392 protein-coding genes, 2 tRNA genes and 13 pseudogenes (2 of these 407 running past the window's edge) are annotated in these 461,373 nt (G+C 60.6%); 214 read left to right on the forward strand and 193 right to left on the reverse strand.

What is annotated here, in order from left to right; genetic code table 11:
- The 7 genes in view from trbE to LDL28_RS00650 are tightly spaced (at most 5 nt apart) and all read left to right on the forward strand, a layout consistent with a single transcriptional unit that may run on beyond the window.
- Positions 1–448: the final stretch of a conjugal transfer protein TrbE gene (gene trbE / locus LDL28_RS00620; protein ID WP_233056731.1), read on the forward strand. 1,970 nt of this gene lie to the left of the window's left edge; 448 of the gene's 2,418 nt are visible here — the last part of the coding sequence; the start codon falls outside the window, past its left edge; it ends in the stop codon at positions 446–448.
- Entirely contained in the window at positions 445–1,224 is a 780-nt protein-coding gene (trbJ, locus tag LDL28_RS00625; RefSeq protein WP_233056732.1) for a P-type conjugative transfer protein TrbJ, read from the forward strand. The genes trbE and trbJ overlap by 4 nt, the downstream gene beginning before the upstream one ends.
- A 5-nt stretch (positions 1,225–1,229) precedes the next feature.
- Positions 1,230–2,669 carry a P-type conjugative transfer protein TrbL gene (trbL, locus tag LDL28_RS00630; RefSeq protein WP_233056733.1) on the forward strand — a complete coding sequence of 480 codons (1,440 nt, stop codon included), beginning with the start codon at positions 1,230–1,232 and terminating at the stop codon, positions 2,667–2,669.
- Positions 2,669–3,352: a conjugal transfer protein TrbF gene (gene trbF / locus LDL28_RS00635; protein WP_233059140.1), complete on the forward strand. Its 684-nt coding sequence runs from the start codon at positions 2,669–2,671 to the stop codon at positions 3,350–3,352. Before trbL ends, trbF begins: the two co-directional genes overlap by 1 nt.
- Positions 3,349–4,350, forward strand: a complete 1,002-nt coding sequence (gene trbG / locus LDL28_RS00640) for a P-type conjugative transfer protein TrbG (RefSeq protein WP_233056734.1) — start codon at positions 3,349–3,351, stop codon at positions 4,348–4,350. The genes trbF and trbG overlap by 4 nt, the downstream gene beginning before the upstream one ends.
- On the forward strand, positions 4,347–5,534 hold the full coding sequence (locus tag LDL28_RS00645) for a TrbI/VirB10 family protein (RefSeq protein ID WP_233056735.1): 1,188 nt from the start codon (positions 4,347–4,349) through the stop codon (positions 5,532–5,534). The genes trbG and LDL28_RS00645 overlap by 4 nt, the downstream gene beginning before the upstream one ends.
- Positions 5,531–5,764: a DUF2274 domain-containing protein gene (locus tag LDL28_RS00650; RefSeq protein ID WP_233056736.1), complete on the forward strand. Its 234-nt coding sequence runs from the start codon at positions 5,531–5,533 to the stop codon at positions 5,762–5,764. Before LDL28_RS00645 ends, LDL28_RS00650 begins: the two co-directional genes overlap by 4 nt.
- Positions 5,765–5,766: 2 nt before the next feature.
- On the opposite strand, the gene LDL28_RS00655 is transcribed toward LDL28_RS00650, so the two are convergent.
- From LDL28_RS00655 to LDL28_RS00670, 4 genes are all read right to left on the reverse strand, one after another.
- Complete coding sequence (locus tag LDL28_RS00655; protein ID WP_233056737.1) at positions 5,767–6,681, reverse strand: LysR family transcriptional regulator; 915 nt, start codon at positions 6,679–6,681, stop codon at positions 5,767–5,769.
- A 6-nt stretch (positions 6,682–6,687) separates the two neighbouring features.
- A complete protein-coding gene (locus tag LDL28_RS00660; RefSeq protein WP_233056738.1) occupies positions 6,688–9,753 on the reverse strand; it encodes an efflux RND transporter permease subunit in 3,066 nt (1,021 codons plus the stop codon).
- On the reverse strand, positions 9,750–10,820 hold the full coding sequence (locus LDL28_RS00665) for an efflux RND transporter periplasmic adaptor subunit (RefSeq protein ID WP_233056739.1): 1,071 nt from the start codon (positions 10,818–10,820) through the stop codon (positions 9,750–9,752). The genes LDL28_RS00660 and LDL28_RS00665 overlap by 4 nt, the downstream gene beginning before the upstream one ends.
- Positions 10,821–10,914: 94 nt before the next feature.
- Complete coding sequence (locus tag LDL28_RS00670; RefSeq protein ID WP_233056740.1) at positions 10,915–12,348, reverse strand: efflux transporter outer membrane subunit; 1,434 nt, start codon at positions 12,346–12,348, stop codon at positions 10,915–10,917.
- Between the two features lie 205 nt (positions 12,349–12,553).
- Here LDL28_RS00670 and LDL28_RS00675 point away from each other — a divergent pair, with 205 nt between their 5' ends.
- On the forward strand, positions 12,554–12,952 hold the full coding sequence (locus tag LDL28_RS00675) for a helix-turn-helix transcriptional regulator (RefSeq protein WP_233056741.1): 399 nt from the start codon (positions 12,554–12,556) through the stop codon (positions 12,950–12,952).
- A 26-nt stretch (positions 12,953–12,978) separates the two neighbouring features.
- On the opposite strand, the gene LDL28_RS00680 is transcribed toward LDL28_RS00675, so the two are convergent.
- Positions 12,979–13,701, reverse strand: coding sequence for a DsbA family oxidoreductase (locus tag LDL28_RS00680; protein WP_233056742.1), 723 nt, complete (start codon positions 13,699–13,701; stop codon positions 12,979–12,981).
- 90 nt (positions 13,702–13,791) lie between these two features.
- Between LDL28_RS00680 and LDL28_RS00685 the strand changes: the two are divergent.
- Positions 13,792–14,460: pseudogene (locus tag LDL28_RS00685) on the forward strand (alpha/beta hydrolase).
- A 315-nt stretch (positions 14,461–14,775) separates the two neighbouring features.
- Here LDL28_RS00685 and LDL28_RS00690 read toward each other — a convergent pair.
- Both LDL28_RS00690 and LDL28_RS00695 read right to left on the reverse strand, forming a co-directional pair.
- The gene (locus LDL28_RS00690) at positions 14,776–17,076 is read right to left on the reverse strand and encodes a restriction endonuclease (RefSeq protein WP_233056743.1); all 2,301 of its coding nucleotides are present in this window, start codon (positions 17,074–17,076) and stop codon (positions 14,776–14,778) included.
- A 282-nt stretch (positions 17,077–17,358) separates the two neighbouring features.
- On the reverse strand, positions 17,359–18,006 hold the full coding sequence (locus LDL28_RS00695) for a hypothetical protein (RefSeq protein WP_233056744.1): 648 nt from the start codon (positions 18,004–18,006) through the stop codon (positions 17,359–17,361).
- Positions 18,007–18,215: 209 nt separating this feature from the next.
- Here LDL28_RS00695 and LDL28_RS00700 point away from each other — a divergent pair, with 209 nt between their 5' ends.
- Both LDL28_RS00700 and LDL28_RS00705 read left to right on the forward strand, forming a co-directional pair.
- On the forward strand, positions 18,216–18,506 hold the full coding sequence (locus LDL28_RS00700; RefSeq protein ID WP_233056745.1) for a hypothetical protein: 291 nt from the start codon (positions 18,216–18,218) through the stop codon (positions 18,504–18,506).
- Positions 18,507–18,635: 129 nt separating this feature from the next.
- Positions 18,636–19,157 carry a hypothetical protein gene (locus LDL28_RS00705; RefSeq protein WP_233056746.1) on the forward strand — a complete coding sequence of 174 codons (522 nt, stop codon included), beginning with the start codon at positions 18,636–18,638 and terminating at the stop codon, positions 19,155–19,157.
- A 195-nt stretch (positions 19,158–19,352) separates the two neighbouring features.
- On the opposite strand, the gene LDL28_RS00710 is transcribed toward LDL28_RS00705, so the two are convergent.
- Together LDL28_RS00710 and LDL28_RS00715 are read right to left on the reverse strand one after the other, a co-directional pair.
- On the reverse strand, positions 19,353–19,772 hold the full coding sequence (locus LDL28_RS00710; RefSeq protein ID WP_370636190.1) for a hypothetical protein: 420 nt from the start codon (positions 19,770–19,772) through the stop codon (positions 19,353–19,355).
- Between the two features lie 14 nt (positions 19,773–19,786).
- Positions 19,787–20,544 (reverse strand): IS5 family transposase gene (locus LDL28_RS00715; protein WP_233056747.1). Its coding sequence is split into 2 segments (ribosomal slippage): positions 19,787–20,223 and positions 20,223–20,544, totalling 759 coding nucleotides; the frame shifts between segments, so codons are not numbered across the junction.
- Between the two features lie 353 nt (positions 20,545–20,897).
- Here LDL28_RS00715 and LDL28_RS00720 point away from each other — a divergent pair.
- The gene (locus LDL28_RS00720) at positions 20,898–21,977 is read left to right on the forward strand and encodes a hypothetical protein (protein WP_233056748.1); all 1,080 of its coding nucleotides are present in this window, start codon (positions 20,898–20,900) and stop codon (positions 21,975–21,977) included.
- 24 nt (positions 21,978–22,001) lie between these two features.
- Here LDL28_RS00720 and LDL28_RS00725 read toward each other — a convergent pair whose 3' ends face one another.
- Genes LDL28_RS00725 through dcm form a run of 3 tightly spaced genes read right to left on the reverse strand, consistent with a single transcriptional unit; the run spans position 22,002 to position 24,924 of the window.
- Positions 22,002–23,222, reverse strand: coding sequence for a type II restriction endonuclease (locus LDL28_RS00725; protein WP_233056749.1), 1,221 nt, complete (start codon positions 23,220–23,222; stop codon positions 22,002–22,004).
- A 3-nt stretch (positions 23,223–23,225) separates the two neighbouring features.
- Complete coding sequence (locus LDL28_RS00730; RefSeq protein WP_233056750.1) at positions 23,226–23,678, reverse strand: very short patch repair endonuclease; 453 nt, start codon at positions 23,676–23,678, stop codon at positions 23,226–23,228.
- Positions 23,671–24,924, reverse strand: coding sequence for a DNA (cytosine-5-)-methyltransferase (gene dcm, locus LDL28_RS00735; protein WP_233056751.1), 1,254 nt, complete (start codon positions 24,922–24,924; stop codon positions 23,671–23,673). Before dcm ends, LDL28_RS00730 begins: the two co-directional genes overlap by 8 nt.
- Positions 24,925–25,312: 388 nt before the next feature.
- On the opposite strand from dcm, the gene LDL28_RS00740 reads away from it, so the two are divergent.
- Positions 25,313–25,597 carry a hypothetical protein gene (locus LDL28_RS00740; RefSeq protein WP_233056752.1) on the forward strand — a complete coding sequence of 95 codons (285 nt, stop codon included), beginning with the start codon at positions 25,313–25,315 and terminating at the stop codon, positions 25,595–25,597.
- On the opposite strand, the gene LDL28_RS00745 is transcribed toward LDL28_RS00740, so the two are convergent.
- Together LDL28_RS00745 and LDL28_RS00750 are read right to left on the reverse strand one after the other, a co-directional pair.
- Positions 25,568–25,798 (reverse strand): hypothetical protein, encoded by a 231-nt coding sequence (locus tag LDL28_RS00745; RefSeq protein WP_233056753.1) that lies wholly within the window; start codon positions 25,796–25,798, stop codon positions 25,568–25,570. The two genes, LDL28_RS00740 and LDL28_RS00745, sit on opposite strands and share 30 nt — an antisense overlap.
- 63 nt (positions 25,799–25,861) lie before the next feature.
- Positions 25,862–26,069: pseudogene (locus LDL28_RS00750) on the reverse strand (transposase); the annotation flags it as partial.
- Between the two features lie 252 nt (positions 26,070–26,321).
- On the opposite strand from LDL28_RS00750, the gene LDL28_RS00755 reads away from it, so the two are divergent.
- The gene (locus LDL28_RS00755) at positions 26,322–26,708 is read left to right on the forward strand and encodes a hypothetical protein (RefSeq protein WP_233056754.1); all 387 of its coding nucleotides are present in this window, start codon (positions 26,322–26,324) and stop codon (positions 26,706–26,708) included.
- Between the two features lie 77 nt (positions 26,709–26,785).
- Here LDL28_RS00755 and LDL28_RS00760 read toward each other — a convergent pair.
- The 10 genes and pseudogenes from LDL28_RS00760 to LDL28_RS00805 form a co-directional block, all read right to left on the reverse strand.
- Positions 26,786–27,543 (reverse strand): IS5 family transposase gene (locus tag LDL28_RS00760; protein ID WP_233056747.1). Its coding sequence is split into 2 segments (ribosomal slippage): positions 26,786–27,222 and positions 27,222–27,543, totalling 759 coding nucleotides; the frame shifts between segments, so codons are not numbered across the junction.
- A gap of 424 nt (positions 27,544–27,967) precedes the next feature.
- A complete protein-coding gene (locus LDL28_RS00765; protein WP_233056755.1) occupies positions 27,968–28,720 on the reverse strand; it encodes a M48 family metallopeptidase in 753 nt (250 codons plus the stop codon).
- Positions 28,720–31,989, reverse strand: a complete 3,270-nt coding sequence (locus LDL28_RS00770) for a type I restriction endonuclease subunit R (protein ID WP_233056756.1) — start codon at positions 31,987–31,989, stop codon at positions 28,720–28,722. The genes LDL28_RS00765 and LDL28_RS00770 overlap by 1 nt, the downstream gene beginning before the upstream one ends.
- Positions 31,990–32,004: 15 nt before the next feature.
- Positions 32,005–33,264 (reverse strand): restriction endonuclease subunit S, encoded by a 1,260-nt coding sequence (locus tag LDL28_RS00775; RefSeq protein ID WP_233056757.1) that lies wholly within the window; start codon positions 33,262–33,264, stop codon positions 32,005–32,007.
- On the reverse strand, positions 33,257–35,722 hold the full coding sequence (locus LDL28_RS00780; protein ID WP_255662982.1) for a class I SAM-dependent DNA methyltransferase: 2,466 nt from the start codon (positions 35,720–35,722) through the stop codon (positions 33,257–33,259). Before LDL28_RS00780 ends, LDL28_RS00775 begins: the two co-directional genes overlap by 8 nt.
- Positions 35,723–35,790: 68 nt before the next feature.
- Positions 35,791–36,174, reverse strand: coding sequence for a type II toxin-antitoxin system VapC family toxin (locus LDL28_RS00785; RefSeq protein ID WP_233056759.1), 384 nt, complete (start codon positions 36,172–36,174; stop codon positions 35,791–35,793).
- Positions 36,171–36,509: a type II toxin-antitoxin system Phd/YefM family antitoxin gene (locus LDL28_RS00790; RefSeq protein ID WP_233056760.1), complete on the reverse strand. Its 339-nt coding sequence runs from the start codon at positions 36,507–36,509 to the stop codon at positions 36,171–36,173. The genes LDL28_RS00785 and LDL28_RS00790 overlap by 4 nt, the downstream gene beginning before the upstream one ends.
- Positions 36,510–37,176: 667 nt before the next feature.
- Positions 37,177–40,350 (reverse strand): error-prone DNA polymerase, encoded by a 3,174-nt coding sequence (locus LDL28_RS00795; protein WP_233056761.1) that lies wholly within the window; start codon positions 40,348–40,350, stop codon positions 37,177–37,179.
- Positions 40,347–41,740: pseudogene (locus LDL28_RS00800) on the reverse strand (Y-family DNA polymerase). Before LDL28_RS00800 ends, LDL28_RS00795 begins: the two are co-directional and overlap by 4 nt.
- Before the next feature lie 43 nt (positions 41,741–41,783).
- Positions 41,784–42,548, reverse strand: a complete 765-nt coding sequence (locus LDL28_RS00805; protein ID WP_233056762.1) for an ImuA family protein — start codon at positions 42,546–42,548, stop codon at positions 41,784–41,786.
- 157 nt (positions 42,549–42,705) lie between these two features.
- Between LDL28_RS00805 and LDL28_RS00810 the strand changes: the two genes are divergently transcribed.
- Positions 42,706–43,797, forward strand: coding sequence for an ATP-dependent helicase (locus LDL28_RS00810; protein ID WP_233056763.1), 1,092 nt, complete (start codon positions 42,706–42,708; stop codon positions 43,795–43,797).
- Positions 43,798–43,806: 9 nt separating this feature from the next.
- On the opposite strand, the gene LDL28_RS00815 is transcribed toward LDL28_RS00810, so the two are convergent.
- Positions 43,807–44,570 (reverse strand): IS5 family transposase gene (locus LDL28_RS00815; protein WP_233056764.1). Its coding sequence is split into 2 segments (ribosomal slippage): positions 43,807–44,237 and positions 44,237–44,570, totalling 765 coding nucleotides; the frame shifts between segments, so codons are not numbered across the junction.
- Positions 44,571–44,646: 76 nt separating this feature from the next.
- Between LDL28_RS00815 and LDL28_RS00820 the strand changes: the two genes are divergently transcribed.
- Complete coding sequence (locus LDL28_RS00820; protein ID WP_370636354.1) at positions 44,647–45,657, forward strand: 3'-5' exonuclease; 1,011 nt, start codon at positions 44,647–44,649, stop codon at positions 45,655–45,657.
- Between the two features lie 13 nt (positions 45,658–45,670).
- Positions 45,671–46,318, forward strand: a complete 648-nt coding sequence (locus tag LDL28_RS00825; protein WP_233056766.1) for an SOS response-associated peptidase — start codon at positions 45,671–45,673, stop codon at positions 46,316–46,318.
- A gap of 41 nt (positions 46,319–46,359) precedes the next feature.
- On the opposite strand, the gene LDL28_RS00830 is transcribed toward LDL28_RS00825, so the two are convergent.
- Positions 46,360–47,123 (reverse strand): IS5 family transposase gene (locus LDL28_RS00830; RefSeq protein WP_233056767.1). Its coding sequence is split into 2 segments (ribosomal slippage): positions 46,360–46,781 and positions 46,781–47,123, totalling 765 coding nucleotides; the frame shifts between segments, so codons are not numbered across the junction.
- Positions 47,124–47,190: 67 nt separating this feature from the next.
- Between LDL28_RS00830 and LDL28_RS00835 the strand changes: the two are divergent.
- Positions 47,191–47,319, forward strand: a pseudogene (locus tag LDL28_RS00835) (IS5/IS1182 family transposase); the annotation flags it as partial.
- Between the two features lie 362 nt (positions 47,320–47,681).
- Here the strand turns inward: LDL28_RS00835 and LDL28_RS00840 are convergent.
- From LDL28_RS00840 to LDL28_RS00850, 3 genes are read right to left on the reverse strand one after another with little or no spacing between them, the layout of a single operon-like run.
- Positions 47,682–49,133 (reverse strand): PepSY domain-containing protein, encoded by a 1,452-nt coding sequence (locus LDL28_RS00840; RefSeq protein WP_233056768.1) that lies wholly within the window; start codon positions 49,131–49,133, stop codon positions 47,682–47,684.
- Positions 49,130–49,390 carry a hypothetical protein gene (locus LDL28_RS00845; RefSeq protein WP_233056769.1) on the reverse strand — a complete coding sequence of 87 codons (261 nt, stop codon included), beginning with the start codon at positions 49,388–49,390 and terminating at the stop codon, positions 49,130–49,132. Before LDL28_RS00845 ends, LDL28_RS00840 begins: the two co-directional genes overlap by 4 nt.
- Before the next feature lie 25 nt (positions 49,391–49,415).
- Positions 49,416–51,617, reverse strand: coding sequence for a TonB-dependent siderophore receptor (locus LDL28_RS00850; RefSeq protein ID WP_233056770.1), 2,202 nt, complete (start codon positions 51,615–51,617; stop codon positions 49,416–49,418).
- Here LDL28_RS00850 and LDL28_RS15685 point away from each other — a divergent pair.
- Positions 51,584–52,042 carry a transposase gene (locus tag LDL28_RS15685; protein ID WP_370636192.1) on the forward strand — a complete coding sequence of 153 codons (459 nt, stop codon included), beginning with the start codon at positions 51,584–51,586 and terminating at the stop codon, positions 52,040–52,042. The genes LDL28_RS00850 and LDL28_RS15685 overlap by 34 nt on opposite strands.
- Positions 52,043–52,169: 127 nt before the next feature.
- Here LDL28_RS15685 and LDL28_RS00855 read toward each other — a convergent pair.
- A pseudogene (locus LDL28_RS00855) lies at positions 52,170–52,884 on the reverse strand (IS5 family transposase).
- Between the two features lie 106 nt (positions 52,885–52,990).
- Here LDL28_RS00855 and LDL28_RS00860 point away from each other — a divergent pair.
- Positions 52,991–53,631: pseudogene (locus LDL28_RS00860) on the forward strand (IS3 family transposase); the annotation flags it as partial.
- Between the two features lie 36 nt (positions 53,632–53,667).
- Here the strand turns inward: LDL28_RS00860 and LDL28_RS00865 are convergent.
- The 13 genes and pseudogenes from LDL28_RS00865 to LDL28_RS00920 all read right to left on the reverse strand — a co-directional run.
- Positions 53,668–54,651 (reverse strand): hypothetical protein, encoded by a 984-nt coding sequence (locus LDL28_RS00865; protein WP_233056771.1) that lies wholly within the window; start codon positions 54,649–54,651, stop codon positions 53,668–53,670.
- Entirely contained in the window at positions 54,645–55,652 is a 1,008-nt protein-coding gene (locus LDL28_RS00870; RefSeq protein ID WP_233056772.1) for a hypothetical protein, read from the reverse strand. Before LDL28_RS00870 ends, LDL28_RS00865 begins: the two co-directional genes overlap by 7 nt.
- A 7-nt stretch (positions 55,653–55,659) precedes the next feature.
- The gene (locus LDL28_RS00875; RefSeq protein WP_233056773.1) at positions 55,660–56,307 is read right to left on the reverse strand and encodes a trans-aconitate 2-methyltransferase; all 648 of its coding nucleotides are present in this window, start codon (positions 56,305–56,307) and stop codon (positions 55,660–55,662) included.
- Positions 56,304–56,984: an NTP transferase domain-containing protein gene (locus LDL28_RS00880; protein WP_233056774.1), complete on the reverse strand. Its 681-nt coding sequence runs from the start codon at positions 56,982–56,984 to the stop codon at positions 56,304–56,306. Before LDL28_RS00880 ends, LDL28_RS00875 begins: the two co-directional genes overlap by 4 nt.
- Positions 56,957–57,562 carry an HAD-IB family phosphatase gene (locus tag LDL28_RS00885; RefSeq protein ID WP_233056775.1) on the reverse strand — a complete coding sequence of 202 codons (606 nt, stop codon included), beginning with the start codon at positions 57,560–57,562 and terminating at the stop codon, positions 56,957–56,959. The genes LDL28_RS00880 and LDL28_RS00885 overlap by 28 nt, the downstream gene beginning before the upstream one ends.
- Positions 57,559–58,782 (reverse strand): AGE family epimerase/isomerase, encoded by a 1,224-nt coding sequence (locus LDL28_RS00890; protein ID WP_233056776.1) that lies wholly within the window; start codon positions 58,780–58,782, stop codon positions 57,559–57,561. The genes LDL28_RS00885 and LDL28_RS00890 overlap by 4 nt, the downstream gene beginning before the upstream one ends.
- Complete coding sequence (locus LDL28_RS00895; protein WP_233056777.1) at positions 58,779–59,981, reverse strand: HAD-IIIA family hydrolase; 1,203 nt, start codon at positions 59,979–59,981, stop codon at positions 58,779–58,781. The genes LDL28_RS00890 and LDL28_RS00895 overlap by 4 nt, the downstream gene beginning before the upstream one ends.
- Positions 59,978–63,067 carry a DUF4214 domain-containing protein gene (locus LDL28_RS00900; RefSeq protein ID WP_233056778.1) on the reverse strand — a complete coding sequence of 1,030 codons (3,090 nt, stop codon included), beginning with the start codon at positions 63,065–63,067 and terminating at the stop codon, positions 59,978–59,980. Before LDL28_RS00900 ends, LDL28_RS00895 begins: the two co-directional genes overlap by 4 nt.
- A 40-nt stretch (positions 63,068–63,107) precedes the next feature.
- A complete protein-coding gene (locus LDL28_RS00905; protein WP_233056779.1) occupies positions 63,108–65,357 on the reverse strand; it encodes a hypothetical protein in 2,250 nt (749 codons plus the stop codon).
- Positions 65,358–65,450: 93 nt separating this feature from the next.
- A complete protein-coding gene (locus LDL28_RS00910) occupies positions 65,451–66,368 on the reverse strand; it encodes a GHMP kinase (protein ID WP_233056780.1) in 918 nt (305 codons plus the stop codon).
- A gap of 27 nt (positions 66,369–66,395) precedes the next feature.
- A complete protein-coding gene (locus tag LDL28_RS00915) occupies positions 66,396–67,130 on the reverse strand; it encodes a class I SAM-dependent methyltransferase (RefSeq protein ID WP_233056781.1) in 735 nt (244 codons plus the stop codon).
- 434 nt (positions 67,131–67,564) lie between these two features.
- Positions 67,565–67,843 carry an integrase core domain-containing protein gene (locus LDL28_RS15690; RefSeq protein WP_370636355.1) on the reverse strand — a complete coding sequence of 93 codons (279 nt, stop codon included), beginning with the start codon at positions 67,841–67,843 and terminating at the stop codon, positions 67,565–67,567.
- A pseudogene (locus tag LDL28_RS00920) lies at positions 67,832–68,038 on the reverse strand (transposase); the annotation flags it as partial. The pseudogene LDL28_RS00920 and the gene LDL28_RS15690, both read right to left, overlap by 12 nt.
- A gap of 296 nt (positions 68,039–68,334) precedes the next feature.
- On the opposite strand from LDL28_RS00920, the gene LDL28_RS00925 reads away from it, so the two are divergent.
- From LDL28_RS00925 to LDL28_RS00940, 3 genes and pseudogenes are all read left to right on the forward strand, one after another.
- A complete protein-coding gene (locus LDL28_RS00925; RefSeq protein ID WP_233056782.1) occupies positions 68,335–69,444 on the forward strand; it encodes a hypothetical protein in 1,110 nt (369 codons plus the stop codon).
- 647 nt (positions 69,445–70,091) lie between these two features.
- Positions 70,092–70,538: pseudogene (locus tag LDL28_RS00930) on the forward strand (IS5/IS1182 family transposase); the annotation flags it as partial.
- Between the two features lie 181 nt (positions 70,539–70,719).
- Entirely contained in the window at positions 70,720–71,790 is a 1,071-nt protein-coding gene (locus LDL28_RS00940; RefSeq protein ID WP_233056783.1) for a Gfo/Idh/MocA family protein, read from the forward strand.
- A gap of 678 nt (positions 71,791–72,468) precedes the next feature.
- Here LDL28_RS00940 and LDL28_RS00945 read toward each other — a convergent pair.
- A complete protein-coding gene (locus LDL28_RS00945; protein WP_233056784.1) occupies positions 72,469–73,059 on the reverse strand; it encodes an ArsC/Spx/MgsR family protein in 591 nt (196 codons plus the stop codon).
- A 4-nt stretch (positions 73,060–73,063) separates the two neighbouring features.
- Positions 73,064–73,217, reverse strand: a pseudogene (locus LDL28_RS00950) (IS5/IS1182 family transposase); the annotation flags it as partial.
- Positions 73,218–73,558: 341 nt separating this feature from the next.
- On the opposite strand from LDL28_RS00950, the gene LDL28_RS00955 reads away from it, so the two are divergent.
- Positions 73,559–74,092: a MarR family winged helix-turn-helix transcriptional regulator gene (locus LDL28_RS00955; protein ID WP_233056785.1), complete on the forward strand. Its 534-nt coding sequence runs from the start codon at positions 73,559–73,561 to the stop codon at positions 74,090–74,092.
- Complete coding sequence (locus LDL28_RS00960; protein ID WP_233056786.1) at positions 74,092–74,490, forward strand: acyl-CoA thioesterase; 399 nt, start codon at positions 74,092–74,094, stop codon at positions 74,488–74,490. Before LDL28_RS00955 ends, LDL28_RS00960 begins: the two co-directional genes overlap by 1 nt.
- 48 nt (positions 74,491–74,538) lie before the next feature.
- Here the strand turns inward: LDL28_RS00960 and LDL28_RS00965 are convergent, their stop codons facing one another.
- The 4 genes from LDL28_RS00965 to LDL28_RS00980 all read right to left on the reverse strand — a co-directional run bounded on the left by LDL28_RS00965 (position 74,539) and on the right by LDL28_RS00980 (position 78,163).
- Positions 74,539–75,012: a MarR family transcriptional regulator gene (locus tag LDL28_RS00965; protein ID WP_233056787.1), complete on the reverse strand. Its 474-nt coding sequence runs from the start codon at positions 75,010–75,012 to the stop codon at positions 74,539–74,541.
- Between the two features lie 105 nt (positions 75,013–75,117).
- Positions 75,118–76,290: a pyridoxal phosphate-dependent aminotransferase gene (locus LDL28_RS00970; protein WP_233056788.1), complete on the reverse strand. Its 1,173-nt coding sequence runs from the start codon at positions 76,288–76,290 to the stop codon at positions 75,118–75,120.
- Positions 76,291–76,373: 83 nt separating this feature from the next.
- Positions 76,374–77,675, reverse strand: a complete 1,302-nt coding sequence (locus tag LDL28_RS00975) for an FAD-binding oxidoreductase (RefSeq protein WP_233056789.1) — start codon at positions 77,673–77,675, stop codon at positions 76,374–76,376.
- Positions 77,675–78,163, reverse strand: a complete 489-nt coding sequence (locus LDL28_RS00980) for a DUF3830 family protein (RefSeq protein WP_233056790.1) — start codon at positions 78,161–78,163, stop codon at positions 77,675–77,677. Before LDL28_RS00980 ends, LDL28_RS00975 begins: the two co-directional genes overlap by 1 nt.
- A gap of 287 nt (positions 78,164–78,450) precedes the next feature.
- Between LDL28_RS00980 and LDL28_RS00985 the strand changes: the two genes are divergently transcribed.
- The 11 genes from LDL28_RS00985 (at position 78,451) to LDL28_RS01035 (ending at position 96,922) form a co-directional block, all read left to right on the forward strand.
- Complete coding sequence (locus tag LDL28_RS00985; RefSeq protein WP_233056791.1) at positions 78,451–80,619, forward strand: indolepyruvate ferredoxin oxidoreductase subunit alpha; 2,169 nt, start codon at positions 78,451–78,453, stop codon at positions 80,617–80,619.
- A gap of 48 nt (positions 80,620–80,667) precedes the next feature.
- Entirely contained in the window at positions 80,668–82,227 is a 1,560-nt protein-coding gene (locus LDL28_RS00990) for an indolepyruvate oxidoreductase subunit beta family protein (protein WP_233056792.1), read from the forward strand.
- A gap of 12 nt (positions 82,228–82,239) precedes the next feature.
- Positions 82,240–83,016 carry a cyclase family protein gene (locus LDL28_RS00995; protein ID WP_233056793.1) on the forward strand — a complete coding sequence of 259 codons (777 nt, stop codon included), beginning with the start codon at positions 82,240–82,242 and terminating at the stop codon, positions 83,014–83,016.
- Between the two features lie 91 nt (positions 83,017–83,107).
- A complete protein-coding gene (locus LDL28_RS01000) occupies positions 83,108–85,417 on the forward strand; it encodes an FAD-dependent monooxygenase (protein WP_233056794.1) in 2,310 nt (769 codons plus the stop codon).
- A gap of 169 nt (positions 85,418–85,586) precedes the next feature.
- Positions 85,587–86,342 carry an SDR family NAD(P)-dependent oxidoreductase gene (locus LDL28_RS01005; protein ID WP_233056795.1) on the forward strand — a complete coding sequence of 252 codons (756 nt, stop codon included), beginning with the start codon at positions 85,587–85,589 and terminating at the stop codon, positions 86,340–86,342.
- 69 nt (positions 86,343–86,411) lie between these two features.
- Positions 86,412–86,828 carry a RidA family protein gene (locus tag LDL28_RS01010; RefSeq protein WP_233056796.1) on the forward strand — a complete coding sequence of 139 codons (417 nt, stop codon included), beginning with the start codon at positions 86,412–86,414 and terminating at the stop codon, positions 86,826–86,828.
- Between the two features lie 329 nt (positions 86,829–87,157).
- Entirely contained in the window at positions 87,158–88,381 is a 1,224-nt protein-coding gene (locus LDL28_RS01015) for a hypothetical protein (RefSeq protein WP_233056797.1), read from the forward strand.
- Between the two features lie 94 nt (positions 88,382–88,475).
- Complete coding sequence (locus tag LDL28_RS01020) at positions 88,476–89,783, forward strand: MFS transporter (RefSeq protein ID WP_233056798.1); 1,308 nt, start codon at positions 88,476–88,478, stop codon at positions 89,781–89,783.
- A gap of 38 nt (positions 89,784–89,821) precedes the next feature.
- Positions 89,822–90,907 carry a proline racemase family protein gene (locus LDL28_RS01025; RefSeq protein ID WP_233056799.1) on the forward strand — a complete coding sequence of 362 codons (1,086 nt, stop codon included), beginning with the start codon at positions 89,822–89,824 and terminating at the stop codon, positions 90,905–90,907.
- Positions 90,908–91,603: 696 nt separating this feature from the next.
- Complete coding sequence (locus tag LDL28_RS01030; protein WP_233056800.1) at positions 91,604–93,940, forward strand: TonB-dependent siderophore receptor; 2,337 nt, start codon at positions 91,604–91,606, stop codon at positions 93,938–93,940.
- 201 nt (positions 93,941–94,141) lie between these two features.
- Positions 94,142–96,922, forward strand: coding sequence for a beta-glucosidase (locus tag LDL28_RS01035; protein ID WP_233056801.1), 2,781 nt, complete (start codon positions 94,142–94,144; stop codon positions 96,920–96,922).
- A gap of 157 nt (positions 96,923–97,079) precedes the next feature.
- Here LDL28_RS01035 and LDL28_RS01040 read toward each other — a convergent pair whose 3' ends face one another.
- Positions 97,080–98,060: an SDR family NAD(P)-dependent oxidoreductase gene (locus LDL28_RS01040; protein ID WP_233059141.1), complete on the reverse strand. Its 981-nt coding sequence runs from the start codon at positions 98,058–98,060 to the stop codon at positions 97,080–97,082.
- A 134-nt stretch (positions 98,061–98,194) separates the two neighbouring features.
- On the opposite strand from LDL28_RS01040, the gene LDL28_RS01045 reads away from it, so the two are divergent.
- Entirely contained in the window at positions 98,195–98,773 is a 579-nt protein-coding gene (locus tag LDL28_RS01045) for a TetR/AcrR family transcriptional regulator (RefSeq protein WP_233056802.1), read from the forward strand.
- A 52-nt stretch (positions 98,774–98,825) separates the two neighbouring features.
- On the opposite strand, the pseudogene LDL28_RS01050 reads toward LDL28_RS01045, so the two are convergent.
- The 11 genes and pseudogenes from LDL28_RS01050 to LDL28_RS01100 all read right to left on the reverse strand — a co-directional run.
- A pseudogene (locus LDL28_RS01050) lies at positions 98,826–99,509 on the reverse strand (MFS transporter); the annotation flags it as partial.
- Positions 99,415–101,184, reverse strand: coding sequence for an SUMF1/EgtB/PvdO family nonheme iron enzyme (locus LDL28_RS01055; RefSeq protein WP_233056803.1), 1,770 nt, complete (start codon positions 101,182–101,184; stop codon positions 99,415–99,417). The gene LDL28_RS01055 and the pseudogene LDL28_RS01050, both read right to left, overlap by 95 nt.
- 37 nt (positions 101,185–101,221) lie before the next feature.
- On the reverse strand, positions 101,222–102,544 hold the full coding sequence (locus LDL28_RS01060) for a hypothetical protein (protein WP_233056804.1): 1,323 nt from the start codon (positions 102,542–102,544) through the stop codon (positions 101,222–101,224).
- A 22-nt stretch (positions 102,545–102,566) separates the two neighbouring features.
- On the reverse strand, positions 102,567–104,456 hold the full coding sequence (locus LDL28_RS01065; RefSeq protein WP_233056805.1) for a VWA domain-containing protein: 1,890 nt from the start codon (positions 104,454–104,456) through the stop codon (positions 102,567–102,569).
- Complete coding sequence (locus LDL28_RS01070; protein ID WP_233056806.1) at positions 104,453–105,046, reverse strand: hypothetical protein; 594 nt, start codon at positions 105,044–105,046, stop codon at positions 104,453–104,455. Before LDL28_RS01070 ends, LDL28_RS01065 begins: the two co-directional genes overlap by 4 nt.
- Before the next feature lie 529 nt (positions 105,047–105,575).
- Positions 105,576–108,200 (reverse strand): virulence factor SrfC family protein, encoded by a 2,625-nt coding sequence (locus LDL28_RS01075; protein WP_233056807.1) that lies wholly within the window; start codon positions 108,198–108,200, stop codon positions 105,576–105,578.
- A gap of 38 nt (positions 108,201–108,238) precedes the next feature.
- Entirely contained in the window at positions 108,239–111,637 is a 3,399-nt protein-coding gene (locus LDL28_RS01080) for a virulence factor SrfB (protein WP_370636356.1), read from the reverse strand.
- A 60-nt stretch (positions 111,638–111,697) separates the two neighbouring features.
- The gene (locus LDL28_RS01085; protein WP_233056809.1) at positions 111,698–112,342 is read right to left on the reverse strand and encodes a hypothetical protein; all 645 of its coding nucleotides are present in this window, start codon (positions 112,340–112,342) and stop codon (positions 111,698–111,700) included.
- Positions 112,343–112,387: 45 nt separating this feature from the next.
- Positions 112,388–112,738 carry a hypothetical protein gene (locus tag LDL28_RS01090; protein WP_233056810.1) on the reverse strand — a complete coding sequence of 117 codons (351 nt, stop codon included), beginning with the start codon at positions 112,736–112,738 and terminating at the stop codon, positions 112,388–112,390.
- 569 nt (positions 112,739–113,307) lie between these two features.
- Positions 113,308–114,522, reverse strand: a complete 1,215-nt coding sequence (locus tag LDL28_RS01095; RefSeq protein ID WP_233056811.1) for a hypothetical protein — start codon at positions 114,520–114,522, stop codon at positions 113,308–113,310.
- A gap of 88 nt (positions 114,523–114,610) precedes the next feature.
- On the reverse strand, positions 114,611–115,282 hold the full coding sequence (locus tag LDL28_RS01100; protein ID WP_233059319.1) for a hypothetical protein: 672 nt from the start codon (positions 115,280–115,282) through the stop codon (positions 114,611–114,613).
- A 486-nt stretch (positions 115,283–115,768) separates the two neighbouring features.
- On the opposite strand from LDL28_RS01100, the gene LDL28_RS01105 reads away from it, so the two are divergent.
- Positions 115,769–116,482, forward strand: coding sequence for an ABC transporter ATP-binding protein (locus LDL28_RS01105; RefSeq protein WP_233056812.1), 714 nt, complete (start codon positions 115,769–115,771; stop codon positions 116,480–116,482).
- Between the two features lie 294 nt (positions 116,483–116,776).
- Here the strand turns inward: LDL28_RS01105 and LDL28_RS01110 are convergent, their stop codons facing one another.
- From LDL28_RS01110 to LDL28_RS01130, 4 genes are all read right to left on the reverse strand, one after another.
- Positions 116,777–117,331: a hypothetical protein gene (locus tag LDL28_RS01110; protein WP_233056813.1), complete on the reverse strand. Its 555-nt coding sequence runs from the start codon at positions 117,329–117,331 to the stop codon at positions 116,777–116,779.
- 70 nt (positions 117,332–117,401) lie between these two features.
- Entirely contained in the window at positions 117,402–118,082 is a 681-nt protein-coding gene (locus LDL28_RS01115; RefSeq protein ID WP_233056814.1) for a hypothetical protein, read from the reverse strand.
- 739 nt (positions 118,083–118,821) lie between these two features.
- The gene (hutG, locus tag LDL28_RS01125; protein WP_233056815.1) at positions 118,822–119,622 is read right to left on the reverse strand and encodes an N-formylglutamate deformylase; all 801 of its coding nucleotides are present in this window, start codon (positions 119,620–119,622) and stop codon (positions 118,822–118,824) included.
- On the reverse strand, positions 119,619–121,019 hold the full coding sequence (locus LDL28_RS01130) for a formimidoylglutamate deiminase (RefSeq protein ID WP_233056816.1): 1,401 nt from the start codon (positions 121,017–121,019) through the stop codon (positions 119,619–119,621). Before LDL28_RS01130 ends, hutG begins: the two co-directional genes overlap by 4 nt.
- A gap of 93 nt (positions 121,020–121,112) precedes the next feature.
- Between LDL28_RS01130 and hutI the strand changes: the two genes are divergently transcribed.
- From hutI to LDL28_RS01155, 5 genes are all read left to right on the forward strand, one after another.
- Positions 121,113–122,345, forward strand: coding sequence for an imidazolonepropionase (gene hutI, locus LDL28_RS01135; protein ID WP_233056817.1), 1,233 nt, complete (start codon positions 121,113–121,115; stop codon positions 122,343–122,345).
- A gap of 79 nt (positions 122,346–122,424) precedes the next feature.
- Positions 122,425–123,150 carry a histidine utilization repressor gene (hutC, locus tag LDL28_RS01140; RefSeq protein WP_233056818.1) on the forward strand — a complete coding sequence of 242 codons (726 nt, stop codon included), beginning with the start codon at positions 122,425–122,427 and terminating at the stop codon, positions 123,148–123,150.
- A 107-nt stretch (positions 123,151–123,257) separates the two neighbouring features.
- Positions 123,258–124,943 carry a urocanate hydratase gene (hutU, locus tag LDL28_RS01145; protein WP_233056819.1) on the forward strand — a complete coding sequence of 562 codons (1,686 nt, stop codon included), beginning with the start codon at positions 123,258–123,260 and terminating at the stop codon, positions 124,941–124,943.
- A 5-nt stretch (positions 124,944–124,948) separates the two neighbouring features.
- Complete coding sequence (gene hutH, locus LDL28_RS01150; protein WP_370636194.1) at positions 124,949–126,496, forward strand: histidine ammonia-lyase; 1,548 nt, start codon at positions 124,949–124,951, stop codon at positions 126,494–126,496.
- Positions 126,496–127,635: an alpha-hydroxy acid oxidase gene (locus LDL28_RS01155; RefSeq protein ID WP_233056821.1), complete on the forward strand. Its 1,140-nt coding sequence runs from the start codon at positions 126,496–126,498 to the stop codon at positions 127,633–127,635. The genes hutH and LDL28_RS01155 overlap by 1 nt, the downstream gene beginning before the upstream one ends.
- A 103-nt stretch (positions 127,636–127,738) precedes the next feature.
- On the opposite strand, the gene LDL28_RS01160 is transcribed toward LDL28_RS01155, so the two are convergent.
- From LDL28_RS01160 to hisC, 4 genes are read right to left on the reverse strand one after another with little or no spacing between them, the layout of a single operon-like run.
- Positions 127,739–128,695, reverse strand: coding sequence for an isopenicillin N synthase family oxygenase (locus LDL28_RS01160; protein ID WP_233056822.1), 957 nt, complete (start codon positions 128,693–128,695; stop codon positions 127,739–127,741).
- Positions 128,692–129,282: a HutD family protein gene (locus LDL28_RS01165; protein ID WP_233056823.1), complete on the reverse strand. Its 591-nt coding sequence runs from the start codon at positions 129,280–129,282 to the stop codon at positions 128,692–128,694. The genes LDL28_RS01160 and LDL28_RS01165 overlap by 4 nt, the downstream gene beginning before the upstream one ends.
- Positions 129,276–130,673, reverse strand: coding sequence for an FAD-binding oxidoreductase (locus tag LDL28_RS01170; RefSeq protein WP_233056824.1), 1,398 nt, complete (start codon positions 130,671–130,673; stop codon positions 129,276–129,278). The genes LDL28_RS01165 and LDL28_RS01170 overlap by 7 nt, the downstream gene beginning before the upstream one ends.
- Positions 130,670–131,839 carry a histidinol-phosphate transaminase gene (gene hisC / locus LDL28_RS01175; RefSeq protein WP_233056825.1) on the reverse strand — a complete coding sequence of 390 codons (1,170 nt, stop codon included), beginning with the start codon at positions 131,837–131,839 and terminating at the stop codon, positions 130,670–130,672. Before hisC ends, LDL28_RS01170 begins: the two co-directional genes overlap by 4 nt.
- 239 nt (positions 131,840–132,078) lie before the next feature.
- Between hisC and LDL28_RS01180 the strand changes: the two genes are divergently transcribed.
- The 8 genes from LDL28_RS01180 (at position 132,079) to LDL28_RS01215 (ending at position 141,736) form a co-directional block, all read left to right on the forward strand.
- Entirely contained in the window at positions 132,079–132,876 is a 798-nt protein-coding gene (locus tag LDL28_RS01180) for a phytanoyl-CoA dioxygenase family protein (RefSeq protein WP_233056826.1), read from the forward strand.
- Positions 132,873–133,739, forward strand: a complete 867-nt coding sequence (locus LDL28_RS01185; RefSeq protein ID WP_233056827.1) for a transporter substrate-binding domain-containing protein — start codon at positions 132,873–132,875, stop codon at positions 133,737–133,739. The genes LDL28_RS01180 and LDL28_RS01185 overlap by 4 nt, the downstream gene beginning before the upstream one ends.
- A 9-nt stretch (positions 133,740–133,748) precedes the next feature.
- A complete protein-coding gene (locus tag LDL28_RS01190; RefSeq protein WP_233056828.1) occupies positions 133,749–134,459 on the forward strand; it encodes an amino acid ABC transporter permease in 711 nt (236 codons plus the stop codon).
- Positions 134,456–135,238, forward strand: coding sequence for an amino acid ABC transporter ATP-binding protein (locus LDL28_RS01195; protein ID WP_233056829.1), 783 nt, complete (start codon positions 134,456–134,458; stop codon positions 135,236–135,238). The genes LDL28_RS01190 and LDL28_RS01195 overlap by 4 nt, the downstream gene beginning before the upstream one ends.
- A gap of 30 nt (positions 135,239–135,268) precedes the next feature.
- Positions 135,269–136,687, forward strand: a complete 1,419-nt coding sequence (locus LDL28_RS01200) for a cytosine permease (protein ID WP_233056830.1) — start codon at positions 135,269–135,271, stop codon at positions 136,685–136,687.
- Between the two features lie 232 nt (positions 136,688–136,919).
- Positions 136,920–139,304, forward strand: a complete 2,385-nt coding sequence (locus LDL28_RS01205) for a TonB-dependent receptor domain-containing protein (RefSeq protein ID WP_233056831.1) — start codon at positions 136,920–136,922, stop codon at positions 139,302–139,304.
- An 87-nt stretch (positions 139,305–139,391) separates the two neighbouring features.
- Positions 139,392–140,549 carry an acetylornithine deacetylase gene (gene argE, locus LDL28_RS01210; protein ID WP_233056832.1) on the forward strand — a complete coding sequence of 386 codons (1,158 nt, stop codon included), beginning with the start codon at positions 139,392–139,394 and terminating at the stop codon, positions 140,547–140,549.
- 77 nt (positions 140,550–140,626) lie between these two features.
- Complete coding sequence (locus LDL28_RS01215; protein WP_233056833.1) at positions 140,627–141,736, forward strand: S-(hydroxymethyl)glutathione dehydrogenase/class III alcohol dehydrogenase; 1,110 nt, start codon at positions 140,627–140,629, stop codon at positions 141,734–141,736.
- A 65-nt stretch (positions 141,737–141,801) separates the two neighbouring features.
- Here the strand turns inward: LDL28_RS01215 and LDL28_RS01220 are convergent, their stop codons facing one another.
- On the reverse strand, positions 141,802–142,986 hold the full coding sequence (locus LDL28_RS01220) for a zinc-dependent alcohol dehydrogenase (RefSeq protein ID WP_233056834.1): 1,185 nt from the start codon (positions 142,984–142,986) through the stop codon (positions 141,802–141,804).
- Between the two features lie 318 nt (positions 142,987–143,304).
- Here LDL28_RS01220 and LDL28_RS01225 point away from each other — a divergent pair, with 318 nt between their 5' ends.
- On the forward strand, positions 143,305–144,660 hold the full coding sequence (locus LDL28_RS01225; protein ID WP_233056835.1) for an 8-oxoguanine deaminase: 1,356 nt from the start codon (positions 143,305–143,307) through the stop codon (positions 144,658–144,660).
- 103 nt (positions 144,661–144,763) lie between these two features.
- On the opposite strand, the gene LDL28_RS01230 is transcribed toward LDL28_RS01225, so the two are convergent.
- Positions 144,764–146,008, reverse strand: coding sequence for an MFS transporter (locus tag LDL28_RS01230; RefSeq protein WP_233056836.1), 1,245 nt, complete (start codon positions 146,006–146,008; stop codon positions 144,764–144,766).
- 371 nt (positions 146,009–146,379) lie between these two features.
- Positions 146,380–147,948 carry a deoxyribodipyrimidine photo-lyase gene (locus LDL28_RS01235; RefSeq protein ID WP_255662994.1) on the reverse strand — a complete coding sequence of 523 codons (1,569 nt, stop codon included), beginning with the start codon at positions 147,946–147,948 and terminating at the stop codon, positions 146,380–146,382.
- Here LDL28_RS01235 and LDL28_RS01240 point away from each other — a divergent pair.
- A complete protein-coding gene (locus tag LDL28_RS01240; RefSeq protein ID WP_233056837.1) occupies positions 147,947–149,110 on the forward strand; it encodes a glycosyltransferase family 2 protein in 1,164 nt (387 codons plus the stop codon). The two genes, LDL28_RS01235 and LDL28_RS01240, sit on opposite strands and share 2 nt — an antisense overlap.
- Here LDL28_RS01240 and LDL28_RS01245 read toward each other — a convergent pair.
- From LDL28_RS01245 to LDL28_RS01255, 3 genes are read right to left on the reverse strand one after another with little or no spacing between them, the layout of a single operon-like run.
- Positions 149,050–149,670 (reverse strand): SAM-dependent methyltransferase, encoded by a 621-nt coding sequence (locus LDL28_RS01245; protein ID WP_233056838.1) that lies wholly within the window; start codon positions 149,668–149,670, stop codon positions 149,050–149,052. The genes LDL28_RS01240 and LDL28_RS01245 overlap by 61 nt on opposite strands.
- Entirely contained in the window at positions 149,667–150,395 is a 729-nt protein-coding gene (locus LDL28_RS01250; RefSeq protein ID WP_233056839.1) for a PIG-L deacetylase family protein, read from the reverse strand. Before LDL28_RS01250 ends, LDL28_RS01245 begins: the two co-directional genes overlap by 4 nt.
- Positions 150,392–151,501 carry an acyl-CoA dehydrogenase family protein gene (locus LDL28_RS01255; protein WP_233056840.1) on the reverse strand — a complete coding sequence of 370 codons (1,110 nt, stop codon included), beginning with the start codon at positions 151,499–151,501 and terminating at the stop codon, positions 150,392–150,394. Before LDL28_RS01255 ends, LDL28_RS01250 begins: the two co-directional genes overlap by 4 nt.
- A 637-nt stretch (positions 151,502–152,138) precedes the next feature.
- Between LDL28_RS01255 and LDL28_RS01260 the strand changes: the two genes are divergently transcribed.
- Positions 152,139–153,035, forward strand: a complete 897-nt coding sequence (locus tag LDL28_RS01260) for a fructose bisphosphate aldolase (RefSeq protein ID WP_233056841.1) — start codon at positions 152,139–152,141, stop codon at positions 153,033–153,035.
- Positions 153,036–153,134: 99 nt separating this feature from the next.
- On the opposite strand, the gene LDL28_RS01265 is transcribed toward LDL28_RS01260, so the two are convergent.
- Positions 153,135–154,616 (reverse strand): sugar porter family MFS transporter, encoded by a 1,482-nt coding sequence (locus tag LDL28_RS01265; RefSeq protein ID WP_255662995.1) that lies wholly within the window; start codon positions 154,614–154,616, stop codon positions 153,135–153,137.
- 619 nt (positions 154,617–155,235) lie between these two features.
- Between LDL28_RS01265 and LDL28_RS01270 the strand changes: the two genes are divergently transcribed.
- The 9 genes from LDL28_RS01270 to xylB all read left to right on the forward strand — a co-directional run bounded on the left by LDL28_RS01270 (position 155,236) and on the right by xylB (position 167,362).
- On the forward strand, positions 155,236–155,517 hold the full coding sequence (locus LDL28_RS01270; protein WP_233056842.1) for a hypothetical protein: 282 nt from the start codon (positions 155,236–155,238) through the stop codon (positions 155,515–155,517).
- 127 nt (positions 155,518–155,644) lie between these two features.
- On the forward strand, positions 155,645–157,765 hold the full coding sequence (gene tkt, locus LDL28_RS01275; protein WP_233056843.1) for a transketolase: 2,121 nt from the start codon (positions 155,645–155,647) through the stop codon (positions 157,763–157,765).
- Positions 157,766–157,852: 87 nt separating this feature from the next.
- Entirely contained in the window at positions 157,853–160,720 is a 2,868-nt protein-coding gene (locus LDL28_RS01280) for a bifunctional transaldolase/phosoglucose isomerase (protein WP_233056844.1), read from the forward strand.
- Between the two features lie 116 nt (positions 160,721–160,836).
- Entirely contained in the window at positions 160,837–161,838 is a 1,002-nt protein-coding gene (gene gnd / locus LDL28_RS01285) for a phosphogluconate dehydrogenase (NAD(+)-dependent, decarboxylating) (protein WP_233056845.1), read from the forward strand.
- Between the two features lie 108 nt (positions 161,839–161,946).
- On the forward strand, positions 161,947–163,479 hold the full coding sequence (gene zwf, locus LDL28_RS01290) for a glucose-6-phosphate dehydrogenase (protein WP_233056846.1): 1,533 nt from the start codon (positions 161,947–161,949) through the stop codon (positions 163,477–163,479).
- A 50-nt stretch (positions 163,480–163,529) separates the two neighbouring features.
- On the forward strand, positions 163,530–164,363 hold the full coding sequence (locus tag LDL28_RS01295; RefSeq protein ID WP_233056847.1) for a Cof-type HAD-IIB family hydrolase: 834 nt from the start codon (positions 163,530–163,532) through the stop codon (positions 164,361–164,363).
- Complete coding sequence (gene pgl / locus LDL28_RS01300) at positions 164,356–165,105, forward strand: 6-phosphogluconolactonase (protein ID WP_233056848.1); 750 nt, start codon at positions 164,356–164,358, stop codon at positions 165,103–165,105. Before LDL28_RS01295 ends, pgl begins: the two co-directional genes overlap by 8 nt.
- 77 nt (positions 165,106–165,182) lie before the next feature.
- Positions 165,183–165,887 (forward strand): ribose-5-phosphate isomerase RpiA, encoded by a 705-nt coding sequence (rpiA, locus tag LDL28_RS01305; RefSeq protein WP_233056849.1) that lies wholly within the window; start codon positions 165,183–165,185, stop codon positions 165,885–165,887.
- Positions 165,888–165,892: 5 nt separating this feature from the next.
- On the forward strand, positions 165,893–167,362 hold the full coding sequence (xylB, locus tag LDL28_RS01310; protein ID WP_233056850.1) for a xylulokinase: 1,470 nt from the start codon (positions 165,893–165,895) through the stop codon (positions 167,360–167,362).
- Positions 167,363–167,403: 41 nt separating this feature from the next.
- On the opposite strand, the gene LDL28_RS01315 is transcribed toward xylB, so the two are convergent.
- From LDL28_RS01315 to LDL28_RS01345, 7 genes are all read right to left on the reverse strand, one after another.
- A complete protein-coding gene (locus tag LDL28_RS01315; protein WP_233056851.1) occupies positions 167,404–168,666 on the reverse strand; it encodes an MFS transporter in 1,263 nt (420 codons plus the stop codon).
- A gap of 65 nt (positions 168,667–168,731) precedes the next feature.
- Positions 168,732–169,655: a DMT family transporter gene (locus LDL28_RS01320; RefSeq protein ID WP_233056852.1), complete on the reverse strand. Its 924-nt coding sequence runs from the start codon at positions 169,653–169,655 to the stop codon at positions 168,732–168,734.
- 167 nt (positions 169,656–169,822) lie between these two features.
- On the reverse strand, positions 169,823–170,590 hold the full coding sequence (locus LDL28_RS01325; protein ID WP_233056853.1) for a LamB/YcsF family protein: 768 nt from the start codon (positions 170,588–170,590) through the stop codon (positions 169,823–169,825).
- On the reverse strand, positions 170,587–171,597 hold the full coding sequence (locus LDL28_RS01330) for a biotin-dependent carboxyltransferase family protein (RefSeq protein ID WP_233056854.1): 1,011 nt from the start codon (positions 171,595–171,597) through the stop codon (positions 170,587–170,589). Before LDL28_RS01330 ends, LDL28_RS01325 begins: the two co-directional genes overlap by 4 nt.
- On the reverse strand, positions 171,594–172,274 hold the full coding sequence (gene pxpB, locus LDL28_RS01335) for a 5-oxoprolinase subunit PxpB (RefSeq protein ID WP_233056855.1): 681 nt from the start codon (positions 172,272–172,274) through the stop codon (positions 171,594–171,596). The genes LDL28_RS01330 and pxpB overlap by 4 nt, the downstream gene beginning before the upstream one ends.
- A 412-nt stretch (positions 172,275–172,686) precedes the next feature.
- Complete coding sequence (locus LDL28_RS01340; RefSeq protein WP_233056856.1) at positions 172,687–174,084, reverse strand: tetratricopeptide repeat protein; 1,398 nt, start codon at positions 174,082–174,084, stop codon at positions 172,687–172,689.
- Between the two features lie 394 nt (positions 174,085–174,478).
- Positions 174,479–175,267 (reverse strand): hypothetical protein, encoded by a 789-nt coding sequence (locus LDL28_RS01345; protein WP_233056857.1) that lies wholly within the window; start codon positions 175,265–175,267, stop codon positions 174,479–174,481.
- Positions 175,268–175,481: 214 nt separating this feature from the next.
- Here LDL28_RS01345 and LDL28_RS01350 point away from each other — a divergent pair, with 214 nt between their 5' ends.
- Genes LDL28_RS01350 through LDL28_RS01365 form a run of 4 tightly spaced genes read left to right on the forward strand, consistent with a single transcriptional unit; the run spans position 175,482 to position 178,505 of the window.
- The gene (locus LDL28_RS01350) at positions 175,482–176,237 is read left to right on the forward strand and encodes an SDR family oxidoreductase (RefSeq protein ID WP_233056858.1); all 756 of its coding nucleotides are present in this window, start codon (positions 175,482–175,484) and stop codon (positions 176,235–176,237) included.
- A gap of 5 nt (positions 176,238–176,242) precedes the next feature.
- On the forward strand, positions 176,243–176,686 hold the full coding sequence (locus tag LDL28_RS01355; protein WP_233056859.1) for a biotin/lipoyl-containing protein: 444 nt from the start codon (positions 176,243–176,245) through the stop codon (positions 176,684–176,686).
- On the forward strand, positions 176,683–178,050 hold the full coding sequence (gene accC / locus LDL28_RS01360; protein WP_233056860.1) for an acetyl-CoA carboxylase biotin carboxylase subunit: 1,368 nt from the start codon (positions 176,683–176,685) through the stop codon (positions 178,048–178,050). The genes LDL28_RS01355 and accC overlap by 4 nt, the downstream gene beginning before the upstream one ends.
- Positions 178,047–178,505 (forward strand): biotin/lipoyl-containing protein, encoded by a 459-nt coding sequence (locus LDL28_RS01365; RefSeq protein WP_233056861.1) that lies wholly within the window; start codon positions 178,047–178,049, stop codon positions 178,503–178,505. Before accC ends, LDL28_RS01365 begins: the two co-directional genes overlap by 4 nt.
- A 183-nt stretch (positions 178,506–178,688) precedes the next feature.
- Here the strand turns inward: LDL28_RS01365 and LDL28_RS01370 are convergent, their stop codons facing one another.
- A complete protein-coding gene (locus tag LDL28_RS01370) occupies positions 178,689–179,891 on the reverse strand; it encodes a pyridoxal phosphate-dependent aminotransferase (protein WP_233056862.1) in 1,203 nt (400 codons plus the stop codon).
- Positions 179,892–180,197: 306 nt separating this feature from the next.
- Between LDL28_RS01370 and LDL28_RS01375 the strand changes: the two genes are divergently transcribed.
- The gene (locus tag LDL28_RS01375) at positions 180,198–181,643 is read left to right on the forward strand and encodes an aspartate ammonia-lyase (protein WP_233059144.1); all 1,446 of its coding nucleotides are present in this window, start codon (positions 180,198–180,200) and stop codon (positions 181,641–181,643) included.
- 4 nt (positions 181,644–181,647) lie between these two features.
- Here the strand turns inward: LDL28_RS01375 and LDL28_RS01380 are convergent, their stop codons facing one another.
- Positions 181,648–182,586 (reverse strand): LysR substrate-binding domain-containing protein, encoded by a 939-nt coding sequence (locus LDL28_RS01380; RefSeq protein WP_233056863.1) that lies wholly within the window; start codon positions 182,584–182,586, stop codon positions 181,648–181,650.
- A gap of 378 nt (positions 182,587–182,964) precedes the next feature.
- Here LDL28_RS01380 and LDL28_RS01385 point away from each other — a divergent pair, with 378 nt between their 5' ends.
- Positions 182,965–185,445 (forward strand): TonB-dependent siderophore receptor, encoded by a 2,481-nt coding sequence (locus tag LDL28_RS01385; RefSeq protein WP_233056864.1) that lies wholly within the window; start codon positions 182,965–182,967, stop codon positions 185,443–185,445.
- Positions 185,446–185,527: 82 nt separating this feature from the next.
- On the opposite strand, the gene LDL28_RS01390 is transcribed toward LDL28_RS01385, so the two are convergent.
- Entirely contained in the window at positions 185,528–188,038 is a 2,511-nt protein-coding gene (locus LDL28_RS01390; RefSeq protein WP_233056865.1) for a phosphocholine-specific phospholipase C, read from the reverse strand.
- Between the two features lie 201 nt (positions 188,039–188,239).
- Positions 188,240–190,615: a TonB-dependent receptor gene (locus LDL28_RS01395; RefSeq protein WP_233056866.1), complete on the reverse strand. Its 2,376-nt coding sequence runs from the start codon at positions 190,613–190,615 to the stop codon at positions 188,240–188,242.
- A 402-nt stretch (positions 190,616–191,017) separates the two neighbouring features.
- Here LDL28_RS01395 and LDL28_RS01400 point away from each other — a divergent pair, with 402 nt between their 5' ends.
- Positions 191,018–191,914 carry a MurR/RpiR family transcriptional regulator gene (locus LDL28_RS01400; RefSeq protein ID WP_233056867.1) on the forward strand — a complete coding sequence of 299 codons (897 nt, stop codon included), beginning with the start codon at positions 191,018–191,020 and terminating at the stop codon, positions 191,912–191,914.
- Between the two features lie 69 nt (positions 191,915–191,983).
- Here LDL28_RS01400 and LDL28_RS01405 read toward each other — a convergent pair whose 3' ends face one another.
- Positions 191,984–192,682, reverse strand: coding sequence for a hypothetical protein (locus tag LDL28_RS01405; RefSeq protein WP_233056868.1), 699 nt, complete (start codon positions 192,680–192,682; stop codon positions 191,984–191,986).
- A gap of 443 nt (positions 192,683–193,125) precedes the next feature.
- Between LDL28_RS01405 and LDL28_RS01410 the strand changes: the two genes are divergently transcribed.
- Positions 193,126–194,184, forward strand: coding sequence for an acyltransferase (locus LDL28_RS01410; protein WP_233056869.1), 1,059 nt, complete (start codon positions 193,126–193,128; stop codon positions 194,182–194,184).
- Positions 194,185–194,510: 326 nt separating this feature from the next.
- Here LDL28_RS01410 and LDL28_RS01415 read toward each other — a convergent pair whose 3' ends face one another.
- The 8 genes from LDL28_RS01415 to galE all read right to left on the reverse strand — a co-directional run bounded on the left by LDL28_RS01415 (position 194,511) and on the right by galE (position 203,470).
- Positions 194,511–195,782 (reverse strand): sorbosone dehydrogenase family protein, encoded by a 1,272-nt coding sequence (locus tag LDL28_RS01415; RefSeq protein ID WP_233059145.1) that lies wholly within the window; start codon positions 195,780–195,782, stop codon positions 194,511–194,513.
- A gap of 140 nt (positions 195,783–195,922) precedes the next feature.
- Entirely contained in the window at positions 195,923–196,147 is a 225-nt protein-coding gene (locus tag LDL28_RS01420) for a hypothetical protein (protein ID WP_233056870.1), read from the reverse strand.
- 426 nt (positions 196,148–196,573) lie between these two features.
- Positions 196,574–197,425, reverse strand: coding sequence for a 23S rRNA (adenine(2030)-N(6))-methyltransferase RlmJ (locus LDL28_RS01425; RefSeq protein WP_233056871.1), 852 nt, complete (start codon positions 197,423–197,425; stop codon positions 196,574–196,576).
- Between the two features lie 201 nt (positions 197,426–197,626).
- Positions 197,627–198,694, reverse strand: a complete 1,068-nt coding sequence (locus tag LDL28_RS01430) for a hypothetical protein (RefSeq protein WP_233056872.1) — start codon at positions 198,692–198,694, stop codon at positions 197,627–197,629.
- Positions 198,695–198,865: 171 nt separating this feature from the next.
- Positions 198,866–199,120: a hypothetical protein gene (locus LDL28_RS01435; protein ID WP_233056873.1), complete on the reverse strand. Its 255-nt coding sequence runs from the start codon at positions 199,118–199,120 to the stop codon at positions 198,866–198,868.
- Between the two features lie 266 nt (positions 199,121–199,386).
- On the reverse strand, positions 199,387–200,460 hold the full coding sequence (locus tag LDL28_RS01440) for a hypothetical protein (protein WP_233056874.1): 1,074 nt from the start codon (positions 200,458–200,460) through the stop codon (positions 199,387–199,389).
- 279 nt (positions 200,461–200,739) lie between these two features.
- Entirely contained in the window at positions 200,740–202,284 is a 1,545-nt protein-coding gene (locus LDL28_RS01445) for a flippase (RefSeq protein ID WP_233056875.1), read from the reverse strand.
- Positions 202,285–202,390: 106 nt separating this feature from the next.
- Positions 202,391–203,470 carry a UDP-glucose 4-epimerase GalE gene (galE, locus tag LDL28_RS01450; protein WP_233056876.1) on the reverse strand — a complete coding sequence of 360 codons (1,080 nt, stop codon included), beginning with the start codon at positions 203,468–203,470 and terminating at the stop codon, positions 202,391–202,393.
- A 341-nt stretch (positions 203,471–203,811) separates the two neighbouring features.
- Between galE and LDL28_RS01455 the strand changes: the two genes are divergently transcribed.
- Positions 203,812–204,939, forward strand: coding sequence for an acyltransferase (locus LDL28_RS01455; protein ID WP_233056877.1), 1,128 nt, complete (start codon positions 203,812–203,814; stop codon positions 204,937–204,939).
- On the opposite strand, the gene LDL28_RS01460 is transcribed toward LDL28_RS01455, so the two are convergent.
- The 6 genes from LDL28_RS01460 to LDL28_RS01485 form a co-directional block, all read right to left on the reverse strand.
- Positions 204,888–205,754: a glycosyltransferase family 2 protein gene (locus LDL28_RS01460; protein ID WP_233056878.1), complete on the reverse strand. Its 867-nt coding sequence runs from the start codon at positions 205,752–205,754 to the stop codon at positions 204,888–204,890. The two genes, LDL28_RS01455 and LDL28_RS01460, sit on opposite strands and share 52 nt — an antisense overlap.
- Positions 205,755–205,772: 18 nt before the next feature.
- A complete protein-coding gene (locus tag LDL28_RS01465) occupies positions 205,773–207,788 on the reverse strand; it encodes a glycosyltransferase (RefSeq protein ID WP_233056879.1) in 2,016 nt (671 codons plus the stop codon).
- A gap of 23 nt (positions 207,789–207,811) precedes the next feature.
- Positions 207,812–208,195 carry a hypothetical protein gene (locus LDL28_RS01470; RefSeq protein ID WP_233056880.1) on the reverse strand — a complete coding sequence of 128 codons (384 nt, stop codon included), beginning with the start codon at positions 208,193–208,195 and terminating at the stop codon, positions 207,812–207,814.
- The gene (locus LDL28_RS01475; RefSeq protein WP_233056881.1) at positions 208,192–209,274 is read right to left on the reverse strand and encodes a glycosyltransferase family 1 protein; all 1,083 of its coding nucleotides are present in this window, start codon (positions 209,272–209,274) and stop codon (positions 208,192–208,194) included. The genes LDL28_RS01470 and LDL28_RS01475 overlap by 4 nt, the downstream gene beginning before the upstream one ends.
- 28 nt (positions 209,275–209,302) lie before the next feature.
- Positions 209,303–211,459, reverse strand: a complete 2,157-nt coding sequence (locus LDL28_RS01480) for an AAA family ATPase (RefSeq protein WP_233056882.1) — start codon at positions 211,457–211,459, stop codon at positions 209,303–209,305.
- A 148-nt stretch (positions 211,460–211,607) separates the two neighbouring features.
- Positions 211,608–213,065 (reverse strand): exopolysaccharide biosynthesis polyprenyl glycosylphosphotransferase, encoded by a 1,458-nt coding sequence (locus LDL28_RS01485; RefSeq protein ID WP_233056883.1) that lies wholly within the window; start codon positions 213,063–213,065, stop codon positions 211,608–211,610.
- A gap of 381 nt (positions 213,066–213,446) precedes the next feature.
- Here LDL28_RS01485 and LDL28_RS01490 point away from each other — a divergent pair, with 381 nt between their 5' ends.
- Complete coding sequence (locus LDL28_RS01490) at positions 213,447–214,763, forward strand: outer membrane beta-barrel protein (RefSeq protein ID WP_233056884.1); 1,317 nt, start codon at positions 213,447–213,449, stop codon at positions 214,761–214,763.
- 64 nt (positions 214,764–214,827) lie between these two features.
- A complete protein-coding gene (locus LDL28_RS01495; protein WP_233056885.1) occupies positions 214,828–215,418 on the forward strand; it encodes a polysaccharide biosynthesis/export family protein in 591 nt (196 codons plus the stop codon).
- 14 nt (positions 215,419–215,432) lie between these two features.
- On the opposite strand, the gene LDL28_RS01500 is transcribed toward LDL28_RS01495, so the two are convergent.
- Positions 215,433–215,597, reverse strand: a complete 165-nt coding sequence (locus tag LDL28_RS01500) for a hypothetical protein (RefSeq protein WP_233056886.1) — start codon at positions 215,595–215,597, stop codon at positions 215,433–215,435.
- Positions 215,598–215,714: 117 nt separating this feature from the next.
- On the opposite strand from LDL28_RS01500, the gene LDL28_RS01505 reads away from it, so the two are divergent.
- Together LDL28_RS01505 and LDL28_RS01510 are read left to right on the forward strand one after the other, a co-directional pair.
- A complete protein-coding gene (locus tag LDL28_RS01505; RefSeq protein ID WP_233056887.1) occupies positions 215,715–216,956 on the forward strand; it encodes a glycosyltransferase in 1,242 nt (413 codons plus the stop codon).
- A gap of 42 nt (positions 216,957–216,998) precedes the next feature.
- Positions 216,999–218,480 carry a hypothetical protein gene (locus tag LDL28_RS01510; protein ID WP_233056888.1) on the forward strand — a complete coding sequence of 494 codons (1,482 nt, stop codon included), beginning with the start codon at positions 216,999–217,001 and terminating at the stop codon, positions 218,478–218,480.
- 110 nt (positions 218,481–218,590) lie between these two features.
- Here LDL28_RS01510 and LDL28_RS01515 read toward each other — a convergent pair whose 3' ends face one another.
- The 4 genes from LDL28_RS01515 to LDL28_RS01530 all read right to left on the reverse strand — a co-directional run bounded on the left by LDL28_RS01515 (position 218,591) and on the right by LDL28_RS01530 (position 223,700).
- The gene (locus tag LDL28_RS01515; protein WP_233056889.1) at positions 218,591–218,971 is read right to left on the reverse strand and encodes a multidrug efflux SMR transporter; all 381 of its coding nucleotides are present in this window, start codon (positions 218,969–218,971) and stop codon (positions 218,591–218,593) included.
- Positions 218,968–220,674 (reverse strand): hypothetical protein, encoded by a 1,707-nt coding sequence (locus LDL28_RS01520; protein ID WP_233056890.1) that lies wholly within the window; start codon positions 220,672–220,674, stop codon positions 218,968–218,970. Before LDL28_RS01520 ends, LDL28_RS01515 begins: the two co-directional genes overlap by 4 nt.
- A gap of 16 nt (positions 220,675–220,690) precedes the next feature.
- Positions 220,691–222,130: a UbiA family prenyltransferase gene (locus LDL28_RS01525; protein WP_233056891.1), complete on the reverse strand. Its 1,440-nt coding sequence runs from the start codon at positions 222,128–222,130 to the stop codon at positions 220,691–220,693.
- A 175-nt stretch (positions 222,131–222,305) separates the two neighbouring features.
- Positions 222,306–223,700, reverse strand: a complete 1,395-nt coding sequence (locus tag LDL28_RS01530; protein WP_233056892.1) for a glycosyltransferase family 87 protein — start codon at positions 223,698–223,700, stop codon at positions 222,306–222,308.
- Positions 223,701–223,905: 205 nt separating this feature from the next.
- Here LDL28_RS01530 and LDL28_RS01535 point away from each other — a divergent pair, with 205 nt between their 5' ends.
- From LDL28_RS01535 to LDL28_RS01560, 6 genes are read left to right on the forward strand one after another with little or no spacing between them, the layout of a single operon-like run.
- Positions 223,906–224,709: an SGNH/GDSL hydrolase family protein gene (locus LDL28_RS01535; RefSeq protein ID WP_233056893.1), complete on the forward strand. Its 804-nt coding sequence runs from the start codon at positions 223,906–223,908 to the stop codon at positions 224,707–224,709.
- Entirely contained in the window at positions 224,706–225,755 is a 1,050-nt protein-coding gene (locus LDL28_RS01540) for a glycosyltransferase (RefSeq protein WP_233056894.1), read from the forward strand. The genes LDL28_RS01535 and LDL28_RS01540 overlap by 4 nt, the downstream gene beginning before the upstream one ends.
- The gene (locus LDL28_RS01545) at positions 225,752–226,618 is read left to right on the forward strand and encodes an SGNH/GDSL hydrolase family protein (protein ID WP_233056895.1); all 867 of its coding nucleotides are present in this window, start codon (positions 225,752–225,754) and stop codon (positions 226,616–226,618) included. The genes LDL28_RS01540 and LDL28_RS01545 overlap by 4 nt, the downstream gene beginning before the upstream one ends.
- The gene (locus tag LDL28_RS01550) at positions 226,615–227,541 is read left to right on the forward strand and encodes a thiamine pyrophosphate-dependent dehydrogenase E1 component subunit alpha (RefSeq protein WP_233056896.1); all 927 of its coding nucleotides are present in this window, start codon (positions 226,615–226,617) and stop codon (positions 227,539–227,541) included. Before LDL28_RS01545 ends, LDL28_RS01550 begins: the two co-directional genes overlap by 4 nt.
- Positions 227,531–228,520, forward strand: a complete 990-nt coding sequence (locus tag LDL28_RS01555) for an alpha-ketoacid dehydrogenase subunit beta (RefSeq protein ID WP_233056897.1) — start codon at positions 227,531–227,533, stop codon at positions 228,518–228,520. The genes LDL28_RS01550 and LDL28_RS01555 overlap by 11 nt, the downstream gene beginning before the upstream one ends.
- Before the next feature lie 32 nt (positions 228,521–228,552).
- Positions 228,553–228,858: a lipoyl domain-containing protein gene (locus LDL28_RS01560; RefSeq protein WP_233056898.1), complete on the forward strand. Its 306-nt coding sequence runs from the start codon at positions 228,553–228,555 to the stop codon at positions 228,856–228,858.
- Positions 228,859–228,865: 7 nt separating this feature from the next.
- Here the strand turns inward: LDL28_RS01560 and LDL28_RS01565 are convergent, their stop codons facing one another.
- The 10 genes from LDL28_RS01565 to gspG form a co-directional block, all read right to left on the reverse strand.
- Positions 228,866–230,248, reverse strand: a complete 1,383-nt coding sequence (locus LDL28_RS01565) for a hypothetical protein (RefSeq protein WP_233056899.1) — start codon at positions 230,246–230,248, stop codon at positions 228,866–228,868.
- Positions 230,245–230,616 (reverse strand): hypothetical protein, encoded by a 372-nt coding sequence (locus LDL28_RS01570; protein WP_233056900.1) that lies wholly within the window; start codon positions 230,614–230,616, stop codon positions 230,245–230,247. The genes LDL28_RS01565 and LDL28_RS01570 overlap by 4 nt, the downstream gene beginning before the upstream one ends.
- A gap of 97 nt (positions 230,617–230,713) precedes the next feature.
- Positions 230,714–231,958: a transglutaminase-like domain-containing protein gene (locus LDL28_RS01575; RefSeq protein WP_233056901.1), complete on the reverse strand. Its 1,245-nt coding sequence runs from the start codon at positions 231,956–231,958 to the stop codon at positions 230,714–230,716.
- A gap of 265 nt (positions 231,959–232,223) precedes the next feature.
- Entirely contained in the window at positions 232,224–232,829 is a 606-nt protein-coding gene (locus LDL28_RS01580; protein WP_233056902.1) for a prepilin-type N-terminal cleavage/methylation domain-containing protein, read from the reverse strand.
- Positions 232,826–233,242 (reverse strand): type II secretion system protein J, encoded by a 417-nt coding sequence (locus LDL28_RS01585; RefSeq protein WP_233056903.1) that lies wholly within the window; start codon positions 233,240–233,242, stop codon positions 232,826–232,828. Before LDL28_RS01585 ends, LDL28_RS01580 begins: the two co-directional genes overlap by 4 nt.
- Positions 233,239–233,664, reverse strand: a complete 426-nt coding sequence (locus tag LDL28_RS01590) for a prepilin-type N-terminal cleavage/methylation domain-containing protein (RefSeq protein ID WP_233056904.1) — start codon at positions 233,662–233,664, stop codon at positions 233,239–233,241. Before LDL28_RS01590 ends, LDL28_RS01585 begins: the two co-directional genes overlap by 4 nt.
- Positions 233,651–234,907 (reverse strand): type II secretion system F family protein, encoded by a 1,257-nt coding sequence (locus LDL28_RS01595; RefSeq protein ID WP_233056905.1) that lies wholly within the window; start codon positions 234,905–234,907, stop codon positions 233,651–233,653. Before LDL28_RS01595 ends, LDL28_RS01590 begins: the two co-directional genes overlap by 14 nt.
- Positions 234,907–236,643 (reverse strand): GspE/PulE family protein, encoded by a 1,737-nt coding sequence (locus LDL28_RS01600; RefSeq protein WP_233056906.1) that lies wholly within the window; start codon positions 236,641–236,643, stop codon positions 234,907–234,909. The genes LDL28_RS01595 and LDL28_RS01600 overlap by 1 nt, the downstream gene beginning before the upstream one ends.
- The gene (locus LDL28_RS01605) at positions 236,628–237,413 is read right to left on the reverse strand and encodes an A24 family peptidase (RefSeq protein WP_233056907.1); all 786 of its coding nucleotides are present in this window, start codon (positions 237,411–237,413) and stop codon (positions 236,628–236,630) included. Before LDL28_RS01605 ends, LDL28_RS01600 begins: the two co-directional genes overlap by 16 nt.
- Before the next feature lie 10 nt (positions 237,414–237,423).
- Positions 237,424–237,831 (reverse strand): type II secretion system major pseudopilin GspG, encoded by a 408-nt coding sequence (gene gspG / locus LDL28_RS01610; RefSeq protein ID WP_233059146.1) that lies wholly within the window; start codon positions 237,829–237,831, stop codon positions 237,424–237,426.
- Between the two features lie 114 nt (positions 237,832–237,945).
- On the opposite strand from gspG, the gene LDL28_RS01615 reads away from it, so the two are divergent.
- The 8 genes and pseudogenes from LDL28_RS01615 to LDL28_RS01650 all read left to right on the forward strand — a co-directional run bounded on the left by LDL28_RS01615 (position 237,946) and on the right by LDL28_RS01650 (position 247,571).
- Positions 237,946–238,362 (forward strand): lytic transglycosylase domain-containing protein, encoded by a 417-nt coding sequence (locus tag LDL28_RS01615; RefSeq protein WP_233056908.1) that lies wholly within the window; start codon positions 237,946–237,948, stop codon positions 238,360–238,362.
- 347 nt (positions 238,363–238,709) lie between these two features.
- Complete coding sequence (locus LDL28_RS01620; RefSeq protein WP_233056909.1) at positions 238,710–239,534, forward strand: PilN domain-containing protein; 825 nt, start codon at positions 238,710–238,712, stop codon at positions 239,532–239,534.
- A complete protein-coding gene (gene gspM, locus LDL28_RS01625; protein WP_233059147.1) occupies positions 239,534–240,148 on the forward strand; it encodes a type II secretion system protein GspM in 615 nt (204 codons plus the stop codon). The genes LDL28_RS01620 and gspM overlap by 1 nt, the downstream gene beginning before the upstream one ends.
- Complete coding sequence (locus LDL28_RS01630; protein ID WP_233056910.1) at positions 240,145–240,774, forward strand: hypothetical protein; 630 nt, start codon at positions 240,145–240,147, stop codon at positions 240,772–240,774. Before gspM ends, LDL28_RS01630 begins: the two co-directional genes overlap by 4 nt.
- Positions 240,775–240,812: 38 nt before the next feature.
- Positions 240,813–243,101, forward strand: a complete 2,289-nt coding sequence (gene gspD, locus LDL28_RS01635) for a type II secretion system secretin GspD (RefSeq protein ID WP_233056911.1) — start codon at positions 240,813–240,815, stop codon at positions 243,099–243,101.
- A gap of 77 nt (positions 243,102–243,178) precedes the next feature.
- A complete protein-coding gene (locus tag LDL28_RS01640; RefSeq protein ID WP_233056912.1) occupies positions 243,179–243,937 on the forward strand; it encodes a type II secretion system protein GspK in 759 nt (252 codons plus the stop codon).
- A 402-nt stretch (positions 243,938–244,339) separates the two neighbouring features.
- Positions 244,340–245,926, forward strand: a pseudogene (locus LDL28_RS01645) (glycoside hydrolase family 68 protein); the annotation flags it as partial.
- 88 nt (positions 245,927–246,014) lie between these two features.
- Complete coding sequence (locus LDL28_RS01650; RefSeq protein ID WP_233056913.1) at positions 246,015–247,571, forward strand: glycoside hydrolase family 32 protein; 1,557 nt, start codon at positions 246,015–246,017, stop codon at positions 247,569–247,571.
- Between the two features lie 166 nt (positions 247,572–247,737).
- Here the strand turns inward: LDL28_RS01650 and LDL28_RS01655 are convergent, their stop codons facing one another.
- Positions 247,738–249,297: a carbohydrate porin gene (locus LDL28_RS01655; RefSeq protein ID WP_233059148.1), complete on the reverse strand. Its 1,560-nt coding sequence runs from the start codon at positions 249,295–249,297 to the stop codon at positions 247,738–247,740.
- Positions 249,298–249,657: 360 nt separating this feature from the next.
- Here LDL28_RS01655 and LDL28_RS01660 point away from each other — a divergent pair, with 360 nt between their 5' ends.
- From LDL28_RS01660 to LDL28_RS01695, 8 genes are all read left to right on the forward strand, one after another.
- A complete protein-coding gene (locus LDL28_RS01660; protein WP_233056914.1) occupies positions 249,658–249,999 on the forward strand; it encodes a metal-sensitive transcriptional regulator in 342 nt (113 codons plus the stop codon).
- Between the two features lie 196 nt (positions 250,000–250,195).
- A complete protein-coding gene (locus LDL28_RS01665) occupies positions 250,196–250,405 on the forward strand; it encodes a heavy-metal-associated domain-containing protein (protein ID WP_233056915.1) in 210 nt (69 codons plus the stop codon).
- A gap of 101 nt (positions 250,406–250,506) precedes the next feature.
- Positions 250,507–250,878 carry a hypothetical protein gene (locus tag LDL28_RS01670; RefSeq protein ID WP_233056916.1) on the forward strand — a complete coding sequence of 124 codons (372 nt, stop codon included), beginning with the start codon at positions 250,507–250,509 and terminating at the stop codon, positions 250,876–250,878.
- A 79-nt stretch (positions 250,879–250,957) separates the two neighbouring features.
- Positions 250,958–252,745, forward strand: a complete 1,788-nt coding sequence (locus tag LDL28_RS01675) for a copper resistance system multicopper oxidase (protein WP_233056917.1) — start codon at positions 250,958–250,960, stop codon at positions 252,743–252,745.
- 38 nt (positions 252,746–252,783) lie between these two features.
- On the forward strand, positions 252,784–253,521 hold the full coding sequence (locus LDL28_RS01680) for a copper resistance protein B (protein ID WP_233059149.1): 738 nt from the start codon (positions 252,784–252,786) through the stop codon (positions 253,519–253,521).
- 297 nt (positions 253,522–253,818) lie between these two features.
- Positions 253,819–255,447 (forward strand): CHASE2 domain-containing protein, encoded by a 1,629-nt coding sequence (locus LDL28_RS01685; RefSeq protein ID WP_233056918.1) that lies wholly within the window; start codon positions 253,819–253,821, stop codon positions 255,445–255,447.
- Between the two features lie 78 nt (positions 255,448–255,525).
- Positions 255,526–255,867, forward strand: a complete 342-nt coding sequence (locus LDL28_RS01690; protein ID WP_233056919.1) for a hypothetical protein — start codon at positions 255,526–255,528, stop codon at positions 255,865–255,867.
- An 18-nt stretch (positions 255,868–255,885) separates the two neighbouring features.
- Positions 255,886–257,376 carry a M48 family metallopeptidase gene (locus tag LDL28_RS01695; protein WP_233056920.1) on the forward strand — a complete coding sequence of 497 codons (1,491 nt, stop codon included), beginning with the start codon at positions 255,886–255,888 and terminating at the stop codon, positions 257,374–257,376.
- Here the strand turns inward: LDL28_RS01695 and LDL28_RS01700 are convergent.
- Genes LDL28_RS01700 through LDL28_RS01715 form a run of 4 tightly spaced genes read right to left on the reverse strand, consistent with a single transcriptional unit; the run spans position 257,373 to position 260,765 of the window.
- Positions 257,373–258,659 carry an Hsp70 family protein gene (locus tag LDL28_RS01700; RefSeq protein WP_233056921.1) on the reverse strand — a complete coding sequence of 429 codons (1,287 nt, stop codon included), beginning with the start codon at positions 258,657–258,659 and terminating at the stop codon, positions 257,373–257,375. The two genes, LDL28_RS01695 and LDL28_RS01700, sit on opposite strands and share 4 nt — an antisense overlap.
- 50 nt (positions 258,660–258,709) lie before the next feature.
- Positions 258,710–259,003, reverse strand: a complete 294-nt coding sequence (locus LDL28_RS01705; protein ID WP_233056922.1) for a hypothetical protein — start codon at positions 259,001–259,003, stop codon at positions 258,710–258,712.
- Complete coding sequence (locus tag LDL28_RS01710) at positions 259,000–260,484, reverse strand: PepSY domain-containing protein (protein WP_233056923.1); 1,485 nt, start codon at positions 260,482–260,484, stop codon at positions 259,000–259,002. Before LDL28_RS01710 ends, LDL28_RS01705 begins: the two co-directional genes overlap by 4 nt.
- Positions 260,481–260,765: a hypothetical protein gene (locus LDL28_RS01715; RefSeq protein ID WP_233056924.1), complete on the reverse strand. Its 285-nt coding sequence runs from the start codon at positions 260,763–260,765 to the stop codon at positions 260,481–260,483. Before LDL28_RS01715 ends, LDL28_RS01710 begins: the two co-directional genes overlap by 4 nt.
- A 216-nt stretch (positions 260,766–260,981) precedes the next feature.
- Between LDL28_RS01715 and LDL28_RS01720 the strand changes: the two genes are divergently transcribed.
- From LDL28_RS01720 to LDL28_RS01730, 3 genes are all read left to right on the forward strand, one after another.
- Entirely contained in the window at positions 260,982–262,031 is a 1,050-nt protein-coding gene (locus LDL28_RS01720) for a LacI family DNA-binding transcriptional regulator (RefSeq protein ID WP_370636199.1), read from the forward strand.
- 92 nt (positions 262,032–262,123) lie between these two features.
- The gene (gene aroE, locus LDL28_RS01725; protein WP_233056926.1) at positions 262,124–262,981 is read left to right on the forward strand and encodes a shikimate dehydrogenase; all 858 of its coding nucleotides are present in this window, start codon (positions 262,124–262,126) and stop codon (positions 262,979–262,981) included.
- Between the two features lie 54 nt (positions 262,982–263,035).
- On the forward strand, positions 263,036–264,544 hold the full coding sequence (locus tag LDL28_RS01730) for a sugar porter family MFS transporter (protein WP_233056927.1): 1,509 nt from the start codon (positions 263,036–263,038) through the stop codon (positions 264,542–264,544).
- A 44-nt stretch (positions 264,545–264,588) separates the two neighbouring features.
- On the opposite strand, the gene LDL28_RS01735 is transcribed toward LDL28_RS01730, so the two are convergent.
- Positions 264,589–266,010: an MFS transporter gene (locus tag LDL28_RS01735; protein ID WP_233056928.1), complete on the reverse strand. Its 1,422-nt coding sequence runs from the start codon at positions 266,008–266,010 to the stop codon at positions 264,589–264,591.
- 220 nt (positions 266,011–266,230) lie between these two features.
- The gene (tmpT, locus tag LDL28_RS01740) at positions 266,231–266,881 is read right to left on the reverse strand and encodes a thiopurine S-methyltransferase (RefSeq protein ID WP_233056929.1); all 651 of its coding nucleotides are present in this window, start codon (positions 266,879–266,881) and stop codon (positions 266,231–266,233) included.
- 229 nt (positions 266,882–267,110) lie between these two features.
- Between tmpT and LDL28_RS01745 the strand changes: the two genes are divergently transcribed.
- The gene (locus LDL28_RS01745; protein ID WP_233056930.1) at positions 267,111–267,935 is read left to right on the forward strand and encodes a dienelactone hydrolase family protein; all 825 of its coding nucleotides are present in this window, start codon (positions 267,111–267,113) and stop codon (positions 267,933–267,935) included.
- A gap of 30 nt (positions 267,936–267,965) precedes the next feature.
- On the opposite strand, the gene LDL28_RS01750 is transcribed toward LDL28_RS01745, so the two are convergent.
- From LDL28_RS01750 to LDL28_RS01765, 4 genes are read right to left on the reverse strand one after another with little or no spacing between them, the layout of a single operon-like run.
- Positions 267,966–268,964, reverse strand: coding sequence for an ABC transporter ATP-binding protein (locus LDL28_RS01750; RefSeq protein WP_233056931.1), 999 nt, complete (start codon positions 268,962–268,964; stop codon positions 267,966–267,968).
- Positions 268,961–269,998, reverse strand: coding sequence for an ABC transporter ATP-binding protein (locus tag LDL28_RS01755; RefSeq protein WP_233056932.1), 1,038 nt, complete (start codon positions 269,996–269,998; stop codon positions 268,961–268,963). The genes LDL28_RS01750 and LDL28_RS01755 overlap by 4 nt, the downstream gene beginning before the upstream one ends.
- Complete coding sequence (locus LDL28_RS01760) at positions 269,988–270,962, reverse strand: ABC transporter permease (protein ID WP_233056933.1); 975 nt, start codon at positions 270,960–270,962, stop codon at positions 269,988–269,990. Before LDL28_RS01760 ends, LDL28_RS01755 begins: the two co-directional genes overlap by 11 nt.
- Positions 270,959–271,963: an ABC transporter permease gene (locus LDL28_RS01765; RefSeq protein ID WP_233056934.1), complete on the reverse strand. Its 1,005-nt coding sequence runs from the start codon at positions 271,961–271,963 to the stop codon at positions 270,959–270,961. The genes LDL28_RS01760 and LDL28_RS01765 overlap by 4 nt, the downstream gene beginning before the upstream one ends.
- Before the next feature lie 272 nt (positions 271,964–272,235).
- On the opposite strand from LDL28_RS01765, the gene LDL28_RS01770 reads away from it, so the two are divergent.
- From LDL28_RS01770 to LDL28_RS01785, 4 genes are all read left to right on the forward strand, one after another.
- The gene (locus tag LDL28_RS01770; protein ID WP_233056935.1) at positions 272,236–272,628 is read left to right on the forward strand and encodes a hypothetical protein; all 393 of its coding nucleotides are present in this window, start codon (positions 272,236–272,238) and stop codon (positions 272,626–272,628) included.
- A gap of 774 nt (positions 272,629–273,402) precedes the next feature.
- Positions 273,403–274,623 (forward strand): outer membrane beta-barrel protein, encoded by a 1,221-nt coding sequence (locus tag LDL28_RS01775; protein WP_233056936.1) that lies wholly within the window; start codon positions 273,403–273,405, stop codon positions 274,621–274,623.
- Between the two features lie 101 nt (positions 274,624–274,724).
- A complete protein-coding gene (locus LDL28_RS01780; protein ID WP_233056937.1) occupies positions 274,725–275,003 on the forward strand; it encodes a hypothetical protein in 279 nt (92 codons plus the stop codon).
- 311 nt (positions 275,004–275,314) lie between these two features.
- Positions 275,315–276,904 (forward strand): sodium:proton antiporter, encoded by a 1,590-nt coding sequence (locus LDL28_RS01785; protein ID WP_233056938.1) that lies wholly within the window; start codon positions 275,315–275,317, stop codon positions 276,902–276,904.
- A 2-nt stretch (positions 276,905–276,906) separates the two neighbouring features.
- Here LDL28_RS01785 and LDL28_RS01790 read toward each other — a convergent pair whose 3' ends face one another.
- Both LDL28_RS01790 and LDL28_RS01795 read right to left on the reverse strand, forming a co-directional pair.
- A complete protein-coding gene (locus LDL28_RS01790) occupies positions 276,907–277,806 on the reverse strand; it encodes a LysR family transcriptional regulator (RefSeq protein WP_233056939.1) in 900 nt (299 codons plus the stop codon).
- A 27-nt stretch (positions 277,807–277,833) separates the two neighbouring features.
- Positions 277,834–278,674: pseudogene (locus tag LDL28_RS01795) on the reverse strand (rhodanese-related sulfurtransferase).
- A 193-nt stretch (positions 278,675–278,867) separates the two neighbouring features.
- Between LDL28_RS01795 and arsC the strand changes: the two are divergent.
- Complete coding sequence (gene arsC, locus LDL28_RS01800) at positions 278,868–279,245, forward strand: arsenate reductase (glutaredoxin) (RefSeq protein ID WP_233056940.1); 378 nt, start codon at positions 278,868–278,870, stop codon at positions 279,243–279,245.
- A 24-nt stretch (positions 279,246–279,269) separates the two neighbouring features.
- Here arsC and LDL28_RS01805 read toward each other — a convergent pair whose 3' ends face one another.
- The 5 genes from LDL28_RS01805 to LDL28_RS01825 all read right to left on the reverse strand — a co-directional run bounded on the left by LDL28_RS01805 (position 279,270) and on the right by LDL28_RS01825 (position 287,968).
- Positions 279,270–282,791, reverse strand: coding sequence for a YhaN family protein (locus LDL28_RS01805; RefSeq protein WP_233056941.1), 3,522 nt, complete (start codon positions 282,789–282,791; stop codon positions 279,270–279,272).
- Complete coding sequence (locus LDL28_RS01810; RefSeq protein ID WP_233056942.1) at positions 282,778–284,037, reverse strand: DNA repair exonuclease; 1,260 nt, start codon at positions 284,035–284,037, stop codon at positions 282,778–282,780. Before LDL28_RS01810 ends, LDL28_RS01805 begins: the two co-directional genes overlap by 14 nt.
- Before the next feature lie 63 nt (positions 284,038–284,100).
- Positions 284,101–285,570, reverse strand: coding sequence for an NAD-dependent succinate-semialdehyde dehydrogenase (locus LDL28_RS01815; protein ID WP_255663007.1), 1,470 nt, complete (start codon positions 285,568–285,570; stop codon positions 284,101–284,103).
- Positions 285,571–285,618: 48 nt separating this feature from the next.
- Positions 285,619–286,902 carry a 4-aminobutyrate--2-oxoglutarate transaminase gene (gene gabT, locus LDL28_RS01820; RefSeq protein WP_233056943.1) on the reverse strand — a complete coding sequence of 428 codons (1,284 nt, stop codon included), beginning with the start codon at positions 286,900–286,902 and terminating at the stop codon, positions 285,619–285,621.
- A 76-nt stretch (positions 286,903–286,978) separates the two neighbouring features.
- Complete coding sequence (locus LDL28_RS01825; RefSeq protein ID WP_233056944.1) at positions 286,979–287,968, reverse strand: LysR substrate-binding domain-containing protein; 990 nt, start codon at positions 287,966–287,968, stop codon at positions 286,979–286,981.
- Positions 287,969–288,091: 123 nt separating this feature from the next.
- Here LDL28_RS01825 and LDL28_RS01830 point away from each other — a divergent pair, with 123 nt between their 5' ends.
- Both LDL28_RS01830 and LDL28_RS01835 read left to right on the forward strand, forming a co-directional pair.
- Complete coding sequence (locus LDL28_RS01830) at positions 288,092–288,670, forward strand: flavodoxin family protein (RefSeq protein ID WP_233056945.1); 579 nt, start codon at positions 288,092–288,094, stop codon at positions 288,668–288,670.
- Positions 288,671–288,769: 99 nt separating this feature from the next.
- A complete protein-coding gene (locus LDL28_RS01835) occupies positions 288,770–289,672 on the forward strand; it encodes a LysR substrate-binding domain-containing protein (protein ID WP_233059151.1) in 903 nt (300 codons plus the stop codon).
- 9 nt (positions 289,673–289,681) lie between these two features.
- Here LDL28_RS01835 and LDL28_RS01840 read toward each other — a convergent pair whose 3' ends face one another.
- The 5 genes from LDL28_RS01840 to LDL28_RS01860 all read right to left on the reverse strand — a co-directional run bounded on the left by LDL28_RS01840 (position 289,682) and on the right by LDL28_RS01860 (position 295,602).
- Complete coding sequence (locus LDL28_RS01840) at positions 289,682–290,047, reverse strand: hypothetical protein (RefSeq protein WP_233056946.1); 366 nt, start codon at positions 290,045–290,047, stop codon at positions 289,682–289,684.
- A gap of 76 nt (positions 290,048–290,123) precedes the next feature.
- Positions 290,124–290,330 carry a cold-shock protein gene (locus LDL28_RS01845; RefSeq protein WP_025812654.1) on the reverse strand — a complete coding sequence of 69 codons (207 nt, stop codon included), beginning with the start codon at positions 290,328–290,330 and terminating at the stop codon, positions 290,124–290,126.
- 224 nt (positions 290,331–290,554) lie between these two features.
- Positions 290,555–291,244, reverse strand: coding sequence for a Fe2+-dependent dioxygenase (locus LDL28_RS01850; protein WP_233056947.1), 690 nt, complete (start codon positions 291,242–291,244; stop codon positions 290,555–290,557).
- Positions 291,245–291,283: 39 nt separating this feature from the next.
- Positions 291,284–293,686, reverse strand: a complete 2,403-nt coding sequence (locus LDL28_RS01855; RefSeq protein WP_233056948.1) for a TonB-dependent siderophore receptor — start codon at positions 293,684–293,686, stop codon at positions 291,284–291,286.
- A 191-nt stretch (positions 293,687–293,877) separates the two neighbouring features.
- Positions 293,878–295,602: a carbohydrate porin gene (locus tag LDL28_RS01860; RefSeq protein WP_233056949.1), complete on the reverse strand. Its 1,725-nt coding sequence runs from the start codon at positions 295,600–295,602 to the stop codon at positions 293,878–293,880.
- Between the two features lie 318 nt (positions 295,603–295,920).
- On the opposite strand from LDL28_RS01860, the gene LDL28_RS01865 reads away from it, so the two are divergent.
- The 3 genes from LDL28_RS01865 to LDL28_RS01875 all read left to right on the forward strand — a co-directional run bounded on the left by LDL28_RS01865 (position 295,921) and on the right by LDL28_RS01875 (position 299,768).
- Positions 295,921–297,099 carry a sensor histidine kinase gene (locus LDL28_RS01865; RefSeq protein ID WP_370636202.1) on the forward strand — a complete coding sequence of 393 codons (1,179 nt, stop codon included), beginning with the start codon at positions 295,921–295,923 and terminating at the stop codon, positions 297,097–297,099.
- 247 nt (positions 297,100–297,346) lie between these two features.
- Positions 297,347–298,357, forward strand: a complete 1,011-nt coding sequence (locus LDL28_RS01870) for an isopenicillin N synthase family oxygenase (RefSeq protein WP_233056951.1) — start codon at positions 297,347–297,349, stop codon at positions 298,355–298,357.
- Between the two features lie 40 nt (positions 298,358–298,397).
- Positions 298,398–299,768, forward strand: a complete 1,371-nt coding sequence (locus LDL28_RS01875; protein WP_233056952.1) for an amidohydrolase family protein — start codon at positions 298,398–298,400, stop codon at positions 299,766–299,768.
- Between the two features lie 13 nt (positions 299,769–299,781).
- Here the strand turns inward: LDL28_RS01875 and LDL28_RS01880 are convergent, their stop codons facing one another.
- Entirely contained in the window at positions 299,782–300,687 is a 906-nt protein-coding gene (locus LDL28_RS01880) for a LysR family transcriptional regulator (protein WP_233056953.1), read from the reverse strand.
- A gap of 118 nt (positions 300,688–300,805) precedes the next feature.
- Between LDL28_RS01880 and LDL28_RS01885 the strand changes: the two genes are divergently transcribed.
- Positions 300,806–302,530: an NAD-dependent malic enzyme gene (locus tag LDL28_RS01885; protein ID WP_233056954.1), complete on the forward strand. Its 1,725-nt coding sequence runs from the start codon at positions 300,806–300,808 to the stop codon at positions 302,528–302,530.
- Between the two features lie 45 nt (positions 302,531–302,575).
- Here the strand turns inward: LDL28_RS01885 and LDL28_RS01890 are convergent, their stop codons facing one another.
- From LDL28_RS01890 to LDL28_RS01900, 3 genes are read right to left on the reverse strand one after another with little or no spacing between them, the layout of a single operon-like run.
- Positions 302,576–304,135 carry an efflux transporter outer membrane subunit gene (locus LDL28_RS01890; protein WP_370636203.1) on the reverse strand — a complete coding sequence of 520 codons (1,560 nt, stop codon included), beginning with the start codon at positions 304,133–304,135 and terminating at the stop codon, positions 302,576–302,578.
- The gene (locus LDL28_RS01895; protein WP_233056955.1) at positions 304,122–305,198 is read right to left on the reverse strand and encodes an HlyD family secretion protein; all 1,077 of its coding nucleotides are present in this window, start codon (positions 305,196–305,198) and stop codon (positions 304,122–304,124) included. The genes LDL28_RS01890 and LDL28_RS01895 overlap by 14 nt, the downstream gene beginning before the upstream one ends.
- Positions 305,199–305,217: 19 nt before the next feature.
- The gene (locus LDL28_RS01900; protein ID WP_233056956.1) at positions 305,218–306,807 is read right to left on the reverse strand and encodes an MFS transporter; all 1,590 of its coding nucleotides are present in this window, start codon (positions 306,805–306,807) and stop codon (positions 305,218–305,220) included.
- Positions 306,808–306,973: 166 nt separating this feature from the next.
- On the opposite strand from LDL28_RS01900, the gene LDL28_RS01905 reads away from it, so the two are divergent.
- Entirely contained in the window at positions 306,974–307,963 is a 990-nt protein-coding gene (locus LDL28_RS01905) for a LysR family transcriptional regulator (protein ID WP_233056957.1), read from the forward strand.
- Here LDL28_RS01905 and LDL28_RS01910 read toward each other — a convergent pair.
- Together LDL28_RS01910 and alr are read right to left on the reverse strand one after the other, a co-directional pair.
- The gene (locus LDL28_RS01910) at positions 307,951–309,207 is read right to left on the reverse strand and encodes a D-amino acid dehydrogenase (RefSeq protein WP_233056958.1); all 1,257 of its coding nucleotides are present in this window, start codon (positions 309,205–309,207) and stop codon (positions 307,951–307,953) included. The genes LDL28_RS01905 and LDL28_RS01910 overlap by 13 nt on opposite strands.
- Positions 309,208–309,241: 34 nt before the next feature.
- Positions 309,242–310,384: an alanine racemase gene (alr, locus tag LDL28_RS01915; protein ID WP_233056959.1), complete on the reverse strand. Its 1,143-nt coding sequence runs from the start codon at positions 310,382–310,384 to the stop codon at positions 309,242–309,244.
- 140 nt (positions 310,385–310,524) lie between these two features.
- Between alr and LDL28_RS01920 the strand changes: the two genes are divergently transcribed.
- Positions 310,525–310,968 (forward strand): Lrp/AsnC family transcriptional regulator, encoded by a 444-nt coding sequence (locus LDL28_RS01920; protein WP_025814186.1) that lies wholly within the window; start codon positions 310,525–310,527, stop codon positions 310,966–310,968.
- Positions 310,969–311,021: 53 nt separating this feature from the next.
- Here the strand turns inward: LDL28_RS01920 and LDL28_RS01925 are convergent, their stop codons facing one another.
- Complete coding sequence (locus tag LDL28_RS01925; RefSeq protein WP_233056960.1) at positions 311,022–311,834, reverse strand: MIP/aquaporin family protein; 813 nt, start codon at positions 311,832–311,834, stop codon at positions 311,022–311,024.
- 448 nt (positions 311,835–312,282) lie between these two features.
- Here LDL28_RS01925 and glpD point away from each other — a divergent pair, with 448 nt between their 5' ends.
- From glpD to LDL28_RS01950, 5 genes are all read left to right on the forward strand, one after another.
- Entirely contained in the window at positions 312,283–313,845 is a 1,563-nt protein-coding gene (glpD, locus tag LDL28_RS01930; RefSeq protein ID WP_233056961.1) for a glycerol-3-phosphate dehydrogenase, read from the forward strand.
- Positions 313,846–313,914: 69 nt separating this feature from the next.
- Positions 313,915–315,414 (forward strand): glycerol kinase GlpK, encoded by a 1,500-nt coding sequence (gene glpK / locus LDL28_RS01935; protein ID WP_233056962.1) that lies wholly within the window; start codon positions 313,915–313,917, stop codon positions 315,412–315,414.
- A gap of 33 nt (positions 315,415–315,447) precedes the next feature.
- The gene (gene glpX / locus LDL28_RS01940) at positions 315,448–316,434 is read left to right on the forward strand and encodes a class II fructose-bisphosphatase (RefSeq protein ID WP_233056963.1); all 987 of its coding nucleotides are present in this window, start codon (positions 315,448–315,450) and stop codon (positions 316,432–316,434) included.
- 51 nt (positions 316,435–316,485) lie between these two features.
- The gene (gene fbaA / locus LDL28_RS01945) at positions 316,486–317,604 is read left to right on the forward strand and encodes a class II fructose-bisphosphate aldolase (protein ID WP_233056964.1); all 1,119 of its coding nucleotides are present in this window, start codon (positions 316,486–316,488) and stop codon (positions 317,602–317,604) included.
- A gap of 8 nt (positions 317,605–317,612) precedes the next feature.
- The gene (locus LDL28_RS01950; protein ID WP_233056965.1) at positions 317,613–318,371 is read left to right on the forward strand and encodes a DeoR/GlpR family DNA-binding transcription regulator; all 759 of its coding nucleotides are present in this window, start codon (positions 317,613–317,615) and stop codon (positions 318,369–318,371) included.
- A gap of 25 nt (positions 318,372–318,396) precedes the next feature.
- On the opposite strand, the gene LDL28_RS01955 is transcribed toward LDL28_RS01950, so the two are convergent.
- Positions 318,397–318,963, reverse strand: a complete 567-nt coding sequence (locus LDL28_RS01955; RefSeq protein ID WP_233056966.1) for a manganese efflux pump MntP family protein — start codon at positions 318,961–318,963, stop codon at positions 318,397–318,399.
- 325 nt (positions 318,964–319,288) lie between these two features.
- Positions 319,289–320,890 (reverse strand): B12-binding domain-containing radical SAM protein, encoded by a 1,602-nt coding sequence (locus LDL28_RS01960; RefSeq protein ID WP_233056967.1) that lies wholly within the window; start codon positions 320,888–320,890, stop codon positions 319,289–319,291.
- Positions 320,891–321,395: 505 nt separating this feature from the next.
- Between LDL28_RS01960 and LDL28_RS01965 the strand changes: the two genes are divergently transcribed.
- The 7 genes from LDL28_RS01965 to crcB all read left to right on the forward strand — a co-directional run bounded on the left by LDL28_RS01965 (position 321,396) and on the right by crcB (position 327,250).
- Positions 321,396–322,406, forward strand: coding sequence for a hypothetical protein (locus LDL28_RS01965; RefSeq protein ID WP_233056968.1), 1,011 nt, complete (start codon positions 321,396–321,398; stop codon positions 322,404–322,406).
- Between the two features lie 29 nt (positions 322,407–322,435).
- Complete coding sequence (locus tag LDL28_RS01970; protein ID WP_233056969.1) at positions 322,436–323,236, forward strand: hypothetical protein; 801 nt, start codon at positions 322,436–322,438, stop codon at positions 323,234–323,236.
- Between the two features lie 267 nt (positions 323,237–323,503).
- Complete coding sequence (locus tag LDL28_RS01975) at positions 323,504–323,950, forward strand: hypothetical protein (protein ID WP_233056970.1); 447 nt, start codon at positions 323,504–323,506, stop codon at positions 323,948–323,950.
- A 262-nt stretch (positions 323,951–324,212) separates the two neighbouring features.
- On the forward strand, positions 324,213–324,995 hold the full coding sequence (locus tag LDL28_RS01980; RefSeq protein WP_233056971.1) for an SDR family NAD(P)-dependent oxidoreductase: 783 nt from the start codon (positions 324,213–324,215) through the stop codon (positions 324,993–324,995).
- Positions 324,996–325,148: 153 nt separating this feature from the next.
- A complete protein-coding gene (locus LDL28_RS01985) occupies positions 325,149–325,937 on the forward strand; it encodes an SDR family NAD(P)-dependent oxidoreductase (RefSeq protein WP_233056972.1) in 789 nt (262 codons plus the stop codon).
- 40 nt (positions 325,938–325,977) lie between these two features.
- A complete protein-coding gene (locus LDL28_RS01990) occupies positions 325,978–326,799 on the forward strand; it encodes a universal stress protein (RefSeq protein WP_233056973.1) in 822 nt (273 codons plus the stop codon).
- Positions 326,800–326,848: 49 nt separating this feature from the next.
- On the forward strand, positions 326,849–327,250 hold the full coding sequence (crcB, locus tag LDL28_RS01995) for a fluoride efflux transporter CrcB (RefSeq protein WP_233059153.1): 402 nt from the start codon (positions 326,849–326,851) through the stop codon (positions 327,248–327,250).
- 999 nt (positions 327,251–328,249) lie between these two features.
- Here crcB and LDL28_RS02000 read toward each other — a convergent pair.
- Entirely contained in the window at positions 328,250–328,705 is a 456-nt protein-coding gene (locus LDL28_RS02000) for a DUF1493 family protein (protein ID WP_233056974.1), read from the reverse strand.
- Between the two features lie 142 nt (positions 328,706–328,847).
- Positions 328,848–329,282, reverse strand: coding sequence for an Rrf2 family transcriptional regulator (locus LDL28_RS02005; RefSeq protein WP_233056975.1), 435 nt, complete (start codon positions 329,280–329,282; stop codon positions 328,848–328,850).
- Between the two features lie 80 nt (positions 329,283–329,362).
- On the opposite strand from LDL28_RS02005, the gene hmpA reads away from it, so the two are divergent.
- Positions 329,363–330,574, forward strand: a complete 1,212-nt coding sequence (gene hmpA / locus LDL28_RS02010; RefSeq protein ID WP_233056976.1) for an NO-inducible flavohemoprotein — start codon at positions 329,363–329,365, stop codon at positions 330,572–330,574.
- Between the two features lie 128 nt (positions 330,575–330,702).
- Here the strand turns inward: hmpA and LDL28_RS02015 are convergent, their stop codons facing one another.
- The gene (locus LDL28_RS02015) at positions 330,703–330,864 is read right to left on the reverse strand and encodes a hypothetical protein (RefSeq protein WP_233056977.1); all 162 of its coding nucleotides are present in this window, start codon (positions 330,862–330,864) and stop codon (positions 330,703–330,705) included.
- Between the two features lie 134 nt (positions 330,865–330,998).
- Here LDL28_RS02015 and LDL28_RS02020 point away from each other — a divergent pair, with 134 nt between their 5' ends.
- The 6 genes from LDL28_RS02020 to cowN all read left to right on the forward strand — a co-directional run bounded on the left by LDL28_RS02020 (position 330,999) and on the right by cowN (position 335,216).
- Positions 330,999–331,340 (forward strand): cupredoxin domain-containing protein, encoded by a 342-nt coding sequence (locus LDL28_RS02020; RefSeq protein ID WP_233056978.1) that lies wholly within the window; start codon positions 330,999–331,001, stop codon positions 331,338–331,340.
- A gap of 1 nt (position 331,341) precedes the next feature.
- Positions 331,342–332,172 carry an FTR1 family protein gene (locus tag LDL28_RS02025; RefSeq protein WP_233056979.1) on the forward strand — a complete coding sequence of 277 codons (831 nt, stop codon included), beginning with the start codon at positions 331,342–331,344 and terminating at the stop codon, positions 332,170–332,172.
- 189 nt (positions 332,173–332,361) lie between these two features.
- Complete coding sequence (locus tag LDL28_RS02030) at positions 332,362–333,219, forward strand: helix-turn-helix domain-containing protein (protein ID WP_233056980.1); 858 nt, start codon at positions 332,362–332,364, stop codon at positions 333,217–333,219.
- Positions 333,209–334,120: an isopenicillin N synthase family oxygenase gene (locus tag LDL28_RS02035; protein WP_233056981.1), complete on the forward strand. Its 912-nt coding sequence runs from the start codon at positions 333,209–333,211 to the stop codon at positions 334,118–334,120. Before LDL28_RS02030 ends, LDL28_RS02035 begins: the two co-directional genes overlap by 11 nt.
- Positions 334,121–334,174: 54 nt before the next feature.
- On the forward strand, positions 334,175–334,852 hold the full coding sequence (locus LDL28_RS02040) for a Crp/Fnr family transcriptional regulator (protein WP_233056982.1): 678 nt from the start codon (positions 334,175–334,177) through the stop codon (positions 334,850–334,852).
- 88 nt (positions 334,853–334,940) lie between these two features.
- A complete protein-coding gene (cowN, locus tag LDL28_RS02045) occupies positions 334,941–335,216 on the forward strand; it encodes a N(2)-fixation sustaining protein CowN (protein ID WP_233056983.1) in 276 nt (91 codons plus the stop codon).
- A 376-nt stretch (positions 335,217–335,592) separates the two neighbouring features.
- On the opposite strand, the gene LDL28_RS02050 is transcribed toward cowN, so the two are convergent.
- Entirely contained in the window at positions 335,593–335,754 is a 162-nt protein-coding gene (locus LDL28_RS02050) for a hypothetical protein (protein WP_159104949.1), read from the reverse strand.
- Positions 335,755–336,277: 523 nt separating this feature from the next.
- On the opposite strand from LDL28_RS02050, the gene wrbA reads away from it, so the two are divergent.
- On the forward strand, positions 336,278–336,874 hold the full coding sequence (wrbA, locus tag LDL28_RS02055; RefSeq protein ID WP_233059154.1) for an NAD(P)H:quinone oxidoreductase: 597 nt from the start codon (positions 336,278–336,280) through the stop codon (positions 336,872–336,874).
- Positions 336,875–336,923: 49 nt separating this feature from the next.
- Here the strand turns inward: wrbA and LDL28_RS02060 are convergent, their stop codons facing one another.
- Positions 336,924–337,844 (reverse strand): LysR family transcriptional regulator, encoded by a 921-nt coding sequence (locus LDL28_RS02060; RefSeq protein ID WP_233056984.1) that lies wholly within the window; start codon positions 337,842–337,844, stop codon positions 336,924–336,926.
- 195 nt (positions 337,845–338,039) lie between these two features.
- Here LDL28_RS02060 and LDL28_RS02065 point away from each other — a divergent pair, with 195 nt between their 5' ends.
- Positions 338,040–338,741 (forward strand): pirin family protein, encoded by a 702-nt coding sequence (locus tag LDL28_RS02065; RefSeq protein ID WP_233056985.1) that lies wholly within the window; start codon positions 338,040–338,042, stop codon positions 338,739–338,741.
- Positions 338,742–338,811: 70 nt separating this feature from the next.
- Here the strand turns inward: LDL28_RS02065 and LDL28_RS02070 are convergent, their stop codons facing one another.
- Complete coding sequence (locus tag LDL28_RS02070) at positions 338,812–339,852, reverse strand: AraC family transcriptional regulator (protein ID WP_233056986.1); 1,041 nt, start codon at positions 339,850–339,852, stop codon at positions 338,812–338,814.
- Positions 339,853–340,044: 192 nt separating this feature from the next.
- Here LDL28_RS02070 and LDL28_RS02075 point away from each other — a divergent pair, with 192 nt between their 5' ends.
- From LDL28_RS02075 to LDL28_RS02090, 4 genes are all read left to right on the forward strand, one after another.
- Positions 340,045–341,445, forward strand: coding sequence for an ethanolamine ammonia-lyase subunit EutB (locus tag LDL28_RS02075; RefSeq protein WP_233056987.1), 1,401 nt, complete (start codon positions 340,045–340,047; stop codon positions 341,443–341,445).
- Position 341,446: 1 nt separating this feature from the next.
- Positions 341,447–342,232 (forward strand): ethanolamine ammonia-lyase subunit EutC, encoded by a 786-nt coding sequence (gene eutC, locus LDL28_RS02080; protein ID WP_233056988.1) that lies wholly within the window; start codon positions 341,447–341,449, stop codon positions 342,230–342,232.
- A complete protein-coding gene (gene eat, locus LDL28_RS02085) occupies positions 342,233–343,582 on the forward strand; it encodes an ethanolamine permease (protein ID WP_233056989.1) in 1,350 nt (449 codons plus the stop codon).
- Positions 343,583–343,653: 71 nt separating this feature from the next.
- Positions 343,654–345,078 (forward strand): outer membrane beta-barrel protein, encoded by a 1,425-nt coding sequence (locus tag LDL28_RS02090; RefSeq protein WP_233056990.1) that lies wholly within the window; start codon positions 343,654–343,656, stop codon positions 345,076–345,078.
- A gap of 112 nt (positions 345,079–345,190) precedes the next feature.
- Here LDL28_RS02090 and LDL28_RS02095 read toward each other — a convergent pair whose 3' ends face one another.
- Positions 345,191–346,459, reverse strand: coding sequence for an AGE family epimerase/isomerase (locus tag LDL28_RS02095; RefSeq protein ID WP_233056991.1), 1,269 nt, complete (start codon positions 346,457–346,459; stop codon positions 345,191–345,193).
- On the reverse strand, positions 346,452–347,312 hold the full coding sequence (locus tag LDL28_RS02100; RefSeq protein ID WP_233056992.1) for a glucose 1-dehydrogenase: 861 nt from the start codon (positions 347,310–347,312) through the stop codon (positions 346,452–346,454). The genes LDL28_RS02095 and LDL28_RS02100 overlap by 8 nt, the downstream gene beginning before the upstream one ends.
- Positions 347,313–347,597: 285 nt before the next feature.
- Between LDL28_RS02100 and LDL28_RS02105 the strand changes: the two genes are divergently transcribed.
- Positions 347,598–348,293: an MgtC/SapB family protein gene (locus tag LDL28_RS02105; RefSeq protein WP_233056993.1), complete on the forward strand. Its 696-nt coding sequence runs from the start codon at positions 347,598–347,600 to the stop codon at positions 348,291–348,293.
- Between the two features lie 55 nt (positions 348,294–348,348).
- Here LDL28_RS02105 and LDL28_RS02110 read toward each other — a convergent pair whose 3' ends face one another.
- The 4 genes from LDL28_RS02110 to LDL28_RS02125 all read right to left on the reverse strand — a co-directional run bounded on the left by LDL28_RS02110 (position 348,349) and on the right by LDL28_RS02125 (position 349,787).
- Positions 348,349–348,510 carry a hypothetical protein gene (locus tag LDL28_RS02110; RefSeq protein WP_233056994.1) on the reverse strand — a complete coding sequence of 54 codons (162 nt, stop codon included), beginning with the start codon at positions 348,508–348,510 and terminating at the stop codon, positions 348,349–348,351.
- A gap of 161 nt (positions 348,511–348,671) precedes the next feature.
- Entirely contained in the window at positions 348,672–349,241 is a 570-nt protein-coding gene (locus tag LDL28_RS02115; protein WP_233056995.1) for a hypothetical protein, read from the reverse strand.
- A 167-nt stretch (positions 349,242–349,408) separates the two neighbouring features.
- Positions 349,409–349,485, reverse strand: a tRNA-Met gene (locus LDL28_RS02120).
- Positions 349,486–349,712: 227 nt separating this feature from the next.
- Positions 349,713–349,787 (reverse strand) — tRNA-Val (locus tag LDL28_RS02125).
- Positions 349,788–349,967: 180 nt separating this feature from the next.
- Here LDL28_RS02125 and LDL28_RS02130 point away from each other — a divergent pair.
- Positions 349,968–350,831 (forward strand): N-formylglutamate amidohydrolase, encoded by an 864-nt coding sequence (locus LDL28_RS02130; protein ID WP_233056996.1) that lies wholly within the window; start codon positions 349,968–349,970, stop codon positions 350,829–350,831.
- A gap of 34 nt (positions 350,832–350,865) precedes the next feature.
- Here the strand turns inward: LDL28_RS02130 and LDL28_RS02135 are convergent, their stop codons facing one another.
- From LDL28_RS02135 to LDL28_RS02155, 5 genes are all read right to left on the reverse strand, one after another.
- Positions 350,866–351,252 (reverse strand): YidB family protein, encoded by a 387-nt coding sequence (locus tag LDL28_RS02135; RefSeq protein WP_408887023.1) that lies wholly within the window; start codon positions 351,250–351,252, stop codon positions 350,866–350,868.
- A gap of 156 nt (positions 351,253–351,408) precedes the next feature.
- Entirely contained in the window at positions 351,409–352,125 is a 717-nt protein-coding gene (locus LDL28_RS02140) for an NUDIX domain-containing protein (RefSeq protein ID WP_233056998.1), read from the reverse strand.
- A gap of 39 nt (positions 352,126–352,164) precedes the next feature.
- Entirely contained in the window at positions 352,165–355,122 is a 2,958-nt protein-coding gene (locus LDL28_RS02145) for a glycosyltransferase (protein ID WP_233056999.1), read from the reverse strand.
- 63 nt (positions 355,123–355,185) lie between these two features.
- Positions 355,186–355,686, reverse strand: a complete 501-nt coding sequence (locus LDL28_RS02150; protein ID WP_233057000.1) for an aminoacyl-tRNA deacylase — start codon at positions 355,684–355,686, stop codon at positions 355,186–355,188.
- A 122-nt stretch (positions 355,687–355,808) separates the two neighbouring features.
- Positions 355,809–356,516 carry a YoaK family protein gene (locus LDL28_RS02155; protein WP_233057001.1) on the reverse strand — a complete coding sequence of 236 codons (708 nt, stop codon included), beginning with the start codon at positions 356,514–356,516 and terminating at the stop codon, positions 355,809–355,811.
- A gap of 711 nt (positions 356,517–357,227) precedes the next feature.
- Here LDL28_RS02155 and LDL28_RS02160 point away from each other — a divergent pair.
- The 4 genes from LDL28_RS02160 to LDL28_RS02175 all read left to right on the forward strand — a co-directional run bounded on the left by LDL28_RS02160 (position 357,228) and on the right by LDL28_RS02175 (position 361,549).
- Entirely contained in the window at positions 357,228–358,589 is a 1,362-nt protein-coding gene (locus tag LDL28_RS02160; RefSeq protein WP_233057002.1) for an amidohydrolase family protein, read from the forward strand.
- A 76-nt stretch (positions 358,590–358,665) separates the two neighbouring features.
- On the forward strand, positions 358,666–359,640 hold the full coding sequence (locus LDL28_RS02165; protein ID WP_233057003.1) for an isopenicillin N synthase family oxygenase: 975 nt from the start codon (positions 358,666–358,668) through the stop codon (positions 359,638–359,640).
- Positions 359,637–360,404 (forward strand): alpha/beta fold hydrolase, encoded by a 768-nt coding sequence (locus LDL28_RS02170; protein WP_233057004.1) that lies wholly within the window; start codon positions 359,637–359,639, stop codon positions 360,402–360,404. Before LDL28_RS02165 ends, LDL28_RS02170 begins: the two co-directional genes overlap by 4 nt.
- The gene (locus LDL28_RS02175) at positions 360,401–361,549 is read left to right on the forward strand and encodes a BMP family ABC transporter substrate-binding protein (protein WP_233057005.1); all 1,149 of its coding nucleotides are present in this window, start codon (positions 360,401–360,403) and stop codon (positions 361,547–361,549) included. The genes LDL28_RS02170 and LDL28_RS02175 overlap by 4 nt, the downstream gene beginning before the upstream one ends.
- A 13-nt stretch (positions 361,550–361,562) precedes the next feature.
- Here LDL28_RS02175 and LDL28_RS02180 read toward each other — a convergent pair whose 3' ends face one another.
- The 5 genes from LDL28_RS02180 to LDL28_RS02200 all read right to left on the reverse strand — a co-directional run bounded on the left by LDL28_RS02180 (position 361,563) and on the right by LDL28_RS02200 (position 368,266).
- Positions 361,563–362,936 carry an amidohydrolase family protein gene (locus tag LDL28_RS02180; RefSeq protein ID WP_233057006.1) on the reverse strand — a complete coding sequence of 458 codons (1,374 nt, stop codon included), beginning with the start codon at positions 362,934–362,936 and terminating at the stop codon, positions 361,563–361,565.
- A gap of 263 nt (positions 362,937–363,199) precedes the next feature.
- Positions 363,200–363,748 (reverse strand): cupin domain-containing protein, encoded by a 549-nt coding sequence (locus tag LDL28_RS02185; RefSeq protein WP_233057007.1) that lies wholly within the window; start codon positions 363,746–363,748, stop codon positions 363,200–363,202.
- Between the two features lie 99 nt (positions 363,749–363,847).
- Positions 363,848–364,396 (reverse strand): T4SS efffector SepA family protein, encoded by a 549-nt coding sequence (locus tag LDL28_RS02190; protein WP_233057008.1) that lies wholly within the window; start codon positions 364,394–364,396, stop codon positions 363,848–363,850.
- Between the two features lie 164 nt (positions 364,397–364,560).
- Complete coding sequence (locus LDL28_RS02195) at positions 364,561–365,637, reverse strand: sorbosone dehydrogenase family protein (RefSeq protein ID WP_233059155.1); 1,077 nt, start codon at positions 365,635–365,637, stop codon at positions 364,561–364,563.
- Between the two features lie 100 nt (positions 365,638–365,737).
- Complete coding sequence (locus LDL28_RS02200; protein ID WP_233057009.1) at positions 365,738–368,266, reverse strand: HWE histidine kinase domain-containing protein; 2,529 nt, start codon at positions 368,264–368,266, stop codon at positions 365,738–365,740.
- An 806-nt stretch (positions 368,267–369,072) separates the two neighbouring features.
- On the opposite strand from LDL28_RS02200, the gene LDL28_RS02205 reads away from it, so the two are divergent.
- The 11 genes from LDL28_RS02205 to LDL28_RS02255 all read left to right on the forward strand — a co-directional run bounded on the left by LDL28_RS02205 (position 369,073) and on the right by LDL28_RS02255 (position 386,933).
- Positions 369,073–371,628 (forward strand): EAL domain-containing protein, encoded by a 2,556-nt coding sequence (locus LDL28_RS02205; protein WP_233057010.1) that lies wholly within the window; start codon positions 369,073–369,075, stop codon positions 371,626–371,628.
- 96 nt (positions 371,629–371,724) lie between these two features.
- The gene (locus LDL28_RS02210; RefSeq protein WP_233057011.1) at positions 371,725–372,828 is read left to right on the forward strand and encodes an amidohydrolase family protein; all 1,104 of its coding nucleotides are present in this window, start codon (positions 371,725–371,727) and stop codon (positions 372,826–372,828) included.
- Positions 372,829–372,981: 153 nt separating this feature from the next.
- Positions 372,982–374,304 (forward strand): ATP-dependent RecD-like DNA helicase, encoded by a 1,323-nt coding sequence (locus tag LDL28_RS02215; RefSeq protein ID WP_233057012.1) that lies wholly within the window; start codon positions 372,982–372,984, stop codon positions 374,302–374,304.
- An 83-nt stretch (positions 374,305–374,387) separates the two neighbouring features.
- On the forward strand, positions 374,388–375,851 hold the full coding sequence (locus LDL28_RS02220; RefSeq protein ID WP_233057013.1) for a tetratricopeptide repeat protein: 1,464 nt from the start codon (positions 374,388–374,390) through the stop codon (positions 375,849–375,851).
- A 597-nt stretch (positions 375,852–376,448) separates the two neighbouring features.
- Positions 376,449–378,737 carry an EAL domain-containing protein gene (locus LDL28_RS02225; RefSeq protein ID WP_233057014.1) on the forward strand — a complete coding sequence of 763 codons (2,289 nt, stop codon included), beginning with the start codon at positions 376,449–376,451 and terminating at the stop codon, positions 378,735–378,737.
- 34 nt (positions 378,738–378,771) lie between these two features.
- Positions 378,772–380,514 (forward strand): bifunctional diguanylate cyclase/phosphodiesterase, encoded by a 1,743-nt coding sequence (locus tag LDL28_RS02230; protein ID WP_233057015.1) that lies wholly within the window; start codon positions 378,772–378,774, stop codon positions 380,512–380,514.
- A gap of 11 nt (positions 380,515–380,525) precedes the next feature.
- Positions 380,526–380,939, forward strand: a complete 414-nt coding sequence (locus LDL28_RS02235) for an Rrf2 family transcriptional regulator (RefSeq protein WP_233057016.1) — start codon at positions 380,526–380,528, stop codon at positions 380,937–380,939.
- 217 nt (positions 380,940–381,156) lie between these two features.
- Positions 381,157–381,675, forward strand: a complete 519-nt coding sequence (locus tag LDL28_RS02240) for an Rrf2 family transcriptional regulator (RefSeq protein ID WP_370636206.1) — start codon at positions 381,157–381,159, stop codon at positions 381,673–381,675.
- A 220-nt stretch (positions 381,676–381,895) separates the two neighbouring features.
- Entirely contained in the window at positions 381,896–384,232 is a 2,337-nt protein-coding gene (locus LDL28_RS02245) for an FdhF/YdeP family oxidoreductase (protein WP_233057017.1), read from the forward strand.
- A gap of 19 nt (positions 384,233–384,251) precedes the next feature.
- The gene (locus LDL28_RS02250) at positions 384,252–385,454 is read left to right on the forward strand and encodes a molybdopterin molybdotransferase MoeA (RefSeq protein ID WP_233057018.1); all 1,203 of its coding nucleotides are present in this window, start codon (positions 384,252–384,254) and stop codon (positions 385,452–385,454) included.
- Positions 385,455–385,727: 273 nt separating this feature from the next.
- Complete coding sequence (locus LDL28_RS02255) at positions 385,728–386,933, forward strand: acyltransferase (RefSeq protein ID WP_233057019.1); 1,206 nt, start codon at positions 385,728–385,730, stop codon at positions 386,931–386,933.
- Positions 386,934–386,979: 46 nt separating this feature from the next.
- On the opposite strand, the gene mobB is transcribed toward LDL28_RS02255, so the two are convergent.
- On the reverse strand, positions 386,980–387,510 hold the full coding sequence (mobB, locus tag LDL28_RS02260; RefSeq protein ID WP_233057020.1) for a molybdopterin-guanine dinucleotide biosynthesis protein B: 531 nt from the start codon (positions 387,508–387,510) through the stop codon (positions 386,980–386,982).
- A 94-nt stretch (positions 387,511–387,604) separates the two neighbouring features.
- Between mobB and LDL28_RS02265 the strand changes: the two genes are divergently transcribed.
- From LDL28_RS02265 to LDL28_RS02285, 5 genes and pseudogenes are all read left to right on the forward strand, one after another.
- Positions 387,605–388,255: an NTP transferase domain-containing protein gene (locus LDL28_RS02265; RefSeq protein WP_233057021.1), complete on the forward strand. Its 651-nt coding sequence runs from the start codon at positions 387,605–387,607 to the stop codon at positions 388,253–388,255.
- Complete coding sequence (gene fdhD / locus LDL28_RS02270; RefSeq protein ID WP_233057022.1) at positions 388,252–389,067, forward strand: formate dehydrogenase accessory sulfurtransferase FdhD; 816 nt, start codon at positions 388,252–388,254, stop codon at positions 389,065–389,067. Before LDL28_RS02265 ends, fdhD begins: the two co-directional genes overlap by 4 nt.
- 277 nt (positions 389,068–389,344) lie before the next feature.
- On the forward strand, positions 389,345–389,731 hold the full coding sequence (locus tag LDL28_RS02275) for a glycerol dehydrogenase (protein WP_233057023.1): 387 nt from the start codon (positions 389,345–389,347) through the stop codon (positions 389,729–389,731).
- Positions 389,731–391,929: a pyrroloquinoline quinone-dependent dehydrogenase gene (locus tag LDL28_RS02280; protein WP_233057024.1), complete on the forward strand. Its 2,199-nt coding sequence runs from the start codon at positions 389,731–389,733 to the stop codon at positions 391,927–391,929. Before LDL28_RS02275 ends, LDL28_RS02280 begins: the two co-directional genes overlap by 1 nt.
- 335 nt (positions 391,930–392,264) lie before the next feature.
- Positions 392,265–392,649, forward strand: a pseudogene (locus LDL28_RS02285) (transposase); the annotation flags it as partial.
- A 263-nt stretch (positions 392,650–392,912) separates the two neighbouring features.
- Here LDL28_RS02285 and LDL28_RS02295 read toward each other — a convergent pair.
- On the reverse strand, positions 392,913–393,746 hold the full coding sequence (locus LDL28_RS02295; RefSeq protein WP_233057025.1) for a methyltransferase domain-containing protein: 834 nt from the start codon (positions 393,744–393,746) through the stop codon (positions 392,913–392,915).
- Between the two features lie 654 nt (positions 393,747–394,400).
- On the opposite strand from LDL28_RS02295, the gene LDL28_RS02300 reads away from it, so the two are divergent.
- Positions 394,401–394,991, forward strand: a complete 591-nt coding sequence (locus LDL28_RS02300; protein ID WP_233057026.1) for a DNA-3-methyladenine glycosylase I — start codon at positions 394,401–394,403, stop codon at positions 394,989–394,991.
- Positions 394,992–395,131: 140 nt separating this feature from the next.
- On the opposite strand, the gene LDL28_RS02305 is transcribed toward LDL28_RS02300, so the two are convergent.
- The 4 genes from LDL28_RS02305 to LDL28_RS02320 all read right to left on the reverse strand — a co-directional run bounded on the left by LDL28_RS02305 (position 395,132) and on the right by LDL28_RS02320 (position 397,030).
- A complete protein-coding gene (locus tag LDL28_RS02305) occupies positions 395,132–395,521 on the reverse strand; it encodes a hypothetical protein (RefSeq protein WP_233057027.1) in 390 nt (129 codons plus the stop codon).
- Between the two features lie 432 nt (positions 395,522–395,953).
- The gene (locus LDL28_RS02310; RefSeq protein WP_233057028.1) at positions 395,954–396,238 is read right to left on the reverse strand and encodes a hypothetical protein; all 285 of its coding nucleotides are present in this window, start codon (positions 396,236–396,238) and stop codon (positions 395,954–395,956) included.
- A gap of 247 nt (positions 396,239–396,485) precedes the next feature.
- A complete protein-coding gene (locus LDL28_RS02315) occupies positions 396,486–396,731 on the reverse strand; it encodes a hypothetical protein (RefSeq protein ID WP_233057029.1) in 246 nt (81 codons plus the stop codon).
- Positions 396,732–396,745: 14 nt separating this feature from the next.
- Positions 396,746–397,030 carry a DUF333 domain-containing protein gene (locus LDL28_RS02320; RefSeq protein ID WP_233057030.1) on the reverse strand — a complete coding sequence of 95 codons (285 nt, stop codon included), beginning with the start codon at positions 397,028–397,030 and terminating at the stop codon, positions 396,746–396,748.
- 284 nt (positions 397,031–397,314) lie between these two features.
- On the opposite strand from LDL28_RS02320, the gene LDL28_RS02325 reads away from it, so the two are divergent.
- Together LDL28_RS02325 and LDL28_RS02330 are read left to right on the forward strand one after the other, a co-directional pair.
- Positions 397,315–399,228 (forward strand): triacylglycerol lipase, encoded by a 1,914-nt coding sequence (locus tag LDL28_RS02325; RefSeq protein WP_233057031.1) that lies wholly within the window; start codon positions 397,315–397,317, stop codon positions 399,226–399,228.
- Positions 399,229–399,254: 26 nt separating this feature from the next.
- On the forward strand, positions 399,255–400,247 hold the full coding sequence (locus LDL28_RS02330; RefSeq protein ID WP_233059156.1) for a DUF4105 domain-containing protein: 993 nt from the start codon (positions 399,255–399,257) through the stop codon (positions 400,245–400,247).
- 91 nt (positions 400,248–400,338) lie between these two features.
- Here the strand turns inward: LDL28_RS02330 and LDL28_RS02335 are convergent, their stop codons facing one another.
- Positions 400,339–400,686: a hypothetical protein gene (locus tag LDL28_RS02335; RefSeq protein ID WP_233057032.1), complete on the reverse strand. Its 348-nt coding sequence runs from the start codon at positions 400,684–400,686 to the stop codon at positions 400,339–400,341.
- Between the two features lie 239 nt (positions 400,687–400,925).
- Here LDL28_RS02335 and LDL28_RS02340 point away from each other — a divergent pair, with 239 nt between their 5' ends.
- Positions 400,926–401,990 carry an alkene reductase gene (locus LDL28_RS02340; RefSeq protein WP_233057033.1) on the forward strand — a complete coding sequence of 355 codons (1,065 nt, stop codon included), beginning with the start codon at positions 400,926–400,928 and terminating at the stop codon, positions 401,988–401,990.
- 142 nt (positions 401,991–402,132) lie between these two features.
- On the opposite strand, the gene LDL28_RS02345 is transcribed toward LDL28_RS02340, so the two are convergent.
- Complete coding sequence (locus tag LDL28_RS02345; RefSeq protein ID WP_233057034.1) at positions 402,133–402,561, reverse strand: DOPA 4,5-dioxygenase family protein; 429 nt, start codon at positions 402,559–402,561, stop codon at positions 402,133–402,135.
- Positions 402,562–402,999: 438 nt separating this feature from the next.
- Positions 403,000–403,968 (reverse strand): S24 family peptidase, encoded by a 969-nt coding sequence (locus tag LDL28_RS02350; protein WP_233057035.1) that lies wholly within the window; start codon positions 403,966–403,968, stop codon positions 403,000–403,002.
- A gap of 267 nt (positions 403,969–404,235) precedes the next feature.
- Between LDL28_RS02350 and LDL28_RS02355 the strand changes: the two genes are divergently transcribed.
- The 34 genes from LDL28_RS02355 (at position 404,236) to LDL28_RS02520 (ending at position 434,304) form a co-directional block, all read left to right on the forward strand.
- On the forward strand, positions 404,236–404,814 hold the full coding sequence (locus tag LDL28_RS02355; RefSeq protein WP_233057036.1) for a hypothetical protein: 579 nt from the start codon (positions 404,236–404,238) through the stop codon (positions 404,812–404,814).
- Positions 404,815–404,991: 177 nt separating this feature from the next.
- Positions 404,992–406,107 carry a DMT family transporter gene (locus LDL28_RS02360; RefSeq protein WP_233057037.1) on the forward strand — a complete coding sequence of 372 codons (1,116 nt, stop codon included), beginning with the start codon at positions 404,992–404,994 and terminating at the stop codon, positions 406,105–406,107.
- Positions 406,108–406,183: 76 nt separating this feature from the next.
- Positions 406,184–407,245 carry a hypothetical protein gene (locus LDL28_RS02365; RefSeq protein WP_233057038.1) on the forward strand — a complete coding sequence of 354 codons (1,062 nt, stop codon included), beginning with the start codon at positions 406,184–406,186 and terminating at the stop codon, positions 407,243–407,245.
- 222 nt (positions 407,246–407,467) lie between these two features.
- On the forward strand, positions 407,468–407,872 hold the full coding sequence (locus LDL28_RS02370) for a terminase small subunit (RefSeq protein ID WP_233057039.1): 405 nt from the start codon (positions 407,468–407,470) through the stop codon (positions 407,870–407,872).
- On the forward strand, positions 407,856–409,196 hold the full coding sequence (locus LDL28_RS02375) for a phage terminase large subunit (protein WP_233057040.1): 1,341 nt from the start codon (positions 407,856–407,858) through the stop codon (positions 409,194–409,196). Before LDL28_RS02370 ends, LDL28_RS02375 begins: the two co-directional genes overlap by 17 nt.
- A 150-nt stretch (positions 409,197–409,346) precedes the next feature.
- Positions 409,347–410,759, forward strand: coding sequence for a phage portal protein (locus tag LDL28_RS02380; protein WP_233057041.1), 1,413 nt, complete (start codon positions 409,347–409,349; stop codon positions 410,757–410,759).
- 26 nt (positions 410,760–410,785) lie between these two features.
- On the forward strand, positions 410,786–411,286 hold the full coding sequence (locus LDL28_RS02385; protein WP_233057042.1) for a phage scaffolding protein: 501 nt from the start codon (positions 410,786–410,788) through the stop codon (positions 411,284–411,286).
- An 801-nt stretch (positions 411,287–412,087) separates the two neighbouring features.
- A complete protein-coding gene (locus tag LDL28_RS02390; RefSeq protein WP_233057043.1) occupies positions 412,088–413,440 on the forward strand; it encodes a DUF4043 domain-containing protein in 1,353 nt (450 codons plus the stop codon).
- Positions 413,441–413,515: 75 nt separating this feature from the next.
- A complete protein-coding gene (locus LDL28_RS02395) occupies positions 413,516–413,989 on the forward strand; it encodes a hypothetical protein (protein ID WP_233057044.1) in 474 nt (157 codons plus the stop codon).
- Positions 413,989–414,639, forward strand: a complete 651-nt coding sequence (locus LDL28_RS02400) for a hypothetical protein (RefSeq protein ID WP_233057045.1) — start codon at positions 413,989–413,991, stop codon at positions 414,637–414,639. The genes LDL28_RS02395 and LDL28_RS02400 overlap by 1 nt, the downstream gene beginning before the upstream one ends.
- Positions 414,640–414,684: 45 nt before the next feature.
- Positions 414,685–415,554 (forward strand): hypothetical protein, encoded by an 870-nt coding sequence (locus LDL28_RS02405; protein ID WP_233057046.1) that lies wholly within the window; start codon positions 414,685–414,687, stop codon positions 415,552–415,554.
- Between the two features lie 64 nt (positions 415,555–415,618).
- A complete protein-coding gene (locus LDL28_RS02410; RefSeq protein ID WP_233057047.1) occupies positions 415,619–417,106 on the forward strand; it encodes a phage tail protein in 1,488 nt (495 codons plus the stop codon).
- 66 nt (positions 417,107–417,172) lie between these two features.
- Positions 417,173–417,604, forward strand: coding sequence for a hypothetical protein (locus LDL28_RS02415; protein ID WP_233057048.1), 432 nt, complete (start codon positions 417,173–417,175; stop codon positions 417,602–417,604).
- 14 nt (positions 417,605–417,618) lie between these two features.
- On the forward strand, positions 417,619–417,930 hold the full coding sequence (locus tag LDL28_RS02420; RefSeq protein ID WP_233057049.1) for a hypothetical protein: 312 nt from the start codon (positions 417,619–417,621) through the stop codon (positions 417,928–417,930).
- 165 nt (positions 417,931–418,095) lie between these two features.
- Positions 418,096–419,460 (forward strand): hypothetical protein, encoded by a 1,365-nt coding sequence (locus LDL28_RS02425; protein WP_233057050.1) that lies wholly within the window; start codon positions 418,096–418,098, stop codon positions 419,458–419,460.
- A gap of 215 nt (positions 419,461–419,675) precedes the next feature.
- Positions 419,676–420,596: a hypothetical protein gene (locus tag LDL28_RS02430; RefSeq protein WP_233057051.1), complete on the forward strand. Its 921-nt coding sequence runs from the start codon at positions 419,676–419,678 to the stop codon at positions 420,594–420,596.
- 12 nt (positions 420,597–420,608) lie between these two features.
- Complete coding sequence (locus tag LDL28_RS02435) at positions 420,609–420,818, forward strand: hypothetical protein (protein WP_233057052.1); 210 nt, start codon at positions 420,609–420,611, stop codon at positions 420,816–420,818.
- The gene (locus LDL28_RS02440; protein ID WP_233057053.1) at positions 420,815–421,978 is read left to right on the forward strand and encodes a hypothetical protein; all 1,164 of its coding nucleotides are present in this window, start codon (positions 420,815–420,817) and stop codon (positions 421,976–421,978) included. The genes LDL28_RS02435 and LDL28_RS02440 overlap by 4 nt, the downstream gene beginning before the upstream one ends.
- The gene (locus tag LDL28_RS02445) at positions 421,971–422,648 is read left to right on the forward strand and encodes a phage baseplate assembly protein V (protein WP_233057054.1); all 678 of its coding nucleotides are present in this window, start codon (positions 421,971–421,973) and stop codon (positions 422,646–422,648) included. The genes LDL28_RS02440 and LDL28_RS02445 overlap by 8 nt, the downstream gene beginning before the upstream one ends.
- Positions 422,645–423,007, forward strand: a complete 363-nt coding sequence (locus LDL28_RS02450) for a phage tail protein (RefSeq protein ID WP_233057055.1) — start codon at positions 422,645–422,647, stop codon at positions 423,005–423,007. The genes LDL28_RS02445 and LDL28_RS02450 overlap by 4 nt, the downstream gene beginning before the upstream one ends.
- Before the next feature lie 89 nt (positions 423,008–423,096).
- Positions 423,097–424,251, forward strand: a complete 1,155-nt coding sequence (locus tag LDL28_RS02455) for a baseplate J/gp47 family protein (protein WP_233057056.1) — start codon at positions 423,097–423,099, stop codon at positions 424,249–424,251.
- A 1-nt stretch (position 424,252) separates the two neighbouring features.
- A complete protein-coding gene (locus LDL28_RS02460; protein ID WP_233059157.1) occupies positions 424,253–424,870 on the forward strand; it encodes a hypothetical protein in 618 nt (205 codons plus the stop codon).
- A complete protein-coding gene (locus LDL28_RS02465; protein ID WP_233057057.1) occupies positions 424,870–426,696 on the forward strand; it encodes a hypothetical protein in 1,827 nt (608 codons plus the stop codon). Before LDL28_RS02460 ends, LDL28_RS02465 begins: the two co-directional genes overlap by 1 nt.
- Before the next feature lie 60 nt (positions 426,697–426,756).
- Entirely contained in the window at positions 426,757–427,035 is a 279-nt protein-coding gene (locus tag LDL28_RS02470; protein ID WP_233057058.1) for a hypothetical protein, read from the forward strand.
- A gap of 71 nt (positions 427,036–427,106) precedes the next feature.
- A complete protein-coding gene (locus LDL28_RS02475) occupies positions 427,107–427,541 on the forward strand; it encodes a hypothetical protein (protein WP_233057059.1) in 435 nt (144 codons plus the stop codon).
- Positions 427,538–428,017 carry a hypothetical protein gene (locus tag LDL28_RS02480; RefSeq protein WP_233059158.1) on the forward strand — a complete coding sequence of 160 codons (480 nt, stop codon included), beginning with the start codon at positions 427,538–427,540 and terminating at the stop codon, positions 428,015–428,017. The genes LDL28_RS02475 and LDL28_RS02480 overlap by 4 nt, the downstream gene beginning before the upstream one ends.
- A gap of 1 nt (position 428,018) precedes the next feature.
- Positions 428,019–428,357, forward strand: a complete 339-nt coding sequence (locus tag LDL28_RS02485) for a hypothetical protein (RefSeq protein WP_233057060.1) — start codon at positions 428,019–428,021, stop codon at positions 428,355–428,357.
- A gap of 75 nt (positions 428,358–428,432) precedes the next feature.
- Entirely contained in the window at positions 428,433–428,723 is a 291-nt protein-coding gene (locus LDL28_RS02490; RefSeq protein ID WP_233057061.1) for a hypothetical protein, read from the forward strand.
- Positions 428,724–428,744: 21 nt separating this feature from the next.
- Complete coding sequence (locus LDL28_RS02495) at positions 428,745–429,323, forward strand: hypothetical protein (RefSeq protein ID WP_233057062.1); 579 nt, start codon at positions 428,745–428,747, stop codon at positions 429,321–429,323.
- On the forward strand, positions 429,320–429,481 hold the full coding sequence (locus LDL28_RS02500; protein ID WP_233057063.1) for a hypothetical protein: 162 nt from the start codon (positions 429,320–429,322) through the stop codon (positions 429,479–429,481). Before LDL28_RS02495 ends, LDL28_RS02500 begins: the two co-directional genes overlap by 4 nt.
- Positions 429,481–430,281, forward strand: a complete 801-nt coding sequence (locus tag LDL28_RS02505) for a hypothetical protein (RefSeq protein WP_233057064.1) — start codon at positions 429,481–429,483, stop codon at positions 430,279–430,281. The genes LDL28_RS02500 and LDL28_RS02505 overlap by 1 nt, the downstream gene beginning before the upstream one ends.
- Complete coding sequence (locus LDL28_RS02510; RefSeq protein WP_233057065.1) at positions 430,278–430,928, forward strand: hypothetical protein; 651 nt, start codon at positions 430,278–430,280, stop codon at positions 430,926–430,928. Before LDL28_RS02505 ends, LDL28_RS02510 begins: the two co-directional genes overlap by 4 nt.
- Positions 430,929–431,125: 197 nt before the next feature.
- On the forward strand, positions 431,126–432,409 hold the full coding sequence (locus LDL28_RS02515) for an NAD(P)/FAD-dependent oxidoreductase (protein ID WP_233057066.1): 1,284 nt from the start codon (positions 431,126–431,128) through the stop codon (positions 432,407–432,409).
- A gap of 386 nt (positions 432,410–432,795) precedes the next feature.
- Positions 432,796–434,304 carry an alginate export family protein gene (locus tag LDL28_RS02520; protein WP_370636357.1) on the forward strand — a complete coding sequence of 503 codons (1,509 nt, stop codon included), beginning with the start codon at positions 432,796–432,798 and terminating at the stop codon, positions 434,302–434,304.
- Here LDL28_RS02520 and LDL28_RS02525 read toward each other — a convergent pair.
- The 5 genes from LDL28_RS02525 to LDL28_RS02545 form a co-directional block, all read right to left on the reverse strand.
- On the reverse strand, positions 434,294–435,898 hold the full coding sequence (locus LDL28_RS02525; protein ID WP_233057068.1) for a tetratricopeptide repeat protein: 1,605 nt from the start codon (positions 435,896–435,898) through the stop codon (positions 434,294–434,296). The two genes, LDL28_RS02520 and LDL28_RS02525, sit on opposite strands and share 11 nt — an antisense overlap.
- Positions 435,899–435,918: 20 nt before the next feature.
- The gene (locus LDL28_RS02530) at positions 435,919–436,155 is read right to left on the reverse strand and encodes a hypothetical protein (protein WP_233057069.1); all 237 of its coding nucleotides are present in this window, start codon (positions 436,153–436,155) and stop codon (positions 435,919–435,921) included.
- 129 nt (positions 436,156–436,284) lie between these two features.
- Positions 436,285–436,659, reverse strand: a complete 375-nt coding sequence (locus LDL28_RS02535) for a DUF4112 domain-containing protein (RefSeq protein ID WP_233057070.1) — start codon at positions 436,657–436,659, stop codon at positions 436,285–436,287.
- A 46-nt stretch (positions 436,660–436,705) separates the two neighbouring features.
- A complete protein-coding gene (locus LDL28_RS02540) occupies positions 436,706–437,005 on the reverse strand; it encodes a SelT/SelW/SelH family protein (protein ID WP_233057071.1) in 300 nt (99 codons plus the stop codon).
- A gap of 89 nt (positions 437,006–437,094) precedes the next feature.
- Positions 437,095–439,197 carry a catalase gene (locus LDL28_RS02545; RefSeq protein ID WP_233057072.1) on the reverse strand — a complete coding sequence of 701 codons (2,103 nt, stop codon included), beginning with the start codon at positions 439,195–439,197 and terminating at the stop codon, positions 437,095–437,097.
- Between the two features lie 169 nt (positions 439,198–439,366).
- On the opposite strand from LDL28_RS02545, the gene LDL28_RS02550 reads away from it, so the two are divergent.
- Genes LDL28_RS02550 through LDL28_RS02560 form a run of 3 tightly spaced genes read left to right on the forward strand, consistent with a single transcriptional unit; the run spans position 439,367 to position 442,101 of the window.
- On the forward strand, positions 439,367–440,236 hold the full coding sequence (locus LDL28_RS02550; RefSeq protein WP_233057073.1) for a creatininase family protein: 870 nt from the start codon (positions 439,367–439,369) through the stop codon (positions 440,234–440,236).
- Between the two features lie 52 nt (positions 440,237–440,288).
- The gene (locus LDL28_RS02555) at positions 440,289–441,443 is read left to right on the forward strand and encodes a YncE family protein (RefSeq protein WP_233057074.1); all 1,155 of its coding nucleotides are present in this window, start codon (positions 440,289–440,291) and stop codon (positions 441,441–441,443) included.
- 49 nt (positions 441,444–441,492) lie between these two features.
- On the forward strand, positions 441,493–442,101 hold the full coding sequence (locus LDL28_RS02560; protein WP_233057075.1) for a methylated-DNA--[protein]-cysteine S-methyltransferase: 609 nt from the start codon (positions 441,493–441,495) through the stop codon (positions 442,099–442,101).
- On the opposite strand, the gene LDL28_RS02565 is transcribed toward LDL28_RS02560, so the two are convergent.
- The 4 genes from LDL28_RS02565 to LDL28_RS02580 form a co-directional block, all read right to left on the reverse strand.
- The gene (locus LDL28_RS02565; protein ID WP_233057076.1) at positions 442,093–442,728 is read right to left on the reverse strand and encodes an acetate uptake transporter; all 636 of its coding nucleotides are present in this window, start codon (positions 442,726–442,728) and stop codon (positions 442,093–442,095) included. The genes LDL28_RS02560 and LDL28_RS02565 overlap by 9 nt on opposite strands.
- Before the next feature lie 236 nt (positions 442,729–442,964).
- Positions 442,965–443,423, reverse strand: a complete 459-nt coding sequence (locus LDL28_RS02570) for a cytochrome c (protein ID WP_233057077.1) — start codon at positions 443,421–443,423, stop codon at positions 442,965–442,967.
- Positions 443,424–443,751: 328 nt separating this feature from the next.
- Positions 443,752–444,108 (reverse strand): hypothetical protein, encoded by a 357-nt coding sequence (locus tag LDL28_RS02575; RefSeq protein ID WP_233057078.1) that lies wholly within the window; start codon positions 444,106–444,108, stop codon positions 443,752–443,754.
- Positions 444,109–444,214: 106 nt separating this feature from the next.
- The gene (locus LDL28_RS02580) at positions 444,215–444,733 is read right to left on the reverse strand and encodes a hypothetical protein (protein ID WP_233057079.1); all 519 of its coding nucleotides are present in this window, start codon (positions 444,731–444,733) and stop codon (positions 444,215–444,217) included.
- A gap of 169 nt (positions 444,734–444,902) precedes the next feature.
- On the opposite strand from LDL28_RS02580, the gene LDL28_RS02585 reads away from it, so the two are divergent.
- From LDL28_RS02585 to LDL28_RS02605, 5 genes are all read left to right on the forward strand, one after another.
- A complete protein-coding gene (locus LDL28_RS02585) occupies positions 444,903–445,445 on the forward strand; it encodes an iron transporter (protein WP_233057080.1) in 543 nt (180 codons plus the stop codon).
- Between the two features lie 10 nt (positions 445,446–445,455).
- Positions 445,456–446,592 (forward strand): ABC transporter substrate-binding protein, encoded by a 1,137-nt coding sequence (locus LDL28_RS02590; RefSeq protein ID WP_233057081.1) that lies wholly within the window; start codon positions 445,456–445,458, stop codon positions 446,590–446,592.
- Complete coding sequence (locus LDL28_RS02595; protein WP_233057082.1) at positions 446,579–447,679, forward strand: iron ABC transporter permease; 1,101 nt, start codon at positions 446,579–446,581, stop codon at positions 447,677–447,679. The genes LDL28_RS02590 and LDL28_RS02595 overlap by 14 nt, the downstream gene beginning before the upstream one ends.
- Complete coding sequence (locus LDL28_RS02600; protein WP_233057083.1) at positions 447,679–448,467, forward strand: ABC transporter ATP-binding protein; 789 nt, start codon at positions 447,679–447,681, stop codon at positions 448,465–448,467. Before LDL28_RS02595 ends, LDL28_RS02600 begins: the two co-directional genes overlap by 1 nt.
- Positions 448,468–449,216: 749 nt before the next feature.
- Entirely contained in the window at positions 449,217–449,720 is a 504-nt protein-coding gene (locus LDL28_RS02605) for a MucR family transcriptional regulator (RefSeq protein ID WP_233057084.1), read from the forward strand.
- A 621-nt stretch (positions 449,721–450,341) separates the two neighbouring features.
- Here the strand turns inward: LDL28_RS02605 and LDL28_RS02610 are convergent.
- Entirely contained in the window at positions 450,342–452,336 is a 1,995-nt protein-coding gene (locus LDL28_RS02610) for a M1 family metallopeptidase (protein WP_233057085.1), read from the reverse strand.
- A 74-nt stretch (positions 452,337–452,410) separates the two neighbouring features.
- Complete coding sequence (locus LDL28_RS02615) at positions 452,411–453,196, reverse strand: sulfite exporter TauE/SafE family protein (RefSeq protein ID WP_233057086.1); 786 nt, start codon at positions 453,194–453,196, stop codon at positions 452,411–452,413.
- A 294-nt stretch (positions 453,197–453,490) separates the two neighbouring features.
- Between LDL28_RS02615 and LDL28_RS02620 the strand changes: the two genes are divergently transcribed.
- Positions 453,491–454,321 carry a CDP-diacylglycerol diphosphatase gene (locus LDL28_RS02620; RefSeq protein ID WP_233057087.1) on the forward strand — a complete coding sequence of 277 codons (831 nt, stop codon included), beginning with the start codon at positions 453,491–453,493 and terminating at the stop codon, positions 454,319–454,321.
- A gap of 124 nt (positions 454,322–454,445) precedes the next feature.
- Complete coding sequence (locus LDL28_RS02625) at positions 454,446–455,246, forward strand: SDR family NAD(P)-dependent oxidoreductase (RefSeq protein ID WP_233057088.1); 801 nt, start codon at positions 454,446–454,448, stop codon at positions 455,244–455,246.
- 10 nt (positions 455,247–455,256) lie between these two features.
- Here LDL28_RS02625 and LDL28_RS02630 read toward each other — a convergent pair whose 3' ends face one another.
- A complete protein-coding gene (locus tag LDL28_RS02630) occupies positions 455,257–455,670 on the reverse strand; it encodes a DUF3574 domain-containing protein (protein WP_233057089.1) in 414 nt (137 codons plus the stop codon).
- Between the two features lie 62 nt (positions 455,671–455,732).
- Entirely contained in the window at positions 455,733–456,116 is a 384-nt protein-coding gene (locus tag LDL28_RS02635) for a VOC family protein (RefSeq protein WP_233057090.1), read from the reverse strand.
- A gap of 180 nt (positions 456,117–456,296) precedes the next feature.
- Between LDL28_RS02635 and LDL28_RS02640 the strand changes: the two genes are divergently transcribed.
- The 4 genes from LDL28_RS02640 to glgA form a co-directional block, all read left to right on the forward strand.
- Positions 456,297–456,986 (forward strand): YfdX family protein, encoded by a 690-nt coding sequence (locus tag LDL28_RS02640; RefSeq protein WP_233057091.1) that lies wholly within the window; start codon positions 456,297–456,299, stop codon positions 456,984–456,986.
- A gap of 158 nt (positions 456,987–457,144) precedes the next feature.
- Positions 457,145–458,182, forward strand: a complete 1,038-nt coding sequence (add, locus tag LDL28_RS02645; RefSeq protein WP_233057092.1) for an adenosine deaminase — start codon at positions 457,145–457,147, stop codon at positions 458,180–458,182.
- Positions 458,183–458,431: 249 nt separating this feature from the next.
- Positions 458,432–460,945 carry an alpha-glucan family phosphorylase gene (glgP, locus tag LDL28_RS02650; RefSeq protein ID WP_233057093.1) on the forward strand — a complete coding sequence of 838 codons (2,514 nt, stop codon included), beginning with the start codon at positions 458,432–458,434 and terminating at the stop codon, positions 460,943–460,945.
- A gap of 225 nt (positions 460,946–461,170) precedes the next feature.
- On the forward strand, positions 461,171–461,373 hold the 5' end (the start) of the coding sequence (gene glgA / locus LDL28_RS02655) for a glycogen synthase GlgA (RefSeq protein ID WP_233057094.1). 1,426 nt of this gene lie beyond the right edge of the window; only the first 203 of its 1,629 coding nucleotides appear in the window; it begins with the start codon at positions 461,171–461,173; its stop codon lies off the right edge, out of view.

A 461,373-nucleotide genomic window follows, 5' to 3' on the forward strand; every position in this document is an offset into this window, starting at 1 on the left:
TCGCGAATGGTTGAAAACCTTGCGCAAAAAGAATGCGTCGGTGATTTTCGCCACGCAATCCCTGTCCGATATCGCCAATTCCCGCATTGCGCCGGCCGTGGTGGAAAGCTGCCCCACGCGGATCTTCCTCCCCAACGAGCGGGCCATCGAGCCGCAGATAGCCACGATTTATCGGGATTTCGGGCTGAATGACCGGCAGATCGCCATCATTGCCCGTGCCGTGTCGAAGCGGGAGTATTATTGCCAGACCCAGCGCGGCAACCGTCTGTTCGAGCTGGGGCTGGGACCGGTGGCGCTCGCCCTGTGCGCGGCATCCGGGAAGGACGATCACAAGCTGATCGATGCAGTGTTGGCGGAACACGGACGTGCCGGATTCCTCACGGCATGGTTCGACGCACGCAGCGTGGCATGGGCTGCGGACCTTCTGCGGGAAGGAGACGTGCCATGACGGAAAAACTCTTCCGGATTCATGCAATACTTTTCCGTCGTATGGGACTGTTCGCATCCGTCACGGCGCCGGCCGTTGGTGCCTGCGTCAGTTCGGTGCAATCCGCCCATGCGCAATGGGCGGTCTATGACGGGGCTGCGCATGTCCAGACCGTGCTGATCGCGGCGCGGGAATTGCAGCAGATCGACAACCAGATCACGTCTCTCGCCAATCAGGCGCAGATGTTGGTCAACCAGGCGAAGAATCTCGCCCTGTTGCCCTTGTCGACATTGTCGACGCTGCAATCAACGATTTCCCAGACTACCGCGCTACTCGCGCAGGCGCAGAACATTGCCTACAGCGTCACCTCGGTCGAGCAGCAGTACCAGCAGTCCTACACGTCCGTCTCCTTGGGGATGTCCGACAGTGCCCTGTTCAGCCAGGCCCAGACCCGCTGGCAGAATTCCGTCGGCGGGTTCGAGGATGCCCTGAAGATGCAGGCCCGTGCCGTCGGCAATATCCCGTCCGACAGCAGCGCCATGACCCAGCTCGTCTCAGCAAGCCAGAGTTCGAGCGGCGCGCTCCAGGCGGCGCAGGCCGGCAACCAGCTTCTGGCCCTGCAATCCCGGCAGCTCTCGGACGTGGTTGCCGTGCTGTCGGCCAACGGACGGGCACAAGACCTCGACCGGGCGCGTGAGGCGGCGGCCGAGGCAGAAGGCCAGGCGCAATACGAACATTTCGCACAGCATGACGCCTACGTGCCGGGCGCTGTCTCCGTCTTCAATGACGGGAACTGACGGTCATGGCGAGCACGGGTATGACCAATGCAGGTGTTATCGACAATTTCCTGAATATTTTTACCACGACGATCGATAGCGGTTTCGGTCTGGTGAAAAGCGATGTCGTGTCCCTGGCCGGTTCGCTGTCCGTGCTCGACATCGCGCTCGCCGGTCTGTTTTGGGCCTGGGCGGCAGACGAGGACATCATCCAGAGGCTGGTGAAAAAGACGCTCTATATCGGTTTCTTCGCGTTTGTCATCGATAATTTCGACGGTTTATCGAAAGAGGTCTTCGACAGTTTCGCCACCCTCGGCCTGAAGGTCGGCGGTGGCAAGCTGGCGCTGGGTGATCTCGTGCATCCCGGCAGGCTGGCGGCGACCGGGTTTGACGCGGCGCTGCCGCTGCTGGATGCGATGCACCAGTTCCTCGACCCGATCCATTTTTTCACCGGCTTCGCCCAGATCGCGGTGTTCCTGATCTCCTGGTTCATCGTCATGGCGGCGTTCTTCGTGCTCGCCGTCCAGCTTTTCGTGGCGATCATCGAGTTCAAGCTCACCACGCTCGCGGGGTTCATCCTGATCCCCTTCGCGCTGTTCAACCGCACGGCATTTCTCGCCGAGAAGGTGCTGGGCAACGTGGTGTCCTCCGGTGTGAAGATCATGGTCTTCGCCGTGATCAGCGCCATTGCCTCCACGCTCTTCTCCCAGTTCACCACGTCTTACGGCGATAGCCTGCCCACGATCGGCCAGGCGCTCTCGGTGGTGCTCGCCGCCCTCGCGATGATCGGGCTCGCCATGTATGGCGGCAGCGTCGCCAACGGGCTGATTTCCGGTGCGCCGCAGCTTGGCGCCGGGGCGGCGGCCGGGACTGGAATGGCGGTCGGTGCGATGGGTGCCGCTGCCGTGGCTGCCCCCGCTGCCCTGGCGTCGGGCGGGGCTGCCGCACTCGGCGCGACGGCAGCCGCCGCACGCGGAGGGGCAGCCGTCGCGGGTGCTGCCACGACGGCTTACAGCGCCGGAGCGGGCGGTGCCGGAGGCGTGGCTGCCGGTATCGGCGGAATGGGCCGGGCTGTTGGTGGCGCTGCCGTGAACGCGGCGAAGAGCAAGGTCGGCGCGGCGGCGTCGTCATTGAAGGAAAGCTACGCGGCCGGCGGACGCTGGGCCGCCGGTGCGATGGGCAGCGGGGGAGAAGGCGACGGTCCGTCGGATAACGGTGGGTCTTCAGGCCCGTCCGGCGGCGGGGATGACCCCGGTTCCAGGCCTGCCGGTAGCGGTAACCCTGGTGGCGGCCCCTCGGGAGGTGGCCCTGATGGCGGCGACGCCTCCGACGGCAAGCCGCCGCGCTGGGCGCGGAAGATGAAGCGCCGGAATGCGGCCGCCCATGCTGCCGAGGCCGCCAATGTCATCCGCTCCGCCGATGGCGGCGGCGGATCCGCCTCCATCGATCTCTCGGAGAAAGAATGATGTTCCGTCGCTCCACCACACGCTACGGGACCACGCCCGAGCCGGTGACACCCTATCAGAAAGCAGTGCAGGTGTGGGACGAGCGCATTGGTTCCGCCCGCATCCAGGCCCGTAACTGGCGGCTGATGGCGTTCGGTTCCCTGTTCCTGTCCGCCGGTCTCGGGGCTGGCCTGGTCTGGCAGTCTATGCGCGGCACCATCACGCCGTGGGTGGTGCAGGTGGACCGGCTGGGGCAGGCGCAGGTCGTAGCCCCGGTGACAGGGGGCTACACGCCCGCCGATCCGCAGATCGCCTGGTATCTGGCGCAGTTCGTCCAGGACGTGCGGTCCCTATCGTCGGACGCCGTGGTGGTCCGGCAGAACTGGCTGCGTGCCTATGATTTCACCACCACGTCCGGGGCTGCGGCCCTCAACGATTATGCCCGCCTGAACGATCCGTTTTCGCGCATCGGGCATGAGCAGGTCGAGGTGGACATCGCCTCGGTGATCCGGGCCTCGCCCGCCAGCTTCCGCGTGGCCTGGACCGAGCGTCATTACCGTGACGGCGCGTTCACCGGCACCGAACGCTGGACCGCAATCGTGTCGGTTGTTCTGCGCACGCCGCGCGACGCTGATCATCTGCGGAAAAACCCGCTTGGAATCTACGTCTCCGCCATCAACTGGTCGAAGGAGCTGGGTCAATGATCCGCATGATCGTGCGCGCGTTGCCGCTGACGCTGCTCGCCCTGTCCGCCTGCTCGGGGCAGTATCATCCGCCTGTCATTCGCTACGATGACGCCGTGCAGGCGACACGTCTGCCCGACCCGCCGAAACCGGTGCAGGTCGTGGAAGTGCCGCAGCCTCTCCCGTTGCCGGGGCAGCTCAAGCCGTTGCCGTCACGACGCGCGGTCCATCCGGCCCCCGAAGTCGCCGACCCCACAGCGCGTGTGACACAGGCCAATCTGGCGGCACGCATCCAGCCCACGCGTGCGGGCTTCATTAACGCGGTGCAGGTCTATCCCTACAGCCCCGGTGCTCTCTATCAGGTCTATGCCTCGCCGGGCGAGATCACTGACATCATGCTCCAGAAGGGTGAAAAGCTGGTCGGCACCGGACCCGTGGCGGCAGGTGACACCGTACGCTGGATCATCGGTGATACCGAAAGCGGGGCAGGGGCGACAAAACACATCCATATTCTGGTCAAACCGACGCGGCCGGATCTGACCACAAACCTGATCGTCAACACCGACCGGCGGACCTATCTCGCCGAACTGCGCTCCACGCCCGCGACCTACATGGCATCGGTGTCGTGGGACTATCCCGAGGACGACCTGATTGCCCTGCATCGACAGGACAGTGCGGCCGATGACGCTGCCCCCGTGGACGTGGGGCTAAATCTCGACGCGCTGAATTTCCGCTACGCGATCGAGAGTGTGAAAGGCGGAGTGCCCCCCTGGTTGCCCGGCCGGGCCTTCGATGACGGCCACAAGGTCTATATCGCGTTCCCGTCCGGGATCGGGCAGGGGGAATTGCCGCCACTCTTTGTGCTGGGGGCCGATGGCGGGGTGGAACTGGTCAATTACCGGGTCCGGCAGAACTGGATGATCGTCGATCGCCTGTTTGCCGCCGCCGAATTGCGGCTCGGGGATAAACACAGCGAGCAGCGCGTGCGCATCGTCCGCACCGATGGACGGCGGACATGACTAGGCAGGTTCCAACAGCGGGCGAAAATCCAGCGGTTCCGGCAACAGGGGGAAATTCCGCATCACCACCGCCCGATCTGCGTCTGAGGGCCGAACGGCCGCGCGTAGTAAGGCTCAACCGTACCGTGGTCTGGGCGCTCGGCGGTGCGGGCATGCTCGCCATTGGTCTGGCACTCGGCTACGCGCTGGAGAACAGCAGCCACAAAGCGCCACCGGCCGCCAGCCAGGACACGGATGTGCGTCCGTCCGCCGATGGGCTGGCAGGGCTGCCCTCAGACTACGTCGGCAGTGGCGTCCCGAAGCTCGGTCCTGCACTGCCCGGTGACCTTGGGCACACCATCCTGAAGGCACAGGGGAAAGCCGCATCAGGCGGGGATGATCGCCGTGTCGCGCAGGAGGTCGAGGCCGCGATCGCCAGCCGGCTATTCGTGCAGATGGGGGAACGTGACCGCGCCGGCGAACAGACGATGCCGCCCGCGCCGGACGCTCCTGCCACTCAGGAGCGGGCGTCCACCACGACCGGGCCACAGGCTGGGAACCTCGCCTTTCTGGAAGGGCAGCCTGATCGCGCGACGACCAGCCCGGACCGCATTGCGCCGCCTGCCTCACCTTATGTCCTCCAGGCGGGCACGGTGATCGCTGGCGCACTGAACACGAAGATCAGTTCCGACCTGCCGGGCCAGATCGTGGGGCACGTCACGCAGAACGTCTATGACAGCCCGACCGGCCGCTATCTGCTGATCCCGCAGGGCAGCAGGCTGTTCGGGGCCTATAACAGTGGGATCTCCTTCGGGCAGCAGCGCACGCAGATCATCTGGACGCGGCTCATATACCCCGACGGCGAGAGCCTCGTGCTGGAGAAGCTGCCCGGTGGTGACGCCATCGGCCAGTCCGGCCTGTCTGACGAGGTCGACAATCATTGGGGCCAGCTTTTCAAAGCGGCCCTGGTGACCACGCTCCTCAGCGTCGGCTCCGAGGCGGGCACCAGCCAGAGCGAAAACAATCTGGCCCAGGCGATCCGCTCCGGCGCCAGCAATGGATTTTCCATGGTCGGCAACCGCCTGATCGATCGCAGCCTGAACGTCCAGCCCACCCTGACCGACCGGCCGGGGCTGCCGTTCACCGTTCTGGTCGGGCACGACCTGCTACTCAAACCCTACCGGGATCAAGGACACAGACGATGACGGACCTGAAAATCAGCGAACTTCCCGATGAGAAGCCGGTCAGAATGACGGTGGCGCTACCCGCCGATATCCATCGTGACCTGCTTGCCTACGCAGCACTTCTTTCCGGCAACGATGGGGCGACGGATCCAGCCCGACTGGTCGCGCCCATGCTTCGGCAGTTCATGATGTCGGACAAGGGATTCGCCAGGGCGCGGAGAAAGAGGAAAGGAACGTCGTCAGAAAAATAGCTTCATGGTCTGTGGCTTTCGATATAGCGGGCGAAACTCAGGGCGCAGGGATTTTCATTGTCGGGTCGCCAGACCATCCCGAATTCCAGATGGGAGGAGCCACCCGCGTCCCGGATTTCCGTGATCGCGATGTCATGGCCATGCCGATCGCGGATTAGCGGTAGCCACGAGGCGGGAAGCAGGGCGACGCCTTCGTTGTTCTGGACGAGTGCGACGATTCTGTTGCTGCCGATATCATGACGCTGGATCTTTGGGCGGATGCCGGTTTCCCCGAGCTTGCGCTGGATGAGTGCCTCGAAGTCCTGACCCGCGTTGTCGCGTCCCGTGAGGAACGTCTCGTGACGCAGGTCTGTCCAGGATACTTCCGGTCGTGTTGCCAGGGGATGATCAGTGGGGAGTGCGGCCACGATGCGGTCGCTCCACAGAGGCGTGACCCGCAAGGCGGGCGCCAGGTTGCGGCGGGTGACGACCGCGAAATCGATCTGTCCGCGCTGGAGCCGGCGCAGCAGCCTCTTGCCTGTACCCTCGGAATAGCGAAAGACGATATCGGGGTGAGTGGCGCGGAAGTCTGCCGTGAAGGTCGAGAGTCTTCCGGGCAGGACGCAGGTCTGGATACCGATAGAGATCTGGCCATTCTCGCCCTTGCCCGTCCGCCGAGCGCGGGTGTTCATGCCTGCCACATTGTCCAGGATCGTCTGGCTCCAGCGGATGAATTCCTGACCGAACATGGTTGGAGCAGCGCCCGCCGGCGAACGGATGAACAGCCTGACATCAAGCCGCTCCTCAAGGTTATGCAGGGATCGGCTGACGGCCGATTGTCGGATGTTCAGGAAACGCGCCGCGCCGTGGATACTGCCGTGCTCGGCGATTGCCCGCACGCACAGCAGTTGCCACAAATCGAATGGCGGACGGCGCATGGCCTGTCACACCGTCTTGCTGCGGCGCGGCCTGATGACCGTGTAGACCGAGGGCAGAACGAACAGCGTCATGGTCGTGCCGACGATCATGCCGACAACGATTACCGTGCCTAGTCCGAAGCGGCTGTTCGCGCCCGCACCGGTAGCGATGACCAGGGGCGCAAGCCCCACGACCATTGCTGCTGTGGTCATGATGATCGGTCGGAAACGGATGGCGGCCGCCGTCTCGATTGCTGTCCTGCGGTCTACATTGTCACGATGAAGAATCTCGTTTGCGAACTCGACCATCAGGATGCCATGCTTGCTGACCAGCCCGATCAGCGTAATGAGTCCGATTTCGGTATAGATATTTAAGGTCGTCACACCGAGAGCGAGCGGAATAAGGGCGCCGAACACGGATAACGGCACACTGACAAGGATGATGACCGGGTCGGTGAAGCTGTTGTACTGAACCGACAGGACGAGATAGATCGCAATCAGTGCGAAAAGGAACGCAAAAATCAGTGCGTTTCCTTCCTGTACATACTGACGTGAATCAGACTGCCAGTCATAGCTGTAGCCGGGCGGGAACTCCGCCGCCTTTGCCTTCAGGAAGCTCACGGCGTCACCCATCGTAACACCTTTGGCGAGAATGGCCTGAAACGTGGCCGAATTCTGCTGGCCGAACTGGGGCAGGCGGTTGGGCTCGACATCGACGCGCACGCTAGCCAGGGCCGACAGCGGTACCTGATGGCCGTTCTGGTCGCGCATATAATAGGTCTTCAGCGCGTCAGGTGTCAGGCGGGACAGGGGAACGGCTTGCGGGATCACGTCATAGGACCGGCCATAATAGCCAAAGCGATTGACGTAGTTTTCCCCGATAAGCGTATTCAGCGCGTTGCCGATCCGCTCCATACGGATCCCGAGCGCATTGGCTTTGGTCCGATCGACCGTGACCCGAACAACCGGATTATCGAAAGCGAGGTCGCTATCGACCACGGCAAACAGACCGCTTTTAGAGGCTTCTTCCCGCAGGTGTGACATGATGCTGAAGACGTTGCGATAGGTGTCATCACTGCGAACGACCATCTGGACTGGCAGGCCGCCCGTTGAACCCGGTAGCGCCCCCATCTGGAACACGAAGACGCTGGTCCCTTGGATGGAAGCAACACGCTGTTGAAGGTCCATCTGGATTTGATCGGCGTTACGCCTGCGCTTGCCCCAGTCATCGAGATTGACACCGCCAACGCTGTTGGCAATTCCATCGATTCCGTTCATCTGCCAGTGGCTATGGCCTTCCGGGATTTCAGACATCTTCTCGTAAAGCGCCTGGGCATAGGTCTCGACATAATGAAGATTGGCGTATTGCGGAGCCTTGACCGCAGTATAGACGATGTCCTGGTCCTCATTGGGTGCCAGTTCGCTCTGCGAGACATGCAGCATGACCGGAATAAGAAGGAAGATCACTGCTGCCGTGCCGAGTGGAACCCAGCGATGCCGTAGCGAAAAGTCGAGCACGGTTTCATAGCGCGCGGTCATGAAACCGAAGGCACGCTCGGCCATCCGTTCCATGAAGCCTTCTTTTTCTTTCGCTTTGAGCAATTTTGCGCTCATGAGCGGCGACAGGGTGAGTGCGACGACCCCGGAGACGATGACGGACCCGGCCAGCGTGAGCGCGAATTCCCGGAACAGCGTGCCTGTCAGTCCACCCATGAAAGCGATCGGGGCGTAAACTGCTGTGAGTGTAAGGGTCATCGCGACAACAGGGCCTGCTACCTCACGAGCCCCGAGTAATGCGGCGTCGAAGGGGGATTTGCCCTCTTCGATATGGCGATGGACGTTCTCGATCACGACGATGGCGTCATCGACCACGAGCCCGATCGACAGCACCATCGCCAGCAGGGTGAGCAGATTCAGGCTGAACCCGAAGGTGTACATCAGCCCGACCGCGCCGAGCATTGACAGCGGAATGGTCGCTATCGGCACGATCACCGCCCGCACGGTGCCGAGGGAGAGATAGATCACCAGGATCACGATGAGCAGCGCCTCGACGAAGGTCTCGGTGACTTCGTCGATCGACGCCTGGATGAAATGCGCGGTCTCGTAAGGGACGCGGACATCAATTCCCGGCGGAAGCGTCGCCTTGAGTTTCGGCATGATCTCGTTGAGACGCGAGATGATCGTCAGCGGGTTGCCCGTCGGCGACGGCTCCAGCCCCACGAAGATCGAAGGACGTGGCGTCGGCTTGCCATTCGGTGGCCGAAGCGTGCTGGTTTGCGAACTGGTGTCCGTATTGTCCGGCCCCAGTTCTGCGCGTCCGATGTCCCGCACCCGGATAACCCGGCCACCGGCCGAGCGCAGCACCATATCACGGAATTCCTCGACCGTTTTCAGATCCGTGTTGAGGTTGATATTGCTGATCGTATAAACGCCACGGATCCTGCCGGGTGCGGCCTGGAAATTGTTTTCCCGGATTGCTTGCGCAACGTCCTCGCCCGTCATGTCGTTGGCAGCCAGCTTCTCTGGGTCGAGCCAGAGCCGCATCGAAAGGCGCTGCTCTCCGAAATAACTGATCTCGGATACACCCTCTATGCCCGAGAGCATCGGTGCTGCGACCCGGTGGATATAATCCGAGATTTCGTAGAGAGGCCGCGTCGTACTGGCAAAACCAATATAGGCGACGGCGGTAAAGCCGCCCGAGGTGCGTTTGATGACCGGATCATACGCGCCTTCCGGCAGGCGGTATTTGACCGCGTTCACCTTGGACATCACGTCGGTCAGGGCGTGCATGGAATCATAATTCAGCATCATGCGCACCGTCACCACGCTGAGGCCCTGCGTGGTGGTGGAGGAAAGATAATCGATGCCCTCGACGGACGCGACGGCCTCGCTGATCGGCTGGGTCACGAAGCCCTGCATGAGATCCGATGATGCCCCCGGATAGCGGGTCGAGATCAGGATCGTGGAGGTTTCGAGGGTCGGATATTGACGTGTTGCGATGGAATTGAAGCCCTTGATCCCGAAGAGAACAATCAGGATCGTCACGACAATCGCGAGGACAGGCCGCCGAAGGAAGCGATCAGTAAAACTCATTGTGCCAGTTCCCGCAGGCCGGCCAGAGGCAGGACTTCCGGAATCTCGCGCACCTTCACGCCGGTGACGAGGCGGTTCTGGCCGCTGGTTACGACACGGTCGTCCGGCTTCACCCCGTCATCGATAACCACCCATCCGTTGCGGCGGTCGCCCGCGCGTACAGCCGTCGCGGTGACGGTCGGACCATCGGTGGATGGCTGCTCGACGAAAAGCGTCTCTCCGTAGGCGGTATAGGTGACGGCGGTTTCCGGGACCACGAGGTGTGGCGCCACCTTCGCGGCAATGGAGACATGGGCGTAGGTGCCCGGATGCAGGTCGGCCGGCGGCGCGTCGAGCAGGGCCTGAATGGAGAGCGTATGCGAACCGTCGATGCGCGGGTCGATGGTGGTGACCGTGGCGGTGAAATCCTGCCCCGGCGTCGTGTCGAATGTCAGGTGGACGGTCTGCCCGAGCTGCACGCTGGCTGCGTTCTCCTCGGCGAGGATGAAGTTCACTCGCATCCGGGCGTAGGACGTCAGCGTGGCGATGGCATCACCCGGATTCAGATACTGGCCGAGATTGATCTGTCTGATCCCGACGGAGCCGTCGAAGGGCGCGCGGATATGCTTCTGGTCGATCACCGCCTGCACTCTGGCGACATTGCCTTTCGCTGCTTCGAAGCGCGCCGTGGCTGTCTCCAGATCCTCGTGGCTCTCCACCCCGGTGCGGATGAGAGAACGGGCACGGGCCAGATCGGCCTCGGCCGCGCGCAATTCGCCGCTCTGGCGGATCAGCTCGCCCTGTTCCGGTGCGTCATTGAGGACCAGGAGCAGCTGGCCTTTCCGGACGATCGCCCCGGAATCGAAATCCAGTTCAGTGATCCGGCCGGCGATTTCAGGGGAGAGCGTTACCCCCTGGAACGGCTCGACCTGACCGATCGTCTCGATATGGGCGGCGAAAGGGACGGGTCTGACCGGCCAGACGGATACCGCTGTTGCCGGAGTGTCCGCAGCCCTGCCGGCGGCGGGCAGGGACATCAGCACCGCGAGAGCGGTGGCATAGTGCCAGGGGACGAAGAAGCGTCGCACAGATATCTCCCGAAGTTATTGTTATACGCGGATATACGTATCTAAAGGGCTGGAAAATCCGGACATTGGAGGCCGAACGCGCATCAGATGCCGGTCATCGCGCCGCGAGCCGGACGGATCGCCACTGATCGGATGTGACATGGGCGTCGGCCAGGCCACCGCCCGTCGCCACCATGATCCGCACCGTCTGACGGAACATCTCGGTCTGTGCCCGCACCGTGTTCTGGCGCGCGAGCAGAACGAGCCGTCGGGCGTTGATCGGCTGGAGGATGGTCTCCCGGCCCGCCTGATAACCGGCCTGGCTCAGGGTCAGCGCGTCATCGGCCGAGGTCAGGGCCTGCCGCTGGTTGTCCAGCTCCGTCGTGGCGTTCATCAGGCCGTTCAGGCCATCGGCGACTTCGCGGAAGCCATTGATGACTACCGACTGGTAGTGATCGAAAGCGATCCGGCAATCCTCTTCCGCCTGCTTTTTCCGGGCCATCAGGGTGCCGCCATGGAACAGCGGCAGAGCTGCGCCACCGATCAGACGCCATGCCGCGCCGGCAGGGCCGCCCATCAGCCCCTCGGCGGCGACGGCCGCGCTGAGGGTCAGGCGGGGATAGAGGTCGGCGGTCCGGACGCCGATTTCGGCATTCGCCGCGCGCATCATGGCTTCGGCGCCGATGATGTCCGGACGGGCGTGAACGAGTTCGGATGGCACCACCACAGGGATGTCAGGCGGGAGGCTGAAATCCGCGAGGGTCAAGGTCGGGGCAGTCCAGTTGGCGGGCGAATGCCCGGTCAGGACGGCCAGCGCCGTTCGCGCGGCCTCATGGGCATTGATCAGTGGTGGCAGAAGAGACTGGTCGTGCGCCAGTTGTGCTTCAGCGGTCACGACATCCAGCCGGGGCCTCCTGCCCGCCTGCCAGGCGAGCGTCGCCAGCCGGAGCGTTTCCCGGTCGGTGTCGATCACGCTGCGGACCACGGCGATCTGGTCTGCTATCGAGGCCGCTTCGAAGGCGGTCAGGACCGTGTCGCCGATCACCAGCAGCATCGTGACATCACGGCGCTCCTGTTCGGCATCCTTCTGCGCGCCGGCCATCTGCACCAGCCGATGGTTGCCACCGAAAATATCGGGGTCATAGGAAACGTCGAGGCCGGCCGAATAGGCGGAGAAGGCCGGGAAGGTCCACGCCCAGGGACCGAACAGGGCGGCCCCGTATTCCTGCCGCCCCTCGGTCCCGGTGGCGTCGATCTGAGGCATCAGGCTGCCTTGCGCGGCATGGAGCCCCTCAGCGGCCTTGCGAAGGTTGGCCTGGGCTGACTGGATCGACCAGTTGTTCCGACGTGCCTCGGTGACGAGGGTGTCCAGCCGGGGCGAGCGAAAGAGACGCCACCAGTCGGAGACTGGCTTTCCGGCAGCCTGCTTCGTGGAGTTGGCCGAAGCGACGGTCGCGGTTTCCGACCGGGTTTCGCCAAATGTTGCGGCGTCTGGTGATAGGGGAGCCTTGTAGGTCGGGCCGACTGTGCAGCCTGTGAGGCCCGGCATCAGGACAACGAGAATCAGCCGGGCCGCGCGTGATGCGGCGGCGACCCGCTTTGGACTATGGGTATGGAGTAGGAAATTGGGTGGCAAGGCGGCCTCCGGTCGTCATGAACGAGTCTCAATGATACGAACATAGACGTACATACGGATTAAAGGCCAGTCTTATTGGGACACAGGCTTATGACGGGGGCTCGGAAGCAGCGTTTTCTTGACCCGCTCCCATGATACGCGTACCAATCCACGCATGATCGCACGTCATCCGAAACGCGAGGATATCCGGCTCGACGCCGTGCTGACGGCGTTGGGCAATCCCATCCGTCTTGCTGCCGTGCGGACGATTGCCGTGGGCGGCGAACATCCTTGCTGTGATGTGCTGCCGCAGATTCCGAAATCCACCATGACCCATCACTGGCGCGCCTTGCGTGACAGCGGCGTGGTCTGGCAGCGCCATATCGGTCGGGAATACCGTCTTGAGTTGAGGCGCGAGGATCTGGACAGCCGGTTTCCCGGTCTGCTGGATTCCATTCTTGGTCCGCTCACCAGCGACCCACTCACGCAGGAGACGATTTCCGAATACGACCGGTCCCGCCAAGGCGCGCCTGCCTGACGGGATTGCCGGCGGGACGGCTTTGCTCAGGGACTGCCGGAGGTGGAAGACGGGATAACGCATCCCGTGCTGTCGCAGGTCATGCCGGCGGTAGGATTCTCGGACGCCGTTTTGCGTGCCTCGTTCCATGACTGGCGCAGGGCGGCCAGAAATTGTGCTTTCGGCTGCGCACCTGAAAGAGCGTAGGCACCGTCGAAGACAAAGAAGGGCACGCCATGAACGCCCGCCTGTGACGCACGGGTTTCATCGTGCCTGACTGCTTCGGCGAAGTCGGTGCTCGACAGCATGGCGCGCACGGCGTCGCCATCAAGACCGACATCCTGCGCAAGGCCGACAAGTACGTCATGGTCGGCGAGGGGGGAGTTGTCGGTGAAATAGGCCCGGAACAGCCGCTCCTTCATCTCCGCGCCGTGACCGTGCTGTTCGGCGAATTTGGTCAGCCGGTGTGCGTCGAAGGTGTTGGTGTAGCGGACCGAGGCATAGCGCATGTCGAGACCGCATCTCTCGCCCATGGATGTGATGTGGTCGATCATGGCCTCGGCGTCGCTCCGGCTTTTGCCGTATTTCCGCATGATGCGGTCGAGCGTTGTGGTGGTCACTGCTGGACCCGACGTGGGATCGAGTTCGAAGGCTCGAAAGACGATCTCGACTTCGCGGGCATGTTCGAACTCGGCTAGGGCGGCTTCGAGAAACCGCTTGCCGATATAACAGTAGGGGCAGGCATAGTCGGACCAGATTTCGAGTTTCATGACAGCCTCCGCATGCTTGATAATGTACGATTATACCCGTACCATGGTTTCATCAAGCATTACGAACGCCAATGGTGAAGGGAGCAGGGAATGAAGCCGCTGAAAGCGCTGGAGGTCGAAACAGGGCAAAATCCCGTTGCGTCGATCATCCTTATTCACGGCCTGGGGGCGAGTGGCCGGGATCTGGTGCCCCTTGCCCAGGCGCTCGACCTGAGCTCCATCGGCGTGGTCCGGTTCATTTTTCCCAACGCACCTGTCCGGCCGGTTTCGGTCTGTGGTGGTGAGCGCATGCCGGCGTGGTATGATCTTCTCGCGCCTGACCTGCTTCTGCGGGAAGATGAGTCAGGGCTACGTGATGCCCAGACCTATCTGACGAGCCTGATCGACCAGGAAGTCGCGCGCGGCATTCCGTCCCGGCGCATCGTGCTCGGCGGGTTTTCCTAGGGTTGTGCGATGTCGCTGATGACCGGGGTGCGCTACCCGTTGCCACTGGCAGGGATCGCCGGTCTGTCGGGCTATCTGCCGCTGGCCGGGCAGACGGGAAGGGAGGCAACGGAAGCAAACCGCGCGACGCCGGTTTTTCTGGCGCACGGTGAAGGCGACACGGTCGTGCCGCTGGCGGCGGCGCGCCTCGCACGGGACTGGCTGCGTGCCGAGGGGCATGACGTTGCCTGGCATGTCTACCCGATGGCGCATGAGATCGTCGGTGCGGAGATCGCCGATCTCAATGGCTGGTTGGCAGAGCGTCTCGTGTCATGATGGTATCGGTTAAGGGGAGGTAGGGTCGGCGGACCGGCCTGATACCGTTTTTTCAGTTTAATGATTTTGTCGGGAAGGGGGGGCAGGCGGAATGTCGGTTATTGGGAAGGGATGACCAAAAGCAGCCATTCCCAGCACTCACGTTCATTACGCTACCGACCGCATCCGGACATTCGCGCCTCGAACTTTGAATGGCCGCTTGCGCCAGCGGGAGTGGATGTAGTGGAGGATCGGCCGATCTGGCCGCGAAAGCGTTCGCTCACCGATATTTCGAATGTGCGTGTCCGATGTCGGTTCGACAAATAGCCCGACGGGTCAGTGTCCGGCGCGCAGCGATCTAAACATTTCTCGGATGCTCTCGTCGCTCTCCCATTCCATACGCTCGTTTTCGCGATACTCGCCCACACGGTCATAGGAGTACTGATATTCATATTCAAAATATTCGCTGTGGGCTTCGCGCACTCTGGAGAGTTCATGTCTGACGTCTACTCCCAAGCTTCGGCCTAAATATTCGAGCGTATCAATCAGACTGCAGACATCTTCGTAAGAACCGCATCGACTAATCTCTTCGGATAGGCTATCTCTGACGACAACTTCGAACGCATTCTTGAGATGTATTTTGAGGAGATGGCTCGGTTTCGCTAAATAATCGATTTGCTCGAGCGACGCGTGCAGTGTGTTCAAATCCCAATCGTCCTCGTGCTCGACAGTGGTGATGAGTTTGTCTACACAATCTTTAAAAAATGGCGCAAAGTGCTCGAGATTTTGCCACACTGCCTGCTCATAGGCCTTCACTGCGGTGACCGTCTCTTTGATATCGCAGAACGTTTCCGACCACCTCCCTTTGATTCGCGCGATGACTTCTCCGATAGCGGGGAGTAGCGCCGACACACGCAACGTATCCGCCATCCGAATAAGCGTCGCGAGCCGCTCCTCGTAGCTTGGCGTACGATAAAATACGCCTTCCGCATGGGGAATGGCCCGCTCGGCCAAGGCGAGTTCACCGATGATCGGTGCGAGCAGGGCAATGTTTTGGCGCAGCACCTCCCGGCTAGCGCCGCCGACCGCCGACTGGACAAAGTTCCAGACTTGGGCGACCTGCGTGAAGCACGCAGCCCCCATGATCAGATCGACGGCGTTTTGAGGCTCCTGGCATACCACGCGGTTCAGCCAGTCGAGCAGCGAGGGGTTGATGAACTCAATCCGATCCAAGGTTGTCGGCCGGACGAATGCGCCATGAAGCTCGACACGCGCCCGGGTATAGTCGTTGGGGCGGCGCGGCAGGCCATAGATTTGTGCGCGGTGCGCGTGGAGCGCGGCGAAACCTTCCCGGAGGACGGCGTCGCTCATTCGGCTGCCAAAACTGAACATGGTGAGCAGTAAGCTGCGCCCAGCGTCGCTGATCTGCTCATCGAAGGCGTGCCGCCAGATCTCTGCCGGATCCTGCAGCAGCTGCGCGACAAACCTTTGATAGCCGTCGACTGGTATATCCTTAAGTCGACGATAGCTCGACAACCACTCGATCAGGCGCGGGTTGAACTTATCGTGCTTGATGATCCGCAAGTAAAAATGGTTTTTCAAAAGCTCGTCGCGGTACTCGGGTGGCAGATCGCTGAAGAAGACGTGGTTGTAGAAAATCTCAGCTCGCTGTTGCATGCTGTAGTCGCCCATGTGGATCACCACCTTGCGATCCATCAGTCCGGAATTGCGAATTTGCTCGGAAGCATTCCAGGCTTGGTGGAGCATCTGTTCGCGAGTGGTCAGGATCAGACGCTTATCCTTGGCCGCGCCGACCATCTCGATGAATTCGAGGGCCGCGCGATACTCACGCTGTTGGTCGCTCGAGCCTCTGTCGCCAAGGAAAGTGGTGCCCATGAAATCGTCGAAATAGAAGATTTGGGGCTTTCCTCTCCGAAGCATCGCCTTCCCCTCGGCGAAATCCTCGCGGACGATGATCGGCTCGAAGCCATTGGCGAGATGCTCGTAGAGCAACATATTGGCGAGCGTCGTCTTTCCAACGCCGGGAAGTCCCGACAGGATTACCACATGGTCTGACTTGAGCGCCACCAGCGCCCGCGGGTAGGCGTTCCCCTGGACGTAGCGCTTGATCTCACTGTGAATCTTCTCGACCTGGAAGTCGCTTTGCGTGATGATGTCGTTGTGCAGCATGGTCTCGAGCACGTTGGTGCTGGCGAGCCAGAGCTTATAGTGGGACCGCTCGACCTCAGAATGGCGGCCGAGCAGGTTGTTGAGGTCGGCGCATCCGAAGATATCGGCCTTGACGAGAAATTGGGCGCCTATCACGTCAACGATCTCTGTCTTATTCGCGTCCGATAGGGGGGCCGCGGTCATCAGCACATAGCGGCCCGGCTTGAGCTTACGGACTTTGTCGGCTTCCTTGCGTAATTCACGCAGCAACCCGGAGAACCCGCTCTCCACGAACCGCTTACACTGGACGATGATCTGCTTGCCAGCCTGCGCGTAGCGGAAGTCGATCCCGCCATCCTTGCCTGCCTTGAAAGATTCCAGTACCAGGCCCCATTCGACCTGCAGCAGGTCACGGCACATCAGTTCGAAGTCGTGTGGGCTGAGCTGGCTGAAATCATAGTCGGACATCATCCCCATCCCATAGTGGCTAGATCGAAGATCCGCATCATTTTTCTGACGGATAATGAAGCCATGGCGCCTCCCCCAGACGCAGAACCGCGCTCGACGGTTCACCTGACAATGTCGGCTTTCGGGCAATCGTCATAACCGCTTGGGCGTCTGAGATGAGGGCGCGTTCCGCCTGTCTGCTTCAAATTCATTTAGCAGATCGGCGCTTAAGGGGCGGGCGGGGGAGCCGAATGTCCGGTGTCGAGCGATAAGATAATATAATCGGTCGTTTACAAAATCGATCTAGCTTTCGATGAGATTTTGTAGTTTGCATGCCAATGCATGGGCGGGCGCTTTCCAGCGTGCTTCCTCTCGTGTATCTGGCGCGCTGGCCCAAACATTATTGCTCTCATTCAGGTAATATGAAATTTCCCATGCACCGTCTGTCGACGCGTAGCCACCCAGATACGAGCAGCATTCCTGCTCTTGGAACAAGCGCAATCGATCTGGACGCGTTGAAATTACCACCATTCCAGTTAACTCAGCCCACTGAGGGCGGATACGGTTATAGAGGGTAGTGTCGACTAAGAAACTATTCCCCTCAACCTCAACCAAGGCTATTAAATGACCGGCCCATTCTCCAGTTCCACATTGTGCGTTGGGGTCACCCAAGATGGCTGTATGTGAGCCACCGAATTTGACTGACTTTGGCGAACCAGGCCAATTAGCACCGCGGATAACGCAGACGACAGATTGCACTTTAGATTTAAATCCCGCACATTTGAAAAATTCTTCGACCGCAAGCGAGGATAGTATGCAGCGGTTCTTAGAGTCGCCACTGCTTTCATTACATGACAGTTGAAAAAGCGAATTGTGCAACTCAGTGGCTACCAGATCGGCAGCGACTAAGAACCGTTCTCCTGGGTCGATATCGTCCGCAAAAATCAGCATTGAGCCATCCGAAAGTCTTCGAATAGTCATCATTTGGATGTCCGGCAAAGATCATGTACAATTTCAGATTCAAGGTGCCAGGTCGCGGTCAACTTTTTCTCCATTCTATGTGATATAATGTCATAGGGTTCTTTTAAAATACACACGATGCACGATTCTACGTAGTGTGAATTTCCCCATGACGATTAGGCATTTGTGAGCATAAAATTATGAACACTCCCATTTTGTTTTGGCTTCACGTCCCCATTGAAACAACACGTGGCGATTGGTTTCAACTTCCTCCCAATGGATGTTTAAATGTTCTCGGTAAGCGTGCTCGGCTGCTCGAACGAAATTTGCCAAATTCGGTTTCATTAACTTCGGCAAGTACTGGCGTAATTAAACAGTGGCTAATTTTTGATCCAGTGAATGAAGTCGAAGCCCATCAGTTATGGAAAGAACTAAAAGAAAAATTTCCTGCTTTAGCATTCGAAGAAAAAGCTTCTTTCCGGATTGGGTAGGGCGAGCTTAATATCGCAACACGTTCCAAATATGATGGTCGAATTCCAACATTAATACCGTCATCGTTTACCCCTGATCCCGAGTGGGGAGTGCCAAATATAACTTCCTATATGGACGGAACTCTTGTATTGGGCACTAAATTAAACAGTATTTCGCCTGTAACAGATATACGGCTTGTTGCAGCACTCGATTTGGAAGTCGCTTCTAGATACGACGTCTTACCAAGATCAATCTTTCTGGCCCAATTGACAATTCTTGATTCTCTAGCGGTTAAAAGTGAACGTGAAGATGCTACGAAGCAGTGGGTAGATGAAAAAATACAAGAAGCAAATAAACTAAATGACCCTGGTTTGATTTCAAGTTTGACAAATTTAAAACAAAGCTCTCATGGTGCGGCAGTTCGTGCTCTTGTGTCTAGGGCAGTTCGTGCAATAGGAGGCGACCCCACCGAACAATCTGCCAAGTCCAAACTTGCAGGTCAATTGTATAATGTCCGATCTGCCTTGTCCCATGCAGGTTCAGGACCGACTTTAAATGTTCGAGGTGCCAGAGAACTCGTATCCATAGTTCTGAAAGCTTCGATTTTAGACATTGATGTACTTGATCCCATCGCATTCGCAGCAAAACAATGTGACGGCAATAAGCCTTGAACTGGGGTCTAATTCGAAAAAAAATCTTAGCGGACGTTTGTCTAAACACATATTGACCTTTAGTATCTGCATGTCCGCTCTCAGGATGCATTGGTTAGCCGCTGACGACCGACTTGAGGGCGGAAGCTGACGTGGCTTTGGATGCATAAATTCTACGTTTTATGAGGGCAGGGGCGATTTATTTTCAGTAAGAGTTCATGCATGGGCAGAAAAAAGTTCATTAAAACAGCCTCTTAATCCCGCTTTGCTCTCAACTTGTGATTGCTGCAAGCTGAGAAGCAATCCTGCCCCCGCAACCAACGACGCTTGCGAATGACCATTCGCCACATTTCGCCGGGATCGTAGTGTGCGGTTCCCCGCAACCAACGATACTTGTGATACGAACGCATCAAGAACGCCACTGTCCGGATGGACCGTGGCGTTTTTCTTGTGCGCCGCAAACTGCAGGATCGCCGCCAGGTCGCCGCGCAGGATGATCGCCAGTTCGCCGTCGGCCGGCTGGAGCGTGATCTGCGAGACCAGGGTGCGCAGGCGTTCGGCCGCCTCGGTCTTCGTCTCTTCAGCCTGAAGGCTTTCATAGAGGGACGCAATCCGCTGCTGGTATATCTCCGCCATATTAGGCTCAGGACTCATAGCCAGAATATGACGGTTGCGGCGAGGCAGATCGCCGAGAAGAATACGGTGGGGCATCTGTCATAGCGTGTCGCGACCCGTCTCCAGTCCTTGAGCCTCCCGAACATGATCTCGATACGGTTGCGTCTTTTGTATTTCCGCTTGTCGTATTTTATGGGTTTCCCTCGGAATTTCCGTCCCGGAATGCAGGGTTTGATCCCTTTCTCCTCCAAGGCATCCCTGAACCAGTCAGCATCATAGCCCCGATCCGCCAGCATCCATTCGGCTGGTGGGAGACCGTCCATAAGGGCAGCGGCCCCGGTGTAATCACTGATCTGGCCTGCTGTCATGAAGAAGTCGAGCGGACGTCCGTTCCGGTCGGTGACGGCATGCAGCTTCGTATTCATCCCGCCTTTGGTGCGCCCAATCAGACGGCCTGAAGCCCCTTTTTTAACCGCAGGCTCGAAGCTGTGCGATGTGCCTTGAGATAGGTCGCATCAATCATGATCGTCTGAGGCTCTGCCTTGCCGGTAGTCAGTCCCTCCATCATGCGGATGAATATCCCCATAGCGCTCCAGCGCTTCCAGCGGTTGTATAGCGTCTTGTGTGGACCGTATTCCTGGGGTGCATCACGCCAACGCAGACCATTTCTGTTCACGAAAATGATCCCACTCAACACACGACGGTCATCAACGCGGGGTTTGCCATGGCTCTTCGGGAAAAAGGGCCGCAGACGCTCCATCTGCTCGTTCGTCAGCCAATACAGGTCACTCATCTTCAGTCTCCTCAACGAGCCTGAATCACATCCTGACACTCATATCAATGGGTCCTGAGCCTAGCTCTGTGCGTAAATGCGGTGCAATCGGGACGGCATCCCTGCCCGATCGTGAAACGTTGGATGGATACTGAACGAACCGATTACAACGCCGTCATGCCTTCAACCAGTTCCACTGGCATAACGCCAGAGGCTTCATTCGACACACCAAAACGGCATACAATATCCCGCAGCACCCAAGCGAGAACCAAGCGCACGTTGCGGGCAAGATCATACTGTGTATCCAAATCACACAAAACCTGAGATACTAGATAGGCTGTTCCACAGAAATTTTTATGAAAACATTCAGATAGATGCAGACACCATTCGGCGACCTGACAGGACTTGATCTCTCCGATCATGATCTGTGTCGGCAATTTCTTGCTCTTGACAAACATCGCCTCGCTGAAGGCCTGGTGATAGAAAGTCTGTTTGATCAGTATCTTGAAACATTTCCCGGCGAACAAAAAGATGTCCCCCGGTTAATTGATGCCAACACGGCAATAGCAGTCAATCCTGGAGATAAGGCTACCTATGCGTTTGTATGGGACAGGAGTAGCCCGGTGGGACTGGGACGATATCTCGCTGCACTCGGACAACATTACCGGGTTATACTTGTCCGTTTTGACAGTGGCCATAAACGTTTCACTGCGGCCGAATGTAGGGAAGGAAAGCGGGTTTCCACATGGTTCCCCCTTCCTGAATTGGCCCAAAAGCTGTCGGGTAAAAATGAGCCTTCAGCATTCGATATTGATGCATCTGTCAGAGATACAAAACGCATCAATCAGAGTTTCTGGGGCTACCTGTCAGAACATTATGGAACCGAACTCGGTCAACGCGTTATTCTGCCCAGAATATTCCTGAATTTCGGCATTCAGCCCTGGTTTCAGTATGTATGGAATGTCGATCGCATTTACCTGCAAGGCAATCAGCTCTGGCACCTCGAAATCAAACATAAATACCCCATGTCCGGCCGGCCTCTGACCTTCGGTCTGAATGATGGCGAACTCAGAATGATCAGACGGCTGGCACATTGCGGTCTTCGTTCGCTTCACACCATCATCGTCAAACCGCGCTGGGACAAGGAAACGGGGTCGATGTTTCTGACCAACAACATGACTGCCCGTAGTTCGGCTGCCGTAATAGGGCGTGAAATAACCTACGGGGATGCGCTCTCGATAATGCGGCAGCCCCCACGTTATTCAGGAGCAGACACCTCCTTCACTGGTCGGAAAGGGTTAAAATTCTATCCGTTTCTGGCAACAGATTTCTCGTCATTCGGCACGCTTGGCATGCCTCACACTGAAGTCGCGACCCGTATGGACGCATTCATGCGGGGAGAAAAAGGAGAGCCTGTGACGGATGACTGGTTACTCAGCCTGAAGATGGAATAATCCATTTCCGTGATCCTGAAATCACTATGTGCCCTGACGCCGTCTGACAAGACTGATAAATTCTCCAACATTCATAAGCCATGCCTGCTGCGATGGCCTGAAGGTGGCATGCAGCTTCTGCGGCAGGACAAGCTGTAGCTCCTTTACCCGCATCTCATCCGTCTGGTTTTCGGAAATACCAGGCTCCAGTGTGAGAAGATGCTTTTTTCTGATGCGTACCGCCTCCGACAGTACCTGCCGCCATCGGTCCTTGAGCGTCGATTTCGAGCCCAGCATCGTCAGCCTGTCAGCCGGAAAAAGTGGGTCAGCATAAGCCACTTTTCCGGGGAACAGAAAATCAGGTTTATTACGGTTCTCTGTCTCGGCGCCACGTGCATACCGGAGCCCGTTGGCCTGGAATACCGCTTCAAGATGATTTTCCAGTGCGGACCCTGCGCGGGCCTTACGCCGGTTCTGCACACTCAGCGAGAACGCAAGAAAACCGTCGACATCCGCCCCCTCGACGCACTGGAAGCCTCCATTGATCTTCTCCGCAACGATACGGCGCTCCAGTCTGCGGAACAGCTGTTCTTCACGCTCCATCCATTCCACCAATGCGCCGTCTGGATCATCGTGGGCTGAAACATTTGGTAGGGAAGACCGCGCAAGTTCGGAAAAAACAAGGGTCGTAGGAAATTTGAGACCGAACGGCTCAATCAGCGTATCAAGTACATGGGCTTCCGGCTCTTCTGGTTCGACGCCCAGTTCATCAAGAATGTAACGGGCCGCGAAGTCCAGCTCGGGATCGTGAGCCCCTTCTATCTCCTGGAAAGAAAAGCTGGTTCCCGACAGGTCATCAAGCCCGAACAGCCAGAGAAGCTGGTTCTGGACGGTGCTGTCTGCCGGCACAACAATCAGAAGGGCGCTTCCGTCCTGCTTCATGGCCAGAAAGAACACGTCTCCCGGAGCCATGACTTCGGTCACTTCATTGGAGCGGTAATAAAGCCGGTATTCGGTACGGACCGGATGTTTCCGACGGGCGTCATACCAGCTCAGCATCCCTTCAACGGAAATGGCGGCTTCTTCCTCCCCGAGCCATATGAACCTGGCTGGAATATTCCGGCGGTCGTCGTCACCTAGAAGTTTCCTCAGAGCCGTGGAACCATTCAGTTCGTGCTGATTGGACCTGTCCGGACGGGTTTCCACCTCGGTCAGTTTTTTTGCCACGACCCCTTCAAACTGATCCGAAAGCTGTCCTCGTCTCATCAGTTACTGTCCTCTGATTTCAAGTTCGGATGCATCCGATTTCAGCCATGATGAACAGGCTTCAAGAATGTCTTCCATTGAAAGACGTCCTTTCCCCCGCATCGCGCATTCCCATACGGTTCCCACGCGCCAGCCAGCATCACGCAGGGCAAGCTGCGTACGCGCATCAACCGCCCTGTTCCGGTCAATCTTCGTCCGCCAGAATTCGCTCCGGCTGCCGGGAAGGCGAAAAAGATGACAGTCATGCCCATGCCAGAAGCAGCCATGCACCAGAATGACAGCATGGTATTTTGGGAAAACAAGATCAGGGGTTCCGGGCAGTTTCCTGTCATGCAGCCTGAACCGGAAACCAAGAGCATGCAGCCCCCGCCGCAGCACCATCTCGGGTTTTGTGTCCTTCCCCCGGATGCCGGACATCATCCGGCTGCGCTGCTCCGGTGAAACGATATCAGGCAACAGCCGCGCTCTGATCATGAGCAGGCCTCATGCCTGAAGTCCCGGCTCTGCTGTCCCGGCACTCCCGTGCCAGGGCCGAGCGTATGTGCGGCTTCATGGCATTGGCCATGAACTCGATAACCGGCACCACAACCGCATTTCCGAACTGGCGATAGGCCTGCGTATCGGAAACGCCAATACGGAAACGCCTGTCACCACGATCGAAACCCATAAGACGTGCGCACTCCAGTGGTGTGAGACGGCGCGGCCGTTTCCCCTCCTGCCGGATCAGGATTTCGGACCCGTCCTTGAAATAACGGGCGGAAAGTGTCCGCGCGACATCATCCGGTCCGAACAGTCCGAAGCCGAAGCCGTTACCCGCAGCCGCATGCTTGGCCTTATAGTTCTGAAGATAATTCCACAGATGTTCCGTAAGGGTATATTTTGGTTCCACCTCGGCATGTGGCAGAAGGATTGAACCCAGTTTCGGGCCTTTTTCTATAGGTGGAACGACCAGAGATTTTAGATCAAAATCTGTTTTTTCCCTGAAACCAACAATAAAAATACGCTCGCGTTTCTGCGGTACCCACGATGCAGCACTGATCATGCGCGTCTGCACATGATAACCAAGTTCTTCTTCGAGAACGTGCATGATGGTGGCAAAAGTGCGCCCCTTATCATGCCGCTCCAGGTTTTTGACATTTTCCAGAAGAAAGGCTGCCGGTCGGTGATGGGCGATGATTCTGGCTGTATCGAAAAACAGGGTTCCCTGCGTATCACACAGGAAGCCATGGGGTCGCCCCAACGAATTCTTCTTGGAAACCCCGGCGATCGAAAACGGCTGACAGGGAAAACCTGCCAGCAGAACATCGTGTTCCGGAACCAGGGAGGGATCCTCTGCAAACGGGCGGATATCACCACTGATCTCATGATTGTCCGGATAGTTCAGGGCATAGGTCTGCCGTGAGAATCTGTCCCATTCGGATGTAAAGACACATCGACCACCGATTTCCTCAAAACCGATCCGCAGGCCGCCTATCCCGGCAAACAGATCGATGAAACGGAAATCGACCCTGTCTTTCTCTTTTGCCCGGAGGCGTTCATCGGCAATGCGGCGCAGGAAATTGAGAGCCGTCCGGCTCGCCGTGCCGGGGGTATTCTCATAACGGTACACCGTCCGCTCCCCCAATCCCAGTTCTTCAGCTGCCTGATGCAGAGTAAGGCCTGCCCGATCACGCAGCAGGCTGAAATCGGTCCGCGATGGCATGGGCATTCTTTCAGATCAGGGTCGCACGAGGTTTATCTCTGCCCTGATGGCAGAATCTGTCCCCGAAAGCAACCCATGTTCCTTATATGTTCCAAACTTGACCGTACGACAATCAGGAGGACATGTGCATCCATGAAATATACTCAGCACCGGCATCGCATTGGGGTTGGCGCGGTGATAGTCGGGGTCTGATCCCAGCGTCGTCGGCAGATCATGCCGCGCGGCCCTGATCGCCGCTTCGACGTCACAGACCGCGCCATTGAGATTACGGCCCAGTTCAAACCCCAGCGAGATGGACGTCTCCCCCCACGTGGAGGTGGACTACATCTGCATCACACCGGCGATATTGCCCAGATGCCGTTCCAAGGATGCTGCCAAGGTGCGGGCCATGACCTCGGGTGAGCCAGCCGGCATTGGACGCCGAGACCGGGATCACCGGCAGGTCGACATCGGGCAGGAGGGGCAACGCCATCAGGTCCGACAGCACGGCGGAGAGCAGCAGCAGCGTCGCCACCGGGCGACGAACGAGCACCAGACGATGAATTTCAAGGAAGATGTCCCGTCCCTGCGGGAGGGCTCACTCTACAAGACGATCGACGCGGGCATTTTTTCAAAGGAAGGCGAAAAAATAATCCGGCTTCTGTCAGCGGGCCTCCAGATCATGTCCCGCTGACGACGTGACCGTGATGGCGGCGGCCTGCACCGCCAGACCGTGCTCGGCCGCAATCCGGCGCAGCACTGTGACGACTTCGGGTGCGTTACAGGCGATCTTCCGACCTGTGCCGGCCTGCACAAAGGTGATCGCAAGGGCTGCCTTGCGTTCCGGCGCTACGCTGTAGAGCCACTGCCGGTCGGGTGTGACATCCCGGCGCAAGATGGCGCGTTCCACAAAAAGATTCAGATTGCGTTAGATCGATCCCTGCAAGGGCGCGTGCCCATCACCCCACCGCTTCCAGCGATTGTAGAGCGTCTTGTGCGATCCAGAGCTCTTCGGTGCATCCCGCCAACGAAACTCATTACGATTGACGAAGATAATTCCGCTCAGCACCCGACGATCATCCATCCGGGGGCTTGCCGTGGCTCTTCGGAAAATACGGCTCAAGCCGCGCCATCTGCGCGTCCGTCAGCCAGAATAAATCACTCATCCTTCAGGATTCTTCCATGTAGAGCCTGAATCACGCTAGCCCGACAAAATCAATGGGTCCCGGGCCTAAGCAAACCGCCAGCATGCACTCCTTACATTCGACCTTGCACGAACGCATCGTTGAGTCCATTTTCGTTGGGAAGGCGCTTCGCACGCTATGGCGGCGCGGCATCACCGACATGGAAGTTCTCCGATCAGAGTGCGACACGCACGGCTATGGCGAGGCAAATAGGTATTTAATAAGGAAAGCATTATGTCTAAGGGGTCTATTATTCTTAAGCCGGCATGTATCAAAACGCTTGTGGCAGTAGAGGCTCATCCTGAGCGGTCAAACCAGCACGAATTCAATGGGGTTGCTGCGCTGAAATACCTGTTTGGTATTGACAAAGCAGAATTCAAAGCAGTGTTTTCTGTCCGAGGCGAGGATAACTCCTATGAAGCAGGAGTTACTTGGTATGACTCTCGGGAAGGCCATCCCATTCGTTCTGAGCATCGGCTTTACTTTCAAACAAATCCTGTGATGCAACGTGCGCAAGAGGGAGATAACGTACTGATTGGGTTCATTGGAAATCAACTGCACTGCATTCTGATTCCTAACACCTCTGAGCGCTATCCTGGCTGGACCTCAGTGCCGTCTTGATACCAGTACAAATCACAAGACCCGGCATTTCCGGTGTGTGATCATAGTGTGTTCCTCAACCTCCCTAGGCTCAGGACTCATAGCCAGAATATGACGGTTGCGGCGAGGCAGATCGCCGAGAAGAATACGGTGGGGCATCTGTCATAGCGTGTCGCGACCCGTCTCCAGTCCTTGAGCCTCCCGAACATGATCTCGATACGGTTGCGTCTTTTGTATTTCCGCTTGTCGTATTTTATGGGTTTCCCTCGGAATTTCCGTCCCGGAATGCAGGGTTTGATCCCTTTCTCCTCCAAGGCATCCCTGAACCAGTCAGCATCATAGCCCCGATCCGCCAGCATCCATTCGGCTGGTGGGAGACCGTCCATAAGGGCAGCGGCCCCGGTGTAATCACTGATCTGGCCTGCTGTCATGAAGAAGTCGAGCGGACGTCCGTTCCGGTCGGTGACGGCATGCAGCTTCGTATTCATCCCGCCTTTGGTGCGCCCAATCAGACGGCCTGAAGCCCCTTTTTTAACCGCAGGCTCGAAGCTGTGCGATGTGCCTTGAGATAGGTCGCATCAATCATGATCGTCTGAGGCTCTGCCTTGCCGGTAGTCAGTCCCTCCATCATGCGGATGAATATCCCCATAGCGCTCCAGCGCTTCCAGCGGTTGTATAGCGTCTTGTGTGGACCGTATTCCTGGGGTGCATCACGCCAACGCAGACCATTTCTGTTCACGAAAATGATCCCACTCAACACACGACGGTCATCAACGCGGGGTTTGCCATGGCTCTTCGGGAAAAAGGGCCGCAGACGCTCCATCTGCTCGTTCGTCAGCCAATACAGGTCACTCATCTTCAGTCTCCTCAACGAGCCTGAATCACATCCTGACACTCATATCAATGGGTCCTGAGCCTAGGGTGTTCGAATCGACCGAAATGATTCTCCTGACAGGCAGGCTAGTATCCCAGCTATTCGGTCTGATCGAAGGCAAGCTCCTGCCTGCAAAGAAGCAATATCTTTGATGGGACAGTTCAAGGGTATACGGGGGGAGGATGGCACGTGGGAAACAGGAACCAATCTGCGGACGCCTGCCTGTGAACGCAAGAGCTATACCTCGTGCGTTTCGCTCCATAGTTTTCCCGGTATGAGCATTGCGACCGTGCCGCTGCGTCTTTGGGAACAGTAGCTATGCGTGGCAAGCGGAATGCCAGCTCTTGGATAAGAGAATGGAAATGGACGACAGCGCCAGGCACGCCCTCTGACGATATCAGATCAATCATAGCCCCTCGACCTGAATTCCATTCTCCGCGAGCCATGCCTTTCGCCACTGCCAGTCTGGTAAATGCTGTTCTACTTTGTTCCAAAATCTTGCGGAATGATCAGAGTGATGAGCATGCGCCAACTCATGGACGACAACATACTGTGCGATTCTGGGTGGCAAGAGGATCGCCTTCCAATGGAAGGAAAACCTTCCATCAGCACTGAACGATCCCCACCGGAAGCCCAAGTCTTGTACTTTGACGTCCTTTACCTCCACGCCCATTCGGTTCGCATGTTCCAATACCTGCTTCTCAAACCACGGCTGTGCGAAGCGGGTATACCACGCAACAAATATTTCCCGGCCTCGATGAGCGGAATTCTTTCGCAGGCAAAAACGACCATTCTTTAAGGTCAAATCAACAAGCTGATTATGAACTAGACGAAGCCGATAGCTTTTACCTAGATACAGAAAGCCTTCACCATCAACGAACAACTTGCTTGGAGCCCGTTGTTGTAAGCGTGATTTTTCCTCAATCTTAGTATGGATCCAGAGCGACTTCTCTTCGACGAAATCGATTAATTGCTCTGAGGAAACCTTTGAGGGCGCCACAATTGAGAGCTCTCCAGACCGTTCGACCGTTATCTGGATAGTCTTGCGTCGATTACTGCGATAGACCTCGAAACAGAGGCCGTCAATTTCTAGGCGATGTTCACTTGCCCGTATCGGCTTACCACCGGTTCTGATGAGAGAGAGAGGAAGCTTTGGCATCAGGCAGCTTTCAGCTTGTCGTCATTGGCCTTTGCCTGTTGCATCAACTGGCCCGCCAAGGCTTCTGCATCCGAGACACCAAAGCCCGGGAACTGCGTGTTGAAGATGATTTCGAAGATCTCGGAACGCAGATTTTCCTGATCTGCCATCTTGAAGCTGCTCCAGAGAGAACGGTTTGCGCCAACCTCCTCGATCATACGATCTACGACTTCGCGGGTCATCTCGTGCAAGGAATGAAGATGTTCGGCAGAACTGGCGTTATCAGACAGGCAAGCTGCAATTACAGTGCGCAGGAATGGGAGATAGATTTCAGGGATGTCTGAGGTGGTCTCATCATCCTTGGTCTTTGCTTCACCGCGAAGCTCGTCAATGATGGCTTGAAGCTGCTCAATGATGCGATCCCATTGCTGACCAAAACCCTTGAGAATGTCGTTCAGTCTTTCAGACATCTTTTTGAAACGAACCGGGTCAGTTTCAAGGTTTTTCCGGATGTGGGATCGGATGGCATGTTCCATCTCCGACGCTTTCGCTCTGTTTCCCGAGGCTTGTCCAACCTGATTGTCGAACTCGGCATCCGTGAGCTGGACCGGTGGAATCTTTGGATTGATGCCAAGAGAAATGACGTGATCATCAATCAGCCTGCGTACTTTCGCACCGACGTCGGACCCGACCTCCGGAATATCCCGATACCGATTACGTGCACGCGCCTGGATATAAGCAAGCCGTTTGGCATCACGGACAAAGGGCAGACCTTCAGGACGCGGAAGGATGATTTCCAGTGATTTCAGGAAATCCTTGAGTTTGACAGTGAACTCAGCTCGTGCCTTTTCCGTCGAGAGTGCCTGGAGACAGCTTTCATCGTCGGACAGGTCATCAAGACCGGCACGCCTGAAGATGTCCATCACACGGATATGGCGATCACGAAGAACCGGGATCTGGTCCTTGAGGCTGGCCAGGGCACCATCAATATCTTCGTCGGAATATGCAGCGAGAGCGGCCTTCAAATGGTGCGCTACCCCGAAGTAATCGACGACGATGCCACAAGTTTTGCCAAAACCTGTTCTATTGACACGTGCTATAGCTTGCAGCAGTTCAGCTTCCCGAATGGATCGATCAAGGTACATCACCCCCTCAATCGGCGCATCAAACCCCGTGAGCAACATCGATTTGACGAACAGAAAGGCCAGCGGGTCGGTTTTCGTCTGGTCTTTATGGAACAATGGCTTCTTGAAACGCTTAATCCGGTTTTCCTGAGCAATCCCTTCAGTCCATTGTTTCCAGGACGCATCATCGTTGTTGCCCCCGGATATGATCGCCGCGAATTTGATCTTTTCCAGGGTTTCCCGATATCGCCACGCCTGAACCAGCGCCTGCAGTTTCTTAGGTTTCGTGCAGAGCATTTCGTCGTCCAGGCCCTTGTCGTAATCCGAAAGTGCCGCTGCCTCGGCCAATAGTTCATCACGGGCTTCAAGAAACGCTGCATGGTAACGCACCACGGCCATACGACTGTAAGCCACCACCTGTGCCTTGTACCCATTCGGCAGAAGGTTGGTCACATAGTGCCAAAGCATATCCCGCGCCTTTTCGGCGATCAGGGATGGCGCTTCCAGGATATTTCCCTTGGTCGCGTATTTCTTCCGGATCGCTTCAAGCTCTTCATCCGTATGGCCACGGAACATGTCCTCGAACAAGCCGTCCAGCGTGGCGCCGTCCTTGACCGCTCCTTCGGCAGTGCGCCCCTCGTAAAGAACCGGCACCGTCGCACCATCTGCCTCGGCTTCCTTGATCGTATATTTGTCGATGAACTCGCCAAAGATCTGAGTTGTCCGCTTCTTCTCACCCATGATGATCGGGGTGCCGGTAAACCCGATCCGTGCACAGTTCGGCAGAGCGGCCATCAGGTTTGCATGGAGATCGCCCGCCTGTGTCCGATGCGCCTCATCGACCACCACGACGATCGTCTCGTCCTCGTTCAATACCTCGAAGGCAGGCCCTTTGGTAACTTCGGCCACGGCTTCATCCGTCCGGTATTTCTGGATCGTGGCGAATACCAGACCAGGCCCCTTCCGCCGCGCCAGCTTCTTCAGAGAGTGATTGCTCGTCGCCAGTTCGACGACATCGCCCGACAGCGCCGCCGTCTCGGACAATTGCCGTTGTAGGTCCTTGCGGTCAGTGACCATAATGACCTTGAACTTCCGCAAAGTCATATCCGTTCGCATCTTGCGGATCATGAACACCATGGTCAGACTTTTGCCCGAACCCTGCGTGTGCCAAACGATGCCACCACGGCGATCATATTCGCCATCCTGCAGCCGTGTCTTGCCGCTGCGCAGTCGCTCCAAGGCACGGTTCACGGCACGGTACTGCTGATATCGACAGACCGTCTTGATGGTCTGGCCATCCACATTCATGAACAGCAGATAGTGCCGCAGGATATCCAGAAGATGTCTGGGGCGCAGCATTCCGGCAACAAGGCGTTCCTGCTCGGAAAGGCCCTTCTTTCCCAATGCGGCCGCCACATCATCTTCAGAGCCAGTGCCATCTGGCCCCACAACCGTCTTCCACCGGCCGTAGTAATCCAGCCCCGCACCAATGCAGCCCACACGGGCCTGATCAAAGCTTGTGGCAATCAGCAACTGAATCGAGGCAAAGAGAGCAGGCGCGCCCTCGTTTTCTTCGACCTCCAGAACAGCCTTGCGGGCATTGTGATAGCGGCGGAGCTGTTTGACCGCCTCGGCCAGCGGCTCAGGAATGCCGGGGCTTTTCGCCTCGACTACCACCACGGGGATGCCATTCACCAGCATCACGACATCGGGGATGATGAAGCCCTTGCCCATGTCGTGGCCGGGTGGGCAATCGACACGAAACTGGTTAGCGATGGTAAAGCTGTTGGCCGCCACATCGTCCCACGCGATGTAACGGATTGTCTGGCCGCGTCCGCCGTCCCAGCCAGGCAGGCCCTCGACTGTCAGACCTTTGATGAGCAGTTGTGTGATTGCCTGGTTTGCCTCCATCAGTCCGCGCTGCCCATGGCGGGTAAGGGCACTGACGGCTTCCGAGAGGCGTGCATCATCAAGCCAGGGTCTGCCATCAGGACCGGAATTGATCGCGCGCAGGCGCTCGCGCAGGGTGGCCTCGGAAATGACCTCCTTGAAGCTGGTGCGTCCCGTCAGGCCGGGGTCATCCTTGCTGCCCGTCTGCGACGTCCAGCCCATGGCGACACACTGGTCGATGAAGGGCTTTTCGACATCGTTGTATTCATGTCCCATTGGTGGACTCTTCGGTTACAGCAGAGGCGTGACGGATGTTCTGCCCGTGAGCAGGTCGTCCATCAGACCCGATTTTGTTGCACGCAGTTTTTGGGCCTCCTGTTCGCCAATTACGACATCGTCTTCCGCTTGCAACAGAATTTTACCAATCTGGTCCTGTTCATTCTTCGGAGGTAAGGCAATCACATACTTCTTAAAGAATGATAGGCCGATCGTCTTGATCGTGCTCCCCATCGCAATTGCCTCAAACCGCGGCTTTTCCCTTTGAAGTAGATAATAAAGGAAAACATGGTTGAGTTTGGTGCCGCATCGCCACGCCATAAAATGCTGGCTCACAGCCATTTCAGAAGCAAGGATCGCGCTTTTTCCTATCCCAGCATCACGGGAGAGAATGACGGTGTTTTCCGGATGCCGAACTGCGGAGGAATTCGCAAGACCTGCTTCGCTAATTTCTTTGTCCGTCTCTCGGATGTAAACCTGATCCAACCGGTGAGAGTCGGCAAGCGACACCCATCTAATACCGCCGTCCCAGTACGATGGAATAGATTTGCTCGGTGTATGACCGCTTCCACGGAGAGCAACATTATCAAGTAGGCACGCTTCCCACTCCTTCGGCAGCCAGCCGAGTGGGGTTTGCTTGTAGAGGTGGGGAGCCTCGGGCTGTGGGAAACGAAGGTCTCCGTTTGCGTCGATGCCACGGGTCAGCAGGTCATGCAGTAGCCCCTGCTTCATCGCCTTCAACTTGGCCACCACCGCCTCAGTCCCCCGTATCGCCGCGTCCAACGTGTCAAGAATCTCGGCGATTTTGGATTGATGTTCCGGCAGTGCGAGAGGGACTTCAATGTTTAGGTAGTCGGCAACCTTAATGCCCTTCACTGTTGATCCGACAGACACGGCATCCGCTTTCGCTTTCGCGTAATCAGCGAGTCGAAGCAAGTAGCGTGTATCTGTGGAATGTGAAGGGAAAAGTGCTTTCAAATCTTGGTTGATGGCAATGTCCATTGGTGCAATTGCTACCCGGCCGACAGCCATTCTTGTGCAGACAACAGGCGTATTTGCAGGAATAAGATTGGCCGCACTGTTGTTAAGACCCTGCAGGGATATCTGTTCATCCGTTTCGAGAAGCTCAATTTTGTCCTCGTCGAAATCTTTGACGGATGCCCATGGAATAGGGCCGGTCCAATAGGCAGGATTCTGACGCGAAGGTGTGCCACCTCCTGTCTGAAACGCGATCAGGTTGCCGATAGGTCCTGTTGGAAAAAGACTTTTAGACATAACCTAACCCGATCAAGAACCCATCCAGCTTCTCCGTTGCCTGAGCCCGCGCGCCTTCGATCTCGGTCAGGGTGACGTGATACTTGTCCCACCAGTTGTCGAAGTCCGCCACGATCTGTCCACGCTGCGCTGCGATGTAGCGATTCAGAATTTTCTGCACGTCGTCATGCAGGATTTTCAGCAGCAGTTCGGCTGCCGCTTTATCCGTTAGGTCATCAACGCCCTTGTTCAGCTCTATGGTGAACTGGTTCTTCCTATACTTGAGAGTCTTCTTGATTTCGGACAGCTTTTTCTTCCAGCGTTTGATTTTTGCCTCATCCACCTGTTCGGCATCGTCTTCTGCTTCCTCGCCTTCTTCCGGCGTAGCGGTCGCAGCCTTAATCTGCGCCTCTAGCTCGGTCTTGCGGGCTTCTAGTTTGGCAATCTCGGTCACGAAGCTGCCCATCAGAAAAGTGACCAGCTTGTGGTCCAGCGGGTTCTCCTTGTTGCCCGCATCTTCCAGCGCGGTTACGATGGAAGTGCGCCACGCGTCCACGACCCCTCTGGTGCCGCGCGCCATGAGGGTGAGGAAGTCGAACCGCGACTGGTCCCAGAACTGCGCGATGATCCCGCGCACGGTGAACGGGTCCAATATGGCGAGACTTTCAAGTGTGGTCGAAAAACTGGACAGAAGCTCATCATGCAGCCTGATCAGAGAGGTTGCGTGCGCATCACCTGCAATGGCGATGATGTCGTCGGTGTGGTCGGCCCACCAGTTGTTGAAGTAGCCCAGGACCTCTGCCTCGCGGGCCACGAGGCTCGCGTTGGTCTCGACAGCCGGTTTGATATCAGCTTTGGCTGTGATACATGCGACGAAGTCCAGATACCGGTCGTTACGCGGCGTGAGCAGGTCCATTGCGTTCAGGCCGTGGGATTTGAAAAGATCTGCCTTGGCTTCGATTTCGGACTTTGGAATGCCACCGATCAGGTGGGCACGTACGTCATGCGGCTCAGGTGGTGGAGCGTTATCAGCATAACGGCGGATGTTGAGGTTCCAGTCGTTCTCCTTCAGCGTTCCAAGATCGACGATGGCAGAGAAACCGGGAATCTCACGGTATTCCTCGAAGGTGGTGGCGATCTTCTCAATGTGCTCGGGCATCAAGTGGTTCTGTGCACGGCCTTCCAGGTATTCACGGTCAGCGTTGATGAAAAGCACCTTGCCCTGACGCTCCGCAGGCTTGCCCGAAACGAGGTTTGCGCCCTGGTGGATGCGCTGGCGCAGAACGATAATACAGGCTGGGATGCCCGTGCCGTAGAAGAGCTGCGGGGCGAGGCCGATAACGGCTTCTATCTGGTCGTTTTCGAGGATTTTCTGTCGTATTTTGGCTTCATCGCCGCCGCGAAAAAGGACACCGTGCGGCATGACTGTCGCGATCATACCGCCGTCACGCGTCACATGCAGCATGTGCTGCAGGAACATGAGATCGGCTTTCTTGGAGCCCAGCGGAACCTCATGAAAGAAGCGCTCGCGGAACTTGGGCTGCCAAGTATATTCCCCGGACCTGTCCTTGTCTTTTGAGCCCCAGTTGATCGAGAAAGGTGGGTTGGTCAGGATCCGGTCAAACCGGCGAAGCTCGCCGTTCTCGACATGCTGCGGCTCTCCGAGGGTATCCTCGTTACGCAGGTCGACGCTGCTCATGCCATGAAGCAGCATGTTCATCTTGGCGATCGACCAGACGGTGCCCGAGTATTCCTGACCGAACAGGTTGGCCTTGCGTCCATCCTGTCCATTCTCGTCGATATAATCTTTCGCGGCGATGAGCATACCGCCCGAACCGCAGCATGGATCGTAGATGTCATGTTCAAGGGTCGGCTTCAGCAAACGGACCATCATACGAACGACTGAACGGGGTGTGTAGAACTCGCCCCCTTTTTTGCCCGCAGAGTCAGCAAACTCGCCAATCAGATATTCATAGGCAGCACCCAGAAGATCAGGGAACTCGAAATCTGTATTTCGAAGGCGAATTTCTCCGAAATGGTTAATTAGCTGACGAAGCTTCTGATCACTGATTTTGCTTTGACCGACCTTTCTTGTGAAGTCGATGTGATCGAGCACCCCTTCAAGGGCAATGTTCTCCGCTTCTATGCCAGTGAGTGCCTTGTTGAGCATGTTGCCAATGTTCTCATGGGCTTCGTCCATCAGATATTGAAAGCGGGAATGCTCAGGTACCCAGAAATTACCACTGCGGCCATACCAGACCTTATTCTCGGCTTCTTTTTCGGCTTGCTTACGCGATGCGCCTGCTGCAATGCATTTTTCAATTACGTTAAGACGTGCTTCTTCAAAAACGTCGGAACAACGCTTCAGGAAAAGCATTCCGAAGATATATTCTTTAAATTCGGAGGCATCCATTTTGCCTCGAAGAATATCTGCTGCACTGAATAGGTATCGCTCAAGTTGAGAAAGGCTAAGTGGCATTGATAATCTCTAATCTGACTTGCTCACATTTGGTGGCATGGGACGAATTCTGACGACAGTTTCCGTGTTCATGAACAGCGCATTCGCTTGATGGGATAGTAATCCATTTGCCCGTCTTCCGAAAGGAACGTGGCGTGTTCAGCTTGTGCCTGCGCCATCAGGAGATGGTCAAACGGATCACGATGATGCAGAGGCAAAGACATCAGGATCTGCAGGTGTTCGGGCTGTATTTGTAGTAGAGAGAAACCTTCTGCAGGAATGGCCGCCAGAATGTCGTTCATATCCGCATCCAGTTTTCCGATACGGATTTTGATCGCACTCTCCCATAACGACACGATACTCACCAGAATATCGTGGGCCGGATCTGCAATGATCTCCCGTGCATTCTCACCCAGCCGGTCGGAGTCCGAAAGCCACCAGAGCAACGCATGCGTATCGAGCAGAACCTTCACAGGTTGCGTTCCATGCTTTCAAGAACGTCCGGCGGTGTCTGATCAAAATCTTCGCTCATTCTGATCCTCCCGCGAAGAGCTCCTGGCTGACGACGGGGACGATAGGAAGGAGCCGGCGGATGCAGTTCAGCGACGACCTGGTCATGAGACGTCACGAGGATCGTACTGCCCTGTCTGACCTGACGCAGATACGCTGTCAGGTTTCCCCGGAACTCCCGAACACCGATTTTCTGTGGGGATGATGCGTTATCTGAAAGATGCTCGCTCATGGTCTCCTCCTTGTGTGTCATCATATCATGTACACAGAAAGAGGAGGTAGGGAATTCCTGAGGCATATTCGATTTCAGAGATTAGTGGCTTCTGACAGTGCCAGAGCAGCCGTCATGTTCTCCGATCCGGCCAGATCCGCGGGTGAAGCATTCGCTCTACAACGACTTACCATCAGCATCAGTCATTCGCGCGTGCGGTAGTCAGCTACCGCCAGTAACCGGACCACTATCCATTGTTCAGCGTATCCGAGACAAAGTCGAGGCTGCAGTAATGGTTCGGCGCATCAGTTCATGATGAAACGACAAGGAAAGATAGAAAGCCGAGGAGCCATAGGCAAAATAAGGATGTGTATAGGATGCAGTCGGGAAGTGTATTGCCGCGTAAGCAAGGGGGGTAGCAGCGTAGGCGCGACAAGCTCGAACGAAAAGCCATCTCTAAAAAGTGATGGTGGCGGCGTAAAATTGGTGGTTCTGGCGTAGATCCGGCGATTGGATCGTAAATTGGGACTAAAGGCTCATAACCTGAAGGCCGCAGGTTCAAATCCTGCCCCCGCAACCATGAATACGTGTCTGAAAAGACAATAAAAAATCCACCCCGACGAGTGGCTTTTTTTGTGCCCGAAATGCAGCGCAGGATGCATATAGGATGCAACTGGGAGTGAAAGCGCAGCGTAGTTTGGGCTCATGATGAGGATTTTCACGATGACGTGAGCTTTATCGGCGGTCTTATTGATCAGTGGAAATTACGCGATCTGACGACGATACGTTCACTGTCGGAATCGCTGTCATGGGTGCTCTCAGCAGAGGTGCGATTACCGACGTCCGCGAGCAGCCCGGAAAGGTCGGTGATCTCTTTTGCTACCAGATGCACGACTTCTCCTTCCTTCTGGAGCATGCCTGTCACCGCCAGCATCTGTCCGCTAAGCACCGCACGTCGGTTCGCGTCGAACATATCCGGCCAGATGATGACATTCATGTTGGCCGTCTCGTCCTCCAGCGTCATGAACACCACGCCTTCGGCGGAGCCCGGCCGCTGCCGGACCAGCACCAGCCCTGCGACAGTCAGGCGCTTTCCGTCTTTTGCCGCCATCGCCTGCCGACAGGAGAAGATGCCTCTTGTCTGAAAATCCTCGCGTAAAAAAGACAATGGATGATCCCGCAAGGTCAGGCCAAGCCGGCTATAGTCCCGGACCACCTCGGCGCCATCCCGCATCGGCTGGAGCAGCACGTCCGGTTCCTCCGCTTCCCGTGTCACCTGCGCTGCCGCGAACAGCGGCAGCGGTTCGTCCCGTAACGCCTTGATCGCCCACAGCGCCTCGCGCCGTGCCAGCCCGAGCGAGGGCCGGAACGCGTCAGCCTCGGCCAGATGGGTCAGGGCTGCCGCCTTCACACCGGCCCGACGCCACAGATCGTCCACTGATACAAAAGGCCGACTGGCCCGCGCTGCAACAATCCGGGCCGCATCGTCGTTGGCCAGTCCCTTCACCAGGCTCATCCCCAGCCGCACGGCGAAGCGACCATCCGGAGTTTCCGGTCCTTCCAGCCTGCTGTCCCAGCGTGAGGCATTTATACAGACAGGCCGGACCTCCACGCCGTGTTCCCGCGCGTCACGGACCAGTTGCGCGGGTGCATAGAACCCCATCGGCTGGGAATTCAGAAGTGACGCCAGAAACACATCCGGATGGGTGCATTTCATCCACGACGACGAATAGGCCAGAATGGCGAAACTGGCCGCGTGGCTCTCGGGAAATCCGTAAGAACTGAAGCCTTCCAATTGCTGGTAGATCCGCTCGGCGAATGCCTCATCATACCCATTGGCGCGCATGCCATCGATCAGGCGTGTCTGAAACTTCGAGACGGTACCAGTATTCTTGAAAGTCGCCATCGCGCGACGCAACTGATCGGCTTCGGCTGCGGTAAACCCCGCACAGATCATGGCGACCTGCATCGCCTGTTCCTGAAACAACGGGATGCCAAGGGTCTTTTTCAGAACCCGTTCCAGTTCAGGTGTCGGATAGTTTTCCGGTTCGATCCCTTCGCGCCTGCGGAGATAGGGATGGACCATATCCCCTTGTATGGGGCCGGGGCGGACGATCGCGACCTCAATGACCAGATCGTAGAACACACGCGGTTTGAGACGCGGCAGCATGGACATCTGCGCGCGGCTCTCGATCTGGAACACGCCGATTGTATCAGCCTTCCTGATCATGGCGTAGGTGCGTGGATCCTCAGCCGGGAGGGTCTGGAGCGTGAAGTGCTGGCCCTTGTGCTCCGCCAGCAGATCCAGCCCCTTCTTCATGCAGGTCAGCATGCCCAGGGCCAGGATATCGACCTTCATGAATTTTAGGACGTCGATATCGTCCTTGTCCCATTCGATGATCTGGCGGGCATCCATCGAAGCCGGTTCGATCGGCACCAGTTCATCTAGCCGGTCATGCGTCAGGACAAAACCACCGGGATGTTGTGACAGATGGCGGGGCACGCCGATCAGGCAACGGGCCAGATCAAGGGTTAGACGGATGCGCCGATCGGACAGATCAATGCCGCTGTCATTCAGGGCGTCATCGTCCAGCTTGCACCCCCAGCCCCAGATCTGACCAGAGAGAGTTCGGATCAGATCTTCCGGCAACCCCATGACCTTGCCGACGTCCCTGAGTGCCCCTTTGGCGCGATAGCGGATCACCACCGCCGTCAGGGCCGCCCGGTCACGGCCATAATGGTCATAGACCCACTGGATAACCTGCTCGCGGTGGGCATGCTCGAAATCCACGTCGATATCCGGTGGCTCGCCCCGTTCTTCGGAAACGAAGCGCTCGAACAGCAGCGAGTTGCGGGCCGGATCGATGGCAGTAATGCCAAGCACGTAGCAAACCGCACTGTTGGCGGCTGATCCACGACCCTGACAGAGAATGCCCTGAGAGCGAGCGTAGCGGACGATGCTGTTCACGGTCAGAAAATACGGCGCATATTGCATCCGTCCGATCAGGCTGAGTTCGTGGTTCAGGCTCTGGCAGACCTCATCCGGAATGCCTTCTGGATAGGTGCGTGCCGCAGCCTCCCAGGTCAGCCCCTCCAGCGCCTGCTGCGGTGTCTGGCCGGGTACGGAGACTTCATCGGGATATTGATAGGCCAGATCGTCAAGTGAGAACCGGCAGCGCTTCACAATGTCCATGGTGCGGGCCACCGCTTCGGGATAGCGCACGAACAGTCGGGCCATCTCCTGCGGCGGCTTGAGATAGCGATCGGCATGACGTTCGCGGACAAACCCCGCCTCATCGATCGTGGTGTTGTGGCGGATGCAGGTGACGACGTCCTGCAGAATGCGCCGGCCATGGGTATGGAACAGCACGTCATTGGTCACGACCGTCGGCACACGCGCCTGATGGGCAAAATTGGCCAGTTCGTAGAGACGCATCTGGTCATTGGGGCGGCGCAGCAGGGTGAGCGCCATGTAGGCGCGGTCAGCAAAGGCGTCTTTCAGTTTGCGTAGGTGCAAGGCGCAGGCATCATCTGCCGTGTCCGGGATCATGACGACGATCAGGCCCCCGCCCCAGGCGATCAAGTCTTCCCAGAGCAGATGACATTTCCCTTTTCCGGCTCGTGCCTTGCCAACGGTGAGCAGACGGCACAATCGGCCATAGGCGGCCCGGTCCGTCGGGTAGACCAGCACGGGCGGAAAATCCGCCAGATCGAGACGGCATCCCACAACAAGGCGGAGTCCGACCTGCTTCGCCGCAACATGGGCCTGCACCATGCCCGCCAGCGAATTGCGGTCGCAGATGCCGAGCGCCTCGAGGCCAAGCGCCCTGGCCTGCACGAACAGTTCAATGGGGGAGGAGGCTCCGCGCAGGAACGAGAAATAGGTCGTCACCTGCAGTTCGGCGTAGCGTGGTGCCGAGGTGTTCATCCGAAGATCCCATGCAGGAACCAGCCCTGCGAGCCGGTCTCACCATGCTCGCCGTCACCGGCCCGGTAGAGCCAGAACCGCTCGCCGCTCGTGTCCTCCACCCGGAAGTAATCCCGGGCGATGGTCAGTTCCGCGTCATTCTTCCACCATTCGCCGAATACCCGCTCCGGCCCGTCGGCGCATTTCACCTTCCGCCGAACGTCCCGCCAGATGAAGAACAGGGGCGGCTGGTCCGGCAGTTCTGCCATCGCCTGCACCGGCTCGGCCGTGCCAGCAGGCGTGTTGGACGCGGCCAGTGCTCGGGCCAATCCTTCGTCTCATCGGGCGCCAGCGCAGGCACACGGCAGAAGGAGCGTTCGGGCAGGTCGCTTTCCACCGGTGCAAAGCGATAGAGCGCCTGCGTGCCGACACGGTTGGCCAGTGTGTCGATCAGGTCGGACACATCGGCCTCTTCCTCGGCGATCAGGGAAGAGACGGTCTGCCGCCGGTCCATGGGTTCAGCCAGAGAGGCAATCAGCACCATGCGCTCAATGCCGAACCCCGGATCGATGGTCTCGATCTTCTCGCACAGCAGCCGGGTCAGGCGTTTGACGTCCCGCACCGGCATGGCCGTGGCCACCCGGATCGCTTCGGTCCGGCTGTCGACGCGATGCAGCAGCAGGTCGAGACGGCGCACGCCTTGGCCGCGTTCGTCCAGCCCCTGACAGAGCAGCAGCACCAGCTTACCGATATAACGGGCAATGGTCTCCGCCGCGCCGATAGGTTCAGCGAAATTCCGGCTGGCCTCGACCGGATCGACAGGGCGGACTGGCACGATGGCTTCACCAATGCGCCCGAACGCCTGATCCAGCCTGCGGGCGATATCGGGTCCGAACCGTAGGGCCAGCGGTGCGCAGGGCATGGCGGCCAGGGGGCCGATGCGCGACACGCCTAGCGTAGCCAGTCCATCGATGATCGTGTCCGGCAGGCGCAGCGCTTCAAGAGGAAGATCGGCCAGCGCGGAAGCGGTCTCGCCTGAGGGCACAACGGCAATCGGCGCCCGGCCATAGCGGGCTATGGCGTGCGCGGCACCCCATGTGTCCGCCACCACAGCCTTTGCCCGAAAGCCGGCGCCCGCCATGCGATGAACCATGTCCTTGAGCATGGGAAGTTCACCGCCATGCAGATGATCCGCCCCGGTCGTGTCCAGAACCAGCCCGTCCGGGGCGTCGACCGCCACGATGGGAGCAACCCTGTGCTGGAACCACAGGGCGAGTTTTTCCAGCCCCAGCCGGTCGCGTTCGGGATCGGCGTCCATCAGCACCAGATCGGGATACAGCGCCTGAGCCTTGGCCACCGGAATCCCGGGACGCAGCCCCAGCTTGCGGGCGGCGAGATCGACCGACAGCACGACCCGTCGTCGCCCTTCACGACCGGCCAGTGCGAGCGGCACCTCAGGCGCTGGCGCGTCTTTGCCCAGCCGTTTCCTGATCCGATCCGTCGGCCAGAGCGGCAGGTAAAGAGAGACGACCCTTGCCATCACAGGCCTCCACTTCAAAATCGGCACATTCGCCTGCGCGGGCGCGGATCAGTTCCAGCAGCCAGCGCGGTCTTCCCACACCGGGAACCGGCAGCGGCACGGACGGCAGAACCGAAACTCGCCAGCGGGTGACAGAAGCCGTTGGCTGACCGAAATCCGCCGCATCCGTCTGTCGCCGCCAGCGCCTGATCGCGATGCCGAGGGAGCCGGATGTCTCGGCCGCCAGTTGCAGGCGACGTGAGGCGGTCATGGACAGACGCGCCACCTCGGCGACAACGGCCCCGAGGCCTCCATGCCGCAGTCCTTCCTCGAAACAGGCAAGCACATCGACGTCCGAGCGTGCTTCGACATAGATCGTCCGCCGGGCGGAAAGACCCACCTGTTTCAGGGAAGGGGCGAACACATCCTGGCGGGTGACGATCCACAGCACCTTGCCACGCGTGCGCGCGGCAATGCCGGCGCAGAACTGTCCGGCCGCCGCACTGTGCAGGGCGTCATTCCCGCCGCCCGCCACCTCGTGCAGAGCGCCCAGAGCCAGCCCGCCACCGGGCAGACGCGCATCGATCTCGCGCACGCCAAAGGGCATTACCTTTCTGCGTCGGTCGCTATGCCCTTCGAGACGGCTGATCGCGGCCCGAAGCGTCTCCAGACCAGGTTTTTTATGGGTTTCAGCAGTCATTTCACGGCTCGATGTCCCTTGTGCAGGTGCATTTCATGATTATATGTTCGTGATTCGTTCTGATGCAGCGATGGAAGTCAATGCAAATTCGCACCGCCTCAGGCATGATGCAGGGCACATAACCACCCGGAATTATTGGTGAAGGTACCTTAAGGAATTGAATTCAGAGACTTCTCCCATCCCGAACGGCGACGATTATCTGTCCCGTCTGAATGACGCGCAGCGACAGGCCGTCACGCACGGGACCGGAGTCTCGGCAGGCATCGCGGATTCATCCCCGCTGCTGGTCATCGCCGGTGCCGGATCGGGCAAGACCAACACGCTGGCCCATCGGGTCGCGCATCTGATCGCATCGGGCGCCGATCCGCGCCGCATTTTGCTGCTAACCTTCTCGCGTCGGGCCAGTGTCGAGATGACGCGGCGCGTGGAGCGGATCTGCAAAACGGTGCTCGGAGACAAGGCCGGCCCACTGGCCGATGCGCTGGCCTGGGCGGGGACGTTTCATTCCATCGGTGCCCGGTTGCTGCGGGAATATGCCCAGCAGATCGGCATGGATCCGGCCTTTTCGATCCATGACCGGGAAGATTCCGCTGATCTGATGAATCTGATCCGGCATGATCTGGGGTTTTCGAAAACCGAGAAGCGGTTTCCCGGCAAGGGCACGTGCCTTGCCATTTATTCCCGTGTGGTGAACTCGGGCGCACCGCTCGCCGATGTGCTGATGAAGCACTATCCGTGGTGCGCGGGCTGGGAAGCGCAGCTGAAGCAGCTCTTTGCAGGCTATGTCACGGCGAAGCAGGAGCAGGGCGTGCTGGATTATGACGATCTGCTGCTGTGCTGGGCACAGATGGTCAGCGATCCGGTTCTGGCCGCTGATATCGGCAGCAAATGGGATCATGTACTGGTCGACGAATATCAGGACACGAACCGGTTGCAGGCGGATATCCTGCTCGGAATGAAACCGGATGGACGGGGCCTTACGGTGGTGGGCGACGACGCCCAGAGCATATACGCTTTTCGGGCGGCGACCGTGCGCAACATCCTCGATTTTCCGGCGTCTTTCGATCCCCCGGCGCGCGTCGTGACGCTGGACCGGAACTATCGCTCGACAAAGCCCATTCTGGATGCCGCCAACGCCGTCATTGGCGAAGCGGCCGAGCGGTTCACCAAGGATCTATGGACCGAGCGCACCTCGGATGAAAAGCCGCGACTGGTCACCATCCGGGATGACACGGCCCAAGCGAACTAGGCTCAGGACTCATTCCTTAAGATAGAAGATGAAGCTTGCTGCGATGTGGATTGCAGACATGAATGTATGAGCGCAGCGGTCGTATCTGGTCGCCACACGTCGCCAGTCTTTCAGCTTTGCGAACATGTTTTCGATCAGATGACGCTTTTTATACAGATGCCAGTTGTAAGGCGGCTTTGATTTCCGGTTCTTTTTCGGGGGGATACAAGCACTGATATTGCGTTCTGCAAGCGATAACCTGATCCGGTTGCTGTCATAGCCTCTGTCCCCGATGACTTCTTCTGTCTCGTCGGGGAGAACTGCCAGAAGCACGTCTGCGCCTCTGAAGTCACTGACCTGTCCCGCAGTCAGATGAAGGCGGACAGGCCGGCCCAGACCATCGCACACGGCATGGAGTTTTGAGTTCAGGCCGCCTTTTGTCCGTCCGATATAGCGGGGAAAAGCCCTTTTTTGAGCAGGGACGCCGATGTCCGGTGCGCTTTGAGATGTGTCGCATCGATCATCAGGCGCTTCGAACGGCCGGCCTGTTCTGTCAGGGCGACGAAGATCCGGTCAAAGACGCCCAGGCGGCTCCACCGGATGAAGCGATTATACAAAGTCTTGTGCGGACCATACGCTTTCGGGGTGTCTTTCCACTGAAGACCGTTGCGGATCACATAAACGATCCCGCTCAGAACACGCCGGTCATCCACGCGTGGGACTCCGTGTGCCAGAGGGAAAAATGGCGCAATCCGCTCCATCTGGCTCTCAGATAGCAAAAATACCTCACTCACAGCCTCACCTCCTTCGGTAAGCCTGTGAATCACAATATCCCACTCAGTTCAATAAATTAATAGGTCCTGAGCCTATATCGCGGATCGTGTGCTGGAAGAGCGGGAGGCCGGCACGCCGATGAAGCAGCAGGCGGTGCTGTTCCGGGCTTCGCACCACAGCGGCACGCTGGAGGTGGAACTGACCCGGCGCAACATCCCGTTCGTGAAGTTCGGCGGCCTGAAGTTTATCGACTGTGCGCATGTGAAGGATGTGCTGGCTCTACTGCGTTTTGCCCAGAACCCGCGCGACCGCATCGCGGGCTTCCGGGTCCTGCAGCTTCTGCCGGGGGTGGGGCCGGGTTCGGCCCGGCGCGTGCTGGACACGATGGGCGAGAGTGCCCATCCCTTCGAGGCGTTGAAGGATATCAAAGCCCCGCAGCGCAGCGGCGAGGCCTGGACGGGTTTCGTGACTATGCTGACGGCGCTGGACAGCCATCAGGTCGGCTGGCCGGGCGAGATTGCGGCCGTGCGTTACTGGTATGAGCCGCATCTGGAGCGACTGCACGAGGACGCCTCCGCCCGTCTGGCCGATCTGGTGCAACTGGAGCAGATCGCCGGCGGCTATCCGTCACGGGAAAAATTCCTGACCGAGCTGACGCTGGATCCGCCGGATGCCACGTCCGACCAGGCCGGCGTGCCGTTGCTGGATGAGGATTATCTGATCCTCTCGACCATTCACTCCGCCAAGGGGCAGGAATGGAAGAATGTGTTCGTCATGAATGCGGTGGACGGCTGCATTCCATCCGATCTGGCCACCGGCGAGCAGGATGACATCGAGGAAGAGCGCCGCCTGCTCTACGTCGCCATGACGCGGGCGAAAGACAGTCTCGATATCATGGTGCCGCAGCGCTTCTATGTGCATGGCCAGCACAGCAGGGGTGACAGGCATGTCTATGCCTCACGCACCCGTTTCATCGACCGGGACATGCTGCCCCTGTTTGAGGCTTTGTCGTGGCCGGTTGTGAAGCCGGAAGAGCAGGCCCGGCAGGAGGCGGTGAAGTCGGTGCGGATCGACATGGCGGCCCGTCTGCGCGGCATGTGGTCGTAAGGAAGCAACACGGATGTGCAATCTCTATTCCATGACCTCGAACCCGCAGGCAATCCGCGAGATCGCGAAAGTTCTTGAGGATCGCACGGGCAATTTGCAGTCGCTGCCCGAGATCTGGCCGAACACGATGGCGCCTGTCGTGCGGAACGGAGAAAACGGACGTGAACTGGTCATGGCGCGCTGGGGCATGCCGACACCGCCCGGCTATCTCAGGGGGCATAAGGTCGATCGCGGAGTCACAAACATCCGCAATCCGACCTCGACATGGTGGAAGCGATGGGAAGGCGTGGTGCATCGCTGCCTGGTCCCGTTGACGGCGTTCTCGGAACCCGAGCATCTGCCCGACGGGAAATCGCGGCCTGTGTGGTTTGCTCGCAGCGATGGTGAGCAGTTGGCTTTTTTTGCCGGGATCTGGTGCCGGTGGACATCGGTGCGGAAACTGGCCGACGGCGAGACGACAGATGATCTGTACGGGTTTCTGACCACGGAAGCCAACAGGGAAGTGGGCGCGATCCATCCGAAGGCCATGCCCGTCATTCTGACGCGGCCGGATGAGCTGGATGTGTGGATGAACGCCCCGGTGGCTGAGGCTTTGCGGCTTCAGCGGCCTCTCCCGAATGGTTTGTTGGTCCGTGTCGAAGAGTCGCCTCCTTCAGAGTGACCGCTATGGGGTAAGACGAAGGTCCACTTTAGGCTCAGGACTCATTCCTTAAGATAGAAGATGAAGCTTGCTGCGATGTGGATTGCAGACATGAATGTATGAGCGCAGCGGTCGTATCTGGTCGCCACACGTCGCCAGTCTTTCAGCTTTGCGAACATGTTTTCGATCAGATGACGCTTTTTATACAGATGCCAGTTGTAAGGCGGCTTTGATTTCCGGTTCTTTTTCGGGGGGATACAAGCACTGATATTGCGTTCTGCAAGCGATAACCTGATCCGGTTGCTGTCATAGCCTCTGTCCCCGATGACTTCTTCTGTCTCGTCGGGGAGAACTGCCAGAAGCACGTCTGCGCCTCTGAAGTCACTGACCTGTCCCGCAGTCAGATGAAGGCGGACAGGCCAGCCCAGACCATCGCACACGGCATGGAGTTTTGAGTTCAGGCCGCCTTTTGTCCGTCCGATATGGCGGGAAAAAGCCCCTTTTTGAGCAGGGACGCCGATGTCCGGTGCGCCTTGAGATGTGTTGCATCGATCATCAGGCGCTTTGAACGGCCAGCCTGTTCTGTCAGGGCGACGAAGATCCTGTCAAAGACACCCAGGCGGCTCCACCGGATGAAGCGATTATACAAAGTCTTGTGCGGACCATACGCTTTCGGGGCGTCTTTCCACAGAAGGCCGTTGCGGATCACATAAACGATCCCGCTCAGAACACGCCGGTCATCCACGCGTGGGACTCCGTGAGCCAGAGGAAAATACGGGGTAATTCTCTCCATCTGGCTCTCAGACAGCAAAAACACATCACTCACAGGCTCATCCTCCCGAATGCCTGTGAATCATGAAACTCAGCTCAATTCAACAAATTAATAGGTCCTGAGCCTAGTCGAAAATCCGTGGGCAAGGCTCAAGGAGTGGCGGGCTGTCGCGACCCGATATAAGAAGACAGCAGTATCCTTCCTTTCCGTCATCTTCATCGCCGCTACAGCAGAATATATAAAGACCTAACAGACCCTAAAATATTGGGGTGATTCATAATTACTTCTTGACTGGCACACGCCCGTTACAAGTCTGCTGTGAACCAGTGGAAGAATTGGAATTTTTAATATTATTCATAATTGTGCAGGAGAGTGCTGCCAGTATGATTTCAATACTGGTCAGTGCAGTCCAGTTTATTATCGCAATCACTAGTGTTTTTACTGCATGTATCTGGAGGAAAAAGCTTAGGCCAAGCAGTATGATTCCTGTCATTCGAAAGCATCGACACGAGAGAGGTGTTACTGTTTTGCGAAAAAATATGCCCCTACCCCGTACAGATCCCATGGCCAGGAACAACATGGCACATTGCCCACATATGATAGCCGTATCCATCATGCCTGCCGTCCCGACCGCAAGGCAGCATACGCGAAAGCCCCGGCCAGGCCGAACGTAATCACACTCGTGCCAGACGTTACAGCATTCGTCCACGGCATGCCGAGCAGGGCGATGGCAAGGCAGCCCAGTGCATTGCTACCTAGAAGGTCTGGCCATGCACGGGCGGATCGCCGCACAAGGGCAAAGACAAGAGTCAGGGCCCATACCACAAAAACGGATCGTAATTCGTAGCCGGACCTATCGCCTATGGTGACAGGAATAAACCGATTGGCCAGAAAATAGGTCGCAAAAGCCAGGGGTGTTCCTGTCAGGATTCCAACATTCAGGCGGCTGACGATCAGGTGCCCGAAATGGGGCCGCTGGCGCAGGCGCTTGATGGCCCATAGGTGCATCCCGCTACCGATAACGGCGGCGAGGGCCAGGCCAGACAAAAAATAGAGTCCACGTGTTATCGTCGGTGCAAAGCGTGCAACATGCAGGCCGTAGAGAAATGTATAAAGCCTGACGACAGGTCTCGTTTCGATATGCTCGTTCAGAAGTTGCCCTGTCATACCGTCAAAAGTCATGATCCGGGCAGATGTGCTGACCGTCTGGTCATTGCCGGAAATGAACGTGACAAGGGCGGCGCGATCAGACGGATTGAAGACATAGATCTGTGCAATACCCGTCTCCATGAAATGTCTGTTCGCCGTCTGGATCAGGGGAAGGATGGGCACAAGATGTCCCGGCTGTCCGCTGGCGGGGCGGGAATACAGGGCCGGGTTCAGTTCCGCGTAGGATGCCATTTCATCATGCCAGTACACGGCCTGCGTGGTCCATGGCAGCAGCAGGGATGCCAGCGTGACGGCACCTGTAAACGAAATCATGAGATGAAAGGGAAGGGCCGCGACTCCAAGCAGGTTATGGGCATCAAGCCAGCTTCTCTGGCCTCTGTTGGGGCGGAACGTAAACAAATCCGAAAAAATGCGCCGGTGTATGATGATACCTGTCACAAGGGCTACGACAAGCGCCAGGGCCGCAATGGCTGCGATCAGCCTGCCATAGGGGTAGGGAAGCTGGAGTTCGAAGTGAAAACGGTAAAAGAACTCCCCCCCAAGCGTATCACGCATGCCGTCCGGGCTGCCGCTGTGTGGATCGAGAACCTGTTGAATGTATTTTCCCTGTGCGTTGGGCCATATGCCGGTTGCAAATGGTGCTTCCTGTGTGGGGCAGGCCACGTACCATGCTGCCGCAGACCCGGCATGTTGGCCAAGCCAGTCAATTGCCCGGCTGCTGACCTGTATGGGATCAACTGGCTGGCTGCCCAGTTCAGGATGCATCCACCGGGTAATCTCCTGACGGAAAACACTTAGCGAACCCGATAGCGCAATAGCAAACAGCACCCAGCCGGTCACCAGCCCCAAGGTGGTATGGAGCCATGCCATGGAGGCGCGAAACGATCCTTTCATGGCCGCCACCCTGCGGTAAACGCCATAAGGATGAAAGTCCCCATGCAGGTGGCAACACCCAGCACGAGCCGCCGCAGACTGGAGACGCCAAAGGCCGCAATGAACACGATGGGCCAGAGCAGCAGGCCGGAAAGAGTTCCGGCCATGGCACTCTCCGCCCGTGACAGGGGAAGCCACAGGCCCAGCACTACGCCACCAAGGGATGCAAGACCATACCCGCCCGGAAGGGCTACCAGCGTGCGTAAGGCTACGTTCAACCGAGCCTGCCCGGCGGCAGAGATATTACCAAGTATAGCCAATGCTCGCCTGCGCATTACGCCGCTCGCCATAATAGCACCATTCCTGATTATAGGATGCGTAGCTCAAGCAGTTGGAGACATAATTCTTGTCAAATAGGTTGCGCGCACTGGCCGCAAGCGTCCATCCGTGCAGGTTGAGCGAAAGGTGGGACAGGTCATAGCGCAGCGAAGCATCAAACACGGCGTATTGCGGAACCCAGACGCTGCCATAACTGGCCTCGCCACCATAGGATTTGTCGGAGTAGCGCATGCCGCCGCCAAAGCCCAAGCCTTTTACCGGCCCCGAGGGCACGGTGTAGAACGCAAACAGCGATGCATTTCCCTTACCGGACTGCAGCAGGGGCTTGCCTGTTGAATCATCACGGACTTTCTGCACGCTTACTGCCGCAGTGATCATCAGGTTCTTGTACGGTTCGGCATGGGCTTCGAATTCAAAGCCATCGGAATGTACCAGTCCGCTCTGCGTGCTGTAGCCCAGGTTGCCGACGGCAACGAGCACGTTGGTCTGTTCGATATGGAAGCCCGCAGCCGTAAACAGCAGCGACGTGCCCGGAAGTTGGTATTTCAGGCCACCTTCAAGCTGCTTACCCAATGATGGATCAGCCTGGCGCTGCGTTTTGCCACCATCATCAGATACAACGCCCGACTGTGGCTGGAAGGAGGTGGAATAGCTGATATAGGGCGAAAGGCCGAAATTGAAATGATACAGGGCCGATGCACGCCAGGTGATCTGGCGGGGATTTTCATGCGTGGTGGTCTGGCTGACATATTCGTTCTGTTGTGAACGGTACCAGTCATTACGCAGGCTGCCGGTCACGACCAGGCCTTTCCAGTGCATTTCATCCTGCGCGTACATGCCGATCTGGTGCGAATTGGTCCGGTAATTCACATAGGGGCTGCCCATGGAGGGAATGGCCATGTGATAATCCGGATGCAGGACATCAAGATCAGGTGCGCTGCCGTAGTATCCCTGTTCCGATGCGCTCTGCTGCATGTAGTCAAAGCCGAACATCATCGTATGCCGCAGGGGGCCGGTGCGGACATGGCCCTTGAACTGGCTGTCAAAAGTCAGGTTGTGGGTATGCTCGTTCGTACCGAAAGCCGAGCGGCTGAGCATGTCATCACTTGTATAATAACCGTTGTTATACACGCTGCGATAGATGGTCTTGATGTCATCGTACCGACCGCGACTGGTGAAACTCCAGTTATCGTTAAAACGGTGGTTGAAGATATAGGTCATCCCGCCCTGCCGGCGGTTGAATTTCTCGAACGGCACGTCGCCGTCATAAAAATTCCGTGGCAGGTATCCGTAGGATGCGGGCTTGAGTGAGCCTACCAGTGGCTCGCCGCCATAAGTGCCGTTTTCGGGGTCATACTGATAATTGCCCAGCAGTGTCAGTGTTGTCGGCCCATCTCCGCCAAACGTGAAGGAAGGGCTGATGGAAAAGCGTCGGCTGCCTGTCTTGCTCAACTGGGTATGCTGGCCGTTGACCGTGCCATACAGGCGATAGCGGACCATGCCATCTTTCGTCGCATAGCCGCCCACATCGGCATCCACGCGATAAAGGTCGAACATGCCACCGGTCGTGGTGACGCCACCATAAAATTTCTGGTCAGTCGGCAGTTTGCTGGACAGGGCGACAAGGCCGCCCGGGCTGGACTGACCATACAGCGCGGATGATGGCCCCTTCAGGATCTCGACACGGTCCAGCCGGAACGTATCGGTCTGCGCCGTGGCATAGCCTGTCGGGCTGTCCTGCAGTTTCAGGCCATCAAGAAAGGTTGGAACCTGGAAGCCGCGCAGGAAGAACTGGTCATAACGCGTGCCCTCCCCGCCGCGCAGGTCAGGGGTAATGCCTGCAGTATAGCGCACGGCCTGATTAAGGCTGAGCACCCCGCGTACATCCATTTCATTGCGGCTGACAACCGTGACCGACTGGGCGGTTTCGATCAGCGGTGTATCGGATTTCGTTGCCGAGGACGCAGATGTGGCTGGCCTGCGGGCATGGACTTCCAGCTTTTCAGCCTGCACGGCATGCGCATCAGCCTGGGGGGAGGACTGTTTTGTCTGCGCGGTCCGGGTGGGGTGGTTCTGGTCCGATTTTTTGACCAGATCGGCCGCAAGAGCATTTCCCGTCACAAGAAGTGAAAGTGGAAATACATAAAAAACCCTGCTGTGCTGCATGCCCGACCTCATTACTGGCGTTTCTATCGTATGGATGGGGGACCATTAGCGCAAATGATAATCACTTGCAACTATATCAAAATATATCAGCGGGGGCTTTTCCCCGCCATATCGGACGGACAAAAGGCGGCCTGAACTCAAAACTCCATGCCGTGTGCGATGGTCTGGGCTGGCCTGTCCGCCTTCATCTGACTGCGGGACAGGTCAGTGACTTCAGAGGCGCAGACGTGCTTCTGGCAGTTCTCCCCGACGAGACAGAAGAAGTCATCGGGGACAGAGGCTATGACAGCAAACGGATCAGGTTATCGCTTGCAGAACGCAATATCACTGCCTGTATCCCCCCGAAAAAGAACCGGAAATCAAAGCCGCCTTACAACTGGCATCTGTATAAAAAGCGTCATCTGATCGAAAACATGTTCGCATAGCTGAAAGACTGGCGACGTGTGGCGACCAGATACGACCGCTGCGCTCATACATTCATGTCTGCAATCCACATCGCAGCAAGCTTCCTCTTCTATCTTAAAGAATGAGTCCTGAGCCTAGGCTCAGGACTCATAGCCAGAACATGATGGTTGCGGCGAGGCAGATGGCTGAGAAGAAGACGGTCGGGCATCTGTCGTAGCGGGTTGCAACCCGCCGCCAGTCCTTGAGCCTTCCGAACATGATCTTGATGCGATTGCAGCGTTTATATTTTCTCTTGTCGTATCTGACCGGTTTTCTGCGAGATTTCCGTCCTGGAATGCAGGGCTTTATACCTTTCGCTTCCAGGGCGTCCCTGAACCAGTCGGCGTCATACCCGCGATCTCCCAGCATCCATTGTGCTGCAGGAAGACTGTCCAGCAGGGCAGCGGCACCGGATCTGTCCCGCAGTCATGAAAAAACTCAGCGGTCGTCCGCTCTGATCGGTGATCGCATGCAACTTCGTGTTCATGCCACCTCTGGTGCGGCCGATCAGGCGACCTTGATCCCCTTTTTTAGCCGCAGGCTCGAAGCCGTGCGGTGTGCCTTGAGATACGTCGCATCAATCATGATGGTCTGGGGCTCTGCCTTTCCGGCAGCCAGACCGTCCAATCATCCGGACGAAGATCCCCATGGCGCCCCAGCGCTTCCAACGGTTGTAGAGCGTCTTATGTGGACCGTATTCCCGGGGCGCATCGCGCCAGTGCAAGCCGTTCCGATTGACAAAAATGATACCGCTCAGCACACGGCGGTCATCAACGCGGGCTCTACCGTGGCTCTTTGGGAAGAAGGGCCGCAGACGCTCCATTTGTTCGTCCGTCAGCTAAAACAGGTAGCTCATCTTTAGTCTCCTCACAGAGCCTAAATCAGATTTCCGCAATCAAATCAATGGGTCCTGAGCCTAGGTTTGACGGGTCTCGGCACGGGGTTACCGGGCCTGGACTTCCCGACCGACCTGCCAGCGCCAGCGCACCGACCTGAAGGTGCTGGCGCATATCCGTGAACATTATGCCCTGAGCAACGGTTCCTACGGCCGGCCGCGCATGAGCATGGAACTTAGGGAAGCCGGACTTGATGTCGGGGAACGTCGCGTTGGCCGACGGATGAGGGACAACGGGATCCGAGCCGTACGCACCCGTCGCCACAAGGTCACGACCGACAGCCACCACCAGTCTGGCATTGTGGCCAACCTTCTGGACGGCAATTTCCATTGCCAATGGACCCAACCGGAAATCGGCGGGCGATATCAGTTATATCCGGACTGCCGAAGGCTGGCTCTGCCTGGCTGTCGTCATCAATCTGTTCAGTCGTCGCGTGATCGGGAGGGCCTTAAGCGACCAGATAAAAAAGAATCTGGCCATCCGTGCCCTGGATATGGCGGTGCGGCTACGTAACCCAGCGCCCGACTGCATTTTCCACTCTGATCGTGGCAGCCAACCCGTCGTCAGGCCACCGTCGCTATCTTCCAGTATATCAATGGGTTCTACAATCCACGTCGACCCATTCATATCAAGGCGGCATCAGCCCTCTCGCTTTCGAAGCTGGAGTGGCATAATCGCGTCCTGAACGGCACAAAACCGTCACAAGTCCATTAATCGGCGTTTTGTACCCCAACAGAGGTATATGTGCATGCATGTGGCGTGTCGATTGCCGTAAACAGTTTGTCGAATGCTATTCCGGTCATGGTGTTCATTGTACGATCATCCGGCGTTATCGTCCTCCGCTGCTGCCACGCATCAACCTGTTCGCTTATCCAACTGGCAGCCTGGACCGGTGGCAGTAATCGTGCCTGCTTGGTCGCTGCGATTATTTTGCGCTGGCTGTCTGCGGGGTGGATGCCATCAAGAAGGCATAACACCGGAACGCCAAGCATCGCCGCTTCGCTGATGATCGAGGAACGCCCATTCGTTACCACGCAGGCCGCACCAGCCATGACTGATGTACTGTCGACCGAGGTGGAGATGACGGTGGCCCCCAGGGCTTGGGCCTGAGCCTCAAGGCGTTCGATGCCATGTATTTGCGCAAATTTGACAATAACGCCGGGCCCCAGGACATATTTGTAGATATCTATGAACCGCTCAGGCGGCTGGTTCAGGAACCATGTAACATCGGATGGCATGGCAACCACCCGTCCTGTCGAGATGGGTTTTCCTGACTGGGCCTTCGCCCAGCCCACTACCGTGACCGGCACATAGGCGTTGAGAAACCATGCACGGTCATCTGGCATGAGCAAGCCATCGAACATCGCCATAGCTCCCAATTCCGCCGGCAAAATCGGCTCGGCCAGATCGTGCGGTATGAAATAGCTGCGAAGCGGGCGGTATTGTGCGATAAATCCGGCGACTGATTCGATATCGGCGGGGATGCCAAAGCCCTTTGCATGCAGCCACCCGTCCAAATAAGGATGATGGGAGGTAATCAGTATGAATTCATCCTGTGGCAGAGCTGCGGCACGAGCGCGCCAGTCGGGATCATACATGTCGATTTCGACCACGGTATGCCCACGCTTTTCTCCTTCCCGTGCGATAGGGGAGAGGACATATTCGCAACCAATGCCAAGACAGGCTATTAGCATGATGCGCTCCGCATGGCTATGGGCCCCGCCGTTAGCCAGCAAATTTCGGTGCTACCTATTATAGGTTCGGTTACGGCATGGTTGTCTCGGATGCCATAAAAAGGATCACCCAAGGTGAGTGTGATGGGCACGGGTGCCGTCAATGCGGTACACAGCAGTCCGCCGACTGCATAAAAACCGGCCCTATGCAGTTTTTCCCGCGTCTGGAAGATTGGCATACTGAAGTTGGCTTCTGCGAACTGAACGCTATCGAGCAGAATTTGCCCTGCATCATCCAACCATGTCGGTGAAGTTATCGCCATGGACAGAATACGTGCATCACCTTCCATCGTTCCGGCTGGTACTGTGGTGGAAATATCAATGGTCGTAATCCCGTGGCCGATCGATAATGGCAGGGTCAACCATTCATTGATGCGAATGGCGGTTTCGGTTTGAAGGCCGTTGATCTCATAGTTCAGCGTCGCTGTATCATCAGGTAGTAAGGATTGGGCGAAGGCGGAAAACCATGGCATGAACCGCAACTGGGTATCCATGGGCAGGCCCGTGTTGATCACGCTTAGTCCGGCATGCCCCGTTGCGCCTTCTATCCATCGCCACATCTCGGTGCCACTGGATTCCATCGGTGCCAGACCTGACGTTGCGATCAGTCCAAAATGGTCCGCTCCCACTAATGGAAGCATCACTCCGCGACGAAACCTAAGGCATAGCTCGATCAGAGCATCTTGTGCGCCTAGCATGGCCTCAGCGACATCAGGGTCGGTAATGACCAGTAAACGATCAGACCCGCCGGGGGACAGGGCGGCAAAGCATCGCTCAACAGTGCCGGAAAGAGGCTCCACCATGTCCCATATTATGGCATCGGGATCGAGCGTGATGGCGAGGCTGCGAGCCGCGCGCCCGATGATCGCCAGGCCATCACCTGCTCGACCATGCAGCAGGAAATTACGTAGCCAGCCTATTGGTAAGGTCTGATAGATGGGGGCAAGTTGCGTAAAATGCATGGAACCCCTAACGCTTCATACGACATGAAAGGTGCATAAAACGCGTATTCGGATATGGTGAAAACTCACGCGGATATATATCATGTGCCGTCACGTCAAACCAGCGCGAAAGCAGCGCGATTTCATCCTTCAGCCCCGGATATAATGAATAATAGGGGGAGCCCAATTCGGTGGAGAAGTGATTGACTTCGACCGGGCCCTCCACGCCAAACTGGCTCTTGATCAATATATGGCCATCAGGTGCTATCCCCTTGCTCAGTTTGGTATACAGGGCCTGCCGCGCCTCCACGTCGATGATGTGCTGGATCACGCCGAACAGTAGGATCACATCAGACTGGCCGCTTGGCTGATAGGTCACCAAGTCGGCGCATTCGGTTGTCAGCGCGGGATGCGCGACGGCCGATTTGAGAAAATTGGCCTGGCTATCCACCGCATGCACATGTGCACCGCATGTCTCGACTAGCCAGTTGGCCAGCGTCAGGGTACCACAGCCAAGATCCAGCACCCGGGTACCGGGCGTACAGAAGCTACGCACGAACTGACAGTCGAATTCAGTATGTTCGGCGTGGTATCGAGCAGCGTCCGGCCGCGCCAGCTTGCTGCGTTTCTGCCAAAACTCGGCGATGATTCGTTCGGGCGACGGTGTATCAGTCAAGACCATGTTCCTGCGTTCTGGTGCACAGCCAACCAATCCTGCGCGCGCGTGTAATCATCCACGGTATCGATTTCCCGCGCATCTATCGCAACGATACCCAGTGGCAGGGTTCGTTCCAACAGATGGAAGACATGACGTGGCGCAGTGGTCTGCTTTCCCGCTGCAAGCAGTATCTGACTGCTACAGTTGACCACGCCCGACCATTCCCATTCTGTTCTGCGGTCCTGGGAAAAGCCGGTGGCGATGGAAGAATCCGCTGGATCGACCGTAACACAGACCGGTAGATCGGTGGTAACTGGCAATACGCCGATCACATTGGTTTGCTCTGCCAGCAACCTGCGCATGCTGGCGGGATGGACAAGCAGGTCCCCGTCTAATGACAGTATCCGCGCGTGCGCATGATCCGCCGCGAGCAGCAGCCTGTCGCCGGTGGCGGTCGAGGCATAGGCATGATTGAAGACGAACACGGCATCGGGCCGTCGCGCGGTTACGGCATTAATGACGTCCGCAGCCTGATAACCCACCACAATCCGGAGGTCACGGACCTCCTCAAGCATGTCCAGTTGCCAATGTATCAGTGGGCGTCCCATCACCCCGACCAATGCTTTGGTTCTACTCAGGCCAAGGCGTCGGCCTGCGCCTGCGCAGTTCAAAGAAACCGTGAGAGAAGTGAACATAAGCTGTCTGCCTGATAAACTGCATGGGTCGCGACCTCCAGTAAAACTGGCGCCGGTGGGTGAACGCTCCCATAAGCAATACCGTATGTTGCTTCCTGAAACATGCCAACATCGTTGGCGCCATCGCCAATCGCAATGACACGACCTGAGAATTTCTTGACTGCCTGGCCTTTATCATTCACATGGTGCAGTAGTAGTCGGCCATCCGATCCCTCACTGGCCCGCGAACTGATCGCTGCGCAGCCAAGCCGGGCAATCAGTTCTTCTATCCAGCAATCGCAGTTCCCGGTCACGATCGTACATTGATCTGCATGCTCGCGGATAAAACTGGCAATGACAGGATTGATGGGGGCCGTGGCCACGATTTCACGTACTCTGGCAATACTGACTTCCGATAGCAGGTCCACCCGTTGGCGAAAGCTTGTTTCAAACGGGATAAGGCCGGCCATGGATTTACGCACGAGTTCAGCCATTTCGATTTCAAGGCCAATTTCTTGTGCGATCAACGGCAGCAATTCAGTATCGACCACTGTTCCATCCAGGTCGAACAGAAAATGCGTCACAGTTTTGTGGGTCATCCTGCCTCGCGCATTAGTGAAGGAAAATAATTTTCTTCCACTTGGCTGCCCGCATTATGGCTGGTCATTGCCGGAACTTCTGCTTCTATACGTAATAATTCGGTAAACGCAAGCTGAAGGTGGTACAGCGATGTAGAAGGGATCCTGTCAACTTTTGGAGTACCGTCAGACCGACGATGGTCAATCCACGTGCCGAAGGGCGCATGGTCTAGATAATAGCGAAACAGGTTGGTCACGTTCCTGCTGATCTGGGGGCGGGTATCCAGGCCAAATGTCTCCATCATCGCGATATGCGCCTTGAGTGCCTCTGTTTGCGGCCAGAGGCGACTGTCCTTGTCAAGGGGTATGCCGGAAGGCCTGATCTGGTCATAAATAAGGCCAGTGCGCGGATCAGTGCCATAGTGCGTGGCAAACGCATAAAGGCGCCAGACGTCATCTAGGATATCCAGCCCAAGCAGACGGTGCGCGCGCAGCAGGATCCATACCCATTCCAGCATATGACCCGGTTCAACGATATCGCCTTCTGCCGTGTTTAGATGCCCCCAGTCAGCGGTAAAAAATTCACGCAGGACGCCCGTTTCACGGTCTATTATATGGCCAAGGAACAGGTCGGCCACCTGGCGCGCCAAGGCGGCAAAGCGTGCGTCGCCGCTGGCATCGAACATTTCGAGCGCGGCTTCCATGATGTGCATATGGGGGTTTTGCTGCCGCGGGCCGAAACCGTTGGCATCGGCCAGCCAACCAAGACCTCCGGGAGCCTTCAGGTCGGTGTTCAGGGTGGCGATCACCTCAGCAGCGCTTTCAATCAGCGCTGGGTCATGGCTCAGGCGATAGCGCCATGCATGAGCAAACAGCACAAACGCTAGATCATAGGCGTCGCTGGTCGGGTCGATAATGACACCGGTGCGGTCCATGCACCGTGCCCATCCACCGGTAGGGCGTCGGGCATGAGTATTGAAAAATTGCCAACAATTATCAGAAATTTCGTGCGCGCCCGGGAAACCATACAGCGCGCCTTGTGAAAAGCAATATAGCTGTCGGGCCTGCGCGCGAACGCGCTTGAATGATGCACCCCCGTCATGCCCTGCCAGATCCAGATATTCGACAAACCCACCATGCACCCGGTCCACGCCATGCTTCGCCCAGTAAGGCCAGGCGTGTTCATGTAACCAGGTGCGAACGCGCGCGCATGCTTGCTCCATACTTTCTTCCGCACTCATTCAGACGCATCCGCGACCAGTTGAGCAACTACCGGTTTCACGACATCCAGAAGGCTGCCTCCAGTAAAGAATATTCCTTTGATCCCAGCACTGGCAGCGGCTGCCATGTCGCTATCGGCATTGCCGATCATGACCGTGCGCGCCCGATCCACATTGTAATCTTTCATCAACTGCAGGAGCATCCCCGGTGCTGGCTTGCGCATTGGAGAAACGCGCCGGTACGCCTCGACCGCACCTGCAGGATGATAGGGACAATAGGCGATGCCATCAATGTTGGCGCCCCCGTTGTGTAGCTGCTGTATCATCCACTGGTGCAGGGAATGCACATCGGCCTCACTATAATAGCCGTGGGCCACGCCTGCCTGATTGGTCGCGATCAGCGCCAGAAGCCCTGCATCATTGACATGCTTGACTGCCGCGATGGCATCATCGATCCATTGAATCTGGTCGGGACGATGAGCATAGGCGATATCATGATTCAGAACACCATCGCGGTCGAAGATGACCGCGCCACGCCGCAGTAACGCCATGACTTTCGTCTGGGCCAGCGCGTAATCCTCGGGTACGCCGATATCAATAAATGGCCGATCATAAGCACGACCTTTCAGCAACCTGCGTTCCACCAGGCGTGGATAAACGTCTTTTTCGATCGAGATTTCGCCTTCTGGCGAAATGAAGTCGAGTATTTCTCGTGAAAAATAGCCCACCCCGCCATTGATAAGCCCCCGTCCATGTCGTTCCGAGCGCTGGACGAACCGGGTCACGGTGCCTGTCTTGTCTAGCGTTACCTCTCCGTAACGGTCAACGTCGGGCATCCAGCGTAACGCCAGCGTTGCCGGTGCTGATTGAGAATGGGCCGAAAGGTCCTGCAGGTTGATATCCAGCAAGCTGTCGCCATTGAGGAAAAAGAATCTGTCATCAATAACATGGGCCGCCAGGCGCAGTGCGCCGCCCGTACCCATGGGCACGGCTTCGATCAATACGGTGATATCATCTTGATCAGCATAATGCTCGGCAATCATTTCGCCACAGAAACCAGCAATGATGACAATATGATTCACGCCTTGACGGTGTAATTCGGCGATGAGGATGTCCAGAAAGGGCCTGCCCGCCACAGGTAGCAAAGGTTTGGGGGTCGCGCGCGTAAGATGGCCGAGGCGGGTGCCAAATCCACCAGCCAGAATAATAGCCTGGGTCACGCTACGTTTTCATCAGTCGAATGGTGGAGCGCCTGGATCAGGCTGGCCGCACCGTCAACGCCCAGCTTTTCCTCTGCTTCTGGCGAATGCAACATATTTTCGAGGATTGCTTCACGCGAATCACCCTCGTTCAGTCTGGCAAGGTAGGCGGCCTGTCCCTTTGCATCAGCTTCACGTTCAAGCAGGAGCATATAGGCTTCCTGTATGAAGGAGGAGCCAGTCATTCCATCATCATGCAACAATGCCTCGATATCTTTTCTTCGTGCCGCAACCTGCAATTGGTGGAGCGCCTGGATCAGGCTGGCCACACCATCAACGCCCAGCTTTTCCTCTGCTTCTGGCGAATGCAACATATTTTCGAGGATTGCTTCACGCGAATCACCCTCGTTCAGTCTGGCAAGGTAGGCGGCCTGTCCCTTTGCATCAGCTTCACGTCCGAACAGGAGCATATAGGCTTCCTGTATGAAGGAGGAGCCAGGCATTCCACCATCATGCAACAATGCCTCGATATTTTTCCTTCGTGCCGCTACCGGCAATTGGTGGAGCGCCTGGATCAGGCTGGCCACACCATCAACGCCCAGCTTTTCCTCTGCTTCTGGCGAATGCAACATATTTTCGAGGATTGCTTCACGCGAATCACCCTCGTTCAGTCTGGCAAGGTAGGCGGCCTGTCCCTTTGCATCAGCTCCACGTTCGAACAGGAGCATGTAGGCTTCCTGTATGAAGGAGGAGCCAGGCATTCCGCCATCATCCAATAATGCTTCGAAACCTTTGCTTCGTGCCGCTACCTGCAGTTGCTGCACGAGATCGATCCCGCCCAAGCGTGCGACCGGCAGGCTTTGTGCCACCTGCGCAAGCCAGCGCATCCTGTAAATCTCATCTAAGACGGCATTGCCTTCGGCTTTTCCGGCAGTCATTTTACGCTCGTCTTTACGCATCATCGTCGTGATCGACAGCGCATCCATTGCAGCATCATCGATCTGAGCAATGGACAAGAACTGCGACGCCGCCAGGTCTCCGAGGGTTCCCATTGCTGACGTATCAGCACTGCCTAGCCGTCCCATCAGCGTCAGGACCAGTCCGCTCACCGCATCAATGCCTAGCGGGGAAAAATGTCTTTCTGCTTCCTGCGATGTAAGTATATACAGGATGACTTTCTCACGTCGGACACCGGTCTGTAATAAACTTGTGTAGTACTGCCGACCGGAAATATCAGCTGGTCGACGTAGGATCGTGCGATAAAGCCCATCAATGAAATCGCCATCATCCTCGATGGCCAGCATACTCAGAACTTTAGAAGCGCCCATCTTCGTGATGCGTGTGCGCATATCATCGGTCAGTGTCGCACCAGAATGCCCTAAGCGGTATTCGTCGCAGTCGAGCGCCTCAATCACCAGTTGGTTGTGTGAAACTCCTGATTTTATAGCATTTACCTTGCCGAGGATTTCCTCTGGCCCGGGTTCGCGTTCCAAAAGATCATTATAGATCATTTTCGCCGTGGCTGCAGGATCTGGCGTGACGATGATCGCTTCGTAGCGATCAAGGTTCTGGGCAATCGCCGGGTCAGTCAACATCAACTGGGGTTTGGGAATGTTCTGCCCGCCCTGTCTGGCGATATAGAGTTCGTTTGCCCGTGGGTAGTGCTGGCTTACTTCCTCCAGAAAGGTGATCAGCACGTCTTGGGCATCCATCGCTCTGGATTTAGCCAGATCAACCCACGCGGTGCGTTCGGCGGGGCTAGGTTTATGTCCCAAAACGATACGAAACAGCCAGCTAATCAGCGTGTCTATTGAGGCACCATCACTGATCAGGCTTCGTAGAGCCATCTCGTCAAGGCGGGTGCGTATGGCGAAGGGGGAGGCCTCGAACGGTTCTACCGCGTCCATCCAGTCGCTGAGACCAACAATGAAATCGCGCCAGGTAGGAAGATGAAGCCGGGCGATTTCATCCTGCTTTTCCTGTGCTTTGGTGGGATCGGTAAGATCGCAGATCGCGGCGCAAAGCCCGTCAAAATCATCAGGCGACACGCGGATCTGTCCCAGGTCGGGCAGGTCCAGAATGCTGGGAGTCGTATCGGACACGATGACCGGCACGCCTAGCGACAGGCTTTCCACCGGCGGCGCACCAAAGCCTTCGGTCCGAGAATAGAAAATACTGGCCCGTGCCCGACTGAATGCGGTGATCAACTGGTCGTCAGCTGGGGCTTCGAGCCATTCTATGCGGGAATTACGATCCACGATTTTCAAAAAGGTCGTGCGATCTTCTGGCGTCAGCCAACCCATCTTGCCGATGATCGTCAAGGACACATCATGTCCCTGGGCCTGTACGGTCTCGATAGCCCGCATCACCGACAGGTGCTGCTTGCGTGGCTCTACTGTGCCTACGATGACGAATTCGGCTTTAGGACCAATATGGTCTCGACTTGCTGCCCCTAATGCATCGGCACCGGGAATGATGATCGGATACTGCCTGCGGCAGTTGGGATCAATATACTTGTAATAATCATCGTGCGTCTTAGTCGAAATAAATGATAAATTATGAAATTTTCTGATTACTGAAAAATATTCTGATAATTCAAGAGACCTCGTCCAATCAACTTCCTTATTAAACTCTGGATGCATCCACAGAATATAGTCATAATTAAGTAGAAAAACCTTATCAGGAACTTCCTGTGCTAACCGGCCGTAAAAATTGGTATTGACTGACAATTCGATGCTGAGGATGCCGCGCGATTCACGCGCAGCGAAGACCGCATCTACCTCGACCAGTGGCGCACCCGCCATCGCCATCATCCGGTAAAAGCCTTCGCTCAACTGCTTGGCATTGCCAGCGTAGGTAAGGGCTGCCTGTTGAATCAGATCCGCGCCCGTCGAAAAATAACGTTCGGTCTGGGTAAGGATTTCCGGTGCCAGCAGTGCAATCCGGTTACCTGCGACCTGAATGAACGGCAAGAGTGGACGGTTGGCCGGCCAATGCAGGGCGAGTTGATGTGTGACGCGCTGGATACCAGTCCGGATAGGATGATTGATGAGGATTGTCATATCAAACAAAACCACATCTTTAAGCAGATCTTTTAAAGCCCGCATATTAATTTACCCTTCAGGACGTATAGATTTGCGCGGCGTTTCATGAAAACAGGGCATCTTCCAATCGCATGACGTATTTTGCGAAACTACGGTCTTCAACAAAGCTTTGCCATATGGGATTTGGCCGCGCAATTGTCCGGGCATGTGGGATGAAGTCGGCAATTTCATGCATGATCAGCAGTGGACTGCTGACATCGTCAATGGTCCGGACAAGTGAGGCTGGCGCGTCAATCGAGTTGACCAGACCGGCTGAAGCCACCGTGGGCAAACATCCGGCCATGCAATCAAGCAGGGCACCCGAGACTTGGCCGCCGGTAATGTTACGTGTCTGCACACCGATGTCCATCGCGGCGATGTAGTCCATATACTTCTCTTCGGAAATATCTGATGCAAAATGTATATGCTCGGTTACCTGTGCCTGTGTAGCAACAGATACGATTTCAGCGCGGCGATCCTCATCCACCTGACCAACATAATAAAAGTCAATGTCCAGACCACGATCCAGAAGATCACGTAGAATGAAAGGATAGTGCATATCGCCTTTAATCGGGTGTACGATACCAAACGTTCCCAGCGCAATCCGGTCCGGATTAATGCCGCAACGTTGCTTGGCCGCCATACGCGCAGTCTCGGTCAGGGCAGAAGCGGGAATCTCATGCTGGATCGCTACCGGTACATACACGCAACGTGCGCCGTACTGGTCCTGAAGCATCTGCTGTGCCAGCTTGCTGTGCACGATCAGCGTAGTAGTCGAATCCATAATATAGTCTAGGAAAGAAGATGGTAAATCTTTCTTTTTTACCAGCCAATTTTCAAATTCATGAATGGAAATGGGGCGTCCCATGACCGTAGAAAAATAGGTAATCAGCCCTTTCCGACCTAAAACATGATGCAAAAGATCCAGAATTTGCGCATCATGCAGAATGACGGCACCACCAAACCGTTTCAATGATTGCAGGGCCGGTATTGAGTCCGGATGATTGTTCAGGACATGCACAATCTCGTCATAAGTAAAAGGATCGATTGAATCTTCTGGCGAAATGACCGCGTGAAGTGACCGACGATCAGAGTTCATTATCGGCTTCCGGGTAACCAGATCAATGTCGGCGTTGGCCTTCCAAGCTTCGCACGTATCGCGGGTATAAATTGGAATTCCATAATCTCCCGGCATGGGATAGGGCGATACTATTGCAATGCGGCGACGGACGGCCGTGCCATCTCCCGCCAACGGTGTATCTTGCCCAAGTGGAATCGTGTCGCCAAGTACTACCGGCGGAGTGGATGCGGCCTCGATTGGCTGATGCTGTGCAATCTGGCGCATCAAGGCCACCAGTGAGTTATCAGCGGCACGCAATGCTGTTGGTTCAACATGGAACATGGTTGAGTCCAGCACGAATGGTCGTCCACCCATTGCAGCGATATCGGCCACGTCGTAATCGGCAAAGGGAATAGTTGGATCCACCATAACAGCGGCAGCATGGCGCAGCAGACTTGCAGCGGCGGCTTCGCTCAGTGCCGGGACTTCAATTACATCGGCGAATTGCAATGCCGATCGGGCCATAGCCATCGCGTTGACCGGCAGACGAGGCGGCAGATGACTGGGGCGCAAGGCAAGTAGACGAACCTTGGCACCTGTCGTGCGCAGAACTTCGTCACGGGCGATCGCCAAAGCGAACACGGCCCGATCGTCCAGTTCTGGAGCCAGAACGATATAGGGCTCGTCATTACGTTGCCACTGATCAAGACAGATCGCCTCAATGAAGCTGGGCTTCGTGGAGACGGGTGGCAACCAAGGGGTGGCATGACCCATCCGGATGATCTGCGCACCGAAATAGATACTTGCCAGATCGGCACCGCTGGCATTGCCCGGTGCATCAGGTGCCAGAAGGTAATCAGGCTGGGTCGTATGCTTTGCTACTGGCGGCATCATGCAGCGCGGGTCCACGACCAGTGCGATCTTCAAGCGCCGACCATGTGAAGTCCGCGCCAGAGCCGACAGCATCGGCACTGATTGAAAGACCACAAGAGTGCCGCCAGAAAAGTCGAAATGGGGGCGCGACTGGATATGGTCGAACAATACAGAGACAGAGTCCGGCACCCGTGGCAGGGCGCTGGAAGAATACCCGACGACTTTTAATGCCGGGCCGTGCCTGTGACGCAAATCGGCAAGATGTCTCAGAAACTGCCGCACTATTGTATCCAGACCGCCGGAAGCGCGCTGCATTGTGCGCAGGTCAACAATCAACCCGTTCTGTGCCGAATTGGAATCGTTTCCAAGCATGGATTTCACACCCGCCATCCTTCGGTGCCGTGATCAGAGAAAATACAGGGCAATACCTGTCCTTTTTTGGTTCCAAGTGCACGGACGACATCGGCGTGGCACTCAGGCTCCACCATGAAGATCATGAAACCACCGCCGCCCGCGCCTGAAACTTTGCCTGCCAGCGCGCGCCGTATCATAAATGTCATCAAGCATCGGATTGGAAATGCCATTACTTGTACGTTTCTTATTTTCCCAACCTTGCCCCAGAATGCGGGCAAAGGCCGACATGTCACCACGCAACAGTGCCGCCTTCATGTCTACGGCGTCCTGCTTGAGTGCCATGGTGGCTTCGAGGCTTCTTATATCGCCGTCCGTCACATTAGCGATCTGACTGTCGATCACGGCGGAGGAGTTGCGTGAAACTCCTGTGCTGAACAGCACAAGCGACGATTCAAGTTCTGAGGCGATCCAGCGTTTGACACGCAACGGATTGACAATCACCTGAGAACCTGCATTGAATTCCAGAAAATTAAAGCCGCCGAAGGTAGCTGCGTATTGATCCTGCTTGCCGCCTGACATGCCAAGATCAACCCGCTCGATTTCGTAGGCGAGATGCGCGATCTCATATTCACCTAGCGGCAGTTGAAGATGTTCCACAAAAGCCTTGAGGATGGCCACGACCATGGTGCTTGATGAGCCCAGCCCCGACCCGGGTGGCACATCTGCGCTCGTGATCAGTTCGACCGGTAGGGGCATACCCCCATTGAAATCGCGCACGATGCGGTTATACACCCCGGCATGCAGTGGCAGTGAATGGTCAAGCGGGAGCGCCGCTTCGGCGGGGCCTGACCATTTCATTTGCAGGTCATTGGCGCGAAATACCACCCGCTGGTCTTCCAGTGGTTCCAGCATGGCGTAGGAATAAAGACTGATCGTCGCGTTTAAGACGTACCCGCCATATATATCGGAAAATGGAGGCAGATCAGTTCCGCCTCCGGCTAGTCCCAGCCTTAATGGCGCCCGTGCCCGTATCTTCATTGCCCTACAGCCTGCATATGCGAAATATCAAATGTCCTTTTCATCAAGAAAGGGAGGGTTTTCAGGATTTGCGGTGCGCAAGGTAGACTTATCGTTTTTGTACTGATTGAGGTGCCGACGTACTTCAGGAACAGGTTGAATGGTATCTGGTAGCAACCCACCCGCCTTGAGTTCTGATTCATTTCGTTTGCGAATAATGAATTCGATCGCACATTCGGCTACGGGCGTAATCGTTTGATCGTAGCGTGGCAGATCGCTGCGGAACAGTGCATCGATCACTTCGATCTTGCGGATATCTGCCGCGGATCCCAACGAACGCACGAGGTCAAGTACATTGATGGAGCGTGACGACCATGACTTGTCTTTCAGCACGGTCCAGCTTGTTTTGTGATCCTTGTTATGGGTCGAGGGAAAGATTCCCTGCTCATACATATCCTCTTCGGGAATATCCACAATAAGGTAGCCACCTGGCCGGACAATCCGGAACCAGTTCTTCAATCCTTCGTACGGATCATGCAGATGCTCAAGGCAATGACTGGAAAATACGAAATCTATACTGTTATCAGCCACGCCTTTCATGAATTGCGCGTCACCATCCTCCCAGTCCCATGTCCTGAGCGATGCGATACCAGGGAAGAGGGATTGGTACAAGACGAGAGGATCAGGCTTGCCCCCGATATCAATCCCATTCCCTACAAAGTATTTCCGGACAAAGTTGCTATCCTGAAGGCGACGGGAAATGGACTTACTGCATTCTTTCATTAAGGCACCACGCTTTATTATGGCCGAAACCAGCCCTGTCGATTTTAAAGTGGATTATACCTATTTTGCTTAAATCTACACAACAATGATTATTGTAACTTAATATGAAGAACAAACGTTCTTTGCTCAATAAACGGGAAATATTTCTTTGTCAATACCGGGAGTAGATTTTGTCATGAGCATGAGTGTCATAAAGAAAGCGCAATCGAACCCGAAATATCCTTAAAGTTGTTTCCATTGGTTTGTGGAATTATATCCCATATAGTATAGTATTTTGTATTGAGTAGCCCTTGGTTTCCTAGGTTTTTACCTCTTTTGTGGCATGATTTTGACATATTTCTAATCCACTATAGGAGACTGGAATAAGTAGGCTGCCAACGCTGGGCTGCGAGCAGGTGGAAGTTCTGCGGCCATTATTATCTGGCACACGGGGTTTACGACGTGTGGATCACCGTCGGGTTATCAGCGGGATCGTTTGTGTGATCTGACCCTGCCCCCAATGTGCCTTCAGATCCGAGTTGGGGTCTGTGGGTTGTTGTGTGCCCTGTAGGCGTGATGCCATTGAGACTGGTGTGGGGCCTGACGGCGTTATAGCCGGCCCGCCAGATGTCAATGACCGAGCGCGCGTGGATAAGATTGCGGAGCAGATGCATTCGTGACGAACCCGTTCTGCTGCGGCTTTCCCGGCCGAGCAGGAGTTGCAGCCGCTTCAGCTTCGTGTTCTCCTTTTCAAAATCCTTGAGCCGCCACGCGTCCGCCTCCTCCATCCCGGCATATTTCGATCGGCAGGTGTGGAACGTTGCATCGCTGTTTCCGTGCTTGCGGCACAGATCCGCTGCCGTGGCGCCTGCCTGATGCTCCTTCAAAATTCCGATGATCTGGTCCTGTGTGAAACGCGTTTTCTTCATCGTCTGTCCTCAATGGACAGACCTTACTTCAAATCGAGGGCATTTCAGGGGGGCAAGGTCATGACCAGCGCGCTCATACATTCACGTCCGCGATCCAAATCGCGGCAAGCTTTGTCTTCTATCTCAAAAAATGATTCCTAAGCGTGGAATAAACATGTAATTTTCGATGTTATCAATGCTTAGGATTAAAAATGCGTCATGCAATGATGTTTCTATGGAGGGGTCGGGTTGGTCTGGTTTTGAAATAATTATATATGGGATATATAATTCTTATTTATTTGGAATTTATGTATAATATGAAGGAAGAAAAAATGTCAAATAGAGAAAACTTCTCTCAGAATACGATAGATAAACTTGCAAAGCGTGTATCTTATAAATGCTCTTATCCTGGTTGTGATAATATAACCGTGGGACCTTCTATGGAGAAAGAGGATAGCACATCCAGCACTGGAATGGCGTGCCATATATATGCTGCAGCTAAAGGAAAGGGAGCGCGTCGAATATCAGAAGATTCTTCAATAGATTTATCTGGATACAATAATGGAATCTGGATGTGTTATAAGCATGGAAAGAAAATAGACACTGACGAAAAAAAATATACTCCTGAATTATTATTGGAATGGAAAAGGGTAAGAGAATCAATATCAGAAACTGAACATTCTTTTTCAGGTAATAGTTATCGAAATATAATAAATAATATAAAAATAGCTAAAAATTCAATAGAACTGAATTCTGATAGTTTTCAATCTGAAATATCAGATTTTATGGATCTTACATATGCACGTAAAATATGGGGAGACGATATTTTTTTTTCGATAAGAGAATTTATAACCGAAGTAGTAAGAAATTCTTTTTCGCATGGAGGGGCTAATAAAGTAGAAATTATTTCTAATGGGTCTATATCAATTATAGAAGATGGGAAAGAATTTGACATATTTTCACTTTCTACTAATTGTTCAGGTAGGGGAGGGCATATGTCAGTAAAAAACTTGCTTGATACTTATGAGGGAAATGTTTTAATTTCATCAAGTAGGGAAAACTCAAAAAATATTATATCTGTTTTTGTTGTGAATAATCTAGAAAACATAAAAGAGTATACAAATTGTTATTTGGATTTTGATGAACGAGATATTCTTTGTAGTGATAAAAAACTAATTTCCGTTATAAATGAATCATCTATTTATGATGGATGTGGATGTATTTATATAATATCGAATTACGGAATGACTTATACATGTGTCGAGCCACTTAAAAATCAAATAATGGAAATTAAATCGTCCGAAGTTCATGCATCAAAAAAAATATTTTTAGTTTATAATGGAATGTCTAAAAATCTTAAGGAATATATGGAAGAAAACATTCCAGATGTAAAATTTATAAAAACAGATAGGATTAAGAAATATTGATTTATTAAAATGAGCGAGATATTGTAATTCACAGTCTTTTCAATAAAAATGAGGCTGTGAATAACGTATTTTTGCTTTCTGAGTGCCAGTATGGAGAGGATCAAGTGGTATTTTTCTCTGGCGCATGGGAGTGCGCACGTGGATGACTGGCGGGTTCTGAGCGGGATCGCTTATGTGATCCGAAACGGGCTTCAGTGAAAACATACTTCGAAAGAGTATGCCCCTCACAAATATCCGTCCTGGTCAGGTGTGGCGTGGTGCCCATAACAGGTCATTGCGTAACAGGACATTCGCCAGAATGATGAGACGCCGCATGAAAGCGGCCAGGGCCACCTTTGCGTGCTTTCCCTCCACTGTCCTGACTGCCGGGCGACAGGAGTTATATAAGTGAGCGCGGCAACCTACCCATTCTCCAGTATTCCCAATTCGGGAATGTCAACAATCAGCATCGCTGCCGTCGCCTCTCCAATACCTGAAATACTGGCCAAAATGGCGCGTTTTCAAGAGCGGCTTCCGTTTATCGAGATCAGTTCGCTAATAGCCCGATCGATGGCTGCGATCTGGCCCTGCATCTCCAGATAGCTCATGCAGGGCAGTGCGGGTGGTTGGAATTGGGATATCTGGGCTCGGGAACCGCACAGCGATCAATGCGGCTGTTCCTTCTGGCACGCGAGACAGGACTTTTGCGGTTTGGCACGATGTTGATCGACGGTATGAAGATTGATGCCAATGCCCCGAAATACCGTTTCATCCATTATGACCGCGCGTAAAAACTGAGCGAGAAGTTGGCCATCCACATCGCAATTCTGATGGAACGGGCGGAGGCGGCGGATATAACTGATATAGATTATCGGGCCTTGCCCGATCAACTGGTCCGCCGCGAGCGTCTGAAGGCAAGCTGAATGAGGCATGTGCACGCCTGGAAGCGGAAGCTTGGGAGCTGGCCGAGACTGCCCAGCCCGAATATGAACGCAAGAAAGCAGCCTTTGATGCGAAACGGAGACGGCGCGATCGGCCACCGAAAAAGCTGGACGGTGAACCGATCCCCAGACCGATAGATCAACTTGGTTGATCCGGACAGCAAGCTATTGCGCGGATGGATCGTAGAGTGGTCCTTCGAATGGGCTACACCATGCCGCAGGCTCGTCAGGGATTGCGAGTGCTAGGCCTCGACACTTACAAGTTTTCATGTCGTCGCTTTTGCATGTGTCATGTTCCGAAACGCTGCTATGCTCGCACAAAGTACATAATAATCTCTAACTGGAATACACATTAATGCTTTCTCTAGATCTTACAGAATCTGGTTGTTCCTCCGTTCGATGGGGTATTGTCGGAACAGGAACGATTGCTACCCGGTTTGCGGAAGATATAAAATATGTTGCAGGAGCCCGTCTCGGGGGTGTTTCATCACGCTCTCTAGAGCGAGCCACACGGTTTTGCGCACAATATGGAGGAATAGCATATGAGGAATATAAATCATTAATAAATGATGAAAATATTGATGCAGTTTATATTGCATCCCCGAATATGTCCCATTTCCAGATTGCTTGGGATGCTATTGCGGCGAACAAGAGTGTTCTTGTAGAAAAACCCCTTGTCACGACATCAGAAGAAGCTAAACGTCTGTGTGCTTTTGCTACAGAACGAAAAGTCTTTCTAATGGAAGGTGTATGGACACGTTTTCTGCCTGCGATTGTATTTGTCAAAGATGCCCTTTGTGCTGGTGCTATTGGTGAACTGCGTCGGGTAAGGGGCGAGCTTGCCTTTCGCCACGCTTATACTCCGGATAACCGTTTTTTTGATCCTGCCAAAGGGGGAGGAAGCCTACTTGATTTGGGACTCTATCTTGTTTCCCTGTCATTATTCCTTTTGGGACATCCTGATACCGTGCATGGAAAATGGCGTGGCGCACCGACAGGTGTGGACATGGCGGCCGATATTGAACTGTCTTTTGGCGGCATTCCAGCTTTCTTACGGTGTGGATTTGATAGAACGGGAGGAAATTTATTCAGGATTGAGGGAAGTCGTGGTTCCCTGTTCCTGTTGTCGCCCTTTATCGGAGCACGTTGTGTTCTTGAATCGGGACCTATTGTGGCCAAATTCATTGATATGCTCTGCATGAATTCTGTAACTGCCCGTGTTTTCAGCAAACTGGCACGAAAAATTCCTATTCCGGGTATAAAACGTTACGACTTTGACTTCCAGGGGTATGGGCTTCAGTTCGAGATAGAGGCGGCAACAAAAGCAATAAAATCAGGGCATATGGAAGTGTCTTTCGCTCCATTATCAGAGAGTATTGAAACAATTCATATTCTAGAAAAAATACGTTGTCTTCCGCAGCGCTGATATAGAAATTATTTTATTATAAGGAGTATTGTTTTGCCGTCTGATTGAAAAAGCGCCCCGACCACCCTGCCGCAATGACTACGGAAAGAGCCTTCTGATTCTGGCTACGACCAGCGGCGCGCGTTCTGGTCCTGAATATCGGCAGAGTGAATAATAGCCCCAAGGATATAGCACCGCATATTGATTGTGATATGTCGTTTGCGATCCTAAATCCTTTTACTCGTGTTAAAGTCACGCCTCTCCAATTTTTACAGTTTCACAGGCTGGTGGTATTGTCTGGCGACTACCTTGTTCGCCTGTTAGCATGACAAAGATAGGGTTCAGAAATTTCCATCTTTCTTCATGGAGCCAACCGGGGAAAGACTCCTGCACGGTCGTAACAGGCGGGAAATGGCATGGCAGTTGCGAGCATAGATAACCAGTCGTGACGGAATCGCCCCGAGGACACGCCGCGGGTGTGCACCGGGGACACCCAGCCGTTTTTGCCGAGGCATCAATGGGGCGATCAATACCCATTCTGCATCACGTACATCGGTTGCATCGGCCAGATTGTCGCGTCGATGCTGCGCAGATGATTTCAGTCCAGACCATCATGATCTCATCAGGTTATCGCAAACATATGAAAAGCAACTGACTGAAATTAAATATTAATTTTCGGTTGTGCCCTTATGCTGATCATCAGCTATTTGCATGCACACATCCATCTGGCACGGTTTCTGGAAGTTCCAAACCTAATCTGGACTTAAGATCTGTAGCAGTAAAACCAGCACATCGCCGCTCGCCAATTTGCAATAAAGGCCGACGGATAAGCAGAGGCTGCTCCAGCATTAGGGCCAGAGCGGTTTCGGCAGTCAATGCTTCAGGCTTTACCTGTCCAGATTTAATGGCGGGAGCAGAGGGATTAAACCAATCCTTTACCGGCAAATTACCGAAGAAGAGACGTAAGTCTGCCGCAGTCCACGGTTCGGTCAATAAATTACGAGGGATAACGTCATACCCTGCAGCGCGCAAAGCCGCTTTTTGTCGCGCATTGCCGCCACAACCGGGCTTTTCAAAAAAAATTATTTCCATAATTATCTCCTGATGGGTTGATGCTGCTGCAACGGCTTCAGTCGCATTCTGAGCCCATATTATCATTTTCCGCAATGAAGTATTTAATGCCATAATTGATCGGGTGCATCTTATAAAAATCTTCCTGATCAGGTTGCTGTCATAACCCCGATCACCGGTGACTTCTTCTGTCTCGCCGGGAAGGTCTGCGAGCAGCACAGCAGCCCCTTTTGGGCAGTGAAGCGGATGTCCGGTGTGTGGCATCGATCATCAGACGTTTTGAACGGCCAGCCTGTTCTGTCAATTACACCAAGGCGGTTCACCCGGATAAAACGGTTGTATAAGGTCTTGTGTGGGCCGTAGCCTTTCGGGGCATCTGTTCGCGGACTCCATCATGTCTGGCAGTCTTTTGAGCGACCGCATCAACAGGCCGAACAGAATATTGCCTCCAACCGCCGTTGTTGCTCAACCCGTACCCGGCGGTGTTGGCGTATCAGGAAATATATAGAGCCATAAGTCGGCATGTCTTTGCGTGGTGCGTTCAATACAGCGGGACGATCAACACAAAACCGTCAGAAGGCGGTATTCAAGGCGCGAGTGCTTGCCAGATCAATCTGCCTTTGCAAAAAAGAAAAACATGCCTTAGAAGCTTTAATCTAAACTATTATGATATAACATCGATTTATGATAATCCGCATCATACGGTATGGAACAGACAATGCCTGTGCACTCATCGCTCGTAACACACTCCGCTGAGCAGAAGGAGGACACGCAAAAATCAGTCGACAAGATGGCGCTGAGGGTCTGGATTCGCATGTTTGCCTGCACCCAGCTGGTTGAAAAGCGCGTGCGCAAGCTTCTGCGGAAAAAATATAATACGACCCTGCCGCGCTTTGATGTTCTTGCCCAACTTGATTCCAGCAATGGGATGCTCTCGATGGGCGACCTGTCCCAGCGCCTGATGGTCACCACGGGCAATGTGACCGGACTGATCGACCTGATGGAACAGGAAGGGCTGGTTGAACGCCACCCCCATCCCACCGATCGGCGCAGTACACTGGTGCAGATGACCGCACTGGGTGAACAGCTCTGTTCAACCGCCATGCCTGCCCACCAGGAGTGGATACAGGACATGCTGAAGGACATGACCGAGGACGAACTGCGCCAGCTCCACCAACTGCTTGGCAGAACCAAGGCCGCCATCGCGGCCAGGGAAGAGCAATGGGAAAAGAAACGGACAAGAGTAAGATAATGACGGAACAGATCGCGCAGGTACACAACGAAACCCAGGCGGAACTGGCGCTGCGGGTCATGACTATGCCTGCCGACCTGAACGGGGCGGGCAGCATATTCGGTGGCTGGATCATGGCGCGTCTTGATCAGGCGGCTGGCCTTGCAGGTGGTAGCGCCAGTTCAGGAAATGTAACGACGGTTGCGGTAAAGGAACTGCTGTTCCTCCATCCGGTGTACCCGCATCAGGATGTAAAGGTTTATACCCGGCGGCTCAGGACGGGTCGCACATCCATGCAGTTCCATCTGGAAATGTGGGCGGCGGATCTGGGCAAGACGGAAGCCACGCTCTGCGCCACGGCAACATTTGTCATGGTGGCAGTGGATGAAAAGGGGAAGCCCAGGGAAATTTCAAAATAAAATACGCATGTATATTTTCATACATGCGTATTTTAAATGAAATAACGTCTACTCTATCCCAAGCTTGTCCAGATTTTTGATGATATGCCGCAGGGTTTTTACAAACTCCTGTAGCTGCGCCTGGTTCAGACCCTCCATGGCCCGGATGGTCTGACGGGCCACGACAGGTGTCAGCCTGTCGAGCAGCTTGCGACCTTCCGGGGTCAGGCTGACAATGGTCACGCGGTTATCATCAGGGGAGAGGAAGGTCGTCACAAGCTGCATCTGCGCCATGCGTTCGATCAGGCGCCCCACCGTATTGCGCTTTATCAGTGAATGCTGCGCGAGGCCGGAAATACTTATGTTTTCCTGCGCCCGCAGGACAGTCAATATACGGTAGATGCTTTTATTGACGCCATTTTTTACAAGAACGGTTTCCACGTCTTCGTGGTACTGAAAGTCCGCATGCGCGATAAGATAGAAAGGCGAACCGAACAGGTCAAAGTCATGCGCGGCAGGATCTAGTACGACGTTCTTGTTCACGGGCAGCTCTGTATCGGGTTTATGATAACAGGCCGAACATAACCGTTAATACGGCGCACGTCACGTTCAACCTGTCTTGTGGATAAATGCCGGCGCGTCAGTTTTTCAGCCGACCAGTGTGTTGAAAAAATGTCGCATGCGTTCCAGCGCTGTGGTCAGGCGGTCCGCGCTTTCCGCGCCAAAGCACACGCGCAGGTGACCTTCGCCCGCGGGGCCATAGAAACTGCCTGCTTCCACCACCACGCCTTCCTGCTCCAGCAGGGCATCGGCAATATCCTGCGCGCGGCGTCCGGTGCCCGAAATGTCAGGGAACGCGTAAATCGCTCCCTGCGGCAGTGGGCAGGTAACGCCGGGGCACTGGTTCAGTGCGTGGACAACCTGGTCCCGGCGCCTGCGGTCTTCGGCAACCATGCCATGCAACGGGCCTTCATCCCCCGTAACGGCGGCAAGGGCACCGTACTGGATGAAGGTATTCACATGCGTCACCTCGTTGGAGGTGACCGTCAGCAGCCCCGCCATAAGGTCGGTCGGGCCACATGCATAGCCCAGCCGCCATCCGTCCATGGCATAGGCCTTGGTGAAGGCGAACAGGGTGATCGTGCGCTCTGCCATGCCGGGTAAGGAGGCAATGCTGGTATGTTGGGCATCGTCAAACACGATCTGCTCATACACTTCATCCGAAATGACCAGAAGATCATGGCGGATGGCCAGATCGGCCAGCCCCGACAGTTCCGCCCGGCTGTACACGCGGCCGGTCGGATTGCATGGATTGACCAGAATGATCGCCTTGGTGCGCGGTGTAATATGCGGCGCGATCAGGGCGGGATTGATGCTGTAATCATTTTCCCGGTCCAGTGGTGCGCGCACCACCACGCCACCCGCCAGTTCGATCTTGCCGATATGCTGCGGATAGAAGGGTTCCAGCAGGATGACCTCATCCCCCGGATCGATGGTAGCGAACAGGGCGGCAAAGGAAGCCTGCGTCAGGCCGTTGGTGATCAGGATCTGGTCAGGGGCAACGGTAATTCCGTTTTCCTGCCGCAGCTTGCTGGCCAGCGCCGTGCGCAGTCCGGCATTGCCCCGCAGGTCGCTATAATGGACATGCCCGGCACGCAGGGCCTCGACCACCGCTTCCTTGATATGGGCGGGGGTGTCATGAACTGGCTGCCCCAGTTCAAGATGGATCAGATCGCGCGTGCCTGTCATCGCCATCGCCCTGGAAAACATTCCATAATTCTTGGGCGATGATTCGGTAATACGTTTTGCTAGTCGGCTCATGATCAGGTTCCGTCAGAAGGTTCGGAATGCGCGGCACGATCATCACGTCCCGCGTTGCCAGTTTTGTAAAAATCCGCGCGGGCCTATGCCGCGGGTCGCTTTATCAACTGCCTGATGCGCGCGCGCAGTCGCGCGGCGGTCATGATCAGGCGTGGGACATGGCGCAGCAGCATGAACCCGGGCACCGCCCGGGGGCGGCTGGTTGGCAGGCGGGGCAGGTCCCGGCCGGCGGACAGAACCCACCTGGCCGCATCACTGCCCGCAAGCGTGTTGATGGCCAGGCCACGCCCGTTACAGGCCTGAATGGCCAGCAGCCCTTCATCGAGAATCGGCATGCGCGGCACGCAGTCACTGCGCAGCCAGGCTGTGCCCGTCCAGGCAAATTCCAGCGGCAGCCGTTCCCAGCCGGGAATGGCTTTTTCCAGCCGATCGTTAATGCTGCCCTCGATCCGCGCCCAGTCAAAATGCTCGGGCGCAGGTGCGGCTGTAATCAGGTGGCCTTCAGTGTCGAAGCGGATGGAAAAGACATCGGTGGCAAGGTCGGTCAACGCATGGCGCTGGGGCAGGATGATTTTCCGCAGGGCAGGGGAGACGGGCGCGGTCGCGACCTCCAGCACCGGCAGGGGCAGGACCGCATGGCGCAGCGCGCGGTGCAGGAACTGGTTGCCGCCATTTGCCGCCAGGATGACGTTCCGCGCCGCGAATTCCCCGCCGGGGTAACAGACCAGCCAGCGTGCGGCCCCATTCCCCGCATCCCGCGTGACGGAGGTGACGCGGCAGTTGTTGAAGATGCGACCGCCTTCCTCCAAAATGCGCCGTGCCAGTTCATCCGCATAGGCCGCAGGGTTTACGCCGCCGCCGCTGCGGTCGAGAATGGCCCCGGCATATCCCTGGCATCCCGTCAGTTGTGCCGTCTGCTCCGCATCAAGCACGGACATGTCCTGCCGCCACGCCTGCCAGTCCGATACCGTCTGGCGTTCACGCTGGCCATTGCCGAAAAAGGGGGCGAGAAACCCATTCGGCATGGCGTCACAGGCAAGGTTCTGCTCCCGGATCAGGGAAAATGTCTCACGTGGGGAAGCGGCGACCGCTTCCAGAAGACGGCCGCCCTCGGCCTGGCCCAGACGCTTCATGATGGAGGCGGGCGTATTGCGCACAAGCTGGCCGGTAATAATGCCCGCACTGGCGCGTGTGGCCAGCCCCATGACCGTTCCCGCATTGAGAACAGCCACCTCATGCCCGCTGCGGGCCAGATGGAGCGCGGTGGACAGACCGGCAATCCCGCCACCGACCACGACGGTTTCAGCCTGCTGGCGGCCATGCGCGTTCGGAATATCCAGCGTGGCGCTGCCCTGCCACAGCGGACGCTCTGCTGAGGGGGCCATCAGTTCTGGCTCATGGCTTCAAAGGTCAGTTCGCAGCTGCCATTCCTGCGGATGGCGCCGCATCCCGCCCGAAGGGCGGCCAGGTCCTCCGGCACCACGCGGGCGCAGACAGACCCCATGATCCAGCCCATGGGCATGAGCATGCGCCCACCCGGACCGTAAAAGATGCCGATATCGAAAAAATCGGCGTCCGGCGCGCCCTTCCATGTGCCCTTTGGCGCGAAGACCGTGGCGATTTCACCCATTTCGGGAAAACTGGTGGCATTTTCCGGCGGCAGGTCGATTCCCTCGCCCCGCGGTAGGCTGTCCCCCACGACCGGGCATGAAATTTCCGGCCCCGTCCACATGGCATGGATTGCGGCATATTCCCCGCCCTGCTGCGCGATGCGCCACAGCATTTCGGCGTGACGGGGCGCTTCGTTGTCCAGCAACTGAAACCGTGCGGCCAGTCCTGATTTTTCTTCTTTGATAGTAATGAAACGAGTCATGTCAGGGCATATCCATCAACCAGTGTGTGCATAATTTTATAACCAAAATCACATGATGTCGATCATTTTATATGGTATCGAAACGAAAAGGCTGGCAGGATCATGACGGCATGCAGCATGTGGATACGATGTTCCGCCATTGCCCGGACATGACATATGCCGTGCGGGACCAGGGACATCGTGCAGTTCGGAACTTCAAATTCATTTCGATATGGAACAGGAAATGGTTGAAGCCGAAATATCTTATGTGCTAACTAATTTTTGGATCTAATTGGGAGCGGGATGTCATGGCGGAGCGATCGTTTGCGCTTGAAGTGCAGGATCTGCGCATTGGTGCCGGAGAGACCTTCCGGGGTGAGGGAATACTCGCCATAACCAAGGCCCTGCTACAGGCAGGTGTGGGATATGTGGCCGGCTACCAGGGTGCGCCCATTTCCCACCTGATGGATGTGCTGTCGGACGCGCAGGATCTGCTGGCGGAACTGGACGTACATTTTGAATCAAGTGCCAGTGAGGCAACTGCCGCCGCCACGCTGGCCGCCTCCGTCATGTACCCCATCCGTGGTGCGGTTACGTGGAAATCCACCGCAGGCACCAATGTGGCGTCGGATGCGCTTTCCAACCTGTCCTCGGGCGGGGTGAAGGGGGGGGCGCTCATCATCATCGGCGAGGATTATGGCGAGGGCTCCTCGATCATGCAGGAGCGTTCCTACGCTTTTGCCATGAAATCCCAGATGTGGCTTCTCGCCCCCCGTCCTTCGCTGCCCTGCATCGTTGAGATGGTGGAGAAGGGGTTCGAGCTGTCGGAAGCCTCCAATACCCCGGTCATGCTCCAGGTCCGGATCAGAAGCTGCCATCTGCACGGCTCTTTTGTGGCCAAGGACAACAAGCGGCCCGTCATGACGCTGGATGAAGCGACGCGCAGCCCCCAGCGTGACCTTTCGCGCATTGTACTGCCGCCCGCGGCCTATGTTCAGGAAGCCGAAAAGCTGGAACGGCGCTGGCCCGCCGCCGTGCAGTACATCAAGGACCAGAAGCTGAACGAGTTTTTTGACCAGCCGGATGCCGATGTCGGGCTGGTCGTGCTGGGCGGCCTGTATAACAATACGCTGCGTGCCCTGATGCGGCTGGGTCTGGCCGACCTGTATGGCAAGACCGACATTCCGCTTTATGTCATGAACGTCGCCTATCCGGTCATTGATGACGAAATCTTGGAATTCTGTCGCGGCAAGAAAAGTGTATTGATTATCGAGGAAGGCCAGCCCGACTATATTGAACAGGCCATAGGCCGGATCCTGCACCGCGCCAGGATTGACTGCACCCTGCATGGCAAGGACATGCTGCCCATGGGGGGGGAATATACCGTGGGCGTGCTGACCGACGGGCTGCGCAACCTGTTCGCGGCGGATGCGCCCGATCTGTTAGGCAGTGCGGCACGGGCTTCCAACCAGCCCCCCATTACCTGCACCCCCCAGATCGCGGCGCTGAAGGACAGCGTGCCGGCCCGCCCCGCCGGGTTCTGTACCGGCTGCCCGGAGCGGCCGATCTTTGCCGCCATGAAGCTGGTGGAAAAGGAACTGGGGCCGCATCACATCGCATCGGACATCGGTTGCCATCTCTTTTCCATCCTGCCGCCCTTCAACCTTGGCGCCACCACCATGGGCTATGGCCTGGCGCCGGCTTCCGCCGCGGCCTTCAGCGGGGACAGCCGCCGCAAGGGGCGCGAGCGCAAGCGCACGATTGCCGTAATGGGCGATGGGGGGTTCTGGCATAACGGGCTGACCAGCGGTATCGGGAACGCGGTTTTCAATAAAAGCGATGATGTGACCATCATTGTTGATAATTATTACTCCGCCGCGACGGGCGGACAGGATATCCCGTCCTCGCGCTCGACCCCCGCCAGTCGATCCACCCATCATCCGATCTCCAGGGCGATCGAAGGGGTGGGCGTGAAATGGGTGCGTGAAATCGATCATACCTACGATGTCGGTCAGATGCGTGAGGTGCTGAACGAGGCCCTGACCACGCGCGAAAGCGGGCCGAAGGTGATCGTGGCGTCCTCGGAATGCATGCTCAACCGCCAGCGGCGGGAAAAACCCATCAGGCGCAAGGCGTTGCAGGACGGCAGGCGCGTGGTCACCCAGCGCTTTGGCGTGGATGAGGACGTCTGCACCGGCGATCATGAATGCATCCGGCTGTCCGGCTGTCCGTCGCTGTCGGTCAAGCCATCGGGCGACCCGCTGAAAGAGGATCCGGTCGCCAGCATCGACCAGAGCTGTGTCGCCTGCGGCAACTGTGGCGAGGTGGCGGACGCCGCCGTTCTCTGCCCCTCTTTCTATCGCGCGGATGTGGTGGTCAATGCGGCACGGTCGGAGCGGTGGAAACATCGCATCCGCGCGGCATTCATCGCGTCCGTCCAGCGGTGGCGCGAAAGCCGCCGTCCGGTCTTCAGCTGACATCTGGCCATCGCCCCATCTGGTAGCTGTACAGGATCAACATTTTTCATGACCGTTCTTTCACAAGAAAACTCCATGGCTGTTGCAACAAAACCGATTTCAATAGCCGTATGTGCCATGGGCGGGCAGGGCGGTGGCGTTCTGGTCAGTTGGATTGTTTCCCTTGCGGAGCAGTGCGGCTGGATTGCCCAGTCAACATCGGTTCCCGGCGTGGCCCAGCGCACGGGAGCGACCATTTATTACATCGAAATCGCACCGGCCGACCCGGCGGGGCGGATGCCCGTTCTGGCCCTGCTGCCCACGCCAGGGGAGGTGGACATCGTCCTGGGCGCCGAACTGATGGAAGGCGGCCGGGCCATGCTGCGCGGGCTGGTCACGCCGGAGCGCACGACCCTGCTTGTTTCCACCCATCGCAGCTACGCGGTGGAAGAGCGCATCAATCCCGGTGACGGGCGCATAGACCCCACGCCGGTGTACGATGCGGCAGCCTTTGCCGCCAAAAAGGTTATCGCCTTTGACATGGAACAGGTGGCAAAGGAGGCACGCAGCGTTATTTCCGCCGTCATGCTGGGCGCACTGGCGGCCAGCAATGCCCTGCCATTTCCCCGCAAGGCGTTTGAGGAGGCAATCCGCAGCGGCGGGATCGGGGTCAAGCCAAGCCTGGCCGCCTTCGGCCAGGGCTTTGCGCGCACCGCCAGCGATACGCCCGAACCGGCCCGCCCCGTTGCGGTGGAGGCGGCGGGGGAAGCCCCTTTTAACCCGTCCGGTGTGCCCGGTTTTGATGCGCTGCTGCGCGCGGCAGCACAACTGCCTGCTGGCGCGGCCACTATGCTCGATGCCGGGCTGCGCCGTGTAGCGGATTTTCAGGATATTCCGTATGCGGCCGCCTATCTGGCGCTGGTGCGTGAATTCGCGCTGAAGGAACGCCAGCAGGGCACGCCAGACCTGACGATCGAGGCGGCACGCCATATCGCCAACGCCATGGCCTATGATGATGTGATCCGGGTGGCGGACCTCAAGACCCGCCGGAGCCGCTTTTCCCGCATCGCGGGGGAAATGGGCGTATCGGCCGGTCAGCCGCTTGCCATCACCGAATTCATGCATCCGCGCGTGGAGGAAGTGCTCGGGCTGCTGCCATCGGCCTTAGCCCTGATTCTGGAAAAAACCGGGTTGGGCAGGCTGCTCATGGGGCGGTTCCTGCGCAAGGGCTGGCGGGTGCGGACCGACCGGCTGCGCTGGTTCCTTCTTTTGTCCGCCACCGCCGAACTCTATCGCATCCGGCCTGTCTCGCTGCGCCATAAATGCGAAATGCGCCATCGGGACGAATGGCTCGACCTGGCCCGCTTGGCGCTGGAGCAGGATTACGATTTCGCTGTTGAAGTGCTGCGTTGCAGGCGTCTGGTCAAAGGCTACAGCGATACCCACGCACGCGGCCTGTCCAAATTCGACCGGGTCATGACGGCGGTTGGCGTCATGGCCCGCAAACCGCTGCCGCAGGGAAAGGCGGCGGTATGGACCCGGCTTCTTCGTGAAGCCGCCCTGAAAGACCCGGAAGGCACAGCACTGGAGGCCGCATTGGCCCGCTTCCAGCGCGGGGCCATGGCATAGGAGAACACGATCATGTCACTTTTGCCTGAACTGGCGGCCGGCCTTGCGGGCGGCAGCATAGAGGTGGTGGATCTTACCCATACTCTGAGCGAGGATTTTCCCACACTGGTCCTGCCTGAGCCCTTTGGCCAGACATTGCCGTTTTCCAGCGAAGTCATTTCCCGCTACGATGAAAACGGCGTGGCATGGTACTGGCGCAACTTTACCGTCGGGGAACATACCGGTACGCATTTTGACGCCCCGGCGCACTGGATCAGTGGCCGGGATCTGCCGCGCAACACCGTCGATACCATGCCGGCCCGGGATTTCGTGGCGCCGGTCAATGTCGTGGACTGCGCCGCCGCAGCGGCAGAAAACCCCGATTTCCTGCTGACATGCGAACACATCCGCCAGTGGGAAGAAGAACATGGCACGATCGAACGCGGTAGCTGGGTTTTCATGCGCACGGACTGGGGCAAGAGAAACCCGGAGGAATACGCCAACCGGAAGGAAGACGGCGCGCATACGCCCGGACCATCCGCGGAGTGCATCCGCTTCCTGATCGAGGAACGCGATATTTGTGGTTTTGGCACGGAAACGATCGGCACCGATTGTGGCCAGGCCCATCTGCTCGACCCGCAATATCCCGCCCATACCCTGCTGCATGGCGCGGGCAGGTACGGGCTGCAATGCCTGACCGGCCTGGACCAGCTTCCTGCACGGGGTGCGATCGTCATGGCGGCGCCGCTGAAACTGCGCGACGGGTCGGGCAGCCCGCTGCGGGTTTTTGCTCTTGTTGAGCGAAAGTAAATACAGTAAAAATAAAAGCATTAACAAAGTATTACATATTCAAATCAGGCAATATATAATACTTGTATCATTAAAAATAAGGAATGTCTGAATGTACATCGTTTCAATCGGGGGCGGTCCTGCTGGTCTTTATGCTTCAATCCTGCTCAAGCGCGATTTCCCGCAGGCGCGGGTAAGGGTTTTCGAGCGGAATGCACCGGCCGATACGTTCGGTTTTGGCGTGGTGTTCAGTGACCAGACCCTTGATATCTTCGCGCAGGCCGATCTTCCGTCCTACGAAATGATCCGCCGTGAATTCTCATACTGGGATGACCTGGACATAGCGGTCAGGGGGCAGACATTCCGGGTGCCGGGCAACGGTTTCTGCGGCTGTTCGCGCCGCACGCTCCTGCAACTGCTCTACCGGCGCGCGGAAGAACTGGGTGTGGAACTGAACTTCCGCACCGAAGTATCGCCCGAGGAATTTCCCGAAGCGGACCTGATCCTGGCGGCCGACGGCATCGGCAGCGCGATCCGCGAAAAGAACCTTGCCCATTTCCAGCCCGCCATCGACCTGCGTTCAAACCGTTTCGTATGGCTGGGCAGCACACGTGCGCTTGATGCCTTCACCTTCTTCTTTCGCGAGCATGAAGGCGGCGTATTCGTCGCCCACTGCTACCAGTACGAGCGTGAACGCAGCACCTGGGTCATTGAGGTGGATGAGGAAACCTTTGCACGGTGCGGGCTGGGGGACATGACCGAGGCCGAATATGTCGCATATCTGGAAGGTGTCTTTGCCGAGGACCTGGAAGGCCACAGCCTGATCGCCAATCGTTCGATCTGGCGCAGGTTCCCGGCCATCCGGTGCAGGAACTGGTCAAAGGACAACATCGTCCTGATGGGGGATGCCAAGTCAACGGCGCATTACTCGATCGGTTCGGGCACGAAACTGGCCATGGAAGATGCCATTGCCCTGCACGCAGCCGTCATGGCGACCGACAATATTGCCGATGCACTGGCAAAATATGGCATCGAGCGGCGCGATGAGGTCGAGCGCCTCCAGCACGCGGCGGAAGTCTCGCTGACATGGTTCGAGCATCTGAACCGCTACTGGCCCATGAGCGAGATACGCTTTGCCTTCTCCCTCATGACACGCTCAAAAGCCATTACATGGGATAACCTTGCCCTGCGTGCCCCGGATTTTGTGGCGCAGGTACAAAAGGATTTCGAGACGGACTGCACGGCGTCAGGCTGCACCACCAGGGAAGGGGTCGTGCCCGCTTTCCAGCCGTTCCGGCTGCGTGAGATGGAAATTTCCAACCGTCTGGTGGTGTCGCCCATGTCCACCTACCGGGCCCATGACGGCGTGCCGGGGGAATGGCATCTGGTGCATTACGGGCGGTTCGCCGCCAGCGGGGCGGGGCTGATCTATACGGAAATGACCGATGTCTGCCCCGATGGCCGGATCACCCCGGCCTGCACCGGGCTTTATACCGACAGGCAGGAAGCCGCCTGGCGCCGGATTGTTGATTTTGTCCATGCCGAAGGCGACAGCCGGATCTGCCTGCAACTGGGGCATGCGGGCCGCAAGGGTGCCACCCGCGTCATGTGGGAAGGAATGGACCAGCCGTTGGCGGAGGGGGGATGGGATCTGGTTTCCGCGTCACCTCTGCCCTATCACCCCCATAGCGCGGTGCCCCGCGCCATGACGCGTGATGATATGGACAGGGTTACGGCAGACTACGTTGCCGCGACCCGACGGGCCGTGAACTGCGGCTTTGACATGATCGAGGTGCATTGCGCCCACGGTTACCTGCTGGCCAGTTTCCTTTCCCCCCTGACGAACATCAGGGAAGACGAATATGGCGGCAGCATCGAAAACCGCATGCGCTACCCGCTGGAAGTGGTGCGGGCCGTGCGGGCGGCCTGGCCTGCCGACCGGCCCATGGCGGTCCGTATTTCGGCTACCGACTGGCAGGAAGGCGGCATCTCCATGGAGGATGTCGTGACGGCGGCCGGGCTGTTCGCGCAGGCTGGATGTGACCTGATCGATGTTTCCACCGGCCAGACCACACCCGATGCCCGCCCCGTGTTCGGCCGTATGTTCCAGGTCCCGTTTGCCGAGCAGATCCGGGCGGAAACCGGGCTGCCGGTCATGTGCGTGGGTAATATTTCCAGCGTTGATCAGGCCAATACCATCCTTGCGGCCGGTCGTGCCGATCTGGTCGCGCTGGGTCGTCCGCTGCTGGTCGATACCTCGCTCATCCTGCGTGCGGCGGCCCGTTACGGAGCGCCCATGCCGCGCCTTTCCCCCGGTAACCTGCCCGGCCTGAATGCACTGGAACGCAATGAAGGCCGCAATTTTGCCGAGGAGCAGACGCTGCGCATCAGGGCACGGCCCCGCCGCCATGCGGTGACCTGATACGGCGCCCGTAGCCGGAACGGGGCCACCTGCCGCCTTTATGGGTGGCAGGTGGCCCGTGACCTGCGGGCGAAGTTCCACAAAGCGGTTGCGGATATATTTAAGATCAATGTATCTTAAATATAAGATAATAACATGGTCTCCCCGATAGACAGGGAATGGAATCCTGATGCGTGCAAGGCATGTGCTGGTTACAGGCGGTTCAAAGGACATAGGCCGTGAAATTGCCCGTAAAATGACGCTGAGCGGCGATATCGTGACCGTTCTCGGTCGCTCGGATGCGCTGCTTGAGGCAGCGGTCAACGCGGGGGAGGCGCATCATTATGTCGTTGCCGATATTACGTGCGAAAAGGAACTGGATGACGCCTTCCATACGGCCGTGGCGAAGGCGGGAGCGATTGATGTCCTGATCAACAACGCCGGTGGTTCAGCCAGCGCCCGTTTTGCCGACATGACCATGGACGCGTTTGTGCAGGCATTCCGGCTGAACGTGCTGGGGGCGGCACGGCTGTGCCAGTTGGCGTTGCCATCCATGGTGGAAAGAAAGGACGGGCGCATCGTCAATGTCGCCTCCACGGCGGCGCTGCGCGGGTATACTTACGTCTCCCCCTATGTCACCGCCAAGCACGCCCTGCTGGGCCTGACCCGCTCGCTTGCGCTTGAATATGCGCGTCATGACATAACCGTAAACGCTGTCTGCCCGGGCTTTACGGAAAGTGACCTGGTGCGTGACAGCGTGGAACGCATCGTTAAGAAAAGTGGTCGCCCGGCGGATGATATCCGCACCGAATTTGCCCGTTTCAACCCCCGTGGCCGCCTTAACAGCGTGGAGGAAGTGGCCGTGGCGGTTGCCTTCCTGTGCGGTCGGGAAGCCGGGGCCATCAACGGCATTGCACTGCCCGTTGCCGGGGGAGAGGTGGGGTAAGGCCCGCCCTGACCAGGCCGGTCTGTTCCCGGCCGGGAATTTTTCCATTTCATGCAGGTGAAAACAAACATGGATTCATGTCTGACAACAAAAACGGACCACAAGATCCTATTGCCCGACGGCTGGCCTGCGCCACGCGGGTATTCCCATGCCATTGCCGCGTCCGGGCGACTGCTGGTGCTGGGTGGCCAGATTGGCATAACCCCGCAGGGTGACATGCGCGACGGGTTCGTGGCGCAATGTGAACAGGCGCTGCAAAACATCTGCTGCCTGTTGAAAACGGCGGAGGCATTGCCCGAACACCTGGTGCGCATGACCTGGTTCGTCACGGACATAGCCGCCTATAATGCCAGCCTGCGCCCACTGGGGGCAGTGTACCGGCAGACAATGGGGCGGCATTATCCGGTCATGAGCCTGGTGCAGGTTGGCCGTCTGGTTGAACCCAAGGCCGTGGTGGAAATCGAGGCCACTGCCGTCATTCCGTAATATGGAACAACGCAACTGAATAATAACGTCCGCCGCACTGCGAATATTGTTGCGAAACCGTTATTATAACGCATATTCAGGTTCTTCGGGTATGAACGCGGTCAGGGAAGGCACAGGGCAGGATGTGGAAACCATCGGAACGAATTCAGTGGCGGTCCCATACGCCTGTCGCGTCCACTGCCGCGGTAGAGTCCCCGTTTTTCAAACCTGTTGAAGTAAACAGGTTCACCCTGAAAACCAGAAGCTGGTACCCCGCCGTCGTAAGCTGGCGGGCGAGTGAGGATGGCCATGTCACTCCCTCTACCCTTGCATGGTACAGGCGCATCGCCATGGGGCGGCCCGGCGCGATCGTGGTGGAGGCGGCAGGGATAAGGGATATCCCCAGCGGCCCGCTTTTGCGCCTGTCCCATGACAGATACGTGGCGGGCATGGCGGAACTGGTCGCGGCCATTCGTGAAGCCAGCGGGGGAGAGACCAGGGTTTTCGTTCAGCTAATCGATTTCCTGAACATCCGTCGCAGGCCGGCCCCGGATCGTTTCCTGACACGTTTTCTGGCCATAACCGATCGTCACCGGGCATTGCTTGGCGAGACGGACGACACGATCATCCGCGACCGCCTGAAAAACATGGATCGGGCCGAGCTTGAAACCATTCTGGATCCCCGCGAACGCGAAGCACTGGATTACGGTGCGCGGGAGCGGATAACGGATGTGCATCTTCCGTGGATAAGGGACCTGCCGGATGTCCTGCCGGACCTGTTCGCCACGGCGGCCTTACGGGCGCGGGATGCCGGTTTTGACGGGGTGGAACTGCATTACGCCCATGCCTATACCATGGCTTCGTTCCTGTCCGCGCTGAATACGCGTGGGGACGGGTGGGGCCGAACGCGCGAAGGGCGTGTCAGGCTGGCTGAAGCCGTGCTGGACAGGGTGCGTGGGCAGGTGGGGCCTGACTACCTGGTCGGCTGCCGCCTGCTGGCCGAAGAATGTATTGCGGGTGGCGGCACGGTGGATGACGCCGCCTGGTTTTCAAAAAAACTGGCGGCGCGCGGTCTTGATTTTCTCTCGCTCTCCCGGGGTGGAAAGTTTGAAGACGCGCTTCAGCCACGGGTAAACGAGGCAGCCTATCCCTATACCGGCCCGAGCGGATATGAATGCATTCCCCATGCAATTTCAGATTCCTTCGGGCCGTTTGGCCGCAACGCAAAGGCATCCCACTTCATCCGGGCACAGCTTCGTAGCGCCGGTTTTGATACACCCGTCATCTGTGCCGGTGGGGTCCATACCGTGGATATGGCGGAAACGATGCTGGCGAACGGCACATGCGATGTGGTTGCCAGCGCACGGCAGTTCATGGCGGATCCGGACTGGCTGCTCAAGGCGCGCGATGGCCGTGCCGACAGCATACGTGTCTGTAAATACACGAATTACTGTGAAGGACTGGACCAGAAGCATAAGGCCGTGACCTGTCGGTTATGGGATCGTACCGCCCTGGACAGTCCCGGCACACGGCTTTCCGCCGATGGGAAACGGCGGCTTGAGGCGCCGGTATGACCCGTGCACGGCTCTGTTCGCCTCTCATCCCGTCCTGTTCCTGACGAGATTTCTTTCCGGATATAAAACTGCCCTCATACCTGGAGTATTCAGTGTGGAACGTGGACTGTTGCGGCAATTCAACATCATTCTGCCAATACTGGCGTCATCTATTGGCAATGCGCTGCAATTTTATGATTTTTTCCTGTACGGGCTGGCATCGGCGCTGGTCTTCGGTCCGTCCTTTTTCCCCCTGAGCAATCCCATACTCAGCACCAGCGGTGCTTTTGTGGGCTATGCGGTGGGCTTTGTGTCACGGCCGCTGGGGGGGATCGTATTCGGTTCGATCGGTGACCGGTACGGTCGCAAGACCACACTGACATGGACGCTGTCACTCATGGGTGGGGCGACATTCCTGATCGGCCTGCTGCCAACCTACCAGCAGGCCGGCATTATCGCCCCCATTGCCCTGATTACGCTGCGCCTGATCCAGGGCTTTGCGGCGGGAGGGGAATGGAGTGGTGGAATCCTTATGGCGACGGAAAACGCCCCCCCGAAGCGACAGGGGTTTTATGGCGCATGGAGCCAGGCGGGCGTTGGGGTGGGCTTTATACTCTCATCGGGGCTGTTTTTTCTTTTCCGCGCCATCAGTGGCGACCAGTTCCTGAACTGGGGGTGGCGTCTGCCATTCCTGGTCAGCATCCTTGTCGTCGTGCTTGGCATCCTGATCCGGCTGAAGGTGAGCGACACCGCGGAATTCACCCGATCGGCCGCAAAAAGTAGCGCCCAGGCTCCCATGATGGACGTGGTCCGCGGTTACAAGATGTCGGTCCTTGCCGCCTCATCGCTGATCCTGTCCGAGATGATCTATATCCTCCTGACCACAACGGTCTCGTTATCCTATGGCGCATGGCTGCATGTGAATGAAAGCATCCTGATTGCGTCCGTTTTTGTATCCATGACCGCTGATACGGTCATGATGATCATGTTCGGAAAACTGGCGGACATACTGGGCGCTCCGGTTGTTTACGGACTGGGCATACTGTGTTCCGTTATTTCCATATACCCGTTTTTCTTGTCGGTCGGCACGGGTAATCCGTATGTCATCATGGCCGCCTTTGTCATTACGAATGGCGTTTTTCATGCCGCCATGATTGGCACGCAGCCTGGCCTGCTCACCGCGCTGTTCCCGGTCCATGTGCGCTCATCCGGCCTGGCGCTGGGGCAATCCATCGCATCGGTTATCGTGGGGTTTGTTCCTCTCATCTCTACAACGATCCTGTACAGGACCGGGTCTTTTAACGGTGTGATTGTCATATTCTATGTCGTGTCCGTCATCTCCTTCTGTGGCCTTGTCCTGACATGTAAAAAAATGTCCTCCTTTTCCGTAAGGGCCGTGAAACACACGTCGTGCCTGGATTAAATATTCTCTTTTTCCTCTTTCATCCGGATATGTAAAACATGAGTAACAACATGAAAAATTACGGCGCACGGATTATCCGGAACGGGTCATATGACAGCGCAAGGGCCCTGCATGTTGTGGATTCCCATACCTGCGGCCAGACAACACGTGTGATCATGGAAAGCGGTGAGAACCTTGCGGACATGGCCCCCACCACAGCCAGGGCGCATTTCAGGACGCAGGCTGACTGGGTCCGGCGCATGGCGGTACTGGAACCACGCGGCCACCGGTCAATGTTCGCCGCCGCGCTGATCGCACCCAGGACCGCCGGTGAACCCTTTGGGGTCGTATTCATGGATGCAAACGGTTACCCGGATATGTGCGGGCATGCCACGATCGGTGTCGTGACGACCTTGTGCGAACTGGGGCTGATCCCCGCGATCGACCTGCACACGGACGGACATTTCCAGCTTCCACTCCTGACCCCGGTGGGTACTCTGGAGATAGAAGTGGAAATAAAGGCCGGTCGGTGCCATGCCGTTTCCTTCCAGATTCCCCGGGCATATTATATTGGATCTGTTGAGGTCGATCTCGGCCATGGTAAAAAAACAACTGTGGAGATCGCCTATGGCGGCCAGTATTATGGCTTTGTTGAATCGGGCAGTGTCGGTCTGTCCGTTCAACCGGACCTGATGGATGAGTTGATTGAAAAAGCAAAATTCATCCGTCAGGAACTGGGCAGGACATCCACCTTACCCGATCCCCTGACGGGTGCTGTGCCATCGGTGGGCAATATCGTCTGGACAGATGAACCACGGGGGGAGGGGGCCGATGGCCTGAATGTTCCGGTTTCCAGCGCCCACTCCTTTGACCGCTCACCCTGCGGAACGGCCACATGCGCCAGAATGGCGGTCAGGGTAGCAAAAGGCTTACTAAAGGTAGGGGATGACTTCGTTAATGAAAGCATCATGGGAACATATTATCGTGGCAGGATTGTAAGGGAACAGCGCGAAGGAGGCTGCACCTACCTTGTGCCACGTGTAACCGGGTCCGCCTGGATTACCGCCGTGTCCCAACTGGTCGTCTCGAAATATGATCCGCTGGGCAACGGTTTTCTTATCGGGGGCGGCAAGGCCGTGCTGTAACGCGTAATAACGGCGTATCCAGCCCCATGGCTCCGCCTGCGCATGGGGTCTGGATACTATTTTAAAATAACAGGTTTATAATAAATAATAGAAGCTCCCGGATTCTTCCTGAATCTCTGGGGAAAATCTTCCCCGGAAACGATCTTTTCATTGACATAATGTTTCGTAAACGGGTTCTTAAATCAGATATGTCATACAATCGCCTGGCCCAGAACAGAACCGCATTGATATTACATATCGGTAAAGTAACGTTTTGACAAAAAACCGAATAGACTTGGGTCCAGCAGATATTCTGGTATTTTTGCAACATCACCCTGCGTAAAATTTCGGTCGTGGCGCGCTTTCTGTCACCACGTTTGAGCTAATATACTGAAATAAAATACTTTTGTTTCCCGTGTCTGGAAATTCACCACTGGCATTTCCAGGAAAATACGTTTCTAGTTCGTATTGACTTAGACATAAGCTTCTCATACGATGTGTCCATATTCACGTGAAGAAAGACTTTACTCTCTACTCCACGTCAATCCCGGTCGGTACAGCGCGGCCAGCCTCTCTTACACGCAACCGGGAAGTCCCCTTTTCTGAAGTCACGGCAACTACGTGCTTCTCATAACAGTAATCAGGATGGAGAATTGGATGCGTAACAGTAAGCTGCCGTTTCTTCTGTTCCTTTTGACAGGAATATCCACCGTCCCCATGTCAGGGTACGCTGCGACAACGGCTGAAACACAAACAAAGTACAAGAAAACCACCCGGAACTCGGGTGAGGCGGAACAGCTTATCGTCACGGGCACCCGTACCACCAACCGCAAGCTCTACCAGAGCCTGAGCCCGGTTGACGTGACCACCAAGCAGCAGATCCTGCGCACGGGCCAGACGAACCTGCGCGATGCCCTGATCGTGACATCGCCCTCCGTCACCACACCGGCATTCGGCACCGGCGCGGGTGGCCTGACCGATGCCATATCGCTGCGCGGCCTGAACCCGGATGAGACGCTTATCCTGGTCGACGGGAAAAGACGCCACCCGACGGCCAATATCTATGCGTCCCCCGGCTCCCAGCAGGGATCGACCCCAACCGATCTTGATATGATCCCGATGTCCATGATCGATCATATCGAAATACTGCGTGATGGCGCGGCCGCCCAATACGGGTCCGACGCCGTTGCCGGTGTGGTCAACATCATCCTGAAATCACAGGATCATGGCATCTCCGCCCAGAGCCTGCTTGGCAATTACGGCAACAACCAGGGCTTTACCGCGGGCGGTATGTTCAACGAGGGCTTCAAGATCGGCCATGGCGGCTCTCTTCAGCTCAGTTTTGACTACCGCCACCAGGATCCCACCCATCATGACGGCACGGATACGCGTTATAACGCCAAGGTTGACCGGCTGTTCGGCATCCCGGCCAGTGACCGCGAGGCGCTGGGCCTCAACTTCAACCTGCCGCTTACGGAGCACGTAACCTTTTACGGCAATGCAACCTATGCCCACAGGGATGCCAAGGCCTGGGCATTCTACCGCACCATGCCAAGCGGCTACCCCGGCATCTATCCCAATGGATACAGCCCGATCCAGACATCGGACGAAAATGACATGGGTGTGACCGCGGGCTTCAAGGGAGACAACTTCTTCGGTTTCTCGTGGGATGTCAGCAGCACGTACGGGTCGGACTGGTTCCATAGCGGCCTGGATCAGTCGATCAACCTGGACCTGCTACAGGCCACGGGTACGTCCCCCAACACTTTCTCGATCGGCAATTACCGCAATGCGCAGTGGGTCAATAACGTTGATCTGCGGCGTTCGATCGCAGCGCCGTTCTTCGCGGCTCCGGTGGCGCTGGCGCTCGGGTTTGAAAACCGTAACGAGCAGTACGAGATGGGTGCGGGCGATGCCGCGTCGCTTTACGGCAACGGTGCGCAGGCGCTGCCTGGTTTGCCCGACGTCGCATCCGGCCTGCATGGGCGCCATATTTACGCGGGCTATGTGGATGTAAACTTCAAGCCGCTCAATAGGTGGGAAGTCGATCTGGCGGGCCGTCTGGAACATTATTCCGACGTGGGCAACGCGGTCAGCGGCAAGGTTTCCACCCGGTATGAGTTCAACAAGTGGGTTTCTATCCGTGGCACGATCAGCAACGGTTTCCGTGCCCCGACGCTGGCGGAAGAATATTTCACCAACCTGAATGTCAGCCCGGAGGCCGCCAGTGGCGTGCTGGCCGTCAACTCGACGGCGGCGCGGTCACTGGGCGCCAAGGCGCTCAAGCCGGAACGCTCCACCAACCTCAGTGGCGGTATTGTCATCAACCCGCTGAAGAAGTTGCATATTGCCGCCGACGTCTATCAGATCAATATCCGTGACCGTATTGTGGAAGGCGGTTACGCATCTGGTACAGAGGCGCTGAACGCCATCGGCCTGTCCGGCATTCCGGTGCCGACCAGCCTTGATCCCTCGGCCGTTTCGGTCAACTATTTCACCAATGGGGCAAGCACACGCACGCAGGGGCTGGACATTACCGCAACCTACCTGACCGATTTCAAGAAGTATGGGCGTGTTGACTGGTCACTGGGCCTGAACCTGAACAGGACACGCGTATCGCACATGTCCTATAACAGTAACGGCACACCCGTGCTGAATGCCCAGCAGGTTGCGTTCCTGACAACCACGACGCCGCGCAGCAAGATCATCATGTCCGGCCACTGGTCACTGGGCCGCTTTGACGCAACGCTGCGTGAAACGCGCTGGGGTTCCGTTACTGATGAAATGCAATATACAACAGGCCCGAATGCGTGGTCGGTCAATACTTTCTTTCCGTTCGAAGCCAAGCCGCGCTGGGTTACCGATCTCGAATTCGGTTACGCGGCAACGCGGAACCTGCATCTGGCCATTGGCGGGAACAACATTTTCAATACCCACCCGACCGAAGTGCCGGCACAGGGACGTGCCTATGGTGTGACCAAATATGATTACTATGCCTCGCAGTTAGCCTTTAACGGTGGCTTCTATTACTTCCGTGCGGACATGAAGTTCTAAAAAACCTCATATCCACCACGAACACGGTCCGTGTCCTGCCGGAGAGCCCGCCTTCTATTGAGTGGACTCCGTGCAGGACCGGATTTCCTACGCCATCTGCTACGGGAAATCCTTCGGGACGGACGGTACCATGCGCCTGATCGGAAAAGTCCGGTCAGGTACAGGTATGTATACGGTACAATACTAAAAAGGGACAGGTACATGGCCATGCCAACCCAGATTTTTGCAGCCCTCTCGTCGCGCTGGACAGACAGGGCAGTCCATGGATTTGCCCGAATACTGAAAAAACGCAGTACAGTACTTCTATATGGCAGCGCCTGCTGTCTTGCCCTGTCGGTCTGTACTCCCCTCCATCCTGTCCGGGCCGCCGATGAGGGCGATGCGGATGCCAGGGCAACCCGTATCGCATCCAGCCTGCTGAAGCAGATGACCCTGCAGGAAAAACTCAACCTTATCCGGGGAACGGAAGAACCCGCTGAGCGTAACGACGGGGAAGCCGGCTATTTGCCGGGCGTAAAACGGCTGAATGTACCAGCACTGCGCATGGCTGATGGACCGCCGGGGCTGCTGTTGAGCAAGCCGTCGGTCGCCGAAGTCGCGACCATGGGGGTTGCGGCCACATTTGATCCGAAGCTTGCATTTGACAATGGCGTGTTGATTGCCGATGAAGCTAATCGACTGAACATTGATGTTGTCCTGCAGCCCTTCATCAATATAGACCGGGATATTACCTATTCCCGGGCCTATAACACCTTTGGCGAGGATCCGACCCTGACATCCATGATCGGAGCTGCTGAAATACGTGGCATCCAGTCGCGTAACGTCATGGCGGACGCCAAGCATTTCATTGGCTATGATACTGATGGCCAGCATGTCTTTATAGACGAACAGCCGCTACACGAAATCTATCTTGCCCCGTTCGAGGCCGCCATCAACGCCCATGTCGCGTCGATCATGTGCGCTTATAATATGATCAATGGACCCTATGCCTGTGCCAACAGGACACTTATGGACCATGTGCTGCGTGATGAGCTTGGCTTCCGGGGGTTTGTCGTATCGGACTGGGGGGCGGTGCATGACAATCTGGGCCTGACAGCGGGTCTGGACATGGAAATGCCGGGGCGTCTCAACCCGACCAATCCCTTTGCGGGCATTATTCCCGCCTATTATGACAATACGCCGCCCCCCCACCACGTCCCGCCGCCCGACTTCGATGCCATGCATCGTATTTTTGAAGGAACCATTCCCGAGGAACCACAGCCCGAGCCGGTAAAGTGGGATGTGCTGTTTCCCGTCAATCACCAGTTCAGGAACCTGTACGACGCCCTGCATGATGGAGTGGTGACGCAGGTTGAAATCGACCGCGCGGCAGGGCGCGTCCTGTACGAAATGGCGCTGTTCGGCCGGTTGCCCGGCACAACGGGGCAGGGGGTGACCACGCGCCTTACGCCCGGGCAGATTGACGACATCAATGAACGCACCAGCGCGGCCTCCGCCGTCCTGCTCAAGAACGACCATCATGCGCTGCCGCTCACGTCCGATGATCTGACGGACCTGGCGGTCATCGGACCGGGGGGCTCACAGGTTATTGCGGTTGGCAAACCCAATGAACGCTCACTGGGCGAACTTGATCATCAGGTCAGCCCCCTTGCCGCGCTGCGCCAGATCGGGGGGGAGAAGGCCCATATCCAGGCCGCCGTCGCGGATGACATGGATGGCCATGCCATTGCCGCGGACCATGTTATCAGCACCATACCGCACGGCACGGGGAGCAAGGCGCATCTGGCGCCACTCTCCGCCCTGACCGCGCCCACGGGCACCACCGCGCCCGCAGGCAGCACGATGGACTGGAGCGGTGAACTCCAGATTGACGAGGAAGGGGAATACTGGCTGTGCCTGCATGTGCTGGGCGCGCGGGCCGATATTCTTGTGGATGGCGCGCGTATCGGCGGCACCCATGCCCTGAAGGGCGGCCTGCATGGGGATATTGTCGAACCCAATCAGGATAATCTGCTGCCGGGCACGGACGGGCTGGATAATGTGCGTGTGCCGGTAAAGCTGACCGCTGGCAGGCATAAGGTTGTCATTCACGCCGTACCTGATGATTCCGGCACCCTCGAAAGGCTGAGGCTGGCATGGGCAACACCGGCCACACGCCAGGCGGACAGGAATCATGCGGTTGATGTTGCCCGGCATGCGCGCAAGGTCGTTCTTTTCCTGTGGAGCCGGGGCCAGCCGCCATTCCAGCTACCGGGGGAGCAGAATGAACTTGCAAAAGCCGTTCTGGCCGCCAACCCCCATACGGTCATCATGCTGAATACCAGCCAGCCCGTGGCACTGCCCTGGCTTGATAAGGCACCGGCCGTGGTAGAGATGTGGTGGTCTGGCGACCGGGGCGGGGTAGCCGCCGCCCGGGTCCTGACGGGTCAGGTCAATCCCGCTGGCCGCCTGCCCGTTACATGGGGCAGGCAGTTAGGCGATTATCCGGCAACGGATCCGATGCACAAGGAGCGTTCCGGCACGGGACAGGATGGAAAGACCGTGTTCTCGGAAGGGGTGAATATCGGTTATCGCGCCTTCCTTAAATCTGGTCGCACGCCGCTATTCCCGTTCGGGCATGGCCTGTCCTACAGCCGTTTTGCCTATTCGCACCTGCATGTTGATACCAGTGCCGATGGCGGCCTTGATGTCCGCTTCAGGGTCAAGAACAGCGGCGGATCTGCGGGTGACGAAGTCCCTCAGGTCTATATCGATGCCCCCAAGGCGCCCGTGCCCGGTGCCGATCTTGCCGTAAGGAGCCTGGCTGCCTTCGACAGGGTGCATCTTGATGCCGGGGAAAGCCGCGACATCACACTGCATGTGACGCCTCGTGCCCTGCAGTACTGGTCCACGCATGACCATGCATGGCGGCAGGTTCCGGGAACGCGTCCGATCCTGGTCGGTGCCTCGTCGGGTGATATCCGGCTGAAGGGCAGGATCTGAGCGCGGACCCGAAAAATGATACCGAAAGGGGGGCGACGCCAGCAGTACATGATTGTGCTTTTCAGGTGTCACTTCATGATTATGTCTACGCGAATGGGGCCTGATCTGGCAGATAGCGAATGACTTTCAGATCAGGCTCGCATGCTAACGGCCGTTATTACGCGAACCGCTCTCCAACCATTTCCTCGCTTTTTACCCACAATGCCTCGGCATGTGCCGGATCGACGGCATAGGCACGCACACCCCCGTCAAGCAGTCCTTTGGGCGCGTCGTTGGGAACGACCGGTGCGACGTGGCAGTCCTCGCAATAATGTCCGCCTACCGCATCGGCGGCAGCGACAACGCCAGCCCATACCGAGGTCGCAGCCCCCTGGGGGATGGTCTTGAACTGGAATGGCGGCTTGCCTTCGCTGGCAGCCTGAGCATTGAGCTGCTCCACCATTTTTTCCAGTTCACCCTTTGGCAGGTGGCGCACGAGTTCCGTCATGATCCCGCCGGGGTGAACAGCAGTGGCCCGTATGCCCTGCGCCCTGTGCCGGGCATCGAAAGCAACGGCGAACAGGATATTGGCGGTCTTTGAGCGGCCGTAAGCAATCCAGGGGTCATACGCCGTGTGTGCGAAGTTCGGATCGGCAAGATCGACATCCGAAAAGCGATGCCCGGCGGAGGAAAGATTGACCAGACGGGAGCCCGCCCGCAGCAGGCCGGCAATCCGGTTGACCAGCACGAAATGCCCCAGATGATTGGTGCCGAACTGGGTTTCGAACCCATCCTTTGTATGCCCGAAGGGGGTGGCCATCACGCCCGCATTGGCAATGACCAGATCGAACGGTTTACCGGTCGCGTTCAGGCGGTCCGCAGCCGCGCGAACGCTGGCAAGATCGGCGAGGTCGAGTTCAAGCAGTTCAAGCGATCCGCCGCCTTTTTCCGCATCAGCCTGGACCTGTACTGTTGCGTGTTCTGCCTTGGCAAGATTGCGTGCGGCTCCTACAACCGTCGCCCCGTGGGCGGCCAGCGCACGGGCTGTCTCAACACCAAGCCCTGCTGAAACGCCGGTCACGAGGACGCGCCTGCCGGTAAGGGAAACGTTGCGCAGGACATCCTCGGTTGTGGATGTTGCGCCAAACTGCTGTGTCATAGTCTGTGCCATGATAGGCCTCCAGCATGAAGGGAACGCCATTCCTTGCGGAATGGGCGCCCAGGGAGTTATGTGGAAGCATGCTCCGCTTATTTATATACGGAGTATTCCTCCGCTTAACAAGAGGGAAAGACGTGGAAGAGGACCAGACGCGCCGGCGCAGGCCACGCAGCGACGGACGTAAAAATCGCGAACGCCTGCTGGAAACGGCCAGGACCGCCTTCGGATCAGGCGAAATCGACATTCCCCTGGATGAGATTGCGCGGCGTACCGGCGTGGGGATTGGCACGCTTTACCGGCATTTTGCCAATCGCGACGCCCTGATCGAGGCAGTCTATCGCGATGAGCTGAACAGGCTCGCCGCGGCAGCCACCCATCTGGCGGAGACCCATACGCCCGTAGAGGCGCTGCGTGCGTGGCTGAACCTGTTCGTGGACTACATCGCGACCAAGCAGGTAATCGCGCCCGCGCTGAACAGCCTCATCGGCGGAACGGATGCGATCTATGCGGACTCCCGCACCGTTCTTACCGCCGCGATCGACGGGCTTGTCGCCCGTGCCACACAAAGCGGTGACATCCGGCCTGACATCGAACCGGTAGATCTGCTGTGCGCCCTCGGCGGCGTCTCGAACTACGCGACAGGCCCCGGCTGGGAGGTGCGTGCAAAACGCCTCGTTGATGTTCTGATTGCTGGTTCGCGCCCCGAAGGATGACCATTATGGCGGAGGGGGCCGTGACATGCCCTTCGGTAACCGGAACGTCGCCAGAAGCAGAAATCTGTGACAGACGCCACCCCAGTAACGTGGCACAGAGCGTGGTCAGGGTCGGACGACCAATACGCTGCATAATATTGAGGGCGACGGTCGCCATGGAGATCTGCGCAGGTGCTACGGATGCCTAGCCCGCACTCAGCGCCGGAATCCCGATGACCCCGGTTCCACCTCCGCGTAGGAACAGGGCTGTCGCAAGCACGAAGGTATTGAAACCGGTGCAGGCGAGCACAGCCAGAATCAGGGTGCGAAGCCCGGAGCAGATGGCGCCATAACGGGTCAGTCTGCGGATACCAAAGCGGTCCGTCAGGCATCCCGTCAGCGGATATGTACACATCATGCCCACGCCCAGCGGCGCCATGAACCAGCCTGTCCGTTCCGCCAATATGCCACATGCATGGATAAGCCAGACAGGCAGGAGCATCTGCCCCGCAAACGAAACCCCGTTCACCATGAACATGATCAGCGCGGAAGCGGAGAAGACTGGAACCCGGAATAGCGCCAGATCAATCAGCGCATGATGCCGGGTCTGTCCATGGGGCTTATCCTCCGAGAGTTTTACTCTCCGGTAAACTCGGGGCTGTTCAGTAGGTTTTATGAGCCGCTGAGGACAGGGGTTCGATAATGTCTTTCCAAGGGTCGATAGGCGCCTTGTTGGAGGCCTGCTGGATGTTGGCATTCATAATGCTCAAATACTCCAGATGCCGCCCTTTGGCTGTACGTTCTTCGGGTGTATCTGCCTGAAACTGATTCTTGAGAGCCTGTTCCTTGAGCTGACGAACTTCCGGCAGTACTTCCGCATTGCTTGGGTCGGCCAGGGCGTTGACCAGCGTGATATACGTATTTTCGTCACGCATGAGCACAGCCTTGCGGTAAGAAATCCCTTTTTCCAGGCCCGCAATCTGATTTTCCCATTTTGTTTTAACGCCGTTTTGGTCATCTGGCGACGTTTCTTCCAACTCTGCCTGCTCAGCGACACGTGTATTGGTTATGCTCGCGTCGGTAGCCTTTATGAGGGCATCGTCTTGCGCCAGAACCTGACTGAGTGTTTCCACCGCGTCGAGCTGGGCGGCCAGCTGGCGTTTCTGTGCCGCCACCCGTTCAAGGCCAGCTTGCGCCAGTTTAGTCTGAATGGATGCAACCTGTTTCTGTAGGGCAGCCATATTACTGGCTGCCTGCTGCAGGTGCTCAAGCTGGGCCTTGGTTTCACTGTTTGTTACCCCGGCCTGATTGAGCTGATTTTGAAGCGTGGTGATTTCCTGTTTCAGAACCTGGGCCTGTCCAGCATCCTGCCGCAGTTTTTCAATCTGCTGGGCATTCTCCGTACTTCCCATTTCAAGGGCGGTACCTCTGTTGCTCAGTTCGGCGAATGCTTGGGCGGCAGCATGGGTATCTCTTTCGGTTTCCAGGGCATTGGCACCAATGACGACCCGGAACCCGACCGTGGGCTGTCGGGAAGGCTCACCACTAACTGGATCAAAAGGAGCCATTTCATAGCGGGAGGCTGTGGAGATTTCATCGGGACTGGAATGAAAATCTCCCCCACGTGCCTGAATACCCCCACTGAGACCCTGCCGACCATCAAGACGATTGAGACGATAGGGATCAAGGACCATCTGGCTGACGTTTCCGACCATATCATAAAGACCAAGGGGGTTGGGTTTTCTGCTGCCCACCGGCAGGGCTCTGCCACCTTCTTCAGCGCCGCCGACAACATATTCTTCCGCACCATCATCGCCCATATCCCACATGGGTTCCTCGGGGTGATGGTTCAGGCTGCCGCCCTTGGCGGCATAGGACCATTCAGCATCGGTAGGCAGGCGGATGAAGCCGGGTTTTCCACTACGTGCCGGCAGGGTGGAAGAGGCGTTTTTCAGTAGCCAGCTCGACCAGCGTACCGTGAAGTCCTGCGCTTCCCCAAAGGAGATACGGGTTTGTGGGAGCTGACCGAGGGGGGTAGGCGTCGCGCATGTTCCCTTCATGACAGCATCGTACTGGTTCTGGGTTACGTCATACTTGGCAATATAATAACGCTGTATCTGCTCGGTAGCCCCCCTGAACGCCCCAGCCAGATGATTGTTTTCAAGGAATTCGTTATATGCCTTGTCGGCATCACTCTTCTGGTCCAACGCCCGGCCAGTCTTGATTTCAGCATCGGCCAGAAAGCCGCTCCCTGCGGGAACCTCCACTGCTCGGAACACCATTTCCCCTCCGCAGGGCATCGGGAGGGCCAGATCGTCAGGGGTATGATGCGGGTCTATAAACTTCTCTGGCCAGCCTGCTGGCGGGCTGGAAGCGGCAAATGCACTGCCGCCCAAGATTATGGTTGCAAGAAGGCCAAAAGATAGATGCATAAATATCAATCTCACTGATTGGGCGTCCAAATATAATTCAGGGGGCGCATACACCGTCCCAAGGCTGAATATGGCTGGTTTTCCACGCTGCGGCACTGGCAACTACCAACGCGCCGAAGGCAGTCAGTGCGGTCGCGGCCAAGCATAGCTTCCATGAAATGAGACAGACGGGAGCATGATTGGGAAGTGTGCCGTCAAATAGATGATTCAGAATCAATGCACTGATCCGGGCGATTGTCAGGGCCAATGTGACGGAGCAGAAGGCCAGGAATTCCGCTTGCACGATGGGCAGCAATTCCGGGTGTGGTGTGCCAAGAAAACGCATTGTCGCCAGTTCCAGGCGTTTGCGTTCGACTGAAGCCCAGACGCCCGTACCCAGAGTTATAAGAAAACCACTGACGCTCAGACCTGCCAGCAGCATCAGGAGCAGTCTTGTCTGTTTATCAAGACGCAGGACTTCACCCACCCGTCCGGCTTCATCAGTGACATTGATACGTTGGGCCAGCAACGCGGCGTCAAGTTGCTGCACTGCCTCCAGGCTGGAGGCATAAAGCCTGAAGCCCGGCCAACTGCTTTCTCCTGGCATGGGGTTGCTGTTCACAGGGTGCTGGTGGACAGTCTGGTGAATATCCAGAAATTGGCTGGCTTCTTCTTCACCCTGCCGGAGAGCCTGTGTCCATGAAGGGGACGAAGTCTCTTCACGAAAATCCTCGATTCCCTGAGCGACGCCCAAGGGGACAAAGGCTACCGTCCGGTCAGTGGTCTCACGCGGCGAGATGGCACGTACCACGATCGGGACTTCCGCGTTATGGAGGCCCTGTCCCAGCCGTGTAACGCTCATGGTCAGTGTCTCGCCGATATGGGCGTGGAGATGGGCCGCAAGAACAGAGGAAAAAATAGCGGGGACAGGTGCCGTAAGATCGGCAGAAAAAGAAGAATACGCAAATTCAGCCTGTATGGCCGCCTGGCCAGGTAGGGGATCCCCGACAGCTGTTCCCATAAGCTCGGCGTCTTCACTACTGAACATATCGCCCCCCGGAGGGGTAATGCGCACGCTGGCAGCAAGAGTACGGGTGCGGGGGATGAGAAACATTACGTCCCGGCGCTGTTTCATCTGCTCCAGCCACAGGCTGCTGAAGGGACGGTTGGATGCACTTGCCACTTCCCGCATGTGGGGATCCGCCAGCAGACTGTGTCGCATGTTCTCGACCATACCGGCCCGCAACCCAGCCAGAAGGAGCAGGGGAACCAATGTGGCAGTCATCCCCGCCAGCAGGCAGAAGGCCATGGTTTTTTCAGCCGCCAGGTCGCGCCAGGTAAGCCAGATTGCCAGGGCGGCACGATCGGAACAAAGCTTCATGAAGGAATGGTCCTGCTGGAGATCAGGGCAGCTTATCGAGCGGGACGGGATGCACTTTTTCTCCCTCTGACGTACGGCCCGGAAGATTTGTCCAGCCGTCACTGTTTTCTTCGAAATTCCTGTAAAGCTGGAGCCGGTGGCGGATATTGATCAGAATCGCATCCTGCTGGCCAGCACTCATGGACATCCATTCCGCCGGGGTCAGTTGGGCAAGTTCGGAACGGTAGGGAAGCCCATCCAGATATTCCCCTAAAAGCGGGCCGATACGGTCAAGATGTGCCATGTCCATGGCATTCGGGTCACGTGTGGAAGCGGCAAACACGGTCTGTAGCTTCTGGAAGAACTCCTGGGGAGCAAGTTTGCTTTGCTCACCGGCCTCCAGAATCCGCTGTAGGGACTGCGCAAGGGATGAAAGCTGGTCGCGAGTAAGAAGCACATTGATCTGGATGGCTTTTTTGCCACCTACAGGGTCAGTGCTGGTCGTATAGCCCTCCAGCATTACAGGCGCATGCGTGCCATTCTGGTCACCAAGCCACGCCAGTTTCATGGCCAGGCTGACAAGCTTGACCTTGTCATCTTCCGCGGGCTGTGACGAGTCATCATCCTTGTTCCCGGCTGTATCGCTGATGGTGTGCAGAAGCTGTTCCGATAGGGATTGCACCTGGGTCCGGAAGGCTTCTGGTGTGCCGCCCTTAACCCCGTAATAAAGGGATGTGCCGTTGAACTTCGAGAGTTGGATGTACTGGGCGTGCGCCTTGGAAGTATCATGTGTGCTGACCGCGGCAGGCGTCAGGAGATGAATGACAAAAAGCGCAATCCCCCTGTCTTCCACAAGCTGGCGGATCTCGGGAATATCCAGGCCGGTGATGCTGTTGGGATCACTGCCTCCTCGCGCTCCGGCATCGGTAATGAGAACGATGTACCTGCCGCTCAGATCCTTCCACTCAATATCATCCAGCGCTGTCTTGATGCCTGCAATGGAATCTTCATCGAAACTGGCAGAGGAAACGCTGGCATCATGCATTGCGCTGATGGCGGGAAGAATGCTGTCCAGCGGCTGTGAAAAGTCCGGCCTGGCGTACATCTTCGTCGCGTATTCGAGTTTCTGTGAATCCTTGAGGCTGTCACGATAGGCGACCAGCCCGAAGCGGAAATCCTTGGCGACATCGCTGTGGCCCACCGTATTTACGATCTGGCTGATTGCCGCGTGGGTCTGGTCGATATAGGGCTGCATGCTCTGGGTGGTATCAATAAGGAACACCAGTCCCCCCCGGAATGGCCTGGAGGACGGAGGGATCTGCCCCTTGGAGGCCTTGTCCGTCATGGTGCCGGACGCCACCTTTATCATGATCGGACCTTCCCCATCCTCATGTGCGGAGCGGGCTTCCAGAATAGGCATGAAGTAAGGCTGTTTCTGGAAATTGATGTAGTCTTCAGGCTCCATCGCCAGAACGGGGCCGGGATGCCCCTCCTGAACATGGGTAAGAAGCGTTTTTGCCTGTTCCGCCGGATCCGTGGCAGCCAGCAGGTGCTGTTCGTCCTGCGCATCCCTGAAGAACATGGCCCGGCTTCGGCCCGCCGGATTGGTGAAGATACCTATCAATGTATGGGTCCACGGCATGGTCTGGTTTTCATTCATCCAGCCGGAGGGTGTTCCCTGCACGTCCGGGCCGACCTGAATCTTCCCATCCTGCCGGGCAAAAACATAATAGGGCGTAAAACCCGCCACTTCCGTGCCACCAGTCGCCCGCGCATCGGGCAGTAATGCTGCGTTGGGCCGCGTGAGAACCTGCTGGTAGAGATGCTTCTTGCCTGGAATAAGGAGCGGCGTAGCCAGGGCGCTTCCCATGAAGGAAATGCTGACCAGGGCAGTAGCCGCGAAATTAAGCAGCCGCATGGGTCCAATGCTCATTTAAAATAGCTTTCCAGAGTTAGGGCGGCATCACTGTCGCCATCATCCGCACGCTGCTTCAGGCTGGCCTGAAGCCTGGCCCGGTCAGCATTGATGGACGTGTCACCTGCCTTGGCCGCCTGCTGGTAATAGCGTGCCGCCTCCTGTTCATCCGCAGCCGGGATGGGGCCGCCAGCCTTGAAGTAAGCAGGGTCGTACAGGCGGCCAAGATTTTCCATGGACTGCGTATCCCCCCGGTCAGCAGCCGCTTCCATCAGGCGCAGGCCGTCATCGGGTTTCCCGCTGGCAAGACGCCGCTCTCCTTCCGCGCCAATGGCAGGCGCGTCCGGAGCCTGCCGTACCACCTCTGGCAGGGAAAGGGTGGCAAGACTGATTGCGCTCTTTCCCGCATTGCCCGAACCGATGGCGGCGGATGCGGGCATATTGCTGGCAGCATGCTGCGTGCTGGCGGGCAGGGATACATCAGATAGCTCATGCGGGGCAGTGTGGGTCGCTGGAATCGGGATATGTGGGCTCGGGAATACGAAACGCCATATCAGCATCACGATCAGTGCCAGAAGCACAAGCCCCCCGACCACTGCGGAAATCACGAATGACTTCTTCCTTCCCTGAAATACTGAAAAAGATCGGGAGGGGCCAGATGACGGTAGCCCCTGGGGACGCGTCGGTTTCCTGGATGGCTCGGTTGGGGGGGGCGAGGAGGGGGGAGCCTGTTGTGATGATGGGGGTACAGGGGGTGCTTTGGGCGGCAAGGTCAGTTTATCTGTATCGGGAAGTGCCCCCTTGAGACGCCCTGGGGTCTGGGGGGCGTCATCCCCTGTCACGCCGATACGGTCAGCCCCGGTATTGATGAAGGCTGGCAGTCTGGGCCATTCAACCTGCCCCTCCAGCCCGGCTGCGCTGACTTCCACTTCCGTTCCGGCATCGATCGTCAGCGCCTGTTCACGGGCTACATGAACCGATACGTGGTCCCCCTGTTTCCATGTTCGACAGCCTTCAAAGGGCTTGCCGTCAATCGTAAGGGTAACGGGCGAAGGGGGAGGGGGCCCATTGGTGGGGAAAGAGAGGGTGACGCCTTCCGGAGTTGCGGTTGCTGTAATTAAGGAACTCATGCGTCACTCATTGTGTGTTTGAAGAAAAGGTCGTCAGACGGGATGGGTGGGTTGTGCTTATCCGGGCATATTCGCCAAGAATTTTTCCCAGAGATTCATTGGCGACAGGATCAAAGGAAGGCCCCAGTTCCCTGAACCGTTCAATCAACGCCACGCACCATTCCATTAGCCACTCTTCCCCACTGTCACGATCATCGTGGATATCGGGGTAGCGACCGGGTTCGGGGGGAGCGGTAAATATGGGTTGGGCCGTCAGGGGATTTTTGGGGCGTCCGTCATCTGGCGCGCCAGCGGGCAGCAGCGGAAAGCCCATGCAGGTGACGAAACGCCCCAGCATTTCGGCACAGATGATAGCCGCCTTGTCACCGCGCTGGATGAGAGGACTTTCATGACTGCACTGCTCTCGCAGTTTAGCGGCCAGATGGTCGGCAAACGCACCTTTTTCCCGCAATCGCCAGAGTTGTTGCAAAAACGGCTTCAACGTTTCAGGAGAAAGTGAAAAATAGGCCCGCTCCGTTTTTCCTTCCTTGCTGTCGGCCAGCAGGGTATCGAGGGTCTGTGTGTGCCAGTAATCGAGAATGCGGGCGGCAAAACGGTCGAAACGGTCCCCGCCCATGGTATTGGCCGGGGGGATGACCTGATCAGGAGGAGACGACTCTTCATCGCCAAACAGTGAGGCCAGAAAGGTTGCCTCCTTATCCTGGTTCTGTTGGGCAGGAGCCTTCGTTGCCGAGGTTTCACTGTTGAATAAGCGCCATTCGGCGGCCAGACCGGAAGTATCGGGAACAAGACGTTCCAGAAAACGTCCATAGCGCCCCTGTTGCTGCATGGGACGCAGCGATTGCACGGTGAATGCCTTTGCTTCCTCGCGGGCCTTTCTGTCCTCATCCGTCGTGGAGGGATCATGATAGAAAGATGAGGCCAGCGTACGCGCCTTCAGAAGGCATCCGTCAAGGGCTGCATTTACCTGCATCTCCTTGGTGCCGTTGGTGCTGAGACGTTGCAGTTTCTGGACCAGATAGGTAATGCCGCCGTCATTCGGGGTCATGACAGCGTCAAAGGCTTCATCAGGATTATGGATATACTTGCGCACTTTCTCGCTGCGCGCATGCGCCGCGCGCATGGCATCAATGCGGCCAGCCAGGCTTTCCACATATTCACCTGGAATTTCCAGGCCTTCCGCATCCTTTCGGTAGGCCCTTCCAAAGCGGGGAGCACGCAACCAGAAAGTGTTGTCAAAGGAATGCCCCGGTTTCCATGTCTTGAGCCACCCTGAATCCCCGAAGGGTTTCACCATGGAGGCTTCAAGACGCCTGTCCCAGCGCGAGGTGGAATCCGGGGCGTGTCCATCTCCTTCAGCCAGACTTGAATCGAATTTTGTCAGGATGAAGAACAGGGCATCATCCTTCGCCTGGCGCTCGGCGGGGGTTGCGCCAATCGTATGATCGACCCAATCCTCGATCATGGTCGGAAGGGTTTTGACTTCCTGATTGCTTGGACCAACACATAGGAGCGTGGCAGTAACTTCCATATTGTCCTGATAGCGCTGGAACAGATAATCTACCTTGCCACGCAGGAAAAGATGCCCTTCCTTTCCCCGCGCATCTTCGAGATCACGATAGATTTCACGTGACCGCGCCCCGGGAAAGTCCAGAAGATCGGTATTGGCCTGAAATTGCCACCGTGGTTCCGTGAGCGGAATACTCAGTTCCGCTACCAGGGCGGCACCTACAGGGCGGGAGATGGAAGTGGATTTGCCGTCCGGTGTCACCACCCGCAGTCTTCCGCCCGGACTGCTGAGAACGGCTACATTAAGGATACTGTCCGAGGAAGGAAGCAGGGCATCAATGCCACAGAAAGCAACATCCGGTGCCCCCAACTGTTCGAGAGCCCCCAGAAGTTCACGGACATAACTGGTGAGCGAAGAGCTTTTTCTCCACAGCGGGGAGAGGGCCTGAACCAGACCGCGAAGGGAAAGGCGGGGTGCGTTCTTTCTCAGCCAATCCCAGTAATCAGGTTGTTTGAATGGCACAAACTGGGCATTTGAGGCAAATTTCTCACGGAAATATTCCTCCAGTTCTTCAATATCATTAATATCCAGAAGCCCGGCTTCCGTATCCGGTTCAAGAAGCGCCAGGGCCGGCATGATTTCTTTTTCAAGATCCTGATGGTCTTCCTTGAGGTCAAAATCAGAAAAAAAAGCATTGCCGATAATAAGCACCACATCAGCGGGTGACAGGAACTGTATTGGTATTGGCGCGGACGGGTCGGATGATTCTGGCAGGGAGCGGGTGGTGAAGCGGGATACGAGGCCGGAGGATTCTCCCTCGTTCTGGGGGTTCAGCCCATCCGCCCCGATAAAGCCAACAGGCTTCTCTCCCGGCCAGGTGACCATGAATTCACCCTTTTCAGGTGCGGAAAGCTCCCCCATTAGATAGGATTTACCGGCTTGGGAGGCCCCATAGACGGCAAATGCCTGCGGGCGGTCAGCGGTGCGGGCCAACCGCTGTGCCTGGCGTGCGCAGGCACGCATCTCGCGGGCAGCTTCTTCAGGGCCATTTGCTTCGAGCCACGCCGTTGCCTGAAATGTCGCATCCCTGAAATGGTTGGCTTTTTCGGAAAGACTACTCACACTCTATATCCCTGTTCTCTTTCGAATAGTACCAGCGATCAGTCGAGAGCCAGACAGCCTGTGTCCCGCCAATGCCCTTTTGGCTCAAGCGTGGTCATGAGCTGGATTTCCAGAATATCGCGTAAATCGCCCTGATATTCTTCCCCCGTGGAGGATCTCAGCTTGCGCAGGACCAGATCCTCCTGTCGCAGGTTATCCGCTTTTCGCCGTTCAAGTGCATCCAGGGGATTTCGGGCCGCCAGATCATCCGCAACCTGGCGGGTCGTCTCCTGCTCCACAGTGAGGACATAGGGCGGGAACAGCCCCCGGCGTTTAAGTGTTTCCAACCCATTTTCGCGGAATCTGATGCGATAGAGCGGTGTCGCCGTCCATGAAGGCGTGGGCAACTGGCGCCACCCCAGATGGACTTCGTTTTCGAAATTAGGGAGTTCTATGACTGCTTTCCGCTCCCCATCCGCAGTGGGGGGGAAAGGGGTTTCCAGATCAAGGGGTTCGTTATTCAGTGCTTCGGCCACGGTGCCTGCACGCGCCTGCATGACCCCGATATAGTTGACCGTGGATTTCATTTTCAGTTCTTCCGTGCGCAGCGTGAAGTTCAGAAGCCGCTTCTGGCCCGCTAGTTTCCAGATGGCCGCTCCGGAGACCACGGTGGTTTTCGGGTCGCTGATCTTCTGGCGCGCATCGGAGAAGGGATAGGAAGGGCTGATGGTATAGTCATGCATGCGAATGATACGTTGGGGCATTACAGGAAACTGGCCCGTAATGATATCACTCACATGGCGGAGCTTTGAAGGGCGACCGGAAAGCAGCATTACGTCACACCCATAGGCGCGAATGGCAGCCGAGAATTGCTTCAGGGTCTCGCCCAGGGTGCTCTGGATGCACTTTTCCACTTCCAGTGTATCAACCGTGACAGTGATATCGCGCAGATCAAATGCCTCTGGCTGTTTTTCCGTATCATTTCCAGTCGGTATTGATGGAGGATTAAGGAAGTTTTCCATCCCGGTCGCAGGCATGGCCGAAAAATCCGCATAATGTTTACGCAGGATTTTGCGCAGGAAATCCGCGCAGCGGGTCCATTGCATGTCATACGTGGCGGAGACGGGAAGACTTTCCGTCTGGCGCAGTGTAAAGTGGCCTATAATGCCCGTCTCATAAGGCGCAATATCTTCATAGAGTTCCAGCACCTTCAGGCCCGCCGGTTCAAGAAGGATGGAAACAAGCAGATGGCGTACGGCCTCATCCCGTACATCTTCACAACTGGTCCTGAACAGGGTACGCAGGAGGATGTCGGGCTCTGGTACGCCAGCACGCGCCAGGGCTGGTGCGATGGCCTGCTTGAGAACAATGTCCGCCGTTACTTTTTCCAGAAGGTTGTCTCCCGCAAGCTGGAAGCTTTCACGGAAGTTCTGCGTGGGGGTCAGTGCATCGCTTTCCTCGCGGGCATAGGTGGCCACCATCATATCCGTTGTGCCGCCGCCAATGTCCAGGCTGGCAATACGAATGGTATCTTTTTTCGTGGTGCGGCTTGTCTGGGTATCCGTGGTTTCACGCGGATACCCATAAAGTTGAAAGAACTCCTTTACGTTACCACCCAGACGGCTGACAATTTCATTTTCCAGCCACACAAGCTGTGTTGCCGTTGCCTCATCCAGGTCACACTCGACTTTTGGAGAACTGCACAGGTCATGTATGGACGCGGGTGCGTTTTTCTTCCAGCCGGCCTCTTTCCACAGCCTGTTCTGCCCGGCCTGCTGCCAGGCAAAGCAGATGCCTGTCTTGATACGTTCAAGGAGAATCCGACGCTCGGCCAGCGCCATGCCTGGCGGCACCGTAAGGACCACCGAGCGTAGATGACGGGCCGTACCTTCCAGACCGCGTTTTGCCCGCTGGTTCGGGTCATTCATGAAGCGTATGGCATGCAGGACAAGTTCCTCAACCATGAGCACGAAAAGCTGGCTGCGGGAGAGAATGCATTGCCCCGCCGATTTGGCGCCTTTCTCTTCAAAATCGTCGTGATCGTAGCTCAGGACATGGGGCAGGTCGTCAATATCCCAGCTTTCAGCCAATGTATCGGGTTCGGTGAGAATTTCCCTGAGCGGCTTGCGGAAGCGGCCTGTTACCGGCTGTTCGTCCGGTGGCGTGTTGCAATCGTCTGTCGTGTTGAAATACCAGCCATTCATCCACGGTTCACGCGACCACAGGTAACGTTTGGGCGTGGCCAGCCCGGAGCCTCCTTCCGTGCCGCGTTTACTGGTCAGCATGCGTTCAGCCTGCTGGCCCACGCGCACCTGTCCCGGCCAGTAAAAGGCTGCTGACCGCCCCGACCCACGTGAACGATGGTCAAGGCCGAAAGAAGCTTTTCCAAACTCCACCCGGCTGGGAAAAATACCCTTGTAGTTGCATGATGGGCGAGCCAGATCCCGCAATTCCAGAAGACTGCAGTTTTCAAGACCGTTGCTGCCAATGGTGGCGTTGTCTGGCATCTGTTCGATCATTACGCCACAGGAGCGGAAATTCCCTAGGTCCAGTACGAGATCAACTTCAATGGGTGGCGATCTGTCGAGCTTGATAAATCTGACTTTGGGCAGGCTAATGACCCGGGAAAGAGCCTGTGCAAAAGCAAGCCAGATAACATCAGGTTCAAATTTCTTTTTTTCCTGTTCCTCATCAGTCAGATCGGGCTGGTATGCATTTTGCTTCCTGCGGCTGTGTGCAATCCGGGTCAGTTCTCCCATCCACTCCCTGACCCAGAAATTTTCCGTCAGCCAGTTACGGAGTGTGCCGGGATCATCGGGCATCCCGAAGGCTACATCGTCACGGACATCAGTGAGGGTGGGCATCATGCGCCCTTCTTCACTGCGCGAAGCGCCAGATGATTCGGTCAGGTCAATATCGGTGTCAAAAGCCAGTTCGAGGCAATAATCCGTGTTGCTGTCGTTTACCCGCAAGCATCCACGCACCCAGTTGGAAGGATAGTTGTGAAATTCGGTGCGCCCGTCATTTTCCCAATGGGCGAGCCATGGCAGGGGAATCCACTGGTCAGGAAGTGTTTCCAGAATTTCCTTGTGCGAAACCGTTATGATCTGGCCGGATGGGATGCCTCCCCTGCAGGGGGCTGTTTTCCGTTCATTCTGGCCTGGTTTTCCCTTGGCAGGCTCATGCCATACCCAGAATTCCCGGCGGTCTATCTCGGCTCTTTCCAGGGGAATGAGTTTGGTGACTTTACGCTCTTCGGTACTTTCTTCCTGGTCAGGGCAAACCCAGAAGTTGCACTCACTCAGTGCCGATTTGAACTTCCCTGCATCAAGGGGGATGGTGTGGAATTGTATAAGACTGCCGGGAACGAGCGAAATGGTTTCATTCAATTTAATAATCTCCGGCAGCTTGTCTGGTGGAGTAGTTCTGCCATGGGAAGAGGTAGACGGAACCGGTATACAGAACCCAACACCTTAAGGAAATGCTGGTAAATGGAGTAGTTTCCACTTTGGATAGTGTCAACTCTTCCCCTTTTTCGGCCCACCTTCGTCTGCGGGATCGGTCTGCGGCGGGAGGGAGGGAAGCACAAAAAATCCTGCTTCCTGGGGTGGCCCTGCCGCGACCGTACCGCTTTTTGCATACAGGACTACACCGTTACAGGCGGCTACCAGGCAGGTTACTGTGTAAGAATACGATACTGGCTGGTCTCCCCGACCATAAATGCCAACCCTGACCTGGTAGCGCCCCGCCATGTTGAGTGCGGGTTTTCCCCCCGCCATCCCGCCCGAGAGCCGGAGGTCATTGGGACGATAGGGTTGGCCAGGTAGCCAGTCCGGCAGGAAGATCGTCGTGCTGTGGCCGAGAAGCTCGCTGTAACCCAGAAGAGGCGCGCTTCCCTGGGTCCCGACGATACGCGAACCGTCGGGACGTTCAATCAGGAAATCCATGGGAGTAGATGTCTGGGGCAGCGCCTCGAAGATGGCTACGGGTTGGGCCAATTGCCGGGGCGGGGGCGTAACGGCGCATGCAGGGGGACTCAGCGCCGCGTGGCCGATGATCGTGACCATCAGCAATCCCAGTCCGCTGCCTGCCAGTGCGGTGGATAGCAGGGCGGGGGCATGGTACAGCCGGGGAGAAGAAGAGTATTTCACGGATGTAGGCATCTGCTTCTCTCGGAAAGGTGGCAAATTTTCATCTCACGATGGGGGTCAACCCGGAATATTGAATTCTGCAATCGTCGTCTCGACCGGGGTGGTCTGTATCGTATGACCCGCCGCGGCAGTTCCTGTGCGTGAAATCAGCTCCTTGCCGTTGTAAAATATTGAGACGCGGTAGGGGGATAATGCTGAATACGGCATGGCGTAAGGGTTGACCTGCACCGTATAGTGGCCGGCAGGCGGGGCATTTTCCCATGTCACGTGTTCAACGGGATGATCGGTCAGGCGTGGAATCATTTCCGTTCCATTGACCGGGGCGGTAATTTTCTGGCCGAAAAAATTCTCTGCTTCTTCAGCCGCGCGTTCAAGAATATTGTTGACCTTTCGGGGCGGGCGGGGCAAGGCCTGATTGGCGTCCAGATCAAGGTAACCCCCATCAGCGGTGCGGTGGTTGAAGTATATCCGCTCTCCACTGGGCGGAATGACATGCAGGTCCAGATCGTTTCTGTCCTGCCATGTCAGTATGATTTCCAGCTTACCGCTGCGGCTACCAGCTTCATGGGCCCGCCTGACACTGTCTGCAGCCAGGGTTGCATCAGTATAGAAGAAGGCTGTCGAAGCGGATGGGGACGGCACAGGCGGCGATGGCAGGAAGCAGGGGGGATGGATGGGCTCCTGCAGGTGCCAAAATAGGAGCGCGGCAACCAGAAGCCCGAACCCCGAACCTGCCAGCGCAGGAGGCATAAGGTTGGGAGGCTGGCGGAAAACGGGAGTAAGTGGCCGCGCCAGCCCAGGGGCATCCTGCGTGGGGGGAATGTTGTGATGGGACAATCCGAGCGCCTCAATGCGTGATCACAGGCAGATGACCCGCAGGCCATGGCGTCGAAGTATCAGGAGAATATTTCATCCTTCTGCCTCAGGCGCGGTCATAAATTATCCTTGGGGAGAAAGATTACGGATGGTGAGCATTCTTACGATGCAGGAATGGTAAAATTGCATACTGCTCCGTAGCGTTGATTTTCCCGCGCCACGCCTCTGCGGCGCAGGATGACCCGTCCCTTATAAATTACACAGACCCGAAAGGCGGATGTTTTCGCGACCCGCATATTATAGGGGTCGACGCTTACACTGTAGCAGCCGGGCCGAGCATGGTGGTGCCAGACCACACTCTCGACGGGGCGTGCGGTAAGGGGGGAATGGTCGGCGTTTGCATCATATTCAAGACGGGCTCCGTCCGGATGTTCAGGTGCGTCATAATAGATCCTTCCTTTATCAGGGCAGACAATATGCAGGTCCAGATCATTACGGTCATTCCAGACCAGGATCACCTGTAGCAGACCGCCGGAAGCCCCGATTCCACGCGCACGGCGGCGGTCATTCAGGTCCATAAGGCGGTTCCTGAGCGGCCAGAAACATGCCAGCAGAAGCAGCAGAAGCCCGAGCAGGAACAAAATCCACCATGGCAGGTTCAGATGCGACGCGTGGCACCACATCCGGAAGGTCACGAACAATCCCGCCAGATGTGGCAGAAGCCACAGGAAAAGCCCCAGTGCCAGAAGGCCCAGCAAAAGGAATGTCCATTCCGGCCATGGGCCCAGCGGCCGACGAGAAGGGATGGCGGGTGGAGTGGCAACAACAGGCGGCTTTTCCGGCAGTGGAGCTGGAGCCGGAACAGGTGTAGATGGCGGCTCATCATACTGGCGCGGCGCGGGCGGCGCTGGAGACACAGGGGGGGGCGCAGTATTTTCGCTGTATTTCAGATCCCCATGGGCCAGCTTTCCTTCCCGGTAACGATGCCCCCAAGGCGCCAGGACGGGTCCAGATGGGCCTGGATACAAGGCAGTTGCATCAGGAATGTTGAGAGCCTGGGCAAGAGCTTCCTTCGCGGTGGAGGGCTGTTTTGCAAGCTGGACTTCAATAGCGGTGCGAAGGGTCTGATATTGCTGTTGTAATTGCGCTGGAGAGGCTGGTGTTTCGGTTCTGGGTCCATACCAGTCAACCTGTCCGCCGGGGCCGGTAGCGGGTTCTGCAAGGGTAAGTCGTTCTTTTGCAGGAAAATCGGGAGCATTCTGGACTGCGGTGAGGGTTTCTTCCAACTCGGACCAAAGTTCGTCCAGCCGCTGTCCGTCATATCGCAGCGGTTCATAATCACTGGCATTTGTAGTCGTCAGACGAATGGGTGTCACGGTGCGACCTCCCGGAATATGGTGTGGACAGCATCAGGAGTGGCAGGGGCGGCATGATGCGTATCGGGCGGAAAATATGGCAGCATCGCTATACCGGTGGAGAAACGGTGCGTGCAATGGTTCCCGCCATCCAGTGCCGGAGGAATAGGGTTCCGGCCCAGAATGCCAGAAAAAAGAAGAAGATGGCTGTCAGAACGTGCAGGCCAATAGCCAGCCATGCGGGTAAATGGCTGGCAGGTAAAAGAAGATGTCGTGCCGTTTGTACGGATATGTCTGGTGCGGGCTTGATGGAACGGAAAGCTGGATTATTTTGCTCCTGCTCCTGCTCCTGCTCCTGCTCCTGCTCCTGCTCCTGTGGGTTAGGTGTTGGTGGAATCCCGCCAATAAGGAACCCAAGTGGGGTATGGGAAAAAGGCAAGGCGGGGATATTTTCCGCCATGCATCCCCATGGGCAGAGTATGAACTTTCCCTGCCCGTTAGTAAGGACAGCCTGAAGGGAAGGGATCACCAGAGCGGCTTCCAGCATTGTGCCTTCTGTTTCTGAAGAGGCTGTGCCTGTAAGGGTTCTGAGTTCTTTTACCAGTTGTTCCATCAGAACTGCCAGTCGCCCGCCATATTCTGGAAGAGGGCGAAAACTGGCGGGCTGTTCATCGTAACAATCAGGACCGTACCAGGTAATGTGGCCAGGTATGGTCTGTCCTGAACTATCTTTCCGTTCCCAGCGGATCACTGGTTCAGCAAAGAAAAGGGTCGGGACCATGCTACGCGTCAGGCGGTTAAGGATGCTGTAAGTCTGTACGACCGGTTCGTTGCGCCATGTGGTCAAGACGGGAACGGAGAGAGGGACGGACGCAATGGGTTTGACAGGCACAGCCAGCCCTTTCAGGAGTGATCCCCGCTTGCGCTGTACTGTGCAGACAGCACGGTTCAACAATTGGAATATCTTACTTGCCAACGAAAGTATAGACGACAGTGTCCATCTTTAGGTAGCTGAAGCCGATCGGTGGTTTCATAATGGAATATATTTGATGACTGAATCGCCCCGTATTTACAGGAGAATGACCGGTTCAGCAAGACTGTCGTTTACCATCGCCTGCGGCGAACAATTCCTGCTCTGGATACAACCAGTTTCGAACTGGTCGTTAGCTTACCCTGTATGCTATCCTATAAAAATAATAATTTATCAGGTATGCACAGGAAATATCTGTGCTGACCTCCCTTATCTTTCTTGTTGGACTTTACTCTTATGATCTGGCTACAGGCGCATAACCTTGAATGGCAGGCCCCTTCGAGCAATTTTCACCTGCGTATATCGGCTCTGAGCCTCAAGACTGGTGACAGGATTAGCATTGTCGGCCCTTCCGGATCTGGAAAAAGTACGCTGCTGGGCTTGCTTGCCTTGGCATTGCGTCCGTCTGGCGCAGATATATTCCATCTTCGCACAGATACGGGCAAAGAATATGATTTATATACCCTTTGGCGGAAAGGTAAACGGCAGCAACTCGCTGCCCTTCGCAGCACGTTGATTGGGTTCGTACCGCAAACCAGTGCCCTCCTGCCTTTCCTTACAGCACAGGAAAATATTCTCCTGCCACTTCAGGTCACGAGACGTAAAGCCAGTCGCAAAAATCTTGAAAATCTGATTGAAGCGCTCGACCTGCACAATTGTCTGCATCAACGCCCTGCTACACTCTCGGTTGGTCAACGCCAACGCGTGGCTGTTGCCCGCGCCCTTGTCGCGGATCCTCCTCTTATTCTGGCTGATGAACCTACGGCCTCGGTTCCACCTGAACAGGCTAGGATTATATACGGCATGCTGCTCAATGCCCCGAATAGTGCCGTTATCATGATAACCCATGATCGGGAGAATGCCTGCCGGGCAGGATTCACTCCTGTAGAAGCTCGTCTTTGTGGGCAAAAGACGACCATTTCATGGCCTGTTAATGTTCCGGGGCGGTAATTCGGATGTTTGTATGATGAATGCCTCGGTATTGGTCGCATCGTCTTTTTGGGATCGGACGAAGGGTTTCTGCTTCTTCCTCGCGCTGGCGGGATAGGACTTATCTACCCCGCGGAGTAGTCAGGTTCCATGTAAACAGCGGGCTATCTGCTCCTTCACAATCGAAAGCGAAAACGCCCGCAATTCTGGCGTCTTCTCAACAGATACCCGCAGTAGTGAGATCCTGAACCATGGCTGCCCATAGATTCAGAACTCAATATAAAACGCAACTATAGTGCTAATCCGAAGAATTCTTTAACCGCCGCTGTTAGCAAGCTCCGTCATGGTCTTTATCTGATTATGCAGATCAGAAATCTGCTTCTGGATACGCTGAATTTCTTCAGCATTGGGGTTCGGTTCCCCCTGTATGGTCGCAAGCTTCTGCTTTGCCGCCTGCATTTGCGCTTCCAGAGCATTTTTCTGCTGGAGCAACTCAGTCTTGCTCCTTGCCAGTCGATCCACTTCAGCACGTTTCAGATTGGTTTCAGACTTCAAGGCACCCATCTGTGAATGCATTGTAGTGGACATGGTCTGTTCTGTGTTTTGTGCGTTTGAAGCCGCATGCTCGGCTTCAATAGCCTTTTGGCGGGCCAGTATGGCATTGGCCTGCGCACTGTTTGATTCGCTCTGCAAGGCCCTGGCTCGTTGCTGATAGCCTCCATCAGACATACAGCCGACACCACTGAAGAAATCAGTCCGGCTGGGATCACAATGCTGCGGACCGGTGCTGCAGGCTGATAGCAGCAACATACCGCTAGCCAGCACCGTCAAGGGAGCATGTGCTTTGTAATCCCTCATTTTACCACTCACGTATTTTTATTCCCTAATACTTACAGCGATTTTTAAAATTACTCGCCAGAACTGCCTCATTAACCCCGTTTCAGGATACAGCGATCAGAGCCTGCATATTATTGGCCTGCTCCTGCTGTTGCTTGAGTGCTGCCTGCAACTGCATCCGGGCTTTCTGAAGGTCTTCCTGCTGTGCCGCTGTACCCCGTTTGGCTGCGATCAGATAGTTGGTGCTGTTTAGCTGCTTCTGTACATCGGCAATGTTCTGAACCAATAATTCCCTGTCTTGCTGAAACCGGGAAACTTTCTGATTATACTGTGCCAAAGTAATCTGCTGACTATGCAACTGGGATTTCAGAGCGTTGATCTTCTGCGTGGCATCATTCACAATGGTCTGCGAGGCATTGACCACCTGCTGGGCTGATGCAGCGTCTTTGTTGGCCTGCACAATCTGGCCTGCGTACTGGTCCTCGGTTTCCTTGGCAGCCTGCGCCCGACTGGCCACATACAGGCCCGCCGCCACACCGGCTACACCACCGCCAATGGCGCCCTTGATACAGCCATTGGTATTGGCGGCAAGAAAGCCAAGACCACACCCGACCGCGCCCCCCACCATTGTCCCCTCAAACGTAGTCAAGGCGGCGTTGGAACCATGATGCCGTAATATTTTTTCGGCTGAGGAAAGGTTGCCTGCTTCCGCAGGGCTAATATTGGCGCAGGTGGCAAACAGAAGGAAGCCTCCAAGAGATGCAGCAATACCTTTAATATTCATAATATATTTCCTGATCCAATATCATTTATAATCTAATAGGAAACTCCCTATACCATTCCCTTATAATCCTGCCAATCGCTGCGACAGGCCAAGGTTAGTCCTTCAAATTTAGATAAATGCCTGAATTATATTGGTCCGTAGAAAGAAGGCAGATACATGGATTTCAAGGAAAAATAACGTGGAAATCCATCAGGTGATTACAAATGCTGTTGAAATAGACAGAAAAGCATGGTGCGTAAATTCATAAATTTAACGAAAATGTGATGAAACGTTCTCCAGGTTATTTTATGCCTGTAGGATCTTGACTGAGAGAACGGACTGCATAGTTGTTTGTGATGAGCCTGATCAGTCTGGGCGCCTTTGATCGAGGAAGTCCGTCCGAAGGGCAAGGCCCAACCGAAACACCTTCGGCGGACAATATCCGCGATTTTCTGGCCCCATCACAACAAGACGAAATGGCGCTCCCTGCCATCCGTTTATAACCGGGTTCCCGGTCTGCTCGGAACGTCCCGGCGCAGTAGGGGCGACAATCGACTGTCCGTGGACGCGATTCCGTGGATGGTCCGCAATACGGCGTGCTGCGTGATCTGCCGGATGTGCCCGGAAAATGGTTCACGCCCGTTTTCGACAGGATTGCTATGCAATGGATAGGCAACGTATCTTTTCTATAAATAGGATATTACTGATTGAATACAAAAAATATTCAATCAGTTCAGATTTAAAAAACTATAATATATAGTTATTCAGGCTGCCAGGATATGGCCTGCTGAAGCATTTGTCCGATCAATATTGATATTTTGCGTGTTTTATCCGTATTAATCGGCCATGGGGCATCTTCGTGGGTAAGGTAAATGGTCTGGGCCTTCTCGAGCTGTATTGCATGGATACCCTGTTCCGGTTGTCCATAATGCCGCGTTGTATAGCCACCTTTGAAGCGGCCATTGACGATATGGGAGTAATCCTTGTCCTGCCCGGCAATATTGACAACGCCGTTTATAAGCGATGGCGCGCAGGATGCCCCCTGGTTCGTGCCGAAATTCAAATCGGGCAGGGGGCCTTCAAACAGGCGGGGAATTTCCGTCTTGATGGAATGTCCATCCCATAATATCGCCCAGCCCCATTGGGCTTTCAGTCGGGCAAGCTCTTCGGCAACCGCATCGTGATAGGGCTGCCAGTAATGGGTCAGATGTTCGCCAATCTCTGCTTCATCCGGCATCAGGCCGGATTGATAGATCGGGGTGCCGTCGAATGTCAGTTCCGGTACCAGGCCGGTCTTCGGTCGCCCCGGATAGAGTGTGGAATCATCCGGACCACGGTTGAGGTCGATGACGTAACGGGAATAATTGGCGCGAATGACCCCGATGCCCATATCAGTTGCGGGGGCATAGAGTTTTTCCATGTACCAGTCGGTATCAGGCAGTAACCGTCCGCGCGCCGTCATGCGCTCTTCCATGCCGGGGGCGAGTGCCGTGCCCGCGTGTGGAAGGGTGACAAGCACGGGCGCCGTGCCGCGTGTGTAGCTAAAGACAGGTGGGGTCATGACAGGGAACTCCGGTCGGAATGGAGGGTCGTGATGGCCTTGTGAAATTCGGTTGCAATGCGTTCTTCGTGCATATGGTGCCCATCGCGCACCACCCATTGCCCACCACACAGGACATCACTTATGGGAAGGGTGGCGCGGGCAAAGACAAGGGAGTCCAGAATGGTGTCGCCCCGCAGCCCCGGTAGCGACAGGTTCGAGCCACTGAGCGTGCACAGGTCGGCGCGCTGCCCCGCCGCAAGCATGCCACCATTATGGCCGCAGGCCTGCGTTCCGCCGCGCAGGGCCTGCGAGTACAGGTAATTCCCGACCGAACCGGTCTGGCCGGAGGGCAGGGCGCGGCAGCGTTTTTGTGATATGAGGCGTTGCCCGTATTCCAGCGTGCGCAATTCTTCGGCTACATTAAGTAAAACGTTACTGTCACTGCCGATGCCAAACCGCCCGCCCGCATCCACGTAATCACTGAACGGGAAGAAACCGTCACCCAGATTGGCTTCGGTAATGGGGCAGATACCGGCAACCGCGCCGGAGCGGGCCAGGCGCACCGTTTCATCGTGGTCCATATGGGTGGCATGGACAAGGCACCAGCGATCATCCACTGGCATTTCATCCAGCAACCACGCAACAGGCCTGCGACCCAGAAAGGCGACACAGTCTTCGACTTCCTTCATCTGTTCGGCAATGTGGATATGAACGGGCATGTCTTCCGGTACCAGACGAAGCATTTCGCGTATGTCATCACCACTTGCCGCGCGCAGGGAGTGCAGGGCTACGCCCGCGTTCACCAGCGGGTTGCTGGCATGGCGGGCCGTAATATCGGTAATGACCCGCGCCAGGAATTCCGGCGAACTGGCAAAGCGCCCCTGTTCCGGGGCGAGCGGGCGGCCAAACCCGGCATGCCGGTAAAGGGCCGGCAGCATGGTCATGCCAATGCCAGCCTGCTGCGCGGCGTCAATCACGGCCAGCGGCATTTCAGCAGGCTGCGCATAAGGCCGTCCATCCGGAGCGCAATGAAGGTAATGGAACTCGGCTACCTGCGTATAACCGGCCTTGAGCATTTCAACATAAAGCTGGGCCGCGATGGCGCGGAGCGTATCAGGGTCGATCGCGGCGGCAAGGCGGTACATCTGCCCGCGCCAGCTCCAGAATGAATCGGTGGGGTTCAGCCGGGTTTCCGTCAACCCCGCCATGGCGCGCTGGAAGGCATGCGAATGCAGGCTGGGCATTGGCGGAAGGGCGATATCGACCCGCCTGTCTTCCGGCCGGGGTTGCCGGTCGGCCTCTACCGAGGTGAAGAAGCCATGGGCATCGGAACACAGACGTACATTGTCGCGCCATCCATCTGGCAGCAGGGCCTGCCCGGCAAAAATATTCTGGGTCTGTACCGATGGGGACATGGCGTGCCTGTTTCGAAGATCATTGCGTTGGAACGGTTTCAAAACTAGACATGTATATACGTTTAGGGTCAAGCGCTGAAATGGGAGTACGTCATGTGGGATCGCTTATGGATCGATGTCAATCTGGCAACCGATGCGAGTGGGACCGGACAGCCGGGGGGCGACGATTTCGGTCTTGTTCCCAATGGCGCCATCGCGGCCAGAGATGGCCTGATCGTGTGGGTCGGGCGACAGGCGGACCTGCCGGACCGGCCCGAACGTCTCGCCACCCATGTCATTTCGTGCAACGGGCAGTGGATGACGGCAGGGCTGGTCGACCCGCACACGCACCTTGTCTATGGCGGTGACAGAAGCGGTGAGTTCGCGGAGCGCCTGCAGGGTGTTTCCTATCAGGACATCGCACGGCGTGGGGGCGGCATCCTGTCAACCGTCCGCGCCACCCGTGATGCCAGCGAGGAGGAACTGCTGCGCCTTACGCTCAAGCGTGCGCGCTGCCTTGTTGACAATGGCGTGACCACGGTCGAGATCAAATCCGGCTACGGGCTGCGGCTGGAAGATGAACTCAAGCAGTTGCGCGTGGCGCGTGCGGTCGGCAGGCACCTGCCGCTGCGGGTGCATGCCACCTTTCTCGGCGCGCATGCGCTACCGCCGGAATTCGCGGGCAGGCAGGATGATTACGTGACTTTCCTGTGCACGGAAATGCTGCCTGCCGTGGCGCAGGCAGGTCTGGCCGATAGTGTCGATGCCTTCTGTGAGACGATCGCGTTCCAGCCTGCCGAGGTTGAACGTATTTTTGAAGCCGCGCAGCGCTGGAAGCTTCCCGTGCGCCTGCATGCCGATCAATTATCCGACCTGGAGGGCGGGCGTCTTGCGGCGCGCTGGCATGCGCTTTCGGCCGATCATGTTGAATATGCAAGCGAAAGCAGCGTGCAGGCCATGGCGGATTCAGGCACCGTTGCCATGCTGCTGCCCGGCGCATTCTATTTTGTGCGGGAAACAAGGAAGCCCCCCGTGAGCCTGTTCCGCCAGTACGGTGTGCCCATGGGGCTCGCCACGGACTGCAATCCCGGCACGTCGCCCGTTCTCAGCCCCACGGCGGTCATGAACATGGCCTGCACGCTCTTCCGCCTGACACCGGGGGAGGCGCTTGCCGGGCATACTCATATCGCGGCAAAGGCGCTGGGTCTGGACGGCAAGGTCGGGCGGCTGCGCACGGGTATGGCGGCCGACATGGTGGTGTGGGACATCGCCGGCCCGCATGAACTGTCATACTGGATTGGCGGCGTACGTCCCAGCGCACGGATTTTTGGTGGTTGCCCGCAATAAAAAGTCAGGATCAGCGCTGGATGGCGACTGCTCCCTTATGCCAGTATAGACTAACGTCTTCTGAATAAGGTGTAATTGCGTGTCACTGGCTTTAAGCAAGGATAAACCCGCCGCCCGCTACGAGCAGGTCAAACTGTACATCACCGAACGGATAGAAACCGGTGAATGGGCAATCGGTCACCGCCTGCCGTCGGAAAGCGAACTGGTGGAACTGCTCGGCGTCTCGCGCATGACGGTCCACCGCGCCCTGCGTGAACTGACGGCAGAAGGGCTGGTCACGCGCGCGCAGGGGGTGGGAACCTTTGTCGCGGAACCCGCGCAGCGCGTGGAACTGCTGGAACTGCGTGATATCGCGGATGATATCGCCTCCAACGGGCATGAACACACCACACGGATCATTACGCTGGATACGATCCGCGCCAGCAGCGATCTCGCCACCGCGTTCGAGCAGCGTCCGGGCGCGCGGCTGTTCCACTCCATTATCGTCCATTACGAGGACGATACGCCGCTACAGGTCGAGGAGCGTTTTGTCTCGCCCCATTTCGCCCCTGATTACCTGGAGCAGGATTTTTCCCTTACCCATCCGCACCGCCATCTTTCAGGTATTTCCCACCCTGAGGAAATCGAGCATGTGGTTTTCGCGGTCACGCCCAGCCTCGATATCTGCACGCTGCTGGACCTTGATGAGCCCGAAGCGTGCCTGCAACTCATGCGGCGTACATGGGTTGAAGGACGTGTCGTGATGAAGGGTATCTTCACCTATTCCGGCAGCCGCTTCAGCTTTGTGGGCCGCTACAGGCCCTGATCCTTTTCCCCCGCGGCCAGAAACGGGACTTCGTTACGTTTTCACGTTGACAAGGGGAAAGCTCTGCGGCACATGAATGTATATACAAGTACATTCAAGGTGATGTCATGAGTAGCCCGACCTCGTCCCGTCTGTCCAATGATCGTATTATCCACGCGGCGCATGGCCCGGAGATCACAGCAAAAAGCTGGCAGACAGAAGCTGCCATGCGCATGCTGATGAACAACCTCGATCCTGAAGTGGCGGAAAAGCCCTCGGAACTGGTTGTCTATGGTGGTATTGGCCGCGCGGCCCGCAACTGGCAGTGCTATGACCGTATTGTCGAGACGCTGAAGGCGCTGGAATCCGACCAGACCCTGCTGGTGCAGTCCGGCAAGCCGGTCGGGGTGTTCCGCACGCATGAAAATGCCCCCCGTGTCCTGATCGCCAATTCCAACATCGTTCCCCACTGGGCGAACTGGGACAAGTTCAACGAACTCGATCGCGCCGGTCTCATGATGTATGGCCAGATGACGGCGGGTTCGTGGATCTATATCGGCAGCCAGGGCATCGTTCAGGGAACGTATGAAACCTTTGTCGAGATGGGACGCCAGTATTATGGCGGCGACCTGACCGGCCGGTGGATCCTGACCGGCGGCCTGGGCGGCATGAGCGGCGCGCAGCCTCTGGCGGCGGTCATGGCCGGTGCGTCCATGCTGGCGGTTGAATGTGAGCCCGGCCGGATCGAGAAGCGCCTGCAGACCGGTTATCTCGACCGCAAGGTGGATACGCTGGATGAGGCGCTCGAGATCATCGATGCCGCCTGCAAGAGCGGCAAGCCGGTTTCCGTGGGCCTGCTGGGCAATGCGGCCGAAGTCTTTCCCGAGCTGGTGCGCCGTGGGATCCGCCCCGATGGCGTGACCGACCAGACCTCCGCGCATGATCCGCTCAACGGTTACCTTCCGGCGGGCTGGACGCTGGACCAGGCGGCACGGATGCGCGTGACCGACCCCGCGGCGGTCGAGAAGGCGGCAAAGGAGTCAATGAGGCTGCATGTGGAGGCGATGGTCGCCTTCCACCGCATGGGCATTCCCACCTTCGATTACGGCAACAACATCCGTCAGATGGCGTTCGAGGTCGGCTGCGAGGACGCCTTTGCCTTCCCCGGTTTCGTGCCGGCCTATATCCGCCCGCTCTTCTGCCGTGGCATCGGCCCGTTCCGCTGGGCCGCGCTTTCGGGGGATCCGGAAGATATCTTCAAGACCGATGCGAAGGTGAAGGAACTGCTGCCGGACGATAAGCACCTGCATAACTGGCTTGATATGGCGCGGGATAAAATCCACTTCCAGGGGCTGCCCTCGCGCATCTGCTGGGTCGGTCTGGGTGACCGGCACCGCCTTGGCCTCGCCTTTAATGAAATGGTGGCCAAGGGTGAACTGAAGGCCCCGATCGTGATCGGTCGTGACCATCTGGACAGTGGCTCCGTCGCCAGCCCGAACCGCGAGACGGAAGCCATGCGCGACGGCTCGGACGCCGTATCGGACTGGCCATTGCTCAATGCCCTGCTCAATACGGCATCGGGTGCGACATGGGTTTCGCTGCACCATGGTGGGGGTGTGGGCATGGGCTTTTCCCAGCATTCGGGCATGGTGATCGTGGCCGATGGCACGGACGATGCCGCCCGACGCCTTGAGCGCGTGCTGTGGAATGACCCGGCAACGGGTGTGATGCGCCATGCGGACGCGGGTTACGACATCGCGGTCGATTGCGCCCACGAAAAAGGGCTTGATCTGCCCATGATCACAAAAGGCTGATGCAGATGTCGGAAAATATCGTTCTCCATCCCGGTCAGCTCGATCTGGCTACCCTGCGTCGCTTCGTGTTTGAAGCGACGGATGTCACCCTCAGCCCCGATGCACTGGACACGCTGGCGGTGGCCGCGCGTTCCGTTGAACGGATCGTGGCGGGCGGGGCTGCGGTGTATGGGGTCAATACCGGCTTTGGCAAACTGGCCAAGACCCGCATCCCCGATGACCGGCTGCGTGACCTGCAGCGCAACCTGGTTCTTAGCCACGCCGCAGGCATCGGCAGGCCGCTGCCCGGGCGCGTGGTGCGCCTGATCATGCTGCTCAAGGCCAATGGGCTGGGGCGCGGGTTCTCCGGCGTGCGGCCGGAGGTCGTGCAGCTCCTGCTGGACATGCTGGCCAGGGACCTCATTCCCGTCATCCCGGAAAAGGGATCGGTGGGCGCATCGGGCGACCTTGCGCCGCTGGCGCATATGACGGCGGTCCTGATCGGGGAGGGCGAGGCCTTTTTCGGGGGGGAGCGCCTGCCCGGCGCGCAGGCGCTGCGCAAGGCTGGCCTTGAGCCGGTCGTCCTTGGGCCCAAGGAAGGGCTGGCGCTGCTCAATGGCACGCAAGTTTCCACGGCCCTTGCGCTGATCGCCCTGTTCGACGCCGAGCGACTGTTCCAGGCGGCCCTCGTCACGGGGTCGCTGACACTGGACGCCGCGCGGGGCACGGATGCACCGTTCGACCCGCGCCTGCACACGCTGCGGGGCCAGCAGGGGCAGATCGAATGCGCGGCGGTCTATCGCAAGCTGATGGAGGGTTCGGCCATCCGCGCCTCCCATCAGGTGGATGATGAGCGCGTGCAGGATCCGTACTGCCTGCGCTGCCAGCCGCAGGTCATGGGCGCCGCGCTGGACAGCCTGCGCCATGCGGCCCGCGTGCTGCTGATCGAGGCCAATGCGGTGTCGGATAATCCCATCCATTTCCCCGATACGGATGAGATGATCTCGGGCGGCAACTTCCATGCCGAGCCGGTCGCCATCGCGGCTGACCTCATGGCGATCGCGGTATCGGAAATCGGGGCCATTGCCGAACGCCGCCTGGCGCTGCTGGTGGATCCGGGCATGAGCGGCCTGCCGCCCTTCCTGGTCAATGACAGCGGCGTGAACTCGGGCTTCATGATCGCGCAGGTCACGGCCGCGGCGCTGGCGTCTGAAAACAAGACACTGGCCCACCCCGCCAGTGTTGACAGCCTGCCGACTTCCGCCAACCAGGAAGATCACGTTTCCATGGCGACGTTTGCCGCGCGCCGCGTGACCGATATCAATGACAACGTACGCACCATTCTGGGCATTGAATATCTGGCGGCGGTGCAGGGGCTTGATTTCCTTGCCCCGCTGGTCTCCTCGCCGCCGATGGCGCGGGCCGCGCGCGTATTGCGCGAGCATGTGGCCTTCTTCGCGCAGGACCGGCTGTTCACCCCGGATATGGAAGCCGCCAACGCGCTTATCGCTTCTGGCGCGCTGAACGTGGCGGTGGCTGACGCGCTGGCGCTGCCCACGGTCGGGCCAGCCTGATGGACGACGGCGCGTTTGCCGCGGCGGCGCGGAAAGCGCGCCGTCGTCTCCCCCGCCTGTTTGCCGACTATATCGATGGCGGTGCCCATGGTGAACGGACCATGGCCCGTAACCGGGACAGTTTCGCCCAATGGGGCGTTGTGCCCCGTGCCCTGCGCGATGTATCCGCCATCAACCTGACAACGTGCTGCTTTAGCCGTACGTGGAAACTGCCGGTCTTCCTCGCCCCGGTGGGGTTTGCCGGGATGTTCCACCATCACGGTGAACGCGGCGCGGCCCATGCGGCTGGCAGCCGTGGTGTGGGAATGGGCATTTCCACCTTTTCGATCGCACCGATGGAAACGGTCGCGGCCACGGGTGCCGATGTGATGGCGCAGATTTACGTGCTGCGCGACCGCGCCCTGACATGCGACATGCTGGCCCGCGCAAGGGCGTGCGGCATAACCGGCATTATCCTGACCGTCGACACCGCGATTACGCCCGTGCGTGAACGTGATGTCCGCAATGGCTTCCGTCACCTTTCGCGCCCCACGCTGTTGCAGATGGCCAGCCTGCTGAACCATCCGGCCTGGGTTGCGGGCCTCGTGCGTGGCGGCATGCCGGTGGTGGGCAATATCGATGCCTATACGACCGCGCGTAACGTCATGGGGCAGGCCCGGGATGTCGCCGCGCGGATTGACCCCACACTGGGCTGGGATGATCTGGCATGGCTGCGGGAGAACTGGCAGGGCACCCTGGTGGTAAAGGGTGTGATGACCCCCGGCGATGCGCTCCGTGCCGTCGATGCCGGGGCGGATGGCATCGTGGTTTCCAACCATGGCGGCCGCCAGATGGATCCCTCTCCCGCTCCCCTTGACGTGCTGCCCGGTATTGCGGCGGCGGTGGGGGATCGGATCGATATCATGCTCGACAGCGGCATCCGTCGCGGTGGGGATGTGGTGACGGCGCTGGCGCTGGGCGCGCATGCGGTTTCCATCGGTCGCCCCTGGGTCTGGGGGCTTGCCGCGGGCGGGGCCGCTGGCGTGGCGGCGGCCATTGACATGCTTGAGCGGGAAATACGCGATGTGATGGCCCTTGCGGGTCTATGTGACATCGGGAGCGTGCGCGCGGCAGGCCGGAACGCGCTCTGGCGGTTCTGAACGCCGCCGGACGCAACAGGCAGGCCCGCTTGGCGTATCCATGACTGTCTGAAATAAATAACAGCCCCGCCGGTTCAGGCGGGGCTGTTCTCATGGCGGGCTGTCAGGCCCCGGCAGGGCGGGGTTTCTGGGAATCGCGAATGCGTCCCACGATATAGTCACCAGCGGAAACAGGTTCGAAAAGCGGCGCGGTGCCCTGCGGCAGGTTCAGATCACGCGGGTCCACGATGGCGTCGTAATCGGGGTCATAGAAGGTCGCGATCGACAGGCGTTCGCTGCCCGATCGGTTCGTGACCCGGTGCTGGTTGGAATTGTAGCGCTGGTTGGACCAGCGGCACAGCAGATCCCCGATATTGATGACCAGCGTGCCGGGAATGGGGGGGGCCGGGATCCACCTGCCGTCCCGGCCCATTACATCCAGCCCCCCGGTCTGGTCCTGCCACAGCAGGGTTATGCAGCCATAATCTGTATGGGGGGCCACGCCGTACTGGTCCTTTTCACGTTCCGCCGGGTGGGGCGGATACCAGATGGCCTGCGTGCGCTGTAACGGGCGGTCGTATTTGGTGGCGAAGAAATCAGGGGCGATTCCCAGCGAATGGGCCACAGCGCGCAGCAGGACCTGGCCGCAGGCGCCCACGGCATTGAAATAGTCCATCATCGCTTCGCGAAAGGCCGGTCGGGCGGCGGGCCACTGGTTGGGGCCGCGCAGGGGCTGGCCGGCAAGCACAGCCGGGTCATCGGCGGGGAGTTCCAGCCCGATCTGGAAAAATTCCTTATAATCGGGCTGTTCCGCGCCGTACATGATTGTCCGGTTCAGCGCGTTGAACCCACGCACCGCTTCCTTGGGCTTGCAGGCCAGTTTTTCCTCCATGGGGGCATGAAAGAAATCCAGCGCCTCGGCGCGCAGGCGGTCGATGATCGCATCGGGAATGCCATGATTACGGATGTAGCAGAAGCCGGATGTCGTAAAGGCATGGCCGATCAGGGCGCCGGTGGTGGCATAATCACCCTGCCGCGCGGGGCCGAGATCAATGATGGGAAGACCAGCAGGCTCACTCATGGCATGACTTTCTCAGTTGGGGATGTGGAAATGATTGCGGCGATCAGGCAGGCGGGCATGCGGGGGGCAACGGGTTCGACGGTAATCGCGCCGTTGGTATGCCCATATGCGATCATGCCCGTCGGCAGGGGGCGGTCGCAGCCTTCAACCCGCCATTCACCCTGAAGGGGAAGGAGTGCGACCGTATTGGCGTGTTCAAGGCGGAACAATGTCCGGTGCCGCTCCAGGCGAGCAGGCACCGCGGGCGCCGCCATGAGATTGAAGGCCAGCACGGATCGGCCATGGCAGGATGCGGTAACCGGCGCCGCGCCATCAAAACGGATGATCTCACCCGGATGGCCCAGCGTCGTGCCGCCTGTCCCGATCCCTTCCAGCGTCAGCTTGCCTGGCGAGGCAAGCGCAAGCTGGCGGACAAGGCCGGGAAACAGTGAAAAAGGGCCATCACACTCGATACAGGCCAGACTCACGCGCCAGAAATGGGGGGAAGGGGAGGCATGAGCGTCATGGGCCATGATTTGGCGCGTGGTGCCGCGCCCGTTGCGCCATGGTTGTGGCGCGAAGGCATCCAGCGTGGTGAGGGTCAGCATGGCGGCGCGGGCGGGGGCAGCAGCTTGCCGGGGTTGAGGATGTTGTTCGGATCGAGGGCATGCTTGATCGTACGCATGACATCGAGTGCGACCGCATCATGCTCGGCGGGCATGAACTCCATTTTCGCAAGGCCCACACCATGCTCGCCACTGGCCGACCCGCCCAGCGACAGGGCGCGCGCGATGATCTTGTGGTCAAGCGCGCGGGCTTTCTCCAGTTCTTCCTCTCCCGGCGGGACCAGCATGACGGTATGGAAATTGCCGTCACCGATATGGCCCACGATCGGGGCGGTAATGCCGGATTCCTCGATATCGCGTTTTGCGCCAAGGATCATGTCGGTCAGGGCGGAAATCGGCACGATCGCATCGGTCGAGATGCCGGTATATCCGGGCCGGTAGGCAAGACAGGCCCAGAATACGGCATGCCGCGTCTTCCACAGCGCCGCGCGTTCCTGCGCCTGCGTGCTCCATGCGAAGGCCGAGCCGTTATTGTCGGCCGCAATGGCCTCGACCGTCCCGATCTGCTCGCGCACGGATTCCGGGCCCCCTTCGAATTCAAAGAACATGGTGGGGATGGGGCGGTAGCCGTCCAGCCTGGCATAGCGGATGCAGGCATCCATCTGCACATCGTCCAGCAGTTCCATCCGCCCGATCGGCACGCTCATCTGCATGACCTGCACCGCGGTCTGTACGCAGTCGGCCAGTGTCTCGAACTGGCAGACGGCCGCCGCCATGGTCTCGGGTATGCCATGCAGGCGCAACTGCACTTCGGTAATGATGCCCAGCGTCCCTTCCGATCCGATCAGCAGATGGGTCAGGTCATACCCCATGGCGGATTTGCGTACCCGCCGGCCCACGCGCATGACGCGTCCGTCCGCCAGCACGACGGTCAGGCCCAGCACGTTTTCGCGGATCGTGCCGTACCGTACGGCCCCGGTGCCGGAAGCGCGCGTGGCGCACATGCCGCCGATTGTGGCCTCCCCACCCGGATCGACGGGGAAGAACAGCCCTTCGTCACGGAGCAGCAGGTTCAGTTCCTGCCGCGTGATGCCTGCCTGCACGCGGCAGTCCATGTCACCGGAATTGAGCTCCAGCAGGCCGGTCATGCGCGACAGGTCTATGGATATGCCGCCCTCGATGGCGTTGACCTGCCCCTCCAGCGAGGTGCCTGCCCCGAAGGGGATGACGGGCGCGCGGTGGGCGTTGCATACGCGCAGCGCGTGGGCGACATCCTCCGTGGTTTCGGCAAAGACGACCGCCTGCGGCGCATGCTGGGCGTGATAACCCTCCCCATGGGCATGGTGCTCACGCACCGACTGGTTGCGCGACAGGCGTTCGCCAAAATGGGATGTCAGTTCGGCAATCGCCTGCTCAATTCTGTCCGTCGTCATTTCACGCATTCCCCTGCGGTTTTACATGCAGGGGCAGGGTGCAGGACTGTCCGCAGGGCTGCAAGGAAGCGGGCGTTTTCTTCCGGCAGGCCGATGCTGACACGCAACCAGTGCGTGTAGCCCGCTTCCTTCCAGGGTTTGACGATCACGCCATGGTGCAGCAGGGCCTCGGCTACCTCACCTGACGGCTGCGCCGTATGGAAAAACAGGAAATTCCCGTGCGAGGGCGCGACCCGCAGCCCCATCCGTTCAAGTTCCGTCCCGAGCGCCCCACGCGCCGCGACCGTCTGGCCCGTGCCGTGGTCCATGTGGTCCGTGCCCTCCAGGGCGGCAAGGGCCGCCAGTTGCGCCGCGATGTTGGTATTGAACGGATCGCGTATGCGCCCGAGCGCATCGATGATTTCGGGACTCGAGGCGATGGCGTAGCCGATACGCAGCCCCGCAAGCCCATATGCCTTGGAGAAGGTACGCAGCACCAGCCAGGGCCGTGACTGTTCCCGCAGGATGGTCCGGGCATCGGGATAGGCGGGGTCGAAGCGGGCATATTCATAATAGGCTTCATCCACCACGACCAGGCAGTCGGGCGGGCAGGCGGCAAGGAGCGCGCGCAGGTCGCCCGCCTTCATCATGCACCCCACGGGGTTGGACGGGTTGGCGAAGATCAGCATCCTGAGCGGGGTGGAGACCGCCCGGATCAGCGCGGGAAGGTCGAATTCGCATGCGGGTGTCACGGGCACCGTCTCGACCTGCCCGCCCATGGCCTCGACGGTGAGGATATGCAGCCCGAAGGACGGCACGACGGTAACAACACGATCACCGGGGCGGATATAGGCCTGCGCGATCATGCGGATGATCTGCTCGGACCCGTTGCCCAGCAGGATGCATGATGCGGGCTCCCCCAGCTTTGCCGCCAGCGCCGCCTTCAGCTTCTGGTCGGCCTCGGGGTAAAGTGCCACCTGTGCGGCCAGCCCCTGCAGCGCGGCGGCCACGGTGGGCGGGGGGCCGTACGGGTTTTCGTTGCTGCCCAGCTTGGTAATGGTGGTGGCGCCGTAAGAGTTCTTGACGGCTTCAGTGCTCAGGCCCGCATTATACGGTGCAAGCTGCGCGACTTCCGGTCGGCATGCGGGGGCATTGACCTTTGATATGGAAGCGGGCTTGGCGGACATGACCTGATCTCCTGTTCGTTCATGTATATACAACCATATAAAATTTCGTTGGTCGAGCGAAATTTATTTCGCGGTCGGGCATGGCGGATTTCTCCTTTATCTGCCTTATTTTGCTTTGTTTTCAGGGTTAAATATTCTTTTTTGTTTCGTATAAGTGTTGACGTATCTTGTACAGACAACATAAAATCGTTTCATTCTTGCTCATACAGGACGGCCGGAAAATGGAACAGATGGTCTCAATGCTTCCTCTGACCGAACAGGCGGCGACCTTCCGGGAGAATGGTGCGGTCGTGCTGCGGGGCGTGTTCGCCCCATGGGTCGGGACGTTACGTGCGGGTATCGACCGCCTGATGGCGGATCCCAGCCCCCTTGAACGTTCCTACCAGCCCGCCGGCTCGGCGCCTTTTTTTCAGGATCTGTGCAACTGGCGGCGCATTCCCGAATTCCGCGATTTTGTCGAGAACTCCCCGCTGGGCCGGATCGCGGGTGAACTGCTGGGCGCGCATGAGGTGCGTTTTTTTCATGATCATGTGCTGGTGAAGGAACCGGGCACCTCGCTCGTCACCCCCTGGCATCAGGATCGTCCCTATTACTGCGCCCGTGGCCCGCAGACCATCAGCTTCTGGATCCCGCTGGATCCCGTGCCCGCCGCGAATGCGCTTGAATGCGTGGCCGGTTCCCACAGGTGGGGGTGCGACCACAGGCCCATGCGCTTTGACGGCACGCCGCTTTATGCGGTCGATGATAGCCCGCCCATGCCCGACATCGATTCGGCGCGGGAGAACTACCCTATCCTGAGCTGGGATATGGAGCCGGGCGATGCCGTGGCGTTTGACTTCGGCACCGTTCATGGCGCCGCGGCGACTGTGGAGGCAACCCACCGGCGGCGCGTCTTCTCGGCGCGGCTGGTGGGGGATGACGCTGTTTTCGTCTCCCGTGACGGGAAAGGTTCGCCGCCTTTCGCGCATCTTGCCCTGCATGACGGTGACCCGCTGACGGGTGCGGATTTCCCTGTCCTTTATACGGAACCGACGTGAGGGCGGCCTTCCTGCTTGCAATGGGGCTTCTTGCGGCAGCTCTGCCGGTGGAAAGCCGCGCGGGATGCCTTGATGATATCCGCAAGGCCGGGGTCATGCGGGTCGGGAACGGGCTGCTGGGGGCGCATCCCTCCCTGTGGCAGGATCGCGATGGCGTCTATCATGGCATAGATGCCGATCTCCTGTCCGAACTGACACGGCGCATGGGGCTGCCACGTTCGGAATTCATCATTACGGAATGGTCAACCATCATTCCCGGCCTCAAGGCGGGGCGATGGGATATCGTGCTGTCGGATGTCAATATCACGCAGGAGCGTGAGGTGATGGGGCATGTCCGCTTTTCCATGCCGTATTTCATGCTCTATGATTATGTCATCGTGCCGGATGATTCCCCCATCCATTCACTGGCCGACCTGAAGGGCAAGACAATCGGGTCCGTGCTGGGCACCAACGATTCCGCCACGGCCCATCGGCTTGTGGCGCGGGGGATTGGCGCCGCGGTCGCGGATTACGACACGTTTGGTGACCCTTTCCTCGCCCTGCGCAACCGGCAGATTGACGCGGTCGTGGTCGATCAGGCCACGCTGCATTCCCAGCAGGCGCATTTTGCGGGCCTGCGCACGGTGGGGGAGCCGGTTTTCTATGTGCCCAAGCAGGAATGGGCCACCGCCCAGGCCGCCGCCCCCTACAGGCTGGGCAGCGAGGGGGTTGTGGTGCGACTTGCCTGCGTCGACCTGCTTGCCGCCATAAACCACGCCCTGAAGGACATGCACGAGGACGGCACGATCCGTACGATCCTGCAACGGTATGGCGTGTGGGAACCACAGCAGGACCATCTCGTCAAAACACCTGGACAGGACTGAGCGGGATCCATGCACAACTTCCTTTTTTACGAGATCCCGGAACATTTCCCCTTCCTGCTTCAGGGCGCGCTGGTTACGGTCGAACTGTCGCTGATCTCGATGCTGCTGGGCACGGTGCTGGGGTTTTTCCTTGCGGTCGGCCGCCTGTCGGCCCGGCGCGCGCTGCGCTGGCCACTGGACGCCTTTGTCGAGGTCGTGCGTGATACGCCGCTGATCGTGCAACTGCTGCTGATCTATTTCTCCCTGCCTGAAGCCGGCATCGTGCTGAGCGCGTTCTGGGCGGGCATCGCGGGTCTTACGCTCAACCTCGCGGCCTATCTGTCGGAGGTGTTCCGGGCGGCCATCGTGGCGGTTGACAGGGGCCAGCGGGAGGCCGCGATCTCGCTCGGCATGTCGCCGGTGGGTGTTTATCGCCGGGTCATCATTCCGCAGGCGGCGCTGGCTTCCCTGCCTACGCTGGGGGGCTATTTCATCGCGCTGCTCAAGGACTGTTCGCTGGTTTCGTTCATTTCGGTCAATGAACTCCTCCGCCATGCCACGATTGTCATTTCCGATACGTTTGACAGCATGAACACGTATATCATGGTGGCGATCATCTACTTCATGATGAGCTTTATCAGTGCGCGGATCATCCGCTACATCGAATTGCGGCTGACCCCGTCGAACCGGCGGGCCACTATCAGCATACCCCTGACCATGGACAAGGAGGGCGCGCGATGAACGACCAGTTCAGCCCCCCCGTGCTGAGCGTGCGCCAGATGCGCAAGACCTTTCGGGGCAATGCGGTCCTCCGGGGCGTGGACCTGACCCTGCATGAAGGCGAGATCGCGTGCCTGATCGGCCCCAGCGGCACGGGCAAGTCCACCATCCTGCGTTGCCTCAATTTCCTGGAGCGGCCAGATGGGGGGGAAATCACGTTTTTCGGGCAGCATCTATGCTCGGAAGATGGTAACAGCAATATCTTCCGCATCGCCCCGCCGCGCACCCTGCAGGCCGCGCGGGCGCGCATGCCCATGGTGTTCCAGCACTTCAACCTGTTTTCGCACCGTACGGTCATGGAAAACGTGGTGGAGGGGCAGGTTGTCGTGCTGCGTCGCGGCAGGGCCGAGGCACGCGACCGGGCGCGTGACTGCCTGGCCCGCGTGGGCATGCTGGACCGTGCGGATTTTTATCCCGACCAGCTTTCAGGCGGGCAGAAGCAGCGTGTCGGCATTGCGCGCGCGCTGGCCATGTCTCCGGCGCTTATCCTTTTTGATGAACCGACCAGCGCGCTGGACCCCCAACTGGTGCAGGAAGTGCAGGGCGTGATCCGCGACCTGTCGGCGGAGGGCATGACCATGCTGATCGTGACCCATGAAATGCGATTCGTACGCTCGATCGCGCATACCGTCCATTTCTGCGAAGGGGGCCGCATAGCGGAGAGCGGGTCGGCCACCGAAATATTCGGCGCCACTGCGCCGCCCCGCATACGGACCTTCATGGAGGTGGCCCATGGCTGACAGGAACCGCTTTTACGATAGGGCGCACGCATGATGATCACCCACGGTACGAAAACTGAACCGCACGCAGACCTGATCGAGGATTTCCTGCCCGAAAAAACCGTTGAATTCCAGACGATCTATCCGGTTGCGGTGTCGGAGCGGCATGGGCGCGCGCGTGACCTGCTGGCGCTGTGGTTTGGCGCCAATATGACCATGCTGACCGTAACGACGGGCGGCGTCATGCGCGGGACATTCCACCTTACGCCGCTCACCGCCATCATGGCCGCTATCGTCGGCAATCTGGTCGGTGGCCTGTTCATGGCGCTGCATGCGGCGCAGGGGCCGCACCTTGGCATACCGCAGATGGTGCAGTCGCGCGCGCAGTTCGGCATGTTGGGCGCGGCCCCCATGACCGCGCTGATCGTCATCATGTTCCTGGGGTTTTCCGCCTCCAACCTTGTGCTGGGCGCGCAGGGGCTGGCCACGATGGATGGCCATCTCGGCGGCACGCCGGGCATGCTTGCGGTGGCGTTCCTTTCGCTGGTTCCGGCGGTGCTGGGCTACCGGGCCATCCATGGCGCGACCCGTATCGTATCGCTGCTGTGTGGGGCGGCGGTGCTTATCTGCCTGGTCGTGGCGCTGTGGCACGTGCCCCGGGGCGGGGCGTGGTGGGTCAGTGACGGGCATGACACGGTACAGGGTTTCCTGGGGGCCATGTCGCTCGCGGCCCTGTGGCAGATCGCCTACGCGCCCTATGTTTCGGATTATTCGCGCTACCTGCCCAGTAGCCCGGCGGGGGAGCGGCAGGCGTTCCATGCCAGCTACTGGGGGTGTGTGCTGGGGTCGTTCGTTGCCATGCTGGTTGGCGTGGTGACGGGGGCGGATGTCGCCGCCGTGCTGGGGCGGGAACTGGGGTGGCTGGCGGCGCCTGTTATCGGGGTGCTGTCGCTGGGCATCATTATCGCCAATGCCATGAACCTTTATTGCGGGGCGTTGTCTTCCATTACCGTATTCCACACCCTGGCCCCCCACCGGCATTTCGGGCGTGGCTGGCGCGTGGCGATATCGGTTGTGCTGCTGCTGGTCGCGACCGTGCTTGCGGTTGGAATGGCGGGGCAGTTCGACAAGGCCTATGCCGGGTTCCTCCAGTTGCTCATGGCCATCATGGTGCCGTGGTCGGCCATCAATCTTGTGGACTATTATGTGTTGCGTCATGGCAACTATGACCTGCCATCTTTCTTTGCTGCTGATGGGGGGGTGTATGGTCGCTTCAACATGCGGGCAATACTGTCTTACGTTTTCGGCCTGATCGTACAGGTGCCGTTTCTGGCTAACGAACTGTATATGGGGCCATTTGCACAGGCATTTGGCGGGGCCGATCTGTCGTGGGTGTTCGGGCTGGCCCTGACCGGGCTTGTCTATGTTGTGGCAATGCGCGGCACGGGGCGCGGAAAAACGACGGACTGATTGCGTTTCCGATACGAATCTTATTGACTATACTCGTATAGACAACCTAGCCTGTCTGTAGAACAGATCAGGCTCCGGGTCCCGGGTCGCACATTTCCATAATCTCATGCTAACGAAGGCGCGGCTACTGCCTGCGGTTAAGCGTCGTATGTAGAGGTCAATAATGATGCGGAATATTTCGTTATCAAAATTATGTCTCTTTTCCACCACGCTCGTCACCATCGGAACCGGCGTGGCATCGGCACAGGCGGTTCCGCAAGCCAGCGAGAAAGAAGGGACCGGGGAACACGCCCCCCGCCGGACTGCCGCCCACGCCACGAAACCGGCCAGCGACCACACCGCCGCGGGAAACAAGGAGGGGGTCTATCTCAGCTCCACCTCCGAAACATTCAATGTCAGGTCACGCCATGTCTCCCATGGCGCGCTTGTAACCGTCAGCCAGAAGCTGCTGTCACAGGCCCCCGCCGGGACCAACCCGCTCAAGGTCCTGTCCCAGTTGCCCGGCGTCATGTTCCAGTCCGCCGATGCGCAGGGTGTGGATATCTGGTCCGAACAGATTTTCATGCACGGTTTCCAGCAGCAGGAAATCGGTTTCACGCTCGATGGCATGCCGTTGGGGGAGCAGTCGCTGCGAAACTATAACGGTTTCAATGCGCTACTCGCCATCTCGTCTGAAAATGTCGGGCGTATCGACGTGTCCCAGTCCGCTGGCGCCGAAGATATTGCGGCCACCAACAACCTTGGTGGATCGATGGCCTATGTCTCACGCGATCCGTCGCACAAGATGGGGGGTACGATCAGCCAGGGGTTTGGCAGCTTTGCCAATTACCATACGTTCGTGCGGCTGGAGAGTGGTGACCTGAACCGTACCGGCACGCGTTTCTATACCTCCTACAGCCGTCAGGACGGGCAGATCTGGAAGGGAACGGGTGAGCAGTTCGTACAGCAGGTCAATGCCAAGCTGGTCCAGCCGCTGGGTGAGGAAAGCTCCCTGTCCGCCTATTTCGACTGGGCCGACATGCACCAGTTCTCGACCCCCGATGCCTCGCCCGAAGTGATCCAGAAGGCCGGTTACAACGTAACCAACTATTATAACGGCAGGCAGAGCGGGCTGCAGGCTGCGATCAACGCGGCCAACGGCATTTTCCCATCATCCTTTTCCGGCCTGCAGGATCCCGAAGATTCGGCCTATTATGACGCCGTTCTCAACAGCGAGGACTATTTTGGCGGTGTCAAGGCGCATATCAAGCTGTCGCATAACGTCATGTGGGACACCACGGCCTATGGCCATGGTGAAACCACCCAGTCCACATGGACCACGCCCTATTATCCCTCGCCCAATGGTTCCCCGCTTTCCGAACTGCGAAAGGCACCAGGCATCCGCCGCTACGGCATTATTTCACAGGTGCATTACGATACAAGCAAGAACCAGCTTTCGGGCGGTGTATGGTATGAAAACAACAGCTATCAGTCGCCTGAATACGACTTCCAGATGCCCAATATCGTGGATGGCCAGTTGACGCAGGCGCTTCCCAACCCGCTGAACTACTGGAAGCATCCCTTCGCCGAGATCTATAATCAGGATTACAACACCAATACCTTCACGGCGTTCGTGCAGGATACCTTCAGGCCGATCCGGCACCTGGCCCTGCATTTTGGGTTCAAGTCCGTTCTCAGCACCACGCGTGTGGGGAATGGTTACGCGAACCAGGATTATTATGGCGCGGGCACGGAACTGGCCAGTGGTGTCGGCCTGACCACGGCCAAGCCCTTCCTGCCGCATATCAGCGCGGACTGGCACTTCATGAAGAATCATGAACTGTTCTTTGATATTTCGGAAAACGTGCATACATACGCCCAGTGCGGCTACAGCCTCTGCGCCTCGCCCTTTGCCGTGACCCAGCAGGCGTTCAACGCCGAGCGTTCCAACATCCACCCCGAGACGGACTGGACCTATGCGCTGGGCTATCGTTATTCCACCCAGTTTGTCGGGCTGTCGCTGTATGGTTACCGCACGAACTTCAACAACCGCCTGCAGCAGATCACGTCGGGACCGGCGGTCAAGCCCCTGTCCACGGTGGCGAACGTGGGTGGCGTGACGATGAACGGTGTGGATGCTGCCCTGACGGTCATGCCCATCCATAACCTGACATTCACCAACAGCTTCAGTTATGACCACGCGACGTATGACAACAACCTGATGGATGGGGGCACGCTGTATCACACCCGTGGCGTGCAGGTTATCAACTATCCGCGCTTCATGTACAAGACCCGCCTGTCCTACGCCTATGGGGGCCTGACGGCCTATGTCGATGCAAATTACAACAGCAGCCGTAACTACAGCTACGTGGGCGATGTAAAGATCCCGTCTTACTGGCTTGCCAACCTGGGCGTGCAGTATAACCTCAGCAAGATTGGAGCGATCCACCGCAAGCTTTCCCCCGCCAAGGATCTGACCTTGTCCTTCAGCGTGACCAACCTTTCGAACTCCCATTATATTTCGACCATGGGTGAAAATGGTAATCCGCTCAGCATTTCCAAGGGTGCGATGGCCTACCAGTCCTTCCTGATCGGTGCGCCGCGGATGTTCTTCGGTTCGCTCAGTGCGAATTTCTGATAGCGTATAGGATCGGTAACAACAGTCGGTGTACGCTTTCAGGGCCTATGCCGACTGTTTTGCTGTCTCGGGAGTATTTTCCTTTCCATGACCGCCATGCCAAGTCAGCACACCCTTGACTGGATCACGCGCCTGATCGCGCATGAAAGTATTTCCTCCCGGTCCAACCTAGCCCTTGTTACGGAAGTCGCCGCGCATTTCCGCCAGTTGGGCATGGTGGTTGACCTGACACAGAACAACGCCGGCACCAAGGCCAACCTGTTCGCAACATTGCCGGGGCGTAAGGGCGCGCTGCATGATGGGCTGGTGCTGTCGGGCCATACGGATGTCGTGCCCGTGGCGGGACAGGACTGGACATCGGACCCGTTTGTCGCCTCCATCCGCGATGGAAAGCTGTATGGCCGGGGGGCATGCGACATGAAGGGCTTTCTGGGGATCGCCATTGCGCTTGGTGAGGAGTTTGCGCAAAAACGCCCTGAATATCCGCTTCATTATGCCCTGTCGTTTGATGAGGAACTGGGCTGCATCGGTGCACCGCTGATGATCCGTGACATTGTCGCGCGTGGCTACCACCCCCGTGTCTGTCTTGTGGGGGAACCTACGGACATGACGCCGGTCACGGCGCATAAGGCGTCGCGCGTGTTTGAGTGCCGCGTGCATGGCCGGGCCTGTCATTCCGCCAGCGCCGATGGGGTGAACGCCATTACATATGCCGCGAAGATTATCAATTTCCTGGATGGGATGGCGGTGGCCTTCCAGCACGAAAACCGGCAGGACCCGGATTTTGACCCGCCTTACACCACGTTTTCGGTCGGTACGATCGAAGGCGGGCTTTCCACCAATACGGTGCCGGATCTGTGTGATTTCAGCTTCCAGTTCCGTTCCCTGCCACACGAGGATAGTGAGGCGATAGAACGGACGATCAGGAATTATATTGACCACGAGATCGTACCGGCCATGCGGCGCAACCACCCGGATGTGGGCGTGACTTTATACAGGCGCGCCAATGTGCCCGCCCTGTCCGGTCGTTATTGTGAGGCCATTGACGATATACGGAATACACTGGGCAACAGGCAGTGTAGCTGCGTTTCGTATGGAACCGAGGCCGGGCTGTTCCAGCAGGTTGGGATTGATGCGCTTGTCTGTGGTCCCGGTTCAATAATGCAGGCGCATAAGGCGGACGAATTCATTTCTTTGCAGCAGCTTGCCGATTGTGAGGAATTCCTTCGCAATATTGTTGTCTAGGGTTTTCTGTAAATCCATTTATTCGCAGGATAATTATTTTCCTGATCGAGGGAATGTTTGAAAAAAGGAGAAAATGCGTGAAATCACGTGCCGCCGTTGCGTTTGAAGCCGGGAAGCCTCTTGAAATTGTCGAAATCGACGTTGACCCGCCGCGTGCGGGTGAGGTGCTGATCAGGATTACCCATACCGGCGTATGCCATACCGATGCCTTTACACTGTCCGGAGATGACCCGGAGGGTATTTTTCCCGCAGTGCTTGGGCATGAGGGCGCAGGCATTGTCATGGAAGTTGGCGAGGGTGTGACCAGTGTAAAACCGGGTGATCATGTAATTCCGCTTTATACGGCGGAATGTGGGGAATGCCTGTTCTGTAAATCCGGCAAGACAAACCTGTGCGTATCGGTCCGGGCGACGCAGGGCAGGGGGCTTATGCCCGATGGCACGACACGCTTTTCGTACAGGGGCAAGCCCCTGTATCATTACATGGGGTGTTCGACATTCAGCGAATATACGGTCGTTGCGGAAGTATCCGTGGCGAAAATCAACCCGCAGGCCAATCCCGGGCATGTGTGCCTTATGGGATGTGGTGTTACGACCGGCATCGGGGCCGTGCATAACACCGCCAGGGTCCAGCCGGGTGAGTCCGTTGCCGTATTCGGTCTGGGCGGTATAGGCCTTGCCGTTATCCAGGGCGCGCGACAGGCCAGGGCGGGGCGGATTTTCGCCATCGACACCAACCCGGACAAATTCGAGCTGGCAAAAGCGTTCGGCGCGACGGATTTCCTCAACCCGAAAGACTACGACAAGCCAATCCAGCAGGTTGTTGTGGAAATGACGGGCTGGGGCGTGGACCATACCTTTGAATGTATTGGCAATGTCAATGTCATGCGGGCGGCGCTTGAATGCGCGCATCGGGGATGGGGGCAGTCCATTGTCATTGGTGTGGCCGGGGCCGGGCAGGAAATATCCACCCGCCCGTTCCAGCTTGTCACGGGACGGTCATGGAAGGGATCCGCGTTCGGTGGCGTGAAGGGGCGCAGCCAGTTGCCCGGCATGGTGGAAGATGCGATGCGGGGCGACATCCAGCTTGAGCCTTTTGTGACGCACACCATGCCGCTGGAAGATATCAACGAGGCGTTTCGCCTGATGCATGAGGGAAAGTCCATCCGCTCTGTCATTCATTACTGAACGGGCGTATTCCCCGGCTTTCGGTGTAAGGGGGCACTGTAACGGCCCTTTTGGGAATCTCGGGTTCAGTTTCCGTCAGGGTGAAAGACTACCTTGGTGCAATTGTCTTTTTTGTCCCTGAATTTCTCATACAGGGCCGGACCATCTTCCAGATTTGTGGAACGATGGCTGATGACGAAGGACGGGTCGATCTGCCCGTTCTGGATCCGCTCCAGCAGTGGCCCGAGATATTTCTGCGTATTGGTCTGACCGGTGCGCAAGGTCAGCCCCTTGTTCATGAGAGCGCCGATCATGACAGGGCCCAGCACACCGGCATAGACACCCGGCATCGACACGATTCCACCCGGCCGACAGCCAAGAATGGCCTGATTAAGCGCGAAGGGCCGCTCCAGCGTCGTGGCGGACAGCAGGGCCGAACCGACCTTCTGCATCATGGTGTCAGCACCATGCGCTTCCATCCCGACGGCTTCGATCACCGCATCCGGTCCGAGCCCGCCTGTCATGTCGACAAGCGTTTCCTGAATATTCCGGGTGCGGAAATCTATGGTTTCAGCCCCGCCCGCCCGCGCCATCGCCAGTCTTTCGGGTACTTCATCTATGGCGATGACGCGCTTTGCACCCAGAAGGAAACAGGACCGGATCGCCATCTGTCCAACCGGCCCACAGCCCCAGATCGCGATGGTTTTCTCGGATTCCGGGGTAATTTCGCAGTTTTCAGCGGCCTGATAGCCCGTAGGGAAAATATCGGAGAGGAACAGGACCTGTTCATCCTCCAGTCCTTGCGGGATCACGATCGGCCCGACATCGGCATGGGGGACACGCAGATATTCCGCCTGTCCGCCTGCGAAGCCACCCGTAATATGGGAATAACCAAACAGGCCCGATAATGGATAACCGAAGGTTTCAGCCTGCTGGCGACCGTTGGGATTCGTCCGTTCGCAGCAACTCCAGTTACCCCATCTGCACTGCCGACATGCGCCACAGGAGATGGTGAAGGGCACGACAATACGGTCCCCGACCGACAGGCGGGTGTTGTCCTTTCCGACTTCGACCACTTCTCCCATTGTCTCGTGGCCAAGAATGTCGCCGCGCTGCATGGTTGGCATCATGCCGTCAAGCAGGTGAAGGTCAGAGCCACAGATGGCGCAGGCCGTCACCTTGATGATGACGTCATGGCCATCGACAATGACAGGGTCAGGCACGCTTTCGCATGTGATCCTGCCTTTTTTCTGCCAGGTCAGTGCTTTCATGGGACATCGTCTTGCTTCGTGTTGATACGAAACAGACGCGCGCCACGTGCCGTGGTTTTCCCACAATTTCAACTGGAGGCGTTTTCCCGGGAGACAGGATTCCGAAGCGCACGGTTTTCTGGCGTCTGGCGGTGGGGGATCGCGGCATGTTTCCGGGCAGTCGTTGCATTGCACGGGACGGCAATGATAGGAATGGTGCCCGTAAACGCCCGTTCGATACCCATGCGATGACGATCCGGACCCGCCACGTCCGGTACAGGGCTTCATCACGACGGTACGGTAACCGTCTCATTCCCGGTATTGAACGAAGGCACGCGCATGATCACTGATCTCCTGATTACCGACGCCTACATCTATGTGGACCGCAATCGTGAAATTCCCGGTGGCTGGATCGCCATAAAGGATGGGCGCATCCATTCCGTTGGCGAAAGCGCCCAGCTCCCCCCAGCCGCCAGCAGGACAATTGACGCGCGTGGCCAGTTGGTCACGCCCGGTCTGATCAACGCCCACCACCATATGTACCAGAACCTGACCCGGTCCTATGCCCCGGTTACCAATGGCACGCTGTTCGAGTGGTTGCAGGGCCTGTATCCCCTCTGGGCCGGGCTGGATGAGGAATCCGTCTATCTCTCCACCTTTGTCGCCATGGTGGAACTGTTGATGGGGGGATGCACGACCTCCATGGATCATATGTATGTCCATCCCGGCCCCAACCTGATCGATGCACAGTTCCGCGCGGCGCATGAAATCGGCTTCCGTTTCCACGCCACGCGGGGATCAATGACACGCTCGGTCGAAGATGGTGGCCTGCCACCGGCATCGGTCGTGCAGGATGAAGATACAATCCTTGCGGATAGCGAACGCCTGGTCGGCAAATTTCATGATCCCGCCCCCGGCGCCATGGACCGTGTGGCCCTGGCGCCATGTTCCCTGTTCAGCGTGTCCGAACGGATCATGCGCGAATCAGCCGCCATGGCCGAGAAGCATGACCTGCGCCTGCATACCCATCTTGCGGAAGACAGGGATGAAGATACTTACTGCGCCGAGGTGTACGGCTGCACCCCGACCGAGTATCTTGAACGGGTGGGCTGGGCCTCCCCCCGCTCATGGGTGGCGCATTACATCTATCCATCCCCCGGCGAAATCGACCGCCTTGCCCATGCTGGCGTGTGTACGGTGCAATGTCCCTGTTCCAACATGATGATTGGTGGCGGCGCGGCAGATGCCATGAACCTGCGTGCGCGGGGCATGCAGGTAGGGCTCGGGTGTGATGGCTCGGCCTCGACGGATCATGCTTCAATGTGGCTGGAAACGCGGATGGCGCTGCTTTTGGGCCGTTTCAGGAATGGCCCCCATTCCATGTCCGCCCGCGATGCGCTGGATATGGCGACGCAGGGCGGCGCCGCCTGTCTGGGCCGGACAGATGAACTGGGTCATTTGCGTCCCGGCGCCTGCGCGGATCTGGTTATCTGGAAAATGTCTGAATTTGCCCTAGCAGGGGCCCTGACCGACCCGGTGGAAGCGTGGCTCCGCTGTGCGCCAGCAGTAGCGGGCACGACCATCGTCAACGGGAAAATCCTGGTGGAGGACGGCGTGCCCTGCCTGTCGGGCCTGAACGAGATCCTGCGCGCCCATATGCGTGAAGCCAGCCGTATCCAACGTCTGACCCGGTAAGGATGTAATGCTTATGACATGGCTGGTAAAATGACATCTCCAGCACACTCGCTACGGTCCTGAGCAAAGCGGGGAAGGCCATGATGATGGTGGCCAGTCATACTCATTCACGGCTCATTACGACCTCTCGCGCCTGTGGTTTCGGTACTACGGCATGGGTGGCGCTGGTCAGCGGGTGGGGTGTGCTTTCACGGGGCTCAGCCTGCTGTCGGGAATAATATTCCGCCAACCCCACCAGCCCCAGCCCGATAAAGGCAAAACAGGCAGACAGGACCGGCAGCCCGGCATAGGACCAGTGCGTCTCCACCATATGGCTGCCTGCCCACGCGCCAATTGCGTTGCCGAAGTTGAAGGAACTCTGGTTCATGGCGGCGGCGATGTTGGGCGCGGCCCCCGCGCAGGCGACCACGTATGTCTGTAGCGGAGCCATGGGCGCATAGATGAACACCCCCCACAGGAACAGCAGCGCAAGACAGACCCATGGGTGCAGGCTACCAGGCACAAGCAGGACCTGTACCACCGCCACGGCGGCCATTAGCCCCGCGCAGGATGGCAGCATCTTCCAGTCCGCCAGCCGTCCGCCCAGCAGGTTGCCCAGACAGAGGCCACCCCCGATCATGAGCAGGATACCGTCGATCATGCGCGTGCTGAAACCTGTGCGGATCTGCAGGAAGGGGGAGATATAGGTAAACAGGGTAAACATGCTGGCGGCGGTACAGAGCGAAACCAGCATCATGGTCACGACAAGCGGATGCAGCATGGCCCGGAACTGCGCCGCCAGCGCAATGGCGGGCCCGCTGGCCCGGTCCTGCGGGATCCATATCCACATGGTGGCCCATGCGATTAGCCCGACCGCGCAGATCAGCCAGAACGCCATGCGCCATGATGTCAGTTGGGCCACGACCGTGCCCATCGGTACGCCAAGGATCATGGCCAGCGTCAGTCCGATATAGACGAGGGAGAGCGCCTGCGCCCTCCTGTCGGGCGCGACGACCTGACATGCTATGATTGAAGCCGCGCCATAGAACGTCCCGTGCGAGAACGATGTCAGCACGCGCGCCAGCATAAGGCTGCCATACCCCGGCGCCATGGCGCTGCATGCATTGCCCGCGATGAATATTCCCATTGTCAGCAGCAGTGTCGCGCGCCGTGACAGGCTGTTGGTCAGGATTGACACGAGGGGGGAGGCGATGGTCACCCCGATGGCATAGCCAGACACCAGCAGTCCCGCCTGTGCGATGGAGACGTGCAACCCGGAGGAAAGCTGCGGCAGCAGCCCCATGACAATGGTTTCGGTAGTGCCGAGGCCAAATGCCCCGATGGCAAGGGCCAGCAACGCAATGGGCAAGGCAGGTGTCCTCAGTTTACGGTGGCAGCCTGTTATAACGCCCCTAAATTATTACAATGCCCGCTCGGTAAAAATGGTATAAATGCGATGCTGCCATGCGTAATAAATTACTTTTGCAAAAAATGTGATTTATACAATAATAATGATAATTAATGGATGTCATACATCATATGTCCAAATAGTGGATGGCATTGTGTGGACGCCACATAACGGCACAGGCCCTGATGACTTTGCCTGTATCGACCCCCAGGGCCATACTGGCTGATCGGGGTATGATAGCGACAGCTTCCGACAGGGCCTGTTGAGACATGGTATCCTGCCGGTCATCCATGCCCGTCACCATCTGGCCAAGGGTAATGGACAGGTAATTTTCAGGGGGTTGCGCCGCGTAACATTCGCCAGGCAGACAGGGCGCGATCCCGTGCCACCTCGTGACTGACGATCGGCGGCGGATACCCTTCGGCACCCCCAGCCAGCCATGGCGTATGGATATGCTTATCCGGCAGGCCAGACAGTTCCGGTACCCACGAGCGGATATAAGCGCCGGACGGATCGAATTTGCGGGACTGGATCAGTGGATTCATTATCCGGAAAAACGGTGCGGCATCGATGCCGGTCCCCGCGACCCATTGCCAGTTCATGCCGTTGCTGGCCGGATCGTAATCGACCAGCGTGTGGGCGAACCAGCGCTCGCCTTCCCGCCAGTCGATCAGCAGATGCTTCACCAGGAACGATGCGGCCACCATTCGCACCCGGTTATGCATCCAGCCCGTTTGCCATAATTGGCGCATGCCCGCATCCACCAGCGGGTAGCCGGTCAGACCACGCTGCCACGCACGCAGACCGGACGGGTCATGCCGCCATGCCATCATATCGAATTCCGGACGCAGGTTGCGCGAGACCAGATCGGGACAGCCAAACAGTACCGACCATGCAAAATCCCGCCAGCCCAGTTCCATCATGAATTTTGTCGCCCCACCTGACTGCGACCGTGCAACGACTGCCTCCCGAATCTGCGCTGGCGTAATATGACCCCAGCGCAGGAAAGGAGACAGGCGGGACGTCGCCGGTTGAGCCGGCATATCCCGATCATGTGCGTAATCCTCCAGCGGACCATCCACGAATGTCTCCAGGACCGTATGTGCCGAGACTTCGTCAGGGCGCCAGGCTTCGTCCAGCCCGTCGGTCCAGCCGGTTGCATGCATCTCCTGGCTGATCATGTCGGGATCGACCATCGGCGGCAGGCCAGCCTGGGCCGGAGTTGCAAATGTCAGCCGTTCCGGCGCCGGTAGCAACGGGCGTTCATGCCCCGCCTGACAGGCCGCACGCCAATAGGCGCCAAAAACACGATAAGGCTGTCCCGTCCGGGTCTGGATCGTCCACGGTTCATGCAATAAGGCGCCGGCAAAACTATGAACGGGAGTTCCCGCCGCCTTCAGCATGGTCTTCAGCCGTGTATCCGTCTCCTTTCCGCCCGGATCGTACCGCCGGTTCCAAAATACCGCCCGCGCCCGGGTTGCGGCCACCACCGCCGGTAGCACCCGGTTCGCTGACCCGCGAAAGACGTGCAACGCCCCATTACGCCGCCGCAGGGCTGCGTCAAACAACTCCAGTGCCCGGCCCAGCCACCAACGCGCCGCAACCTGTTCGGTCGCATCGTCAAGGATATAGATACATAGAACCGGCGCGCCGGTCGCCACCGCCGCACTCAGCGCCGCATTGTCCATCAGGCGGAAATCATGGCGAAACCAGACGATCACTGGAGAAGTCACAATAATCGGTTCCTTTCGCACATTTATTCCTTGTTGATTACAGTTAGCAGAACTCTGGCATTCGCCCAAACCAGCCGATATGGAACATGAGCCTGCCGTTACAGATACCCCATGCAACCGGGCTGTGGATTGGGCGTTCAGGACTTGCTCAGCTAAAGGGTCACCCATGCTTCCGGCCCGCCTCCGTATCCATCCACTCGTTGTGGCCATTCCCGTCCGTAATGAGGCGGAACGGATCAACACCTGCCTGTCCGCACTTGCCAGCCAGCGCGAAGCCCGCCTGACCCATGCGGTTCTGCTGCTCAATAATTGCACTGACAATACGCCATGTTGTGTACGCGATTATGCTGCACGGCTGCCTTTTGCCGTTTCGGTTATTGCGCGCACATATCCGCCGTCCATCGCCCATGTGGGCACCGCGCGACGCGAAGCCATGGAGATTGCGGCCCGGATCGCCGGCCCCGACGGCATCCTGTTCACGACCGATGCCGATGGCGCTCCATCCCCCGACTGGCTGGTCAACACACTCGCCGCCTTTGACAGGGGAGCCGACGCGGTATGTGGCCGTGCCGTGATCGACCCGGTGGAGGCGCTGTTGATTCCAGCGCATCTCCACCGTGATGACGAGGCGGAAAGTGCCTATGCCACGCTGCTGGACCGCATCCATGACCTGATCGACCCAGACCCGCATGACCCATGGCCACGCCATACGGAACATTCCGGGGCAAGTATTGCCGTAAGTGTTTCTGGCTGGGAACGGGCGGGCGGCATTCCCGCGCTGCCTTTGGGTGAAGACCGGGGCTTTCTGGCCGCGCTGCGCCGTGTGGATGCGGCCATTCGGCATGCGCCTGATGTGGTGGTGAGCGTATCGGGGCGCGTGCAGGGACGTGCCTCTGGCGGCATGGCCGATACCATGGCCCGCCGTCTGGTCCGGCAGGACGAAATGCTGGATGATACACTGGAACCCGCTGCCGACTGCCTGCGCCGGGCGCAGGCGCGCGCGCGACTGCGCGGCCTGTACGGCCTGCCCTCCGGCAGCGTGCCACGGCAGGCCGCGATAGGGCAGTTGGCGGATCGGTTGAAGCTGCCCCCCCGGCATGTGGCGGACATAGCGCGAAGCCCGTTTTTCGGTATGGCATGGGACAGGCTGGAGGCCGCGGCGGGCGCGGTACTGCGCCGCAGGCCAGTCAGGCGGGTCGATCTGGAGCGGGAGTTCCGGCAGGCCGAACGGATTGTGCGGCGTTTACTGGCGGCACGGGCTACGTCGCCTCATCCGGCACTCCCCAGTCCCGGCAGCCTGCTCCCGCCATTGAGCATGTCGAGCCGGTAATGGGGAAAGCGGCGGCCATGGATCACCCCTACACCTTCGGCGCGGCAGAAGGTTATGAAATGTTCGGCAGCCTCATCGCCATGGCATGGCGTATCGGTCTGTCCCGTCCAGTTTACCAGAATGATGGGTGCATCAGGCTTGCGTACATGCAGGCATCGGGCGGCAAGCTGGATGATATCGACACGTGAAAGGAAGTACAGCAGCTCGGAAACCATGATCAGGTCGCATGTATGCCGGGGCAGGGGCGGAAACGCGTCGGGCAACTGTCCATGATGGAACGATACTCCCGCCAGCCCCGCACAATGATGGCGTGCGCGCATAAGTGCGGTTTCAGCCACATCCACCGCCAGCACATGGTCGCATTGCCGTGCAAGCTGGGCGGTCATGACCCCGATGGAGCACCCCAGTTCCAGTGCCTGGCTGAAATGCAGGCCCGCCAGCAGGGTCAGCGTCTGGTGGTATTTGTCCTGTTCGTAGGCGCGCGTGCGGAACCCCCATGGGTCCGGGTGCTGTTGATACATCCTCTCGAATACAACGCGGGACCAGCTGGGGTTAGTCATGGTTCGACGAAAACCTCAAAATCCGTAATCAGCATGTCCAGCAGGGCGGCCGGCAGGCTGAAGCCGGTCGGGTCGTCGGTAATCAGGTGACCGTACTGGCTTTCATGCATCCCGATCGCACGCTGCTTTAGCGCGCGGTAGGGCGCAATATCCAGCAGCATGCCCGTAGGCAGGCGATGGTCGAGTTCCGTATCGGCGGGAAGCAGCCAGCCCCATACCGGATAGGCAAGCAGGGCTGTGCCGCAACGCCGTTGCAGGGCCACACCCATTTTCCATGTCGCTTCATGGTCACAATGGGGGTCGGCCCGCCATGGGGCGATGATGGTTGTGCATCCATGGGTCTGGAGCAGTTGCTCCAGATGGTTCACCACCTGCTCAAAAACGGGCCCTTCATGGGGGGTGGCCGCATCGGGCAGGCCCAGAAAGACCAGATGGTCGGGCGTAAGGCCCAGGCATGCGACCGCGCGCAGGGCCTCCGCCTGGCGTTGGGCCCGCAGGCGCGGCGGCGGCCACGCGCCCGAATGGGGGTGGGAGGCCGCCCCGTCGGTCACGATCACGACCAGCGGCGGCCGTCCCGCGGCGCAGCAGGCCGCAATCAGGCCACCACAGCCAAGGCTTTCATCATCCGCATGCGGCGCCAGAATCAGGGCCCGGCCCGGAACGATGGCCGACAGGGGCGCAGGCGGCAGGGTGCGCATTGCGGCCTGTATCACGACCGCCTTCATGGCGCGGCCTCCGTCTGGGGCAGGTCACGCCGGGTGAACCATTGGGCGGCTTCGGCTAATGCCTCATCTGGCGCGGGCTGGCGCAGATAGGTGGCAAGGTCACGATTCAGGCGCTCCACGATGTTTGTCCTGACAAAGGCGGAAAGTCCCAGCCCGCGCTGAACCACTTCAATCACATCCAGCCCCGCCCGTTCCACGGCGTGCCGCGCCAGATTGACGGTGGCCGTGATATCACCCGCCTCGTGACGGGTTTGCCCGGAGGCGATCAGGGCGGCCCTGCGTGTCCATAACAGGGCGGTTTCCGCCGCGATCAGCGCCGTGCCGATCCGGACCTGCTGGGCGGGGCTGTCAGCCCGCCCCCGTTCGACCAACTGGCCGCGCAGCAGGGTGGTAAGCCGTTCGATCCCGCCAAGGGCCACGGCCATGGCGCGCCATGCCCCGGCGGAGAATTCAGGCTGGCGCAGATAATCATCCGCCTGACCGATCAGCCCGTCCGCCTGCAGGACGGTGCCGTTGAAATCGTAGTTCCCGGTGCCCGCCCCACGCATGCCGGCAATCCCGTCCATGGAGGGATAGGCGGCATGGCCTGCATCCAGCGGGACCAGAAGCATCCGGGTCGTATTATCGCGCGCATGTGCCGTTACAAGCGCCCGCGTGACATGAAACGCACCGGAGGCCAGGATTTTCCTGCCCTGTAACATGATGGTGTCGCCCGACCATTCCATGCGCAGCGGTGTACCGCCCTCCGTGACCCAGACGCCAAACAGGGCCCCGTCATGCACATCTTCCGCCGCGCGGGCCAGTTGCTCGGTCGTTCCATAACGGGAGATCAGGCGGATGGCATTGACATGCCCCTCCACAATGCGCCCAAGCGACAGGCTGGCCTGTCCCGTCAGCCGCAGGAGATGCAGTAACCCCAGGGCGCCATCGGGTTCGGTGCCAAAACCGCAGCCGCCGAGCGTCCGCGGCAGAACCGCCGATAAAACACCCAGTTGCCGCAGGCGGCTCAGGCCGGACAGGGGAAACAGGGCCTGCGCGTCATTCGCGGTGGCTTCTTCCTCCAGTTCCGCGCGGCAGGCGGCCAAGGCTGCGAAGGGAAAGGTCATGAACCGCGCTATCCTTCCGGCTGGATGTCTGGCCTGCCGGGAATTTCGAACGGCAGGAAGCACGGGTCTCGCCCATGCCGGGAAACAATGCGGCAGGACACATGGGGTTCCCGTAATGTGACCGGTTCTGTCAACGGTCGCGGGATTTCCCTTTGCGTTCCGGCCGGATATGCTAGCCCGTGTGCCGCAGGGTAACGTCGACTTGAGGCCGCGCGACGTCGGTTGCGGCATGGTTCTTGTGCTTGAACGCGTGAATACCCATATCCATGGTCATAATGGACCTGCCATCGCACGACTCTGAAGTTCCCCCGCGCTCCCGACCGCATCATGCTTTCCCCCAGCCCGAAGCTGTATCTTCATCATGGAAATCAGGGTGCTGATGGGGTAGGTATATGCGGCCCGCTGAACAGGGGTACGAACCGGAGGGTATCTGCCAGATATGTAACCGCCCCAATCTGTCACTTACTGCATCGGGCCATCATTCAGCACCAGTGCAAGGCGGTTTGCATATTTTGTATTCACGTTTATTCACCTATATTTTAACTTGTTAATCAATGAACTCTGGGGACATTATATATAATGCTCAATCATCGTTTTGATGATATATAAGTATTAAAAGAAGGATGAATGAATAACCATGCCTGTTAATCAAATGCGTAAACACATGTCGGAAAGTGCGGGCTTTATCGCGGCCCTGGACCAGAGCGGCGGATCGACACCGGGCGCGCTCAGGCATTACGGCATTCCCGATAGTGCCTACAGCACCGATGCGCAGATGTTCGCCCTCATGCACGAAATGCGCGTAAGGGTCATTACCGCCCCCGCATTTACAGGGAAAAAGGTTATCGCGGCCATCCTGTTCGAGCAGACCATGAACGGGCTGGTAAAGGAGACGCCGGTCCCGACCTATCTATGGCAGGAGAAGGGCGTTGTCCCGTTCCTGAAGGTTGACAAGGGGCTGGAAGCCGAAGCGGGGGGCGTCCAGTTGATGAAGCCCATCCCCAATCTGGAAGCACTGCTTGGTCAGGCGATCAGCAAGGGGATTTACGGCACGAAGGCCCGCTCCGTCATCCGCCTGCCCGAGCCCGAAGGCGTGGCGGCGATCGTGAAGCAGCAGTTTGGCCTTGCGCAGCAGATTGCGGACCGGGGCCTTGTGCCCATCATGGAGCCTGAAGTCCTGATCAAAAGCCCGGACAAGGCCGGTGCGGAAGCCCTGCTGCATGATGAACTGCGCCGTGGGCTCGATGCGCTGCCCGGCGACTATCAGGTCATGATCAAGGTCTCGATCCCGGAAAAGGCCGATCTCTACCTTGACCTGATCAAGCACCCGCGTGTGCAGCGTGTGGTGGCGCTTTCGGGTGGTTACCCGCGTGATGAAGCCTGCCAGCGCCTGTCGGCCAACCATGGCATGATCGCCAGCTTCTCGCGCGCGTTGCTGGAAGATCTGCGTTACACCATGACCGATGTGGAATTCGATGCGGCCCTCGCGAAGTCCATCGACCAGATATTCAAGGCTTCTACCCAGAAAGCCTGAAACACGATCCATGCCCCGGCAGCACGATAGCACCGGGGCGGACAGTACAGAAAACGGCTTCCAGGGTTCTGGAAGCCGTTTTCTGTGTCTGCGATCCATTCACGAAGAAGGATGTGTGGATACCTCGGATGCACGTGGCAGGGCGCGCGCGCCCAGATCACGCAGGGGCCAGCCCGCAAGCAGGTGGGATTCAATATCCTCCAGCGAGACCCCCTTCGTTTCCGGCACGTAAAGCAGTGTGATCCCGATAAACAGGGCATTCATCGCGGCGAACAGCCAGAATGTATGGGCCTCCCCCAGCGTGTCGAGCACGCTGAGGAAGGTATTGCTGACAGCCCAGTTGGTGGCCCAGTTGGTAAAGGTGGAACACACAATGCCGAAGTCACGGCCACGCAGGGGCTGGATCTCGGCGCATAATGTCCATACCAGCGGCCCCGCGCCAATGGCGAAGCCCAGGACGAACACCAGCAGTGACCCGACCATGGCAATCTGGGCCATGGTGTCATGCCCGCCATAGGCAACCAGCCCGCCTGCCAGCAGCATGCTGCCCGTCATGATGGCGCAGCTCAGCAGCAGGAGCGGCCGGCGGCCCCACCGGTCAACGGTAACGATCGCGACACATGTGGCGACAAGATTGATCAGCCCGATCAGGGCCGTGGCCCAGCCTGCGGCGGACGCGCCGAAATTGGCGGCCTGAAAGACCTTGGGCGCGTAATACATCAGTACGTTGATGCCAGTAAGCTGCTGCATGACCTGCAACACGATACCCAGCCCGACCGAGCGCCGGAAATTGGCGTTATGACGGAAAAAGGATAGGCCCTCTGACCGGCCGCGGGTCAGTTCGGTGGCAATGTCGGATATTTCCCGGTCGGCCTGCTGGGGGGTGGGGCGCAGGTAGCGCATGACCTTGCGCGCCCGCGCGTTCTCTCCACGCATCATGAGCCAGCGCGGGCTGTCAGGCAGGAACAGGCACCCGATAAGGAATACGGTGGCGGGCACCGTCATGAGCCCCAGCATCCACCGCCAGTGCGCGCCATCCGCCAGCATGCCATCGGTTACGTAGGACAGGAAAATGCCGCCCGTCATCATTAGCTGGTAGCATGCGATCATGGAGCCGCGCTGGGCTACGGCCGAGACTTCGGAAATGTAGAGGGGCGCCGTGAAGGCGGCTATTCCCACGGCAAAACCCAAAAAAATCCGCCCGATGATGAGTATGGCAACGGAAGGGGCAAGCGCGCTGACCAATGAGCCGACCAGAAAGAGCAGGGATGAACCCAGCAGCGCGCGCCTGCGACCAAAGCGGAAGGATATCGTACCGGCAATCAGCGACCCGACGGCCGCCGCCGCCATCATGGAGGAGACGATCCATTCCTGTGTGCGGGGTGATGCGTTGAAATCATTACCGATAAAGCGCAGCGCGCCGGCGATTACCCCCGTATCCAGCCCGAACATGAGACCGGCAAGGGCCGCCAGCACACCCACGACAATGGCATGTCCCGGCGAGGGCGCGCTCATGGATGGCGCTCTGGCCTGCGGGGATACATGGGTCACGTCATGATCAACCAAGTCTTCTTCGGGCATTGAGCGGTACCTTCTCTTTTTATTTATTGAAATACGCCTGTCCTGCTGTACGATTTCCACATACGCCCCCGGACAGTCGGGACCGGTAGTGATGAATGGCGGGTAGTCACGGACGCTGGTATGGATGCATCAATGCATATATTGCCCCATTCCGGACAATATATATGAAGCGGATCCCCAACATTTTTCTGTGACTGAAATATTTAATATTTTTATATAAAATAGAAAAAAAGATTAATAATGGCGGGAAGCCACCCATCTGTCGGTCCCCGTGGCTGCCACTTTTGCGGGGCGGGCGCGAACGGACGCGTCCCGATGGTGCCCGGAATGTGTTATGTGAAAATAGCATCGCTGATATAAGTAACGGTATTGGCATAATAATAAGAGTCGGATGCCTGATTGAATTCGGTACCTAAATGTATTTTAAATGTGGATATATTATATCCAATAATCCTAAAAATATATTCGATTCCTTGCGTTGGTTATTTCATGATGGGTCCGTGACGCACATATTTTTGTGTACGAAGCCGGTATTCGGGTCCATTTCACAGGGCCGGAACCGTCTCTCTCCCATTGCTCCATTCGCCCCGCATGCTGCGCAAAAAGTACGGAAAACCGTATGTTTCGTGTTGCTGACACGCCTTTTCGCATTCCCATAACAGCATATGAAAAATGTATGGCCATGCGCGGACAGAATAAATCCGTATCAAGCAGTCGTGATTGGGCGAGGGTGGTATTGGGAAAGAATCAGGACTTCAATACAGGAACTGCCGCGCCGGACATGACGGCCTGTTCATATCAAGAAACCGCAAGACTGAATCAATTGCAGCCGGATTTCTGGTTATATTGGGAAGATGTCAGCGCATCAGTTCCTGTACTGTCATGGATGGCAGCAGGGTAATGGATCTCGGCACAGGTATGTGACGTACGTGGCATGCAGGTATGACCGGATGGAAGCATCCCCCCATGCCGTTCCATGTAACGCCCGTAGCGAACAGGGCTGGCCGTGACAATGGAGGACGGTTTTTATGCGTTCATTATTTCCTTGTCCCGCATGGGCACCCGATGGTGCCGGAAATGCACGGGCGGATATTGATACCCTCTGCATCAATACAATCCGTACACTGGCCATGGATGCGGTACAGAAAGCCAATTCCGGCCACCCGGGCACCCCGATGGCGCTGGCCCCACCAGCCTACGCATTATGGCGCGAGGTCCTGAATTACGATCCGGCCAACCCCCTATGGCCCAACCGGGACAGGTTTGTGCTGTCCATCGGCCACGCCTCCATGCTGCTTTATTCGCTGATCTATCTCGCCGGTATTCGCGACGTGAAGGATGGGCGCGTGATGGCGGACACGCCGTCTCTCACCCTGGCTGACCTAAAGCAGTTCCGCCAGCTCAATTCCCGCACCCCCGGCCACCCGGAATATGGGCATACCAGCGGCGTGGAGACCACCACCGGTCCGCTGGGGCAGGGATGTGGCAATTCGGTTGGCATGGGCATTGCCCAGAAATGGCTGGCCGCGCATTTCAACCGGCCCGGCTTTGAGTTGTTCGATTATCATATCTACACATTCTGCGGCGATGGCGACAACATGGAGGGGGTATCAAGCGAAGCCGCCTCCATCGCGGGGCACCTGAAGCTCGGCAACCTGACATGGATTTACGACAGCAACCACATTTCCATCGAGGGCAATACCCGCATCGCCTTTACCGAGAGCGTGCACAAACGTTTCGAGGCCTATGGCTGGCATGTCCTTGAACTCAAGGATGCCAACGACACCGGGGATTTCCGCCGCCTGCTGGCCGAGGCGAAGGCCGAGACATCCCGCCCGACGCTGATCATCGTGCATTCCATCATCGGGTGGGGTTCACCGCACAAGGCGGGCACGGCAGCGGCCCATGGCGCCCCGCTGGGGGTGGAGGAAATCCGCGAGACCAAGAAATTCTACGGCTGGCCGGAAGACAAGAGCTTCTATGTGCCGGACGGCGTGCCCGAACATTTCCAAAAAGGCATCGCCACGCGCGGGGCCGCCGCCAGCAAGGCATGGTACGAACTGCTGGCGCGCTACCGCAAGGCGCATCCGGACCTGGCCGCCGAACTTGACCTTGTTCTGTCCGGAAAGCTGCCCGAAGGCTGGAACAGCCAGATCAGCGATTTTCCCGCCGACCCGAAGGGCCTTGCCTCACGCGCCAGTTCCGCCACGGTGCTCAATCAGGTCGCGGCCCGCTATCCATGGATGATTGGCGGATCGGCCGACCTGTCACCCTCCACCAAGACGCACCTGACATTCGATGGCGCGGGTGATTTCCAGCCCCCGCAATGGGGCGGCACCTATGGCGGGCGCAACCTGCATTTCGGTGTGCGCGAACATGCCATGGGTTCGATCTGCAACGGGCTGGCGCTGTCCTACCTGCGGCCCTACTGCTCGGGCTTCTTCATCTTCTCCGATTACATGAAGCCGCCCATCCGCCTTGCCGCGCTGATGAAGCTGCCGGTGCTGTATATCTTCACCCATGATTCCATCGGGGTGGGGGAAGACGGCCCGACCCACCAGCCCATCGAGCAGCTTGCCCAGCTCCGCGCCACGCCGGGGGTCACGCTCATCCGCCCGGCGGACGCCAATGAGGTGGCGGAGGCCTGGCGCACCCTTGTCACGCTGGTTGACCGCCCCACCGTGCTGGTGCTGACGCGCCAGAACCTGCCCACCCTGTGCCGCAGAACCTATGCGCCCGCGACGGGTCTGGCGAAGGGGGCCTACGTGCTGGCCGATAACAGCAGCGGCACGCCCGATGTCATTCTCATGGCCACGGGCAGCGAGGTCGGGCTGATCGTCAAGGCGTTCGAACAGCTCGGGGCGGAAGGGGTAAAAGCCCGTATCGTCTCCATGCCCTCATGGGATCTGTTCGAGGCCCAGCCCCAGTCCTACCGCGATAGCGTGCTGCCGCCGGATGTGAGTGCGCGCGTGGCGGTGGAACAGGGCGCGCGCCTTGGGTGGGAACGCTATGTCGGCCTGCGCGGCGCGACCATCGTGATGCACACATTCGGCGCCTCGGCCCCGGCGGGTGAGTTGGAGGTCAAGTTCGGCTTCACGGTGGAAGCCGTACTGGCCGAAGCCCGCAGGCAACTCGCCGCCGCGCGCTGAACAGGGCGCATAACCGCAATAAGACCGGGCCGCCATCGCGCACTTCCTGCGTGACGGCGCGCCGTGGGAATACAGAGGAAACATATCATGGCAGCATATGAAGCCGGTACCGGTGAAGCCGCGAACCCGCTGAAGCAACTGGCCCGCTATGGCCAGTCACCCTGGCTGGACTTTATCCAGCGTTCCTATACCGAAAGTGGCCAGTTGAAAAAGCTGGTGGATGAAGACGGACTGAAGGGCGTGACCTCCAACCCGTCGATCTTCCAGAAGGCCATGGGCCACGGAACCGATTACGATCCGCAGATCCGCCAGATCCTTGAACACCAGATCGTTGACGCCGGAACCCTGTATGAGACACTGGCAATCCATGACATCCGTGCCGCGGCCAAGGTGCTGCACCCGGTCTATGAAGAGACCCGGAAGGTGGACGGCTACGTGAGCCTTGAGGTCTCGCCCTATCTGGCGCGCGATACCAAGGCCACGATTACGGAGGCCCGTCGGCTGTGGCTCGCCGTGAACGCGCCCAACCTCATGATCAAGATTCCCGGAACGGATGAGGGCGCGCCCGCGGTGCACGCCGCCATCGCGGAGGGGATCAATGTCAACGTAACCCTGCTGTTTTCACTCAGCGCCTACAAGAAAGTGGTCGAAGCCTATATCGCCGGGCTGGAGGACCGCCTTGCGCGTGGCGAGAGTGTCGCGGGGATTGCGAGTGTCGCTTCCTTCTTCGTCAGCCGCATCGATGTGAAGATCGACAAGGAAATCGACGACCGTGTTGCCGCGGGAGACAGGGAATCCGCCAGCCTGAAGGCCCTGCGTGGCAAGGTCGCCATCGCCAACGCCAAGCAGGCCTATGAATATTGGCAGACCGTTATAAAGAGCGCGCGGTGGCAGAAACTGGCGAAGGCCGGCGCCATGCCGCAGCGCCTGCTCTGGGCCAGCACCAGTACGAAGGACAAGACCTTCAGCGACGTGCTGTACGTGGACGGGCTGATCGGCCCCGAGACCGTCAACACCATTCCGCCCGCCACCTTCGATGACTTCCGCGATCATGGCAGGGTGGCCGAGACCCTGACACAGGATCTGGCGGGCGCGCACAAGGTCATCAGTGAAGCCCGACGCCTTGGCCTTGATCTGGACGGCGTGACCCGGACATTGGTGGATGAGGGCGTACGTGGTTTCGAGGATGCGTTTGACGCCCTGCTCGGCGCGATCGCGGCCAAGCAGGCGGCATTTCTGGGGCGCAAGGTCACCACAACCACACTGAACCTGCCTGCCGGTCTTGACGCGGCGGTCAGGAATGAACTGGAGGTATGGCGCAAGGCAGGCAATGTCCGCCGTGTGTGGCAACACGACGCCACGCTGTGGACGGGCCGGGACGAGGCAAGCTGGCTGAAATGGCTGACGATCGTCGATGACCAGCGTCTCGCGCTGTCGAAGTTCGAGGAATTCCAGGCGGAAGTAAAGGCGCGCGGTTTCCGTGATGCGCTGCTGCTGGGCATGGGGGGATCCAGCCTCGGGCCGGAAGTCCTGTCCGTGACATTCGGCAGGCATGAAGGCTTCCCGCATCTCCATGTCCTTGACAGCACGGACCCGCAGCAGATCAGGGATTTCCAGGACAGGATCGATATTTCCAAAACCCTGTTCATCGTCTCGTCCAAGTCGGGCGGCACGCTGGAGCCGAACATCCTCAAGGCCTATTTCTTCGATCAGGCGAAAAAGGTGCTGGGCGACAAGGTGGGATCCCACTTCATCACCGTGACCGACCCCGGCTCCCACATGGAAGACGTGGCGAAGAAGGATGGGTTCTGGAAAATTTTCTATGGCGATAAACAGATCGGTGGCCGCTACTCCGTGCTGTCCGATTTTGGCATGGTGCCCGCCGCTGTCGCTGGCCTGCCGCTGAAAGGCTTGCTGGACTCTGCCCTGCGTGGCGAAAAATCCTGTGCCGCCTCGGTCCCGCCCGCGCAGAATCCCGGCGTGGTGCTGGGCAGCGTGCTGGGTGTGGCCGCACGCTCGTTCGGTCGTGACAAGGTGACACTCCTTGCCTCCCCCGCCATTTACGACATGGGCGCGTGGCTGGAGCAGTTGCTGGCGGAATCGACGGGCAAGGACGGCAAGGGCCTGATCCCCATCGATGGCGAAACAGCGGGGCCGGCCTCGGTCTATGGCAAGGACCGTGTATTCATTTACCTGCGCCTGAGCGAAAAACCGTGCGAGACGCAGGACGCGGCGTTCAGGAAGCTGATTGCGGCGGGCGAGCCGGTCGTGACCATTGAACTGCACGACAGGTACCAGATTGCCGAGGAATTCTTCCGCTGGGAGTTCGCCACCGCCGTCGCCGGTTCGATCATCGGCATCAACGCCTTCAACCAGCCCGATGTCGAGGCCTCGAAGATCGAGACCAAGAAGATCACCACCGCCTATAACGAAACCGGCAGGCTGCCGCCCTATGAACCCTTTGCTAAGGATGGAAGCTTCGCCTTCTATGCCGACCCGAAAAACGCGGCGGCGCTGAAGGGCGGCAAGACGGCGGAAGGCATCCTGAAGGCCCATTTCGCCCGCGGCAAGGCGGGTGATTACGTGGCGCTGCTGGCCTATATCGACCGTGACACGGCAACGCGCGAATGGATCCAGAAGGTCCGGCTGGACGTGCGTGATGCGCTGAAGGTCGCCACGGCCGCCGAATTCGGCCCGCGCTTCCAGCATTCGACCGGGCAGGCGTACAAGGGCGGCCCCAACACGGGCGTCTTCCTGCAGATCACCTGCGATGATGAGGTGAACCTGCCGGTGCCGGGGGAGAAATATACCTTCAGCATCGTGAAGGAAGCCCAAGCGCGCGGGGATCTGGAAGTGCTGGGTGAACGGGGCCGCCGTGTCCTGCGGGTGCATATCCATGGTGAGCTGAAATCCGGCCTCGAGAAACTGGCGCAGGCCATCAAGGCAGCGGTCTGATCGGGGATCGGGCCAGCCCCGTCATGCCCATAGGTCATGACGGGGCCTGTTTTTTCACCAGCCCGGGCATGGGCTGAAGCGCAGGGCAAGGCCCTGTAGCGGGAGTAGTGACAGTTATGCAGATTGGTATAGTGGGACTGGGTAAAATGGGTGGCAACATTGCTACGCGCCTGACACGCCACGGGCACGACGTGGTGCTTTATGACCGGGACCCGGCCGTCATTTCCAAGGTGGGCGCGCAGGCCGTGGCCGGAAAGACCATCGCTTCATCCGGCCTGAAGGACATGGTGTCCAAATTGACATCCGGCCGCCGGATCATCTGGCTCATGCTGCCAGCGGGCCATGTGACCGAAACCGCGGTGGAGGAACTGGGCGGCCTGCTGGGCCGCAATGACATCCTGATCGATGGCGGCAATTCCTTTTACAAGGATGACCTCCGCCGTGCGGCCGCACTCGCTGCGAAAGGCATCCATTACATTGATGTTGGCACCTCGGGCGGCGTGTGGGGGCTGGAGCGCGGCTACTGCATGATGTACGGCGGCAGCAAGGACGCCACCGACCATGTGGATCCCATCCTGTCCGCGCTTGCGCCGGGGCTGGGTGACATTCCGCGCACGCCGGGCCGTGACAAGCCCGGCTTCGACCCCCGTGCCGAACAGGGCTACCTGCATTGTGGCCCCGCCGGTTCCGGCCATTTCGTGAAGATGGTCCATAACGGCATCGAATACGGCATCATGCAGGCCTTTGCCGAGGGCTTCCATGTCATGATGTCCAAGAACTCGACCGAACTGCCCGAAGACCAGCGTTTCGACCTGAACATGACCGACATTGCCGAGGTCTGGCGGCGTGGCAGCGTGGTGTCCTCGTGGTTGCTGGACCTTTCGGCCCGCGCGCTGGCGGGCAACCCCGACCTGTCCAACTACAAGGGCGACGTGGCGGATTCCGGCGAGGGGCGCTGGACCATCGAGGCCGCGATCGAGGAAGCGGTACCCGTCCCGGTCATGTCGGAGGCCCTGTTCACACGCTTCCGCTCCCGCACCGGCAACAACTTCGCCGAGAAGATGCTGTCGGCCATGCGCTTTGGCTTTGGTGGCCATATCGAAGGCACGAACAACTGATGCCGCGCGCCTGATAACGCACCCGGCCGGCATGACCATGCTGGCACCATAACGACCACGGGCAATCCGGCCGGGTTTCATACTTTTAAAAGTTCAGGGAGAAGCAGGATGGAAAGCATTATTGCCTCCGCGTCATCGCAGATTGACGATGCGCGGCATGAAAACATGCCGCGCCGTGGGCCACCGGGCGTATTTGTCATATTTGGCGGTGGGGGCGACCTGACACACCGGCTGCTCGTTCCCGCAATCTATAACCTGGCTGGCGCGGGACTGCTGGATAGCGATTTTTCGATCATCATGGTGGACTGGGCGGACATATCGCCAGACCAGTTGCGGCAGGACTTTCATGATTCCCTGGAAAACTTCGTAACCAGTCGCGGCACCGAAGCCGTCGCGCTGCACGGGGATGTGTGGAAGCGGCTGGCGTCGCGTATCGATTATGTCCGTGGTTCATTCGAGGACGGGGCGACCTACGACACCCTTGCCAAGAAAACCGCGAACAGGAACTGCATCTTTTACCTTGCGGTCGCCGCACGTTTTTTTGGCACGATTGTCGATCATCTGGGGCAGTCGGGACTGGCGCGTGAAACAGGTGGCGTTTTCCGTCGCGTCATCATCGAAAAGCCTTTCGGCAGCGATCTCGCCTCCGCCGTGGCGCTGAACGCGCGCCTGCTCAGGAACCTTGATGAGCGCCAGATCTATCGCATCGATCATTACCTGGGCAAGGAAACGGTCCAGAACATTCTGGCCCTGCGCTTTTCCAACGGATTTTTCGAGCCGTTATGGAACCGCGACAATATAGATCATGTCCAGATCACCGCCGCCGAGACGGTGGGCGTGGAACAGCGCGCCAAATTCTACGAAGGCACGGGCGCCGTGCGTGACATGGTGCCCAACCACGTCATGCAGTTACTGGCGATGACGGCGATGGAAGCCCCCATCTCCTTCGATGCCGATGCCGTGCGTGACGAGAAGACCAAGGTGCTGAAGGCCATTCATACACTCCAGCGCCACGACGTGGTGCGGGGGCAATATACGGCCGGTACGATAAAGGGGCAGCCCGTTGCGGGATACCGTGAGGAACCGGGCGTGGACCCCCATTCCGGTACGGAAACCTATGTTGCGATGAAGCTCCAGATCGATAACTGGCGCTGGGCTGGCGTGCCGTTTTACGTACGCACGGGCAAGCGGCTGGCGGCGCGCAAGACGGAAGTCGCGATCCATTTCAAGTCCGCCCCCTATGCGCTGTTCCGTGATACGCCCGTGGATAAACTGACGCCCAACATCATGATGCTGCATATCCAGCCCACCGAAGGGGTGACCATGCAGTTTTCCGCCAAAATTCCCGGCCCTACCGTGCATCTGGGCGGGGTGCGGATGAAATTCGATTATTCCGAATGGTTCCATGAAGGGCCCAGCACCGGCTACGAGACGCTGATCTACGACTGCATGATCGGTGATGCGACGCTGTTCCAGCGCGCGGACAATATCGAGGCCGGATGGCGCGTCGTCCAGCCTGCCCTGGAATGGGGACAGGATCCCGCATCCCTGAACGTTTACCCGGCCGGGTCCGAAGGGCCGAAAGCCGCCGATGACCTGCTGGCGCGCGATCACCGTCACTGGCTGAAGATCGGATCATGACAATGCGCGCCATCATTTGGAAAAACACAGGGATCGGGGAGTAACGGAACATGACATCAACACGGACACCAGCCGTGCCTGGAACGGACATACGCCTTGTACTGGCGGATGTGGATGGCACCCTGGTCACGAAAGACAAGATCCTGACCCCGCGCGCGATCCGCGCCGTGGCGCGCCTGCGTGAGCGCGGTATCCTGTTCACCATCACCAGCGGCCGCCCGCCCAAGGGCATGAAGATGGTCATCGACCCGCTTGAAATTTCCGAGCCGATCGCAGGCTTCAATGGCGGCATGATGGTCAGGCCCGACTTTACCGTGATCGAGGCGCGGACCCTGCCCGCCGATACGGCGCGCCGGGTCATCGGTATCATCCGCGACCACAAGGCGGACCCGTGGGTCTATAACGGCAATGACTGGATCGTCTCGAACAGCGAGGCCCCGCATGTCGCGCGCGAACAGTGGACCGTGAAATTCCCGCCCGTGGTGGGGAAGGTGGACGAAAAGCTGGACCAGGTGGTCAAGATTACCGGGGTGAGCGACGACCTTGCGCTGATGAAGCGCCTTGAGCATGACCTCCAGCAGGCGCTGGGCGATACGGCCTCCGCCGCCCTGTCGCAGCCCTATTACGTGGATGTGACCAACCGCGACGCGAACAAGGGCGGCGTGGTGATGACGCTCGAACGCCTGCTGGGCATCCCCGCCGCGCAGATGGTCACGCTGGGCGACCAGCCCAATGACGTGCTGATGTTCCGCAAGAGCGGCATGTCCATCGCCATGGGGCAGGCCAGCGCGGAGGTGCAGGCACAGGCGACCCATGTCTCGACATCGTGCGAGGAGGAAGGGTTCGCCAACGGGATCGAGAAATACGTGCTGGGAGATGCATGACATGACAGGCGGACATGACGTGAAGACGGGGGCGATGGTGGTCCTGCCGGATGGGGAAGCCATCGCGCAGCACATGGCGAAATGGCTGACCGGACAGGCGCTGGCCAAACAGGACGGCCCGTTCGTGCTGGCGCTGTCGGGGGGCTCCACGCCCAAGCGGCTGTACCAGATTCTGGCCTCGGCCGACTATCGCGACCGCTTCCCGTGGGCGCGCACGCAGTTCTTTTTTGGCGATGAACGCTTCGTGCCGCCGGGCGATGCGGCCAGCAACTACCACATGGTCGAGACCGAGATGCTGGCCCATGTGCCGGTGCCGGCGCAGAATGTGCATCCCATGCCCACCTCGGGCGACCCGGCGCAGGCGGCGGCCCGCTACCAGGCGGAACTGGAAAAGGTCTATGGTGGTACCACGCTGGAAGCCGGGCGGCCGCTGTTTGACGTGGTGATGCTGGGCCTGGGCGATAACGGGCATACCGCCTCGCTCTTCCCGCGCCAGCCGGTGCTGGAGGAACGCAGGCTGTGGGTCTCGACCTGCGTGCCCGACGATGCGCCGCATACGCGCCTGACCCTGACCTACCCCGCCATCCATTCCAGCCGCCATGTGGTGTTCATGCTGGCCGGGGCGGGCAAGCGCGCCGCGTTCGCGAAGGTGCGCGCGGGCGACCCGACGGAACCCGCCAGCCATATCACCACCGAGGGTGAACTCATCTGGCTTATGGACACGGCGGCGGCGGGGCAGTGAGCTACATGAACGCGCCCGCACGGTCATCGGCGCACATGACGGGTACAGCCAGCCAGAAGGATAGCAGGAACGCAGACATGACAAGCCAGATAAGTGACCCCCGCGAGGAACTGAAACGACAGGCCGCGATCGAGGCCGCATCCATGGTTCAGGACGGCATGGTGGTCGGCCTGGGTTCGGGCACCACCTCCGCCTACATGATCGACGAACTGGGCCGGCGCTGGGCCGAAGGGCTGCGGTTTTCCGCCATCCCCACTTCGGAACGTTCGGCCGAGCAGGCCCGGTCGCACGGGATCAGGCTGGTGACATTCGCGGCCCATCCCCGGATCGACCTTGATATCGATGGCGCGGATGAAGTGGAGATGGGCACGCTCAACCTGATCAAGGGGCGGGGCGGGGCGCTGTTTCGTGAGAAGATCGTGGCCGCGGCGTCGCGCCGGTTCGTGGTGGTCGTGGATGGAAGCAAGCTGGTCAAACGGCTTGGCCACCACATGCCCGTACCTGTGGAGGTGACAACCTTCGGCTGGGAAATGACGTCCGCCCGGCTGGAATCCCTTGGGGCGCGTGCGGTATTGCGGGTGGATCCGCAGGGTAAGCCATTCGTAACCGACGGTGGCAACCTGATCCTGGATTGCAATTTCGGGGAAATCGCGGATTCCGTGGCGTTGGCAAGGCGGATCCGCTCCATTGTGGGCGTGATTGAAAGTGGCCTGTTCATTGGCCGTACGTCTGAAGTCATCGTCGCGGGTGAGGACGGCCTGAAGCATCTCACGGCCGGATAATAATCATGTTTGTCGGGATAGATCTGGGCACATCGGCCCTGAAGGCCGTGCTGGTGGACGGCGCGCAGCAGGTGCTGGGCAGTTCCACCCAGCCGCTGCGGGTGAGTACCCCCCATACAGGCTGGAGCGAGCAGGCGCCACAGGACTGGTGGGCCGCGCTGATGGGCGCCATGGATGCGCTGGTGGCGGCTCACCCGCGGGAAATGGCCGGTGTAACCGGCATGGGCCTGTCGGGCCAGCAGCATGGCGCGGTCCTGCTGGATGGCCATGGCGAGGTGCTGCGGCCGTGCATATTATGGAATGACGAGCGTGCGGCGCGGGAATGTGCGGTGTTCGAACGCAGGTTCCCCCGGAGCCGACAGGTCTGCGGCACTATCGCCATGCCCGGTTTTACCGCGCCCAAGCTGATATGGGTCGCGCGGCATGAGCCTGACATCTTTCACGCAACCCGCCATGTGCTGCTGCCCAAGGCCTGGCTGCGCTACCGCCTGAGCGGTGAGATGCTTGAGGACATGTCCGATGCATCCGGTTCGCTATGGCTGGATGTGGGGCAACGGCAATGGTCGCGTGAGGCTCTGGATGCGACGGGCCTTGCCCCGGCGAACATGCCCGCGCTGGTGGAAGGCACCGAGCGCGCGGGCTGGCTGGATCAGGATCTGGCCCGGCGCTGGGGCATGAAAACGCGCCCGGTTATCGCGGGCAGCGCGGGTGACAATGCGGCCGGTGCGGTCGGGCTGGGGGCGGTCGGGGCTGGGGCGTCCTTTCTGTCGCTGGGCACGTCAGGGGTTGTCTGGGTCACAACGGATCGCTTCCGGCCGCATCCGGATGGCGGCGTGCATGCATTCTGCCATACCGTGCCGCGAACATGGCACCAGATGGGGGTGACGCTTTCGGCCGCGTCCTCGCTTGCTTGGTGGGCGCGGACAGCAGGCATGTCCATCGCTGACCTTCTGGCCGAGCTGCCAGCGGCGGTGGAACGGCCATCGCCCGTGGTGTTCCTGCCCTATCTGTCCGGGGATCGCACGCCGCATAACGATGCTGACATACGCGGGGTATTCGCGGGCCTGTCGCATGATACAACCCGCGCGGACATGACACAGGCGGTGCTGGAGGGGGTGGCGTTCTCGTTTCGTGATGTTGTGGATGTGCTGGCGCAGGCCGGTTCCGCCATCACTCAGGCCGACGTGATCGGGGGCGGTTCACGTAGCGCCCTATGGGTTTCCATACTGTCCACGGTTACCGGCCTGTCATTGCATAGGCTGGCGCATGGCGAGGTGGATGGCGCGTTTGGCGCGGCCCGGCTGGCACGTATTGCCGTGAGCGGGGAAAGTGTCACCGCAGTGTGCCTGCCACCGCAGCGCAAGGAAACCGTGGCCCCCGATCCCGCGCTGGGTGATGCCTATCATATCCAGCAGGCCCGTTATCGCGCCCTGTACCCGGCGATGCGCACGGCTTTTCCGCCCTGTGCGCCATGACAGGACCAGTGTGCCTGTCCTGTCATGGCATTCCGGGGGCCTTATCCCGCCCGTCCGTCCATCCGGATCGGGGTGCGCACCATGGCCAGCGACAGCAGGGCCGCGACAATCAGGGCCAGCGCGCACATATACCATGCCATGTCGAAGCTGCCGGTCCATGAGACGATATATCCGGTCAGGATGGGGGAGAGCAGCCCCAGCGAATTGCTGCATGTGAGTGTGACGCCCGTTACGGCACCCATCTTCCGCCCGTCTTCCACCATGTCGGTCAGCAGCGCGGTATTGGCGCCATTGGCCGCGATCAGGCAGGCCAGCGCGCCGGACAGCACCAGCAGGATGGGTGTCATGGTATGGAAATGCGGCAGCAGCCCGATTGTCGCCGCCCCGACAAGGCAGGTGGCGACGACAAAACGCCGGTGCGGCGGGTGGATACCGTTGCGGAAGACGAAATGCTCCAGTATCCGCCCGATAATGACCGCGCCAATGGCCGCCACCAGATAGCACAGGGCCGTACTGTTGCCGGTGCCGGTAATGTTGATGTGCAGTTCATGGATAAGGTACAGCGGCATCCACGACATGACCAGGAAGTTCAGGTAATTCTGCGTACACTGCACCACCAGTATCCCGATGAAGGAGGATGAGCGGAACAGGTTGCGTATTTCCCCGATCGAGATGGGTTTGCGCCGTGGCGCGTCGGCTTTTTCCTCCGGGTCGCGGTAAACCAGCCACCAGACCAGCGCCCACGCGATACCGACACAGCCCAGCGCCATGAACTCAAAGCGCCAGCCAAAGAAGGTGATGAGATAGGCCCCCGCGATCGTGCCACCGGCCAGGCCAAGCTGCATGCCGGTCAGCAGTATGGTCATGACCGATCCCCGCTCCCTGGGCAGCGCCCAGTTACGCACGACGGTCGCCCCCACGCCAAAGGTCGGGGCTTCCCCCACGCCCAGCAGCATCCGGGTGAGCAGGAACTGCGTAATGTTCTGCACCATGCCGCCCAGCAGCATGGCGAACGACCACACCCCCACGGCCAGACTGCCGATGGCGCGCGCGCCCACCATGTCGAGCACGATGGTGGAAGGCAGGTTGAGCAGGAAATACGACCACAGGAAACTGGACGAGACCCAGCCCATCTGCACCGGCGTCAGGGAAAATTCCTTGCCCATTGTCGGCAGGGCGATGGACAGCGCGGCACGGTCGCCATAGCTGATGGCGTACATCAGGAAGACGAGGAAGAAGAACACGTAGCGGGCGGGAATAGCACGCCTGCTTCGTGCGTCAGTGGCGGTTTCACCTGTTGTCACGCTGCGGGACTCCTGATGTGCCTTGAATTGACCATGGGGAAGGGGCTGCCACGTTCAGTGCCGGGTCATGGTGGGGTGCCCGTGGCCGCATCCATTGTTCCCTCGGCCACGATCTTGCGTTTCGCGGGGCGGTCATGGCGCAGCATCCACACGCCTGAGCCGATGATCAGCAGCCCACCCATCACCATGGCGATGCCGGGCATTTCCCCAAAGCCGAACCACCCGATGAGCGCGGCCCAAAGCAGCCCCGAATAGGCGAAGGGACCAATGGCTGAAACCTGTGCCGAGGCGAAGGCTTCGGTCTGCAGCACCTGCGCGATACCGGCGAAGGCCCCCACGGCGACAAGGCAGGCGGCCTCGGTCAGGCCGGGCGTAGTCCAGATGAAGGGCAGGGGCAGCGCGGTCATGACCGTCATCAGGATGGCCTGCCACAGGGCGATGGTGGTGCTGGATTCCGTGGCGGAAAGCTGGCGGATCTGCATGGTGGTCAGGGCGCCCACGGCCCCCTGCGCCAGCGCCATGAAATAGGCCCAGCTCGGGACGGCGCTGCCCGCGCCATGCAGCAGCCCCTTGCCCAGCGCGACCACGATCACGCCGGAAAACCCGATCGAGACCGCAACCCACCGCTGGAGCGACGGCCGTTCATGCAGGAGCGGGATGGACAGCAGGACCAGGAACAGTGGCTGCGTGTAGGACAGGACCTGCTGCTCCGCCAGTGGCAGGCGCGTTACGGTTATCACCACCATGATCATGCTGACCAGCCCGACAACCGAGCGCAGCACATGGCCCCCGAAATGATGTGTTTTCAGTACAATGCCCGTGCGCGCCGCGATCAGCAGCACGAAGGGCAGGGAAAACAGGTTTCGGAAGAAAATGATCTCAAGGGCGGGAAGGCTCGATCCTGTCAGTTTCTGCAGGGCATTGAGGGCGGCGGTAAAAAACGTCGCCGATGCCAGAAGGAGTGCCCCACGTTTCAGGTCATGCTTCATTTTGTCCGTACCTCAATGCACGACATGGACGAGGGCGCGCTTCATGAAGGATCAATGCCGGTCAATACCCCCTGCGTGTTTCACGTTGCGTTACCGTAACGCAGGGGGCCTGTTCCGGGTTATAGGAGTTCGTTGCCGGGTAATAAGAAATTCTTATGGCTGGGCCGTCAGTCCCCAAGCTCGCAGGCCGGGGTCAGCACGCCGCCGCTGACCTCGATTTCCGCGCGGATGGCGCGGGCCAGTTCCAGTGAACCGGGGGTGTCGCTATGTACCAGAATGGACCGGGCCCTGACCGGCAGGCGCGTGCCGTCGATGGTCGTGACGGACCCATCGTGCAGGAACTGGTTCACGCGGGCCCGTACGGATGCCAGATCATGGATGACCGCACCGGGCTGCCCGCGCGGAACCAGCGTGCCCTGTGTCGTATATGCCCGGTCGGCCAGGAACAGGGTCCGTGCCCGCAGCCCGGCTTTTTCAGCGGCCCGTTCCGTTGCCTGACCGGGCATGCAGAACACGCTCAGTTCCCGGTCCAGCGCGGCGATGGCGCGGGTCAGGCGCAGGGCGAGGGCTTCATCCGCATTGGCCATGTTACCGAACGCGGCATGGTAGCTGACATGCGTCACCCGATGGCCGTGGCGCGCGGCAATGCCCTGCAGGGCGCCGATCTGGTAGCACAGCATGGATTCCATATCCGCATCGGATACGGCCATGGCGCGCCGCCCGAAACCGGTCAGGTCCGGCAGGCCGGGATGTGCGCCGATACCAACGCCCTTTTCCTTCGCCAGCCGCACGGTGCGGTCCATGATGGCGTAGTCACCCGCATGGAAACCGCAGGCGATATTGGCCGAGGAGACGGTATCCATCAGCCCGTCATCATCGGCAATGCGCCAGCGGCCAAAGCCTTCGCCCATGTCGGAATTGAGGTCGATCTTCATGCCTTGTCTCCAGACTTTACACCAGTGCGGCGGCGGGCGGATGCGCGGTAATGGGCAACCATCATGCGCAGGTCGTCAAGATAGGCGTTGACCGGCCGCATGGCCGCGACACCCTGTTCGAAGCTGCATTCATGCAACTGGATGCGCGTGCCGATACGCGCCTGCGCCAGACGCCACAGGTCGGCTTCGATCACGGTGGCGATGCGGGGATAGCCGCCAACGGTATTGGCGTCGGCCAGTTGCACGATCGGCTCGCCCGCGGGCGGAACCTGCACGATACCGGCAACGACACCGTAGGAACGCAGCTCCACCCGATGGCGCAGCTCAAGCGGTTCGCCCGTCAGACGGTAGCCCACGCGATTGCTCTGGGGTGTGATGCGCCACTGGGTGTTCCACAGGCGTTCCTGTGCCTCAGGCGTAAAAAGCCCGTAATCGGTCGCTGTCATGGCGCGCAGGTGGATGAGCTTGCTGTCATCCTGCCCGGCTACGGTATCCAGAACCGTAGTGGGGGGAAGGGCGCCATAACCCGAGACCTCGGGCGGGGCGCCAGTAATTTCCAGCGTGTCACCCGCCTCCAGCGGGCGGCCGTCCAGCCCGCCAAAGCCGCCACGTAGCTGCGTGCTGCGCGAACCCAGCACAACCGGCACCTCGATCCCGCCCGTAACGCAGATATAGCCGCGCGCACCTTTTCGGGGTGGTCCCACGCGAAGTTCCTGCCCTGCCGCCGCCGTTGCGACCATCCATGGCAGGATGGTCAGGCCATCAAGCTCGATCACGGCGTCGATGCCGGTCACTACAAAGCTGGTCGCCGCGTCAAATCGCAGGGCGAACGGATAGGTCTGGAGCTCGATGCAGGCATCATCGACCTCATTGCCCAGCAGGATATTGCCCACCTGCAAGGCAAGGGGGTCCATCACCCCCGATGTGCCCACGCCGAGATCACGGTAACCGGGGCGACCCAGATCCTGCACCGTGTTCAGGGCTGATGTTTCAAGGATCGTAATCACAGCTCTATGCTTTCCGGATAAAAGCGGATGCGGTCGCCAACGGCAAACAGGGCGGGCGGCTGCCTGTCGGGATCAAACAGGCGCAACTCCGTATAACCGATGGAATTCCATCCATTAGGCCCGGTCAGCGCGGAAATGCCAGCCTGCATGCCGCCGATGATGACCGTCCCGGCCTGCATGTTCAGCGACGGCACGGTCTTGCGGGGCGTTGCGATGCGCGGATCCAGCCCGTGCAGGTACCCAAAGCCCGGCGCGCTGCCTATGGCGCAGACCGTGTACTCGCTGCCATGGTGGATGGAAATCACCTCCTGCGGCGGCAGGCCTGCATGGGCGCAGACCGCTGCAAGATCTTCACCCAGCGCGCCACCGTAGCGCACGCCGATTTCAAACAGGCGGCCCTCGATATGCCGTTCGGGCAGGGTGTCCCATGCATGGCGCAGCCACTCGGCCACGGCTTCGGGGCTTGCGGGCGGGGCGGAAAAGACCAGCATGAGGTTGGTCACGCCGGGAATAAGCTCCCGCACGTCGGGCCGGGCCCGCGCCGCGTCCATCAGTGCCCAGATGCGGCGCTGATGGGCCATGGTAAAATCACCCGGCGCCTCGAACAGCATGGCGCGCGTGCCGATCATGCTTATGGCAGGAGCCGCACCTGTATCGCGCTCCACATCGTTCTTCATATCCGTGTTCAAAATACACAGTCCCTGGAACAGTGCTGGTTCATGCCCTGAAAATGGCCGGCTCCGGCATTGATCCAGAACCGTAACGATACAAGTCTCGCGGCATCATGTGCCTGCCCTGAAAGTATGGGCGTTTGCGTAACGATAGCCAGCACAATTCTGGTTGTGAGGCTATCGGATAATCTTATGGATCAAGGTGCTAGTTGTTTGGTCCCGGGATTTGATCGGGGCAGATACGCCATGGCGGCGTCACGACCACGCACGCCGCCTGAGACTGCCCGCAGGTCTGGTGGGAACAGGGCGGCAGGGTGTCTGAAAACCCTTTTGCAGGGCAGGTGTGAGAGGCCTGTTGCGGCAGGCCACTCCGCATTCGGCGTTATGTCCGGGCCGTGAGATATGTTCGCCAGCCCGGTCAGTGGGCATTCTGGCGGGCTCGTGTTTTCAGGAACAGAGTCCACCAGTACTGGCTCTGGGCCTTGTCAATCGGTGCCGTGCCGTCCGGGACGTTGGTGCCGCTATAAACTAGGCTAAGGTCTCGCATTGCCTCGATGTTGTTGCCGTCTGCCGCTTTCTTCAGCAGTTCAATACCCTTGGCCGGATTGGCTTCTTCCCTGGGCATGCCGATCCGCATTACATAGTCCCAACCGGCCTTCTGCATGCCGACGACATTGCCGACATCGGTGGCTTTCAGATACATCCGGAGGCTTTTGGCGGAAGGGTTCTCGATATACAAAGGGTTGCTTGCGTACCAGTCCCCGGCCGCCACCATGGCATCGGAACTTCCGGTATTGGCGGCCTGTATATAAAGTTCTTCTGCTATTTCTTTGCCTTTTGGTCCACCTACGATGAACAGGTTGTCGCTGTCATAAAAATTCGCCAACTCGATTAGTGCCGCTGCATTTCCGGTTCTGGCGGCCTGCAGGAAATATTTGCTCGCGAGGGAATCATCTCTCGCCGTTCCGCCGATCCCGTGGTAGTAGAACCAGCCCAGCCGGTCCATTGCATCCGCATCACCGGCGGCGGCAGCTTTTGTGTACCACTCCTTCGCTGCGGCGTAGTCCTGCATCACGTTCATGCCCTGCTCATAGGACCGGCCGATTTCGTACATGGTTCTGGCATCGGTCTGTGGCACACCTTCCATGCCCGGGACCGGAGGCGGCGGTGTTGGCTGCGATGGCGCCGGAGCGGGGACTGCCGGAAGTGCATCCGCCGCGGCTTTCGGCTTCTGGTGATCGGGCTCGTTCAGGTAGGTATCGTCCTGTGTGAACGGGGCGGGCAGGTTATCAAGGTGCTGTGAGAGAACGCAGTCCCGTTTCATCGCCTTCATGGCGAAATAGGCCTTTGTCAGGTCCACCTTCCATGTCTGGCTCACGGGTGCCGAGATCGTCAGGGTGAGCACCCTTGCATCGGACAGGGAGCGGACCAGACCGGGAAGATCCTTCGCGTCCACAACGTGACTGACAGTGCCCGCATTGGCTGAGACAGCGGAAGCATAGCGCAGGGATGGGGTGTCATCGAATTTCATGTCAACAGTAACGTTGGCGTGATCAAGGGTGGAAGTCTTGTAGGCGGCATTGATAAGTAGGATCGCAACCTTGTTGTCATCGGAAGCCTGCACGGCAAAGCCAGCGCCCTCGGCAACCTTGGCCACGACGGTACATGAGCGAACGCCGTTGTCCGAACCGCCATAAACCATCCAGGGATCGATATATTCCTCGGCAATGCGGGATATTCCTGCTCGTGCGTCGCTTGCGATTATCGTAGTGCATGCAAGTGTGGCCAATAGCACGAAAGAAAAAGGCAGTTTCATCAAGTCACCTGATCAGGTCTGTGCCTCCGGGCTGGCCGGAAGGATGGAGAAAGCCGTGGTATGATAACCATGACGCGCCCTGATGACGAGACTGCTTGGCGAACCGGATATTATTATCGGTCAGGATGGTATGGACCTGAAAGGGCACGACACGCAGAATATGGCGATGCGGCACGGAGCGTGCCTGATACAGTTGGATATGCTGATGAAAGGTGCATGTCATCGCTTCGCCTGCCCCGTGCAGGGACGGTAAGCGCGGTTTTCTGGACCAGCCTTCTGGTCCTTCCGCCACAGCGTACCATATTGCCATGACGTATCCATTCCATGGAGGTGTTACTTAAAAATTGTGGAATGTAATGTCATGGCGAGGCGTATCATTTATCAATATTCAAATTCAGTTTTTCCCGATAATCTGTTTGTAAGAAAACTCGATCATGGAAATGCCTGAGTTCGATCTGTTGGCTATGTCCATCGCCTGCGCCAGGGCCGAAGTATTAATGCCTTCATGGCTGTATGCGTATTTCAGGTTGAGATAGGCGTCATAGTCCTGCGACAATACAAAATTGACCTCGTTATAATCAACAACTCCCCTTTTGGTCCATTTTGCGGTCTGGGAATCAAACAGGGGTTTCCCCCAGGAAAAACCACCAATCTTCTGCGCTGTTTCTACAAGTCTGGCGTAACCTTCCCTTTCCTCATTGATGCAGTAATTCTCCATTTCCTGGTCGAGAACCCCTCTCTTGGTCCACTGTTCCGCACATGACTGGTTCGTGGCGGCTGCATCATACGGGTACATTTCAATACGATCAGGACCCGGCAACTCATCAAGGAAAGCTTTGGCGGAACTGTCGGTACTTTGGGGCTGCGCCGACGCCATGACTGGCTGCTGCAACCCGGTAGCGGTTTTTATGGTGTGCTGGTGTAAACTGGAAATAAAGACCGCAATTATAAATATAATACCTATTATAGATCCAACCGAATAGAAAATGAATTGAAGAATTTTCACGATAAAGGGTCTCACAGCAACAATGTGCGATGGGATACCAGATAATCCGGCCGCCTTGAACAGATTTTTGTGGGGTCGGGTGTAGGGATCTGCTTGGATATGCCGCGCTCGCTCCAGCGGATGAACCGGATATGGAATATCTTGCGTGGCCCCAACCCTCGGGGCGCGCCCTTTCACTGCAATCCTTCATAGAGAACTGAAATACATATGGATCATATCGTAAGGTGGTCTGGTCCAGCGGGGTTATCGTATTATGTTATGGCGTGAGAACGAAGTGCTCTTGGCGCGCGTTGGACGTGCTCGTTAGCATGGGATGAATATTTGAGCATCCGGCATCCATTCAGGGGCCGGGTGATGTTGTTTCTCTAGTTCAGGATCGGGTTTTCTTACCATGGGCAACCAGCCGTATCGTACCGCTCTCGTCACTGGCGCATCCTCCGGCATCGGGGCGGCGATTGTCCGCCGGCTGGCGGCGGAAGGGATTGAAGTGCATGCCGTGGCGCGTGACGCGGCGCGGCTGGAAAAACTGGCGCAGGAGACCGGCTGTATCGCGCATGCGGTCAGCGTGTCCGACCAGGCCGGGATCGAAGCCCTGATCAGCGATCTCGAGATTGACGTGCTGGTCAACAATGCCGGGCAGTCGCGCACGGGCAACATCGCCAACACCACGCCGGAGGATATCGACGCGCTGGTGGATGTGAACCTGCGCGCGGTGCTGCAGCTTACACGGCTGGTGGTGGCGGGCATGATCGCGCGCGACCGGGGGCATATCGTCAACATCACCTCCATTGCCGGGCATTATGCCTTTGCCGGTGGCAACACCGTCTATCATGCCACCAAGGCCGGTGTGCATTCGCTGTCGCAGCAACTGCGCTGCGATCTGTTCGGACGCCACATCCGCGTGACCGAAGTCTCGCCCGCGCGCGTGGAGACCGAAGTGTTCGGCCGCCTGATCGGCAATATGGAAGAGGCGAAGAAGCGTTTCTTTGACGAATATGATTCCCTGCTGCCCGAGGATATCGCCAACTCCGTGGCCTTTGCCGTCATGGCGCCGCAGCGCATGAATGTCAGCTTCATGGAAGTGCTGCCGACCATGCAGGTGGTGGGCGGCCTGAACTTCGCCAAGAAGACAGCCGGCGCGGCGTGAGAGCGGTGGATCTCACGCATGTCAGGCGGCTGATCGACCTGCTGGCCCATGCCCCGGTAACGGAGCTTGAGGTGGAGGAAGGCGGCTGCCGCATCCGCATCACCCGCGGGGGCGCGCCATCGGCAGCCCCGGCCACACCCACCACGCCGGTCGTGAGCGTGGCCCCCGTGCCGGTGGAGGCCGCCCTTCCGGCGGCATTGCCCGACGCGGTGGCGGAGACGGTCATCACGGCGCCCTCCTACGGGGTGTTCCACCTCTCGCCATCTCCCGGCGCGGCGCCTTACGTCATTGTGGGGCAGGTCGTGCAGGTCGGGCAGGAAGTGGGGCTGGTCGAGGCCATGAAGGTGTTCAATGCGGTTCGCGCCACGGCTGCGGGCGAGATCGCGGCCGTGCTGGTGGAAGACGGCACGGAAGTGGAGGCAGGCACCCCCCTGTTCCGACTGGCATGAGTGAGATCCCACGCTTCAGCCGGGTGCTGATCGCCAATCGCGGCGAGATCGCCCTGCGCATCCAGCGCGCCTGCCGCCAGCTCGGGCTTGAGACGGTGGCCGTGCATTCCGAGGCCGATGCCGACAGCCGCCATGTGCACGAGGCCGATATGGCCCTGTGCATCGGTCCCGCCGCCGCGGCCCGCAGCTATCTCGACCCCGACGGGCTGCTGCTTGCCGCCCGCCTGACGGGCGCGCAGGCCATCCATCCCGGTTATGGTTTCCTGTCGGAAAATGCTGATTTTGCCGATGCGGTGGAAGCTGCCGGCCTGACCTTCATCGGGCCGACAGGGGCGTCCATCCGCATGATGGGCGACAAGATCACCGCCAAGCGCGCCATGCGCGAGGCCGGGGTGCCCTGCGTGCCCGGTTCGGACGGGCCGCTGCCCGCCGATATGGACGCGGTGAAGGCCATTGCGCTGCAGGTGGGCTTTCCGGTCATCGTCAAGGCTTCGGGCGGTGGTGGCGGGCGCGGCATGCGTGTGGTCGAGCGTGAGGCGGACCTGGCGCAGGCGGTCACGCTCACGGCCAAGGAGGCCCAGCAGGCCTTTGGCAACCCGACGCTGTATCTCGAACGCTTCATGCAGAAGCCGCGCCATATCGAGATTCAGGTGCTGTGCGACACGCACGGCACGGCGCTATGGCTGGGCGCGCGCGACTGCTCCTTGCAGCGCCGCCACCAGAAAGTGCTGGAGGAAGCCTCCGCCCCCGGCATCGCCCCCGAGACGATTGCCCAGATCGGCGAACGCTGCGCCGAGGCCTGCCGCCGCATCGGCTACCGGGGCGCGGGGACGTTCGAATTCCTGTATGAGGACGGTGTCTTCGCCTTTATCGAGATGAACACCCGCGTACAGGTCGAACACCCCATTACGGAAGAGACGACGGGCATCGACATCGTGGCCCAGCAACTGCGCATTGCCCAGGGCGAACCGCTTGGCATCGCGCAGGCGGACATCGGGCTGCTGGGGCATTCCATTGAATGCCGCCTCAATGCCGAGGACCCGTTCACCTTCATGCCCTCGCCGGGCACCATCACGCGTTGGGACCTGCCCGGTGGCCCGGGAATCCGGGTCGATACGCATGTGGTGGCGGGCTATACGGTGCAGCCTTATTATGACTCGCTGATCGGCAAGATCATCAGTCATGGCGCCACACGTGCGCAGGCGATCGCGCGGATGCGGGTGGCGCTGGCGGAAATGCGGGTGGAAGGGGTCTCGACCAATATCGCCCTGCATCAGGACCTGCTGGCGGACCCACAGTTCCAGCGCGGCGGGGTTGATATCCATTACCTTGAACGCTGGCTTGCGCAAAGGACGGCCCCATGAACACCCGGCCCGAACAACTGGTGCCCGCCTTTGACCGGCTGCCCGAGCCCGAACAGATCGCCCAGATGGCGACATGGCTGGCGCAGGCGGGGCTCGACAGCCTCGAACTGTCGAATGAGGCAGCGGGGCTGAAGCTGCGCATCCGCGTGGGGCAGGCTGCTATAGCTGCGGTTTCCCCCACCGTTGCGGCCCCACCGGCGCAGGCCGGGACGGCGATGGTTGCGGTAAAGGCCCCGTATTTTGGCCATCTGTGCCTGACCCATCCGTTGCGTGACGCGCCCTTCGCCCCAGTCGGGGCAAAGGTGGGGCAGGGGGACGTGGTGGCGCTGCTGACACTCGACACCCTGCAGGTTCCCGTGCCGGCGCCCGTGGCGGGTACGGTGGTGGATATCGTGGCCCAGCCCGACGCGTTGGTGGGTTATGGCGCGGTTATCCTGAACATCCAGCCTGACTGACCTGATCCGGGGTGGACGCCGCCTTTGTTCAAAAAGGCGGCGTTGCCTGAAGCTTTCCTCAATAATTTAGGGGATGTTCCGCAGGCCGTATTGTCCTGTTCTTACGTTGCCTCCCAACCCGGATCATAAAAAAAGCCGGAGCCTCCCATGGGGCTCCGGCTTTCTGGTTTTGGGGGGGCGGGCTTACTTCAGCCCGTCCACAAAGGCTGCGATCCGGCGGCAGCCTTCGCGCAGCGTGGCCGTGTCGGTGGCGTAGGAGATGCGGAAGAACGGGCTCATCCCGTAAGCCGCCCCCTGCACGGACGCCACCTGCTGTTCTTCCAGCAGCGCCATGACGAAGTCGGCGTCGGTAGCGATCAGTCGCCCCCCCGCCGAGGTCTTGCCCATGCAGGCACTGATGTCTGGATAGACATAGAACGCGCCCTGCGGCGTATGGCACTGCACGCCGGGAATGGCGTTGAGCAGGCTGACCACAAGGTCGCGCCGGGCCTGGTATTCGGCGGCACGGTCCTTCAGGTAATCCTGCGGGCCGTTGAGTGCGGCCACGGCGGCTGCCTGCGCCAGCGTGTTGATGCCGCTGGTTGACTGGCCCTGCATGTTGTTCATGGCCGCGATCAGTTCACGCGGGCCGCCACAGTAGCCCACGCGCCAGCCGGTCATGGCATAGGCCTTGGACACGCCATTGACGGTCAGCACGCGGTCCTTGAGCCGTGGCTCGACCTCGGCCAGCGTGCAGAAGGTGAACCCGTCATAGATCAGGTGTTCGTAGATATCATCGGTCATGATCCACACCTGCGGGTGCTTCAGCAGGACGGCGGCGATGGCCTCCATGTCCGCGCGCGGGCAGCATGCGCCGGTCGGGTTGCCGGGGAAGTTGAGGACCAGCCATTTGGTCCTGGGCGTAATGGCGGCCTCCAGGGCTTCGGCCGACAGGCGAAAACCGCTTCCGGCGGGGCAGGGCACGGACACGATGCTGGCGCCGGCAAGGCGGGCGATGTCGGCATAGCTGATCCAGCTTGGGGTGGGCAGGACCACCTCGTCACCGGGGTTGATGGTGGCCATCATGGCGTCATAGATGATCTGCTTGGCGCCGTTGGCCACCAGGATCTCGTCAAGTGCGTAATCAAGGTGGTTCTCGCGCTGGAACTTGGCCTGCACCGCCTTCTTGAGCGCGGGCTTGCCGTCCTGCGGCGGGTATTTGGTGTCTCCCGCATGTGCCGCGGCAATGGCGGCTTCCACCACATGTCCGGGCGTGGGGAAGTCAGGTTCGCCCGAGGAGAGGCTGACGATCTTCAGCCCTTCGGCCTTCAGCACCGATGCCTTGTCGGTCATCGCGGCGGAAGCCGAAATCCCAATTCCATTCAGTCGATCCGCAAACCCAGGCATCTGACGCTCTCTCCACTTTTAATCATGCAACGCAATACATGCTCTCGCCACATCGTAAATGGTTTCGACGCCAGTTAGATACCGACGAAAATTGTCTGGCCCCATACAACAATCCTATGAGGTCAGGACGCACCCACCCCCATAGGATCGGGAGAAAGACAAGAAATGGCGCATAATCATGCGCGCTCCGGCCTGCCTTTGTTCGGGCCGGGATTTTTCTGGCATTATTCCAAACGTGGATAGACCGAAATGACTAATATGCCCCTGCCCGCAAAAGATGCTGCGCCCCGCGTGCCCACGGGGCAGATGGCGCCTGCGGGGCAGGGGGACGGGCCGCCGCCCGGCAGCCGCATCGAGCGTGACCTGCTGGGTGAGGTCACGATTCCGGCTGGAGTCTTGTGGGGTGTGCATACAGGGCGCGCGGTTGAGAATTTTCCCATAAGCGGCACGACCATCGGTACGTTTGGGGAACTGGTTCAGGGGCTGGTGACCGTCAAGCAGGCGGCGGCAAGGGCCAATTTCGCCCTGGGCTATCTGGACAGGACGCGCGCCGACGCCATCGAGGCCGCATGCGTGCGGATACGGGACAACCCCGCCTATCGTGACCAGTTCGTGGTGGACGCCATGCAGGGTGGGGCCGGTACTTCCACCAACATGAACGCCAATGAGGTCATTGCCAACGTGGCCCTTGGGCTGCTGGGCGAAAAACCGGGCGCGTATGCCGTGCTGCACCCCAACGACCATGTCAACATGGCGCAGTCCACCAATGATGTTTACCCAACCGCGCTCAGGCTGGGCATGCTGCTGGCGGTTGATCCGCTGGTGGCGGCGCTTGAGGGGCTGCTCGGAGCGCTGGATGAAAAGGCGCGGGCGTTCGGCGCGATCCTGAAGGTGGGCCGCACGCAGTTGCGTGATGCCGTGCCCATGACACTGGGGCAGGAATTCAGGGCTTTCCATACCGCCATCGCGACGGAAATCAGAAGCATAAAGGCGCATGCCACCGCTTTTGAGCAGGTCAATCTGGGGGGCACCGCCATTGGCACGGGGCTGAATACCGACCCGCGTTATGCCCCGACCGTCATGGCGGAGCTGCGCGCCCTGACCGGGCGGCCCATGACCGGTTCGCCGGACCTGATCGAGGCGACATCCGATGTGGGGGCCTTTGTCCTCTTTTCCGGTGTGCTCAAGCGACTGGCGCTGAAGCTGTCCAAGATGTCCAGCGACCTGCGCCTGCTTTCCAGCGGGCCACGAGCAGGCCTGGGTGAAATCGTGCTGCCTGCGGTGCAGGCGGGATCCTCCATCATGCCGGGCAAGGTCAATCCCGTCATACCCGAGGCGGTCAACCAGGTGGCCTATCTTGTGGCCGGCCATGACCTGACCATTACCATGTGCGCCGATGGCGGCCAGTTGCAGCTCAATCCATTCGAGCCGATGATTGGCTACTGCCTGTTCACGTCCATCAGGATTTTACGTGCGGCTACGGAAACCCTGACAACGCGGTGCATTAGCGGCATTTCAGCCGATCGGGAGCGTTGCCAGTATCTGTCCGGCATCAATATCGGGATCATCACGGCGCTGGTGCCGGTATTGGGTTATGATACCTGCTCGACCATTGCCAGGCGCGCGCTGGCGGAAAACCGCAAGGTGACTGACCTGATCGTGGAGGAGGAACTGCTCTCTCCCCAACGGCTGGCGGAACTGCTGCGCCCCGATGCGCTGACCAGCCCCAATGTGGGCAGGCAGGCAGGCTGAACGTTCAGGCGGAAGGCTGGGTTCCCGGCCAGTTATGCGAAGCGGCCATGGTTTTGGCCAGATCGATGAGCAGTTCGCGCACCGCCACCGAGGCTTCTGTTTCAGGAATGATTTCGGGGATGCAGAGCGAAACATCTTCCTGAATGACGGGATTGCGCAGCGGATAGATGCGCGACTTGCCCGGCACGACAATCCGGCTGGCGACGGACCACGGCAGGATGGTGCTGCCAATGCCCTCTTCTATGGCGCCCTGCAGGGTAATCAGGGCCTCGATTTCGGCCACGATGCACGGCTCAAGCTGTTTGCGCATGAAGGCCATGTCCACGCTCTTGCGGACAAAATTATGCTTGGGCGGCAGAAGCAGCGGGATGCCCGCTATGTCGGCCAGTTGCACCGCCCCGGTGCCGTCTTGCGGGAATTCCAGCGCATGGGGGGCGAGCAGGAAGAATTCCTCCTTCATCAGGGGGGTGAAGATCACACCCTTGATCGGCCCGGCGCCGTGGATGACGGCCATGTCCAGCCGCCCGGTCATGATCAGTTCGCTATAAATATCATCAAAACTTTCGGTCAGGTGCAGCGTAATATTGGGCAGACGCTCCCGCACGCGCTGCAGCAGTTTGACCGAAAGCGTGGAGCCCGCACTATAGGGTGACAGCCCGACCGAGACCTTGCCCACCAGCGGGCCGGATCCGTGGCTGATTTCAACCATGGCCCGGTCGAACTGTTTGGTCAGGGTCTGGGCATGCCGGTACAGTTCCGCCCCGGCGGTGGTGGGGGTGACACCGCTCTTGCTCCGGATGACAAGCTTCTGTTTGAAGACGTTTTCAAGTGTTGCCAGTTGTTGGCTCAGTGCGGGCTGGGCAATATTGAGCAGGTCGGCCGCACGGGAAATGCTGCCAAGATCGATGATTTTGATAAAAGCCTGCAGTCGCCGTATATCCAACTGGAACTCCATGAGTTTTATGGGCTAGGGGCTTTACTGCATTGATAATACGCATGTTTCTTTAATTGTCAATATATTGCCATGCGGAGGCGTGGCGTTTGGGAAAATTAACGTCTCCGTCATGCCGTGGCCCGCATGCCGGGTCGTTCGGGCCACGAAACGCGGTCGCATAATACTTGCCTGAACAGTGTCAAAAACGCGACACTTCTAAAACTTTACAGCAATTTCAGTTATATAGTTTGTGCTTTCCAAGCAAGAGCCCGCTCCGGCTTCCAACATATCAATAATCCATATGACGCCACATCATAACGAGTACGCATCATAACCTCAGCACATATTCGTTACGAATGTCCGGCGAGTTTCAGGGGGGGAAGGCAAATGGCATGCCTGTCAAAGCGGAAGTTGTATCTTGTGGCTGGGGTGGCTTTTGGTACATTTGTACCGGCTGTAGGTGAAGCCGCGACGGCAACCGTTTCCACCCCTGAAAAACACTACAAGGTCGAGGCCCGTAAAAAGGCGCCCGCGCAGGCGCACGCCACGCCCACGGCCCTGCGTGCCTCCGCCGAGCCGGAAGTGATCCATGTGGGTGGTCACTCGACCAATTCCATCTTCTCCCCCGGCACGGCACGCCACAGCACCACGCAGGTTACGGTCGTGACCGGCGCGGAACTGCTCAAGACCGGCCAGAGCAATGTGCTGTCCGCGCTGGCGCAGGCCAACCCCGCCATCACCACCGCGGCCCTGCCCGGTGGTGGCGCGAGTTCCTTTGTCCAGACCATGCAGTTGCGCGGCCAGTCGCCCGATGACACGCTGATCCTGGTTAACGGCCACCGCCGACATATCGGCGCCAACTTCAATTCGAACGCGGGCACCAACTGGGGCAGCGAACCGGCTGATATTTCGCTTATCCCCATCAGCGCGATCGACCATATCGAAGTCATTACCGAAGGCGCTTCCGCGCTGTATGGGCAGGATGCCATCGCGGGCGCCGTCAATATCGTGCTGAAGCGCGAGACGCATGGCGGCAGCATCAACTTCAAGAACAGCGGCTATTACGCGGGCGATGGTCAGGCGCTTGACGGTTCGGCCAACTATGCCATGGCGCTGGGCAACAAGGGCGGGTACCTCGACCTTGCGGCACAGGTCACCCACCAGTTGCCCACGACCCGTGGCGGTGACTTCTATGGCACCCTGTTTGCCGATCCCACCCGCAACGCGACGGCGGACCGCGATGTGCAGCGTGGCCTGGGCCTGCCCAAGACCACGCTCGAGACCCTGAGCGAAAACATGTCCATTCCCGTGACGCAGGGGTTCAGTTTTTACAGCACCTCCACCTTCTCGCATCGCCGGGCCAACGTGCCGGAAACCTACCGGGCCAATTCGGGCACGGATACATGGATCAATCCGTCGCTCTACCCCAATGGTGACCAGCCCTACATCACCATGGACCAGTACGATTTCGAGACGGATAACGGAATCCGCACGCATAAATTCGGTTTCGCATGGGATGCGTACGTAACCTATGGGCGCGACCAGCAGACATACGGCACCAAGGATTCCGAAAACGCCTCGATGACGGGGGGCGCGTATACCTACGATCCGACCCAGACGGCCTTCTATGATGGTCAGTCGGTTTCCTCCGAACTGACGGCCGGGCTGAAGGGGTCACGTTCATTCCATACGGGTCTGCTGCCCAAGGATATCAACCTGAAATTCGGCGCGGAATATCGTCATGACACCTTCCAGATGACGCAGGGTGAAACCGCGTCATGGGGCGGGCAGGGCGCGACCGATCACCCCGGTAACGTGCCCATGGCGGTCACGAACCAGAACCGCGACGTGTATGAAGGTTTCGCCAACCTTGATTTCTACGTTACCAACAAGTGGGAATGGACACTTGGCGGGCGTGTCGCGAGCTACAATAACCTGGCTACGGTCGCGACCGGTTCCGTGGGCACGCGCTACAACTTCAACAAGCGCTGGGCGATCCGGGCCAATATCAATTCCGGTTACCGTCCGCCCACGCTGGGTGAAATGTCCTATTTCTATTCAGCGCCCTATCCCGGTTACACCGTGGACCAGGTCCCGGCGAACAGCGCCATCGCCAAGTACCTTGGTGCTGGCAACATGAAGGGCGAATATTCCCGCAGCTACACGATCGGGCTTGATGCGACGCCTGTGGATGATTTCCATATCACGGGCAACCTGTACTACATCGCGATCAATGACCGCATGGGCAGCACGCAGTCCTATACGGTCAACCCGAATGACGCCACGCTACAGCAACTGCTGGCGCAGGCCAATATTTCAAGCGCAACATCGCTGTCATACTATGCCAATCTCTATAATACCCAGACGTTTGGCGGTGACCTGAACGCCGATTACACCCTGCGCACGAGTCGGTTTGGCAAGTTCCGCTTCGCCATGGGCATCAACTTCTCCGATAACGAGATCCGGTCCGCCCGCAACAACCTGGTGAACGAATACACCAAGGAAATGGTGCTGCATTCCGCCCCGAAAAACCGTGAGCAGATCAGCGTGAACTGGCAGTACAAGAAGTGGTCGGTCTTCGTGCAGGAAATGCGCTATGGCTCCATTACCTACATGGCGGCCCCCACCGGCCCCGGTTCCGTGCCGTTTGAACAGAACCCGGCCTTCATCACCAACCTGGAAGTTGACTACAAGCCCATGCCGCGGTGGACCATCGGGGTCGGCGCCAATAACCTTGGCAATAAATACCCGACCCGTATTTCCAGCTCGATCGCCAACTCGCAGCAGGGCCTTGCGAAATACGCTTCCTACTCGCCCTACGGGTTCAATGGCGGCATGTATTACGTCAAGACCTCTCTCGATTTCTGAGTGTGGGCCGGAAATACAGCCAATGTCATAAGCCGCGCCGGGCTGGCAGGTGGACGAGCCGCCAGCCCGCGCGGTCGGATATCTACCCCGCAGTCCGGGCTGGCGGGACCACCGTGCCCATGGCCGGGTCCGTCCGCCCGGGCCGGCCGGTCTCGATCCGCCCGGCGAACTGGTAAAGCAGGGCGCGCTCGTCCGGAGTGGTCAGCGTAACATCATACCACATCATGTCCTGCGCCAGATCGAAGGGTACTTCGACCGTACGACCGGGTACGATATACGCTGACTGTGTCGTGTCGTGTGCCGCCAGCGTGCATCTCACATCCACAGGCTTCGACCCGTGGTTTGTGACCCGCACGACCAGATCCTTGCCCGGACCATGCAGATAGGCGCATTCCGCCTGCAGGCGCAGGCCACCCTGCATTCCCTTGTACAGACGGTAGAAACCGTTGGGCGCATGCACCACTACATCGTAAAGGCCATCGCGGAATTCCGAAAGGGCGAAGGCGCTTTCCAGCGTGTCGCCTGCCGCCACGGCATAGGTGCCTGCCTGCATGCCGGTTTCGGTTTTTACGCCATGACGATAGATATTGAACGGCAGGCCAGCGGCGTGGGTGCCGAACTGGTTCCTTCCGGCGCGCAGATGAATGACCGCCATCTTGCCATCTGCTGACACGCCGCCGTTGCAATATGGTTCATAGGGCAGGGCGCAGGCGGGGCGGGTGCCAGATTCCTGCCCCACGGTTTCACGCATTTTTCGCGGGTCGTCACGCAGGGCGGTAATTTCCGCTGCGTCCAATGCACGAAAACCCCCGGGCATGGGCCGGTCACGCGCATTCTCGACGGTACGCAGGTAGGCGTCCCGCTCCAGGAAAGGCAGGTGCGGCACACTCCCGTCATAGGGGCGAAAGCACGATGTCAGGTCACCGCTGATGGCGCGACGCCAGGGCGAGATATTGCTTTCCTTTATTTTCTTGCCGAATTTGCCCCCTACGAACGCCTCCAGAAAACGCAGCGTGGATGTATGTTCGAACAACTGGGAGTTGACCCATCCCCCCCGGCTCCACGGCGAAGCTACGACCATCGGCACGCGATACCCCAGCCCGATCGGCCCGCTGCGCGCCAGGCGTTCGGGCACCCCGCGTTTTATTTCATCCCGCGCGCTCGTGTATTCCAGTCCGTTCTGCCCGATGCGTCGTGACGAATACCCGGTGTCCGGCCGCCTGGGATCCGGGGCGGCATAGGAGCAGCAGTGATCGAAATAACCGTCATTTTCATCATAGGTCATGATGAAAATCGTTTTTTTCCAGACCTCGGGATTTTCGGTCAGAATGTCCATGATCTCCGAAACATACCAGGCCCCATACCATGGTGAAGTCGGATGGTCGGAGAAATGCTCGGGTGCGGCCAGCCATGACACCGTGGGCAGTTTGCCCGCTCTCACATCCTGACGAAACTGATGGAGGACATCGCCCCCGGGCGCGTTCATGTGAATGGCTTTTTTGCCATCATGGAAAGTCAGTTTCTCAAGCTGGCGATAATTGCTGTCACCACTGTTGGTGGTAAAGGCCCTCTCGAACAACGCGCGTTCCCGGGGCGTCAGTTTTTCCATGGACTGCCCGGTCGTCGTGCGGCGTCGTAGCAATACGTTCAGCAGAGCACGTGCTTCGGCAAGCTGCTCGGCACGTGTTTCGGAAACAAGCATTTCCTGGCTGTTCAACCGCTCGATATGAGTCCGGCAGTCACTGATACGCTCTTCAAGCCACATGGCGAAGCCGGGATTGGCCGTGACGTGGTACTGATCGAAATACTCCAGGACATTGCAGCCAAAATTGGAAAGCCATGCCCGTTCCTTTCCACTCATGCCGCCAGTTTGCGTAAGTTCGTTCTGATAGAATCTCCACGAAATCCCGGCCTGCTCCAGCCGCTCGGGGAATGTGGTCCATTTCATGCCGCCTTCGCAGATCTCGCCATTGCGCATGTACACACTGGATGCCGCGTCCTGCCGGTCACGCACGGTTCCGGTCCAGAATAACAGGCGGTTGGGCGTCGTGCTGGTCATTGCGCCACAGTAGTTCTGGTCACAGACGGTAAAGGCATCGGCCAGTGCGTAATAAAATGGCAGGTCATCACGTGTATAATGGCCCATGGTCAGTGGATAGCGGGCATAATCCTTATGGTGCGATTTCTTGGCGTCGATCCACCTGTCATGGCCGCCATTGTTCCATGCATCGACCTGACTGTCGCGTGAGTGCGGGATCGACCCCATCCACGTAATGCGCGTGTCACGGATATTGAGCCGCCAGGGCAGGTAGGTCTCGCCTGACTGGCTGCTCTGGACGAAGGCCGGGTTGCCACCGGGTAACCGGATGGCCCGTGGGTCATTGAACCCCCGCACACCCTGAAGAGTGCCGAAAACATGATCGAATGATCTGTTTTCCTGCATGAGGATCACGACATGCTCGGCATCCAGCCAGGTGGACCCGACCTCTGGCGCGATGGCGAAGGCCCGGCTGATGGCGGCGGGCAGTCTTGACGCCGAACCGACGGCACCGGACAAAAGGGCATATTTCAGGAAATCTCTACGTGTCGTCATGGTTCGCTCATGCAAGGATGGGGCAGGTTGAAAAGCCGGATGAGACAATGCGCGTTACGGCAGGTATTCGACCTTGATATGCGCAACCCGACGCCGGCGGGACGTGGCGCATTTCAGATATCCCTTTGCATCGGTCATTCCTGTCATCTTGCGCGGTTTGACAGTCATCATTGTGGAATACTTCCTGTGTTTTAAATTTTATTAGAAATCAGCGGAAAGAGTGGCCATGACGACGAAGGGGGAGCCGATTACATAGGTCGGCTGGGAGCCCGAAAAGCTCTTTCCCGTGACAATGCCCTTCTGGGGCGTCGCGTTGGTCGTATATCCATACATTGAAGACAGGTAACGCTCATTACCAAGATTGATGAGATTGAGCCTGAACTTCGGCGCGACCCTGCCAACTTTCGGCAGGGTCCGGCCTACGCCCAGATTGGCCGTTATATAGCTGGGAATGCTCTGGTCGTTCATGAGGGTCGAGTATTGGGAGTCGGTATATTGCAAGGTAAAGTTGCCGAACCATATGCCATCATTATATGTCAGGCCAAGTGAGCCGGAGAATTTGGGCGCCCCGACTTCCTGCTTCCCCTTTGTCGCCATATAATCACCTTCATAGGCAATATTGTTACCATTTCTGGTATGCATGTACTGACCGGATGCATAGAAGCTCAGGTGGTGCCAGGGATGCGTGGCAAGTTCGGCCTGAATACCGTAAGCCTCCAGCCCGCCAGCATTGATCAGCTGTGATATGGTTGACGTTGATCCGGGTTCATAGCTTTCGGCGGAGATCTGATGGTTCGTTACATTGTAATGGAATCCAGCCAGATTGGCCATTAAAAGACCACTGTAGCGATAGCCGATTTCTTCATTGATCATATATTCGGGCTTGTAATCGGCCATGGGTAGCGACGTCGCCTTGCCGGTCGAATAACTATATGAGGCAAGCTGTGAACTCAACGCGGCCGGAAGGTGATAACCTGTTGTGCCATTCACGTAAATCTGGTGGTCTGGATTGAAACGATAGCTTATGAGAACCTGAGGCGAGGGGACGAATACATTCTTGATCGACTTCCTCGCTGTGACATCTGGCAGATCCTGGGTGAACTGACGGTTCACCATGGCCATTCTGATGCCCCCGTCAATTGTCAGCCGGTCATGAAGGAACGACATCTTGTCGTCCACGGCAAAACTGTTCAACTGCTGCAGGCCGTTTTCATTATCCTCATTAATGGGGATTCCGCCGTTGGCCGTCAGCGGGGCGCCACGGGAATTCCATTGCCCGTTGCTGTTGACAGGGTAAAATGTCTCACTTGCCGCTTCCTGGGCGTAGGAATACCAGTACGAGAAGTTCAGTGTATTGAACTTATGCTTCCAGTGCCCGACAAGTGTCAGGCCGGAGGATATCGTATACCAGTTTGAAACTTCAACCGAAGTGAGTTTGCTGCTGGAAGGGCTGTACCCCGGAAGGTTCTGGTAATTGTCCAGATGCTGATATTTCTCGGCGCCGACATAGCCATTCGAGACGGGAACACTTTCTCCGTAATAATAGGGACCATGGAATTCAACGGAATAAGCTTCCGCATCAAGACTCAGGCCATGACCAAAACTGAAATGGTTTTTCAACGCGCCATAGATCGCACCGGTATTCTTGCCGTTCAGGCCGACATAATGGGTGTCTCCATTATAATACTGGCTATTCAGGCCGTAATTGACGCCATATGTCTTCCAGTTCGCCAACGATGGATATAGCCATTCGCCCTGGGCGGCCTGTGTAAAGCCGAAGATGGCTTCCGACTCATTACCCCGCGACCAGCTCTTGGTTAGGGCCGCGTCCACATGCCATCTTCTTATGTCACCCTCTCCACGCCACATGTCGCTACGGGAATAGGAGCCTGAAACAAAGGCACGGACGCCGGAGCGCCCGATTTCTCCCGTATCATAACGGATAAAATCCTTGTTGGTGCCGTATGAGCCTCCGGACCCGGAAATATGTATGTTCTGGCGATCGGATGGACGGCGTATCGAGGTGGAAATCTCGGCGCCCGTGGCGTTGTAGGTGGGTGAATTGATATCAACCGAACCCTGTAGCACATTGACCTGGCCCATATTCTCACTATCGACGAGTGACGGGGTATAGGTGCTGTATGTAAAGGGATTGGAGGCAGGCATTCCCTCCAGCGTAACGCCGATTTCCGCCTGCGCCATGCCGCGGATATGGATGGTGGAAAAGGATGTGGTGAGAGGCCCTTCGCTTGCGGATACAACACCGGGAAGGTTTTGGATAAGGGATTCGATGGTCGCGGTTGGCGACTGCATGGCGATATAATCGTGCGTGAGCGAACTGACGGTTTTTGGGGTGGTATGCCGCACCATCATGCCACCGCCCGCTACCTTCCGGCGGGAAAGAACGGCGATTTTTTCGGCCGTGCCGTTCGTTTTTTCCGCCGGTTTTTTCGGCATGTCCGGGTTGGCCTGTTTTGTCCGGTGCTGTTTGTTGTCGGACTTGTCTTTAGCCATTGCCGATGTGTCGTACGCAAAGACCCAGACAGCACTCAACAGTAAAGCTCGTTTCATTGCCATGGAGGATTTCCAATAATGAATCGTAATGCGCGTTCATCTATCAAGTTTTTAAACCGGATTATACTGGTTCAATAAAACTTCATTTAACATTCTTTAAATATTCACATAAGGTGGATAGACATGCTGAAAAACCGCACGGGATTGGAAGGAAGTGCTTCATTTGTGAATTTTTTATTTATTTTTACTTCATCCGGCTGCGACGGACTGGAGAGTCTCGCCTGAAAAAACGGTCACGTCGCGGAATGCATGGGAATGGATGCGGATAGATCACTGCCGGGCTAACCGTCCGGGTTTTCAACCATTGGGGCATGATATGTTGCATCCATGCCCTCCCGCGCTACGGTAGGGCGGGGAGCCTGATCGCTCTTGTGGATTGAGGAAATGTCGGAAGGAAAGCGAACAGTGACCGAACACAAGCCCCCGGCAACATATGAGGAGCTTATTCGCGTCATCCATGACCGTTACGACCAGATGAGCCGCTCCTATCAGAAGATTGCGGTTTACATCACGCAGAACCCGAATGATGTCGCCATTGTCTCCGTTCATGCGGCGGGGGAAAAATGCGGGGTCCATGCATCAGGCTGTGTCCGGTTCGCCCAGTCGCTTGGTTATCGGGGGTTCAGGGAGCTTCAGGCAGTATTCCGGCGGCGTCTTTCCCCGGTCGCCCTCGGCCCCAATGCTCACATGCAGGCGCTTGGGGATGAACCGGACAGTCGCGACGGGCATGGCGAGATGCATTTCCTGCGGGAACTGATCCTGCGTGACACCTCATCGTTGCAGGAACTGCTGGTAAATGTTTCCGAAGAACAGGTTACGGAAGCGGTCGATCTTATGGAAAAGGCGGATACGATTTATCTTATCGGCCAGCTACGGTCCGCACCTGTGACCGAACTGCTGCGCTATACACTTACAATGCTTGGCAAACGTACGGCCCTTCTGGATGTGGCTGGTGGTCTTGCAACCCATATGGCCCGGACCATCCGGCCCGATGATCTTCTGTTCGTGGTGTCATTCCGCTTCTATGCGGATGAGATTGTGAATATTGTAGGGGAAACGGCTGGTCGGGATATACCCGTGGTGGCCATCAGTGACAGCACGCTGTCCCCCGTCGCGAAGAACGCGCGCGTAATCTTTGCCGTGCCGGAGCATGAATATACGTTCTCCCGTTCGCTGGCTGCGCCCATGTGTCTTGCCCAGGCCCTGATTATCGCCCTGGCCTCACGGTTGCAGAATAAGTCCCGCAAGCCCCGGATCCCGGTCGTCACGCAGAAGCAGGGCGGCAGGGACGGTCCAGCCTGAAGGCAGGATCCGGGCCATCAGTCGGGCAGGTCCATCAATGCCTGAACGCGACAGCGCCCTTGCGCATAATCAGTGGGCTGACGTGTTTTCATGACCCTCCATATGGGTTTCGTCCGTTAGCGGCATGTCACCGCCTGACTGCATGCCGCCCCCACCGCCAGCGTTACCCGAGCCTTCTTTTTTTCCTTCTTCCTTTCCACGGGAACCTGAAGCCTGCGTACGGGCAGGCCCCTGCATTGGAATGGCAAGGTCGGAGGGGACGGGTTCGAGGTCAAGCGCCTTGCGGATGAAATTGCGCAGGGAGACGACCAGATCATGCGTATGCATGCGTTGTCCGGACACCAGTTCCCGTGCCGCGTGTTCAGCCAGGCGGACATGTTCTTCAGTCCCCAGAAGAATGATATCCGACAAAGCGGCCTCAACGGCGTCACGGATGCGCCGGGCCCGCTCAGACCCCGTGGCGCTGATGACATCCATTCCATCATCCATATTGGGGAAGGAAAGATCTTGTGCCTGAATCGCTGTCCGAATTTCCCGGCGATGCCGTGGGTCCACGGACAGATCGCCAGTAAAGGAACCACCCAGCGTGCGATAGGCGGCAATCAGGGTGCGCAGGCGTTCGTTGATCTGACGGTTCATGCGTTCACGCCGTTGCTGGATCGCAACCATCATCAACAGCCGGATGCCAACGCCGATCAGCGTAATCAGGGATAGCCCGATCATGGTGATCAGGAAGCTGTGCCACGAACTGAAATCAGGGTTGTGCATGACTGGCTCCTTGCATATGGGCCGCGTATAAAACGGCATGGCTACCGTAGCCTATTGGAACCCGATTGGTGGCACGGGCATAAACCATGCAATCACCCGGTATCACCAAGTCCGGCCCGCCCGCTGCGTCCTCCCTTCCATTGGCCTGTATAATAAGCAGCGCATTGAACAGAAATTATCTGGCCCATGGCAGTGTGCTGTGCGGAAACTCTTGTAGCAGCATAACGTTACGGGGACAGACATCATATGCATGATGTGTTACCGGTTCAGTATAATTCTTCCTGTCACTGACGGTATGATCATTCGTAATTGTATATAAATAGAATCGCGGTATTTATTCACGCTTTATCATGCACGCATGATTTTGCGCTTCGATGAAGCATGACTGCCGATGTTTCACTTTCCGATATCAAAAAAAGAAAGTCAAATTCATGCGGAAACAGATGTTCCATACAGTGGATGGACTGCGTGGTATTGCTGCGCTAGGGGTGGCGATGCTCCATATGCGAATATTATTTCCCTCAGTCTGGTATTTACAAGGGGGATATCTGGCTGTTGATCTGTTCTTCTGTCTGAGTGGATTTGTGTTGGCGGAAGCGTATTCGGCCCGACTTGATTCCGGTTTTCCGTTATCCGTTTTTGTCAAGAAACGTCTGTTACGCCTGTGGCCGCTTTACGCTCTTGGCCTGTTGATCGGTGCTTTCATGACCCTGTTGCGCATCGTTTTTGGTTATGATTCGCCCGCCAGCCTGATCTCTTTCATTCCAGCCCTGTTTTATATTCCGTGGAACGGGCCACTGGGTGAGCTTTATCCCCTCAATTTTCCAGCATGGTCGCTTTTTTATGAGCTGGTGGTCAATATCCTTATGGTCGTTATCTGGCGGAAGCTCGATAATCGAACGCTGGTTACCCTGATAGGCTTATCCGGCGTCGCCCTTGTTATTTCAGCATTTATGTGGGGTTCCCTGAATGCCGGTTTTTCTTGGGCCGGAGCCGGTGTGGCTATGGCGCGCGTGGGGTTTTCATTCTTCCTCGGCATCCTGCTCTGGCGGATGAAGCCAGCGCCTTCGCATCTTAGCGCATGGGTGCCTGCAATATTGCTGGCCGCCGCGCTCATGGTTGATGGCGCCGGTGTCCCGCGCGCGGTAACCGATCTGATAGATGTGATGATGGTGTTTCCGCTGATCGTGTGGCTTGGCGCCATAACCCGGCCCCGTGGTATCAGCCTGCTGTTTTTTGAAGCGATCGGGGCAGCCTCTTACGCTTTATATACCATTCACATGCCCATGCTGCGGCTGCTGGCCATGTTCATAAGCAAGGTCATGCATATTCCCCTTGATACTGTTCCCTATGTAGCCTGTCTGGAAATTCTGGCTGGCCTGCTTACGCTCGCATGGTTCCTGAACCGGATAGATATCATGGTCCGGAGAAAACTGGATGATGTCCTCAGGAAGGGTGTGCCCAACCCGCTGGAAACCGGGCTCCTGTCTGATAAGGTGTAAAGGATATAGTCCCGAAGACAGGAGAGATATTTCTGCCAACCTATTCGGAATTAAGAGAAACAGCAGAATAATGTTTTGAGTATGAACTATAAAATAATAAAAGTTTTTGGGTGCCGCCTTTTTTAAAAAAGGCGGCGTTTTCTCAAGCTTTTTGAAAAAAGCTTCACCAAAAACTTCCAGGGACTTTATTTTCAGGTAGTCCGGAAAAAACGGCTTCGTACCATAAATTGCGCTGGTTTATTGATGCAGTCATAAAGTAAAAGTAACGGCTGAAGTTGGCTGCTTCAGCCGCCGTTATTCCCGGCCCATTCCCACCTGCCGGCTGATTATGGCTGCTGCGCGGCTGTTACCCGCCAGATCGTGTTGCCGACATCATCGGCCACCAGAAGTGCGCCTGATCCATCCAGGGCCAGACCAACGGGCCGTCCATGAACATGTTCTTCATCACCCGTCAGGAAGCCCGTCAGCACATCCTGCGGCTGTCCGGATGGCTCACCGTTATCAAAGGGAACGTAGATAACCTTATACCCGCTTTTCGGGCGTCTGTTCCATGAACCATGCTGGGCTACGAACAGGCCATGCCGCCATTGGTCGGGCAAAGCCGTCGCATCGTTCGAAAAAACTATCCCGAGCGAGGCCGTATGGGGGCCGATGGCGTAATCCGGCGCGATCGCCCGTGCGACAAGATCCGGTCGCTGCGGCTGGACACGCTGATCGACATGCTGCCCGTAGTAACTGTATGGCCAGCCATAGAATGCGCCTTCCTTTACCGCGGTGATGTAATCCGGGACCAGATCGCTTCCGATTTCGTCACGTTCATTGACGACCACCCAAAGCGCACCCGTCTGGCTGTTCCATGCAAGGCCATTGGGGTTACGCAGCCCGGTCGCATACGCGCTCAGTTCCCCTGTGGAAAGGTCCAGGCGGTCTATACGCACCCGACCCTTTTCGGCATCCATGCCATTATCGGCAACATTGCTGTTCGACCCTACCGTGACGTAGAGATACTTTCCATCAGGACTGGCCAGAATATTCTTTGTCCAGTGGTGGTTATAACCGGCGGGCAGGTCCACAACCTTCGTGCCACGGTCATGAATTCCGGTTGTGCCGTCCTGATAGGGGAATTTCACAATGGCATCGGCGTTCGCAACGTAGAGATCCGATCCGACAAGGGCGATCCCGAAGGGTGAGTAGAGATTTTCCAGAAACACCGAACGTAGGTCGGCCTGGCCATCGCCATCCGTGTCCCGCAGCAGGATGATCCTGTTTGGACTATGTTCTCCCGCCCCGGCCCGCCCCATGATGAAACGCGCCACGCGATTTTTTAACGTGCTGATATCCGTTCCCGGAGAATTGCTTTCCGAGACCAGAATATCCCCGTTTGGCAGTCTGTAGAGCCAGCGCGGATGATCCAGCCCCGTCGCATAGGCGCTGACGGACAAACCGGCGGGAACGGCAGGTTTCTGCCCGTTCTCCCATCTGCGGGGGGTGGCGACATTGATTGTCGGCATCAATGTCGCGTCGGGCGGGGGCAGTTCGGGGTGCGCGCCAAAGCCGCTGGCAAGCGGCAGGCTGGCCCGTTCCGGTCGCGCCACCATTTTCCACCCGCCAACGCCCGCCAGACCGATCACGACAAGAACCGCTATGGATACTTTCGTTTTCGTTCCCAATGTCGTCTCTCCTGTTTCATCTGGCTGTTACAAGGATGAATAGCACGCGTTCGTTCATGACATTGTTATCAGTCATACGTGAAGTGAAAAAGTTGTGCCCGGCAGGGAGCATTCATAGCGGCGGGGACGGCACGTACTCCAGTTTCGATCCTCTCTTTTTCGGGTCCCGGGGGCTTCGCATCATCCGCAAGACAGCCGGGGTGGCGTATGGGTTCACCAATCCCGTCTTGTTTGTTCATGGCAATGCCCATACGTTCCGCCGTTTTGCCGAATTCCATCTTGCCGTTATCCATAAAACAGTATGTTCCACCGGGTTTGCGCGCCTGAGGGCAATGCGGAACGCTATTGATGCGACGGAGAGGGGAGGGGAAGCTCTGGATGCGGCGATAGTCATTCCATCCAGTTATAGAATTATCGCTCTAAACGAAATTATAAGCTATCATGTCACCTGTCCGCGCGGGAAGCGGGGCGTCCGGCATGGCTGGCACCTGCATCGCAGTCCCCGCCGCCCGCTCTGGCGCTGGGCCAATGCGGCTTTTCCATCTCCCGGTGCATGATGGTCAAATACCGGTATATGCTGGGTATTGCCTATTCTTTTCGAATATAAGAATAAATGCGAAATTAATACATTAATAGAAGTTGTTTATATTCTTTTTTGTAAAAAAGAACAAAAAAACTTTTTATTGTTTAAGTATTATATGTCGGGTCAATATGGGATTCTATTCCGGCACGATCCATTCCACGGTGCTTTCCGTCTCGCCATCGCCCAGGCAGGGGCATAATGCCGCAAGGATATCACGCGCCTCTTCATCAAACTGAAACGGGGGATTGGCGATAAGGAGCCCACTCCCGTTCAGGCGCGCGGGATCCAGAGGGGGGCGGAGCGTCAGTTCCGTGGCCAGAAGGTTCCGCTGCCCGGCATCTTTCAGCGCATTCAGGAAGGCCCGCGTGGGTGCGCGGTGTTTGATCGGGTACCACACCGCCACAATACCGGTGGGAAACCGGCGTCGTGCCGTAATGATGGCGTCCGTTACACGCTGGAATTCATCTTTCCGTTCAAAGGGCGGGTCCATGAAGACCAGCCCACGCTTTGCCGTTTTGGGCGGGAGCAGGGCTGTCATGGCCTCATACCCGTCGCGCCCGTGTACAGATACGCTCCGGTTGTGCCGGAACAGCCGCCGGAGGCTCTGCTGGTCTTCGGGGTGGAGTTCACAGCATGTCAGGGTATCGCCGGGGCGCAGAAGCCGTGCGACCAGTTCGGGTGACCCGGGGTAGAACAGGCGGCCCTCATGCTCGCGGATAACTGCCCGGACAATCTCCAGCCAGTGTTTCAGGGCAGGGCTCGGGCAGGGGGCAAGGGGGGATTCAAGCATGCGGCCAATGCCGTCGCGCCATTCTCCCGTTGCCTGGGCCTCGGGGCCGGACAGATCGTACAGGCCAATCCCGGCATGCGTATCCAGAACCGAAAAAGGGGCTGGTTTGCGGCACAGGGAATCAATCAGTGCCGTCAACAGGGCATGTTTCATGACATCGGCAAAATTACCGGCGTGGTAGCTGTGTCTGTAATTCAATGCGGCCCTGCCCCGGATACTGGTCTTCTCTTATGGAACCCGCACTGGATGGCGCTTTTTTCCATCCGGGGCAAATGATTTATGCCATAACGGAGCGATCCGGACCCGGCCGCGACGGGTGACTGACCGGCATGATAGAACCATATCCGGCCCATACGGCCCGGTTATCCATATGTCCTTCACGCTGGATCGCCTGCCTGCCTACAGGCCTGCCTTTCTGGCCTGCCGGGCGGCTATGGCATGGAACGCCCGGATCAGATCGGCCACGGGCGCGCCCTGTGGGGTCTGGCGCATGGCCTGACGTCGGGCCTGCGTGCAGATATGCCGTGCGCGATCGGGTTGGAACCCCAGTTCCTTACGGGTTCTGGCCAGCACGTCATCAAGCTGGTTCAGTATGGCGGCTTCATCCTCATCGCCCGGTTGTAGCCGGTCCGATGGGTTATTGTACCGTACGAATTTCTGGGCTATTGTCATCGAACTCGCCAGCATGAGGATAAAGCTGAACTCGCTGATGAGCGTATTGTCCGGGATTTCGCCACGGGCCGCCATTTCCCCTTCATACACCACCTGGGCCGCAGCACGGCTGAAGGCCCAGGCGACAGTGCTGGCTTCGTAGCTGCCTGCCTTGTCCAGAAAGACGATGTCCGCCGTTATCCTTTCCAGGCCGGTGAGCCCGTTATGCATATCGACAGGCCGGGACAGGGGGGACGAAACTTCATGCATCAGGCCCGTTGCCAGTTCTTCCTGCCGGTTCATGAGGTTCCGGGCGTCGTTCTGTTCGGCTCTTGTAAACAGGCCCCGTTCGTTCGTGCTGACCGCGGCCAGTGCGGTCCTGTCAAGCTGGGCCATGAGCGTATTACGGACGATGGCATAGCGTCCGTCCGGATCAAGTGATTTATCCCCGGCGGCCAGCGCCGCATAGGCAATATCCATGCTGGCCCGCGCCGCCAGGGCAATTTCCTGTGGCGGGAGACCTGATGAGAGCGACATGGCCCCCGGATCGAAAGCCCCCAGCCCGAGGGCCGTGGCGTCGATATCGGCATAAGTGGGAAAGAACCGGGTATAATAGGCGATCTGCGGGTCCGTAGTGCTGTCCGTTGCCTGCGCCAGTTCCGTCATGGCTTCGGCGGACAGGGTGACGATATCATCACTGATACCCGATGCGGGCGCGCTGGCTGTTCCCGATGCTGATGACATATCGCGATCGTTGCCAGCCTCCTGAAGCGAGAGATAGGCGGCCTGTGGGGTCGTGGGGTTAATCGTCGTCATGCAATATTCCATCATGGGCGGCGTAGCCGGCCCCGTTCCGCCGCTCTGCCGCCACGCATGGTTTCACACCGGATCCCGTACCGTACTCACGCGATGAAACCATCGAAACCGTCAGGCCAGCGGGTTTGTCGCCCAACCTGGCCGCTGCCGTCGCTTCAGCGCAGGTATGGCTTACAGCGGGTCTGTTTCCGGCAGCTTGTAATGTCCGGATGAACTTCCGGTTGCGACCCACAGGATGAGCGAGGGGATGAAGAAATAAACCCCCATGCCGCTGATGAGCCAGGGCACCAGATAGGACATGTCGGTCTGGAGCACGAAGCGGCAGACCAGATTGGCAATGCCCATCATGACGACGATGCAGAAGAAGACCCCGGTATTCATGAGAAGTGTTCGGCCACCGTTAAACTGCCGGATATGGTCTATCATCGCATTGTCCTGTCATTCTGCCATTCAGCCACCGCATCTTAAGATCACCCGTGGCGAATGTCACTGACCAGGACCCCGGCGCGGACATGAAATGGCAGGGCGGAACGGATGGGAAATACCCGGATCTGAGTCAAATATGATCAGCAGGCGGCTCATTAATCAATTACCTGCCTGTTTATAATACATTTATTGATAGGGATGCGTGAAGCGCGGTTCTTCCTGTGGTGGCGCGTGGTATGGCCGCGACCCGTCCGATGCGGAAGTACTTATTTGTTCGAAAAAGGCTGCCCGTCCCACGTCACGACTTTTCCCGGCCCGCACACGGCGCCCTGCGTGCCGCCAAATCCGTAAAGCAGGGCAGGAATCTTGAGGTTGTTGTAGGGCAGGCTTGTCTCGACAAAGCAGGGTTGTTTGGGGTGTTTGGGGTTCCACCCATCGACCGTGATGCTTGATCCGGCACTCATGTAAAGTGATCCGGCGGGTACGCCCTCCAATGCGCCGAGTACGATTTCAGGCTTGCCGGTATCGGCGTTTTCAATGTGGCCGGTGAAGGAGGTGCCGCCGCGCAGGATCATCTGCTGGCCATTGAAATCGAAACTTGTACCTTCAAAATCAAATTCCCAGCATGATTCCTCATCAATCCCGGCAATGGAATTGTTATAGATCGTCCCGCCGGAAAATGTTGAACGCTCTCCCGCATTATGGGTGCCCGGCTGCGTATAAATGCCGATATTTCCATTTCCGATCATGACATTGAACATGTCCACACCCCAGACATTGTTTCCAAAGGAAATGCCATGATTGAAACCCTGAATTGAAACACTGAAAAGCGCCATGGCGGCATTGACGTTATAGTTGTTGTCTCCGGTATAATTCATCGTTATACCATCAATTGATCTGTTTCCATGTAATGTGATGTCTTCCAGACGGTTCGTTTTTACCCAGTCATGGTGGGGAAACCCGTCCTGCGAAATGTAGAGGCAGGTGCCCGATGTCATCCGGCATTCAAATGTCGCATTGCGGATCGTGACCAGTTCGGGGTTGATCTTCAATGTTCTGGTCAGATTTTTCGTGGTGCCCTGCAGATCGATAAGACAGCCCCGGGTACCTGCGTAACAGCCATTCAACATGGTTTGCAGGGTGGCGCTATCATCAGCCCGCGCGGCGGCTACCGGGGCGACAACCCCTAAAATGGCAAGAAAAATCGGATATTTCATCAGTTCTTCACTCCCATGACGGATCTTGCAGGCATAGCCCGCAGATTCATGACGCCCTGGGTCAACGCCTGTTCGTGCCGATCTTTTCAGTGCGCAGTAGAATGGGGGCAGATAAATTGGCATGCACCCGTGAAGTAGGCCCGTCGTTTAGAAAAGACGCCTGTACCTTCCTTGCGGCAGGAGCCGACAAACTGGAGCAGGCCTGCCCGCCGGAAGTGACGTATGTCACGGCGCGCGTTCGCTCGGTTGCGGAAAATTATGGTATTGATAACCCGCACCTGACGGTCACACGTGGGTATATCGCCGGGCTGATGGGTAATTCCCGCAGCATCAGGAATATCCGGGTGGATTCCAGAAGATCACCGCCAGTGCGGAACAGGCGTAACGCACGGCATTCCGGCCCTACCCGGCGGACCGCCGCCAGCGCAGGTTCTGCCGCCCCAGCGTCCAGACCCGTGCGATGGTGTTGCGCAGCGAAGTTCTTTCTCCATCACTCAGGCCATGCGTCCACAGGACGCCATAAAACGTAGCCAGCCCCCCCAGGGCAATCAGGCTGCTGGCCAGATAGGTGACGCGGGGCAGGGCCAGCCCCATGCTTACCAGCCCGATCAGGGCCATGGGCACAAGATGCCGCACGACCTGCGCCAGAGATGGATAAAGACGGATACCCAGCCCGATGCGTACCACGCAGTCCATGAGACTGCGGCTTGCCCATGCGAAAGCGGCGCCATTGACCCCGAACCAGTGCAGGAACACCAGCAGCAGGGGGGTATAGACCACGACTTCGACCACCGACAGGATGGCGTTCATTTCCGCCCGCCCGATCCCGTCAAGAAACCCGGCGGCAACCGCGTCCATGCCGAAGAAGAAGACCCCGATGCTCAGGCATTTCATGATAAGCGTGCTGTGCCGCGCGAAATCGGCCCCCACCCAAAGTGACAGGATATCATGGCTGAACAGCGCGCCCAGCAGGCAGAACGGAAACAGCAGGCCCAGAACCGTCAGGATGCTGTTGCGGTACAGCGCGGTCGTGGCGAGGGTGTCCGTGCGCCAGGAGGCGGCCATGGCCGGATAGGCCGTGCTGGTCACCGCCATGGTAATCATGGACAGGCGCGCCACGACATCAAATGCCGTGGTGTAATAGCTGGTCACGGCGGCGGACAGCACCGTCGCGATCATGAAACGGTCCATGTAAGACAGGATGGGAAACATGAGGTTGGACAGCGTCATCCAGCCGCCGATTTTGAACAGGGGCCGCAACAGCCCGAAATCGGGCCGGGCGGTCAGCAGGCAGGGCATGAGCCGCAGGCACACACACCCATACCCCACCGTCATCGCCACCCGGCACAGTGCCAGCATCAGCATCACCCCCACCAGACTGTCCCATAGCTGCAGGATGAGCAGGGGGCCGAGATAGTACATGACCGAAATCGGGATATTGATGAGGTTGGCGGTGCGGAATGCCTGATAGGCCGACATGACGCCCCACATCGCGGCGTTTATCATGACCAGCGGGGCCGTGGCGCACAGGACCCACATGGCCACCATGGTCTGGTGTTGCAGCCCAGCCGGAATTTTCAGGCCATGATAGACCCATAGCCGCACACCCATTGCCGCAATGCCGCCACCCGCCAGTCCCAGCAGCCCAAGCGTGACGATACCCGTCAGCACCAGCGTGGCGCATTCCTTTTCACGCCCTTCGCCAATGCGTTCGGCTATGGCGCGGGTCAGGGCGCGGCCCAGCCCGAAATCGAATATCCCGAACGTACCCACCAGGCTGAGCGCTATGGTCAGTACCCCCCATCGGGCAAGCCCGAGCTGGACGATCAGGGGCGGCGTAACCAGCAGGGCGATGGCAACCGGCCCGATACGGCCCAGCATGTTCCACCCGGCATTGAACAGGACGGTCTGCATACGGGTCAGGCGTGTCAGGTCTGTGGGTGTCATGGAAATAGGATCCTGCCCGTTTCGCGACGGCCTTCGCCACGAAAGGAGAAAAGCACAAGGGCCACCTGCCGCTGCCGTGGCGTGACGGCATCATGTTTCCCGGTGGTCAGGGCGGGGTGGGCCGGTGCATGGCCGCCGCAACGGGGGAAACGGGAAAAGGCGGGACGGGAAGGATCTCTTCACGGGCATCCTGCACGCAAGGGAGGGTGGCATAGCCATCGGGATGGGCCAGGCGCCAGCGATAGGCGGTGTCCACAATATCATCCAGGGCGGTGATGTGCGGGGTCCATCCGGTTTCCTTGCGCAGCCGCTCCGATCCGGCAATCAGGATGGCCGGATCCCCCGGGCGGCGGTCAGCCCGGCACCACTCGATCCGTCGTCCCGTAACCCGCTCGACCGAGCGGACGACCTCAAGGTTTGAAAAGCCGGTTGTATTGCCGACGTTATAGGTCACGCTGCGTGTCCCGATCTGCTCCAGCGCCGCCAGGTGGGCGTTGGCCAGATCGGTGACATGGATGTAGTCGCGCAGGCATGTGCCATCCGGGGTGGGATAATCGGAACCGAAAATGGACAGCCCCGGCCTGCGGCCCAGGGCCGTGTCGATCGCCAGCGGGATCAGGTGGGTTTCGGGGCGGTGATCCTCGCCCGCGCGGCCTGCGGGGTCTGACCCGGCGGCATTGAAATAGCGCAGGCAGGCACTGTGCAGGCCATGGATTTTTTCGGCCCAGTGCAGAACCCGTTCGATCAGGAATTTGCTTTCCCCGTAGGGGGAGCCGGGATTGACCGTGGCATCTTCCATGATCGGCTGCTGTTCAGGGGTGCCGAACAGCGCGGCGGTGGAGGAAAATACAAACCGGCGGATGGAATGTCGCACGCATAACTCAACAAGTTGCAGGCTGTTGAGGTAATTATGCCGCAGGTATGTGAACGGGGCCCGCATGCTGTCCCCGACAAGGGAGAGTGCCGCGAAATGCAGCACCGCATCAAACCTTTCGCATTCCAGAACCGCGTTCAGGAGCGCGTGGTCGGACAGGTCGCCCACGATCAGCGGCACATCGGGGGGGAGCGCGGCCCGGTGCCCCGTGCTGAGATTGTCGAACACGACAACCGAATGACCGGCGTCGCGCAGGGCAAGGACTACATGGCTGCCGACAAAGCCGGCGCCCCCAGTCACCAGGTAATGCACCGTTGTTTTTCCTGTCTGTTGGTTATGGGATGGAAACAGGCGCCCTTGGTCTTTGGTCGGGTGGTCTTTGATCGGGCTGCATTTCGCGAACGATGCGGGGGGTGCCCAAGTTGCACCATGCATTGCCGGATTTCAGGAATTTATTACATGAACGGAACGGGCGGGTGTGTGTGGCAAGAAAAGCCATCCGGTATGCAAGTATTTCCGGCCCGGTGTTCAATGGATTTCATATGCCTTGGCATCGTCACAAAAATATTTTTCCCGCATGGAAAATCTTTGTGCGTAGCGGCCTGTTTCGTCGTGGGGATCATGGGTCACATGATCCGTAACGGGAGCGGAATATGGATGGTCCACGGCACCATTACGCGGCTCTGGACGGGGTGCGTGGTTTCGCGGCCCTGTCGGTCATGGTTTATCACCTTGGGCACTGGCTGGATGTTCCCGGCCTTGCGGTCAATAGCGGCCTTGCGGTGGATCTGTTCTTCTGCCTGAGCGGCTATGTGCTGTCCCTGTCATATGGGGGGCGGATGGTGGGGGCCGGGTCGCTGTCCATGGGGCAGTTTTTCCGCCGCCGCCTTGTCCGGCTCATGCCCGTGATTGTTGTGGCGACCCTGATTGGCGCGGCCTATGTCATCTCCCGTGGGCGGCTCAATGGCACGGACATCCCGCATGCGGCCATTTTCATGGCGGTGGTGCTGGCGTTGCTGAACCTTCCCTATCCATGGGCGCCGCACGCCCTTGGCGGGCCGCAGGTTTTTCCGCTCAATGGTCCGCAATACTCCCTTTTTCTGGAACTGTTCATCAACCTGTACTGGTGGTCCCTGCGGCGCGTGGACCAGCGCTACCTTGCCATCGGCATGATCGCGTCATGTGTTCCGCTGCTCTATGTCACCGGACTGGGCGGGGATGTGCCCGCCACGTTCTGGAGTGGGCTGCCACGGGTGGGGGCTTCGTTTTTCATTGGGGTGGCCCTGTACCGCCTTGCCCCGTCATGCCCGGCTTTTATGGTCCACTCCGCTGTATTCGTAACCTGCATGGGGATCATGGCCATACTGTTCCTGTGGCCGGTTGAGGTTCCGCGTGGCGTGGAAATGATCTGGATAACTGTATTTTCCCCGCTGCTTGTCCTGTCGGGCGCGCGTGTGCGCCTGTCCCCCGGTCTTGCCCGGCTTTCGCTATGGGGCGGGGAAATTTCCTACCCGCTATATGCCCTGCATTACCCGGTCTTCTGCTGGGTCAATGGCCTGTTTCAGGCCGCGACCCATCACCGCATGCCCATGGTGGAGATGCCGCTGGTCGGCATAACCGTACTCGGGGTCTCGCTTGCGGTGCTCAAGGGGATCGATGAGCCGGTACGCGCCCGCCTTTCGCGCCGACGCGGCGGTGCGGAAGCGACTGCTCCCCGGGGCCGCGCGGCTTACCCGGTGGCGGGAGCCGGTGTGACCGCGCCCGCGCGCAACGAGAGATAACCCCTGATACGGCCAAGGAAGGTCAGGAAATAATAGCGCGCCCGGGGAATATCGCCCTTGAGCAGGTAGACAAGACCGCCCATGACGGAGCGTAGGAGAAAGGTGCCCACGGTTGCCACGCCAACATGGTTCTTGCGCATGACATGCCCCATTCCCAACCCATAGCTGTACGCGCGTGCGGTCGTAAGGGTAACGGGCTTGTCGGGATGCATGATGTGCAGCGAGGGGACGTACAACCCCCTGAACCCCTTTTCGAGCAGGCGTAACGCCAGATCCTGCCCCTCGGCCGAGCCGAAAGTCGTGCCCGGCCCCACGCCTTCATCAAACCCGCCGGTAGCGGTAAAAGCCGTGCGGCGGATGAAGAAATTGAATTCGATAAGGCAGGTCCACACATTATGGCTGTTGATGGGGGTCTCGACCGGATGCCAGCGCCCTGATTTTCCGCGCAGCCCCTCCAGCGTGATGACGGAGCCGGTAATGAAATCGGGTTTGTCGAAGCTGGCGAACAGTTCGTTTACGGTCTGCAGCACAGTGTCGGTATAGACACAGTCGTCATCGGGGAAGGTGACAATATCGCCCACCGCCCGCTTGGCCCCGAGGTTGCGGGCGTGATTACACTGCCGGACCGTGCTGCGCAGGTGCGTGATGTTCAGCCTGTCCGTGAAATCGTTCACCACGGGCACAAGCCGGTCGTCACCATTCTGGTCGACGATGATGACCTCGAATGTCGTCAGGGACTGGCGGGTCAGGGAATCCAGTAGCGCACGCAATTCCCCGACCCGGCCCAATGTAGGCACAATAAGTGAAAAGAACATGGAAATGGCCTCTGTCGGCTACAGGGTCAGTATCTTTTCAGGCGAGAGGCTGCCACGCAGCGCATCACGCAACGCCAGCCAGTTCCCCACGATACGCCCGCGCCGGTCGATATAGGGTTCGGACCACAGGCTGCGCAGGGCGTTCATGGCGATATTGCGCCCGATACTGCGCAGCGCATGATCCAGGGGGAAAGTTCCCTTTCGCGACAGGTATAACGGGTTGGCAACCTGCGAATAACCCAGCCTTCGGCCGGGCGTGCGCCCCAGTTTGCTGCCCAGGTGGATGCCCTTGGCCCCGTTGGCCCGTACAATACGCCCCAGCCGCCCCATCTGGCGGGAAAAATCGATATCCTCATACCAGGCGTAAAGCGGCAGGCGCTCGTCAAAGCGCAGCCCCGCTTCCCTGATGACGGACAGGCGATAGGCCATGTTGCAGCCATAACCGTTCCACGCGGGCTGCAGGGCGGGCTGGGTGGTGGTGTTATTGATGCGCGGGTCAGCGAGCATGCGGCGTGCGCCGTCCACCGTAAGGCCCGGCCCCTTCGCCCCATCCGCCAGCACCCGCCCGGTCGTGCCCACGATATCCGCGGCGGAGGCGAACGCATTGGCGCAGACCGCCAGATAGTCACGGTCGGGCAGGAAATCATCATCGAAAAACAGGATGACATCCGCCTGGTCCACATGATCCAGAATGACGTTACGCTGATGCGCCAGCCCTCGTGGCCCCTGCAGGATCTCGAGATCCGGGGCGGGGGACAGCCCTGCCACATCCGCCGGTGTTGGCGCGCAGACGATGATCCGCCGGGGCGCATGGCTCTGGCGGCGCAGTTCCGCAATGGTTTCGCGCAGGATGGCGGGCCGTCCGCTGGTGGCGATCCCGACCGTGATCTTCAGGTCACGCGCGGCAGGTATGGCCGCGACGGAACTGGCGGCCTGCGCCGTTTCCCCCCGCGCAAGCAGTTCGCGTGAAAGGGCGACATGACGCAACGTGTGGGTGAATGACACCGGAAAGGAGCGGATACGCGCGCGGGCATGGCGGACCATGGCGGCACGGCGCTCGGGATCGCCCGCAAGCGTGGCGATGGCCTGCCCCAATGCAGGCGGGTCGCCCGGGGGGACATAAAACACGCATTGCGCATCCAGGTAATGCCGCAGGCCGCCGGTATTGGTGGCGATGACCGGCAGGCCATGCCGGCTTGCCTCCTCGATTACCGCAAGGTCGGCGGCATGCAGCTTTTCAGTAAGGGGCACGACAACAATATCCGCCTGATCGAATAGGGACGGCTGGCGCGGGAAGGCACGGACATGGGCAGGAACCGCCCTGCGCCAGAGTGTGGCGACATGGACATGGCAGGCCATGTCCGGCGGCAGTAACGCCACGGCGTCCAGCACGGCGGTCCAGTCCCGCCGTGGGTCATGGCCCAATGACAGGATCCGCAGGGGCGTTTGCGGCGTACGGGGCGGCTGGTGCGGTGGTTCAGGAAGCGGGGCGGCAGACCCGACCCATTCCATTCGCTGCCCCGGAAAAAGGGCGCGGGCATATGCCATGTCTTCAGCCGAGACGAAGGTCAGCACATCCGCGCGTGACAGCAGCGAACGCAGGATCGCCCTGCGCCATGATGGTTCAAGCGCCCAGCGGTCCCCAAGCCAGTCGCATTGCGCGATAAGGGGGGGATGGAAGCGCAGCGGCGTAAGCAGGTAAAGCAGCAGAACCGCGCGGGCCTGTGCCTCCGTATGGGTCCAGATGACGCCTGCGGACAGGATCTCCGCCCGCCTGCGCCATGTCCCTCCGAAATCAAAGCCCAGGACATGATGTAACTGGTGGCGGAGCAGGCGGGAGAGGAAATTTCCGTCCTCATGCCCCAACCGGTCGGAAAGAACATCAGGCCCGGCCACGGGCGTGTTCGCGGCGGCGTAATATCGGGTGATGCCGGGTATCGTGGCCCTTGCATTCCGGGGTGGCCAGTTATGGACCCTGTATTCGTGGCCGGGCTGGGCAGGGATGCGCAAGGGGGCGGCGGTCTGCGCGGTCATGAACATGTCTCCTCGGCGCGGGGTCAGAAAATACCAACGGTAACGATCTGGAAATTCTGGTCCGCCAGATGCGCAATCATGTCGGCATGCGCGATGGCGGCGCGGCGGGGGGTCGGGAAGGCAAGGCAGTAATTCCCCACCAGAACATAATGCAGGCCGTAGCGCATGTTCACGGTGCGGGCGAAGCGGCCACTATAGGAAAACACCGTCATGCGTGAGGTCGTGGGCAGGTGGGCGGGATCGCTTATGAACAGCCGGCGGCTATTGGCCTCGGTAATGCTGCACCATACGGACTGCGTGGCCGGATCGGCATGGGCGCGGGGCAGGGCAAACCCCATGAGCACGCCCCCGCCGATGCACGCCCGCGCCATGTTTCGCGCCCATCCACCGCGATGATGTGGATTCATGGGGTTATGCTCCTCGCGATTTCCAGCAGGGACTGTGCCGCCCGGTCCCATGTAAAGGCGGCGGCCCGCGCCAGACCGGCCGCCCGCATCTCCTCCGCCCTGGGGGGGGTATCGAGCAGGTACGTCACGCCGCGCGCGATGGCTTCGGGGTCAAGGGGGTCGGCATATAGCGCCGCCGGGCCGCATATTTCGTGCAGGACGGGAATGTCGGCCACCACCACCGGGCAGCCGCAGGCCATGGCCTCCATGGGCGGCAGGCCAAATCCTTCGTACAGGGATGGAAACACGAAACAGGCGGCGGCCCCGTACAGCGCGCGCAGTTCCTGATCGCTGACACGCCCTACATAGGTGGCGGGCCTGGGCAGGGACTGCATGCCGCTGGCGTTGAATATGGTGGTATTCACACTGCCGCTGATCACAAGCGGAATGCCCCGCAGCGCCAGCACGCGCGCCAGCGCATCCAGCCGGGCCAGGTTCTTGTGTGGCGCCAGATTGCCCACCGCCAGCACGAAGTGCCCCGCGCTCAGCCCATGGCGTGCCAGGATTGTCGTATCGGCGGGGACGCGCGTGATATGTTCGGCCCCTTCGCTCATGACCGCGATGCGCCCGGCGGGAATGCGCAGGTACCTGGACAGTTCCATGCGCGAGAATTCGGACACCGTAACCAGTTGCGCGCGGGTATGGCGCAGCAGGGTATGCAAAAGCCGGTACCACAGCCGGAATTTCCATGAATAGGAACCCGGCTGGCTGAAAATGCCCGCGTCATGGATGATCACGATCCGCCGCCCCCCCCATAGCGGGGCGGTGTTGCCAAGATTGAGCAGGACGCCATCCCGCGCGGCCCGTGGCAGTTCAAGCTGTTCCCATATCTGCCCGTGCCAGCGGCCCACCACGCGCCGGGGCAGGTCCGGCGTGGCACTTTCGGTAAGGGGGGCCGCCGGGGTGAGCATGACCGGCGGCGGCTCCCCCCGCGCGCGCGTGATGCGGGCCAGCGCATGGCTGATTTCAAGGGCGAAACGCTGCACTCCGCTTAGCGGCTGGGTCATGAAGCGTCCGTTGACATAGATGGCTGGGCTCACCAGGGCACTCCAAAGGTTGCGCGGCGTTTCATCCGGGGGGCAGCAGTCCGTAATGGCTGTAGATGCGGAACGGATGTTTTTCCGCCTCACCCAGGCTGTTCGGCGGGGCCTGTGTCAGCACCGCCCCCAGCGTGCGCGCGTCATAGGTGCGCAGCGCGCGCATCGCCTGCACCAGCGTGGAAGGCGAGGTCCGCCCCCACTTGACCACCATGACCACGCCATCCGTCTGCCGTGACAGGACGGCGGCGTCGGGAAAGGCAAGGGCGGGGGGCGTATCAAGTATGATCATGTCATACTGTGAACGGACATGGGACAGGATCTGCCCCAGCTCCTCGGGCAGCAGCATGGCGCCCCCGCCACGGTGCAGCATCCCCTCGGGCGTGAGGATATCCACGCCGGGCAGCACGTCGCGCTCCAGCCCGGCCAGTAGCGCATCCACCGGCATCTGGCTGTTATGGAGCACGCTGATCCCCCCCATCACCCGCATGGCCGACGGGTTGCGCATGTCGCAGTCGATCACCAGCGCGCGTTGCCCGCAGCGCGCGGTATTGGCGGCGAGCGAAAGGGCGAAAGTGGTTTTGCCCTCGTCCTGCTCGGCCGATGTGACCAGCACCACCTTGGCGCGGAAACGGCTATGGCCGAATGACAGGACGCTGCGGATGGATTCCACGGTTTCCAGATAAGCCGAACGCTCCCGGCTGACATACTGGCGGCGCAGCGGCCCGGCAAAGGCGGGCACGAGCCCAAGCGCGAAAAGCCCCGGAATGGCGTCCAGCTCCGCCGTGCTTCTGACCCCCTTGTGCATGCGGTCGATCACCAGCGCGGACCCCGCGCCGATCAGCAGGGCAAAAATGACCGCGATGGCCATGTACTGCTTGCGCGGCGGCCCATACGGGCTGAGCGGCGTGTCCGCGCGCGAAATCAGGTCGGCTTCGGCCACTTGAAGTTCCGCCTGCGTGGAGGTCTGGGCAAAGCGGCCCAGATAATCCTGATAGACGGTACGCGCCGCCGTGGCCTCGCTTTGCAACTGGCGCAGGGTCACGTCCGCTTCGTTCTCGGCTGTGACCTGGCCCTGAAGCCGGTTGACGGCCGCCGACAGCGCGGTGACCTGCGCCTCGGAACTGGACAGTTCCTTGGCGGCGCTGCTGGCGATACGGTGGACCTCGGCCGCGATGCGACGGCGGACCTGGGCCGCCGCCGCGCGTTCGGCCTGAAGGTCGGGGTTGCCGTCCATCACCGTCTGGCTCAGGCTTGCCGCGCGGCTGCTGATCTGCGCCTCCTGCGCCTGAAGCTGCTGGATCAGGGGGGACGAGACGGCATCGGGAATACTGTCAAGGCTGCCGTTGCTTATGGCGGTGCGCACTTCGGCATAGCGCGCCCGGCGCGATTCCAGATCGGCGCGCGCTATGGTAAGCTGGTGGTTCATCTGGGTCAGTTGCTGGTCGGTGACCGTTGTGCCGCCATTATCGGTATTATTGGCGTTGGCGCCCGGTGCGCGCTCCAGTTCGGCGGCGATCAGGCCGTTCTTTTCCCGAAAGGCCTGCACCGCCTGTTCCGCCTTGCGCAGGCGCTCGCGCAGCGGCACGATCTGCTCATCCAGCATGGCGTTGGCCTGCCATGTGGCCGATATTTTCATGTGGCGCTTGAAGTCCAGATAGACATCAGCATAGGCATTGGCGATCCGCGCGCTGGTGAGCGCATCGCTCGTGCTGGCGGTGATGGTGATGATATAGGAGCGTCCGTCATTCAGGATCGTGACCCAGTGATCCAGCAGCGTGGCGGTGGCCTGGATGCGGTCGTTCTGCGTCATGGGTATCTGGGGCGCGGGGGTGACGAAAAAGCTGGTTGCCACATCCATGATACGCTTGACGAAGGATACGGAATCCAGCGTCTGGCGCACTTCGGGGTTGTTGACCAGATCCAGTTTCTGCACCACGGCCCGGGCGATGGCGGGGCTGCGCAGGATGCTGACTTCGCTGTTGACCGCCACGGTGTCCACCTCGGGCGAGGCGACGGTGGCCTGAAGGTCACGGAACGGAGCCTGCCGCGTGCCGACGATCAGGATGGAGGACGCGTTGTAATAAGGTTTGAGCGAAAAGATTCCCGCCCCCGCCGGAAGGGCGACCGCCAGCGTGACAAGTGCAATGGCAAGGCGGTGCCGGTTCATGACGCTGAAGGCATGCAAGGGTGAAACCTGTTGTATCGCCACCGGTTCCGGCGCAGCACCGTTATAGGATGACGGTAATTGGAGCGTATTCATCACTTGCGTCCTCTCGGAGTGGGAGGGGCGGAAACCCGGCCCCTGCCGGGGGCGGGCAGGGGGCGGCATCCTTTTATCTGGCGCCTTTTTGCGCCAGCACGGCGGGTATGGTCTTCACCAGGATCACGACATCGCGCCACAGGCTCCAGTTGCGGACGTACCAGTTGTCCAACTGGACGCGGCGGGTATAGGACGTATCGCTACGGCCGCTGACCTGCCACAGGCCGGTAATGCCGGGGCGTGTCGCGGTGTAATACGCCATGTCCTTGCCGTAATGGACTTCCTCGGCCATTACGATCGGGCGGGGGCCAACCAGGCTCATTTCCAGCCGCAGCACGTTAAGGACCTGCGGCAGCTCATCCAGGCTGGTCTTGCGCAAGAGCCGCCCGATGGGGGTGATGCGTGGATCGTCTGTCAGTTTGCGCGTCGCTTCCCATTCAGCCGCCGCCTGCGGGTCGTGCGCCAGCAGGTCCGCAAGGATGGCGTCGGCGTTGACGGCCATGGTGCGGAACTTCAGGCACCTGAACGGGCGTCCGTCCCGGCCAATACGCATATGCCCGAATATGGCGGGGCCACCGTCGAGCCGGACCAGCGCGTAAACCACGGCCAGAACCGGCAGTATGGCCAGCAGCACCAGTGACGCCACGAACAGGTCCAGCGCCACCTTTCCCGCGCGGTGCAGCGGGTGGTCCAGCCTGTTGCGAAACGACATCATCACGCCGTCATGGCTGAAATAGGACTGGCACCCATGGTCCAGCGGCAGCCCCCCCATTGCGGGCATGAGGGTAAAGGGCAGGCGTGTACGGGTCACATGCTCAATCACGGCCTGCCCGTGCTGGTCATATGTATCAAGCACCAGCAGCAGGCGCACCGCGCCGTGCCGGGCCAGCAGCCTGCGATGCTGCTGCGCGCCGGACATGCCCAGCAGCCGCGAGGAGGAAACGCACCCGACCGAACGCAGGCCGGGAAAGCGCTCGCTGGAAAAGATTTCTATGGCGCGCGCGCAGGCTTCCGGCTCACCGGCCAGAAGAACGGGAATACGCCACAGCCCCATCCAGTGCAGGGGTCTTTTTATGGTCTGCCGCAGCGTAATGTCGATGAGCGGGAACACGCCAAATGGCAGCAGCGCCAGCAATACGGGCATGCTGCCCCATGACAGCACGACGGAGGCGAGTGCCGCCATGATCGCCGCGCCGACAACCTGTGCCGATTCGTTCCAGAAGGGCAGGCGGTCGGTATAGTGGCGCCGGTATGCAAAATAGCTTACCAAAATAAAAAACAGGGAGCAGGAGATGAAAAATCCGCCATCCATGTAATAAATGTTTTTTCCAAAAAACATTTCTTCCACCCCCAGTGAAAAGGTGAAAGCCGTGCAGTCCGTCGCGATCAGCGCCGTGGCGCACGAAAGATGGGGATGGCGAAGCCTGGTTGTAGGAAGGGCAACATCCTCGGCCTCAAACAGGGATTCACTGTCCAGGCCGAATGCCGTCGTGGCGGACCCGACTGCCGCATGGGAAACATGAGCATCCATGATGTACTCCGCATAAATACAGGACATGTAGAGCCAGAATATTTGATGCTGTGGTTTTTTACCTGGTTCAGCCATGTCAGAGGGAGCTGTATGCATGGGTGCTCGTCTGGCCGTACCACGCCCTATACGTGGCGGCGGGGATCCAAGTTTCATGAGGAGGTTAAAAAAAGAATATCGTCCGGAATAACACAAACGTGACAACCGTCGTGGCAAGAAATTATGCAAACAATACCACGCTGGAAAATTTCTATCCACGCAGGTAACAGGATTATTCAGTGCGGTCTTGAACGAGTGTAAATAAGAAAGAATACCAATGGGGTCGCTTTATAGAATGACGTTTTTTTCCATCTATCCTTCACTGAACGATCGATAGGGTTTCTGGTGCGCAAAATAATGGTCTTCCGGCTGAGCCTGACCGCTACCGCCCCTTTACTTATGGCCGATAATGCATTCGGTCAGGTTATCAATACATATTTCCCCGCCATCGGGACCGAGGCGGGTGAACTGCTGCGGGAGCCCGCGCAGGTGCAGGCCATGGGCGCCTATGCCCCGCAGGGCAAGCGTTACGGACCCCTGCGCATTGATGCCGATGGGAGCGAGTCGGAAGGATACGACAACAACGTTGACTGCAACGTGGGCGGCCACAGCAGCCCCGTCGTATCGACACAGGGCCATCTGGCGGCCATTTCGCGCTGGGGGCAGCACGATCAGGTCCATGGCGATATCAACGTCAATGATATCCGCTATCCCTCCCGCTCCGTACAGAACCGGACGAACTGGAACGCCAATGTAGGCGGAATCCATAACTTCGCGCATGATTCGATCGGGCTGACCTATACGCATCTTACCCTGGTGCAGATGCCGACCGACCTGGGCGCCCTGATCGTCAACCGCCCCATTTCCTATAATGTGGATGATGTCAGGCTGAGCTATACCGCCACCACGCACGGGCGGCTGAGCTTCATCCCGCAAGGTGAGATCCAGCGGTATTCCTTCGGCAGTTCGCCCGCCACCGCCTTCGTGCCCAACCAGAACTATCGCGACCGCGCCCTGATTACCGAAGGGGTGACCGCGCAGTATGAAGTAAGCCAGGACAGCCACGCCCTGCTGGTGGTGCAGGGGACCGAAATCCGGTACCAGAACAAGCTGGAAAACACGCCATCACGTGATTCGAACGGGGCCTCGGTCATGGGGGGGTATGATTTCGGGCTGCGTGGCCCGATCCGTTTCCGCGCGCTGGTGGGCTACCAGACGCGTCGGTACCGGGGCAATGGTTACGGCACCATCAATTCCCCCATGGCGGAAGCCGAGTTCGCATGGACGCCCTCGCGCCTGACCATCGTGACCGCCAATGTCCGCCACGGGATCGAGGACAGCGCGTTCGAAAACGTGGTGGGATATACTTTTACCGGCGCGCGTATCGGCGTTACCCATACCTACCAGCGCAATATTGTTTTTTCTGCATATGTACAGTTGCAGAAAGCGAACTATCCCACCGCTCCCGCTTTTCTACAGAATACAGTCCTCTATCAGGAACGTAACAACCAGACGTTATACGGTGCGGGCGCCAGTGCGGAGTGGCTGATCAGCCGCCACATGCGCCTGACAGCTAATTATGATTTCAGCAGCCAGAACACGGTGGGAAGTGGAGCCTTCCCGATCCATAACTTTCTGGTCGGATTTCATATAGCGCTCTAGCCCATGTGTCGTGGAAGTCTGGCCTGCGTTCGGGGAGGGATATGATGACAGGAGCATACGACGCATGCCGACGACCTGTTCAACGACCCGCCGCGTTGCCATCTGGCTCCCGGCGTTTACGGGTGTAATCGGGGGGCTGCTGGCAGGCTGTTCGCCCGGCTGGGATCTTCATCATATGCCCCCTTACGATCCCGGGCAGTACCGTCTTGGCGTTGACGATGAAATTCGCGTCATGACGTATGAACAGGATCAGTTCACGTCCGATTTCCGCGTCGATAGTAGCGGGAAGGTCGCTTTCCCCGTAGCCGGAAGCCTTCAGGCGGAAGGGCTTACGACCGATGAATTCGCCGCCGAGGTGACAAAGGCCCTGCAATCGGCGCGTATGTTGCGCGATCCCAACATTTCGGTCGAGGTCACGGCCTATCGGCTGGTCGCGGTGCTGGGGGAGGTGGCGAAGCCCGGGCAGTATCCCTATCAGCCGGGCATGACGTTACTGACAGCGGTTGCCGCTGGTGGGGGCTTTACCTATCGCGCGCTGGAAACAAGGGCCTATGTAGCCCGGCAGGAAGGCGGCCATACCGTTGTCGGGTATCTCAAACCCTATGACTACGTAAAGCCCGGTGACGTTATCAAGATTTACGAACGGCACTTTTAGGGTCGTATCCGCGTTTATCTGAACAGGAAGAAGCCACCGATCACGATGGCCCATGCCGCAAGGCCCAGTAAAACGCCAATGACAACGCCCCGCGCCGGGCGCAGGCGGTCAGGGGGCGCGGCGCGGGTGTTCGCGGCGGAAGAAACAGGGGATGTTTTGTGACGGGATTCCAGGGTCAAGGGGGTATCTCCTGCACGGGGGCGTCGATTCCCGTGTGCTTTCAGCCACTATTGAAATATTGATGCCCGAAGACAGGAATAACGTCCAGTCCCTTAATCCGTAAAGCATAGGGGTTCATGCGCGGCCACGAAATGCCGCCGCATAGCGAACCGGAGGGTACGACCATGAATGTTGTCCATCCGTCACGTCCGGCGCATCAGACGATGCGTGTCGCCATCGTTCATGAATGGCTGGAGCATTACGCCGGTTCGGAACGGGTGATCGAGCAGTTGCTCATCATGTACCCGCAGGCGGAGATTTTCGCCATTGTGGATTTCATGCCACAGGCGGAGCGCGCCATGCTGGGGGGGCGGGCGGTCCATACGACCTTTATCCAGAACCTGCCCTTTGCCCGGCGTTATTTCCGCTATTACCTGGGGCTTATGCCCATCGCGGTCGAGCAGTTGGATCTGTCTGGATTCGATCTGGTGATTTCCAGCAATCACGCGGTTGCCAAGGGGGTCATTACGGGGCCGGACCAGGTGCATGTCTGTTACGTGCATTCCCCCATGCGGTATGCGTGGGACATGCAGGCCGCTTACCTGCGGCAGGGCAGGATGGAGCGCGGGATACGCGGGCTGTACGCGCGCTGGCTGCTGCACCGGATGCGTAACTGGGATGTACGCTCATCCGCCGGGGTGGATATGTTCGTGGCCAATTCCAGCTATATCGCGCGCCGGATCATGAAAGTCTACCGGCGGGACGCGACGGTGGTGTCTCCGCCGGTGGATCTGCGCCGGTTCGGGCTCTCGACATCGCCACGGCGGGATTATGTCGTGGTCTCGCGCATGGTGCCCTATAAGCGGATCGACCTGGTGGTCGAGGCTTTCCGCCGCATGCCGGGCCGGACCCTGCATGTGGCGGGCGACGGGCCGGAGCGCGAGCGGATTGCGGCACTGGCCGCAAACGCACCCAACATTACCCTGCACGGCCGTGTCAGCGATGCCGAGGTGCTGAAAATGATGCGCAACGCCCGTGCCTTCGTGTTCGCCGCCGAGGAGGATTTCGGGATTGCAATGGTCGAGGCACAGGCCTGCGGCACGCCGCTGATTGTATTTGGCCGGGGTGGGGCGTGCGATATCGTGCGCGATATGGATGACGCCGGTGGCCCGACCGGCGTTTTTTTTGCCGAGCAGAGCGCGGACGCCATCATCGCCGCCGTCGAGCGGTTCGAGGCCATGCACGCGCTTGTCACGCCACAGGCCTGCTGCGCCAATGCACAGCGTTTTTCGCAGGAATCTTTTCGCCAGTCCATGTTCCACGTCGTGGAGCAGGCCATGCACCGGCTGCGCGCATGCGGGCTGGAGGCGGCGCAATAGGCATGCAGGGAACTGGCGCCGCGTAAACCGGGATGACGCATAATGACGGTTCCAATAGTCGGGATGATTCTGTTTCCGCTCTGCCTGCTGTTGTGGGCGCGTCCTTTCCTGATGCTCCAGATCCTGCTGCTTGTGGGGATACTGCCGGCGGCGGCGGTGCTGATCCTTGGCGGGCTGGGTGTGCAGCCCACCATGGTGCCGGCCCTGGCTTTCATGAGTTTTGTGCTGCTGCAATGGGTTCTGGGTGTCCGCTATCCCGGTGACAGGCCCGTCATGGCCCTGTGTTTTCCCTTCATCATGGTCGTGACATGGACATTACTGGCATCGTTCATCATGCCGCGCCTGTTCATGAATGAGGTCATGGTCTGGCCACAGAAAACCGATGCCGTGGGGGGGCGGGTATTACTTGGCCCCAGTTTTGGCAATATTTCACAGGATATGTACCTGATCATCAATGCCGTCTTTCTGGTCATGGCCGCCCGGTTCCTGACGCGCAGTGATATACGGATTGAAAGGCTGTACAGCACCTTTCTCCTGTCTGGCTGGTGTGTCGTCGCCATCTGTGTCTGGCAGTTCGGGCACCGGGTCGCGGGCGTGCCCTTTGCCGAAAAGTTTTTCTACTCCAATCCCGGCTGGGCGGTGCTTGATACACAGGTGGCGGGGCCTGTGCCACGCATCAACGCCTCTTTCTCGGAACCGGCGGCCTGTGCCTCGTTCCTGAGTGAAATCCTGTTCTCCAGCGTATGGATCGTGCTTCAGGGATATTCCGTGATGTGGGCCAGGTGGCTGATCCCGGCCTCCGCGCTGGCGCTGGCCTGCACGACCTCCACCACCGGCTTTATTACCGTGGGGGCGGAAATATGCCTGTTGCCGGTGGCGGCCATCGCCACGGGCGCGCACCGGGTTCTGGGCAATATCACGCGCCTCATGCTGGTGGGGGCCGCGATTTCAGGGTGCGGCATACTGGTGCTGGTCACCGTCGCGCCGCAGGTCGTGCCGGCGGCGAAGTTCGTGTTCCAGTCCACCACTGAAAAAAAGGACAGCCAGTCCTATCAGGACCGTACGCAGGTGGATCATGATTCCATGTCTTTGGTGGGGGAAACCTACGGGCTTGGGGTGGGGTGGGGCAGTAACCGTGCATCCAGTCTCATGCCCGGGCTGTTATCGACCATCGGGCTGGTTGGCGTGCTTGGCCTGCTTGTCTTTGACTGGAAACTGCTGCGGGCGGCCATGCGGGCGCGCGCTTCCATTCCCCCCGGTCCCGAACGCATGGTGATCGAGGGCGTGATACCGGCAATAGTCGGGCGCCTGATCGCGGCATGCCTTTCCAGCCCGACAGTGGGGTTTCTTGACTTTTACCTGCTGATTGCCATGCTGATCGCGGCCATTGCCCGGGTAAGCCTGCAGCGCGCGACGGTAGCGCCGCAGCCGCAGCTCATGCCACCGGATATGCCTGTGGCCGCGGCGGAGCATTACGCCATGGCCGAACCCGACGCATATATGCGTCGGGAAGGGGTACCTTAAAAAATCAGGCCGGCGGGTTCAGGCCATTATTCCATATTCAGCATATACTCAATCCGGGCCGCACCCGCACGGTGCAAGGAAGGTTCCGGTGAAGCTTTTTCAACAAGCTTCTAAGTGGCGCGCGCCATAAGAATAACGCCGGATACGATTACAACCAGCCCCACGATCCGCATGGGATGGATCTGCTCCCCCAGGAAGGCGATGCCCGCCAGCACAGTCAGCACGATACCCAGCGCCACACAGGGGTAGGCCTGGGAGACATCAATGCGTGCCAGTACCAGAAGCCAGACGATGGCGCTGAGGCCAAACGCCACGAGACCCGCCACGACGGAAGGATTGAGCGCAATGGCGAAGATGATCTGCCGCAGGTCCTCCCGCCCGGACAGGGCATTTTGCACGCGTGGCGCGGACATGCCGGTCTTGAGCAGGATCTGGGCTGATGAAGAAAGTAATACACTGACCAGAACGAGAACGATGGTCCCGAATTTCATGTTTTTATTCCTCTGGATGTCTCAAATACGCATAAACGTCCGAACCGCGCGATTGGCGTGAACGGATCGGATGGAACGCAATGATCGACTACGTAAGCTATGTCATGTTGCGCGGCGTAGCGCAGGCGGGCGGGCAGGTCCTTCAGTCGGGCGACCTCCAGCAGCCTGTCGCGCCATGTCGGGTAATAGGCAGGCGCCCACATCACCGCTGAGCCGGAGGCCCGAATGATCCATGCCTGCCGGTGCGAAAAGTAATTGAATACGACGGCGCCATTGAACAGTTGGTCCTGTTCGGCATCGATCGTGAAACCGGGCCGCGTCCCCCGTGATGTGCCGGGGGGAAGCAGGAACATCGCGTTTTCAGGGGTTTGCGCCCGTGCCCACAGGCCCAGCGCCTGCCAGTCGTTTCGTTGTTCGATGACCCGTCGTTCAGCGGAAAGGACGTGAACCCCATGTACGACGCTGAACAGGACGACGGGCAGCAGCAATGCCGCCGCCACGCCATAACGCAGCCTTATGCCCGGTTCCGGCATCGCCCGGCGCAACAGCAGCACGATAATGATCAGGGGCAGCATCCTGTCACTTGTACAGCCTGACAGGATCAGCGCGGGCGCCCATATGTAACGGTCTGATCCCGTGCGGGAAAATACCCATCGGGTCGCAAGCCCGGCAACCGCCACGGCGGCCAGCAGGTGAACGGTGGTGCCAGAACGCAGCAGGTGCAGGTTAAGCAGCAGGCGCGAATGGGTGACAAAGGGCAGGAAAATTCCCGCAACCCAGACCGTGACCGCCCCCCAGAGTGCTACGGCAAGAAAGGATCCGGTTACCGACAACGCCGAAGACGCAGCCAGACCGCAGCAGAATACAACCAGGAAAGACCAGATATCTGACGAAGGTATCGTCCATATCAGGAAATGATACGGAAAAAACTCCTCCAGAAACGTGACGTAGTCAAAGGGGGGAACAGCCGTACTATAGGGATTGATGCGGATATTATGGATCACCGGCACGGCCAGAAGGGCAAAAATGGCCAGCCCTGCCATGGCATGGAGCAATAGCGGGCGTAGTTGCCATTTTCCCTCGCGCCACTGGAACCACATAATGAATGCCATCGGCACCGCCGTCCAGACGGCGATGAACGCGTTGATGAAAAAGGTCACGCCATTCATCGCGAATGCGGCCGCCACGCGCCGTCGCGCCATCCAGGCAAGGGCGAGCAGGGTGGTTCCGTTGGCCAGTTCCGACTGCGTGAAATAATCGATCAGCAGGCCACCGTCACCAGCGCGGGAATATCCACGCAGCAGGGAAGACAGTGATGCCAGCACGACGAACAGGCATTGCGCCCTGATACCGGCAACACCCACCAGCCTGGCCCAGGCCAGCAACCCGGTAAACAGTATTATCCGTGATATGATCTGGCATAATAACAGGACGGTATAGGCGTCCTGCCCATGCGCGTGACCGGCGAACAGCATCCAGAAACCGGATGCGTAAAAACGCAGGCTCTGGATGAACAGGTCATTTGCAAATTGTGGTTCGTCATACAGTCGCGCCAGAATGGGCAGGTGATAATAATTGTTTTCCTGCCCCCCGGCATAACCTGACACGACAATGGAAAACAGGGCGGCGGATATGATCAGTGCGGCCTGTACGCACCAGTCGGGAATACGACGCGCCAACGGATGGGCCATTACCGGCGTCATGACGTGTGGCGTCATCCTAGATCGCCGCAAGGACGACAAGGGTGGAAAACCCCACGGCAATCAGGCTGGTACGATCCCGTAGCGCCCAGATGACCGGGTCATCGTTCATCTGCCGCCGATGCGCCACCATGAGCGCGCGCGCCAGCAGGAACAGAAGGATGGGCGGAAGTATCCATAAAATATAAGGACGCAAATATATTTCCCTGACTGCAGGAGAGGAAATATAAAGACAGAAAACCGTGACCGCGTTTGTGCCGCATGTGGCGGCCAGCGCGGCCAGGATGAAAAGATCATCCTTGCGATAGGCCCGCGAACTTGATTCCGGCAGGTTCCCGTCCAGACGGACCAGCAGTTCGGTATATCGCTTGATCAGCGCGAGAGAGGTGAACACGAACAGGGAAAACGCCAGCAGCCATTCCGACAGCACTATTCCCGTCGCGGTTCCCCCGCCCAGAAGCCGCGCGGTGTATAAAAGCGCAAGCCCCACGACATCACCAAGCATCTTGCGTTTGAGCCAGAAGGAATACCCCGTTGTCAGTGCCACATAACCCGCAAGGGTGAAGGAAAACAGCCATGGCAGAAACAGGCAGGCCATGACGGCGCATAACCCCAGTAACGGAATGGCCGCCAGCGCCGCATGAACCGACAGGGCGCCACTGGCCAGGGGGCGTTTCCTTTTGGAAGGGTGCTGCCGGTCATCGCCCAGATCCGCCAGATCGTTCAGCAGGTATATGGCCGATGCCGCCGCACAGAAAGCCGCAAAAGCCACGCAGCTTTCCACCATTGTATGAATACTGAAATCATGCGCGGCTAGTGCGGGCATGAAAACAAGTACATTCTTGGCATATTGATGTACCCGCAGCGCCCGTCGCCATACTTTCAGCGACTGGCGGGGTTTTTCCATTATATCGACATTGCCGAATGTATTCAGGGTGCGCGACGATCTGGCGTCAAGACCGATCGCGTGGCAACGGTTGGCGTGACGCCAGATTGCCAGGTCGTCACGATGGTTGCCGACATAATCAAAACCCTTGTCGCCAAACCTGTCGATCAGGACCTTCGCCTTGTTGGAGGCGGCAAGGTTGTGGTCCATATTGCTGGCGAACAGCCCGTCGAACCGGCCCAGATGGGCGGAAACGGCCTGGGCGAAACGCTCGTTCGATGCGGTGGCGAGATAGACGGGCCGCCCCTGTGCCTTTGCCTCGTCAATCAGGCGCAGGACGGACTGGTGATAGGGCAGGGTGGCCACATCCACCTGCGCGCGCGATGCCAGCACATCCTTCAGGCAGGCGCGTCCGCGAAAGAGCGAGAGCACGACAAGGGGCAGGCTGGCCGGAGCCCGACCGATGTAACTGAAGAAGGATTCTATCAGAAGATCCGTTGCAATCAGGGTGCCGTCCAGATCAACGACAAGAGGATATGAGGGCTTTTCACCCGACAATGCTGCCAGTGCCATTTTCGCCTCAATACAGGTTGCTTTCAACGCAAGTATCGGAACCGTGGTAATGGCGCATGTCTTTGCCGCATGGGAACCGGGCCAGGCTGATAAAAGCGCCTGCCGTTGAACGGAGCAGTCCCCATGCGGTTGCTCTGCACCGTTACATATTTTTTGTCAGGAATAAGGCGATCACTCATCCACGCGCGGGCCACCCCAGATCGCGACGGAGCATGAAGGCCAGAACGGCAACACCCAGCGCCGCGATGAACAGATAGGATTGTACGATATTCAGCGGCGTATCGGCCAGAAAATTAAGCGGCGCCAATGAGTTGGCGCAAAGTGTGAACGTCACGGCCAGTAAACCCCACAGCATCCCGCGCCGCGTGGTTTCCCGACCGTTCCGGAGCAGCGCCATAAACACCAGTGAGAACAGCGGCAGCAGGATGCCATAATGGTGTTCCCATGCGACCGGGGATGCCGCCGTAAAGCACAGGGCTGCAATCATGAACGATGTTATGCCCGCCAGCGGGGTCATGGCCATCCGGGCCACCCACAGCGCGGCTGTAAGCATCGCCAGCGTGAAGAACAGGGTTAATATGTGGACGAAGGCATTGTAGGGCGCGAAATGCTGCGCATCCCATATCAGGTTGGGGCCGTTTCCGATCAGGCGGTTAAGCAGCCCGTTAAGGGACTGGTTGGCGTAAAAGCTTTCGCCATGCTGGCCGATAAAGCCCAGCACATGCAGGTAGCTGACCGGCCATGCCCATCCGTACAATACACCTGAAAGGAAATAGCCCAGGACACAACATATCCCCGCCCCGCCGATAAAAGCCAGATCACGCCGTACCGCGCCCCACAGGAGGAAAAGCGCCATCTGCGGTTTTACCAGCGCGGACAGCCCGATCAGGATACCCGCCCATCTCGACTGACCGCGTGCAAGGAAATAGCAGGCGAAAACAAACAGCGCGTCCAGAAAGATCTGGATCTGGCCCAGATAGACCGCGCGCATGAGTGGATAGAAACATAGCGTGCCCAGTGCCGCACAGGCCATGAGCCACAGGCGGCCATCGCGCTGGCCCGGCAGGGTCAGAAGCCGCGCCAGTTGCAGGTCAAGCAGCATCATGCCCGGTGCGATGGATATCCATGCCAGGACTGCAAGGATGTTGAGGAAACGGATATCGGACGTGCCACCCAACGGCAGCCACTGGAGCGCAAGCAGGGATGTCAACGGGTACTGGAACTTGGTTCCCAGCCCGAAAAAGAAGTGTTCGTAGGCATCGCTATCGGGATTGCTCCATAACCAGTCCCGAACCGCGAGCATGGGATTCCATGAATCCGTGCCGCCCAGGCGTTCAATCGCATGTAATGTAACAATATTATTGACGAAATCGGGACTTTCCATAGGAATGTCCGCCCCGCCGCGCGTCATGTACCAATGTAGTGCTGTAATGAACATGCCGATCAGCAGCATGGAAAGCGGAATGAAAATACTGGCCCGGCGCAGATTCTGGACCAGCCGCGTGTCCTGTGGTTGCGCAGGGGCGGCATCCATATGTGCCGATGTGAGTGAATCGACAAAATCCGACATACCCGTTTCTCCTTGCCAGCCAGTCCTGTCCGACAGGCTGAACCCACGGGCGCATCGCAAGTTTCCCTTATAAATATTGCATGGTTCATCAATGCGGCTGTCCGTGTCCGTATATCGTTAAATATTGACGTAACGGTTTTTCGTGCCTGCATCTTTCCCTGTGACACTGCGTTACATGCGCGTAATGGAATAAAATGAGCGACATATGCAGCGGCTGACCCTCTTCGCGAAAGGTAATGTCGATGTTCATGACACACTGCATTCGTGCCGGATCGGCGGTGCATTACGCTGGAACGGTATCAGTGACGTTATCCGTAAAAACTATTCCGGATTGACGGCGCGCGTACGTCACGAAACATGGACACGTTCGGACGCCCTGCTGGCGGCAACCGGATCCGTGCCCGATTCACTGGCCGCGCGCGATGTGCCGTTGGGCAGTTATCCGGCATCCAGCCAGTTCAGCGATGCCATATTCACCACCGCATCCGACGCGGTCATCCTGTCGATCCAGCCCGATGTGACATCCAGCATGTTGCGGCACCGCACGGAAGGTTATTACCTGTACGCTCCCGATATAGCGAACTGGCGTAGCGAGGACAGGGCATGGCTGCGGCAGGATTTTGAAACACTGGGTCTGCTCACGCCGGAACAGTCAATGTCCAATCTGGCCGCCATTGTCGAGCGCCTGCGTGCGGTGAACGACGTGCCGGTACTGGTCTATAACCTGTCCTTTATTATGCCCGGTGACGTCGTTCACTGCCATATGGGGCTGGATGAGACCTATCCGACCCGAATTCGGCGTTTTAATCTCGCACTTGTGGAACTTTCACAAGAAATAGGCATCTCTATTATTGATGTGGATGCTGTTGTCGCGCGCCATGGAACGGACAGGCTCAAACTGGATACCGTTCACCTGACGCCCGAGGGTTATGAACAGGTAACATACGAAACAGCCCGCGTACTCGACGACATTGGCGTATTTGACAGTGTGAGGAACAGGGACCCATGAAAGCAAGTGTCATCATCCGGTCCAGAAACGAGGCCGACCGCCTGCGGCTGACGCTGACATCGCTTGCCTGCCAGAGCGAAGGCGCGCAGGTGGTCGTGGTCAATGACGGCTCCACCGATCACACCATGGACGTGATCGGGGCGGCGGCGGGGGAGCTGGATATTGTCGCCATCCACCATGCCCGCGCGGCCGGGCGCTCCGCCGCCGCGAATGCCGGCGCGGCAGTGGCTGCGGGTGATATCCTGATCTTTCTGGATGGCGATACCCTGGCGGGCCCCGATCTGGTGGCGGAGCATCTGCAATCCCATGTACAGCAGGCGGGCGCGGTCGCGCGGGGGGAAAATTATCACCTGCGCTGCACCCGCCCGTTCCGCGATCCACAGACAGGCACCCCGCAACCGGGGGAAGAGGAACGGGTCGCACGCATGAGCCCCGGCGAACGTGCGCGCGCGGTCGTGACGCGCCAGCAGATCATGACGGATTTCGCCGCGATTGACCGGCGCGCCCAGCCGGGGGTCTATCCCGGTTACGGGCCGCGCAAGCTTTATGAACTGGAAATGGACGCCCTGCGCCACCAGGGGGATTGCGATGTGTTGTGGGCCGCCGCAGCGGGCGCGAACCAGTCGGTGCCCCGGCAGGCTTTTGTGGAATCCGGCGGGTTCCACCCGGATATCTCGATCAACGAACACCGCGAACTCGCGCTGCGGCTGTGTCAGGCCGGGCTTAGAATGGTGCCCTGCGCCGCGCGCAGTTACCACATGATCCATCGCAGCGGCTGGCGGGATCCGCTGGAAGACCAGGATTGGGAGGCCGTTTTCTATCAGGCTCATCCGCGTGTGGATGTGGCGCTGCTTCCCATATTATGGCGCAGCCTCAGTGATACGCACAGCGTGCAGGAGCATGCCCGCATCCTTTCCCTGCCGCAACTATCCGCAATCGCCACGCGTTACCGGACGCTCGATACACCCGATGCCGTGCGTGACGCGTATATGGCGGCAATGAATGTGCCGCCGTCACACATCATGGATGAAGGAGTGCCCCGATGACGCAGCTCCATATTGCCACCTTCACCACCGAAAACGAACTGCCGGCCCTGACCCGCATGCTGGCCCTGCTGGGCGAAAGGCTGGGGGCGGAAGGTGTGACCATGTCGCACCAGGCGGCGGCGGGGCATGACGCCCTGCTTGATATGCCCGAAGGCAGCGTGCGCGTTGTCTCGCTGGCCCATGAGCTGGCGAACGCGCATGTGCCATGGGCGGAAGCGGAACGCATGCTGGAACACAGATGCGCCGCGTTATGCGAGCGCGGCGATCCGGTCGTGATCATGACGGTATTCCGGCATGTGGATCTTCCCGGCGAGGATGATCATACCCGGAGCCACGCGCTGCGCGTGCGTATCCGCCGGCTGAACTTTCTGGCCACCGAACTATCCCGTCGCCATGGCGTGTTCGTGGCCGACCTGGACCGGATACTGGCCGATACGGGGGGCGTGCCCCTGCGCACGGATTACCGTCTTGGCGGTGATGCGGCGGTGGAGCTTGCTGCGCAGGGTCTGGCGCAGGTGGTCGTCAATAACGCGCTCGACGCCGTCATGCCGTTCGAGGCGCAGGAGCGCGTCATGGCCGCACTTCTGGCCGCGTGCCCGGTCCAGCGGCATGCGGCTGATGTCATGCCACAGGAAGTGATCAGCATGGGGCGCGGACGGCGGCGGCAGATTGTCACCACCATTACCGACACAGTGGATGAAAACCATATGGCCACAATGATCAGGCGCGTGCTCAGGGGCGAGATCCCGCCACGGCAGGCATTTGAAAAACTGGTCAGCGCGGTGCGTAAACGCGGGCTGCGTGACAGTATCGACGCCATCACGTCGGGCATGTTCCGCCTGCTGCGCGCGAGTGCTCCATGACGCCGGTTGAGATGTTGCGCGGCATGATGCTGATCCGCGCGTTCGAGGATGCGCTGGCGCGGCGCCGGGATCATGGCTTCCAGCTCCTTTCCTCGGGTGAGGAAGCGGTGGCGGTGGGGCTGGCCTCGGCGCTGGAGGAAGGAGACCAGCTTCTGACAGGGGGGCGCTCCATCGGCCCGGCGCTGGCGCGCGGCGTCGCACCGGAGCGGCTGATGGCGGAACTGCTGGGCCGCACGGGGGGGATGAACCGGGGGCGCGCGGGGCGTGGCCACCTGTCGGATCCGGCGGCCGGTTTTTTTGGCGCGCATGCCGTGGTGGGTGGGAATATCAGCATCGCCGCCGGGGTCGCGCTGGCGCGGCAGATGGACCATGACAGCGGGATCGTCGCCATCATGTTCGGCGATGGCGCGTGTGGGGAGGGCGCCCTGCATGAGACCCTGAACATGGCGGCGCTATGGAAACTGCCGCTGCTGTTCGTGTGCAACAACAACCAGCTTTCCGTTTCCACCGCGCGCGCGGATGCGCTGGCGGTGGCGCGGCTGTCCGATCTGGGCGCGACATTCGGCATGTGGGCGCGCACGGTTGACGGGCTGGATGTGCGTGCGGTGGCGCAGGCCGCGGCGGAGGCGGTGCTTCATGTCCGCTCCGGTCTGGGGCCTGCGTTTTTGGAATGTGTTTCCATCCGCCTGCGTTCACATTCCACAACGGCGCGCGAAACGCGCAGCCGCGCCGAACTGGCCGAACTGCAGGCGCTGTGTCCCATCCGGCGCTATGTGTCCGTGCTGATGGAACGCGGCGATCTGGACGCAGCGCAACGCGATCACCTGTCGCTTGAGGCCACGATACGCGCGGAAGGCGCGCTGGGCAGTGCCGATGCCTCGCCCTATCCGGATGCACGGGAGGTCATGCTTCATGTTGGATAAACCGGAAGTCAGCACCCAGCGCCTGTTCTTTCGCGAAGCCGTGACCCGGGCGGTGCGGGAGGAAATGACGCGCAACCACCATGTCATGGTCATGGGCCAGGATGTGGGGGCGTTTGGCGGGTCCTATCGTGAATTCGACGGGCTGTACAACCTGTTCGGCCCCGAACGCGTGCGCGATACCCCCGTGGCCGAGGCCGCGAGCATTGGTATCGCGGCTGGCGCGGCGGCGGCGGGATACCGCCCCATTGTCAGCATTACCTACATGGATTTCCTGATGCTGGGGTTCGACGCCCTGATAAATTACGCCGCCAAGCTGCGCTACAAAACGGCGGGACGCCTGACCGCGCCGCTTGTGGTCAAGACCACCGCCGGCGCGCAGGGGCAGGGGGTCGCGCATTCCCAATGTATTGAATCGTGGCTCATGAGCGTGCCGGGGCTGAAAATTGTCGCGCCCTCCACTCCGGCCGATGCGTATGGGCTGATGAAGTCCGCGCTGCGTGATGACGGGCCGGTGGTCTATATCGACCACAAGCGGCTTTTCCCCACGCCGGGCGAGGTCACGCTGGCCGAAGACCTGATCCCGTTCGGGAAGGCGAGCATCCGGCGCGAGGGCACGGACCTGACGCTGGTCACGCATGGCTACATGACGCGCGTGGCGCTACAGGCGGCCCAATCGCTTGAAAGCGAAGGGATATCATGTGAAGTGGTGGACCTGCGCAGTCTCGCGCCGCTGGATATCCATACCGTAACGGCATCCGTCAGCCGTACCGGGCGGCTCCTCACGCTGGAAGAAGGCCAGAGTGTCTGCGGCGTGGGCACGGAAGTCGCCTGCCAGACATTCGAGCGGATCGGCCCCCGGCCCTGGAAACGGCTGGGCGCGTTGCGGGCACCCGTTTCATCAAATCCTGTTCTGGAGGCCGCGTGCATTCCCGACGCCACGCGTGTGGCGGCCATGGCGCGCGCCGTTCTGGAACTGTGAACCTACCTTATCCCTGATATTTGGAGAAAGACATGATCTATCAGTTGTCGGTTCCTGCCGCGGTCCCTGGCGTTGAGGAAATCCGGATTCTGGAATGGCACGGTGAACCCGGCACGGCATTTGAGACCGGCGACCTGATTGTCGAACTGGAAACGCACAAGGCCGTCGTGGAAGTACGCGCCGGCCAGCCGGGCGTCCTGCGCGTGATCGACGCCCAACCGGGGGACTGGCTGGGGATCGGCCTGCGCCTGGCCCTGTTTACCGACACGGCGGACGAGGCCCTGCCCGAAGGCAGGGCGCCCGTTGCGGATATTCCCGTTGATTTCGCGGTGATCTGAACCGCGCCTACCCGGCGGCGCTGGCGGGTGCCCGCGCCGCCGCCCGCGTGGGCCGCAGGTCCGACAGGGCATGCAGGATTTCGTGGCGCAGTTCCATCTGCATGCGACCGCTCTGATGGATCCCATCAGGCAGGTGCAGCCCGCCGCCCAGTTCAGCTCCCAGCGCATCGACATCAATAACGGCAAGGCCGCGCGTTTCGCTTATGTCGTGCAGCATCAGGTTCTGTTCCTTGGCCGCGATGTTCGACAGCGTAGCGCTCATGGGGGCATCGAACGCGGAATAGTTCGATATGTCTTCATAGCCGGATGTGGACATCCGGTTCAGGATCAGGATACGCCCGCCCGTCGTGCGCGCCAGCGTGTCGATCAGCCTTTCATAATCGCGCCGGATGACATCGAGCGTCCGCCGCACGGGTTCGAACGCGCCGGACAGCCATGCCCGGATTGCTGGCCCCGCGCCCGCCAGATGGTGGCGCATGATATGGACATGATAGCCAAGCGTACGATGGCGCAGGATGGATTGTGGTTCCACATTCAGCGACATCAGCACGGCATTGGCGGGCGGCAGCCGGTGCGTTCCCGTATCCGAGAAAATATCGAGCCGGTCCTTCAGGGGGGTATGGCGCAATACCGAAAGCAGCGTGCCCGCGAATATCCAGTCCTCCGCCGTGGGGTGACTGCCGGGGCGGCCGAGGAACTGGCGCAGGTCCTCCGCAATGGCGTTGAACTGCGCTGGCGTGCGTTCGAGCTGTTCCAGCAGGATCGGCGCGCACGGGGCCAGGGGGTGATCGGGCACGAACACGCATTGCGTTGCCGCCCGCGCGGCCTCGAACATGTCAAGGAAGCCGCATTTTTCACCCAGGATCACACCCGTGGCGTCACACACGCCCATGCTCAGTAATGTCATCGGCAGTTCGTTATCCTCGCACCACCATCCCCGGCTGCGGCTGTACCAGCCCGAAAGCAGGCCCGTATGCACATCGGCCAGCCGTGTCATCCGGCGTCCCGCCACGACCATCAGGCGCAGCCGCCCGGCGTCGGGCATGTCGGGCGGGGTGTCCGGTGTGATCCGGGCGGCCACGGTATCGGGATCCCATGCATCGATGGCGCGGGTGTTGAGATAGCCGCCACGCGCCATTTCCGGCTGGATGGCAAGCCGCCCGGCCACGCGCGGGGCGAAGACGACCTGAATGTCCTGCTCCTCGGCGAAGGTGGGGGCGGAACTCAAGCGCGCGCCGCTGGGTTCGAGGCTTATGTTGCAATACCCGATGGGCTGGTTGGCGCGGCAGGGCTGGCCATCTTCCACCAGCCAGCGCACGCCGGAGCGTACGATGTTGTAACTGTCGGCCTTCAGTGGGCCGAAGCGCAGGGGAATGGCGTTCATGTTCATGCCAGGCATCCTCCGCTCCACATGGCTTCATGGTGGATGATCCCGGCCACGGTGCAGCGCACCTGACGCGCCACCGGTCCATCCAGCGTCTCGTCCGGGTCCGTGCTGAACAGGGCGATCTGTGTGCCCAGTGCATGGTGCTGTCCGGGTGTGGCGTCCATCTGGCGCAGATAGACTGCTTCGCGCAGCACCAGCCGGTAATAGGAAACCGGCGGGCATTCCTGTGCGAAGGCGCTGCTCAGATCCACGCTCAGATCCAGCAGTTTGGCGCCCGCGCGCAGCCTGTCGCCCATGGTGGCGTAAACGCATTCGATCGTTGCGCCCGACATCTGGGGCACGATTTCCGTAAGCCTGAATTCGTACAGCATTGTATTCTCACCTGTATTTATGAAGTGGGTTACAAATACTGGCAACGCGATGTATGCGGGAATGTTGCAGGGCAAAATACAATCAGTAATATTTGTATTATGTTTTTGCCATATATCTTATTGTTTCTTTTTCCACCCTGTTTTCCGTTTCGACGGTAACGTAATCCGTGTGCAGGGAATGCCCGTCCAGATCCACCAGGTCGATCTTCACGGCCCGGCCTTCGGTGGTCTGCAGAACGCGCCAGCCCGGGGGGATGGGTATGCCAATCGGGCCGGTACAGGCACGGGGCAGGCACTGGCTGATGAGACGGGCATCGACCCGACCGTAAAAATAGTCGCGCCAGTTCACGTCCTGCCCCCCGCGTGAGAGATCCCAGCTCATGAAGTCAAAGGGAAGCCAGCCACGTTCGTCCATGTGGATTTCGGCCCAGTAATGCATGGTGGGTGAGCGGGGATACAGAAAATTGCCGCTGACCAGCCGCGCCGGAATCCCCCGCGCCCGGCACAGGGCCACAAGAAACGCCGATGCCAGATGGCAGTCGCAGCACCCGCTGGCCAGAACCCAGTCCAGCGGTGCATTGGCGGGAATCTGGTCATAATGCACCGGACCGGCCAGAAAGTTATCGAGAATGAAATCCCAGAACGCGCGCACCGCACCCGCGGGTGGCTGCGTTCCGGCCAGATGCCGGGACAGTGCCGCAACCGGGTCGGTAATGCGTATCAGTCCTTCCGCCGGTTTCAGGTAAAGCGCGGGATCCGGGGGGCTGTCCTCCATTACGACCGGCCGTGGAACAAAGCCGACCCGTGCGCCAAGCCATGCCTGCGCCCTGTCCGTGGCGCGGAGTTGAAGCTCCAGCCTGCCATCGGCCAGTGTGCAGGTTTCGCCCTCCGATGCAGGCAGGGGGTGGATATCAAGTTCGCTACAGCGGCTGGCCAGTGGCAGGGGCATGCGCAGGCGCAGGGTCCGGCCCTGCGTGGCCCCGCGCAGGCAGAAGCGGCGGCGCAGGGTCACGTCCAGCCTGCCCGGTGGCCGGGCGCGCAGATCCTCCACCAGCCGACGGCTGGTTGTAACGTAATGGGCGGCCCAGAAACCGTCCTGCCCCATGCGCCCGGCGTTTTTCAGGTGGTACACAACCTCGACCGGGTCGAACAGGCGCGTGCCCTGTGCAGTCATGCGTACGCCCAAGCCGCCCTTTACCCAGTCCCCAAGCGCCTGGCGCGCCGTAGCGCGGATGGTATCCGTTGGTTCGAAAAAGGCCCAGCCCAGAAGCATGAGGGCGTCAAGGATGCGGGGCTCATCAATCGTGCGGTAGCGATCGTGAAACTGCGGGCCTGTCGGCATTCGTGATGCTCCGCTCCGGGTGATGGGGGACGTGAGAGTGCTGGCCACTCCGTCCGTCGCGTGGACGGGTATGACGGTAATGGTGGTGAAATGGATCGGCTCCCCAAAGGGGAACAATCTGGACCATGCGGATATTGCGCCCGTCATGATAACCGTGATGTCGGCTTACGGTCCGGGTCGCACTGGCTAACGCATGAAAAGGGCACGGGATGCCCGCACAGGGTGAAAAACCATCGGCCTTCAAACCCGGGTGGAACAGCCGTTTTCAGTCATGGCGGGAACGCATGGGCGAAATGACGATATCCGGCCAGTGCCTGTCATGGCCATCGGCCGGGAAGATGCGAATGCGCACGAGATCGGGCAACTGGTCCTCGCCCCATGATGCCTGCCACTGCCCACGGGCAAAGTAGCTGATTTCCATCCGCGACACCTTCGGCATGAGAACGGCCTGCCGGGGCGGCGGGCGCGGGGTAAGCGCGATGGCGTGCCGGTGTACAAGCCATGTCAGGACCAGATCGTTCCCCTCCAGTGAAAGCCGCAGGTCGGACAGGCGCTCCAGGGGGGAGGGCGCGATGCCCGCGGGCACATGGCCACGCAGGGCGAGGGCATGCGCCGTGCCTGTCAGGGTGCGCGTATCGTCCTGGCTGCCGGGTTCCGCTTCTTCGATAAGGTGACGCAGCAACTGATCGGTTTGCGCCAGTTGGCCGCTGCTGGACAGTACGGCCTGCTGGCGCTGGAACAGGCTCAGGCCCGAGCGTGTCCCCTGTGTCAGGCCAGCCAGCAGGATGCCGAACACCACCAGCGCCACCAGCAGTTCCAGCAGCGTAAAACCGCCAGTGGGGCCGGAATGCTCGGGGGAGGGCCCGGTCATGGCGCCGGTCCCGCCGTCGCCCCGATCCGTGCGGTGCGCAAGGTGAGCGCGCGGCGGTCGGGCGCATCGTCATCCTTTCCTTCCCCTGCCGTCGCGGACCACGATTCCGTAATTTCGATGGCATAGAGCGTCATACGCCCGTTGCTCTGGGTGGGGGTTATGCGCAACTGCCAGTAAAAGCCGCCGCCATCTTCCTCCCCTTGCGACAGGGGCCTTATGGCAAGGCCATGCCCGACCACGGCCAGATGGGACTGCGCGCGGGACAGGGCCTCCATGGACCGTTCGGCCACGCGCGTCGCGCGCCACCCGTCCACCCCGCTTTGCCACACGGCGGTAAGGGACAGGCCAGCGATGGCGAAGGCCACCATGACCTCCAGCAACGTGAAGCCTGAATCGCGTCGTCGGGCCGTCATGGGGTGATCTGCCGCGTGGTGACATGGCCGGTCAGCGCATCCACGGCAATCGCGATCCGCCCTGCCGTGGACCCCAGCACGACCCTGCCGCCGGATGTGCTGCCATCGGGGTAGAAAATGGTTCTGGCCGGGGCGGCAATGGTTATGCCCGCCGGCAGGGCGGGGCGCGCGTGACCGTTCAGGCCATACTGCCCTGTGGGGAAGGCGGTGAACACAACGGCCCGTTCCGTGGTGGTCGCGCCCGTTCGCCCTTCACGCAGGGTGGCGGCGACCATTTCCGCCGCGACCCGCAGGTCCAGCGCGGAAGAGTGCAGCGGGCCACGTACGAGGATGAGTGAGGTCGCCAACCCGATCACCATAAGGACAATGATCATTTCCAGCAGGGTAAATCCGCCCGATCGGGCTGCTCTATTGCTGCGCAAGATCGTTCAGTCCAAGCATGGCGAGCAGGAGCGACGATACGATGCCCGCGATCATGGCCCCCATGAGGATGGTGATAAGCGGCACCAGCAATGCAACCAGCCGTTGCAGGCGCAGGCGAACCTGTTCTTCATGAATGGTCGCGGCCCGCAGGGCCAGCGGGCCAAGCTGCGCCGTGTCCTCCCCCAGACGTAGCAGATGGACGGTACGCGCCGGAAACAGGCCGCTTTCAGCCAATGTCAGGGAAAGCACGCCGCCATTGCGCGCGGTATCGGTCGCGCGCCCCACGGCCTGCCGGACGGCGCGATTGCCGATCACGTCATGCGCGATCGCCAGAGCGGCCAGCAGGGGCACGCCATTCATCAGCAGCGTGCCGAGCGTACGGGTAAAATGGGCGGCCGTGATCTCCCGCGCCAGCGTTCCCATAACCGGCAGCCGCAGCCACATCCGGTCCGCCCATAAGCGTGGCCCCCGCCGCTTGAGAAGGAACCGGGCCAGCAGGACCATGCACAGCGCCCCGGCCAGCAGCACCGCGCCGTCATGTTCCAGCCAGTCACCCATCGCGATCAGCATTCGGGTCGAACGCGGCAGGGTTGCATTGTTTTCGGCAAACAGGGGCACGAACTGGGGCAGCACCTGCGTCAGCAGCAGCACGACCGAGCCAATGGCGGCCAGCATCAGCATGGCGGGATAGATCATGGCGGACTGGATGGTCGCGACCAGACCGCGCTCACGTTCCATCATGCCCGCCAGATGGTCCAGTGTGGCGGGCAGGCTCCCCCCCGCTTCCGCCGCCCGCACCAGCCCGGCATACAGGGGCGGGAAACTGCCGGGGTGATGAAGGAGTGCCGCATGCAGGCTGCGCCCGTCGCGCAGGGCGGCGCGCACACTGTCCATAACGGTCCTGACGCGCCGGTTCGGCGCGGTTTCGACCAGAAAACGCATGGCCCGGTCCAGATCCTGACCGGCAGCCAGCATGACGGACAGCTCGCGCGTAAGATACGTCACATCCGTACGCCGCAGGTCACGGCCGCGCAAAGGCAGGTGGGCCATCAGCGCCAAAAAACGCGCCCGCCACCTGTCATGCCCGCCCCCGGCCTCGGCACGGACGGGCAGGTTGCCCTGATCGCGTATCCAGGCAATGGCCTCGTTCTGGCTAGTGGCGCTGACGGTGCCGTGTATGGTCTGGCCCGCGGGCGTGATGGCCGTAAAGTAAAACACCGCTGCGGAGGGCGCCTGCGCCATTACGCGCCATCCGACCGGATGCTGCGGGTGACTTCCTCGATCGTTGTGTGGCCCGCCAGCACCGCCTCAAGCCCGGCGTCGAACATCGGGACCATACCGGCATCGGTTGCCGCGCGCTCAATGGCGGCATGGTCGGCATGGGCGAAGACCAGCCGGGTGATCTCCTCATCCGGGGTCAGGAATTCGGCAATGGCAAGCCGCCCGGCATACCCGGTGGCCCGGCAATGGGGGCACCCCACCGGGTGGTACAGCATGATGGGGCGCAGGGCCGTGCGTTCTTCCAGCCCGAACCGCGTGATCAGTTCCCCCGGCGCGGGATGCGCCACCCGGCAGTGCAGGCACAGGCGGCGCACCAGGCGCTGCGCCATCACACCGCGCAGCACGGCTGTCAGCAGGTAGTCTTCCACCCCCATGTCCCGCAGCCGCACGATGGCCGCGGCCGCCGAGTTCGTATGCAGGGTGGACAGGACCAGATGCCCCGTCAACGCCGCCTGCACCGAAATCTGTGCGGTTTCAAGGTCACGGATTTCGCCCACCATCACGATATCCGGATCCTGACGCAGGATGGCGCGCAGAAGGGTTGCGAAATTCAGCCCGATCTGGGGCTTGACCTGCACTTGGTTGATCCCGGCCAACTGGAATTCAATGGGGTCTTCAACCGTCACGACGTTACGATCGACCGTATTGAGTGTCAGCAGGGCGGAATAGAGTGTTGTCGTCTTGCCCGATCCCGTGGGACCGGTGACAAGGACGATGCCGTTGGGAAGCCGGAGGGTTTTCGTCAGCGCTGCGATCACGCCGGGGGCAAGCCCGAGCGCGGTGTAGTCGAACGTGACAGCCGAGCGGTCCAGCACGCGCAGCACCACCGTTTCCCCATGCAGGGAAGGGAGGGTCGAGACGCGAAAATCCACCTCCTGCCCCCGCACGGGCAGGCGGATGCGTCCATCCTGTGGCAGGCGGCGTTCGGCAATATCCAGCCGCGCCATGATCTTGATGCGCGAGATGATCGCCGCCGTCAGTTGGGCGGCGGGGCTTTCCGCTTCCTGCAACAGGCCGTCATTGCGGTAGCGGATGCGCAGCCGGTCCTCAAAGGGTTCGAGATGGATGTCCGAGGCCCGGCTTTCGACCGCGCGGAAAATGATCTGGTTGACCAGGCGGATAACCGGCGCTTCGGACGCCATGTCCCGCAGCCGTTCCGCGTCCTCCTCCAGCGCGCTAGCGCGATCCGGTTCCGCCGTCGGCTCCGTATCGGGGTAGAGGCGGTCGAAGGCGGCCTCGATTTCAACCGGAACGGCAACCGCCATATTGACCGCAAGGCCCGTGGCCGCTGTCATGGCGGCCCGGATAAAGGGGTCCAGTGGGTCGGTAAGGGCAAGTGTAAGGGTCGTATCCGTACAGGCCAGCGGCAGGGCGTGGGTATCGCGCAGGAAGCGCATCGGCAGCCGGTCGGGCAGTACCGGCGTGGCGGGAAACTGGTCGGGCGTGACCAGCGGGATGCCAAGTAACGCGGCATAGGCTTCAGCCAGTGCGCGTTCGGAGACAAGGCCGAGGCGAAGCAGGGCGATGTCCGCCCGCCCGCCCATTTCCTCTGCCGCCCGCCGCCCGCGTTCCAGTGTGCGCGCATCGCACCGCCCGGTTTCATGCAACAGGTGTAGCAGGCGTTCCTCCACCAGCGGGACGACAAGGCTGCCCTCCGTCATGCTGGCGGGATGCGGCGCGCTCATGATGGGGCCCATGGGCCGGAATCCAGCAGGTACAGGACCCACAGCACCACACCCAGCCCCGGGCCGAAGGGAATGCGCAGCGTGCGTGCGGCACCTGCGGCGGATGGCGCGATCAGGTAGGTGACGCCAGCGGCCAGCAGTGTCACGATGGCGGCCCCCGCAACCAGCACGGGCAACTGCGCGGATCCGATCCACGCGCCAGCGGCGGCCAGAAGTTTCGCATCTCCCTGACCCAGCCCGTCATATCCCCGCAGGCTGCGATAGGCCCATGCCACCAGCCGGAAACCCGCGTAACCCATCACGGCCGCCAGCGCATGGTCCACCAGTGCCGCGGGCTCCACCAGTTCGCATACCAGCAGTCCGCCCGGAACCAGTGGCAGTGTCAGCGCATCGGGCAGGCGCAGGGTGCGCAGGTCGATCCAGCCCAGCGCCAGCAGCGTCCAGCCCAGAATGCACCCGGCCCACAGGCGCGTCATATCGGGAGGCAATGGCGTATGGCCCCGCAGGCCGATGACAGCCACCGCCACCATGAGCGCGCCCAGTTCCACGGCGGTATGAAAGAAGCCGATCGGGGCCTGGCAGGTCCGGCACCGGCCCCGCTGCATGCCGTAACTGAGCAGGGGCAGCAGTTCATGCGGCCCCAGTGTGACATTACAGGAATCGCAGGCCGAACGCCCGTGCAGGACGGGCCGCCGCTGGGGCAGCCGCATGATCAGTACGCCAGCGAACGAACCCATGAAAGGCGCGACCAGCAGGGGCAGCAGCAACATTTCATCCATCATGCCGGGCGTCCTACGGATTGCAGATCTGATGGTCGGTCCCGTCGCTTCGCCCGCCGGGGCCTGTGGAACACAGGTCGTAGTCATGTCCGGCCCGTTCCGACGGGTTGCGGTAAATATAGGGGTGGTTCCATGGGTCGAGCGGCGCGCGCCCGTCCTTTACATAAGGTCCGTTCCACGTTTCGGTATCGGGCGGGCGTGTAACCAGTGCCTGCAGCCCCTCATCGGTTGAGGGGTAGGACCCGACATCCAGCTTGTACAGGTCAAGGACCTGCCCGATCCGCTCGATTGACTGCCGCGCGATGGATGTGCGCGCACCGCCAAGCTGGCGCAGGGCCGCAGGTGCGACCAGCCCGATCAGAAGGCCCAGAATGGCAATGACGACAAGAAGCTCGATCAGGGTAAAACCGGCGTCAGGCAGGCGCGGGGCGGGAGATGGACGATATTGCCGTGAGGTCGAAATAAAACCTCGACTTTTACTTCCGCCGCAAGGAATATCGGGCAACGCGCGATTATCCCCCCCACCGGAGGCATCATGGGTGTTCCCTATCTGGGTTGCATGGCGCTTGTCGCGACACTGTACCATCTGCCGCCGCGCGTCCTGCCCGCCATCCAGGCGGTGGAAGGGGGGTATCCGGGCCTGGAACACATGAATACGAACGGCAGTCGCGACCTTGGCGTCATGCAGGTCAATACCGTGTGGCTGGAACCGCTGGCGCGTTATACGCACCATTCGGCTGAAACCGTGTACAGGCGCCTGCGGGATGAGGCATGCTATAATATCGCCGCCGCCGGGGCGATCATGCGGGCGCATCTGGACAGGGCGCATGGAGTACTGCTTGAGGCTATCGGCAACTATCATTCCAATACTCCGGCCCTGAACCGGGCCTATCAGTTGCAGGTTCAGCAATCCGCCGCACGGCTGTTCGTTACGGTTGGCACCGCACCATAGGGGCGGCGGATCGTACTCCGTGGCGCACTGTCTTCATTTCACATCATTTCAGGATAATTGCGGCAGGAACAGGAACTCCTTCATTCCCTGCGAGTTCCCGCATCATGAACGCGCGCGATATTTTAGGCTGGTGGGTAAGGCAGATAAGCGATCTTCTTCCCATCCGCTTTCGCCGCGCGGAAGGGGCAGCAGGGGGGTATCAGGTCGAATACCGTTCCGATGGCGTGATTATTCATAAAAGTAATGAACAGGAAAATATTTTCCGGACTTCCTATTTACATGGCAGGGCAGAAAAACCGGATGGCGCGTGGGTATTTACGCAGACCGCAGCAGTCCTTCATGACGCCATGAAGGAGATGGTGAGCGTGCATGGCATGAACGACGCCATTCTTTATCCCGGCAATGATGCATTGCTGGAGCGGGAGGTGACGTTTCCCCTGCCGGCGGAAAGATCGCTTGAAAGCATCCTGTCATATGAAATGGATCGGCTGACGCCATTTGCCGCGACCGATGTGGTGTTCGGCTGGACGGTGCTGCGGCGCGATGCCACGGCGGGGCGTATCCATGTGCGCCTTTCGCTCGTGCCGCTTGCGGCGTTGCGCGGCCTGCCCGATATCCTGCGCGCAGCCGGTATCGTTCCGGCGGCCATTGAAATTCCCCGCCCCGACAGCACGCGCCTGCGCCTGCCGCTAACCCGGCGGCAACCGGGTGGGGGGCGGTTGCGTACCGCCATGCTTGCGGCCTGCGTGGCGCTTGCGGTGGTGGCGCTGGTGCTGCCCTTTGCACGGCAGGCACGGGAGAATGCCCGGTTGGACCGGCAGATGGCGGCCCTGCGCCCCGCTGCCGATGCAGCGGAACGGATACAGCAGAAATTGACCGGCGGGGCTTCGGGCCGCGCGATGGTTCGCGCGGAAGGCCAGCGCCTGGGGGATCCGCTGGCGGTGCTGGCGGCCCTGACCGATGCGCTGCCCGATGGAACCTACCTGACCGACCTGACACTCCGGCAGGGGCAGCTTCTTGTCAGCGGTCGCTCCCCCGTCAGCACGCGCGTCATTCAGGCCATGAGCGCCAATCCGTTATTCGCCACCCCGTCATTCGCCGCCCCCGTCACGCGCACCGAAGGCAGCGAGAGCAGCCAGTTCGCCATACGGGCCGGAATAACCGCGCGGTGATGACGCTCTTTCCAACAGGGCTGGCGGCGCAGGCTGCCTTGCCGGAGGGGCGGAAGGGCCGGGTACTGGCCGTCGGGCTGGGGCTGGTTTTCCTTCTCCTGTTATGGAACGTCGTGGTCATGCCGCTATGGGGCTGGTACCAGACCCGGGCGGAGGCATTGAACGCCAAGAGCGCCCTTGTCGCGCATATGGCGGCGCGCGCCGCCGCCCTGCCTGCCCTGCGCAGGCAGGCGGCCAGTGCGCCACCCGTTCCCGCATTCCTGCTCGAAGGTGCGAACGATACCGTCGCCGCCGCCGCGTTGCAGGAAAAGGTGCAGCAGATGGCGGCGGAACAGGGAACCTCCCTGTCCAGCGTGGAGACGCTGGGCGCGGTTTCCATGGGCCGTTACCGGCGCATTGGCGTAAGCATCGCAACGGTTACGTCGTTCCCGGCGCTCATTCATCTTCTGGATGCGGTGGAACAGGCTTCTCCCATCCTGCTTGTGGACGACCTGCAATTACGCGGGGCCGAAGGCAATGCGGGCGGCAGCCCGATGCTTCAGGCCGCGATGACGGTCCTTGCCTTCCGGCGCGGGGACCAGCACGACGCCCCGCAGCCCCAGGTCGCGCCGTGATGCCGCCTGTCCCGCTGCGGCGACGGGTGGCGGAAGGGGTCGTTCCGCTTGCGCTGTGTGGGGGGGTGCTGGTCTGTATCATCGGGGCTGAACTTTCTGGGCCGGGCGGCGGGGCGCCCCCCATCCATGCGCCATCCACCATTCCCGCCCCCTTGCGCGGCGGGAGCGCATTGGCCGGGCGGCGGCAGGCCGACTGGGTTGCGACCATTCTCGCGCGCCCGCTGTTCAGTCCGTCCCGCCGTCTTTCCGCCGATGCGGCGCAAGGCGAACAGGCCCTGCGCCTGGCCGGGATCATCACAAGCCCCGCAGGCCGGAAGGCCATCTTCGCCGCGGCGGGAACGCCGGAAAAGACAGGCGCCCAAACCAGACCCGCACGGGGCATTCCCGTGGGGGAAGGCGGGCAGGCCGGCCCATGGCGGGTGCGCCATATCGGTGTCCAGACGGTCGAGGTGGAAGGGCCATCCGGAACCCTGAGCCTGCGCCCCGAACGTGCCCATGCGGGCGGTGGAACCAGCCCGGACAGCATGGCGGACCCGTCAGCCCCTTCGCCTTCCGATGATGACATCGTGATTCCAGAGTCCCGCTTTCCCGCTGCTCCCCCCCGTCCGGACCCGCCACATCCATGATTCATCCCCCGGTTTTAAAAACAGGAAATTTCAACCCGATGCGGAACAGGATTAATGGCATCGTGATTTCATGCCTGCTGCTGGCCGCGTGTGACCAGAGTGACCGGCCCAAAATCCAGCCGCTGTCCGAACCCACGCTTCTCGATGGCGCGCGCGCGCCCCTCGTGAATGGCAAGGTGGGTTCTCCCGACCAGCCCCTGCCCGCGCAGGTCAGCTATGGCAGGGATACGCTGCCCCGCCTGGCACGCAACATAACCCAGGGGCAGGGCGGGACCATAACGCTCGATTTTGCCGAGACCGACATACGCGATGTGGTGGCCCAGATCCTGGGCGGCATACTGCATGTCAACTACACCATCGATCCGGCGGTGACCGGCGCGGTCACGCTGCATACGGCAGCGCCCCTTCTCCCGACGGAGGTGCTTCCCACGCTCCAGATGCTGCTGGCGGAGGTTGGGGCCACGCTGAGCCGGACCGACAACCTGTACCGCGTGCTGCCATCGGGCGGCAAGGCGACGACTGGCGGTGGCTCGGGCGGGGTTGCCGGGCTGGCTGATGATGCGGCGCTGGCGGGCAGCAGCATGGTTTCACTGCGCTATGCCGGGGCGGAAGATCTGGCCAAGGCGCTTCAGCCGTTTTTGCAGTCGGGCGGGCGGGTGACGCCGGTGGCGGGTGTCAATGCGCTGCTGGTCAGCGGCGATCCGGTCACGCGCGATACGATCCTGAGCCTGGTCCATGCCTTTGACGTGGATATTCTGGCCGGGCAGTCCTATGCCCTGATACCCGTGGCCTCCGGCGGGGCAAAGGACGCCGCCACCGCCTTGCAGGAAGCATTGCACGGGCGTGGCGGCGCGCTGTCACAGGAGGTGCGGGTCATTCCCATGGCGCGTGTCGATGCGGTGCTGGTGGTTGCGGCCTCCACCCGTTATATCGACGATGCACGGCGTCTGTTCGACCTGATCGAGCGGACCCGCCGTACGACCATGCGCAACTGGCATGTCTATTACCTTCAGAACACCAATGCGAATGACGCGGCCTACGTTCTCCAGCAGGCCTTCACGCCCGATGACGTCACGGCGCAGCCAACCCAGCCCCCGCAACCCAATATTCCCGGCGCGGGCGGTCAGCTACCCGGGCAGGGCGGCGGCGGGCTTATGGGAGGGGGCCTGACCGCCGGGGGGCTCGCGACCGGGCAGGGTACGGGCGGTGGTGGCCTGATGGGGGGGGGCATGGGGGCTTCATCCCTGCTGGGGCAGCCCCAGCAGCCCGCGACAGGCACGGGGCAGGCGGCGAACCAGAACCCGCTGCTGGGCGGGCTGGACACCAGCGCGGGTGGCGGGGGCGGCAGGCAGCACGGCATGCGGATCATCCCCAGCCAGCAGCATAATGCCCTTCTGATCTACGGGACCGATCAGGAAAACGATACGGTGGAGGACATGCTGCGCAAGATCGACATCCTGCCCATGCAGGTCCGTATCGACGCCGTGATCGCGGAGGTGCAACTGAACGACGCATTGCGCTATGGCACGCAGTTTTTCTTCAAGTCCGGGGGGATCAACGGCGTGCTCAGCGGCAACAGCCAGACCATCACCACCGGCACGCTGGCCACGGCCGCATTCAGCCATACATTGCCCGGGTTCATCATTGGCGGGGCGAGCGGCGGCGGGGCTCCCTTCGCCATAGATGCGTTGCAGAACGTGACCAAGGTGCAGGTCCTGTCGTCACCCCAGATCATGGTTCTGGATAACCAGCCCGCGCGGCTGCAGGTCGGGCAACTGGTACCTATCCAGACCGGATCGCAGTCCAGCACGATCGGCACATCCATTTACAACCAGTTCACCTACCAGCCCACGGGGGTCATCATGCAGGTGACGCCACGGGTCAATAATGGCGGGCTGGTCACGCTGGATATTTCGCAGGAGGTCAGTTCCGTCAACGCCACATCCTCCAGCACCATCAACCCGACATTCAACGACCGCTCCGTCACGTCCCGCGTGGTCATACAGGACGGGCAGACCGTCGGGCTGGCGGGGCTGATTACCGATAACTCCTCACGCAACAACAGCGGCGTTCCGTGGTTCAAGGACATACCGGTTCTGGGTTTCCTGGCGGGCAACCAGAGCAATAACCACCAGCGCACGGAACTGCTGGTGCTGATAACCCCCCATGTCCTTCACGACCAGCGCGACGCGCAGGCCCTGACCGAGGACATGCGCGAGACGCTGACCACCGCCGCCGCCGTGCCCGCGGATCTGGCCCGGATGCATTCAAGCGGCAGCGCCGACCCGCAGGCGCGCATAAGGCGGGGCGTGGGCCTTGGACCATGATGCGCGGGGCACGCCCCGGGCATGATGAAAAGAGGGAGGGGGGGTTCGCGTTACTTATCGTTTTATGGACAATGGTGATGCTGTCCTTCCTCGCCTTCGCCATTGTCACGTCGGGACGGCGGCAGGTGCGGATGGCGGCGGTGGAACGCCTGCATGCGCAGCTTCAGGCGCAGGCCGATGGCGGCATATGGGAGGCCGCTTTCCACCTGCTTGATACATCACGCGCGCACTGGCGCGCGGATGGGCGGATCCATCGGGTGCGGCAGGGTCGGGTCACGGTGGAGTACCGCATTGTCAGTGAGGCGGGCAAGGTGAACCCGAACCTCGCCTCCCCCGACCTGCTGGCCGCATTGCTGCGCGCCGTGGGCACGCAGGCCCGCATGGCGCAGGAAATCGCCGCCAATATCCGCGCATGGCGCTTTCCACTCCAGCAGGGGAGCGCGCCATCCACCGGGAGTACCGCCGCCTACGCCGCCGCCGGCCTGGGCTACGGACCACCCGGCGCCCCGTTCCAGACAAACGGGGAAATTGCCCTGGTCCTGGGCATGACGCCCGTGCTTGCCCAGCAGATCCTGCCCTTTCTGAGCGTGTACTGGGATGCGGACCCCGTGCCGTCCCTTGCCGGGCCGGTCGTACGGCAGGCACTTGCCATGGCGGGCGGGACCCTTACCCCGGATGATGAAGCCCGTAGCCAGACCATTGTGGGCATAGATGTCGTGGTGAGCGACATATCGGGCACGCGCGCCCTGCGCCATGCGGTCATAACGACACGGCAGGGGGAGGGATATGGTTCTTCCATGAGAATTCTGCAATGGAACAGGCCGGAAGATTATTGATTCGGTAATACAGCCAATACATTCATGAAAAATATTTTTACAATAAAGAAACTTGCCAGATCTCTCCCCGTTCGAGCAGCGAGCGCTAACTGATGTACCAGGCATTGCTACGGAAGATGACATCTTCCGGAAAAATGGCATCTAGCGCGATAAATGCTTCATATTTTGAAGATGTTGAATGAATCCTGGGAAATATAGTGTGTTCTCAAAAGTAACGTTGGATCCCTGAACCTGTTCTTTCGGCCATATGTCCGAAGGCAGGACGTGCTTGATGCCGGAGGACGTAAAATGGAAATTACAAATAAAAAATCTGCTACGGTTAAAGAACAGTCTTTCCGTTCCAGTAAGCCCTTGCGAAAAATGCGATGGCTCCTGCTCGGGGCGGCCGTGTTATCCGCCACCATGATGGGCGGCAGGCCCGTGGCGAAGGCCCAGAGCGCCGGTTCGGGTGTGTCGGGCTATCCCCTGCCCACAATCCATACCCAACAGGCCTACAGCCCGTTCGATACGTTTACATCGCGCTGGACCCGCGCCGATGCGCGCCAGATCAAGGCGCGATCCAGCCTTACCAACCCCACCGGCGGCAACTCCCTGCCAGCCCGGCTGACAATGCCCAGTATTCCCGCCAATTTCCCCCAGACCAACCCCGATGTATGGGTATGGGATACATGGACACTGATTGACGCACAGGCCAATCAGTTCAGCTATAACGGGTGGGAAGTCATCTTTTCCCTGACGGCCGACCCCAATGCGGGCTATACGTTCGATGACCGGCATGTGCATGCCCGTATCGGATTTTTCTATCGCAGGGCAGGAATTCCGGCTGCGTTGCGGCCACGCAATGGCGGGTGGATCTATGGGGGCCACCTGTTCCCCGATGGGTCCAGTGTGAAGGTGTTCGGCTCGACAACCCTGACGAATAACGCGGAATGGTCCGGTTCGACCCGACTGGTGCGCACGGGCGACAACCATGTAAGCGTGTTCTATACGGCGCTGGGTTTCAACCGCACGGCGGATGGAACAAATATTACGCCGCCTGTCGCCATTATTTCAAAAGCGAACGGCACCATCCATGCGGATTTGCGGCATGTATGGTTTACCGGTTTCAATAACCACACGCCCCTGTTGCAGCCTGATGGGGTTTATTACCAGACAGGGCAGCAGAACGAGTTCTATTCCTTCCGCGATCCGTTCACGTTTGTGGACCCCGCCCATCCCGGTTACACCTTCATGGTGTTTGAGGGGAATACGGCAGGTGAGCGTGGCGCGCGCGACTGCACGGCGGCCGATCTGGGCTACCGCCCCGGCGACCCCTATGCCGAAAACCTTGATGATGTCCTGAATTCGGGAGCGACCTACCAGAAAGCCAATATCGGGCTTGCGGTCGCCCTGAACAAATCATTGAGCAAATGGCGCTTTCTGCCGCCCCTTATTTCCGGCAACTGCGTCAATGACCAGACCGAGCGACCGCAGATATATATAAAGGATGGTAAATACTATCTGTTTACCATAAGCCATCGTACCACCTTTGCCGCCGGGATTGACGGGCCGGATGGATCTTACGGGTTCGTGGGCAACGGTGTCCGCAGTGATTTCCAGCCCCTGAACTGGGGCAGCGGGCTTGTTCTGGGCAACCCGACCGACCTGAACCAGGCGGCCGGTTCCGATTTCGACCCCAACCCGTTGCAGAACCCGCGCGCATTCCAGTCGTACTCGCATTACGTGATGCCGGGCGGCCTGGTGGAATCGTTTATTGATACGGTCGAAAACCGCCGTGGCGGTGCGCTTTCGCCTACGGTCCAGATCAATATCAATGGCGCGAACACCGCGATCAACCTTGCATATGGGCGCAATGGTCTGGGCGGATATGGTGATATCCCCGCGAACCGGGCCGATGTGGATGTCGTTGCCTTCCTTCAGGATCTGCGTTCGGGCAATGACTCCAGCGTGACCAATCCCCTTGTCGCTCTTGCATCGCTGGGGCAATAATGTTTCTTGAAATGATCGGGTAGAGTCATTGATAAAGAAATGGGTGATGGGCATGTCTCTTTTCTGCGCTGCGATGACGGGATCAGGCATGGCAGCGCAGAAAGCCGACGCCGCACAGGATGCGGCGCAATCGGGTGGAACACCCCAGTGGCGCCCCTTATTACATTATACACCGCATAAATACTGGATGAATGACCCGAATGGACCTGTTTTTTATAAAGGGGTCTATCATCTTTTTTATCAGTACAACCCCATGGCGGCTGAATGGGGCAATATGTCCTGGGGGCATGCCACCAGTACGGACCTGCTGCATTGGCACGAACATGAAGTCGCCATGGCGTCCCGTCATGACAGGGACATTTTTTCCGGATCGGTCGTGATCGACCGCAATAATACATCTGGATTGGGCACGGCGGAAAACCCGGCAATGGTGGCGCTCTACACCAGCGTGTTCAAGGCTGGCACCGGCCACAGGCCGGGCATTCAGGCGCAGTCCCTGGCCTACAGCCTTGATGGCGGTTCCACATGGCGGATGTATCAAAAAGACCCGGTACTGACACTTTCCCCCGATTCAATGCAGTTTCGTGACCCCGGTGTGAGCTGGTATGAGCCGGGGGGATACTGGGTCATGACAACGGTCGTGGCGGACGCGCCTGTCATCAAGCTTTACAGATCCGACAACCTGATCGACTGGACGTTCCTGAGCGATTTTGGCCCGGCGGGTTTCATACGGCCCGGCATGCTGTGGGAAATGCCGACCCTGTTCAGCCTGCCGCTGGATGGCGATCCGTCGCGACGGAAATGGATCATGATGGTTGGCGTGAACCCGTGGAGCATCGCGGGCGGATCAGGAACCGCCTATTTTGTCGGGTCGTTTGATGGCCGGACATTCCATGCGGAGGACCTGCCCCCGGACGGATCTGATCCTTCCTTATATGACTGGGCCGATCACGGGGCTGACCATTACGCGGCCATGCTGTTTTCCGACCGGCCGGGCAGCGCGCCACTTACCATCGGCTGGATGAATAACTGGGATTACGCGAACACGGTTCCAACCGAACCATGGAAAGGCCAGATGACCCTGCCCATGACGCTCGCATTGAAATCCATCGACAGCCGCCCCCGGATCTGCTTTACGCCCGATGCCCATTACACCGCATTGGTGGCCGGTCGCCGGGCCTATTCATTCAATGCGACACGCCTGTCCGCCGAGCGGCGGATACTGCCTGACAGCACACGCGGCGAGGTGCTGGATATTGACCTGCAAATACATGGGAAAGGCGCGCGTACAGCCGGTATCATCCTGCGTGCCTCGCCCGATGAGAAGACGGGCACGCGGATTGTCTATGATTTTGAGCATCATACCCTGTCGGTGGACAGAGCCCGCTCGGGGCGGACAGATTTCTCCCCGCGCTTCAGCGCTCAGCACATAGTCAACATGCCGCATGCATCAAGTATATCGGTGCATATTATTGTGGACCGGAATTCGGTCGAGGTTCTGGCATTGGAAGGTTCGGTCGTCATCACGGACCTGATTTTTCCCCCGGCGGATGCGGATCATGTGATCGCCTTTGCCGAGGGCGGTAGCGCCGAATTTACAAAATTGCAGGTTACGCCGCTCGATGACCACGGCACACATGATTAGCCAGTATTGATGCTGTTTGGACTTGGTTATTTTACAAAAAAGAAAAACCCGTTGTAAAGGAACGACGGTAGAATAGTCGTTTACTTTCCGCCATATTCCAGTATCTGGTTCATGTTGATTGATATTGGAATATAGCGGAATTACTGTATGATTACTGATATATGGGTTAGAATGTAATATTGCTGTGCAGGCCGAAGATCGCTTCATCCCCCACGCGACGCAGGCCGGTCCAGTCCGGCGTGCCGCCTGAAGGGTGCCACACATACTGGAAGTCCGGCTGCATCACCATCCATGGCGTCACCTGCGCCTGATAGGTCAGTTCCAGGTGGTTTTCATTGCCCTGCACCATCGTCTGGCTGTCCCGGTCGAACTGGCGCAGTCCCGAACTGGCGCGGCCGATGCCCCAGCCCAGCCCGATCGTGTCGTTGTCCCGCCCCCTGAACGGGGCCTTGAGGTTGATGCCCGCATCGATGGCGAAGCTGATCTGGTTACGGTCGCCGCCATTGCCCGTGGCGCGCGCGAACACACCCACCGAGCGGGGGGAAGTGAGCGAGGGCCGCCAGATCATCTGGTCGATGATGCCATAGACCATCCAGTTGCCCCGGTCCCAGCGCGGCGTCAGGTCGGACTGCGTGGGGCTGGCGGCCAGTGTGGCGGCCCCCAGCGAGCCGCCATGCTGGTTGTAGCGGTAATCGGGGAATTTGGCCGTATCGTAATACCCGCCCAGCTTGTAGATGCCCGGCAGGCCGGGGTTCTTTGTCGTGTTGGTCATGTCGGCGGGCTGGGGATTGAGCGCGTATTGCAGTTCGGTGATCAGCAGCGCGCCGTTGCCCATGTTGAACTGCGTGCCGCTGCCATCGTTGGTGGTCTGGCTGGTCGGGTCGGGATTATAGCCGCTGATGGAGCCGGTGGCCTGCTGGATGGGAATGGAGTTGTAGCGGTTGCCCGGGGGGTTGTCGTCGGCTGCGGCGAACATGAAGGTGAACTTCTCGCTGGGCCGGTAGCGGATGCGGATGGCGGGGGACGACAGCGGCCATGACGGGCCGCCGCCATACAGGTTGACCGAAGGCGCCATGGGCCAGCCGAAATTGGCGTTGAGGTAAAGCGAGGCGTAATCGCTGATCAGGAATTCGGTATCCAGATCCTGCTGCCCGATCTTTACATCCAGCTTTCCGTTCAGGAAGGACTGCTGGTACCACAGCTCGAACAGGCGGGTGGAGCGATCGGCCTCGAACCCGCTGACGGGGTTGAAATTGGCCAGATGATCCTGCGAGATCGAGCGCCCGCGTGTCTGGAGCGCGCTGACATTGAACAGGCCCCCCCTGAGCCCGAACAGCTTCTCGGTATCGACGGTCAGGGTGGGCATGGTCACGCCATCATAGGACGGGCCGGTGCCCGATCCGCCCGCGCCATCATTGCCCGATGCCGAACCGCCGGTGCCATTGCCCCAGACTTCGTCCACTTCCTGAATATCGAAAGTAATGCCGTGTTTATACAGCCATGGGCGCGCGCCACCCATGTCGCCCAGAAGATTGCCGCTGGTGTCCAGCTTGCCGTCGCCAGCTTCCTGTTCTTCCTTGGCGGCCTGGGCGCGTTCTGAATCCCGCAAGGTCGCGGGGTCGGTTTCATTGAGCAGGGGGGTCGAATTACCCAGTCGCGCCCGGTCTTCCTCAATCTGGGTCTGGGCATGGCCCGTTTCGGAAAGCACCAGCCCGAAACACAACATGCACGACCCGCAGCAAAGCCGGATCATGCTGTTGAAAGGCCGGTCTTTCCACGATGGCGCACACAGAGTGGACCCGCTAATGGCTTGCATCACGCACCTATGAAATTAATAATCGGTATCATTGATATTAATTATCAGTTATGCGGCAACCTTTTCGCGGTCAAGTGATTTTGCAAGTCTTTCGCAATAAGAGCCCGCATCTGAAATCTGAAAATCAGGTTTGTGACGAAAATGCCACATATGCTGGGGCAGGGCTGTGGGGAAAGGGGTATTTCACCTCACTTCGCGCCTCACTTCGTGCCGCTTCTCTGAAACAGCTTCCGGTGGTACCATGGCCCAAGCAGGATAAGGTGGAACGGGATGCCCCGACAGAAACAGCCGGCGAAGGAAGCCGCCAGTTGTCATCATTGCACGCCGGAGCCCGAGGCCAGAAAGGTCGAGCAGCCGCACAAGAAGGCACTGGTCAACCGTATCCGCAGGATCGAGGGGCAGGTCGGTGGTGTTCTGAACATGGTCGAGGATGATCGCTACTGTGTCGATATCCTGACCCAGATTTCGGCGGTGAAATCCGCGCTGGACGGGGTGGCGATCCAGATTCTGTCCACCCATGTCAGTGGATGCGTGCGCAAGGCGGTCATGGAAGATGGGGGCAGCACCGAGATCAACGAAATTCTGGGTCTCATACGCAAGATGATACGATGAACCGCAGGACGCACCCGGCAGGCCCGGTACATCAATCCGGTACATAAATGTTGCATATCCCCACGGCAATGATATCGGATTATGATATACCTATATAGGGTATGGACGCATCCTTTCGGCCTCCATGGTGTTTGAGCGGTTCCGGTGCCGCTGGTCACGCAGGGCGCGCGAAGGTGGGTGGAAAAGGAATATGATAATGGCAAGCACGGCACACCTAACGGTTGAAGGCATGTCCTGTGGCGGATGTTCGAGCAAACTCAAGGCGGCGCTGGAGGCTGTTCCCGGTGTCTCCGCGGTTGAGGTGCTGCTGGAGGGGGGAAAGGTGACGGTGGAGTACGATCCCGATACCGTCGATGTGTCCCGGCTGGTCAATACGGTTGAGGATACCGGCTTCGACGTTGTCTGACGACACGGCCCATACCGGGAAAAAACACTTTCCATCATACCCCCAAAGGGTATAATGGCCGTCATGTCTGGATGTGGTTCATCTGTGCACGGGAGCCCTGAATGGTCAGGACGCATGGCCGGATACTGATTGGTTTCCTGGCCTGCCTGCTCATGCAGGCGGGGCTGCTGATCAGTGCCTTCCCTGTGTCGGCGCAGGCCCACTCCCATCCCGCCATGGCGGGGTGTCACGACATGGCCCCGACGCATTGCACGCCGTCCCCTCATGTCGTGCCTGTGGGGCACGCGCATCATCAGGATCCGTGCTGCCATGTCCATCTCTGCGCATCCGACCTGTCATCTCCCGCGCCAGTCCAGCGGCTGGGCCAGCCGCCGGGTGTGAATACGCAGGCGTTCGGGTTCCACGAACAGGTGCGTCCCGTCGGGGGTGACTGGCTGCCCCCCCTGCGTCCCCCAAAATTCCGGAATGGCTGAAGGGCCACAGGCCCCGCATCGCGCCGCGCTGTCCCACGTTGGATAGTGTTTTCGCCAGCTTTATTTCCGGATTTTTCATATGTTCATACCGTCTCGTATCCGGGGCGGCCTGACACGTCGCCGTTTTGTCACGGGCCTTGGGGCCGGTGGCGTGATGGCTGCCTTGCCCTGTCCATCGCGTGCCAGCCGGGTTGTGTCCGGTACCGTGCCGCCTGCGTCCAGTGCATTGTGGAACATGAGTGTCAGCCGAAACCGCGTGGAAATCGAACACAAGGTTCTTCACCCAGCCTGTATGGGGGGGAGTGTTCCCGGGCCCATCCTGCGGTGGCGGCAGGGGGATACGGTCACCATCAACGTGACCAACACCCTTCGTGACGAGGACACGTCCATCCACTGGCACGGTATCCGCCTGCCAGCGAACATGGATGGCGTGCCGGGCCTGAGTTTTACCGGAATTCAGCCCGGTGAGACATTTACCTACCGCTTTCCCGTCCGCCAGAGTGGAACCTACTGGTACCACAGCCATTCCGGCATGCAGGAGGCGCAGGGGCTTTACGGCGGCATCGTGATCGACCCTGCACAGGCGGATCCCAATGCGTGTGAGCGCGATTACGTCATCCTGCTGTCCGAATGGACGGATGTCTCCCCCGCGGACATCATGAACAACCTCAAGATGCAGGACGACTATTACGTCTTCCGCCAGCGTACAGCGGCCTCTTTCCCGCGTGAGGCCCGTGCCGCCGGAAGCGCCATGGCCGCCCTCAGGGACCGTCTGGCCTGGTCACGCATGCGCATGGCCGCCACCGACATCGCTGATGTCACGGGTATCATCTACACCTATCTGCTCAACGGCCATGCGCCGGACATGAACTGGAATGGCCTGTTCCGCCCCGGTGAGAAGGTGCGCCTGCGGTTCATCAACGGATCCTCCATGACCTTTTTCGATGTCCGAATTCCGGGCCTTGAGATGCTGGTGGTGCAGGCGGATGGCAATGATATCGAGCCGGTGCCGGTGGATGAATTCCGCATCGGGGTGGCGGAAACCTATGATGTAATCGTCCAGCCCATGGATAACCGGGCCTATAGCATTTTTGCCCAGAGCGAGGACCGCACCGGCTATGCGCGCGGCACGCTTGCGCCGCGCGAGGGCATGGCCGGTCCCATCCCGCCCATGGATCCCCGCCCGGTACGCACCATGGTCGATATGGGCATGGGGAACATGAAGCCGGGCGAAAGCATGAAGGGCATGGATATGTCCGACATGAAACCGGATGATGACATGGCGGGAATGGACATGAAGGACATGGATATGTCCCACATGTCCTCCATGGATCACCCGCCGATGGAGGTGGATGACCCCGGCCCGCCGCCGCTGAATGTCGAAAACCAGAATGTCGCGAAAATGCCCGTGGACCGTCTCGGCAGCCCCGGCGACGGGCTGGAGGCCAACGGCCGTCGTGTCCTGAACTACCGCCAGCTTCGCGCCATTCGCCCCGGGGCGGACCAGCGCCCGCCCACGCGGGAGATCATCCTGCATCTGACCGGAAACATGGAGCGGTATATCTGGGGCTTCAACGGGCGGAAATTTTCCGAATCAGGGCCGATCCGCCTCCGCAGGGACGAGCGGGTGCGCTTTACCCTCATCAACGACACGATGATGGAACACCCCATTCACCTGCATGGCCTGTGGAGTGAACTGGAGAACGGGCAGGGCGCGTATCGCCCATACAAGCATACGCTCATTTCCCAGCCCGGCTCGCGCATGAGCTATCTGGTCACGGCCGATGTACCGGGCATGTGGGCCTATCACTGCCATCTCATGCTTCATATGGAGCTGGGCATGTTCCGCACGGTTATCGTGGCATGAAGCGGACGTTTTTCCTGGCGGCGTTCGTGCTGTCCGGCATGGGACCGGCGGCGCGCGCCCAATCGTCCGGCACGCTTTACCGCGCGGCGGATGCCCCTTCCGCCACGCCTGTCGTCTATCTGGGCGGTATGCGGCCCGTCATGGATCAGGCCAGCTATTTCCATGGGATCCTTGATGAACTGGAGGGACGTTACGCACCCGGCGGCTCGGATTTCCGCTGGGATGGCGAGGCATGGTACGGCACGGATTACAACAGGGTCTGGCTCAAATCCGAAGGGACCTTGGAACATGGTCGCCTGCATGACGGGGATCAGGAACTGCTCTACAGCCGTGCGGTCTCGCCCTATTTCAATGTGCAGACGGGGGTGCGGGCGGATATTGACGATGGCCCGACGCGAACATGGGGTGCGCTGGGCGTGCAGGGGCTTGCCCTTTACCAGTTCGAGGTTCAGGCCACGGCCTATGTCAGTGATCGGGGACGGTTTGCCTCCCGTCTTGAGGGATCGTACGATTTCCTGCTGACCAACCGGCTGATCCTTCAGCCGCAGGCGGAATTCAATCTCTATACCAAGTCCGATCCCGTCCGGCAGGTGGGTGCCGGCCTGTCCGATGTCGATACCGGGTTGCGGCTACGCTATGAAATATGGCGCAAATTCGCACCCTATGTGGCCGTGACCTATTCTGGCTACCTGACACAGGCCCGGCGGATCGTCCATGACCAGCGTGGCGAGACCGGCTCGCTCAGGTTCAGCTTCGGCGTGCGAAGCTGGTTCTGAAAGCGCACCTGTAAATTCGGGCTGGGGGTAAGGCCGCAGGCAGCGGCCCGCGCGCTGGTGGCATGTTGCTGCCAGGCTTCAGGATGGTTACGGATTGTTTCTTTCCTGTTGACCTGACTGTTTTTCAATGACAAAGAATTGTGGATAAACGGTCTAAATTAAGCGTGAGAAGCATACCCGACTATGAAGGCAATCCGCCTGGACGATATTCCCAGATTCTGCCGGCGGGTCTGGCAATTCAAGTGTCAGTATGCCGGGCTGGGTTTGCGGGGCGGGGGGCTTATGCTCCTTTTTCTCATGTATTGGATCGTTTTCAAGTATATTGATCCGGTGGGGCTGGAAAGCGCGACCAAATCGGCATCGGGTCAATTTTTCTCCGCCATTACGGAGCCATTTTACGGCTACGGCTCTCACGGGCGGTCCCAGTCACATATCGCGGTTGTGGAAATATCGGATGATTCCCTCAGTTATTTCGGGGAAGCCTGGCCGATTTCCTATCGCCACCATGCCTATCTTCTCAAGCAGATACTGGATGCGAAACCTGCCGCTATCCTGGTTGACATTTACTTCAATGGTGAACGGCAGAACGATGACCTGCATGCCCTGGACGGCGTGCTGGCACAGGCGCGCCAGATGCATGTACCGATCTTTTTCGTCCATGGCATTCCCGGTGACCCGACCGCCATGCTGCCGGCCCCGCTGACCCCGTATCAGGTCTATTCGGGCTGGACGGGTGAAAAGCCGGGCATGTACCCCCTGCATGTAAATGTGCCGGGCAGTCGTGAAAAAACCGCTCCCACCGCGGCCTTCGCCATGTACAGCGCGCTCTGTGCCGATCAGTGGCGCAATCTGTGCCATGTGGATGAGGCGTTTGAAGAACCCGCCTTCGTGCGCTGGGGCGTTTATGTCGATCCGGTCCAGAAACAGGTTTTCAACAGTTCCGGCGGCTGCGTGGATGCAACGGCCGGGGGTGCCTCGCGTGTGTGGCGCGCCGTGCGTACCGGCGTTGATGCATTATGGGGGCAGTGGGTTCCGCCGAGGGAAAACGCCTGTTTTTATCCGCTTACCATGGATGCGGCATTGCTGGATGGCATATCCCCGCGCACGAACCGCCCCTATACGGATGTGCTTCAGGGGCGTGCGGTCTTTTATGGGGGCGATCTGGCCGCCATGCATGACGTGGTCAATGCTCCGGCCATCGGGCAGGTTCCCGGTGTCCAGTTGCACGCCATGGCGTTCGATAACCTGCTCACCTATGGGCAACAGTATTTTCACGAGGCGCCCGAATTCATAAAAACCCGCTATCTCTCGCTCGATAAGGCGGAGATGGTGGAACTGGTGCTGTGGATGGCGCTCAGCCTCAGCCTTGTCATAAAGCATCTCAGAACCCTCGGGAAAAACAGGACATCTTCCCATACGGGTCATGAACAGGAAAACAGGGCGACCGAAAAGGAATCCAGCAGGCGCGGACCGACCCGAAAACATGATGGGATCACCCGCCACGCGGTGTTCAGCCGCACCAAGATCATGGCGGGCGCCCTGTTCTGCAGTGTGTGTTGTGTCCTTGATCTGGGATCGCGGCATGTATTCTCGCCAGTTCTTATCGGGCTGTACGGATTTGTATTTATATTGATCGTACTTATGCCCATCGAGTTCGAGACGCGGACCTACCTGAGAAAGCTGCGGCAGGTTTTATGCATCAGCGCCGTGGCCTTCTGTGTCAACGAACTGTTTTTTCACTGGCCCAATACCGACTGGATCGGTCTTGCGCTGCTGTGGTTCACGGTGCCGGAAGTCAATGAAGACAACAGTCCGGTACAGAGTATGTCGAATTTCTGTTCGTCCATCTGGCGCAGGCTTGTTCTCAGATATGAAAGAACAAAAACATTCATGAACTTCGGTCATAATATAGGTCGGGATAAATGACCTGAAAACCGGACCGGATATATCAGAGGAATTGAAATGAAGCGTTATTTTTATCCTGGTTTGTTTGTTGGTGTTCTGATGGCGGGCGTTACGCTTGTTTCCCTGCCGGGGCATGCGGCCAAAACCAATATGGTTACCGATGTATTTGCCGATTCCGTAACCGTTTTCGGGCCCGACCATAAGCCGATGGGCAAATTGCCCGCCGCCGCCCTGCTGCACCGCCCCGTGGTGGGGGAAGACCCGACAACCGGCCTGCTCAGGATCCAGACGGATACGGGCGTGGTCATGGTCAAGCCGGGCAAGGTCGGGACCAGCGCCAAGGTCGACCTCCCGGCCGAGGGAGACTGCCGGCTTCTGCGGCCAGCTTCCGCCAGTCGTGAGGACAGTTCCACCTCCGGTCTGGCGTCTGGTTGCAACTGATCCCAAGGTCAAGACAGCATGAAATACCGTTGTGGTTTTGGAAATCTGGCGCTCTCCGTGCTGGCCTGTACCGGCCTTATGGCCGGGCATGCCGCAGCCGCGCCGGATGTTCCGGGCAAGGGCAAGTACATCTCCGTCATTACGCCTGTCACGTCCTATCCCGCCATGCAGCCCGGCCCGGAACTGCTTGACCCGAATAACAAGATTCCGGTTGGCGTGCTGTCGGAACCCGTGACCGTCGCCTACCTGAAAAAGATAGCCAATAACCTGCTGGCGGGGTGGCAGGGGCCCCGGCCACCGCTTTATATCTATATCCAGCCCAGTGACCAGTTTACCAGCGACGCCACGATTGGGGGGACGCTGGTGTTCACCACTGGCGTCCTGAACTATTTCGCGACGTCTCCCGCCTTTCAGTCGGAAGACTGCATGGCCTTCGTGGTGGCGCACGAACTGGCCCATGTCCTGTTGAACCATCCGGCGGACATGCGCAATTCCAAGAAGATGATGGATAAGACCAACGGCGCGCTACAGCTTATGTCCACCCTGGCGCATATGGCGAAATATGCCCCCGTGGGCGGCGGCGCGGCGCTGGCCTATGTGGCTGACAGCGCGCTGGTCGAGATGGCGCAGGAATATATCTTCCCGATCTGGCAACGGGGGCAGGAGGTCGAGGCGGATACCCTTGCGATCGACCTTATGGCGCGCGCCAATTACTCAGTGGAGGAGGCGCTGAAGGTTCTGGAGATCTTCAAGCAGCGCGAGCAGGAAGAGCACGAAAAACAGGCCGCGCTGGACCGGGACTTCTTTAAGGACGTTGTCAATACGGGCAACCCTGTCACGGGCTTTTTCAATCAGGGTCTCGGGTGGCTCGGGCGGAATGCACAGGCAACCCTGCACGACATTGCGGCAGACCATCCCGGTGGGGCCAAACGCCTCAAAAAGGCACGTGCATATATCAACCGTGAATATGACGACCAGATGGTCACCCTGCGCTCGGCCCCTTTCCGCGCCTTTATCGGGCAACAGCCCGTGCGGCAGCTCCTGACGGATGTAAAAAGCCTCAATACGATCCAGACGGCGTCACTTGACAAGCATAATGCCCCGACTGCCGATGCGACGTTACGTGTCCTGCATAACGTAAAAAGTGCCGCGGTGCAGCGGAGCGAATATTACTTCTATCTGGAATACGCCGCCCGCCAGCAGAAGGGGCAGGGAAACCAGATGCTTGGCCAGTTGCATCAGGCCTATCTGAGACCCGATGTGACGGAAGATATCGCCAAGGCCTATGCCCAGACGCTGGAAACGCAGAAGCAGTATACCCAGGCGCTGGGTATCTATGAAAATATCCAGAAGCAGTTCGGGGATGACGGTATGTACGCCTACCGCATCAGGGTCATCAAGAAGCAGAACCCGAAGGGAGATACGGCCATCCTGATGGCCAAATGTATTGCAACAGGTGACGACGCCATCAAGACGCTGTGCAACGATGCACAGAATAATAAACTCTAGCCGTTCATCAGGGCCAGCCCCTCCGCGACCGATACGAATTCACCCCCCATATCAACACGGTCGCGTCCAAACCGCCTGATAAACAGGTTACGCACGGCGGGAACGAACGAGGTGCCCCCGGTCAGGAACACCCGGTCGATTGCCGTTGCGGGCAGCCCGGCGCGGATAAGGGCCGCCTCCACGGCGTTGTCGAAACGGGTCAGGTCGGGCGCAATCCAGCTTTCGAATTCCGTGCGTGTAATTTCACGGTGGATTTCCAGATTGCCATAAGAATAATCCAGAACTGTCGCTTCAGCGCAAGACAGGGCCCGCTTTGCCGCGCCAACCGCGCGATAGAGCGCCTGCCCCTGCTGGTCTTCGATCAGCTTCATCAGGGCATGAAGCCTGTCGGGTTCGGATGCGGTGCGGGCGACATCGGCAATGGCGCGCAGTGTCTGCGGCGTGCGCATCAACGCCAGACGGTGCCAGTGGCCCAGGCGTGCATACCATTCAGCGGGCACCGGCAACGGCTGCCCCCCCATGACCCGGTAGGTGGCGTGCCGACCCAGTTCGGGTGAAATGACATGGTCAATGATCCGGTAGTCAAGCTGGTCCCCGGCAATGCCGACACCAGCGTATCCAAGGGGTACGGTGCCGTGCGCGGCATCGGGGTCAAAGCGGAGAATGGAAAAATCGCTGGTGCCACCACCAAAATCAGCAACCAGAACCGTGGCCGGTTCCCTCAGCCTCTGGGCGAAGCGCCATCCGGCGGCTTCGGGTTCCAGCGCGACATTGACATGCTGGAACCCGGCGGTGCGGAAACTGTCACGCAGGCGCTGCTCGCCAAAGGCGTTGTCGCTCCGCTCACCCGCAAACTGCACGGGCCGCCCCACCGTTGCACTGACATGGGCGGGATCGACCTGAAGCATGTGCATGAGACAGCCCAGAAAGCGTGCAATCAGCATTTCCAGTGTCATGACCTGACCCAGGAGGCGCGTCTGCCGGAAGGAAGCCTGCGCCAGATAGGATTTCATGGACATGATCAGCCGGCTTTCCGCCGGATCTTCCAGATAGGCATCAATCGCGGCGGCCCCGATGGCTTCATGCAGCGGTGACTGGCCGGGCCGCGTTTCCTCATGCCACAGGCATAATAACGAGCGACAGGTCTCGACCGGCGGATGATGGGGAAAGGAGAAGCGCATGGGATGCGGCTGTCCATTCGCATCCAGCATGACCACGACCGTATTGGTCGTGCCGAAATCTATGCCAAGCCGTACGGTGGGGGAAGAAGCGGGGGAAGACATGGCGCCTGATTAAGCATCCCTCCGGTTCGTGTCCATCCATAGAAACCGTTTTAAAAGGTCCGCCCCCCGCGACCGGATCCATCCCGATGACGCAGGCCAGGGAGCAGGGCGAGGGCAACCACCACACCGGCAATGGAAAACGTCATGCACCATGCCAGTATTCCGGCAATGGCGTCGTGCCGTATCGCGAAAACAAGTGCGATAAAGGGGGCAAGCATGCGCATCCCCCGCACCGCAATACGGTATCGCAGCGGCGGATGTGGCAAGCCATAGCGGTCCGGGTGCAGCCACGCATGGCATGACAGGCCGATAACCCATGCTGACAGGGATACAGCGATAGTCATGCCCTGTCCCCCGCAACCCGGCGGCCCGCGCACAGGGCCGTAAATGCCGCCAGCACGCTTATGGCGCCCACACCCGCATGGATGCCGGGACAGGTCATCCACACACCGGGGGCGGTCAGAATATCGAGCAACGGCAACCCGCATCCCAGCACCACGATCCCCCCAAGCTGCTCACGCCAGCCGGACGGCGCGTGTCCGGATACCGACCGCCCAAGGCCATGCAGCAGGCAAAGCCCCCATACCGTGAAGAAGACCTCGATCTCCCACATATCCCGTCCCGGCAGGGCAGGGGGCAGCAGCCGGTTGCCCCACAGGAAGGCGAGAACACCCACGGGCAGGCCGGCAAGGGTGGAGATCGTCAGCCCCTCCGCTACACGAAAAGCCGCGAGATGCCCGGATTTGCGGCGGCGTTTCATAAGGAACAGGACAAGCCCGGTGGCGATGACGGCTGTAGCCGACAGGCCCGAGATGAAGTAGAGCCACCGCAGCGCGGGTGGGGTAAAGCGCGCGTAATGCAGCCCGCGCATAAGCTGCATGGTGGCGGCAATTTCGCCATGGTTGATCGTGGTTCCCAGCAGGCGGCCATCGGGCAGGCTGAAATCCACATGATCGCGGCTCAGATACGGGCTGGATGCATCACTGGCCGAAATGCTCAGGCGGTCCGGCGCAAACAGGATGAAACCACATTCCCGGCCCTGCAGGTTTTCGCGCGCCGTGGCCAGCAGCGGGGCCAATGGCGGCACCGGCAACAGGGCCGGGGCCGGATGCGGCGTAGACAGGTTGGGGCCCGGTCGCGCTGTGCCGCCCCCATGGTGGTGGTGGCCGATGGAAGGCTGCCAGGGGAACAGCCTGTCGGCATGAACGAGTATTCCCGTGTAAGTGCACATGATCGTAAAGGGCAGGAACAGCACCCCCGCCAGAAGATGCGCATCCAGCCACGACCGTATGGGTGAAACCGACAGGCGCAGCATGACCAGATCCGGCAGCAGCGCGCGCAGATGGATCACGATGCCCGACCCCACGGCGACCAGAAGGGCCAGCGCCAGAATATCGACAATCCGCACCCCGCCAATGCCCGCGCTGCGCAGGGTGTAATGAAAGTCGTAGAAGAATTTTCCTCCCGCCGTTTCGCGGGCCGGGATCACCGCGCCGGTGCGGGGGGCGAGAACATCCCCGGTGAATTCATGGCCATTATAATGAAGGATCTGGAGCGTGGGTGAACGCCGTGATGGCAGGTTGAGAAAGGCCTGGATTCCCAGCACCTGCTGGCTGCGCAGCATCTGCGCGGCTTCATGCAGGGCTGTCTCGGTAGGGGGGGTATATGTCCCTACGCGAATCTCCGGCTGCATCCATAACGTGATTTCAGTATCGAACACCGTCAGCGTGCCGGTGGCGAAAATGCATAGGAGACATAGCCCGCACACGAACCCGACCCAACCGTGAAGCCAGCCCATCCGCGTACGCAGGGTTTCACGCATCATGCCAGACAGCCCAGGGCGGCCAGCCCGCCCAGTGCGCACACCACCAGCAGGCCCCGCTGCCGCGCATTGCCCCCGAAACCAGTCAGGATCAGGACGGGCAGAAAGGCTACGATAACAATATCACCCACAGTCGCGGCCTCGACCGGGTTCGGTCCGGCCCAGCGGACAAAATCCTTCAACACCAGACAGGCGGCAAGGTAGGAGAGCAGGCAGGCGGCGACGGCGCTTAAAAGCCTGTTTATCGTAAGGCTGGAACCGGGACGTGCCGTGTTGCGGGGCATGGGCATTCTTCTGTTACGGACAATAAAATAATGCGACGCATTCGCATAGCATGTCCATGCCATAAATTGCCGGATTTGCGAATAGCTATCAATGCCGGATCTCGCGCACCCCACGATAATTCCGGCAGACATGCCACCCCGGCCATATTTATCGCCACCGCGTATTCACGCCCACGCGGTGGTCATTGCGCACCCGACAGTGTAAATAGCTATATCTTGCTGTCGCAGTCATCGGTTCGGGAGGTCAGCATTACACGACCGGTCACATCAACTGATGTCGCCCGGCGGGCAGGTGTGTCCCAGTCCGCCGTGTCGCGTGCTTTCTCGCATGGCGCAAGCATCGCCCCCGAGACCCGGCGCAAGGTGCTGGAGGCGGCGGCGGCCCTGAATTATCGCCCCAACCGCATTCCGGGCATCATGCTTTCGGGGCGCTCGCGCATGGTGGGGGTCGTGGTGGGCGGGCTGTCCAACCCGTTCTATGCCTCCACGCTGGAATACCTCGCCACATCGCTGCGCGCGGGCGGGTTGCAGGTTTTACTGGTGCATGTTGATGACGCGTTGACGCTGGACAGCGCGCTCGACCACCTGTTGAGCTACCGGGTCGATGCGGTTGTCACCGCGCTGGCCATTGGCAGCCAGCGCGCCGCGCGTATGCTGTCCGACCTGAAGATACCCGTGATCTGCTTCAATTCCCGCCTGACAGGCCCGTGGATTTCAACGGTCGTTTCCAACAACCACGCGGCGGGCCACATGGCCGCGCGCGTCTTCGCGGGCTGTGGCGTCACCCGCCCGGCCTGGCTTGCCGGGCCGGTGCGCAATGCGGCGTCGCGCGCGCGCGGGCACGGATTCATGGAGGGGCTGAAGGCGCATCCCACGCAGTGGCCCGACGGGGCGCTCGAAATGCGCGGGGACGACAGCTATGACAGCGGCTATGACGCGATCTGCCGCCTGCTGGCGCGTGGCGAACGCCCGGACGGGCTGTTCAGCAGCAACGACCTCATGGCCTGTGGGGCAATGGACGCGTTGCGCCAGCATGGGAACCTGAACTGCCCGGATGATGTAGTGGTGATGGGGTATGACAACATCCCGCAGGCTGGCTGGCATGCCTATGACCTGACCAGTTTTGACCAGCAGGTGGACTGCCTTGTCGGGGCGGCGACGGATCTGCTGGACATGGCGCTGGGGCCGCAGGGCGGCCCCACATCGCGCACCCGCGTGATCGAGGCGCGGCTGGTGACCCGGCGCAGCACGGCGCGGATCATCTAAACGTTATCTTTTTTGTCATTGTTTGGTTGCCCCGTACCCGTGCATAGCTATGCAAGAGATTGCAGATCGGTTTGCCACGTAGGAGTGACAGTATGGGCGACAGGAATTTTCGTAGCATTCTTACCGGGTCGTTTTCGACGCCCTGCGCCGATAACCCCACGGTCGCGATGATCGAGGCCGCCTACCGGCATGCTGGGCTGGACGCCCGCTACATCAATTGTGACGTGAAGCCCGAACATCTGGCGCAGGCCGTGGCGGGAGCGGTGGCGATGGAGTGGATCGGTTTCAACTGCTCCCTGCCGCACAAGGTCGCGGTTATCGAACATCTTGATGAACTGGCGGATTCCGCGCGGATTATCGGCGCGGTGAACTGTGTCGCCATCCGCGATGGCAGGCTGGTGGGCAACAATACGGATGGCAAGGGATTCCTTGCATCGCTGAAGGGAGTTACGGACCCGGCGGGCAAAAAGGTACTGCTGCTGGGCGCGGGCGGGGTCGCGCGGGCCATCGCGGTGGAACTGGGGCTTGCCGGCGCCGCGCATCTGACCATCGTGAACCGGGAGGTGGCCAAGGCTGAAAATGTCGCGGCGCTGGTCCGTGACAACACGCCCTGCGCCGCCACGGCCATGGCGTGGGACGGGCCGGTCAGTGTGCCGGGGGATGTCGATATTCTCATTAACGCGACCTCCATCGGGCTGGGCGATGCCGAGGCCCTGCCGCCGGTAGAGCTGGAAACGCTGCGCAAGGGCCTGGTAGTGGCCGACGTAATACCCAATCCCCCCATGACGCACCTGCTGCGCGCGGCAAAGGCGCGGGACTGCACGGTGCTGGACGGGCTGGGCATGCTGGTCAACCAGGGCGTGATCGGGGTCGAACTGTGGCTGGGCCGGACACTGGATTCAGGCGTGATGCAGCGCACGTTGCAGGAGATTTTCGAAGTTTCCGCCTGAACCGGGCAGGAGCGCAACGGCGCAAACCAGGGCCGAAAGGAAAGAGAGGGCCGGATGACAACCGCTTCCACCATCAGCAGTGAACAGGTCTCACCCCGCCACCGGATACGGCAGCGCGCGTTTGCCGTCCTGCCGCAGTTCGCCCATCTTGATGACCGGCGGGTGGAAGCGCGCCGTTATGTCGGCATCGCCGCCGCCGTTGCGGCGGTGGGCGGCCTCCTGTTCGGATATGATACCGGCATCATCGCATCCGCGCTGATTTACGTCACCCAGAGCTTTTCCCTTTCCACCAGCGGGCAGGAATGGGTCGCGGCGGCGCTTAATCTGGGTGCCGTGGCCGGGGCGGTCATCAGTGGCCCGGTTTCGGACCGTTATGGCCGCCGTCCCGCCATCATGCTCGCTTCGGCCGTGTTCATCCTGGCTTCCTTCGGCTGTGGCCTTGCACCCGATGAGACGATCCTCATCATCGCCCGGCTGTTTCTGGGGGTCGCGATCGGGGCGACAACTCAGATCGTGCCGGTTTACGTGGCCGAACTTGCCCCGGCGGAGCGGCGGGGCAGCCTCGTATCGCTGTTCCAGATGGTGTTTTCGCTCGGGCTGCTCGTGGCCTTTTTTGTCGGTTATGAAATGGCGGGCCCACCTGACTGCTGGCGCGCGATGTTCATGCTGGGGGCGGTGCCGGCGGTGCTTCTGGCGGTTGGCATGCTGTTCCTGCCCGAAAGCCCGCGCTGGCTTTTGCACAGGGAACAGGAGGTGCGGGCCATAGCGATCCTGTACCGCCTGCGCGGGCATCATGACCCGGTGCGCGCGGAACTTGACGCCGTCCTGTCCGTGGAAAAGGACGACGGGGACGGCGCGGATACGCGGTGGAGCGTGCTGCGCCAGCCATGGCTCAGGCCCGCGCTGGTCGCGGCGTTGGGCATTGCCGCCCTGTCCCAGCTTTCGGGGCCGAATGTGATTGTCTATTACGCCCCCATCATCCTGTCACAAACGGGGCTGGGTCATTCCACGGCGCTGCTCACGTCGGTTCTGGTAGGGGTGACATCCACGATCACCACGGTCATGGGGATTGCGCTGATCGACCGTGTCGGCCGCCGCCGGATGCTGCTGTGGATGTTGCCGTTCGCCGCCCTGTCGCTGTTCATTCTGGGGGCGATCTTCCTGAGTCCCGCCCCGGTCGCGGGGCTGCGCATGGTGCTGATGGTCGCATCGCTTCTGGGCTATATCTTCTTCAATTTCGGGTCCCTGTCGGTTGCGGTCTGGCTTATCGCATCCGAAGTCTTTCCGCTTCAGGTCCGCAGCAAGGCGATGGGGCTGGCCAGTGCGACCGTCTGGCTGTCCGATACGCTGGTCTCACTCGTTACCCTTTCCCTCGTCAATGCGTTGGGCACGACGGGCACGTTCTGGCTGTTTGGGGTCATCAACGTCATATCCTTCGTATTCGTCTGGGCCTGTGTGCCTGAAACGGCGGGAACAACGCTGGAAGATATTGAATCCCGCCTGCACGCGGGCACCTTCCTTACGGGTGGCCATGGCCATGCGAGAGGGAATGCAAAGCCCTGAGAAGCTGTTTGAAAAACCAGCCCGGGAAACGGCCTTTACGCCCTTCAGGCCCGATGCCCGCTTATTTCCTGCCCCAGCGCGCATGGCATGCGCACGTACCCAAGGGATGCGACCAGCGCGATACCGCCCGCGATGAAAAAGGTGGCGTGCAGTTCCGCCAGACCCGTAACCTGGCTACGGTCCAGAATCTGGAAAAACGACAGGCTGAAAGCCGCGCAGGCCACCCCGGCGGCTGATGCCGCCTGTTGCAGGATGGACAGGAGCCCCGATGCGGCACGGCGTTCATTGCCGGAAATATCGGCAAAGGCCATGGTCGAAAGGCTGGTAAGCTGCATGGAACGCGTGGCCCCCGCGAAGACCAGTATCAGCACCAGCAGCGCCGTATTCGTATCCGGCGCGGCAAAGCCGCATGCCAGCAGGGAAAGTGTGACCAGCAGCCCGTTGACGAGCAGGACATTGCGAAAGCCGAACCGGCGCAGGATGGCGCTGGTAAAGGGCTTGAGCCCCAGATTGCTACAGAAATACACCAAAACCCACCCACCCGCGGCGGCGGGCCGCAGGCCGAAGCCAAGCTGGAACAGCAGCGGCAGCAGGAACGGCATGGCCGAAAACAGCGTGCGGAACAGGATGCCGGGATACAGCACGACATAGCGCAGGCTGGGGCGGCGCAGCGGGGCCAGTGACAGGATGGGCGTGGGATGACGCCTGAGATGCCGCACGGCGGCCCATCCCGTCGCAAGGCCGGCAATGATCAGCCCACAGGCGATCTCGCGCGCGGCCCCCGGTTCCGCCGCGCGCTGAAAACCTGCCAGCAGGGTGGTCAGCGCCACGGCGCACAGGGAAAAGCCGGTAAAGTCCATGGGCGGTGGCGTGGATTTTTCTTCCCGCGGCACAAAGCGCAGGATCGCGAATGCCCCTGCCAGCCCGATGGGCAGGTTGAGCCAGAAATTCCACCGCCAGTCGAGAGTCTGGGTAATGAACCCGCCCAGCACCGGGCCAATAATGGGGGCGAGCAGGCCGGGCCAGACTGTTACGGCCTGCGCGCGCATGAGCGCGGCCTTGGGTGTATGGCGCAGCACGACCGACATGCCTACGGGCATCATCATGGCGCCAGCCAGCCCCTGCGCGATCCGGGCCAGCACGAACATGCCCAGCCCGGGCGCCAGTCCGCACCATACGGAAGCAAGCGTAAAGGCGATAACGGAGACAAGCAGCACCGTGCGTTCCCCGATCCTTTGCGAAAGCCAGCCCGACAGGGGCGAAAGTGCCGCCGAGGCCAGCATGTAGGCCGTGATCCCCATGGAAAGATCAATGGTGCTCACGCCAAAGGAGCGCGCCATCTGCGGTAGGGAGGTGTTGATGATTGCGCCATCAAGGTTCTGCATGAATGATGTCGCGGCCATGATCAGCGCGATCATGGGCGAATAGGTCTGTCGTGCGGCAGGGGCGCTGGGTCGGGAGGGCATTTTACGATCGGCAAACCGGAATACGGGAAACGGGGCAGGGGCCTGCATAGCGTGCCGGGGCCGTCCCGTCTTGTATGATGCGCTGCCTGTTCCGGGGCAGGCCCGAGGGCGTCCTTCCGATCATATGACCGTGAAGGGGGATGTTTCAGCCCGGATGGCTTTTTTCATGGTGCGGGACTTCATACCGTCGCATGATCCCCGTGGGGACGGGTGTTGCGGCCTATGCCATGCTGGCGCGCGGTTCCATGATCCATACAATCTCCGATGCCGGGCATACCCCTTTCAGGCCACCGACCAGCTTCGGTTTCTCGATGCATGTGAGATGGAACATGTCATCATAATACTGCCTGACTTCGGCGTCATCGACGGAAAAGGGCGGTCCCGGCCTGCAGGACTGATCGTATTCCAGGCAGACGAGCAGGGCAGGCGCCGCGTTCGTGATGGACATGAGATGGGATGCATAGGGCCCACGCATGTTTTCAGGCAGGGCGACCAGTGCCGCGCGATCATAAACGGCATCGACCGACCCCAGTTCGGCCTGGGTCAGGTCCAGGATATTGCCCACGAAGATACACAGGCCATCGGCCTCGTAACATCGCAGCACCCCGACTTCCGAAATGCGGGGCGTCAGGCCCAGTTCGGCAAAGAGCTGTTCGACGGCAAGTTCGCTCAGTTCGATTCCGGCAACCTCGAATCCCTGCTCCAGCAGCCAGTGGATATCGAGGCTTTTCCCGCAAAGCGGCAGGAAGATGCGGGCACCTTCGGGCAGGCCAAGCGTGGGCAGGTGGCGGGTAAGCAGGGGATTGGGCTGGTCTTCGTGGAACCCGATCTCATTGCGCTGCCATTTCTCCCGCCAGAATGTTTCGTTCATCGCCGTCTGCTCCACTCACTTCGCTCTTGCGTTTATTGTATCAGTTACCTTGCTGGCCGCAAAACGGTACATGCCCGGCAGGCGCGCGGCCCGGTGGGGTAAAGGGATCCCGCGCCCGGGGGTTCCGGCACGGGCCGATGAAAACCGTGCGACCATATGGACAGGGCGCGGGACTGGCGGGGCGGATGTATTGTAGGAATGGCTGACTTTTTTTCTTGCGAGGTGCCCGATGGCCGCCCTGTTTTCCTTACGTCCAGCCGTGCCATGCATCCTGTCGGCCGGTCTGTTCGCAGGCATGTTCATGCCCCATGTGGCGCGGGCGGGGATGGTCGCCCGCCCGGTCTCGTGGACTTATGGACATACGCGCTTCGAAAGCGTGCTGGTGTATGATGATGCGGTTGCCGCCAGGCGGCCGGGGCTGCTTATGGTGCCCGCGTGGTTCGGGGTGAACGCGAACGCCATCCGCAAGGCCGAACAGATCGCCGGGCAGCGCTATGTCATCTTGCTGACGGATATGTACGGGGCGACCGTACGGCCGCGGACCACGGAACAGGCCCGCAGTGCGGTCAGCCCGTTGCTGGCGGACCGGGCGCTCATGCGCGGCCGTGTCAATTACGCACTTGGGCAACTCAGGGCGCAGGCGGCGAGCGCGCCGGTTGACGTGTCGCATCTTGCCGCGATCGGGTTCTGTTTTGGTGGCGCCGCCGTTCTCGATCTGGCGCGCAGTGGGGCGGATGTCGCCGCCGTGGTCGCCTTTCATGGTAATCTGGGCACCGACGATCCGGCCCTGGCAAGGCACATCCGCGCCCGCGTGCTGGCCATGAACGGCGCCGATGATGAAACCACATCCCCCCAGTTCGGCAGTTTTACACAGGAAATGCGCGGCAGCCCGGCCCCCTGGCAGTTCGTTCTCATCGGCCATGCGGTCCACTGCTTTACGGAGACGGAAGCCACCGCTCCCTCCGGCCTGTGCCGGTATGATCCACTGGCCGCCGGGCAGTCCTATGCCCTGATGCGACAGTGGTTGGCCGATGCGTTCGCCGCCGCGCCATAGCGCGGCCGTGCGGGGCGGGGCGCGCGTGCTTCAGTCACCCGCAAGGGGAAAATGGCATGCCGCTTCATGCCCCGCCCGGATGGGGCGCAGGGCAGGCTCTTCCACGCGGCAGCGATTTTGTGCGTACACGCAGCGGGTATGAAAACGGCACCCCGTCTGGTGGGTGACGGGGCTGGGCACATCGCCGCGCAACGCGCTGGCGCGGTCGGCCCCCACCACGGGGCGGGGAACGGCGGCGGTCAGGGCCGCCGTGTAGGGATGGGCCGGATGATGCAGTACGCTGTCGGTTTCACCCAGTTCGACAATCACACCCAGATACATGACCGCGACGCGGTTTGAAATCTGGCGCACCACCGCCAGATCATGCGCGACGAACACATAGGTCAGCCCCAGTTGGTCCCGCAGATCGGCAAAGAGATTGACGATCTGGGCCTGGATGGACACATCCAGGGCGGAAACCGGCTCATCGGCCACCACCAGCCGGGGCGAAAGCGCCAGCGCGCGTGCAATGTTGATGCGCTGGCGCTGGCCGCCGGAAAATTCATGCGCGTAACGCTCCAGCGCCGTAACGGGCAGGCCAACCAGATCCATGAGTTCACGGAGCCGGTCATGGATCCGCGCCGCTGGCCGCCTGCGCCCCGTCGCATCGGGATGAACGTGCAGCGGTTCGGCCAGTATGTCGCCAATGCGGCGGCGTGGGTTGAGCGATGCGTGTGAGTCCTGAAACACCATCTGCATGCGCGGGCGCAGCGGACGCAACGCGCTTTCGCGCAGGCGGGTTATGTCGCGCCCTTCAAAGCTGACCTGCCCGGAGGATATATCGGTCAGTCGCAGCATGCAGCGCCCCAGCGTGGATTTGCCACACCCGGATTCCCCCACCAGCCCCAGCATTTCACCCGCCATGACGCCAAGCGAGACCCCATCCACCGCCTTCAGCATCTGGCCATGGGGCAGGCGGTAGGTCTTGCGCAGATCCCTTATGCCAAGCAGCGGCGTGGTGAGGGATGCGCTGGTGGCGTTGTGGCTCATGGCTGCCCCTCCCATACGGTGTTGGACAGGCGTGGCGGCAGTGGCGCGCCTTCTGCCGGAAGGACACTGGCGGCGGCGTGCCCCGACCCGACGGCCACCAGCGGCGGGGGCTGGGGCGTACAGCTTTCATGCGCGTACATGCAGCGCGGCGCGAAGGCACAGCCAGCGGGGCGCCGGGATGGAACGGGCGGCATGCCGGCAATGGCGGGCAGCCGGTGCGGCCGGGGGCCATACAGGGGCGGAATGGAGTCCAGCAGGGCGGCGGTGTAGGGGTGGGCGGGGCGGGCGAACAGGGCTGGGGCCGGTCCGGTTTCGGCCACGCGACCGGAATAGAGCACGAGCACATTGTCGCAGCTCCGGGCCACCACGCCCATATCATGCGTGATCAGTAATACGGAGGATCCATGCGTGCCGCGCAACGCGTCAATGAGTTCGAGAATCTGCGCCTGCACCGTTACGTCCAGCGCGGTTGTCGGCTCATCGGCGATCAGTAACGTGGGATTGCACGAAAGCGCCATGGCGATCATCGCGCGCTGGCGCAGCCCGCCGGAAAGCTGGTGGGGATAGCTCCGGGCCGCGCGGGTGGGGTCCGGCACGCCCATTTCCCCCAGCAGTTCCAGCGTGCGGGCCCGCGCCGCACGGCGGGACAGGGGTTCATGGGCGCGGATCTGCTCATCAATCTGCCAGCCGATGGTATGGACCGGGGTGAAGGCCGTCATCGGATCCTGAAAGATCATGGCCATCTCGCGCCCGCGCAGGCGGCGAAGCTGCTTTTGTGGCAACCCTACAAGTTCATGCCCCCGAAAGCGCGCGGAACCGCGCACCTGCACGCCGGGGCTGTCGATCAGGCCCATCAACGCCATGGCCGTTACCGACTTGCCCGACCCGGATTCCCCCACCAGCCCCAGAATCTCTCCTTCATGCAGGGTAAAGCTCACATGCTCCACAATCGGGATCATGCGGCCATGGGCGGGAAAGCTTATGCACAGATCCACGACTGTCAGCAGGGCGGGGGGCGATGGGTTACCGGCCATCGCGCACCCGTGGGTCAACCAGCAGGTAGAGCATGTCCACCACCGCATTGGCGATAACGACAAAAACGGCGGAATACATGACCGTGGCCATGATGACCGGCAGGTCGAGCGTGGTCAGCGCGCGATAGGTCAGCCGCCCCACGCCGGGCAGGCCGAACACCACTTCCGTCAGGAGCGCGCCACCCCCCACAAGCTGCGCGAAATCCAGACCGAAGAGCGAGATGAACGTGATCATGGCGGTACGCAGCCCATGGCGGAGAAATATGCGCGCGGGGGAGAGCCCCTTGGCGCGGGCGGTGCGCATGAAGTCTTCACCCTCCAGCGCGACCAGATCGGACCGCAGCACTCTGCTGTACAGGCCGATGAACATGACCGCCAGCACGACCCATGGCAGCACAAGCGACCTGAACCATCCCCACGGATCCTGCGTGAAGGGCACGTAACCCAGCCCCGGCACCCACGAAAACAGCCATGTATCATGATACCGGCTCTGCGTGACAAGGTTGGTGACCTGACCCAGCCAGAACACGGGTATGGAAATGCCCACCAGCCCCAGTGTCATGAGGATACGGTCCACCCATGTATTTTTCATGGCGGCGGCCAGCGTGCCCATGGCGATGGAAACCGTAACCCAGATGAAGGCGGCCCCGCACACCAGGCTGGCGGTGACCGGGGCGGCCTGCATTATTTCGGGCACCACCATTTCCCCCCGGTCGGCATAGGATGCCAGATCGCGGGTAATGAACAGCTTTTTCATCATGGTCATGTACTGAACCGGCAGCGGGCGATCAAACCCGTATTCCCGCCGTACTTTTTCCATGACCTGCGCGGAGGCATTGCGCCCGGCGATACGGGCGGTGGGGTCCGCGCCCGGTGTCGCGAAAAAGACGAGGAACACCAGGGCCGAAACACCGAACAGCACGAAAACCGTCTGTCCCGCGCGGCGTAGCAGCGCCATGGTCACGACGCACGCCGTGCCGCGTCACGCACATCCAGTGCGTCACGCAGCCCATCGCCCAGGATATTGAGCGCCAGTACCACAATCACGATCGCGACCCCCGGCGCGATGGCGACCATGGGGCGGGTGTAGATCAGGCCCTCGCCATCCTGAATGATCGTGCCCCATGACGCCGCGGGCGCCTGCACACCCAGTGAGAGGAAGGAAAGCGCGCTTTCCGCCAGCAGCGCCAGCGCCATGAGCAGCGGGCCCAGCACGACCAGCGTGGTGGTCAGGTTGGGCAGGATGTCATGCACCATGATGCGCCAGTCCGGTATGCCCAGACCGCGCGCCGCCAGCACGAATTCCGCCTGCCGCAGCGCAAGGACCCGCCCGCGTATGGGCCGCGCGGCATAGGGAACATAGACCAGCGCGATGATGAGGATGGGAATGAGAAGGTTGTCGGCCCGCACCACGAACGGCCCCAGCCGCAGGGTCTGGCTGACCATGACGATGGAAAGGGAAATGGCGAAAAGATAGACCGGCACCGCCCACATGATGTCCAGCATGCGGCATATGACGCCATCCACGATCCCGCCGCAGAAACCGGCGGCAATACCCGCCACGGCGGCCATGAACAGGCAGATGCACGCGGCCGAGGCTGAAATCAGGAGCGAGTTGCGCCCCCCGTACAGCAGCCGCGCCATAAGGTCGCGCCCCTGGCTGTCCGCCCCGAGCAGATAGGCCGCGCGCCATGTCGGGCCGATGGGGCTGAGGCCGAGATGGAGCGGATTGTCATTGGGCTGCATGATATCCACCGCCTGCCCGTCAAACGAAATGGTTCCCGCCACGTTGGAGGTAAAAGGATCCGTATGCGCCACATCATGAGCGTAAAACGGGGCCAGCAGGCATGCCAGGGTCATCAGCGCCAGCACGCTCAGGGCCAGCATGGCCGAACGGTTGCGCACCAGTATAGACAGGGCCTGTATCCATGGGCTGGTGGGGGTGGGGCGGAAAGGAGAAGGCATGATATGATGACACCCGAACACTTGGAAACAGGTCGTGGCTGCTGGTGTGGCCGCCCCGTTTTTCAAAGACAGGCCGGACTATACCCCTGTTTGCTGAAGGACGAGAGACAGGACCGGAATTTTTAACGCGGGCCACCCGAACCCTGCAGGGGGCAGCATGGCTGTTACGTGTTCAGGATATGGATCTGATACAATAATGTGACAAACCGCCACCTTTCCGTCGTGGTGTGGCATCAGATTAGCATAAGAAAATGAGTAGGACGATGAAGCATATGAAATCGTTGACAGCGGCTTTTGTCGTGCTGGCGCTCGCGGCCACGCCGGGTGCCACGGTAATATCCAGCGCCCATGCGCAGGGGCATGGCGGCGGCGGTCCGGGCGGTGGCGGTCCGGGTGGCGGTGGCGGCGGGCCACATGGCGGCGGGGGCGGCTGGGGTGGTGGCCACGGCGGTCCAGGCGGCCCGGGTCGTGGTGGCGGCGGCTGGGGCGGCGGTGGCTGGCGCGGCGGCGGTTGGGGTGGTGGATGGGGGGGCGGCTGGATTGCCCCGCCTTATCCCTATTATGGTTATGGCTATGGTTATGGATATCCTGTTTACGGTTATCCGGGATATTACGGTTATCCGTACGGTGGGTATGTTGGTGGCTGGGGTTGGGGCGGCTGGTAAAGGCCCTGTAATAACGGGCCGGGTACTGGTCATGGACTGTCCCGGCCCATGTTTTGACTTCATGCAGGCGGTCACGCAGCACGGATTACGCGCCCCACCGTCACCCGAAAGAGGCGGCGCGATACGGCCGGAAAGCCGGTCATACACACCGACTGTTGCAGCATAAGCGCACCATTGGGATATAAATCACCCTATCCCGCATAGAGATAATGGACCCGCACCGATCCGTCCTGCCCGCCGGGCTGGTGGATGGGTGTGGGACGTGAATGTCGGGCTGTCGCGTACTCCGTCACGCGTTTCATCAACGGGTTTTTTCACGCCGGTTCAGGCGATATGGGGCCTGCCGCCCTGGCGAATGTGCAGTTTCCGTAAAGGGATTGCCCCGACCCGTCGGGCGCCTGCGGGCGCGGACCGGCCGGTCGGATCCGCAGGACGCAGGCTGATATTTTTATCCCCCATCGTGTGCGACATACTGTGTCACGAACATTACAAACATGTGTCGCCATATTTTATTGTTATGAAATCGTAACGATGTGTGTGGCATTTGCAACATGCTGATATTCAATCGTTATGATGAGGAGCATTTCGGTTCGTTACCAAACAAAAGCTGTTAGATAGCGTTGTAGCGAAAACGACATTTTGGGGACCGCCATGAAGAAAAACGGGATGAGAGTATCTGGGTTCCGTTCCGGTATTGGATGTATTACGGCACTTGCCGCTGGCGTCCTGCTTGATTTGCCTCAAGCTCATGCCCAGGTTTCCATATTCAAAAGCATGGAAAAAAGTGATTCCGACATGGCGCGCTGGCTGTCGGGCATTACCCTGACCGGACAGGTCGAAGGGGGCATCATGGCCAACCCCGCCCGCCCGCAGCCAGGCTACAACTTTGGCGACTTCTTTGCCGACCATGCCAATCAGGTACAGCTCAACCAGGCTGAATTCACCCTGCAAAAGGCGATTGACCCCTCAAAGGGCGGCTATCAGGTCGGCTTCACCCTTGAAGGCATGTACGGTTCGGATGCCCGCTACTACCAGCTTCTGGGTGTCAGCGCGCATGAATGGAACGCCCGCTACCAGTTGATTCCCGCCCAGGCCCATGCCGATGTTCACCTGCCCTGGGCCACCAAGGGCGGGCTGGACATGCATGCCGGTATCCTTCAGGCCCCCATGGGCGTGGAAACGCTCGATCCCACCACGCGCCCGTTCTATACCATTGCCTATACATCCGAATATTCGGTTCCCTTCCAGCATATCGGCGCCATGTTCAACTGGCATGTGACCGATATGATTGACGTGACTTTCGGCATCGACACCGGCAACCAGACGTCATTCGGCCGTTCCGACAACAACAACGCGCCCGCGGGTTATTTCGGGTTCAACCTGAACAACCTTGCGCATGGCAAGCTCAACATTATCGAACTGAGCCGCGTCGGGCCTGAAAACTCCCGCTATTCCTCCGCTGGCGGGCGGTATGAGGCCGACCATGCCGAACGGTTCTGGAACGACATCAACGCGACCTACGCCGTGAATGACCGCCTGACCCTGACGGGTGAGTTCAATTACATCCATGACGAAGGCCTGAACGGCATCCGCTCGAACGGCAACTTCAAGGCCGCCGATGCGGAAAGCTTCGTCAGCTTCCTCAGCTACAAGATCAACAAGGTCCTGACCTTCAATTACCGTGGTGAAATCTATCGCGACAATAACAACCTGATGGTCGCGACCTTTATCGGCAACAATGCCTACATGGATGGTATTTCCGGTCGCGCCGGCCCGGGTGATGGCCTTATGCCGGGGCCGAGCGGGCATGGCACCACCTATGGCGAAATGACATTGGGCGTGACCTACAAGCCCGATCTGGGCCACCATGTCCGTGTTTTCATGCTGCGGCCTGAAGTGCGTTTCGATCGCTCACTTAACGATACGACACCCTTTAACGGTGGGCGCAACAACGGCATGTTCACCTTCGGTGGCGATGCGGTCATCGGTTTCTGATCCGTGGGCAGCGCATGGATCATGCGCTGCCTGAATGAACGAAGGACGGCGCGGGTCAGGGGGAGGTGTTCCTTCAACCCGCTCGGCTGGATCAGGCCGTCATGCGCTCGCCAGTCAGGACGCTGTTTGGAAATAAACAGTCAATAAAAAACAATAAAAGTTTTTGGATGCTGTCTTTTTTCAAAAAGGCGGCGTTTCCTGCATTCATGCACACCGGTTCTGAAGTGGTGGGGGCGGGGGTGCGGGCGTATCCAGCGGAAAAGGCTGCTTCGGCCCCAAAGGCGGATAATCCCGTGGGGATGGCGGGTTGGGCGGGGGTAGGGGCGGCTGTCCGCAGATGCGGATGGAAGGTATCAACATGGCGGTTCTCACTTTTATGACGCCAGGAAAAACCATAAGCTGTCGCCTGCCCATCCGACCCGCATGCGGGCCCTGGCCATTGCGGTTCCCCTGTGTTCACGAAAACGCACGGATTTTTAAAGCATCCATGGGCGGTAAGGTTGCATTCCCTTATCCGTGGGCAGGGCGCAGGCTTTTGCAGTGCTGTCGTGGCAGGCACCGAAGCTGGTCTTTCGTCCTGCCATGAATACAGGCACGGCGGGCATGTGTTGATACCAACCTGCCATCACCTGTCGCGTTAACCGTCACAGGCCGGGAAGGGGCGCCCGGGCGTATGACAGGTAGGGTGCGCATGTCCAATATAGAGCGCTTCGAGTTCATTCTCCTCCTGATCGTAGTGATCGTGGTGCTGGATCTGGCGGCCCGCAGGCTGCGCCTGCCACCGGCGGCGGCGCTGGTGCTGGGGGGCATCGCCATCGCCCTTATGCCGGGGCTGCCCGTTATCGAGATCGATCCCGATCTGGTGCTGATCGTGTTCCTGCCGCCCCTGCTGTTGGCCGGGGCCTATTTTTCCGTATGGCATGCGTTCCGGGCCAATCTGGTGGGTATTCTGCAACTCGCGGTGGGGGGGGTGGCCTTCACGACATTCGCGGTTGGCATGGCGACGCGCTGGCTTATTCCCTCCATGCCGTGGGCGGGGTGTTTCGCGCTGGGCGCCATCGTGGCCCCACCGGACGCGGTGGCGGCGAAGGCCGTGCTCAGGCGTGTCTCCCTGCCGGAACGGATCACCACGCTGCTGGAGGGGGAAAGCCTGCTGGATGACGCGGCCAGCCTGGTTCTCTACCGTTTTGCCACCGCCGCCGCCCTGACCGGGACGTTCGACCTTGTCCATGCGGTGGCGACCTTCGGTTTCCTGGCGGCCGGGGGGCTTGCGTTCGGTGGCCTGCTGGGCTGGGTATGGATCAGGTTCATGGGCATGGTACGCGATCGTATCGTCAGTATTACCATGACGCTGCTCCTGCCATGGGTCGCCTATATCGGCGGTGAACAGATCGGGGTCTCCGGTGTCATTACCACCGTCGTGGCGGGGCTGGTTGTGGGCTGGCGCCAGCATGACGTATTCAGCGCCGATGCGCGCCTGCGCTGGGCGGCGGTGTGGGAAGTACTGGTTTTCTTGCTGGAATCACTGGTATTCGTGCTGATCGGTACATCCGTGCATGCCATTGTGCTGCGGCATATGGGCACGGGATGGGTCAAGCAGGATGTATTCCGCCCGGTGGCGGGGATCGTCGCGGCGGTGCTGATCTCGCGCTTCATCTGGATGTTCGTGACCGAGGGGCTGCGCGTGATCTGGATGCCCGCGCGGATGCGGCCCGACCGGCGGATGTTTTTCGGCTTTGTCGCGATCATGGGCTGGTGCGGCATGCGCGGCGTGGTCAGCCTGGCAATTGTGCTGGCCCTGCCCGAAGACATGCCCAACCGCGATATCATGCAGATTGCGACCTTTGTGGTCATTCTGGTTACCGTGCTGGTTCAGGGAACGACGATCGGATGGGTCATTCACTTCACCGGCGGCGGGCATGGGCACGCATGGGGGCAGAAACATTACCTGTCGGTATCGCAGGCGCGCGCGCTGGTCGCGCGGATGCAGGAAAACGCCATACGCGAACTGGCGTACGGCGCGGATGGGCAACTGATCCACGCGCACCTGCTGGAGCAGTATGCCTACCGTGCGGAACTGGCCGAACGTTTCAGCCATGAGCAGCAGGCGCTACAGGGCCGGCAGGATGCCGAATACAAGATGCAACTGACCATAATAGATGCCGGGCGCGCCGAACTGCTCCGCCTGCACCGCAGCGGGGCGGTGCATGATGTGGTGCTGCACCAGCTTGAACATGAACTCGACCTGCAACAGATGATCGCGGAGGGCGGCCTGATCTGATATCAGGCGGTTTCCCGCGCAAGAAGGATCGCAAGCCAGTCGGCAAAAAGCTGGAGACGGCGCGAGAGATGCTGGCGGTGCGGGTAAAGCAATGTCATGGACATGGGTTCGGCCCGCCAGTCGGGCATGACCTCCACCAGTTCACCGCGCTGGATATGGTGGCGTACGTCATAGGCAGGGACCTGGATCAGCCCCAGCCCGGCAAGGCAGCAGGCCACCAGTGTTTCGGCATTGTTTACGCTGACCCGACCGGACAGGGGCATGGTGTGGATGCTGCCGTTTTCCACCCATTCCCATTCCTCCACCCGGCCGGTGGTGGGGGATGCGTAGCGCACGGCTTCATGCCCGCCCAGTTCGGATGGCCGAAGCGGTATGCCGTGACTGGCAAGATAGGCCGGGCTTGCGACATTGATCAGCGGCAGTTCACCCATCCGGCGCGCGATCAGCCCGGAATCCTGCAACGGGCCGATGCGCAGCACGCAGTCCACTCTATCCTCGATCAGGTTGATGGCCCGGTCGGTAACACCCAGTTCGATGTCGATATCCGGATAACGCTGGAGGAAGGTCGGCAGGGCGGGGGCTACAAGCAGGCGGCCAATCCGCCCCGGCATATCCACACGCAGCAACCCGCCCGGCCCGGCACTGCCGCTGCGGAACAGGTTTTCGGTTTCCTCCACATCCGCCACCAGTCGTACGCAGTGGTGGTAAAAGGCCGCGCCATCGGGCGTGGGCGCGACCGACCGGGTGGTGCGGGCCAGCAGCCGCGTACCCACCCGTGCCTCAAGTTCCTGTATGGCCGTGGACACCGAGGAGCGCGGCATGTTGAGCGTATCGGCCGCATGGGTGAAACTGGACGTTTCCACCACACGGGTAAAAATACGGAAAAGGTCGATACGGTCCACTGGCCTGTAGATCCCTGAAGCGGTCTTTCAGCGAACGGGGTCGGAACCGAGATGGGTGATGCCTTTTTTGCTGGCAATCCCGATCTGGCGTTCACGTTCGGCATAGCGGTGGCGTTGGGCTTCGGTCCGTTCGCCATGGCAATGGGGGCAACTGATGCCAGCTTCATATTCGGGCGCCTGCCGGTCGGCTTCGCTCAATGGCGCACGGCAGGCGTGGCATATATCAAAATTTCCGGGCTTCAGCCCGTGGCCCACGCTGACACGCTGGTCAAATACGAAACATTCGCCATCCCACAGGCTTTCCTGTTCGGGCACCGTTTCCAGGTATTTCAGGATGCCGCCCTGCAGGTGGAATACATCCTCAATCCCTTCCGCGCGGACGAAGGCCGTTGCTTTTTCGCAGCGGATGCCGCCGGTGCAGAACATCGCGATTTTGGGCGTGCGCCCCTGTGCCGCCAGTTCCTGCCGCTGGTTGCGAAACCACTGCGGAAATTCACGAAAGCTGCGGGTTCCGGGGTCAATGGCCCCGCGAAAGGTGCCGATCGCGACCTCATAATCATTGCGGGTGTCGATCACGATGGTGTCGGGATCCGAAATCAGGGCGTTCCAGTCATCGGGCGCGACGTAATGACCCACGTCGCGTCTCGGGTCCAGTCCGTCGATGCCCATGGTCACGATTTCACGCTTGATGCGCACCTTCATGCGCCAGCAGCAGGATGCCACGTATTCCCAGCCTGTGGCATGCATCGAGCAACCGCGTACGCAGCGCCGCGCAGTCGGTGAACGTAGTGAAATGATACAGGGCCGCCACGCAGACAGGCAGCGTGCCCTGCGGGTCGGAAGGAGGAACGACAGGGGATGTGTTCATTGTAATGGGCAACCATGGCTGAAAATGACCGCATATAACCGCACCGGCCCGCCGGGCAGGCTGTGCCGCAGTCATACCGGAGTTCGCGCCCGAATGCACCATGGGCGCATGCGGGACATGCCTGCTGTAGCCAGGGGCGGGACGTGGTTATATCATGCCCGCCCTGTGTCTGAGCGTAGGAATAGGCAACCGGATGACCGTAACCCTGTATCATAACCGTGCCTGTGGCACGTCACGTAACGTGCTGGCCATGATCCGTGCCGCAGGGATCGAGCCGGTCGTGATCGAATACCTGAAGACCCCGCCCACGCGCGCTGATCTGGACGTGCTGGCCAGCCGCCTGAGCGGGCCGGTGCGCGACCTGCTGCGCCAGCGTGGCACGCCTTATGCCGCGCTTGGGCTGGATGATCCGACCCTGACGGATGGGCAGATACTTGACGCCATAGCCGCCCATCCCGTTCTGCTCAACCGCCCCGTTGTCATGACGGATACCACCGCGCGCCCCTGCCGCCCCAAGGAGACGCTGTTTGAAATCCTGCCCGAAACCCGCATGGCGCAGGCCACACCGTAAGTATCGGCGCGACCTGTAAAAAAATCACGGCTCCGCTGGCGTAACGGCGGGGGCGGGGGCGGTGATGCGGGGCAGTTCCAGCAGGTTGATGGGCATTCCCCGCGCCTGCAGGTCACGGGCCATGTCACGGATGCTGTCGTGATGGGTAAAGAGCAGGACCTGCGTCGTACGGGCGAAATCGGCCAGGGCGCACAGGGTGGTGTGGGTGCGGGCATCGTCGAACTGGACCAGCAGGTCGTCGGCGATGAAGGGCAGCGGCTCGGCCGACCTGCAGTAGGTCTCCACGCTGGCCAGCCGGAAGGCAAGGAATAGCTGGTCGCGCGTGCCGGCGCTCATGGCCGTTACGGGCACGATGCCGCCATCATGGCGTATGCCCTGCACCACGGGTTCGTTCCGTGTGTCCAGTTCCGTGCGGATGCCTGTAAACGCGCCCTGCGTGGCAAGGCGCAGGAACTGCCCCGCGCGTGTGACCAGCGGATCCTGTTCCTCGGTCCGCACCCGGTCAATCGCATCGGCGATCAGGTTGCGGGCCAGCGTCAGTCTGGCATATTCCGCCACGATCTGGTGCAGGTGTGTAATCGCCGCCTCGCGCCGGGCGGCGGCCTGTGGCGCTTCGGTATTGTTCTCGAACGCGCGCAGGGCGGTTTCCTCACGCTGTTCGGCGCGGACCGCATTGTCGCGCAACTGGTCCAGTTCCTTCAGGCGGTCATCGATCCGGGCGATCTCGGCTGTCAGTTCAGGCAGGTCGCGACCGTCAATCTCCCGGTGCAGATCGGTCGGGGCCTGTCCATCCGTCATACGCGACAGGGTGTGCAGCGCCTGTGCGTGCCGCTCCGCCAGCGTATCCCGCCGGGCCAGACGCAGGGCAAGCTGCTCCAGCGCGTGCGGGCTGTCCGTTTGCGTGCGGGTCTGGAGGGCCGCCACCTCCGCCTGTGCTCGGGACAGGCTGGCTTCGCTTTCCCGCACGCTTCGGGTGGCCTGTTCATGTTCCGGGCGCAGGGCTTCGCGCTGGGTGTGGTTCTTCTGCGCTATCTGCCAGCGGCGCTCAAGCTCATTCGCGGCGTCCAGCATGTCATGTGGCAGGGCGGGATGGATATGGGGGCGCAGGCCGTCCATCACCCGCGCCAGATCCGCCATGGCCTGCCGTGCCTGCACGGCGGCTTCATGCAGTTCGGCCAGACGTTCTATATGCGCGGGCGCTGCCGCCCATTCGGTGGCAAGATCACAGGCGACGGCGGGCGGGGCATCGGCGGGAAGGCCGAGCGCCTGCACGGCGCGCGCCCATTGCCGTTCCCATGCCTGCCGCGCGGCATGCAGGCCCCGTGCCTGTGCCTGCAACCCGGTTTCGCTGGCGCGCAGTTCATCACATTCGCGCTTCAGCCTGTCGTATTCATCATGCTCGGTATCATGCAGGCGCAGGGCGGCGGTAACCGCCGCGACACAGGGCCCGGGGGGAAGGGCCGGATCAACGCCCAGCCGGTGGGCCAGACGCTGCATGATGTCGTGCTGGGTAGCGGGCCGGATGCGTTCTTCCGCCAGCAGGGCGCGCTCATGGGCGATCTGCGCGGCATCGTTCAGGATTTCCGTGCGCAGCCGTACGAATGTGTCCAGTGCGTCGGGCGTTGCCGCGTGCGGGATCAGGGCCGGGAAAGGCGCGATGAACTCCTGCCACTGGCAGTCCATCCGTTCGTGCAGGTGTGCCTGCTGCTGCATGTAAAAAGCGATTTTATCATCGCATTCCCTGATCGCATGCCGCAGTCCCTCGATCTGGGCGATACGGTTTGCTTCCGCCATCAGTTGGGTGGACAGCGTATCGGCCCTGTCCATCGCGGCATCAAGGGCCATGGCCTGAAGCTGGCGCGTGGTGGCATCAGGCGCGGGGGCGGGGTCAAGATAGGTCGTGCGTATGTCGCGCCATAGCGCGTCGCGCTGTGTGCGGGCGGCTGCCAGTGTTTCCGGCGTGACCTGATGGCCTGCCTGCTCCAGCCGGGCAAGCTGGGGGTGAAGTGTGGTCAGGTGTTCGCGTGCCGCCACCAGTTTGCTGGTAAGCTGGTCATGTTCGCCGCGCAGGCCATGGCGACTTTCGGCCAGCCTGCGCACGGCATCAGGCGTGGGGCAGGGCAGGGTGCGAAGCTGCTCCATCGTCATGGCCCCCAGCGCGCCCAGACGCGCCGCGAGATCGGTCTGGCGTTGATCCAGTGCGCCCGCGCGGAGTTCGAGGCGCTTCATCTCGGCAGGCAGGGCGGCGAGGGACGCCGTATCCTCATGCAGTGGCAGGTCGCGACCGGCCGCGCGCAGGCTGCTCAGGCGGGCCTGTTTGCGGGCCATGGCCTGTTCCGTCTGGGCCACCTGCTGGTTCAGGCCGTCATTCTGGCTGTCCCACTGCACCCGGGCATCGGCCAGACGGCGGATCGTGTCGAGTACGCCGCGATCAGGCATGAACTGGCGCAAATCGGCATCCGCTTCCCTGCCCAGGCGCTGGCGCAGGCTGGCAAGGCTTTCGTTAATGGCGCGTCGCTTTTCGGCATGGCCGGTGGCCAGCGCATGGTGGCGGCGAACTTCATGGCCAAGGTGGATAGCGCGGGTTATGGGGTCACGCAGGCTGGCCAGCGTGGCCTCATCCGGTGGCACGGTGATCTGCTGGCCAAGGCGGCTGGCCTGCTCCATGGCGGCCGCGTGGCATGTGCGGGCGGTGGCGCAGGTGTCCAGTACGTGCGTAATGGTTGCGCCCGTACCGGCGGGCAGGTCCGCAAGGGCGGCCTGCGCCGCCAGTTCGGTTTCCAGCAGCGTGATTTCGTGCAGTTGGGGCAGGGCCGCCGCCAGCCGTTCATGCCGGGTGCGCAGGCGGCGCAGTTCGGCCTGTTCCTGGCCCAGGGCCGTTTTCCGCTCGCGGGCTTCATCACGCTGCCGGCAATGCTGCGCGTATGCGTCATGACCCAGCGAGGCGTCTTTCAACGTTTTCTGTGCCGCGCTAAAGGCGTCGAGCGCCTTGTAGAATTCCCGCTCGGCGGCGCGACGGGGCGCGAAAAGCTGGTTGCGCCGCGCATCAATCTCCCCCAGCCGCATGACAAGGGCGCGCAGCCCGCCGCCCGCCTCCACGATCAGGCGGCCGATATCCCCGTTCGCCCTGAGCAGGTCCATGCCGCCGGTGCGCAGTGTCTCGTCATTCAGGCCGAAAAGTGCGGCGAAGCGTTCGCGTGTCATCGCCCCCAGTGCCGGGGCCAACTGGCTGTCACCGACCACGCTGCCCGCGTCATCAAGCAGGGACAGGGTACGTGTGCGGCCCTTGCGGCGGCGCAGTGCGAGTTCCTGCCCATCGGCCAGCAGCAGGCGGGCTTCCAGCCGGATCTGGTCATTGCCAAAAACCGCGCCCGCCTGTGAGTTATGCCCGACCCCGAACAGGAAATCCGATAGGGCGGAAAGGCAGGTGCTCTTGCCCGCCTCGTTCGGCCCATGGATGACATGCAGGCCATGCCCGTCGCCAAAATTCAGGTCCAGCCCGGCAATGGCCCCGTAGCGGATGATCCTGAATTCACTGATGCGCATCAGGCGCCCCTTCCGGGTTTTCCACCAGCATCAGCGCAAGATCCACCGCGTGGCCCGGAACGTCGCGAAGGATGCTGTCGCGCATTTCCTCGGTCCGGCTGTGGGCGGGCATGCGGTCGAGCACGGTGGTCAGGATCCGGGCCAGTTCTTCCCGCAGGGCGTCCGGCGTGGCGGCGTGGCGGATGTCGGCCGCGATGCGCCCGCCGGTGGAGGGGTCAAGCACCATCGGGCGCTCCGGCTGGCGGGTGTGGACCCGCAGGCGCTCAAGCCAGATTTCATCCGATATGCTGGCAAGGATGGTCTCGATTTCCAGTTGCAGTTCATGGGTCGCACGGATCAGGCTGGCATGCAGCGGGGTCGTGCCGGTCAGTTCAAGCCGCAGCGCCAGTGGCCGCCCCTGTGCCTGCGCCAGCAGCTCGTGCCCGACATGGCGGATCAGGCCGGTCATGTCGGCATGGGTGGTGGCAGTGGACAGATCGACCGTCGTGCTGGCCCAGCGCACGGCATCGAGCACCTGATGCTCCACCGCCATGACCGCGCCCCCGCGCACCGTGACCAGTGACGCACCTTTTGGTCCCGCCTCCCGCGCGTGGCGGCCCTGAAGGTTGCCCGCATAGACCACGTACGGGTTCTCATGCAGGATTTCACGGTTATGGACATGCCCCAGCGCCCAGTACTGGTAGCCGTGGTTGACCAGTTGCTCCACGGTGCAGGGGGCATAGGTTTCGTGCCCCTCCCGCCCTTCGCAGGCGGTATGCAGGATACCGATGTTGAACAGGCCGGAAACCGGGGCGGGGTAGTGACGCGCGATATTGTCCTCCACCTTCCGGCTGCCGAAGCTGCGGCCATGGACGGCGACGCCCAGATCCTCCATCACCCGGGTTTCCGCCCTGCCTGATGCGAAGAGATGCACATTGTCGGTTACATGGAGATGTCGGGCAAAGCGGTTTTCCGCATCGTGGTTGCCCAGGATCATGAACACCCGGATGCCCGCTTTTTGCAGCCGCGCCATGCCGTTGATGAAAAACAGGCCGCATTGCGTATCGCGCAGGTCGCCATCGAACACATCGCCCGCCAGCACGACAAAGCGGCAATCGGTGTCGATGGCCAGGTCAATCATGTCATTAAAGGCACGGCGCGAGGCATCGGCCACGAGCCGGGCATAATCGCCCGATTTTTCGGTCAGCCCCAGCAGCGGGCTGTCCAGGTGCAGGTCGGCGGCATGAAGGAAGCGGAATTCGTCCATGCCGCCATCGTAATCCATCGAAAGCGGAAGTAAATGCGTCCCTGCATCGCGATGGGGCGGGTATCAGCCCTCGGGGTCGGTGATGTCGGTGCAGATATACTTCATTTCCATGTATTCATCCATGCCGTAACGCGAGCCTTCGCGCCCCATGCCGGATTGCTTGATGCCGCCAAAGGGGGCGACCTCGTTGGAGATCAGGCCGGTATTGTGGCCCACCATGCCGTATTCCAGTGCTTCGGCCACGCGGTGGGCGCGGGCGTGATCGCGGGTGAAGAAGTAGGCCGCGAGGCCGTATTCCGTGTCGTTGGCCATGGCGATGGCCTCGGCTTCCGTGCGGAAACGGAACAGTGGCGCCACGGGGCCGAATGTCTCCTCATGCGCGATACGCATGGCCGGCGTGGCGTCGCGCAGCACGGTGGGGCGATAGAACAGCTCCCCCGCCGGGTCGCGCGTGCCGCCACACAGGATCGTGGCCCCGTGGTTCACCGCGTCACGCACATGGGCTTCCACCTTGTCGCGCGCATGCGTGCTGATCAGCGGCCCGATGACGGAGTCCGGGTCGCTGCCCGGCCCGACGCGCAGTTGCGCCACCGCCTGCGCCAGCCGGGTGGCGAAGGTGTCATAGATGCCGTCCTGCACCACGAAGCGGTTGGCGCAGACGCAGGTCTGCCCGGCATTGCGGTATTTGGCGGCGATGGCGCTCTTGACGGCCTGATCGATATGCGCGTCATCAAACACGATGAACGGCGCGTTCCCGCCCAGTTCCAGCGACAGGCGCTTGAGCGTGGGGGCCGACTGCGCCATGAGGATGCGCCCGACCTGCGTCGAGCCGGTAAAGGAGAGCTTGCGGATGTCGGGGCTCGCGCACAGCGCCTTGCCCAGCTTCACGCCATCGCCCGGCAGCACCTGCAGCAGCCCCGCCGGAACCCCGGCCTGGCGCGCCAGTTCACCCAGCGCCAGGGCGGTGAGCGGTGTCTGTTCCGATGGCTTGACGATCATGGCGCAACCGGCGGCAAGTGCGGGGCCAGCCTTGCGGGTAATCATGGCGGCGGGGAAATTCCACGGCGTGACCGCGGCGCACACCCCCACCGGCTGGCGGATCACGCTCAGCCGTGTCGCCGGGTTGGTGGGGGGGATCACATCGCCATAGGCGCGCATGGCCTCGGCCGCGAACCAGAGCAGGAAGCTCGCGGCATAGCGGATTTCGCCCGCCGCCTCGGCACGGGGCTTGCCCTGTTCGGTCACGATCAGGGTCGTGAGGTCGTCAAGGCTGTCCATCACCAGTTCGTGCCAGCGCGTCAGGACCACCTGCCGCTGGGCGCCGGTGCGGTTGCGCCATTCCGCCTGCGCGCGCACGGCCGCGGCAATGGCGCGCGTGGCGTCGTCCGGCCCGCATTCGGCCACTTCCGCCACCAGCGCGCCGGTGGCGGGATTGTGAACGGGGCGGCGGGCATTGTCGCTGGCGGGACACCATGCGCCGTCAATCAGCGCATCCTTGCGAAACAGGGATGTATTGGTGAGATGCACGGTCATATCGGTCTCCAGTGCGGGCGAAAGGGCTGGCGGCGTGATCCGTCCGGGTCAGGCGGCGGCCTGCGCCAGCACCTGCCCGATAATGCTCATGCCTTCATCCACGATCGCGTCCGATGCCGTCAATGGCACAAGAATGCGTAACGTCGCCCCCTGCGTCCCGCAGGCCAGTACGATCAGGCCCAGTTCGCAGGCGCGCGCACAGATATCGGCGGCGGCTCCGGCCCGGACCGCCGGGTTGCCCCGGGTTTCCAGAATGTCGAAGGCAATCATGGCGCCCAGCCCGCGCGCCTTGCTGACCGGAAGCAGCGCGGTATCGGCATGCAGCCGGTCGATATGCCGGCGCAGCCGCGCGCCGATGGTATTGGCGCGCTCGATCAGCTTTTCTTCCGCGATGATGTCCAGCACCGCCAGACCCGCCGCGCAGGCCAGCGGCGCGCCGCCATAGGTGCCGCCCAGCCCGCCGGGGCCGACCGCGTCCATGAGTTCGGCCCGCCCGATCACACCCGAAAGCGGCAGGCCACCCCCCATGGATTTCGCCACCGATACAAGGTCGGGCTGCACGCCGGAGTGTTCGATGGCGAACATGCGGCCCGTGCGGGCGAAGCCGCTCTGCACCTCATCGGCCACGAGCTTGATGCCATGTTCGTCACACAGCCGCCGCAGGGCCTGGAGCAGTTCGGGCGGCGCGACACGGAATCCCCCTTCACCCTGGACGGGCTCAATGATGATGGCGGCGATGCTGGTGGGGGGCAGGTCGGCGGCAAACAGGAAATCGAGCATGCGCAGGCTGTCCGCCACGGTGGTCGTCTCATCGGGGAAGGGGATGTGATAGACCTCACCGGGCAGGGTGCCGAAGGGGGCCTTGTAGGGCCTGACCTTGCCCGTCATGGCCGAGGCCAGCAGCGTGCGCCCGTGGAACCCGCCGGTAAAGGCGATGATGCCGTTGCGCCCCGTGGCCGCGCGCGCGATCTTGACCGCGTTTTCGGTCGCCTCGCCCCCGGTGGAAAAGAAGACGGTCTTGGCCGGACCATCAAAGGGGGCCAGCGCGTTCAGCCGTTCGGCCAGCGCGATATAGGATTCATACGCCGAGACCTGAAAGGCCGTATGGGTAAAGCGGTCAAGCTGGGCGCGTACGGCTTCGATCACCTTGGGATGGCGGTGGCCGACATTCAGCACGGCGATGCCGCCCGCGAAATCCACATAGCGGCGGCCTTCGACATCCCATAATTCCGAATTTTCCGCCCGGGCGGAAAAAATAGGGGTGGCCGTCGCTACACCGCGCGCGACGGCATGATCGCGGCGGGCGAGTAGGGTTGCATTGGTGTCTGTCATGGCCTGTTGTGTCCGGTCCTGATGGTTGCGGTGTGGCGGGCTGTATCCCGCCTTCATGCCTTCATCGGTAACGGCTTCAGGACCGGGTGGGGAGGCGCTTTTTCCGGGCGGGATGGTGATCGGACGTCACCACCTGTCCTGCTTCCGTTCCGAACTGCGTCTCCAGCCATGTGCGCAGCCTGACGAAGGCGCGCGCCTGCCATGTCTGTTCGGTGGTGCGCAGCACGTAAGTGCCCAGCCCGGCCGCATGCAGCGGCATGTCGGTGGTGGTGACGCGCACAAGCTGGCCGGTATGCAGGTCGTTTTCCAGCAGGTAGGCGTTGGCCAGCGCGATCCCTTCGCCCGCGCGGGCGGCGGCCAGGGCCAGATGGGCCTGCCACAGGCGGTTGTGCCCGGTGATCCGCTCCACCTCGACCGATTGTGCAGCGAACCACAGCCGCCATTCCGTGTCGTCATCCTCGATCAGCAGCGGGGCATGCAGCAGGTCGGCGGGGGTGCGCAACGGATGGGCCAGACGGCGCAGGCAGGCCGGGCTTGCAACCGGAAAGACCAGCGGGCGCGCAAGTGGCAGGGAGCGTACACGCGGCTGGTCGATCGCGGGCTGGCGGTCGTTGATGTAGCGGATATCGGCATGCAGCGTGGGGTCGATCCGGTCGGGGTCGAACCGGCAGTCGGAATCGACCGGGCGCAGCATCACCTCCACATCGGGGTGAAGTGCCCGAAATGTGGACAGGCGCGGCAGCAGCCAGTGATAGGCGATGCCGTGGGAGCAGGTGAGCGTAATGCGCGGCGCCTGGCCGCGTATATCGGCCGTGGCGCGGGCCAGTCCGTCCAGCAGGGGGGCGATGCGGGCGTGATAGGCCTGCCCCTGTGGCGTCAGGCCACCCTCCCTGCCCCGATCGCGCAGGGCGATGCCCAGCGTGGCCTCAAGATCGCGCAGGTGGCGGCTGACCACGGCGTGATCCACCCCCAGCGCCGTCGCGGCCCTGCGGATGCCGCCCGTGCGCGCATAGGCCATGAACGCATGGAGCGCCGCAAGCGGCGGGATGTGGGGACGCCGTTCCATAGGTCGCGTATGTTAGCATGAACACGGCGCGCCAGAAACCTGAGCGGATGTCATTACGTTCTGGACGGATTGACACGAACAGACGCCCATGCCGTCGCCCGCCCCAGCAGGAAAGTGATAGCCATGCCCGTGATCGCGATTGTCTATTTCAGCGGATACGGCCATACGGCCCGTCTGGCCGATGCCGTGAGCGAGGGGCTGCGTGGCGCCCCGGGAGCCGAGGCGCTGTCGCTGCGTATCAATCCCGACGGCAACCTGCCCGATGGCGCGCTGGAGCAGTTGGGGGGCGTGGATGCGATCATTTACGGCACGCCCACCTACATGGGCGGCCCGGCATGGCAGTTCAAGAAATTTGCCGAGGCGACGGCCCGTATCTGGCTGGCGGAAGGGTGGAAGGACAAGATCGCGGCGGGGTTCACCAACTCGGCTTCGGTCAATGGGGACAAGGCCATGACCCTTGCCTATTTATGGACGCTGTCGCAGCAGCATGGGCAGATATGGGTGGGCACCGGCCTGCTGCCCGCCAATACCAAGGCCAATGGCCCGGCGGATGTGAACTGGTCGGGCGGGTCGGTGGGCGTCATGGCCATTTCCCCTTCCGATGCCTCGACCGAGGAAGCGCCGCGTGAGGGTGATCTTGAAACCGGCCGCCTGCTCGGCCTGCGCGTGGCCCGGATCGCATCACGCCTGCGCGCGGGTTAGCCGCGCGCGGACACGCCCCCAGCCATGGGGACTGGCCTCTGGTTAAGGTCCTGCTTGTCCGATATGGAAGGAAGGTATTTCAATCAGGGCGGTCAGGGCGTGTTTCTGCGGCAGTTGACATATCTTATAGCACTGGATCGCTACCGGCATTTTTCCCGCGCGGCGGAAAGCTGTGGCGTGTCCCAGCCCGCGCTTTCGGCGGCGATACGCCAGATGGAAGCGGAACTGGGCATCACCATCATCCGGCGCACGCGGCGCTTCAATGGCCTGACGGATGAAGGCAGGCGCGTTCTCGACTGGGCGCGGCAGACGCTGGCGGCCCTTGACGGGTTGCGGCAGGAAGCCGCCTTCGCGCAGGAAGTGGCGGGGGGCACGCTTTCCATCGGTCTCATGCCACCCGCGATGCAGACCATTCCGCTCCTGCTCGAAAGCTTTCGCACGGCGGTGCCCGGCCTGCACCTGCAGGTACGCATGGGTTCCAGCGCCGACACCATTCACCGCCTGCGCCAGCAGCAGCTTGACCTCGGCCTCGTCTATCTCGACCAGATACCCGATGACAGCCCCTTTGACACGTTACCGCTCTATACCGAGCAGCATGTCCTGGTTGCGGTCGAGCCCCTGGTCCTGCCGCCGGGACGGCGGGACTGGACCACGCTGGCGGATCTGCCGCTGTGCCTGCTGGGCTCGGAAATGCGTTCGCGCCAGATTGTCGATGCCGCCTTTCGCGGGGCAGGGGTAAACCCCGACGTGGTGCTGGAAACCAATTCGCTGGAAGTGCTGTACGGCGAACTTCTGGCCGGGCGCCTGGCCAGTATCCTGCCGGTCGCAGCGCTGCCCGCCCATACCGGGCATGCGCACCTGCAGGTACGCCCGCTGGGTCCGTGTACCGCGCCCGAGGTCGGGCTGGTCCGGCTTGCGACCTCACTGCCCACGGCACTGGCAACACGCATATGGAGTATCGCGACGGGCCTGCATATGCGCGATGTCTTTACCATTGGCTGAATCGCGTGCCTATGGCGGGCTATCAGGATGTCCGTTTTTGAAAATACGCTGTTCCTGCCGCCGGAAGGCGGACCAGTCGCGCTGGTAGCGGTCAGGTGATGGCGTTTCGCGTGGGTTCATATCGGGGGGTGTGGCGGGGTCGTCGCTTTCCCACGGCCATGACGGGCGTGTGGGTGCGCTACCTGTGGGCAGGGGCGCAAAATGCGGGATTACAGGCGGGGCGGCGCTGCCGGGTGAAAAGGTCGGTGCGGGTGGAATGACCACGCTACCGTTCCAGCCACCGGGGGTCTGTGCCCCTGCCGATGCATGCGGGAGGCAGAGCAGGATCAGCCCGAACAACGGGGCCATGCCCCTGTGGCGCAATCTGTCCGACATGGGGATAACGGGCGGTAAAAAGGGTAAACGGATACAGAAATAAAAACGGCAGGAACCGGGGTTCCTGCCGAGATTATCAGCCAATCCGGAGATTGACAGCAGAAGACTTGCCGTTACGGCCTCTTTCGAGATCATACGTTACGGCCTGCCCTTCGGACAGGGTCTGCTGGCCAGCCTGCTCGACTGCGGAGATGTGGACGAAAGCGTCGGCGCTTCCATCTTCAGGCTGGATAAATCCAAAGCCCTTCTGGGCGTTGAACCATTTGACTGTTCCTGCGGCCATATCTGGCCTCCTTGAATAACCGGCACCCCACACGAACATGCGTGGGATCAAGACTTTTCGTTTTATCGGGGATGCCAGAAGGCCGCGTAATGAGGCTGCTTTGAAATCTTGTCCGTAGCTGAAAAGTCCAGCCGTGGGAGCCTTTCTATACACATTGAACGCAAATAGCACGTAAAATATCGGGAAATGCCGAAATATTTCTTTTTCGGGTGCCAGATAAACCGTTACAGCACGCACCATTGCCGCATGAGGTTATGGTAAATATTGGTCAGTGACAGCACGGCGGGATCGAAATCGCCCAGCCGTTCCCGCAGGCCCATGACCTGCATGTCCAGATCGAACATGATCTGCCTGCGGCTTTCTTCCGCTATCATGGACTGGGACCAGAAGAAGGCCGCCAGCCGGCTGCCGCGCGTGACCGGGCTTACACTGTGCAGCGCCGTGGTGGGGTACAGCACCATGTCGCCCGCGGGCAGCCTTATGGCCTGTTCGTTGCCGTTCGTGTGGATGGTCAGTTCACCGCCCTCATACTCATCGGGGTCGGTAAAAAACAGGGTGGAGGAGACATCGGTGCGGATGCGGGTGTGAATCCCCGCGGCCAGGATGCCGCGTATGGCGTTATCCACATGCGCGCCGAAGCTCATGCCGTTTTCATAGCGGTTGAACAGGGGCGGGCTGACCCGATAGGGCAGCACCGCGCTGTTGAACAGGGTATTGCGCCCCAATGCGCGCAATACCAGTTCACCCAGTGTCCGGCAGGCTTCCGAATCACGGGGCAGTTGCAGGTTGTTCTTGCTTTTGGCCGACTGCTCGCCCGCCGTCTCGCGGCCATCGGTCCATTGCGCGCTTTTCAGGATGGCGCGGCAGTGGCTGAGTTCATCGGCGGTAAGCAGGGCGGGAATGTGCAGCAGCATGGAAAATGACCTTGGCTGGCGTGGGCGATGGCGGCAGGGTCAGTACTGTGCCGAGACGTTGAACAGGAACGACCGCCCGATGGAAGGCGTGACCCGGTTGGAGAACAGGCTGCCATAATTCAGCCGGTTATCAAGGTTATAGGCATTCATGGCCATTTTCCAGTTGCCGTTGAAATGGTGGGCGACCATGGCGTCGAATTCCACCGTGGCGGGCACGCGTGCGGTGTTGGCCTGATCCAGCCACACGCCCTGCCGCCATGTTATGCCGCCGCCTATGGTCATGTTCCATGGCTGGTGCGGTGCGATTTCATAGCTGGTCCACGCGGTGGCCTGGTTATGGGGCACGTACTGGATCTGGCCGCCCTGCTTGGATGTGCTGGAGCCCGCCTTGGTAATGGTCGGGTCATAGAGTGCGTAGGTGCCGTAGAACATCCAGTTGCGCAGCAGCGTGCCCGATGCGCTGAGTTCAAGCCCCTGGTTGCGTTCCTGGTCGCTGGTGGCGCTGATGTCGCCCGTGGTGGGGTCGGTCTGCACCGCATTGCCCTTTTCCAGCCGGAACAGGGCGGCGGTAAAGCCGATACGGTCGCGGAACGCACTGTATTTCGCACCGACTTCGTACAGCGAACTGCGCTCGGGCCCGGCGCTCTGGTTCGTGCGGTTCATGGGTTCGGAACTGTTGGTTACGTACATGCTCAGCGGCGTGGTGGACTGCGACCAGTTGAAATACACCATAAGGTTGCTGCGCGGGGTGTACATGATGCTGACGGACGGGTTGATGGTCGTCTCGTTCTGTCCGTAATGCACATCGGGCGTGGCCGTGCTGCCGCCGGTGGCGCTGTAATGGCTGTTCCAGTTATCCCAGCGGAAACCGGCCTTGACCGACAGGTAATCGGTCAGCCACACCTGATCCGACAGGAAGAATCCGACATCCAGCGCATCGCTGTCCTTGTAGCACTTGCGTCCCACACCATTGCCGATATTGACCAGACGGTCCGGATACTGGCTGCAGTTCCCCAATGTCAGGCCCGGCACGTAGGGTGAGGGATCAAGCAGGCTGGTGCTGGGCCTGTTGCTGCCATAGGCATAGTTCTGGCGGTGGTCGGTAACGTATTCGATGTCAAAGCCACCGATGATTTCATGGCGGAAACGCCATGTCCTGAGACGGGCTATGCCCGAGAACACGTCCTGAATGGACCAGTCGCTCTGCCTGTAGGGTTCGGGACCGCCCACGCCGCCATTGCGTGCCACCTGCGCGCTGGCCGGGTCGGTGGAGAAAAAGTCCGACTGACAGGTGGCGGAGGGAGCCGAGCCGTTGATGACGTTGTTGTTATAGGCCGCCGTGCCCGGCGCCATGCTGGAGCACGCTTCCTGCGAGGCGGAGAAATAGCGGTGATAGATCCCGCCGCGCATGTCGTTATACAGTGTCAGGACGGGGTTGACCTTTGCCGTCAGCCGCCCGGTGATCATGTCATCGCTGGTGTTGTCCTGGTCATAGGTGGTGCCGTACCAGTTGGTGCGCCTGACCCCATATTCCGTAACCGGCCGCCCGATGGCGGAACCCGGAGCATAGACGACCGGCACGCCGTAATCAGGGATGCGGTTGTCGTTCTGGTGGAAGTATTCCAGAACGAACGAGACCTTTTTACCCAGCCCGAACGCAAGCGACGGCGCAATGCCCCAGCGGTGGGAATAGATGCGGTCACGCCCCACCACGTCGTTTTCATTGCCCATGCCCGTCAGGCGGAAGGCGATGGTGTCGGTAAGCTGCTGGTTCACATCCAGCGTGCCGCGATAATACGCCCCGCTCCCGCCTGAAAAACTGGCCTGGTAGCTGTTGCCGATATGGGGTGTCCTGGTCACGATGTTGATCGCGCCACCCGTGGTGCCGTTACCGAACACTTCCGATGACGGCCCCTTGATAACGGAAACATGGTCATAATCGAAACTGTCACGGGTATAGACGCCAAAATCACGCAACCCGTTTTCGTAAATGTCGTTCTGGGCCGCGAAGCCACGGATCAGGAACTGGTCCCCCGCCATCCCGCCTTCGCCTTCGCCCACCGATGCGGTGATGCCGGGCACGTTCTTCAGCGCCTCGTCCAGGGATTTGACATTCTGCTGCTGCATCAACACCTGCGGCACCACGTTCACGTTCTGCGGCGTGTGCATGGCGTCCTGCGGCATGCGGCTCAGGCCGATGGATTCATGCAGCACGTTCATGGGGGACGCGGTGACGTGGGTCACGTCATGGGAATGGTCCGACTCATGATCGGATGCGCTGGCGGCATCGTCACCGGGCGATGTGATCTGTTGGCCGGAAGAGGAGACGGCGGATGATGAATCCTGCGCCGCATGCGCCCCGGATGTGACGCAGGCCAATGCCATGCCGGCGGTCAATAGCGAAAATGGCCTGAGTTTGTGGTGAATGGGTTTGTCTGACATTGTTGCAACAGCCTCTCAATTGCATCCAATGTCTAAAATTTATGATAATCATTCGCAATATGGATGAAACAGTTTCATACATAGCTGTAACTTGAATGCAACAAATTCGCATTCTCATATATTCCGTACGTAAAAAACGCCCCGCACCATGGGGGCGCGGGGCGCGGGGCGGCCGGAACGGACGTGACGGGTCAGAGATTGGCGATCAGCTTCAGCCCGACCAGTGCTGCATCGGGAATGTGCCGGGTTTCGCCGGGGTGGATCATGTATTCGAATTCAGGCTGCACCAGTATGCCGGGCGTGGCGTCAATGGCGTAATAGGCTTCTATGATCTGGGAGTTCGTCTGCGGCCCGCGCACGGCGGTGCCCAGCGAGTACCCGGCATCATAACGCAGGATCTGCCCGGCGGCCTTGCGGTCGCTGACATGGTACCACGAATACATGATGCCCAGCCGGTCGGTGACACGCGAGGGAATCACCCCGGCGAAGGACAGCCCCCCATAGGCTTCATCCGAAATGGAGGTGACATGCGGGGTATTGTGGATATAGCCCGCCATCAGGTATCCGCCCGCCATCTGGTTACGTCCGCCCCGGCGATAGATCATCTGGTCCCCTTCGAACCAGAACATGTCCATGGGCGCGGACCGCCGATGCCCGGCGGCGGGGAGAAGGGCGGCGGGCAGCCCGATGCCGATCTGATCGGGGTAGCGCGTCGTATCATGCGCGTAACCCACCACGTAATGCCCCGGCAGGCGGTTACGGGTCAGGTAGGGTTGCCACGTAAACTCGATGGGCAGCATGAGGCCGGTCGCATTTTCACTGCCCCATGCCCAGCCGCTGGGGTTGTCGGACAGGGCGCTGACCGAATAGGCCCCGAACTGGATGGCTGTATCGCGCGTCGGGCGCATGCGGATGCGGCTGCCCCATGTGGCCTTCGGGTACACGCTGAACCCGGGGTCCAGCTTCAGCGCCACGGGGGCCGAACAGGTGACCATGAACGAACACAGCAGCGGTGACGTGGCGAAGACATGCGTCAGCGCCATGCGGCCAAAGGTGATGTCCATCTGGTTGTTCAGCAGCTTCTTTTCCGCATAGAAATCCACCAGGTGCGCGACCACGTTACCGGACAGGCCATAAACTTCCTGAAGGTTGACGTAATATTCCCCCACCCGGTCGTGGCTGACCGCGTGGCCCGCGCGTTCCATCACCAGCGTATGGACCGACCAGCCGGTTATGCCCGCCATTTTTTCCAGGTCGAAGTTCACCTGCGCCGTCAGTTCATGCACATAGCTCATGCCGCGTTCCACGCCGCCATTGATCACGCCCATGGCTTCGCCCTTGTAGGTAAAGGCGAAGCTCACGCCGTGGTCGAGCAGCGTCTTGCGCAGCGGGTTGAGCTGCGGGACCAGATGGCCGCTTCCCGCCGTGGGCACGTAATACGGATCCTCCAGGTCGCGGTCATGCAGGGCGTCGATCCAGGCGGGCAGCAGGGCGGATGGCCCTTCATGCGCGCTGAGCGCGTCAAGCTCGATCTTGTGGAATGACCTGTTGTCACCGGGGCTGCTGACCGGGGCGATGCTCTGGGTCGCCAGGCCCGCGGACGGATAAAGCGGCACCCCGCTGGGCGGAATGGGCGTGTTGGGGGGGCGGCGGATGGCCTGCGGGGTGGGGCCGAGGCTTTCGGCGTCCAGGCGGGCGAGGATCTGCTGCTCCGGCGGCACGCCGCCGGACGGCATGGGCGAGATCGCGCCGCTTGACAAAAGGGAGGGCACCACCGGGCCGGTGGCCGCCGTGGTCTGGGCCTGCGCCCGCGCCATGGGCAGGGCCGCAGCACCCATGGCCAGCAGCCAGCCATAGGCATGAGGAAACGAATAGCGCATGCGCCTTTTGCAGGCGTGCCGGGTCTGTCTTGTCATGTCGGTTGTTTTTCTTGCAGCCCGATCGGGAGCGCACGGGCGTGAAAACACGGCAGGGATGCCAGGCAAAGGGCGGTTGGTCAGCCCGGAAGCTGACGTCCGGCATGCGTGACAACAACAGGTGCTGCGGCGGGAAAGGCGGGACGGGTCATGATTTTGGCCACCATTGTTTTTTATTTTATTATGCTTCGGTGTTTAAGATAAAATTATCAAACTGTCAAACAATACAGAATTATATTAATTTTGCGCTGCACAAATTATAATTATATTTCAAAATAACGGTCTTTCGTCCGGGGCTATGGCCTCCCGGCACGGGCCGTGCCATGCCGTGGGCGGGCCCGGATGGGGGAGTATGGTGTGTCGGCGCTTGTTCTGATGGCGATCGGGTTCATGGTGGGTGTAACCGCAACTGGCCTGGTCATGCGCCGGCATGGCGCCACTGGCCTGTTGCCCACGACTCCCGCGCGCCTGCTGGCCGATCCGGCCAGTGCCGAGGAACCGGACAGCATGCAGGTGGATGACCTGCCGGTGGCCCTGGTGGTGCTGGGCCGCAGCGGGCGGCTGCTGCATGTCAATGCCAGTGCGCAGGCCCAGTTCGCCGAGGGGCTGGGCACCATGATCCGCCACCCCAGCCTGCAACGCGCCGTGGCCGACCTGAAGCCGGGCAGGGTGGGCGAAGTCCGGATCGAGACGGATGTGCCCGTGCGCCGGGTCGTGCAGGCTTTTGTCAAAACGGGACAATGGAAAGGGCAGGCCGCCTGTGGCGTCGTGCTGTTTGACGCCACCGACCGCGAGATGCTGGACCGGACACGCAGTGACTTCGTGGCCCATGCCAGCCATGAGCTGCGCACGCCGCTGGCCGCCCTGATCGGCTTTATCGAGACATTGCAGGGCCCGGCGGCGAATGATGCCGCGGCGCGACAGAAATTCCTCGCCATCATGGCCCGGCAGGCCGCGCGCATGCAGCGCCTGATCGACCGGCTGCTGTACCTGTCGCGTGTGCAGATGCTCGAACACCAGCGCCCGCAGGGTCACATCGTGGTGGCGGACCTGTTTGCCCGCCTGCATGATGAACTGCAGGGCAGACCGGCGGAAGACCGGGCGGACATCATCATCCATCCCGCCCCGCCCGGAATCCTGCGCGGCGATGCCGACCAGATACTGCAGGTGCTGGTCAACCTGTGCGAGAACGCGTGCCGCTACGGGCGCCCCCTGCCGCCCGCCACCGCGCGCATCGAAATCGGGGCCGAGTGGGAGGATACGGGCGAACTGCGCCTGTATGTGCGCGATAACGGGCCGGGTATCGAACCCCATCACCTGCCGCGTCTGACGGAACGCTTCTACCGCGTGCCGCAGGCCAGCGTGCGCAATGGCAACGACCAGGGCACGGGGCTGGGACTGGCCATTGTAAGGCATATCGTGGACCGCCACGGCGGGCGGCTGGAACTGGCCAGCACACCGGGGCAGGGCACCTGCTGCACGGTTCTGCTGCCGTAATGTTTTTTATCTTGACGGCAAATATCCGTTCATGATGTTCTTGGCGGGCGAGTAGAAGCGGTCTGGATTTTCATCCTGGGCATTGCTCCACACCAATCTGTTTTCTGATTAGTGGGCCGCTGCCGTGCACGACATTTCCTGAAAAAACAGTTTTCGTTTCCGGGCTATCGCCATGCGATCAGGCTCCGGTTTTCCATGTTCTGCCCGCCATGCCCCGCACAGAAATATTCTGACCGGAGAATACTGCATGTCTCGCTCATCCACCCCCGCCCACGCCCCTTACGCGCTGGAAGAACTCAACCGTGAAGCCACGATCGGCGGCATGGGCACCTGCGTCGCCCGCGCCGTGCCGCAGATCGACCTGTCCGATTATGAAAACCGCAAGGCCGAGATTGCCGATGCGCTGTGGGACGCGGCAACGCAGGTCGGCTTTTTTCAGGTGCTGAACCATGGCATAGCCGAGGACGACGTGGACGCCGCCTTCGCCGCCGCATGGAATTTCTTTGACCTGCCCATGCAGGAAAAAGACCGCTTCCGCCGCAGGGCGGGTTCCAATGCCGGGTGGGAATACCGCGCGCAGGTCCGTCCTTCCACCGGCAAGCCCGATAACAAGGAATCATACCAGATCACCCTGTCCGATATGGATAATGTGTGGCCTGATGAACGTGAACTGCCCGGCTTTCAGGCGCGCATGCGCCGGTTCGAGCGGCAGAACTGGGAACTGGGCATGAAGATCCTGTCCTGCTTCGCCATCAAGCTGGGTTTTGACGCGGATTTCTTCACCCATAACCATGATCCCGCCTCCCCGCACTACCAGAGCACCCTGCGGCTGATCCATTACATGAGCATGGAAAACGCCACGGATGCGGATTTCGAGTTCTGGCGCGCCGGCGCGCATTCCGATTTCGACTGCCTGACGCTGCTGCACCAGCGTCCGGGGCAGGGCGGGCTACAGGTCTGTCCCGGCAAGGACGCGGATAATCCGGCCTGGACCGATGTCCCGCCCGTGCGCGGGGCCGTGACCTGCAATATTGGCGATATGCTGATGCGCTGGAGCGATGACCGCCTCAAATCCACCCTGCACCGGGTGCGCATGCCCCGGCGGGATGAATATCTGGGGCCACGGCTGTCGCTGCCGTTCTTCTGTCAGGCCAACCGCGACGCCATCATTCAGGGGCCACAAAAGAAATATGATCCCATTACCGCGCAGGATTATCTGGATGAGCGGATCAACGCCAATTACGCGCCCAAGGCGTAAGGGGCGAACCCATGCATGATGGATCGGGATACGGCCGGTAATGAACCAGACCAATATTGTTATCCGTAACGCATCGGGCATCCTGACGGGCCAGCGCGACACGCTGGCCCGGCGGCACGGTGATGTACATATAAAGGACGGCGTCATCGCCGGGATTGGCGAGATCGCGCCAATACCGGGCGAGATCACGGTGGATGCGAAGGGTGGGGTGATCACGCCGGGGCTGGTCTGCACCCATCACCACCTGTTCCAGAGCATGCTCAAGGGCATTCCCACCGCCATTGACGCACCGCTGGAAACGTGGCTGCGGCTCGTGCCCTCCACCTACTGGAGCCGGATCGATGAAACCGCGCTGGCTACGGCGGCCAGCGTGGGCATGGCGGAACTGCTGCTGTCGGGCTGCACCACGGTGGCCGACCACCACTACCTGTTTGCCGACAGCTACCGTTACGATCCCGCGCATGTGCTGTTCGACACGGCGCGGCGGATGGGCCTGCGCTTCGTGCTGGCGCGCGGCGGCACCACCCACAGCCGCAAGCTGGACACGGATGACATCATCCCCAGCCCGAACGAGGATCTGGACACGATGCTGCGTCGCGTGGCGGATCTGGCCGCGCGGTACAACGACCCCGCGCCCGACGCCATGCGCCGCGTGGTGCTGGCCCCCAATACCCCCACATGGGGCATGACCCCCGACGAATTGCGGGTATCGGCCCAGGCCGCGCGTGACATGGGCATCGGGCTGCATTCCCACCTGTCCGAAACAGTGAATTATGTCACGTTCTGCATGGAGCGTTACGGCATGCGCCCCGTGCCGTTCGTGGCCGAGCATGGCTGGACGGGGCCGGATGTGTGGTATGCCCATCTCGTCCACCTCGATGCGGCGGAAATCGCCCTGCTGGCCCGCACCGGAACCGGCATGGCGCACTGCCCGCAGAGCAACTGCCGCCTTGGTTCGGGCATCGCCCCCGCACCCGCCATGATGCATGCGGGCGGGAATGTGTCACTGGCGGTGGATGGCGCGGCCTCCAACGAGGCCTGCGACATGGGGACCGAGATGCATGCGGCCTGGATGATCCATCGCGCCATCCACGGTCCCGCCAGCGTCACGAGCGAGGACGTGATCCACTGGGCCACAGCAGGCGGGGCGAAGGTGCTGGGGCTGGACGCCATCGGCACCGTGCGCGAAGGCATGGCGGCCGACCTTGTGGTGCATGGGGTGGACCAGCCCCGCCATGCCGGGCTGCATGACCCGCTTCTGGCCCCCGTGGTGTCGGGGGCCGCGGATGTGCGGCATGTCTTCACCGCAGGCCGTCATGTGGTGGTGGATGGCCGGATTCCGGGGCTGGACATGCCCGCCCTTATGGCGCGGGCGGCGCAGGTGGTGCGCGGGCTGGATCTGGCGGGCTGAATGACCGCCGCGATCATGCGCCAAAATAGTTCTTGCGCAGTTCGCGGCGGACAAAATCAAGGAAGAACCGCGTGCGTGAGGGCAGGTGCGCACGGGACGGATACACCGCGTACAGCGTGACATCCTCCCACCTGTAGGTGCTGAGGCATTCGATCAGCCGGCCACATTTCAGGTCATCGGCAATATCCCACAGCACCTTCAGCGCAATGCCCCGCCCGCTCACCGCCCAGTCATGCAGCACTTCGCTGCTGGATGTGGCGAGGCGGGGCGTCACGTGGACTTCCTTGCGGCTCTTGCCGTCGGAATAGACCCATTCATTGAAAATGCGCTGCCGCCGGATCAGGCAGATGCAGTCATGCTTGAGCAGGTCATGCGGCGTGGCGGGCAGGCCCTTGCGCGCGCAGTAATCCGGTGCGGCACAGACAACGCGGCGGCTGTTGATCAGGCTTGTGGTCATTACCTCCTGATCCGATGGCATGCCGGGGCGGATGGCGATGTCCAGCCCGTCATCAATCACGTCCAGCCCCGCATCCGACAGGGTCAGGTGCACGGTAACTTCGGGATACTGCTCCACAAAGCTGGCCACGACACCGGCCAGCAGCTTGCGCCCGATTTCCGATGGCACGCCCACCCGCAGCAGCCCGTGCGGAATACCCGCGCGCGCGGTCAGTTCCGCCTCCGCCTCCTCCACTTCCTGCATGATGCGCACGGCGTTTTCATGCAGGCGCAGCCCCTCCGCCGTCAGGGCGAAATGGCGCGATGTGCGTGTGACCAGACGTGTGCCAAGGCGGAACTCCATCGCGCTGAGCCGACGGCTCATCGCGGCGGGCGACATGCCCATGGCGCGCGCGCAGCCCGCGATGCTGCCCGCCGCCGCAAGGATGCAGAAAAACTTCAGGTCACTGATTTCATCGGGCATGTAATCATTCCAAGATTGCGCGTGGCGTACGGTTGGCGTGCAATCGCACACCCTACACGTAAATGTGCAGATCCGTATCCTGCCCGTTCATCAATTGTTATAGCAACATCGGGTTCTTATGTCGGATACAGCTCAGTCCACTGGTCATCATGCCCTCCAGATCACCTTGTCTGGCAGGGAACTTCTGGATTGTCCTGTTCTGAACAAGGGAAATGCGTTTGACGAGCGCGAGCGCGACCTGTTCGGGCTGCATGGCCTGCTGCCCGCCCGCGTCGCCACGCTGGCCGATCAGGTTGATCTGGCGCGCGCGCGGCTGGCGGCCCTGCCGGATGATTTCGCGCGCCACATTGCGTTGCGCGAAATCCAGGACCGGAATGAAACACTGTTCTACGCCATTATCGATCAGGCGCTGGAGGCATGGCTCCCCATCATCTACACCCCCGCGATCGGTCGGGCCTGCCGTGAGTTCAGCCATATCTGGACCCGCCCGCGCGGCCTGTTCCTGAGCTACGAGGACCGGGGCCGCATTGCCGAAATCCTGTCCCACCCGCAATGGGACGCCGTGCGTGTGATTGTGGCGAGCGATGGTGGCAGCATTCTCGGCATTGGGGATCAGGGGGCGAATGGCATGGGCATCCCCATTGGCAAGCTCTCGCTCTACACCGCGTGCGGGGGGCTGGATCCGGCCCGCGCGCTGCCCGTCATGCTGGATATGGGCACGGACAACACGGCCCTGCTGGAAGACCCTGAATATATCGGCTGGCGGCACAGGCGGGTGCGCGGTACGCAATATGATGCGTTCATTGCCGAATTCGTCGCCGCAGTGAACGCGCGCTGGCCCAGTATCGCCCTGCATTGGGAGGATCTGTCCGGCACGGACGCGCTGCGTATCCTGGGCCGCTACCGCACGCGCATGTGTACCTATAACGATGACATTCAGGGCACCGCCGCAGTTACGGCGGGTGCGTTGCTGGCGGCGATCCGGGCGGGTGCCGCGCCACTGGCCACCCAGCGGATCGTCATTTTCGGCGCGGGCGGGGCGGGCTGCGGCATTGCCGACCTTCTGGCCCGGATGATGGTGGCCGGGGGCATGACGGCTACGGAGGCCAGCCGTCGTTTCTTCATGGTCGATATTAACGGCCTCGTCCGCACCGGCATGGAGGGCATGACGGAGGGCCAGCATCCCTTCGCCCAGCCCGCCGATGTCGCATCGGGGTGGAAGGTGCACGATCCCGCGCATATCACGCTGGCGGAGGTGATGGAGAATGTCCGCCCCACCATGCTGATCGGCACATCGGGGCAGGGCGGGGCCTTTACACGCGCTATCGTGGCCCCCATGGCGGCGCAGTCGGCCCGCCCGGTCATTTTTGCCCTGTCCAACCCCACCGCCAATATCGAGGCCACGCCGCAGGATCTGCTGGAATGGACGGGGGGCCGCGCCCTTATCGGCACGGGTGGGCCGTTTGCCCCGGTCAGCTACGCGGGGAGCAGCCGCCCGGTGGACCAGATCAACAATTCCTACGTCTTTCCCGGCGTGGGGCTGGCGGTGGTGGCGGGCGGCATCACGCGCATGACCGATGGCATGTTCCTGGCCGCCGCCCACGCGCTGGCCGGTCTTTCCCCGGCGGCAATGCATGATGACGCGAAGCCGATGCCCCTGCTGCCGCCTGTATCCGACCTGCGCACGGTGGCCATGGCGGTGGCGCGCGCGGTCATCCGGCAGGGGCAGGCGGAAGGCGTCGCCCCGCAGGCCACGCCCGATGCCGTGGACGCCGCGCTGAAGGACGCCGTATGGACCGCGCGCTACCGCCGGTATGAAAAAGCGGCCATAACCCCGAAGTAACCGGATCCCGCCCGGGCGGGTTACAGGCTGTCCTGCCGCAGGTTCTCAGCCCTTTTTCCTGCGGGCGGGGGGCAGGGGGTAGCGGCTTTCCCACCCGCCACCCAGCGCGCGGTAGAGATGGGTCACGGCGGTGGAGACACCCACGTTGGCTTCGATCAGACGGGACTGGGTATCGAGCAGCCGGTCCTGCATGTCGAGTACGTTGAGAAAGGCGGCCGAGCCTTCGGTGTACTGGCGCTGGGCCGTGGTGACGGCAACCTGGTTCTGCGCCACGGCGGCGGCCAGCCGGTCGCGCTGGTTCTGCGCGGAGGAAAGATCGGCCATCGCATCGTCAATTTCCTGCCATGCCTTGAGCACCGTGCGTTGCAGGGTAATGGCGGCTTCCTTCTGCTGGGCCCTGCGCAGGCGGAGCTGGCCGGTCAGGCGCCCGCCCTCGAATATGGGGAAGGTGGCGGTCGGGCCGAAACCGTACTGGCGCGAAGCCCAGCTTCCCAACCCGCTGAACTGGAGCGCCTGCACGTCCAGACTGCCCGACAGCGTCACGCGGGGGAAGAAATCGGCAATGGCGACGCCAATGCTGGCGGTGGCGGCGTGCAGCCGTTCTTCGGCCATGCGGATGTCCGGCCTGCGCTCGGCCAGGCCGGAGGGCAGGCCCACAGGAATTTCACCGGGCACCGGCGGCACCTCCGTCCCTTGCCCAAGGGCCTGTTTCAGCGCCCCCGGCTCACGCGCGACCAGAAAGCTCAGCGCATTGACCAGATGCGCTTCCTGATCCTGCAACACGGGCAGGCGGGAGCGGAATTCCTCATACTGGCCGGAGGCGTCGGCCACATCCATGCGGGTGGCCGCTCCTTCTTCCAGCCTGCGTGTGGTCAGGCGCAGGGTATGGGTGGCAAGCTCGATATTATGCTGCACGATGATGATGCGCGCCTGCACCCCGCGCAGGTCGAGATAATCCTGCGCCGTCTCGGCCATGAGCGAGACGAGAAGCCCGCGCCGCATGTCCTCGGTGGCGCGCATGGCGGCGGTGGCGGCTTCCACCTGCCGCCGCACATGCCCCCATATATCCACTTCCCACGAGGCGTTCATGCCATATTGCGGCAGGTTGAACGACGGGTTGCCAATCGATCCGGGCAGCGCGGTCGGCCCGAACCCCTGCGTGCCGCTGGCGACCGTGCCCGCTTCACGCGATTCCATGGTGCCCAGCAGGCCCAGTATGCCGTTGGTGCTGGCGCGTTCGCGTGCGTAGGAGGCATTGGCCTCGGCATGGGGAAACTGCGCGGAACTGGCGATGCGGCGTTCGGCCATGCTCTGGGCAAAGCGCCATGAAGCCGCCTTCAGGTCCAGATTGTCGCGCGCGACCTCGGCTTCCAGCGCGGTCAGGGTGGGATCGTTGAAAATGGTCCACCATTCAGACCCCATGGTGGTATCCACCACATGGCTGGCCGCCGGTGGCAGGCTGTCATGCCATGTGGCGGGGGCGGGCTGTGGCTTGTGGCGGTAGGTCGGGCCGACCGCGCAGCCGCTGGCCAGCCCCGCGACCATGCCCAGACAGATCAGGCCGCGCAGGCGGTTATGGCGCGCCGGGGGGTTACTGCCAGGCATACCGGGCCTCCGTCGCGTGGGGGCCGTCGGGCGGGGTCAGGGTATCGATCCGTGCTTCGACCGACATGCCGACGCGGACAAGGGCGGCCAGATTCTGGCCCGGGTCAAACACCAGCTTGACCGGAATGCGCTGCACTACCTTGGTGAAATTCCCGGTGGCGTTGTCGGGCTGGATCGGCGCGAAGGCGACGCCGGTGGCCGGGGCCAGACTGTCCACATGGGCGCGCAGCGGGCGACCGGGGAAGGTATCGACCCATATGGTCGCACGCTGGCCGGTACGCACATGCGTCAGTTGCGTTTCCTGAAAATTGGCGAGTACGTAGGCCGCCTGCGTCGGCACCACGGCCAGCAGGGCGGTGCCCGCGTGTACATAGGCCCCCACGCGCACGCCACGTTCGCCCACCACGCCTTCAACCGGGGCGGGAATGGTGCAGTAGGACAGGTTGAGACTGGCCTGGTGTTCCTGCCCGCGCGCCTGTTCCAGCGCGCCACGGGCATGCAGCAGCCGGGCGCGCAGCACCTCCGTCTGGTCGGTTTCGGCCTCGACGGCCGCATTGTCGTGGTCGAGACGGGCCTGGGCCTCGAGCAGGCGGGCGGCGCTGTCCTGATTCTGCTCCAGCGTGCCCGACCCATCGGCGGACAGGTTGCGGTAACGCCGTGCGTTCTGGCGCGCAAAGACAAGCTGCGCCTGGTCCGCCGCCACGCTGGCGCGCGCCTGCGCGATCAGGGCGACCTGACGGACCAGTTCGGCCTCAAGGTTCGTGACGTCGCCCTGTGCCGCCTGCGTCGCGCCATGGGCGGTCTCAAGCGCGGCGCGGTAGTCATCATCCTCGATATGGGCCAGTTCCTCACCGGGGTGGACGGCTTCGTTGTCCTGCGCGATCACGCGGTCGATACGGCCGGGCACCTTGGGGGCCACGGTGGTGAAATCGGCGGTGACGTAAGCGTCGTTGGTATATTCATCCGTGCCGTTGCCCGAGATTAGGCGGTCGGCGGTCCATGCGGCGGCGACCAGCAGGATAACGGTCCCGCCAGCCAGGATGAGGGGCTTCGTGTGGGGCATTGCTTCGGACCCGATCGGTTCAGTGCGCGGCGGGCGCGGGGACCGGCGCGCGCGGGGCATAGACACGTCCCGGCAGGATGGCTGTCAGGACAAGGAAAAAGGCGCAGATCCACACCACCACAAGGTAGATGTCCGCCAGCGCCAGAACGGTGGACTGCTCATGCACGTAGGTATGGAAAATCTGGAGTGCGTTGCGCGCGATATGCCCGCCATCGGGCGATGTCGCGCCGATCTGCCCGCTAATGGGCTCGCCCATGCCATCCAGCGCCGTGCCGTGCAGATCCAGCAGCATGGTGGAATGGTACTGTTCGCGCCTGCGCAGCATGATCTCGAACAGGGCGGTGGCGATGGCGTTGGCCATGCCCTTGAGCATGTTCACCATGCCCGAGATCAGCGGGCCATCCGCCGGTCCCAGCGCCAGGGCCGAGAGCATGAGCGTGGGAATGACCACCATGGGCTGGCCGAACACCTGCAATATCTGGATGATGAGGAAATTGTCGCGCACCCAGTCCGGGGTCAGCCACGTGCCCAGCCAGCCCGCCCCACCCAGGCATGCCAGCCCGATGGCCAGCACGTAGCGGCAGTCCACCGCGCGTATGTTGCACAGCGCCGCCGTAAGCGGCAGCAGCACAAGCTGCGGCAGCGCCACCACCAGCGCGATGGGGGCGGCCTGAACCGGCCTGTAGCCGCGTATCTCGGCCAGGTAGGTAAATGGAATTTCGGTCATCAGCCCGCAGATCATGAGGGAGGCGATCAGCGTCAGCAGGGACATCGCGATGTTGCGGTTGCCCCAGAACTGGATGCGGAAGAACGGGCTGTGATGGAACCATTCATGCACCAGAAAGGCGACGAACAGCGCAAGCCCCCAGCATGTCAGGTGCGTGATGAGGGGCGAGCGGAACCAGTCCAGCCGGTCGCCCTGATAAAGCACCGTGACCACGCACATGATGGAAGGCGCGCCCAGCACGAAACCGCGCCAGTTGAAGTTGCGAAACCGCCCCCAGTGCGACGGATCGCGCGGCAGGCCCCACCCGATCATGCCGATGGCGACCACGCACAGGGGCAGCGTCTCCCAGTACAGCCACTGCCAGCCGACATGCTCGAACCACATCGCCTCCAGCGGGCCGCCGAGGTTGGGGCCGAAGGTGGCGCTCATGGCGTAGCCGCCAATGCCGAACACCCGGATGGGGGCGGGCAGGTATTTGAGCATGACGGTCATGAGGATGGGCGGCAGGCACCCCGCCGCCAGCCCCTGCGCCCCGCGCAGGATGCACAGCGTGGTCATGTCGGGCATGTAGGGCGCCGGAATGGCCAGCAGCCCCAGCAGCGCCGTCATGAACAGCGAAAAGCGATAGATGGAGAATGTGACGTAAAACCACGGCGTGAACGCCATGGACGCGATGTTGAACGATTCATAGATGGAGGTGAACCACGTCCCCTCATCGTGACCGATATGCATGGCGCCGCGGATATCGGGCAGGCCGATTTCCGTTATATGTTCATTGAACCCGGCGACATGCACAGCCAGCAGCACCCCCAGGCACCCGACAACCGTGCGCGGGCCAAAGGGGGGAATATAGGAAGGGGCAGGAGAAGGGGCTGCGTTCACATCGATCCGTCCGGTGGGAAAATCCGGGCCATGATCGCGGTGCGCGATTAAGGCGAATACCCATGATCGCGCGGGTTGACGCCTCCATTTTACGGATTGGTCAAATCCATTTTTTTAGGATAATCAGGGCGGTTTTGTTTCGGATATGCAGCGGGGAAAATGGCGCATGAGAAAACGGTACGATCTCGACCTGCTGCGCAGCCTTCAGGTACTGATCGAGGAGGAGGGCGTATCCCATGCCGCGCGCAGGCTGAAGATGAGCGAGGCCGCCATGAGCCGGAGCCTGGCCAAGCTGCGCGTGATCTTTGGGGATCCGATCCTTGTCGCATCGGGGCGGCGCATGGTCGCGACCACCTTCGCGCTGGGAATCCGTGACCGCGTGCGCGCCCTGGTCGATGGCGCCGATGCCCTGCTGGAAGAACAGGACGCGCCGGATCTTGCCGGTCTTTCGCCCCATTTCATGCTGCGGGCCAATGACCTGATCGTGGGGGCGTTCGGGGCGGCCATCCTTGCCGCCCTGCGGCAGGACTGCCCCGGCTGCGCCATCACCTTCGCCCCCGAAACGGATGAAGAACCCAGCAACGACCTGCGGGAGGGACGGGTGGACCTCTACCTTGGCGCATCGGACGACATGCGCCCCGACATCCGCCAGCAAAGCCTGTTCCCCACCGGGTTCCGCGCCCTTGTGCGCGCCGACCATCCCATTCTGGCCGAAGGGATCACGCCCGCCTCGATTGTGAGGTACGAACATATCAGTGTCTCGCGCCGGGGGCGGCTGCACGGGCCGATCGATGTCGTGCTGCGGGAGCGTTTCGGCCTGCGGCGGCGGGTGGTGATGGTCGTGCCCACCTATTACGCCATGGTCGAGACCCTGCGCATGACGGATATGATCCTGCCCCTGCCGGGCATTGCCATCGACTACCTGCCCATCCGTTCGATGCATCTGGCGGAGTTCGAATTTCCCTTTGAACTGCCGCCGGTACGCTCGTTTCAGGCATGGCATCCGCGCCGGGATAGCGACCCGGTGCATCGCTGGCTGCGCAACACGGTCTACCGCGTCGTGCGCCAGCGTGGCGACGACCTGCCCGAAGGGTTTTCCCCCACCCTGAGCGTGGCGGGGGAAGGCGATAACGTGATCCGGCCTTACTGGCCGTAGCGTACCAGCCCCAGATCCTCGTGCGCGATGTCGGGCATGCGGCCGGACATGATATCGGCCAGTACCCGGCCCGAACCGCAGGCCATGGTCCACCCCAGCGTGCCGTGGCCGGTATTGAGGTACAGGTTGTCGTAGCGGGTGCGCCCGATGATGGGCGTGCCGTCGGGTGTCATGGGGCGCAGGCCGGTCCAGAACTGGGCCTGACCGATATCGCCGCCACCGGGAAAGAGATCCCGCACCGAATGTTCCAGCGTTTCGCGCCGTGGTGCGCGCAGGCGGGTGGAAAAACCGGCAAGCTCCGCCGTGCCGCCCACGCGGATGCGCTTGCCCAGCCGGGTAATGCCGATCTTGAACGTCTCATCCATGATGGTGGACAGCGGGGCCTGGTTCTCGTTCACGATTTCGGCGGTGAGGGAGTAACCCTTGACCGGGTAGATCGGCAGGTCCAGCCCCAGATGACGCACAAGGCCCGGTGAATAGCTGCCCAGTGACACCACATAGGATTCAGCCACCATCCGGCCCCGGCTGGTCTCGATGCCGGTAATGCGGCCGCCTTCCTCCGTCATGGTGCGGATGGCGGTGTCGTAATGGAAGGTGACGCCCGCCTGTGCGGCCAGCGCGGCAAGGCGCTGGGTGAACATGAAGGCGTCCCCCGTCTCGTCCCCCGGCAGGCGCAGGCCGCCGATGAATTTCCCCGCGCTGGAGGCCAGCCCCGGCTCGGCCTTCACGCAGCCTTCGCGGTCCAGGATCTCGTAGGGAACATTGTACTGTTCCAGCACGCGGATGTCGCCCGCTATCGCGTCCATCTGCTTTTGCGTGCGGAATATCTGCAACGTGCCCATCTGGCGGTCATCATAGGTGATGCCGGTGGCGGCGCGCAGGTCGCGCATCACGTCGCGGCTGTATTCCGCCACGCGCACCATGCGCCCCTTGTTGCGGGCATAGGCGGTGGTGGTGCAGTTTTCGAGCATCTGCACCAGCCATTTCCACAGATGCGGGTCCGGCATGGGCCAGAACACGAACGGCCGGTATTTCATCATGAGCCATTTCATGGCCTTGAACGGCACGCCTGGCCCGGCCCACGGCGATGAATACCCCGGCGAGACCTGCCCCGCATTGGCGAAGCTGGTTTCAAGCCCGGCAGCGGGCTCCCGGTCCACCACCGTGACCTCATGCCCCGCCTGCGCGAGATACCATGCCGATGTCACACCGACGACACCACTACCCAGAACAATGATTTTCATGACTCAGATGCCTTTTGTGGCGGGTGAAAGCCCATCACGCGGCCTGCGGCAGGTAGGCGCGATGGAAACGCGAACCAAGTGCTGTCAGCACCTCGTAACCGATTGTGCCGGCGCAGCGCGCCACATCATCCACGCTGTGGCGCGGGCCGATCATGTCCACATGCGTGGTCGCATCCAGCACGGCGTCCGGCACGTCGCTTACGTCGATGGTGGTGGAATCCATGGAAATGCGGCCAAGGATGGGCAGGCGGTACTCCCCCAGCCATGCACAGCCGCCATCGGCCCCGTGGCGTAGGAATCCGTCCGCGTAACCAATGCCCAGTGTCGCGATCCGGCGGGGCCCGCTGGCCCGCCATGTCAGGCCATAGCCAACGCCGTCCCCCGCCCCGATGGTGCGGACCTGCACGATCCGCGCGCGCAGGCGTACCGTGGGGTGCAGCGGGTTGGGGCGGGCCGCGTCCGGGGTCAGCCCATACAGCGCCGCGCCGGGGCGCACGAGGTCGAAATGGTAATCCGGCCCCAGGAAAATACCCGATGACGCGGAGAGCGCCAGCGGCGCTTCGGGCAGCCGGGCGGCCATATCCAGCAGCCGCGCGCGCTGCATGGCGTTTGCGGGGCTGGTGGGCGTATCGGCGCAGGCGAGGTGGCTCATGACAAGGCGCGTCCCGATCCCGGCCAGAAGCGCGGGATCCGCCGCCAGTGTCTCCACATCCACCAGCGAGAGGCCAAAGCGCGACATGCCGGTATCGACCTGGATGGCGGCGGGCAGGGGGCTGCCCGCCCGCCGGGCATGGGCGCGCCAGTCCGCGATCTGTTCCATGCTGTTCAGAACCGGGCACAGGTCATGACCCGTGAAGTCCCGTGGCGTGCCCGGCATCGGGCCATGCAGGACAAGGATCCGCGCGCGGGGGGAAACATGGGCGCGCAGGCGCACGCCCTCTTCCAGATGGGCGACAAAAAAGACGTTCGCCCCGGCCTGTTCCAGTACGGGCGCGACCTGTCGCGCCCCCAGACCATAGGCATCGGCCTTGACCACGGCAGCACAGATGGCGCTGCCGGTACGGGCGTTGAGCATGTCGTAATTGGCCGCGATCGCCCCCAGGCTGATTTCCAGCAACGCGCCGGCACCCGGCGCGGCCCAGCCGGATGTAGGCAGGGTGGAAGGCAGGTCGGGCATGCGGGGCGTACTCCATGAACTGGACGGGGCAGGTGTAATCGTACGTGCCGGGCAATAAAATGTCCTGTCGTTTGGCACAAGTTTATGCGATTATTATGGCACGTACGCAATTATATACGAAAACAGGTGGAAAATTCACCATGCCGTTCGACCGGATGACAGATTCCATACTGCGCAACCTGCGCCATGACGGGCGGATGAGTAACGCGGATCTGGCGCAACGTGTCGGGCTGTCGCCTTCAGCGTGCCTGCGGCGGGTGCGCCTGCTGGAAAAGGAGGGGGTGATACGCGGTTACCGCGCGCTGGTGGATGAGCGTTCGGTCCATGGCATGACCACGGTGATCGTCCATATCACCCTTGAACGCCAGACGGAGGAATGTCTGCGCCGCTTCGAGGCCCGGGTGCGCGAATGCCCCGATGTGCGTGAATGCTACCTCATGACAGGGGATGCCGACTATCTGGTCCGCGTGGAGGCGCGCGACGCCGCCGATTACGAACGTATCCATAAGGAGGAACTGTCGCGCATGCCCGGCGTGGCGCGGATACAAAGCAATTTCGCCATCCGCACCGTCGTGCAGCGGTAGCGGCCCGCCCGGATATCAGGGCGGGCCAAGAACGGGCCGGGACCGGGGTTCCCTTACGGCGCGGGTGGCCGGGCCATGGTCGTGGCGCGGGGAATGAAGGGCCGGATCAGGAACTGGTAACATCCCGCCCCGATCACTCCACCGCAGAGCGGACCGACAACCGGCACCCACCAGAAGCCGCCGGGGGAAGGGAAGGCCGAATGCCCCCATCCCATCAGGTAACAGAACACGCGCGGCCCGAAATCGCGCGCGGGGTTGATGGCCCATGCCTCCAGATAGCCCGCGCAGGCCCCGATGCTGGCCACAAGCAGCCCGATGATCAGCGCGCTGGAATTGGCCTGTGGCGCCACGGTATTGTATTCGCATGTAATGGCGAAGATGCCGAACAGCAGCAGCGCGGTCAGGATGGTTTCATCCACCAGCGCATGCAGGGGCGTGATGTTCTCACCCGGATGGGTAAAGAAGACCCCCGCCGCCCCGCCATCGGTGCGCGACAGGCCCTGAACCAGGTTATAATGGTCGATGACCGGCTGGTACAGCGTATAGACCAGCGCCGCGCCGATCATGCCCCCGACCACCTGTGCCGCGCAGTAGGCGGGCACCTTGCGCCATGAAAAGCCGCGATAGAGCGCCAGGGCCACGGAAACCGCCGGGTTGGCGTGCGTGCCCGACACGCTGCCGGTTATGTAGATGGCGATGGTCACACCCAGCCCCCATACGATACACACGCCCCAGTAGGAGAATTTGTAGGGGCTGGGGTCGTACAGCGTGTACATGGCGGCCACGGAATCACCGATCATTACGATGATCATGACCGCGATGCATTCCGAAATCAGTTCGCCCAGGAATTGACGGTTCTTCGACATTTCAACCCACTTTATTCTTTTATTATCGGTCGATGGGAAAGGCCGGCCCGGTCTGACGCCGGTTGCTGGCCCTGACATGTTCTTAAACGAACATCGTCGTGCCGGAAAGGGAGGAGTGCGCCTGCGGGGTGGAAGGTTTTCCTTTTTTCAGGACCGGCCCGATATTACGCAACATTGCTGACATTTTCAGGACCGAACGCATGTGGCGCAACCCGGTGCGGGGGGACGCGTTAACTCTGGGTGGATGACTATTCTGGCTGTGCGTTTTCGCATATGCACAAAAATACATCCGGTCGTGCACTTCTCATATCGTGGCGGATTTATGGCTGGTACTCCCAATATTCAGGCTTCCGACATCATCCTTAACGGCTCCGGCCAATGTGCGGTTCCCCTATTGAAATGCGCATAATGTTCGTTTACGAACATCCGCATCAGGAGGAACATCTGCATGGCGTCCATGGACGAAACATTCCGCCCCTTCCCCACGGGCGGCGACCCGGTCGATCTGCTGGTCGTGGGCGGGGGGATCAACGGCACGGGCATCGCGCGCGATGCGGCGGGGCGCGGCGCATCCGTGCTGCTGGTGGAGCAGGACGATCTGGCCAGCCATACCTCGTCCGCCAGCACCAAGCTGATCCATGGCGGCCTGCGCTATCTGGAATATTATGAATTCCGCCTTGTGCGCGAAGCCCTGATTGAGCGTGAGAACCTGCTGCGCATCGCGCCGCACATCATCTGGCCCATGCGCTTCGTGCTGCCCTACACGCCACAGGCGCGGCCCGCGTGGATGCTGCGCCTGGGCCTGTTCCTGTACGATCATCTCGCCCCCAACATGACATTGCCAAAGTGCAGATCGCTTGATTTGCGCACCAGTTCCGCGGGCAGGCCGCTCAATGGCAAGCTTGCGCGCGGCTTCGCCTATTCCGATGGCTGGGTGCAGGACAGTCGTCTTGTGGTGCTCAACGCCATGGATGCGCGCGCCCGTGGCGCGGATATCCGCACCCGCACGCGCCTGGTGCGCGCGCGCCGGACGGATGGCGTGTGGGAAGCCGAAATCGAGAACACGCACGATGGCAGCCGCACCACCGTACGGGCGAAGGTGCTGGTCAATGCCGCGGGCCCGTGGGTGAGCGAAGTACTGCGTGAGCGCGCGCAGGTCAGTTCCACCAAGCAGGTGCGCCTGGTCAAGGGCAGCCATATCGTGGTGCCCCGGCTGTTTGACGGGCCGCAGGCCTATATCCTGCAGAACCCGGACAAGCGCATCGTTTTCGCCATTCCGTACGAACAGGAATTCACCCTGATCGGCACCACGGACGTGCCATGGACGCAGGCCCCGGGACATGTCGAGATTTCGCCCGAGGAAATCACATATCTGTGTGAAAGCGTGAACCGCTATTTCACCAGGCCGGTCACGCCCGATGACGTGGTGTGGACATATGCCGGCGTGCGCCCGCTTTATGATGACGCCGCCACGAATGCCTCCGCCGTGACGCGTGATTACGTGCTTGATGTCGATACGCATGATGGTCAGGCCCCGATGCTATCCATCTTCGGTGGCAAGATCACCACCTATCGCCGCCTGGCGGAGCATGCGCTTGAAAAGCTCCGGCCCTTCCTGCCGGCGCTGGCCGCCCCGGGCTGGACGGCGGGTCGGGTGCTGCCTGGCGGGGATCTGGGCACGGACGGGTTTGAGGGGGCGGTCAGCCGCCTTGCGGCGCGCGCGCCCTTCCTTGACCCGCAGCTTGTCTGGCGGCTGGTGCGTAATTACGGTTCGTGCGCGGGTGAAATCGTGGGCGACGCCCGCAGCATGGCCGATATGGGCGAGCAGTTCGGCGCGGGGCTGAGCGCGCGTGAGGTGGAATACCTGATGGCGCGGGAATGGGCGCGGACCACGCAGGACATCCTGTGGCGGCGCTCCCGTCTGGGCCTGCACGTGACGGATGAGGACGCGGCCCGGCTGGATGCCTACCTGCATGCCCGCCAGCCGGTCGCGACACCGGCGGTTTCGTGACATACCGGCCGTAGGCGTAAACGGCGTACGGCCCAAACCAGCATCCGCCCGTTCGGGCAGGAGATAATAATGAACAAGAAGAACAGAATTCTTGCAATCGACCAGGGAACGACCTCGACCCGCAGCATCGTGTTTGACCGGGACATCACGGCCCTGGCGGTCGCGCGTATCGAATTCGCACAGCATTATCCCGCCCAGGGCTGGGTGGAGCACGATGCGGAGGAAATCTGGTCCAACGTCCTTTCCACCGCGCGTGAGGCGCTTGAAAAAATTGGCGGTCCCGGCACCATCGCGGGCATCGGCATTACCAACCAGCGCGAGACCATAGTGGTCTGGGACCGTGAAACAGGCGCGCCAGTCCATCGCGCCATCGTCTGGCAGGACCGCCGCACGGCTGCCGCCTGCGCGCATATGCGCGAACAGGGGCATGAGCCGCTTGTGCGCGAACGCACCGGCCTGCTGCTGGATCCGTATTTCTCGGCCACCAAGATCGCATGGATTCTGGATAATGTGGACGGCGCCCGCGCCCGCGCCGAACAGGGCGCGCTGGCCTGCGGCACCATTGACAGCTTCCTGCTGTGGCGGCTGACCGGCGGGCGCGTGCATGCGACCGACATGACCAACGCCGCGCGCACGCTTTTGTTCAACATCCATACCTGCGCGTGGGATGACGACATGCTGGCGCTGTTCAACGTGCCGCGCGCCATCCTGCCCGAGGTGCGCACCAACAGCGAAATCTTCGGTGAAACGGATCCCGCCCTGTTTGGCGAGGCCCTGAAGGTCGCGGGTATGGCGGGCGACCAGAACGCGGCCATGGTGGGGCAGGCCTGTTTCCGGCCCGGCACGGCCAAGGCCACCTACGGCACCGGCTGCTTCGCGCTGCTCAATACCGGCACCACGCCCGTCCGGTCCGAAAACCGCATGCTGACCACCATCGCCTACCGCATTGGCGATGAGACGACCTACGCGCTGGAAGGCTCCATTTTCGTGGCGGGGGCGGCCATCCGCTGGTTGCGCGACGGGCTGAACCTGATCACCCATGCCTCCCAGACGGATGACATGGCCACCCGCGTGCCCCACAGCCATGGTGTCTATATGGTGCCCGGCTTTGTCGGTCTGGGCGCGCCGCACTGGGATCCTGACGCCCGTGGCCTGATCTGTGGCCTGACACTGGACGCGACGGCCGCCCATATCGCGCGCGCGGCGCTGGAATCGGTGGCGTACCAGACGCTGGATCTCATGGATGCGATGCGTGAGGATGGCGGCGGGGAACTGAGCGCACTGCGTGTTGATGGGGGAATGTCCGTCAATGACTGGTTCTGCCAGTTTCTTGCCGATATGCTCCTGACACCGGTGGAGCGGCCGCAGCAGGTCGAGACAACGGCTCTTGGCGCCGCCTTTCTGGCGGGGCTGGCAACCGGGGTATGGAGCAGCATACCCGAACTGGAGGGAACCTGGACCCGCGGGCATCTGTTCCGCCCTGCAATGGACAAGGCACAGCGCGACAGTATGGTGGCGGGGTGGCACATGGCGGTGCGGCGGACGCTCAGCGCCACCGTGGCGGCGTAACCCTCGCATATAAAAACAGGAAAAGAATGTTTCATGACCTCCTCACGGTATAACCCCTATCAGGTTACGGACCGCAATCTCGCCCTTGAACTGGTTCGTGTAACGGAGGCGGCGGCGGTCGCCGCGTCGGCATGGACCGGGCGCGGCCTCAAGAACGAAGCCGACGGCGCGGCGGTGGAGGCCATGCGACGCGCCTTTGACACGGTTGCGATCGATGGAACCGTGGTGATTGGTGAAGGCGAGATGGACGAGGCCCCGATGCTCTTCATCGGGGAAAAGGTGGGGGCGGGCGGCCCCGGCATGGATATTGCCGTTGACCCGCTGGAAGGCACGAACCTGTGCGCCAAGAACCTGCCCAACGCCCTGACCGTGGTGGCGCTGGCGGAAAGTGGCAATTTCCTCCACGCGCCCGACATCTACATGGAAAAGATCGTGGTTGGCCCCTTCCTGCCCGAAGGCGTGGTGGATCTGGACAACAGCATCGAAGCCAACCTGAAGTCACTGGCGAAGGCCAAGAAGTGCGATGTATCCGATCTCATGCTGTGCACCCTCGATCGGGAGCGCCATGGGGAACTGATCGCCCGCACGCGTGAGGCCGGTGCGCGCGTGACGCTGCTGAGCGATGGGGACGTGGCCGCCGCCATCGCCGCCTGCCTGGACGATAGCGATATTGACATCTATGCCGGATCGGGCGGCGCGCCCGAGGGTGTTCTGGCCGCCGCCGCCGTGCGCTGCGTGAACGGGCAGATGCAGGGCCGCCTTCTGTTCGAGGATGACAGCCAGATTGCCCGCGCGCGCAAGATGAACCCCGATGCCGATCCGTCGCGCAAGCTGGCGCTGGAAGACATGGCCCGTGGCGACGTGCTGTTCTCCGCCACCGGTGTGACGGGCGGCGCGCTGCTGCGCGGTGTCCACCGGACGGGTGGGCGCACGGTCACGCATTCGCTGGTCATGCGCTCCAAGTCCGGCACCATCCGGTTTGTTGAAGGCCAGCACGACTACCAGACCAAAAACTGGTGATCATTTCATCCGTTGCATAACAATAATAATAAACAGCAATAGGGAAACGACATGACTGACAAAGCGGGCCCCCACTCCGTCCGTCTGGCCCTGAAGCCCGGTGTGGTGACCGGGGCGGATTATCGTCGTCTGGTTGAAACCTGCCGCGACGAGGGGTACGCGCTGCCCGCCGTCAATGTCGTTGGCACCAACAGCATCAATGCCGTGCTGGAAGCCGCCGCGCGCAACCGGTCGGATGTCATTATCCAGCTATCCAACGGCGGGGCGCGGTTTTACGCGGGGGAGGGCCTGAAGGACGCCGATCAGGCCCGGCTGCTGGGCGCGGTGGCCGCCGCGCGTCATGTCCATACCGTGGCGGCGGCTTACGGCGTATGCGTGATCCTTCATACCGATCATGCCGACCGCAAGCTGCTGCCGTGGGTTTCCGCACTGGTGGACGCCAGTGCGCAGGCGGTGCAGGAAACGGGTCGGCCCCTGTTCTCATCGCACATGATCGACCTTTCAGCCGAACCGCTGGATGAAAATATTGCCGAATGCGCCCGCTTCCTGCGCCGCATGGCCCCGCTTGGCATCGGTCTTGAAATCGAGCTGGGCGTAACGGGCGGCGAGGAAGACGGCGTGGGCCATGACGTGGATGATGGCGCGGAGAACGCCCATCTTTATACCCAGCCCGAGGATGTGCTCAAGGCCTATCAGGCGCTCTCACCGCTGGGTTTTGTCACCATCGCCGCCTCCTTTGGCAACGTGCATGGCGTTTACGCGCCGGGCAATGTCAAGCTGCGCCCCGAAATCCTGCGCAATTCGCAGGCCGCGGTGGCCCAGGCCGTCGGGCGCGGCGACAGGCCGCTCGCACTGGTGTTTCACGGTGGGTCAGGCTCCGAACCGGGCAAGATTACCGAGGCCGTGTCCTACGGTGTGTTCAAGATGAATATTGATACGGACATCCAGTTCGCCTTCGCCGGCAGTATCGGCCACTATGTCATGGAACATGCCGAGGCCTTCAGCCACCAGATCGCCCCTTCCACCGGCAAACCGACCAAGAAGCTGTATGACCCGCGCAAGTGGCTGCGGGTGGGCGAGACCGGCATTGTGGCCCGGCTGGAGCAGGCTTTTTCCGACCTGGGGGCGACGGGGCGCAGCGTGGCGCAGGCAGACATGGGCGTGGAGTAACAGGCGTCGTGTCAGCGGAAGAACGCCACAGGGAAATCACCGCTCTGGTGCGCAGCCAGGGCTATATGTCGAACGAGGAACTGGCCCAGAGGCTGAATGTCGCGGTCCAGACCATTCGCCGCGATGTCAACCAGTTGGCGCGGCGCGGCGTGGTCGCGCGACATCATGGGGGGGCGGGGCTCGTCTCCTCGGTGGAGAATATCGCCTATTCGGAGCGGCAGGTTCTCAACCGCCGGGCCAAGGAGGCCATTGGCCAGCTCGCGGCCCGGCTGGTGCCGGATAATTCATCGCTGTTCATAAGTATCGGCACCACAACGGAAGCCTTCGCCAAGGCATTGCGGCGGCACAAGGCGTTGCGGGTCATTACCAACAACCTGCATGTGGCAAGCCCGTTATCCGCGCAGACGGATTTTCAGGTTATTGTAACGGGTGGGCTGGTACGTTTCTATGATGGCGGTATTACCGGATCGGCCGCCAGTACGTTTATCGAGCAGTACCGCACGGATTTCGCGGTGATCGGCGTAAGCGGGATTGAGGAAGACGGCACGCTGCTGGATTTCGATGCCGATGAGATCAGCGTAACCCAGGCCATGATGCGCAATGCCCGGCGTGTCTATCTGGTGGCGGACCAGACCAAATTCGGCCGTCGCCCGATGGGGCGGGTGGGGCATCTTTCACATATCCACGGCTTTTTTACCGACCAGCAGCCCTCCGAACGGATATGCGCCATGCTGCGTGAACATGGTGTGGAGTTGCATGTCGCATAAAGCCGGAAACCGTCAGAAATTCTGGTCAGGCGCTGAGATGCTGGTACAGAATTGTTGATCCAATGACGATCAGCGCCATTCCCCCCAGTACTTCGGCATAACGGCCGATATAGGCACTGGCATGTTTGCCCAGCATCACGCCCAGCGTGGCCACGACCGTCGTGACCGCGCCGATGACAAGACATGCGGTAATGATGTTGACCTGCATGACCGCAAGGCTGACACCGACCGCGGTCGCATCAATACTGGTTGCCAGCGCCGTTGCGACCAGGCGTAACGCGCTGGCGCTTTTGGCGGCGTCCGTTGCCGGGGTTTCGTTTTTCAGGGCCGCATGGATCATGTGGCCGCCCACGCCCAGCAGCAGGAAGAAGGCGATCCAGTGGTCAACGGCGGCGATCCAGTTGCTCAGCGCCAGCCCGATGGCCCAGCCGATGGCAGGGGTGATCGCCTCGAAAAAACCGAATACGGCCCCCACGCGCAGCGCGTCGATCCAGCGGTTGCGCTGGTTGGTGGCGCCCTTGCCAATGGCGGCGGCAAAAGCATCAACCGACAGGCTTGCGCCAAGTGCGCCAAGCGTAAGGACACCAGTCATCGTGTTCACATCCCAAGGCCGTCAACCGAACGATGCGACCCACCTCTGGCCATAAGGGAGGCGGGGCATCGTTGGTCTTGCCGGGCAAGGTCTGCTGACCTGCTGCCACCGCCACGGACCGCCCTGTTGAACGGGCCGAGGATGTTGACGGTGGCCCCGCACGGGCGGGTGGCTACTCCCCAAGAATGACGTCCTCTTATAGCGCCCGGTCCCGCAGGGCAATGCCATTTTGTAAGGAATTGAAGCCGGTAGCGTGCGGGCGGGAGGCTATGCGGGGTTGGCGCGCCCGTGTTCGCAGCACGCCGGCACGTGGCCGTGGTGCGGATCAGGCAGGCACGAGTGCGCAATCCCTGGCGGGTAGCAGGGGGGGCGGGGCCTGCCAGCGCCCATGCGCGACATCCTCGATCTCCCGATCGATCTCATTGATGACCTGCCGCGAAAAGGGGCCGAGATGCAGGTAGAGTGCGCTTGTCATGACCACATAGGGCAGTGCCTTCGGATTATGCAGGGCGCAGTCCAGCATCATGCGCCAGAATTGTCCCGCCGTTCCGGGCCCCGCGCGGTGAATGCGCAAGAGAAGCCGCATGAAGCTGCGGAGATCCCCCTTCACCATCCGGTGGCTGCGCTTACGCCCAAGCAGTCGGCCCATCCGGCGCACACGACCGAAATAGGCGACGGGATCATAGATCGCCGCAAGCACGGTCCTGTAGTCATTCAGCACGTCGCGACGTGGCCGCTTCGTCTCGAAATTCAGCCCGGCGGTGCACTGATCGCCCGATTGCGTCTGTTCGCTACCGGAAAACAGGCGTCCTTCGGCCAGCAGGCGGCGTGTAAGCTGGGTTGTAGGCAGGGCGTAGAGCAGGCCGACCATGCAGACCGGAATCGCCGTATCCTCGATGCATTCGATCATGCCGGGCGCGACGCTGCCCTTTTCACTGTCGAAGCCCACGATGAAGCCGGCATTGACGAAAATCCCGGCCTTATGGATCGTCTCGATGCTCTGTTGCAGGCTGCGCCTTGTGTTCTGCTTTTTCTGCATGAGCACGAGGGAGTCCGTATCCGGGCTTTCGATACCCACGAATATGGCGAAGAAATTGGTATCTGACAGGCTGCGCAGCAGCTCGGGATCATCGGCCAGGTTGATCGATGCCTCGGTTGAAAACTCGAAGGGAAATTTCTTCTCCTCCTGCCAGCGTTTCAGATCCGGCAGGAATTTCTTCAGCGCCTTTTTATTACCAATCAGGTTGTCATCAACAAAATCGACATGCCCACGATAGCCCAGCGCGTACAGCGCATCGAGTTCGGCCATGACCTGTTCATTCGTCTTGGTGCGTGGCACCCGGCCATATAGCTCGATAATGTCGCAGAATTCGCAACTGAACGGGCATCCGCGCGAGAACTGGACGCCGACATGCAGGTACTGGTCCAGCTTCAGCAGGTCGAAGCGGGGCAGCGGGCTTTTTGTGACATCCGTCTTGCCCATCGGCGCCTCGAACACGCCCTGCCGCACGCCGCTGCGCCAGGCGGCGATGAAATCATCCATGATCTCCTCGGCTTCGCCCAGAACCTGAAAATTCGCGGCGCTGTAGAGAGACGGGCTGGAGGTGACATCGGGGCCGCCAACCACCACCGGCTTGTCGCAGGCACGGCACATTTCGATAATGTGGAGGGTATCGTTTCTCTGTGGCAGCATGCCGCCGGTCATCACGATGTCGGCCCAGCCGAAATCCTGATCGGTCAGAAGTTCGGTGTTACGGTTGACCAGCCTGATCTCCCAGCTTTTCGGGAGGAGGGCGGCGACGGTAATCAGACCAAGTGGGGCCGCCGGGTAGCGCGCACCGGCCAGATCGCAGGCTTCCTTGTAATTCCAGAACGAGTTCGCGTTGAAGAGCGGGAAAACCATCAGGACCTTGCATGTGTCGGTCATTATGACGGAATCCTTTGATTTGCCTCCTCTTCACGATCGAAAGGGCCTCCCTGGTTGACGGCAGGGCACATGCGGACGGACTGATCCATCTCTGGCAAAACGGCGATATTCCGGCAAACGGTCGTCATATGGATCTTCCATCAGGATGTAAGGAGCGTTCCTACACCCACAGCCCCATAATAGCGATAGAAAGGGGGGACGACGTAAAGGCACCCGACGACTGCGGAACTTGCATGCGTGGTTCCCGTTGAATGCTTACCTTCTTCCCCATGTCCGGCTGTGGTATGGGCAAGGAAATATTTGAAAAGAACGTCGATTCATCATGATACGCCTGATATGTTACTTCCCAGGTAAAGTGATAGGTCTCGATTCCAGAATATTTTCCTATTGCAGAACTTTCATTTGTTCAATTCCAGGCTCACGTAAAAATAATCTCCAGATTAACGAATCACTAACGCTTTTAATGAAATGGTAACCTTTAGCGTTTCAAATCCGGAATGGAACGATGACAACGATCAGTGCGCTTCGGGCGACCGATAATTATCTTTCGCTTTCGACGGTTGCTGAAGATGCCGCGCAGACCGGCACGACATCGCTTACGAACAGTTCAGGTTCCCGGACCCCGGCGGCTTCCATTTCGGATTCCCTCAGCCTTTCAGCGGAAGCGACGGTGGCGCTGACCGGAGCGACCGGCACGTCGATGGATCCGCAGGTCGCTTATTACGCCCAGTTCTTTCCCACGCGTTCGGGTGCGGGGACAATTTTCGGTGAAAATATTCTCGATCCCGCTGCGACAACCCTCTCGACGGGGCTGAGCGGTCCCGAGATTGCAAAGGCCGCGCGCGCCAGCATGGACGCGGAATATTCTTCCATGACCGCCAGCGGACAAGCTTTCGATTTCAATAGCGGCGTTGACTGGAATACGCTCATGTCCGGTCTGGACCGAACCGCACTGGCCGCGGTGTCATCCGATCAGGATGGACTGTTTTCCAAGGATGAACAGGACATGGCGCAATCCCTCATGCTTCAGGAAGAACAGTTCGCCATAGGCAATTACGCCGGCCCCCTGAACCTTGAATCAAAATTCGTATCCCAGCCCCCCAGCGGGCAGGGGTATTCCTTCGATTCAAGTGATGCGATGGTCTCGGATACGTCGAATATTACTTATGCCGATATTGCCCTTTCGGAAAATTTGAGCAGCTACCTCGACAAAGCCGGGAATTACGAAAAAAGCACCGTTCAATGGGCCTTTGGTCGCGCGTCAGTACAGACCCAGTACGAGGAAGACATGGACGCCGCAAAACAGCCTTACGATCCACAATATATCAGTAACCTGTCGATTGTTGGTATGTTGAGTGAGTTGATGAAGAATGCCCAGAAAATACATGTCGGCACTGATCCGTCCGTACTGAATACCACCGACCTGTTGAATGAAAAATGGGCAAAGGGCCATGAAGCCGCGATCGAAGATGCGCTGGTCAGTACACGCAAGGAACTAGGCCTATCTGGAAACTGATCCAGATCACCAATCGGGACACTTTAGCGATGCTCGTTTCCACAACGTCCACCCAAACCGGCACCTATCCATCCGCGACCGATAACGTGGCGAATGATGGTACTGTCTCTTCCCCGGTCGGACAGGCGCAACAGGCGAATACGTCTTCCGTCGTGATAACGATTTCGCAGGCCGGTCTCGATTTTCTGGCGGGGTCGTCATCTTCCGATGACAGTACAGCCCTGGCATCCGCGCAGGACGCCCTGTCACGGGTGGGCCAGCTTCCCCGTTCCAACCAGCAGGACGCCCGGGCAGAGGCGGAACAGCGGATTGACAATATCAAGGCGCAGATGCGTCAGCTCATGGACATGAAGGCCCTCCTTTCGCCCAAGGCGCTGGCTCTGGAACTGTCGCAGCTTGCCCGCCAGCTCGCCGCCGCCGTGGAGCAATATGCCCAGAGCGGCGGAACCAGCAGCGCTACCACCACTACCGCCGCGGTGGGCAGCGTGGCGGTAGCCGCGCCACAGGTGACCTCCCTGAACATGTCGGGAGCCAACCAGAGCGCAACGGACGACGGAAGGGAGCAGGGCGCGCAGCAAGGGGAAACGGACAGCGCAGGCGATGGCTCCAGTTCCGCGTCCAGACAGACACCAGTCAAGGCAGAGTCATCCGGCGCCACGACAGATGACAGCCAGGATTTTCAGCAGACCGTGCGGGGTCTGGCCAGCCAGATTAAGGCGCTTCTCCACGAAAGCATGGAGCATCTGATAAAGCAGGGCGCGACATCTGATAGCAATATCCAGACTACCCAGAACGCTGTCGATACCGTCAATCAAGCACCTTCCACATAAATATAAACATAAGTTATTTAAATAAATGATGAACCGCGGGGATTTACCTGGCGCGGTCAATTCAATGTAAAATTTCCGGAAAAAGCTTTTTAAAAAACGAATTTCAACCGTGACGGATCCTACAGGAAAGCCGAACATATTCCCTTGTGCCTGACTCTTGGAAACTTTCATTGATACACAGGCCAATGTGAAATATTAATGGTAGGGTATCATGGCCCACCGAAGCATGGTTTTGTACCATCATTATTCAACGGGAAGTTACAGGCAATGAGTATTGGTAGCGTATCTTCGATTATCGGGAATGCCGCGCAATATCTCTCCGGTTCGACCACGGAACATACGGGTGACAGCCAATCCGGTTCCGTCGATTTCAGCAATATCTCGGCACAGAAGCTGCAGGACGTGAATGAGGAACTGACGCAGCAGGGGAAAATTACATTCCGCCAGAGTGGTGAACTGTCGCTGATGGACGGATGGGCGCTCAGGGGAGTGAATAATGGCCAGCTTCGGCAGTCACCCACCGGCACGCTTGATGCCTATTCCCTGCTCGATACCATGATCAAATATCAGGAATCCAATGGTATTGGTGATGTAGGGTCCACGGTTGCTTCCCTGTCCGGATTAAAGGAAACACTTGAAAATTACGCAGGCACTACCACGGAAGACACAGCAGCAGCCCGGCAGGTGGACAGCCAGCAGGAACTTGGGGACTGAGGTAATGGCCGGATAAAATCCGGAAGCATGTCCCTGGATGACATTACGCCTTTCGTTTCCGTGTCCATGCATAATCCGTTCAGGTGCTTCGCTATCGGTATTTCCTGTCCTGACAGGATATTGTCTCCTTCGGTGCCATTACCGATGGGGCGCGTAGGCATGCGGGGGCGGTTTGCCCTATAAAGGCATGGGAAAAAAGCGGACAACATTTCCACCTCCCTTTTGCTGGAGGTTTATCCGCGACATATGACAGGAGAAACAGATGTCAGGACATGCACGCCCGGACAGGGATTTCACGGGCGGTCGGATAAGGAATAAGGTTGCCGTAATCACCGGGGCCGCCAGCGGTATGGGACGGGCCACGGCGGAGCGCTTTGCCGCCGAGGGGGCGCAACTGGTTCTTGCGGATCTGGATCAGGAAAAGCTGGATACCGTCGTGGGCGAACTGGCCGCGCAGGGCAGCGAGGTGCTGGGGGTTGCGGGCGATGTTGCCAGCGAGGCCGATGTCCAGCGCCTGATGAACGAGGCCGTCCGTCGTTTTGGCAGGATCGACATCCTGGTTGCCAATGCAGGCGTCATTCCCGAGGCCGATCTGGCTTCCGCCACTGTGGATCTGTGGGACCATACCATGGCCGTGGATGGGCGCGGCATGTTCCTGAGCTGCAAATACGCGGCTGCCGAGATGGTGAAGGCCGGACAGGGCGCTATTGTCTGCCTGTCGTCAATTTCCGCATTCGCGGGCCAGAAGGGACAGGCCGTGTATGGCCCGGCGAAGTTTGTGGCCTCCGGCCTGACCAAACATCTGGCGATCGACCTTGCCGACAAGGGCATACGGGTCAACGCGGTCGCCCCCGGTACAATCGATACGCCCGCCGTGGCCAAAATGGGCAAGGAAGGAATTGAGAAGGTCGTTTCCATGCATCCGCTTGGCCGGATGGGGCGACCGGAAGAAGTCGCCAGCGCCATCCTGTTTCTTGCATCTGACGAGGCCTCTTTCATCACCGGTGCGGTTCTGCCTGTCGATGGTGGCTATCTCGCGCAATAAAAGTTTTTAGGTACCGCCTTTTCCTGAAAAGGCGGCATCTCCCTGCCGCAACTGCCACACCATCCGGTTGTTTGGGTGGGGCAGGCTACAGTGTTGTTCAACAGGGCATTTTGTGTACGATGCCCCCTGCTTCATTCATTGCGGGAGAATACCATGCGGATTGATCTTACAGGTCGAACAGCCATTGTAACGGGATCGACAGGCGGTATTGGCCTGGCTATTGCAAAGGGGCTTGCCGCCAGCGGGGCGCGGGTTGTCATTAACGGGCGGCGGCAGGCTGCGGTGGATCAGGCCGTAAAGGAACTGTCACGCCTTGGCGCTGGTGGGGCTGTCGGGTTTACGGGCGATCTGGGCACGGCTGCCGGGTGTGAGGCGCTGGTGGCGGCCTATCCGTCATGTGACATCCTTATCAATAATCTGGGAATTTATGAGCAGAAGGATTTCCTGGAAACACCGGATGAGGACTGGGCCCGGTTTTTTGAAGTGAATGTCATGTCGGGCGTACGCCTGTCGCGCGCCTACCTGCCGGGCATGAAGGAGCGGGACTGGGGGCGTGTCGTGTTCATATCCTCGGAATCCGCATTCAATATTCCCGTGGAAATGATCCATTACGGCTTCAGCAAGACGGCGCAGGTCTCGATCGCACGTGGGCTGGCTGAACGGATGGCCGGAACCGGCGTGACCGTGAACTCCGTGCTGCCCGGGCCGACCCTGTCCGAAGGGCTGGCGGACATGCTCAAACCGGAGCAGGAAAAAACCGGCAAGTCGCTGGAGGAAGTCGCCGCCGGGTTCGTCATGACCCATCGGCCGAGTTCGATCATCCGCCGCGCCGCATCGGTGGAGGAAGTGGCCAATATGGTGGTCTATCTCTCCTCACCGCAGGCATCGGCCACAACAGGGGCATCGGTGCGTGTGGATGGCGGCGTGTTGAGCACGATCTGACAGCGTGCATGGGCCGGACGGGTGCGGAAGAAAAATCACGTTGAAAACAGCACTTATCATTCTTAACCGTCCGGAAGATGCGGCGGGCCTTCTTGCCGTCGGGCTGGACGTGGTTGCGCGGGCGGGCGGTGCGGCACTGAATGTGCTGGCCGCGCGTGAACCGCCCGAGGATACGATCCTGCCCACCGAGGAAATGCTCACGGACCGGACACGGGCGCAGATACGCGCAACACAACGGCAATGGGCCGACAGCCTCCATGCCTGTTTTCATGACTGGCTGACAGCAGGCCGGGCGGATGGCGCGATAGGGAACGTGGAGGTCAACTGGCTGGACCCGGAAATTTCGGTCACCCGCATGATGCAGGCTTATGCCAGCGAGGCCGACCTGATCGTGCTTGGCTTTCCGCAACCCCATGACAGTGACCAGAAGCGCCGGGCCGTTCATGCCGCAATCTTCGATTCCGGGCGTCCGGTCGTATTCGTGCCCCCCGGCTGGAACCGTCCCGCAGGGCGCAATATCCTGCTTGCATGGAAGGATACCACGTCGTGCCGCCGGACGGTGCGTTCGGCGCGCCCCATCCTTGCGGCCGCACGTGATGTGGCGGTCTTACGGGCGGATACGGATACGCCGTCCGTCCTGACGGACCTGCTGGCTGGCGTTGTGGCCCGCTACCTGCCACCGCTCGATGATGGTGCGCCAGAAGACGTAACCAGGGTCATCCTGCGCCAGTGTCGTGACAATGGGTGCGACCTGCTGGTGATGGGGGGATATACGCATGGCGCGCTCTATAACCGTCTTGTGGGGAGTGTTACGCAGGATATTCTGGAATGTGGGGAAATCCCTGTTTTCCTGCAACATTGAAGGCATGGCCAGGACACAACCCTAACGGGGAAGGAGGACGATATTGGATTTGGACAGATTGCGCGTAACCCTGTGGATTGCGGCAGGGGGCGCATTGGGCACGGTCGGGCGGTACTGGGTCGGCATCTGGATGGCGCGGTGGAGCCAGAGCCTGCCATGGGGCACGATCGCGATTAACGTGACCGGGTCTTTCGCCATTGCATTTTTTGGCACGCTGACCACATCGGCCGGGCGGTACCCTGTTTCGGATCTGGGCCGTCTCTTTTTCATGGTCGGCATATGCGGGGGTTACACCACGTTTTCCTCGTTCACATTGCAGACACTTGACCTGCTGCGTGGGGGCGCGCCGGGCCGGGCGCTGCTTAATATCGGTCTTTCAATCGTGCTGGGCATGCTGTCGGTTTCCGCCGGATACATGATGGCCGCACGCCTGAATCAGGGAGCCGTATAGGAACCCCCTGTTTGACTGTCCGTTACTGACAGATATGTGCGTAATGCCCATTCCATTACTGGAGATCCCCCCAAATGCCATGGACAGCCGATGACGCCCCAACGCATACGCATAAAGCAACAACGGCACACCTGCGGGAACTGTGGGCAAAGGTTGCCAATGAGTGTCTGGAACGAACGGGTAATGAAGGCCGCGCCATCCGCGAGGCCAATGCCGTTGTGGCCCGTAACGCGGGGGAGACAACGTAACTGACATTATGATCTGGTTGGTGTGGAGTTATGTTCTTTTTTGAAAAAAAGAACCAAAAAACTTTTATTTGTATTAAAAAAAATTCCCATGCAATATTCTCCAGATAATAAGAAGTTTTTGGTGAAGCTTTTTTCAAAAAGCTTCAGGAAACGCTACCTTTTGAAAAAAGTGGTACCCAAATACATTTGTTGTTTAAAAGAATTCTTATTTCTCAATTGAAATGGAAGCCCGGTGTCATTTCGGGCTTCCATTCATGGCTTTCATCACCCAAAGAAGATCAGCGCGGTTGACAGCGCGAAGGCGGCAGCCAGAAGCGCGGGGGCAATAATGTCCCATCTGTCAAGCCGCCCGGTCTGTGATGCGCCAGAATTATTATGCTGGCGCCGAGAGTACATCCACATGGTAGGTCTCCATTAACGCAAGTATCAGGGCGTATCAGGATGGTCTGTTTACGTTCATTCTATATAAAAATGAACGATAACCACAGGGCCAGTGTCAGCATGACAATGCCTATTCCGACCCAGTTCATCATATCCGATTTTGAGCGGTACTGTGTTCCCATAGCCATGGCAACCTCCACCTCGGGGGGAATATTCCTCCGATACCGCGGATGTGGGGATGGGGGCATGTATTGAAAAGGGCAGGGAATGGCCGCAATAGGCTGGCTGGCCTGAACACCGATCACATATTCGGTATCGCGTTATATAATTCGGTATCGCGTTATATAATGATGTAAACAGGGATGGCCTGCTACTTTCCTTTGCGGATACGTGAAAACCATCCGGGCTTTTTGGGCGGCGGGGGATAGACTTCCGTGCCGGCAAGGGATTCAAGGCGTACGGAATCCCATCTTCCATCATCAATTGCCTGTTGAAGCATGGTTAATGTGAGCGGAACCGTCGTTGGCTTGGGTGCAGGTTTGCCCAGCAGAAGCTGCCAGATCAGGAATCTGAATAACCTGAATAATAAGTCGGGTATAATCAGGAAAACCAGAAAAGGTGGCGTCTCATGGCGGAAATAACGACAAAAATCAAAATCTCCTGTATCTATATGGAAATTGTCAATATATGACACTATTAAACAGTGAGCATCATATCCATCCAGACTTAGATCTTCTACTATACGTGTTGAAAGCTGAATTTCGGATTCAGAAAGCCTTTCTTCAAATATTAAAAAACTTTTGAAATCATCTGAAAGGGTATGCATATTAAAAAATATCCTGTCTTTGACTTGGATATACGATTATATTGTAAATAATATTCATAAATCGCTGATTGAAAAAAATAAAAGTTTTTTGGGTGTCGTGGATTACGCCCCGCGGTGCCTGCGAACGGATATGTCCTGATATTCAGGACAGACACCGGCGCTCATGTGGCGTTACGACATCCGCCAGTGTGTAGCCATTCAGTACCGTCATGAACGAACCCAGCGCCTCGCCCAATGCGCCACGTAACCGGCAGGCATCCGCCAGAAGACACGGCGTATTGTCCTTTGCGCCTTCAGGCTGCTGGCAGCCAACCAGCGCCATGTCTTCCTCGGTATAGCGTACGACATCACCAATGCGGATCTGATCGGCAGGGCGGGCAAGGCGCAGGCCGCCGCCGCGCCCACGCACGGTTTCGATAAAACCACCAAGGCCAAGCCGGTGGATGATCTTCATCAGATGATTTTCCGAAATACCATACGCGGTCGCGATTTCACGGATTGAGGACAGGCGTTCGGTGTGAACCGCCAGGTACATCAATGTTCTCAGCGCATAGTCGGTATGAAGGGTCAGTCTCATGGCCTAAAGATATACAGGCTTGACATCTTTTTCCAGAGGGTATTGAAAGATGTGCGTAACTTACATCTTAGGAGTAAAACATGGCTGCTCCCCTGGACGACGCGACCCGTTCCATCATCAAGGCCTGCGTGCCCGTGCTGGAAGCGCACGGCGTTGCGATTACAACGGAAATGTACCGCCGCCTGCTGGCGAACCCGGATATCCGTGATCTGTTCAATATGTCCCATCAGAAGGATGGCGAGCAGCCGCGCGCCCTGGCGCTGGCGGTGCTGGCCTATGCCAGGCATATTGATAACCTGGCCGTTCTTGGCGGAATGGTCGAACGCATTGCTGAAAAGCATGTGGGCCTGAACATCCTGCCTGAGCATTACCCCTTTGTAGCGGAGGCGCTTCTGGGTGCGATTTCCCATGTGCTCGGGGATGCCGCGACACCGGAAATTCTGGACGCGTGGGGAAAGGCCTACTGGTTCCTGGCGCATATCCTGATCGGGCGTGAAAAGGAAATCTATCACGCACATGAGGCCGCACCGGGCGGCTGGGCCGGCTGGCGCCCGTTCCGTGTCCAGCGCCGTGTAAAGGAGAGTGAGACGGTCACGTCCTTTGAACTGGTGCCTGTCGATGGGCGTCCGGTCATGCGGCATGTGCCGGGGCAGTACCTCAGCTTCCGGCTCGATGTGCCGGTGCATGGGTCGCAACGCCGCAATTACAGCATTTCCTCCGCGCCCGATAATGGCGCCTACCGCATCAGCGTACGGCGGATTCCCGGCGGTGTCGTATCTGAATGGCTGCATGACACGGTAGGGGAAGGGACGGAGCTACAGGTTTCCGCCCCCGCTGGTGATTTTGTGCTGGACAACCCGGCTACGCCCGCGATCGTGCTGCTGAGCGCCGGTGTGGGCCTGACGCCGCTCATGTCCATGCTGGATACGCTTATGGAACGCGACGACGCGCCCGCCATCCATTACGTGCATGCGACACGCAGCCCCCAGACCGAGGCGTTCGGCAGGCACATCCGCAAGCTGGCGGCGAGCGGGCGGATCCGGCATGATGTTTTCTACAGTCGTGAATCCGCACCCGACACGGCGGCGGATACCGGCACGACGCAGCATGCGGGCCGTCTTTCTCCCACATGGCTCAAGGCGCAGGCACGACCGGACAGTGTCTATTACATCTGTGGGCCGGACGCCTTCATGCGTGAGATGGTGGAGGTGCTCAGGGCCGCTGGCGTACCGGATGAAGCGGTCCGCTTCGAGTTCTTCGGTTCGGCGGCGGATGCCGAACTGGCTGCCTGAGGCGCGCCTTATGACCGTGGCTTCCGGTGGATCATGATCCGCCGGAAGCCGCCAGCCCGCATGCACCGCATGGGGGGAAGCACCACGGCGCCTTAATCCGTGGGCACATGCATCATGACCGGGGGGCGTTACCAGCGGCGTCCCGGTCCATGCCGATAGGGCCCCGGCCCGCCATAAGGGCGGTCATACCCCCCATGCCAGCCGCGATGGTGGTGATAACGTGGCCCGTAGCAGCCCGAGACGGACAGCAGGAGCGCGCAGACGACAAGTCTTGTGAAAGTCTGGTTCATGACGGCCTCCTTGCCTGTGCGGGTGGCAACGCCGTAGCCGGGGAAAGGTTTGGGTCGCGGGGACACCTGCCAGCATGATTTGACATTGCGAACCAATCGCATTATTTGGGTAGATATTACCCAATGGATGAACCATGCGAATTTCATTTCCCCAAATAATTCTTGCATCGGTGCTGGTGGCCGCATCCACAACCGCGCATGCCCTGGAACCGGTCCATCTGGAAGTGAAGGACCATCACTTCACGCCCGATCATTTCACGGTGCCGGCCGGGCAGCGGTTTATCATTGAACTGGTAAATCATGACGATACGGTCGATGAATTCGAAAGCTATGACCTGAAATTTGAAAAAATCGTTGTTCAGGGCGGGACGATTTCGGTCCATGCCGGGCCGCTGCATCCCGGCACCTATAAATTCTTTGATGATTATCACCCCGATAGTGCCACCGGCACCGTCACTGTAACGGAAGCACCCTGATATGCTGGGCAGTCTGCTGATCGTTTTCCGTGAAGTCATGGAAGCCGGATTGATCGTGGGGATCGTACTGGCGGCAACGCAGGGCATTCCCTTTCGCGGGCGCTGGATTGCGGGTGGCATCGGGGCGGGTGTGCTGGGCGCCGGGGTTCTCGCGCTGTTTGCCGGGGCGTTGTCACAGGCGCTGTCCGGCAACGGGCAGGATGTTTTCTCGGCGGTGATCCTGTGCCTCGCAGTGGTGATGCTGAGCTGGCATATCATCTGGATGGCCCGGCATGGCCGCGAGATGGCACGGGACATGAAGGCGGTCGGGGCCGCGGTCGCCAGTGGCAGCCGCTCGCTGTTCGCCATGGCTGTCGTCGTCGCGGTCGCCGTTCTGCGCGAAGGGATGGAGGTGGTGCTGTTCCTTTACGGCATCGCCATTTCCAGCGGGACCGGGCCGGTGCCGATGCTGATCGGGGGTGTTCTTGGGGTTCTGGCCGGTGCGGGACTGTCCTGGGCGCTGTACCGCGGGCTGGTCGTCATTCCGTTGAACCGCCTGTTTGCCGTAACCGGCCTGCTGGTCACGTTCCTTGCGGCGGGCATGGCCAGTCAGGCCGCCGCCCTGCTGGCCAGCGACGACCTGCTGCCCGCGCTGGGCTATGACATATGGGATTCCTCGTGGCTGCTGTCGGATGGCAGCATGCTCGGTCGGGCCGCAAAGGCGCTGTTCGGTTATTCGGACCGGCCCACGGGCATCCAGCTACTGGCCTGGGCAGGCACCTGTATCGTGCTGACTGTCATGGGGCATATGGTGCGCCACCGCCCCACCGCCAGGGTCGCTCAGTCTTCCTGACGCGCGATCATTCCGGTGGGTGCGCCCAGGGCGCGCACACCGGGATCCTGTCCCGTATCAGACGGTGCATCCGTCCCCATGCGGAACGGGAGCATAATTCTGGATATGTTTTTGTGCGGCCCGGTCATTTCATCCCAGCGCGGGGAGACTTATCTGTAGCGGATAAGAGGGTGGTGCAAGGAAGCCGGAATGCTGTCGTTTCTGAACAGGGGCGCGAATTTCTCCTTTGGGGAGATCGCCTATCCACGCGGGGGAGCGTTCCGGGTTGCCGGGCAGCCCTATGCGTGGATCCTGCTGCTGGAGACCGGGTCCATGCACACGCTCATCGACGGGCGCGAGCACGGGCTTGAGGCAGGGGAATGTGGCCTGTTCGTAAACTGGGAGGGACGGGCCTCGTTCTACGCACCGGGCAGCCATGTGCGCTGGTGTGAAACGCCGCTCCTGCCCGGTCACCCCGCAAGCGGTGGCATGATTGCCGAATGCATGCCCGCATCATCGCGCATGCGGACCCTGTTCCGTGAGGGGCTGGGATGCGGGCTTGTCCGCTCGCCCGAAGCCGATCTCCTGCGCAACGCACTGGGTGAGGCGCTGTTTGCCGCGTGGCGGTTTGAAACCGGGCGGGAGGACACCCCCCTCGTGCCCGAAGGGCTGGGGAAAGTGCGCGCCTATGTCGAGGCGCATTATTTCGAACCCCTCGACCTGCCGCGCCTTGCGGCGGTGTGGGGGGTGACGCCGCCACATCTGGTGGCGTCCTTTCGCCGGTATTTCGGCACAACCCCCATGCGCCATGTGTGGGACGTGCGCACGCAGGCGGCCATCCGCATGATCCTGCGCACGGATATGCCACTGGCGAGCATTGCCGAACTGTGCGGTTACAGTTCGCCGTTCCATCTTTCACGTCTGGTGCGGCGCATGACCGGGCTGTGCCCGCGCGACCTGCGGCAACGGGGCACGCACCAGCCGGGATCCGTGGAAACGGGGAACGCAACCCGCACATTGAACGAAACATCTTCCGCCATCAGCAGGGATCAGTCCTATGTCTCATGACATTCCGGTTATTGACATTACGCGCCTGAGGGAAGGCAACCACGCGGAGCATCTGGAAATCGCGGCGGCCCTTGGTCGCGCCTGCCGTGAAACCGGGTTCTTCTACATTACCGGCCACGGGGTGGATCCCGCGCTGTCGCGCAGCGTGTTCGATGCGTCGCGCGTGCTGTTCGCCCTGCCGGATGAGGAAAAGGAACACATCGCGCGCAGCAGGGTGGGACATAACCGTGGCTATGTCGGCTTGGGCGTGGAGCGGCTGGATACCGCCGCGCTGCCGGACCGCAAGGAAGCTTTCAACATAGGCCGGGAGGCAGCTGGCGAACCCGCCAATGCGTGGCCCGACATACCGGGCTGGCGGGATCTCATGCTGGATTATTTCGCCGCCTGCCAGACGGTCGGGGCCGCGCTGCACCGGGCCTTCGCGCTTGATCTGGGTGTGGCGGAGGATTTCTTTGCCGATAAATTCCGCCATCCCATGGCGACCCTGCGGCTGCTGCATTACGGCGCGGCGGAACCGCACGGTGCTGATGACGCGCCGGGCGCGGGGGCGCATACGGATTATGGCAACGTGACCATTCTGGCGGTGGATGGCGTGGCCGGGCTTCAGGTGCGCCCGCGTGGTGGCGACTGGATCGATGCCCCGATGATACCGGGCGCGTTTGTCTGCAATATCGGGGATTGCCTGATGCGGTGGAGCAATGACGTTTATGTCTCGACACCGCACCGGGTGCTCCAGCCCGCCAGTGAACGCTACTCCGTCGCCTTCTTCCTGGATCCGGACGCCGATGCGGTTGTCGCGCCGATCATCACCCGTTCCGGCGATGCGCCGCATTACCCGCCCATTACGGGGGCTGACTACCTGCGCGAACGGCTGGCGGCGACATACGGCCACGCGGCCTGAAGGGGTAACGGCAGCGGGGGCAGGAATGGCATGATACTTGCTTGAATACCGTAAATGATGCCACCACACGTTCATGGACCGTGCTCCATTCTGGAACTTCTGGAAGGGGAGGAAGCAAGGCCGCTGCGGGCGGCCTTCCAGATGGTGGCGTTCGACCGGGGGCAACTGCTGACCAACCCTGATGATACGGACTACATATTCATTGTCAAAACAGGCCGCCTGCGCGCCTTCCTGCTGGCGTTCGATCGGGAACTGAGCCTCGCCTACCTGCGGCGGGGCGACATGTTCAGCACCCATACCCGGTTGCAGATGGAAGCAAGCGAGTTTACGCAGGTCTTCATGGCCCGCCGTTCCGCCATCGAGCGGATATCGGCGGATCACCCGGCACTCCAGCATGCCCTGATCCATGGTCTCGCGCGGGTTCTGGGCCAGACCATCACCCTGCTGGAGGATCTGGCCTTCCATCATGCCAGGGGGCGGATTGCCCGTTACGTGCTGCGCTGCGCGGCGCAGGCGGGTGTCGGGCCACAGCGCGGGGCGGTCGTGCCGCTGACACTGGGCATGGAGGAAATGGCCATGCTGCTGGGCACGACGCGGCAGACGGTCTCGACCGAATTCAACGCCATGATACGCGAGGGCGCGTTTTCACGCGCGGGGCGGGGGTATCTTCGCCTGGGCGAGGTCGCCCTGCTGAAGAACTGGGCCAGCGGGGAGGCGACGGAACTGAACTGACTGGCCGTTATGTCGGGCATCTGACAGACAGCACGCGCGCGGCGTTTCACATTCCTCATCCGGCTCAGGAAAGTTAAGGTGAGTGGAGATGTCCGAACAGATTGATAGATATGTCAGCTTCAGGAATGTCGAATGGGAACGCAGGACAGCCGAAGTCTTCGGCCTGCTGCAACCGCATTTCGATACGAAGACCAGCCCGTTTTGGGAATACTTCCTGAAACAGCGCGTCATCGCCCATTATCAGGGGCTGGACGACCTGCGGGTCCTGCACAATTTCCTGCCGACGCTGAAGGATATTCTCGAAGATCTGGACGATGACGCGGCATTGAGCAAGCTGGAGGAGCTTGAGGTTCTCTGTATGTAGGAAGCTGTTTGAATAACGAATGAATAAGAAACCATAAAAGTTCCTGGATGCCGCCTTGCTTCAAAAAGGCGGCGTTTTTCCGAAGCCTTTTGAAAAAACCTTCAGCAGATATTTCCTGAGCGGGTGATTTCAAACAGCTTCCCGGAATGCCGGGCCGACCCAGCGCATGGCGCTGGAGGGGAAGGCGCGATGCGCTACCTGCGGCCGCTGGATATTTTGTAAAATCCGTACATGCTTCGCGCGCCGGAACGGGCTATTTCACCACCGGCACGATAATCGACACGGGTGACATGGCGGTCCTGTTCAGGCCCTTGAAAAACCATGTCATCCGTTCTGGCCCCAGTTTGGGGCAATAGGCGCTGGAGACGCGATTATATTACTTTTTCCGCCATTCCAGGTCTTCAACAGGCGGTTCGAACTTGTTCATGATGTAATCTTTTTCGTCGATTTCATCTTCCCTTTCCCCATTGAGCACGACAATCCGGTTGTCCTTGCCATCGTGGCCACGAACGCGCCACAGACCTGTCCATTTAGACATGGCTTACCTCATCATGTTTATAAAAATACAAGATAATACATGGGATACAAGTACTAACTCACGATGAATAGTGTTCCTATATTGGATTGTGTCAACGTCGGGCGTTACATGACTGCCGTGTGCCCACGGCATTTATAATGGAACGATTTATGCAAGGGCGACCCACCCTGTCGCACCGTCCCCAACCCGCCCATGCCGGATAATGGGGAATATCCGCCATAAAGCCCGTATCACGGGCTTTGTCCGGCCCCCGATCCCGTGCCTTCCATGGTGGAAAATGTCGTGAATGGGCCGGGACAGGAGCCGGATTGTCGGAAAATACGTTCGTAAACGGACAAACGGGAAGGGGGCCGCGCATCCGGTCCCGACCATTATTTTTCCGAAACCGGAGGGACGTCCCCCACGTTGCGGGAAATTCAAGGTTTCCAAATTTGGCGTATCGACTTTCCGTTCAGCACTTATGGTCATGGGGGTTCCGGTATTTTTACAAAAACCGCTCACACCCCGGAAAGGGACCATGACAATGCCAAAAGTTCTTGTTCTTTACTATTCTTCCTACGGCCATGTGGAAACGATGGCCCACGCGGTGGCGGAAGGCGTGCGCGCGGCGGGGCTGGAAGCCGATGTCAAGCGGGTGCCCGAACTGGTGCCTGATGAGGTCGCGGCCGCGCACCATTTCAAGACCGGGCAGGCCGCCCCCATCGCCACGCCCCGTGAACTGCCGGATTACGATGCCATCATCGTCGGCGCGCCCACCCGGTTTGGACGCCTGCCCGCCCAAATGGCGAATTTCTGGGACCAGACAGGCGGCCTGTGGCTGAAGGGCGGGCTTGTGGGCAAGGTCGGGGCCGTGTTTACCTCCACCGCGTCCCAGCATGGCGGGCAGGAGACGACGCTCTACTCCCTCATGTCGAACCTGCTGCACCACGGCATGGTCATAAGCGGCCTGCCCTACAGCTTTCAGGGGCAGCTCAGGCTGGATGAGGTCACGGGCGGCTCACCCTACGGCGCAAGTACCATTGCCGGTGGGGACGGTTCCCGCCAGCCCAGCGGCAACGAACTCGAGGGCGCGAAATTCCTGGGCCAGCACGTGGCGGACCTGACCCGGAAACTGGCTTGACCGGCATGCCCCCGGAAGCCATTCCGGGGGCGTGTCCATAAGCTGGCCGTCAGCCTTCCCCGCTTGCCCACGGGGGATGTTCGAACGCCGTGACAAGATAATCCAGGAACGCGCTGACCCGCATCGGGCGCAACGGGCTTCCCGCCATAACCAGGTAAAGCGCGATGGGGGGCGCTTCCCATTCCGGTAACAGGCGTTCGAATTCCCCCGACCGCAGGCCATCTCCCACCATGAATTCGGGAAACAGCCCGAAGCCCAGCCCGGCCTGAAGGGCTGGCAGGAAAGCCTGCGCGTTATCGGCCCGGAAACGCGATGTCTGGGACAGGACGAATTCCTTGCCGGTTTTCTCCTGCCGCAGCCGGATCATGCCCGGAGCCGACGTATTGGTATAGACAAAGCTCTTTTCCCCCTCCAGCTGCCGGGGATGGGCCGGTCGTCCGATCCGTTCGCAATATTGCGGACTGGCCACCAGCACGAGACGGACGGGGCACAGGCGGCGCGCGCGGAGTGCTGAATCCGCCAGCGCGGCAATGCGCAGCGCCACGTCATAGCCCTGCGCCACAAGATCGACCACGGCGTCGCTAAAGTCGATGTCGATGTCGATTTCGGGGTAACGGACCAGAAAATCAGGCAGCAGCGGGGCCAGGTGCCGCATGCCGAACGTTATGGGCGCCGTGACCCGGATCAGCCCCGAGGGGCGCTGCGTTTCGCCACGGGCCTGTGTCTCGGCGGTTTCGGCTTCCGCAAGGATCCTGTTGGCATGCCCCAGCAGGAGCCGCCCCGTCTCCGTAAGTGACATGTGGCGGGAATTGCGATTGAAAAGGGCAACCCCCAGCGCCTGCTCCAGCCGGCTGACCGCCTTTGAAACCGTGGGTTTGGAAAGCTGGATGTCCTCCGCCGCGCGGGCGAAGGAGCCCAGTTCCGCAACCTTGGCGAAGATCGCCCATGCTTCAAAATCTGGCAGTCTCATGAATGTTATCCTGAGAAATGATGCAACCGGATCATTTCCATAGCTTATCTGCCTGTTCCCTGTCGTCCCCCATGTGGTGAGCCGGAATATGTTCAAAACAGAAACCATGGCTTTCCATGATTTCCATATACGACACATTCGCTCCGGCGGTAATTTAGCGATCAGAAACAGGATTACCGAACAGGAGCAGGTATCATGATCGAAATCCGTCCTTTTGACCGTCTGGGCCACGCGGATCATGGCTGGCTGGATGCGCGCCATCATTTCTCATTCGCGGATTATCACGACCCGGCGCGGATGAACTGGGGCGCGCTGCGTGTCTGGAATGATGACATTATCGCACCGGGCACCGGCTTTGGCGCCCATCCCCACCGGAACATGGAAATCATCACCTATATCCGCGAGGGCGCGATCACGCATCAGGACAGCCTGGGCAACACGGGCCGGACCGAAGCGGGGGATGTTCAGGTCATGTCGGCCGGGACCGGCATCCGCCATAGTGAATATAACCGCGAGAACGTGGCGACACGGCTGTTCCAGATCTGGATCCTGCCCGACCGCACGGGGCATGCCCCTTCATGGGGCACGCGCGCCTTCCCCAGGGCGGAGCGGGCCGGGCAGTTCGTGGTCCTGGCCTCGGGCAGGCCGGATGATGGGGATGCCCTTCCGATCCATGCCGATGCCCGCGTCCTGGGCGTGACGCTGGGGAAGGGGGAGAGCGCTACGTACCCCCTTGGCGCGGAAAGGCTGGGCTATCTGGTCGTGGCGAAAGGGGCGGTGGAGGTTGAGGGCCATACCATCGGTGAAGGGGATGGCGCGGCCATTTCCGCGACCGAAACGCTTTCGCTGCGCGCAGTGGCGGATGCGGAAGTGGTCGTGGTCGATACGGTCGCCTGACGCTGCGCCCAAGGGGGAACATCACGGGGGGGGGGGGGGAACATCGCGATCACGCGCCGATGTTCCCCCCTTATTTCATGTTCTGCTTTCGATAGGCGCGGGGGGACAGGCCGCTCCATTTGCGAAAGGCGCGGCTGAACGCGCTCGTTTCCGTATAGGCCAGCGCCATGGCGATCTCGCTTATGTCATGGCTGGTGCTGGTCAGGTAGCGCAGGGCCTCGGCATGGCGTGTTTCCTCCAGTATGGCGGAATAGGTCAGGTTTTCCTGCGCCAGCCGGCGCTGGAGTGTCCATGGTGGCAGGCCCATGCGGCGGGCGATATCCACGAACTCGATATGGCCGACCGCCAGCGCGCTGCATATATGTTCGGTCAACTGCCTGTGTAACGGGCTGCTGGCAGGCGCGTCCTGTCCCCCCCCGGCGAGCGAAATGAGCGAGGACCGCACGACCTTCAGCAGGGACGGGTTCGCATTCGGCATGGGAATGTCCGTGCCTTCCTCCCGGAATACGAGCGCATTGGTCTTCTGTCCAAAGCGCACGGGGGCCTGAAACGCATCGGCGTGTTCATGGGCCTGTTCGGGGCGGCCATGGGCAAAATGTATTTCTTCCGGCGCCCAGCCCGGCCCCAGGGCGTGGCGCAGGACATTGCAGAACATGCCCATGGTCAGTTCCGCATCATGGCGCCGCTGGATTATTCGCGGGTCTTCGATGGCATATTCAAGATGGAGCAGGCCATTGCGGCGGACCAGCCCGGTGCGGGTATGGGCCTGATGATAACCGAAATGCGATGCGAGATTCGCCACGGCGTCGGCCAGCGTGGGGGAAAGAAGCGCCACATACCCGATCAGGCCAAGCATGTCGGGGCGGAACTGCTGGCCGAAGCGCAGGCCGATATTGCCATCATGTGTGTCGATCGCCGCTTCGCTGAACAGGCGGCAATAGGCGCTGAGATCCAGCTTTTCCGTGGGAAGGGCGAACTGCCGCGTTGACAGTCCGGCCCGCCCGGCAATGCGGTCGATATCACCCCCGCTTCTGGCAATGAACTGTTCAACGCCATGTGCGGCGGCGGCCAGCACCATGGCGGTGCCATCCGGTCTTGATGCATGAACCATGAATGCTCCGCTCGGCAGTCTGTCTGTGCCCTATATCCGATAAGATGGATTGTGCGAAATTGTTAAAACTTTGTTCCCCCCGGTCAAGTCATCATCACTTCGCCATGGTTATTATTACGATAACGAATGATTTCCCGGCTCCTGTCATGGCCCGGTCATGACAGGACCGACCCATTATCCGGATAGAGTTCCATGGGATTTCACGCCACGTTCTGCGGGGAGACATACAGCTTCCCCGACCTTGCGACCCTGCTGGCCGTCGCCTCCCCGCCACGGTCGGGAGATGTGCTGGCGGGGCTGGGGGCCACGTCGGATGTGCAGCGTATCGCCGCGCGGCATGCGCTGGCGGATGTGCCGCTTGAAACCTTCCTGCACACGGCGCTCGTGCCGTATGAGGATGATGAGGTCACGCGCCTGATCATCGACAGCCATGACCGGGCGGCCTTCGCCCCGATCTCGCACATGACCGTGGGCGATTTCCGTGACTGGCTGCTCTCGCACGCGGCGGACGGGCCGGCACTGCCGGCACTGCCGGCACTGGCGGCGGTGGCGGCGGGGGTAACGCCGGAAATGGCGGCTGCGGTCAGCAAGATCATGCGCAATCAGGATCTGATGGCGGTCTCGGCCAGAATTCGCGTGGTCACCCGTTTCCGTAACACGATCGGCCTTGCCGGGTGCCTTGCCTCGCGGCTGCAGCCCAATCATCCGACCGACGACCTCAAGGGCATAGCCGCCTCCACCCTTGATGGCCTGCTTTACGGGATGGGTGATGCCGTCATCGGGATCAATCCGGCCACGGACAATGTGGCGACCGGCATGGCGTTGCTGGACATGCTCGACCACGCGCGCCGCCGCTACGAAATTCCCACCCAGACCTGCGTGCTGACCCACGTGACCAACACGATCGAGATGATGAACCGGGGGGCGGCCGTGGATCTGGTGTTCCAGTCCATAGCCGGAACGCAGAAGGCGAATGAAGGCTTCGGCATCAGTCTCGCCACCTTGAAGGAGGCGCATGACGCCGCCCGCGGCCTGCATCGCGGCACCATCGGCAATAACGTGATGTATTTCGAAACCGGGCAGGGGGCGGCCCTGTCCGCTGGCGCGCATCACGGTCTGGACCAGCAGACAGTCGAAACCCGCGCCTATGCCGTGGCGCGTGCGTTCGAGCCGCTTCTGGTCAATACGGTGGTGGGGTTCATCGGGCCGGAATACCTGTATGACGGCAAGCAGATCACCCGCGCCGCGCTGGAAGATCATTTCTGCGCCAAGCTGCTTGGCGTCCCCATGGGGTGCGACGCCTGTTACACCAATCATGCCGAAGCCGATCAGGATGACATGGACAACCTCATGGTGCTGCTGGGGGTCGCCGGGATTTCGTTCCTGATCGGCGTGCCGGGCGCGGATGACATCATGCTCAATTACCAGAGCCTGTCGTTTCATGACATCATGACGCTGCGCCGCATGCTCCGGCTTGACCCCGCGCCCGAATTCGCCGCGTGGCTGGAACGGATGGGGCTGTATGACGCGAAATCGGGGCAGATGCGCGAACTCGCGCCGGGCCAGACCCGCCTTGGCCAGTTGATCGCCTGACATGGACACGAAAAAACCCATTTCCGTGCCGCCGGATGATGCATGGAGCGAACTGCGCCACCTCACGCGCGCGCGTATCGGCATCGGGCGGAGTGGCACCGCGCAGCGCACGCGCGATGTGCTGGCCTTCCAGGGCGCGCACGCCCTTGCGCGGGACGCCGTCCATACTGCGCTGGATATTGCCGCCATGCGTGCGCAACTGGCCCCTGAAGATGCGATTGTCGTGGCCAGCCGGGCGCCTGACCGGCCCACCTATCTCCGCCGCCCCGATCTGGGCCGCAGGCTGGATGAAGGCAGCCGTGCCCGCCTGCGTGAAGGCGCATGGGACGTGGTGTTCGTGGCGGGCGATGGCCTTTCGGCCGTGGCGGTGCAGAATGGCGCGGTCCCCCTGTTCCATGCGATGCGCGAGCGTCTTTCCGGTTGGGCGGTCGCGCCGCTGGTCATCGCCACCCAGGCCCGCGTGGCGCTGGGTGATGAAATCGCGGTTGCAACCGGCGCGCGCATGGTCGTCATGATGATTGGCGAGCGCCCGGGCCTGAGTGTTGCCGACAGCATGGGGGTTTACCTGACCTATGCCCCCCATGTCGGTTGCCCGGATTCAGCGCGTAACTGCCTGTCCAACATCCACCCCCATGGGCTGTCGATACCGCAGGCGGCGGACAGGCTGGCATGGCTGATGCGCGAGGCGCGCCGCCTGTCACTGACCGGGGTCGGCCTGAAGGATGCGGCCCCGCAGGAACACATCCACCATGCAGGCATCTCCTCCATCGAAAAAGGATCACGGTAAATGAGCAGTAGCCCAACCCATCTGAGCAAGTCACTGGGTGCGTTCCATCTGTGGGGTATTGCTGTCGGACTGGTCATATCCGGTGAATATTTTGGCTGGAGCTATGGCTGGGCGACTGCCGGTACCCTTGGTTTTCTGGTGGCCACCGTGTTCGTGGCCCTCATGTACACGGCGTTCATCTTCAGTTTTACGGAACTGACCTGCTCCATTCCGCATGCGGGGGGGCCGTTTACGTACAGCGCCCGCGCGCTGGGGCCCCTTGGCGGGCTTGTCGCGGGCCTTGCGACACTGGTGGAGTTCATCTTTGCGCCACCGGCCATCGCGCTGGCCATCGGGGCCTACCTGAATGTGCAGTTTCCCACCCTTTCGCCACAGGTCGCGGCCCTTGGGGCCTACCTGATCTTCATGGCGCTGAACATCGTGGGCGTGCGGATCGCGGCGACGTTCGAACTGTTCATTACCGTCGCGGCCATTATCGAACTGCTGGTCTTCATGGGGGTGGTGGCGCCCGCGTTCTCATGGGGGAATTTCCTGCATGATGGCTGGGGCAGCGCGCCGCATTTCGGCTGGGAAGCGATGGGGGGTATTTTCGCCGCCATTCCCTTCGCCATCTGGTTCTTCCTTGCCATTGAAGGGGTCGCCATGGCGGCGGAGGAAGCGCGTGACCCCAGGCGCGCCATTCCGGCGGCCTATATTGCCGGTGTGCTGACACTCGTGACGCTGGCCTTCGGTGTCATGCTGTTCGCTGGCGGGGTGGGGGACTGGCATGCGCTGGCCAACCTCAATGACCCGCTGCCCCAGGCCATGAAACGTGTGGTGGGCGCGCATAGCGACTGGTTGCACATGCTGGTCTGGCTTGGGCTGTTCGGGCTGGTTGCGTCGCTGCATGGCATCATCATGGGCTATGCCCGGCAGATGTTCGCGCTGGCGCGGGCCGGTTTCCTGCCTTCGGTGCTGGGGCGTATCCATCCGCGCTTCCATACGCCCTATGCCGCGACGCTGGCTGGCGGCGCCATCGGGATCGCGGCCATTTTTTCCGATAACGTGATTTCGATCAACGGCCAGTCACTGACCGCGACGCTGGTGACGATGTCGGTCTTCGGGGCGCTGACCATGTATGTGTTCAGCATGGTCAGCCTGTTCCGCCTGCGCCGCACGGAACCGGATCTGGCACGCAGTTATCGCGCGCCGCTATACCCGGTCCTGCCCGCGATCGCGCTGGGTGGCGCGCTGATCGCACTGACCGCCGTCATTTACTATAATGTCGAGATATTCTGCATCTATCTCGGCCTCATGGCGGTGCTGACGACCGTATTCATGGCGCGCTCGCGCAAGGTCCGCGCCGCCTGAACCCTGTCCGGACTGCCCGCGGGCAGTCCGTCTTTCCCCCATATGTTTTTTCCGATCAGGAACTGTCCCGAATGGCTGAAACAAACCATGCGCCTGTAAACGCGCGTTCATTTTCCGGGCTTTTTGGCCTGTGCATGCTGGCCTTTCCCGCCGGGGGGACGGCCCTGGCCCAGACCCCGGATATTCCGACGGAAGTGGAACGCCCCCTGGAAGCGACCGAACCGGTGGAGGAAGCAACCCCCGCCCCCGTAACGGGCAATATCTTCCACCCCCGTCCAGGCCACGCCCGCACCTACTGGGACGGGCTGGAAGGCCATGTGCAGATCGAGGCCGGCATTTCGGGCAACCCCTGGACCCGCTCGGGCCGCAACTTCGGCCAGTTCTATACCGACCGCGCCAATACGGTCACGATGAACCAGATCATGGGTTCGCTCTCGCATGCCGTCACCGATGTCGGGCATGGCTACGGCCTGGGTTTCGTGATCGAGGCGATGTACGGTTCGGACGCACGTTTCGACCCGACGGCAGGGATGGGGTCGGGATCGCTGACCGGGCTGTACCAGTGGGTGCCGACACAGGTCCATCTGGATGCCCACCTGCCATGGATCTACCGGCGCGGGATCGATGTGCAGATCGGGCAGATGTACGGCCTGCTGGGATCGGAAGGCACGCCCGCGACGGCGCGGCCCTTCTATACCTTCAACTATGCTTCCGACTATATCGTCCCGTTCGAGACGGTCGGTATTGTCGCGACCATGCACCTGACGCGGACCATGGACTGGATACTGGGCGTGGACGCCGGTAATTCCACCACGTTCGGCGCGTATGGGAACAATAACAAGCCCAAGGGCTATTTCGGGTTTTCATGGAACAACCTGATGCATGGCAAGCTGAACCTGCATGCCATCGGCCATTTCGGCCCGCAGGGCAATAATGGCCGCTCCATCAGTGGCGGCGGCTGGACCAGCGTGGGTCTTGGCCGCAGCGCCAACCACCTGATGCAGTATAACGGTGACATCATGGCCACGTACCATGTCAATGACCGGATCACGCTGACGGTGGACGGCACCTACCTGCATGATGACGCCCTGCGCGACGATGCCTATGGCATCAGCAGTTATGTGGCGTGGGACATCCGCCCGTGGCTGACATTCAATGCGCGTGGCGAAATCTTCCGTGACAATACCGGCGGCGTCATTACGGAATATGCGAGCTTCACCTCTTTCACCAAATCCATCACCAACCAGCCCTTTCCGTACTATGCGGCCCCGCCCACAACCTATGGCGCGCTGACGCTGGGCGTGTCCTACCGGCCGGAGTTCATCAACCGCCGGATGTCGCTGGGCAAGCTGACCATCCGCCCCGAAATCCGTCTGGACAAGTCCCTCAACGGCACGCGACCCTTCAACCAGTCCGGCACGACGGCCAATCCCATTGTAAACAATGGCACGAACAACATGCTCTGGTTCAGTTGTGACGCCATCTGGTCGTTCTGAAAACGGCGGCTAGAGCAATTCCACTGAACTCTGGCTCAGTGGATCTGCTCTAACTCATTGTTTATCGAGCATCTTCACCAGTTTGAATGTGTCCATTCAAACTGGATATGCTCTAGCCCTCCAGCAACGATACGGCGGTGGCGAAGCTGGGGGCCAGCGGGAGCAGGGGCGTGATCGTGGCCTGCCAGGCATGGTACAGGTCCGCCTTGCCCTCGTAAACAACGGCGGAAGGCTGGTTATGCCGGTCCAGCTCCTGTATCCACCCGCCGCGCCTGCGGTCGATCATGAAGGTGTCGATATAATCCCATATGGTGCGGTACCAGTGCTCATAATACTGGTGGCCGGTCCGCTTCAGTAACGCGGCGGCGGCGGTCATGGCTTCCGCCTGGCACCAGTGGGGGCGGTTATGGACCACCGGCTTTCCATCCCAGTCGATCGTATAAAGCAGGCCGGGCGCGCCATCACGCGCCCAGCCGGTTTTCATGCCGCACTGGAACAGGGCCGTCGCATCTTCCAGCAACCATGCGGGCGCATGTCCCTGCGCGCGCAGAAGGGCGGCCTCCAGCTTGAGCAGAAGATGTGACCATTCCACAAAATGGCCGGGAGTCATGCCGTAAGGGTGCAGGGCGTCGGTAGGGCTGTCACGATGATAGTCCCTGAGCAGCACCCAGTCTCGACTGTAATGCTCCGGTACGTGGTAGCCAGCATTACGGGCCAGATCGTGGATGAAGCGCTCCACAATGCGCAGGGCCCTGTGCCGCCATACCGGATCGCCCGTAACATCGGCCACCGCCATGCAGGTCTCGACCGAATGCATGTTGGCGTTGGCGCCACGGTAGTCTTCTTCATCCGACCAGTCAGATGCGAAGCTTTCCCGGAAAACGCCTTCCTCCTCGCTCCAGAAATGCTGATGCCAGATCGTCAGCGCGCGGGTCAGCAGGTCGCGGGCCCCCGGCACATCGGCCACCGTGGCGGAAGATGCGGCCAGGGCCACGAAACTGTGGAGATAGGCCTGTTTGCGGGCGTTTTCAGGTGGCATGCCGTTGTGGGAGGGGCCAGGAAACCATCCGCCATGCGCGTGGTCCGCCAGTGGGCCGAGCAGGGAGGCCACGCCATGCGCCGCAAGGGGGCCGCAGCCGGGAAGCCCCCGTCCCGCCGCCACGGCATAGACATGGGTCATGCGCGCGGTCAGCGTACTATCGGCGGTGGCGCCGGGCTGGAGCATCCCGTCATCATCCAGCGCGGCGAAACCGTCCCGCACGCGGGCGGCCTTGGAAAAATCCAGCAGGCGCTGGCCCTGCATATCGAGCCAGCGGCGATGCGGCGCCAGACGCAGCCATGACGAAACAGGCAGCATCAGCGCGGGCAAGGGTTCAGCCATTGATGATCATGCCGCCATTGACATGCAGGGTCTGCCCGGTCACGTAGGAGGAGTCCCGTGCCGCCAGATAGACATAGGCAGGCCCAAGCTCGCTGGGCTGGCCAATGCGCCCCAGTGGCGTTTTCTTGCCCATGTCAGCCACCGACTGCGGGTCGACCGGTCCCCAACTGGCAGGTTGCAGGGGGGTCCAGACCGGGCCGGGTGCTACCGCGTTGACACGGATGCCCTTTGGCGCAAGCTGAAGGGCGAGGGCGCGGGTAAACCCCATTTCGGCCGCCTTGGTCGTGGTATAGGCGACAAGGGACTGGTTACCCGCGAATGCATTGATCGAGGATGTATTGATGATGGTGCTGTCTTTTCCAAAATGCGGCAGGGCGGCGCGCGTCATGTAAAAATAGCCGTTGATGTTTACATCCATATGACGCTGCCAGACCTCATCGGTAATATCGGTCAGGTCTTCGCTCACGTACTGGACGCCTGCATTATTGACCAGAATATCAAGGCCGCCGAATGCCTTGACCGTCTGGCTGACCGCGTCATCGCACACGGTGCTGCGTGAGACATCACCCCGTATGGCAAGGGCCCGTACCCCCTCGGCCTGGGCCAGACGGACCGTTTCATTCGCGTCTTCATCTTCTTCCAGATAAAGGATGGCCACATCCGCGCCCTCGCGCGCAAAATGCAGCACGGCGGCGCGCCCGATGCCACTGTCGCCACCCGTAACAAGCGCCCTGCGGCCCTTCAGCTTGCCGCTGCCACGGTAGTCGGCGCGTATATGTTCGGCCGGGGGGTCCATCAGCCGTTCCACACCGGGCTGATGCGGCTGGCTCTGGGGTGGAATGGAAGAGGTCATATTCAGCTCTCCGGCATGACTGTTGAAACAAGCGACCCGGACGGGGCATATGCAAAGTCAACGTGATGAAGGCGAAGTCTGTTGCATCCAATCTGCCCTGCATGCTGCTGGGCACCGCAGGACAGGACGACGGATAGCCCTGTCGTGACGTTCACGCCGAACTTGCGCAGCCCGGGTTAAGATAGGGTGAAGGCGGATGCCGGCCGATCGGATCGTGCCTGACTTCAGGCGAACAGAACCGGTTTCGCCCCGTTATCCCTTTTCAACAGGGAGGCATGATGACACATGATCGCTGGAACCTGGCACCAACTGGCTGACCTGCTTGCTGCTTTCGTGCTGTCGGCCATGATCGGGCTTGAACGGGAGTTCCGCCAGAAAAGCGCGGGTATGCGCACCCATGCGCTGGTTGGGCTGGCTGCCGCCCTGATCATGCTCGTATCAAAATATGGTTTTGGTGATGTTCTGGTGGCCGGAAAGGTGATTCTCGACCCCTCCCGTATTGCGGCGCAGGTGGTGTCGGGCATCGGGTTTATTGGCGGTGGCGTCATTTTCATGCGGCGCGACGCCGTGCGGGGCCTGACAACGGCGGCGTCCGTCTGGCTGACCGCGGCTGTGGGCATGGCCTGCGGCGCGGGACTGATTGAACTCGCCCTTGCCGCGACCGCCGCCCATTTCATCATCATGTTCGTCTTTCCCTGTTTTACCCGCCTGCTGCCGCAGGAGCGTCCGTTACAGACACGACTGGATGTTTCCTATACCGATGGCATGGGAATCCTCCGCCATATTCTTGTGGCCTGCACCCGGCTGCGTTTTGCGGTCGATCAGGTGCATATCGCGCAGGGCGGGGACTCTCATGCTCCCATCGTGACGCTGACAATGCAGGTGAAGGGAAAGCGCCCGGTGTCCCACCTGATCGCGGCCCTGACAACGATCGAGGGTGTGCAGAGCGTCGGAACGACCGGGGACGAAGGGCTGGATTAAGGACAGGATTCAATCATGGCCAGACGCGACAGGGCATGGTCTGGCGGGGGCGGGATCAATGGTCGATATGCGGTCCACGGCCCCAATGCTGGTCCGTGTTCCTGTACTGATTGCGGTCTTCATGTCCGTTGCCAGCATTGTCCCGATAGGCATGACGGCACCCCGTGGCGGAGATGGCCAGGACAAGAATGGCAAGGAGTTGTAAGGTCTGGCGCATCACGGCCTCCTGTAATGGCGCCTGAACGCGGATGGAACAGGGGAGTTTTACGTGCTTTTATAGGCACGGTCCGTAATGGCGGAGAGCAGGTGACAGGGGGATACCGGGAAAGTTCGGAAGTACTGATCCCGCCCAGTTCTTCCCGCCAGCACGGCGCAGGATTACTGATGGGAAAGCATCGCATCACCCGCATGGTCATGGGCCTGCGCGTCCAGCCATGCGTGAACGGCCCTGACAAGGGCGGGGCGTGTTGTTGTATAGATAATCCTCCCGCCCGCCGGGAGCTGGGCATATTCCACATGCAGGTTTGCGGCGCCGGACGCCATTTCGGCCATACCCGGCATGGAAGGACCATGAATATGCGCGGGCGTGCCATAATCACCATGCGCGCGGCGTTCGGCCTCCGTTTTCAGGTGAGTCCTGATAAGCGCGATCTGGGTCACATCCCCATCGGTGGAGACGACGTCCTGCTCCCCACCATTGGGCATGGGCGTGAAAATATGCAGCGAGCGCGTCAGGTCGAACGGCATGGAGGACGCGCCCATATGGTGGTGCATCATCATGTCATGCATGGCGGCGTTTCCCTTGCCCTCCATCATGGGGCAGTTCGGGTGCATTTCGTGCATCTGCTCCATCATGGTGTCGTCAGCCAGGGCGGGTAAGGGGGAATTGCCGACTGCCAATACGAAAAGGGCGATGACCGCAGCGGAGAAACCGGACTTTCCTGACATCTTTTCTTCCTCATGGAGTCTGATGGGAGCGGGGATGCGGCATCATATCGCCGACCCAATGAGCTACCACGCGCCATGACCGTCCATCTATCTGGAATTTCCGGACAGGTGGAACATGAAATCCCGAATAACTGAAACTGGTGCCGGGCCTCTATCTGCCGGACGACTGGTTGTATAGGCAGCATTTGAAGCTGCGGCCTTCAGATTATGGACCTGACGAGCTACCGGACTGCTCTACCCTACATCAAGCGCCGCGACGGCCTGCGCACCAGTATCACCAATGGAGATAGGGACGGTCGCGAAGTGGGTATTTTGGGGCAGGTACAAGCCGGAAACACTGTACGGATTTTGCACGGATCACAGTGCCAAGCCGTGAACGCAGGCGAACGCTAATGGACTGCCCCTTACAAGGCAAAACCCCCGGCAACATACCATATATGGCAGTTTACCGGGGGTTTCTTTCAAAACGGATGGTGGGCGCAACAGGGATTGAACCTGTGACCCCTACCATGTCAAGGTAGTGCTCTACCGCTGAGCTATGCGCCCACCATCCGTTTCGGTGAAGTGGCTTTTACGCATCCTTTCAGGGGGATGCAACCCCCCATTTGAAAAAAATCGCATTGACCGCAAAGCTGCCGCCTGCGCCAATAGGGACATGGGTTTTCCTGCTTTCCTGTATGTCGCCGTTATGGGCTATCCGGGGCCGCTGTGTCGGGGCGGGTCGGCATGACCGATGGTGTGGTTCCGCCTTTTTTCATCCATGTGCCCTCGGGGGGGCAGGCCCCGGTTATTGTGGCGTCACCGCATTCCGGGCGGCATTATATGCCCGAATTCCTGAACATGTCGCGTCTTGACGCGCTTGCGCTGCGGCGGAGCGAGGACTGTTACGTTGACAGGCTGTTTGAAGGGGTGACGGAGCAGGGGGCCACGCTGCTGCATGCGACATTTCCCCGCGCCTACTGCGATGCCAACCGTGAGGCGTGGGAGCTTGACCCCACCATGTTTCGTGATCCGCTGCCCCACTGGTGTAATACGACAAGCAGCAAGGTCCGGGCCGGGTTTGGCACCATTGCGCGGATCGTCTCACGCGATGGACCGATCTATCCGCGTCCGCTCCCTTTCAGCGAGGCTGAAACGCGTATCCGCACCTGCTGGCAACCTTATCATGATGCGCTGTCACGGCTGGTGCAGGAGAATATGGAGCGCCATGGCTGCTGCATCCTGCTCGATGCCCATTCCATGCCCGCCCCCCGCAGGCGACAGGCCAACCTGCCGGATTTCGTGCTGGGCAACGCATGGGGGACCGCCTGCACACCTCACCTGACCGCCCTGGTGGAGCGGAAGCTTGTCGCCCATGGCTATACCGTGGCCCGTAACGTGCCCTTTGCGGGGGGATTTGTAACCCGTCATTACGGCCGCCCCCGGCGGGGCGTGCAGGCTCTCCAGCTTGAAATCAGCCGGGCGCTGTACATGGATCAGGCCAGCCTGCAACCCCATGGGGGATTTGAGACGCTACAGGCGGTCCTGACCGACCTTGTCGCCAGCATCGTGCAGTATGGTGGCATGCTGGAGCAGCAGGCAGCGGAATAGGGATGGCCCGGACACTGTCCGGGCCGGATGGATGTTACGCCGTTCCGGGCGGTACGCTGCCCTGCGGGGTCTGGGCATTGACGGCTTCGGGCAGCAGATGGGCGAGTACGGGCAGGATGGTCGCAGCGGGCAGGCCGGTTTTGTCGATCATGGCCTGGACCTGCTGGTTATCGAGCAGCGTACGCAGTTCATCGGTGGTGATGGGCAGGTTATGGCCATCCCCAATCCACGAGCGGACCTTGTCTCCCAGACCGGCCTGTTCCGCCTGCGCCAGCAGGGTGTTGATGGTATCGGGTGTCAGGAATCGGGCCAGATAGGCATGCACCTGCTGCGACAGGCCCGTCGCACCGGCCAGTTCGCCCAGCTTGCCCATTACATCGTCAAAGATACCGCTCATGGTGCTTTCTTTCCTGTCTGCCAGGTTGCGGGACCGATTGGTACGGCCTGATGTATTTATAGGAGCTTCGTAAAGTTCAGGATAAAAAAAAGCGGTGCATAAGCACCGCTGAGTTTAGGGAGGAAACGTCCAAGAAGCAGTTGCACAAGGCAGGTCTGCTCCTCTCCCTTATGCTAAACCTCACGCGGATGTGTCAACAAAAAAAGCGGAGGATGCACGCCGCGCCTGATACATATGCCACGAAAGCAGGGTTTTCGCGTCCGTCATGCCAATGCCCGGCACATCCGCAAGGTCGATGACACGCAGGCGGATATGTTCATGTTCGCTGGCTAGTCCGGTCTGGCGCCCCGCAAGGCTGCGGGCCAGGGATTCGTCAATGTCCAGTTCGGCGTAATACAGGCCGATGGCTTCGTCACATCCACCGGGCGAGAGCCAGACATGCGTCAGTTCCGTCAGGTCGCGCTCACAGACCTGAAGGTCGGCCCCGACTTCCTCCGAAAGTTCACGCAGCGCGGTGCTGACGAACCGCCCGCCATCCAGCATGCCCGCCGGTAGTGCCAGCAGGTCGGGCCGGGCTATGGGCACGCGGGCTTCGCGGGTCAGAATGGTGCGGTCCGGGTACCCGGGGCACCTGAGAACCAGCAGCACCGATACGGAATCCCCACGCAGCAGGGCAAGCCCTGGTACGGGCTGTCCGCCATTCAGGGCGTCGGCTTCGACCATGATGAAGCCCATCCGCGTGCCGAAGGTCACGGCGTCCCGCACCAGCACATGGCGCAGGGTGAAACGTGCGCGCATGCCCTCATACCAGCGGCGGAAATGGGGGGCCGCCAGCACGCGCGCGCGTAGTTCCGCGTCGATGCCGGGGGCAAAGGAAATATTGTCCATAACGTCCATCCGGCTCCTGCCTTGCCTGCGCCGGGTGCCGCTCCGGCCTTAATCGTGTGTGAACAGGGTGTCCATGATCCCCGCGATACGAAGGCGATAGTCCTGCGGGTCATGTTCGGCGGCGATGCGGATGAGCGCGTTCTCGCGCACCGTGTCCCACAATGCGCGGTCATGATACAGCCGGATGACCTGCCGCGCAAAGGCGCCCGGGTCGGTCACATCGGCGCACAGCATGTCATGTCCGTCCTGCCAGCCTGCCTGCCGGCACAATAGCGGCGATCCGACCACGGGCAGGCCGTTGGCCGCCGCCGCGTGCAGTTTATGGGCGATGCCAGCGGCAAAACGGGTGGGGGCGATGAATACGCGGTGTTGGTCGTAAACAGGGGCAGTGTCTTCCACCCGGCCCAGCATGCGTACATTGGGGTGCTGGCGCAGCGGGCCAAGGTCCACGCGCGGGTTCACGTAGCCGCACACGCTGAAGCGGAAATCCGGCCCCAGTTCGGCCACCAGCAGGGGCAGGACCTCCGCGCTGAACCAGGCCAGCGAGTCCAGGTTGGGCGCGTCCCTGTCATGCACCGCGCCAAGGAACAGGATGTCGCGCCGCTGTTCCCACCCTGGCCCGGTCGCGCGCGGTGTCAGCGCGTGGCCCAGCACGGATACATTGTCAAATCCGGCCCCGCGCAGCAGGCGGGCTTCGGTCTCGTTCACCGTCACCACCCGGCGGGCCAGGAAAAGCGGGCGCAGTTCGTGTTCCAGCCGCAGGGCGAATGGCTGCTCCGGTGTCGTGCCGCGCAGATGGTGCTGGCTCTCGTCGCGGCAGGCGGCAAGGGCTTCGGTATCGACCACGATGCGGTCCGCCGGGATGGCGGAGGCGGCATTGTTCATGATTTCCGCAAGGCGCGCGGCATTGTGCGTGCGCGCGATCCACACCGCATCGAAACACCCGCTGCGGCCATGCAGGAAATCCGCCAGATCCGCCTGTTCGCGGTCATGTATGACCTCGACATCGGGGGGAAAGGCGGCGGCGATGGTGGCCGCGTCCTCAATGGGACGGAAGACGGGATAGACCGTGACCCGATAACCCAGCGCGGCCAGCCCGGTGATAATGTCGTTCGAGCGGGTAAAGCCGGAACCCAGATAGCGCAGCGGCAGCCTGTCCTCGATGAACAGGACATGGCCGCGCCCGCTATCGGCATGGCGCGCACGCGCCTGTAGGGGGGCATGGCGCAGGGGCCTGCGGCGCAGGGCGCCTGCGTGCCTGCGGGTGAATACCGTGCTGTTGCGCGCGATCAGCCGTGATGCGCTGGTGGCGTCCGACGTGGCGCATTCATAATGCACGAGACAGATGGCCGGGTCATATATGATGCGGTAGCCCAGCGCGCGGATGCGCATGCACAGGTCGGTTTCCTCGAAATACGCAGGGGCAAAGCTCTCATCAAATCCGTCGAGCACCTGGAGTATCTCGGTGCGGACCATCAGGAACACACCGGAACAGAAATCCACCGTGCGCATGAAGCCCGCCTCGGGCACTGCCGGGTGGGCGTCGCGCATGTAGCCCTGCACCGATCCGTCGCGCCAGATGATGCTGCCTGCTTCTTGCAACATGCCATGGGTCCGGACCACGCGACCGCCCACCGCGCCGGTCGTCTCCGCCGCCATGAGGCGTGAGAGCGCATTGGCCACCGCGCCGTATTGCAGGTCCACATCATTGTTCAGGTAAAGTGTCGCAGGCGCGCGCGCATGGCGCAGGGCCGCGTTGCAGCCGCGCACGAAGCCGATATTGCCCGCGTAGCGCAGCACCTCGATACCCTTTACATGCCGCTCGATGCCAGCCACGCCATCGCGCGACCCGGAATCCACCACGATGACCTGCATCGCCCCATGATGGTTCGCCCGCAGCGAGGCCAGCGTGGACATGGTCATTTCAAACTGGTTATGCGCGACGATGATGACGCTGAGCGCGGGCGGGCCCTCGTTACTGAAATCAATGCGCCCGTCAAGCAGCAGCGGCAGGCGCATGGCGCACATGTGGCGGAACAGGGCACGGGCCTGCTCCTCGGTTACCGGGGGCGGGGCCGGCGGGCGCAGGTCGGGACGGGTGGAAAGGTAGTGGCCAAATCCGTCACGCGCGCGGCCTGTGGCAAGGTCGGCCTGGATTGCGGGGTCACGCAGGTAGCCCGCCAGATCCAGCGCCGAGCAGGGCTTGCGCTGTTCATGCACCCCATCCTTCAGGAAATGGGCATAGCCGTTGCGTAACGCCCCGCTTTCGATCGCGGCCAGCACGTCCGGATTGACCGCGGCATAAAAGGATTCGGAAAAGAATGGGCCGGGGTCGAACGCCATGGGCGTGGCGTTGCACAGGTAATGGTGCAGGGCGGACACAAAGCGGCCCTGCGTTACCTCCGCCTGCATGGCGGGATAGGTGGCGCGGTACCATTCGGCATCGAAATAAAGCGACAGGGACTGCCATGGCAGTTCCGCCATGCCGCGCAGCAGGTAATCCACAAACGGATGCGCCGCCGTGTCTGGCCCGGCGGCATGGGGCAGGGCGGCAAGATAGGCGGCGGGGTCGAAAAAACACGATCCGCTGCGCATTTCCCCATCACCCACGCGCAGGTAATGGTCATAGCCGTTGCGGTAGCCCCCCGCCGCCAGCATGGCCGGGGTGATGTCGGCATAGGCCGCGCGATAGGCGTGTTCATCAAACAGCCAGTGGGGGCTGTGGGTGTGCAGCCCCGTGGTCAGGTAATGGTCAAATCCGCTGCGCCATGTGCCCTGCGCCACATGACGGGCCACATCGGGGTAGGTGGTGAGGTACCATTCCTCATCAAAAAACGGATTGGGGGAATGGCGCAGGGCCGCGCCATGGTCGGCATAGAAATCATGAACCTGTTCGTCCGGTATGCCCATGAGATCCAGAACCGGCGCATAACGGGCACGATACCACGCGGGGTCGAAACCGGTCCATCGGGCAGCCATTTCCGCATTACCCGGGGAAACAGCCATTATATATTCCTGTCCCTGTCATGTCCGGGACAGCATGGGCACGAAAGGTTAATTTTTGATTGGCTACGCGGGGCTGACCGGGGCAGCGGGCGCGGATATTTCGGCCACGCGCGCATCCACCACCTTTTGCGCATCCGCCGGGGCAAGGCAGACCACCAGCCCCCGATCGCCCGCGTTGATATAGACCCGTGGCTGCGCCATGGCCGTGCTGGACAGGACCACGGGCAGTGGCGTGGCCTGCCCGAAGGGGCTGGTGCCGCCGGAGCGGAAGCCGGTCAGTCCGGCCGATTTTTCCGGGCTCATCATCCGCGCGTTCCGGCCGCCGAACAGGGCGGCGACCTTTTTGAAGTTCACCTTGTGATCGGCGGGCACCACAAGACAGACGGGTGTCGTACGGTCCACTTCCACCACCAGCGTCTTGAGCACGCAGGCCGGATCCACCCCGATGGAAGATGCCGCCTGCATGCCGATCAACCCGCCCCCCGGTGCGTATTCATAGTCATGCACCGAAAACGCCACGCCACTGGCCGAAAGGAATTCGGTGGCCTTCGTCCGTCCTGTCACGCTTCATGCTCCCTGTTTTCGGCATCAGATGTAATATGGCACCGGGTGACATTCAACTGCACGCGAACAGAAAGCATGCAAGAGCTTCGCACGGGCCCTTCCTGAAGAAGGGAAGGCTGAAATCATCCCTCTCGCATGCTCCGCACCACTGTCGGCAGCGCCAGCACGATCAACGTCACCCCCATAAGGGTCAGCCCCATAACCCCGCAGCGTATATAAAGCGCCACCCCCCCGATCCCCCCAAGGCCGAAGGACAGGATGATCGCGCCATGCAGCCGCAGGCGCTCGCGCACACGGGCAAGCGTCTCCCCCGCGTGGCGGTGTTCGAGCCACTGGCCCAGTTCAATGCCGAAATCGGTCAGCATGCCGGTCATATGCGTGGTACGCACCCGTGCGCCGGAAATATGGGTGACCGTGGCGTTCTGCAACCCCATGAGGAAACTCAGCCCATAGGCCAGCATCCATGCCGTCTGTTCCAATGGCAGTATTTCGGCCAGCACGCCAAGACCGGCCAGCAGGGCGCCCTCCAGCACGATCCCGCAGGCATAGACCGCATGCACCCCCCGCCTGTGCCCGGCATTGACCAGCAGCGTTGCCGCGACGCCCCCGCCAATAAACGCGCCGATCAGCCCCAGGCAGGATACCAGCGCCAGTTTCCCGTCCGCCGTCAGGCTGGTGGCCAGCGCGGACAGGTTGCCGGTCATGTTGGCGCAATAATACCCCACGCTCAGGAACCCCGTCACGTTGATGGCGCCCGCCATGGCCGCCAGCGTGCAGCCAAGCCGCAGGTCGGTCCCGATATTGCGCGATGTCCCTTCGTGAACCAGCATATTCCCAAGTTTCGCCTGTGCGGGAAGGCAGTTACCCGCAATCTCACTTCCCCATCCCGCCGAAGGGACGGGGTGACAGGGCAGCGCATGGCCACACCCCGCATGGAAGCTGCCGCCCCGACTGTTATGACATGATGCCACGGGGCACGATGCCACGCAACGGCCCGGTGACAGGCGGAATGTGAAGCGCATATTGATGTGAAGGATTAAATATCCGCAATATCAAGGTGTCATCTCCGGCGTTCGATCATCCGCCGGAAGGTGATGCGGCGTTATTTACTGATGGTCGGGTGGAGGGGCATGGACCGGGAATCCCTGTAAACGACAGCAACATTGCGAACTATAAACCACAATATATAACCATATATCCACAAATTGTGGAAAATATGCAATATACTGATAATTATTTAGGTTATGTTTCCGGAATGGTTTGAGTATTATATTTATTTAAAGTATTATTACCAAAATTTCCTGATGAAAATTCCGGAATCAATAAATGTTATTTATTTGTAACTTGTGTTTATTTTAAGGTTTCTTTCATAAAATCCACATATCTATACATGTGGACATGCCCGTTCCATAGTGGCATGGTCCGCCGGAAGCCATGGGCAGATCAGTGCGGGTGATGAGTGAATGACGACAGTTCCAGCCAGGGATCAGGGAAAAAGAGCCGTTCCGCCCGTCTCGCGGCTGGAATGGTATGGTTAAGTAATGATTGACCTCCTGATCCGCAATGCCTGGCTGTATATCGACCGGGGCTGGGAAATCCCCGATGGCTGGATCGCCATAAGCGGCGGCAGGGTCCATGGCGTTGGCGGCCCCGAACTGCCCTGCCCACAGGCGCGGCGCGTCATTGACGCACGGGGGCGGCTGGTCACGCCCGGCCTTGTCAACGCGCACCATCACATGTGGCAGAATCTCACACGCGCCTATGCGCCGGTTACGCGTAGCACCCTGTTCACATGGCTTGAAAAGCTTTTCCCGCTCTGGGCCATGCTGGATGCCGATGCGGTGTACCTGGCCACTTATGTCGGCATGGTGGAACTGCTGCTGGGTGGCTGCACCACGGCCATGGACCAGCTTTACGCGCACCCGGTGCCCGGCCTGACGGATGCGCAGTTCCGCGCCGCGCGTGACGTCGGGCTACGTTTTTACGCCACGCGTGGCAGCATCACCCGCACGGTGGAGGAGAGGGGCCTCGCCCCCGCCGCGATCGTGCAGGATGAGGAGACCGTCCTGGCCGACTGCGAACGGCTGGTCCGCCTCTATCACGACCCCCGTCCCGGCGCGATGGGACGGGTGGCGCTGGGGCCGGCGGCGCTGTATCTGGTGTCCGAGCGGATCATGCGTGAATCCGTCATCATGGCCGAACGGAACAACCTGCGCCTGCATACCCACCTGGCCGAGGATGTGGATGAGGACGAATACTGCCTGAACGTCTATGGCTGCACCCCCACCGAATATCTGGAGCATCTGGGCTGGGCCACGCCGCGCACGTGGCTCGCGCATTACATCTATGCCGCCCCGACCGAGATCGAGCGCCTGGCCCGCGCGGGCGTGGCCGTGGTGCAGTGCCCCGGCGCGGACATGCTGACCGGCGGCGGCAGCGCCGATGCGACGGCCCTGCGCGCGCGCGGCATTCATGTGGGGGTGGGGAGCAATGGACCGGCTTCGAACGATACCGCCTCGATGTGGATGGAAACGCGCAACGCGATGCTGCTGGGCCGTATCCAAAACGGACCGGAATCCATGGGCGCGCGCGATGCGCTGGACATGGCGACCCGTGGCAGCGCCGCCTGCCTGGGGTGGGCGGATGAGATCGGCCATCTCTGCCCCGGCGCCTGCGCCGATCTGGTGGTCTGGCATATGAGTGATGTCGCGCTGGCCGGGGCCGTGACCGATCCGGTCGAGGCATGGCTGCGCTGTGGTCCCGCCGTGGCGCATACCACTATTGTCAATGGCTGCGTGCTGGTGGAAAACTGTGAACCCCGGCAGACGGGGCTGGCCGATGTCCTGCGCGCGCATGCCGTGCAGGCACGCCGGATACAGGAGGCGGGACGACTGAACGACTGATTACAGGCCATGCGCGGCCTGCCACGGGGGTGGCCCGCGCATGGTGGAATGGACAAACCGGGGGAAGAAAGAAGGAATGACTGAACAGTCACGCGCTGCGGCATGGCAGGGGTTGCCTGTCATATCTGTAGCGGGCCTGAGCGCGCCATCGCGCGCCCGGCGGGAAGAAGTCGGGGCGGCGCTGCATGTCGCCTGTCGCGACATGGGTTTTTTCTACTGTATCGATCACGGCGTACCGGCCGATCTGATCGCGGCGGTCTTCGCGCAATCCCGCGCGTTCTTCGCCCTGCCCGGGGCGGAGAAGGAAGCCCTTAACAAGAACCGCTCCACCTGCAACCGTGGCTATGAACCGCTGCGTGACCAGACGCTGGAACCCGGCGCGCCGCCGGACCTGAAGGAAGGGTTCTATATCGGCCCTGAAAAACCGCTGGACGATCCCGCCGTGCTGGCCGGGCGCTTCAATCAGGGACCGAACCAGTGGCCACAGGACATGCCGGAATTCCATCGGGTCATGATGGAATACAGCGCCGCCATGACCGAACTGGGCGAGCGACTGATGCGCGGCATCGCGCTCTCGCTCGGCCTGGACGAGGAGTATTTCGCCACCTTCTGCCACGACCCGCTCACCACGCTGCGCCTGCTGCATTACCCGCCCCAGCCGGCAAAGGCCCCACCGGGGCAGAAAGGCGCGGGCGCGCATACCGATTTCGGCGGCCTGACGCTTTTGTTGCAAGATGGCAGCGGCGGCCTTCAGGTCCGTGCGCCAGATGGCGAATGGCTGGACGCCACGCCCATTCCGGGCAGTTTCGTCATCAACCTGGGGGACATGATCTCGCGCTGGACCAACAACCGCTACCGCTCCACGCTGCACCGGGTCATCAATACCTCGGGCCATGAACGGTATTCGGTACCGTTTTTCCATACCGGCAATCCCGATCTGGTGGTGTCCTGCCTGCCGGGCTGTCTTGAGCCGGGGGAAAGCCCGCTCTGGCCCCCCGTCACGGTGGAGGATCACCTGCGCACCATGTACGACCGGACCTATGGCCGATGAGCGGGACATCCGGTTCCACGCCCGTCATCCTCATCCACGGCGCATGGCAGGGAAGCTGGGCATGGCAGCCCTTTCTGGCCGCGTGGGCGCGGCGCACCGATATTCCCGCCCATGCGGTTGACCTGCCGGGCAACGGGGTGGACGCAACCCCGGCGCGGGATGCGACGCTGGCGGGGTACGTGGCGCATGTGGCCGGTATCATGGACACTCTCGGCCAGCCCGTGACCCTTGTGGCCCATTCGGGCGGCGGGGTGGTGGCCTCCGCCGTGGCCGAGCGTTTTCCGGACCGCGTGCGCGGCATTGCCTATCTGGCGGGCATGATGCTGCCTGATGGCATGGGCTTCGGGCAGGTCGTGGAACGGATGCTGCCCGACCATCCGGCGGCGTCGGGCATCAACCCCTACCTGAACTGGCCGGAACCGGGTGTGGTCTCCGTCGTTCCGCCCGAGGCGGCGGTCGCCATCTTCCTGCATGACTGCCCGCCTGACGTGGCCATTGCCGCATCGCGCAGGCTTACCCCGCAGGGTCTGGGTGGGCTGGATCTGCGCGCGCGCCTGACCCCCGAACGCTTTGGCACGGTGCCGCGCCTGTATGTCGAGGCGACGCAGGACCGCTCCGTCATCCTGCCCGTGCAGCGCCACATGCAGGCCCTTGTGCCCGGCGCGCGGGTTGTCAGCATGCCTACCGGCCACGCCCCGCAGGTGGCGGATCCGGAGGGTACGGTTGCGCATATTCTTCCCTTTGCACAAGGAGCGGGCGCATGATCCTGCCACGCAGACGCCTGCTTGCCGGTGCCGGAGCGGTGGCCTCCACCGGCTTTCTCCCGCGTCCCGGCCTTGCGGCGGCGCCCGCCGGAACCGAAGCGATCCTGGAAGCACTGGCCACCCCCTATGCCAACCTGCCCCCCTTGCCCCCGGTGGCGGAGGAAGACGCCCTGGTGGCCATGGGTTACGTCGGCCCGACCAGTGATGGCGGCTGGACCGAAATGCACCATGTCGCCCTGCAGGCGGTGCGCAGGACATTCCCGAAACTGCGCACGGTTTATGTGGAAAGCGTGCCCTATTCCGCCGATGCGACCCGTCTTTTGCGCGAATTCGTGGCCGAAGGCGCGCAGATGATCATGACTGGCGCGGATTATGGTGATTTCCTGACCGATGTGGCCGCCCGCGCGCCGGACACCGCCTTCGTACAGTGTGATGGCCGGGCCGTGCGGCGCAATGTAAGCTGGTATTACATCGCGCACTGGTATGTCAGCTACGTGATTGGCGTGACGGCGGGGCTGCTGAGCAAGACGGGCAAGCTGGGCTTTATCGGCGCGTTCCCGCTGCCCTCGGCCTATGCCGGGTCCAATGCGCTGCTTATGGGCGCGCGCACCATCAACCCCGATGCGACGATGCAGGTCATCACCATCAATGCCTGGTTCGATCCGCAGGCCGCCATACAGGCCGCCAACGCACTGGCGGACAAGGGATGTGACTTCCTGTTCGGTATCATGGACGAGGCAGGCTACCTGCATGTGGCGCAGGAACGCGGGCTGTGGGCGGCGATGTGGAACAAGGACATCCGCCAGTTCGGGCCGGATGCCTATGTGGCCTCGGTCGTGCTTGATTTCGCGCAGTTCTATATTTCCCAGATCCGCGCCCGTCTGGCGGGCACATGGCGGCCAGTCCCCCATATGCTGAAAATGGGGGAGGGCGTGGACCGTGACCCCTGGGGCCGCCGCGTGCCGCAGGAAGTCCGTGAAAAGGCCGACAGCGTGCGCACACGCATCATGAACGGGTGGTCACCCTTCGTCGGTCCCCTGCGCGACCAGCACGGCACGCAGCGCCTTGCCCCGGGTGAGGTCATGAACGACCTTGAACTCTACCACTGGAACTGGGCGCTGGAGGGGGTGAGCGGGCTGCCATAGGAACAGGAAGCGGTTACAACACCGCTCCATGCGCCCGGCGTCCGCCCACCCAGACGGTGCGGATGTTGGGGCGCCCCATATTGCACAGAACCTGCTGGGCAATATCCTCGGGCGCGTAGTCGCTGTCCCCATCGGGGAGGAGCATGATATTGCTGCCCGGCGCCGCGCGGTCGATCAGGAGGGCGTCAAACGCCATGCCCGCCTCAAGCTGTCCCGCCGCGATATCAAGTGCGGCGGTGCCGCCGCGTGTGGCCAGCCACAACCCCTCCGCAAAGGTCAGGCGTGCACCGGGACGGCCGCGCCGCCGTGGGGGCAGGGCGGGATCATTGCCGGTATCCAGCATGCGCGCGGCGGTAACCGCCATGGCGGCGTTGAGGGCCACGGAAGGCGAATATCCCCCCGATATATCCGTGCCCAGCCCCACATGCACTCCCGCCTGCCATGCCTGCCGCAGGGGCAGCACCGCCCCGGCGAAATAGGCGTTGGATAACGGACAATGCGCAATGCTCGCGCCGCGTGCCTGCACCAGCGCCATGTCATCGGCACTCATGAAGCACGAATGGGCCAGCACGGTGCTACGCCGCAGCAGCCCGAAGCGGTCCAGCGCCACGGTATCGTTCACCCCCATGCGCTGGTGGACGTAATCATGCTCCCAGTCACTTTCGGAGCAATGGGTCTGGATCAGGCAGTCCTCCACCGCTGCAAGCGCGCCAAGCCCGTGCAGCAGGCCATCGGTACAGGCGGGAATGAAGCGCGGGGTCACCATGGGGCGCACCAGTCCGCGTTCGTTGCCCGGCAGGGCGCGCACGGCATGGATGAACCGGCGTGAGGCAGCCAGCGCCTGCTCGATGGACGGATTACGATAGTCCGCCGGGCACAGGGCGGGGTCATCCATCGCCACCAGCCCCACATGCGCCCGCAGGCCATGGCGCAGGCAGGTACGGGCCAGAACCAGACTGCTTTCTTCATGTATGGTGGCAAAAAATACCGCCGTGGTGGTGCCATTGGCCAGCAGGGTGGTGACCATCTGCTCATAAACCGGGGCGGCAAAAGCCGGATCGGCAAAGCGGGCCTCAAGCGGAAAGGTGCGCTGCTCCAGCCATTCGCGCAGCGGCAGGTCCAGCGCGCGCCCCATCTGCGGCCACTGGGGGGCATGGACATGCAGGTCGGCAAAGCCGGGCATGAGCAGTTGCACGGGCGTGAGGTCATGCACGGGCATGCCGCTACGTGCCGCTTCATCCAGCATGGCGGTGGCAGCGGGTGTGTCCGCCCCATGGGTCGCCACAATCAGGCCATCAGCTCCCACATGCAGCACCCGGCGCTCCATGGTGACATGCCGGGCGCTGGCGGGATTGAGGACATGCCCGCGTATGACAAAATCATCCATGTGGTCCCGGCCCTTATCTGTTACCAATCCGGTCCTTTATGGCCGCAATGGCGCATCCTGTACAGCCCGAAACAGGAGCAGGGGCATAAAGCCCGGGGCAGGCGGAGGGGCGGAATATAGGGTGATGGGAAAAACCCTTTTAAACACAGCGGGAATTACGAAACGCAGGTTTTTTCCACAGGGTTATCTTTCCGACTATCCCCGGAATCTGTGGATAAGACGGGCAGGGTCAGGAGATCCTGAAGCCGTTTTTCCGCCCGGTCCTAACGATAGCGACATGGCTGGTTGATAACCGGCGCATTGGCGGACTGGATGACCATGAGCGTGACCGGCCCATCGCCCATATTGCCCGCGTCATGGCCTTTCCTGCCCTTATAGGGGCCGGTTTTCATGGGGCGTACGTTCTGGTCCTCTCCAAACAGGATGTCGCCGGAGCCCATTACCACACGGGTGCCGTCCATCGCCTGCACATACCAGCTCCCCCGCAACGGCACGATCCATTGCGGCTTCGGGTCAGGGTGCCATGTGCCGTTCCAGTGCGCGGGCTGCACCGTGATCATGATGGTCGCCAATTGCTGCGGCATGGGATCCTGCCACTGGGGGCCTGCGGGGGGCGACATGCTTTTGAGGAAGAAATCATGTACCGGGCAGGTGGAAATATGGCTTATCCCTTTGTCATCCGTCCATAAATGCCGGTAGAACCGCTGCGGTGCGTCCGGCATGGGGGCTGGCGGGGCTGGGGATGCCGCAAGGGCGGGTAGCGCCAGTGCGGACAGCAGGCCAGCGGACAGCAGCATGGGGCGGATAAGCATGGCGATCCTCTTCGCTCCGGGCCGGGGACCTGTCGTCCCGGCTACGTGCCCCCGGAAAACGGGTGGACAGGGAAGGGGACGATACAACATGTTTTCCCATCAGGCTGGAATGTAAAATTCTCCCGTCGTGCCAGGAAACGCCACATTGGCCCGATCTCTCCACACAAACCGCACTTTCAGGGAACACCCCAGAGTCCGCGCCGCGTGACTGATCGCACGCCATGCGCCATTGGCATCCTGTCCCTGTACGGAAATATCTACATCGGCGAGGTGCCTGTAACCTTCATCTGTCTTTAAGCCTTTTACGAACCTTACGGCCATATTTTTCTGCAGGTCATCCTTGTTCATGGCTGCTCTGGCGACTTTTCTTACAAACAGATTCAGTAATCCGTTCCATGTAGTTTCAGACCGGAGCGGGGGCTTTCCATCAATTTCAACATTGATCAGCTTGGTGTGGGTCAGGTCGGGCGGGGTAAACGGATTGAAACAGGTTACATTATTTTCGATATTTCTGCCTCCGTCTGTCTTTGTCTTTTCGTAATTATCAAGAATTTTATTGATAACACTTTCTATGGTGTCCACCAGAGGTTCCGCATGTTCCTGCAATCTGGAGAAAGTTCTGTCGGTTAATTCTATCATTGGCGCCATTTCGATGATTCCCGTTCCAGTCTACGTAAAAGCCTTATACTGCGGTAGGTGGAAATAGGCAACCATTTCCATCATTTCGTTTATCCTGAAATTTTCCGGATATTCCCGTTGGTTTTAGCCTATAGCCACTTATCGCGCTCTCGCCGTAAACTGGGTATCTTCCTTTACGGCACGGATGGTGTCGCGCCGTAGGTCAGGCGATAGATCGCGCCTGACTGGTCATCGCTGATCAGCATGCTGCCATCGGGCAGGGGCTGTACGTCCACCGGGCGGCCCCATGCGTTCTGGCCCTGCCGGAAGCCGCTTACCAGCACGGTGGGCGGCTGTGGCACGCCATTCGCGCCGAAATGGACCGTCACCACCTGATACCCCGCAAGCTGGCTGCGGTTCCAGGATCCATGTTCGGCAATCATGATGTTGCCGCGATAGGCGGCGGGAAACTGGCGGCCTTCATAAAACCGCAGTCCCAGCGCCGCGACATGCGCCCCCAGCAGCAGGGCGGGCGGTGTGAATTCGCTGCATGCGCGCCGCCTGCCGAATTGCGGGTCCGGCACATTGCCCTGATGGCAGTAGGGATAGCCAAAGGACTGACCCACCCTGTCCAGCCGGTTGAGTTCATCGGCCGGCACGTCATCGCCCATGTTGTCGCGCCCGTTATCGGTAAACCAGAGGGTATCCGTTCCCTCCCGCCACGTCAGGCCGACCGAGTTGCGGATGCCGAACGCCACGTCGCGCCGGTCCGTGCCATCGGGGGCCATGCTGATGATACGGCCGAACTCATGCCCTACATCGCAGATGTTGCACGGCGCGCCGATGGGCACATACAGCCGGTCATCCGGCCCGAAGGCGATGAATTTCCATGAATGGTCACCCGGCCTGTACGGCAGTTCCGCCCCCACGGGTTCGGGCCGGGGTGGCGCGTCGAGATGGTTTTCAATATCGCGCAGCACCACGATGCGATCCATGTCCGACACATACAGATCCCCCCCATGGAAGGCCACGCCCACGGGCAGGTTCAGCCCGTGGGCAATGGTGCGGACCCTGACCGGGCCACTGCCGTCAATCCCGCTCAAGGCATAGACCCTGCCGACACCCATGCTGCCCACGAAAAGGGTGCCCCGCGCCCCGACCGCCATCTCACGCGCGCCGGGCACCTGATCGGAAACAAGGCTGACATGAAAGCCCGGCGGCGCGCGCAACAGGTCCACGGGCACGGCGGCCCGCGCGATGACGGGCATCATGACCAGCGGCACCAGACATGACTGCACGGCGCGGGAAAGAAGGGAACATGTCATGACGGGTCTCCTTACCCGCACATGCCTCCACCCGCGCGGGGCGGGATCAGGACAGGATGCGGCATATTTTCTCGGCCAGGGCGGTGGCGCAGTAGGGTTTGCGTTCCATCGGCACATCATGCAGGTCGGTGGGAATAAGGGTGCGGTCGGCATAGCCGGTGGCGAAAATGAAGGGCACCCCACGTTCGCGCAGCGCGCGGGCGATGGAAATGGAATTCTCCCCGCCCAGGTTCACATCCAGTATCGCCACATCCGGCACGCGCGCGTTGATGGCCTTCAGCGCCTCATACACCGAGGCCACGGTGCGGACCTTGCCGATCCGTGTTTCCTCGATCGCCTGTTCCGCCTCCATCGCGATCAGGAACTGGTCCTCCACCAGCAGGATATCGGCGTTACGCACGTTTTTCTCCGTCGCGGCAACAGGTGGGGGGGCCGGATCCGCCCCGGCCCCGATCCGGGTGGCCGGGGCCATGCTGATATGGCGAGCGGGCAGGTTCAGCGTTACATGCAGTCCCGCGGGCCGGAAATCGACCTGCGCGGTGCCCCCCAGTTCATGCGGGAAGCCACGCAGGATCAGCACGGAGCCAAAGCCACGGCGGCTGGGGGCGGTGACCGTGGGGCCGCCGGTCTCGCACCATGTTATGCGCCATTCATCGCGCGCCGGGTCATAGGCCCAGTCCAGGTCCAGCCGACCGCGCGGCTGTTGCAGCGCGCCGTATTTGACCGCATTGGTGGCCAGTTCATGCACCACCAGCGCCAGCACCGACAGCGCCTGGCCCGTCAGCCATATCCGCGGGCCGGTGCAGGTCACGAACGAGCGCTCCCGGTAGGGCGCCAGTTCGGCATCCAGCAGGGCGTGCAGCAGGCCGCCGCCCTCGCCCCGCACGGCCTGATCATGCGCCAGCGCCAGGGCGCGGATACGCCCGCGCAGGCGCTCCACATGCTGGTCGGCCGTGGTGTCGGGGGCCAGGGGCTGGCTGACCAGTGACTGCACCACCGACAGGATGTTCTTGACCCGGTGGTTCAGTTCCTCGTTCAGCATGCGCTGGCGCAGGTCAGCGGTGGCGCGTTCACGGAGCTGTAGCTGGTGGTACGCGCCCATGACCTCGATCAGCGCGGAGCGGACCAGGGTGGCGGCCTCCATTTCCTCCGCCGCCCAGGGCAGGCTTTCATGCGTGACCTGCTGGGTCCAGATCTCGATATTGTTGCGGGGGCCGAAATACCCGTCCTCCGCCGTGGCGGGGGCGGAGACATGCGGGGCGACGCCCCATTTCAGGGTCCGTACCACCTCGCGGCGGAATACCAGCAGGTAATCCCCCGGCTGGGAGGAGATCGGCACGATCATCATGCCCGCCGCCTGCGCCACATAACGCGCGGCGTCGGGTATGAGCGCGCTCAGCCTGCTGGTATGCCAGATCTGCGTGCCCGCATGGGTACGCGCCAGTTCCAGCAGGCTGTCCATGGCGTCTGCCGGGGGGTGCGCGCCGCTATAGGTCCAGCGCCCTCCCACCCATAACGCCGCGCCATCGCACTGCACGAAGATCAGCATCTCCTTCAGGTGGCCCATGAGATAGGCGGGCATGTCCGCCACCGGGGCCGCGCCCTTCAGGAATGTCTCGATCAGCGCATGGGTCTGGCGCGTCATGGCCAGCCGCTTGGTCCGCAGCAGGTTGGTGATCTGGAGCGACAGGAATTCTCCAAACATGCGCGCGACAATGCGCTCGCTCATGTTCAGCACGCGCGCGCTGTAATGATGGCAGGCGATCATGCCCCATAGCTGGCCATCCACCATGAGCGAGACCGACAGGGAGGACTGCACCCCCATGCCGCGCAGATATTCGCAATGGCTGGGCGCGACCTGGCGCAGATGGGTATGGGACAGGTCGGGCGGGGCCATGCCGGGCGGAGAGACCACCGGCACGGGTGGGGCGGATATGTCCGTGATGATGCGGATGAGGTTGGTGCTGTACAGCCTGCGGGCGGGTGCGGGCATGTCGCTGGCGGGAAAATGCTGCCCCAGGAAACTTTCAAGGTCGGGGCCGTGGTGTTCGGCTTCCACCTTGCCTGACCCATCGGTTGCGAAACGGTAGAGCATCACGCGGTCATAACGCAGCACCCCGGCGAAAAGCCGGACCACGGTACGGAAAAGCTGCCCGAATTCCGAAATCTCGCGGATGCGGTCGATCATGGTGCGCAGCAGGGACAGATAGGCCCCGTCGCGCTCCACGCCCACGGCGGGCTCCCATTCCAGCATGATCTCGCCGCCCGCCGTGTGGATCGCCACGTCGTAGCATCCGCCAGCGGGCAGATCCTGCCCGAAAACCAGGGCAGGGCGGCGATGCGCCTCCCGGTGGGTGGCCAGCGCGTTACGGATATTGTGGGTGGCCTCGCGGCCGATCACGTCGCGCAGGGCCATCCCCGCTGTCAGGTTGGCGACACCAAGCTGGGCCGGCGCGTTGGCCGACCAGCGCAGGATCCGCTCCAGCCGCCCGTCACAGGCCAGCAGCCAGCCATGGGGCTGGATGCCCTCGGCCACCATCGGCGCGCTGCCGGGCATATTATGGCTGGCGACCATACGCCACGGCAGCCCCCTTCGGGAATGCGGGGCATGACGGTCGATCCAGCATCGTATATCCGCACCGGGCTCGTTCTTCGTGCTGGTCCGGTCTGTGCGATACGCCCACGTCACCCACCATAAAACGGCTCCTGCATGCGGAACCGGCGGGGTTGGTCATCCACCACCCGCGAGGGTCCGCCCCACGCTTCATGCCGCCGGAATCGCATATCCGTAATTATGAATTACACGGAAATGACCCCGGCGATGAAGCGGCGTTAACATACCGTCAATGTTCTGGGAGACTCCGATCACATTTATGTGGCCAGCGGGGGAGTCGACCGGCGCCTATTCATCCTGCCCATAAAAAAAGTCCAGAACCCAAACGGCAAGCCGCATGACAGCCCATATGCACAAGCACAACACAATCGCGTTACGCGCGACGATCGTGGTCTGGTGAAAGGCATCATATCCGGTCATTGGCGCTCCATACCCGCTATATTCCCGGTCCGTGCACGGGTGGGCATTATGGGCGGCAGGCGCGGGCCGTCGCAATACATATCATTGCGACGGCAGCGTGGATAACGGGCTGGTGCGACAGCGTAGTACCGTAATGCACGGCTGGCGGGTTGCGGAGCATCCTCATATATGCATCATTTGTACAATAATTTTTATCCATATACATCTCTTATACCGTTTGTTAATAGGAATGAGCCTATGCAGTTCCATGCTGGCGGCGCCAATTACAGTGATTACAGGTATTCATGCGGAAATCACATTTCAGTCCCGTCCCGCGCGTTGCCGAGTAGCCGGAGCCCTGTGGCCAGATGCCCCGTGACATGATGGATGAATCCCAGATAACAGTCCTGCCTGCGCTGGAACAGACCATCATTGCCGTTGTCATCATTGATGAGAACAATACGGTCACCTTCTTCAACAAGGCGGCGGAAAATCTGTGGCGCTGCACCCGGCAGGATGTGATCGGGCGCAACGTGAACGTGCTGGTGCCGCGTAATATCCGCGCCTCGCATGATGAACTGGTCCGGCACAACCGCATATCCGGCGCCAACCGCATCGTCGGCACCAGCCGGGAAGTGCAGGTCGAACGCTTTGACGGCACCACGTTCTGGGCCAACCTGTCGCTCTCGCGCATCGCGGTGGGGGGCAAGATCGGCTACATGGCGCTGATCCGCGATATTTCACAGGAAGTGGATGACCGCGAGAAAATCCGCCTGCTGTCGCTCGTGGTGCGCGAGACCGACCGGGGCGTGGCCATTCTTGACCCGGAATTCCGCATCATCTACGTCAACCGCGCCTTCAGCGACATTTTCGGCTCCAGCCCCGAACAGGTGACCGGCCATGGGCTTTCTGTCATCCTGTCGGGTGACGCGACGGATATGGACGTCCTGAACAGGCTGCATGAGAGCGCGCGCACCGCCCGCGGCTGCGTGGTGGAAATCCGTGCCCGCCACGCCACCGGGCGCGACATATGGGTATCCGCCGCGATGAACCCCGTAGTCGGCAGGGAAGGCGAGATCGAGAACATCGTGGTGGTGCTGACCGACATTACCGAGCAGTATTTCCTCGACAGCCTGCAACGCGACACCCTGGCCGCGATTTCAAGCCATCTGGGCCTGCATGAAGTCATGGACTTCATCTGCCGCCGCATCGAACGCCACCTGCCCGACATCATGCCCGCCATCTATCTTGCGGAACAGGATGAGCGGCTGAAATGCGTGGGTCGCGCCAGCCTGCCGCTTTCGCTGGTCGAAGTATATGACGGGCAGCCCATCAGCCCCGATTCCGCCTGCTCGGGCCAGGCGGCCAGCACCGGCATGATCGTGCAATGCCGGGACATCGCCACCGACCCCCACTGGCGGCATGTGCGCGCGGCCACGGTGCATAACGGCATAAAGGCGGCCATCGCGACCCCCATCATCATGCGCGACAACCGTGTGGCGGGCGTGTTCACCTGTTATTCGCGCACCAATGCCGAACCCGATGCGGCGTGCCAGAAAGCGGTGGCCACCAGCCTGCACCTGTGCACCCTCGCCATCGAGCGTTACGAGACGGAAGAGCATATCAGCCGCCTGTCGGATTTCGATATGCTGACCGGCCTGCCCAACAGCCGCTGGCTGCGCCAGAACATGGCCCGCCTGCTGCGCCGCCCCGGTCGCGGCCACCTGATGCTGATGACGGTGGGAATGGACGGGTTCAAGCATATCAACGACCTGTTCGGGCATACGGCGGGCGATGAGCTGATCGCGCATATCGGCAATACGCTGCGTGAGACCATCAACCCCGACGATACGCTGGTACGCAGCGGCGGCGACCAGTTCACCATCGTGACCAGTGGCGAGCAGCAGCATGCCACCACCCTTGGGGCCGCCATCCTGCGTGCGCTGGAAACGCCCGCCAGTATTGGCGATGTACGTGTCAACCTGGCCGCGAGCCTTGGCATAGCCGTCTATCCCGAAAATGGGGAAGACGGGGATACCCTGCTGAAAAACGCCGAAAGCGCAATGTTCCAGGCCAAGGCCGAAGGGGGCGGGCGCTGCTGCTTCTTCAGCCAGAGCATGAACCAGCAGGCCAGTGACCGGCTGATCCTGGCCGCGGCCCTGCGCGAAGCGATCGCCCATGACCGCCTGCGCCTGTTCTACCAGCCACAGGTCGATGCACGCACCGGCCGCATGTACGGGGTGGAAGCACTTTCCCGCTGGACGGATGAGACGCTTGGCTTTGTCTCTCCAGCGCGCTTCATTGCCGTGGCGGAGGAAACCGGACAGATCGAGACCATAGGCAAATGGTCGCTACGCGTGGCGTGCGAGCAGATGGCGCAGTGGATCAGGGATGGCGTGGATGTGCCGATCGTCTCGGTCAATCTGTCGCCGCTGCATTTCCGTGACGAGGCGCTGCCCCGGTTCGTGGGGGAGCTCCTGAAGGAAACCGGAATTCCCCCGAACCGCCTGACCATCGAAATTACCGAAAGCACCATGATCGACAACTATGAGCGCACCATTCACATGGTCCAGACTCTGCGCGACATGGGGGTTGGCATATCGATGGATGATTTCGGCACGGGCTTTTCCAGCCTGTCCAGCCTTGCGGGGCTGCCAGTGAACGAAATGAAGATCGACCGCAGCTTCATGCAGGGGCTGGAAAGCATAGAAAAAGTGCGCGCCGTGGTCATGGCGGCGGTACGCATCGGCCAGAGCCTGGGCATGACCGTGGTGGCCGAAGGCGTGGAGCATGAGGAGCAGCGCCGCCTGCTGGCGGAAATGGATTGCGACGTACTCCAGGGCTACATGTTCTCCAAGCCTCTCCCGCCAGAGGAACTGAATGCCTGGCTCGCCGCCTACCACCCTGTCGCACTGGCTTCGTAACCAACCATCCCGTGCCCCCCCCGGCACGCGGGACGGGGCGCGTGAAACACGCTATCAGATACACCATTATATCTGACAGCGGGGGAATACGAGCGCGTGAATATTGATGGCCATATAGTCCTGCCTGACCGGATCATGCCCGGGTGCCTCACGTTTGATACTACAATAGAGGAAATGCACCCCGTAGCCGAGGTGCCGGAGCGGTATATCCTGCCCGGTTTTATCGACGGGCACGTGCACGGGGGCGACGGCGCGGACATGATGGATGGCGTGGACGCGATCCGCCATATGGCGCTGTTCCATATGGCGCATGGCACCACCACGCTGCTGCCCACCACCATTACCGCGCCATGGAACGATATCATGGCGGCGCTGCATGCGGTGGCCGAGGTCATGCGCACCGGCATCCCGGATGGGCCGGATATTGCGGGCGCGCATCTGGAAGGGCCATTCATAAGCCCGCATCGCCTTGGGGCGCAGCCGCCCTTTGCGCTGGCGCCCACGCCCGCGCGGGTCCGCGCCGTAATCGACACGGGCGCGGTACGGGTCGTGACCCTGGCCCCGGAAACGGAACATGCCCAGACCGCCATTACCGAGTTCGTGCAGGCGGGAATAGGGGTCAGCATTGGCCATACACTGGCCGATTACGAACAGACCGAGCGCACCCTGTGCCGTATCTGCGGGGCAGGGGGGAAAGTGGGCGGCACGCATCTGTTCAACGCCATGCCCGGCATCATGGCGCGCGCGCCGGGGCCGGTCACGGCGCTGATGTGCAGCGATGCCGCCTATGCCGAGATGGTGTTCGACACCCACCATGTCCATCCCGCGCTGTTCCGTCTGGCCCATCGCACCATGGGCGGACGGCTGGTGTTCGTAACTGATGCCATGCGCGCCACCGGTGCTGGCGATGGCCCCAGCGAACTGGGCGGACAGGCCGTGATGGTGGCCGATGGCGTCGCCCGCCTGCCCGATGGCACGCTGGCGGGCAGTGTGCTGACACTGGACGCGGCCCTGCGCAACGCCGTGCGGGCCGGAGCCTCGCTGCCCCAGGCGGCGGGACTGGTCAGCACGCACGCGGCCAACTGGCTGGGGCTGCATGACCGTGGCGCGCTGCTGCCCGGACGACGGGCGGATTTCGTGGTCATGGGGCCTGACCTCAGGGTGCGGGAAGTCTGGGTGGCCGGGCGACGCCGCGCCTGAACCGGGCCGCGAATATGGTGCGCGCGCATATACGGCAGGGTGGTGAGGGGGGCTGTTTTTTCTGGCCGACCGCCGTGGCGCGTCCTATTACTTTCCCGCTTCCGCCGCCTGCATGAAGGATCTGACCCACCCCATGCCTTTCGCCCCGCCATAATGTCACGCACCGTCCTGACCGCGTGCCAGGAACGCGCGCTGAACGAGATTCTGGCCGCGCGTGGGGTCTCGGCCACGCACCTGCTGACCGGCTATGCGGGCACGGGCAAGACCACGCTCATGCAGCAGGTCGCCCGCGCGCTGCGCAAAAGCGGGGCGGAAGTCATGTTTACCGCCGCCACCCACAAGGCCACCGCCGTGCTGCGCGCCCGCGTGGGCAATCTGGCCCCGTGCCGGACCATCCATAACGTGCTTTCGCTCCAGCCCGGCGCGCAGGACGGGCGCGAGATCCTGCAACGCGCCGACCGGCCCGAGCCGATCACGGCGGATGTCATCATTATTGATGAATGCAGCATGGTCGGCTCCGAACTCATGCGCTGGGTGCGCGATCTCGTGCCCGACCGTTTCGTGCTGTTCGTGGGTGACCCGGCGCAGCTTCCCCCGGTGGGGGAGGCAATCAGCCCGTCCTTCGCCATCCGCTCGGCCTCGCACCTGCAGACGGTGGTGCGGCAGGCCGCCGACAACCCGCTGGTCGCGGCCGCGACCACCATCCGCGAAAGTCAGGGCGGCCCGCTGGACTGGTCGTGGTGCCGGGCCAACCATCATAACGGGGCGGGGCTGTTCATGCCCCGCACGCCCGATGAGTGGATGCGCCGGGCCTTCACATCGGATGAATTCCGCGCCGATAGCGATGCCTTCCGCTACCTGTGCTGGACCAATGCGCGGGTCGAGGCAGTAAACCGCATGGTGCGCCAGTGGGTGCATGGCGGGGATACGCCCACGCCCTTCGTGGCGGGGGAGCGGGTCATCGCCCGCGCCCCGGTGCTGGACACGGAGGGGCGGCGCGTGGTCATCGCCACCAATGAGGAAGCCGAGGTTGTTGATATCCGCCCCGGCATGCTGCGCCATGCCTTTCCCGCCACGTCGAAGGTGGCGGGGTGGCGCACGGAACTGCCGGTCCATGACGTGATCCTGCGCACGCTGGCGGGGGAGGAAGCGGCCGTGCCCATCCTGCGTCCCGGCGCGGATATGGGGGCGGTGGAACGTCGGCTGAAGCAAGAAGCTGCACAGGAGCGCGCACGCTGGCAGCACCGCTTCGTGTTCCGCCGGGGGATCGGGCGGTTGCAGGCGGTTTACGCCATGACCGTGCATACCGCGCAGGGCAGCACGTTCAGGCGGGTCTTCGTGGATGTGGGCGACATCACCCGCCGCGCCGCGACCAGCGTGCTGGAGACGCAGCAGCTCCTCTATGTCGCGGCGACACGCCCCGCCCATGCCATGATCCTGACCGGCCTGTCCCCCCATGGGCAGGAAATATCGTGAAGGTCATGGCCCTGTCCCGGCCCAGCGTGGTCTAATACCGCCAGCCCGGTTTTGAATTCAGCAGATAACAGGTTTCGTACGTCATGGCGCATGATGCATCCGTTCCCACATCCCTCCCGGCGTCCGGGCCGCTCAGGCCCGCTGGCCCGCGCCACGGGGCAAGTGGCGAGGCGCTCCAGCTTGCAGGCCGTCTGGAGGAAGCGGCCGATGCCTACCGCGCCACACTGGCCCATACCCCCGATGACGCCCGCACCCTGAGCAATTACGGCGGGCTCATGACCACGCTCGGCCATTTCGAGCAGGCGCACGCCCTGGTCTCGCGCGCGCTCACGCTTGACCCGGCGCTGACGGATGGGTGGTGCAACCTTGGCAATGCCCTGCTCCAGCTCCAGCGTTATGATGAAGCGATTGCCGCGTACCGTGAATGCCTGGGGCGCAACCCCGAACATGCCCTTGCCATCAGCAATCTGGGCGTGGCACTCGACCAGCGTGGTGAGCATGACATGGCGCGGAAATTCCATGCCGCCGCCGCCCGGCTCGCACCCAATAATGCGCTGATCCGTACCAACCTCGCCCTGTCCTTTCTGGCGGCGGGGGATTACCTGAACGGTTTCCGGGAATATGAATGGCGGTGGAATACCTACCATTCGCGCACCCGCGCCATGGATACGCCGCAATGGAAGGGGGAGGCGTTTGCGGGCCGGACCCTGCTCATCCATACCGAAGGCGGGTTTGGGGACATGATCCAGTTCTCGCGCTTCATTCCCCTTGCCGCCGCGCGTGGCGGGCGTACGATCGTGCGGGTGCGCGCCCCGCTCCTATCCCTGCTCAGGCGCTCGTTCCCGGACCAGACATTCATGACGGAAGAGGACCCCGTACCCGCGCACGACCTCCAGTGTCCGGTTCTCAGCCTGCCATTCGCGCTGGGCACGACAGTGGAGACCATACCCGGGGCCGGCGGCTTTCTGGTAGCCGACCCGGAGAAGGTTGCGTTCTGGCACGAAAAGCTCGCGGCGGATGCGCCATCGGGCAACGGGGCGAAACGCCCGGTACGGATTGGTCTGGTATGGGCGGGCGCCCCGCACCCCGAAGTCCGTGCCGTCGAACAGGCCAACCGCCGTCGCTCCACAACGCTGGAAACCTTCGCCCCCCTTGGCCGCGTGGTTTCAGGCAGTGTGTTCTACAGCCTTCAGGTCGGCCCGGAGGGCCTGCAGGCCCAGACCCCGCCCCCGGGCATGAAACTGATCGACCATACCGCCCTGCTGCATGACTTCAGCGATACGGCGGCCATGGTCTGCGCGCTGGATCTGGTGGTGGCGGTGGATACGTCGACCGTTCATGTGGCGGCAGGGCTGGGGCGGCCGGTATGGATGCTTTCGCGCTATGACCAGTGCTGGCGCTGGATTACGGGCCGCACCGACTCCCCATGGTATGACAGCCTGCGTATTTACCGCCAGGACCGGCCCCTCGACTGGTCCGGCCCGATAAGGCGTATCCGCGCGGGGCTGAAGGTATTTGCCCGCGCGCTCCGCGCCGGTGGGGCATAAGCCCGGTCAGATCACGGCGTATTGTCCGCCCATGGGGAACGACCATGCCCCAGGGGACGTTTATGGTGGTATATGTGCGCGACGCATTACAATATCGACGCATTCGTGCAGTAATGGGTCCTGTTTCTTGTTATAATGTTTTTGGATGTATGATTTCAGTATTAATCAAATGTTAAATAATTTTAAATACACGCAATGTTACGATTTCTGGTACGCAATATGACTATAATGAGCCTGCTCATCCCATATTGTATGAATTTTGTATGAAATATAAATGGTGGCGTGGAGGCGGTTATATTGTCTGCGCGCATGGTTTTCATAAACGACGCAACACCAGTCTGGAGCACCCTGGTCCTGTCACGAGCAATGCCAATCCATAACGCCATTCAGCGCGGCCCATGCCCCCGCCCCCATGGGGGAACATGCTTTTCCGGAATGTCGGGGCCGCGTGATGGCGGGCATGATCTCCACCCCGGCGGCGCCTATGGTCGGCGCTGGCGGCACGGCCCCCGCCCGTAGGGATGCGATGCCGCCCGGCCTGGGGCCACCCTGTCCATGATCCCGGCCGCGCGGTGAGATCGATGCCAAGATGATAGTATGAAAGACCGTATGCAGATGCGCGAGCTTACCACCCTTACCGCCGACATCCTGCTGCCCGCTCTTCAGCAGGCGATTGACGCCATTGTCATTTTTGATGAACGCAACGAGATCGTGTTTTACAACGCCGCGGCCGAGACGCTGTGGGGCCTGTCCCGTGCCGAGGTCATGGGCCGCGATGTGGCGTGCCTGATCCCGCTATGCATGCGCCATGAACACGACCGACACGCCAGCCGGACCGTGGAAGACAGCCTGAACCAGATACCGGGCACGACGCGGGAAATCGCGTTTACCCGCGCGGATGGCGAGCATGTCTGTGGTGAACTGTCCCTGTCGCGCGTGCGGATGGGGGAAGGGGGGCATACCTACCATGTCGGGGTGATCAAAAACATTACCGAGGAAATGCGCCGCACCCGGACACTCAACCTTCAGGCCGAAGTGATCCAGGCCCTGACCGGTGACATGCCGCTGGACGATATCGGGCACCTGATCTGCCGCAAGGTGGAATCCTTCCTGCCGGACAGTATCGCCACCCTCATGTTCGTGGAGGGGGAACATACCCACTGGCGCGTGATCTCCACCCCCGCACTGCCACGGCGCATCCGCGATGCGCTGGAAAGCACCGTGCCCACCCCCGCCGACAGGGAAAAGCTCGTTACCACCCCATCCCATGCCGGGCGGCTGGCGTGGGATAACTGCCAGTCCATCTGCCGCTCGCTGGGGCTGCGCTCGTGCTACGCAACGCCCGTGCAGGCGGCGGACGGGCAGGTAGTGGGGGTTTTCGCGCTCTACCTGCGCGAGGGCAACCGCTTCGGTTCATGGCCGCAGCGGCTGGTGGGGGCGTGCGCGCCATTCTGCGCGCTGGCGCTGGAGCGACAGGCCACCCGCGCGCAGATCACGCAGCTCGCGCGTCATGATCCGCTGACCGGCCTGCTCAACCGCGCGGCCCTGCACCATGTGCTGACCGATATGATCGCATGCTCGGTCAACCGCAGCTTTGCCGTGTTCATAATCGACATCAACCGCTTCCGCGATATCAACGACACGCTGGGCCATGTGCAGGCCGACCAGTGCCTGGTCGAGATCGCCGGTCGTCTGCGTGTCGCCGTGCGGGGGGGCTGCGTCATCAGCCGCTCGGGCGGGGATGAGTTCGTGGTGGTGGTGCCCGACTGCGCGGGCGAACAAATTCCTGCCATGGCCCACGACCTGCTGACCGCTCTGGGCCAGCCACTGCATATCGACCACAACAAGCTGACGCTTACATGCAGCATCGGCATCAGCACCTTTCCGCTCAACGGGCCGGATAGTGAATCCATGCTTGGCCATGCCGATACCGCCATGCGGCAGGCGCGCAGGGACCGGCGCGGCGGCTTCCGCATGGCCATTCCGGCGCGCAACCACATGGCGCAGGACCGGCTGGTGCTGGGGGCCGCACTGCGCGATTCACTGGCGCATGGCCTGCTGCAGCTGCATTACCAGCCGCAGGTGCGCACCGGTACGCTGGCGCTCAGCGGGGTGGAGGCGCTGGCGCGCTGGCATCATCCCCGCCTGGGTGACATCTTTCCCACCCGCTTCATCGCCGTGGCGGAGGAAACCGGACAGGTCGAGGCCATCGGCCACTGGGCGCTGGGGGAAGCCTGCCGCCAGATGGCGCGGTGGGACCGGGATGGCGTGCATGTGCCCACCATTGCGGTGAACCTGTCGGCCGTGCATTTTCGCAACCGGAGCCTGCCTGCCTATATCGCCGGGCTGCTGAAGGCATATGACCTGAAGCCCGCGCGGCTGACGGTGGAAATTACCGAAAGCGTGATGATGGGAGACCACCCCGATACGGAGGAAGTGCTTCAGTCCATCCGTAATCTGGGGTGCGGGCTGTCGATGGATGATTTCGGTACGGGTTATTCCTCGCTCTCGCGCCTGACGCATCTGCCGCTGACCGAAATCAAGATGGACCGCAGCTTCATCACCAATCTGGAACATGACCGCAATGAGCGGGCCGTGGCCATGGCTGTGATCGAGATCGGGCGGCGGCTGGGCATGACGGTGGTGACGGAAGGGGTGGAGACCCCGCGCCAGTGCGCCCTGCTGGAAGAACTGCACTGCGATGTGATGCAGGGCTACCTGTTTGGCGAGGCGCTGACGGCGGACGGGATGGCACAGTGGGTGCGCCGTGGCGGCGCGGCGGCGACCCGCGGGGTTCCCCCCACGCACGTACCCCCACATGCCATGAAAAAAATCGTCCCCACTGCCGCCCCGACCACGGTGGATCCACCAGCCATCCGGCCCTGAGACACGCCCGCCGGGCAGAGGAAGCCAAAACGCCATGCCTTTCAAACATGACGACCGACTGCGTGCGCTGACCCACAAGGATTCCGATTTCTGGGCTGATGTTGTCGATAACGTGCTGATTGTCGCGATTACCGACGCACGTGGGGTGATTACCTACGTAAACGACCGCTTCTGCGAGACCAGCCACTATAGTCGCGCCGAACTGCTGGGCGCCACGCACCGTATCGTCAATTCCGGCTACCATGACGCCAGTTTCTTCCGTCAGATGTATCGCACCCTGCGCGCGGGAGAGATCTGGCGGGGCAATATCTGCAACCGGGCCAAGGACGGCACGCTGTACTGGGTGGCTACCACCATCATGCCCAAGCACAACGCGCTGGGTGCGATCGAGGGTTATGTCGCCACGCGCTTCGAGATAACCGAACTCATGAACGTGCGCGACAGGCTCCGCTCGCTTGCCGCGACCGACCCGCTGACCGGGCTGTTCAACCGGGGCGGCTTCAACACCGTGCTTCAGGCGGCGGTGGACGCCAGGGCGCAGGATATTGCCCGGCCCATCTGGCTGGTCATGTTCGACCTCGACGGTTTCAAGCAGGTCAATGACATCCACGGCCACCACGCGGGCGATGTCGTGCTGAAGGTCATTGGCCGCCGCCTGCGTGAAATCATACACCCCGAAGATGCTGCCTGCCGGCTGGGCGGGGATGAATTCGGCCTTGTCATCAGCCACACATTTGCCCGGTTCACGCCCGAAGCCCTGCTGGAGCGGCTGCTGGCGGCCCTTGCGGCCCCGATCGAGATTGGTGGCGGCACCGTGGTCAGCGTGTCCGGCAGTGTGGGGGTAACACCGGTCGAGACACATGAATCCGCCGAGGCACTGCAGAAAAACGCCGATGTGGCGCTCTATGCCGCCAAGCGCGCTGGCGGCAACCAGGCGCGCATGTTCGACATCGCCCTGCACCAGCAGAGCATAGAACGCACACAGATTCTGGCCGATGCCCGGCTGGGGGTGGAGCGTGACCAGTTCGAACTCTATTACCAGCCCATCGTGAACCTGCACACGGGCCGGTGTGACCAGATCGAGGGGCTGCTGCGCTGGCACCACCCGCAGCGCGGGCTACTGGCGGCGGAAAGCTTCCGTGACGTATTTGCCGATGCGGCGCTGGCGCAGGCCATGAGCCCCCGGCTGGTCCGGGCCTTCCGTGATGACATGCGGCTATGGGCGAACAGCCTTGCCACCTGTCCCAGCCTGACCCTCAACCTCTCCCGGCTGGACCTGCTCAATATCGGCTTCCAGCGTGATCTGGAGGCCGAGATCAGCCAGCAGGGCGGCAGCACGGGGGATTACGTGCTGGAAATTTCAGAATGCGTGCTGGCGGCGGGCCGTTCGGACCGGCTGCTCCAGCGCCTGCACGAACTCGCGGCGCAGGGCTTCCAGCTTGCGCTGGATGATTTCGGGCAGGCGATGCTGCCGCTTTCGGTGCTGCGCGATGTGCCCTTCTCGCTGGCGAAGATTTCACGCAGCCTGATCGCCGATATCGCGCATAACCCGCAGACACGCGCCGTGGTGGCCCATCTGTGCGGTCTGGCGCAGGCGTTCGGGCTGAGTGTGACGGTCAGCGGCGTGGAAACACGGCAGCAGATGGACATCCTGCGCGATCTGGGGGTGGACCGGGTGCAGGGATTTTACATCTCGGCCCCGATTTCGGCTGCGAATCTTCTGATCTCGACACATATCCTTGAGCCAGATCACATCGAAATCGCACTGAGGGCGTAAGATGCCGGGCCATGCGCCTGACACTCTATACAGATTACTCGCTCCGCGCCCTGATTTATCTGGCCCAGAATCCTGGCCGGCGGGTACCGTTGCATGAAATCGCGCAGACCAACCAGATATCCCAGAATCATCTGGCCAAGGTCATCAACCGCCTGTCCAGCAGCGGGGTGATCCGCGCCCGGCGCGGCCGTACAGGCGGGCTGGAACTGGCTGGCGCGCCGCAACAGGTCAGTATCGGCCGGATCGTAAGGCTGATGGAGGGGGAGATGGACTGCATCGCCCCCTGCGCCCCCACCGATGACCGGAGCTGCGTAATGGTGGATACCTGCCGCCTGAAGGGGCTGTTCGCCCGGTCGGTCGAGGCCTTCATGATGGTTCTGGACTGCGTCACGCTGTCCGACATCGCCGTGGCTTCCAAACCGTAATGACCTGTGGACTTCCGCACTCCCGCTATGTAACAGAGGGTAATTTTCTGTTGCAATATGCACGAATGCGGGCTTTTTTTGGTGGGACACGACCCGGTACGGCCACGGCAGACCCACAGGAGCATCATGCCAGACCCCCTGCATTCATTTCTGGCGCATGGACCAACATGACCACGCCAGACGGGCATGACGTCATCGCAATGGCATGGGTTGCGCCATGCGGCTGACGCTCCATACGGACTATGCGCTGCGTGTGCTGATCTACCTGGCGCAGAATCGCGACAGGCGGGTCTCGATTCATGAAATTGCCGAAGCGTACGGCATATCCCACAATCATCTCATCAAGGTGGTCAATCATCTCTCCCATGGCGGGGTGGTCCATGCCCGCCGGGGCCGCTGCGGGGGGCTGGAACTGGCGGCCAGGCCACAGGACATTATCATTGGCAGCATTGTCCGGCGGATGGAGACGGACCTGCGTCCCATCGCCTCGTGCGAGCCAGCCAACGGGCAGCCCTGCCTGCTGGCGCAGGGTTGCCTGCTGCGCGGGCTGCTGGCGCGCTCGGTCGATGCGTTTCTGGAAGTTCTGGATAAAGCCACCCTGCACGACATCATGCCCACGGACAAAATCGCGCCGGAAATGGAACTGAGCCGCATGCTCATGGCGAAACCGCCGTCGCCGGCAACCCCAGCCGGCACGGAGTTGCCCCCCATCGCGGTAAAAGCCACCAGTAACTGAGCGCGTGAAGCGGAACAGCGGCCCGTGCGGCCCTGTCTATATACGCCTGTATATAAACAAAAGCCCGGCAAAGGCGTGTTGTTGATAAGTAGTGATTATGAGAAGATAAAACTCCCTTATGTGGCAGGTGACGCTGCCATTTTGGGTTGCAAACCCGCCGCATGGGGTCTTTCCTCCCTGCAGGCCACCTACGGGCCAGCGCAGAAGATACGGGAACGCCATGTCCGACAAGCCGGAATTCAAGCCCTACACCCACCCCGCCGGTGGCTGGGGGGCCGCCAACGCCACCGCGCGCGCCCTGATGGAACAGAGCGTGCTGGCCAAGGGTTCGCGTGCGCTGCTGGCCATGAACCACCCCGATGGCTTCAAGTGCCCAAGCTGCGCCTGGCCGGATCCGGATCGTGAAAAGACGCTTGAGTTCTGTGAAAACGGGGCCAAGGCGCTGGCGTTCGAGGCGACGAAACGCCGCATCGGGGCCGATTTTTTCGCTGCCCACAGCGTAACGTCCCTTATGGCGCGCAGCGACCACTGGCTGGAGGAACAGGGCCGCCTGACCGAGCCCATGCGCTACGACGCCGCGACCGACCATTACGTGCCCTGCACGTGGGAAGAGGCCTATGCCCTGATCGGCCGCCACCTGCAGGCGCTGGACAGCCCCGACCAGGCCGAGTTCTATACATCGGGCCGTACATCCAACGAGGCCGCGTTCCTGTATTCCGTGTTCGTGCGCGCATTCGGCACCAACAATTTTCCCGACTGTTCGAACATGTGCCACGAGCCGACCAGCCGGGGCCTGCCCATGTCCATCGGCATTGGCAAGGGCACCGTGCGGATGGAGGATTTCGCAGCCGCCGAGGCGATCTTCATCATCGGCCAGAACACTGGCACCAACAGCCCGCGCATGATGACCGAACTGGTCCATGCCCGTAAGCGCAACGCGCCGATCGTGGCGGTGAACCCGATGCCCGAACGCGCGCTGATCCGCTTTACCGAACCGCAGGATGCCATAAAGATGGCCACCTTCGGTTCCACGCCCATTGCCAGCGAATTCTGTCATGTGCGTATCGGGGGGGACGCCGCGTTCCTCAAGGGCGTGATGAAAACCCTGTTCGAACTGGATGCGGCGGCCGAGGCGGCGGGAGAGCCCGCCGTACTGGACCATGCCTTCATCACCGAACATACCCATGGCTTTGCCGAACTGAAGGCCGATATCGAGGCCACGCAATGGCCTGACATCGTGGCCATGTCCGGCATTACGGAAGAACAGATCCGTCACGTAGCCGGGATTTACGCACGCTCCAACGCCACCATCATCTGCTATGGCATGGGCGTGACCCAGCACCAGCAGGGTGCGCGCGTGATCCACCAGATTGCCAACCTGCTCATGCTGCGGGGTAATTTTGGCAAGAAGGGGGCTGGAATCTGCCCGGTGCGCGGGCATTCCAACGTGCAGGGTGATCGCACGGTGGGCATTGATGAAAAACCCAGCCCTGCCTATCTGGATCGTCTGCAGGCGGTTTTCGGCTTCAACCCGCCGCGCGCGCATGGCCATCACGTAGTGGAATCCGTGCAGGCGATGATCGACGGCACGGCCAAGGTGTTCATTGGCATGGGCGGCAATTTCATTCATGCCATTCCCGATACGCCCGTGGCGTATGAGGCGATGTCGCGGCTGGAACTGACGGTGGGCATCGCCACCAAGCTCAACCGGGGGCATCTGGTGCATGGGCGTGACGCGCTGATCCTGCCGGTCATTGCGCGCTCCGAAATCGACCACCAGAAGTCCGGGCCGCAATTCGTCACGATCGAAGATGCGATGGCCAACGTCACCTCCTCACGCGGGGTGCTGCATCCCGCCAGCGTCGATCTGCGCTCGGAAATCGAGATCGTCTGCCGTATGGCGCGCGCCACCATGCCTGACAGCTCGATTGCCTGGGAAACATTCATCGATGATTATGACCGCATCCGCGACCTGATCGCGCTGGTGTATCCGGACCTGTATCACGACTTCAACACCCGCATCCGCCACAAAAAGGGGTTCGCCCTGCCTGTCCCCCCGCGTGAGCGCAAATGGAACACGCCCACGGGGCGGGCCAATTTCCTGCTGCTGGACGGGCTGGATGAAGACGTGCCCATTGGCGGCCCGGAGATGCTGCGGCTGTCCACCATCCGCTCGCATGACCAGTACAACACCACCATCTACACCAATAATGACCGCTACCGTGGTGTGTACAATACCCGCATGGTCCTGTTCATGAACGAGGATGACATGCGCGCACGCGACCTGAGCGAAGGCGCGCTGGCGGATATCGAGACCATCAGCACCGATGGTACCGAACGTCGCGTCACAGGTTTCATGGTGGTGCCGTACCCGATGCCGCGCGGCTCGATCGCGGGGTATTACCCCGAACTCAACCCGCTGCTCCCGCTCTCGCATTTCGACCAGATCAGCGGCACACCCGCCGCCAAATCCATTCCGGTGCGGGTGCGGGCCACCAGTGCCAGTCCGCAGGCCCAGCCGAAACCCGCCCCCCAGCCCGAACCGCAACCGGCCTGAGCGCCGGGGTCATGCCAGCATGAGCATCAACGACTTCGGCCAGCAGGTGGACCATCCCACGGCGTTGCGGCTTGTACTGGCCCATGCCCGCGCCACATCGCTCCCTGCTGCCCGCGTGCCCCTGAACCAGATCACGGGGCGTATCGCGGCGGAAACGGTGCATGCCACCGCCTGCCGCCCGCCAGCCGATATTTCCGCCATGGATGGCTACGCCTTCGCCCATGCCGCGATGGTGGCGCAGGGCTGCCTGCCGGTTGATGGCCGCACGGTGGCGGGCGACCGGCCCGCGCCCCTTATGGCGGGACATGCCCGTGCGATCCTGACGGGCGCGCATATTCCCGCTGGCGCCGATTGCGTCATGGCCGCCGAGCGGATGACCCGGACTGAAAGCGGTATCGCCCCCGCCGCCGTCCTTGCCGCACCCGGCGCCAACATTCGCAGCCGGGGGGAGGAATTCGCCACCGGCGCCGCGCTGCTTGCACGTGGGCAGGTGCTGGACTGGCGGCACGTCGCCCTGCTGGCCAGCCAGGGCATACGCGATGTCGCGGTCATGCGCAGGCCGCGCGTATGCGTGTTGTCCAATGGCGCGGAACTGGCGGCTGATGCGCCGGGGGCGTGCATGGATTCAAATGGCCCGATGCTCGCTGCACTCCTTGGTGGCGCGGGCGCGCGGGTGACGACATCCGTCGCCGCCTCCGACCATGTCGCCACGCAGACCGCCCGGCTGCGCGCCGCCCGCGCCGGGGCGGACGTGCTGGTGACCAGCGGGGGTATATCGGTGGGGGGCACCGACCATATGCTCGACATCCTGCGCGACATGGGGGGCAGGGTGCTGTTCCGTGGCGTGTCGATCCGTCCCGGCAGGCCGTTTACCGTAGTGGAGCATGAGGGCAGGCTGGTGTTCTGCCTGCCGGGCAATCCCGGTGCGGCGGCCATTTGCGCGCTGGTGTTCGTGCTGCCTTATCTACGGGTGCTCATGGGTAGTGAGCCTGATGGCATGCGCGTGATGGGAGTGCCGGACTTTACTGCCGAAGCACCGCCGGGCATGACCGGCTTCATACCCGTGGCACTCAACCAGGTGGCAGAGGGATGGCGCTTCAGCCGCGTGGCCACGGTTGGCTCATCGGACATCGTGGCCTTTACGCGCGCGGATGCGTTGATGACCCTCACGCCGCACGAACCCGCGCGCGAGGGCCAGCCCGCATGGGCGATCATGCTCTAGCCCTGTGGTGGAACACGCTGCGGCGGGATAAAGAGTGCCGTCGATCTTTCCCGTCCACGGCTTTGCTTCCGCCGCAGGCTGGAGCGGGTACTGACGCGGCCTGATTTTTTGATATGGAAGCTGGATACGCGCCTCATGGCCTGTTCTTCAGGCCTTGCCGCATTCCTGGCTGCTATTGATCAGAAATAAAAATTAATGATAGGAAATGGATACTGTATTTTGGCTTAAATTTCTTCCGGAAATTTAAATTATACAACCATTTTTGGAAACAAGATGCTGAGTGAACTGAGTTACAATCTGTGGGCCTTATGGTGCATCGTTTCCGCCGGTTTTATTTTCAACATGAAACCATTCAGCCAGAACAGGATATACGAAAGCAAAAGCCGGGAATATAACATTGATGGCCTGAGATATGTTCTGGCCGCCATGGTCGCCTTTCAGCACAAGGCTTTCTTTTTCAACCTGTATAAAACTGGCATATGGTCACTGGACTATCATCTTGCCTTTTATGTCGGGAAGTTCGCCGTATCGATTTTCTTTATCATTTCCGGCTATATTTTGGGAAATGTCAGCCTTCACGGCAGGGAGTGGGGGGGGTTTTACATAAAACGCTTCCTGCGGATCGCGCCCATGACATATGTTTCCTCACTGGCCTGTATTCTCATATCAGTGGGCATTGGCATATACCTCAAGAACCCGGCGGATTTTCATCTGGTTTTTTTCTGGTTTGATGCCGGAATGACCTTAATCCGCCCGCCTGTTTATGGATTTGACAATGCGCATCTGATCAATGCAGGTGTCACATGGTCGCTCATGTGGGAATGGTGGTTCTATTTTTCCCTGCCGATCCTGTCCATTCCTTTCCTGAAAAGCCGAAAATTACAGGTTTTTACTGCTGGGCTTGTCGTTCTGGCGGCCATTTATGCCGGGGCTCTCTACTTTGGACTGGAAAACGGCCCGCATGCCTATAACCGCTATTCTGTTCTCGGGCCGGTCTATGTTACGCTGTTCTGCCTTGGGTGCGTTATCCGGCAGATAAAGGACCGTTACATCAGGGCCATGTCCATACCACGGAAAATGGCTGATTTACTGTCCCTTTCCCTATTGTTCATTTTTCTTGCCGTTGGGTACGATCATGACCCGCTTACGCTTCCCTTCGTCTTTGGTTATGGCCTTTTCTTTCTGTGCTTTGCGTGCGGCGGCAACTGGTTCGGCCTGTTACGGCAGAAAGGCGTGATCCTACTGGGGGATGCCAGTTACAGCATCTATCTGCTGCATGGGATTGTCTGGTTCCTTATGGATATGTTCTGCTTCCACTTTGGTATAAACAAAAATATCTATCTATATTATACATTCATGACCCTTGTCTGGTACATGATCTGCTATATTTCCATCAAGACGTTTGAAAATATAGAAATACCTTTTATCCGTCTGGGGTCGCGTATTACCAGAAGCATGAACCTGGCCCCGGAACGGTAATTGCATCCTGTCCGGGCCATGCCAGAGCCTGCGGGCTCCTACGCTGTCATGCCACCTGCATATGAACGGCGTGACGCAGCGCGAATTCGGCAATGGTCTGCGTATCGGCCAGATCGAGTACCGGCAGGTGTGGTGGCAGGCCGGGGGCATCCATCCGGTCCGTCGCAACGGCAATAATGTTGTTGTTACGCACAAACAGCGGCTCTTTACCTGCATCAGGCCGATAGACCTCAATACAGGCGGGAACAGTGGCATGGAAGCCTTCCACCACCACCAGGTCGGTCCGCTGCATGCGCGACAGCAGCATCGCAAGGGCAGGGGGCGCATCCGGGCATTCATGTTGCAATACCCACCGCCCCGGCGTAGCCAGCATGACCTCGCCCGCGCCCGCGTTCCGGTGCAGCCATGAATCCTTGCCGGGGCGGTCAAGGTCGATATCATGATGGGTGTGTTTTATGGTCGATACGCCCAGCCCCCGCGCGCGCAGCAGTGGCAGCAGCCGCCCTATCAGATGGGTCTTGCCCGACCCGCTACGCCCTGTAATACCGATCATGGCCTGCCGTGGCGGATGGGACATGAAAAAAGAACCCCCTGAACATGATTGAACAGACACGCCTTCACCCCCGCATGCGCATCCTGCCGCAGGCTACGGCCCCAGACATCCCGATGCAATGGCAGGGATGGGCCAGATGATGGCGCAGGCCACGCCCCGTGTGGCCGGGCTGGTCATGGCGGGGGGAGAAGCCCGGCGCATGGGCGGGATGGACAAGCCATTGCTGGCGCTGGGTGGGGGCACCTGCCTGGAGCGAATCATCGTGACCCTGCGCCCATGCTGCACGGCGCTGGCCATAAGCGCCAATGGTGATCCCGCCCGTTACGCCCCATGGGGCCTGCCGGTTCTGGCCGACCGGATAACCGGGGCGGGGCCGCTGGCGGGCGTGCTGCGCGGGCTGGAATGGGCAGTTGCCGCAGGTTGTGACGTGCTGGTGACGGTACCGGGCGACACCCCCTTCATTCCCCCCGATCTGGTGACGCGCCTGTTGCCCGCGCCGTCCTTTGCCGAAAGTCTGGGCCAGCGGCACAGTCTGGTCGCCGCATGGCCGGTCACCTGCCGTGGCATGCTGGCCGAACAGCTTGCCAACCTTACCCCCGCCACGCGCCGCACCGCCACACGCGTGCGCACACTGGCTGACCGTCTGGCCGCGCGGGCCGCTCCTTTTGACCTGCTGCCCGGCGGGATGGATCCGTTCATGAATATCAACACACCCGCCGATCACATGACCGCCCGCGCATGGGCGGAACGTATGGATACTCCACAATGACCCGGCATCTACCCCCCGCCATCGTAACCTGCACCATGGATGCCTGGCATGCCGAGGAAGATGCGCCGAGCGCACGGACATTCGAAATTGCGGAGGAAACGCCCATCAGCCTGTCCTTCAACGGCATGCCGCATGGCGTGATGATGGCGACGCCACTGGATCTGGAAGACTTCGCCACCGGCTTCGCCCTGACCGAAGGGATCATTCCCACGCCCGCCGCATTGAAGGGACTGGAGGTGCATGTCGAGACGGATTACGTGCAGGTCGATATGCGTATTGACGGTCCCGCCTTTCACCAACTGCTGGCGCGCGGGCGGCGGGCGATGACGGGACGAACCAGTTGCGGCATATGCGGCACGGACGCTCAGGATGTGCTGGAGCGCCCGGCCCCGACCGTGCCGCATGCCCCACCGGCGCCGGACGCCGTGCGCCGCGCTCTGGGCGGCCTGCGGGCACGGCAGGTGCTCAATGCGCGGGCGCATATGCTGCACGCTGCGGCATGGTGCATGCCCGATGGCGCCATTACCTGTGTGCGTGAGGACGTGGGCCGCCATAACGCGCTGGACAAGCTGATTGGCGCGGGGGTGCGTACGGGGGTAGATTTCGGGCGGGGGTTCTGCCTTGTCACCAGCCGCTGTTCGTATGAAATGGCGCATAAGGCGATCATGGCCGGCATGCCCGCGCTGGCCGCCGTCTCGGCCCCCACGGCACGGGCGCTGCGTGTGGCAGCGGCGGCAGGGCTGACATTGCTAGCCCCCGCGCGCGATACATGCGTTATGGTGCCCCGTATGGATAGGGATGCATTGGAGTAAGTAATCATTCAAATGTGCCCGAACACCTATGGGATGGGGCAGGCTCATGGCTCACGGTCCCGCAGGCATTGGCGGACCGCGCCCGCCCGGTGGAAATATCGGGCAGAGATTAAGTATTCGTACCCCCTGAAAGTTACATGGCGTTATTTATATTTTTTAGAAATACCTGATATTCGCAAGCAATAATAAAGTTGTTACCAAGATCGCGATTTCGTTTTTTTATTTTTGATACGGGCGCGCCTAGCTTCCATTCCATGACAGGGAAGGAACATCCATCATGTCGTCTTTGACAAGACCACACGGCGCCGCCGGATGGGCGACGCTTGTGCTGGCCATTATCATTATCATTCTGGGCGTGCCGCTGGTGTATATGGGGGCGGAACTCGCCTTCATCGGCGGCTCCTGGTACTATGTCCTGTGCGGGCTCGCCATTACCATCGCCGGGGTTCTCATGGCCATGGGCCGGGTCGCAGGTGGACTGCTTTACCTTGCGGCTTACGCAATCACATGGGTCTGGGCGCTGTGGGAAGTCGGGCTGGATGGCTGGGGCCTGCTGCCGCGCGTGTTCGGCCCCACACTCCTCGCCATTGCCGTGCTGGCCAGCCTGCCCGTGCTCCGGCGCGCGCAGAATCCGCACGCACTTCATGCACGGAAGGCCGTCTAATGCCCCGGACATCAATGCTGCGCACCCTGCTCATGGGTGCGACCATCATCGCTGGCGTGGCGGGAACCGCCATGGCGCAGGTTCCGCCGACCAGCCTGCCACCGGGTGAAGGCAATGCCACCGAACCCGATGAACAGTCCGCCTCCACACGCGATACGTACGCACCGCCGCCGCCCAATGCGCCCCAGGCGCCGGGCGTGAATGCGGCGAACATTCCCGACGGTCCGCCCGCCGAGCCCAGCGAGGCATCCCCCGCCGTGGAGCAGGTGACCGCCACCCCCGCGCATGATGACTGGCCCGCCTATGGGCGCGACGACCGTGCGACCCGTTTCTCGCCTCTGGACCAGATCACGCCCGCCAATATCGGTCATCTGCACCGTGCGTTCATTTACCACACCGGCAGCAAGCCGGCGCCGGGACAGGTGAACAAATGGGCCGCCGAGACCACGCCCATCAAGGTAGGCGACGGGCTGTACACCTGTTCGGCCCAGAACGACATGATGCGCATCGACCCGGCAACGGGCAGGGAAGTGTGGCATTTCCACGCGAACGAGAAATACGACAGCATCCCCTACACCGCGGCGTGCAAGGCGGTGGTCTACTACACCTCCTCCACCGTGCCGGAAGGGGAGCATTGCCACCATCGTATTCTTGAGGCGACCCTTGATGAACGCCTGATCGAGGTGGATAGCGAAGACGGCAGGCTGTGCGAGGGCTTTGGCTATCACGGCCAGGTCAACCTGATGAAAGGCATGGGCGAATCCGTGCCCGGCTTCGTGGCGGAAACCGCGCCGCCGCCCATCGTGAACGGCGCGATCATCACCAACCAGGAAATCCTTGACGGCCAGCGCCGCTGGGCGCCCTCGGGTGTGATCCGTGGCTATGACGCCGAAACCGGGCGCTTCCTGTGGGCATGGGATGTCAACCGCCCGCATGACCATGGCGAGCCGAAGGAAGGCGAGCATTACAGCCGTGGCACGCCCAATTCATGGGCCGCGATGATTGGCGATAATGCGCTGGGGCTGGTTTATGTGCCTACCGGTAACTCGGCGGCCGATTACTACAGCGCGCTGCGTAGCCCGGAGGAGAACAAGGTATCCTCCGCCGTGGTGGCGATCGACGTAAAAACGGGCGAGCCGCGCTGGGTATTCCAGACCGTGCATAAGGATGTGTGGGATTACGACATCGGCTCCCAGCCCACGCTCATGGACTTCACCAAATCCGATGGCAGCACGGCGCCCGCGCTGATCATGCCCACCAAGCGTGGCCAGACCTTCGTGCTGGACCGCCGCACGGGCGAACCGCTGCTGCCGGTGGAAGAACGCCCCGCGCCATCACCGGGTAACGTGGCGGATGACCCGCGTTCGCCCACGCAGCCGTGGTCGGTGGGTATGCCGCGCCTTGGTTTCGCCCCGCTGAAGGAAGCCGATATGTGGGGTATGTCCCCCATTGATCAGCTTTACTGCCGCCTGAAATTCCGTCGCGCCAATTATGTTGGTGAGTTCACGCCCCCCAGCATTACCAAGCCATGGCTGGAATATCCCGGCTATAATGGCGGTTCGGACTGGGGCAGCATGGCCTATGATGAAAAGACCGGCATCCTGATCGCCAACTGGAACAACATGCCGATGTATGACCAGCTTGTCAGCCGCAAGAAGGCGGATAAGCTGGGCCTGATGCCGGTGGATGACCCCAACTACAAGCCCGGCGGCGGCGGGGCAGAAGGGGCCGGGGCCATGGCGGAAACGCCCTACGGCGTTGTTGTCTCACCTTTCTGGGATGAATATACGGGCATGATGTGCAACCGCCCGCCCTATGGCATGATTACCGCCATAGACATGCACACGCAGAAAGTCCTGTGGCAGCACCCGCTGGGTAGCGCGCGCTCCAACGGTCCGTTCGGCCTGCCCACGCACCTGCCGCTGACCATCGGCACGCCCAATAATGGCGGCCCGGTCATTACGGCTGGGGGCCTGATTTTTGTCGCCGCCACGACGGACAACATGATCCATGCCTTCGACCTGCATACCGGCAAGGAAGTATGGAACGATGTCCTGCCCGGTGGCGGACAGGCCACCCCGATGACGTATGAATACAAGGGCAAGCAGTACGTCGCGATCATGGCGGGCGGTCATCACTTCATGATGACGCCGGTAACGGACGATCTGGTTGTTTATGCGCTGGATAACGTGAACTGATCACGGGCGGCACGCAACTGCCAGACTGAACCGGGGGCGTGTTCTGCGCCCCCGGTTTTTTTGCGGGTTCCATAACACCGTTCAGGCTGGTGACCGGAGTGCTGTTTTTAAGTAACCTGAAGATATAAAATAAAGGTTTTCGGGCGCTGTCTTTTTGGGATGACGTTTCCTGAAGATTTTTGAAAAAATCTTCACCAAAAACTTCTTTATAATTTTCAGAATATTTCATAGTTATAAGCATATTGATGTGCGGCAACGTCCCCTTGAAAGATCAGAGGCAAGCATGGTCTTTCTTGATGGCATGACGATCTGTGTCCATCACAAGGCGGCCGGGCCCGGCGCGCGGCAAGGCTGCTAGCCTAGTGCTGCCGTTCGTCGGCACCGCCAGTGCAATTTCATATCGAGGAGATCTCACGCTGCGTCGCCCGCGGTGCCCATGCCGTCGTGCTGCTCGATCGCGCAGGATGGCATACCACCAGTAAACTAAAGATACCTCGCAATATCAGCCTGATCTTCCTGCCGTCCCATGCTCCCGAACTGAACCCGGTCGAGAATATCTGGCAGTTCCTGCGCGCCAACTGGCTGGCCAATACCGTCTTCGACGGCATTGAGCACATCATCGACGCCGCCTGTTCCGCCTGGAATAATCTTGCCGCCCTGCCTGACACCGTTCGATCCATCGGTCTCAGAAAGTGGGCTCACACAGGTCAGTGCCTATAACCGTTGGTATAAGTAGCCGCGGATGGCCACGGCAGATCTCTATTCTTCACGCGCTCGCCCGGGCAGGCATATGAACTGTCATTCCGCCAAGAAGAAATGATCCTGAAGTCGCCAGTCACAGACACTGGTATCTGGTCGAAAAATAGTGGGCAAGGCTCAAGTAATGGCGGGCTGTCGCGACCCGATACGAGAAGACAGCCACATCCTTTCTCTCCGTCATCCTCATCGCCGCTACAGTAGACTACACGAAGGCCTAACAGGCCCTAGAATCCTTTCCAGTAGTCTAGAAATCCAGATTTATATAAGAAATATTCTTTCTGTATTTCAGTATTTATAGAATTACAAATCGATTCTATTTTATCCAGTTGTTGATAACATTTCTTAAACAGGAACCAGCTCTTTGCATGTGGAGAATAAATGGAAGATGCATAACCCCACTGCTCCATAAGAATAGACATGCTTTTGTTTGTATGGAAGGCAGTATGAACAATTGGTGTAATGTAGAACCAATTTGGGTCCTTGGGAACATTTTCACAAATAACGGTATGCAGCATTAATATGCCATCATTGGCCACGCATGCATTGATTTTGTCGAGCGCACATCGTGTCAGCACATGTTCGAACATGGCGCTATTGATGACAAGACCATATTTTTTAAGATTAGGCCTTTGCACATAAGGTAAGTCAGTTATAGAGTTATTGATATAATCATCAAATATAGAAATATTGTTATTGAAGTATTTTTTTATGAATTTATATAGGGTTCCGTATCCGGCTGCATAATCAAGTGTATCTTCAAATTTAAAAATACCATTCTTTTCGAGTATTTTTAGTGTAAGGGCCTGATCCGCATAGGGCGGCTGATTGCTGATTTGGTTTTTAGTATTTTTTTCAAAATAATGATGCCATTTATTATTGAGATCAGACCACTCCTGCTCGCTCATATCCTGATGCGTTTTTGATATGACAAATCCACAATTCTCACATTTGTAGTAATCTACCTTTAATTCTTCCATAAAATCATTATATGGATGACCTTTATATTCCTTACTGAAAAAATAATGTGTTTTCCCTCCACAGATGATACACGGTCGCATTATATGGATGCCTTGTTCTGACTGGAAATAATGAATGGGCCATAATAAATCCCCAAAAGCGATAAGACAATATCACGAGTAGAACAAGGGTTTCTTCGCCTTTTCATATCGTGTGGCGATACAGCGGATAAACATACGCTTGATGCGATTACAGTCCCAGTAACCATGGAAGTGGCAGGTTCTCCCGTATCCTGTCGCTATCATACCCCTTGTCGGTCAGAAGTCGGTAGGGTGTTACGACCGGCAGGGGCATCAGGACATCGGCGCCGGATAAAATCTTGCACCGGTCGCGACCAACAACACCCCGGTTCGTCAGGTCACCACGAATTCAAAGGTCTCAGCAAATATCAATATTTTATATTTGATCCAGATGCCTGTCGCAAGATGTCATCAAAAATGTCTATCTTTGATGCCGGGTTGTATTACGCCCATGCTTTGTTATTGAACATAACCATCATGAGGAATGCAGGCGCACCCTGCTGCCATGCGATGGATAAATTCCTTTCTTCTGCCGGACCACGCAGCCTGTTGGAAAAATCAATACCAGCAGGCATATTATGCGTGAACGGAAAAAAGAGGGCACACCATGCTCTGCATGACAGAACGCGCGAACCCACGCGAGCCATTGCTGCGTTCCGGGCGCAGGCGGTAATCATGTGCCCCACCATAAGCCGCTGCGGGTGGGCACAGGCGGATGCAATGATGCAGGCCTATCACGACCATGAATGGGGCCAGCCGGTACATGACAGCCGCCAGTTATGGGAAATGCTGGTGCTGGAAAGTTTTCAGGCCGGGCTGTCGTGGCGCACGGTGCTGAAGCGGCGCGCGGGATTTCGCCGTGCCTTTGCCGGGTTCAACCCTGACCGCGTGGCCGGTTTTACAGCCGCCGATGTGACGCGCCTTATGGCTGATACCAGTATTATTCGTGCCCGCGCCAAGATTGTGGCAACCATTGGCAATGCGCGGGCCTATGTCGCCATGCGCGATGGGGGAGAAGACTTTGCCACCTTTGCCTGGGGCATGCTGCCTGATGGCCCGGTGCGCAACCTTAGCGGGCAGGTGCAGGCTTCCTCTCCTTTGTCGCACGCCATGTCGGCGGCGCTGCGGGCACGCGGGTTCCGCTTTGTCGGGCCGGTCATTGCCTATGCGTGGATGCAGGCAGCCGGGATGATCGACGATCACGACCCTGCCTGTTTTCGCCACGCTACGGCACGGGGCGTAAGCGGACGTATCCGCAAACGATAAAATCCCCAAAAAAAGCCTGCCACACCGGGGCGGGGAACCCCATGCGGGCAGGCAGGTCGAACAGGGATGGGCCTGTTTGCAGGCCCTTAGCGGTTCAGTCGCCGGGCCTGTTTTATGTCGGGTATGCCCGCCAGCCTTGGCTAGTGGACATTCATGGGTTTGTCGGAGCGCGCACTCAGCGCCCGGTGGCGCACCGTCAGGGGCAGCACCTCGCGCAGGATTTTCATGGCCGCCATTCCCGAAAGCCCGGTCTGGGTGGAGAAGCGGTCGATCTCGACCGGCCGGAACAGGGCATGTACGGTGCTTTCATCGGCGGGTTCAGGGTTGTCCTGTTCCTGCCATGCCCGGATCAGCGGGAGCATTCCCACCGCTTCGGCGCGCTGTTCGAGCATGCTGGGATGACCCGGCGCGGGCAGAGGGCCGAGAATATCGTTCAGCACTGACATCGCACCGGAACGGTCGCCCAGCGCCCCGGTCAGGAAATCACCGATACGGGTGGTTATGTCGGTTACATTACGGGAAATCTTCATGTGAGGCTCCGGTAACGAAAGCAGGAACCGACACGGGGCCTTTCGTGCCTCGTCGCGCGGTCCTGATGGCGGGACTATGGCCTGTGTCCTGCACGGTGTCCCGGCATGCAGGGAGCAGGCGGACCCTTTTCAGGGTCGCATGCCCATCTGGAGCGGTACCGTCGCGACATGTCCGGCGGGCCGGGCCGCGCAGGGTATCGGCCTTGTGGGCCGGGCCTGTGGCGGTAGGGCCGGAATGGCGGCATGCGCGTGCGCGGATCGCCCGGTTCCACCCACGGCAAGGCAGGAAGGGGAACAGGCAATGGATCACCACATGACCTGTTCTTCCACCCAGCCAATGGGATGGTATGGGCTCAACGTGCGTGCTGAACGGGGGTTGTCCGGTTACGCGCGGGCCGTGAACACGTTATCGTGACTAGATGGGCCTGCTTCCTACCCGGCGGGGGTGGCGCCCTTGGGGGAGGTGGTTCGTACGCTGGCGGCGGGTTCACCGGGTGTTTTACCGCTGGCCGTCCGGCCCTGCGCCGCTTTTGCATTCGTTGTGGATTCGATGGCGGTTTTTTCCTCGGCACAGGAAAAACACGCATCTTCGCCAATCCGGCCCGTGCAGCCGGACAATGCGAACCCGGCCACAAGCAGTGCGATCACGGGCCGCAAGGTGTGCTGGCGCATGGTCATGCCGGAATGGTCGGGGCGGGTGATACATGCGGTTTTCACGGGTTCCTCCTGCTTATGGCGGCTTGTGCATCCCTTCGAAAAAAGGGGCCGCGTTTTATGGTGCCTCTCACATCCATGACCGAAAACAGGTAATGGGCAGCCGGGCGATGCGCCACGCAGGCACATCATGAACGCCTATTATGTAACCCCACCGCCCCGGACAGGCAGGTCATCAAATCGTTATACCCTGCGAGGGGTGCCTGATCATCCTGTCCGCCACCCGGCTACATGATGGCGGACAGGACCATCAGCGTGTCCCCCCATGTGCGCGGGGCACGATGGTCCAGCCCGCAATCCTGCTGCCCGGCGGCAGGTGGCACAGGCCGGTGTGGCCATCGGGCGTGACCTGCCACATACCGTCACGACGGGCGCAGTCCTGTGCCGGGGGTGTACGAGAGGCGAGAAGCGGGTCATCACAGCCCCCCAGACCCGCCAGAAACAGACCTGCCAGAAACAGGGCCGCCATAACCCGCCGCGCGGGTGCATAGGGCATGTTACGGGCGCGGGTCAGCGGCGGCGCATGGCAGGATGGTTGCGGCGGAACAGTTTCCATTCCTCCACCAGTTTGCCGCTGGGCAGATGGCACCAGCCGGTTACCCCGCTGCCGGTGCGCAGCATCTCCACCCGCCCCCCACGCTGCACGCAGAATTTCGAAGCCGGGTTCGGCGTCCCGATGGGCGCCACCGCATGGGCGGGCGCAAGGCCGATCACCCCGGACAACAGGCAGGCCATGAACGCCATGACACACAAAACGCAGGCATAAGCGCGGGGCAGGAAAGGAAAAGGGGTCATATCAACTCAGGCCCTTGATGGTTTGCGGCATATCCTGCCGACAGCGACAGAAGTGCGTGGCATGGGGTAGCAGCAATCCACTGCGAATTCCATGGATCGAGGGCTATGCGGGGGGCGGGTGTTCCGCATGGGCCTGTCCCCGGGGCGGGGTTCCCCACAAAAAACAAGGCAGCGTCCTGGCCGCGCCAGTATTTTTTGCCTTTCTTCCTTGTAAGTCCGCCCAGCCTGCGGCGGATCCGCGATTCCCCGCTTGCGCGGTTCACCGGGCCGCCTAATCTGCGGGAATGAAACGGATCTTCACGCGCGCCGCCTGCCGGCCCGTCAACCTGCTGGCGGTGGCGCTGCTGGCGGGGTGTGCCGGGCCGGTTACCGTGCGGCAGGTCTCGCTGGTGCAGAGCTATCGCGCCACCAGCCGCAGCACGCTTCAGGGCCACGCGCCGGGTAATCCTACACTGGTGGTGCTCAACCGCCATGGCCTTCTGGCCCAGTGGCGCGCCCATCCCGACCGGGCCATCGCCACCCTGCGCACGCAGGTCCAGACAGTCGTGACAGACCATGAGGAGGTGGCCGATACGCTGTTCGCGCTGGCGGAACTGAGCTACCGCCAGGGTCTGCGCCACCACAGGGCCGCGGATTTCCTGGCCGCCGCACTGTATGCTTATGCCTACCTGCAACCGGGGCAGGCGGGTGGCCCCAGCCCGTATGATGAACGCTTCCGGCAGGCATGCGACCTGTACAATCTGGGCCTGAGCGCGGCCTTTCCCACCCTGGGTGCGGTTGGGGCGCAGGTACGCGCGCTTCCATTTGGCACGATTGACCTTGGCTTCGACCCCGCGCAACTTCACTGGCATGGCCGCCTGCTGGAAAACATGCGTCCCACCGCAACACTCGCGGTCAGCGGAATGGCAAATGTCTATCGCACCCCCGGACTGGGCGAGGCCCTGACCGCGCTGGCCAGCCCCGTGCCGGATGGCGCCGGCATGCAGGAACATGACGACCCGAATGCGCATGGCAGTTTCAGCATATCGGACCAGATACGCGTTCCCGCCAGCCTGCTGCTGGAAATGGACAATCCCCGCGCACAGGTGCTGACTGGCAGCCTGCACGGTCGGCTGGTACTGCGGGTTATGGATGAAAACCCCGCCACCCGCATAGGCGACGCCACCATCCCCGCTGCCTATGACCAGACCGCCGCCCGCGCGCTGAGCCTGCGTGAGACGGCGCTGTGGACCAAGGAATACCGTGGTTTTCTGGATGGCACGACCTTTGACGGCACGCGCCCGCGACTGGTGGCCATGACCCCGCACCGGCGGGGCAACATGCCGGTGGTGTTCATTCACGGCACGGCGTCCAGCCCCTACCGCTGGGCCAGCATGGTCAATGACCTGCTTGAAGACCCGCGCATCCGGGACCATTTCGACTTCTGGTTCTTTTCCTACGCCACATCCAGTCCCATTCCATATTCCGCCTGGCAGTTGCGCCGGGCCATAACGCAGGCGGTGGACAGCCTGGGCGGATTACGGGCCGATCCGGCGCTGGGGCGCATCACGCTGGTGGGTCACAGCCAGGGCGGGCTGCTGGCGCGCATGCTGGTCATCAACCCCGGGGACAGGCTGTGGAACGGCACGGCGGACCGCCCGCTTTCCGCCTTTCACCTATCCGCCGACGCGCGCCGTCTCATGCGCGAGACGATGTTTCCCACCCCCATGCCCGAAATCCAGCGTGTGGTGTTTATCGCAACACCGCAGCATGGCAGTTACTTCGCCGGCACATCGTTCACGCAGCTTATCGGCCGGATGGCCAGCCTGCCGCTGCGGGTCAGCGAGACCGCGCGCGAGATCATGACCGGCGCGGGCGACAGCACGCATCTGGCCGGGCGCGTATCGCGGCTGGGCAGTGTGTACGCCATGTCGCCACGCAGCGCGTTCATGCGCACGCTGCCCACCATTCCCATTGTAAAGGGGGTGCATACCCATTCCATCATTCCCGTATGCGGCAGCGGCAACCCGCTGGCCCGGGCGGATGACGGCATGGTGTCCTACACCAGCGCGCATATACCCGATGTGGACTCCGAACTTGTGGTACGCCATTCGGAACATTCCACCCAGTCCAACCCCTTCACCATTGCCGAGGTCCGGCGCATCCTGCTGCTCCAGCTTGCGCAGGGGACCATCGCCCCCGCAATGCCACGGCCATGAACCGCCAGCGCGCATGGGCATGGAGCATGCGGGAATTACGGGTGCTGGCCATGGGTGGGGGCACAGTGCTGGGCGGGGCGGCGCTGTATTATTCAACCATCCTGCCCGATACGCTGCGGCTGGGGCTGTGTGGCGGTTTCGGGGTGGGCATGGTGGGGGCGCAATGGTTGCGTCCGCCATGGCTCAGACACGTGGCGCGGGGGGGCATGGCCGCCATGCTGCTGGGCTGGTACATGACTGACCCGCCGCGCAACGACCGCGTATGGGCGCAGGAATACACCATCCCCGCCGATGCCTGGCGCACGGCGAACGTGGTGCATGTGGCCCATGTGCGCAACTTCCGCTACCGTAGCGAGAATGACCTCATCCCCGCATGGTATGACGCCAGCTACGACCTGAACGGGCTGGAGAGCGTGGATCTGGTCACCTCCTACTGGGCGGGGGAGTCGATCGCGCATGTGTTCCTGAGCTTCGGGTTCGCGGATGGGCAGCATCTGGCCATCTCGATCGAGACCCGGCGGCAGGCGCGGTTCGCCTATTCCGCCATCGCCGGTTTTTTCCACCATTACGAACTGTTTTTCGTCACCGCTGATGAACGCGACCTGATTGGCGTACGCACCGACATCCGGCGCGAGCGGGTATATCTGTACCGTCTCGACCTGTCGCCCGCCGTGCGGGAGCATCTGTTCCTCAGCTATGTTGGCGCGATACATGATATTGTTCACCACCCACTATGGTACAATACCCTGACCGATAACTGTACTACTGGCATACTGGCCCGCGCGGGCGCCAAGCTGCGTTATCGGCTGGACTGGCGCGTGATCCTGAGCGGGCATACGGCGGCCATGGCGTATGACATGAACCTGCTTGGCCCGTATGACCGCGCCCGCTATCCGGATTTCGCGGCCCTGCACGCCGCAAGCCATATCCTGCGCCTGCCCGGCGCACAGATCGGGCCGGATTATTCCGCCGCCATTCGTGCGGGGCTGCCCGTGCCGGAAGGGTCAGGCGCCCCATGACGGAGCAGGACGGACAGGAACCCGAAAAAAGGGCTACAGACACCGCGAAGCCAACGCGGCATATGCGAAGCCTCCGATCCCTTCACCCAAATCAGGTCTGTGATACAGGCGGGCTGTCAGGCAGCGCCACGCCCAGCGCAAGGGACGCAGCCGTAACGTTGTGCGCCGTATCGTCAAAGACATATCCCTGCTGGAGCAATCTGGTCGTGTAATACTTGTTGTACATGAAGGCCCACGCGATGCCGAGCACGACGGATGCAAACCCGAAGCTTATGACCCCGACAACCACCCACACGGCGAAAAACCCGAGGAAAGTAATGAAGTCCTGCCGGAACAGGGCAGGGAAGGCCCCGAAGAACAGGGTCGTCCATGAAAAACCATAAAAACCGTTCTTGAGAATGCCGGTTTCCTTATGCCTGAGCCGAACAGTATGGGCCATAATCACTTCCCTGAAATATACATTTTTTAGACCATATAATTGAATTTGACGCAACGGAATATGGTATTTCACTCCGGCGCTTTATTATTTCACACATATGGAAAAAACCGGTTAAAATTCCATGAATATTCATAAAATCCACATATCTCCGCAGGGCGTTCACAAAACCTCCGGGACTTGCGGCGCGCTGGCGGTGCGCCCATCATCGCCGCCAGATGAATGAACCGTGGAGACGTAGCATGCCAACCCTGTTCACCCCACTGAAGGTCGGCGACCTGACCCTGCCCAATCGCGTCATCATGGCCCCGCTGACCCGGCTGCGCGCGGGGGAGAGCCATATTCCCAACGACCTTATGGCAACCTATTACGCGCAGCGGGCACTGGCGGGGCTGATCCTGTCCGAAGCCACGCCCGTCAGCCCGCAGGGCATCGGGTATGAGGGCGTGCCCGGCATCTGGTCGACCGAACAGGCGGAAGGGTGGAAAAAGATCACATCCGCCGTGCATGACGTGGGGGGCCGCATTTTCCTGCAACTGTGGCATGTGGGGCGTATTTCCGATCCGTATTTCCTGAATGGGGAAGCCCCCGTGGCGCCCAGCGCCATCGCGGCGAAGGGGCATGTCAGCCTGCTGCGGCCCAAGCGGGATTATGTGACCCCGCGCGCGCTGGAAACCGATGAGATACCGGGTCTTGTCGCCGCTTTCCGCCGGGGGGCGGAGCTGGCGCGGCAGGCGAATTTCGATGGTGTGGAACTGCACGCGGCCAATGGCTATCTGCTGGACCAGTTCTTGCAGGATTCCACCAATCACCGCACCGACCAGTATGGCGGCTCGATTGAAAACCGCGCCCGACTGCTCATGGAAGTAACCGACGCGGCCATTGATGTATGGGGCAGGGGACGGGTGGGCATGCATCTTGCCCCGCGCTGCGACCTGCATGACATGGGTGATTCCAATCCCGCCGCCACATTTGGTTACGTGGCGACAGAACTGGGACGGCGCGGGATCGCGTTTATCTGCGCGCGTGAGGCGGAAGGCCCGGACAGCCTTGGCCCGCAGCTTAAAAAGCAGTTTGGTGGTGTCTATATTGCCAATGAACGCTTTACCGGCCCCCAGGCCGAACGGGCGGTGGAAGAAGGCCGGGCCGATGCCGTGGCGTTCGGGCAGCCCTTCATCTCCAATCCCGACCTGCCCGAACGCCTGCGTGCAGGTGCGGATCTGACCCCGCCCGATCCCGCCACGTTCTATACCCATGGCCCGCAGGGCTATATCGACTATCCCACCATGGGGGAGTCTGGAGACTGAACGCGAAAGGGGAGGTCTTGTTCTTTCTTGCAAAAAAGAACCAAAAACTCCTGATCGTTTAAGGTTTTTTGCTGTTTGCGTCTGGAAACAACGGGGCAGAAGTCTCTTTTCTTATTTTTATTAAGAAAATCAGGGCATACTCCTATATCTCCACCTCCGCCTCGGGCTGGGTATTGACCTCCCCCGCCGCATCGGGCGCGTCGCTCCATTCAGGCAGGCGGTCAGCCAGCAGGGCGCGGGGGCGGCCGATCCATATACCGTCGCGCAGATGGTCGCGGCGCGGTGCGTGCGTGTTCGGGTGGATCAGGATGCTCAGCCCGCCATGGTTGAGCATGAGCCAGGGAACAAGGGTGGCGAACAGCCCGGTTTCAAAGGCGATCTGGTACATAGGCGCGACATGCGGCCCCACACCCGTTTCATGCCAGCGGCCCAGACGCAGGGCAAAGCGGGATGCAATCTGCCCGCGCAATGCGGTGGCGGCGGTGCGGCCTGCGGGCGTGTCGAAATAGACATGGGCATGATAGCTGGCAATTTCAGCCAGACGGCGCGGGGCAGGCGTATTATCGGTCATGTATCGGCACTTTCGGTGCGTAAAGGGTGGAACCTGTTTCAGAAATCCCGATGGGGCAGCGGGACGCGTTTTCGCCATTCCCCGGCTCAAAATCACGGGGTCGGTTCTGCTCGGTCATGCGGGGCAGGGATTGCCGGAAGCGTCGGGCCGGACGGATGGTAGCGGCCAGAGAAAGGAAGCGTTATCTGTCATGAAGTAATAACGCCTGTCGCGGCGGGAGGTTGTGCGGGCATGACGTATCCGGGCAGGAGGGCAAGCACCTGCCTATGAGGCGAATACGGCGGCAGTAGGGCGGGAGCGCCACTGTGTATGAATAAGCCGCCTGAAAAGCCTGCCCAAGAAATATTCTGCAAATCATAAGGAAGATTATCCCTTACTTTGCCAGTCCACCCCGCGAAGGAAGAATTTCAACCCGACCGCCATGCGCCGCGACGTGGGTCACTTCCACACCCACTTGCCCACCACACGGCCATTTATCACCAGATCGGAGGCATTGACCTCATCCACGGGATAGGTAGGGTTGACGCTGATGATGCGGATCCGCTGCGGGCGGGAATTCGGCACCAGCATGAGCTGCTTGATGACAACGCCCATGCCGTTCCACAGCACATATACCCCATCGGGCGAGGGAACGCGGTGGCTGGTATCGACCAGCACGCGATCACCGGCCATGAATTCCGGTTCCATGGAATTGCCTGCCACACGAATGATCGCAAGTCCGTTCGTGTCCGGCAGGTAGTTGCGGATAAAATCGCGCGGGATGCGCCACGAATCCAGCGTGGGGTGACGCTCCCCATCGCCGCAGGCGGTATGGTCCACAATCGCGCCCGCGCCCGCCTGTGGCGAGATATCATATTCATGCACCGTCACGGTACCGTCATCGCCATGGGTCGGGGCGGTGGCGCGCTCAGCGCGGCTTATGCTTTCGTTCAGGTCCGTCTCACCCGGGACAATGCCGCACAGCGCCCATATCTCGGCCGGGGCAATGGGTGGATCCCCCCGGTCGGTCAGCAGCGGCACAAGGCGGCTGACCATCTCGACGGGAATGAAATCCTTTTTCAGCTTATTTTCATAAAACGCGTAGCTGGAAAATTTCTCCCCCATACCCAGGTCACGGGCCAGCGCACGCACGGTATAACCCGCACGCTCACGCAACGCCTTGAGCCGCTGGGCGGCTGGACTGCTGCCCGCGACCGTGCCGCCGCGCAGCAGGTCGCTGGCGGTGCAACCCAGCACGGCGGCCACTTTTTCCAGCCGGTCGCCACCGGGGTGGCGCGATTTGCCGCGCAGGATGTCATGCACATATGTCTCGTTCAGACCGGCAAGTTCGGCCAGACGCTTCTTGTTGAGGTTGAGCAGCGCCATGCGACGCTCGATCTCGGCTGCGGTGGGGGAGCGTGTATCCATAATGGGAATTATCCCATAATTTCACGCGCTGGTAAAGAAGGATATATCCCATTATCCCGTGGGGATATGGGACATACCTTTCAGGTAATCTCCCGAATCTTTGGGCTAAAGGGTACTGCGTGGATTCCATGCAGGCTAAACATCTTCACCTTATAATACGCGCCGACCGGGGTTTGCGCAGCCGTGTGGCGGAGGAGAGGGAGGCGTGCTACCTGCATGCGACCCCATTAGAATGACATTGTTGCACAATAGCGCACAGGATATGTCATGGCCGTACCGCATACCCGCACCCGCACAACCAGTACTCCCATGCCTGCGGGCATTCCGCACCGTGTCGCCGCGCTATTGCGCGCGGATCGCCGGGCACGGCTGCTTGCGCGGGACATCGCCGCCGGGCTGCAACCCGATATGGGACCAGATGGCCCCGCGGCAATGGCGCGCTCAGTTGAGACCACGCGCATTGCCCTTGCTCCCGGCGCGCGTCCCCATACCGTGCGCCGCCTGCGTGATGGCTGTATGCTTGACCGCCTGTTCCACCGCGCCAATGCAGGGCTGAGTGCCGAACAGCATGAAGCCGGTCTGCGCTTTCGCCGTTACTGGCTACGCAGCACGCATAGCGGGCGGATGGTGCAACGTTACACCCCCCACACCGGCGCCGGTGCGGGCACCATGGAGGAAACCGAGGCTGCCGTGCATGCGCGCCGCGCAATTGATCGTGCGCTGGCCCTTCTTACCCCCGCCCGTGCCCGCACGGTCTGCGCCGTGTGCGGAATGGACGAACACCCTGGCACGCGCACGCGCACGCTGCGCACCGCGCTGGATGTATTGCATGAACAGTGGCGGTGAAGTGAGAGAAGGCATCCCCCTTTACCATTACAAATAGATAAAAGCGCCTTCATTTGGTTACTGCATAATCAAAAATAAAATTATTATTTCCAGTTATTCTTTCGGTAAAGAACATCCTCTACGCATTTTCCATGACAAAGGTATTGCTGAGTCCGCGCATGTGGTAAACTGGAGGGTATGAACAGAACCGGACTCTGCCTTGCCCTGCTCTCCGCCGTGCTGTTTGGCATCAGCACCCCGTTCGCCAAGATGCTGCTTGGGGATATGACACCACAGATGGCGGCGGGCCTGCTTTACCTTGGCTCCGGCGCGGGGCTGGCGCTGGTGCTGCGCGCACGCACCGCATTGCGGCTGCCCACGCATGACGAGGCCCCGCTTACGCGCGCGGACCTGCCGTGCCTGCTGGCGGTTATCGCGGCGGGCGGGGTGGCGGGGCCGCTGCTGCTTATGGTCGGGCTGGCACGGACGGATGCGGCCAGCGCGTCGCTGCTGCTCAATCTGGAAAGCATTGCGACGCTGCTGATCGCCTGGATCGTGTTCCGTGAAAATGTGGACCGGCGACTACTGCTAGGCGCGGGGTGCATCCTGCTGGGCGCGGGCGCACTGTCATGGCAGGGACATGCGACGTTTGCCCCCGGCGCGCTCTACATCGCCGCGGCCTGCCTGTGCTGGGGTGTTGACAATAACCTCAGCGGTCGGCTCTCGGCGGCGGACCCGGTACGTATCGCCATGATCAAGGGCATCGTTGCGGGTAGCGTGAACCTGGCGGCCGCCCTTGTGTTCCAGCATGCGGGCCTGCCGGGAACGGGCATCATCGCCGCAGCCGCCGGAGTGGGGTTTCTGGGCTATGGGGTCAGCCTTGTGCTGTTCATGCTGGGGCTGCGCCATCTTGGCGCGGCGCGTACGGGGGCCTATTTCGCGCTTGCGCCCTTTGTCGGCGCGATGGTGTCGGTCGTGCTGTTCCATGGGCAGGGGGGAGACATGCCGCGCCTGCTGGTGGCAGGCATGTTGATGGGAACGGGGCTATGGCTGCACCTGAGCGAACGCCACGCCCATATCCATGAACATGAGGAAATGGAACACACCCACCGCCATGTGCATGATGACCATCACCAGCACCCCCATGGCCCCGACGACCCGGCGGGTGAGCCGCACACCCACCGCCACCGGCACACAAGATTGGTGCATAGCCACGCCCATTACCCCGACCTGCACCATCGGCACGCACATGACGACAGCCATGGCCACGACCACGGACACGAACATGGCTCCGGTTCCGCGCCTGTGGCCTGAACGCCTCGCCTGTTGCTGATTTGACAGGCTTTATGTCCGACCCGTACATAAAAACCGTGTCAGGCGAAGAAAAGGCATGATGGTGGCGTATCAGGGCAGTGACGTAGTGGACCCGCCTTTCTGGCTGGCCACGCCGGAGCATGATTTTACCGAACTGGCGCATATCGTGCTGCCGGAAGCAGAAAACCTGCTGGCGACACAGGGCGTGTTCGCCCCTTTTGGCGCTGTCATGGACCTGCGCGGCGGTATCGCGCGCGTGACCCCGCCACTCACCATGGCCGACCCCGCAGCCCAGTTGACGCAGGTGCAGGCCGCGCTACGTGACAGCGTACGCACCAGCCCCCGCCGCGCGGCTGCCGTGATCGCCAACTGCACCGTCATCCTGCCCGGTGGGAAAGCGGCGACACAGGCGGCGGTTGTCATGTGCGCGTATCGGGATGGTTCCGCCGCGCAGATTGCCTATCCCTATACCCTGGTCAATGGCCGGGTCATGTTCGCTCAACCCGCATGGGATGAAGGGATGCAGGACATTTTCCCGCCCATAAGGCTGCGGCCCTATGTGCGCGAAGCCTGCCCGCCACGCCCGGCGGGCTATGCCGTGGGGCTGTTCATGGTCCATGGCCTTGACCCTGCGGAGATCCTGCAGCGCCTCGGGCTGAAAAATGCCGGGGCGGGGACGGACATGCCCACTGCGCGCCAGTGCATCGCCCCGCTGCCGGGCGGGTGGTGCGTACTGTGGTGCAATGACATGGCGGATGCGACAGCCCTGCGCGCGCGCATTGCCATACTGGGCACGGGGGCGGACGTAATAGTTACCGCTATTGATGAACATACGTATTCCAGCTGCGCCACTGCTCACCATAACGGGGTGGAGATATGGTCCGTTACCCATGATGGCGGAATCGGCCCGCATGATCTCAAGACCAGCGGCCAGCCGCCTACGCAACTGGCCAATCTTGTGGCGGAAATGGAAAAGGAAGAAGTGGAAAGCGGCTATCCGCCCGGCGCGGTCGATTTTTACTTCGATATTCCCGTGGCACTGGTCCATGCCCTGACCGGGTTCAGCTATTGCCAGCCCGATAGCGCGCAGGGCCATCGTGTCTTTACGCCCCTCATGAAAAGTGCATCACAAGCCTAAGGCGCTACCAGAATTTTTATTAATACATTGATGTATAGCAGCGGGGTCATTTTGACGTTGATAGCCAGGCTGTAATCCCGTCCGCGGGTCGTATGGATATATGTTTGCTGCCTGCACGGTTTTTTTGCATAAACATCTCATCATGACAGAACCGCGCCCGGCACCCCCCTCGGTGGCCGGGCGTTGTGCATTCTGGCCCCCGTAATCCATAGGGAGAACGCCATGCCCCAACACGCTGCCCCGCAGGTGCCGCGGCGCGGGGCGTACAGCCGCCGCCTGGCGGATGAAATCTGCACCCGTCTGGCCGACGGGCAGAGCCTGCGCGCGATCTGTAGCGCGACGGGCATGCCGCATCGCGCCACTGTCTTTCGCTGGTTGCGCGACAACGCTGCCTTTCGCGCCTTATACGCCACCGCACGCGAAGCGGCGTCCGACACCCTGGCCGAGGAGATCATAGCCATAGCCGACCGCGCCACGGGCCGGGATGATGTGCCCGCCATAAAACTGCGCATGGAAGCCCGCATGTGGGTCGCCGCCCGCCTGCGGGCTTCCACCACGCCCGCCCGCGCCGAAAATGGCGCAACCAGCATCGCCATTACCATCACCGCCGATGACACCGCCCTCTGACCCGCACGCACCCCACCAGCCCTTTCACCTGACTGCCGACCAGCGTGCCGCCAACCGGCTGCTGGGTGGTCCTGCCACCCATATCCTGCTGCGTGGCGGCGCGCGTTCGGGCAAGACGTTCGTGCTGGTGCGCGCCCTGGTCATCCGCGCGCTCAGGGCGGCGGAGACGCGGCACGGGATCTTCCGCCACCGGCTGAACGCGCTGCGGGCGACGGTTGTGGCCGATACGTTTCCCACGGTCATGCGGCGGTGCTTTCCCGCCGTGCCGTGGGCGGTCTCACGCACCGACTGGACGGTGGAACTGCCCAATGGCTCCACCATCGTGTTCGGCGGGCTGGATGACGAGGACCGCACCGAAAAGATACTGGGACTGGAATTCGCCACCGTGTACCTGAACGAAGCCAGCCAGATCACCTATGGCGCGCGCAACATGCTGCTGACGCGACTGGCGCAGAAATCACCCCTGGCGCTGAAGGAATATATCGACGCCAACCCACCCACAACGGCGCACTGGCTTTACCGTGTATTCGAGGATGGCGTGGAGCCGACATCCGGCGCGCCGCTTGACCGGGCGGCTTACGCCACCATGCGCCTGAACCCCGATGGCAACCGCGCCAATCTGTCGGCCCAGTATCTGGCCCAGCTTGCCGCCCTGCCGGAGCGCGAACGCAGGCGTTTCGTGCTGGGGGAATACCAGCAGGCGGTGGATGGTGCATTGTGGCGGATGGAGGACTTCCACCGCGCGGCCCCCATTACGCCCACCAGCCGCAATGCGGTGGCCGGACGGATGCGGCGCATTGTGGTGGCGGTTGATCCGTCGGGCTGCGCAGGGCCGGAAGATACGCGATCGGATGAGATCGGCATTGTCGTCTGCGGTGTGGACGCGGCGGGGCAGGGCCATGTGCTGGCCGACCTGTCACGGCGCGATACGCCCGCGGGCTGGGCGCGTGCGGCCTTGCAGGCGCAGGGCGAATGGGGGGCCGAGCGCATTGTGGCCGAGCATAATTTTGGCGGCGCGCTGGTGGAGGCCACCCTGCGCGGCATCAACCCCGCGGCCCCCCTGCGCATGGTTACCGCCAGCCGGGGCAAGGCGGCGCGGGCCGAGCCTGTGGCCGCGCTGTACGAACAGGGTCGCGTGACGCATCACGGCACCTTCGCCACGATGGAGGAACAGTTATGCCAGTTTTCCGCCGCCGGGTACCATGGCCCCCATTCGCCCGACCGGGCTGACGCGCTGGTATGGGCGCTAAGTGACCTCATGCTCGCCGCCCCTCTACCCGCCCCGGCGCGGTGGACGCCTACGCGCTTCAATATGGGGCGGTAGGCCCAGGCCCTGTGCCGCGCGCAAGGGGCGCGTGTGGAAAATGCGCCAGATGGATCGCGCTGCCATGAACCCCTACCCGGACGGCACGAGCGGGTCATTTCCCGTTCGAGGATATCACCGTCATACCGCCACGCCTATCGGAGAAACCACATGGACTGGCAGGAACTCAAGAAAACCTATCCGCGTGACCCGGACCTGCCCGCCCGCGCGCATGACCTCGCCGCCCTGACGCGCGTGCGTGAGGGGACGCAGTACGACGCCATCCCCAACCCGTTCGGCACCGAATATAACGGGGCAGGGGAATATATCCCGCTGGCATGCCGCAGGCCATCGGTCCGTACCAATATGTGCCGCGCGGTGGTGGATGACGCCGTCTCGCTGGTATTCGGGGCGTCCCACTGGCCCGCAACGGGAGCGCACGACCCCGCGCTGCCCGGCATACTGGCGCAGATGGCCACGGAAACCGCGCTGCCCGCGCTCATGACGGAGGCCGCAACGCGCGGTAGCATCGGTTCGGTTGCGGTGCTGATGGAAGCCGTGGACCATCGCCTGCGCCTGCAGGTGCATGACACGTTGTACCTGACCCCGCAATGGGATGCCTGTGGCGAACTGTCCAGCGTGACCGAACGCTACAAGGTGCCCGGCCATGTTCTGGCCGCGCAGGGCTGGCCCATCGCGGCGCAGGAGGGGGCAAGCCTGTTCTGGTGGCAGCGCGTATGGGACCGGGCGGACTGCCATGTATATGTGCCCCAGCGTGTCGATGCGGGCGTACCCGTGCGGGTGGATGGCGCGCACGGCACGCATCACGGCCTTGGCTTCGTGCCGTGGGTGTGGATGGCGAACCTTGCCGCCCCCGGCGTGATCGACGGGCCATGTACCTTCGCGCCCGCCATTGATACGGTCATTGAATGCGATTATCTGCTGTCCCAATCCGGGCGGGGGCTGAAATACAGCGCCGACCCGCGTCTGGTCATCCGCGCGGGGCCGGATCCTTACGCCGATGGTACGCCCGCGGCTACCGGTGGCGCGGCAAGCGCGCTGACCCTGCCGCTGGATGGGGACGCCAAACTGCTGGAAATAAACGGTGATGCGGCGGACGCCATGCGCGCGCATTACCGTGAGCTACGCGCCAGCGTAATGGAGCAGATCCACGGCAACCGCGCCCAGGCCGACAGTCTGGCCGCCCCCACATCGGGCCGGGCGATGGAGATGCTGTACCAGCCGCTTCTGTGGCTGGCGGACCGGATGCGCCTTTCCTACGGTGAATACGGGCTGCTGGCGCTGTACCGCATGGTCTGCCGATTTTCACAGGCCATACATGGTGGCCTGCGCATTGGGAGCATGGAGTATGCCGGGCTTGATCCCGCCGGCCTTGCGCTGCAATGGCCACCCTATTTTCCCGGCACGGAGTCCGAACTGGCGCAGCTTGCGCAGGGGCTGAATACCGCCGTGCAGGGCGGCTTCGTCTCGCGCCAGACGGCCTGCGCCATTTTTGCCGCGCGCGCGGGCGCTTCATCACCCCATGCGGAATGGGCGCGCATCAGCGCCGACAGCCTGACCTGATCCTTACTTTCATTATGGAGCCATCCATGACCCGATCAAGCGTTCCCGAAACCCCCGATATGGCTACCCTGCGCCGTGAACTGGACGCCCTGCGCGCCGAACGTGACGAAGCCATGCAGGCCCGCACCGCGCTGGAGGCCGACCTTGCCCGCGCCACCGAACAGGCCAGCACGGCCCGCACCCGCGCCAGCCGCGCCGTAATCCGCGCCGAAGCCCGTGCCATGGCCGCGCGCATGGGGGCGGTGGAACCCGCCGATGTGGTACGGCTGGTGGACCTGTCTGCCGTTACACTAACCGAGGACGGCAGGTCACAAGGGCTGGACACAATAATGGAGGCCGCGCGAGAAAACCGCGCCTATCTGTTCACCCCACCGCCACCGGCATCGGGCGCGGCCAGCGGCACCACCGCCGCAGGTCCGGCCCCCCGTGCGGGCGATCCCAGCCCGTTCGATGCCCGTACGGCGGGCGCGCGCGATGTGAAAGCGGCTGCGAATGCTGCCGGGCTGCGCTGGCCGGTGACGACCTGAAACCGTGGGGCGCAGGGCAGGGGTTTCTGGTTTCAGTATCGCATGGAATAGGGTAGGCAAGACTGGCGGAGTGTATGAATAGTAAACCGGAATCCGTTTTATTTTCATAACAAATAATTTCCACAAAACAGGTATGTATAATGCGGAACTATCATAAAGTAATTACAATCCTGACAGTCTCCGCATTATTTTTTTCCGCGCGGGCCATGGCCGGGGAAGAATACCCCAGGGATGTCGTCGCTTTTGTACATGACGCCGAAATCTGTCAGTACGTGAGCGGAGAATGGGACAGCACGCTTCCCGACGACAGAAAAAAGGAGCTGACCAGAGAATCAGACAGGTATTGCAAACGGATTAACGAACGGCAGAAGCATCTTGATGTAAAATATGCTGGTAAGCGGAAAATAACGTCCAGAATAAACTCGTATGATTTCGGTAACTGAAAATGCATATACCCATGGTGGAATGGCGCAAACAGGCGGTCTGTCGGGACTTCCCATAATGTGGCCTGTTACCGCAAGCCATTGAATACAGGAAAATAACGTCTATAATAATACAGAATACATCATAATAAACCTGTTGTAAAAATGCCTGCTACCGCCTTTTACCCGTTCCGCGCGCCTTCATGCCGCGCGGAACGGGCAAGGGGTACGTAACCGGCCGCACCTGCGCGCCCCGCGCCGTGTCGCCCCCCTGAACGTCCACCCCGGCCCCACATGGCACAAGACGCCATGGCCCGTGACCAGCCGCCCGTGCACCCGCATGGCGGCTTTTTTTGTTCTTGCAAGGAAACAGAGCCTCATGGCCATTGCCAATTTCCCCGCAGTCCTCCAGCCGGTCATCCAGCAGGGGTTCCTGTCCCGCGCGTTTCAGGATGCGCTCCAGTCGCGGCTGGGTTTCCGCTCCATTGCCGACCAGATGGAATTCCCCGCCCGTATCGGCCAGACCATTACCGATACCCGCGCCGGCCTGCTGCCGCCCGCCACCACACCGCTCAATCCCACCGCCAACACCAGTTTCGACAACGGCATGACGCCCGCCGAATGGTCGGTTGAACAGTATACCCTTACCATCAACCAGTACGGCAACACCATGGACCTCAACCAGGTGACCGAAGGTGTCGGTATCGCCAACCAGTTCCTGGCCAATGCTTCACGTCTTGGCATCAATGCCCGCCAGACGCTGGACCGGCTGGCGCGCAACGCGCTGTTTGGCGGGGCGCAGAATGGTGTGGGCGGCTATCTGGGCGGCAATACGCGCGTCACGACCACGCTGGGGTCGGCGGGCGCGGTGGTGGCGGTGGATGACATTCGCGGCTTCCAGAACGTCCTGTCGGATGAGGGGCAGGTAATCGCGGTCGGGGCCTCGGCAGGCATGACCGTGACCATCGGCGCGGGCTCGTACACGCTGGTGGGTACGACGGTGGACGCCACCAATACCTCCACCGCGCCGGAAGGCGTTTCGGGCACGCTGCTGCTTTCGGGCAATGTGTCGGTATCCGATGGCACGGCGGGCAATGCCGTCATGGCGGCGACCGCACCGCTGGTGCTGCGGCCCGGTAACCGCGCCACCACGGCGGCGCTGGTGGCGGGCGACCTGCTGACGGTCCAGTCCATCCTTGGCGCGCTGGCGACACTGCGTGACAACAACGTACCCACGCCCGAAGGCGGGGTCTATCACTGCTACCTGGACAATGCGCAGCTTCTCGGCCTGTTCCGCGATGATGACTTCAAGCTGCTCTATCGCGGGCAGTATGGCTCCGACACCTACCAGACGGGCCAGATTTTCGACCTGCTGGGCGTGCGTTTCATCCCCACCACGGAAGCGCCGCAGCAGGCGTCGCTGGGGGCGGGGGCGATCCATCGCGCCATCATCTGCGGGCAGGGCGCGCTGATCGAGGGGGATTACGCCAATATCGGCACCCATTATGCCCCGCTGCTTGATGGCGGCGAGCTGACAGATGTGGAGGGCGTGTGCATGATCACCCGCCCCGCGCTGGACCGGCTGGCGCAGATCATCGCGCAGTCGTGGTCGTGGATCGGTGGTTTCGCGCTGCCCACCGACCTTACGGCCAACACCACCGTCATCCCCACCGCCACCAACAGCTACCTCAAGCGCGGCGTGGTGATCGAAAGCCTTGGCGCCGGGGCGTAAGGCCCACGCCTCGGCGGTGCGGCCAGAGTTGGCCGCACCGCCAGCGGACGCAATACATCCAACAGGGGGCCAGACATGACAGACACCGTGCCCGCCACAACGGACACACCCACCAGCACCCCCGCCATTCCCGCGCCCGCCCCTGCCTTTCCCACCGCCGCGACACTGCCCGATACGCCGCTGGTGGATACGGAACTGGCGCTGGCGCGACGTTATATGGGCTACCCCGCCATGGGCGGGGTGGATAGCGGCATGCAGTCGTGGCGGTTTTTCCGTGTTTACGGGTTCAACGAATGGCGGCTGCGCAACCTTGCGCCAGCGGAATGCGCGCAGGCGCGGGCCTTCGTGCTGCAATGCCAGATTCTGGAAACCGCCATCATGAACGCCACGGCCAATCTCGATACCGAACGCGCCGCGGTCTGGACGCGCAATAGTACCGAGGTGCCCGACCGCTTCATGCTCTACACGCGCTGGCGGGTACAGCTTTGCAACTTTCTGGGCGTACCACCGGGTCCGGGGCTGCGCGGGGTGGGGGAGATCATCATCTGATGGACCAGCCCACCCTGAGCCGCCTTGTCGCAACCGGCTTCGCCCGTGCGGCGGCGCGTGTGGGGGCCGCATGCACGCAGTACCGCCCCACCACCCCCATGCAGCCCCTGGGCGTGGCCCATGCATGGGTCATGGCCGCGTTCAGCAACGACCGGGCCTTCGGCTTTGCCGGGCCCGCGTTGTGGGACGTCCCCTTTGTCTATGCGCTGATGGATACCAGCGACGTGCAGGCGGGCGATATCCTGACCTGTGCGCGGGAGACCTATTTTGTCGCCCGGCACGAACCCTTCCGTCCGCCCCTGTGCGTGCTGTGCAACACGGTTGTCACACTTGCGGCCACCACCGCGCTGGCAACGGACCTGGCCAATCCGGGCGGATACGCCACATCGGGCGATGTGACGGCGCAGACCGTCCTCGCCACCGGCTGGCCCGCGCTGATCCGGCTGGGCGGGGGCGCCAGCGTGCCGGGGCCGGACCAGCCCGGCGCGATCCGTGGCGGCGCGGTGGAGATGTTCATGCCCAGCATTACGGGCGTGACACTCCAGCCCGCCATGTGGGTCCATGCGGCCGACGGCACCCGTTACACCATAGGCAGCGCGCGTGCCGGCCCATGGGGCACGCGCTGCCTGATGGAGCAGCAGCAGGCATGAGGGGGACCGATCTCCCCCACCACAGGAAACAGGAGCCGCGATGACATGGCCGATATTTCCACCATCTCCACCGCCATCGCCACGGCTCTGGCAACCGCCCTATGTCCCGATGGCACGCCGGGCAGCGCGTGTACGGGCCGCCCGCTGGTCATACGCCGGGGCGGGCTGACGCAGGCCGATCTGGCCGGTGTGGCCAATACATTACAGAATGGATGCGACTTCATCGGCATTATGGATGAAGCCACATCCTGGGCCCGGGTGGACGAACCACTGGGCCGCCCGTGGCGGTTTGCGGGCATACGGCCCGCCAGTCTCACCATAAGCGCGCAGGCCAGTACCGCCACCGTCACGCTTGCGCCCGATGTCGCGCCTACCGGCACGGTGGGACTGGTCGTATCAGGGCTGGCAGGGATTACGGGCAATGCCTGCACCATGCATGTGGCGGCTATGGGCGATACGGCGCAGTCTGTCGCCGCGGCCCTTGCCGCACCGCTGCCCGGCGCGGTGGTGGATGGCCCTGTCATCACCATTCCCGACGCGCGTGATATGCAGGCGATCAATGCGGATGTGGTGACCGCACGCTGCATTGCACGCAGGCAGCAGCAGATGTTCGTGCTGACCGCCTGGTCCGCCACCCCCGCCGGGCGGGACGCGCTGGGCTGCGCGCTCAGCGATGCGCTGGCCCTGACCGACTGGATGACGGATGCGGATGGCTCCACCTTCCGTATCGAGGCACGGGCCGCGTTTAACGATGATACGGCCATGAACCGGGGCATGTTTTCCCGACCCGCCCATTTTCTCGTGACCTATGACACCGAACTGACCCGTCCCGCCCCGGTCATGCTGGCCGGAGGTATTGGTCTGCCCGGCGGTCTCGTGACGGGTGACCTGCTGCTGGGCGCGCCCCTGGGCTGAGACCTGGCAATCCATCACTCCCCCTTCAACGCGGCATGCCGCGCAATACGGAAAGACAGACGTAATGACCATTTACCAGTCCGGGCAACTGAACACCAACAGCCTGAACGTGCCGGACCTGTACGTGCAGATCCTTCAGCCGCAGACACTCGCGCTCAATGGCGTTGCAAGCGGGCGCATCGGCCTTGTGGGCACCGCCGCATGGGGCGCGGTTGGCACGCCTGTCATCGTAGGCGGCATGGGCGACTTCCTGGCCGCCTTCGGCCCCAAGCAGGCGCTGGCCAGCGATATGGGCATGGCCGTGAACATCGCACTGCTGCAGGGGGCATCCGATTTCCGCTGTGTGCGGGTGACCGACGGCACCGATGCCGCCGCCACGGCCGAGCTTTCCGGTGTGACGCTGAACGCGGTCCATACCGGCAGCGCGGGCAACGCCATCGTGGCCATGCTGGCGCAGGATACGATCCTGCCCACTTATTATACCCTGAGCATCAGCCATGCCGTGCTGGGCAGCCGTACCTATCGCGGCACGACATGGGTGGGCCTTGCCACCGCCCTTGCGGCGGATGATACGGCGCTGGTCCGCGCCAGCGTACCGCAGACCGCCCCCGCGCTGGCAGCGGGATCGGTCACGCTGGCGGGCGGGACGGATGGGGGCACGCCCGCTACCGCCGCCTTTATCGGTGTTGACGGTACCATGCGCACCGGCATGTACGCATTGCGCGGGCAGGGCTGCGCGATCGGGGTGCTGCATGGGGTGAGTGATGCCACATCATGGACCACGCAGGCCGCTTTCGGGCTGGAGGAAGGAATGTACATGATCGCCTGCGGACCGGCGGGCGACACGATCGCCAATGCGGTGACGCAGAAGGCGGCGGCCGGGCTGGACAGCTATGGCGTGAAGCTCATGCTGGGGGACTGGCTGTGGTGGGATGATGACACGAATGGCGACATGCTGGTGCCGCCACAGGCTTTTGTCGCGGGGGTTCTGGGTGGGCTTTCCCCCGAACAGTCAAGCCTGAACCGGCAGCTTTACGGTGTGATCGGCAGCCAGAAGGCTGGTCTGGTTTCCAGCGGGCAGGCGGCGACCTATTCCACCGCCGAGCTTTCCGCCCTGTTCGCCGCCGGGATCGACGTGGTGTGCAACCCCGCGCCCGGTGGGGCCTACTGGGCCGTGCGCGGAGGTATCAACACCTCATCCGACGCCGATACCAATGATGACAGCTACACCCGCCTGACCAACTACATCTCCGAAACCATCAACGCGGGCATGGGCGCGTTTGTGGGCGCGGTGATCACGCCCACGCTGTTTGGCGATATCCGGGCCGTGCTGCTGGGCACGCTGTCCAACATGGTCACCACCGGTATTCTGGGGGCCAGCACGGATTACGCCGTGGTGTGCGACACGACCAACAACCCGCAGTCCCGCACGGCGCTGGGCTATGTCCGCGCGGATGTGCAGGTGCGCTACCAGGGCATCAACCGCTTCTTCGTGGTCAACCTCCAGGGCGGGGCCAGTGTCACGGTCAGCACCGACACACCTACGGCCTGACCCCATTTTTCCGGTCTATCCCTGTTACGGGCGGCCTTGAGGCCGCCCTTTTTTATGGAGACGTGAATGTCCACCAAACCCTTCAATATCGGTCGCGACTGCCGGGTGGTTCTGGTCTATAACGGCAGCCGCATCGACCTGCCCACCGTGACGGGTTTCAGCGCGCAGCAGCGCACCAGCTCGCTATCCTCCAGCCCGCTCAACGACATGCCGCTGTTCTATGACGTGCCCAACGGGTGGAACGGGCATTTCAGCTTCCAGCGCGACAGTTCGGGGGCGGATGACCTGTTTTCGGCCATTGAAAACGGCTTCTGGGCGGCGGGCACCGTGGTGCTGGGCAGCATCTACCAGTACGTGACGGAATGTGACGGCTCGCTCAGCACGTTCGAATTCATCGGCGCCTCGATCCAGCTTGCCGATGCGGGGCACTACCAGTCCGAAATGCTGGTGACACAGACTATCAGCTTCAACGCCCGCGCACGCAACCGCATTTCCTGATCGGAAGGTTTGACATGACGGAACAGACCGTAAAAACGAGCGATGGCCGCACCATCACCTACCGTGAACGTGGACCGGGCGATGTGCTGGCGCTGCTTGAACTCGGTCCGGCCACGCCGTCCACCGCGTGGCTGGAATACGCGCTCATGGTCTCCTCGGTCGAGGCGATCGACACCGTACCCGTCATCCGCCCGCAGACGCGCCTGCAGCTTGAGCAGCTTGCCAACCAGATCGGCCATGCGGGGATCGAGGCCCTGTCCACCGCGCTGTTTGGCACGGACGGGCCGGACAGGGCCGAGGCGGAAAGAACAGCCGCAAAAAACTGAGCAGGCACCCCGTCCTGATCGAGGTCGCGGCCCTGGTCGGGAACGGGGTGCCATGGGATGTCGCCATGGCCATGCCGCGCGTGCGGCGCATGGCATTTCTTGTTGCCTTTGGCGAACTTGCGGGCGGGCGGTATGACTGGAACACGCAACAATGGGACCACCCTGATGGCTGACTCCCACTACCCGGCCACAACCCTTGCCACGCTGGCCCGCATTGTGGCGGGGGCGGGACGGGGCATGGGGGGCATTGCAAACCGGCTGCGCGCAAGGGGCAGCCGGATCGGGCGGTTGGCCCATGCCGTGCAGCGCATCATGGCCGGGTCCAGCCTGTCCGGGCTGGTCGCGCCGTTCATTTCAACACCGGGCGGCGACAGGGGGGAGGACAACCTGCCCATTGTGGCCACAGACCCCGCCATTCCGGCCATTACCCAAGCCGCAGCCAAACTGGCATGGTCACGGCATGCCAATACGACCGCCGCAATGGGGGGCGTGCCGCGCGCGCTGTCGGTACCAGCCCCTGTCCTGCCCGGGCCGGACCCTGCGCCGGGCCGGCGGGTGGAGCGTCTGGTTGAGGTGATCCACCGTATCACGACACGGCCGGCACCCCCGGCGCTGCCGACCCGCGCGGCATCCGGCCGCACGGGAGCATGGACTGCGGCACGACATGCTCCATTGCCCGGCTATGTTCCGGTGCGCGGGGGGGCACACATGGCTGTTACACCCCGGCCCGTTACCGGGCTTTACGTTACACCTGTATCCGGGGCCTCCGGGTCGATAACCCCTCTGCCTGCTGTTGTCCGGCCTGCGGCTTTCCTGCCCATGACCACGTTGGGGCGACAGCCTGCCCGGGCCACCATGCGTCCGGTCCTGATGCGCGCCGCCCTGAAGGCAGATGCGATTGGCCGCCGCGCAACCCGCATGCCCCTGACATCTTTCCCCTATGCACCGGGCAAGGCCCTATCCCCCGCAGGGGGCGCAGATGGACAGTCCGTCACCATTCCCGCGCACGGGATCGCGCCCATGCTGGCGGAAGGAAACTCCACCGGCATCAACATGCGCACGGGATACCCTGCCGGGCTGTTACCAGCGGGATTACCCGCCTTCAGACCCGATCATACTGATCGGGCCATGGCAGGGAGGCGATCCGTCCTGGGTGAGAATCTGAAACGGATACCATCCAGCCCGATGCCACCTTTTCACCCGGTGGGTGGACAGGTAGCATGGGGACGCAAAATCACACCCATAGGCATAGCGGCAGGCACGGGGCAGCAGACCGGATGGGAGCGGCCTGCTTTCATCAGTCCATTGCCGATCGCACGTCCTGACATATCGGGCCACGGCGGCACGGCGCGGAGCGGTCCGGCACCAGTGGTTCAGGTCACCATTCCGCTGAAGCTGGATCATCACACACTGGGGCTGGCCGTGGCCCGGATCGATACGAACCACGCCCTGCATGAACACCGCGCCACCGGCACCGCACCGGATGTACTGCAGTACCCCCAGATGCCGGGCCGGTCTATCGGCAGATAGGAAAATTACGGGGCATAAGCGTGCAGAGGCGGCTCCCCGGACCGTAATGCTTCCCGCCTGCATGGTTTGACGTTACACAGGGTAAATAATGGCACAGATGCGCCAGTCATTACTGCCATGTAGTCTTTAGCCACTACCTTGTCCCCATCATCCATTCTTCTGTCATACCTGATGGGCTGCCCGCTTGGTGGCCCCGTTTTCCAGTGGAATCCCCTATGTCCCTGACCCTTCTGAACGCGGAAACCGCCATCGGTTCGATCGGACGGCTCTGGGCGTCCGCGCCCATAACCATCGGTCCGCTCACGCTAAGTGGGCTGGAGGTGCCACAGGTCATACGTGATGGCGGCACCCAGCAGGTGGCGGTCCATCGGTTGCCCGGTGGAAACAGGATTATCGACGCGGTAGGCAATGACCCTGACCGGCTGGAACTCAGCGGTACCTTTGTCGGACCCACAGCCATTACGCGGGCACGGATGCTCAGGCAGATGCGCATTGCGGGCCTGCCCGTGATGTTTACCGGGGCCGGGCTGTCGCTTACGGTCAGGATTGTCCAATATTCCTATGATTACCAGCAGAAGGGCGTTGTCATTCCCTACCGGCTGGTGCTGGAGCAGCCACCGCAGGTGCCGGTTGCATCGGGCATTACGTCGGGTCTGTCGGCGCTGATTGGCAATGATGCGGCATCCGCACTCTCAGGCATTACCGGCGCGCTGGGCGATGTGGCGACCGTTGCGGGCGACGTGACCGGTCAAATTTCCACCGTGATGGGCCAGGTCACCCCCATTGCCGACATGGCGGGGGCAGGGGGCGTGTTTGCCGGTATTCAGGATAATCTGGGCATGGTTGGCGGCCTGTCGGGGGCAGGGGTCAATCTGGCTTCCGTGCCTGGCAGCGCGGCAAGCCTTGTCTCCGGGCTGGAATCCGCCGGGGGCGGGCTGACCACGGCCATAAGCCAGACCGGGGCGAACCTCGACGGCATCAGCCTGAACAACGCTACGGCCCTTTCCACCCTGACCCAGAACGCGGAACTGCACAATGCGTCGGTCACGTCCGGCGCGCTGGTCAACCGGGCCTACGCCAACACCATCACCGCGACAGACGGCACGCAGAACGGGCCGCTGGTCACAACGCAGTAGGAGCAGCGGGACATGGCGACCACCCTCAAGGTCACGGCGGCGGATATCTCACTATATCATGTGGCCGCAGCGCAGTTGGGCGATGCCACGCAGTGGTGGCGCATCGCACAGCTTAACGGCATGACGGATCCCGACCTGTCAGGGTTCGCCACGCCGGTCACACTGGTGCTGCCCACGGTCGATGCATCGCAGGATAGCGGTGTGCCGGGGGTGGCGTCGTGAGCGAGAGCATGACAGTCACCGCCCCACGCGGGCAACCCGTATGGCGCGCGCCCCGCGCGCGGCTGCTGGTCAATGGCGCGGAAAGGGGAGAGACGGCTCTGGAACGCTTCACCCTGACCCGCACCCGCTACAGCCGTGCGGATACGCTGGATCTGGAGCTTGCCCTTGACCGCACGAAAGTGCCGAAATCCGGTCTGTGGTTCGACCTGAAGGCACCATTACCGGGCGCGGCGCTGGCCGATATCGACATCCAGCTTCAGATGCGCGACGCCGCGCAGGCAGGCGCGCAGTGGACCACGATGTTCCAGGGACTCATCGACCACGTCACACTCAGCCCGGCGGAAACGTCCGTCCATATCCAGTGCCGCGACTATCTGGCGAAACTGCTCGATATGCGGGTTCTCGATGGCTGGCTGAACATGACCGGAGCGGAAGTGGTCAAGGCTATGATCGTCACCGCCGGACTGACCGCCCATGTCACCATGACCGATGGCATGGTGGGCCAGTTCTGGCAGGTCGAGCACAAGCGCACATCCGCCCCCAGCCACAACCGTTTCCAGACCGCATTCGACCTTGCCAGCTATCTGGCCGGCATGACCGGCTGCGACCTGTATGCGAACGGGAAAACCATTATCTGCGCGCCCTATCCGGTAGCGGACAAATCCAACACGCATGTTCTGGATTACAGGGATGGCGGCCCGAACACTCCGGTCACGATGGGGGCCAGCGGGTTGCGTCTTACCCGTGACTACCAGATTGCCAGGGGCGTGATCGTGCATGTCATGTCATGGGACAGCCGCCAGCGGACACGGATTGATTACTACTGGTCCGCCCAAGGCGGATCGACCTGCATGACGCAGGGAGACGGAAACCTGCACAGCTTTACCCTGCCCGGCGCGCGGCTTGATCTGCTGCGGCAGTACGCCGAAGTCAAATACAACCAGATCGTGGCCCATGAGCGTACTGTTAGCGGCACCATACCCGGCCGCATCACGCTGGAGCCGCGCCAGTTCATGCGGATAACCGGCACCGGCACGACATGGGACGGCACGCTGGATGTGGAGGCTGTCAGCAGCAGCTTTTCGTGGGAAGGCGGATTTTCGCAACAGATCACCCTGCGCACCCGCAACGGGACGAATGATGAGAATGCCAATGGCTGATACCCGCATGATCGCCGCCAGCACGGCGAATGCCGTGGCACAGCCCGGCTTCGGGCTGGTCAGCGCGGTGGACCCGGTGAACCATGCGGTCAAGGTCATATTCCAGCCTTCGGGCGTGGAAAGCGGCTGGATACCCTGCGGCGCGATGCAGGTGGGCAACCTGCGCATCGCCTGCCTGCCCGATATGGGCGCGCATGTGGTGGTCATGGCGGTGGAAGGCGATGCCGAGCATGCGCTGGCGGCCTGCCCGGTCTATGACGCGGTAATGATGCCCCCCGTATCGCCCGCGACCGGAAAGCAGGCCCAGCCGGGCGAACTCCTGATCATGGCGGGATGTGGCGCGCCACCAGCGACAGGCGGCGCAGCGCCAGGAAACGCGACCCCGAACGCGCCATGGTGGCACATGACCCCGACCGCGATTTACGCAGGCGCTGGAAGCGCAACCGAGACCCTGACCAATAACGGCAAGACCTGGAAGGTGGGAAGTATGAGCATGGTGCTGGACATGAATGGACTGTCCGTGACCGGAGGCGACATTACGACCGACAGGAACATGACCGCCCAGGGCACCGTAACCGGGCAGACGGATGTCAGGGCGGCCGCGATATCAGGCAGGACCCACGCCCACCCGGTCAGTGACACACCGGGTGTGACGGGCGCGCCGCAATGAGCGATCTTTCCCATATCATTGGCAATGACCTTAGCCTGTCGGCATCCGGTGGGACAGCAATCGTGACCGGCGCGGAACAGACGCGCCAGTCCGTCCTGCGCCGACTGGGCACCAATATAGGCGACTATATCTGGCAGACCGGTTATGGCGCGGGACTGCCCGCGCGCGTAGGCGGCACGGTGGATACCGCCGGTATCCACGCGCTGGTCATGGCGCAGATGGCGCAGGAAACCGGCGTGGACCAGACCCGGCCCATCGGCGTGAACGTGGCGCAGGCCACACGGGGGCAGGTACGGCTGGATATAAGTTATACCGACGCCACGGGTTCGGTGCAGGCACTGAGCCTCCAGTCAGACTGAGCGCCACGGCCATATGACTGCTTCGCGCATTTTGGGCCGCATGCTTACGGCACCACCGACAGAACAATACCATCCACCAGGCCGCCTTCATGGCGGCCTTTATTTATCCGGAGGTCCGTGTGGCCATCACGTTCCAATCCTTCAGGACCCTGCTGGGCAACATGGTCGCGGCGGCCCAGGGCGCATGCCCCGCGCTGCTGGACCTGAATGTCGGCTCAGCCGGGCGCGCCATGCTGGAAGCCGTGGCCGGGCTGGGGCTGTGGTTCCAGTTCATTATGCTGCAAATCCTGTCGCGCACACGGCTGGCGACATCCATCGGGCCTGACGTGGACAGCTTCGTGCAGGATTTCGGCCTTGCACGCCTGCCCGGCACGGTGGCGACGGGCCTGGTCACCTTCACCTCGTTCACGCCCGCCAGCCAGTCCGCCACCATTACGGTGGGCGCTACGGTCAGGACCGCATCGGGCATTGTGTTCGATGTGGTCGAAGACAGCACCAACGCCGCGTGGTCGGCCAGCGCCGGGGGGTATATCCGGCCTGCGGGCACGGCCGCCATCACCATTGCAGTACAGTGCGCCAGTGCGGGTACGCTCGGCAATGTGGCGGTGGGCGCGATCTGCCTGCTGGGCTCGGCCATTTCGGGTATTGATACGGTTACCAACACCACCGCGCTGACCAATGGCAGCGATGGCGAGAGTGATGCGGCGCTGCGTGTGCGCTTTGTCTCCTATATCAACAGCCGCTCCCGGGCGACGGTTACGGCCATCGAGGACGCGGTGACGGATGTATCCGCTGGCCTGCTCTATCAGGTGTGCGAGAACGTGGATACATCGGGCGCGCCCCTGCCGGGGAATGTGGTGGTGTATGTCGATGACGGATCGGGCGATGTGGCCGATACGCTCATCAACACGGTCTACGCGGCGGTGGAGGATGTGCGCCCTGCGGCGGTATCCATCCAGGTGGTGCGCCCCGCAATCATACGGCCCGCCATTACCATGGCGGTGACGGTGGGCGGCACGGTCGATCTCACGACGGTACAGGCCACCATCAGCACCAGTGTCGCAGCCTATCTCAACAGTCTCGCCATCGGGGCGGCGGCCAGTTACTCACGGTTTATCCAGATTGCCTATGCCGCCAGCACCGATGTCACCAACGTAACTGGCGTGACGCTGGCGGGGGGCACAAGCGACCTGCCTGCAACACCCGGCACGGCCTATCGGGCGGGGACGGTGTCCTTTGGCTGACATGACACAGAGCGGCTTTGCCCGGCGCATCCGTGCGCTGCTGCCCACGGGCTGGTTCCCCGCCGCACCCGCATTGGGTGAGGATGAACAGGCCCCGGTCCTGAATGCAATGGTGCAGGGTTTTGGTGCCATGTTTGCATGGGTCTGGTCCCTGCTGGCCATGACATCGGACCAGACCCGGCTGGCCAGCATGAGTGGCGCGTTCATGGACATGTTCGCCGCCGATTTCTTCGGTACCATGCTGGGCCGCAACCCCGGCGAAAGCGATGACGCCTTTCGCACCCGCATTGAGGAAGCACTGTTTCCATCGGTCGGCACGCGGCCCGATGTGGTCAATGTGATTACCGATGAGGCTGGCACACCCGGCCGCGTGATCGAGCCGCGCAACGCCACCGACTGCAAGGGCCTAGCCAGCCTGACCAGCCCTGCGACGGGTGGCGGCTACGGCTATGGCGCGCCGGGGTTGCGCTATGGATCGCGCGCCGCCCCCTTCACGCTATTCGCGCAGTTGCCGACAGGCGACATGAACCCGCCCGCAAATCAGACCCTGAGCCGGATTGCGACCGTCATGCCCGCGGGCGCGGTCGCATGGGTGCAGGATGTGGAGAGCCCTGACTGATGGACAGACAGATTGTTTATCCCGCCCAGATTCCACTGGACAGCGACCAGCTCAATGCCCAGCGCAATACCCTTGTCGGCATCGGGCATCTGGCCGGGCTGGCCTATGGGCAGAATACGGCGGCGGCGGGCGGCTTTGCCTGTACGCCGGGGGGCGGTCTTACCGTTACCCTCGCCCCCGGGTCGCTGCTGGCCCCCGGTGTGGTGGACGGGACGGCCTATGGTACGCTCCCCGCCAGCCCCAGCGCGCTTGTGCGCCAGTATGTCAGCCGTGATCCGGTCACGCTGGACGTGCCTGGTGCCGGGGCGACCTACATCGTGTATGTCACCGCGTTTACGCGGGACACGGACGATACCGTACTGCCGTTCTATAACGCCGCTGACCCATCCGTAACCTATGCCGGGGCCGGTAACAGTGGGCAGGCCGCCCCGACCGTGCGGCAGGATCTGGCGCAACCGGGGGTAGGCATGGCCGTGCCACCGGGCGCCTATCCATTATGGATGCTGACCATACCCGCCGGCACGACGACCATTACGGCGGACATGATCGCACCAGCCGCTGGCGCGCCGTTTTATGACACCATCCCCCAGCTTCAGGCCGCAAAGCAGGATGCGCTGGGCTTCACTCCCGTCCAGCAGGGCGGCGGGTTCGATCAGGTTGCGGGCAAGATTTACCTTGGTCGCGACACGACTTATCCGGGCCTGCGCTATTCCTATCTGGCGCCTGATGGAGAGACGGTCACCGGGGGTGGCTATCTGATTTCAAGCTACGGGCCTGAGTCCGGTGGCGCCGCAGGATACGGGCAGATAGGAGACATTTCCACAGATCCGAACGGGCGGATGGCGTGGCGATTGCCTGCGCTGGGAGCAGCCTATATCACCGGCGCGCTTTATAGCGATGTTACAGCCGAAACGCTCAGGGCCTCCAATATAGAGGCCACGCTGGTATCCGGCACGGCTGGCATGGTGTCCGGGGATCAGCAGGGCACGGGGCTTCATTACAGCAATGGGCGCATGTATGCCCTCTATACTGGCGGCGACGGCTTTCTGGCATGGTATGGAGACGTAACAAACGAAACGATCAGGGCCACGAACGCCGAAGCCCAGTTACTGCCGTTGCAGAATACCGGACCGGCAAATATCGACTATGGTGGTCCGTCACTTCCTTACAGCCTGCGCCTGCAGACTGATGGAAATCTTGTTGTCTATTATGGCAACTCTCCGATATTCTCGGTAAATAATGAGATAATTAACCTCTCTGTTTCCACTTTGGTCGGGGAAGCCACCCTTTCATACAATCCGGTGCCCCTTTCGCAGGCCAATTCACTCGTATCCGCTGAGGCCGTGGCCCGCGCCAATGCCGATGCAACCCTTGTATCCGGGACTATTGGTGTGAATGCCGCCAATAGCGATACGAACGGGGTCTCCCTTTACCGTAATGGTGGGAGCGGGCGTCCGACATTCATCTACTCCTCCGGCACCGGTACGCTGGCGGGAGATCTTGCTTGGGCGGGTGATCTTCCCACGTCGGGGACGATAGCCGGTGGTGTTTATACAAAAATTGGGTCTGTGCTCAGGCAGTCATTTTCACCGGGAACCATTGATAACGGGACTACAATAACTTTCCCCATCGCGTTCTCATCAGTTCCATCAAGTATCCAGTTGTCCGTTGACCAGGGAAGAGGTGGTAGTGCTCCCGTCGTTATCAATCCCGTGGTAGGGACCCTTACTGCTACCGGCTGCAAGGTAAATATTGCATCAATTTCAGGGTCATCCCAACCCGGTAGCGGGGGGCAGGTATGGGTAACTGTTGAAGGCCCGGCATAAGCATACTTCCACCTTCATAACGAATACATGCGCATCCCATAATATCCGGAGATATTGACCATGACCAATACGACCTCCTCAACGACCACCGCAACCGACCAGACGGCTACACCGGCCACACCCGGCCCCCAGAACTATGTTCTCTATCGCACGACGCAGCTTGGCTGGCAGCAGGTGGGGTACGTCATCATGGCGATATCGCTGTCCAGCGCCAATGACTTCACCCCGCCCGCCGGCATGGCACTGGGGCTTGATGCGGCCGGGGCCTATCCGACGGGTAGCATCTATACACCCGCGACCACGCAGACGACGGCCACGACGACGACATCGGGAAGCTGACACGTTCCAGCCTGTCCGCGCCTGCCTGTCCGACCGCCCTGTGAGGCGGTTTTTTATTGCCGGGAAAACGTATGAATGAAGACATGATGCTGCCCGCATCCGTGGGGCAGGCGAGAGGGCCCGTACGCTGCGCCACGGTGGAGGATCTTGCCCGTGTGCGTGAACGGCTGGCGAAAGTGGAAGGCGGCCATGACAACCTGCGCGACGGGCTGAATACGCTGTCGGTCCAGTTTTCCGACCTCAGGCGAGACCTGACCAGAGCCGTGGCTGACAACGCCGCCCAGACCCGGCGTGAGATCATGGAGCGTGTCGCAGCCATGGGCGAGGCGGCCAGCGGGCGCGACACCGAAGTTTCGGAACGCCTGTCCCGCATCGAGGGCGGCATCCGGCTGGCCAACTGGATTACGGTCACCTTCATCATCCTCGCCACCGGGCTGCTGGGCTGGGGGCAGGTTGGAGATGCAGTATGGTCGCTGTGCAAACGGGCTTTGGGGTATGGGACATGACGGGCCTGAACCTGGCACAATTCAAGAATGAGGTTGTCGCCCCCGCGTTATCCCATATCGGGCTGGACGAAGACGCGGCGGTCAACCTGCTTACGGGCACAGCCATGGCGGAAAGTGGTCTGGCTTATATGCGGCAGTTCCATGGCCCGGCACTGGGGCTGTGGCAGATGGAGCCCTTCACCCATGACGACATATGGGAGACGTTCCTGTCTGATGATCGATTGTCGTTACTGCGTGGCGCTGTGCTCGACCTTGCCGCACGCTGGCCCGCGCGGGTGACGCAACTGTCAGGCAACCTGCCTTACGCCTGTGCCATGGCACGGCTGAAATATTACCGCGCTTTAGGTCCGCTGCCTGATGTGGGTGATGCGGCGGCTCAGTGCCGTTACTGGAAAGCCAATTATAATACCACGCTGGGAGCGGGAGAGGCGGACACACCGCATATTGCCCTGTTCCAGCAGGCCATTGAGGCATGACATGAATACCGCAGCAAGACTGACGGGGCTGGGTGCCGTGTTTACCGGGCTTCTGGCTTTCGTTCCCGAACAATATGCCTTCTATGTGGCCATGCTGATCTTCGCGTGCAGCGCGCTTTCAGCCGCCGTGCCTCCGCCTTCAGCCCAGAGCCGGTGGGTCATCGCCTATCAGGTCATCACCATGATCGGCCTGAACATTGGCTGGGCTGAAAACCGCCTCAAGCCGGGTGTATCGGCCCTGCGGGTATCGCGCGAGGATAAGCCGGCCGCGAAGGAAGCGGTGCAGGCAAAGGGAATCCCGGTCCTGAACAAGAAGGGAAAGCCCGAAGCGCCCACGTGACTGGCTGGTCCCGGCTCAGTCCTCATCATTCCCCAACCGCCCTCGAGGCGGTTTTTTCATATGGAGACGCCAGACATGGCAAACGAAGGCACCACCGCCATTCCGGCCCTTGAGGGCCTGATCGAGACGGCTCTTGGCAAGAAGGACACCGCCGCCACGCAGGCCGATATCCAGCTTGCGGGAAACCTTCTGCAAACACTGATCCCCGTCATTGTGGAGAAAGCCGCGCCCAACCTCGACCTGCCCGGCATTGACGCGGCCCTGAACAAAATCGTGACGGGGATTTCCGATCTCAAGACGGCGATCGAGACCACACCCGCATCGTCCACATCTGCTCCGGTTCCCGCGGCACCCCCGGTTGCCTAACCGATCAACAAGGAAAACTCCATGAACCCGAACCTTTCCCGCCGGTCCCTGCTGCGCGCCGGGGCCGGAACGCTGGCGGCCGGGCTGCTGGCGGCCTGCACGACCACCAAAAATGGCACCACCACCACGCTAACCCTGAACGTGGCCGAAGTGGTGGATTACGGCAGCGCGATCCTGTCATTCGCCAGCACGGCCCTCAACATATCGTTTGTGGCGAGCGCCATGGGCCCCGCAAACCTTGCGCTGGCCAACGCGGCGATTGCATCTCTGAAATCGGCCCTGTCCGCGTTCTCGGCAGCGGCGGGGTCCAGCACGTCCGTGTCCTACGACAGTGCCAGCGTGAAGACGGCGTTCGACAGCATCCTTGCGGATGTGGAGAGCATCGACGCCCTGATTATCTCCACCATCACCGGCACGGCAGCGAACCTGTCCAGCAGTGTGGTGTCGGATGCCAGGACGGCGGCAGGGGCGGCGGAGACGCTGATTTCGCTGCTCAAGGCCATGATCGACATGACCGGACCACGCCTGCGTGGCGTGTCGCCCCTGAGCGGGGATGCGGCCATCGGGCAGATCGCCATCTTCTCAGCTTCGCAGGGATGATCACCCATACGTTTGCCGGTCTGGGCCTGTTCCTGACAGGCGCGGCTTTTTCGCAAGTGCTGGCCTTTGCCATCGCGGCGTGGCGGGAGGATCGGCGCAGGCGTCAGATTGACGACACGCTCGGTCCGCCCTCTCCCGACCCTTCGGACAGGACATAATGACGATACGCAAACTCGGCTGCCGTCCGGCGCAATACCGGGCCGGGCAGCCCCATATGTCAACCATGCGTGGCTTCATGGCCCGGCAGGCCCCGGCAAGGCTGGACCGTAGCGGGATCGACCCCGCGCCCCTTATGCTGGGCAATGACGTGCTGGGGGACTGCACCAGCGCGGGTATCGGCAACCATATCCGCGCCACGGCGGCGCTGGCGGGTTTTCAGGTCGAGATGGATGTGGCCGATGCCGTGCGGTTCTATTCCCGATCAACAGGATACGACCCGGGCAATCCCGCCACGGATAATGGTGGCGTCGAGGTGGATGTGCTGACCACGGCGCTGCGCGAGGGCTATGCGCTGGAAACGCAGACACTGTTCCCGATCTGGGGCAGCGCCGATCCAACCGACCTGAACCGGATCCGCAACATCACCGCAGGCCTGTCCTGCGCCTATCTGGGCGTGCAGTTGGCGCAGGCGGATATGTGGGAGGATCAGGACGGCAACCTGCCGCCGGTATGGGATACGGACAGCCCGGCAGACCATGCCGACCCGACGCCGGGGAGTGCTGGCGGCCATTGCCTGCTGCTGTGGGATTATACCGGCACGACGGATACCGACCTTGTGACGCTGCTGACATGGGGCGCGAAGCAAAAGGCTACGTGGCGCTGGGTGCGCAGCCGGATCATGGAGGTGCACGGTCTGGCATGGCGGCAGCTTCTGCCCGCCGGGGTTCTGGCCCCGACCGGGCAGGACTGGGCGGCGCTGGTGGACGCGAATGACGCCTATCTGGCGGCTGCGGCATGAGCGGCCCCCGAGGTGTTGACCGGGCTGTGTTCGCCTTCGCCTGCCTGTTCGGCATAACCGGGTGCGTGCTGCACCCCGATCCGGTCCTGACCACCATCCCGCAGGCCATGGCGGGGATACAGTCCAGCCTGGCGCAGGCCGGGGTGGTGTCGGTCTCGCACGCAGGCGACTGGACGGCGGAGCAGGAAGCGCGGTTCGTGCAGGCCGTACGCGCGGCACAGTGCAGCCAGCATACACCTGACCCGGTTGTGGGCACGATCGCGGGGGATGTGACGCTCCAGCTTTCGGGCAGTTTCACGCAGGGTGGGCAGTTCAGCGTGGGCGCGATCACCACGGCCCCGACCTTCGGGGTGGAGGGGGATGCCAGCCGCACGCGCGGGCAGACCATCAGCCTGCCGGTGGCCTATGCACCGCTTTCGTCCATGCCGGATGTCGAGATGGGGCGTCAGCTTGGTTATGAAACGGAGCTTCTGGCGCAGAACGATGATGCCCGGCATGCCGAGGTCGCTCGCCTGATTTCCGACCGCGAGGAGTTGCGGGGAAGGGTTCAGGCGATGATTGACCGCTGGGATATGGGTGATTGCACGGTTCACGCACGGGTCGTGCCGTTCGTGGGTGACAGGTACCAGAAGATCCTTCGTCCCTAATATATGGGTGAAGGCATACGCTGCCCCTGTTCAGCACACTTTTGGTCCTATATTAGTAAGCCCGGAGAGGATGCGCCATGCGCGGCTATGCCGATATGCGGACTGTAGCGCTTTCCGGCCGCGCAGATGTTCCGGCGGGGGCAGTTACCTGATTGGCGCAATAGACAGGAAAGTGCCGGAATTGGAGCAATAGTGAGATGGCAGAGAAGTTTCGTATCGTTATTGTTGGCGGCGGGGTAGCGGGGCTTGCGCTTGCCACGCGGCTGGGCAATTCGGTCGGGCGTGCGGGGCAGGCGGAAATTACGCTGGTGGACAAGAGTTTCGCCCATGTCTGGAAGCCCATGCTGCACTGCTTTGCCGCCGGTACGGCTGCGAACGAGAATGACCGCATAAGTTTCATGTCACAGGCCAGCCGGCACCATTTCGACTTCTGGCCCGGTGAAATCACGGCGCTGGACCGTAAGGCGCGGACCATCTCGCTTGCCCCCATCACGGACCCGCAAAGCGGGGAAGCGGTGGTTGATGCCCGCAAGCTGGGTTACGACGCGCTGGTTCTCGCCCTTGGCAGCCGCGCAAATGATTTTGGCACGCCCGGCGTGGCCGAACACTGCCTGTTTATTGACAACCTGGTGGACGCCAACGGTTTTAACGACCGTTTCCGCATGGAACTCCTGCGCGCATTCGCCAACCATCAGGAACTTGATATCGCCATTGTGGGTGGTGGCGCCACAGGCACCCAGCTTGCCGCCGAACTGCACAAGGCGCTCGATATCGCCTCACTTTACAGTTTTGGGGAAAAGCCGCCAAAGCTGTGTATTACCCTGCTCGAAGCCGGCCCGCGCATTCTCCCCGCGTTTCCCGATGCCGTGTCGGCGGCTGCGGCCCGGCAGCTTGAGGCCATCGGGGTTACGGTCCGCACGTCCGCCATGGTCAGCGGAGCGGATGAAAACGGTTTTATCCTCAAGGATGGCAGCCGTGTTCCCGCCACGCTGCGGGTCTGGGCGGCAGGCGTGAAAGCGCCGGACGTGACGCACCGCTTCGACGGGCTCAGGCTCTCGCGTTCCGGCCAGCTTGAGGTCCGCCCGACACTACAGGCCATGGATGATGACCATATCTTCGCCATGGGGGACTGCGCCTTCGTTACCGAAAACCCGGTGCCCCCCACGGCGCAGGCCGCACGCCAGCAGGCGCATCATCTGGCGCGTGGCCTGCCCGTATGGATGAAGGGCGGAACACTTCCGGCCTTCAGATTCCATAACAAGGGGGCGGTAGTCGCACTGGGGGATTACAATGGCTGGGGCACCTTTCCCGGTGGAACGGTGTTTGGCGGTGGCTGGCTACGCGGCATAAGCGCGCGCATGGTGCATCTCATGCTGTACCGCCAGCACCAGTTCGAGCTGTACGGGCCGGTGCGCGGCACGATTTCCTGCCTTGTGGACTGGCTTGACATGTTCGTACGCCCCTCCGTCCGGCTGGACTGAGGGGCAGGCGGCCCCAGCACGCGTAAAAATCCCCATGAAAATTCGTCACGGCGCATTTTAAGGGCTATGCTTGGCGCGCCATTATCCCTCCGGCCGGTTTTGTCCGTGCCGGGACGGAGTGGTGCGTGGTCCTGCCGGAGGGAGTAGGTGGTCCACGGTCATGACCTACAGGGGGCGCGTATATAATTGTGAGCAGGGCGGCAACCCGGAAACCAGCGGATATGCGCGTGCTGGTCCTGCTGCTCGGCGTGCCGTGCGCCATGGTCGCGCCCGGCCCGCATGCGCTCGCCGCCGATGGCGCGCGGACGCCACAGCCCCCCACCACGCCGCCATCCGCCACGACAGGGGAAAGCGTGGTGGTGCATGCCCGGCCGCGCCCTGCCATCATGCTCTATCCCGCCGCCAACCCGATTGGCCAGCCGATCCGCATGGGGGGCGCGGAAAACCGCAAGAACGGCAATCCCTATGACTGGGGCGTATTCAACCGGGGTGATGGCGAGGCCGCGGGCTTTGGTCCGGTAGGCCGCTATGGCGTGGCCCCCTGGGCGGAAGACTGGAGCAGGCTGCGCACGCAGAAAAGGCATGACGATGCATTCGATGTGCTGAAATACGTCCCGCTCAACCATAGCGGGTCGGTATGGATCAGTTTCTCGGGCGAGACGCGGCTACGCAACTGGTTTGAAACACGCCCCCAGTTAGGCACGCAGAAAAACAGTGATTCCGGCCGCTTTACCGTACGCAACCTGTATGGGGCGGACCTGCATATCGGCACGCACCTGCGCTTTTTCGGCCAGTTGGTAAATGGTGACGCAGGCGGCTGGGGCGGTTACGGGTATGGTCCGACCTATCGCAAGCGGCTCGATGCGCAGCAGGCGTTTGTCGAGGCACGGTGGAACATGCTGGGCGCGAAAAGCGGGTTCATGTTCGGTCGCCAGCAGTTTCTCGATGCGCCGGCCTATGTCATCTACAATCGCGACACGCCCGATGTGCCGCTGTCATGGAACGGGTTTCGGGGGTATATGATATGGCCGCGCATCCGTATTGACGGCTGGGACTTCGTGCAGACCAATGACAGTGAAACCGGCATGTTCCATGATACCGAGAACTATGCCACGCGGCTGTACGGATTCAACGCCACATGGGCGCCGCCCGACTTCACCTTCATGGGGGAGAAGGGTTATTCCTTTGTCGATGCATTTTACATCGGTTACAAGCTGGGCAGCACAGCGGGGGTTATCGCAGCCCCTGCCGGCACCGTACAGGGGGCCGATACCCGTAATAATTTTGGCGTGCGCTGGCACGGGCTGGCCGGACCGTTCGAATTCTCGCTGGGCGCGATCTGGCAGGGCGGCGTGTTCCGCAACGCCACGGACAATGCGCCCCGCGCGGTCAACGCCTTCGCCATCAACAGTATACTGGGCTACCGCCTGCGTGACCGGATGCTGAACACCTTTGCCGGTATCCAGACCGATGTGTATTCGGGTGGCGATACGTCACGCCAGGGCGGTGCGGTCGGCACCTATATCGCGCCGTTCAGCCCGCAGACCAATTATCTGGACACCACAACCTACATAAACCCCTCCAACCTCATCAGCTTCGCGCCACTGGTGCGGATCACGCCGTTCCACTCGGTCAGCATCCAGTTCAAATACCCGCTGTTCTGGCGTGATAACGTGAATGATGCGGTTTACCGCTCATCCGGCACCTATGCCTTTGCCGAAAACTTCCGGGGCCGGTTCATCGGCATGGCGCCGCAGGCCTCCGTGGCGTGGCAGATCAACGCGCATCTGTCATGGACGCAATATGTCTCGCGCCTCATGACATCGCGCGCGCTGGATGCGGCGGGGGGCGCAAGCGGCACCTACTACCAGTCCAATTTCGTATTCAGGTTCTGACTGCCCGCGCGGGCAGGCGCGAGGGCGGCAGGTCGCGCCGTTTAAGCATGCTGCACAGGCGGCTGACCACGTCTTCCCACTGACCGGGGTTAAGCTGGCGCACGATGCGCAGGGTCGGGTACCACGGAGTGTCCGTCCGGCCCGAAAGCCAGCGCCAGCAGTTATCGAAGCGGTCCAGCAGGATGACGGGACAGCCCATACCCCCGGCCAGGTGGGCCATGGCGGTATCGACCGACACCACCACATCCAGCCCGGCAACGAGGGCTGCGGTATCATCCATGTCGCGCACGCTTTCCATCGGGTCGTACAGGCGCATGCCCGCGGGCATGTCCATCATCTGGCGCGTGTAGTCCCCCATCTGCAAACTGACCAGGCTGACACCGGCCAGTCCCGCCAGTGGCGCGAGCGCGCGCAGCGGGACCGAGCGCCGACGGTCCATGGCATGGGCCGCCGGTACGTCAGGCCGACTTGCGCCCCCCCAGACCAGTCCCACGCGCAGACCCTCGCCCGCAGGCAGGAAGGGTGCCCATTGCCGTACCAGTTGCGGGTCGGCCCGCAGGTAGGGTACATCCGCCCCCGCATGGCCGGGTGTGCGATGCAGCGCGCGTGGCAGGCTGAGGAACGGGCAGTGCCAGTCATGCGCGGGCAGGGGGCGGCGCTCATCGAACACACGCCGCACACACCCCATGCGCCGGATCAGGCCATGCAGCGTTTCGGGAGCCTGCACGAACACGCGCGCGCCCATGCCCGCCAGTACGGGCAGGAAGCGCAGCATCATCAGCATATCCCCCAGCCCCCCTTCACGCGTGACGAGGATGGTGCGCCCGCGCAGATCCGCATCCGGCTCCAGCACCGGCAGCAGTTGCGACAGCGGCAGGCGCAGGCGACCGGGCAGGCGGTGACGCCATTCATATTCCGCCCATCCCCGCGCCATCTGCCCTGTCTTGAGCAGGGTCAGCGCGTGGTTCATGCGAAGCTGCGCATCCTCGGGGCGCAGGGCAAGGGCGCGGGCATGGGCCTTTAGCGCGGCATCGGGCCGGTTCCATGCCGCGAGCAGATGCGCGAGGTTGGCATGCGTCATGGCGCTGTCGGGATGATGGTCGAGAATATAGCCCAGTAGATCCCGCCCATCCGCGAACGCGCCCTGTTCCATCAGGCACACCGCCATGAGGTTGCCGGTGGTGAGTTGCGCGGGGGACAGCGCCAGCCCATCTGCCAGGACCGCCTGTGCTTCCGCGCTCCGGCCACGTTGCAGCAGGAGTTCGCCCAGCATGTCATGCGTGCGGATGTCCCGCCCCGCGCGCTGGCGCACGGCGCGCAGCACGGCTTCGGCTTCATCCACCCGGTCATGGGCCAGCAGCAGATCCAGCATGTCGCGCGCGGGGTGGCGGGCGGCGGGGTTGGCCTGCGCCTGACGGCACAAAAGACGCGCGGCTTCATGGACGCGGTTGCAGCCCGCATGGGCGTGGGCCAGCAGGATTTCGGCGCGCGGGGTATCTGCGCATGGCTCCAGCATGGCGCGGGCATGGGCGAACTGCCCCCGACGCAGCAGCTCCAGCGCCTGGGCCAGAAGGTGATCGGTAGGGGTCGGCATGGGCTTCCTGCTCCGCGGGTTCACGACAGGGGAAGGAACGGCGGGACGACGTGCCCCCCGACCGATATGCCCACGCCGCCCACGGTCAGCATATAATGGGCGGGACAGTGCGCCATGACGGCCAAGGCATCCAGCATGACGTAAGCAAAGCTCATGGCTACGGGCATGTCGGCGCGTCCGGACTCAGTGGCCGCAGCCCGCTCCCCCTGATGGGACGCAAGCGCCGCGATGGTCTGTTGCAGGGGAAAAGAAGCCATGATGTGCAATCTTTAATGCAACGGGGTCATGCGCGAAAGGGCGCATGTCCTGGCCACGGCATACCGCATCGGGATTGAAAACCCTGCGCCCCGATTGTCCCACCGCCAAACAGCCGCCGCCATTCACCATCAGGGCCTGATCGTGCCGAAATACTGCTCCAGCAGCGCGACATTGCGCAGGTTGGCCTTGAACGCGACATCGAATACATCGCCCAGCACAGGCACCAGATCGGCCACGACCTCGACCATTACATTGGCCAGCATGCGCGCCAGCAGCGCACGGCGCGCGCCCAGACGCCAGCCTTTCCATACAATATACAGGGAGGGCAGCAGCATGACCACCGTCCCACCCGCGGGCAGCAGCCCGATCAGCGCATCAAGCCCCCAGCGGGCCTGCGTGCCGGGAATGCGAAAGGCGGCGTCCAGCACCGTGGCCAGATTGCGCAGCCGGGCGATCTCACGGGCGATATGCGCCGCATCCGCCGAGGGGGGAATGGTTTTCATGGCCGTTACGTGGTGTGCGGGCAGGGCCGTTACAATGCGGCGCGCATCAGGGTTTGCGGTCGATATGGCCCATGTCGCGCTCGGGCGCGATCACGTCGCGCACACGTTGCTTGAGCTCCCTTGGGCCGGGAAAGCCGCCATCACGCTTGCGCTCCCATACCACGTCACCATCAACGCTGATTTCAAAATGACCGCCACTGCCGGGAACAAGGGTGACACTGCCCAGATCCTCGCCAAAGGTGGAGAGAAGTTCCTGCGCCATCCACGCCGCACGCAGCAGCCAGTTGCAGCGCGTGCAGTACAGGATGGACACATGGGGGCGCGGGGGAGCGGGTGTATCGGTCATGCTCGTGTTTCTTGCCGTTCTGTCAGGCCGGGCGGGCCTGCCCGGCTACCATATGTGGGGACGGATGGCAGCCGGTGGCAAGGGTGTTGTCAGATCGCGTGAACCCGTCCCTCGCGCGCCCACAGCCGCAGCGCGCCACAGGTCTGCACGAACCTGTCGGCATCCAGCGTGCCGTGCAGCGCGATCACCCCTTCATCACGCATCTTGGGGTGCAGGCCCGCCGCCGCCAGAATGATCTCGGCGGCATCGTTATGCGCGATGAACTTGGCATGGGCGTAGGCATCGGCAATGAAGTCGCGCATCGTGGCCTCATGGCGCAGGTTGTTTGCGCCCTCTACCGTGGGGAGCAGGGCCACCGCGTCATAAAGCACCGATGGGCCACCGTTGATCCGCTGCTGCGCCACGAGCGCGTTGCCCACGCTGTCCTTCAGCCCGCCCACGGTTGGCGCGATCAGTTCGGATGTGGCGCCGACGGCGGCCACGGCCTCGCGCAGGGCGGTAAGCAGGCGATGGTCCACGCCATCCGTTACCACGATGCCCAGCTTGCGGCCCGCGAAACTGTCCGGTCCGTTCTTCAGGATGCTCAGCGCCGAAGATGGCTCAAGCCCGGCCACCACGGGGCGCGCCGCCTTTGCCGGTTCGGGCAGGGGAGACAGGCCAAGCCCCCTGGCCACCCCTGTGGCCAGCCCTTCATCCACATGGCGCAGGTGACTGACCATGCGCGCGCGAATGGCCGGGGTCTCGACCTTGCTCAGTTCGAAAATGAAGGCGTCGCGGATATGGGTCTGCTCCACCGCCGTCTGGCTGATCCAGAACAGGCGCGCCTGGCTGTAATGGTCGGCAAAGGCGTCGGAACGCTGGCGCTGCTTGGGGCCGGATATATCCTGCGCGAAGGACTGGAACCCGTCCTTGCTTTCACGCGGGCCGCCGGTGGGCTGGGGCCATGAATTGGGTTCGTAATTGGCGCGCCCCTTGGGGTTGTGCATGGCCATGTGCCCATCCTGCTGGAAATTGTGGAACGGGCATTTGGGCGCGTTTATGGGAATATGCGTGAAATTGGGGCCGCCGAGGCGCTTGGTCTGCGTATCCAGATAGGAGAAATTGCGCCCCTGAAGCAACGGGTCGTTGGTGAAATCGACGCCGGGCACGATATTCTGGGTGCAGAAGGCCACCTGTTCCGTCTCGGCAAAGAAATTGTCCACCATCCGGTTCAGCACCAGCCGGCCCACACGGCGGATGGGCACCAGTTCCTCCGGTATCAGCTTGGTGGGGTCGAGGATGTCGAAGGGGAAGCTGTCCGCGAACGCATCATCGAACAGTTGCACGCCCAGATCCCATTCGGGAAAATGGCCGCTGGTAATGGCCTGCCACAGGTCACGGCGGTGGAAGTCGGGATCGGCCCCGTTGATCTTCAGCGCCTCGTTCCACACGATGGATTGCAGGCCCAGCTTCGGCTTCCAGTGGAATTTTACATAGGTGGACCGGCCCTGCGCATCGATCAGGCGGAAGGTGTGGACGCCAAACCCCTCCATGAAGCGGAAGGAGCGTGGAATGGCCCGGTCAGACATGGCCCAGCAGACCATGTGCGTCGCCTCGGGCGAGAGGGAGACGAAATCCCAGAAATTGTCATGCGCCGTCTGCGCCTGCGGAAAATCACGGTCCGGGGCCTGCTTGGCCGCGTGGACAAAATCGGGAAACTTGATCGCGTCCTGAATGAAGAAGACGGGGATGTTGTTGCCCACGATATCCCAGTTGCCCTGCTTCGTATAAAGCTTGACGGCAAAGCCGCGCACATCACGCACCGTATCGGCCGAGCCCTTGTTGCCCGCCACGGTGGAAAAACGCACGAAGGCCGGGGTGCGCTCCCCCACGCGCTGGAAAATATCGGCGTGGCTGACATCGCTCAGGCTGTCCGTCAGTTCAAAATAGCCATGCGCGCCATAGCCCCGGGCATGGACCACGCGCTCGGGTATGCGTTCATGGTCGAAGTGAAAAATCTTTTCACGGAAGTGGAAATCCTCCATCAGCGCGGGACCGTTCGCGCCCGCGCGCAGGGTGTTCTGGTCATCCATCACCGGCACGCCCTGCTGCGTGGTCAGGACCGGAATGTCGCCGCCTGCGCTCTGATGGGTTTCGCCGCCATTCCCGGCATGGGTGGGGGGCAATGCGGAGGGATGCGGGGTCTGGGTCATGGGCTGTTCGCGTGTCCGTTCTGTAAAGCCTGGGGGGAAGGAAATGCGCCCCTTCAACGGGCCGGAACGGGGGTGGTTTCATTCATTCGCCGCATGCCGGTTGCCAATCGCGCAGGGGCAGGGCACAGCATGCGCCATGGATCATCCGGCATAAGGACCACCGCCGCCCATGCGTAAATGCCCCGCCTTCCTGGCCGCAGCCCCGCTTGCGCTGGCGCTGTCCGTGCCCGCCGCCATGCCGGCCGCCGTGGCCGCCCCCCTGCTGTCCGCACTCACACCCGCGCGGCCGGGGCCGGATACTGTTGATTTCGCGGATCTGACATGGACCGAAATCCGCGACGCCATTCACGCGGGCACGACTTCCGTCATCATTCCCGTGGGCGGCACGGAACAGAGCGGTCCCTTCATCGCGGTGGGCAAGCATGACGTGCGCGCCATGGCGCTGGCGCGCCGCATCGCCCGCCAGGCGGGCCACACGCTGGTCGCCCCCGTGGTGGCCTATGTGCCCGAAGGCGGCACGGCGCCCCGCACGTCGCACATGCGCTTTGCGGGCACGATCAGCCTCTCGCCCTCCACCTTCCGCGCCCTTCTGGTCGATGCCGCGGAAAGCCTGCGCGTGCAGGGCTTCAGCCGCGTGGTGCTGATCGGGGACCATGGCGGCTACCAGCGCGACCTGCGCGCCGTGGCCGATACGCTCAACTGGCGCTGGCACGGGCGCGGCGGGCATGTGCTGTACATTCCCGCCTATTACGATGTGATCGCCACCACCTTCGCCACATGGCTGCGCCAGCACGGCCACGCAGCCGGGGTGGGGCAGCATGCCGACCTGTCCGATACATCGCTCATGCTGGCGGTGGATCCGGCGCTTGTCCGCACGCAGGCGTTGCGCCTGGCCCCGCTGCCCACCCCGGCGCAGGGCGTGTATGGCGGCGACCCGCGGCAGGCCGAAGCGGCATTGGGCGAAGTGGGCGCGGACATGCAGGTCAACGCCGCAGTTGCGGCCATGCAACACGACCCAACAGGACAGAATCCAGACTGATTGCACCGCCCGTACAGCGTGCTATAGGGGCCGCGAGGAACAGGATCACATTATGACACAAAAGAAAAAACTGCCGGTTCTGGGACTGGGCGCACTGCTGCTGTCAGGCGGGAGCGCCCTTGCGCAGGGCGTGGACACCATCCCTGGAATGCCGCCCGTCGTGGACCCGCACAACATCTATACCGAGACGGTTGCAGGCCACCTGAATCCGGAGGTGGCGAAGGATCCCGCACGCATCTACGTGCCCAATCTGCGCTCGAATAACGTATATGTGATTGACCCGCAGACCTATAAGGTCGTCTCGCGCTTCAAGGTGGGGGAAAGCCCGCAGCATGTCGTACCGTCATGGGATCTGCGCACGCTATGGGTCACCAACAATGCCGAGGGGACGACGCAGGGCAGCCTGACCCCCATCGACCCACGTACGACCCAGCCGCTGCCCGAGATAGCGGTGGACGACCCGTACAACATGTATTTCACCCCCGATGGCAAATCGGCCATCACCGTGGCCGAAGCGCGGGAACGGCTGGATTTCCGTGATCCGCACACCATGGCGCTTCAGGGCTCGGTTTCGGTGCCGCAATGCCGTGGCGTGAACCATGCCGATTTCTCCATCGACGGGCGCTATGCCATCTTCACCTGCGAATTCGGCGGTTATCTGGCCAAGGTCGATACCGTCAACCGCAAGGTGCTGGGCTATCTCAAGCTATCGGGCGGCGGCATGCCGCAAGATGTGCTGACCGCACCGGATGGGCACAAATTCTACGTGGCCGACATGCATGCCGATGGCGTGTTCATCATTGATGGCGACACGTTCCGCGAGACGGGATTTATCCATACCGGCAGCGGCGCGCACGGCCTGTACCCCAGCCGTGACGGCACGAAGCTGTATGTGGCCAACCGTGGTTCGCACAAGATCCATGGCACCCCCCACAGCAAGGCGGGCGGGGTGAGCGTGATCGATTTCGCGACGGACAAGGTGGTGAACCAGTGGCTCATTCCCGGCGGCGGCAGCCCCGATATGGGCAATGTCAGCGATGACGGAAAAACCCTGTGGCTTTCCGGCCGTTTTGATGATGTGGTCTATGCCATCGACACGACAACCGGCGCCACCCGCAAGATTGCCGTTGGGCAGGAACCGCATGGCCTGACCGTATGGCCCCAGCCGGGGCGCTATTCCATCGGGCATACCGGCATCCTGCGGTAAGCGGCGGACAACTCGCGGGCGGGCATGGCGCATGGAGGGGAGCCTGGGCATGACACCATCGCCACACCGCCCGGACAGCCCGGATCCCGCCACGATCCGCTTTGCCATCGGCGCATCCAGCCTGGGCTGCGTGTTGGTGGCCCTGGGCGATGACGGACCCGTCGCCATCACCCTTGGCGATGATCCCGCCACATTACGGCATGCGTTGCAGGCGCGCTTTCCCACGGCGCGCCCCGCGCAGGATGAGCATGACATGGCGGCCTGCCTGGCCATGGTCACGGCCTGCATCGACCGCCCATGGGCATTGCTGGATGATGCGATGGCCGTGCCCCCCGACAGGCCGGAATCAGGGTTCCTGAACCACTTCCCTGCGGGCACGGCGTTCCAGCGCCAGGTATGGCGGGCCCTGCGCGCCATTCCCTGCGGCACCACCATAACCTATGCCGAACTGGCCGCGCGGGTGGGCAGGCCCGGCGCGGCCCGTGCCGTGGCCGGTGCCTGTGCCGCCAACATGCTGGCGGTCATCATACCGTGCCACAGGGTTATCCGGGGGGATGGTAGCCTGTCGGGTTATCGGTGGGGGGCGGCGCGCAAGCGGCTGTTGCTGGAGCGTGAACGCGCATGGGCGGCCAGCCGCACCAGTGCGGCATCAGGATAGCTGGACCAGCAGGTCATCATGGTGGCGCGACGACGCGGGGCCAGAAGGCAGGCCGATGGGCAGGATCGGGCGGTCGAACTGGGCCTCCAGAATCTCGGCGGCGGCCAGATAGATCGCACTGAAGCCGCACAGCAGCCCTTCATACCCCGCCACTAGTGTCAGGACCGGGCGTGCGAACACCTCGGCGCTGCCCAGCAGGAAAAACAGCACCAGCAGGCTGAAGAACACGACCTGATGCATGCGTGAAGCCGCCAGCGACCCCACCGCCATGATGGCCGTGAACAGCCCCCATACCCACATGTAACTGCCCAGCAGGGCAGGGGCGGATGCAGGCGCCAGCCCCCATTGCGGCAGGCACAGCAACACCACCAGCGACAGCCAGAACGCCCCATACCCCATGAAGGCGGTCATGCCGAACGTATTGTTCCTGCCGTATTCCAAAAGCCCCGCGAAAAACTGCGTCACCCCGCCAAAGACCAGCCCCATGGCCATGATGGCCGCCCCCATGGGCACGATCTGGGCATTGTGCAGGTTAAGCAGCACCGTGGTCATGCCAAACCCCATAAGGCCAAGCGGGGCGGGATTGGCGTTATCCTGATCATGGGCCATGCGTGAATTCCGTTCCATAATGGTAATTATGACAAAACATGTCAGCTTCGCGGGGCGGAACATATTAAAATATGGATTACTCTTGCGGTGCGCTCTGTACTTGGCGGTTACCTGAACCTGCCGAATCCAATACACGCCGGACAGGCACGGATGAACACAGACCGTAAAACGCAGCCCTGCCCACGCGGATGACCCGGCGCGCGTTTATGTGAACGCGCACGGACGGGAGCCAGCACCCGGAACACGTTTTTTTTTCAGGGAAGGGGAGATGATGCCTCAAGCGCCCTGCGCCTGTCGGTTACGGCGGGCGGTGAGAGTTTTTCCATGCGCCCCGCCGCAATGTCATCCGCGGAATAGAACGGTGTCCGCACACCATCGGGCAGGCTGGCAACATGGTTCAGGATAGCCGCGATCTGTCCATCAGGCAGCATGCGGAAGGACGGCATGAACCCTGCATAGGTCTCGCCTGCCTCCGTCATCCGGCCCATCATGCCATTGAGCGCCACGGCCACCACATACTGCCTGCCTTCCGGCGTGGTGGAAATGCGCCCGATCCGCCCGGAAAGTGGTGGAACCCGCCCGGGCCGTCCCTGCGCCCGGTCCTGATGGCACACGCCGCAATTGGACTGGTACAGCATCGCCCCCTCATCCGCCACGGCTGGCGCCACGGGAAAGGACAGGCAGAACATGACGGCGGGCAATGTTTTCTTCACGTATGTTTCCTGTCCGGCTCCATTGCCCCCAAGCCGGGAACCAGGCGGAACCACAGGTGCGATAATATGACCGCGTTCGTAACATAACATAAAAAAACCAGCCTGAAACGTAACCGCCGCCTATTCCATCACAAGTATAAAAAAAAGGCGCCCCGCCAGAGCGGAGCGCCGAGTTAAGGGATTGGGAGACGGTGTGGTGTCACGAGATCCACAGCCCCTTAACCACACTGGCGGATAATAGTTCTGTTAAAACCGAAGTAATGACAAAAAATAAATGTTCGATGTAGCCGTGACCCCGGCGGCCCACGCCACCCGCCGGGACGCGGCCTTACATCTTCTGCTCACCATCGGGCTGCGGGGCAGGCGGGGCGTCGGGCGTCATCTTGCCCGGCGTGGTGGAATGCTCCACATCATACGCCGTCGCCTTTTCCTGATAGGTTCCCTTCGCGCCGGGATGTTCCTTGTCATATTCGGCCGCCTTGGCCCGGGCTTCCTTGCGGTATTCATGGCGCTTGTACATACCCGTCACGCAACCGGCCGCCGCGCCCATCACGCCATGGTGGCCCGCCACATGACCACCAACCGCGCCCACCGCGCCATATTTCAGGCAGCCACCGGGTTCGGCATGGGCCGCCGTCGCACCCGCCAGGGCGGCAACAGCAGCCAGAGTGGCTATTTTATGCATGGATGCATCCTTTTCGCGTGTGTCAGTCTCACCGCTTCAGGCATATCCCATGCGACACATCCTGTCACCTTCCGCGCCGGGCGGAAAAACCGCCCGCATCAACGAATCAGCGCAGGAAAACCTTGGGCACGCCCTCGCTGTTAAGGCACGACATTACCATCACCCCCGTCCATAGTGAAAGAGAAAGCCATGCCCCCAGGCGCGCGCGCCAGGTCACGGCCGCATGCGCGCGCATGATCGGCATATAGACCCGGCGGTGGCACCATTTGGCGTTGATCAGGGCCAGCGTGATGAGCAGCAGCTTGGGCGAAAGGTAAGCCCGGCTGCCAACCCGCACCGGGTCGTAAAAAAACAGGATGACACCCGAGACCATGGCGATGACGAAGGTGATGTGCAGGGGGCGCACCATCAACTGTGCCGCGGGCGCCAGGCGCGGCGTCATGCGCGGGTTGAGGATGCCGATGTCAAGCAGCATGACCATCCCGAAAAACATCGCCATGCTCAGGAAATGCGCGATACGGATCAGGTAGTGTTCCGGCTGGAGCCAGAAATGCAGCATCCGGCTGTCGAGCGCGGTGAGAAGCCAGTACGGCAACCTCATGAAGGCGAAGGGGTGGGTGATCATGACAGGCGGTCTCCGTTTGTGTCGGAAATGGGGCATACCACCAGTTGACAGTGATAACAATTATCATTACCAAAATTAGGGAACCAGCCGGAAGGGAAGCCGTGACCCGCTTACGGTATTATATAAAATAACAATAAAAATCAGTTACTTCGCTTGTCCTACAGCATTTATGGAAACAGTCATCATGAATACGAAACAGACAATTCTGGCTTTTCTTGTCGCATCGCTGCCCATTGGCGTCACGGCGGCGCATGCGCGTGAATACCCGATCGGCGGACCCGTCCATGCCCATGACATGGAAATCGCATCCAGCTACCTGACCGGCATCATGGTCGAGCCCATGCCCGCGGGCATGACCGACAACACGAAGCCCGACACCATCCACCTTGAAACCGACGTGCATGCCACGGCGGACAACGTATGGGGCTACCCCGAGGGCGCATGGGTGCCGTACCTGAACATCGGCTACGTGCTGACCAAGGACCACACGACGTGGAAGGCCGAAGGCAGCATGCATTTCATGACCGCCAAGGACGGCCCGCATTACGCCGATAACGTGCAGATGAACGGCCCCGGCCGCTATACGGTGGTGCTGACCTATTCCTCGCCCGAGCAGAACGGTTTCCTGCACCATGTGGACAAGGAAACCGGCACGCCGGGCTTCTGGCAGCCGTTCAGCGAGACATTCAACTTCGCCTACCCCCAGAAATAAGGGGCGCATCATGGCACGGATACTGGACAGGATGCGCACGCTGGCGTGCCGCGCGGGCGTGATCACGACACTTCTGGCCGCCGCCACGGGCGCGCGGGCCGAAAGCGTGACCGACCTTGCGGGCAGGCAGGTTGACATCCCGGCCAGTGTCCATCGCATCATACTGGGCGAGGGGCGGCTGATCTACGCGCTCGCCCCGCTGGAAAGACAGCACCTGTTCGACCGGATCGTCGGCTGGCAGGGCGAATTCCGCGGGGCGGATACCCAGAGCTACGACCAGTATGTCGCGGCCTTTCCACAGGCCGCCGACATTGCCGTGATCGGCAAGACCACGGCGGATACGGTCAGCCCCGAACGCGTGCTCGACCTGCATCCCGACCTTGCCATCCTGACGGTATCGGGCCATGGGCCGGGCAAGTCCAGCGAACTGGTGGCCCAGCTTGAAAGCGCGCATATCCCGGTCATCTTCGTTGATTTCCGCGCCGACCCGCTGCGCGACACCATCACATCCATGCAGGTTCTCGGTCGCGTGCTGCACCGTGAGCACGAAGCCGCCGATTACGTGACCTTCTACCAGTCGCATCTCAAACGCATTACCGACCGCATCGCCACCGTGCCGCAGGCGCAGCGCCCCAGGGTCTTTATCGAGATGCTGGCCGCCATGCGCGAAAGCTGCTGCCACACGGCGGGCCGGGGCAACATGGGCGCCTTCATAGACGCCGCCGGTGGCCAGAACATCGCGGCCCCGCTGCTGCCGGGCTATATTGGCGACATCGACCTTGAAAAGGTCATCTCCTCCGACCCTGACATCTACATAGCCGATGGCACCAAGGGCCCGAAGGCCAGCGGGCCGGGGCTGCGCATGGGGGCCGAGGTCACGCCCGCCCTCGCACGCTCGTCGCTGCTGGGGGTGATGGAACGGCCCGGCATTTCCAGCCTGCGCGCGGTAAGCGATGGCCATGCCTATGGTATCTGGCATTCCTTCTACGATTCGCCATACAACATCCTCGCGGTCGAGGTCATGGCGAAATGGTTCCACCCCGCGCTGTTCGCCGATGTGGACCCCGATGCGACGCAGCAGGAGCTTTACACCCGGTTCCTCCCCGTAGCTCAGGAAGGGACGTTCTGGATCAATGCGCGTCCCTGATGACTCGCCCTGCGCCGTAACCACGACCGGAACCGCGCTGTCTGAGTACGCCCGGCAGGTGCGCGCGGGCTACCGGGCGCTGCTGCGGCGGCGACTGGGCATTCTGGCGGTCATGGCCGGGCTGATCGCGGGATCGGTCGTGCTTGATTTCTGTCTCGGGCCATCGGGCCTTTCACCGGCGGCGCTGGTGCGGACCCTGCTGCATCCGCATGGCGTGCCGGCGGGGCAGGGGGTCATTGTCTGGCAGATCAGGCTGCCCTACGCGCTCATGGCGGTCTGCGTGGGGGCGGCGCTGGGGCTGGCGGGGGCGGAAATGCAGACCGTGCTGGCCAATCCGCTGGCCAGTCCCTTTACGCTCGGGGTCTCGGCGGCGGCGGCGTTCGGCGCGTCGCTCGCCATCATCCTGCAATGGCGGCTGCCCGGCGTGCCCGATGCCTGGGTCGTCTCGGCCGATGCGTTCGTCTTCGCCATCGGCTCGGTGCTGCTGCTGGACATGGTCTCACGCAGGCGGGGGGCGGGAACCGGCACCGTGGTGCTGTTTGGCATCGCGCTGGTCTTTGCATTCCATGCGCTGGTCTCCCTGCTGCAATTCGTGGCGAACGAGGACGCGCTGCAGGATCTCGTGTTCTGGACCATGGGCAGCCTGACGCGGGCGACGTGGCCCAAGCTGGGCCTGCTGGCCACGGCGTGCGTGCTGATCGCGCCGCTTTCGTTCCATGCATCATGGAAGCTGACCGTCCTGCGCATGGGCGAGGAACGGGCGGCCAGCCTTGGCGTGGACGTACCCCGCGTGCGGCGGGGCGCGCTGCTGCGGGTTAGCGTCCTTTCGGCGCTGGCCGTCTCCTTCGTGGGCACGATCGGCTTTGTCGGGCTGGTGGCCCCGCATATCGCCCGGCGGCTGCTGGGGGAGGACCACCGCTTCTACCTGCCGGGCAGCATGCTGGTGGGCGCGCTGGTCATGTCGCTTTCCTCGGTGGCGGCGCGCAATCTCCTGCCGGGCGTCGTGATTCCCACGGGAATCGTGACGGCGCTGGTGGGCATTCCCTTCTTTCTGGCCATTGTGCTGCGCAGGCGGGGACTGTCGTGATGGACGGGCTGCGCGCTGAACATATAAATGTGCGCTACGGCAGCCGCACCGTGCTGGATGACCTGAGCGTGGGGCCATTCCCGCGCGGGCGGGTGTCGGCCCTGCTGGGGCCGAATGGCAGCGGCAAGTCCACCCTGCTGCGCGCCATCGCGGGGCTGGGCACGGACGCCGCCACCGGCACGGTCATGCTGGGTGGGGATGACCTGTCGCGCCTGCCCCACGCGCGGCGCACGCGCCGATGCCTCTATCTGCCACAGGCGCTGCCCGCCACGGTCCACCTGCAGGTGCTGGAATCCCTTCTGGCGGCACAGCACGCCACCACTACCGCGCCACCCGTGCGGGGCGGGGACGACGCGGTGGATGCGGCGCTGCATATGCTGGACATATTCGGCATGGCCGGGCTGGCCATGCAGTATATGGATGAACTTTCCGGCGGGCAGCGCCAGCTTGTCGGGCTGGCGCAGGCTCTGGGCCGCAACCCGGATGCGCTGCTGCTCGATGAGCCGCTCAGCGCGCTGGACCTGCACCACCAGTTCGCGGTGATGGACATCCTGCGCCGTGAAACCGCGCGGCGGAACATCGTGACCGTCATGGTGCTGCACGACCTGAACATTGCCATACGCATGACGGATTATGACGTGATCCTGCGCGATGGCCGGATCATCGCGGCAGGGCCACCGGACGCGGTCATTACCCCCGCCACATTGCGTGCGACCTATGACATTACGGCCCGGGTGGAAACATGCAGCCGGGGCCTGCCGCATATCATGGTGGACGGCCTGGGCTGATCGCGGCCTGCCGATAAAGTAAAGAAAAGCTAAAGCCGAACTATATTATCGAACGGTGGCGCGAGGCGCGCCCCGCGCGCGGCGCGGGTGTGTGGGGCGTATTATTTGGGTCGCGCGCACCTGTTACGCGCCCCGGCATGCGCGTTACTGAACTGACGGGCATTGCGCCAGTCATGCCTCACATTATTTTTATGCGGTAGGGGTCATGTAACCACCTCATTCATTGCAGGGGAACGAAAACCCGGTCCGCCCGTTATTTCGCGCACGCAACCGGAGGGTGTCATTTCGGATACGATTCCGAAATGACAAATAAACCAGAAGTTCTATATTTATGAAGCCCCTGCGCCCGCCCACGGGCACGACACGCGCATGCGGGACTGATTTCATGTTTCCGCGAATGGAGTATTTATTTTATGCGCCATACTGATAGAATAATGACAATCCCTTAACAATATCGCGTAAAATCCGGAAACAGCTTCCGACCCATCAGACATTTATAAACAAATAATTGCATATACGTGAAACATACGATATTAGCGGGTGAAGATTGGCATACAGTCATGCCTGCCGGAATGTCACGATAAGCAGGACGCCCCTTTATCGGCGCAGGAAAGATGCAGCCCGGCAACTGAAAATGGCATGAAATACCGATCGGGTTGATTTATTGTGGTTGCATAATAGGCTGATGATTATTACTGATAGGGCAAGATATGTCTCCTGATGACAATCTACCAAGGAAAGAAGCGAAATTGGATAATAAAGACATTCCGCATACCGAACTGGTATCGATGACGACAGAAATCGTGGCCGCGCACACGAACCACAATACGGTTGCGGTCGATCAGATTCCGGCCCTGATCGAGACTGTCTATACTGCCCTCAAGACACTCGGTGCTGAAAAGGCGGTCGAGCCCACGCCGCTCCAGCCCGCCGTGCCGATCAAGAAGTCAGTATTCCCCGACTATGTTATTTGCCTGGAAGATGGCAAGAAACTGAAGATGCTCAAGCGCCATCTCCAGACCGCGTACGGCATGACACCGGAGCAGTATCGTGAAAAGTGGGGCCTGCCCCCCAACTACCCGATGACCGCGCCCAACTACGCCGCCCATCGGTCCTCCCTTGCGCAGAAGATCGGCCTGGGCCGCAAGGTGGTTGCCGAGCCCGCGCCCGAAGCCCCCGCCGAACCCACGGAAAAGGCTGTCCGCAAGAGCCGCCCGCGCCGCAAGAAGGCCACCCCGGACACCGCGGCGTAATAATCCGCCACATGCATGCGCAATACCCAGTCCGGCAACGGGCTGGGTATTTGTGTTTCGGGACTCCCTTTACACCGCAGGATCCCCTTGCGTGCATGGCAGGTATTTGCGTTACATGACGATCGGCGCGCTTTCCCCATCCCGCACCCGACATTGCTCATGTCATTTCGAGCCTGGGCAGCCGTTGTGTGGCCGGGATTATAATAACATCAGTTTCCCGTCATATAGCCCGTCCTGACGCCCGCATGCTGTTGGCCGGAAACTGCCCCTCAGGCGCATCATGCCATCCGTCTGCTTCATTACTTGCGCATAGCTTTCGTGGCCGAACCGGCGTCATCACTTTGCACTGGCGGGGCAGAAGGCTTTCTGAAAAAAGCTTTACCAAAAACTTCCTGATATTTTGCGGAATGTCTCAAAGGCAGGCCTTGAATGAGGGTATGAGCCCGGTTACCTGACCTGCCCGAAAGTCGCGGTCTTTCAGGCATGACATGGCACGTATGTTCCATAGTATTGTGCTGTCCCCATCCGCCGGGTCATGCCATGGGGCGTATCCCCTGCAAACGGGCCGCGTGATGCGGCGATACGGGGGGAACTATTACTGGAAGAATATAGTTACAACCTTTACTTCATGGTGTTGCCATTATCTGATCGGTCTGTTTCCGGAATGGCATGGTCGGGGTCCAGAACTGCCGTGCTGACGGTGCGCCCATCGTGGAAAATGACAGTAACATGGTCCGTCAGGTGCCAGCTTTCGGGACAAATAACCTGATCGGCATGGCTGCCGTCAGTATAATTCAACCGCAATGTGACCGGCAGCATGAGCCTGCCCTTGCTCCGCACATCAACACGCGTGCCCTGCCGGGGGTCGTTATTGACATAGGACAGGCCCGACAGAGCGTAATCGGGCCACCAGTTCATGAAATACCAGCCGCGCCAGAACCAGCCCAGATCCTCGCCCGCCTCGCTTTCCATCAACCGGAAGAAGTCCGATGGCGTGGGGTGCCGATAGGCCCATGCCCGTATGTAGCGCCTGAAGGCGGCGTCAAAACGCTCCGGCCCCAGTATCTGCTCACGCAGCAGCACCAGTCCGTAAGCACTTTTGAAATACGTGACGGAGTGGCGGTAGGGCTCCGCCACCAGATCCGACAGCGTCATGAGCGGCGGGGCCTGCGGGTCGGTCAGTACGGGCACGATGTCCTCGGCGGGCCTGCCGGTGCGCGGGGCGAATTCGGGATCCTGCTTGGGTGCGAATTCGCCATCATGGAAATGCTGCGACGCCAGCACGTCGATAAAGGTGTCGAACCCTTCATCCATAAAGGCATGACGCCGTTCGTCCGTACCAACAATCATGGGGAACCATCCATGCCCCAGCTCATGCGTGGTGATCCAGAACAGCTTCGCATCCCGGTCCTGCCAGCCGTCAAATACAATGCCCGGATATTCCATGCCCGCGCCATGGCCCCCCACATTGATGGCGTTGGGCCATGGATAGGGAAACCACTGGCGGGAGAAATATTCGATCGCATGGCGGACATATTCGCTCGAACGCTCCCATCCCCCCGGTCCGCTTCCCTCACGCGGGTAGACGGACATGGCCAGCCGCGCCGCCGGCCGCATGCCCGGCGCGGGGCGCACGGGCGGCAGGTCGATCCGCGCCGCATCCCACATGAAGGCGGGTGAGGCGGCAAAGGAGACGTCGCGCGTATTCTCCATATGGAAGTGCCAGCTTTTTTCGCCGCTGCGGGCGGGGTGGCTGGCGGGATCGCTTACGTCCCCGGCGGTGCGGATCATGACGGTGGCGTGGCTGCGTGCCGCGCGGGCCAGCCGGGCGCGTTCGGTCGGGGTCAGGACCTCGGCTGGATTGAGCAGTGCGCCGGATCCCACCACCGTAAAGTTCCACGGCACCGTGACCGTGTAATCAAAATCCCCATACTCCAGATAGAACTCCTGCCCCAGATAGGGCAGGGTGTTCCACCCCCGCCGCGCGTCGTACACGCTCATGCGCGGATACCACTGTGCGACTTCGTAAATATCCCCCTCCCGCGTGGGGGTGACGGTCGTGCGGCCGCCCCACGGGCCGGGAATGGTATGGTGCCAGCGGATACGCAGCCGTATTTTCCGCCCATGGCGCAGCCACGCCCCATCGGGCAGGGCGAGCTGCATGCGGGTATCGGAAATGCGGGGCGACAGCGCGGTTTCATGGCCGTTGTGAACCAGGGCGACGGAGTCAATCACCGCGCCCTGTGTCACATCGGCATGCTGCGCCGTGCCGACCATGCGGGCACGGGCATCCGCGCGGTAAATGTTCTGGTCAAGCTGTAGCCACAGCACATCCAGCGTATCGGGGCTGTTATTGGTGTAGGTCAGGATTTCCTCGCCGCCCAGCACATGGGTGGCGGTGTCGATCCGGGCATGAATGGTGTAATCCGCGCGGTTCTGCCAGTAATCCGGACCGGGCAGGCCAGCACCCGTGGCGTAACGGCCCACGGCGTCGGGCAGGGTCAGCGTGTCGAAGACCGCACGCATGTCCACACGCCCCGCCGGGTCGGGCGCGGCGTGTGCACTCGCGCAGCCAGCAAGGCAGAAGAGGGCGACGGCAAGTTTTCGAAGGGGCATCCAGCGCGCTTCCTGCCTGTTACATATCCGTTGGCCGAACTGTAGCAAGGCGGCGGAGGGCGCGCAAAACCGGGTCAGATCACCTTCAGCCCGACCGTGATCAGGATGGAGGCCAGTATGATCCGCTGCGCCCTGTCGGGTATGAGGCCGACACACAGGCTGCCCAGTATGATGCCGGGCACCGAACCGCAGAGCAGCGAGAACAGGAGTTCTCCGTCAATATCACCAATCCACCAGTGCCCCATGCCCGCAATGGCGGTAAGCGGCACCGCGTGGGCGATGTCGGAGCCGACCAGGCGGCGGACCTCAAGGCCGGGATAGAGAAAGACCAGCGCCGCCATCCCGATCGCGCCCGCCCCCACGGAGGAAAGCGTCACCATCACCCCCAGCACCACGCCCAGCGCCGTGGTCAGGCCCGCGGTCATGGCGGGCGAGACCTGCCCCGCCTTGCGCCGCGACAGGGCCTGCAACCGATGGCGGAACAGCACGCTGGGCGCGGTGATGAGCAGCGCCACCCCCAGCGCCACCGAGATGACATGCGTCACCTGCGCCGAAGGGCTGCCCGCCCAGTGCAGCACCCCGATCGTGGCCAGCGTGGCCGGTACGCTGCCCATGGCCAGACGCCCCACCACCGGCCACGCCACGGACTGGCTGCGGCCATGCACCAGCGTGCCCACCACCTTGGTTATGGCGGCATAGAGCAGGTCGGTGCCCACGGCGGCCTGCGGGTGGACCCGGAACAGCAGGATGAGCAGCGGCGTCATGAGCGAGCCGCCGCCCACGCCGGTCATGCCCACCAGAAAACCGACACCAAGGCCGGACAGGGCATAGAGCAGGTTGAACGATTCAGGCAGGTGCATGGTGTATGGGTTTCATGGCTTGACGGGTTGGCGCGTGGCTGCCGCCTGATTTGTCCGTTACGGGATGTGAAATGTCGATATAATGCAATATGCGCGTGGTGTTATGGGAACGTGTGCACTTCCTTATGTGGAATTGGAAGCCAGCACAAGCCCGGTCGTTAATAGGAAAGGAAACCCCGTGCCGTATCGGGGCATGGATCTCATGGTGCAACAATCACCCGGCAGGCGGGAAGGCGGGCCGCCACTCCCCCCGGCTTTCCGCGACGCGACGCGCCTGCTAACACCATAGAACCCATGAGCGAGAGCGAAAGCAGCATGCCCGACGGCGCGGACCGGACCCGGATGAACAACCACCGTCATGCCGGGCGATGGAGCCTGAAGCGCCTCGTCCTCGCATTGGGGACCGTAGCGGGGCTGTGCGCGGCGTACACGGTCTATGCCGCCGTCAACCCCAATGCGCTGTGGCATATCGTGCATGAACGCTGCATTCTGGCACCCGCTGGCCAGCCGCCCGCGCCCTGCGCCGAAGTCGATGCCCGCGCGGGCTATGCCGTGCTGAAGGACCGGGTCGGGGTCGGGCAGTACCTGCTCATTCCCACGCGGCGCATAACCGGCATGGAAGACCCGGCCATTACCCGCGCCGACGCGCCCGATTATTTTGCCTATGCCTGGCAGCAGACGGCGCGCCTCAACCACCATCTGGCCCACGCCCTGCCTGGTGAGGACATGGCCCTGGCCATCAATTCGGCCCATGGCCGCAGCCAGAACCAGTTGCACATCCATATCGACTGCCTCCGCCCCGATGTAAAACAGGCCCTGCAACATGCGGTGCCCACGCTGGGGGCGGCATGGACCCCGCTGCCGCTGTACGGCCATGCCTACCGCGCGTGGCTGGTCAGGAGTGAAAGCCTGTCCGGCATCCGCCCCTTTTATATGCTGGCGCGCGATATGGCCGATCCCGCGCATGAAATGGGCGAGCACACGCTGGTCGTGGCGGGCGTGGTGCGGCCCGATGGCCGACATGGCTTCGTGGTGCTTGATGACCGGGTCGATCCACGCCACAACGACCGTGCATCGGGCGAGGAACTGCAGGACCACACCTGCCAGCTCCAGAACGCCCCCTGATGAATGCGCGCCGCCGCGGGTCAGCGACGCGGCAGGGCAGGGGCATAGAACCCGGCCGGGGACAGGATCGTTTCATGCCTGTCCGGACAGGGTCGGACATGAATTTTCCAACAGGGAGACAGAAATGTCAGGTTTTCCGCTACCGTTTTCAGGCAAAGTGGCACTTGTGACAGGTGCGGCGGGCAATATAGGCCTGGCCACCGCGAACCGGCTGGCCACCATGGGGGCCGATCTGGCGCTGCTTGACCTTGACCCCGAAAAGCTGGAACAGGCCCATGCGGCGTTAAGCGAGCATGATGTCCGCATTCGTGTCCATACCTGCGACGTGTCGGATGGCGCGCAGGTGCGCGAAGCGGTCGATGCGGCGGCGGCGGAACTGGGGCAGATCGATTTCCTGTTCAACAACGCGGGCTATCAGGGCGCGTTCGCCCCGGTGCAGGACTATCCGGAGGCCGATTTCACCCGGGTCATGCACATCAATGTGTGCGGCGCGTTCCATGTACTCAAGCATGTGGCGCGACATATGGTGGCGCGCGGCTATGGCCGGATCGTCAATACCGCCAGCATGGCGGGCGTGCAGGGACCACCCAACATGGCGGCTTACGGGGCCTCCAAATTCGCCGTGATCGGGCTGACGGAGGTCGCGGCCAAGGATCTGGCGCCCTACAACATCCGCGTCAACGCCATAAGCCCCGCCTTCATGGGGCCGGGCATGATGTGGGACCGGCAGGTCGCCCTTCAGGCCAAGGCGGGAAGCCAGTATTTCTCCACGAAGCCCGAAGAGGTCGCCCGCCAGATGATCGACAGCATCCCCATGCGCCGTTATGGCGATATCGAGGAAATACCCGGCGTGGTCGCCTTCCTGTTCGGTGATGAATCCAGTTACATGACCGGCGTGAACCTGCCCATTTCAGGCGGCATCTAGCCCCGCGCCCTCAGAACGCATCACACCCCGCCGTAACCGCCAGCCCCACGGATTGCTGCGCGAAGCGTTGGCGATAGGTACGGCGGATGGTGTCGATGCGCGCGACCACGGTCGCATCGGGCGCGGTGGCGATCCACAGCACGCGCAGCGGTTCGTGCCCGATATGGCCACTCTCACGGTCCTGCCACTGCCCGTCACCGCGCAGGACCGAAAACCCCGTGGGAAACTGGGGGGTCACGACATCACGCACGAAGTCACGCCATTCCCGGTTGGTAATTTTACGGCCATCGGGGCGGCGCAGGCCGAAAAACAGCCTGATCTGCATATCCGGCCGCGCCTGCCATGCCGCGCAGGCAGCCGCCACTGCGCCCATGGGTATGGCGGGGGCCATGCGCCCCGCCGCATGGGCGGGCGGGCAAGCCATGGCCAGCATTGCCACAAGCCCGGCCACCACCCCCGGCCCGCAACGGGCTGGGGCCGTGCGTCCTACACCGGAACGTGATAGACCGCGCACAGCTTGTTTCCAGCCGGGTCGCGCAGATAGGCGAGATAGAGCGCGCCGACGGTGGTCTGGCGGATGCCCGGCGGGTTCTCGCACGTCACGCCGCCATTGGCCACGCCCGCCGCATGCCATGCATTCACCGCCGCCGCTGAACTGGCGCCAAAGCCGATCGTGCCCCCGTTCGCGCCCGTGGCGGGCTGGCCATTGATGGGCTTCGTCACCATAAGTCGCCCGGTATCGGTGGCGTAGAGAAGCCGCCCCTTCGCATCGGTCTGGGCGGGCTTGATGCCAAGCGCGCCCAGCGTGCTGTCATAAAACTTCCTGGATGCCTCGATATCATTCGCGCCGATTGTGATGTGACTGAACATGCAATTTCCACTCCCTGTGGTCATGGGGCGCGATCATGCATGACACCGCCGGACGCGGCAACCACGTCAGGCCCGTCATGCACCCGGTGGCATGGACTGTTGAGCAATTTTTTGTAACACTTTGCGCCGGGTCAGCGATCCGGCTGATCGCCCGCTTTATGTTGCACCAGAAGGAAAACCATGCGCTTCATCGCTTCACTGGCAGTCATGACCGGACTGCTTGCCGCGCCGCTGGGCGCACAGGCGGCATCGCTGCATACGGATTGGGAAAAGTTCAAGGCCGTCCGTGCGTTCAATCACCTTTCATCCGACGGTCAGCGCACGATGGCCGATATCCTGAACGCCAAACAGGTGCTGGACGCGGGCCAGACCGACGCCGCCATTCCCGCGCTGTACGACGCGGGCAAGCGCCTGAGTGCCGCGGGCAAGGCGAACGGGCAGTTCATCGCGGCGGAAAGCAGCCTGCAACCCGCCCCGCAGCACCCGGTGGCCCCCACGCATGTCGCATCCTCCACGCCGGTCACATGGATCCCGGTGGGTGGTGAGGTGATCGGCAGCGAAACACTGGCGCCGGAAAAGAAGGCCGCCATCGCCACCGCCAATACGCAGCTCAAATCCGGCAACATCCCGCAGGCGGCCCAGACCATGCAGGTCGTGGGCGCGGATGCGGTGTTCATTCTGGCCCTCGCCCCGCTGGAACAGACGCAGGGCGCGATCAACCGCGCCACGGTCTTTACCGAGGCACGCAACCCCAAAGAAGCCTCGGCGGCACTGCAACAGGCCCTTGATGGCATCGTGTTCGTATCGGACGATTTTGTCGCGACCATGCCTCCCGCGCCGGGCGCGAAACAGCCCGCTGCCAAAAAATAGACCTGATCCGGACGGCGGCGGCGCGCGGGGCGATGACGGCGGCACCCCCCGCGCGCCGTGCCGGGACATGAAGGGGCCGTAATTCCGGTATCGTTTCATTCCCGGTACGATGGTGTATAATGCAGCCTTAACTTCGTGAACAGAAAGGCTTTCGCATCATGACGTCCGCCTCCGATACGTTTCTGGAAGCACTGCCCAAAGCCGAACTTCACGTCCATCTGGAAGGCACGCTCGAACCCGCGCTGAAAATCATTCTGGCGCGCCGCAACGGCCACCCGCTCCAGAACATGACGGAAGACGAAATCCGCGCGGGCTACCAGTTCCACGACCTGCCATCATTTCTGGCGCTGTATTATGAGGGCGTGGACCTGCTCCAGACAGAGCAGGACTTCCATGACCTGTGTTACGCCTACCTGAAGAAAGTGGCCGCGCAGAACGTTCTCTATACCGAGATGTTCTTTGATCCCCAGCTTCACACCCGCCGGGGCATCGCGTTTGAAACGGTCATAAACGGCATCACCCGCGCGCGAAAGGCGGCGGAGGGGGAATTCGGCATCCGGTCGCAGCTTGTCATGTGCTTCATCCGTGAAATGAGTGCTGAATCGGCCGAGGAAACCTTTACGCAGGCGCTGCCCCATCTGTCGGAAATTGTCGGCGTCGGCCTTGATTCGGATGAGAAGGGCAACCCGCCCGCCAAGTTCGCCAACGTATTCCGCCGCGCGCGCGAAGCCGGGCTGCACGTGACCATGCATTGCGACATCGACCAGGAAAACACGCATGAGCATATCCGGCAGGCGCTTGAGGATCTGGGCAGCGAGCGGCTTGACCATGGGCTGAACATCCTTGAAAAACCCGAACTCATGGCGCAGGCGCGCGCGCGGCACATTCCGTTTACGGTCTGCCCGTTCCCGAACATGGTGATCCGCCCCGGCAGTAATGAAAAGGACATCCGTGCCCTGCTCGATGCCGGGATGACCATCACCATCAATTCCGACGATCCGGGCTACATGCACAGCGTCTATATGACCGAGGCGCTGAAACTGGCGCGCGATGGCGCGGACCTGACGGCGCAGGAAGTTGTCACCCTCAGCCGCAATGCCTTCAATGCCGCATGGATCGGGGAGGAAGAACGCAGGACCTACCTCTCACGCCTTGACGATTTCGTCCGGCAGGAAGGTCTGGAGACCGTTTCATAATAAAAGTCTGGGGGCCGCCTTTGTTTCAAAAGGCGGCGTTTCCAGAAACTTCGTTATGATCTGCATGATGTCGAAAGCAGGCCGGTTCCGCATTGCGGAAATCTTTTCGCTCCGGCGCAACCGTGCCGCGTCACGCGCGTAGTGCCAGTATGGGCGTATGCCGTCCCCAGGCGCGGTTAACCCGTCATACTGAAGTAAAAAACAGCCTGCCACGCGCCATAAGGTCAAATAACGAAAAGAATATAGCCCATGGCCATTCCGGCAGGTCCAGACCCCACGGCGGATGAACAGGCCCTGATGGATCTGGCGCTTGACCTGCACTGGACATGGAACCACGCCACGGACCGGCTCTGGCGCCAGCTTGCCCCCGATACTTGGGACCACACCCGCAATGCCTGGAGCGTATTGCAGAACACACCGCGCAGCCACATGCGCAGGCTGCTGGAAACCCCGGCCTTTCACGACCTGCTTGCGGATCTGACGCGCGCGCACGCCGCCAGCCGGAAACGACCGGTATGGTTTGACCAGGCCAATACGCTCACGCCGCCGCCCTGCATTGCCTATTTCAGCATGGAATACATGCTGGACGAGGCCCTGCCCATCTATTCCGGCGGTCTGGGCAATGTCGCGGGCGACCAGTTGAAGGCGGCAAGCGATCTGGGCGTGCCGGTGGTGGCGGTCGGGCTGCTTTACGCGCAGGGTTATTTTCGCCAGACACTCTCCCCCACGGGGCAGCAGGTGGCGCTATATCCCATCAACGACCCCGCCCAGCTTCCCCTGCGCCCGGTGCATGACAGCAATGGCGACCGCCTGCGCCTGCCGTTCCAGATCTCGACGGGGCGGATCTGGCTGCGCGCGTGGCAGGCCACGGTGGGGCGCACGACGCTCTACCTGCTGGACACGAACGACCCCGACAACCCTGCCGACATACGCTGCATCACAACCCAGCTTTACGGGGGCGACGCCGAACTGCGGCTGCGCCAAGAGCTGGTTCTGGGCATTGGCGGGTGGCGGCTGCTGCGCGTGCTGAACCTCAGGCCCGATGTCTGCCACCTTAACGAAGGGCACGCCGCCTTCGCCGCGCTGGAACGCGCGCGCGGGTTGATGGAGGATCTGGGCATCCCCTTCATGCAGGCGCTGGCCATCGCGCGCGCGGGCACGGTCTTCACCACCCATACCGCCGTGCCCGCCGGGTTCGACCGCTTCACGCCGCTGATGGTCACCAGCCATCTGTCCTTCTACGCCGCCAATGACCTGGGGGTGGATATTGCCGACGTGCTTGCGCTGGGTCGTGGCAATGCGGCGCGGCAGGACACGGAGACCCCGTTCAACATGGCCTTCCTGGCCATGCGGGTCAGCAGCGCGGTCAATGGCGTGAGCCGCCTGCACGGGCAGGTCAGCCGCGAACTGTTCAACCCGCTGTTTCCCCGCTGGCCACGGGTGCAGGTGCCTGTCGGCCATGTCACCAATGGCGTGCATATGCCCACATGGGATTCCGCGGCCGCCGATGCGATGTGGACCACCGCCACGGGCAAGGACCGCTGGCGCGGGGCGGTCGATACGGTGGAGCGTGACCTCCATGCCCTTTCCAGCCACGACCTGTGGCGCTGCCGCTGCCTGTCGCGCGCGGCGCTGGTCGGTTTCATCACCACCAGCCACAAGGCGCATGCGTGCTTTCATGGGGAACGGCGCGCGCAGTGCCTGCCGCCACCGGGTTTTGACCCCGGTGTGCTGACCATCGGCTTCGCACGGCGGTTCGCCACCTACAAGCGGCCCGACCTGCTCCTGCACGATCCCGACCGGCTGGCCCGCCTGCTATGTTGCAGGGAACGTCCGGTGCAACTGGTGATCGCGGGCAAGGCCCACCCGCAGGACATGGCGGGGCAGGCGCTGATCATGCGGTGGATCACCTTCCTCCAGCGCCCGGACGTGCGCGGGCGGGTCACCTTCATGATGGATTATGACATGTCCATCGCCCGCCAGATGGTCGAAGGCGTGGATCTGTGGATCAACACCCCCCTGCGCCCATGGGAAGCCTGCGGCACCAGCGGCATGAAGGTGCTGGTGAACGGGGGGCTCAACGTATCGGAACGCGATGGCTGGTGGGCGGAAGCCTGCGCGCCCGATGTAGGCTGGGCCATTGGCGATGAGACCGCCACCACAACCGGCCCCCAGCGCGACGCACAGGATGCCGAAAGCCTGTACGCCACGCTGGAACATGAGATCATACCCCTGTTCTACCAGCGCGACAGTGACGGCATACCCCAGAAATGGGTGGGCATGATGCGCGAAAGCATGGCCCGCCTGACCCCGCGTTTTTCCGCCAGCCGGACGGTGCGCGACTATACGCAGGGCTACTACCTGCCCCTGGCGCGGGCCTATCGCGCGCGGCTGGCCGATAACGGGGCGAAGGCGGCGGCGATCGTCCAGTGGCAGCAGGCGCTGGCCACCGGCTGGCAGGCCCTGCGCTTTGGCCAGATGCAGGTCGCACAGGTAGGTGAGCGGTGGCGGATCACGATTGGCCTGCATCTCGGCCCGCTTGCGCCCGACATGGTGCAGGTACAGCTTTACGCCGACCAGCCCGACGGGCCACCCGCCGTCATACCCATGGTCGCCGGCGCCACGGCGGAACCGGGGGAGCAGACCTACAGCGTGGAAATCCAGACCACCCGCCCGCTTTCCGATTACACGCCGCGTGTCATCCCCTTCCACCCCGACGCCGCCATCCCGCTGGAGGCCGCCCATATATTGTGGCTGAAATAGTTCGCCGCTTCCGGGAAATAATAATTTTCTGTAATTATTTGTTTACGCCCCTACACGCCGGACGCTTTTATTTCAATATCACTTCCAGTGGCAACATTATGAAGTAATGGCGATACGCAGCCAGATCACATAACCGTGTTTGTGAGACCATGCGGTTAATGGCCCGTTAACCGTATCAGAACCAGAAAATATGACCGGGTTTTCCCAAACCAAGGAAACAGGCCGATGGCCAGTGCGGTGACCCCATTTCTTACACCAGTCCGGCTGCTTTCCGTCACGTCGGAGATGTTTCCCTTCGTCAAGACGGGGGGGCTGGGCGATGTCGCCGGTTCCCTGCCACTGGCGCTGGCCCATTATGGGGTGGACGTCACGACCCTGCTGCCCGGCTACCCCGCCGTGATGGCGGCGGCGCGGGAGCGGCGCGTGGT

Origin of the sequence: Komagataeibacter sp. FNDCR2 (assembly GCF_021295395.1) — a bacterium.
In the GTDB taxonomy this organism is placed as follows: domain Bacteria; phylum Pseudomonadota; class Alphaproteobacteria; order Acetobacterales; family Acetobacteraceae; genus Komagataeibacter.

Excerpts from the sequence above, each read along its gene's own strand:
- trbJ (WP_233056732.1), top strand. The coding sequence starts at position 445 with ATGACGGAAAAACTCTTCCGGATTCATGCAATACTTTTCCGTCGTATG.
- trbL (WP_233056733.1), top strand. The coding sequence starts at position 1,230 with ATGGCGAGCACGGGTATGACCAATGCAGGTGTTATCGACAATTTCCTG.
- trbF (WP_233059140.1), top strand. The coding sequence starts at position 2,669 with ATGTTCCGTCGCTCCACCACACGCTACGGGACCACGCCCGAGCCGGTG.
- trbG (WP_233056734.1), top strand. The coding sequence starts at position 3,349 with ATGATCCGCATGATCGTGCGCGCGTTGCCGCTGACGCTGCTCGCCCTG.
- LDL28_RS00645 (WP_233056735.1), top strand. The coding sequence starts at position 4,347 with ATGACTAGGCAGGTTCCAACAGCGGGCGAAAATCCAGCGGTTCCGGCA.
- LDL28_RS00650 (WP_233056736.1), top strand. The coding sequence starts at position 5,531 with ATGACGGACCTGAAAATCAGCGAACTTCCCGATGAGAAGCCGGTCAGA.
- LDL28_RS00655 (WP_233056737.1), bottom strand. The coding sequence starts at position 6,681 with ATGCGCCGTCCGCCATTCGATTTGTGGCAACTGCTGTGCGTGCGGGCA.
- LDL28_RS00660 (WP_233056738.1), bottom strand. The coding sequence starts at position 9,753 with ATGAGTTTTACTGATCGCTTCCTTCGGCGGCCTGTCCTCGCGATTGTC.
- LDL28_RS00670 (WP_233056740.1), bottom strand. The coding sequence starts at position 12,348 with ATGCCGGGCCTCACAGGCTGCACAGTCGGCCCGACCTACAAGGCTCCC.
- LDL28_RS00680 (WP_233056742.1), bottom strand. The coding sequence starts at position 13,701 with ATGAAACTCGAAATCTGGTCCGACTATGCCTGCCCCTACTGTTATATC.
- LDL28_RS00690 (WP_233056743.1), bottom strand. The coding sequence starts at position 17,076 with ATGTCCGACTATGATTTCAGCCAGCTCAGCCCACACGACTTCGAACTG.
- LDL28_RS00695 (WP_233056744.1), bottom strand. The coding sequence starts at position 18,006 with ATGCTGATTTTTGCGGACGATATCGACCCAGGAGAACGGTTCTTAGTC.
- LDL28_RS00700 (WP_233056745.1), top strand. The coding sequence starts at position 18,216 with ATGAACACTCCCATTTTGTTTTGGCTTCACGTCCCCATTGAAACAACA.
- LDL28_RS00710 (WP_370636190.1), bottom strand. The coding sequence starts at position 19,772 with ATGGCGGAGATATACCAGCAGCGGATTGCGTCCCTCTATGAAAGCCTT.
- LDL28_RS00720 (WP_233056748.1), top strand. The coding sequence starts at position 20,898 with ATGCAGACACCATTCGGCGACCTGACAGGACTTGATCTCTCCGATCAT.
- LDL28_RS00725 (WP_233056749.1), bottom strand. The coding sequence starts at position 23,222 with ATGAGACGAGGACAGCTTTCGGATCAGTTTGAAGGGGTCGTGGCAAAA.
- dcm (WP_233056751.1), bottom strand. The coding sequence starts at position 24,924 with ATGCCATCGCGGACCGATTTCAGCCTGCTGCGTGATCGGGCAGGCCTT.
- LDL28_RS00740 (WP_233056752.1), top strand. The coding sequence starts at position 25,313 with ATGACCTCGGGTGAGCCAGCCGGCATTGGACGCCGAGACCGGGATCAC.
- LDL28_RS00755 (WP_233056754.1), top strand. The coding sequence starts at position 26,322 with ATGTCTAAGGGGTCTATTATTCTTAAGCCGGCATGTATCAAAACGCTT.
- LDL28_RS00765 (WP_233056755.1), bottom strand. The coding sequence starts at position 28,720 with ATGCCAAAGCTTCCTCTCTCTCTCATCAGAACCGGTGGTAAGCCGATA.
- LDL28_RS00770 (WP_233056756.1), bottom strand. The coding sequence starts at position 31,989 with ATGGGACATGAATACAACGATGTCGAAAAGCCCTTCATCGACCAGTGT.
- LDL28_RS00775 (WP_233056757.1), bottom strand. The coding sequence starts at position 33,264 with ATGTCTAAAAGTCTTTTTCCAACAGGACCTATCGGCAACCTGATCGCG.
- LDL28_RS00780 (WP_255662982.1), bottom strand. The coding sequence starts at position 35,722 with ATGCCACTTAGCCTTTCTCAACTTGAGCGATACCTATTCAGTGCAGCA.
- LDL28_RS00790 (WP_233056760.1), bottom strand. The coding sequence starts at position 36,509 with ATGCCTCAGGAATTCCCTACCTCCTCTTTCTGTGTACATGATATGATG.
- LDL28_RS00795 (WP_233056761.1), bottom strand. The coding sequence starts at position 40,350 with ATGAACACCTCGGCACCACGCTACGCCGAACTGCAGGTGACGACCTAT.
- LDL28_RS00805 (WP_233056762.1), bottom strand. The coding sequence starts at position 42,548 with ATGACTGCTGAAACCCATAAAAAACCTGGTCTGGAGACGCTTCGGGCC.
- LDL28_RS00825 (WP_233056766.1), top strand. The coding sequence starts at position 45,671 with ATGTGCAATCTCTATTCCATGACCTCGAACCCGCAGGCAATCCGCGAG.
- LDL28_RS00840 (WP_233056768.1), bottom strand. The coding sequence starts at position 49,133 with ATGAAAGGATCGTTTCGCGCCTCCATGGCATGGCTCCATACCACCTTG.
- LDL28_RS00850 (WP_233056770.1), bottom strand. The coding sequence starts at position 51,617 with ATGCAGCACAGCAGGGTTTTTTATGTATTTCCACTTTCACTTCTTGTG.
- LDL28_RS00865 (WP_233056771.1), bottom strand. The coding sequence starts at position 54,651 with ATGCTAATAGCCTGTCTTGGCATTGGTTGCGAATATGTCCTCTCCCCT.
- LDL28_RS00870 (WP_233056772.1), bottom strand. The coding sequence starts at position 55,652 with ATGCATTTTACGCAACTTGCCCCCATCTATCAGACCTTACCAATAGGC.
- LDL28_RS00880 (WP_233056774.1), bottom strand. The coding sequence starts at position 56,984 with ATGTTCACTTCTCTCACGGTTTCTTTGAACTGCGCAGGCGCAGGCCGA.
- LDL28_RS00885 (WP_233056775.1), bottom strand. The coding sequence starts at position 57,562 with ATGACCCACAAAACTGTGACGCATTTTCTGTTCGACCTGGATGGAACA.
- LDL28_RS00890 (WP_233056776.1), bottom strand. The coding sequence starts at position 58,782 with ATGAGTGCGGAAGAAAGTATGGAGCAAGCATGCGCGCGCGTTCGCACC.
- LDL28_RS00900 (WP_233056778.1), bottom strand. The coding sequence starts at position 63,067 with ATGCGGGCTTTAAAAGATCTGCTTAAAGATGTGGTTTTGTTTGATATG.
- LDL28_RS00910 (WP_233056780.1), bottom strand. The coding sequence starts at position 66,368 with ATGAAGATACGGGCACGGGCGCCATTAAGGCTGGGACTAGCCGGAGGC.
- LDL28_RS00915 (WP_233056781.1), bottom strand. The coding sequence starts at position 67,130 with ATGAAAGAATGCAGTAAGTCCATTTCCCGTCGCCTTCAGGATAGCAAC.
- LDL28_RS00925 (WP_233056782.1), top strand. The coding sequence starts at position 68,335 with ATGAAGGAAGAAAAAATGTCAAATAGAGAAAACTTCTCTCAGAATACG.
- LDL28_RS00940 (WP_233056783.1), top strand. The coding sequence starts at position 70,720 with ATGCTTTCTCTAGATCTTACAGAATCTGGTTGTTCCTCCGTTCGATGG.
- LDL28_RS00955 (WP_233056785.1), top strand. The coding sequence starts at position 73,559 with ATGCCTGTGCACTCATCGCTCGTAACACACTCCGCTGAGCAGAAGGAG.
- LDL28_RS00960 (WP_233056786.1), top strand. The coding sequence starts at position 74,092 with ATGACGGAACAGATCGCGCAGGTACACAACGAAACCCAGGCGGAACTG.
- LDL28_RS00970 (WP_233056788.1), bottom strand. The coding sequence starts at position 76,290 with ATGAGCCGACTAGCAAAACGTATTACCGAATCATCGCCCAAGAATTAT.
- LDL28_RS00975 (WP_233056789.1), bottom strand. The coding sequence starts at position 77,675 with ATGGCCCCCTCAGCAGAGCGTCCGCTGTGGCAGGGCAGCGCCACGCTG.
- LDL28_RS00980 (WP_233056790.1), bottom strand. The coding sequence starts at position 78,163 with ATGACTCGTTTCATTACTATCAAAGAAGAAAAATCAGGACTGGCCGCA.
- LDL28_RS00985 (WP_233056791.1), top strand. The coding sequence starts at position 78,451 with ATGGCGGAGCGATCGTTTGCGCTTGAAGTGCAGGATCTGCGCATTGGT.
- LDL28_RS00990 (WP_233056792.1), top strand. The coding sequence starts at position 80,668 with ATGACCGTTCTTTCACAAGAAAACTCCATGGCTGTTGCAACAAAACCG.
- LDL28_RS00995 (WP_233056793.1), top strand. The coding sequence starts at position 82,240 with ATGTCACTTTTGCCTGAACTGGCGGCCGGCCTTGCGGGCGGCAGCATA.
- LDL28_RS01000 (WP_233056794.1), top strand. The coding sequence starts at position 83,108 with ATGTACATCGTTTCAATCGGGGGCGGTCCTGCTGGTCTTTATGCTTCA.
- LDL28_RS01005 (WP_233056795.1), top strand. The coding sequence starts at position 85,587 with ATGCGTGCAAGGCATGTGCTGGTTACAGGCGGTTCAAAGGACATAGGC.
- LDL28_RS01010 (WP_233056796.1), top strand. The coding sequence starts at position 86,412 with ATGGATTCATGTCTGACAACAAAAACGGACCACAAGATCCTATTGCCC.
- LDL28_RS01015 (WP_233056797.1), top strand. The coding sequence starts at position 87,158 with ATGGGGCGGCCCGGCGCGATCGTGGTGGAGGCGGCAGGGATAAGGGAT.
- LDL28_RS01025 (WP_233056799.1), top strand. The coding sequence starts at position 89,822 with ATGAGTAACAACATGAAAAATTACGGCGCACGGATTATCCGGAACGGG.
- LDL28_RS01030 (WP_233056800.1), top strand. The coding sequence starts at position 91,604 with ATGTCAGGGTACGCTGCGACAACGGCTGAAACACAAACAAAGTACAAG.
- LDL28_RS01035 (WP_233056801.1), top strand. The coding sequence starts at position 94,142 with ATGGCCATGCCAACCCAGATTTTTGCAGCCCTCTCGTCGCGCTGGACA.
- LDL28_RS01040 (WP_233059141.1), bottom strand. The coding sequence starts at position 98,060 with ATGACACAGCAGTTTGGCGCAACATCCACAACCGAGGATGTCCTGCGC.
- LDL28_RS01055 (WP_233056803.1), bottom strand. The coding sequence starts at position 101,184 with ATGCATCTATCTTTTGGCCTTCTTGCAACCATAATCTTGGGCGGCAGT.
- LDL28_RS01060 (WP_233056804.1), bottom strand. The coding sequence starts at position 102,544 with ATGAAGCTTTGTTCCGATCGTGCCGCCCTGGCAATCTGGCTTACCTGG.
- LDL28_RS01065 (WP_233056805.1), bottom strand. The coding sequence starts at position 104,456 with ATGAGCATTGGACCCATGCGGCTGCTTAATTTCGCGGCTACTGCCCTG.
- LDL28_RS01085 (WP_233056809.1), bottom strand. The coding sequence starts at position 112,342 with ATGCCTACATCCGTGAAATACTCTTCTTCTCCCCGGCTGTACCATGCC.
- LDL28_RS01100 (WP_233059319.1), bottom strand. The coding sequence starts at position 115,282 with ATGGTCCCGACCCTTTTCTTTGCTGAACCAGTGATCCGCTGGGAACGG.
- LDL28_RS01105 (WP_233056812.1), top strand. The coding sequence starts at position 115,769 with ATGATCTGGCTACAGGCGCATAACCTTGAATGGCAGGCCCCTTCGAGC.
- LDL28_RS01115 (WP_233056814.1), bottom strand. The coding sequence starts at position 118,082 with ATGAATATTAAAGGTATTGCTGCATCTCTTGGAGGCTTCCTTCTGTTT.
- hutG (WP_233056815.1), bottom strand. The coding sequence starts at position 119,622 with ATGACCCCACCTGTCTTTAGCTACACACGCGGCACGGCGCCCGTGCTT.
- LDL28_RS01130 (WP_233056816.1), bottom strand. The coding sequence starts at position 121,019 with ATGTCCCCATCGGTACAGACCCAGAATATTTTTGCCGGGCAGGCCCTG.
- hutI (WP_233056817.1), top strand. The coding sequence starts at position 121,113 with ATGTGGGATCGCTTATGGATCGATGTCAATCTGGCAACCGATGCGAGT.
- hutU (WP_233056819.1), top strand. The coding sequence starts at position 123,258 with ATGAGTAGCCCGACCTCGTCCCGTCTGTCCAATGATCGTATTATCCAC.
- hutH (WP_370636194.1), top strand. The coding sequence starts at position 124,949 with ATGTCGGAAAATATCGTTCTCCATCCCGGTCAGCTCGATCTGGCTACC.
- LDL28_RS01155 (WP_233056821.1), top strand. The coding sequence starts at position 126,496 with ATGGACGACGGCGCGTTTGCCGCGGCGGCGCGGAAAGCGCGCCGTCGT.
- LDL28_RS01160 (WP_233056822.1), bottom strand. The coding sequence starts at position 128,695 with ATGAGTGAGCCTGCTGGTCTTCCCATCATTGATCTCGGCCCCGCGCGG.
- LDL28_RS01165 (WP_233056823.1), bottom strand. The coding sequence starts at position 129,282 with ATGCTGACCCTCACCACGCTGGATGCCTTCGCGCCACAACCATGGCGC.
- LDL28_RS01170 (WP_233056824.1), bottom strand. The coding sequence starts at position 130,673 with ATGACGACGGACAGAATTGAGCAGGCGATTGCCGAACTGACATCCCAT.
- hisC (WP_233056825.1), bottom strand. The coding sequence starts at position 131,839 with ATGTCCGCCAAGCCCGCTTCCATATCAAAGGTCAATGCCCCCGCATGC.
- LDL28_RS01180 (WP_233056826.1), top strand. The coding sequence starts at position 132,079 with ATGCTTCCTCTGACCGAACAGGCGGCGACCTTCCGGGAGAATGGTGCG.
- LDL28_RS01190 (WP_233056828.1), top strand. The coding sequence starts at position 133,749 with ATGCACAACTTCCTTTTTTACGAGATCCCGGAACATTTCCCCTTCCTG.
- LDL28_RS01195 (WP_233056829.1), top strand. The coding sequence starts at position 134,456 with ATGAACGACCAGTTCAGCCCCCCCGTGCTGAGCGTGCGCCAGATGCGC.
- LDL28_RS01200 (WP_233056830.1), top strand. The coding sequence starts at position 135,269 with ATGATGATCACCCACGGTACGAAAACTGAACCGCACGCAGACCTGATC.
- argE (WP_233056832.1), top strand. The coding sequence starts at position 139,392 with ATGACCGCCATGCCAAGTCAGCACACCCTTGACTGGATCACGCGCCTG.
- LDL28_RS01220 (WP_233056834.1), bottom strand. The coding sequence starts at position 142,986 with ATGAAAGCACTGACCTGGCAGAAAAAAGGCAGGATCACATGCGAAAGC.
- LDL28_RS01225 (WP_233056835.1), top strand. The coding sequence starts at position 143,305 with ATGATCACTGATCTCCTGATTACCGACGCCTACATCTATGTGGACCGC.
- LDL28_RS01240 (WP_233056837.1), top strand. The coding sequence starts at position 147,947 with ATGCTTCCGGCCCGCCTCCGTATCCATCCACTCGTTGTGGCCATTCCC.
- LDL28_RS01235 (WP_255662994.1), bottom strand. The coding sequence starts at position 147,948 with ATGGGTGACCCTTTAGCTGAGCAAGTCCTGAACGCCCAATCCACAGCC.
- LDL28_RS01245 (WP_233056838.1), bottom strand. The coding sequence starts at position 149,670 with ATGACTAACCCCAGCTGGTCCCGCGTTGTATTCGAGAGGATGTATCAA.
- LDL28_RS01250 (WP_233056839.1), bottom strand. The coding sequence starts at position 150,395 with ATGAAGGCGGTCGTGATACAGGCCGCAATGCGCACCCTGCCGCCTGCG.
- LDL28_RS01255 (WP_233056840.1), bottom strand. The coding sequence starts at position 151,501 with ATGACCTTTCCCTTCGCAGCCTTGGCCGCCTGCCGCGCGGAACTGGAG.
- LDL28_RS01260 (WP_233056841.1), top strand. The coding sequence starts at position 152,139 with ATGCCTGTTAATCAAATGCGTAAACACATGTCGGAAAGTGCGGGCTTT.
- LDL28_RS01265 (WP_255662995.1), bottom strand. The coding sequence starts at position 154,616 with ATGCCCGAAGAAGACTTGGTTGATCATGACGTGACCCATGTATCCCCG.
- LDL28_RS01270 (WP_233056842.1), top strand. The coding sequence starts at position 155,236 with ATGTTTCGTGTTGCTGACACGCCTTTTCGCATTCCCATAACAGCATAT.
- tkt (WP_233056843.1), top strand. The coding sequence starts at position 155,645 with ATGCGTTCATTATTTCCTTGTCCCGCATGGGCACCCGATGGTGCCGGA.
- LDL28_RS01280 (WP_233056844.1), top strand. The coding sequence starts at position 157,853 with ATGGCAGCATATGAAGCCGGTACCGGTGAAGCCGCGAACCCGCTGAAG.
- gnd (WP_233056845.1), top strand. The coding sequence starts at position 160,837 with ATGCAGATTGGTATAGTGGGACTGGGTAAAATGGGTGGCAACATTGCT.
- zwf (WP_233056846.1), top strand. The coding sequence starts at position 161,947 with ATGGAAAGCATTATTGCCTCCGCGTCATCGCAGATTGACGATGCGCGG.
- LDL28_RS01295 (WP_233056847.1), top strand. The coding sequence starts at position 163,530 with ATGACATCAACACGGACACCAGCCGTGCCTGGAACGGACATACGCCTT.
- pgl (WP_233056848.1), top strand. The coding sequence starts at position 164,356 with ATGCATGACATGACAGGCGGACATGACGTGAAGACGGGGGCGATGGTG.
- rpiA (WP_233056849.1), top strand. The coding sequence starts at position 165,183 with ATGACAAGCCAGATAAGTGACCCCCGCGAGGAACTGAAACGACAGGCC.
- xylB (WP_233056850.1), top strand. The coding sequence starts at position 165,893 with ATGTTTGTCGGGATAGATCTGGGCACATCGGCCCTGAAGGCCGTGCTG.
- LDL28_RS01320 (WP_233056852.1), bottom strand. The coding sequence starts at position 169,655 with ATGAAGCATGACCTGAAACGTGGGGCACTCCTTCTGGCATCGGCGACG.
- LDL28_RS01325 (WP_233056853.1), bottom strand. The coding sequence starts at position 170,590 with ATGAAGATCGACCTCAATTCCGACATGGGCGAAGGCTTTGGCCGCTGG.
- pxpB (WP_233056855.1), bottom strand. The coding sequence starts at position 172,274 with ATGAAGAACGATGTGGAGCGCGATACAGGTGCGGCTCCTGCCATAAGC.
- LDL28_RS01340 (WP_233056856.1), bottom strand. The coding sequence starts at position 174,084 with ATGAAACTGCCTTTTTCTTTCGTGCTATTGGCCACACTTGCATGCACT.
- LDL28_RS01350 (WP_233056858.1), top strand. The coding sequence starts at position 175,482 with ATGGGCAACCAGCCGTATCGTACCGCTCTCGTCACTGGCGCATCCTCC.
- accC (WP_233056860.1), top strand. The coding sequence starts at position 176,683 with ATGAGTGAGATCCCACGCTTCAGCCGGGTGCTGATCGCCAATCGCGGC.
- LDL28_RS01365 (WP_233056861.1), top strand. The coding sequence starts at position 178,047 with ATGAACACCCGGCCCGAACAACTGGTGCCCGCCTTTGACCGGCTGCCC.
- LDL28_RS01370 (WP_233056862.1), bottom strand. The coding sequence starts at position 179,891 with ATGCCTGGGTTTGCGGATCGACTGAATGGAATTGGGATTTCGGCTTCC.
- LDL28_RS01375 (WP_233059144.1), top strand. The coding sequence starts at position 180,198 with ATGGCGCCTGCGGGGCAGGGGGACGGGCCGCCGCCCGGCAGCCGCATC.
- LDL28_RS01385 (WP_233056864.1), top strand. The coding sequence starts at position 182,965 with ATGGCATGCCTGTCAAAGCGGAAGTTGTATCTTGTGGCTGGGGTGGCT.
- LDL28_RS01390 (WP_233056865.1), bottom strand. The coding sequence starts at position 188,038 with ATGACGACACGTAGAGATTTCCTGAAATATGCCCTTTTGTCCGGTGCC.
- LDL28_RS01395 (WP_233056866.1), bottom strand. The coding sequence starts at position 190,615 with ATGGCAATGAAACGAGCTTTACTGTTGAGTGCTGTCTGGGTCTTTGCG.
- LDL28_RS01405 (WP_233056868.1), bottom strand. The coding sequence starts at position 192,682 with ATGCACAACCCTGATTTCAGTTCGTGGCACAGCTTCCTGATCACCATG.
- LDL28_RS01410 (WP_233056869.1), top strand. The coding sequence starts at position 193,126 with ATGTTCCATACAGTGGATGGACTGCGTGGTATTGCTGCGCTAGGGGTG.
- LDL28_RS01415 (WP_233059145.1), bottom strand. The coding sequence starts at position 195,782 with ATGGTGGCGCGACCGGAACGGGCCAGCCTGCCGCTTGCCAGCGGCTTT.
- LDL28_RS01420 (WP_233056870.1), bottom strand. The coding sequence starts at position 196,147 with ATGGATAACGGCAAGATGGAATTCGGCAAAACGGCGGAACGTATGGGC.
- LDL28_RS01430 (WP_233056872.1), bottom strand. The coding sequence starts at position 198,694 with ATGACGACGATTAACCCCACGACCCCACAGGCCGCCTATCTCTCGCTT.
- LDL28_RS01435 (WP_233056873.1), bottom strand. The coding sequence starts at position 199,120 with ATGATAGACCATATCCGGCAGTTTAACGGTGGCCGAACACTTCTCATG.
- LDL28_RS01440 (WP_233056874.1), bottom strand. The coding sequence starts at position 200,460 with ATGCCAATTTATCTGCCCCCATTCTACTGCGCACTGAAAAGATCGGCA.
- LDL28_RS01445 (WP_233056875.1), bottom strand. The coding sequence starts at position 202,284 with ATGACACCCACAGACCTGACACGCCTGACCCGTATGCAGACCGTCCTG.
- LDL28_RS01455 (WP_233056877.1), top strand. The coding sequence starts at position 203,812 with ATGGATGGTCCACGGCACCATTACGCGGCTCTGGACGGGGTGCGTGGT.
- LDL28_RS01460 (WP_233056878.1), bottom strand. The coding sequence starts at position 205,754 with ATGTTCTTTTCACTTATTGTGCCTACATTGGGCCGGGTCGGGGAATTG.
- LDL28_RS01465 (WP_233056879.1), bottom strand. The coding sequence starts at position 207,788 with ATGACCGCGCAGACCGCCGCCCCCTTGCGCATCCCTGCCCAGCCCGGC.
- LDL28_RS01470 (WP_233056880.1), bottom strand. The coding sequence starts at position 208,195 with ATGAATCCACATCATCGCGGTGGATGGGCGCGAAACATGGCGCGGGCG.
- LDL28_RS01485 (WP_233056883.1), bottom strand. The coding sequence starts at position 213,065 with ATGGATGCTCATGTTTCCCATGCGGCAGTCGGGTCCGCCACGACGGCA.
- LDL28_RS01495 (WP_233056885.1), top strand. The coding sequence starts at position 214,828 with ATGCCGACGACCTGTTCAACGACCCGCCGCGTTGCCATCTGGCTCCCG.
- LDL28_RS01505 (WP_233056887.1), top strand. The coding sequence starts at position 215,715 with ATGCGCGGCCACGAAATGCCGCCGCATAGCGAACCGGAGGGTACGACC.
- LDL28_RS01510 (WP_233056888.1), top strand. The coding sequence starts at position 216,999 with ATGACGGTTCCAATAGTCGGGATGATTCTGTTTCCGCTCTGCCTGCTG.
- LDL28_RS01515 (WP_233056889.1), bottom strand. The coding sequence starts at position 218,971 with ATGAAATTCGGGACCATCGTTCTCGTTCTGGTCAGTGTATTACTTTCT.
- LDL28_RS01520 (WP_233056890.1), bottom strand. The coding sequence starts at position 220,674 with ATGACGCCGGTAATGGCCCATCCGTTGGCGCGTCGTATTCCCGACTGG.
- LDL28_RS01525 (WP_233056891.1), bottom strand. The coding sequence starts at position 222,130 with ATGGCACTGGCAGCATTGTCGGGTGAAAAGCCCTCATATCCTCTTGTC.
- LDL28_RS01530 (WP_233056892.1), bottom strand. The coding sequence starts at position 223,700 with ATGTCGGATTTTGTCGATTCACTCACATCGGCACATATGGATGCCGCC.
- LDL28_RS01535 (WP_233056893.1), top strand. The coding sequence starts at position 223,906 with ATGCAGCGGCTGACCCTCTTCGCGAAAGGTAATGTCGATGTTCATGAC.
- LDL28_RS01540 (WP_233056894.1), top strand. The coding sequence starts at position 224,706 with ATGAAAGCAAGTGTCATCATCCGGTCCAGAAACGAGGCCGACCGCCTG.
- LDL28_RS01545 (WP_233056895.1), top strand. The coding sequence starts at position 225,752 with ATGACGCAGCTCCATATTGCCACCTTCACCACCGAAAACGAACTGCCG.
- LDL28_RS01550 (WP_233056896.1), top strand. The coding sequence starts at position 226,615 with ATGACGCCGGTTGAGATGTTGCGCGGCATGATGCTGATCCGCGCGTTC.
- LDL28_RS01555 (WP_233056897.1), top strand. The coding sequence starts at position 227,531 with ATGTTGGATAAACCGGAAGTCAGCACCCAGCGCCTGTTCTTTCGCGAA.
- LDL28_RS01560 (WP_233056898.1), top strand. The coding sequence starts at position 228,553 with ATGATCTATCAGTTGTCGGTTCCTGCCGCGGTCCCTGGCGTTGAGGAA.
- LDL28_RS01565 (WP_233056899.1), bottom strand. The coding sequence starts at position 230,248 with ATGAACATGAACGCCATTCCCCTGCGCTTCGGCCCACTGAAGGCCGAC.
- LDL28_RS01570 (WP_233056900.1), bottom strand. The coding sequence starts at position 230,616 with ATGCTGTACGAATTCAGGCTTACGGAAATCGTGCCCCAGATGTCGGGC.
- LDL28_RS01575 (WP_233056901.1), bottom strand. The coding sequence starts at position 231,958 with ATGCCGACAGGCCCGCAGTTTCACGATCGCTACCGCACGATTGATGAG.
- LDL28_RS01580 (WP_233056902.1), bottom strand. The coding sequence starts at position 232,829 with ATGACCGGGCCCTCCCCCGAGCATTCCGGCCCCACTGGCGGTTTTACG.
- LDL28_RS01585 (WP_233056903.1), bottom strand. The coding sequence starts at position 233,242 with ATGACGGCCCGACGACGCGATTCAGGCTTCACGTTGCTGGAGGTCATG.
- LDL28_RS01595 (WP_233056905.1), bottom strand. The coding sequence starts at position 234,907 with ATGGCGCAGGCGCCCTCCGCAGCGGTGTTTTACTTTACGGCCATCACG.
- LDL28_RS01600 (WP_233056906.1), bottom strand. The coding sequence starts at position 236,643 with ATGGGCCCCATCATGAGCGCGCCGCATCCCGCCAGCATGACGGAGGGC.
- LDL28_RS01605 (WP_233056907.1), bottom strand. The coding sequence starts at position 237,413 with ATGATGGATGAAATGTTGCTGCTGCCCCTGCTGGTCGCGCCTTTCATG.
- LDL28_RS01615 (WP_233056908.1), top strand. The coding sequence starts at position 237,946 with ATGGGTGTTCCCTATCTGGGTTGCATGGCGCTTGTCGCGACACTGTAC.
- LDL28_RS01620 (WP_233056909.1), top strand. The coding sequence starts at position 238,710 with ATGAAGGAGATGGTGAGCGTGCATGGCATGAACGACGCCATTCTTTAT.
- gspM (WP_233059147.1), top strand. The coding sequence starts at position 239,534 with ATGACGCTCTTTCCAACAGGGCTGGCGGCGCAGGCTGCCTTGCCGGAG.
- gspD (WP_233056911.1), top strand. The coding sequence starts at position 240,813 with ATGCGGAACAGGATTAATGGCATCGTGATTTCATGCCTGCTGCTGGCC.
- LDL28_RS01640 (WP_233056912.1), top strand. The coding sequence starts at position 243,179 with ATGCTGTCCTTCCTCGCCTTCGCCATTGTCACGTCGGGACGGCGGCAG.
- LDL28_RS01650 (WP_233056913.1), top strand. The coding sequence starts at position 246,015 with ATGGCAGCGCAGAAAGCCGACGCCGCACAGGATGCGGCGCAATCGGGT.
- LDL28_RS01655 (WP_233059148.1), bottom strand. The coding sequence starts at position 249,297 with ATGTTGTGTTTCGGGCTGGTGCTTTCCGAAACGGGCCATGCCCAGACC.
- LDL28_RS01660 (WP_233056914.1), top strand. The coding sequence starts at position 249,658 with ATGCCCCGACAGAAACAGCCGGCGAAGGAAGCCGCCAGTTGTCATCAT.
- LDL28_RS01665 (WP_233056915.1), top strand. The coding sequence starts at position 250,196 with ATGGCAAGCACGGCACACCTAACGGTTGAAGGCATGTCCTGTGGCGGA.
- LDL28_RS01670 (WP_233056916.1), top strand. The coding sequence starts at position 250,507 with ATGGTCAGGACGCATGGCCGGATACTGATTGGTTTCCTGGCCTGCCTG.
- LDL28_RS01675 (WP_233056917.1), top strand. The coding sequence starts at position 250,958 with ATGTTCATACCGTCTCGTATCCGGGGCGGCCTGACACGTCGCCGTTTT.
- LDL28_RS01680 (WP_233059149.1), top strand. The coding sequence starts at position 252,784 with ATGGGACCGGCGGCGCGCGCCCAATCGTCCGGCACGCTTTACCGCGCG.
- LDL28_RS01685 (WP_233056918.1), top strand. The coding sequence starts at position 253,819 with ATGTATTGGATCGTTTTCAAGTATATTGATCCGGTGGGGCTGGAAAGC.
- LDL28_RS01690 (WP_233056919.1), top strand. The coding sequence starts at position 255,526 with ATGGCGGGCGTTACGCTTGTTTCCCTGCCGGGGCATGCGGCCAAAACC.
- LDL28_RS01695 (WP_233056920.1), top strand. The coding sequence starts at position 255,886 with ATGAAATACCGTTGTGGTTTTGGAAATCTGGCGCTCTCCGTGCTGGCC.
- LDL28_RS01700 (WP_233056921.1), bottom strand. The coding sequence starts at position 258,659 with ATGTCTTCCCCCGCTTCTTCCCCCACCGTACGGCTTGGCATAGATTTC.
- LDL28_RS01705 (WP_233056922.1), bottom strand. The coding sequence starts at position 259,003 with ATGACTATCGCTGTATCCCTGTCAGCATGGGTTATCGGCCTGTCATGC.
- LDL28_RS01710 (WP_233056923.1), bottom strand. The coding sequence starts at position 260,484 with ATGATGCGTGAAACCCTGCGTACGCGGATGGGCTGGCTTCACGGTTGG.
- LDL28_RS01715 (WP_233056924.1), bottom strand. The coding sequence starts at position 260,765 with ATGCCCCGCAACACGGCACGTCCCGGTTCCAGCCTTACGATAAACAGG.
- aroE (WP_233056926.1), top strand. The coding sequence starts at position 262,124 with ATGGGCGACAGGAATTTTCGTAGCATTCTTACCGGGTCGTTTTCGACG.
- LDL28_RS01730 (WP_233056927.1), top strand. The coding sequence starts at position 263,036 with ATGACAACCGCTTCCACCATCAGCAGTGAACAGGTCTCACCCCGCCAC.
- LDL28_RS01735 (WP_233056928.1), bottom strand. The coding sequence starts at position 266,010 with ATGCCCTCCCGACCCAGCGCCCCTGCCGCACGACAGACCTATTCGCCC.
- tmpT (WP_233056929.1), bottom strand. The coding sequence starts at position 266,881 with ATGAACGAAACATTCTGGCGGGAGAAATGGCAGCGCAATGAGATCGGG.
- LDL28_RS01745 (WP_233056930.1), top strand. The coding sequence starts at position 267,111 with ATGGCCGCCCTGTTTTCCTTACGTCCAGCCGTGCCATGCATCCTGTCG.
- LDL28_RS01750 (WP_233056931.1), bottom strand. The coding sequence starts at position 268,964 with ATGAGCCACAACGCCACCAGCGCATCCCTCACCACGCCGCTGCTTGGC.
- LDL28_RS01755 (WP_233056932.1), bottom strand. The coding sequence starts at position 269,998 with ATGGCCGGTAACCCATCGCCCCCCGCCCTGCTGACAGTCGTGGATCTG.
- LDL28_RS01765 (WP_233056934.1), bottom strand. The coding sequence starts at position 271,963 with ATGCCTTCTCCTTTCCGCCCCACCCCCACCAGCCCATGGATACAGGCC.
- LDL28_RS01770 (WP_233056935.1), top strand. The coding sequence starts at position 272,236 with ATGAAATCGTTGACAGCGGCTTTTGTCGTGCTGGCGCTCGCGGCCACG.
- LDL28_RS01775 (WP_233056936.1), top strand. The coding sequence starts at position 273,403 with ATGGAAAAAAGTGATTCCGACATGGCGCGCTGGCTGTCGGGCATTACC.
- LDL28_RS01780 (WP_233056937.1), top strand. The coding sequence starts at position 274,725 with ATGCGCTCGCCAGTCAGGACGCTGTTTGGAAATAAACAGTCAATAAAA.
- LDL28_RS01785 (WP_233056938.1), top strand. The coding sequence starts at position 275,315 with ATGTCCAATATAGAGCGCTTCGAGTTCATTCTCCTCCTGATCGTAGTG.
- arsC (WP_233056940.1), top strand. The coding sequence starts at position 278,868 with ATGACCGTAACCCTGTATCATAACCGTGCCTGTGGCACGTCACGTAAC.
- LDL28_RS01805 (WP_233056941.1), bottom strand. The coding sequence starts at position 282,791 with ATGCGCATCAGTGAATTCAGGATCATCCGCTACGGGGCCATTGCCGGG.
- LDL28_RS01810 (WP_233056942.1), bottom strand. The coding sequence starts at position 284,037 with ATGGACGAATTCCGCTTCCTTCATGCCGCCGACCTGCACCTGGACAGC.
- LDL28_RS01815 (WP_255663007.1), bottom strand. The coding sequence starts at position 285,570 with ATGACCGTGCATCTCACCAATACATCCCTGTTTCGCAAGGATGCGCTG.
- gabT (WP_233056943.1), bottom strand. The coding sequence starts at position 286,902 with ATGACAGACACCAATGCAACCCTACTCGCCCGCCGCGATCATGCCGTC.
- LDL28_RS01825 (WP_233056944.1), bottom strand. The coding sequence starts at position 287,968 with ATGGAACGGCGTCCCCACATCCCGCCGCTTGCGGCGCTCCATGCGTTC.
- LDL28_RS01830 (WP_233056945.1), top strand. The coding sequence starts at position 288,092 with ATGCCCGTGATCGCGATTGTCTATTTCAGCGGATACGGCCATACGGCC.
- LDL28_RS01840 (WP_233056946.1), bottom strand. The coding sequence starts at position 290,047 with ATGTCGGACAGATTGCGCCACAGGGGCATGGCCCCGTTGTTCGGGCTG.
- LDL28_RS01845 (WP_025812654.1), bottom strand. The coding sequence starts at position 290,330 with ATGGCCGCAGGAACAGTCAAATGGTTCAACGCCCAGAAGGGCTTTGGA.
- LDL28_RS01850 (WP_233056947.1), bottom strand. The coding sequence starts at position 291,244 with ATGCTGCTGCACATTCCCGCCCTGCTTACCGCCGATGAACTCAGCCAC.
- LDL28_RS01855 (WP_233056948.1), bottom strand. The coding sequence starts at position 293,686 with ATGTCAGACAAACCCATTCACCACAAACTCAGGCCATTTTCGCTATTG.
- LDL28_RS01860 (WP_233056949.1), bottom strand. The coding sequence starts at position 295,602 with ATGACAAGACAGACCCGGCACGCCTGCAAAAGGCGCATGCGCTATTCG.
- LDL28_RS01870 (WP_233056951.1), top strand. The coding sequence starts at position 297,347 with ATGTCTCGCTCATCCACCCCCGCCCACGCCCCTTACGCGCTGGAAGAA.
- LDL28_RS01875 (WP_233056952.1), top strand. The coding sequence starts at position 298,398 with ATGAACCAGACCAATATTGTTATCCGTAACGCATCGGGCATCCTGACG.
- LDL28_RS01880 (WP_233056953.1), bottom strand. The coding sequence starts at position 300,687 with ATGCCCGATGAAATCAGTGACCTGAAGTTTTTCTGCATCCTTGCGGCG.
- LDL28_RS01885 (WP_233056954.1), top strand. The coding sequence starts at position 300,806 with ATGTCGGATACAGCTCAGTCCACTGGTCATCATGCCCTCCAGATCACC.
- LDL28_RS01890 (WP_370636203.1), bottom strand. The coding sequence starts at position 304,135 with ATGCCTGGCAGTAACCCCCCGGCGCGCCATAACCGCCTGCGCGGCCTG.
- LDL28_RS01895 (WP_233056955.1), bottom strand. The coding sequence starts at position 305,198 with ATGCCCCACACGAAGCCCCTCATCCTGGCTGGCGGGACCGTTATCCTG.
- LDL28_RS01905 (WP_233056957.1), top strand. The coding sequence starts at position 306,974 with ATGAGAAAACGGTACGATCTCGACCTGCTGCGCAGCCTTCAGGTACTG.
- LDL28_RS01910 (WP_233056958.1), bottom strand. The coding sequence starts at position 309,207 with ATGAAAATCATTGTTCTGGGTAGTGGTGTCGTCGGTGTGACATCGGCA.
- alr (WP_233056959.1), bottom strand. The coding sequence starts at position 310,384 with ATGCCCGACCTGCCTTCCACCCTGCCTACATCCGGCTGGGCCGCGCCG.
- LDL28_RS01920 (WP_025814186.1), top strand. The coding sequence starts at position 310,525 with ATGCCGTTCGACCGGATGACAGATTCCATACTGCGCAACCTGCGCCAT.
- LDL28_RS01925 (WP_233056960.1), bottom strand. The coding sequence starts at position 311,834 with ATGTCGAAGAACCGTCAATTCCTGGGCGAACTGATTTCGGAATGCATC.
- glpD (WP_233056961.1), top strand. The coding sequence starts at position 312,283 with ATGGCGTCCATGGACGAAACATTCCGCCCCTTCCCCACGGGCGGCGAC.
- glpK (WP_233056962.1), top strand. The coding sequence starts at position 313,915 with ATGAACAAGAAGAACAGAATTCTTGCAATCGACCAGGGAACGACCTCG.
- glpX (WP_233056963.1), top strand. The coding sequence starts at position 315,448 with ATGACCTCCTCACGGTATAACCCCTATCAGGTTACGGACCGCAATCTC.
- fbaA (WP_233056964.1), top strand. The coding sequence starts at position 316,486 with ATGACTGACAAAGCGGGCCCCCACTCCGTCCGTCTGGCCCTGAAGCCC.
- LDL28_RS01955 (WP_233056966.1), bottom strand. The coding sequence starts at position 318,963 with ATGACTGGTGTCCTTACGCTTGGCGCACTTGGCGCAAGCCTGTCGGTT.
- LDL28_RS01960 (WP_233056967.1), bottom strand. The coding sequence starts at position 320,890 with ATGACCGACACATGCAAGGTCCTGATGGTTTTCCCGCTCTTCAACGCG.
- LDL28_RS01965 (WP_233056968.1), top strand. The coding sequence starts at position 321,396 with ATGACAACGATCAGTGCGCTTCGGGCGACCGATAATTATCTTTCGCTT.
- LDL28_RS01970 (WP_233056969.1), top strand. The coding sequence starts at position 322,436 with ATGCTCGTTTCCACAACGTCCACCCAAACCGGCACCTATCCATCCGCG.
- LDL28_RS01975 (WP_233056970.1), top strand. The coding sequence starts at position 323,504 with ATGAGTATTGGTAGCGTATCTTCGATTATCGGGAATGCCGCGCAATAT.
- LDL28_RS01980 (WP_233056971.1), top strand. The coding sequence starts at position 324,213 with ATGTCAGGACATGCACGCCCGGACAGGGATTTCACGGGCGGTCGGATA.
- LDL28_RS01985 (WP_233056972.1), top strand. The coding sequence starts at position 325,149 with ATGCGGATTGATCTTACAGGTCGAACAGCCATTGTAACGGGATCGACA.
- LDL28_RS02000 (WP_233056974.1), bottom strand. The coding sequence starts at position 328,705 with ATGCATACCCTTTCAGATGATTTCAAAAGTTTTTTAATATTTGAAGAA.
- LDL28_RS02005 (WP_233056975.1), bottom strand. The coding sequence starts at position 329,282 with ATGAGACTGACCCTTCATACCGACTATGCGCTGAGAACATTGATGTAC.
- hmpA (WP_233056976.1), top strand. The coding sequence starts at position 329,363 with ATGGCTGCTCCCCTGGACGACGCGACCCGTTCCATCATCAAGGCCTGC.
- LDL28_RS02015 (WP_233056977.1), bottom strand. The coding sequence starts at position 330,864 with ATGAACCAGACTTTCACAAGACTTGTCGTCTGCGCGCTCCTGCTGTCC.
- LDL28_RS02020 (WP_233056978.1), top strand. The coding sequence starts at position 330,999 with ATGCGAATTTCATTTCCCCAAATAATTCTTGCATCGGTGCTGGTGGCC.
- LDL28_RS02025 (WP_233056979.1), top strand. The coding sequence starts at position 331,342 with ATGCTGGGCAGTCTGCTGATCGTTTTCCGTGAAGTCATGGAAGCCGGA.
- LDL28_RS02030 (WP_233056980.1), top strand. The coding sequence starts at position 332,362 with ATGCTGTCGTTTCTGAACAGGGGCGCGAATTTCTCCTTTGGGGAGATC.
- LDL28_RS02035 (WP_233056981.1), top strand. The coding sequence starts at position 333,209 with ATGTCTCATGACATTCCGGTTATTGACATTACGCGCCTGAGGGAAGGC.
- LDL28_RS02040 (WP_233056982.1), top strand. The coding sequence starts at position 334,175 with ATGATGCCACCACACGTTCATGGACCGTGCTCCATTCTGGAACTTCTG.
- cowN (WP_233056983.1), top strand. The coding sequence starts at position 334,941 with ATGTCCGAACAGATTGATAGATATGTCAGCTTCAGGAATGTCGAATGG.
- LDL28_RS02050 (WP_159104949.1), bottom strand. The coding sequence starts at position 335,754 with ATGTCTAAATGGACAGGTCTGTGGCGCGTTCGTGGCCACGATGGCAAG.
- wrbA (WP_233059154.1), top strand. The coding sequence starts at position 336,278 with ATGCCAAAAGTTCTTGTTCTTTACTATTCTTCCTACGGCCATGTGGAA.
- LDL28_RS02060 (WP_233056984.1), bottom strand. The coding sequence starts at position 337,844 with ATGAGACTGCCAGATTTTGAAGCATGGGCGATCTTCGCCAAGGTTGCG.
- LDL28_RS02065 (WP_233056985.1), top strand. The coding sequence starts at position 338,040 with ATGATCGAAATCCGTCCTTTTGACCGTCTGGGCCACGCGGATCATGGC.
- LDL28_RS02070 (WP_233056986.1), bottom strand. The coding sequence starts at position 339,852 with ATGGTTCATGCATCAAGACCGGATGGCACCGCCATGGTGCTGGCCGCC.
- LDL28_RS02075 (WP_233056987.1), top strand. The coding sequence starts at position 340,045 with ATGGGATTTCACGCCACGTTCTGCGGGGAGACATACAGCTTCCCCGAC.
- eutC (WP_233056988.1), top strand. The coding sequence starts at position 341,447 with ATGGACACGAAAAAACCCATTTCCGTGCCGCCGGATGATGCATGGAGC.
- eat (WP_233056989.1), top strand. The coding sequence starts at position 342,233 with ATGAGCAGTAGCCCAACCCATCTGAGCAAGTCACTGGGTGCGTTCCAT.
- LDL28_RS02090 (WP_233056990.1), top strand. The coding sequence starts at position 343,654 with ATGGCTGAAACAAACCATGCGCCTGTAAACGCGCGTTCATTTTCCGGG.
- LDL28_RS02095 (WP_233056991.1), bottom strand. The coding sequence starts at position 346,459 with ATGGCTGAACCCTTGCCCGCGCTGATGCTGCCTGTTTCGTCATGGCTG.
- LDL28_RS02100 (WP_233056992.1), bottom strand. The coding sequence starts at position 347,312 with ATGACCTCTTCCATTCCACCCCAGAGCCAGCCGCATCAGCCCGGTGTG.
- LDL28_RS02105 (WP_233056993.1), top strand. The coding sequence starts at position 347,598 with ATGATCGCTGGAACCTGGCACCAACTGGCTGACCTGCTTGCTGCTTTC.
- LDL28_RS02110 (WP_233056994.1), bottom strand. The coding sequence starts at position 348,510 with ATGCGCCAGACCTTACAACTCCTTGCCATTCTTGTCCTGGCCATCTCC.
- LDL28_RS02115 (WP_233056995.1), bottom strand. The coding sequence starts at position 349,241 with ATGTCAGGAAAGTCCGGTTTCTCCGCTGCGGTCATCGCCCTTTTCGTA.
- LDL28_RS02130 (WP_233056996.1), top strand. The coding sequence starts at position 349,968 with ATGACCGATGGTGTGGTTCCGCCTTTTTTCATCCATGTGCCCTCGGGG.
- LDL28_RS02140 (WP_233056998.1), bottom strand. The coding sequence starts at position 352,125 with ATGGACGTTATGGACAATATTTCCTTTGCCCCCGGCATCGACGCGGAA.
- LDL28_RS02145 (WP_233056999.1), bottom strand. The coding sequence starts at position 355,122 with ATGGCTGTTTCCCCGGGTAATGCGGAAATGGCTGCCCGATGGACCGGT.
- LDL28_RS02155 (WP_233057001.1), bottom strand. The coding sequence starts at position 356,516 with ATGCTGGTTCACGAAGGGACATCGCGCAATATCGGGACCGACCTGCGG.
- LDL28_RS02160 (WP_233057002.1), top strand. The coding sequence starts at position 357,228 with ATGATTGACCTCCTGATCCGCAATGCCTGGCTGTATATCGACCGGGGC.
- LDL28_RS02165 (WP_233057003.1), top strand. The coding sequence starts at position 358,666 with ATGACTGAACAGTCACGCGCTGCGGCATGGCAGGGGTTGCCTGTCATA.
- LDL28_RS02170 (WP_233057004.1), top strand. The coding sequence starts at position 359,637 with ATGAGCGGGACATCCGGTTCCACGCCCGTCATCCTCATCCACGGCGCA.
- LDL28_RS02175 (WP_233057005.1), top strand. The coding sequence starts at position 360,401 with ATGATCCTGCCACGCAGACGCCTGCTTGCCGGTGCCGGAGCGGTGGCC.
- LDL28_RS02180 (WP_233057006.1), bottom strand. The coding sequence starts at position 362,936 with ATGGATGATTTTGTCATACGCGGGCATGTCCTCAATCCCGCCAGCGCC.
- LDL28_RS02185 (WP_233057007.1), bottom strand. The coding sequence starts at position 363,748 with ATGCTTATCCGCCCCATGCTGCTGTCCGCTGGCCTGCTGTCCGCACTG.
- LDL28_RS02190 (WP_233057008.1), bottom strand. The coding sequence starts at position 364,396 with ATGGCGCCAATGATAGAATTAACCGACAGAACTTTCTCCAGATTGCAG.
- LDL28_RS02195 (WP_233059155.1), bottom strand. The coding sequence starts at position 365,637 with ATGATGCCCGTCATCGCGCGGGCCGCCGTGCCCGTGGACCTGTTGCGC.
- LDL28_RS02200 (WP_233057009.1), bottom strand. The coding sequence starts at position 368,266 with ATGGTCGCCAGCCATAATATGCCCGGCAGCGCGCCGATGGTGGCCGAG.
- LDL28_RS02205 (WP_233057010.1), top strand. The coding sequence starts at position 369,073 with ATGCCCCGTGACATGATGGATGAATCCCAGATAACAGTCCTGCCTGCG.
- LDL28_RS02215 (WP_233057012.1), top strand. The coding sequence starts at position 372,982 with ATGTCACGCACCGTCCTGACCGCGTGCCAGGAACGCGCGCTGAACGAG.
- LDL28_RS02220 (WP_233057013.1), top strand. The coding sequence starts at position 374,388 with ATGGCGCATGATGCATCCGTTCCCACATCCCTCCCGGCGTCCGGGCCG.
- LDL28_RS02225 (WP_233057014.1), top strand. The coding sequence starts at position 376,449 with ATGAAAGACCGTATGCAGATGCGCGAGCTTACCACCCTTACCGCCGAC.
- LDL28_RS02230 (WP_233057015.1), top strand. The coding sequence starts at position 378,772 with ATGCCTTTCAAACATGACGACCGACTGCGTGCGCTGACCCACAAGGAT.
- LDL28_RS02235 (WP_233057016.1), top strand. The coding sequence starts at position 380,526 with ATGCGCCTGACACTCTATACAGATTACTCGCTCCGCGCCCTGATTTAT.
- LDL28_RS02240 (WP_370636206.1), top strand. The coding sequence starts at position 381,157 with ATGCGGCTGACGCTCCATACGGACTATGCGCTGCGTGTGCTGATCTAC.
- LDL28_RS02245 (WP_233057017.1), top strand. The coding sequence starts at position 381,896 with ATGTCCGACAAGCCGGAATTCAAGCCCTACACCCACCCCGCCGGTGGC.
- LDL28_RS02250 (WP_233057018.1), top strand. The coding sequence starts at position 384,252 with ATGAGCATCAACGACTTCGGCCAGCAGGTGGACCATCCCACGGCGTTG.
- LDL28_RS02255 (WP_233057019.1), top strand. The coding sequence starts at position 385,728 with ATGCTGAGTGAACTGAGTTACAATCTGTGGGCCTTATGGTGCATCGTT.
- mobB (WP_233057020.1), bottom strand. The coding sequence starts at position 387,510 with ATGTCCCATCCGCCACGGCAGGCCATGATCGGTATTACAGGGCGTAGC.
- LDL28_RS02265 (WP_233057021.1), top strand. The coding sequence starts at position 387,605 with ATGGCAGGGATGGGCCAGATGATGGCGCAGGCCACGCCCCGTGTGGCC.
- fdhD (WP_233057022.1), top strand. The coding sequence starts at position 388,252 with ATGACCCGGCATCTACCCCCCGCCATCGTAACCTGCACCATGGATGCC.
- LDL28_RS02275 (WP_233057023.1), top strand. The coding sequence starts at position 389,345 with ATGTCGTCTTTGACAAGACCACACGGCGCCGCCGGATGGGCGACGCTT.
- LDL28_RS02280 (WP_233057024.1), top strand. The coding sequence starts at position 389,731 with ATGCCCCGGACATCAATGCTGCGCACCCTGCTCATGGGTGCGACCATC.
- LDL28_RS02295 (WP_233057025.1), bottom strand. The coding sequence starts at position 393,746 with ATGCGACCGTGTATCATCTGTGGAGGGAAAACACATTATTTTTTCAGT.
- LDL28_RS02300 (WP_233057026.1), top strand. The coding sequence starts at position 394,401 with ATGTGCCCCACCATAAGCCGCTGCGGGTGGGCACAGGCGGATGCAATG.
- LDL28_RS02305 (WP_233057027.1), bottom strand. The coding sequence starts at position 395,521 with ATGAAGATTTCCCGTAATGTAACCGACATAACCACCCGTATCGGTGAT.
- LDL28_RS02315 (WP_233057029.1), bottom strand. The coding sequence starts at position 396,731 with ATGCCCTATGCACCCGCGCGGCGGGTTATGGCGGCCCTGTTTCTGGCA.
- LDL28_RS02320 (WP_233057030.1), bottom strand. The coding sequence starts at position 397,030 with ATGACCCCTTTTCCTTTCCTGCCCCGCGCTTATGCCTGCGTTTTGTGT.
- LDL28_RS02325 (WP_233057031.1), top strand. The coding sequence starts at position 397,315 with ATGAAACGGATCTTCACGCGCGCCGCCTGCCGGCCCGTCAACCTGCTG.
- LDL28_RS02330 (WP_233059156.1), top strand. The coding sequence starts at position 399,255 with ATGCGGGAATTACGGGTGCTGGCCATGGGTGGGGGCACAGTGCTGGGC.
- LDL28_RS02335 (WP_233057032.1), bottom strand. The coding sequence starts at position 400,686 with ATGGCCCATACTGTTCGGCTCAGGCATAAGGAAACCGGCATTCTCAAG.
- LDL28_RS02340 (WP_233057033.1), top strand. The coding sequence starts at position 400,926 with ATGCCAACCCTGTTCACCCCACTGAAGGTCGGCGACCTGACCCTGCCC.
- LDL28_RS02345 (WP_233057034.1), bottom strand. The coding sequence starts at position 402,561 with ATGACCGATAATACGCCTGCCCCGCGCCGTCTGGCTGAAATTGCCAGC.
- LDL28_RS02350 (WP_233057035.1), bottom strand. The coding sequence starts at position 403,968 with ATGGATACACGCTCCCCCACCGCAGCCGAGATCGAGCGTCGCATGGCG.
- LDL28_RS02355 (WP_233057036.1), top strand. The coding sequence starts at position 404,236 with ATGGCCGTACCGCATACCCGCACCCGCACAACCAGTACTCCCATGCCT.
- LDL28_RS02360 (WP_233057037.1), top strand. The coding sequence starts at position 404,992 with ATGAACAGAACCGGACTCTGCCTTGCCCTGCTCTCCGCCGTGCTGTTT.
- LDL28_RS02365 (WP_233057038.1), top strand. The coding sequence starts at position 406,184 with ATGATGGTGGCGTATCAGGGCAGTGACGTAGTGGACCCGCCTTTCTGG.
- LDL28_RS02370 (WP_233057039.1), top strand. The coding sequence starts at position 407,468 with ATGCCCCAACACGCTGCCCCGCAGGTGCCGCGGCGCGGGGCGTACAGC.
- LDL28_RS02375 (WP_233057040.1), top strand. The coding sequence starts at position 407,856 with ATGACACCGCCCTCTGACCCGCACGCACCCCACCAGCCCTTTCACCTG.
- LDL28_RS02380 (WP_233057041.1), top strand. The coding sequence starts at position 409,347 with ATGGACTGGCAGGAACTCAAGAAAACCTATCCGCGTGACCCGGACCTG.
- LDL28_RS02385 (WP_233057042.1), top strand. The coding sequence starts at position 410,786 with ATGACCCGATCAAGCGTTCCCGAAACCCCCGATATGGCTACCCTGCGC.
- LDL28_RS02390 (WP_233057043.1), top strand. The coding sequence starts at position 412,088 with ATGGCCATTGCCAATTTCCCCGCAGTCCTCCAGCCGGTCATCCAGCAG.
- LDL28_RS02395 (WP_233057044.1), top strand. The coding sequence starts at position 413,516 with ATGACAGACACCGTGCCCGCCACAACGGACACACCCACCAGCACCCCC.
- LDL28_RS02400 (WP_233057045.1), top strand. The coding sequence starts at position 413,989 with ATGGACCAGCCCACCCTGAGCCGCCTTGTCGCAACCGGCTTCGCCCGT.
- LDL28_RS02405 (WP_233057046.1), top strand. The coding sequence starts at position 414,685 with ATGGCCGATATTTCCACCATCTCCACCGCCATCGCCACGGCTCTGGCA.
- LDL28_RS02410 (WP_233057047.1), top strand. The coding sequence starts at position 415,619 with ATGACCATTTACCAGTCCGGGCAACTGAACACCAACAGCCTGAACGTG.
- LDL28_RS02415 (WP_233057048.1), top strand. The coding sequence starts at position 417,173 with ATGTCCACCAAACCCTTCAATATCGGTCGCGACTGCCGGGTGGTTCTG.
- LDL28_RS02420 (WP_233057049.1), top strand. The coding sequence starts at position 417,619 with ATGACGGAACAGACCGTAAAAACGAGCGATGGCCGCACCATCACCTAC.
- LDL28_RS02425 (WP_233057050.1), top strand. The coding sequence starts at position 418,096 with ATGGCTGACTCCCACTACCCGGCCACAACCCTTGCCACGCTGGCCCGC.
- LDL28_RS02430 (WP_233057051.1), top strand. The coding sequence starts at position 419,676 with ATGTCCCTGACCCTTCTGAACGCGGAAACCGCCATCGGTTCGATCGGA.
- LDL28_RS02435 (WP_233057052.1), top strand. The coding sequence starts at position 420,609 with ATGGCGACCACCCTCAAGGTCACGGCGGCGGATATCTCACTATATCAT.
- LDL28_RS02445 (WP_233057054.1), top strand. The coding sequence starts at position 421,971 with ATGGCTGATACCCGCATGATCGCCGCCAGCACGGCGAATGCCGTGGCA.
- LDL28_RS02450 (WP_233057055.1), top strand. The coding sequence starts at position 422,645 with ATGAGCGATCTTTCCCATATCATTGGCAATGACCTTAGCCTGTCGGCA.
- LDL28_RS02455 (WP_233057056.1), top strand. The coding sequence starts at position 423,097 with ATGGCGGCCTTTATTTATCCGGAGGTCCGTGTGGCCATCACGTTCCAA.
- LDL28_RS02460 (WP_233059157.1), top strand. The coding sequence starts at position 424,253 with ATGACACAGAGCGGCTTTGCCCGGCGCATCCGTGCGCTGCTGCCCACG.
- LDL28_RS02465 (WP_233057057.1), top strand. The coding sequence starts at position 424,870 with ATGGACAGACAGATTGTTTATCCCGCCCAGATTCCACTGGACAGCGAC.
- LDL28_RS02470 (WP_233057058.1), top strand. The coding sequence starts at position 426,757 with ATGACCAATACGACCTCCTCAACGACCACCGCAACCGACCAGACGGCT.
- LDL28_RS02475 (WP_233057059.1), top strand. The coding sequence starts at position 427,107 with ATGAATGAAGACATGATGCTGCCCGCATCCGTGGGGCAGGCGAGAGGG.
- LDL28_RS02480 (WP_233059158.1), top strand. The coding sequence starts at position 427,538 with ATGACGGGCCTGAACCTGGCACAATTCAAGAATGAGGTTGTCGCCCCC.
- LDL28_RS02485 (WP_233057060.1), top strand. The coding sequence starts at position 428,019 with ATGAATACCGCAGCAAGACTGACGGGGCTGGGTGCCGTGTTTACCGGG.
- LDL28_RS02490 (WP_233057061.1), top strand. The coding sequence starts at position 428,433 with ATGGCAAACGAAGGCACCACCGCCATTCCGGCCCTTGAGGGCCTGATC.
- LDL28_RS02495 (WP_233057062.1), top strand. The coding sequence starts at position 428,745 with ATGAACCCGAACCTTTCCCGCCGGTCCCTGCTGCGCGCCGGGGCCGGA.
- LDL28_RS02500 (WP_233057063.1), top strand. The coding sequence starts at position 429,320 with ATGATCACCCATACGTTTGCCGGTCTGGGCCTGTTCCTGACAGGCGCG.
- LDL28_RS02505 (WP_233057064.1), top strand. The coding sequence starts at position 429,481 with ATGACGATACGCAAACTCGGCTGCCGTCCGGCGCAATACCGGGCCGGG.
- LDL28_RS02510 (WP_233057065.1), top strand. The coding sequence starts at position 430,278 with ATGAGCGGCCCCCGAGGTGTTGACCGGGCTGTGTTCGCCTTCGCCTGC.
- LDL28_RS02515 (WP_233057066.1), top strand. The coding sequence starts at position 431,126 with ATGGCAGAGAAGTTTCGTATCGTTATTGTTGGCGGCGGGGTAGCGGGG.
- LDL28_RS02520 (WP_370636357.1), top strand. The coding sequence starts at position 432,796 with ATGCTCTATCCCGCCGCCAACCCGATTGGCCAGCCGATCCGCATGGGG.
- LDL28_RS02525 (WP_233057068.1), bottom strand. The coding sequence starts at position 435,898 with ATGCCGACCCCTACCGATCACCTTCTGGCCCAGGCGCTGGAGCTGCTG.
- LDL28_RS02530 (WP_233057069.1), bottom strand. The coding sequence starts at position 436,155 with ATGGCTTCTTTTCCCCTGCAACAGACCATCGCGGCGCTTGCGTCCCAT.
- LDL28_RS02535 (WP_233057070.1), bottom strand. The coding sequence starts at position 436,659 with ATGAAAACCATTCCCCCCTCGGCGGATGCGGCGCATATCGCCCGTGAG.
- LDL28_RS02540 (WP_233057071.1), bottom strand. The coding sequence starts at position 437,005 with ATGACCGATACACCCGCTCCCCCGCGCCCCCATGTGTCCATCCTGTAC.
- LDL28_RS02545 (WP_233057072.1), bottom strand. The coding sequence starts at position 439,197 with ATGACCCAGACCCCGCATCCCTCCGCATTGCCCCCCACCCATGCCGGG.
- LDL28_RS02550 (WP_233057073.1), top strand. The coding sequence starts at position 439,367 with ATGCGTAAATGCCCCGCCTTCCTGGCCGCAGCCCCGCTTGCGCTGGCG.
- LDL28_RS02555 (WP_233057074.1), top strand. The coding sequence starts at position 440,289 with ATGACACAAAAGAAAAAACTGCCGGTTCTGGGACTGGGCGCACTGCTG.
- LDL28_RS02560 (WP_233057075.1), top strand. The coding sequence starts at position 441,493 with ATGACACCATCGCCACACCGCCCGGACAGCCCGGATCCCGCCACGATC.
- LDL28_RS02565 (WP_233057076.1), bottom strand. The coding sequence starts at position 442,728 with ATGGAACGGAATTCACGCATGGCCCATGATCAGGATAACGCCAATCCC.
- LDL28_RS02575 (WP_233057078.1), bottom strand. The coding sequence starts at position 444,108 with ATGCATAAAATAGCCACTCTGGCTGCTGTTGCCGCCCTGGCGGGTGCG.
- LDL28_RS02580 (WP_233057079.1), bottom strand. The coding sequence starts at position 444,733 with ATGATCACCCACCCCTTCGCCTTCATGAGGTTGCCGTACTGGCTTCTC.
- LDL28_RS02585 (WP_233057080.1), top strand. The coding sequence starts at position 444,903 with ATGGAAACAGTCATCATGAATACGAAACAGACAATTCTGGCTTTTCTT.
- LDL28_RS02590 (WP_233057081.1), top strand. The coding sequence starts at position 445,456 with ATGGCACGGATACTGGACAGGATGCGCACGCTGGCGTGCCGCGCGGGC.
- LDL28_RS02595 (WP_233057082.1), top strand. The coding sequence starts at position 446,579 with ATGCGCGTCCCTGATGACTCGCCCTGCGCCGTAACCACGACCGGAACC.
- LDL28_RS02600 (WP_233057083.1), top strand. The coding sequence starts at position 447,679 with ATGGACGGGCTGCGCGCTGAACATATAAATGTGCGCTACGGCAGCCGC.
- LDL28_RS02610 (WP_233057085.1), bottom strand. The coding sequence starts at position 452,336 with ATGCCCCTTCGAAAACTTGCCGTCGCCCTCTTCTGCCTTGCTGGCTGC.
- LDL28_RS02615 (WP_233057086.1), bottom strand. The coding sequence starts at position 453,196 with ATGCACCTGCCTGAATCGTTCAACCTGCTCTATGCCCTGTCCGGCCTT.
- LDL28_RS02620 (WP_233057087.1), top strand. The coding sequence starts at position 453,491 with ATGAGCGAGAGCGAAAGCAGCATGCCCGACGGCGCGGACCGGACCCGG.
- LDL28_RS02625 (WP_233057088.1), top strand. The coding sequence starts at position 454,446 with ATGTCAGGTTTTCCGCTACCGTTTTCAGGCAAAGTGGCACTTGTGACA.
- LDL28_RS02630 (WP_233057089.1), bottom strand. The coding sequence starts at position 455,670 with ATGGCTTGCCCGCCCGCCCATGCGGCGGGGCGCATGGCCCCCGCCATA.
- LDL28_RS02635 (WP_233057090.1), bottom strand. The coding sequence starts at position 456,116 with ATGTTCAGTCACATCACAATCGGCGCGAATGATATCGAGGCATCCAGG.
- LDL28_RS02640 (WP_233057091.1), top strand. The coding sequence starts at position 456,297 with ATGCGCTTCATCGCTTCACTGGCAGTCATGACCGGACTGCTTGCCGCG.
- add (WP_233057092.1), top strand. The coding sequence starts at position 457,145 with ATGACGTCCGCCTCCGATACGTTTCTGGAAGCACTGCCCAAAGCCGAA.
- glgP (WP_233057093.1), top strand. The coding sequence starts at position 458,432 with ATGGCCATTCCGGCAGGTCCAGACCCCACGGCGGATGAACAGGCCCTG.